Origin of the sequence: Paenibacillus sp. sptzw28 (assembly GCF_019550795.1) — a bacterium.
GTDB lineage: Bacteria > Bacillota > Bacilli > Paenibacillales > Paenibacillaceae > Paenibacillus_Z.
Genome location: NZ_CP080545.1, coordinates 4,372,475 through 4,833,847, shown reverse-complemented (window position 1 = coordinate 4,833,847; position 461,373 = coordinate 4,372,475). Strand labels below are relative to the sequence as shown.

The 461,373-nt window shown below is 50.8% G+C and carries 385 protein-coding genes, 1 other RNA gene, 10 pseudogenes, 2 riboswitches and 2 other annotated features (1 of these 400 running past the window's edge); of the genes and pseudogenes, 300 read left to right on the top strand and 96 right to left on the bottom strand.

What is annotated here, in order from left to right; translation table 11 throughout:
* Nucleotides 1–390 precede the first annotated feature (390 nt).
* Nucleotides 391–495: riboswitch (SAM riboswitch) on the top strand.
* A gap of 114 nt (nucleotides 496–609) precedes the next feature.
* From metA to mqnC, 4 genes are all read left to right on the top strand, one after another.
* Entirely contained in the window at nucleotides 610–1,527 is a 918-nt protein-coding gene (gene metA / locus KZ483_RS22110) for a homoserine O-acetyltransferase MetA (protein ID WP_220349680.1), read from the top strand.
* 43 nt (nucleotides 1,528–1,570) lie between these two features.
* A complete protein-coding gene (locus KZ483_RS22105) occupies nucleotides 1,571–2,731 on the top strand; it encodes a PLP-dependent transferase (protein ID WP_220349679.1) in 1,161 nt (386 codons plus the stop codon).
* A gap of 15 nt (nucleotides 2,732–2,746) precedes the next feature.
* Entirely contained in the window at nucleotides 2,747–3,931 is a 1,185-nt protein-coding gene (locus KZ483_RS22100) for a MalY/PatB family protein (RefSeq protein ID WP_220353608.1), read from the top strand.
* A 224-nt stretch (nucleotides 3,932–4,155) separates the two neighbouring features.
* Nucleotides 4,156–5,292 carry a cyclic dehypoxanthinyl futalosine synthase gene (mqnC, locus tag KZ483_RS22095; RefSeq protein WP_220349678.1) on the top strand — a complete coding sequence of 379 codons (1,137 nt, stop codon included), beginning with the start codon at nucleotides 4,156–4,158 and terminating at the stop codon, nucleotides 5,290–5,292.
* Between the two features lie 62 nt (nucleotides 5,293–5,354).
* On the opposite strand, the gene KZ483_RS22090 is transcribed toward mqnC, so the two are convergent.
* Complete coding sequence (locus KZ483_RS22090; protein WP_220349677.1) at nucleotides 5,355–6,464, bottom strand: GGDEF domain-containing protein; 1,110 nt, start codon at nucleotides 6,462–6,464, stop codon at nucleotides 5,355–5,357.
* Between the two features lie 619 nt (nucleotides 6,465–7,083).
* On the opposite strand from KZ483_RS22090, the gene KZ483_RS22085 reads away from it, so the two are divergent.
* The 5 genes from KZ483_RS22085 (at nucleotide 7,084) to KZ483_RS22065 (ending at nucleotide 12,528) form a co-directional block, all read left to right on the top strand.
* On the top strand, nucleotides 7,084–8,076 hold the full coding sequence (locus KZ483_RS22085) for a putative sporulation protein YtxC (RefSeq protein ID WP_220349676.1): 993 nt from the start codon (nucleotides 7,084–7,086) through the stop codon (nucleotides 8,074–8,076).
* 530 nt (nucleotides 8,077–8,606) lie between these two features.
* Nucleotides 8,607–10,544, top strand: a complete 1,938-nt coding sequence (gene thrS, locus KZ483_RS22080; RefSeq protein WP_220349675.1) for a threonine--tRNA ligase — start codon at nucleotides 8,607–8,609, stop codon at nucleotides 10,542–10,544.
* Nucleotides 10,545–10,634: 90 nt separating this feature from the next.
* Nucleotides 10,635–11,204: a 3D domain-containing protein gene (locus tag KZ483_RS22075; protein WP_397376224.1), complete on the top strand. Its 570-nt coding sequence runs from the start codon at nucleotides 10,635–10,637 to the stop codon at nucleotides 11,202–11,204.
* Between the two features lie 122 nt (nucleotides 11,205–11,326).
* Complete coding sequence (locus KZ483_RS22070) at nucleotides 11,327–11,872, top strand: RNA polymerase sigma factor (RefSeq protein ID WP_220349674.1); 546 nt, start codon at nucleotides 11,327–11,329, stop codon at nucleotides 11,870–11,872.
* A gap of 278 nt (nucleotides 11,873–12,150) precedes the next feature.
* Nucleotides 12,151–12,528: a hypothetical protein gene (locus KZ483_RS22065; RefSeq protein WP_258881374.1), complete on the top strand. Its 378-nt coding sequence runs from the start codon at nucleotides 12,151–12,153 to the stop codon at nucleotides 12,526–12,528.
* A 176-nt stretch (nucleotides 12,529–12,704) separates the two neighbouring features.
* Here the strand turns inward: KZ483_RS22065 and KZ483_RS22060 are convergent.
* A pseudogene (locus KZ483_RS22060) lies at nucleotides 12,705–13,148 on the bottom strand (ammonium transporter); the annotation flags it as partial.
* A 258-nt stretch (nucleotides 13,149–13,406) separates the two neighbouring features.
* On the opposite strand from KZ483_RS22060, the gene liaF reads away from it, so the two are divergent.
* The 12 genes from liaF to serC all read left to right on the top strand — a co-directional run bounded on the left by liaF (nucleotide 13,407) and on the right by serC (nucleotide 26,531).
* On the top strand, nucleotides 13,407–14,507 hold the full coding sequence (liaF, locus tag KZ483_RS22055; RefSeq protein WP_220349673.1) for a cell wall-active antibiotics response protein LiaF: 1,101 nt from the start codon (nucleotides 13,407–13,409) through the stop codon (nucleotides 14,505–14,507).
* Between the two features lie 7 nt (nucleotides 14,508–14,514).
* Nucleotides 14,515–15,555: a HAMP domain-containing sensor histidine kinase gene (locus KZ483_RS22050; protein ID WP_220349672.1), complete on the top strand. Its 1,041-nt coding sequence runs from the start codon at nucleotides 14,515–14,517 to the stop codon at nucleotides 15,553–15,555.
* Nucleotides 15,552–16,217 carry a response regulator transcription factor gene (locus KZ483_RS22045; protein ID WP_220349671.1) on the top strand — a complete coding sequence of 222 codons (666 nt, stop codon included), beginning with the start codon at nucleotides 15,552–15,554 and terminating at the stop codon, nucleotides 16,215–16,217. The genes KZ483_RS22050 and KZ483_RS22045 overlap by 4 nt, the downstream gene beginning before the upstream one ends.
* A gap of 60 nt (nucleotides 16,218–16,277) precedes the next feature.
* The gene (locus KZ483_RS22040; RefSeq protein ID WP_220349670.1) at nucleotides 16,278–16,691 is read left to right on the top strand and encodes a YugN family protein; all 414 of its coding nucleotides are present in this window, start codon (nucleotides 16,278–16,280) and stop codon (nucleotides 16,689–16,691) included.
* A gap of 184 nt (nucleotides 16,692–16,875) precedes the next feature.
* Complete coding sequence (locus KZ483_RS22035) at nucleotides 16,876–18,474, top strand: S1C family serine protease (protein WP_220349669.1); 1,599 nt, start codon at nucleotides 16,876–16,878, stop codon at nucleotides 18,472–18,474.
* 180 nt (nucleotides 18,475–18,654) lie between these two features.
* Nucleotides 18,655–19,347: a response regulator transcription factor gene (locus KZ483_RS22030; protein ID WP_220349668.1), complete on the top strand. Its 693-nt coding sequence runs from the start codon at nucleotides 18,655–18,657 to the stop codon at nucleotides 19,345–19,347.
* A gap of 6 nt (nucleotides 19,348–19,353) precedes the next feature.
* Complete coding sequence (locus KZ483_RS22025) at nucleotides 19,354–20,850, top strand: sensor histidine kinase (RefSeq protein ID WP_220349667.1); 1,497 nt, start codon at nucleotides 19,354–19,356, stop codon at nucleotides 20,848–20,850.
* A 66-nt stretch (nucleotides 20,851–20,916) separates the two neighbouring features.
* Nucleotides 20,917–21,867, top strand: a complete 951-nt coding sequence (locus KZ483_RS22020) for a 4-hydroxy-3-methylbut-2-enyl diphosphate reductase (protein ID WP_220349666.1) — start codon at nucleotides 20,917–20,919, stop codon at nucleotides 21,865–21,867.
* A gap of 20 nt (nucleotides 21,868–21,887) precedes the next feature.
* Nucleotides 21,888–22,397 carry a DUF2062 domain-containing protein gene (locus KZ483_RS22015; RefSeq protein ID WP_220349665.1) on the top strand — a complete coding sequence of 170 codons (510 nt, stop codon included), beginning with the start codon at nucleotides 21,888–21,890 and terminating at the stop codon, nucleotides 22,395–22,397.
* A 116-nt stretch (nucleotides 22,398–22,513) separates the two neighbouring features.
* Nucleotides 22,514–23,575, top strand: coding sequence for a 3-deoxy-7-phosphoheptulonate synthase (aroF, locus tag KZ483_RS22010; RefSeq protein ID WP_220349664.1), 1,062 nt, complete (start codon nucleotides 22,514–22,516; stop codon nucleotides 23,573–23,575).
* Between the two features lie 259 nt (nucleotides 23,576–23,834).
* Nucleotides 23,835–25,259 (top strand): type I glutamate--ammonia ligase, encoded by a 1,425-nt coding sequence (gene glnA / locus KZ483_RS22005; RefSeq protein WP_220349663.1) that lies wholly within the window; start codon nucleotides 23,835–23,837, stop codon nucleotides 25,257–25,259.
* A 183-nt stretch (nucleotides 25,260–25,442) separates the two neighbouring features.
* Complete coding sequence (gene serC / locus KZ483_RS22000) at nucleotides 25,443–26,531, top strand: 3-phosphoserine/phosphohydroxythreonine transaminase (protein ID WP_220349662.1); 1,089 nt, start codon at nucleotides 25,443–25,445, stop codon at nucleotides 26,529–26,531.
* Nucleotides 26,532–26,688: 157 nt separating this feature from the next.
* Here the strand turns inward: serC and KZ483_RS21995 are convergent, their stop codons facing one another.
* On the bottom strand, nucleotides 26,689–27,405 hold the full coding sequence (locus KZ483_RS21995; RefSeq protein WP_220349661.1) for a response regulator transcription factor: 717 nt from the start codon (nucleotides 27,403–27,405) through the stop codon (nucleotides 26,689–26,691).
* A 141-nt stretch (nucleotides 27,406–27,546) separates the two neighbouring features.
* Between KZ483_RS21995 and trmL the strand changes: the two genes are divergently transcribed.
* The 4 genes from trmL (at nucleotide 27,547) to KZ483_RS21975 (ending at nucleotide 30,829) form a co-directional block, all read left to right on the top strand.
* Complete coding sequence (gene trmL / locus KZ483_RS21990; protein WP_220349660.1) at nucleotides 27,547–28,011, top strand: tRNA (uridine(34)/cytosine(34)/5-carboxymethylaminomethyluridine(34)-2'-O)-methyltransferase TrmL; 465 nt, start codon at nucleotides 27,547–27,549, stop codon at nucleotides 28,009–28,011.
* 16 nt (nucleotides 28,012–28,027) lie between these two features.
* Nucleotides 28,028–28,891: an MTAP family purine nucleoside phosphorylase gene (locus tag KZ483_RS21985; protein ID WP_220349659.1), complete on the top strand. Its 864-nt coding sequence runs from the start codon at nucleotides 28,028–28,030 to the stop codon at nucleotides 28,889–28,891.
* A gap of 78 nt (nucleotides 28,892–28,969) precedes the next feature.
* The gene (locus KZ483_RS21980) at nucleotides 28,970–29,221 is read left to right on the top strand and encodes an AbrB/MazE/SpoVT family DNA-binding domain-containing protein (RefSeq protein WP_220353605.1); all 252 of its coding nucleotides are present in this window, start codon (nucleotides 28,970–28,972) and stop codon (nucleotides 29,219–29,221) included.
* A 411-nt stretch (nucleotides 29,222–29,632) separates the two neighbouring features.
* The gene (locus KZ483_RS21975) at nucleotides 29,633–30,829 is read left to right on the top strand and encodes an aminotransferase-like domain-containing protein (protein WP_220349658.1); all 1,197 of its coding nucleotides are present in this window, start codon (nucleotides 29,633–29,635) and stop codon (nucleotides 30,827–30,829) included.
* Nucleotides 30,830–31,274: 445 nt separating this feature from the next.
* Here the strand turns inward: KZ483_RS21975 and KZ483_RS21970 are convergent, their stop codons facing one another.
* Together KZ483_RS21970 and KZ483_RS21965 are read right to left on the bottom strand one after the other, a co-directional pair.
* Complete coding sequence (locus KZ483_RS21970) at nucleotides 31,275–31,613, bottom strand: Rieske (2Fe-2S) protein (protein WP_220349657.1); 339 nt, start codon at nucleotides 31,611–31,613, stop codon at nucleotides 31,275–31,277.
* Complete coding sequence (locus tag KZ483_RS21965) at nucleotides 31,610–32,356, bottom strand: DUF2161 domain-containing phosphodiesterase (protein ID WP_220349656.1); 747 nt, start codon at nucleotides 32,354–32,356, stop codon at nucleotides 31,610–31,612. Before KZ483_RS21965 ends, KZ483_RS21970 begins: the two co-directional genes overlap by 4 nt.
* Nucleotides 32,357–32,820: 464 nt before the next feature.
* On the opposite strand from KZ483_RS21965, the gene KZ483_RS21960 reads away from it, so the two are divergent.
* The 6 genes from KZ483_RS21960 (at nucleotide 32,821) to KZ483_RS21935 (ending at nucleotide 38,820) form a co-directional block, all read left to right on the top strand.
* Nucleotides 32,821–34,716: a PrkA family serine protein kinase gene (locus tag KZ483_RS21960; protein ID WP_220349655.1), complete on the top strand. Its 1,896-nt coding sequence runs from the start codon at nucleotides 32,821–32,823 to the stop codon at nucleotides 34,714–34,716.
* A 156-nt stretch (nucleotides 34,717–34,872) separates the two neighbouring features.
* Nucleotides 34,873–35,082 carry a hypothetical protein gene (locus KZ483_RS21955; protein ID WP_220349654.1) on the top strand — a complete coding sequence of 70 codons (210 nt, stop codon included), beginning with the start codon at nucleotides 34,873–34,875 and terminating at the stop codon, nucleotides 35,080–35,082.
* Nucleotides 35,075–35,299: a hypothetical protein gene (locus KZ483_RS21950; protein WP_220349653.1), complete on the top strand. Its 225-nt coding sequence runs from the start codon at nucleotides 35,075–35,077 to the stop codon at nucleotides 35,297–35,299. The genes KZ483_RS21955 and KZ483_RS21950 overlap by 8 nt, the downstream gene beginning before the upstream one ends.
* A 150-nt stretch (nucleotides 35,300–35,449) precedes the next feature.
* Nucleotides 35,450–36,907 (top strand): circularly permuted type 2 ATP-grasp protein, encoded by a 1,458-nt coding sequence (locus KZ483_RS21945; protein ID WP_220349652.1) that lies wholly within the window; start codon nucleotides 35,450–35,452, stop codon nucleotides 36,905–36,907.
* A gap of 33 nt (nucleotides 36,908–36,940) precedes the next feature.
* The gene (locus KZ483_RS21940) at nucleotides 36,941–37,942 is read left to right on the top strand and encodes an alpha-E domain-containing protein (protein ID WP_220349651.1); all 1,002 of its coding nucleotides are present in this window, start codon (nucleotides 36,941–36,943) and stop codon (nucleotides 37,940–37,942) included.
* Entirely contained in the window at nucleotides 37,939–38,820 is an 882-nt protein-coding gene (locus KZ483_RS21935; RefSeq protein WP_220349650.1) for a transglutaminase family protein, read from the top strand. The genes KZ483_RS21940 and KZ483_RS21935 overlap by 4 nt, the downstream gene beginning before the upstream one ends.
* A gap of 99 nt (nucleotides 38,821–38,919) precedes the next feature.
* On the opposite strand, the gene KZ483_RS21930 is transcribed toward KZ483_RS21935, so the two are convergent.
* Together KZ483_RS21930 and KZ483_RS21925 are read right to left on the bottom strand one after the other, a co-directional pair.
* Entirely contained in the window at nucleotides 38,920–39,261 is a 342-nt protein-coding gene (locus KZ483_RS21930) for a hypothetical protein (RefSeq protein ID WP_220349649.1), read from the bottom strand.
* A gap of 123 nt (nucleotides 39,262–39,384) precedes the next feature.
* Nucleotides 39,385–40,827 (bottom strand): SpoVR family protein, encoded by a 1,443-nt coding sequence (locus tag KZ483_RS21925; RefSeq protein ID WP_220349648.1) that lies wholly within the window; start codon nucleotides 40,825–40,827, stop codon nucleotides 39,385–39,387.
* Nucleotides 40,828–41,029: 202 nt separating this feature from the next.
* Between KZ483_RS21925 and KZ483_RS21920 the strand changes: the two genes are divergently transcribed.
* Nucleotides 41,030–42,304, top strand: a complete 1,275-nt coding sequence (locus tag KZ483_RS21920) for a sensor histidine kinase (RefSeq protein ID WP_258881373.1) — start codon at nucleotides 41,030–41,032, stop codon at nucleotides 42,302–42,304.
* A 167-nt stretch (nucleotides 42,305–42,471) separates the two neighbouring features.
* Here the strand turns inward: KZ483_RS21920 and KZ483_RS21915 are convergent, their stop codons facing one another.
* On the bottom strand, nucleotides 42,472–44,295 hold the full coding sequence (locus tag KZ483_RS21915) for an LTA synthase family protein (RefSeq protein ID WP_220349647.1): 1,824 nt from the start codon (nucleotides 44,293–44,295) through the stop codon (nucleotides 42,472–42,474).
* A 241-nt stretch (nucleotides 44,296–44,536) separates the two neighbouring features.
* Nucleotides 44,537–45,040: pseudogene (locus KZ483_RS21910) on the bottom strand (DUF444 family protein); the annotation flags it as partial.
* An 84-nt stretch (nucleotides 45,041–45,124) separates the two neighbouring features.
* Here KZ483_RS21910 and KZ483_RS21905 point away from each other — a divergent pair.
* Both KZ483_RS21905 and KZ483_RS21900 read left to right on the top strand, forming a co-directional pair.
* Nucleotides 45,125–45,325 carry a hypothetical protein gene (locus KZ483_RS21905; protein ID WP_220349646.1) on the top strand — a complete coding sequence of 67 codons (201 nt, stop codon included), beginning with the start codon at nucleotides 45,125–45,127 and terminating at the stop codon, nucleotides 45,323–45,325.
* A complete protein-coding gene (locus KZ483_RS21900) occupies nucleotides 45,307–46,842 on the top strand; it encodes a recombinase family protein (protein WP_220349645.1) in 1,536 nt (511 codons plus the stop codon). Before KZ483_RS21905 ends, KZ483_RS21900 begins: the two co-directional genes overlap by 19 nt.
* A 56-nt stretch (nucleotides 46,843–46,898) precedes the next feature.
* Here the strand turns inward: KZ483_RS21900 and KZ483_RS21895 are convergent, their stop codons facing one another.
* The 3 genes from KZ483_RS21895 to yhbH all read right to left on the bottom strand — a co-directional run bounded on the left by KZ483_RS21895 (nucleotide 46,899) and on the right by yhbH (nucleotide 49,969).
* On the bottom strand, nucleotides 46,899–47,432 hold the full coding sequence (locus KZ483_RS21895) for a GDYXXLXY domain-containing protein (protein ID WP_220349644.1): 534 nt from the start codon (nucleotides 47,430–47,432) through the stop codon (nucleotides 46,899–46,901).
* Nucleotides 47,419–48,660: a DUF2157 domain-containing protein gene (locus KZ483_RS21890; RefSeq protein WP_220349643.1), complete on the bottom strand. Its 1,242-nt coding sequence runs from the start codon at nucleotides 48,658–48,660 to the stop codon at nucleotides 47,419–47,421. Before KZ483_RS21890 ends, KZ483_RS21895 begins: the two co-directional genes overlap by 14 nt.
* A 157-nt stretch (nucleotides 48,661–48,817) precedes the next feature.
* Nucleotides 48,818–49,969 carry a sporulation protein YhbH gene (gene yhbH / locus KZ483_RS21885; protein ID WP_220349642.1) on the bottom strand — a complete coding sequence of 384 codons (1,152 nt, stop codon included), beginning with the start codon at nucleotides 49,967–49,969 and terminating at the stop codon, nucleotides 48,818–48,820.
* A gap of 238 nt (nucleotides 49,970–50,207) precedes the next feature.
* On the opposite strand from yhbH, the gene KZ483_RS21880 reads away from it, so the two are divergent.
* A complete protein-coding gene (locus tag KZ483_RS21880; protein WP_220349641.1) occupies nucleotides 50,208–51,446 on the top strand; it encodes an MFS transporter in 1,239 nt (412 codons plus the stop codon).
* Between the two features lie 6 nt (nucleotides 51,447–51,452).
* Here KZ483_RS21880 and KZ483_RS21875 read toward each other — a convergent pair.
* Nucleotides 51,453–52,121: pseudogene (locus KZ483_RS21875) on the bottom strand (DUF444 family protein); the annotation flags it as partial.
* A 178-nt stretch (nucleotides 52,122–52,299) separates the two neighbouring features.
* Nucleotides 52,300–52,737: a hypothetical protein gene (locus KZ483_RS21870; protein WP_220349640.1), complete on the bottom strand. Its 438-nt coding sequence runs from the start codon at nucleotides 52,735–52,737 to the stop codon at nucleotides 52,300–52,302.
* A 78-nt stretch (nucleotides 52,738–52,815) separates the two neighbouring features.
* On the opposite strand from KZ483_RS21870, the gene KZ483_RS21865 reads away from it, so the two are divergent.
* Both KZ483_RS21865 and KZ483_RS21860 read left to right on the top strand, forming a co-directional pair.
* Complete coding sequence (locus tag KZ483_RS21865; RefSeq protein ID WP_220349639.1) at nucleotides 52,816–53,196, top strand: DUF423 domain-containing protein; 381 nt, start codon at nucleotides 52,816–52,818, stop codon at nucleotides 53,194–53,196.
* 350 nt (nucleotides 53,197–53,546) lie between these two features.
* A complete protein-coding gene (locus KZ483_RS21860; protein WP_258881372.1) occupies nucleotides 53,547–55,463 on the top strand; it encodes a putative bifunctional diguanylate cyclase/phosphodiesterase in 1,917 nt (638 codons plus the stop codon).
* 42 nt (nucleotides 55,464–55,505) lie between these two features.
* Here KZ483_RS21860 and KZ483_RS21855 read toward each other — a convergent pair whose 3' ends face one another.
* Nucleotides 55,506–55,979 (bottom strand): hypothetical protein, encoded by a 474-nt coding sequence (locus KZ483_RS21855; RefSeq protein ID WP_258881371.1) that lies wholly within the window; start codon nucleotides 55,977–55,979, stop codon nucleotides 55,506–55,508.
* A 249-nt stretch (nucleotides 55,980–56,228) separates the two neighbouring features.
* On the opposite strand from KZ483_RS21855, the gene KZ483_RS21850 reads away from it, so the two are divergent.
* Entirely contained in the window at nucleotides 56,229–56,534 is a 306-nt protein-coding gene (locus tag KZ483_RS21850) for a YunC family protein (protein WP_220349638.1), read from the top strand.
* Nucleotides 56,535–56,617: 83 nt separating this feature from the next.
* On the opposite strand, the gene mtnA is transcribed toward KZ483_RS21850, so the two are convergent.
* Both mtnA and mtnK read right to left on the bottom strand, forming a co-directional pair.
* Entirely contained in the window at nucleotides 56,618–57,676 is a 1,059-nt protein-coding gene (mtnA, locus tag KZ483_RS21845) for an S-methyl-5-thioribose-1-phosphate isomerase (protein WP_220349637.1), read from the bottom strand.
* Nucleotides 57,677–57,694: 18 nt separating this feature from the next.
* Complete coding sequence (gene mtnK, locus KZ483_RS21840) at nucleotides 57,695–58,915, bottom strand: S-methyl-5-thioribose kinase (protein WP_220349636.1); 1,221 nt, start codon at nucleotides 58,913–58,915, stop codon at nucleotides 57,695–57,697.
* Nucleotides 58,916–59,062: 147 nt separating this feature from the next.
* Here mtnK and KZ483_RS21835 point away from each other — a divergent pair, with 147 nt between their 5' ends.
* The 6 genes from KZ483_RS21835 to sufB all read left to right on the top strand — a co-directional run bounded on the left by KZ483_RS21835 (nucleotide 59,063) and on the right by sufB (nucleotide 64,984).
* On the top strand, nucleotides 59,063–59,647 hold the full coding sequence (locus tag KZ483_RS21835) for a DUF1802 family protein (protein WP_220349635.1): 585 nt from the start codon (nucleotides 59,063–59,065) through the stop codon (nucleotides 59,645–59,647).
* A gap of 159 nt (nucleotides 59,648–59,806) precedes the next feature.
* On the top strand, nucleotides 59,807–60,586 hold the full coding sequence (sufC, locus tag KZ483_RS21830) for a Fe-S cluster assembly ATPase SufC (RefSeq protein ID WP_220349634.1): 780 nt from the start codon (nucleotides 59,807–59,809) through the stop codon (nucleotides 60,584–60,586).
* A 19-nt stretch (nucleotides 60,587–60,605) separates the two neighbouring features.
* Nucleotides 60,606–61,913: a Fe-S cluster assembly protein SufD gene (gene sufD / locus KZ483_RS21825; protein ID WP_220349633.1), complete on the top strand. Its 1,308-nt coding sequence runs from the start codon at nucleotides 60,606–60,608 to the stop codon at nucleotides 61,911–61,913.
* The gene (locus KZ483_RS21820; protein ID WP_220349632.1) at nucleotides 61,910–63,136 is read left to right on the top strand and encodes a cysteine desulfurase; all 1,227 of its coding nucleotides are present in this window, start codon (nucleotides 61,910–61,912) and stop codon (nucleotides 63,134–63,136) included. The genes sufD and KZ483_RS21820 overlap by 4 nt, the downstream gene beginning before the upstream one ends.
* Nucleotides 63,123–63,551: a Fe-S cluster assembly sulfur transfer protein SufU gene (sufU, locus tag KZ483_RS21815; protein WP_220349631.1), complete on the top strand. Its 429-nt coding sequence runs from the start codon at nucleotides 63,123–63,125 to the stop codon at nucleotides 63,549–63,551. The genes KZ483_RS21820 and sufU overlap by 14 nt, the downstream gene beginning before the upstream one ends.
* A gap of 35 nt (nucleotides 63,552–63,586) precedes the next feature.
* Nucleotides 63,587–64,984: a Fe-S cluster assembly protein SufB gene (sufB, locus tag KZ483_RS21810; protein WP_220349630.1), complete on the top strand. Its 1,398-nt coding sequence runs from the start codon at nucleotides 63,587–63,589 to the stop codon at nucleotides 64,982–64,984.
* A gap of 57 nt (nucleotides 64,985–65,041) precedes the next feature.
* On the opposite strand, the gene KZ483_RS21805 is transcribed toward sufB, so the two are convergent.
* The 3 genes from KZ483_RS21805 to KZ483_RS21795 all read right to left on the bottom strand — a co-directional run bounded on the left by KZ483_RS21805 (nucleotide 65,042) and on the right by KZ483_RS21795 (nucleotide 68,122).
* On the bottom strand, nucleotides 65,042–66,097 hold the full coding sequence (locus KZ483_RS21805) for an HD-GYP domain-containing protein (protein ID WP_220349629.1): 1,056 nt from the start codon (nucleotides 66,095–66,097) through the stop codon (nucleotides 65,042–65,044).
* Nucleotides 66,098–66,308: 211 nt separating this feature from the next.
* Complete coding sequence (locus tag KZ483_RS21800; protein ID WP_220349628.1) at nucleotides 66,309–67,370, bottom strand: ThiF family adenylyltransferase; 1,062 nt, start codon at nucleotides 67,368–67,370, stop codon at nucleotides 66,309–66,311.
* Nucleotides 67,371–67,384: 14 nt separating this feature from the next.
* On the bottom strand, nucleotides 67,385–68,122 hold the full coding sequence (locus KZ483_RS21795) for a molybdenum cofactor biosynthesis protein (RefSeq protein WP_220349627.1): 738 nt from the start codon (nucleotides 68,120–68,122) through the stop codon (nucleotides 67,385–67,387).
* Nucleotides 68,123–68,225: 103 nt separating this feature from the next.
* Here KZ483_RS21795 and moaA point away from each other — a divergent pair, with 103 nt between their 5' ends.
* From moaA to KZ483_RS21735, 12 genes are all read left to right on the top strand, one after another.
* Nucleotides 68,226–69,227, top strand: a complete 1,002-nt coding sequence (moaA, locus tag KZ483_RS21790) for a GTP 3',8-cyclase MoaA (RefSeq protein ID WP_220349626.1) — start codon at nucleotides 68,226–68,228, stop codon at nucleotides 69,225–69,227.
* 39 nt (nucleotides 69,228–69,266) lie between these two features.
* Nucleotides 69,267–69,746, top strand: a complete 480-nt coding sequence (locus tag KZ483_RS21785; RefSeq protein ID WP_220349625.1) for a hypothetical protein — start codon at nucleotides 69,267–69,269, stop codon at nucleotides 69,744–69,746.
* A 24-nt stretch (nucleotides 69,747–69,770) separates the two neighbouring features.
* Entirely contained in the window at nucleotides 69,771–71,249 is a 1,479-nt protein-coding gene (locus KZ483_RS21780; protein WP_220349624.1) for a bifunctional metallophosphatase/5'-nucleotidase, read from the top strand.
* 20 nt (nucleotides 71,250–71,269) lie between these two features.
* The gene (locus tag KZ483_RS21775; protein WP_220349623.1) at nucleotides 71,270–72,115 is read left to right on the top strand and encodes an undecaprenyl-diphosphate phosphatase; all 846 of its coding nucleotides are present in this window, start codon (nucleotides 71,270–71,272) and stop codon (nucleotides 72,113–72,115) included.
* Nucleotides 72,116–72,253: 138 nt separating this feature from the next.
* Nucleotides 72,254–73,372: an HD-GYP domain-containing protein gene (locus tag KZ483_RS21770; protein ID WP_220349622.1), complete on the top strand. Its 1,119-nt coding sequence runs from the start codon at nucleotides 72,254–72,256 to the stop codon at nucleotides 73,370–73,372.
* A 155-nt stretch (nucleotides 73,373–73,527) separates the two neighbouring features.
* The gene (gene yfkAB, locus KZ483_RS21765; RefSeq protein WP_220349621.1) at nucleotides 73,528–74,676 is read left to right on the top strand and encodes a radical SAM/CxCxxxxC motif protein YfkAB; all 1,149 of its coding nucleotides are present in this window, start codon (nucleotides 73,528–73,530) and stop codon (nucleotides 74,674–74,676) included.
* Between the two features lie 49 nt (nucleotides 74,677–74,725).
* Nucleotides 74,726–76,063, top strand: a complete 1,338-nt coding sequence (locus KZ483_RS21760) for a hemolysin family protein (RefSeq protein WP_220353601.1) — start codon at nucleotides 74,726–74,728, stop codon at nucleotides 76,061–76,063.
* Between the two features lie 170 nt (nucleotides 76,064–76,233).
* The gene (locus KZ483_RS21755; protein WP_220349620.1) at nucleotides 76,234–76,473 is read left to right on the top strand and encodes a spore coat associated protein CotJA; all 240 of its coding nucleotides are present in this window, start codon (nucleotides 76,234–76,236) and stop codon (nucleotides 76,471–76,473) included.
* On the top strand, nucleotides 76,470–76,730 hold the full coding sequence (locus KZ483_RS21750) for a spore coat protein CotJB (RefSeq protein WP_220349619.1): 261 nt from the start codon (nucleotides 76,470–76,472) through the stop codon (nucleotides 76,728–76,730). The genes KZ483_RS21755 and KZ483_RS21750 overlap by 4 nt, the downstream gene beginning before the upstream one ends.
* Nucleotides 76,731–76,797: 67 nt before the next feature.
* Nucleotides 76,798–77,367 carry a manganese catalase family protein gene (locus tag KZ483_RS21745; protein WP_220349618.1) on the top strand — a complete coding sequence of 190 codons (570 nt, stop codon included), beginning with the start codon at nucleotides 76,798–76,800 and terminating at the stop codon, nucleotides 77,365–77,367.
* A gap of 256 nt (nucleotides 77,368–77,623) precedes the next feature.
* Complete coding sequence (locus KZ483_RS21740; protein ID WP_220349617.1) at nucleotides 77,624–78,769, top strand: phosphodiester glycosidase family protein; 1,146 nt, start codon at nucleotides 77,624–77,626, stop codon at nucleotides 78,767–78,769.
* An 81-nt stretch (nucleotides 78,770–78,850) separates the two neighbouring features.
* Nucleotides 78,851–79,561: an HAD hydrolase-like protein gene (locus tag KZ483_RS21735; RefSeq protein WP_258881769.1), complete on the top strand. Its 711-nt coding sequence runs from the start codon at nucleotides 78,851–78,853 to the stop codon at nucleotides 79,559–79,561.
* 46 nt (nucleotides 79,562–79,607) lie between these two features.
* Here the strand turns inward: KZ483_RS21735 and KZ483_RS21730 are convergent, their stop codons facing one another.
* The 6 genes from KZ483_RS21730 to KZ483_RS21705 all read right to left on the bottom strand — a co-directional run bounded on the left by KZ483_RS21730 (nucleotide 79,608) and on the right by KZ483_RS21705 (nucleotide 86,530).
* On the bottom strand, nucleotides 79,608–80,753 hold the full coding sequence (locus tag KZ483_RS21730; RefSeq protein WP_220349615.1) for a YheC/YheD family endospore coat-associated protein: 1,146 nt from the start codon (nucleotides 80,751–80,753) through the stop codon (nucleotides 79,608–79,610).
* 14 nt (nucleotides 80,754–80,767) lie between these two features.
* Nucleotides 80,768–81,307 (bottom strand): GNAT family N-acetyltransferase, encoded by a 540-nt coding sequence (locus tag KZ483_RS21725; RefSeq protein ID WP_220349614.1) that lies wholly within the window; start codon nucleotides 81,305–81,307, stop codon nucleotides 80,768–80,770.
* An 82-nt stretch (nucleotides 81,308–81,389) separates the two neighbouring features.
* Nucleotides 81,390–82,547: a YheC/YheD family endospore coat-associated protein gene (locus KZ483_RS21720; RefSeq protein ID WP_220349613.1), complete on the bottom strand. Its 1,158-nt coding sequence runs from the start codon at nucleotides 82,545–82,547 to the stop codon at nucleotides 81,390–81,392.
* Nucleotides 82,547–83,920 (bottom strand): YheC/YheD family endospore coat-associated protein, encoded by a 1,374-nt coding sequence (locus tag KZ483_RS21715; protein WP_220349612.1) that lies wholly within the window; start codon nucleotides 83,918–83,920, stop codon nucleotides 82,547–82,549. Before KZ483_RS21715 ends, KZ483_RS21720 begins: the two co-directional genes overlap by 1 nt.
* A complete protein-coding gene (locus KZ483_RS21710; protein ID WP_220349611.1) occupies nucleotides 83,917–85,143 on the bottom strand; it encodes a YheC/YheD family endospore coat-associated protein in 1,227 nt (408 codons plus the stop codon). The genes KZ483_RS21715 and KZ483_RS21710 overlap by 4 nt, the downstream gene beginning before the upstream one ends.
* A 19-nt stretch (nucleotides 85,144–85,162) precedes the next feature.
* Entirely contained in the window at nucleotides 85,163–86,530 is a 1,368-nt protein-coding gene (locus KZ483_RS21705; RefSeq protein WP_220349610.1) for a YheC/YheD family endospore coat-associated protein, read from the bottom strand.
* A 459-nt stretch (nucleotides 86,531–86,989) separates the two neighbouring features.
* Here KZ483_RS21705 and KZ483_RS21700 point away from each other — a divergent pair, with 459 nt between their 5' ends.
* Nucleotides 86,990–87,325 (top strand): YlbF family regulator, encoded by a 336-nt coding sequence (locus KZ483_RS21700; protein WP_220349609.1) that lies wholly within the window; start codon nucleotides 86,990–86,992, stop codon nucleotides 87,323–87,325.
* A 94-nt stretch (nucleotides 87,326–87,419) separates the two neighbouring features.
* Here the strand turns inward: KZ483_RS21700 and KZ483_RS21695 are convergent, their stop codons facing one another.
* On the bottom strand, nucleotides 87,420–88,760 hold the full coding sequence (locus tag KZ483_RS21695) for a sensor histidine kinase (RefSeq protein ID WP_220349608.1): 1,341 nt from the start codon (nucleotides 88,758–88,760) through the stop codon (nucleotides 87,420–87,422).
* A gap of 190 nt (nucleotides 88,761–88,950) precedes the next feature.
* On the opposite strand from KZ483_RS21695, the gene KZ483_RS21690 reads away from it, so the two are divergent.
* Nucleotides 88,951–90,246 carry a DRTGG domain-containing protein gene (locus KZ483_RS21690; RefSeq protein WP_258881768.1) on the top strand — a complete coding sequence of 432 codons (1,296 nt, stop codon included), beginning with the start codon at nucleotides 88,951–88,953 and terminating at the stop codon, nucleotides 90,244–90,246.
* 60 nt (nucleotides 90,247–90,306) lie between these two features.
* On the opposite strand, the gene KZ483_RS21685 is transcribed toward KZ483_RS21690, so the two are convergent.
* The 3 genes from KZ483_RS21685 to KZ483_RS21675 form a co-directional block, all read right to left on the bottom strand.
* The gene (locus KZ483_RS21685; RefSeq protein WP_220349606.1) at nucleotides 90,307–90,600 is read right to left on the bottom strand and encodes a YtpI family protein; all 294 of its coding nucleotides are present in this window, start codon (nucleotides 90,598–90,600) and stop codon (nucleotides 90,307–90,309) included.
* Nucleotides 90,601–90,734: 134 nt separating this feature from the next.
* Nucleotides 90,735–91,250, bottom strand: a complete 516-nt coding sequence (locus tag KZ483_RS21680) for a sporulation membrane protein YtrI (protein ID WP_220349605.1) — start codon at nucleotides 91,248–91,250, stop codon at nucleotides 90,735–90,737.
* Between the two features lie 2 nt (nucleotides 91,251–91,252).
* A complete protein-coding gene (locus KZ483_RS21675; RefSeq protein WP_220349604.1) occupies nucleotides 91,253–91,579 on the bottom strand; it encodes a YtrH family sporulation protein in 327 nt (108 codons plus the stop codon).
* Between the two features lie 135 nt (nucleotides 91,580–91,714).
* Here KZ483_RS21675 and KZ483_RS21670 point away from each other — a divergent pair, with 135 nt between their 5' ends.
* The 8 genes from KZ483_RS21670 to KZ483_RS21635 all read left to right on the top strand — a co-directional run bounded on the left by KZ483_RS21670 (nucleotide 91,715) and on the right by KZ483_RS21635 (nucleotide 101,407).
* Nucleotides 91,715–95,413 carry a DNA polymerase III subunit alpha gene (locus KZ483_RS21670; protein WP_220349603.1) on the top strand — a complete coding sequence of 1,233 codons (3,699 nt, stop codon included), beginning with the start codon at nucleotides 91,715–91,717 and terminating at the stop codon, nucleotides 95,411–95,413.
* A gap of 221 nt (nucleotides 95,414–95,634) precedes the next feature.
* Nucleotides 95,635–96,129: a phosphatidylglycerophosphatase A family protein gene (locus tag KZ483_RS21665; RefSeq protein ID WP_220349602.1), complete on the top strand. Its 495-nt coding sequence runs from the start codon at nucleotides 95,635–95,637 to the stop codon at nucleotides 96,127–96,129.
* 255 nt (nucleotides 96,130–96,384) lie between these two features.
* Entirely contained in the window at nucleotides 96,385–96,579 is a 195-nt protein-coding gene (locus KZ483_RS21660; RefSeq protein WP_220349601.1) for a glutamate decarboxylase, read from the top strand.
* 34 nt (nucleotides 96,580–96,613) lie between these two features.
* A complete protein-coding gene (gene accD / locus KZ483_RS21655; protein ID WP_220349600.1) occupies nucleotides 96,614–97,486 on the top strand; it encodes an acetyl-CoA carboxylase, carboxyltransferase subunit beta in 873 nt (290 codons plus the stop codon).
* Nucleotides 97,476–98,480, top strand: coding sequence for an acetyl-CoA carboxylase carboxyltransferase subunit alpha (locus KZ483_RS21650; RefSeq protein WP_220349599.1), 1,005 nt, complete (start codon nucleotides 97,476–97,478; stop codon nucleotides 98,478–98,480). Before accD ends, KZ483_RS21650 begins: the two co-directional genes overlap by 11 nt.
* A 93-nt stretch (nucleotides 98,481–98,573) precedes the next feature.
* Complete coding sequence (gene pyk, locus KZ483_RS21645; protein WP_220349598.1) at nucleotides 98,574–100,328, top strand: pyruvate kinase; 1,755 nt, start codon at nucleotides 98,574–98,576, stop codon at nucleotides 100,326–100,328.
* A gap of 179 nt (nucleotides 100,329–100,507) precedes the next feature.
* Nucleotides 100,508–100,987 (top strand): acyl-CoA thioesterase, encoded by a 480-nt coding sequence (locus KZ483_RS21640; protein ID WP_220349597.1) that lies wholly within the window; start codon nucleotides 100,508–100,510, stop codon nucleotides 100,985–100,987.
* Between the two features lie 27 nt (nucleotides 100,988–101,014).
* Nucleotides 101,015–101,407 (top strand): FxsA family protein, encoded by a 393-nt coding sequence (locus tag KZ483_RS21635; RefSeq protein ID WP_220349596.1) that lies wholly within the window; start codon nucleotides 101,015–101,017, stop codon nucleotides 101,405–101,407.
* A gap of 211 nt (nucleotides 101,408–101,618) precedes the next feature.
* On the opposite strand, the gene ytvI is transcribed toward KZ483_RS21635, so the two are convergent.
* On the bottom strand, nucleotides 101,619–102,752 hold the full coding sequence (gene ytvI, locus KZ483_RS21630; protein WP_220349595.1) for a sporulation integral membrane protein YtvI: 1,134 nt from the start codon (nucleotides 102,750–102,752) through the stop codon (nucleotides 101,619–101,621).
* A gap of 164 nt (nucleotides 102,753–102,916) precedes the next feature.
* Here ytvI and ppk1 point away from each other — a divergent pair, with 164 nt between their 5' ends.
* Nucleotides 102,917–104,992, top strand: a complete 2,076-nt coding sequence (gene ppk1, locus KZ483_RS21625) for a polyphosphate kinase 1 (RefSeq protein ID WP_220349594.1) — start codon at nucleotides 102,917–102,919, stop codon at nucleotides 104,990–104,992.
* Here the strand turns inward: ppk1 and KZ483_RS21620 are convergent.
* Nucleotides 104,971–106,500, bottom strand: coding sequence for a Ppx/GppA phosphatase family protein (locus KZ483_RS21620; RefSeq protein WP_220349593.1), 1,530 nt, complete (start codon nucleotides 106,498–106,500; stop codon nucleotides 104,971–104,973). The two genes, ppk1 and KZ483_RS21620, sit on opposite strands and share 22 nt — an antisense overlap.
* Before the next feature lie 282 nt (nucleotides 106,501–106,782).
* On the opposite strand from KZ483_RS21620, the gene citZ reads away from it, so the two are divergent.
* The 7 genes from citZ to KZ483_RS21585 all read left to right on the top strand — a co-directional run bounded on the left by citZ (nucleotide 106,783) and on the right by KZ483_RS21585 (nucleotide 115,821).
* Complete coding sequence (gene citZ / locus KZ483_RS21615; RefSeq protein WP_220349592.1) at nucleotides 106,783–107,898, top strand: citrate synthase; 1,116 nt, start codon at nucleotides 106,783–106,785, stop codon at nucleotides 107,896–107,898.
* 146 nt (nucleotides 107,899–108,044) lie between these two features.
* Complete coding sequence (icd, locus tag KZ483_RS21610) at nucleotides 108,045–109,337, top strand: NADP-dependent isocitrate dehydrogenase (protein ID WP_220349591.1); 1,293 nt, start codon at nucleotides 108,045–108,047, stop codon at nucleotides 109,335–109,337.
* 430 nt (nucleotides 109,338–109,767) lie between these two features.
* On the top strand, nucleotides 109,768–110,709 hold the full coding sequence (mdh, locus tag KZ483_RS21605) for a malate dehydrogenase (RefSeq protein ID WP_220349590.1): 942 nt from the start codon (nucleotides 109,768–109,770) through the stop codon (nucleotides 110,707–110,709).
* 78 nt (nucleotides 110,710–110,787) lie between these two features.
* The gene (gene recQ, locus KZ483_RS21600; RefSeq protein WP_220349589.1) at nucleotides 110,788–113,010 is read left to right on the top strand and encodes a DNA helicase RecQ; all 2,223 of its coding nucleotides are present in this window, start codon (nucleotides 110,788–110,790) and stop codon (nucleotides 113,008–113,010) included.
* A gap of 580 nt (nucleotides 113,011–113,590) precedes the next feature.
* Nucleotides 113,591–114,010 (top strand): hypothetical protein, encoded by a 420-nt coding sequence (locus KZ483_RS21595; protein ID WP_220349588.1) that lies wholly within the window; start codon nucleotides 113,591–113,593, stop codon nucleotides 114,008–114,010.
* Between the two features lie 44 nt (nucleotides 114,011–114,054).
* Nucleotides 114,055–115,011 carry a sugar kinase gene (locus tag KZ483_RS21590; RefSeq protein WP_220349587.1) on the top strand — a complete coding sequence of 319 codons (957 nt, stop codon included), beginning with the start codon at nucleotides 114,055–114,057 and terminating at the stop codon, nucleotides 115,009–115,011.
* Nucleotides 115,012–115,821 carry a DeoR/GlpR family DNA-binding transcription regulator gene (locus tag KZ483_RS21585; protein WP_220349586.1) on the top strand — a complete coding sequence of 270 codons (810 nt, stop codon included), beginning with the start codon at nucleotides 115,012–115,014 and terminating at the stop codon, nucleotides 115,819–115,821. It abuts the gene before it with no gap.
* Nucleotides 115,822–115,937: 116 nt separating this feature from the next.
* Here KZ483_RS21585 and nagA read toward each other — a convergent pair whose 3' ends face one another.
* A complete protein-coding gene (gene nagA / locus KZ483_RS21580; protein ID WP_220349585.1) occupies nucleotides 115,938–117,134 on the bottom strand; it encodes an N-acetylglucosamine-6-phosphate deacetylase in 1,197 nt (398 codons plus the stop codon).
* Nucleotides 117,135–117,137: 3 nt separating this feature from the next.
* Nucleotides 117,138–117,860, bottom strand: a complete 723-nt coding sequence (gene nagB / locus KZ483_RS21575) for a glucosamine-6-phosphate deaminase (RefSeq protein WP_220349584.1) — start codon at nucleotides 117,858–117,860, stop codon at nucleotides 117,138–117,140.
* 392 nt (nucleotides 117,861–118,252) lie between these two features.
* Here nagB and fni point away from each other — a divergent pair, with 392 nt between their 5' ends.
* From fni to KZ483_RS21550, 5 genes are all read left to right on the top strand, one after another.
* On the top strand, nucleotides 118,253–119,329 hold the full coding sequence (gene fni / locus KZ483_RS21570) for a type 2 isopentenyl-diphosphate Delta-isomerase (protein WP_220349583.1): 1,077 nt from the start codon (nucleotides 118,253–118,255) through the stop codon (nucleotides 119,327–119,329).
* Between the two features lie 275 nt (nucleotides 119,330–119,604).
* Nucleotides 119,605–120,357, top strand: coding sequence for a class I SAM-dependent methyltransferase (locus KZ483_RS21565; protein ID WP_258881369.1), 753 nt, complete (start codon nucleotides 119,605–119,607; stop codon nucleotides 120,355–120,357).
* Nucleotides 120,354–121,337: an MBL fold metallo-hydrolase gene (locus tag KZ483_RS21560; protein WP_220349582.1), complete on the top strand. Its 984-nt coding sequence runs from the start codon at nucleotides 120,354–120,356 to the stop codon at nucleotides 121,335–121,337. The genes KZ483_RS21565 and KZ483_RS21560 overlap by 4 nt, the downstream gene beginning before the upstream one ends.
* A gap of 105 nt (nucleotides 121,338–121,442) precedes the next feature.
* The gene (locus KZ483_RS21555) at nucleotides 121,443–122,801 is read left to right on the top strand and encodes a CapA family protein (RefSeq protein WP_220349581.1); all 1,359 of its coding nucleotides are present in this window, start codon (nucleotides 121,443–121,445) and stop codon (nucleotides 122,799–122,801) included.
* A 5-nt stretch (nucleotides 122,802–122,806) separates the two neighbouring features.
* Nucleotides 122,807–123,547 (top strand): glycerophosphodiester phosphodiesterase, encoded by a 741-nt coding sequence (locus tag KZ483_RS21550; protein ID WP_220349580.1) that lies wholly within the window; start codon nucleotides 122,807–122,809, stop codon nucleotides 123,545–123,547.
* Nucleotides 123,548–123,682: 135 nt separating this feature from the next.
* On the opposite strand, the gene KZ483_RS21545 is transcribed toward KZ483_RS21550, so the two are convergent.
* Nucleotides 123,683–124,861: an HD domain-containing phosphohydrolase gene (locus KZ483_RS21545; RefSeq protein WP_258881368.1), complete on the bottom strand. Its 1,179-nt coding sequence runs from the start codon at nucleotides 124,859–124,861 to the stop codon at nucleotides 123,683–123,685.
* Nucleotides 124,862–125,025: 164 nt separating this feature from the next.
* On the opposite strand from KZ483_RS21545, the gene KZ483_RS21540 reads away from it, so the two are divergent.
* From KZ483_RS21540 to KZ483_RS21520, 5 genes are all read left to right on the top strand, one after another.
* The gene (locus tag KZ483_RS21540; protein ID WP_220349578.1) at nucleotides 125,026–125,874 is read left to right on the top strand and encodes a DUF92 domain-containing protein; all 849 of its coding nucleotides are present in this window, start codon (nucleotides 125,026–125,028) and stop codon (nucleotides 125,872–125,874) included.
* 341 nt (nucleotides 125,875–126,215) lie between these two features.
* Nucleotides 126,216–126,932, top strand: coding sequence for an ABC transporter ATP-binding protein (locus tag KZ483_RS21535; protein ID WP_397376223.1), 717 nt, complete (start codon nucleotides 126,216–126,218; stop codon nucleotides 126,930–126,932).
* Nucleotides 126,916–127,953 carry an efflux RND transporter periplasmic adaptor subunit gene (locus KZ483_RS21530; protein WP_220349576.1) on the top strand — a complete coding sequence of 346 codons (1,038 nt, stop codon included), beginning with the start codon at nucleotides 126,916–126,918 and terminating at the stop codon, nucleotides 127,951–127,953. The genes KZ483_RS21535 and KZ483_RS21530 overlap by 17 nt, the downstream gene beginning before the upstream one ends.
* Before the next feature lie 34 nt (nucleotides 127,954–127,987).
* On the top strand, nucleotides 127,988–130,870 hold the full coding sequence (locus KZ483_RS21525; protein WP_220349575.1) for an ABC transporter permease: 2,883 nt from the start codon (nucleotides 127,988–127,990) through the stop codon (nucleotides 130,868–130,870).
* Nucleotides 130,871–130,873: 3 nt separating this feature from the next.
* Nucleotides 130,874–131,755 (top strand): ABC transporter ATP-binding protein, encoded by an 882-nt coding sequence (locus KZ483_RS21520; protein ID WP_220349574.1) that lies wholly within the window; start codon nucleotides 130,874–130,876, stop codon nucleotides 131,753–131,755.
* Between the two features lie 137 nt (nucleotides 131,756–131,892).
* Here the strand turns inward: KZ483_RS21520 and KZ483_RS21515 are convergent, their stop codons facing one another.
* Nucleotides 131,893–133,575, bottom strand: a complete 1,683-nt coding sequence (locus tag KZ483_RS21515) for a GMC family oxidoreductase (protein WP_220349573.1) — start codon at nucleotides 133,573–133,575, stop codon at nucleotides 131,893–131,895.
* Nucleotides 133,559–134,002, bottom strand: a complete 444-nt coding sequence (locus tag KZ483_RS21510) for a gluconate 2-dehydrogenase subunit 3 family protein (protein WP_220349572.1) — start codon at nucleotides 134,000–134,002, stop codon at nucleotides 133,559–133,561. The genes KZ483_RS21515 and KZ483_RS21510 overlap by 17 nt, the downstream gene beginning before the upstream one ends.
* A 419-nt stretch (nucleotides 134,003–134,421) precedes the next feature.
* On the opposite strand from KZ483_RS21510, the gene KZ483_RS21505 reads away from it, so the two are divergent.
* A complete protein-coding gene (locus KZ483_RS21505) occupies nucleotides 134,422–135,180 on the top strand; it encodes a ThuA domain-containing protein (protein WP_258881367.1) in 759 nt (252 codons plus the stop codon).
* 100 nt (nucleotides 135,181–135,280) lie between these two features.
* Here KZ483_RS21505 and pepF read toward each other — a convergent pair whose 3' ends face one another.
* From pepF to KZ483_RS21490, 3 genes are all read right to left on the bottom strand, one after another.
* Nucleotides 135,281–137,071, bottom strand: coding sequence for an oligoendopeptidase F (gene pepF, locus KZ483_RS21500; protein WP_220349571.1), 1,791 nt, complete (start codon nucleotides 137,069–137,071; stop codon nucleotides 135,281–135,283).
* Nucleotides 137,072–137,247: 176 nt separating this feature from the next.
* Nucleotides 137,248–137,427, bottom strand: coding sequence for a hypothetical protein (locus KZ483_RS21495; RefSeq protein ID WP_220349570.1), 180 nt, complete (start codon nucleotides 137,425–137,427; stop codon nucleotides 137,248–137,250).
* 104 nt (nucleotides 137,428–137,531) lie between these two features.
* Nucleotides 137,532–137,765, bottom strand: a complete 234-nt coding sequence (locus KZ483_RS21490) for a hypothetical protein (protein ID WP_220349569.1) — start codon at nucleotides 137,763–137,765, stop codon at nucleotides 137,532–137,534.
* 186 nt (nucleotides 137,766–137,951) lie between these two features.
* Here KZ483_RS21490 and KZ483_RS21485 point away from each other — a divergent pair, with 186 nt between their 5' ends.
* The 5 genes from KZ483_RS21485 to KZ483_RS21465 all read left to right on the top strand — a co-directional run bounded on the left by KZ483_RS21485 (nucleotide 137,952) and on the right by KZ483_RS21465 (nucleotide 146,631).
* On the top strand, nucleotides 137,952–138,653 hold the full coding sequence (locus KZ483_RS21485) for a class I SAM-dependent methyltransferase (RefSeq protein WP_220349568.1): 702 nt from the start codon (nucleotides 137,952–137,954) through the stop codon (nucleotides 138,651–138,653).
* A 75-nt stretch (nucleotides 138,654–138,728) separates the two neighbouring features.
* Entirely contained in the window at nucleotides 138,729–138,926 is a 198-nt protein-coding gene (locus KZ483_RS21480) for a cold shock domain-containing protein (protein WP_220349567.1), read from the top strand.
* A gap of 296 nt (nucleotides 138,927–139,222) precedes the next feature.
* Entirely contained in the window at nucleotides 139,223–145,213 is a 5,991-nt protein-coding gene (locus KZ483_RS21475) for a LamG domain-containing protein (protein WP_220349566.1), read from the top strand.
* A 235-nt stretch (nucleotides 145,214–145,448) separates the two neighbouring features.
* Nucleotides 145,449–146,177, top strand: coding sequence for a YebC/PmpR family DNA-binding transcriptional regulator (locus KZ483_RS21470; RefSeq protein ID WP_220349565.1), 729 nt, complete (start codon nucleotides 145,449–145,451; stop codon nucleotides 146,175–146,177).
* A gap of 181 nt (nucleotides 146,178–146,358) precedes the next feature.
* On the top strand, nucleotides 146,359–146,631 hold the full coding sequence (locus KZ483_RS21465) for a hypothetical protein (protein WP_220349564.1): 273 nt from the start codon (nucleotides 146,359–146,361) through the stop codon (nucleotides 146,629–146,631).
* 22 nt (nucleotides 146,632–146,653) lie between these two features.
* On the opposite strand, the gene KZ483_RS21460 is transcribed toward KZ483_RS21465, so the two are convergent.
* Complete coding sequence (locus tag KZ483_RS21460; RefSeq protein WP_220349563.1) at nucleotides 146,654–147,301, bottom strand: nitroreductase family protein; 648 nt, start codon at nucleotides 147,299–147,301, stop codon at nucleotides 146,654–146,656.
* A 66-nt stretch (nucleotides 147,302–147,367) separates the two neighbouring features.
* Nucleotides 147,368–148,579, bottom strand: coding sequence for an MFS transporter (locus KZ483_RS21455; protein WP_220349562.1), 1,212 nt, complete (start codon nucleotides 148,577–148,579; stop codon nucleotides 147,368–147,370).
* Between the two features lie 209 nt (nucleotides 148,580–148,788).
* Between KZ483_RS21455 and KZ483_RS21450 the strand changes: the two genes are divergently transcribed.
* From KZ483_RS21450 to KZ483_RS21430, 5 genes are all read left to right on the top strand, one after another.
* A complete protein-coding gene (locus KZ483_RS21450) occupies nucleotides 148,789–149,106 on the top strand; it encodes a hypothetical protein (protein ID WP_220349561.1) in 318 nt (105 codons plus the stop codon).
* A gap of 27 nt (nucleotides 149,107–149,133) precedes the next feature.
* A complete protein-coding gene (locus KZ483_RS21445; RefSeq protein WP_220349560.1) occupies nucleotides 149,134–150,213 on the top strand; it encodes a tetraprenyl-beta-curcumene synthase family protein in 1,080 nt (359 codons plus the stop codon).
* A 39-nt stretch (nucleotides 150,214–150,252) separates the two neighbouring features.
* Complete coding sequence (gene pfkA, locus KZ483_RS21440; RefSeq protein ID WP_220349559.1) at nucleotides 150,253–151,221, top strand: 6-phosphofructokinase; 969 nt, start codon at nucleotides 150,253–150,255, stop codon at nucleotides 151,219–151,221.
* A gap of 89 nt (nucleotides 151,222–151,310) precedes the next feature.
* Entirely contained in the window at nucleotides 151,311–151,517 is a 207-nt protein-coding gene (locus tag KZ483_RS21435; protein WP_220349558.1) for a DUF3906 family protein, read from the top strand.
* An 82-nt stretch (nucleotides 151,518–151,599) separates the two neighbouring features.
* Entirely contained in the window at nucleotides 151,600–152,133 is a 534-nt protein-coding gene (locus KZ483_RS21430; protein ID WP_220349557.1) for an NADPH-dependent FMN reductase, read from the top strand.
* A gap of 104 nt (nucleotides 152,134–152,237) precedes the next feature.
* Here the strand turns inward: KZ483_RS21430 and KZ483_RS21425 are convergent, their stop codons facing one another.
* From KZ483_RS21425 to KZ483_RS21415, 3 genes are all read right to left on the bottom strand, one after another.
* On the bottom strand, nucleotides 152,238–153,452 hold the full coding sequence (locus tag KZ483_RS21425; RefSeq protein WP_220349556.1) for a putative glycoside hydrolase: 1,215 nt from the start codon (nucleotides 153,450–153,452) through the stop codon (nucleotides 152,238–152,240).
* 131 nt (nucleotides 153,453–153,583) lie between these two features.
* Nucleotides 153,584–153,778, bottom strand: coding sequence for a hypothetical protein (locus KZ483_RS21420; RefSeq protein ID WP_220349555.1), 195 nt, complete (start codon nucleotides 153,776–153,778; stop codon nucleotides 153,584–153,586).
* A 163-nt stretch (nucleotides 153,779–153,941) separates the two neighbouring features.
* Complete coding sequence (locus KZ483_RS21415; RefSeq protein WP_220349554.1) at nucleotides 153,942–154,766, bottom strand: YitT family protein; 825 nt, start codon at nucleotides 154,764–154,766, stop codon at nucleotides 153,942–153,944.
* Nucleotides 154,767–154,945: 179 nt separating this feature from the next.
* On the opposite strand from KZ483_RS21415, the gene KZ483_RS21410 reads away from it, so the two are divergent.
* The 5 genes from KZ483_RS21410 (at nucleotide 154,946) to KZ483_RS21390 (ending at nucleotide 158,410) form a co-directional block, all read left to right on the top strand.
* Nucleotides 154,946–156,550, top strand: a complete 1,605-nt coding sequence (locus tag KZ483_RS21410) for a degradosome RNA helicase CshA (RefSeq protein ID WP_220349553.1) — start codon at nucleotides 154,946–154,948, stop codon at nucleotides 156,548–156,550.
* Nucleotides 156,551–156,554: 4 nt separating this feature from the next.
* On the top strand, nucleotides 156,555–156,860 hold the full coding sequence (locus tag KZ483_RS21405) for a hypothetical protein (RefSeq protein WP_220349552.1): 306 nt from the start codon (nucleotides 156,555–156,557) through the stop codon (nucleotides 156,858–156,860).
* Between the two features lie 16 nt (nucleotides 156,861–156,876).
* The gene (locus KZ483_RS21400; RefSeq protein WP_220349551.1) at nucleotides 156,877–157,668 is read left to right on the top strand and encodes a YesL family protein; all 792 of its coding nucleotides are present in this window, start codon (nucleotides 156,877–156,879) and stop codon (nucleotides 157,666–157,668) included.
* Between the two features lie 48 nt (nucleotides 157,669–157,716).
* Nucleotides 157,717–157,900, top strand: a non-coding RNA gene (gene ssrS / locus KZ483_RS21395) — 6S RNA.
* Nucleotides 157,901–158,017: 117 nt separating this feature from the next.
* Nucleotides 158,018–158,410, top strand: a complete 393-nt coding sequence (locus KZ483_RS21390) for a DUF1499 domain-containing protein (RefSeq protein WP_220349550.1) — start codon at nucleotides 158,018–158,020, stop codon at nucleotides 158,408–158,410.
* An 81-nt stretch (nucleotides 158,411–158,491) separates the two neighbouring features.
* Here the strand turns inward: KZ483_RS21390 and tpx are convergent, their stop codons facing one another.
* The gene (gene tpx / locus KZ483_RS21385) at nucleotides 158,492–159,010 is read right to left on the bottom strand and encodes a thiol peroxidase (protein WP_220349549.1); all 519 of its coding nucleotides are present in this window, start codon (nucleotides 159,008–159,010) and stop codon (nucleotides 158,492–158,494) included.
* A 98-nt stretch (nucleotides 159,011–159,108) separates the two neighbouring features.
* On the opposite strand from tpx, the gene KZ483_RS21380 reads away from it, so the two are divergent.
* The 3 genes from KZ483_RS21380 to KZ483_RS21370 all read left to right on the top strand — a co-directional run bounded on the left by KZ483_RS21380 (nucleotide 159,109) and on the right by KZ483_RS21370 (nucleotide 162,727).
* Nucleotides 159,109–159,705: a rhomboid family intramembrane serine protease gene (locus tag KZ483_RS21380; RefSeq protein ID WP_220349548.1), complete on the top strand. Its 597-nt coding sequence runs from the start codon at nucleotides 159,109–159,111 to the stop codon at nucleotides 159,703–159,705.
* Between the two features lie 32 nt (nucleotides 159,706–159,737).
* Complete coding sequence (locus KZ483_RS21375) at nucleotides 159,738–160,637, top strand: glutamate biosynthesis transcriptional regulator GltC (protein WP_220349547.1); 900 nt, start codon at nucleotides 159,738–159,740, stop codon at nucleotides 160,635–160,637.
* Between the two features lie 245 nt (nucleotides 160,638–160,882).
* Entirely contained in the window at nucleotides 160,883–162,727 is a 1,845-nt protein-coding gene (locus tag KZ483_RS21370; protein ID WP_220349546.1) for a peptidoglycan D,D-transpeptidase FtsI family protein, read from the top strand.
* 133 nt (nucleotides 162,728–162,860) lie between these two features.
* On the opposite strand, the gene KZ483_RS21365 is transcribed toward KZ483_RS21370, so the two are convergent.
* Nucleotides 162,861–163,973, bottom strand: a complete 1,113-nt coding sequence (locus KZ483_RS21365) for an AI-2E family transporter (RefSeq protein WP_220349545.1) — start codon at nucleotides 163,971–163,973, stop codon at nucleotides 162,861–162,863.
* Nucleotides 163,974–164,197: 224 nt separating this feature from the next.
* Between KZ483_RS21365 and KZ483_RS21360 the strand changes: the two genes are divergently transcribed.
* The gene (locus tag KZ483_RS21360) at nucleotides 164,198–165,616 is read left to right on the top strand and encodes a polysaccharide deacetylase family protein (protein WP_220349544.1); all 1,419 of its coding nucleotides are present in this window, start codon (nucleotides 164,198–164,200) and stop codon (nucleotides 165,614–165,616) included.
* Nucleotides 165,617–165,723: 107 nt separating this feature from the next.
* On the opposite strand, the gene ilvD is transcribed toward KZ483_RS21360, so the two are convergent.
* A complete protein-coding gene (ilvD, locus tag KZ483_RS21355; protein ID WP_220349543.1) occupies nucleotides 165,724–167,409 on the bottom strand; it encodes a dihydroxy-acid dehydratase in 1,686 nt (561 codons plus the stop codon).
* A gap of 417 nt (nucleotides 167,410–167,826) precedes the next feature.
* Here ilvD and KZ483_RS21350 point away from each other — a divergent pair, with 417 nt between their 5' ends.
* The 8 genes from KZ483_RS21350 (at nucleotide 167,827) to KZ483_RS21315 (ending at nucleotide 174,536) form a co-directional block, all read left to right on the top strand.
* Nucleotides 167,827–168,132: an urease subunit gamma gene (locus tag KZ483_RS21350; protein ID WP_220349542.1), complete on the top strand. Its 306-nt coding sequence runs from the start codon at nucleotides 167,827–167,829 to the stop codon at nucleotides 168,130–168,132.
* 62 nt (nucleotides 168,133–168,194) lie between these two features.
* Entirely contained in the window at nucleotides 168,195–168,563 is a 369-nt protein-coding gene (locus tag KZ483_RS21345) for an urease subunit beta (protein WP_220349541.1), read from the top strand.
* On the top strand, nucleotides 168,560–170,278 hold the full coding sequence (gene ureC, locus KZ483_RS21340) for an urease subunit alpha (RefSeq protein ID WP_309568603.1): 1,719 nt from the start codon (nucleotides 168,560–168,562) through the stop codon (nucleotides 170,276–170,278). The genes KZ483_RS21345 and ureC overlap by 4 nt, the downstream gene beginning before the upstream one ends.
* Before the next feature lie 21 nt (nucleotides 170,279–170,299).
* A complete protein-coding gene (locus tag KZ483_RS21335; protein ID WP_258881366.1) occupies nucleotides 170,300–171,037 on the top strand; it encodes an urease accessory protein UreF in 738 nt (245 codons plus the stop codon).
* Between the two features lie 29 nt (nucleotides 171,038–171,066).
* Nucleotides 171,067–171,798 carry an urease accessory protein UreG gene (gene ureG, locus KZ483_RS21330; RefSeq protein ID WP_220349540.1) on the top strand — a complete coding sequence of 244 codons (732 nt, stop codon included), beginning with the start codon at nucleotides 171,067–171,069 and terminating at the stop codon, nucleotides 171,796–171,798.
* Nucleotides 171,773–172,702: an urease accessory protein UreD gene (locus KZ483_RS21325; protein WP_258881365.1), complete on the top strand. Its 930-nt coding sequence runs from the start codon at nucleotides 171,773–171,775 to the stop codon at nucleotides 172,700–172,702. Before ureG ends, KZ483_RS21325 begins: the two co-directional genes overlap by 26 nt.
* Before the next feature lie 161 nt (nucleotides 172,703–172,863).
* Nucleotides 172,864–173,316, top strand: coding sequence for a MarR family winged helix-turn-helix transcriptional regulator (locus KZ483_RS21320; protein WP_220349539.1), 453 nt, complete (start codon nucleotides 172,864–172,866; stop codon nucleotides 173,314–173,316).
* A 455-nt stretch (nucleotides 173,317–173,771) separates the two neighbouring features.
* The gene (locus tag KZ483_RS21315; RefSeq protein ID WP_220349538.1) at nucleotides 173,772–174,536 is read left to right on the top strand and encodes a TIM barrel protein; all 765 of its coding nucleotides are present in this window, start codon (nucleotides 173,772–173,774) and stop codon (nucleotides 174,534–174,536) included.
* Nucleotides 174,537–174,615: 79 nt separating this feature from the next.
* Here KZ483_RS21315 and KZ483_RS21310 read toward each other — a convergent pair whose 3' ends face one another.
* Complete coding sequence (locus tag KZ483_RS21310) at nucleotides 174,616–174,963, bottom strand: hypothetical protein (RefSeq protein WP_258881364.1); 348 nt, start codon at nucleotides 174,961–174,963, stop codon at nucleotides 174,616–174,618.
* A gap of 297 nt (nucleotides 174,964–175,260) precedes the next feature.
* Here KZ483_RS21310 and KZ483_RS21305 point away from each other — a divergent pair, with 297 nt between their 5' ends.
* Together KZ483_RS21305 and KZ483_RS21300 are read left to right on the top strand one after the other, a co-directional pair.
* Nucleotides 175,261–183,609 (top strand): glycoside hydrolase family 94 protein, encoded by an 8,349-nt coding sequence (locus KZ483_RS21305; protein ID WP_220349537.1) that lies wholly within the window; start codon nucleotides 175,261–175,263, stop codon nucleotides 183,607–183,609.
* A gap of 432 nt (nucleotides 183,610–184,041) precedes the next feature.
* Nucleotides 184,042–186,825 (top strand): RICIN domain-containing protein, encoded by a 2,784-nt coding sequence (locus KZ483_RS21300; RefSeq protein WP_220349536.1) that lies wholly within the window; start codon nucleotides 184,042–184,044, stop codon nucleotides 186,823–186,825.
* A 205-nt stretch (nucleotides 186,826–187,030) separates the two neighbouring features.
* Here KZ483_RS21300 and KZ483_RS21295 read toward each other — a convergent pair whose 3' ends face one another.
* Both KZ483_RS21295 and KZ483_RS21290 read right to left on the bottom strand, forming a co-directional pair.
* The gene (locus KZ483_RS21295; protein WP_220349535.1) at nucleotides 187,031–187,480 is read right to left on the bottom strand and encodes an SRPBCC family protein; all 450 of its coding nucleotides are present in this window, start codon (nucleotides 187,478–187,480) and stop codon (nucleotides 187,031–187,033) included.
* A gap of 16 nt (nucleotides 187,481–187,496) precedes the next feature.
* A complete protein-coding gene (locus KZ483_RS21290) occupies nucleotides 187,497–187,982 on the bottom strand; it encodes a MerR family transcriptional regulator (protein ID WP_220349534.1) in 486 nt (161 codons plus the stop codon).
* A 211-nt stretch (nucleotides 187,983–188,193) separates the two neighbouring features.
* Between KZ483_RS21290 and KZ483_RS21285 the strand changes: the two genes are divergently transcribed.
* From KZ483_RS21285 to KZ483_RS21235, 11 genes are all read left to right on the top strand, one after another.
* Nucleotides 188,194–189,990 carry a sensor histidine kinase gene (locus tag KZ483_RS21285; protein WP_220349533.1) on the top strand — a complete coding sequence of 599 codons (1,797 nt, stop codon included), beginning with the start codon at nucleotides 188,194–188,196 and terminating at the stop codon, nucleotides 189,988–189,990.
* Nucleotides 189,968–191,569: a response regulator transcription factor gene (locus KZ483_RS21280; RefSeq protein ID WP_220349532.1), complete on the top strand. Its 1,602-nt coding sequence runs from the start codon at nucleotides 189,968–189,970 to the stop codon at nucleotides 191,567–191,569. Before KZ483_RS21285 ends, KZ483_RS21280 begins: the two co-directional genes overlap by 23 nt.
* 118 nt (nucleotides 191,570–191,687) lie before the next feature.
* On the top strand, nucleotides 191,688–192,584 hold the full coding sequence (locus KZ483_RS21275) for an ABC transporter permease (RefSeq protein ID WP_258881767.1): 897 nt from the start codon (nucleotides 191,688–191,690) through the stop codon (nucleotides 192,582–192,584).
* A 14-nt stretch (nucleotides 192,585–192,598) separates the two neighbouring features.
* Nucleotides 192,599–193,534, top strand: a complete 936-nt coding sequence (locus KZ483_RS21270) for a carbohydrate ABC transporter permease (RefSeq protein WP_220349531.1) — start codon at nucleotides 192,599–192,601, stop codon at nucleotides 193,532–193,534.
* Between the two features lie 113 nt (nucleotides 193,535–193,647).
* A complete protein-coding gene (locus KZ483_RS21265; protein ID WP_220349530.1) occupies nucleotides 193,648–195,198 on the top strand; it encodes an ABC transporter substrate-binding protein in 1,551 nt (516 codons plus the stop codon).
* Between the two features lie 160 nt (nucleotides 195,199–195,358).
* Nucleotides 195,359–197,629, top strand: a complete 2,271-nt coding sequence (locus KZ483_RS21260) for a helix-turn-helix domain-containing protein (RefSeq protein ID WP_220349529.1) — start codon at nucleotides 195,359–195,361, stop codon at nucleotides 197,627–197,629.
* Between the two features lie 253 nt (nucleotides 197,630–197,882).
* Nucleotides 197,883–198,857, top strand: a complete 975-nt coding sequence (locus KZ483_RS21255) for a sugar phosphate isomerase/epimerase family protein (protein ID WP_220349528.1) — start codon at nucleotides 197,883–197,885, stop codon at nucleotides 198,855–198,857.
* Nucleotides 198,857–200,611, top strand: a complete 1,755-nt coding sequence (locus KZ483_RS21250; RefSeq protein ID WP_220349527.1) for a hypothetical protein — start codon at nucleotides 198,857–198,859, stop codon at nucleotides 200,609–200,611. Before KZ483_RS21255 ends, KZ483_RS21250 begins: the two co-directional genes overlap by 1 nt.
* Before the next feature lie 90 nt (nucleotides 200,612–200,701).
* Nucleotides 200,702–202,963 carry a glycoside hydrolase family 88/105 protein gene (locus KZ483_RS21245; protein ID WP_220349526.1) on the top strand — a complete coding sequence of 754 codons (2,262 nt, stop codon included), beginning with the start codon at nucleotides 200,702–200,704 and terminating at the stop codon, nucleotides 202,961–202,963.
* Between the two features lie 281 nt (nucleotides 202,964–203,244).
* Nucleotides 203,245–203,613 carry an IDEAL domain-containing protein gene (locus KZ483_RS21240; protein WP_258881766.1) on the top strand — a complete coding sequence of 123 codons (369 nt, stop codon included), beginning with the start codon at nucleotides 203,245–203,247 and terminating at the stop codon, nucleotides 203,611–203,613.
* A 231-nt stretch (nucleotides 203,614–203,844) separates the two neighbouring features.
* Nucleotides 203,845–204,225, top strand: coding sequence for a hypothetical protein (locus tag KZ483_RS21235; RefSeq protein WP_220349524.1), 381 nt, complete (start codon nucleotides 203,845–203,847; stop codon nucleotides 204,223–204,225).
* Nucleotides 204,226–204,331: 106 nt separating this feature from the next.
* Here the strand turns inward: KZ483_RS21235 and KZ483_RS21230 are convergent, their stop codons facing one another.
* Nucleotides 204,332–204,715 (bottom strand): YmaF family protein, encoded by a 384-nt coding sequence (locus KZ483_RS21230; RefSeq protein WP_220353593.1) that lies wholly within the window; start codon nucleotides 204,713–204,715, stop codon nucleotides 204,332–204,334.
* Between the two features lie 192 nt (nucleotides 204,716–204,907).
* On the opposite strand from KZ483_RS21230, the gene KZ483_RS21225 reads away from it, so the two are divergent.
* The 14 genes from KZ483_RS21225 to KZ483_RS21160 all read left to right on the top strand — a co-directional run bounded on the left by KZ483_RS21225 (nucleotide 204,908) and on the right by KZ483_RS21160 (nucleotide 218,455).
* A complete protein-coding gene (locus tag KZ483_RS21225) occupies nucleotides 204,908–205,858 on the top strand; it encodes a helix-turn-helix transcriptional regulator (protein WP_220349523.1) in 951 nt (316 codons plus the stop codon).
* Nucleotides 205,859–206,027: 169 nt separating this feature from the next.
* A complete protein-coding gene (locus KZ483_RS21220) occupies nucleotides 206,028–206,336 on the top strand; it encodes a hypothetical protein (RefSeq protein ID WP_220349522.1) in 309 nt (102 codons plus the stop codon).
* A gap of 148 nt (nucleotides 206,337–206,484) precedes the next feature.
* Complete coding sequence (sigK, locus tag KZ483_RS21215; protein ID WP_220349521.1) at nucleotides 206,485–207,186, top strand: RNA polymerase sporulation sigma factor SigK; 702 nt, start codon at nucleotides 206,485–206,487, stop codon at nucleotides 207,184–207,186.
* 176 nt (nucleotides 207,187–207,362) lie between these two features.
* Entirely contained in the window at nucleotides 207,363–207,623 is a 261-nt protein-coding gene (locus KZ483_RS21210) for a hypothetical protein (protein WP_220349520.1), read from the top strand.
* A gap of 22 nt (nucleotides 207,624–207,645) precedes the next feature.
* Complete coding sequence (locus KZ483_RS21205) at nucleotides 207,646–207,804, top strand: hypothetical protein (protein WP_220349519.1); 159 nt, start codon at nucleotides 207,646–207,648, stop codon at nucleotides 207,802–207,804.
* 7 nt (nucleotides 207,805–207,811) lie between these two features.
* On the top strand, nucleotides 207,812–207,967 hold the full coding sequence (locus tag KZ483_RS21200; protein ID WP_220349518.1) for a hypothetical protein: 156 nt from the start codon (nucleotides 207,812–207,814) through the stop codon (nucleotides 207,965–207,967).
* 171 nt (nucleotides 207,968–208,138) lie between these two features.
* A complete protein-coding gene (locus KZ483_RS21195; protein ID WP_258881363.1) occupies nucleotides 208,139–208,849 on the top strand; it encodes an IS3 family transposase in 711 nt (236 codons plus the stop codon).
* 535 nt (nucleotides 208,850–209,384) lie between these two features.
* Complete coding sequence (locus tag KZ483_RS21190) at nucleotides 209,385–210,806, top strand: ABC transporter substrate-binding protein (protein WP_220349516.1); 1,422 nt, start codon at nucleotides 209,385–209,387, stop codon at nucleotides 210,804–210,806.
* Nucleotides 210,807–210,882: 76 nt separating this feature from the next.
* On the top strand, nucleotides 210,883–211,767 hold the full coding sequence (locus tag KZ483_RS21185) for a carbohydrate ABC transporter permease (RefSeq protein WP_220349515.1): 885 nt from the start codon (nucleotides 210,883–210,885) through the stop codon (nucleotides 211,765–211,767).
* 19 nt (nucleotides 211,768–211,786) lie between these two features.
* Entirely contained in the window at nucleotides 211,787–212,656 is an 870-nt protein-coding gene (locus KZ483_RS21180; protein WP_220349514.1) for a carbohydrate ABC transporter permease, read from the top strand.
* A gap of 48 nt (nucleotides 212,657–212,704) precedes the next feature.
* Nucleotides 212,705–214,465, top strand: a complete 1,761-nt coding sequence (locus KZ483_RS21175; protein WP_220349513.1) for a sensor histidine kinase — start codon at nucleotides 212,705–212,707, stop codon at nucleotides 214,463–214,465.
* A 16-nt stretch (nucleotides 214,466–214,481) separates the two neighbouring features.
* Entirely contained in the window at nucleotides 214,482–216,164 is a 1,683-nt protein-coding gene (locus tag KZ483_RS21170) for a response regulator (protein WP_220349512.1), read from the top strand.
* 24 nt (nucleotides 216,165–216,188) lie between these two features.
* Entirely contained in the window at nucleotides 216,189–216,527 is a 339-nt protein-coding gene (locus KZ483_RS21165; RefSeq protein ID WP_220349511.1) for a cupin domain-containing protein, read from the top strand.
* Nucleotides 216,524–218,455: an alginate lyase family protein gene (locus tag KZ483_RS21160; protein ID WP_220349510.1), complete on the top strand. Its 1,932-nt coding sequence runs from the start codon at nucleotides 216,524–216,526 to the stop codon at nucleotides 218,453–218,455. Before KZ483_RS21165 ends, KZ483_RS21160 begins: the two co-directional genes overlap by 4 nt.
* 58 nt (nucleotides 218,456–218,513) lie before the next feature.
* Here KZ483_RS21160 and KZ483_RS21155 read toward each other — a convergent pair whose 3' ends face one another.
* Nucleotides 218,514–218,660, bottom strand: a complete 147-nt coding sequence (locus KZ483_RS21155) for a hypothetical protein (protein ID WP_220349509.1) — start codon at nucleotides 218,658–218,660, stop codon at nucleotides 218,514–218,516.
* A gap of 644 nt (nucleotides 218,661–219,304) precedes the next feature.
* Between KZ483_RS21155 and KZ483_RS21150 the strand changes: the two genes are divergently transcribed.
* From KZ483_RS21150 to KZ483_RS21130, 5 genes are all read left to right on the top strand, one after another.
* On the top strand, nucleotides 219,305–220,285 hold the full coding sequence (locus tag KZ483_RS21150) for an ABC transporter permease (protein WP_220349508.1): 981 nt from the start codon (nucleotides 219,305–219,307) through the stop codon (nucleotides 220,283–220,285).
* 20 nt (nucleotides 220,286–220,305) lie between these two features.
* Nucleotides 220,306–221,181 carry a carbohydrate ABC transporter permease gene (locus tag KZ483_RS21145; RefSeq protein WP_258881765.1) on the top strand — a complete coding sequence of 292 codons (876 nt, stop codon included), beginning with the start codon at nucleotides 220,306–220,308 and terminating at the stop codon, nucleotides 221,179–221,181.
* A 90-nt stretch (nucleotides 221,182–221,271) separates the two neighbouring features.
* Nucleotides 221,272–222,894, top strand: coding sequence for an extracellular solute-binding protein (locus tag KZ483_RS21140; RefSeq protein WP_258881362.1), 1,623 nt, complete (start codon nucleotides 221,272–221,274; stop codon nucleotides 222,892–222,894).
* Between the two features lie 123 nt (nucleotides 222,895–223,017).
* Nucleotides 223,018–224,775 (top strand): sensor histidine kinase, encoded by a 1,758-nt coding sequence (locus tag KZ483_RS21135; RefSeq protein ID WP_220349507.1) that lies wholly within the window; start codon nucleotides 223,018–223,020, stop codon nucleotides 224,773–224,775.
* On the top strand, nucleotides 224,772–225,506 hold the full coding sequence (locus tag KZ483_RS21130; protein ID WP_220349506.1) for a response regulator transcription factor: 735 nt from the start codon (nucleotides 224,772–224,774) through the stop codon (nucleotides 225,504–225,506). The genes KZ483_RS21135 and KZ483_RS21130 overlap by 4 nt, the downstream gene beginning before the upstream one ends.
* Before the next feature lie 738 nt (nucleotides 225,507–226,244).
* Here KZ483_RS21130 and KZ483_RS29200 read toward each other — a convergent pair.
* Both KZ483_RS29200 and KZ483_RS21120 read right to left on the bottom strand, forming a co-directional pair.
* Nucleotides 226,245–226,409 (bottom strand): hypothetical protein, encoded by a 165-nt coding sequence (locus KZ483_RS29200; RefSeq protein WP_220349505.1) that lies wholly within the window; start codon nucleotides 226,407–226,409, stop codon nucleotides 226,245–226,247.
* A gap of 241 nt (nucleotides 226,410–226,650) precedes the next feature.
* Entirely contained in the window at nucleotides 226,651–227,520 is an 870-nt protein-coding gene (locus KZ483_RS21120; RefSeq protein ID WP_220349504.1) for a helix-turn-helix domain-containing protein, read from the bottom strand.
* A gap of 123 nt (nucleotides 227,521–227,643) precedes the next feature.
* On the opposite strand from KZ483_RS21120, the gene KZ483_RS21115 reads away from it, so the two are divergent.
* From KZ483_RS21115 to lepB, 9 genes and pseudogenes are all read left to right on the top strand, one after another.
* Complete coding sequence (locus tag KZ483_RS21115) at nucleotides 227,644–229,518, top strand: glycoside hydrolase family 127 protein (RefSeq protein ID WP_258881360.1); 1,875 nt, start codon at nucleotides 227,644–227,646, stop codon at nucleotides 229,516–229,518.
* Nucleotides 229,519–229,740: 222 nt separating this feature from the next.
* A pseudogene (locus tag KZ483_RS21110) lies at nucleotides 229,741–230,720 on the top strand (alpha-L-arabinofuranosidase C-terminal domain-containing protein); the annotation flags it as partial.
* 114 nt (nucleotides 230,721–230,834) lie between these two features.
* Nucleotides 230,835–233,123 carry a COG1470 family protein gene (locus KZ483_RS21105; RefSeq protein WP_220349503.1) on the top strand — a complete coding sequence of 763 codons (2,289 nt, stop codon included), beginning with the start codon at nucleotides 230,835–230,837 and terminating at the stop codon, nucleotides 233,121–233,123.
* Complete coding sequence (locus KZ483_RS21100) at nucleotides 233,065–234,342, top strand: hypothetical protein (protein ID WP_220349502.1); 1,278 nt, start codon at nucleotides 233,065–233,067, stop codon at nucleotides 234,340–234,342. The genes KZ483_RS21105 and KZ483_RS21100 overlap by 59 nt, the downstream gene beginning before the upstream one ends.
* 133 nt (nucleotides 234,343–234,475) lie before the next feature.
* Nucleotides 234,476–234,667: pseudogene (locus KZ483_RS29195) on the top strand (IS3 family transposase); the annotation flags it as partial.
* Between the two features lie 146 nt (nucleotides 234,668–234,813).
* A pseudogene (locus tag KZ483_RS21090) lies at nucleotides 234,814–235,056 on the top strand (sigma factor); the annotation flags it as partial.
* Between the two features lie 261 nt (nucleotides 235,057–235,317).
* Nucleotides 235,318–235,584, top strand: a complete 267-nt coding sequence (locus KZ483_RS21085) for a CD3324 family protein (RefSeq protein WP_220349500.1) — start codon at nucleotides 235,318–235,320, stop codon at nucleotides 235,582–235,584.
* A gap of 200 nt (nucleotides 235,585–235,784) precedes the next feature.
* Nucleotides 235,785–237,110, top strand: coding sequence for an ABC transporter transmembrane domain-containing protein (locus KZ483_RS21080; RefSeq protein WP_220349499.1), 1,326 nt, complete (start codon nucleotides 235,785–235,787; stop codon nucleotides 237,108–237,110).
* Between the two features lie 239 nt (nucleotides 237,111–237,349).
* Complete coding sequence (lepB, locus tag KZ483_RS21075) at nucleotides 237,350–237,865, top strand: signal peptidase I (RefSeq protein WP_220349498.1); 516 nt, start codon at nucleotides 237,350–237,352, stop codon at nucleotides 237,863–237,865.
* Between the two features lie 137 nt (nucleotides 237,866–238,002).
* On the opposite strand, the gene KZ483_RS21070 is transcribed toward lepB, so the two are convergent.
* Nucleotides 238,003–239,226, bottom strand: a complete 1,224-nt coding sequence (locus KZ483_RS21070; RefSeq protein ID WP_220349497.1) for an IS110 family RNA-guided transposase — start codon at nucleotides 239,224–239,226, stop codon at nucleotides 238,003–238,005.
* Between the two features lie 459 nt (nucleotides 239,227–239,685).
* On the opposite strand from KZ483_RS21070, the gene KZ483_RS21065 reads away from it, so the two are divergent.
* From KZ483_RS21065 to KZ483_RS21020, 10 genes and pseudogenes are all read left to right on the top strand, one after another.
* Complete coding sequence (locus tag KZ483_RS21065) at nucleotides 239,686–240,645, top strand: amidohydrolase family protein (RefSeq protein ID WP_220349496.1); 960 nt, start codon at nucleotides 239,686–239,688, stop codon at nucleotides 240,643–240,645.
* Between the two features lie 226 nt (nucleotides 240,646–240,871).
* Nucleotides 240,872–241,633, top strand: coding sequence for a GNAT family N-acetyltransferase (locus tag KZ483_RS21060; RefSeq protein WP_220349495.1), 762 nt, complete (start codon nucleotides 240,872–240,874; stop codon nucleotides 241,631–241,633).
* Between the two features lie 258 nt (nucleotides 241,634–241,891).
* On the top strand, nucleotides 241,892–243,178 hold the full coding sequence (locus KZ483_RS21055; protein WP_220349494.1) for an IS110 family RNA-guided transposase: 1,287 nt from the start codon (nucleotides 241,892–241,894) through the stop codon (nucleotides 243,176–243,178).
* A gap of 860 nt (nucleotides 243,179–244,038) precedes the next feature.
* Complete coding sequence (locus KZ483_RS21050; protein ID WP_220349493.1) at nucleotides 244,039–244,608, top strand: YdcF family protein; 570 nt, start codon at nucleotides 244,039–244,041, stop codon at nucleotides 244,606–244,608.
* A 196-nt stretch (nucleotides 244,609–244,804) separates the two neighbouring features.
* Nucleotides 244,805–245,653: an AraC family transcriptional regulator gene (locus KZ483_RS21045; protein WP_220349492.1), complete on the top strand. Its 849-nt coding sequence runs from the start codon at nucleotides 244,805–244,807 to the stop codon at nucleotides 245,651–245,653.
* Nucleotides 245,654–245,913: 260 nt separating this feature from the next.
* Entirely contained in the window at nucleotides 245,914–246,795 is an 882-nt protein-coding gene (locus KZ483_RS21040; protein WP_220349491.1) for an AraC family transcriptional regulator, read from the top strand.
* A gap of 318 nt (nucleotides 246,796–247,113) precedes the next feature.
* Nucleotides 247,114–247,503, top strand: coding sequence for a hypothetical protein (locus KZ483_RS28715; RefSeq protein ID WP_258881359.1), 390 nt, complete (start codon nucleotides 247,114–247,116; stop codon nucleotides 247,501–247,503).
* A gap of 525 nt (nucleotides 247,504–248,028) precedes the next feature.
* A pseudogene (locus tag KZ483_RS21030) lies at nucleotides 248,029–249,075 on the top strand (IS1595 family transposase).
* A 106-nt stretch (nucleotides 249,076–249,181) separates the two neighbouring features.
* Nucleotides 249,182–249,880: a CTP synthase C-terminal region-related (seleno)protein gene (locus KZ483_RS21025; protein ID WP_220349490.1), complete on the top strand. Its 699-nt coding sequence runs from the start codon at nucleotides 249,182–249,184 to the stop codon at nucleotides 249,878–249,880.
* Nucleotides 249,881–250,289: 409 nt separating this feature from the next.
* Nucleotides 250,290–250,784 carry a hypothetical protein gene (locus tag KZ483_RS21020; RefSeq protein ID WP_220349489.1) on the top strand — a complete coding sequence of 165 codons (495 nt, stop codon included), beginning with the start codon at nucleotides 250,290–250,292 and terminating at the stop codon, nucleotides 250,782–250,784.
* A gap of 261 nt (nucleotides 250,785–251,045) precedes the next feature.
* On the opposite strand, the pseudogene KZ483_RS29190 reads toward KZ483_RS21020, so the two are convergent.
* A pseudogene (locus KZ483_RS29190) lies at nucleotides 251,046–252,286 on the bottom strand (IS110 family transposase).
* A 374-nt stretch (nucleotides 252,287–252,660) separates the two neighbouring features.
* Here KZ483_RS29190 and KZ483_RS29185 point away from each other — a divergent pair.
* The 3 genes and pseudogenes from KZ483_RS29185 to KZ483_RS21000 form a co-directional block, all read left to right on the top strand.
* Nucleotides 252,661–252,765: pseudogene (locus tag KZ483_RS29185) on the top strand (hypothetical protein); the annotation flags it as partial.
* 142 nt (nucleotides 252,766–252,907) lie between these two features.
* Entirely contained in the window at nucleotides 252,908–254,944 is a 2,037-nt protein-coding gene (locus KZ483_RS21005) for a molybdopterin oxidoreductase family protein (RefSeq protein WP_220349488.1), read from the top strand.
* A 145-nt stretch (nucleotides 254,945–255,089) separates the two neighbouring features.
* Nucleotides 255,090–255,512, top strand: coding sequence for an MFS transporter (locus KZ483_RS21000; RefSeq protein WP_220349487.1), 423 nt, complete (start codon nucleotides 255,090–255,092; stop codon nucleotides 255,510–255,512).
* A gap of 1 nt (nucleotide 255,513) precedes the next feature.
* Here KZ483_RS21000 and KZ483_RS20995 read toward each other — a convergent pair whose 3' ends face one another.
* From KZ483_RS20995 to KZ483_RS20970, 6 genes are read right to left on the bottom strand one after another with little or no spacing between them, the layout of a single operon-like run.
* Nucleotides 255,514–256,980, bottom strand: a complete 1,467-nt coding sequence (locus KZ483_RS20995) for a SagB family peptide dehydrogenase (RefSeq protein ID WP_220349486.1) — start codon at nucleotides 256,978–256,980, stop codon at nucleotides 255,514–255,516.
* 16 nt (nucleotides 256,981–256,996) lie between these two features.
* On the bottom strand, nucleotides 256,997–259,222 hold the full coding sequence (locus KZ483_RS20990) for a TOMM precursor leader peptide-binding protein (RefSeq protein ID WP_220349485.1): 2,226 nt from the start codon (nucleotides 259,220–259,222) through the stop codon (nucleotides 256,997–256,999).
* On the bottom strand, nucleotides 259,219–259,911 hold the full coding sequence (locus tag KZ483_RS20985) for a nitrile hydratase subunit alpha (protein ID WP_220349484.1): 693 nt from the start codon (nucleotides 259,909–259,911) through the stop codon (nucleotides 259,219–259,221). Before KZ483_RS20985 ends, KZ483_RS20990 begins: the two co-directional genes overlap by 4 nt.
* Before the next feature lie 38 nt (nucleotides 259,912–259,949).
* A complete protein-coding gene (locus KZ483_RS20980) occupies nucleotides 259,950–260,615 on the bottom strand; it encodes a response regulator transcription factor (RefSeq protein WP_220349483.1) in 666 nt (221 codons plus the stop codon).
* Nucleotides 260,612–263,728 (bottom strand): ATP-binding protein, encoded by a 3,117-nt coding sequence (locus KZ483_RS20975; RefSeq protein ID WP_220349482.1) that lies wholly within the window; start codon nucleotides 263,726–263,728, stop codon nucleotides 260,612–260,614. The genes KZ483_RS20980 and KZ483_RS20975 overlap by 4 nt, the downstream gene beginning before the upstream one ends.
* 58 nt (nucleotides 263,729–263,786) lie before the next feature.
* Nucleotides 263,787–264,461, bottom strand: a complete 675-nt coding sequence (locus KZ483_RS20970; protein WP_220349481.1) for a C40 family peptidase — start codon at nucleotides 264,459–264,461, stop codon at nucleotides 263,787–263,789.
* Between the two features lie 238 nt (nucleotides 264,462–264,699).
* Between KZ483_RS20970 and KZ483_RS20965 the strand changes: the two genes are divergently transcribed.
* Genes KZ483_RS20965 through KZ483_RS20955 form a run of 3 tightly spaced genes read left to right on the top strand, consistent with a single transcriptional unit; the run spans nucleotide 264,700 to nucleotide 266,787 of the window.
* A complete protein-coding gene (locus KZ483_RS20965) occupies nucleotides 264,700–265,788 on the top strand; it encodes an IPT/TIG domain-containing protein (RefSeq protein ID WP_220349480.1) in 1,089 nt (362 codons plus the stop codon).
* Between the two features lie 12 nt (nucleotides 265,789–265,800).
* Nucleotides 265,801–266,082 carry a hypothetical protein gene (locus KZ483_RS20960; RefSeq protein WP_220349479.1) on the top strand — a complete coding sequence of 94 codons (282 nt, stop codon included), beginning with the start codon at nucleotides 265,801–265,803 and terminating at the stop codon, nucleotides 266,080–266,082.
* A gap of 60 nt (nucleotides 266,083–266,142) precedes the next feature.
* Nucleotides 266,143–266,787 carry a hypothetical protein gene (locus tag KZ483_RS20955; RefSeq protein ID WP_220349478.1) on the top strand — a complete coding sequence of 215 codons (645 nt, stop codon included), beginning with the start codon at nucleotides 266,143–266,145 and terminating at the stop codon, nucleotides 266,785–266,787.
* A gap of 92 nt (nucleotides 266,788–266,879) precedes the next feature.
* On the opposite strand, the gene KZ483_RS20950 is transcribed toward KZ483_RS20955, so the two are convergent.
* The 3 genes and pseudogenes from KZ483_RS20950 to KZ483_RS20940 form a co-directional block, all read right to left on the bottom strand.
* Nucleotides 266,880–267,716 (bottom strand): IS3 family transposase, encoded by an 837-nt coding sequence (locus tag KZ483_RS20950; RefSeq protein ID WP_220349477.1) that lies wholly within the window; start codon nucleotides 267,714–267,716, stop codon nucleotides 266,880–266,882.
* On the bottom strand, nucleotides 267,713–267,994 hold the full coding sequence (locus tag KZ483_RS20945; protein ID WP_258881694.1) for a helix-turn-helix domain-containing protein: 282 nt from the start codon (nucleotides 267,992–267,994) through the stop codon (nucleotides 267,713–267,715). The genes KZ483_RS20950 and KZ483_RS20945 overlap by 4 nt, the downstream gene beginning before the upstream one ends.
* Nucleotides 267,995–268,144: 150 nt before the next feature.
* Nucleotides 268,145–268,671 (bottom strand): annotated as a pseudogene (locus KZ483_RS20940) (M15 family metallopeptidase).
* Between the two features lie 403 nt (nucleotides 268,672–269,074).
* On the opposite strand from KZ483_RS20940, the gene KZ483_RS20935 reads away from it, so the two are divergent.
* Entirely contained in the window at nucleotides 269,075–269,272 is a 198-nt protein-coding gene (locus KZ483_RS20935) for a hypothetical protein (RefSeq protein WP_220349476.1), read from the top strand.
* A 134-nt stretch (nucleotides 269,273–269,406) separates the two neighbouring features.
* Entirely contained in the window at nucleotides 269,407–270,165 is a 759-nt protein-coding gene (locus KZ483_RS20930) for a protein phosphatase 2C domain-containing protein (RefSeq protein WP_258881358.1), read from the top strand.
* A 478-nt stretch (nucleotides 270,166–270,643) separates the two neighbouring features.
* On the opposite strand, the gene KZ483_RS20925 is transcribed toward KZ483_RS20930, so the two are convergent.
* Complete coding sequence (locus KZ483_RS20925; protein ID WP_220349475.1) at nucleotides 270,644–271,090, bottom strand: DUF3888 domain-containing protein; 447 nt, start codon at nucleotides 271,088–271,090, stop codon at nucleotides 270,644–270,646.
* A gap of 973 nt (nucleotides 271,091–272,063) precedes the next feature.
* On the opposite strand from KZ483_RS20925, the gene KZ483_RS20920 reads away from it, so the two are divergent.
* Nucleotides 272,064–272,432 carry a hypothetical protein gene (locus tag KZ483_RS20920; protein ID WP_220349474.1) on the top strand — a complete coding sequence of 123 codons (369 nt, stop codon included), beginning with the start codon at nucleotides 272,064–272,066 and terminating at the stop codon, nucleotides 272,430–272,432.
* Between the two features lie 8 nt (nucleotides 272,433–272,440).
* Here KZ483_RS20920 and KZ483_RS20915 read toward each other — a convergent pair.
* Nucleotides 272,441–273,585 (bottom strand): IS3 family transposase gene (locus KZ483_RS20915; RefSeq protein ID WP_397376125.1). Its coding sequence is split into 2 segments (ribosomal slippage): nucleotides 272,441–273,318 and nucleotides 273,318–273,585, totalling 1,146 coding nucleotides; the frame shifts between segments, so codons are not numbered across the junction.
* A 440-nt stretch (nucleotides 273,586–274,025) separates the two neighbouring features.
* Nucleotides 274,026–274,781, bottom strand: coding sequence for an alpha/beta hydrolase family protein (locus KZ483_RS20910; protein WP_220349473.1), 756 nt, complete (start codon nucleotides 274,779–274,781; stop codon nucleotides 274,026–274,028).
* 72 nt (nucleotides 274,782–274,853) lie between these two features.
* Here KZ483_RS20910 and KZ483_RS20905 point away from each other — a divergent pair, with 72 nt between their 5' ends.
* The 9 genes from KZ483_RS20905 (at nucleotide 274,854) to KZ483_RS20865 (ending at nucleotide 283,442) form a co-directional block, all read left to right on the top strand.
* The gene (locus KZ483_RS20905; RefSeq protein ID WP_220349472.1) at nucleotides 274,854–275,165 is read left to right on the top strand and encodes a hypothetical protein; all 312 of its coding nucleotides are present in this window, start codon (nucleotides 274,854–274,856) and stop codon (nucleotides 275,163–275,165) included.
* Between the two features lie 304 nt (nucleotides 275,166–275,469).
* Entirely contained in the window at nucleotides 275,470–277,182 is a 1,713-nt protein-coding gene (locus KZ483_RS20900; protein WP_397376222.1) for a cellulase family glycosylhydrolase, read from the top strand.
* 669 nt (nucleotides 277,183–277,851) lie between these two features.
* The gene (locus KZ483_RS20895) at nucleotides 277,852–278,853 is read left to right on the top strand and encodes a type I glyceraldehyde-3-phosphate dehydrogenase (RefSeq protein ID WP_220349471.1); all 1,002 of its coding nucleotides are present in this window, start codon (nucleotides 277,852–277,854) and stop codon (nucleotides 278,851–278,853) included.
* An 851-nt stretch (nucleotides 278,854–279,704) separates the two neighbouring features.
* Nucleotides 279,705–280,595, top strand: a complete 891-nt coding sequence (locus tag KZ483_RS20890; protein ID WP_220349470.1) for a class I SAM-dependent methyltransferase — start codon at nucleotides 279,705–279,707, stop codon at nucleotides 280,593–280,595.
* A complete protein-coding gene (locus KZ483_RS20885) occupies nucleotides 280,592–281,068 on the top strand; it encodes a GNAT family N-acetyltransferase (RefSeq protein WP_220349469.1) in 477 nt (158 codons plus the stop codon). Before KZ483_RS20890 ends, KZ483_RS20885 begins: the two co-directional genes overlap by 4 nt.
* 100 nt (nucleotides 281,069–281,168) lie before the next feature.
* Nucleotides 281,169–281,681, top strand: a complete 513-nt coding sequence (locus tag KZ483_RS20880) for an RNA polymerase sigma factor (RefSeq protein WP_220349468.1) — start codon at nucleotides 281,169–281,171, stop codon at nucleotides 281,679–281,681.
* Nucleotides 281,663–281,893, top strand: a complete 231-nt coding sequence (locus tag KZ483_RS20875) for a VOC family protein (RefSeq protein WP_220349467.1) — start codon at nucleotides 281,663–281,665, stop codon at nucleotides 281,891–281,893. Before KZ483_RS20880 ends, KZ483_RS20875 begins: the two co-directional genes overlap by 19 nt.
* A gap of 96 nt (nucleotides 281,894–281,989) precedes the next feature.
* Nucleotides 281,990–282,895 (top strand): VOC family protein, encoded by a 906-nt coding sequence (locus KZ483_RS20870; protein ID WP_220349466.1) that lies wholly within the window; start codon nucleotides 281,990–281,992, stop codon nucleotides 282,893–282,895.
* A 109-nt stretch (nucleotides 282,896–283,004) separates the two neighbouring features.
* Nucleotides 283,005–283,442: a VOC family protein gene (locus KZ483_RS20865; RefSeq protein WP_258881356.1), complete on the top strand. Its 438-nt coding sequence runs from the start codon at nucleotides 283,005–283,007 to the stop codon at nucleotides 283,440–283,442.
* A 200-nt stretch (nucleotides 283,443–283,642) separates the two neighbouring features.
* Here KZ483_RS20865 and KZ483_RS20860 read toward each other — a convergent pair whose 3' ends face one another.
* The gene (locus KZ483_RS20860; RefSeq protein WP_220349465.1) at nucleotides 283,643–284,572 is read right to left on the bottom strand and encodes a helix-turn-helix domain-containing protein; all 930 of its coding nucleotides are present in this window, start codon (nucleotides 284,570–284,572) and stop codon (nucleotides 283,643–283,645) included.
* 234 nt (nucleotides 284,573–284,806) lie between these two features.
* On the opposite strand from KZ483_RS20860, the gene KZ483_RS20855 reads away from it, so the two are divergent.
* The 4 genes from KZ483_RS20855 to KZ483_RS20840 all read left to right on the top strand — a co-directional run bounded on the left by KZ483_RS20855 (nucleotide 284,807) and on the right by KZ483_RS20840 (nucleotide 291,552).
* Nucleotides 284,807–287,803 (top strand): pectinesterase family protein, encoded by a 2,997-nt coding sequence (locus KZ483_RS20855; protein WP_258881355.1) that lies wholly within the window; start codon nucleotides 284,807–284,809, stop codon nucleotides 287,801–287,803.
* Nucleotides 287,804–287,857: 54 nt separating this feature from the next.
* Entirely contained in the window at nucleotides 287,858–289,966 is a 2,109-nt protein-coding gene (locus KZ483_RS20850; protein ID WP_220349464.1) for a GDSL-type esterase/lipase family protein, read from the top strand.
* A 111-nt stretch (nucleotides 289,967–290,077) separates the two neighbouring features.
* A complete protein-coding gene (locus tag KZ483_RS20845; protein ID WP_220349463.1) occupies nucleotides 290,078–290,347 on the top strand; it encodes a hypothetical protein in 270 nt (89 codons plus the stop codon).
* Nucleotides 290,348–290,736: 389 nt separating this feature from the next.
* Nucleotides 290,737–291,552 (top strand): protein kinase family protein, encoded by an 816-nt coding sequence (locus KZ483_RS20840; protein ID WP_220349462.1) that lies wholly within the window; start codon nucleotides 290,737–290,739, stop codon nucleotides 291,550–291,552.
* 284 nt (nucleotides 291,553–291,836) lie between these two features.
* Here the strand turns inward: KZ483_RS20840 and KZ483_RS20835 are convergent, their stop codons facing one another.
* On the bottom strand, nucleotides 291,837–294,803 hold the full coding sequence (locus KZ483_RS20835) for a pectinesterase family protein (protein ID WP_220349461.1): 2,967 nt from the start codon (nucleotides 294,801–294,803) through the stop codon (nucleotides 291,837–291,839).
* A gap of 423 nt (nucleotides 294,804–295,226) precedes the next feature.
* Between KZ483_RS20835 and KZ483_RS20830 the strand changes: the two genes are divergently transcribed.
* The gene (locus tag KZ483_RS20830; RefSeq protein ID WP_220349460.1) at nucleotides 295,227–295,415 is read left to right on the top strand and encodes a hypothetical protein; all 189 of its coding nucleotides are present in this window, start codon (nucleotides 295,227–295,229) and stop codon (nucleotides 295,413–295,415) included.
* A 327-nt stretch (nucleotides 295,416–295,742) separates the two neighbouring features.
* Here the strand turns inward: KZ483_RS20830 and KZ483_RS20825 are convergent, their stop codons facing one another.
* The gene (locus KZ483_RS20825) at nucleotides 295,743–296,198 is read right to left on the bottom strand and encodes a MaoC family dehydratase (RefSeq protein WP_220349459.1); all 456 of its coding nucleotides are present in this window, start codon (nucleotides 296,196–296,198) and stop codon (nucleotides 295,743–295,745) included.
* A gap of 254 nt (nucleotides 296,199–296,452) precedes the next feature.
* Nucleotides 296,453–296,545, top strand: a riboswitch (cyclic di-GMP riboswitch).
* A gap of 143 nt (nucleotides 296,546–296,688) precedes the next feature.
* Between KZ483_RS20825 and KZ483_RS20820 the strand changes: the two genes are divergently transcribed.
* From KZ483_RS20820 to KZ483_RS20750, 15 genes are all read left to right on the top strand, one after another.
* Nucleotides 296,689–297,459: a hypothetical protein gene (locus KZ483_RS20820; RefSeq protein ID WP_220349458.1), complete on the top strand. Its 771-nt coding sequence runs from the start codon at nucleotides 296,689–296,691 to the stop codon at nucleotides 297,457–297,459.
* A gap of 43 nt (nucleotides 297,460–297,502) precedes the next feature.
* Complete coding sequence (locus KZ483_RS20815) at nucleotides 297,503–299,191, top strand: pyridoxal phosphate-dependent decarboxylase family protein (RefSeq protein WP_220349457.1); 1,689 nt, start codon at nucleotides 297,503–297,505, stop codon at nucleotides 299,189–299,191.
* A 25-nt stretch (nucleotides 299,192–299,216) separates the two neighbouring features.
* The gene (locus KZ483_RS20810) at nucleotides 299,217–299,441 is read left to right on the top strand and encodes an acyl carrier protein (protein ID WP_220349456.1); all 225 of its coding nucleotides are present in this window, start codon (nucleotides 299,217–299,219) and stop codon (nucleotides 299,439–299,441) included.
* Between the two features lies 1 nt (nucleotide 299,442).
* A complete protein-coding gene (locus tag KZ483_RS20805) occupies nucleotides 299,443–300,690 on the top strand; it encodes an ANL family adenylate-forming protein (protein WP_220349455.1) in 1,248 nt (415 codons plus the stop codon).
* Entirely contained in the window at nucleotides 300,687–301,412 is a 726-nt protein-coding gene (locus KZ483_RS20800; RefSeq protein WP_220349454.1) for an SDR family NAD(P)-dependent oxidoreductase, read from the top strand. The genes KZ483_RS20805 and KZ483_RS20800 overlap by 4 nt, the downstream gene beginning before the upstream one ends.
* A gap of 131 nt (nucleotides 301,413–301,543) precedes the next feature.
* The gene (locus tag KZ483_RS20795; RefSeq protein WP_220349453.1) at nucleotides 301,544–301,768 is read left to right on the top strand and encodes an aldehyde dehydrogenase family protein; all 225 of its coding nucleotides are present in this window, start codon (nucleotides 301,544–301,546) and stop codon (nucleotides 301,766–301,768) included.
* 518 nt (nucleotides 301,769–302,286) lie between these two features.
* Nucleotides 302,287–303,192, top strand: a complete 906-nt coding sequence (locus KZ483_RS20790; protein ID WP_220349452.1) for a GNAT family N-acetyltransferase — start codon at nucleotides 302,287–302,289, stop codon at nucleotides 303,190–303,192.
* 31 nt (nucleotides 303,193–303,223) lie between these two features.
* Nucleotides 303,224–303,925: a carbon-nitrogen hydrolase family protein gene (locus tag KZ483_RS20785; RefSeq protein ID WP_220353585.1), complete on the top strand. Its 702-nt coding sequence runs from the start codon at nucleotides 303,224–303,226 to the stop codon at nucleotides 303,923–303,925.
* Nucleotides 303,903–304,064, top strand: a complete 162-nt coding sequence (locus tag KZ483_RS20780; RefSeq protein ID WP_220349451.1) for a hypothetical protein — start codon at nucleotides 303,903–303,905, stop codon at nucleotides 304,062–304,064. Before KZ483_RS20785 ends, KZ483_RS20780 begins: the two co-directional genes overlap by 23 nt.
* A gap of 187 nt (nucleotides 304,065–304,251) precedes the next feature.
* Nucleotides 304,252–304,758 (top strand): PepSY domain-containing protein, encoded by a 507-nt coding sequence (locus KZ483_RS20775; RefSeq protein ID WP_220349450.1) that lies wholly within the window; start codon nucleotides 304,252–304,254, stop codon nucleotides 304,756–304,758.
* 742 nt (nucleotides 304,759–305,500) lie between these two features.
* Nucleotides 305,501–305,686: a GyrI-like domain-containing protein gene (locus KZ483_RS20770; protein WP_220353584.1), complete on the top strand. Its 186-nt coding sequence runs from the start codon at nucleotides 305,501–305,503 to the stop codon at nucleotides 305,684–305,686.
* Nucleotides 305,687–305,945: 259 nt separating this feature from the next.
* Nucleotides 305,946–306,608: a carboxylesterase family protein gene (locus KZ483_RS20765; RefSeq protein WP_220349449.1), complete on the top strand. Its 663-nt coding sequence runs from the start codon at nucleotides 305,946–305,948 to the stop codon at nucleotides 306,606–306,608.
* Nucleotides 306,609–307,011: 403 nt separating this feature from the next.
* Nucleotides 307,012–307,224 carry a hypothetical protein gene (locus KZ483_RS20760; protein WP_220349448.1) on the top strand — a complete coding sequence of 71 codons (213 nt, stop codon included), beginning with the start codon at nucleotides 307,012–307,014 and terminating at the stop codon, nucleotides 307,222–307,224.
* A 78-nt stretch (nucleotides 307,225–307,302) separates the two neighbouring features.
* Nucleotides 307,303–307,521 (top strand): DUF6199 family natural product biosynthesis protein, encoded by a 219-nt coding sequence (locus tag KZ483_RS20755; RefSeq protein WP_220349447.1) that lies wholly within the window; start codon nucleotides 307,303–307,305, stop codon nucleotides 307,519–307,521.
* Nucleotides 307,522–307,656: 135 nt separating this feature from the next.
* Complete coding sequence (locus tag KZ483_RS20750) at nucleotides 307,657–308,217, top strand: GNAT family N-acetyltransferase (RefSeq protein ID WP_220349446.1); 561 nt, start codon at nucleotides 307,657–307,659, stop codon at nucleotides 308,215–308,217.
* A gap of 122 nt (nucleotides 308,218–308,339) precedes the next feature.
* Here KZ483_RS20750 and KZ483_RS28705 read toward each other — a convergent pair whose 3' ends face one another.
* Nucleotides 308,340–311,654 (bottom strand): S-layer homology domain-containing protein, encoded by a 3,315-nt coding sequence (locus KZ483_RS28705; protein WP_397376124.1) that lies wholly within the window; start codon nucleotides 311,652–311,654, stop codon nucleotides 308,340–308,342.
* 551 nt (nucleotides 311,655–312,205) lie between these two features.
* Between KZ483_RS28705 and KZ483_RS20735 the strand changes: the two genes are divergently transcribed.
* Nucleotides 312,206–314,521, top strand: coding sequence for an AraC family transcriptional regulator (locus KZ483_RS20735; protein ID WP_220349445.1), 2,316 nt, complete (start codon nucleotides 312,206–312,208; stop codon nucleotides 314,519–314,521).
* 29 nt (nucleotides 314,522–314,550) lie between these two features.
* Nucleotides 314,551–316,170: an extracellular solute-binding protein gene (locus KZ483_RS20730; protein ID WP_220349444.1), complete on the top strand. Its 1,620-nt coding sequence runs from the start codon at nucleotides 314,551–314,553 to the stop codon at nucleotides 316,168–316,170.
* A gap of 143 nt (nucleotides 316,171–316,313) precedes the next feature.
* Here KZ483_RS20730 and KZ483_RS20725 read toward each other — a convergent pair whose 3' ends face one another.
* Nucleotides 316,314–317,705 carry an SEC-C metal-binding domain-containing protein gene (locus KZ483_RS20725; RefSeq protein ID WP_220349443.1) on the bottom strand — a complete coding sequence of 464 codons (1,392 nt, stop codon included), beginning with the start codon at nucleotides 317,703–317,705 and terminating at the stop codon, nucleotides 316,314–316,316.
* Nucleotides 317,706–318,042: 337 nt separating this feature from the next.
* On the opposite strand from KZ483_RS20725, the gene KZ483_RS20720 reads away from it, so the two are divergent.
* From KZ483_RS20720 to KZ483_RS20685, 8 genes are all read left to right on the top strand, one after another.
* Nucleotides 318,043–318,189, top strand: a complete 147-nt coding sequence (locus KZ483_RS20720) for a hypothetical protein (RefSeq protein ID WP_220349442.1) — start codon at nucleotides 318,043–318,045, stop codon at nucleotides 318,187–318,189.
* Between the two features lie 126 nt (nucleotides 318,190–318,315).
* Nucleotides 318,316–320,976 carry an endo-1,4-beta-xylanase gene (locus KZ483_RS20715; protein WP_220349441.1) on the top strand — a complete coding sequence of 887 codons (2,661 nt, stop codon included), beginning with the start codon at nucleotides 318,316–318,318 and terminating at the stop codon, nucleotides 320,974–320,976.
* Between the two features lie 217 nt (nucleotides 320,977–321,193).
* Nucleotides 321,194–321,622 carry an aminoglycoside phosphotransferase/kinase family protein gene (locus tag KZ483_RS20710; protein ID WP_220349440.1) on the top strand — a complete coding sequence of 143 codons (429 nt, stop codon included), beginning with the start codon at nucleotides 321,194–321,196 and terminating at the stop codon, nucleotides 321,620–321,622.
* Nucleotides 321,623–321,628: 6 nt separating this feature from the next.
* Nucleotides 321,629–322,168: a phosphotransferase gene (locus KZ483_RS20705; RefSeq protein WP_220349439.1), complete on the top strand. Its 540-nt coding sequence runs from the start codon at nucleotides 321,629–321,631 to the stop codon at nucleotides 322,166–322,168.
* A gap of 203 nt (nucleotides 322,169–322,371) precedes the next feature.
* A complete protein-coding gene (locus KZ483_RS20700; RefSeq protein ID WP_220349438.1) occupies nucleotides 322,372–323,667 on the top strand; it encodes an aspartate aminotransferase type Ic in 1,296 nt (431 codons plus the stop codon).
* 82 nt (nucleotides 323,668–323,749) lie between these two features.
* On the top strand, nucleotides 323,750–324,172 hold the full coding sequence (locus tag KZ483_RS20695; protein ID WP_220353582.1) for a VOC family protein: 423 nt from the start codon (nucleotides 323,750–323,752) through the stop codon (nucleotides 324,170–324,172).
* Between the two features lie 264 nt (nucleotides 324,173–324,436).
* Nucleotides 324,437–324,910 (top strand): UPF0158 family protein, encoded by a 474-nt coding sequence (locus tag KZ483_RS20690; protein ID WP_220349437.1) that lies wholly within the window; start codon nucleotides 324,437–324,439, stop codon nucleotides 324,908–324,910.
* 80 nt (nucleotides 324,911–324,990) lie between these two features.
* A complete protein-coding gene (locus KZ483_RS20685; protein ID WP_258881761.1) occupies nucleotides 324,991–325,722 on the top strand; it encodes an HAD family hydrolase in 732 nt (243 codons plus the stop codon).
* Between the two features lie 23 nt (nucleotides 325,723–325,745).
* Here KZ483_RS20685 and KZ483_RS20680 read toward each other — a convergent pair whose 3' ends face one another.
* The 3 genes from KZ483_RS20680 to KZ483_RS20670 all read right to left on the bottom strand — a co-directional run bounded on the left by KZ483_RS20680 (nucleotide 325,746) and on the right by KZ483_RS20670 (nucleotide 327,673).
* Complete coding sequence (locus tag KZ483_RS20680) at nucleotides 325,746–326,324, bottom strand: 50S ribosomal protein L25 (RefSeq protein ID WP_258881354.1); 579 nt, start codon at nucleotides 326,322–326,324, stop codon at nucleotides 325,746–325,748.
* A gap of 142 nt (nucleotides 326,325–326,466) precedes the next feature.
* Nucleotides 326,467–327,408, bottom strand: a complete 942-nt coding sequence (locus KZ483_RS20675; RefSeq protein ID WP_220349434.1) for a DUF1861 family protein — start codon at nucleotides 327,406–327,408, stop codon at nucleotides 326,467–326,469.
* Nucleotides 327,398–327,673, bottom strand: coding sequence for a helix-turn-helix domain-containing protein (locus tag KZ483_RS20670; RefSeq protein WP_220349433.1), 276 nt, complete (start codon nucleotides 327,671–327,673; stop codon nucleotides 327,398–327,400). Before KZ483_RS20670 ends, KZ483_RS20675 begins: the two co-directional genes overlap by 11 nt.
* Before the next feature lie 211 nt (nucleotides 327,674–327,884).
* On the opposite strand from KZ483_RS20670, the gene KZ483_RS20665 reads away from it, so the two are divergent.
* Genes KZ483_RS20665 through KZ483_RS20655 form a run of 3 tightly spaced genes read left to right on the top strand, consistent with a single transcriptional unit; the run spans nucleotide 327,885 to nucleotide 331,235 of the window.
* Nucleotides 327,885–329,060 (top strand): glycosyltransferase family 4 protein, encoded by a 1,176-nt coding sequence (locus KZ483_RS20665; protein ID WP_258881353.1) that lies wholly within the window; start codon nucleotides 327,885–327,887, stop codon nucleotides 329,058–329,060.
* The gene (locus tag KZ483_RS20660) at nucleotides 329,060–330,163 is read left to right on the top strand and encodes a glycosyltransferase (protein WP_220349431.1); all 1,104 of its coding nucleotides are present in this window, start codon (nucleotides 329,060–329,062) and stop codon (nucleotides 330,161–330,163) included. Before KZ483_RS20665 ends, KZ483_RS20660 begins: the two co-directional genes overlap by 1 nt.
* On the top strand, nucleotides 330,156–331,235 hold the full coding sequence (locus tag KZ483_RS20655) for a mannose-1-phosphate guanylyltransferase (protein WP_220349430.1): 1,080 nt from the start codon (nucleotides 330,156–330,158) through the stop codon (nucleotides 331,233–331,235). The genes KZ483_RS20660 and KZ483_RS20655 overlap by 8 nt, the downstream gene beginning before the upstream one ends.
* 215 nt (nucleotides 331,236–331,450) lie before the next feature.
* Here KZ483_RS20655 and KZ483_RS20650 read toward each other — a convergent pair whose 3' ends face one another.
* Both KZ483_RS20650 and KZ483_RS20645 read right to left on the bottom strand, forming a co-directional pair.
* The gene (locus KZ483_RS20650) at nucleotides 331,451–331,924 is read right to left on the bottom strand and encodes a YhjD family protein (RefSeq protein ID WP_220349429.1); all 474 of its coding nucleotides are present in this window, start codon (nucleotides 331,922–331,924) and stop codon (nucleotides 331,451–331,453) included.
* The gene (locus KZ483_RS20645) at nucleotides 331,921–333,174 is read right to left on the bottom strand and encodes a DNA polymerase IV (protein WP_220349428.1); all 1,254 of its coding nucleotides are present in this window, start codon (nucleotides 333,172–333,174) and stop codon (nucleotides 331,921–331,923) included. The genes KZ483_RS20650 and KZ483_RS20645 overlap by 4 nt, the downstream gene beginning before the upstream one ends.
* Before the next feature lie 233 nt (nucleotides 333,175–333,407).
* Between KZ483_RS20645 and KZ483_RS20640 the strand changes: the two genes are divergently transcribed.
* Nucleotides 333,408–333,950 carry a DinB family protein gene (locus KZ483_RS20640; protein ID WP_220349427.1) on the top strand — a complete coding sequence of 181 codons (543 nt, stop codon included), beginning with the start codon at nucleotides 333,408–333,410 and terminating at the stop codon, nucleotides 333,948–333,950.
* A gap of 34 nt (nucleotides 333,951–333,984) precedes the next feature.
* Here KZ483_RS20640 and KZ483_RS20635 read toward each other — a convergent pair whose 3' ends face one another.
* On the bottom strand, nucleotides 333,985–334,434 hold the full coding sequence (locus tag KZ483_RS20635) for a MerR family transcriptional regulator (RefSeq protein ID WP_220349426.1): 450 nt from the start codon (nucleotides 334,432–334,434) through the stop codon (nucleotides 333,985–333,987).
* 111 nt (nucleotides 334,435–334,545) lie between these two features.
* Here KZ483_RS20635 and KZ483_RS20630 point away from each other — a divergent pair, with 111 nt between their 5' ends.
* The 13 genes from KZ483_RS20630 to KZ483_RS20570 all read left to right on the top strand — a co-directional run bounded on the left by KZ483_RS20630 (nucleotide 334,546) and on the right by KZ483_RS20570 (nucleotide 351,594).
* A complete protein-coding gene (locus KZ483_RS20630) occupies nucleotides 334,546–335,310 on the top strand; it encodes an SDR family oxidoreductase (protein WP_220349425.1) in 765 nt (254 codons plus the stop codon).
* A 246-nt stretch (nucleotides 335,311–335,556) separates the two neighbouring features.
* A complete protein-coding gene (locus KZ483_RS20625) occupies nucleotides 335,557–337,002 on the top strand; it encodes an RICIN domain-containing protein (RefSeq protein WP_220349424.1) in 1,446 nt (481 codons plus the stop codon).
* A 374-nt stretch (nucleotides 337,003–337,376) separates the two neighbouring features.
* Complete coding sequence (locus KZ483_RS20620; RefSeq protein WP_258881352.1) at nucleotides 337,377–339,689, top strand: helix-turn-helix domain-containing protein; 2,313 nt, start codon at nucleotides 337,377–337,379, stop codon at nucleotides 339,687–339,689.
* Between the two features lie 274 nt (nucleotides 339,690–339,963).
* Nucleotides 339,964–340,932, top strand: coding sequence for an ABC transporter permease (locus tag KZ483_RS20615; RefSeq protein ID WP_220349423.1), 969 nt, complete (start codon nucleotides 339,964–339,966; stop codon nucleotides 340,930–340,932).
* A gap of 16 nt (nucleotides 340,933–340,948) precedes the next feature.
* Nucleotides 340,949–341,830: a carbohydrate ABC transporter permease gene (locus KZ483_RS20610; RefSeq protein WP_258881351.1), complete on the top strand. Its 882-nt coding sequence runs from the start codon at nucleotides 340,949–340,951 to the stop codon at nucleotides 341,828–341,830.
* A 255-nt stretch (nucleotides 341,831–342,085) separates the two neighbouring features.
* On the top strand, nucleotides 342,086–343,642 hold the full coding sequence (locus KZ483_RS20605) for an extracellular solute-binding protein (protein WP_258881350.1): 1,557 nt from the start codon (nucleotides 342,086–342,088) through the stop codon (nucleotides 343,640–343,642).
* A 140-nt stretch (nucleotides 343,643–343,782) separates the two neighbouring features.
* On the top strand, nucleotides 343,783–345,150 hold the full coding sequence (locus KZ483_RS20600; RefSeq protein ID WP_258881349.1) for a sulfatase family protein: 1,368 nt from the start codon (nucleotides 343,783–343,785) through the stop codon (nucleotides 345,148–345,150).
* Nucleotides 345,151–345,209: 59 nt separating this feature from the next.
* Nucleotides 345,210–346,187, top strand: coding sequence for a formylglycine-generating enzyme family protein (locus tag KZ483_RS20595; RefSeq protein ID WP_397376123.1), 978 nt, complete (start codon nucleotides 345,210–345,212; stop codon nucleotides 346,185–346,187).
* Between the two features lie 255 nt (nucleotides 346,188–346,442).
* Nucleotides 346,443–347,372, top strand: coding sequence for a glycoside hydrolase family 43 protein (locus KZ483_RS20590; protein ID WP_220349421.1), 930 nt, complete (start codon nucleotides 346,443–346,445; stop codon nucleotides 347,370–347,372).
* A 190-nt stretch (nucleotides 347,373–347,562) separates the two neighbouring features.
* Nucleotides 347,563–348,570, top strand: a complete 1,008-nt coding sequence (locus KZ483_RS20585; RefSeq protein WP_220349420.1) for a phosphotransferase enzyme family protein — start codon at nucleotides 347,563–347,565, stop codon at nucleotides 348,568–348,570.
* Between the two features lie 160 nt (nucleotides 348,571–348,730).
* Entirely contained in the window at nucleotides 348,731–349,657 is a 927-nt protein-coding gene (locus tag KZ483_RS20580; RefSeq protein WP_220349419.1) for a phosphotransferase family protein, read from the top strand.
* Nucleotides 349,658–349,786: 129 nt separating this feature from the next.
* A complete protein-coding gene (locus tag KZ483_RS20575) occupies nucleotides 349,787–350,242 on the top strand; it encodes a hypothetical protein (RefSeq protein WP_220349418.1) in 456 nt (151 codons plus the stop codon).
* A gap of 83 nt (nucleotides 350,243–350,325) precedes the next feature.
* Nucleotides 350,326–351,594, top strand: coding sequence for an FAD-binding protein (locus KZ483_RS20570; RefSeq protein WP_220349417.1), 1,269 nt, complete (start codon nucleotides 350,326–350,328; stop codon nucleotides 351,592–351,594).
* On the opposite strand, the gene KZ483_RS20565 is transcribed toward KZ483_RS20570, so the two are convergent.
* Both KZ483_RS20565 and KZ483_RS20560 read right to left on the bottom strand, forming a co-directional pair.
* On the bottom strand, nucleotides 351,578–353,587 hold the full coding sequence (locus tag KZ483_RS20565) for a glycoside hydrolase family 31 protein (protein WP_220353577.1): 2,010 nt from the start codon (nucleotides 353,585–353,587) through the stop codon (nucleotides 351,578–351,580). The two genes, KZ483_RS20570 and KZ483_RS20565, sit on opposite strands and share 17 nt — an antisense overlap.
* A gap of 100 nt (nucleotides 353,588–353,687) precedes the next feature.
* Nucleotides 353,688–354,878: an MFS transporter gene (locus KZ483_RS20560; protein WP_220349416.1), complete on the bottom strand. Its 1,191-nt coding sequence runs from the start codon at nucleotides 354,876–354,878 to the stop codon at nucleotides 353,688–353,690.
* A gap of 103 nt (nucleotides 354,879–354,981) precedes the next feature.
* On the opposite strand from KZ483_RS20560, the gene KZ483_RS20555 reads away from it, so the two are divergent.
* From KZ483_RS20555 to KZ483_RS20545, 3 genes are all read left to right on the top strand, one after another.
* The gene (locus tag KZ483_RS20555; protein ID WP_220349415.1) at nucleotides 354,982–355,926 is read left to right on the top strand and encodes a helix-turn-helix transcriptional regulator; all 945 of its coding nucleotides are present in this window, start codon (nucleotides 354,982–354,984) and stop codon (nucleotides 355,924–355,926) included.
* A 134-nt stretch (nucleotides 355,927–356,060) separates the two neighbouring features.
* Nucleotides 356,061–356,327 (top strand) — a binding site (T-box leader).
* Nucleotides 356,328–356,474: 147 nt separating this feature from the next.
* Complete coding sequence (gene asd, locus KZ483_RS20550; RefSeq protein WP_220349414.1) at nucleotides 356,475–357,560, top strand: aspartate-semialdehyde dehydrogenase; 1,086 nt, start codon at nucleotides 356,475–356,477, stop codon at nucleotides 357,558–357,560.
* Between the two features lie 278 nt (nucleotides 357,561–357,838).
* Nucleotides 357,839–359,470, top strand: coding sequence for an FMN-binding glutamate synthase family protein (locus KZ483_RS20545; RefSeq protein ID WP_220349413.1), 1,632 nt, complete (start codon nucleotides 357,839–357,841; stop codon nucleotides 359,468–359,470).
* Between the two features lie 118 nt (nucleotides 359,471–359,588).
* Here the strand turns inward: KZ483_RS20545 and KZ483_RS20540 are convergent, their stop codons facing one another.
* Nucleotides 359,589–360,341 (bottom strand): hypothetical protein, encoded by a 753-nt coding sequence (locus tag KZ483_RS20540; RefSeq protein WP_220349412.1) that lies wholly within the window; start codon nucleotides 360,339–360,341, stop codon nucleotides 359,589–359,591.
* Between the two features lie 173 nt (nucleotides 360,342–360,514).
* Here KZ483_RS20540 and KZ483_RS20535 point away from each other — a divergent pair, with 173 nt between their 5' ends.
* A complete protein-coding gene (locus KZ483_RS20535; protein ID WP_220349411.1) occupies nucleotides 360,515–363,895 on the top strand; it encodes a DEAD/DEAH box helicase in 3,381 nt (1,126 codons plus the stop codon).
* 77 nt (nucleotides 363,896–363,972) lie between these two features.
* Here KZ483_RS20535 and dapA read toward each other — a convergent pair whose 3' ends face one another.
* Nucleotides 363,973–364,857 carry a 4-hydroxy-tetrahydrodipicolinate synthase gene (gene dapA, locus KZ483_RS20530; RefSeq protein WP_220349410.1) on the bottom strand — a complete coding sequence of 295 codons (885 nt, stop codon included), beginning with the start codon at nucleotides 364,855–364,857 and terminating at the stop codon, nucleotides 363,973–363,975.
* Between the two features lie 75 nt (nucleotides 364,858–364,932).
* Between dapA and KZ483_RS20525 the strand changes: the two genes are divergently transcribed.
* From KZ483_RS20525 to KZ483_RS28695, 10 genes are all read left to right on the top strand, one after another.
* On the top strand, nucleotides 364,933–365,844 hold the full coding sequence (locus KZ483_RS20525; protein ID WP_309568600.1) for a LysR family transcriptional regulator: 912 nt from the start codon (nucleotides 364,933–364,935) through the stop codon (nucleotides 365,842–365,844).
* A gap of 118 nt (nucleotides 365,845–365,962) precedes the next feature.
* Nucleotides 365,963–367,786 (top strand): sensor histidine kinase, encoded by a 1,824-nt coding sequence (locus KZ483_RS20520; RefSeq protein WP_220349409.1) that lies wholly within the window; start codon nucleotides 365,963–365,965, stop codon nucleotides 367,784–367,786.
* A gap of 150 nt (nucleotides 367,787–367,936) precedes the next feature.
* Nucleotides 367,937–368,899, top strand: a complete 963-nt coding sequence (locus KZ483_RS20515; protein ID WP_220349408.1) for an ABC transporter permease — start codon at nucleotides 367,937–367,939, stop codon at nucleotides 368,897–368,899.
* 130 nt (nucleotides 368,900–369,029) lie between these two features.
* Nucleotides 369,030–369,935, top strand: a complete 906-nt coding sequence (locus KZ483_RS20510; protein ID WP_397376122.1) for a carbohydrate ABC transporter permease — start codon at nucleotides 369,030–369,032, stop codon at nucleotides 369,933–369,935.
* Between the two features lie 62 nt (nucleotides 369,936–369,997).
* Nucleotides 369,998–371,356 (top strand): AraC family transcriptional regulator, encoded by a 1,359-nt coding sequence (locus tag KZ483_RS20505; protein WP_220349407.1) that lies wholly within the window; start codon nucleotides 369,998–370,000, stop codon nucleotides 371,354–371,356.
* Between the two features lie 174 nt (nucleotides 371,357–371,530).
* Entirely contained in the window at nucleotides 371,531–373,120 is a 1,590-nt protein-coding gene (locus KZ483_RS20500; protein WP_220349406.1) for a response regulator transcription factor, read from the top strand.
* A 23-nt stretch (nucleotides 373,121–373,143) separates the two neighbouring features.
* Nucleotides 373,144–374,691: a response regulator gene (locus KZ483_RS20495; RefSeq protein ID WP_220349405.1), complete on the top strand. Its 1,548-nt coding sequence runs from the start codon at nucleotides 373,144–373,146 to the stop codon at nucleotides 374,689–374,691.
* 185 nt (nucleotides 374,692–374,876) lie between these two features.
* Nucleotides 374,877–376,595 carry an ABC transporter substrate-binding protein gene (locus KZ483_RS20490; RefSeq protein WP_220349404.1) on the top strand — a complete coding sequence of 573 codons (1,719 nt, stop codon included), beginning with the start codon at nucleotides 374,877–374,879 and terminating at the stop codon, nucleotides 376,593–376,595.
* 166 nt (nucleotides 376,596–376,761) lie between these two features.
* Nucleotides 376,762–377,622 carry a glycoside hydrolase family 43 protein gene (locus tag KZ483_RS28700; RefSeq protein ID WP_258881348.1) on the top strand — a complete coding sequence of 287 codons (861 nt, stop codon included), beginning with the start codon at nucleotides 376,762–376,764 and terminating at the stop codon, nucleotides 377,620–377,622.
* The gene (locus tag KZ483_RS28695; protein WP_258881347.1) at nucleotides 377,619–378,344 is read left to right on the top strand and encodes a beta-xylosidase family glycoside hydrolase; all 726 of its coding nucleotides are present in this window, start codon (nucleotides 377,619–377,621) and stop codon (nucleotides 378,342–378,344) included. Before KZ483_RS28700 ends, KZ483_RS28695 begins: the two co-directional genes overlap by 4 nt.
* Before the next feature lie 153 nt (nucleotides 378,345–378,497).
* On the opposite strand, the gene KZ483_RS20480 is transcribed toward KZ483_RS28695, so the two are convergent.
* Entirely contained in the window at nucleotides 378,498–379,472 is a 975-nt protein-coding gene (locus tag KZ483_RS20480; RefSeq protein WP_220349403.1) for an aldo/keto reductase family protein, read from the bottom strand.
* 209 nt (nucleotides 379,473–379,681) lie between these two features.
* On the opposite strand from KZ483_RS20480, the gene KZ483_RS20475 reads away from it, so the two are divergent.
* Nucleotides 379,682–380,560, top strand: a complete 879-nt coding sequence (locus tag KZ483_RS20475) for an ROK family protein (RefSeq protein ID WP_309568599.1) — start codon at nucleotides 379,682–379,684, stop codon at nucleotides 380,558–380,560.
* Nucleotides 380,561–380,625: 65 nt separating this feature from the next.
* Here the strand turns inward: KZ483_RS20475 and KZ483_RS20470 are convergent, their stop codons facing one another.
* Complete coding sequence (locus tag KZ483_RS20470) at nucleotides 380,626–381,627, bottom strand: lipoate--protein ligase (RefSeq protein WP_220349402.1); 1,002 nt, start codon at nucleotides 381,625–381,627, stop codon at nucleotides 380,626–380,628.
* A gap of 99 nt (nucleotides 381,628–381,726) precedes the next feature.
* Here KZ483_RS20470 and KZ483_RS20465 point away from each other — a divergent pair, with 99 nt between their 5' ends.
* From KZ483_RS20465 to KZ483_RS20420, 10 genes are all read left to right on the top strand, one after another.
* Complete coding sequence (locus tag KZ483_RS20465; RefSeq protein WP_220349401.1) at nucleotides 381,727–382,905, top strand: sn-glycerol-1-phosphate dehydrogenase; 1,179 nt, start codon at nucleotides 381,727–381,729, stop codon at nucleotides 382,903–382,905.
* A gap of 480 nt (nucleotides 382,906–383,385) precedes the next feature.
* Nucleotides 383,386–386,247, top strand: coding sequence for a glycoside hydrolase family 3 C-terminal domain-containing protein (locus tag KZ483_RS20460; RefSeq protein WP_258881346.1), 2,862 nt, complete (start codon nucleotides 383,386–383,388; stop codon nucleotides 386,245–386,247).
* Nucleotides 386,248–386,555: 308 nt separating this feature from the next.
* Nucleotides 386,556–387,551: a LacI family DNA-binding transcriptional regulator gene (locus tag KZ483_RS20455; protein WP_220353572.1), complete on the top strand. Its 996-nt coding sequence runs from the start codon at nucleotides 386,556–386,558 to the stop codon at nucleotides 387,549–387,551.
* Nucleotides 387,552–387,559: 8 nt separating this feature from the next.
* Complete coding sequence (rbsK, locus tag KZ483_RS20450) at nucleotides 387,560–388,495, top strand: ribokinase (RefSeq protein WP_220349400.1); 936 nt, start codon at nucleotides 387,560–387,562, stop codon at nucleotides 388,493–388,495.
* A gap of 6 nt (nucleotides 388,496–388,501) precedes the next feature.
* Nucleotides 388,502–388,897: a D-ribose pyranase gene (rbsD, locus tag KZ483_RS20445; protein WP_220349399.1), complete on the top strand. Its 396-nt coding sequence runs from the start codon at nucleotides 388,502–388,504 to the stop codon at nucleotides 388,895–388,897.
* Nucleotides 388,898–389,152: 255 nt separating this feature from the next.
* Nucleotides 389,153–390,661: a sugar ABC transporter ATP-binding protein gene (locus KZ483_RS20440; RefSeq protein WP_309568598.1), complete on the top strand. Its 1,509-nt coding sequence runs from the start codon at nucleotides 389,153–389,155 to the stop codon at nucleotides 390,659–390,661.
* Nucleotides 390,651–391,607, top strand: a complete 957-nt coding sequence (locus KZ483_RS20435; RefSeq protein WP_220349398.1) for an ABC transporter permease — start codon at nucleotides 390,651–390,653, stop codon at nucleotides 391,605–391,607. The genes KZ483_RS20440 and KZ483_RS20435 overlap by 11 nt, the downstream gene beginning before the upstream one ends.
* Before the next feature lie 50 nt (nucleotides 391,608–391,657).
* The gene (gene rbsB, locus KZ483_RS20430; protein ID WP_220353570.1) at nucleotides 391,658–392,593 is read left to right on the top strand and encodes a ribose ABC transporter substrate-binding protein RbsB; all 936 of its coding nucleotides are present in this window, start codon (nucleotides 391,658–391,660) and stop codon (nucleotides 392,591–392,593) included.
* A gap of 141 nt (nucleotides 392,594–392,734) precedes the next feature.
* Nucleotides 392,735–393,304, top strand: a complete 570-nt coding sequence (locus KZ483_RS20425) for a nitroreductase family protein (protein ID WP_220349397.1) — start codon at nucleotides 392,735–392,737, stop codon at nucleotides 393,302–393,304.
* 86 nt (nucleotides 393,305–393,390) lie between these two features.
* Nucleotides 393,391–393,834, top strand: coding sequence for a MarR family winged helix-turn-helix transcriptional regulator (locus tag KZ483_RS20420; RefSeq protein WP_220349396.1), 444 nt, complete (start codon nucleotides 393,391–393,393; stop codon nucleotides 393,832–393,834).
* 76 nt (nucleotides 393,835–393,910) lie between these two features.
* On the opposite strand, the gene KZ483_RS20415 is transcribed toward KZ483_RS20420, so the two are convergent.
* Nucleotides 393,911–397,072 carry an alpha-amylase family protein gene (locus KZ483_RS20415; protein ID WP_220349395.1) on the bottom strand — a complete coding sequence of 1,054 codons (3,162 nt, stop codon included), beginning with the start codon at nucleotides 397,070–397,072 and terminating at the stop codon, nucleotides 393,911–393,913.
* A 163-nt stretch (nucleotides 397,073–397,235) separates the two neighbouring features.
* Here KZ483_RS20415 and KZ483_RS20410 point away from each other — a divergent pair, with 163 nt between their 5' ends.
* The 7 genes from KZ483_RS20410 to KZ483_RS20380 all read left to right on the top strand — a co-directional run bounded on the left by KZ483_RS20410 (nucleotide 397,236) and on the right by KZ483_RS20380 (nucleotide 405,192).
* Nucleotides 397,236–398,330: a LacI family DNA-binding transcriptional regulator gene (locus tag KZ483_RS20410; RefSeq protein ID WP_220349394.1), complete on the top strand. Its 1,095-nt coding sequence runs from the start codon at nucleotides 397,236–397,238 to the stop codon at nucleotides 398,328–398,330.
* A gap of 379 nt (nucleotides 398,331–398,709) precedes the next feature.
* A complete protein-coding gene (gene spoVAC, locus KZ483_RS20405) occupies nucleotides 398,710–399,162 on the top strand; it encodes a stage V sporulation protein AC (RefSeq protein ID WP_220353569.1) in 453 nt (150 codons plus the stop codon).
* Between the two features lie 2 nt (nucleotides 399,163–399,164).
* Nucleotides 399,165–400,175 (top strand): stage V sporulation protein AD, encoded by a 1,011-nt coding sequence (gene spoVAD, locus KZ483_RS20400; protein ID WP_220349393.1) that lies wholly within the window; start codon nucleotides 399,165–399,167, stop codon nucleotides 400,173–400,175.
* Between the two features lie 23 nt (nucleotides 400,176–400,198).
* Nucleotides 400,199–400,549, top strand: coding sequence for a stage V sporulation protein AE (gene spoVAE, locus KZ483_RS20395; protein ID WP_220349392.1), 351 nt, complete (start codon nucleotides 400,199–400,201; stop codon nucleotides 400,547–400,549).
* 184 nt (nucleotides 400,550–400,733) lie between these two features.
* Nucleotides 400,734–401,690 (top strand): AAA family ATPase, encoded by a 957-nt coding sequence (locus KZ483_RS20390; protein WP_220349391.1) that lies wholly within the window; start codon nucleotides 400,734–400,736, stop codon nucleotides 401,688–401,690.
* Between the two features lie 5 nt (nucleotides 401,691–401,695).
* The gene (locus KZ483_RS20385) at nucleotides 401,696–402,964 is read left to right on the top strand and encodes a DUF58 domain-containing protein (RefSeq protein WP_220349390.1); all 1,269 of its coding nucleotides are present in this window, start codon (nucleotides 401,696–401,698) and stop codon (nucleotides 402,962–402,964) included.
* On the top strand, nucleotides 402,961–405,192 hold the full coding sequence (locus KZ483_RS20380) for a transglutaminase-like domain-containing protein (RefSeq protein ID WP_220349389.1): 2,232 nt from the start codon (nucleotides 402,961–402,963) through the stop codon (nucleotides 405,190–405,192). Before KZ483_RS20385 ends, KZ483_RS20380 begins: the two co-directional genes overlap by 4 nt.
* A 371-nt stretch (nucleotides 405,193–405,563) precedes the next feature.
* On the opposite strand, the gene KZ483_RS20375 is transcribed toward KZ483_RS20380, so the two are convergent.
* Nucleotides 405,564–406,478, bottom strand: a complete 915-nt coding sequence (locus tag KZ483_RS20375; RefSeq protein WP_220349388.1) for a transposase — start codon at nucleotides 406,476–406,478, stop codon at nucleotides 405,564–405,566.
* A gap of 609 nt (nucleotides 406,479–407,087) precedes the next feature.
* Here KZ483_RS20375 and KZ483_RS20370 point away from each other — a divergent pair.
* From KZ483_RS20370 to leuS, 10 genes are all read left to right on the top strand, one after another.
* The gene (locus KZ483_RS20370) at nucleotides 407,088–407,669 is read left to right on the top strand and encodes a YqeG family HAD IIIA-type phosphatase (RefSeq protein ID WP_397376221.1); all 582 of its coding nucleotides are present in this window, start codon (nucleotides 407,088–407,090) and stop codon (nucleotides 407,667–407,669) included.
* Complete coding sequence (gene yqeH, locus KZ483_RS20365) at nucleotides 407,666–408,787, top strand: ribosome biogenesis GTPase YqeH (protein ID WP_220349386.1); 1,122 nt, start codon at nucleotides 407,666–407,668, stop codon at nucleotides 408,785–408,787. Before KZ483_RS20370 ends, yqeH begins: the two co-directional genes overlap by 4 nt.
* A 24-nt stretch (nucleotides 408,788–408,811) precedes the next feature.
* Nucleotides 408,812–409,708, top strand: coding sequence for a shikimate dehydrogenase (gene aroE / locus KZ483_RS20360; RefSeq protein ID WP_258881345.1), 897 nt, complete (start codon nucleotides 408,812–408,814; stop codon nucleotides 409,706–409,708).
* Nucleotides 409,709–409,738: 30 nt separating this feature from the next.
* Complete coding sequence (yhbY, locus tag KZ483_RS20355) at nucleotides 409,739–410,029, top strand: ribosome assembly RNA-binding protein YhbY (RefSeq protein ID WP_220353567.1); 291 nt, start codon at nucleotides 409,739–409,741, stop codon at nucleotides 410,027–410,029.
* Between the two features lie 53 nt (nucleotides 410,030–410,082).
* Nucleotides 410,083–410,670 (top strand): nicotinate-nucleotide adenylyltransferase, encoded by a 588-nt coding sequence (gene nadD / locus KZ483_RS20350; protein ID WP_220353566.1) that lies wholly within the window; start codon nucleotides 410,083–410,085, stop codon nucleotides 410,668–410,670.
* Entirely contained in the window at nucleotides 410,660–411,235 is a 576-nt protein-coding gene (yqeK, locus tag KZ483_RS20345; RefSeq protein ID WP_220349385.1) for a bis(5'-nucleosyl)-tetraphosphatase (symmetrical) YqeK, read from the top strand. Before nadD ends, yqeK begins: the two co-directional genes overlap by 11 nt.
* Nucleotides 411,232–411,579 (top strand): ribosome silencing factor, encoded by a 348-nt coding sequence (gene rsfS, locus KZ483_RS20340; protein WP_220349384.1) that lies wholly within the window; start codon nucleotides 411,232–411,234, stop codon nucleotides 411,577–411,579. The genes yqeK and rsfS overlap by 4 nt, the downstream gene beginning before the upstream one ends.
* On the top strand, nucleotides 411,576–412,484 hold the full coding sequence (locus KZ483_RS20335; RefSeq protein WP_220349383.1) for a CvfB family protein: 909 nt from the start codon (nucleotides 411,576–411,578) through the stop codon (nucleotides 412,482–412,484). The genes rsfS and KZ483_RS20335 overlap by 4 nt, the downstream gene beginning before the upstream one ends.
* Nucleotides 412,484–413,254, top strand: coding sequence for a class I SAM-dependent DNA methyltransferase (locus KZ483_RS20330; protein WP_220349382.1), 771 nt, complete (start codon nucleotides 412,484–412,486; stop codon nucleotides 413,252–413,254). The genes KZ483_RS20335 and KZ483_RS20330 overlap by 1 nt, the downstream gene beginning before the upstream one ends.
* 95 nt (nucleotides 413,255–413,349) lie before the next feature.
* Nucleotides 413,350–413,581: a binding site (T-box leader), on the top strand.
* A gap of 50 nt (nucleotides 413,582–413,631) precedes the next feature.
* Nucleotides 413,632–416,073 (top strand): leucine--tRNA ligase, encoded by a 2,442-nt coding sequence (gene leuS / locus KZ483_RS20325; protein ID WP_220349381.1) that lies wholly within the window; start codon nucleotides 413,632–413,634, stop codon nucleotides 416,071–416,073.
* Between the two features lie 56 nt (nucleotides 416,074–416,129).
* Here the strand turns inward: leuS and comER are convergent, their stop codons facing one another.
* Nucleotides 416,130–416,969 carry a late competence protein ComER gene (gene comER / locus KZ483_RS20320; protein WP_220349380.1) on the bottom strand — a complete coding sequence of 280 codons (840 nt, stop codon included), beginning with the start codon at nucleotides 416,967–416,969 and terminating at the stop codon, nucleotides 416,130–416,132.
* Nucleotides 416,970–417,121: 152 nt separating this feature from the next.
* On the opposite strand from comER, the gene KZ483_RS20315 reads away from it, so the two are divergent.
* The 7 genes from KZ483_RS20315 (at nucleotide 417,122) to holA (ending at nucleotide 425,690) form a co-directional block, all read left to right on the top strand.
* Nucleotides 417,122–417,691 carry a ComEA family DNA-binding protein gene (locus tag KZ483_RS20315; RefSeq protein ID WP_220349379.1) on the top strand — a complete coding sequence of 190 codons (570 nt, stop codon included), beginning with the start codon at nucleotides 417,122–417,124 and terminating at the stop codon, nucleotides 417,689–417,691.
* 222 nt (nucleotides 417,692–417,913) lie between these two features.
* Nucleotides 417,914–418,444, top strand: a complete 531-nt coding sequence (locus KZ483_RS20310; protein WP_220349378.1) for a deoxycytidylate deaminase — start codon at nucleotides 417,914–417,916, stop codon at nucleotides 418,442–418,444.
* Between the two features lie 92 nt (nucleotides 418,445–418,536).
* Nucleotides 418,537–421,308 carry a ComEC/Rec2 family competence protein gene (locus KZ483_RS20305; protein ID WP_220349377.1) on the top strand — a complete coding sequence of 924 codons (2,772 nt, stop codon included), beginning with the start codon at nucleotides 418,537–418,539 and terminating at the stop codon, nucleotides 421,306–421,308.
* A 178-nt stretch (nucleotides 421,309–421,486) separates the two neighbouring features.
* Nucleotides 421,487–422,440, top strand: a complete 954-nt coding sequence (locus KZ483_RS20300; RefSeq protein ID WP_220349376.1) for a D-2-hydroxyacid dehydrogenase — start codon at nucleotides 421,487–421,489, stop codon at nucleotides 422,438–422,440.
* Between the two features lie 385 nt (nucleotides 422,441–422,825).
* Complete coding sequence (locus KZ483_RS20295; RefSeq protein WP_220349375.1) at nucleotides 422,826–423,374, top strand: RNA polymerase sigma factor; 549 nt, start codon at nucleotides 422,826–422,828, stop codon at nucleotides 423,372–423,374.
* Entirely contained in the window at nucleotides 423,371–424,447 is a 1,077-nt protein-coding gene (locus KZ483_RS20290; protein ID WP_220349374.1) for an anti-sigma factor family protein, read from the top strand. The genes KZ483_RS20295 and KZ483_RS20290 overlap by 4 nt, the downstream gene beginning before the upstream one ends.
* A gap of 220 nt (nucleotides 424,448–424,667) precedes the next feature.
* On the top strand, nucleotides 424,668–425,690 hold the full coding sequence (holA, locus tag KZ483_RS20285; protein ID WP_220349373.1) for a DNA polymerase III subunit delta: 1,023 nt from the start codon (nucleotides 424,668–424,670) through the stop codon (nucleotides 425,688–425,690).
* Nucleotides 425,691–425,751: 61 nt separating this feature from the next.
* On the opposite strand, the gene rpsT is transcribed toward holA, so the two are convergent.
* The gene (rpsT, locus tag KZ483_RS20280) at nucleotides 425,752–426,024 is read right to left on the bottom strand and encodes a 30S ribosomal protein S20 (RefSeq protein WP_220349372.1); all 273 of its coding nucleotides are present in this window, start codon (nucleotides 426,022–426,024) and stop codon (nucleotides 425,752–425,754) included.
* 188 nt (nucleotides 426,025–426,212) lie between these two features.
* Here rpsT and gpr point away from each other — a divergent pair, with 188 nt between their 5' ends.
* From gpr to hemW, 5 genes are all read left to right on the top strand, one after another.
* A complete protein-coding gene (gpr, locus tag KZ483_RS20275) occupies nucleotides 426,213–427,217 on the top strand; it encodes a GPR endopeptidase (RefSeq protein ID WP_220349371.1) in 1,005 nt (334 codons plus the stop codon).
* Between the two features lie 365 nt (nucleotides 427,218–427,582).
* Nucleotides 427,583–428,866, top strand: a complete 1,284-nt coding sequence (gene spoIIP, locus KZ483_RS20270; RefSeq protein WP_220349370.1) for a stage II sporulation protein P — start codon at nucleotides 427,583–427,585, stop codon at nucleotides 428,864–428,866.
* A gap of 35 nt (nucleotides 428,867–428,901) precedes the next feature.
* On the top strand, nucleotides 428,902–429,381 hold the full coding sequence (locus KZ483_RS20265) for a hypothetical protein (RefSeq protein ID WP_220349369.1): 480 nt from the start codon (nucleotides 428,902–428,904) through the stop codon (nucleotides 429,379–429,381).
* A 67-nt stretch (nucleotides 429,382–429,448) separates the two neighbouring features.
* The gene (lepA, locus tag KZ483_RS20260) at nucleotides 429,449–431,266 is read left to right on the top strand and encodes a translation elongation factor 4 (RefSeq protein WP_220349368.1); all 1,818 of its coding nucleotides are present in this window, start codon (nucleotides 429,449–429,451) and stop codon (nucleotides 431,264–431,266) included.
* Nucleotides 431,267–431,339: 73 nt separating this feature from the next.
* The gene (gene hemW, locus KZ483_RS20255) at nucleotides 431,340–432,503 is read left to right on the top strand and encodes a radical SAM family heme chaperone HemW (RefSeq protein ID WP_220353565.1); all 1,164 of its coding nucleotides are present in this window, start codon (nucleotides 431,340–431,342) and stop codon (nucleotides 432,501–432,503) included.
* 68 nt (nucleotides 432,504–432,571) lie between these two features.
* Here the strand turns inward: hemW and KZ483_RS20250 are convergent, their stop codons facing one another.
* Nucleotides 432,572–433,150: a DUF1572 family protein gene (locus KZ483_RS20250; RefSeq protein ID WP_220349367.1), complete on the bottom strand. Its 579-nt coding sequence runs from the start codon at nucleotides 433,148–433,150 to the stop codon at nucleotides 432,572–432,574.
* Between the two features lie 233 nt (nucleotides 433,151–433,383).
* Between KZ483_RS20250 and KZ483_RS20245 the strand changes: the two genes are divergently transcribed.
* From KZ483_RS20245 to KZ483_RS20190, 12 genes are all read left to right on the top strand, one after another.
* A complete protein-coding gene (locus KZ483_RS20245; protein ID WP_220349366.1) occupies nucleotides 433,384–433,845 on the top strand; it encodes an N-acetyltransferase in 462 nt (153 codons plus the stop codon).
* Nucleotides 433,846–434,023: 178 nt separating this feature from the next.
* Nucleotides 434,024–435,049 (top strand): heat-inducible transcriptional repressor HrcA, encoded by a 1,026-nt coding sequence (gene hrcA / locus KZ483_RS20240; protein WP_220349365.1) that lies wholly within the window; start codon nucleotides 434,024–434,026, stop codon nucleotides 435,047–435,049.
* A gap of 42 nt (nucleotides 435,050–435,091) precedes the next feature.
* Complete coding sequence (gene grpE, locus KZ483_RS20235; protein WP_220349364.1) at nucleotides 435,092–435,676, top strand: nucleotide exchange factor GrpE; 585 nt, start codon at nucleotides 435,092–435,094, stop codon at nucleotides 435,674–435,676.
* Between the two features lie 45 nt (nucleotides 435,677–435,721).
* Nucleotides 435,722–437,557 carry a molecular chaperone DnaK gene (dnaK, locus tag KZ483_RS20230; RefSeq protein WP_220349363.1) on the top strand — a complete coding sequence of 612 codons (1,836 nt, stop codon included), beginning with the start codon at nucleotides 435,722–435,724 and terminating at the stop codon, nucleotides 437,555–437,557.
* Between the two features lie 110 nt (nucleotides 437,558–437,667).
* Entirely contained in the window at nucleotides 437,668–438,795 is a 1,128-nt protein-coding gene (gene dnaJ / locus KZ483_RS20225; RefSeq protein ID WP_220353564.1) for a molecular chaperone DnaJ, read from the top strand.
* Between the two features lie 91 nt (nucleotides 438,796–438,886).
* A complete protein-coding gene (locus tag KZ483_RS20220; RefSeq protein WP_220349362.1) occupies nucleotides 438,887–439,036 on the top strand; it encodes a YfhD family protein in 150 nt (49 codons plus the stop codon).
* Between the two features lie 11 nt (nucleotides 439,037–439,047).
* On the top strand, nucleotides 439,048–439,239 hold the full coding sequence (locus KZ483_RS20215; protein WP_220349361.1) for a hypothetical protein: 192 nt from the start codon (nucleotides 439,048–439,050) through the stop codon (nucleotides 439,237–439,239).
* 143 nt (nucleotides 439,240–439,382) lie between these two features.
* Nucleotides 439,383–440,366, top strand: coding sequence for a 50S ribosomal protein L11 methyltransferase (gene prmA, locus KZ483_RS20210; RefSeq protein ID WP_220349360.1), 984 nt, complete (start codon nucleotides 439,383–439,385; stop codon nucleotides 440,364–440,366).
* A 26-nt stretch (nucleotides 440,367–440,392) separates the two neighbouring features.
* Nucleotides 440,393–441,112 (top strand): site-2 protease family protein, encoded by a 720-nt coding sequence (locus KZ483_RS20205; protein ID WP_258881344.1) that lies wholly within the window; start codon nucleotides 440,393–440,395, stop codon nucleotides 441,110–441,112.
* A gap of 132 nt (nucleotides 441,113–441,244) precedes the next feature.
* A complete protein-coding gene (locus KZ483_RS20200; RefSeq protein ID WP_220349359.1) occupies nucleotides 441,245–442,030 on the top strand; it encodes an RsmE family RNA methyltransferase in 786 nt (261 codons plus the stop codon).
* Nucleotides 442,031–442,034: 4 nt separating this feature from the next.
* Nucleotides 442,035–443,423, top strand: a complete 1,389-nt coding sequence (gene mtaB / locus KZ483_RS20195; protein ID WP_220353562.1) for a tRNA (N(6)-L-threonylcarbamoyladenosine(37)-C(2))-methylthiotransferase MtaB — start codon at nucleotides 442,035–442,037, stop codon at nucleotides 443,421–443,423.
* A gap of 173 nt (nucleotides 443,424–443,596) precedes the next feature.
* Nucleotides 443,597–444,034: an NUDIX hydrolase gene (locus tag KZ483_RS20190; RefSeq protein ID WP_220349358.1), complete on the top strand. Its 438-nt coding sequence runs from the start codon at nucleotides 443,597–443,599 to the stop codon at nucleotides 444,032–444,034.
* A gap of 112 nt (nucleotides 444,035–444,146) precedes the next feature.
* Here the strand turns inward: KZ483_RS20190 and KZ483_RS20185 are convergent, their stop codons facing one another.
* Complete coding sequence (locus tag KZ483_RS20185; RefSeq protein WP_220349357.1) at nucleotides 444,147–445,118, bottom strand: Na/Pi cotransporter family protein; 972 nt, start codon at nucleotides 445,116–445,118, stop codon at nucleotides 444,147–444,149.
* 158 nt (nucleotides 445,119–445,276) lie between these two features.
* Here KZ483_RS20185 and KZ483_RS20180 point away from each other — a divergent pair, with 158 nt between their 5' ends.
* Both KZ483_RS20180 and mraY read left to right on the top strand, forming a co-directional pair.
* Nucleotides 445,277–446,722 carry a class I SAM-dependent rRNA methyltransferase gene (locus tag KZ483_RS20180; RefSeq protein ID WP_258881343.1) on the top strand — a complete coding sequence of 482 codons (1,446 nt, stop codon included), beginning with the start codon at nucleotides 445,277–445,279 and terminating at the stop codon, nucleotides 446,720–446,722.
* A 75-nt stretch (nucleotides 446,723–446,797) separates the two neighbouring features.
* A complete protein-coding gene (gene mraY / locus KZ483_RS20175; RefSeq protein WP_220349356.1) occupies nucleotides 446,798–447,757 on the top strand; it encodes a phospho-N-acetylmuramoyl-pentapeptide-transferase in 960 nt (319 codons plus the stop codon).
* 133 nt (nucleotides 447,758–447,890) lie between these two features.
* On the opposite strand, the gene KZ483_RS20170 is transcribed toward mraY, so the two are convergent.
* Genes KZ483_RS20170 through KZ483_RS20160 form a run of 4 tightly spaced genes read right to left on the bottom strand, consistent with a single transcriptional unit; the run spans nucleotide 447,891 to nucleotide 450,886 of the window.
* Nucleotides 447,891–448,388: a DUF1854 domain-containing protein gene (locus KZ483_RS20170; RefSeq protein ID WP_220349355.1), complete on the bottom strand. Its 498-nt coding sequence runs from the start codon at nucleotides 448,386–448,388 to the stop codon at nucleotides 447,891–447,893.
* Nucleotides 448,385–448,690: a hypothetical protein gene (locus tag KZ483_RS28685; protein ID WP_258881758.1), complete on the bottom strand. Its 306-nt coding sequence runs from the start codon at nucleotides 448,688–448,690 to the stop codon at nucleotides 448,385–448,387. Before KZ483_RS28685 ends, KZ483_RS20170 begins: the two co-directional genes overlap by 4 nt.
* Nucleotides 448,654–450,576 (bottom strand): ABC transporter ATP-binding protein, encoded by a 1,923-nt coding sequence (locus KZ483_RS20165; RefSeq protein ID WP_258881342.1) that lies wholly within the window; start codon nucleotides 450,574–450,576, stop codon nucleotides 448,654–448,656. The genes KZ483_RS28685 and KZ483_RS20165 overlap by 37 nt, the downstream gene beginning before the upstream one ends.
* A complete protein-coding gene (locus KZ483_RS20160) occupies nucleotides 450,563–450,886 on the bottom strand; it encodes a CD3324 family protein (RefSeq protein ID WP_220349354.1) in 324 nt (107 codons plus the stop codon). Before KZ483_RS20160 ends, KZ483_RS20165 begins: the two co-directional genes overlap by 14 nt.
* Nucleotides 450,887–451,560: 674 nt before the next feature.
* Between KZ483_RS20160 and addB the strand changes: the two genes are divergently transcribed.
* The 4 genes in view from addB to KZ483_RS20135 are tightly spaced (at most 28 nt apart) and all read left to right on the top strand, a layout consistent with a single transcriptional unit that may run on beyond the window.
* On the top strand, nucleotides 451,561–455,145 hold the full coding sequence (gene addB / locus KZ483_RS20155; protein ID WP_220349353.1) for a helicase-exonuclease AddAB subunit AddB: 3,585 nt from the start codon (nucleotides 451,561–451,563) through the stop codon (nucleotides 455,143–455,145).
* On the top strand, nucleotides 455,129–459,673 hold the full coding sequence (locus KZ483_RS20150) for a UvrD-helicase domain-containing protein (RefSeq protein WP_258881757.1): 4,545 nt from the start codon (nucleotides 455,129–455,131) through the stop codon (nucleotides 459,671–459,673). The genes addB and KZ483_RS20150 overlap by 17 nt, the downstream gene beginning before the upstream one ends.
* A gap of 28 nt (nucleotides 459,674–459,701) precedes the next feature.
* Nucleotides 459,702–460,925: an exonuclease SbcCD subunit D gene (locus KZ483_RS20140; RefSeq protein ID WP_220349352.1), complete on the top strand. Its 1,224-nt coding sequence runs from the start codon at nucleotides 459,702–459,704 to the stop codon at nucleotides 460,923–460,925.
* Nucleotides 460,922–461,373, top strand: partial view of an AAA family ATPase gene (locus KZ483_RS20135; protein WP_220349351.1) — the 5' end (the start) only. The gene runs 3,046 nt beyond the window's last position; the window shows 452 of its 3,498 coding nt (coding positions 1–452); the start codon lies at nucleotides 460,922–460,924; its stop codon lies beyond the right edge, outside the window. Before KZ483_RS20140 ends, KZ483_RS20135 begins: the two co-directional genes overlap by 4 nt.

The following is a 461,373-nucleotide window of genomic DNA, read 5'->3' as shown; positions in this document are numbered from 1 at the left end:
CGCCGTCAGGCAACCATGCTGCGCAAGCCCGTGTATTATTACAAACGGCGCTGTACGAATATGGACGCTTGAACAGCAAACAGCCTCGCTAATTTCCGGTACCGGTAATCGATGCGGTCGCCCGCAGGCCTCGGGTCGCCTTCCATATTCGTAAACACCCCTTTAAGTCGTCAAGTGAAATGCGGATACGCAAGTCCTCGCCCTAGTATACTCCGACAAAGTCTTTCCATTCAAGAAGAAACTAGGATGTGGGAGTTATAAAGTACTTTATGCCTCCAAGACGCGCATGGTGAACCTTCTTCGCCTTCTTTGTGTCCATAATGTCTTGACGTGAATAACGGAATGATTTAAAGTAAAACTAAGCAACCTTATTTAATCAAATAGCAAGCTTTCTTATCAAGAGCAGGCGGAGGGACTAGCCCGATGAAGCCCGGCAACCGGCGTAAAGCACGGTGCTAATTCTTGCGGAAACGATTCGTTTCTGAGAGATGAGAGGCGCATGAACGATACAATTATGCCCCCTCTCTGACAACGGAGAGGGGGGTTTTTCATTGCGCGCGCGTCCGAGCAGTAACGATGAAGTAACCCGCACCATGAGGAGTGATTGACATGCCAATCAAAGTACCGGACAATTTACCGGCCAAGGACATTTTATCCTCGGAGAACATTTTCGTAATGGATGAAAGCGTCGCGTTTCATCAGGACATCAGGCCGCTTCGGATCGCAATCCTGAACCTGATGCCCACCAAGGAGACGACCGAGACGCAGCTGCTTCGGCTTATCGGCAACACCCCCCTGCAGGTGGAGGCGGTGCTGCTTCATCCGAAGACGCATACGTCGAAGAACACCTCTCCGGAGCACTTGGAGTCGTTCTATAAAACTTTCGAGGACATTAAGCACGAATATTATGACGGCATGATTATTACCGGCGCGCCGGTGGAGCACCTGGCGTTCGAAGAGGTATCCTATTGGGAGGAGCTCAAGGACATCATGGACTGGAGCGTCCGCCGGGTTACATCGACATTTCATATATGCTGGGGCTCGCAGGCGGGGCTTTATCACCACTACGGTGTGCCGAAATATGATTTGCCCTCGAAGGTGTTCGGAGTGTTTCCTCATACGGTAGAGAAACGAAACGTCTCTCTGCTGCGCGGCTTTGACGAGCTTTTCTATGTGCCTCAATCGCGGCACACCGAAGTGCGCCGGGAGGATATCGATAAGGTCCCGGAGCTTGAGGTGCTGTCGATGTCGCCGGAAGCGGGCGTCTATATCGCAGCTTCCAGGGACGGGAAGCAAATTTTCGTCTCCGGCCACTCCGAGTACGACCCGTTATCGCTTAAATGGGAGTATGACCGTGATAAAGCGAAAGGGCTGCGGATCGACGTGCCGAAAAATTACTTTCCGAACAACGATCCTTCGCTCCAGCCGCTCGCAAGCTGGCGGGCTCATGCAAACCTGCTGTTCTCGAACTGGCTAAACTATTATGTATACCAGCAAACCCCTTATGATTTAGGTGCAGGCATATAAAGCTTCACAACCTCTATACGAACTGAAAAGGAGCCTTCACACAATGAAAATTGAAAGCCGTTTGGCGCAGATTGGATCTCAGAAAGAGCCGGTGACCGGCGCAGTCAGCTTCCCGATTTATCAGTCGACCGCCTTCCGCCATCCGAAGCTTGGCGAGAGCACGGGCTTCGATTATGCCCGGACGAAGAGCCCGACGCGTAAAGTGCTTGAGGATGCCGCAGCCGAGCTGGAATCCGGCGATGCCGGATTTGCCTGCAGCACCGGGATGGCGGCCTTGCAAACGATCTTCGCGATGTTGAGCCAAGGCGACCACCTGCTGGTCTCCCTTGATTTGTACGGCGGCACATACCGACTGCTCGAACGTATTATGAGCCGTTTTGGCGTAACGGCGTCTTATGTCGACACGAACGATATCGATGCGATGACTTCACTCTGCACACCGAATACGAAAGCGGTTCTGATCGAGACGCCTACCAATCCGCTTATGATGATTACCGACATCGAACGGGTCTGCGCCTGGGCGAAGTCGAGGGGTATGCTCACCATTGTCGACAATACGCTGCTGACGCCGTTCTTCCAGCGTCCGCTTGAGCTTGGGGCGGATATCATCATTCATAGCGCTACTAAATACCTTGGCGGCCATAATGATGTTCTGGCGGGAATTATCGTCACAAAAGGCAAAGAGCTGTCCGAGCAAATGGGCTTCCTTCATAATTCCATCGGAGCGGTGCTCGGCGCGCAGGATTCCTGGCTTCTCATGAGGGGGATGAAGACGCTCGCTCTGCGCATGGAGCGCCATCAGCAGAATGCGACGCGCCTTGCCGGCTGGCTGCTCGCGCACGAAGCTGTCGAGGAAGTGTATTATCCGGCGCTGCCTCATCATCCGGGCCACGATATTCAGAACCGCCAATCCTCCGGCAATACCGGAATTTTCTCGTTCCGGCTGAAGGATGCCCGCTATGTGGAGCCGATCCTCCGGCACATTCAACTAATCGCCTTTGCGGAAAGCCTCGGCGGTGTCGAATCACTTATGACCTATCCGGCGGTGCAAACGCACGCCGATATTCCGGAAGAAATCCGCCGTCAAATCGGAGTGGACGACCGGCTTCTCCGATTCTCCGTCGGTATCGAGCATGCAGATGACCTTATCGCCGATTTGGCGCAGGCGCTTGAAGCGGCGAAACGCGAAATCGGGGAGGCGTAAAGGGCAATGGCAGGAATCAAGTATGATTTTGATCGGCTGATTGACCGCAGAGGTACAGCCTCTTATAAATGGGATCAGTCCGAGAAGCTGTTCGGCCGTGAGGACATACTGCCGCTATGGGTTGCGGATATGGACTTCGAGCCGCCGCAGGAAGTAGTGGAGGCGATTAAGAAGCGGGCTGAGCTGGGAATTTACGGTTACACATTCCGGCCGGACTCTTACTTTGAAGCGGTGAGCGGCTGGCTTTCCCGCCGCCATGGCTGGAACGTGCGCCACGAATGGATCACATCGAGCCCGGGCGTCGTGCCTGCGCTAAGCATGATTGTGCTCGCAAATACCGAGCCCGGGGATCGTGTCATCCTGCAATCGCCGGTATATTATCCTTTCTACGATGTGATCAAGATGAACGGGCGTGTCGTAGAAGATAACCCGCTTATTCTGGAGGATGGCCGGTATTCGATCGATTTCGACCTGCTTGAGCGCCAGGCGCAGGAGGGGGCGAAGCTGCTGCTCTTATGCTCGCCGCACAATCCGGGCGGACGTGTGTGGACGCGCGCAGAACTGGAGCGGATCGGTGATATTTGCCTGAAGCACGGCGTGCTGGTCGTTGCAGACGAGATCCATCACGACCTTGTTTTCCGGGGGCATCACCATACGCCGTTCGCGTCGATTTCGGACGCCTTCGCGCAAATATCCTTTACTTGCATCGCGCCGAGCAAAACGTTTAATCTCGCGGGTCTGCAGACTGCATCGGTTATTATTCCGAACGACGAGCTGCGGACGAAATACAACTACTTGCTGAAGACACTATCCCTGCACATGGAAAGCTATTTCGGCTTGACCGCCGTCGAGAGCAGCTATAATTATGGCGAGGAATGGCTGGAGCAGCTTATGGACTATCTGGAGGGCAATCTGAATACGCTCATTCGCTTTATCCAATCCGAGCTCCCGCAAATAAAGGTCATAAAGCCCGAAGGAACCTATATGGTTTGGATGGACTGCAGCGCTATTTCAGCGGACCCCCGGCAGTTAAAGAAGCTTATGTTCGAACAAGCGGGAGTTGCGTTCAGCGAAGGCTCGGTATTCGGCAAACAGGGCGCCGGGTTTCTGCGGGTTAATCTCGCGTGTCCGCGCTCAATATTAGAGGCCGCACTCGAACGTTTTGCAGCATCGGTTCGTCAGGCCGCTGCAGCAGACTAGGGGGATTGCGAATTGACAGGCTGGATAACCGTAAGCGGACGTGACAGTTCGCTTACGGTTTCTTTATTCTGTTCCGCAGAGCCGAATTCCTGTGAATAATTGCTGAACAAACGGTATAAAAAGGTCCGCCGGTCTTGCCTGTCTGATGACTGCGGCAGTCTTTTTATGTTACGATGAGGAAGACAATTAGGAGCCAGGAACGGAATAGGAGGGACTTAATCGATATGAGTCAAGTGGATCGGATACTGAAAGACGCGCTGGATGGAAATCGGCTTGGGCTTGAACAGGTCGTTACGCTGTTTGAGTCCGATGAAATTGAGAAAATGGGCCATGCCGCCAACATCCTTATGGAGCGGCGCCACCCTGAACCAATCACGACTTTCGTAGTCGGACGTAATATCAATTACACGAACGTATGCGACGTTTACTGCCGTTTCTGCGCGTTTTACCGGGCGCCCGGGTCTCCGGAAGGTTATGTGCTTCCCGATGAGGTCATCCTGCAAAAGATTCAAGAAACGATAAACGTCGGCGGCACGGAAATATTAATGCAGGGAGGCACCAATCCGAATCTGCCGTTCACGTATTACATCGATTTGCTCCGTAAAATTAAATCTCACTTCCCGGGAATTACAATGCACTCGTTCTCCCCGGCTGAAATTCATAAAATGCGCGATGTTTCGGAAGGTCTGTCGCTCGACGAGGTCGTTCGCCAGCTGCATGAGGCGGGACTCGATTCGCTGCCAGGGGGCGGCGGAGAGATTCTCGATGATCGGACAAGAAGGAAGATCAGCCGGCTCAAAGGTTCCTGGACGGACTGGATGGACGTAATGAAGGCCGCGCATCGCCTGAATATGAATACCACTGCTACGATGGTAATAGGCTTCGGCGAGGAGATGGAGGAGCGCGCCCTTCATTTGCTTCGCGTCCGCGAGGCGCAGGACGAATGTATAGCGAACGGTTATAACACACCCGGATTCCTTGCCTTTATTCCGTGGACGTTCCAGCCGGAGAATACGAATATGAAGCGGGAGAAAGCGACGCCGGAGGAATACTTGAAGACGCTCGCCATCAGCAGAATCGCGCTTGATAATATTGATAACTTTCAGTCCTCCTGGGTTACGATGGGGCCGGAGATCGGCAAGCTCTCGCTCTCTTACGGCTGTAATGATTTCGGCAGCACGATGATCGAGGAGAATGTTGTCTCTGCCGCCGGGACGACGCATAAAGTGAATATCGAACTCATACTGCAATTAATTCGCGAAACGGGGAAGATACCGGCTCAGCGCAATACGAAATATCAAATTTTGAAAGTTTATAATGAAACGGACGGAGTCGAGCACGACTTCGTAATGCAAAATTGATAGATATGGATAAGAGCCCCTTGCGCGATCGGAATGTCGACGGCGCTAAGGGGCTCTTTTGGTTATGCCAGCTGGCTTTCTAACGATTCAATAGCGACTACAGTTTTGTTCTTACCCGAGCTCTTCGCTTTATACAGCGCAGTATCCACCTGAGTGAAAAAACGTTCTTTACCGTCCCCTAATGTGTATTCCCCAAAACCGATGCTAACCGTCACAGGCTTTCCGCCAAGAGCATCATGCGGTTTTTCCGATATCTTCTGCCTGATTTGTTCAACAACTGAAAGCGCGTCAGCCTTTGATTTATCCGTAAAGAGCATCGCGAACTCTTCACCTCCGTAGCGGGCCACAAAGTCGTTCGAATTCGCTTTGCTGCGAATCATTTCCGCCACTTCGCGGAGAACGGAATCCCCTGCACGATGGCCATACGTATCATTGATCTGTTTGAAGTTATCGATATCGATAAGGGCGAGTTGAAGCGGAAGGTTGTGTTGTTCGTGCTGTTCAATAAGCTTTTCAAAATATTCGTGAAAGGTCATATGATTATATAGATCCGTCAAAGCATCGGTCTTTACCATCTTGTCCATCCATATGGTTTTGACAAGCAGCTGCTGATTGGATTCGTAATATGATTTAAGGTTACTCATGAGCTCCCTGCCGCGCATGATAATTCCCCATGCAACGAGTGAAAAAGCGGAAAACATGACGGTTATCGTCGTCAAGCCCACAAGTGAGATTTCCCGGTGCATAAATTCGTTGGCCAGATACATAACATAGACCGACAGAAGCGTGTTTCCTAAGGCAAAAACTAATTTCCGCGGTTGAAAATAAAAGATGGAAACAATGACGGGCATGAACAAGGCCAGAAGCAAAAAATTAACCGAATCGTGGATATAGACGAGTATATAGGCTAACAAAGCAGATGTAAGTATGAGAATATAATCCTGATATTTGCCTTTAAGCACCTTCAGTGCGGTCTCGGCAAACAATAGCGCGGTCAGCTGCAGAATGGTCGGTTTGACGATAAATTTCGGAATAAACGAACCTGCAGGCATTTCCGTTATCGTTAAATACAAACCTTCCAAAAACAGGGAGATAATCAAAATAGCCCAAAAGCCTGTCAGCAGCATCCGATTCCAACGATAACGGTTATAATCAAGTGATTCGTAGTCCATAAAGTTTCACTCCAAAGGCCAACTTCGTACGAAATTCAATATACCACGAATACACTTTCATTCCAATCCCCTGCCAGTGCCACCATAGTATGCATCGTATATATGCCCCATCCGGACCATATACTTAATACAAGAAAAAACAAATAACGTACGACGTCATCCGAGTTTACCTCGCTGGATAGCGGCTCGGTCAGGCAGAGCCACGCAAAAGCAGCTTATGCTTCCGAAGTGAGTTTTTGCTTGATCTCGCCCGATAGCGGCTCGGTCAGGCAGAGCCACGCAAAAACATTTAGCTTATGCTTCCGAAGTGAGTTTTTGCTTGATCTCGCCCAATAGCGGCTCGGTCAGGCAGAGCCACGCAAAAACTTTTAGCTTATGCTTCCGAAGTGAGTTTTTGCTTGACCTCGCCCGATAGCGGCTCGGTCAGGCAGAGCCACGCAAAAACTTTTAGCTTATGCTTCCGAAGTGAGTTTTTGCTTGACCTCGCCCGATAGCGGCTCGGTCAGGCAGAGCCACGCAAAAACTTTTAGCTTATGCTTCCGAAGTGAGTTTTTGCTTGACCTCGCCCGATAGCGGCTCGGTCAGGCAGAGCCACGCAAAAACTTTTAGGGGTGAGCGTATGGAACTGTTCACTGTTTCCTTGATATCGGCTTCAACCGATGCGGTTGATCGGCTGCACAGGAGTTTGAACGATGAATTCGTCGATTTACATAATGTTCAGGACACGATCGGCGATGTTTCCGTTGCTTTTACTCCTAATTACGAAAGCAAGGAGATTCAATGCAACGCGGGGCTTCCCGAATTTAAACTTCCTGTTCACGGCCCCCTTGTATACCGGAAAGCCGCTACCGCCTTCGCAAGATATATTTTGACGGAAATCGAGCCGCTGCTGCTTCGGGCGATTATTCGCAAGCAATTCCACTATGACGACCCCAAAGAAGTGGAAATGGTGGAGCAATACTGCCGGAACCTGTTGTTTAGCGGTATTCCTTCTTCCCTCGACGGGGAAGGCGCTGATTCCGATATGCTCCAAATCGACAGGGAACGCCGGCAGAACAAAGTGGCAGCTGAGATTGAGGCGTTCTTAGCAGTCAATACACGTATTCATCTGGATGGGTTCGTTACGTTTCGTCTTGCTTCATATTGGGAAGAGCTGCGTGAGGTTGCCGCATTCGCTGTCGATGAATACATGATGGATAAGCAGTACCAGGAATTCATTTCGTTGTTGAAATATTTTGTCAGGATACAGGAGGTAAAGCTGCCGATTGTGCATGTTCTGCATAGGGGCGGGAGTGAATTTGCGCTTTATGACGAGCAATTCCAACTGTTGGAAGCGGCCCCTGCAGACCGGATCGTAGCCGAGATGCTTGAGTCGGAAATGAATATGGAGGACATGATCGTCAGTACGCTTATTACCGTTGCTCCTCACCAAATCGTCATTCACACCCGTCACCCGGAACTACAGGTGATGCGGACGCTCGAAACGATTTTCGAGCAACGCGTACAGCTGTGCGTCGAATGCAGCCGCTGCTCGTTTTTCTTCAATGAGGCCAATCAGCCTGCTCCCGCTGTTCTGCCAAAGCAAATTAATGCGAAGCGAATAAGGACTTGACCGTTAAGTGGCATCGGATTATAATTATGTGCATATAAAAGCATTGACAAAGACATGTATCTGCTGATCCACGCGTCTCAGAGAGAGGGAACTTGGCTGAAATTTCCTTACGTTAGCGGCGGATATACCCCTTTGAAGCTGTGCAGTTGAATCCGGGTTGAGATAAATCGGGTAGTAAGCTGCGCCGGGGCGTTCCCGTTACAGAACATTCTCAAGGATTGGCGCTATGTTTTCCGTTTCAAGCAGCTGCGCCGGTTGAATTAGGGTGGAACCACGGGTCTGACAAGCACTCGTCCCTTCGCGGGATGCGTGCTTTTTTTGTTGTCTGCGCACCTCGCTTCGAAGCGAGTTTTGCTCCTTCGTCACAAAAACCAGGCGGATGCTTACGAAGCGAGTTTTTGCTCCTTCGTCACAAAAACAAGGCGGATGCTTACGAAGCGAGTTTTTGCTCCTTCGTCACAAAAACCAGGCGGATGCTTACGAAGTGAGTTTTTGCTCCTTCGTCACAAAAACTTTTAGGAGGATAAATCATGGCAATTCAAGTGAAGCTGCCGGACGGCGCAGTCAGGGAGTATGAACAGGGTACGACTGTTGAAGATGTCGCGGGCTCAATAAGCCCCGGTCTGAAGAAAAATGCGATAGCCGGTAAGGTAGACGGCAAGGTGGTGGACGTTTATACACCGCTCGAAGGTGATTCTGCCGTTGAGCTCGTGACCGTGGACACACCGGACGGCCTTGAAGTATACCGCCACAGCACAGCGCATTTAATGGCTCAGGCTATCAAACGGCTTTACGGAAAAACGGAAGTAAAGCTCGGGATCGGCCCCGTCATCGAGGATGGCTTTTATTACGACATCGATATGGAGCAATCGCTTACCCCGGAGGATCTGACGAAAATCGAGAAAGAGATGGAGCGCATCGTGCAGGAGAATCTGCCGATCCGGAGGCGGGTCGTCAGCCGTGAGGAAGCGATCGCAATCTTTACGGATCTTGGCGATCCGCTGAAGCTGGAGCTTATCCGCGACCTTCCGGCGGAAGCTGAGCTTACCATCTACGATCAGGGGGAGTTTTTTGATCTGTGCCGCGGACCTCATCTGCCGTCCACAGGCCGAATTAAAGCGTTCAAGCTGCTCAGCGTTGCCGGTGCTTACTGGCGGGGCGATTCGAAAAATAAAATGCTGCAGCGTATATATGGTACGGCTTTCCCAAAAAAATCGCAGCTTGACGAGCACCTTCATTTTCTGGAAGAAGCCAAGAAACGCGATCACAGGAAGCTCGGCCGAGAGCTGAAAATGTTCACGTTCTCCCGTGAGGTCGGACAAGGTTTGCCATTGTGGCTGCCGAACGGCGCGAAGCTGCGCCGTACGATGGAGCGGTATATCGTCGATCTCGAGGAGCGGCTTGGTTATCAGCACGTATACACACCGGTGCTGGCGAATGTCGAGCTGTACAAAACGAGCGGACACTGGGAGCATTACAGTGAAGACATGTTCCCGAAAATGATAATGGACAATGAGGAGCTCGTCCTGCGTCCGATGAACTGCCCGCACCATATGATGATATTCAAGAGCGAGATGCGGTCCTACCGTGATCTTCCGGTACGGGTGGCTGAGCTTGGCACTATGCATAGATACGAAATGTCCGGCGCCCTCACCGGGCTTCACCGCGTCCGCGCAATGACTCTTAACGATGCGCATATTTTTTGCCGTCCCGACCAGATTAAGGATGAATTCGCCCGTGTTATCAACTTGATCCGCCAGGTTTACGAGGACTTCGGCATTAAAGAGTACCGGTTCCGCCTTTCCTACCGGGATCCTCACGATACCGAGAAGTATTTCCCGAATGACGAGATGTGGGAGATGTCTCAGCGCATGCTGCGTGAGGTCGTGGAAGAGCTTGGATTGCCGTTCTTTGAAGCAGAGGGCGAAGCCGCATTCTACGGGCCGAAGCTTGACGTTCAGATTAAGACGGCGCTTGGCAAGGAAGAGACGCTGTCCACCGCACAGCTTGATTTTCTGCTGCCGGAACGCTTTGAGCTTGAATATGTGGGAGACGACGGCAAGAAGCACAGACCTGTAGTTATCCACCGCGGCATTATTAGTACGATGGAGCGGATGACGGCCTTCCTGCTTGAGAATTTCGCCGGCGCGCTGCCGTTGTGGCTGTCACCGGTTCAAGCGAAGATCATCCCGGTATCAACCGCTTATGAAGCGTATGCCCACGAGGTCGAAGAGAAGCTGCAGCTGGCCGGAATTCGCGTGGAAGCCGACCTCCGCAACGAGAAGCTCGGCTACAAGATCCGTGAAGCGCAGCTTGAGAAAGCGCCGTATATGCTGGTCGTAGGCGATAATGAGGCGCAATCCGGCACGGTGTCGATCCGCAAGCGTGGAGAAGGGGACATTGGAGCTAAGCCGATTGTCGAAGCTATTGAACTTCTTCGGGAAGAGATCAACTCCAAGCAGGTTTAATCTATTACTCTATCAATCAATTTCATAGAATGCTGAATAAAGCTTGTCGCATTAGGGCAACCTCCATATTGAGGGGGCAACATCCAAATGATGACAAGCTTTATGTCGTTCCGGCGGGTCCTGACGGTCATAATGGTCACGGGAGCAGTCGTTATTACAAGCATATCTGCGGATTTCACCGTAATGGATCTCGGTAAAACCGATCATCGCCACGGGCGGTCCGCTCACCAATCAAACAGACTTCTTAAAGATCGGAAGCATCTTCATGTTATTGCGACCGGCTATACGGCCGGCGTCGAATCGACCGGGAAAAAACCGGGGCATCCGCAGTACGGAATCACCTACTCGGGCGTAAAGGTCAGACGCGATTTCGTTTCCACAATAGCGGCCGACCCTAAAGTGTTTCCGATTGGGACTCTTCTATACATTCCCGGCTACGGATACGGAGTTGTCGCAGACACCGGTTCGGCGATCAAAGGCAATAAAATCGACTTGTATTTCGAAACGAAAAAACAAGTGTTCAAACAATGGGGCAAGCGTAAAGTAGATGTATTCATTCTTAAACAAGGCCGCGGAAAGCTGACCGAAGCTTGGCTGAACGCGCTGAATGATGCGGTGACTGCGGAGAAGACTATCCCCGATTCTCTGCTAAAATCATAATGTGATATTGTTGAGGATTGTACAACAACCTTGTAATTTGTTGTATAATCTTCTTTTTTTTAAAGAAACGGTATGCTAAAATGAGTCTAAACGCTATCCTTATCTAGGTGGGGCGGTAGTCTATGGTTAGTGAATATCCTTTTTTGTCAAACGATGACCGGAATCCTCCGGACTTGGAACAAATTGAGGAGAAGCTGCGGCAATTATACAGCGAAATGATCCGTGTGGCATATTCGAAGGTCATTAATAAGACCGATGCTCAGGATGCGGTCCAGGAGGCATGGGTCAGAATTTTGACGAAGCATGAAACGTTGAAGGAGCGGAGCAAGCTGAATTCGTGGGCAAAGACGATCACCGCTAATGTGGCTCTTAACCTAAACAAGCAAACCATGCGGGAGCAAGGAAGCAGCCGACTTGATTCGAATGGAGAATTTGCGGAACAAGCATGCCATGTTGAGTCCGGCATCCAGTTTGAAATATCCGAGCTGCTTGGATTGCTTGACCCCCGTTCCCGAACGATGCTATTGTACAAATTTTATTACGGCTTCAAAGACCAGGAAATCGCCGATGCCATGAAGGTCCCGCTTGGGACGGTCAAAGCCCGGATCCACCGCAGCAAGCTGCAGCTTAAGAAGTTGGACGGCCACTCCGACGCTCGTCCGATGTAGAAGCACACACGCTTGCCTAAGTCTTGCAATGAGCCGGCAACATACGCCAGGCGTAACGGAGGAACCGATGAGGTTCCTCTTTATTTTTGTCGACTTCAGCAGAGGGGACGGTCCTGCTGTTCGCAATGTCTGAATCGTGTCATCATCTGTTATCGGAGCTTACATACGAGTCAATCAATGGAGAATTCTTTTGAGGAAATGGGTATTTTCAAATCCAGTTCATTCGTGTAATATTAGTTATGTAATATTAGATAACATCTAAGGATAGGAGAATTCTCATGATGGATCCGATTGTTAACGCCGTACCATCGCGTATGAAGCCGCGAAAAGCAGCTGACGTGATCCCATTTCTGGAAACTTACATTTCGAAGAAAGAACAAGAGATCGCCGAAATGGAACAGATGGTTGACCGTTATGAGAAGCGCCGGATGATGGAAGAGCGAGCTTACCAATCGATGTCCACATTGCGGCGGCTGCTGTCCGGCAAGAAACCGGACCTTCATTTGGCGGTGGAATACATCCATTATGTGAAGAAACCAATGGAGAAGGTTCGTGCGCTTCGTTTGGAAGTTGAAAACGCACGCGCGATTTTACGCAATTCCGGTTCGTCGGATACAATTGCCGTTACAAACGAACTGGCTGATGAAATGAACTGATACCGCCCATAGGGCGGTTTTTTGTTGGTACAAGAACAGGCAGCCCCGTAGAAGAGGGACTGCCTGTCTTTAACTACCTGCCTTCAACTGTTCAAGGTCAAGGAAATCATGCTCTTGATTATAGGCCGGTACTCCGCGAATTTCTGACATCAAGGGCCGATCAGCTCATCATCCTTGATACGCCATACCCAATGGCCCGCAAGAGGATAGATAAGCCCCGTCATAGCAATCGTATATAAGATGTAGGCCCGGAAATAAATCCGTTCCGCCACAGCACCCGAGACGATTGAAATGACGGCAATAACGAAAGCGCATTGGAACAGCCAGTAAGTAACCGTGCGAATGTTATGGTTAATGAGGGGACAGATCCCCGGCGAGCATGAAGCCCGTAGTTCCGATCAAGCCTCCGGCATCCTCACCTTACATAAGCGCAAAGCCGAGAAAATAAAACGCAGAAAGTGATATCGACAAAAACCTTCATAATAATGCTTACTGCATTTTTTTTGCCTGACAAAGCCTGCCTCGAGCAAAGCAAAGCCGCCTTCCATAAGCAAAATCATAGCTGCCGTCAACATTACCCAGATAGTGTCAAGTCCTTTGGACAGTGTGGCCAAATCTATTCCTTCAACCCCCGTCATCCGATTCTTGTTACGGTTCTCCCTGTCTCCCAGTCCGTCCATCATTATATAAGCGTCTCGTCAGGGATGTCTACGAAGGAAATAGCCGATGCAGCAAAGGTGCAAACGTTCCAATTTTCGCCCATATCTCTCGGTCTTCGGACGTAGGACGGTTTCAATCGTCAGACCCTTACCGGCTGTAGCGGCGTGAGGTATACTTTGTGTACTAACCTTGGAATTCGATTGGGAGCTGGTGTGTTCATGAATGGACATTTTGTAAGTCGGCTGATGTGGGGGCTGCTCATCATCCTGGCCGGTGTTGCATTAATACTTCGGCAGAGCGGCGTGCTGGATTTTGATATGCATCAACTTATATCGATATTTTGGCCGGTACTACTGTTGTTTTTGGGATTCCAGGGATTTGTGAAGAAGCTGGCCGATGGCAGCGGTTCCTTCTTGGGGTCATCCGTATTGGTCATTCTCGGCTTTATTTTTCTGGGGCGCAACCTGGATTGGTTTAGATGGTCGATTGGAGATATGATTCAGTTTACCCTCCCGTTCCTGCTTGTCGTGTTTGGAATTTCCATGATATTCAAGCCGAAGCGGAAGATAAGAAGCACAACGCCGGCAGACGATTGGCAGGCGTACAACTATACGCCTTCGGACCAACCGGTGCCACCCGCCCCGCCGCTTCATCCCGATCCGACAGCTCCAATTGATCTGGATTCTGTCGATCACGAACTGAGACCCCACCCGGAAGCGGAACCGCGTCCAAGTTCTCAAGGGCGCCATAACCCGAGTCATTCGGCACCCGCTTATGAGAAACCGGTTGACCAATTTGGGAATCCGGATGATCCGAAGATGGACCGGTGGACCAGACGTGCTGAAAGGGTCCGGGAGAGAATGGAGCAGCGGGCCGAGAGGTATCACAGGCGGAGCCATGAACGGCACGACAGAGTCGAATGGTGGAATCACGATCCCGGCGCCCAGACCCGGTCCGGGTTTATCGGCGATATTTATGTCGGGCACGATTATTGGGAGCTGAAGCCGATGAACATTTCCCATTTTATCGGCGATACGGTGCTCGACCTGACGAAAGCGCAAATACCGCTGGGTGAAACCCGGATTCACATTTCGTCCTTCATCGGCGATGTGAAGGTGTTTCTGCCTAATGATTTTGAGGTCGGCGTCAATGTGATATCGAGTGCATTTATCGGAGATGTATCCGTATTGGACCGGAAGGAAGGCGGTATGTTTAAAAACATGAACGTCGAGACGTCCTACTTCCAGGAGACGGACAAAAAAATCAAGCTTGTCGTCAGTACTTTCATCGGCGATGTGCGGGTCACGAAGGTAGGATGATGCGTACATGATGGTGAGATTGTTCCGGAGCGGCAAGTGGGGCATGATTCTTATGTTTGCGGCTTCCTCGGCCGTATCTGTTCTTATCTGGAACAGCGCCGACAGAATCGTCGGTCCGAAGGTTGGGAACAGCGACCTTTGGATCGGCGTTGCAGCCGTTTTCCTTATTATTAGCGCCGGATTCGGTTATTGGGCCGCACAGCGTATCCAGCGGCGGGTAGATGTCCTTCATCTTGGTCTTAAACAGGTGTCACATGGAAATTATTCGGTACGGCTCCCCGAAGAGAGCGCGCAAATATTCACCGCCGTATTCCGGGAATTTAATGATATGCTGGAATCATTGGATGGGCGCATGCAGTGGTTACAGAAATCCGGCGAAGAGCAGGTGATGCGCGAGGCCGCCTCGAACGAAGCGGCTGTGCTTGAAGAAAGGAAGAGGCTTGCACGTGATCTGCACGATACCGTGAGTCAGCAATTGTTTGCCATTCACATGTCCGCCTCTTCGCTTCCGAAGCTGCTGCTCATGGACGGGGAACGGGCAGCCTCTGTGATGGAACAGCTTATCTCGATGTCTTCCATGGCCCAGAAGCAGATGCGCGGCTTCATCGCCCAACTTCGGCCGCTTGAGCTTGAAGGCCGGTCGCTGCAGGAAGCGCTGGACAAATGGTTTCCCGATTATTGCCGGCAGAACGGCCTGCAGGGAGTTCTCGAGTGGCGTGTCAAAGAAAAGCTGTCTGAAGCGAAAGAGCATCAATTGTTTCTGATAATTCAAGAGGCGATGGCGAATATTGTGAAGCATGCCGTCGCGCAAACGGCTTTGCTTACAGTGGCCGAAACGGAGCGGCAAATTGTAATGACGCTGCAGGATGACGGTGCCGGCTTTCGGGCCGATCAGGTTAAGAGCGGCTCATACGGGCTTTCGATAATGCGGGAACGTGCAAACAAGCTTGGAGGAGACGCTTCGATTATAAGCAAGCCGGGGAGCGGCACTCGCGTACGTGTGACGCTGCCGAATTATACGAATAAAGGAGTCGAAACGAGCGGATGAGCGGGATTAATCAATGGAGAATTATGATCGTAGACGATCATGACATGGTACGTGCAGGACTTCGCACGTACTTAATGCTGGAGCCGAAATTCGATGTTGTCGCCGAAGCGTCAGACGGCGAAGAAGCTCTCCGCATGCTGCAAGCCGGTATACCCGGCGGTCAGCCGCACCTCGTATTAATGGACTTGATGATGCCGCGCATGGATGGAGTCGAAGCTACGCGGGTTATCATGAAGGAGTTTCCGGATTTGAAAATCGTGATGCTGACCAGCTTTCTGGAGGATGAGAAGGTTGTTGCCGCGGTTGAAGCGGGCGCCGTCAGCTATGTGCTGAAGACCGTTTCGGCTGAAGAATTGATCTATGCGCTGAGCGGGGCAGTGAAGGGAATGCCGGTCATGACGTCCGATGTTTCCCAGGCGCTGACGCGGGGCTTGCGCCAAAGGACGGCTCAGGGCGCCGATGAAGGGCTGACCGAGCGCGAGAGGGAGGTGCTTCTGCTGATCGCGGAGGGGCGGGCAAACAAGGAAATAGCGGATGAGCTCCACATCAGCATAAAAACGGTAAAAACGCATGTCAGCAATTTGCTGATGAAATGCGAGCTGGAGGACCGGACGCAGCTTGCCGTATACGCACACCGCAAAGGCTGGGTGAAAACGGGATAACAGTCAGAAGAAAAGGGCAATGTAAAGGCATAGATCCGACAATAAGGAGAATGCCCAGTTATGATCCCGCTATCTTCCAAGCTGGAATCCCGCGAGCAGGAGTTTGTCGAAATCAAGAATTTGCTGGAGGAGCATGAATTTGCGCTCGGAGGCGGCTGGGAATATGACCATGGTTCATTCGACCGCTATCTGGATGAAGCGCACAAAGTATGGCTCAGAATCCCTTTTGAAGTGATTAATGGCAACACGGACAGCGAGACAGTGGAGAACGACGCGAAAATCCGCATCGGCCAGCCTTTTGTACTGAGGCATGTCTATAACGAAGGGACTTCCGCCAATACGGTGCCCCGTACCTTCGGCGGATTGGTCGATCAATTCCAGGATCCGCTTGATCCGGATGCTGAGATTGAGCCCGAATGGGTCGAGAAAGCAAACAACGTGCTGAACCAGGTCGAACGGCTATTTCCCGTTTAAAAAGATTAAAAGCAAAAAAAGTCCGTTTCGGCTGCCAAAAGCAGACGATTTCGGATTTTTTTTATGTCTGTTTAAATTGTTTTTAAGTTTGATTTAAGGTAGATTGTGCAAAATAGTATTAACAAGAGCAGCTGATAGAAATGCAATGATAACATGGTGAATAAATTTGAGGAGGAGAATACCGATGGACGATAACAAAAAAAATCCTTTCGACGATTTCTTTCAATCGAACAAGAATGACAAAAGCAGCGAGCGGCATGAAGAGGGGCAGGATGATTTAGATTCAACGCATACTGGGGAACCTGCCGGGTCCTCTCAATCCAAAACATCCTACTATTATTCCTATGGGCCTTTTAAACCGAATGGGATTGAAGAGCAGCCTAACCAGAACAACGATCAAGGTAACGAGTTGATGTCTTCCGGGGGAGACAACCAGGTGGAAATGACGCCTCCGCAGCAGCAGCGCTCTTTCGCTCCCACACAGCCGGCAAGAAACGGTTGGCAGGTGAAGGAACCGCGGCGCACCTCCTTCAAGGCGATGTTTGCTTCGTTTATGGTAGGAGTGCTCGTGGTCGGCGCGCTTATGTTCGCGGCAGATACGCAAAATTGGTTCACAGCGAATCAAGTGTTATCCCCTCAGCCGTCCAGTCAAGCGACAACAACTGCGGGATCGTCGGGAGATAACGGGACCGTATCGACGGCTGCGGACGTCGTTCGTCCAAACAATATAGCGCAAATTTTCCAAAAAGCGAGTCCTGCCGTCGTGAAAATCGAAACGTTCGTTAACCAGCAGGCCAACTCATACCAAGGCGACGGCATTATGAACGATCCGTTCTTCCGGCAGTTCTTCGGCGACCAAAACGGCGGCCAGGACAATGGTCAAGGTCAGGACAATGGCAGCAGCGGAACAGGTCAACTGACGCCTGAAGGAATGGGGACCGGCTTCTTCTTCGACTCCAACGGCTATATATTGACGAACGAGCACGTTGTGGATGGCGCAGATCAAATTCAAGTTACAGTTCAAGGTTACAAGAAACCGTTCATCGCCAAAAAACTCGGCTCGGACTACAACCTGGATCTGGCAGTGTTAAAAGTGGAAGGAACGAACTTCCCGACGCTTCCGATCGGCAGCTCCGACAAAATCGATATCGGCGATTGGGTCGTCGCGATCGGCAACCCGTACGGCTTCGATCACACGGTTACCGTTGGCGTGCTCAGCGCCAAAGAACGCCCGATCAGCATACCGGACACCAACGGCACCCGCAACTATCAGCATCTGCTGCAGACGGATGCTTCGATCAACCCGGGCAACTCCGGCGGCCCGCTGCTTAACCTTGAAGGGCAAGTGGTCGGCATTAACACGGCCGTCAGCTCGCAGGCCCAAGGTATCGGTTTTGCGATACCTTCAAGCACGATTCTTGAGAATCTGGCAAATCTGAAATCGAATAAAGAGATTCCGAAAACGCCGGTTCCTTTCATCGGGGCTGATCTGGCTCCAATTACGGACCAGATTGCGAAGCAGCTTGGACTTAGCAGCACAGACGGGTCTATCGTATCGAACGTGTACTATAAATCCCCGGCTTATATGGCCGATCTCAGACAATATGACGTCATTACCGGACTCGATGGAACCAAATACAAAACAAGCGATGAGCTGGTTACAGCAATCCAGAAGAAAAAGGTTGGCGATTCCGCTACACTGAACATTATCCGGGACGGCAAAGCGATGAATCTGAATGTCGTGATAGGCGACAAAAACAAATTCGATTTCACGAATCAATGACGTTTAGAATCGAAACAGGCGCAGGCAGTGAACAAGCTGCTTGCGCTTTTTTTAATGCCGGTTATTTCTGTCGGATTTCTGTTATTTGACATAACGCGCAGCTATTCGTTTGGACAAGCAATTACGCTATAATAAAGATAATTTATAAAATATGCTTACAACATATACTGGGGGATAACGATGAGACCGAATATAATCGTAGTGGATGATGACGAAAAAATAATATCGCTCCTTAGGCGAAGCCTTGCGTTCGAAGGCTATGAAGTGATGACGGCGAATAATGGACTTGAAGGATTAAAGCTGATGATTACCAACGATCCGGACCTGCTCATTCTCGACGTCATGATGCCGCATGTCGACGGCTGGGAGGTATGCCGGCGCGTGCGCGAAGGCGGGAGCGGCGTGCCGATTCTGATGCTGACGGCCAAAGACGATATCCAGGACCGCGTTAAGGGTCTGGATACTGGCGCCGATGATTACTTGGTCAAGCCTTTTGCGCTCGAGGAGCTTCTTGCCCGCGTCAGGGCTCTGCTTCGCCGTAAATCCGACAAGCTTGAAGAGTCGTCAAGCCGTCTTCAATTTGAAGATCTGACGCTTGACCTTGATTCCCGCGAAGCGATCCGTTCCGGCCGCCGGATAGATTTAACCGCAAAGGAATTTGATTTGCTGCACTTATTTATGCAAAATCCGCGCCGGGTGCTGACCAGGGACGCGATCATGGATAAAATTTGGGGTTACGACTACAGCGGTGAGTCCAATGTTCTTGAGGTCTACATCGCCATGCTGCGGCAAAAAACGGAGGATGGTACGGGTAAGCGGCTTATACAGACCGTCCGGGGCACAGGGTATGTGCTGAGAGGGGAAGGAGGCTAGACCTGGATGTCCATTCGGCTGAGGTTGACATTATGGTATTCCGTCGTACTGGCGGCAACGCTGGTTGCGTTCGGAGTGGCGATTTATTTTATCGTTAATTATAACCAATTCAGCGACATGAAGGCGATGATAAAAGCGCAGGCGGATGATATCACCAAGGGCAACCTGGGCTACGATGGGATGAATTTGAATGTATCGCCTTATACGTTTATCGATAGTGAAATGTATGTTCAATTGGTGAATTACAATAAAAAAGAAGTAAGCGCCCGCTCGCAAAATTTAGTCCGATACGGTATCACACTGCCATACCCGGAAAGTAATAAAATAACGGTTACCGGCGGATACTTCGAGCATGTTAAGGTCGGAAAGTCTCCTTTTCTCGTCTACGAGCAGCCTTTATGGAGCGACAAGCAGCAGCTTGTCGGCCTTCTTCAGGTGGCGGCCTATTCGGGGCGGGAAGAGAAGCTGCTCAGCGATCTTCGCACCATACTTGTATTCTCGTCGATTATCGCCGTACTGATTGCATTCACGATCGGACTATTCCTTGCGCGGCAGGCGCTGCGGCCGATTGAGAATGTGATAAGGGCCAGTAACCAGATTCAGCACGGCTCGGACCTCAGCGTACGGATCCCGAAGTATGGGCCCAATGATGAAATGGGGCAGCTGACCGATACGCTCAACAACATGCTTGGGCGGCTGGAGAACACGTATAACGTACTGGATGATGCCTACAAAGCGCAGCGGCGGTTCGTATCCGACGCTTCGCACGAGCTCCGCACGCCGCTTACGACCATCCGCGGCAATATCGAGCTGCTTGAGCGTATGTGGCTGCCTGCGCTTGAAACTGCGGAAGCGGCAGGAGGATCCGATGAGCGCAGCGAGCTCGAGAAGGCTGAGGGGGATTTACAGCGGGTCGTATTAACCCGGGAAGCGATGCAGGATATAGCGGGCGAGGCAAAGCGCATGTCCAGTCTCGTCAACGATCTGCTCGCGCTGGCGCGGGCAGATGCCGGCTATGCGATGGAGAAAACGGTTCAGCCGCTCCTTCCGATAGTCGAGGACGTTGCCCGCAGGGCGCAGCTCCTTCCGCGGACGGCAGAATGGCGGATCGGCGACTTAAAGGCGCTTGAAGGCGTGGAAGTTGCCGCGCATGCGGATTTCTTACGGCAGCTTTTCTTCATCTTTGTTGAAAACGCGTTTAAATATACTCCAAGCGGCTATGTCGAGCTTCGGGCGATGCAGTCTGCCGATCAAGCCGGCGTTGTCATAAAGGATTCAGGTATCGGAATGAACAGCGCCGAAATTCCGCATATATTCGAACGTTTCTACCGGGCTGACGAATCGCGCGGTCAGACGAGCGGTACCGGTCTCGGTTTGTCCATTGCAAAATGGATAATCGACGAACATGGCGGGTCTGTTGAGGTGTCGACTCGTGAAGGAGAAGGTTCGACTTTTATCGTATGGCTCCCGGTTGCTTTCATCGACAAGTCGAATCGGGTATAATATAAAGAACCGGGATTAAAGCAGCTTTCCGGAAAAGTTTCGGCCTTTTGAAAGCAGGTGCAAGCAATGGAAATTGTAAGGATATCACCGCGCGGATATTGCTATGGAGTTGTTGACGCCATGGTTTTGGCGCTGCAAACGGCAAAAAATTTGGAGCTTCCGCGCCCCATATATATACTGGGCATGATCGTCCACAACAGCCATGTCACAGAAGCGTTCAAGCAGGAAGGCGTAATTACGCTTGACGGCGAGAACCGGTTGGAGATACTGGAGAAGATCGATAGCGGGACCGTTATCTTCACCGCTCACGGCGTATCGCCGGAAGTCCGCAAGCGGGCTCGCGACCGGGGGCTGACTGTGGTTGATGCAACATGTCCCGATGTGACCAAGACTCATGATTTGATCCGGGAGAAGGTTTCGGAAGGGTACGAAATCATATATATCGGCAAGAAGGGGCATCCCGAGCCGGAAGGCGCGATTGGCATCGCACCGGACCATGTTCACCTCATTGAGAAGGAAGAAGAGATCGATCGCCTGACCGTGCAGACGGATCGGATTATCATTACTAATCAGACGACTATGTCGCAGTGGGATATCAAGCATCTGATTAGCAGACTGTTATCGAAATTTCCGACGGCGGAAATTCACAACGAGATATGCCTGGCCACGCAGGTGCGCCAGGAAGCGGTGGCCGAGCAGGCGAAGGAAGCCGATTTGTGCATCGTCGTCGGCGATCCGCGAAGCAATAATTCAAACAGGCTCGCCCAGGTATCCGAGGAAATAGCCGGTGTTAAAGCCTTCCGTGTGGCAGACGTAACGGAAATCGACCGCAGCTGGCTGGCAGGCAAGAAACGGGTAGCCGTAACTTCAGGCGCTTCAACGCCAACGCCGATAACCAAAGAGGTAATCGCTTATCTGGAACAATACGATGACTTGAAGCCGGAAACATGGGAAGCCCGCAGGACAGTGAATATGAATAAGCTTCTGCCTACTGTCCGAACGAAATCGTCTGTATGAGTGAAAGGAGCGCACATCCAATGAGTACTGCTCGTAAACCGCGCTCGATTAAACGTTGGCTGAAGCTCAAATATACCCAGCTGATGAGGGCGCCCGGAGGCCCTTCGTTTGTGGCATTAGGTTTTTCAATCGGCATGGCGGTTGAAATGTTTACATTGCCGACTTACGGCCTTGCTTTTTTCCTGATTTTCCCTCTGATCTATTGGCTTCGTGCCAGTATTGCCGGAGCGTTGGTCGGTTTTGTAGTCGGGAAAATCATTTTTATTCCTGTCGCTTTCATTAACAGCATGGTAGGAGGATGGGTACTTCCGGACCATCTGAGGATTCACTTTCACTTTTTGCCCCACTGGCTTAATCGTATTTTGTTCATGAACCTGAAACTCGTTATCGGCGGCATAATTGACGGCGTGTTGCTTGGCGCGCTTTTCTATTTTCCGGTCAAGCTTAGCATTCAATATGTCGCCGAGAAGCGCCGTGAGAAACGCAAGCTGCGCCGTATCGGTGTGGAAGCGAGTCCGATCCCCGATTAATTATTCATCCGGTCTCTTGACGAGATCGGATTTTTAATATATATTTACTTTAGCGATTAAAAGCATAAAAGCATAAAAGCGAACACGCGTTGAAGCGAGAAAAGGGAGTTGTCCATATGATCGTTATTACAAACAGTAACGTAACGGAAGAACGAATAGGTGAAATCGTGCAGCACATTGAGAAGGCCGGCGTGCAGGCGCACGTATCGCGCGGTACGGACCGGACGGTGATCGGCATTATCGGAAAGGCTGAACCCATGCTGGCAGAGCATTTGCGCCAAATGAAGGGTGTCGAGAACGTGATCAAGATATCGAAGTCATACAAACTGGCGAGCCGCGATTTCCATCCGGACGATACGATAATTGAGATAAAAGGCGTGAAAATCGGCGGAGAGCACCTTGCTGTTATGGGCGGTCCGTGCGCAGTAGAGTCCCCGGAGCAAATCGACGAAATCGCCCGTCTTGTAAAAGCGGCCGGCGGACAGGTGCTTCGCGGCGGTGCGTTTAAGCCGCGCACCGGCCCTTACAGCTTCCAGGGCGTCGGTGTCGAAGGACTTGTGATGATGGCAGAGGCGGGCAAGAAGCACGGCCTGCTGACCATTACGGAAGTCATGACGCCGGAATATGTCGATGTATGCGCCGAATATGCCGATATCCTGCAGGTGGGAACGCGCAATATGCAGAATTTCGACCTTCTCCGCAAGCTGGGCACTATTAAGACTCCAGTACTGCTTAAGCGTGGTTTCAGCGCAACATACGACGAATTTCTCAATGCCGCCGAATACATTTTGGCCGGTGGAAATCCGAACGTTATGCTTTGCGAGAGGGGCATCCGCACATTTGAATCGTACACGCGCAATACGCTGGATCTGGCGGCCATCCCTGTACTGCAGCAGCTTAGCCATCTGCCGGTCATATCGGATCCGAGCCACGGTACAGGCCGGCGTGAGCTTGTTGAACCAATGTCTAAGGCTTCCGTCGCTGCAGGCGCTAACGGTCTCATAATCGAGATGCATACCGATCCTGACAACTCCATGACGGGTGATGGAGTGCAGTCGTTGTTCCCCGATCAATTCGCCAAATTACTTAAAGAACTTGAGCAGCTCGGGAACCTCGTAGGGAAACGTTTCGATACTCCGAAGGAGCCGGCTGAATTTTTCCAGACATGGAAGATTTAGTGCCATTTTAAATGATCCCATAGGATAACACTGGAAGCCGCTGCCGCCTTGTTAACAAGGCCTGCGGCTTCTTTTAGGTTGTAAATGAAAATATTTCGACAAATGTGTGATGATACCTGACACTCACTTAAAAAATACCTTACATAACTATTGACTGCCGCCCAGCCTAAATTTTATAATAGCCTCATAGTTTCGCGCAAAAATTGAACATTTACAGTTCAATACTAAGCAAACGTTCGGAAATGGAGGAAATTTTTAAATGTCAGCACAAAATGTACTAAACACCATCAAAGAAAATAATATCCAGTTTGTCGATTTCCGTTTTGTAGACCTTTCGGGTCGCGCGCACCACATTACCCTTCCTTCGACAGAAGTTGAAGCTGAAACGTTCGTAAACGGCGTAGCTTTCGACGGTTCGTCTATCCCGGGTTTCCGCGGTATCGAAGAATCCGACATGGTTATGATGCCGGATACTGAAACCGCTTATGTGGATCCCTTCACGGAACATCCGACACTCAACATTATGTGTAACATCCATACGCCGGACGGCGAGCGTTATGATCGCGATCCGCGCAGCATCGCTCATAAAGCAGAAGAATTTCTGCAAAAGTCCGGTGTCGGTACAGCTGCATTCTTTGCTCCTGAATCCGAATTCTTTATCTTTGACGACGTTCGCTATGAAAGCACAATGAACTCTTCTTCCTATTCGGTAGATTCCGAAGAAGCGGCTTGGAATACAAACCGCAAAGAAGAAGGCGGAAACCTTGGCTTTAAAGTAGGCGTTAAAGGCGGTTATGTTCCGGTTGCACCTATCGACTCGCAGCAGGACATCCGCAGTGAGATGGTACGTCTGATGCAGGAAACAGGCCTTCGCGTCGAGCGTCATCACCACGAAGTTGCAACGGCTGGACAAGCTGAAATCAACTTCCGCTTCGATACGCTGACGAAAACCGCCGACAACCTTCTCAAATATAAATACATCGTGCAAAATGTAGCCCGCCTTAGCGGTAAAGTAGCTACGTTCATGCCGAAACCGCTTTTTGGCGACAACGGTAGCGGTATGCACGTTCACCAATCCATCTTCAACGGCGATTCCCCGCTGTTTTATGAAAAGGGTGCTTATGCAAACCTTAGCCCGATGGCTATGCACTACATCGGCGGTATTCTGCACCATGCACCGGCATTGATCGCTCTTACGAACCCATCGACGAACTCGTTCAAACGACTCGTTCCTGGTTACGAAGCACCGGTTAACCTGGTATTCTCCAAAGGTAACCGTTCTGCTGCAATCCGTATTCCTGTCGCAGCTGTTACGCCGAAAGGCTGCCGTATCGAGTTCCGTACGCCTGACTCCACGGCAAACCCATACCTCGCTTTCGCGGCTATGCTGCTTGCGGGTCTTGACGGTATCAAACGCAAAATCGATCCGGTTGCTCTTGGCTACGGACCTTTCGACAAAAACATCTATGAGCTGTCCGATGAAGAGAAGAAAGAAATCCGCTCGGTACCGGGTACGCTTGACGAAGCGCTTGACGCTTTGGAAGCAGACTTCGAATTCTTGACGGAAGGCGGCGTATTCTCCAAAGACTTCATCGAGAACTACGTGGCATTCAAACGCCAGGAAGCAAAAGCTGTTTCGATTCGCGTACATCCGCACGAGTACAGCCTTTACTTCGATTGCTAATTTGCAATCATCAATTACTAAAACCAGCGAACTCTCCTTTTTGTGGGAGTTCGCTTTTTAATTTTGTCAAAACCCGAATGTTTGGTTTGTTTAAAGTTGCATACGTTCGACTTTTCTACTTGAAGCAAACCTTTAAACTTGCTATCATAGCCATATGCAAACAGAAGACTGGAGAGGATTACGGTGACGAAACGCGCATATAATTTCAATGCTGGTCCGGCCGCGCTGCCGCTTGAAGTGCTGCAGCAGGGGCAAGAGGAGTTTGTGAATTTTGCGGGCGCAGGCATGTCCATAATGGAAATGTCGCACCGGAGCGCCATTTACGAGCAGGTCCATAACGAGGCACAAGCATTGCTGCGGGAATTGTTCGGAATTCCTGACAATTACAAGGTACTGTTCCTGCAAGGCGGGGCAAGTACGCAGTTCGCAATGATCCCGATGAATTTGCTCACAGCGGGCAAAGCGGCATCATTCATAATGACGGGAAGCTGGGCGGAGAAGGCGATCAAAGAAGCGCAGCTGATTGGAGAAGCAGCAATTGCAGCCTCTTCGGAAGCGGATAAATTCAACCGGATTCCAAACCTAGCCGACATTCAGCTGCCGGCTAATGCGGCTTACCTTCATGTAACCTCGAACGAAACTATCGAAGGTACTCAGTATACGGCATTCCCGGAAACAGGCGATGTACCCCTGGTTGCCGATATGTCGAGTGATATCTTGAGCCGTCCGGTGGACGTCAGCAAATTCGGGCTGATTTATGCAGGAGCTCAGAAAAATCTCGGTCCTTCCGGTGTGACGATTGTTATTGTACGGGAAGATCTGGTGGCGGCCAGCCCTAAAAACATACCAACCATGCTGCGCTACGACACGCATGTGAAGAATAATTCGCTTTATAACACTCCGCCTTCATACTCGATTTATCTGATGGGCCTTATGCTTAAATGGGTGAGAGCGAAGGGCGGCGTTTCGGCAATAGAGCAGTATAACCGCGACAAAACGAAGCTTATTTACGATGTTATCGACCAAAGCGGAGGCTTCTACCGCGGCTTTGCCGACTTGAGCAGCAGATCTGCAATGAACATTACGTTCCGGATTCAAACAGAGGAACTTGAAAAGCAGTTCGCCAAAGAGTCGGAGCAGCAAGGCTTTGTCGGATTGAAAGGCCACCGCAGCGTCGGCGGTCTGCGCGCTTCGACTTATAATGCCGTTCCACTTGAGAGCTGCAGGGCGCTAGCAGAATTTATGACCGATTTTCAGCAGAGAAACGGCTAAATCGTTCGCAGGACGAGTCGATTCAATTCCGCACAAGCGGGCCAGTTCTAAACCTTCGCGGCCCGCGTTACGGCAACAGACCGCCCGACCTTCTGCCACATGAAGGTCGGGCGGTCTCTATTCTGCGTAATCATTATATAGAGATATTAGCCTTGCATTAAGCTAAAGAGGAGTCGGCAGCACTAGGACCTGTAAGCTTATAGCCTACATTACGCACGGTCATAATGTATTCAGGTGTCCGGGCATTATTCTCGATTTTATCCCGGAGATGGCTGATGTGAACGTCTACTATACGCGTATCGCCAAGGAAGTGATAATCCCATACGCCATGCAGCAGCTGCTGGCGGCTCAGCACCTTCCCGCGGTGGCGGCAAAGGAACAGCAGCAGCTCGAATTCCTTAGGCGTCAGCTCGACCGGCTTGCCCTCGATGCGAACCTCACGCTGCTCCGACAAGACCTCGAGCCGTCCGATTTCGTGGATGATGTTCTCGCTCGATCCGGGAAGCGACTGCGTCCTGCGGAATATGGCCTGGATCCGGGAGAGCAGCTCCTGCGGCGAGAATGGCTTAGTCATGTAGTCGTCAGCGCCGTTGTCGAGTCCGGCGATTTTGTCGGTTACATCCTGCAGAGCGGTCAGCATGACGATCGGGACAGCGTTATTTTGCTTGCGAAGCTCACGGCATACTTGAATACCGTCCATTTTGGGAAGCATGAGATCTAGGACAATGAGGTCGGGACGAAACGGCTTTAATATTTCGAAAACTGCTTCTCCGTCTTGTACACAGCGTACGTCGTATCCGGCAAGCTTCAAGTTGAATTCGATCAGCGTGGAGATGGAGGGCTCGTCGTCAACGACTAAAATTTTCTTCTTCATCGATCCTGTTCTCCTTTTCTTACGATATGGATTTATTATGACAAGCGACGTTGTTCATTAGATTAAGTAAACGTTAAACCTATGTTAAATTGTTCGATTAATTCATGTATAATAGACAGGGCCTGAGAGGTGAAAGAGTAAATGGCATTTCATATCGTACTCGTCGAACCGGAAATTCCGGCGAACACAGGAAATATTGCCCGGACTTGCGCCGCTACAGGAACTCATTTGCACTTGGTGCGGCCACTGGGCTTCGATACCGACGACAAAACATTAAAACGTGCCGGACTTGATTATTGGTATGCGGTAAATGTTCATTATCACGACTCGTTTGAGGAGCTTCCACGGTTATTTCCGGGCAGCCGTTTTTTCTGCGCCAGCACGCGTGCGACGAAACGGTATACCGACCACTCATTCCGGGACGGCGATTTTTTCGTCTTTGGAAAAGAGACGAAGGGTCTGCCGCAGTCGATTCTGGATGCGCACCCGGAAACGTGCATGAGAATGCCGATGACCGATAAGGTTAGATCGCTGAATTTGTCGAATTCGGCCGCAATCGTTATATATGAAGCGTTTAGGCAGCTTGATTTTGCCGGATTGGAATAATAAAGGAGTGAGCAGAATGACCCATAATCAGACCATACCGCAAACGGATTTCGCCATTATCGGCGGCTCCAGCATGTTCTCTATTTCTTTTCCCGAGGACTTGGACAGAAAGGACGTAACCGTACTGGAAACGGGCCTGACATTTGAGACGCCATACGGGACAAGCCCGGAGTTTAAACTGTTTGAAGTCGGCGGTAAACGGGTAATTACGGTGAAAATGCATGGCTGGAGACCGAATGTCGTAACTCGGGGCGTGGCGTCGCAGCAGGTATTTTGGGTATTTCAGCAGGCAGGCGTGAAGAAAATTTTTGCTGAAGGAGGAGTTGGAAGCATCAATCATCTGCTCGAGCTTCGCGACCTCGTGATTCCAAACGACTACATTGACCAATCTATGCGGAAGGACATCGGCCTGGGCGGTCCTTATTTACTCGTAATGCGCGAGTCGATTTGCAAATCGCAATCGCACCTGCTGGCGGAAGCGGCCAGTGAACGTGTCGAAAGACGACAGGAGAAGCCTCGACGGGTCTATACCCGCGGTGTCTATGTTAACACGGACGGACGGCATTTCGAAAGCCCGGCTGAGGTGCAGATGTACCGCCAAGCGTATGGCGATGTGGTGGGGCAGAGCATTTGCCCCGAAGTTTATTTGGCGCGGGAAATCGGCGCGTGTTATGCGGGCGTTTATATGGTCGTGAATTACGCGGAGGGCATTATCAAGGATTGGGAGCACAAAGATTTGAGCGATATTTTTTATAACGAATCTCATACGATCGGACACATTCTGCTGGATGCGATGACGCATACCGAGGCGGAGCAGACCGATTGCAGCTGTTTGAGCCTTAGAAAAGCAACATTATTGCAGGATATTAAGAAAATATAAAAAAGGGCAGGAAAAAGGAACGCCCTATCGAAACTTATAGGTGACCTAGAATTTAAGACTACAGGAGAGGTGAACTTGTTGAAACCGGCTGGAGTAGTGCGTAAGGTCGACCAACTGGGCCGTATTGTTCTGCCCAAGTCGCTGCGCAAAAGATATCAGATGAACGAAGGCGACCCCGTGGAAATTCTTGTCCAGGGTGACCATATCATTTTGGAACGTTACCGTCCCCGCTGCGTTTTTTGCAGTTCCATGGAGGAAGTCCGTGAGTTTAAGGAACGATACTTATGCTCCGTCTGCATGACGGAAATGACAGGATTGCGCCGCGCTTAAAGCGGTGAAAACATCGAAAAAAGCTTCCGGCGATTGATCATTCATTCGCCGGAAGCTTTTTTTTTCTTCGAACTTACAAGCCTTTGGTCTTGTCGTCATTGTATGACGCTGTGAGCATGGCGACCAGGAACAATACAAAGACGGTGATTACGATCAGAAATTTTATCGTCATCCTGCACACCTCCAATACGCTATTTTTATTATACCCAACGGGGATGGAAAAGAAAATGCGTTAAGATGTGAACAAGTTGTTACAAGCGCGATTCATGCTTCCCGCGTGTGCTGTGCACAACCGTGTATAAGCGGGGCATGCGCCAGAAATAACAAGATTGCCAGAGGGTCTATTTTGTTGCTCCCCGGCCCGTTTGAGCGTAAAATATGAGGTATTGGTAACGGGGAGGCGAACGTATAGTGGACTATCGGTTTTCGGGCAATGTCGAACGGCTGCAATCATCGGCCGTTCGGGATATTTTAAAGCTTACGCAAGGAAAGGAAATTATTTCATTCGCAGGCGGACTTCCCGCAGAGGAACTGTTTCCGCTTGAAGCGGTTCATGAAGCGGTTGACCGGGTATTTGCGGCAGGCAAAGGCGCGCTGCAGTATGGTTTGACCGAAGGATATTTGCCGCTGCGCGAACAGCTCTGCGCTCGAATGGCTCAAAAAGGGATGACGGTTGAACCTGACCAAATGATTATGACAACGGGCTCCCAGCAGGCTATCGATTTGATCGTACGGGTCTTGCTGGAGCCGGGGGATGTCGTCCTTGTCGAAAACCCGACTTATTTGGCGAGTCTGCAGGTATTTAGTTTAAGCGGCTTGCGGGTAGTTCCGGTTGAAAGCGACCACGACGGAATGATAATATCGGAAGCTGAGCGGCTGGTTCGGGAGCATAAGCCGAGGCTTGTCTATGTGGTGCCCACCTTCGGCAACCCTACAGGACGCACATGGAGTCTTGAGCGCCGAAAAGGACTGCTCGACATCTGCAGCCGATGGGGAGTTCCGATTCTGGAGGATGATCCTTACGGTGATATTAAGTTCGATGCAGGCGCAACGTATCCGACCTTGTTTTCATTAGCGGGAAGTGCGGATGGCGGAGGCGTACTATATACGAGCACGTTCTCAAAAACCGTTGCACCGGCGCTGCGAACCGGCTGGGCGATCGGGGACCGCAAGGTGATCCGTATGATGGCCAAAGCAAAACAGGCAGCCGATTTACACTCCAGCACGCTCGATCAACAAACACTGGATCAGCTGCTCAGGCATTTCTCGCTTGACGTTCACATCCGCAAGATAGGCGACGCTTACGGCGAGCGGATGAGGCAAATGCAAGCTCTGCTCCGGCAGCAGGGCTGGGAGGACGTTAAATGGGTTCAGCCCGAGGGTGGAATGTTCTTGTGGCTGGAGCTTCCGGAGGCGCTGGATGCGGAAGCGCTGCTCCGCTGCGCGGTTAGCAAAGGCGTAGCCTTCGTACCGGGAGCGTCCTTCTTCGCGGCTCAACCGCAGCGCAACACCGCGCGGCTGAACTTCACTTATACGCATGGCGAGCGAATGGCGCTGGGCATTTCGCGGTTCGCCGAAGCGATAGGCGAGTTTACCGCACGCCGCTGACGATACGGAAAAAACAATCTGACCGGCTCCCTACGGAAACCGGCCAGATTCTCGAGAAACCCACGTCTTATCCAAGACGGTGGGTTTCTCGTTGTTATAGGGCATTTCGAAAGTGGAGAAGGGAGGGTTAGTCCACCCCGGGCCTTACCAAGCAGCTCTAAGAGTTTTCCAAAGGAAAACTTTGTTCTTCCTCTCCAAGCAGATCTCTGAGAGTTTTCCGAAGGAAAACTTTGTGGGCATTTATCGTGAAGAGCGCTAATAGTTAGTGTGTCCCCCTAGGGACAAGCGAGTCTGCGTACAGATGCGGGTGGGATGCGTCTCTTCAACTCTTACGTTCTACCTTCCAGGTGTCCAGAGGGCGGAGCCCTTGGGGTCCCCCGAGAGTTTTCCGGAGGAAAACTGCATCGGAAGCATACGCTCAGGGGGATTTAGGGGGTGGGCTACATTAGGGGGTGCTCGTAATCGTAAACTGTCCGTTATGTATTACAACCGGACTGCAGGCCAGCCGTTCTCCCGGGACGTTCGTCGACTCCCCGGTCCCGGCGTCGAACGACCAATAGTGAAGGGGGCAAATGAGTTCATTCTCCAGAGGCCGGACTTCACCGCCTGCATGCGGGCAAACAGCGGACACCAGCTTATATGTCGGCTGCTCATCCCCTTTGCATACCGTCCGCAGGATGAAATAGGGATCGTTGCCGATCGTTATAGATGCCGGGAAGTCGGTAATGTCCAAGACGGTGCCGATCGCGTGATAGCCTTCCGGTAAAATAAAATTTTCACTCATCGTTCGATTCCTCCTTCTTTAGTCTGCCGCTGCGGCGAGTTCAGCCAGGCTTCAATCACATCGGCATATTCCACGACTGCGGCGGCACCGGATTCCTTCAAGCGGTAGACGCCCCGCTCAACGCGTTCAAACCAGCCGTAGTAATCCTTCTGAAGGATCAGGCTCGCCAGCCTGACCTCGGTAAGCTCAGCCGCTTTGCGCGGCGGCAATTGGCCGTGCTCTTTAAGCGCCCATGCGATTCGAAGCGCTTTTTCCCGATAAGCGGTAACGAGCTTGCGCCTTGTGCTGCCTCCCGTATTGTAATCCCCGCTCCTTTCGCGGAACTCATGAATGAGCCGGGTCTGCCGGACCCGCCGAATTCCGCGCCGCGGCGGGTCTCCGGGCTCGCACAGAAGCTCAATGACCGGTGCTTTCGTCTTGAAGAAGGTTACCGTCATCAAGCCGAGCCCGAGCATCCGGCACAGCTCCGAGAGATCGCCGAAACGCTGGTTGTGAGCGCCGCTCTTCTTCCGGTTTCGTTCTACCGCCAGCATCACTTGTCCGCTCAGCCGCAGCCGTTCGATGCCCTGCAAAAGCAAGGCGAGATTGAACGTTTTTTTCATTTCGACGAGAAAGGTGTCGCCGCTGTCCGGGTGGATTGCGACTAAGTCACAGTGCATCACTTCGCTTTTGACCTCGAAGCCCTGTGCTTCGAAATAGGCTTTAACCGGCTTGTAAAGCTCGGTTTCATGTTTGACGGCCATGCTCGGTGCTCCTTTCCCTTTGCAGCTCTTTGGAGATTATAACACAAAATAGCGCGGCCTCCATTATGAAGCTCTGTCCGTCTTGGTAAAACCTTGTTTGCACTATTTTCCGCATGGACAGACAACAACGGCATCCTTTTGCGCCTGTGAATTCATGTTAATCTGCTGGCATTTTCCAGTGCAGCCTGGGCTTCCCGTACAAAGCGTTGTCCCTCAATTTGGTATTCCTTTTGCCTTAGTTTGGGAGTAGTTCAATTGCCTGTAGTTTCCGATTTATTAATGTCTTGGTAAAGAAAGGCGAACGGTGGAGAAATCTAGTTTAAAATATAGGGCAACTTCCCTCGCAAACACGCATAGGATTGTATTACTTCAACAAAATGCCGGGAAGCGTCAGAGACGGATAGATGGTGACCCGCAGGGAATAGGCGGCTTGTAGCAACGGGAGGGACGAAAGGAGGTACGTCATGGACATTTTGAAACGTATATCGGCGTACAAGGCGGAGAGTGAGAAGCTGGCGTGGACGGGGACGTTTAAGGAATACATTGAGCTGCTCAAGCAGGATCCGGCTCCGGCTATGACAGCGCATGCCCGCGTTTATGAAATGATCGAGTCGTTCGGGGTGGTGGAAAATTCCGGGCATAAGAAATACAAATTTTTTGAACAGGAAATATTCGGCCTGGATCGCGCGGTTGAGCAATTGGTGGAGGAATACTTTCATTCCGCTGCACGGCGGCTTGATGTGCGCAAACGGATACTGCTGCTCATGGGTCCGGTCAGCGGCGGTAAATCGACGATTGTGACGATGCTTAAGAAAGGTCTTGAACAATTTTCCCGGACGGAGCGGGGGGCGGTCTATGCCATTAAAGGCTGTCCGATGCATGAGGAGCCTCTGCATCTTATTCCGCATGAGCTGCGCCCGGAAGCGGAGCGTGAGCTGGGTGTCCGGATTGAAGGGAATCTCTGTCCGTCGTGCCAAATGAGGCTGAAAACCGAATATGGCGGCCAAATTGAAAATGTGCTGGTTGAGCGCGTGCTTATCTCGGAGGAGAGCCGGATCGGGATCGGAACCTTCAGTCCGTCCGATCCGAAATCGCAGGACATCGCCGATCTAACAGGCAGCATCGATTTTTCGACCATTACGGAGTACGGCTCGGAATCGGACCCCCGCGCATACCGGTTTGACGGCGAGCTCAACAAAGCGAACCGCGGACTGATGGAGTTTCAGGAGATGCTCAAATGCGACGAGAAATTTCTATGGAATTTACTGTCGCTGACACAGGAGGGGAATTTCAAGGCCGGCAGATTCGCGTTAATTTCAGCTGACGAGCTGATTATAGCGCACACCAACGAATCCGAGTATAAATCTTTTATCAGCAATAAAAAGAACGAGGCTCTTCAATCACGGATGATCGTGATGCCGATTCCATACAACTTGAAGGTGTCGGAGGAAGAGAAGATCTATACGAAGCTGATCGGGCAAAGCGATATGAAGCATATCCACATTGCGCCGCATTCGCTGAGAGCTGCTGCTATTTTCTCGATTCTTACCCGTCTGAAGGAGACGAAGAAGCAGGGAATGGACTTGGTCAAGAAGATGCGCATGTACGATGGCGAAGAGGTGGAAGGGTACAAAGAAGCGGACCTGAAAGAAATGCAGAGCGAGTACATTGAGGAAGGCATGTCGGGTATTGATCCGCGTTATGTCATTAACCGTATCTCCAGCGCTCTTATCAAGCAGGATTTGCAATGCATCAATGCTCTCGACGTGCTGCGCGCGCTGAAAGACGGACTGGATCAGCATCCGTCCATTACGAAGGACGAACGGGAGAGGTACTTGAATTTCATCTCCGTCGCGCGGAAAGAGTATGACAATCTGGCCAAGAAGGAAATTCAGAAGGCCTTTGTCTACTCGTATGAGGAGTCGGCCAGAACCTTGTTCGAAAACTACCTCGACAATATTGAATCGTACTGCAACTGGACGAAGATCAAAGATCCGCTGACCGGGGAGGAAATGGATCCGGATGAGCGTCTCATGCGCTCTATCGAAGAGCAGATCGGCGTATCGGAAAATGCGAAAAAAGCTTTCCGCGAAGAAATATTGATTCGCATCTCCTCCTATTCGCGAAAAGGGAAAAAGTTCGACTATAACAGCCATGAGCGTCTTCGCGAAGCGATCGAGAAGAAGCTGTTCACCGATTTGAAGGATATCGTTAAAATCACCACCTCGACCAAAACGCCTGATGAGCGGCAGCTCAAACGGATCAACGAAGTAACGAAGCGGTTGATGGATGAGCATGGATACTGCCCGGTATGCTCTAACGAGCTTCTGCGGTATGTAGGGAGCCTGTTGAACAGGTAATTACGGATTGAATGATCGGTTCCGATGAGCCGCAGTACGCCCCGTGCGTACTGCGGCTTTTAGGCGTTATTACCGGCTTCGGAAGGATGGTATTTCCCGTTGAATATGATAGAATAGGAACATTAGTTCTTACTCTGGCAAAGGGAAGTGTCGCGGATGAAGCTCATGCTGCTTGATGAACGGGGAGAACCCGCTGTAATCGATATCGCCGATGTTTGTATGATTTTACCTACTAGGAGCGGGCCGGAGTTCGTAACCACGGAAGGAGTGTTTCGTCTTCCGCAGACAACCGTTCAGCTGTGCCGGCTTTATGGGGAGTACGGGTTCGAACAGGTAGACAGGGGCGCGATTGTGAACTTTGAATAAAGCGGCTGCGTTTGATGCCGGCCAGCGGAAGGTTTACTTCAGTGAACGGGGTAAGGACGGTGAGCTGCTGTACTCAACCGTCTCGACGGCGAATGCGGGAAAAGTAAAGCACCTGATCCGGGAATCCGGTTATACGAACGGGAATTATGTATCCGCTGCCGTAACTGGTTGGCTGGATGCGCTTATCAGATTCACGGGGCATGGCAGGCTTATTTAACTTTTGATTTATATGTTATATAAGTTGACATGAAGATTGGAATTCTGTATGATTTAGGTAACATAATCCAAATGCACCTGTTTAATCTCTTTTTTAAAGTAACATGAACATTACACCGAGTTAACGATGATGGCTTTGGAGGCGGTTAACATGTCGATGGCGATCCAGTCGCAGTTCCATCCCTATGATTCGCAATCGTTTTATGATGAAATGTTCGAGAAAGATCTTTCGGTACGTTCTCATTATGAAGGCGTCCATCGAACCTTCACCCGAATGAAGCCGCCAGAGCTTGCTGCCAGACATACTGCACTTCAGCAAAGAATGATAGAGGAAGGCATCACTTTTACGCTTTATTCTCCGAATCAGTCGGAACCGTTGGAACGAACGATTCCCTTCGACTACATCCCCCGCATCATACCGAAGCATGAATGGGAATTCATTGAGCGGGGGATGAAGCAGCGGGTCAAGGCGCTCAATGCCTTTACACGGGATATTTACCACGGGCAGCAGATCGTGCGGGACGGCGTTATTCCGAGGCAGATGGTCATCGGCAATACGTATTTCCGTCCGGAAATGGCCGGCCTAGAAGTGCCGCGGGATATTTACATGACCGCTTCCGGCATCGATTTGATTCGCGACGAGAAAGGCCGTTACTTTGTGCTTGAGGACAATTTGCGCACACCATCGGGGTTCTCTTATCTGTACAAGGGCCGAAGCTTGATGTGCGAGTTGTTCCCAGACCTGTACCTGTCCAGCAAGGTTGCGGATGTCGAGCGCAGCCTGAACATATTTCTAAGCTCGCTTCGCAGTCTTGCTCCCTCCGGTCAACGCAACCCTCTCATTGTGCTTCTTACGCCCGGCGCATACAATTCGGCTTACTTCGAACATGCATTTCTGGCCCAGCAAATGGGCATTCACTTGGTGGAAGGGCGGGACCTCGTTTACAAGGACCACAAAATATATTTACGCGACCTTCGCGGATTGCGGCAGGTCGATGTCATTTACCGCCGGCTCGACGACGAGTTCCTCGATCCGCTTGCTTTTCAGCCGGATTCGCTTTTAGGCGTGCCCGGACTGATGAACGCTTACCGTGCAGGCAACGTCGCTATAGCCAATGCGCCCGGCACCGGCGTTACCGACGACAAAGCCGTCTATGCTTATGTGCCGGATATGATCCGCTACTATTTGGCTGAGGAACCCGTTCTGCATAATGTTCCGACCTATATTTTGTCGCGCAAGGAAGACCGGGAGTATGCGCTAGAGAATTTGGAACAGCTTGTGGTGAAGGAAACATCGCTGTCGGGCGGGTACGGCATGCTGATCGGGCCAACGGCGACTCAGAAGGAGATTTCCGCCTTCTCCGAAGCAATCCGCCTGGACCCGGGGCGGTACATTGCCCAGACCACCATGAACCTGTCACGGGCACCCGTTATGATTGGGGGCGCGATGACGCCCCGCCATATCGATTTGCGCGCATTCGTGCTTATGGGCGCTGAGACGCATGTTATACCGGGCGGATTAACAAGGGTTGCTCTTACGGAAGGCTCTCTGGTCGTCAACTCTTCACAGGGCGGCGGCGTTAAAGATACCTGGGTGTTAAACCGTTAAATACGAAAGCCAACGGAAGCGGAGGGATGAACGATGATGAGCCGCAATGCGGAGGCGTTATTTTGGATCGGTCGTTATATGGAGCGGGCGGAAAATCACGCCAGACTTATTGATGTCCACTACCACCTGCAGACGGAAGACTTGCAGGGTCTTCAGCTCGCGGGGCAGGAAGAGAAGACGGAAACATTGTGCAAGTGGGGCCGCATCGTCGACGCTTTGGGCAGCCGTGCCGCTTATGAACAGCAATACGGCGCATTTACAGAGCAGGACGTCGTGCATTATGTGACGCTTGACCGCGACAATGCGAACTCTCTGGTGACGTGCGTAAACCATGCAAGGGGCAACGTCCGCTCGATGAGGGAGAAGCTGCCAAGCGAGCTTTGGGACGCGATCAACGGTTTTTATCTGTGGCTAAGGGAAAAGCAGTCAAGCGATTGGGGACGGGAATCGCCTCATCAATTTTTTGGCCGGATCAAAGAGTGGACGGCGCTCTTTAACGGCATTTGTCAATCGGTTATGCCGCGCGAGAACGAGTGGCATTTTATCGAGTGCGGCCGTTACCTTGAGCGGACGGAAAACACGCTTCGCATTATGCAGTCTGTACGGACAAACGGCACCAGAAACGCCGAACCTCCGGAAGAAATGGAAGAGATCTACCCGTTTCTGCAGGCGGTGCTCCGCTCGGTGAGCGGTTACCAAGCGTTTCGCAGATATTATGCAGACGGAGTCCTACCGGATGCGATTGTTGAATTTCTTGTTTTGAATACGGTATTCCCTCGCTCGGTGCACTTCGCTCTGCATGAACTGGATGCACACCTTCGCGGAATCGACCTGCAGGAGAAGCAGATGCGGGTGGCACACGACCGGATCATCCGACAAGTAGGCAAGCTGAAGGCGGAGCTGGCCTGTTTGGAACGGGAGGATCTCACGCTCGACCCGGATGGAAAGGTGACCGGCAATTTGCTTCAGGCCGCTCAGCAGCTCGGCGTTACGTTCGCGCATACTTTTTTTCGAATCGGGGAGGCAACGGCATGAAGCTGCGCATCTCCCATACAACCAAATACTCCTACTCAAGCCCGGTTACGGACAGTGTCAATGAGCTAAGACTGACACCGTTTACGAACGAGCAGCAATCATGCTATCAGCACTCGATTTCAGTTGAACCGGGCGCATCGCTCTTCAGCTACGATGATTTTTTCGGCAATCGCGTGCATGCGTTCTCGGTGAGCGAGCCGCACAGAAAGCTGACGATTCGGACACAAATGACAGTTGTAACTAAGGAGGCGGCAAATCAGGCTGCTGTCGGAGACAGGATGCAGCCGAAGCTGACTTGGGAATGGCTCGCAAGTGAGGACATTCAGAACCGGTACGCGGAATATTTGCTGCAGACAGACTATACTGCCGTGACCCCTGAAGTGATTAGTTTCGCGGAAACGCCGCTTCCGGGAGATTACCTTGGTGAGCAGAGCGTATATGATTGGCTTACCGGGATGTCCAAATTGATCCGTTCCGAATTTATTTACGATCCGCAGGCGACAAATGTGCAGACGGTAGCAAGCGATATGATCCGAAGACGCCGCGGGGTTTGCCAAGACTTCGCCCATCTGATGATTGCGGCGTGCAGGGCCAAAGGGATTCCCGCCCGTTATGTGAGCGGGTACCATTTTGTCGGGGATCTGCAGGGCGGGATCGCCGATTTCGAACAAGCCTCGCATGCGTGGGTGGAGGCCTATACACCGGCATATGGCTGGTGCGGATTCGATCCCACCAACGAATCCCCGGTCGACGAACGATATGTGAAATTAGGCCATGGACGGGATTATAAAGATATTGTTCCCGTAAAGGGCGTTTACCGGGGAGCGGGTGAATCCAATCTTGAAGTGACCGTGGATGTGAAGAGGATCGAAATTTGACAACGATGATGTTCATAACGGTATAAGAAAACGAAGCAGGCCGCGAACGGATTCGTTCGCGGCCTGGCGACTATTCATCCCCATGCGGGAAATTTCAAATTACAAAATAGGGGTTTGGCTTCTTACGCGTTCCCGTTCAAACCGGTCGAGCGCTTCTGCCGCATTTTTCACATCTTCTTCATGCACCTGAAGCTTCGTTAGGACGTTTCTATGGTTACCTGGATTGAACCCGGTGTTAGAGAAGCCGGCGACTGGCTGATTTTCCTCTACGCGAAGACGACATCGAAACCCTTCATTATGCAGATAAGCGTGTTTTTCCTGCAATTCATCCGCTTGGTTTCCTGTTGCGGACATAATCGTTTTCCAGCGGCTTGATCGGAATACAATGGCTACCAGGAATAAGAACAGCGAGACCCCAACGACAATTAACAAAGTCTTCATTGTCATTCACCTCTTCGTTCCGGGGAAAATCCCCTGTATACGTATACCATAACCTTCCGCTTGCAAGGTGAAACAGCAGGAGTGGAAATTGGGCCAACCACCTCTCACAAAATCTTTCGGCTGTCAAATGAATTTGCGGCTCGTCTTCTTCCCGTCGCAGCTGAATACAATGCGTTTATCCTCGACTACCGTTTCCAAATGGACTGATTTGCCCCATAATTGAACCACGTGAGGCAGCGTGCGTTCCACATACTTCAGATCGAGTTCCACCCCCTCATATTGGTGAACGAGAAACAGCTCGCCAACCCGGTTGAAATCCCCATCGGAAACGACGATGCTCGGGAATCCGCCGTTTACCCGCGAATATACCAGCTGGTCGCGGATCGACTCCCATGTTTTATCGGTTATTTTCCACTCGGCGCCTTTTTTCTCGAATACGTATAAGTCGAGGTCCTCGACCAGCTTTTTGCTCAAATAATTGCGAAGGAACGAGATATCGGAATCGAATTCCCGCACCTCGAATATTTTCTCGCGCCCGACACCGGGCTTGCGTCCGAAACGTTCCTGCTCCTCTTTCGTCGGATTGTCCCAGCGGCGCTCGATGTCTTCGAATATTTTGAGGCCCAAGTAGTAAGGATTCAAGCTGTGCCGCGAAGGCTGAACCACGGATGAATTAAGATGCGCGAATTCGATTGTCTCCTCACTGGTCAAATCAAGCTCGCGGATAATGCGCTGATGCCAGTAGGAAGCCCAGCCTTCGTTCATGATTTTGGTTTCGATCTGCGGCCAGAAGTAAAGCATTTCATCGCGGAGCATGGACATAATGTCCCGCTGCCAGTCCTCCAGAATAGGGGAGTATTCCTCGATGAACCAGACGATATCTTTCTCAGGCTTTGGAGGGAACTGCTTGGTTTCGTTCAGCCTGGAATCGGAATCCTCTGCAGACCGCGCTTCCTCATCAAGAGACCATAAATCCTCGTAGCCGAATTTGGGCGGAACTTTGCCCGTCTTTTTCTCTTTGTTCAGAAGCTCGATGTAACGCGATTTATCGAGCTGATAAGGCTTGATAAGGGTCGGATCGATATGCTCCTGTATCGCCAGCACCGCATCGATGAAGCGTTCGACGGCTTCGGTACCGTACTCCATTTCGTATTGACTCACACGCTCGGCAGTGGCCGACATGCTTTCGACCATATTTCGGTTCGAACCGCCGAAGCGCGCATTGTTTTTGAAAAAATCGCAATGCGCCAGCACGTGGGCGACAATAAGCTTGTTCTGAATGAGCGAGTTGCCGTCGAGCAGAAACGCATAGCATGGATTGGAGTTGATGACGAGTTCATAGATTTTGCTCAAGCCAAAATCATATTGCATTTTCATCCTATGGAACGTTTTGCCGAAGCTCCAATGGCTGAAGCGGGTCGGCATGCCATAAGCACCGAAGGTGTAAATAATGTCGGCCGGGCAAATTTCATACCTCATCGGGTAGAAATCGAGACCGAAACCTTTGGCGATTTCCGTAATTTCATCAATTGCCCGCTCCAGTGCAGTTATTTCATCCTGGCGCAACCGTCACTCCCCCCACGAAAGACCGATTTTTTATGTTCATATCTATATGTATGGGGAAGCTTCCGGCGTTATGCGGTGACACTGACGCGCAGATCAAATTGATTCTGCCCGGAAGGTTGTTGTGTGATATATTAATAGTGTGACAGCGTTATCAACATCAATAAACGTTCCCGTACCTTTTACAAAGGGAGAATGCCAGCATATGCCATCTATTATCGCACAGGAATTTCATGGGTTGCTGTACATCATGAGCGCCTGTCTCATTTTTCTGATCGTCACTCCCAAAGCGTTATTCGTCAATCGCCGGAGAAAGCTTCTGTTTGTGTGCATCCTGTTTGTGCTTACCGGTTTTTATATAGGGACGGAAGTGATTGACCCGCTTGTGTACGCTCTTCATCTTACGCCGGTATCGCTGGCGCTGGCCGTTATGTTCGAAGGCTTAATACCCGGTTTTTTTACATGGGCGGCATTCCTGGTATGCGGAATCGCCGTCGTAGGGAATGACTGGGTTGCTACAGCAGCCGGTACGACGATGATGCTTCTGCTCGGTATGCTGTTTCATTACCAACGTCTGGCATTCAGCAAATACGGTGAGATCGCGTTATCCTCGGTACTGCTGGTGTCGGTTCATTTAGCCGTATATTTAGTTGTGTATTTATTGCGGGGGTATACGGTAAATATGGAGCAGTTAACGGTTGCGTTGACGGGGACATACTTGTCTACATTGCTTGTCAGTTATACCTATTATCAGGTCAAAAAGCAGGAGAAGCTTCGGGAACAGCTATTTAATGCGGAGAAGTATCAAATGATCGGGCAGCTGGCAGCTTCAATCTCTCATGAAATACGCAACCCGTTAACGACGACACGCGGTTTTCTGCAAATGATGGGCAAACCAAATGTAAGCCCGGAGGCTTTGGAACGATACCGGCTGCACGCCATTGAAGGAATTGAGCATGCAAGCTCGATTATTTCGGACTACCTGAACTATTCCAAGCCGACTGTTGAGGAACCTGGACCGATTGACATCCGGACCGAAATAGACGGTCTCATCCCATGGATTTCTCCATTGTCCGTCATGTCTGGAATCGAAATCCGGATCAAGCATCTCGATGTCGAGCCGCTGTACATTGTCGGAGAACAAAAAAAGTTTCAGCAGTGTTTGCTGAATTTGCTTAAAAATGCCATCGAAGCGATGCCGGATGGCGGTCAGCTGACGCTCAGAACATGGTCAGACGGCGAGCGGGTTTGCCTGCAAATTGCCGATACCGGGAGCGGTATGAACGAACAGCAGCTTAAACGGATCGGGCTGCCGTATTTCACTACAAAAGAAAAAGGAACCGGCCTCGGACTGATGGTGGTCATCAGCCTTGTTCAGGTAATGGGCGGTGAGATTTCCTTCCGCAGCAAGCCGGGCCACGGCACGAAGTGCGATCTCCGTTTCAAGTCATACAGACAAGTGGAATCGGGCTCGGCCTGAGGGTTGAATGCCGGGTCCGGGAAGATCCGGCTCAACCCGACGAACCGCACAGACCCGCAGAGCCGGCAGACCCCGTGACCCAGCAGACCCCGTGACCCAGCAGACCCGCAGCTCCCACACTCGTTACATTACTAAGAGAGAGCCTAAGAGCCCTTTATCGATGCTTATCAGTCGCGGTCGGGAAGCTGACTTACATAGCTGTCTGACAGATGGAGCAGCTTAAGCGCCCGATTGTATTCGTCCAGTGAGGCTTTGGAATCCGAATTTCCGAGTCCCTGCAGCGGGTGATGGGAGCCATCCTCATAGCCGGCTCCCGATACAAACAGGGAATGGTCGGCTATGAACGAGCCAGAAGGCAAATAATAGCGTTCAGGCAGTAAGTTTGACGATTGATTCAGCAGATCCTGTCCAAAATAAATATGATCCTTTAGCGAAACCCCGGTTAAATTCGCAATAGTCGGCATAATGTCCGATTGGCCTCCGATTTGGGTCATAACAGCCGGTTTCGTCACATCGGGTGAGGTAATTACGAGAGGAATGTTCAGCATATCCGCATATCCGTACTCGCGGCCGTATATCTCTTGCATTAACTCCTTATCGTCGCGGTTCAGCGAATAGATGGGGAGCCCGAGATGATCGCCGTAAACGACCAGTATGCTGTTATCCCAAATTCCGCGCTTTTTCAGATCGTCGATGAACAATCCCATCGTATAATCCGCATAGTTTTGCGCACGGATATAGTCGCCGACGAATGTGCCCTCATACCGGTCCGGAAGAGTCATTTTATACTTTCTCTCCGGTATCGTGAACGGGTGATGGGCCGTCATTGAAATGACCTGCGCATAAAACGGTACCCCGTCATGTCCCATTTTCTCCAGCTCTTCAGCCGTTTTCCCATACAGCTCTTCATCGGAAGGCCCGAAGAACACCGTATCGTCCTGGCCAAAGAACTCCTGGTCATAATAACGGTCGAAGCCAAGCGCTTCATAAAGCTCCTTGCGGTTCCAAAACTCCACCGAGTTCGTATGAAAGGTGGCCGTCCGGTAGCCTTGTTTTGACAGAAGCTTTGGAAGGCTCGGAATCGCTTTATTCGCATATACCTGAGAGGCGGCGCCTTTCGGCGGAATCAGAAAGGATGTGTTTACTACGAATTCGGCGTCGGAGGTGTTGCCCTGCCCGACCTGCTGGAAGAAGTTTGGGAAATAGAAGTTCTCTCGTGCCAGCTTATTCAAATTCGGCGTAATTTCCTTGCCGTCAATTGTAAGGCCGACCAGGAAGGTTTGGAATGCCTCGAGCTGCAGGATAATGACATTTTTTCCGGCCGCAGCATTCCAGTAGTGCGGTGAAGCCGGCTCTTCAATATTCTTTTCCTTGTTGATCGCTTCCTGAGTAATCACATTTATATCGGTTAATTCTTGATTGTTACCGGCTAGCAGAGTGTAAAATTCATAGTTGAGTATGCCCATATCTTCCGCTTTAACGATTTCGTTCATGCTCGCACGATTAGGATAAATACTGAAAAAACAAAGTCCGAGAGAGACCGTAAATAGAGCTGTAACCGCTTTTCTGTTTGCTTTCTTTGAGCTGATCGTTTTCCAGGCTTGAGCCGTTTTCTTCCTGAACACGATAAAACCGAGGACGATAATGTCCAGAAATATGAGAAGATAATACGGATCAAGGAGCGAAAATACGCTGCTCTTCACCGCTGTCACCTGGGTGACCTGCCCAAGAGCGTGATAGGTGACGATGACACCGTAGTATTTGTAATACATAATGACTGCGAACATAACGGCGGTCACGATAAAATTGGCTGCCATATAAAAACCGAGCTTCCGTTTGGTGGCAAACATTTCTATGAGACAAAACATTAGCCATATAAATGGAATTTCCGTTATCAATATTGTCCAGGACAGGCCACCGTCGAAAATCACGAAATAAGCCAAGGCACTTTTCAAAAGTAGAATGAGCGTAAAAAAGATGAATGGTTTCATACGCAATAAGCGCGCGGGATGAAGTGGAGGCACGATGCCCAACCTTCCTTTCGCTGCCTCAAAACTAGGCGGAATGATCATAGCGGGGATGAAGTAATCGGAAGCTATGTCTTTATTTGATAATAGAATTATTATGCTCTCGGATGACCGGTTTGTCAAAGCTTCCCGGAAGGGTTGAAACACGCGTTCAAACCAAAAAATCTGCCCCGGCGCGAGCTGAGGGCAGACCTGATGATTTCCGTCAACCTGTCACAGCTTCCCGCTTGCGGAAGAAGGATTTAAGTGCGTGATACACTTCGCCTTTCTCGCGGATGACATAGTACAGGAAGTTGGGAATGGCAATATGTTTATAAGCGGACATCAGGGTGCTTGACCTGTTATACTGATTCACTTCGCCATAACCGAACAGGTTGGCCCGTTTGAGCAGTTCGCCGATCAGCTTGACGCAGCGTTCATTGTCGGAAGTTAAGTTATCCCCGTCGGAGAAGTGGAAGGGGTAGATGTTGTACAGCGCAGGCGGAAACCGGTTGTCAATGATGTCCAAAGCTTTCACATAGGCCGACGAGCAGATCGTGCCGCCGCTTTCGCCGCGGGTGAAAAACTCTTCCTCGGTTACTTCTTTAGCTTCGGTATGGTGGGAAATAAAGACGATATCCACCTTCTCATACTGGTGCCGCAGAAACCGCGTCATCCAGAAGAAGAAGCTGCGAGCTACATACTTTTCGAAACTGCCCATGGAACCGGGACTGCCGCAATGAACAAAGAATGCCACATAGGACTGGTTTCCGCCGGCATACCTTTAAGTAAGGGATGAAGAGGGGGCGAGCGAATGAATTTCACTTTCTGCGAGATTGAGGGAGAGAAGCCCGTCTCAAAATGGATTGAAACTGAACTTGTGAAGTTCGTCAGGAGAAAGTATGGGATGGAGGTTCGTGTTTCCTTTCAATTAAGTGACCGCTCTGAACCTGAATGCGCGGGACCACGGAGCATTGAATTCAAGGAGGGACAGATGTGCAGCAGAATAAAATAAAATGCGCCATCTATACCCGCGTCAGCACCGGGCGGCAGGGAGATTCGATCGAGAACCAGGTAAGCCAGTGCGAGGAATATATCAGCCGGCTCGGAGATCAATATGACCGCTCCGACATTATTGTTTACCGCGATGAGGCTGTATCCGGTTATTATACGAGCGTGTTTGACCGAGCGGAGATGAAACAGGCGATTATCGATGCCAGAAATGACCGGTTCAAGCTGCTTATATTTAAGGAAATAAGCCGCGTTGGCCGTGACAAGCAAGAGAATCCGGCCATTATCGGAATGTTCGAGCAGTATGGCGTGAGAGTCCTCGCAATCAACGATAACTATGATTCGCTTAATAAAGACAATATCACCTTTGACATCTTATCGGTTCTATCCGAACAGGAAAGTAAAAAAATTTCCGCACGGGTCAGCAGCGCGCGCAAGCAGAGAGCCCGGCGCGGGCAGTGGGGCGGGGAGCCCCCGATCGGCTTCAGGGTCAACCGGGAGACCCAAAGGCTGGAGGTCGATCCCGAATTGAAGCATATCCCCGTCCTTGTATTCGATCTTTATGTGCATAAGGGCTGGGGGACGTTTAAGGTGGCGGAGTATTTAAACCGGCAGGGCTTTCGGACCAAGAAAGGCAACCGGTGGAGCCGGGAAAGCGTCAATAAACTGATCCGCAATCAAGCTTATATCGGCAATGTCGTCTATGGAACGCGAAGGAACCGGCTTCACAGGGAATATGACGAGAGCGGGAGAATGACAAAGAAGAAAATCCAGATAAGAGTGGATAAGAAGGACTGGCAGGTCGTTCAGGACGCTCATGAAGCAGTGGTCGATAAGGATACCTTTCTCGCAGCTGAGCGGATGATGCAGTCGAGAAGCCACAACCGGTCGCCGCGGCGGGCCTATCATCCGTTAACGGGCATTTTGTTTTGCGGAATGTGCGGTGCAGGTATGGTATGTCAGAAGCGGTCGTCAAACGGGAAGGAATACCGCTACTACATTTGCAAGACTTATCACAAGTTCGGCCGGCGCGTTTGCCCTCAAGCCAATGTAAATGCGAATGCGCTGGAACAATCGATCTTGAATATAATCCGAGGCCGGCTGAACCGGATTCCCGATGAATTGTTGATGATAACCGCCGATAAGGAAGGGGACATCCAGAGGCTTCGTTCCGATATCAAGGTGAAGCGGCAGCGAAGAGAGAAGGGGAGCAGGGAGCAGATAAGCCTTTTTGGGCAGAGAGAGCTGTTCGACGAAGAGACCTACCGGCGGCAAATGTTTGAACTGAAGCGGCAGGCTCATCTTTTGGAGGAAGAGCTTGCCGGCTTGGAGCAGCAAATAGAAGGCTTATGCCAGGAGGGCGCGGCCCCCGGCTCCTTGAAGCATTATGCAGCGGAGTTCAAACGCCTGGAGCTGGGCGGCCATGAATGCACAAGATTATTATTGCATGATCTGATCAAGCGGGTTACGCTGACCGGTGACCGCTTGGTAATCGAATATGCTGTTGATTTTAACCGATAAGACAAAGAAGAAGTCTGCGGAAGCTGAACCCAGCTCAAGCAGACTTCGTTCGTTTGTTACTGCAGCTCAAGTTCTTCGATAACAGCGCTTCCCCACGGCGCCACTTTGACCTTGACAATCAAATTAGCGGCCTGCTCTTCCAGCTTTTTGCCCGTATTTTCTTCCACATAATATTTTTCCAATCCATATTGAATGAAAATCTCCCGATTATCCAGGTAGCTGATCCGTCCTTTAAGAACGGCTTCCTGCGGCGAGGCAGGCGGATTAAATGGATAAGCGGCTGTTGCTTCGTAAATGCCGCTTGGCTGTTTGCTTTCAAGCACTACGTAGACGGTGTCGCCGGACTCGGGCTTCCGCCCGGGTCCTTTCCACAGATTTTCCCCGATCCGGTTAATTCTATAATTCAAGCGGACGTAATCGCCGTAAAGATAATCTCTGGGATCGACGGGCACGGTCTGGATCCGGATGTCCTTGCCGAACCAGCCGATTGCATAATGGTAACAGGCGATTCCCGTAAGAAACAGCAGTTGTGCTGCGACAAGCAGGATCAGCAGTGTACTTCGGTGACGGAGCGCTTTATTGAAGTTCATGGCTGTTCTCCTCCTCTATATCCGCCAGAAATTTCTGCTTGCGGCGGTTTAAGAACCAGCTGAGTGCGAGCAGCATAATTCCGCCCAGGATGAAAAAGACGGACTTGTCCATAAAACCCCATGTCAGCTTGAAATATGCCGCCATCGTGCTGCACAGGAACAACAAGGTGCCGAGATTGATTTTCAGCCGCCATTCCTCCGCGTAGCCCCGCCACAGAAGGTACAATGAGAATAAGGATAAGATGATCAAATAGACGACATCCATGCCGGATGTAAGATAGAAGAATGGGAGCGCAAGCATCCAATCGGGCGCTGATTCCAAGCGCTTGTACCGCTGTTTGCCGGCCAAGGAGATGCCAAGCAGTATGAGCAGGCTCAAACCGTAGATGAGCGGCTGCGCCGCAATATCCTCATAGAAGCTTGATGATTCGACATGTCCCTCATCCCAGAACAGTACGATGAACAGATTGAACAAATAAGCGGCTACCAGCGGCACAGCCTGAAACGGATAGACTGACCTTCGTTCCTTGTTCCAATCCATTAAGGAATATAACAGCCAAACAGGAAGGAAGAACCATGTAAAGGGCCAATCGTTCACGGTAACCATCATCAGCGACTGCGCCGTAAAGCTGAGTGCCAAACACCATGCAAGCAGTGCATTCTGCCTGTTTCGCCAGTAATAACCGAAGCCGAGAACAGTAACCGCAAAGGTGAAATAGCTGAAATTATTGAATTCTACTACGCTGTACCACTGCGACCAGGTCATTATCAGCAGGCTCAGGAGAAATAAAAAACGGCTGGGATATAAGTAAGTTAGCAGCAGTCCGGCACAGCCCCACACGATAAACGAGGTGGTGTCGTAGGCGACGAGATGAAACATTTGCGCGACCAGTACAATTCCGGCGCCAAACGTAATCAGACCGATGCTCAGCAGGGCAATGCCAAGTCTCTCTTGGCCTTTTCTGTAATAGACGCCGCCTGCTGCGTAGAATAAGACCAGGACAAGCCCGATCATAATAAGACGGACAAGCTCAGGAATGTCCTGCCAGTTCGCAGCCGTGAAGCTGAGTATTCCCAGACCGACCAGAATGCTGCCGAGTATGGGGATGATTCCGACAGCGCGTTTCTGCTCCGGATACAACTGAATAAGACGGCGGTGTTGGTCGCTCGTGATGATGCCCTTCTCGATCCAGGTCCGGCCTTCATGTTCAAGCCACTTTCTGCTCATCGTCTGCACCTCTTTCTTGGCTGCTTGATTACAAGTATAGACACAATTTCCGAAATAAATAGTACTATCTTTAAGTAGTACCTTCTTAACGCAAGCATGATAACCGGACAACGCACAAGAACCCCGCATGTCTATACCGACAGCGGGGTTCAAGCGATTAAGCTCTGACGGATTGATCGGAGAAAAAGGTCTTGAGCGCTTTATACACTTCACCTTTCTCGCGAATGATCGAATACAGAAACTTTTTGTTTCCGATGTGTTTGTACGCGTTCATCAACGTACTGCTCCGGTTGTACTGGTTAACCTCGCCGTAGCCGAACATATTGGCCCGTTTCATCAATTCCTCGATCAGCCGTACGCACTTCTCATTATCAGAGGTGAGATTGTCGCCGTCGGAGAAATGAAAAGGATATATGTTCCAATAGGCGGAAGAATACCGGCTGTCTATTATTTCAAGAGCCTTCTGATAAGCCGATGAGCAGATCGTACCGCCGCTCTCACCCCTCGTGAAGAAGTCTTCTTCCGTCACTTCCTTCGCTTCAGTGTGATGGGCGATGAAGACGATTTCCACATGCTCGTATTTACGCCGCAAAAATCTGGTCATCCAGAAGAAGAAGCTGCGCGCTACATATTTCTCGAAAGAGCCCATACTTCCCGAGGTGTCCATAAGCGCCAGCACTACGGCATTGGAATGGGGTTTTATGACTTCCTGCCAAGTCTTGAACCGCAGATCGTCGGGGGAAATCCCCGCGATTGCAGACCTGCCGGCGCTGGCATTACGACGCAAATTTTCAATCAGGGTACGTTTTTTATCGATGTTGGACATAATCCCTTTTCTTCGGACATCTTGAAAAACAATGTCAGTGGTCTCAAGGTTCTCCTTCTGCTTTTGTTCCAGATTCGGCAGCTCCAGCTCCTCGAACAGCAAATCCTCCAGATGGTCCATGCTGATTTCAGTCTCTACCCAGTCTTCGCCGGGCTGATTGCCCGCTCCCTGTCCTTTTCCTGCTTCTTTCGCCGCCTGCGGATCCACCCCGAGCACATCGCCGACCTGTGATTCGCCGTCGCCTTGTCCGACGTGCTGCTTCTTGCCGTGATTGTAAACAAAACGGTACTCGTCGATGCTCTTGATCGGGACCTTGACCGTCTTCCGGCCATCGGATAATATGATACTTTCGTCTGACACGATATCGGGCAGATTCCGTTTGATTGCCTCGCGAATTTTCTCTTGGTGACGCGTTTGGTCCAGATAACCTTTGCGGTGAAGGGACCAATCCTCCTTCGAGACGGTAAACAGAGGCTCTGTCATGGCAAATCACCTCAGATTCAATTATTCAACGTGCGAAAGCGCAAGTCCTCATACGCCCCTTCGGAACTGTTTTCCACGGATGGAGATCGCGGAAGTGATATCATACAGTATATTCAGTCCGCTGCAGTTCCATGTTTAAGTTCATCTATTGCAAAATCCAGCCTGCCGTGGGATTCTATTACCAGACGTCAGCTGCTGCTAGAATGATGTCAAGAAAATAAGAAGGGTAGAGGCATCGATGCTGGCTGGCATAAAAACATTTTTCTCCAATTTAAAAATTCAATTGGGACCTCGCGCATGGCATAATTTTTGTTATGATGCAGGGGCGTCCGTACTATTCAGCTTTTTTAATGTTGTATTCAATCAGTTTTATATTCCGATGGCCATCAGGGAAGGGGCTACGAATATGCAGGTCGGCCTGTTATCGGCTGCACCGGCCATCGGTCTGCTGTTCTCCCCGTTGTGGGCCGCATGGATTGAGCGGTCGAATCCGAAGCTGTTCATGATCGTTCCGAACCTCATTGGAAGGGCGCTTATCCTGCTTCCCGCATTTTTTGGCGCCCCTGTCGTTTACGTTGCTGTGGCACTGGTCTTTCAACTGCTGATGGGCGTTCAGGCGCCCGCCTACGCATCACTCATTATTCGCATGTATCCTCAGGAGCATCGAGGCAAATTGATGGGCAACGTCCGTGTCATAATGGGCGTATTGATGATTCCTTTCGCCTATGTCGTCGGAAGGTGGACGGATGCTGCCGGACCGGCGGGACCGCTCATATTCGCCTCAGCCGCCGGTGTACTGTCTATCCTTGTTTTTATCAAGGTAAGGGCGAAGAAGACGGCTCCTGCCAAGTTGACTGCCGTAAGACGGGCGTCGTTCAAGGACCAGCTTCAGCTTGTCAAAAACAATCCGGAGCTGGGGATCTTTTTTCTCGCCTGCACCCTTGCCGGATTTGGAAATATATTGGCTGGACCGCTCTATCAAATTATCCAGGTCGACCGGCTGGAGCTGAGCAATGTGCAGATCGGAATAGCCAGGGTTACCTACTACGCTTGCCTGCTGACGGCTTACTTGATCGTCGGCTTTGTCATCGACCGGTTATCTGCGAAGCATACTATTATTTTCGGTTTCGGCGCGTTCGCAATCGTTCCGTTGTTATATGCTATTATGGGTAATTTTCCGGCGGTCCTGATCGGCAGCGGGATTCAGGGGGTGGGAGACGCTATTTGGGATATCGGCATTCTCGCGTATGTGTTCCGCCTTGCCCCGGGACGCGAGGCTGTCGTCTTCGGCCTCCATCTGATGCTGTTCGGCGTTCGCGGTACGATCGCGCCTCTGCTCAGCACATATTTGTCGGGCTCTCTTCCTATGCCGAGCCTGCTGCTTGGAGCATCCTTGTTCGGCTGGGCAGGCCTGCTTATCTTCGTGCTTCATTGGAAAGGAAGACAACAGCCGCAGCAGCCGGCTCCCGGTAGTTAGTTATGCCGCTCCCAGAGAACCGGACGTATCCATCATAGCCAATATAACCGCATTGGATTGCGGAATCACTTTCTCCTCCCATGTCTTATATCGAAGGTCGTCGGGAGATATGCCGTGGATACCCGGATTGCCGCTCGCCCCGTTGCGCCTTAAATTCTCAAGAATTGTCCGCTTCTTGTCGATGTTGGACATAATACCCTTCTTGCGAATATCATTGAACTTGATTTCCTTCGTCTCGAGCTGGTCCTTATCCTTCCGCTTCAAATAGGGCAGCTCGAGCTCCTCGAACAGCATCGTTTCCAGCTCGGCTAGACTGATTTCCGCTTCCACAACATCGTCGCCGGGCTGATCGCCGGCGCCTTCTCCTTTGCCGCCTTTCTGGGAGGGAGCCGGATCTACCCCGATAACGTCGCCGACTTTGCTGTCGCCATCGCCCTGGCCGACATGCTTGTTCTTGTTGAAATTATAAACGAAGCGAAATTCATCGAGGCTCCGAATAGGCACCTTGATGACTTGCTTTCCGTCGGACATGACGATATTTTCCTCTGAGACTAGATCGGGCAAATTTTGCTTAATTGCCTCACGGACTTTCTGTTGATGCCTCGCTTGGTCCTGATAGCCCTTCCGATGAAGAGACCAGTCTTCGCGCGACACGATATAAAGCGGTCCATTCATTGACTCCATGCCTTGGCACCTCCTGGCCGTTGCCCTAGTTGTTATTCATTGTATTCAAGTGCCGGGCGGTTATGTGAAGCAAAATAAGCCCGTTTCTATTAATCTACAATGCAGGACAAATAAAAAAGTCTGAAAGAACCGCGTTCGGTTCCTTCAGACGATAAACATTATAGACATACTAGCCGGCGGCCGTCTGCATGATGATCCCGAATATAAATAAACCGATGAAGCCTACAGTCAGAAGCGAATTGAGCACGATTCCGATAATTGAGAACGCTTTGCGCGTGTTTTTCATACATGCGCCGACAATGCCGAGAATCAGCCCCACGAAGCTGAGTCCGACGCATACGAGCATTAGCAATCCGGCGGCTAAAAGCGGAATATTTGACGATATTTCTTCAATGTTTTGGATAGTCTTGCCGTTGCCGTCGATGTAGTTCATAATAGACGAAGTTGCGATGATGATACATATGATAAAGCCGATAATACTCACGAGTCCAATGATAAAGGAGGCAATCCCGAGCTTCGATTGCGGCCTTGGAGGTTCTTGGCCGGCGAAAGGCTCTGTTGTAAATCCGGGTTCGGGGTTTAGTCTGTCTGTTTCATTCTCAGTCATCGCTGTGTCTCCTTTTTCTCTCGTTTAATATCGTACATTTTAACCGATTTTACAGTCATTGGAAAGGGTGGGTTGAAAATGTTTAGTAAATACGGGGCTCTGGGTGCGATTCACGCGCTGCTGGCGGTTGTGTTAGGAGCTTTTGCGGCGCACGGCCTCAAGGCTCGCCTCAGTGAAGAAATGCTGAATGTGTTCGAGACGGGAGTTCGCTACCATATGTACCATGGGATCGGAATGCTGCTGCTGGCTTTGGCCGCCGACCGGCTGGGCTCCACCCAACCGATACGGTGGGCCGCCCGGCTTATGCATGCCGGAATATTCTTGTTTTCCGGCAGCCTATATGTGTTAAGCTTGACCGATGTGAAATGGCTGGGAGCGATCACCCCGCTCGGCGGAGTCGCTTTTATCGTTGCCTGGGGTCTTGCAGCCTATGCGCTTTGGAAATCAAGAACCGATTAACCGCCATTTGATCAGGTGTATACACGTCATAATGGAGATGTCAGGCATACGGAAGCATTTCCGCTTCCGTAATGCCGTCATCATGGCACTATGCTGCGGGCACAAACTGACCGCGGAAGTCCGACTTTGCAATCTTCTGCCTTTCCCCGATTGAGGTGACCTATAGTCCCCCTGTTATCTCTTCAGATCCGGTAAATGATCATTCAATTTAGCAAATATATGTAATTTTATTATATAAAAATAATCTGTTCTTCCTATTTCTTCTTTAATCGTAGTATCCATAATTGACCAGTATCGTTTATAATAGACCTATATGGCGAACCCGGGTTACAGAGAAAGGAAGATGGTAAGTGTCTATTGATGCGGCGGACACGTCGGAGCACCGAGAGCAAAAACAATATGTAAGCGTTCGCATCCATTGGTTTTACGCTTTAATGATCGGTATTTTCGCATTAATATGGATTCTGCTCAGTCATTGGTGGTTTACCGGCACGGCTTACAAATGGAGCGCATTTTCCGCAGCTGCGGCCTCACTCGCCGTAATTCTGGGGATTGTAGTTCCTTCGATGCAGCGCCATCCGCATTTTGCATCGGCACGTGATCTAAACACTCCTATTGTCGATTCATTAATTCGTTACAGCCCGGTCGCGCTTGCCGTAATTGACAAATCCGGACGTATCGTAGAGATCAATGAATCTTCAAGCCAATTGCTCGGCTACAGCCGGGACGAGCTCACGGGCGAATCCTTTTTGCCGTTGATCGAAGCCCGGAGCCGGCAGCAAATCTATGAGAAAATTGAACAAACATTGCGCGGCGAAGTGCAGGAATCAACCTTTAGCGTGCTGCACAGCACGGGCTATTCATTCGACATTCATGTAGTTTCCGCTCCGGTGGTGAGGAATAACGAGGTAGTCGGAGCTGTCATTATCAGCCAGGATTTACGCGACCGCAAACGTAACCTGGAACGGATCCGGTATATGGCCTATTATGACGACATGACGGGACTGCCTAATCGGAGATCTTTCATGCTGGAACTAACCGAGTGCCTGCTCCGTTCGAAAGCAAGCGGCCGAAAGCTGGCCGTCCTGTATCTGGATGTCGACCGTTTTAAATTAATTAACGCTTCATTCGGACGGGATGCCGGTGATATGCTGCTGCTTCAAGTAGCGGAAAGACTGATCCGGGGTTTAGCGGAGGACGATGTCGCAGCACGGATGGAAGGCGATGAATTTGCTATCTTATACGCCGATGCCGGTTCGGAAGCCGAGCTGCCGGACAAGGTGAAGAACGTGCTTAACTCGCTTGAAGAGCCGTTTGAGCTGCAGGGAGTGCCGCTGCATATAACGGCGAGCATCGGCATTGCCGTCAATACAAAGGAATGCGACGATGCGATACTTCTCATAAAGAAAGCGGAAATGGCCCTTGCTAAAGTGAAGGAAGGGGGCAAGAACGACTGTCTTCTTTATTCGGAGACCTGGGATAACAGCTCTCTTGAGCGGCTGACGCTTCAGCATGAATTGAAGCGGGTAATCCAGCAGGGAGAATTTGTTCTTCATTACCAGCCGCAGTACAATCTTTGCAGCGGTGCGATCGTGGGTCTGGAGGCTCTCGTGCGTTGGCAGCATCCGGAACGCGGCCTCGTGCCGCCGGCTGAATTCATCCCGCTGGCGGAAGAGAGCGGCATGATCGTACAAATCGGAGATTGGGTCCTCGAGGAGGCTTGCCGGCAAAATAAAGCGTGGCAGCAGGCGGGCTATCCGGAAATTCCGGTTTCCGTCAACCTTTCGATCAGACAGTTTCTACAGCAAAATCTGACGAACAAAATTGCCGACATATTAAAGCGCACAGGACTGTCTCCCGCTTGCCTTGATTTGGAAATCACCGAAACGATGACGATTGACGTCGACCATGCATCGCGGTGCTTGCTTGAACTAACCAAGCTCGGCGTCAATATCAGTATCGATGATTTCGGAACAGGCTACAGCTCGTTTCATTATTTGAAAAATCTGCCGATCGACAGACTGAAAATCGATCGCTCGTTTGTGAGGGATATAGAACAGGACCCTGCTGATGCGGCGATAGTCGCCGCCATCATTGCGATGGCCCACAACCTCAATTTGCAGGTCATTGCCGAAGGCGTAGAGAACGAGGTGCAGATGCAATTTCTGCAAAAACATATGTGTGACGAAATGCAGGGTTATTTCTGGAGTCCGCCTGTACCAGGCAGTCGAATTGCGGAAATGCTCCAGTCAAGTGCAGCCGGATAAGAGAAAAGGAGCCTTCGATTGCAAGGCTCCTTTTATTGTGGTTTAAATGAAGAAGTCGTCGATTTCGTTCAGGGAGAACGAGTATACTTGCTTCTCGTCCACATGATATACCGTCAACATCAGGCTGTTTTCATCGTAATTGATGATTCGGCAGGGAATGCTTAATTTGACCCCGTATCCTTTATTCACTGAAAGCCGAATTAACCGGTTCTCTGAGATGATCAATTGAATGCGGTCATTGACGGAAGGCCATGCGGCTGCCGGCTGAGGCTCTGAATTCTTTACAGCAGGCGGCAAGCCGGTACTCTCCGATTCCTCCGATTTCCCTGTTTCCAGTTCTGTTATGAGTTTGCCAAGCTCCACTCCGGATAGAATCCGGTAATCGGCAAAGCCGCACTGATTAAGAAGATGGAGCAAACGCTCCATTGCAAGCGGATTCGTATCGGCCTGAACGAGCAGGTCGACATTGAACAAGAAGGCGGGTTGTTCTCTGACCGTTTTATCCTTTGTTTTCATGCTTCCTCCAATAAAACTAAGTATCATTACTATACCATCTAAAGAGAAATAAAAGTAGCTTCCATGTTGTGCGATTTTTGTCATATCGGTCAGCCGTTTTATAAAAGGTTAACCTACACCGAGCAGCTTCCTAAGGCATATAGTGAAGAAACGATAACTATAAACCGATCGTTTCGAATCGATGTACAGCCTGCGATAACCATCGAAATTAATATGGCGCGGAGGTAAGCTGAGAAGGAGTGGGTTCAGATGATGCGTATGGTTCCCATGACGCTGGACAGCGGAAAAGTTGTGCTTGGTATCGAGGTCAAGCTGCCGAAGACGACGCTGCTTGCGGTGGCAACCGACAGCGGCTACATTATGTGTGGAGCGCTGGACGTTGCTTTATTGAACGAGAGGCTGAAGGAGCGGAACATTATTGCAGGGCGTGCGGTTGGTGTCAGAACCTTGGAGGAACTGATGGACGCTCCGCTTGAATCGGTAACAGCGGGGGCGGAAGCGCTCGGAATTAAGCAAGGGATGAAGGGTTCGGATGCCATCGGGCTGATGACCTGATTTGCATAAAAAAAGGGTACCGTGGAAGCTGTCTGATACAGCCGCCGCGGTCTCCCTTTTTTTTGTTGCTGCATCCTGTGCGGCTAGTTGTTAAACAATGCCCGCAAATTGACATCGAACGGCGGGCGTATTATGCCCTTCTCGGTAATGATGGCCGTAACGTATTCATGCGGCGTAACGTCAAAGGCCGGATTAAATACCTTAATGCCCTGCGGAGCGGTTCTTTTGCCGAAGCCTTCAGTGATCTCCTCGGCGTTTCGTTCTTCAATCGGAATCAGATCGCCGCTTGGGGTATTGAGATCGATCGTTGAAAGCGGACAAGCTACATAGAATGGAATGTTATGGGCCTTAGCGAGAACCGCTACGCTGTATGTGCCGATTTTGTTCGCTACATCGCCATTTGCAGCTACACGGTCGGTGCCGACGATTACGGCGTCGACCCAGCCTTTATTCATAACCAGCCCGGCCATGTTGTCGCAAATAAGCGTAACGTCAACACCGGCTTGCTGGAGCTCGAAGGCCGTCAATCGCGCGCCCTGCAGTACGGGACGCGTTTCGTCGGCAAAAACGCGCAGCTTGATCCCCTGTTCTTCAGCGAGGTAGAAGGGAGCGAGCGCCGTACCGTATTTGGCGGTCGCGAGGCCGCCGGCGTTGCAATGCGTCAGCACTCCCATTCCTTGCTTGAACAACGTGAGTGCATGCTCGCCGATAAGCCGGCAAGTCTCCTCGTCCTCGCTTTGAATCGCAATCGCTTCCCGAAGCAGCGCTTCTTTCAGTTCTTGGAGCTGAAATTCGCCGGCGGATAATTGAACCGCCCGTTCTTTCATCCGGTCAAGCGCCCAGAACAGATTAACCGCCGTCGGCCGTGATGTGGCAAGATACCCGGCCGCCTCATTAACCGACTGCAGCCACTTGTCCTTGCTGTCGCTGTCCCGGCTTCCCAATACGACGCCGTAAGCGGCGGCAATACCGATTGCCGGGGCGCCGCGCACCTTGAGGTGCCGGATCGCTTCCCAAACGTCTTGCACCGAAACAAGCGGGAGATAGATGACCTCTTCCGGCAGAAGCCGCTGATCGAGAAGGTCAAGCCGGTCGCCCGCCCAAATGACGGATTGAAGTGCGTTATGATCAGTTTTATTCATTTGGCATAATTCCTTTCTTTACGCTTCAAGTGATGCAGCAGACCGCTGAGCAATATCGATCAGCTCATCAATTGAGGATGCGCTGCGATTCAATTTGATAAGCGATTTGCCGATTGCAAGCGATAGCCGTTGGGCACTCTCGCGCGCAGCAGCATCCGGAATGCGGTCGATATCGGCGACATGGGCCAAACCAACGATACGGCGGACCATTTTGCAGCCCGTAAATCCAATCGTGTCTCTGAGCAAGCGGAGCATGTAATCGTCTTGATAACCGGGTGCAGCAGCGGCAAGACGGTCAATTCCATTTGCGTTCCATAAGGAACGGAATTTAGCGTCGAACTGCGTCCACACCTCCTGGACGGTTTCAATTAAATACGTACGGTATTCCTGGCGCGATTCATCATCCGAATCCCAATGCTCCCGGCTTGCGAAGTTCAGCAGCAGGTTCGCGATTACGGCTCCGATATCGAAGCCCATCGGTCCATAATAAGCAAACTCCGGGTCTATAACCTTCGTCGAGGCCGGGGTAATAAAGATGCTCCCGGTATGCAGGTCCCCATGGAGCAGCGCCTGCGCTTGCGTCAGGAACTTCTCCCTGAGCAGCGCCACTTCGTAGTGGAGGGCGCCGTCGCTGCGCAGCGCTTCGGCTTCGTCGCGGATTGCTTCGTCGAAGCTGTTGGTGTCGGCATCCGTGTAGGGATGGTCGAAGATCAGATCTTCCGTAATTTTGCACAGCTCCGGATTAATGAAGTCGCGTACGCGGAGTTTCTTCTCCTGCTGGTTAAGCCCCAGATCCGATGTGAAGAACAGCGTTCGGGCGAGAAAGGTTGAAATGTGGTCGGCGAACAGCGGGTACCGGCCGTTCTCCATGAGGCCGCGGCGCATAATGACGTGATCGCTCAAGTCTTCCATTATCGTCAGGGCAAGCTCCGGATCGTACTTATAAACGGCGGGAACCAGACCGGGCGCAAGCCTTCCTTCGAGAATAAGCGCTTCACTCTCGATGCGCGCGCGGTCCAATGTTAGAGGCCACGATTCGCCTACGACCTTAGCGTAAGGAAGGGCCTGCTTCATAATAATGCTTCGGCCGCTTGCCGGATCCGAGATGTGAAAAACCAGGTTTAAATTACCGTCGCCGATTTCGCGGCTGCTCAGCTTTGCGCCCGGCGGGAATATGCCTTCAAGAGTGCGGGCGATTTCAATCGCTTCTTTTTCGTTTAATGGATGATAAGCAGACATAATTTGTCCACCTCCGATTTAATTATAGATTAATTCGATCAATACGGTCCGACCTCAATAAGTATAGCGAATATTTTTTCGCGTTGGAATAGCGACATTTGTTATAATGGTTACACTAGATAAATGAACCGTTTGGAGGGACAACCTATGATTCATCCCGAACAGGAGCCGCGGATCGCCCTCAAGGAGTGGGCGGTAGCGGTTAAAGCGTTGGCCGAAGGCAAGCAGATCCTTGTGCTGCGGAAGGGCGGTATCGCCGAAGAAACGAGGGATTTTCAGCTTATGACAAGGAGCTTCTTCCTGCTCCCCGCCTATGAGCATCAAAAGCCCGAGCTGCTTAAGGAGGCTTACCGGTCCGGCGTGGGCGAGACATTGGCGCATTGGCGCCCGGAAGCGGAAACCATAAGCATTAACGCTTTCGCCGAGGCGGTAGACGATATCGAAATCCGCGACCAGCAGACACTGGACCGTATCCGGGAATTCCATATCTGGACCGATGCGTTCGCCGAAGAGAGACTCAAGTGGAAAAAGACCAAGCCGTTACATCTGCTGCTGCTGCGCGTCAGCGTATTGGAGCAGCCGGTCGAAATCCCGATGCATGAGGCCTATAGCGGCTGTAAATCGTGGGTAACGCTTGAAGACGGAATTGCCGCAGCGGACGCGAAGCCGGTGCTTACGGATGAACAGTTCAATGAACAAGTGTCGGAAATTCGCACAGCGCTTACCCTATAACGACGGTTTATGACTAATGAAGGGCGCAAGCTTTATTGATTTATAAACAGACTTATACTAAAATAAGTATTGAGAATCAATGAGAATCAATTTAGAATGAATATAAAAGAGGAATTGTTTCAGCAGAAACAACCGAACTATTGGAGGGAGCATTTTACAATGGCAACACAATTCAAGATCGACGGTTTGAAAGCCGCGATCGAAGGCAAAGAGATACTTAAAGGCATCAACCTTGAAATAAAAGGCGGCGAAGTACATGCCATCATGGGACCTAACGGCACCGGAAAAAGCACACTCGCTTCCGCTCTGATGGGGCATCCGAAATACGAAGTGACTGAAGGCCAGGTTCTGCTGGGCGGCGAAGATGTGCTCGAGATGGCGGTTGATGAACGCGCCCGGGCCGGCTTATTTCTCGCCATGCAGTATCCGAGTGAAATCACCGGCGTCACGAATTCCGATTTCCTGCGCAGCGCAATCAATGCCCGCCGCGAAGAAGGAAGCGAGATTTCGCTCATTAAATTTATCCGCCAAATGGAAAGCAAGATGAAAGAGCTTGAAATCAACACCGAATTCGCTCACCGCTACTTGAACGAAGGGTTCTCCGGCGGCGAGAAGAAGCGGAACGAAATATTGCAAATGATGATGATCGATCCGAAAATCGTCATTCTTGACGAGATCGATTCCGGTTTGGACATCGACGCTCTTAAGATTGTGGCTAACGGCGTGAACAGCATGCGTTCCGAAGAGCGCGGCTTCCTGATCATAACGCACTATCAGCGGCTGCTTAACTATATTACGCCTGACTTCGTTCACGTCATGATGCAGGGCCGTATCGTTAAATCCGGCGGACCGGAGCTTGCACAGCGTCTGGAAAACGAAGGTTACGATTGGGTTAAAGAAGAACTCGGCATCGTGGATGAAACGGTCGGACAGGTTTAGCGGAGGGGGAGCATCGATAATGAGTACACAAATTTCGACTCCGGTGAACCGCCAATCCGCCGAAGCGTTGTCACAAAGTAAGGGCGAAGCTTCATGGCTTGAAGCGAGCCGGGCCAAAGGCGCGGAACTGGCTGAAACGCTGGAATGGCCGAAACCGGAAAAAATTCGCATCGACCGCTGGAACCTGGCGGCAGTCGGCATTTACAAGGCTCAAACGGCTATTCAGTCGCTTCAAGAACTGCCTGAAGCCGTACGGGGGCTGTCAGGCGAAGCGCCTGCGGGTTTCGTCGTTCAGCGCAATTCAGGCGCGGTATACAGTCAATTATCCCCTGAGCTGCAAGCAAAGGGTGTAATCTTTACAGATTTGGAAACTGCGGCTCGCGAGCATTCCGAGCTGGTTCAGAAATACCTGTTCAAGGCAGTCGGTCAAGACGAGAATAAGCTTACGGCGCTTCATTCGGCGATTTGGAATGGCGGTATATTCTTATATGTGCCGAAGAACGTCGATGTAGAGCTGCCTTTGCAGGGATTGTTGTTCAGCGATGACGCGGAAGCGACATTCTCGCCTCACTTGTTGATCGTTGCAGACAATAACAGCCGCGTTACTTATGTTGATAACGTCGCTACCGCATACGCGGCTAAAGCTCAACCGCTCGCGAAACAAGCGATCGTTGAAGTTTTCGTAAACCCGGGCGCGCATGTTCGCTTCGCTACGGTAAATAATATGGCAGACAACATCGTTGATCTGACGATCCGTAGGGCCATTGTCGAGAATGACGGCCGTATCGAATGGATCATCGGCGACCTGCATGACGGACATACGCTTTCCGATACGCAGTCGGTGCTGAAAGGCAACGGTTCAACGTCTGATGCGAAAGTAATCAGCATCGGTACGAATTCGCAGCAGATGAGTCTGACGACAGGCGCGATACATTTCGGCCGCAGCTCCGAGAGTATGATGGTAACGCGCGCTGTCATGAAAGATCAGGCGACGGCGATCATTAACGGCATAACCAAGATTGAAAAAGGCGCAACGAAAGCGAACGGAGTCCAGGCGGAGAAAGTGCTTATGCTGAGTCCGAAAGCGCGCGGCGACGCCAATCCTATTCTGCTGATCGACGAAGACGACGTTAAAGCCGGACATGCGGCCAGCGTCGGTCAAGTAAACCCGGAGCAAGTTTACTACTTGATGTCCCGGGGTATTACAAAACAGGACGCTGAAAGACTTATCATTCACGGCTTCCTGGCGCCCGTCGTGTCGGAGATTCCGATTGACGCGGTACGGGAACAGCTTCAGCGTCTGCTTGAAAGGAAGCTGGAAGGATGAATGTGCAGGCGATTCGGGAGCAGTTTCCGATCCTGCATCAAGAAATAAACGGGCATCCGCTCGTTTACCTGGACAGCGCGGCATCTTCTCAGAAGCCGCGTTCCGTCATTGATGCGGTGACTCGGTATTATGAGCTTGACAATGCCAATGTGCACCGCGGTGTGCATACGCTTGGCTCGCGTGCGACGGACGCCTATGAGGGAGCCCGGGAGAAAGTCGCCGCCTTTCTGAATGCTGGCAGTCCGCAGCAAATTATATTCACGCGCGGAACAACAACTGCGCTCAATCTGGTTGCATCAGGTTACGCGCGCAGTGTATGCGGCGAAGGCGATGAAATCGTTATAACGCCGATGGAGCATCACTCCAACTTGATCCCGTGGCAGCAAGCGGCCAAAGCGACCGGTGCTACGCTTAAGTATATCCCGCTGCAGCCGGATGGCACGATTAGCCTGGAAGACGCCGAGAAGACGATTACAGATCGAACGAAAATCGTTTCTTTAACTTATGTTTCCAATGTACTGGGTGTCATTAATCCGATCAAAGAAATTGGTGCAATCGCCCATCGTCACGGCGCCAAGATCGTTGTTGACGGTGCGCAGAGCACGCCTCATATGAAGGTCGACGTTCAGGAGCTGGATTGCGATTTCTATGCATTCTCAGGACACAAGATGTGCGCCCCAACCGGTATCGGCGCGCTTTATGGCAAGAAAGCGCTGCTGGAGGAGATGGAGCCGATCGAATTCGGCGGCGAGATGATTGACCATGTCGACCTCTACGAATCGACTTGGAAAGAGCTTCCTTGGAAATTCGAAGGCGGTACGCCTATTATCGCAGGTGCAGTCGGGCTTGGCGCAGCGATCGATTTCCTGCAGGAGATCGGGCTTGACGCCATCGAGCGGCATGAGCATCAGCTGTCGGCTTACGCCTATGAGCGGCTGAGCGCAATAGACGGACTGACCATCTACGGACCGGCCAAAGATCGTGCCGGACTTGTAACCTTCAACCTTGGCGAGGTTCATCCGCATGACGTGGCGACTGTACTTGATACGAAAGGCATTGCTATCCGCGCCGGGCATCATTGCTGTCAGCCGCTTATGCGCTGGTTGAATGCTTCGGCCACGGCTAGAGCAAGCTTCTATTTATACAATACCGAAGAGGACGTCGACCGTCTCGTTGACGCCCTCCACCAGACAAAGGAGTTCTTCGGTTATGCAATTGGATGATTTATACCGCAGGGTCATCATGGACCATTACAAAAACCCGCGCAACCGCGGAACGCTTGACGATCAGGCGGTTACTGTCAACCTGAACAATCCGACATGCGGCGATCGTATCTCCTTGCAGCTGCAGCTCGAGGATGGAGTCGTCAAGCAGGCGAAGTATACCGGTGAAGGCTGTTCCATCAGCATGTCCTCGGCTTCGATGATGACTGAAGCGGTAAAGGGGAAGACGATCGATCAAGCGCTTGCGCTCGCCGAGAAGTTCTCCGGGTTCATCAAGGGCGAAACCGCTGAGTTCGAAGAGCTTGAAGATATTGAGGCATTATCAGGCGTAAGCAAGTTTCCGGCGCGCATTAAATGTGCAACTCTTTCCTGGAACGCGCTGCGTAAAGGCATTGAGAACCAGAAACAACAATAAGCGCGGATAACGCGCATGAATGGGAGGCCTTTCACATGGCTAAGCAAATGCCCGATTTAGAAGATTATAAATATGGGTTTCGCGACGAGCATAAATCGATTTTCCAATCCGGCAAAGGACTGACGCCGGAGATCGTCCGTACGATTTCGGAAATGAAGAACGAGCCCTCTTGGATGCTGGACTTCCGTTTAAAATCGCTTGAACAGTTCCGTAAGATGGAAATGCCGCGTTGGGGCGGCAACATGGACGATTTGGATTTCAACGATATCCAGTACTACGTGAAACCTTCTGAAAAGCAAGGGAAGACTTGGGAGGAAGTTCCGAGCGAAATTAAAGAAACGTTCGATAAGCTCGGTATACCTGAAGCGGAGCAAAAGTTCCTTGCCGGCGTGTCCGCGCAGTACGAATCCGAGGTTGTATACCACAGCATGCAGGAGGATCTCGAAAAGCAGGGCGTTATTTTCACGGATACAGATACCGCGCTGAGAGAATATCCCGAGATTTTCCGTGAATATTTCGGTACGATTATTCCGCCGAATGACAATAAATTTGCAGCCTTGAACAGTGCGGTATGGTCGGGCGGCAGCTTTATCTACGTGCCTAAAGGCGTTAAATGCGAAGTACCGCTTCAAGCCTACTTCCGCATCAACTCCGAGAACATGGGACAATTCGAACGTACGCTCATCATTGCCGACGAAGACAGCTTCGTACATTACGTGGAAGGCTGTACGGCTCCGATTTACAGCACGAACTCGCTTCACAGTGCTGTAGTTGAGATTATCGTGAAGAAGAACGCCCGTGCGCGTTACACAACGATCCAGAACTGGGCGCCGAATATTTATAACCTCGTAACCAAACGTGCCGTTGCGGAAGAAAACGCGACGATGGAATGGGTCGACGGTAATATCGGTTCCAAACTGACGATGAAATATCCTGCTGTCGTGTTGAAAGGCCGCGGAGCCAAGGGAATGGTATTGTCGATCGCCGTTGCCGGCAAAGGGCAGCATCAAGACGCAGGGGCAAAGATGATTCACCTTGCTCCGGATACAACATCGACAATCGTATCGAAATCGATCAGTAAGCACGGAGGTAAGGTGACGTACCGCGGTTTGGCATCCTTCGGCCGGAATTCCGAAGGCTCCAAAGCGAATATCAAATGCGATACGCTCATTCTCGACAACCAATCGACTTCCGACACAATTCCGTATAATGAGATTATGAACGATAACATTACACTGGAGCATGAAGCGACAGTCTCTAAAGTATCCGAGGATCAGCTTTTCTACCTGATGAGCCGGGGACTTACCGAAGCTGAGGCAACGCAAATGATCGTTATGGGCTTTATCGAGCCGTTTACGAAAGAGCTTCCGATGGAATACGCGGTAGAGATGAACCGCCTGATCAAGTTCGAAATGGAAGGCTCTATCGGTTAATTAACCAAACAAAAAACTCCGGGACCGCCTTTGTATGAAGGCTGGTTCCGGAGTTTTTTACATAAATACTTGTTTAACTTCCAGCGATCGGTCCACGCTCAAATCGATAAAGCTCTGATCGATCTGGACAAGCGGGCGGAAGAATTCCGAAGGGTGAGTCATCACAATGGTGCCGGATTCGCCGCTTGTCAGTTCGACCCGCTTGCCGATAAAGTTTGGAATCATATGTTTAATGAAAGTGTGTGTAGTTGCCGGATCCAATTCGGCAAAGCTCATACGATACAGTTCCTTCAAGACGATTAAAAGATCGCGTTTCTCCTGGTATACACGGGAGGAGATCATGGCGCTATATACGTCTGAAACGGCGACGATTTTTGAAACGGGATGCATTTGTTCACCGGTAATACGGTTCGGGTAACCGGTTCCATCTATCCGTTCATGATGTTGAAGGGCAACGATAGCAGGTGTGGTCTCCCCGAATGACTCCATTATGATCTGGTGGCCATATACGGTATGCTGTTTAATAATTTCAAACTCTTCACTAGTCAAACGATCCGGTTTGTTCAATACCTCACTTTTGATCTTGCATTTACCAATGTCATGAAGAAAACCGGCTTGTCCCGCCTTTACGGATTGCTGCTGATCAAAACCGAGCCATCCCGCGAGATAATAAGATAACATACCGACTTGAACGGAATGCTGGTACGTGTAATCGTCTTTCGTATTGAGCAGAAGAAGCATTGAAACGACATCGCGCTCCAGCTTGAAATTATCGACGAGGGGCTGGAATGTTTCAACGAGGTCTTCTTCATAAATTTTTCCACTCTTAAGCGCATCTGTAAATAGCTGCTCGCAACCGCTTACCGCATTTTTATAGGTTGGCTCGAGTGTGGGCAACCATTTCGGATTTATTCCGGATGCTAATGTACTATCGAAAGGCAATTCTTCACTTCTCGTATTAATGTCCACATACTCTATTTGATGCTGGAATAATTTTGAGATCTCAACACCAAAAAGTTCGGTGCCCTTGGAAAGCACGTGCAACCCGTATAAGTTAAAGGTATCATTGCTTAACCGGTCGCCGTTTTGAAGCTCTGTCACATGTACTCTCATGATTCACCTCTTGCAACAGTATGCTGCTACAAAAAATATGACCTAGGTAGCAATAAATCGGAACCGGCAATAGCAGTATTATGGAACAAGCTGACAGTTGCTGCTGGGTATTAAGATATAGGCATATAATACCAGGTTAACATATTTTTAATTGGATGGTAAGGATTATTTTCCTTAGTTAAATTATGTCATCCTGTGGACAGGCTGGAAGTCACATTCCGAATATTTCATTGTAAACCCGTTTCGCGGTTACCGGATCGTTAGTTCCCTGAATAAGTGCGCGCCCATCCTTAAAGAGGACGGCAGTTATATCCTTGTCCCGCTGAAAACGGATGAGAAAGGGGTTGCGCTCAACTTTTCCGATGCGGGAAAGCCGCACGGCCAGCTCCTCAAGCAGGATGGCGGTTGTCCTTCCGGGTGTGATCTGGATCGTATTGCGGCCGCATAAGGAAGCGGCCGCAGGTTCAATGGAGCCTTCCTCCAGATGTTCAAACCGTTGCTCTGCGCATGCCGGACAATCGGCACGCTTGGATTGCGATACATTAAGCGGCATCCACCGATTATGCCACAAATCGATTTGCAGCAGAGTGCCGTGCATTACATCCGCATTGCCGCTCAGCATCTTAATCGCTTCTCCCGCCTGCAGAGAGGCGATTATGTCGACAGCTGGGGAAATGACGCCGGCCGTTTCGCAAGTATCCACCGAGCCGGCTGCCGGTGCTTCCGGGAACAGACAGCGGAAGCACGGCGTTTTGCCCGGGATAAAAGACATGGTCATTCCGGAAGCGCCGATTACGCCGCCATAAATCCACGGAATATTCAATTTGAGACTAACATCGTTAATCAAGTAACGGACGGAAAAATTATCGGAGCCGTCGATGATGAGATCGACCCCTCCAAGAAGCTGCTCTGCATTGTTATTTGAAAGGTCGGCTATAACCGGTTCAATCTTGACCGCGCTGTTTATGCTGCCAAGCCGACTGGCGGCTGCGGCGGCTTTGGGTAGTAAAGCGGCGACATCCTCTTCCGTATACAGCATTTGGCGCTGGAGATTGCTCCATTCCAGTACGTCACGGTCAATGAGCCGTACGCTGCCGACACCTGAGCGAACCAGATGTTGAGCGGCTACCGAACCCAGCGCTCCCATGCCTACCACTGCGACACGGCTTGCACCGATGCCGCGTTGTCCTTCAGGTCCGATCGGCGCAAAGCGGATTTGACGCGAGTAGCGTTCCGCCGCAGCTGCCTCCTGGTTATTGTTTTCAAAGGTCATAGGGGGCCTCCTTATTATGGATGCAGCGGTGCTGCCGGATTCCACGGTCCTTGCTGATGGCCTTTCCATTCCGATCCGTCTTCCCATATTTCCCGCTTCCATATGGGTACAATTTGTTTCAGCCGTTCAATCGCATAGCGGCTTGCCTCGTAGCAAGTGTCCCGATGCGGAGCTGAAACGGCAATGACAACGCTGATTTCGGCAATACCGACAACGCCGATCCGATGAGCGATCGCGCATTGCGCGCCTGACCAGCGCTCAGCTATCTCTTCACCGATCTGATGCAGCGTCTTAAGCGCCATCGGCACGTACGCTTCATATTCAAGGCGAACTGTTCTCAGCCCCTGCGTCCACTCTCTGGTAGTGCCGGTGAATGTCAGCGCGGCTCCGTGGCCGGGAACGATAACTTCGGCGGTCACCGCTTCTACCGATAACGGTTCCGCGGTTATGAGATAGCGAGCGCTGCCTGCGCTTTGATGAATGCCGCCCGGGGAATCTTCCCCGCCCGAAACCGGGGGCAGCAGAGCGAGCTCGTCGCTTGCATTTATGGTATCCCCGTCTGCAGCGTATGACTGGTTACAGGCCACAAACGAGACTTGGATGAGCGTTTCATGTGCGGGATATCGTTCAATGAGAGCCAGCTTAAGGTCAATTACAGTGAGCTGCTCCTGTCTCAAATTTAAAGTAATTGTTGGTTGTCCGAAGCGCTCGGAAAGTCCTGCAAAAAGTTGAATGTTCCACTTAATATCCATGGCAGAAAACCTCTCATATCATAGAAGTGTCGATCTATACAGCATACCATAATCGATTGAAAAATGTTATGCTAGTAGGAGAGTACAGAAAGGAGTGCCGGCTATGCCAGTTTTGACTGACCGATTTGAACGTGTGCATGATTATTTACGGATATCCGTTACCGACCGCTGCAACCTGCGGTGTTTGTACTGCATGCCGGAAGAAGGCGTGGAATTTGCGCCGTCATCCGATCTGCTCAGTTACGATCATATTGTCGAGGTCGTTGAAATAGGCGCCAGCCTCGGCATTTCCAAGCTCCGGATAACCGGAGGAGAGCCGCTTGTCCGTCCCGGCCTTGACGGTCTTGTCAGTCGTCTCGCGGCCATTCCCGGGATACGGGATATATCCCTCACAACGAACGGCGTACTGCTGGCGGACCAAGCCGAGGCGCTGCGAAGAGCTGGCGTCAACAGAGTTAATATCAGTCTGGATACGCTTGACCCGACCCGGTTTCGTTTCATAGCCAGACGAGGCGATTTGAAACGGGTTATGGATGGCATCGAAGCTGCGGCTCGCGTCGGATTCTCGCCGATCAAATTAAACTGCGTCCTTCTTAAAGGCGTCAACGAGGATGAAATCGCCGCCTTTCTAAAAATGGCATACGAGCACCCGCTCCATGTCCGTTTTATTGAATATATGCCGATCGGTCACGCCGACGACAACTGGAAGAACCACTATCTGCCCTTGACGCGCGTGCTCGAGATTGCGCAAGAACAGAGCCTCGACGTCGAGCGGTTGGACGATATCGTCGGCAACGGTCCGTCAGAGGACTACCGGATCACGGGAGGAACGGGATCGTTCGGACTCATTCATCCAATCAGCGATCATTTCTGCAAACGGTGCAACCGTCTGCGTCTAACGGCGGACGGAAACCTGAAACCATGCCTCTATTGGGTAGACGAACTGAACGTGAAGCCTGCACTCGGCGATCCCGAAGCGCTTCGCGCAATCTATATGCGGGCTATGGAAATCAAACCGCTCAATCACGAAATGGCCGCCAAATTGGCGGGCGAAGCACAGAGTCATGAGCCTACAGCAAGGCGGATGTCGCAAATCGGCGGCTAAGCCCGGCAGTAAGCCGAATTTGTATGAAGGGGAATCGTTATGAAGGAAGCACAATCCCGTACAATTATTATCGATCATTTCGGCCGGCAGCCCCATGAAACGTCGCCGGAAGCGATGGCTTCGCTTGCCGGAGGCACATTCGTTCTATCCGAACGTGTTGCCGATGCAGCCGGAGAAGCTTTTGATTTTGCCGCATGGTATGAGGAATGGCGCAATGGCCAAGGTATAACGGACGACGTGCCGCAGCCGACTCATCTGAAAGTGGAAGCGGCTGATGCCTTTGAAGCGCTTATTCCCTGGGAGCAGCTCCCCGATGCTGCAGTTCAGTTTGCGATTAACGGTTCACCGCTGACGAAGGGCGGTCCGATCCGGCTATATGTGCCGAACGGAACAAGCGCTTGCTTAAATGTGAAGAGCGTGGTTGTATGCCGTATTCTTCACGAAGAGGCAAGCCGCGGGGACGTGGCATACGGATTCAAAAATACGTTTTCCCCGCAAGATATGCGCATGAAGCGTTAATCCCCAATCAACCGGGAGGCAAGCATGAGAGATACGTCAATCGATGCGCCGGAAGTCATTTTACTGCACAGTAACGACATTCACAGCCGTTTGGAGCTTGCGGCAAAAATGGCCTCCTATATCGCCGAAACCCGCCGTACTTTTGGAAGCGATCATGTGCTCGCATTGGATATCGGCGATCATATGGACCGGATGCGGATTGAGACGGAGGCTAGCGACGGCCTTGCTAATATAGCGCTTATCAACGCCGCCGGCTATGAAGCGGTCACGCTGGGAAACAATGAGGGACTGACGTTTACAACTGAGCAGCTTGATGAGGCTTTCGGGCGTCAAGCGAAATTCCGGACTGTTTGTGCGAACATGCGCTATAAAGTGAACGGGGAGAAGCCCGATTGGCTTATGCCGCATACAATTATCCGCAAGGGTTCGCTTAATATCGGAATTATCGGAGTGACCGCCGCCTTTGCCGATTTTTATCAGCTTCTTGGCTGGGATGTGGGAGAGCCGCTGCAGGCGGTAGCTGAGCAAGCTGAAGCGATTAGGCAAAAAGTGGATGTTCTAGTAGTCATGTCGCACCTCGGTTTAATCCTTGACCGCCGGATGGCTGAAACTGTGCCCGGTATCGACCTGATCTTGGGCGGTCATACGCATCACCTGCTGGTGGAGCCGGAATTGATTGGCCGGACCTGTATATGCGCCGCCGGTAAGTTCGGCGATTATATCGGACGCGTGGAGATCAGAATCGACCCGCTCTCCTCGCGCCCCATCATTAGCGCTTCATGTGTACCTGTCGCCGCATACGAAGAGCATCCGGCCGCCGCCGCCATCATCAGCGGCTACCAGGAGGCGGGAGTGCGCCGCCTCAGCCGGGTCGTTACCCGGCTGAGTGCACCGCTGCCCGCCCGGACCGAAAGGGAATCGCCGCTCGGCAATCTGCTCGCCGCCGGTCTCCGGCGCTGGACCGATGCCGAGATTGGTATCGTTAACGCGGGACAGCTGCTCGGCGGCCTCGCTGCCGGCGATGTTACGGCGGGCGATCTGCACGCACTGTGTCCGTCGCCGATAAATCCGTGCCGGATGAAGCTTTCCGGCGCGGCGGTACGTTTCGCGCTCGAACAATCCCTCCTTGGCGAATATATTGAAAAGCCGATTCGCGGGTTCGGCTTCCGCGGGTCCGTACTTGGCACGCTTGCTGTTGACGGCCTGAAAATCCGGTGGAACCCGGACAGTCCTCCACATGGCAAAATCCATTCCATAACGGTCAATGGGGAGCCATTCGACAATGACCGTCAATACTCGGTAGGGACAATAGACATGTTTACGTTCGGTGTCGGTTATGAGACAATCAAAAACGGCACGGATATCCGTTTTTTCCTGCCCGAGTTTATTCGTGATGTGCTCGCCGCCGAACTGCAGGATCCAGCCGCCCTCGCCGATTGCCGGCGAAGCCGGTGGAATATGACAGATGCGGCGGCCTATGGCGGCGACGAGCAAGGAATGTAAAGGAGCGAAATGGGACTTTTATGGGAGATATCATTAATGCGGTTATTTTAGGTATTATCGAGGGCTTGACGGAATTTTTGCCGGTATCGTCAACCGGACATATGATTTTAATGAACAAATTGCTTAGCATACCGGCCGATGACCAAATGATCAAGACATTTGAAATTGTCATTCAACTGGGTGCCATCCTCGCCATCGCGCTTATTTACCGCCAGCGAATCGCCAATCTGTTCGGCTTGTCCAATCGCACGGAATCGCTTGGAAAGATATCAGCCTCGCGAGCCGCCCGGAAAAAGCTTAACCTCATTCATGTGGCACTGGGAATCGTGCCGGCGATGGGACTTGCTTTCGTGTTGAGGGATATCATCAAAGGCGAGGGCTTTAATCAGACGCCGGTGCTGGTCTCTTTGGTTGTCGGCGGGATCTATATGATCGCGGCAGAGTGGCTATCGAGGTCGGGACGCATTCGGGTGGTATCGGAAACGATTGACGATATTTCATATAAGCAGGCTTTCATGATCGGTCTGCTGCAATGTCTGTCGCTCTGGCCGGGCTACTCCCGTTCAGGCTCTACCATTGCCGGCGGAATGCTTGTCGGAACGAGCTACAAAGCGGCCGCCGACTTCTCGTTCCTGATGGCCATACCGATTATGATTGCGGCTTCGGGCTATGAGCTCCTGGATAATTACAAATACATAGAAGGCGGCAATCTTGCGTTCTTCATCGTCGGGTTTATCGTGGCTTTTGTCGTAGCATGGTTGGTTATCGTCTTGTTCCTTAAACATATCCAGAAGGTCAGATTGACCCATTTTGCGATTTACCGATTCATTCTTGCTGCGCTGTTCTGGCTGTTCATTATGCGTTAAAGTTGATAGAATGATTAATTTGTCGACATTTGCCGAATTTTTTATTGCTCTTTTTCCTAAAATCCCTTACATTAACATTACTAGGTGTTCCTTTTGGACTCTGACCAGGAAAATTGAAGCAAGGCAGGGGTCGATCCGATGCGATTATTGCCTGTACAGATGTGCCGGCCAGGCATGAAATTGGCGAAAAAAATATACTCCGAAGAAGGCCAAGTGCTGCTGACGGAAAAAGTCGAACTGACAGAGAAGCTTATTTTCAGATTGGCGGATTGCGGCATAGGCTTTGTCTACATCGAAGATTCGAGAACCGCCGATCTTGTTATACCCGATATGATCTCCTTGGAGACCAGGCAGCGAGCAATGAGTGAGATCCGCACGAATTTCCGCAACATGATGGATAAGCCAAAGCGTAAAAACGGTGTAACTTATCCTTATATCGCGAAAGCCTTCCGCGACGTAATGAACTTGGTCATCGATGATTTGACGGCGCAGAAGGATGCCTTGATCATGCTGATGAACATGGGACAGGTGGACGGGTATTTATTTCAGCATTCTCTGAATGTTTGCGTCTACTCCGTTCTGCTTGGCATCTCCAATGGTTATTCCCGCGATCAATTGATGACGCTTGGGCTTGGGGCTATGCTGCACGACATCGGAAAGACGCAAATCAAAACTGATATATTGAAAAAATCCGGGTCCCTCACCCGTGAAGAATATGACGAAATGAAGCGACATACGGAAATCGGCTATACTTTGCTCAAGGATGAGCCGAATATTCCCCTGATTGCGGCGCATTGCGCATACCAGCACCATGAACGGCTCGACGGAAGCGGTTATCCCAGAGGCATTCAGGGGAATGATATTCACGAATTTGCAAAGTGGATCGGTCTTGTTGATTCTTACGATGCAATGACCACGACGCGCATTTACAGCAACCCGATGCTGCCGCATCAGGCGGTTGAATCGCTATACGCCGGTACAGGGACGCTATATGAGCAGCATATGCTTCAGTTATTCCGCGACAAAGTGGCCATCTATCCGCTTGGAATTACGGTCAAGCTGCAAACCGGAGAAACCGGCGTTGTAGTCGACATCAACTCCGCCTGTCCACACCGCCCTGTGGTCCGGTTACTGCAAAACGAATTCGGCGAGGAGCTCCGCGCGCCTTATGAAGTTGATTTATCCACCAAGCTGACGATGATGATCGCCGGTGTTAATGAAGACGAGACACTCATCAGCGCGGCAGGCGCCAAATGAAAACCATTTAACCGCTGCACCCGGGGGCCGAAAAGGCTCCTGTTTTTTTGATAAAATGGTTGTTGTAGTCTTGTATCATTTGCAACAAACGGTCTGTGACATTACAATGAAAAGAATAGGATATGTTAAATCATCCAAAGTCAGGTGCTGAAAGAATGTTGAATGCAACACAATCCGGTCGAAAACGCGGAATACAGCCGTTGTCTCCATCATATGATCCATGGGATCCGATATCCTCGCTTCGTCAATACGGTCGTCATCGTTTGACAAGTGTTGAGATGACCGTGTCGAATTTATGCAACATGCGCTGCGAGCACTGCGCCGTCGGCGATACGCTTGTACTGGCGGAGCCGCCGAAGCTTCCGCTTGATATGATGCTGCGGAAGCTGGAAGAAGTGGAGCATTTGGAGACGATCAGTATTACCGGCGGTGAACCCTCATTCTCCGATCGAACGGTCAAGGAATATATCGTCCCTTTGTTGAAATATGCGCGCAGCCGGGGTCTCCGCTCGCAAATCAATTCCAATGTGACGCTGGATTACAGCCGGTATGAAGCAATCGCCCCTTATCTTGACGTCATGCATATTTCTTTTAATTATACGTCTGCGGACGACTTTCATGAGGTTGGCTTCGCGAAGAGCGGACATCCCGTTTCACGTGAGACGGCCTTTCGACTTTATGACCGAATGGTCGATAATGCCCGGCGGTTAAGCGACGGGGGGCTGTTCGTTTCCGCGGAGTCGATGATAAATTATCGGACGCACGGGAAAATTGCCGACATCCATCGTCTTATAGTGGAGATGGGCTGCAGGCGTCACGAGGTGCATCCGATGTATCCGAGTGCTTTCGCTGCTGATTTACCGGTTATTAATAAAGAAGAGATGCGGGCGGCCATATACCGGCTGGTGGACGGCCGCGACCCATCTGTCTGGATGCTGTTCGGGACGCTGCCTTTCTTTCACTGCAGCGAAGAGACGGAAGAGCGGAAGCTGCTCGCCCGTTTGGCGGCGGAGCCGAATGTTACGGTTCGCAACGATCCGGACGGACGAAACCGGTTGAACGTGAATCTGTTTACGGGAGATGTATTCGTAACGGATTTCTCCGATGTCCCGGCTTTCGGAAATATTGGCTCAGACAGACTGGATGAGCTTTTCGAGAGGTGGCTAAGTCACCCGCTCTCGCGCAGCGTGAATTGCCACTGTCCCGCAGCAGGCTGCTGCGGACCGAATTTGCTGGTGAAGGATATGTATTACCGGAATGCGGATTTTGGAACCCGGAAGGCTATTATAGACCGGAAAGAATAAGATACCGGTATCCCTTTCTGAATGAGAGGAGTGGACAATCCTATTGCATATGCACTTTGAAGCGGACAGGATTTTTTGGAATTTGTTAATCGTTATACTTCTTGTTTTGCTGAACGGTTTTTTTGTCGCAGCGGAGTTCTCGCTGGTGAAAGTTCGGCAGTCGCGGCTGACACAGCTTTCAAATGAAGGAAACAAGCGCGCTAAATATGCTTTGAAGGTTAACCGGAGGCTCGATACGTATTTGTCGGCCACGCAGCTGGGCATTACGATCGCTTCGCTCGGTCTAGGCTGGGTAGGGGAGCCGGCTATTTCCGAATTGATCGTCGAACCGGCGATGCACCAGTTCGGTATGACTGATGTAACCGTGATTTCGACGATATCGGTAATTATCGGGTTTCTCGTTATTACGTTTCTGCATATCGTGCTTGGAGAGCTTGCTCCCAAGACGCTGGCCATTCGGAAACCCGAATCGACATCATTATGGGCTTCAATGCCCTTGCTGCTGTTTTACCGGCTTTTCCTTCCGGCGATCTGGCTTCTTAACGGTTCGGCTAACCGGCTGCTTAGACTGCTCGGGGTTAAACCGGCGCATGAAGACGATTCGGCCCATACCGAGGAAGAAATTCGTATTCTCATGGACCAAAGCGCAAGGAGCGGTATTATCGATAAAGACGAGCTTAAGCTGTTCGATAATATTTTCGAGTTTTCCGACCGTCTTGCCCGCGAAGTGATGCTGCCGCGAACCGACATGGACTGTCTGTATGCAGAACTGTCATTTGCGGAAAATATGAAGACCGTCTACGCTACGAAGCATACGCGTTACCCGGTTTGCGTCGAGGACAAAGATCAATTGATCGGATTCGTACATATTACCGATCTGCTGACTGCGGATCCGGATGAAGAACATATGCTGGATAAATTTCTCCGTCCGATTCTCAACGTACCGGAATCGATGGAAATCAGTCAAGTGCTTAAGCTGATGCAGCACAGGCATTCGCAGCTGGCAATAGTCGTCGACGAGTACGGTGGAACGGCCGGGATGCTTACGACTGAGCTGATTCTCGAAGAAATCGTAGGAGAGATACATGATGAATTCGATAATGATCTGCCAAGTGTGGTTGTCAAAGGGGAAGTAACGTCGGTAGAAGGCAGAATGCTTATTGAAGACATCAACGATATGTTTCATCTCGATATTGAAGATGAGGATGTCGATTCGATCGGCGGCTGGTTGTTTACGCGTCTTGAAGGAAATCCGGCAAAAGGGAAGAAAGTGGAGCATGAGGGCTTCGTCTTCGAGGTAGCGGAAAGTGAACCTCTTCGTGTGCTCCGAGTACATATTTATCGCCGCAAAACCCCCGAGCCTGTTGAAGCGCCTTCCAAAAATTAAAGTCCCGTTTTCTTCTACCGAAACAGTCTGCGTCCATGCGCAGACTGTTTTTTTATTGTGACATTCGCACTATTCCCCGGGAAATGAGGTCCCTGTCCAGTGAGAACCAAAACTGGGCTTCTGTCATATGATGCAAATGGGAAAGCCGATATTACAGGAGGAGAATGCAGATGAATGTGAACATCGTCAAGCAAACCCGCGACTGGTATCCATTCGTAGGTCCGTTTGATCCTTGTCCGCCGAAGTGTGTTAAAACTTACGTCGTGCCGCCTAATCAATTCATTCCATATCAACCGATGAATTTACCGCAATTTTCACTGCATGAAGCGCTAAAGCTTGGGACCTTGTGGCCCGCCCTCTATAGTCCTTATGAGTCGAGATGCGGGATAAGGGAGCAGGAGCAAACATGAAGACGGTGGATGAAAACTATTATCGTAAGCTTTTTGAGCTTCAGCAGTTGGATTTTGGCCTGGTTGAATTGAATTTGTATCTCGATACGCACCCCAATGATATGCAGGCGCTTCAGCAGTTCAACCAGCTTGCCGAGCAGCGAAAGCAATGCGCATACCAATACGAAATGGACTATGGGCCGCTGATGCATTTTGGACACAGTTTCTCCAAATATCCATGGCAATGGCCGGAATCGCCTTGGCCTTGGCAGGTATAAAGAAACGGCAGCAAGAGTATGTGAAGGCCGCCTTTGTCGGAAAGTCGGTCATGGAGGATGAACAGGCATGTGGATTTATGAAAAGAAGCTGCAGTATCCGGTACGCGTCAGCAAATGCGACCCGCAAATGGCAAAGTTTTTAATGGAGCAGTACGGCGGGGCTGACGGTGAGCTTGCCGCAGCGCTTCGTTATTTGAATCAGCGGTATACAATACCGGATAAAGTGATTGGTTTGCTTACAGATATTGGAACGGAAGAATTTGCCCATTTGGAAATGATTGCCACAATGATCTATAAACTTACGAAGGACGCAACACCTGAGCAGCTCAGAGCGGCAGGTCTAGGCGATCATTTTGCCAATCATGACCATGCGCTATTCTATAACAATGCTTCCGGCGTACCTTGGACGGCAGCATACATTCAGGCGAAAGGCGACCCGATCACGGATTTGTATGAGGATATCGCCGCTGAGGAGAAAGCCCGGGCCACCTATCAATGGCTCATTGATATGACCGACGACGTCGATCTCCAGGACGGCTTGAAGTTTCTACGTGAGCGTGAGATTGTGCACTCCATGAGATTCAAGGAAGCGGTCGAGATTCTCAAAGCCGACCGGGAAGTGAAAAAGGTCTATTAATATAACAACCCTGGTCGTGGACTGGGGTTGTTTGTACTGGACATGACCCGAATACATAAATATGGAAGGAACATCGCCTTTTGACACACATTCTTCACCGCTTTATACCTATGGGGGTATAAAATTTAGGTCGTTTTACCCATGACGGCAAGACATTGGTTTTGTAACATCTACAGTTAAACCGAAACTTTAAAGCACAGACAATCGTCTAATTAATTAGCTTGAAAAAGCCAGTGGAAAAGAGGCGGATAAGTATATGGACATGAAAACGACGACTAGACCTGCCTTCAAGCAGCCTGCCGCACCGCGGACAACGACTGGAAAAGGAAAAAAGAATAAACGGCGCAGAGGCGGTATCGGAAGATTCCTGATCTACTTGGGTACATTTGTGGCGTTGATTGTGTCACTGATAGGTGGTTGGCTGTTTCTAACGCCATCGGGCACGAATTTTCGTTATTTAATGGCGGATACGCTAATCACGACGCAGCACCGGGAATGGGCAAAATATATAATCGGGCAGGAAGCGCTGGACAAAAGAGTGCAGGAATATCAGAACGAATTTAATGCCATGGGAGATGAACGGGACACTCATACCATCCATTTATCGACGGCGGGCGCTAATGACGCTGTTACTGAGAATCAGCTCGTCCAGATCGAACCGATCACCGGGACAGGCTACCGCGGATATATTATGACCGTCAAGGATCCGACCAAAATTCGTCTCTGTGTCCCTGCGAAGGCAGGACGCGGAGAAAAAGTATCGAGCATGGTTAAGAGAACCGGGGCGATTGCCGGCGTAAACGGAGGAGGGTTTGCCGATCCTAATTGGATGGGGAATGGCTTTCAACCGATAGGTATTGTTATTTCGCAAGGGAAAATCTACTACAAAGATATGGGCGACAAGGATTCAACGCAGATCGTCGGCATCGATAAGCATGGAAAAATGGTTGCAGGCCGTTATTCCCTGAAGCAAATACAGGATATGGACTTACAAGAAGCGGTAACCTTTCAACCCCGGATTATCGTAAACGGGAAGGGCTTGATCAAGAGTCCCAAAGACGGCTGGGGCATCGCCCCTCGTACTGCGATGGGACAAAGGGCGGACGGCGCGATTCTTTTTGTCGTCATCGACGGGCGACAGCCGGGGTACAGCATAGGGGCTAATTTGTATGATGTACAGCAGATCATGCTTAAGCACGGTGCCGTAATCGCCGCTAATCTGGATGGCGGTTCATCGACTGTACTCGTTAAGGACGGAGATATTTTGAACAAGCCCTCCGCGCAGCATGGCGAACGTTACTTGCCGACTGCATTTCTCGTATATGAACATCCGGAGCAGGTGAATATACCGAATATTTGGGACGGTCTTAAACCGCAAGATATCGATCCGGCCAAGTGGTAAGTGATTGAAATTGATCTTTTGCTTGCGCCCATCCGTTCTTTTCCAGTATCATAAGGGCAGGTTTGGAAGGAGGAGAGCATCATAGACAGCAATCGGAAGCTAATAACGCCGCAGGCGCTTATTTTTGATATGGACGGTACGCTCTTTGAGACGGACACGCTGTTAAGGGGCGTTCATGAACGAATTTTTCGGACTCTTCGCGAAGAGGGCTTGTATATGGAACCGGTCCCTCCGGTGGAGAAGCTGCTTGGCTGCCTCGGGATGCTGCTTGAGGATATTTGGAAAAATGTGATGCCAGGCAGCTCGGAGGCGGCTCGTAAACGGGCGGACGAGCTCCTGCTGCAGTATGAATTGGAAGGCTTGGAGGCGGGAGAGGGCTCGCTCTACCCTCATGTGGAAACGACGCTCCGTCAGCTTAAGGCGCGCGGGTACAAGCTTTTTGTTGCAAGCAACGGTCTGGAAATGTATGTAAAGGGAGTCGCGCGATTTAAAAAAATCGCCGACTTGTTCAGCGGTTTATACAGTGCCGGCGAATTTGCAACGGCCTCCAAGGTGGACCTCGTCGCTCGGCTGATGCGGGATCACGACATTAATGCAGCCTGGATGGTCGGTGACCGCTCATCGGATGTTGAAGCGGGCAAAGGCAACGGACTAGGCGTTATAGGCTGCGCGTATGCCGTGTACGGCCGCAAGGAGGAGCTAAGCGGCGCCGATGAGCTGATCAGCGATTTCCGTCAGCTGCTTGAGCTCTGCAGCGCAGCGGATGAGAAAGTTGCGGAAGCAGGGGCTTGAAGGTTACGCTAAAACAGGCGAATTCGCTCAGCAAATCCCGGTAACGTTACGACGTTCCGGGATTTGCTTCTTCCTGCGGCAGTTTATCCTTGCGGCGCTTTTTTTGCTCGTGCAGCCACAAAGCGTATTCGAGAGGTCTGGTAATCGCCCGAATGTACGTTTCGCGTTCGCCTGCTTGAACGAATACCTCTCGTGCAGGCTTCGGATTCACTTCCAAAAGCCAAATGTGGCCCTTCTGGTCAATGGCGAGATCAAGTGCTAGCTCGCACAGCCTGCCGTACGATTGCTCTAGAAAAGCGGCCATTTGGAGGCTGAGTTCTTCGGCCTTGGCTTTCACGGTCTGCACCGTTTCTTCGCCGGTTATCCACTGGTTGAGGAGCGAATGCATCATAACCGCTTTTCCTCCCCCGTGCAGGTTGGATGTAATGCTGCCGGCCGCCCCGATCCGCCCCGCGCAGCCTGTAGCTTCCCAATCGCCGCTCCCGTTTTTCTGGACCAGCATCCTGTAATCATGGACCCTGCCGCTTGGAAGTTTCAGCTGAATTCCCTGCTGCACCAAGTAACGGTTTCCCTTCAGGTCCCAGGCTGCGAGCTTCTCGTGTAGACGCGATAACGGAACCCGCTGCGGGTTAATAATGCGGCGCGACTGATCGCGGCCCTGAATGAGATAGCTCCCGCCATTCTGCTTCTCTATTCGAAGGATTCCCCGTCCGCCTGTACCGTTGACCGGCTTTAAATAAACGAGCGGATATTTACGGATCATTTCCGTCAGATCGCTTGGATTTTCATACATCCTCGTAATTGGAAGATGAGGCCGAAACCGTTCATCCTTGCGCATCGTCTTGTAAACGATCCATTTGTTGCGCAGCATCCGGTTGAGAAAGGTGAGGTGTCCATACTGCTTCCGGAAGGTGCGAAGCTGCTCGAAACGATAGCTGCGCTGAATGCGGCACCGATCGAAAATCATATGCGGAAAGGGGCGCCATTTGCGCACCCAGCTTTTCGAAGAAGGATCGAATATGAGAGCGTGAATCCGGTTTTGCTTATAATTGACATCCTGAGGCGTGAAGACGAAGACATCCAGTCCCATTTTTCGGCCGGCTGTTGTCATCTTCTGATAGATCGGCTTCTCTTCAAGCAAACCGTTCTCATTGAGATAAAGAGTTAATATGCCAAGCACGGGCTGACCCATGCGGACTCCTCCTCCTAGCATTCGAATCTGAGAGTCGGCTTGCCGGTTGGCCCCGTAGACATGCCGACAGCTTTCATCCCGGCACGAAAGCACATTTGCATGCTGGCGGGATTATCGGCGGCCACGCTGCAGGCCAGTCTTCCGAACCGCCCGTGCAGCGCCTTAAGCAGAGCGCTGCCGGCTCCTTGACCGCGCAGTTCGGGCCTGACTACGACCAGGCAGGCCCGCTCGCCGGCCTGAGCGGCAAAAGCGAAGGCTGCGAGCTTGCCGCCTGCAACCGCAACCGCGACCGCCGTCAACGGGGCATCGGCGTTCCCGCCGGGTTCCTTCGCTTTCGCTGCTTGAGCTGCGTTGAGCATCCTTATGCCGGAAGGGGCGGCGGATGCAGCGGCAGGCGTGCCGCATTCTCCGACGGCCAACGCTTCGGGCCTTAAACGGTGAAGCTCCCTGATTCCCGAGGCGGTAAGGCGGTTGTCGCCGAAGCGCACGGCAAATGCAATGAGCTTTCCCTTCAGCGACGCCCATTCGGAAGGCGACAACAGTTTAACGTCCATGCGGCTCGCCCCCTCCTTCCTGTGCACCGTAAACCCGCCTCCATGAATATATGCGGGGTATGCTCGAGCAAAAATGCATGAATTAATCGGAAACGGCTGCTTTGGCCGTTTTCGTTCGCAATACATACTTACTGTATTGAAATATGCGATCGAGCGACCGCTTGCGAATGTCCGGCTCATCGAATTTCATCGGCTTTGCGTTCGCCTCGAAAAACCAGATGCCTCCTTCCTGATCCACACCCAGGTCCATCGACATCTCCGCCAGACTATGCCCGGAGCCCCGCTCGATTTGTCTGGCAATGGTCAGAGCGGTAATGCGGGTCTTTATAAGCAGTTTACGCGCTTCCTCCTCGCCGAATGCGCTGACAAGAAGCTTCTCCGGGTCGTCGATGCTGCCGCCGCGCGGTACATGTGTCGTGATGCTCATCGAACCTGCGATGCGTGCCCCAATGCCCGAAATCTCCCATTGTCCCCGCTGGTTCTTTTGCACAAGTGCGCGCAGATCGAAGGACCGTTCGTTAAATGAAGCAAGCTGGATGCCCTGCTGGGCGATATACCGCTCCCCGACGCTCTCTTTCCTGATCCGTATCCAAAGCTTGCGTATCGTCCCGCAATTATAGGTGATGCTCCGCTTATCGGCTTGAATTTTGAGCTTGTAGGGAAGTGTTCTTTCCGGCTGCAGCTGAATGGTCATTATACCTTTTCCCGCCTTGCCGCTTACCGGCTTCAAGTAAAGAAACTTGTGCTTGATCATCATTTTGCCAAGCCCCTCCCGGGTAAGCATCCGTCTTGTCGTCGGGATAAAAGGCCGCGTCGTTCTTGATTTACGCAACCATTTAAACAAGTGCCACTTGTCGAAGAAAGCGGGATTGAACAGCGTTACGCGGGGGTTGCTCAGACAGGCCGCGATCTTCCGCTTGACCTCCGGCTGCACCTCATCCTCACGAAGCGGGATACGGTTGTATATCAGGTCGGGAAACGGGAACTTCTGCTGCAGCCAGCTGTCCGTCCCCTCGTCATAGTAGAAGCCGTCGAGCTGCCTTCGCGATAATTTAAGCTGTTTGACCGTCAGTACATATACGATGAAGCCATGTTCGCGGCCGGCTCGGATCAGATCGGCAAAATTGTTCCGGTTGCCCCGGAACAATTGAATTTCATCGTCGATCGTCAGTATTGCCAGCACCGGCCGTTTGCTTTGAATCTCTCCGATGGCGGTGTCTTCGTGGAGAATGCTGTTCATTACTCATTCCCCCCGTGGAATCTGCTCAGGTACATGCAGTGATCCAGAATGTGGGATAAAGACGCGCGGCCTTGAGACCGGAGGGCAGGATGATTGAAAATCGATCTCCCCGGCTTGGCGTTCGCTTCGAACATCCATACTTCTCCATCCTTGTCGATTCCGATATCAAGACCAAGCTCCCCGAGGGTATGGGGGAAGTTTCGTTCGATTGCTTCCGAGAGCTTCACGGATACCTTTTTGGCTTTCTCAAGCATCTCATCGGCGCGTTCTCCGAACGTCCGGGTCAGCGCCTGTTCGGGCGTGAGGAGCGATCCGCCGTTTTTGATGTGAGTCGTGACGCTGCCCCGGCCGGCTTTTTTCGCTCCGATGCCGACGGGCACCCATTCGTTATTGCCATTCTTGTGCATATGAAATCGGAAGTCGATGGGACAACCGTCAATTTCGATCAAGCGAACGCCCTGCTGACTCACATAGCGTTCCAGCGAGCTTCCGTGGCGTGCCTGCAGCATCCGCATCAGGCTGTTGAAATTGGTGAAGCGGAGCAGCACGTTGGAATTTCCGCGGCGGTAACGGGCGAAATATCCCCGCTTCGGATGGTAGGTGAGTCTGTATATGCCTATGCCAAGGCTGCCCGCACTAGGTTTATAGTAAATAAACTGATGCTTCTCCAGCATTTCCTTTATTTTGTCGGCACGAGGGTTGTTTACCGATTCCGGCAGGTGATTTAAAGCTTCAACATCCTGATCAAGTAATTTGTATACGTCGGATTTATTAAAGAAGCTCCAGTTGAAGAAAGGAATTTGCTTACGGATAAAACGGTCGCGAAGCGTCATGATCGTTGCGGTCGTCTCCGCCCGCCGGCTGGGAAGCCGGTTATAAACGACATCCGGCAGCGGCACGATTTTGCGGTACCAGCCGCCTTGGCTGTTGAGGAAATAACCGTTTACCTTTTCCTGCTGCCAATTAATATCGCGAGGGGTGAAAGCGAAGAAATATGCTTTGCGCTCTCCCATCCGCAGCAGCTGTCGTATATATCCGCTTCGGGGGCCGAACGGGGATCCGGATGTTCGCGAATCGGAGTCGGTCAGCACGCCTATCAGCGGGCCGATCTGCACTTCGTTCTCTCCTGCCTGTAGCAGCGAAATGCTGCCGGTCTTGGGCACCCGGATCAAATTGCGGACTCCAGCGGACAAATAAATATGATGACCCTGCCGTTCTATCGGCTTTACTTTTGCGCTAATCGTTTCCTTGCCAAGCTTAACATGAACCGTTTTCTTGCCGGACAGCTTCAGCGATTTTAACAGCGAATTCGACAAGTAGACGATTCTTTCGCTTTGCGGTGAGAAGTGTACGTGGCACGATGTCAAACTCATGGATGAACCTCCTGGACGTATCTCCTTTGGATTCGGTCATCTGCATTAACGGGAACAGCTTCGTGATGTTTGAACAAGCGTGGAATATCGGTTTTCATAATCGGGCTGTGCCCCCCGGCCAGCAGCCGGGCATAACGGAGCGGACGGAGCACGGCATTGCGCGCCGCTTGCTCGTCGCCGGCGAAGGACTGCCGTCCCGGCTTGGCGTTTGCCTCAAGCAGCCAAAGCCGGCCGTCCGGCTCGACGCCGAAATCAAAGCCCAGCTCGGCAAGCCGACCAAAGCGTTCCTCGAGGCTGACCGCCGCGCGCCCCGCGATGCGGCGCATACGGGCAAGCAGCTTTGCGGCGGACGCGCTGCCGAACTGCTCCGAGAGAGCATCGTCAGCCTTCCTCGCCGTGCCTCCGCCATGAAGATTGGCTGTTACGCTTCCGGGGCTTCCCTTGCGAAGCGCTGAACCGGTATAACACCATCGGCCGGTTTCGTCTTTCTGCATGAGCACTCTGACGTCAAAAGCCATCCCGTCACTGCCGTTCAGGCGTAAATACGGCTGCACCGTATAAACGGCGGTTCCAATGAATCGCTCAAGCCATTGCGCTGCCGAAGAGAAGTGGTCAAACTGAAGCGAGATCGGTTCATTGCGGCGGTCTCTGCCGTCGATCCTGCAGCCCTCCCGCCACCGTGAGAGGCGGACGGCTCCTCTCCCGTGCGACCCGGCGGATGGCTTCAAAAACAACCCATCCGGGTAACGTCTCTCGAGGGAGGCGAGCTCCGCCCCCGAATAACACATTGTGAGCGGGAGCCATGGCCGAAGCTGTTCATCGTCCTGGAGTGCAGCATATACGTCCAGTTTGCCGGGCAGCGTCCCATTCAAGAGGACAAAGGGCTTGAGAAGCTTTAATTCCGCAAGAGAAATGCTTCGCCGCCTTCTCTGCTCTGCATTTCGGCATAACGATCGATCGTAAACGACATCGGGCGGAGGATAACTTCCCGGATTCCATAAGCCGTCCTCCAGCGAATATCCGGCCACTCTCCGGGATGCGGATTCAAGGCCGGATGAATCGAAAAGATAGACAAGAAGCCCCAAATTCCGTCCGAAACGGCATAACTGGCGGCAGAATTCATCTTCCGGCATGGCAAGAGGAGCATTCGTCCGCTCTTCTCCGCCGTCTTGCCGTTCACTGATCAAAATTCCGAGTATGCACAGCTTCTGTGGCAAAGCCATCGCCGCTTCCCCCTTTGCATTAAAATCCGGCCAAATGCCGGGCGTATCTTATCATGTTGCGTACTGAGGGACGTATTTTTTGCTCCTGCAGAGGTGTGTTATCGTTCTTGGAGGGTTTCGAATTTACTTCCAGCAGCCATATGCGGCCTGCCGTGTCAAGAGCAAGGTCGATGCCAAGCTCGCCGAAATGAGCAGGGATGTGCGTATCTACACCTTTGGCGATTTCAAGCGCCGCCCGGTGGAAGCGAGCCGTTGCATCCTGAGCGTACGCTCCGACCAGGTTTGACTTGAGAACAGCTTCCCTGACCGTACTGAGCGTCCCGCCCCGCGCCAAATTAGAAACAAAATGGTGGCTGCCTGCCGTACGCGCAACGATCGATGTGACAGTCCATTTGCCCGTTTCATCCTTTTGTACGAGCGCCCGGAAATCAACGGGTCTGCCGCCGATATCGATCAGCTGGAGCCCCTGTTGAATTTGGTAGCGAACGGTTTTCATTTTGCCGGAGATAGAGGAGAACAGCTTCAGAAGACTGGTGAAATGCTGTTTGCGGGTACCGCCAACCGTCGTGTAAAGGGCTTGATAATTATCTTTATCTATTCTGGAAATTCGAATAATGCCTTTACCGAGACTTCCCCTCACAGGCTTAAGAAACACGGTTGAATACCTGACGCACATCGTCTTGAGCATGGTATAGTTTCGAAGCAAGTGCGACTCAGGCAAATACTTGACCAATGTCGAATCTTTCTTCAGGGCGTCGAATACTTCCGGCTTGTCGAGAAACTTTTCGTTGAACACTGCCGTGTTATGGCGGGATTTTACTTCTTTCATAAAATGTTGTACGCTGGGTTTATTCTCGAGCTTGCGGGATGTCAGCCGGTTATTCACTACATCCGGGACGGGTACGGCCGTCTTCCTCCAGCCTCCCGAGTAAACCCATCCCTCAACAGTGCTGAAGTTGTCTGCAATCTGATTAGGGGTAAAGAAGTAAACATGTGCGCCTTGCGCGGCGCAAGCGTCGACCAGTTCCTTGCAAAACATCGTAATGGAACCGAAAGGGCGCTCCCGCATATTCGGATCGTCGCGGCTGACGAGCACGCCGATCAGCGGACCGAGAGCCAGCATCGTCGTTTCGCTGTGGTACCGGATGCGGAGTGTCGTATTATCGAAGATCCCCATACGTCTTGCCAGGCCTTGCCCGATACGCAGGCCGTCGAACCGCCCTACCGGCACGACCTTGATAGGTTGACGAAGCGCGCCGAATTTGAGCGTGACAGGCTGGCCTTGCGGAATTTTCCAATGATTCAAATAAGCTTCGCCGAGCATGATGGCGTCATCCGGCAAGATGCCGGAGCTGATCACCTGCACGGCGACTTTCGATTTCAGCATCGCGGATCTCCTTCCAAGCTGGAGGATGACGACGTGTGGGTTGGGGGCCTTAGGTGTTTTACACGAATTAATTTATCATATGAGGACATCTATACCTTGGTGATTAGCCATCATCGGTACTTTCATCAACCTTTTCAATCATGGGCGCGGGAGGACAATCTGACGCGGCCAAGGCCATTTCCGCCTTTAACATTGTCATTCCTGCATTTGTCGCTCGCTGTGCCGGGTTATTTGGACGACCGGAGGATGAATCGCCAGCGCTTGGAATGGCGAATATTTGGGCGGCCCGGGGGAAGTTCGCGAGATAACGGCAGTCATGGGTAACCGTTACGGTGCCCGGAGCGCTCACAGCTCTGCCGTTTTTCGCCAGCGTGTGCTTGAGAACCTTACGGTGCTCCGTCCGGAATGATATACCGCATTATGTGCAATTATTAACGCATTTGAGAGGAGATTTGAAAGATGAATGTATACGATAAAGCTCATGAGTTGACGAAAGCGCTGAAAGAAAGCGATGAGGCGAAGGAACTGAAGGCGGCGCTGCAGGCGGCACGAAATGACCCGGATGCGAAAAGAATGATGGAAGATTTCCGGGAAAAGCAATCAGGGCTTCAGCAGAAAATGATGGCGGGCGAGCAGCCGTCTCCCGAAGAAATGGAGATGATGAACAAGCTGTACGAAGTGGTCACTTTAAATCCGCTTCTGCAGCGTTCATTCGATGCCGAAAGACGATTCAGCGTCGTGTTTGACGATGTAACACGAATCGTTACCGAATCTCTTCGTGAAATAATGGAGTAAAAGAAATCCCGCCCCGCATAACATGCGAGCGGCGGGATTTTTTTGTCCGCAGAGGATTGCTCCTGCTTATCGTGCTAAGTATTATTTGCTACGCTTAATCCTTCGGAAAGGGCATCTTGATCGTGAAGACGACGCCCCGCTCGAGGTCGGATTCGACGGTGACGGTTCCTTTATAGTGGGAGGCGCGTTCAAGTACGTTGGCAAGGCCCAGTCCGGAATGCTCACCGCTTTTTGTCGTATAGCCCGGCTCGAATATTTGCCGGATTTCTTCTGCTGACAACAGCCCGCGATTCATTACCGCAATATGCAGCATCTCTTTCTCGATATAGAGCTCAAGAAGAACCTCCCGCTCGGTCTCAGGGAGCTTCATGACTTCATCGAAGGCATTGTCGACCAAATTGCCGATCATCCGGACGAGGTCGATATTTTTGACGGCGGTAAATGTTAAGGGTGCATTTGGTATTTGATAGGTAAACCGTATCCGCTCATTTCTGGCAATCGCCGCTTTCGCCTGAACAAGCGCCGCAAGCGCCGGGGAGGGGAGCTCGTCGGTCGCTTCGGTCATCGTTTGAATTTCTTTAACCATATCTTCCATATAGGCACGTAGCTCGTCATATTTTTTCAGGGTCAGCATCGAATACATCACCTGTACATGATTAGTAAAATCGTGACGTTGACCGCGTATCGACGCAAACATCTTCAAGAGATCGCTTATGTAAGCGTCCTGGGTCGCCTGGATCGCTTCGCTGCGGGTACGCGCCGTGAGACGAATAATGATAATAATGATGATGACGAAAATAACGAAAGCTATCACAGAAGGATAAAGCTCCGTTGTATTCCGGTTTGATTGAAAAATAAGCGGAAAAAATATGAGTACGAATAATAATGCTTCTGCAATCACTAGAGTGACTAGTGCATAATGAGCTTTATATCTGATGCGAAGCAGCAGATTGCGAAATTTCTTCGCCGGGTGCAGCTGTTTCTTTTGCATGATCCACGCGACCGCTCCGATAATAACGAAAGACGGACCAACCAGCGCAATCTTGGTTAAGAATGAACCGTTGACAATAGCGTCATAACCTCCGAGTTTAGAGACGGAGAGAGTTACAATGAATTGATGCAGAAACGCCGTGCAAGCAAAGCCCGCATATATTAAAAGGGTCAGCTTGATTTTTATTTCTTTAAAGAACACCTTGAACCAGACTAAAAAGGATAATTGAGAGTTAATGAGATGTATCCAAAGCGGCAATGTCTGGAATGTTAAGTCCGTAGAGAAAGCGCATAATAAACTGAACATCAGCATTCTTCTGTATAAACGTTCCGGTTTTACTCCAAACCAGACAAAACTGAGCCAAAGGTACAAGAAGCATTGCGGAATCGTTATGGCAATTAATCCCGGCACCATCCGGTCCACATCATCCCAAGTAAACGGCATTCCAGAGACCCCTCTTTATAATGACTTTCTCGCTGCTTCCCATGCGCTAATTTCCGTATGTACTCTACTTTACCTGCTTTCTGCTAAAATAGAAATATATATTCGACAAATGTTGACAAAAAAAGAGGAGGGGATCGTTGTGTCTTCAACAGAGAACGAGCAGGGGACTTTAACGAAGCACGAGCGGCTCATGCAGTACATAGAGCAGCTGAAAATCGGCACGAAGCTGTCCGTCCGGACAATGGCCGACGAGCTGGATGTGAGCGAGGGAACGGCGTACAAAGCGATAAAAGAAGCGGAAGCACTGGGTCTGGTAAGCACCAAGGAGCGGATCGGAACAGTCAGGATCGAACGGAAAAAGCGGGGATCGCCGGACAGGCTTACTTTCGGAGAGGTCGCCGGAATTGTCCAGGGAGAGGTGTATGGCGGGGCGGCAGGCCTTAACAAGACGCTGCACAAATTTGTCATCGGCGCGATGGAGCTCGATGCGATGATCCGTTATATCGATACAGGCAGCCTGCTGATTGTGGGCAACCGCGAACGCGCGCACCGCTGTGCCCTGGAGCAAGGGGCGGGCGTGCTCATTACAGGGGGGTTCGGTACCAGCGATGAAATGAAGCGGCTTGCGGACCAACGCGGATTGCCGATCATTTCGTCCAAGCACGATACGTTTACCGTCGCCTCTATGATTAACAGGGCCATGTTTGACAGGCTCATTCGGCAGAAAATAATGCTCGTGGAAGATATCGTCACTTACAGCAGGCCGGTCGAGACGATGCGGCTTGGGGAAACGGCGGCAGCCTTCCGGCTGTTGTGGAAGCGCACCGGCAGATCACGGTTTCCGGTATTGGACGAACGCGGACGCGTCGTCGGTATGATGACTCCCAAGGATGCCGAAGGTTCGTCGGATTCCCAGCTGGTGGACAAGCTCATGTCACGCAGCCCGATTACAGCAGCGCCGAACATTCCGATCGCCTCAGCCGCTCACACGATGGCTGCCGAAGGAATCGATTTGCTGCCTATCGTCGATAAGAACAGGAAGCTGCTTGCGGCCATCACCCGCGGCGAAGTGCTTGAAGCGATGCGTTACGCGGGCAAGCAGCAGGAATCGGGAGAGACGTTTGACGATTTGATCAGTGCGGGTTTTGAGAAGAGGGCGGCCGGAACGGGAGGCGAATGGATCTATAAAGGCAGGATCACGCCGCAAATGTCGGGGACGCTCGGTACGATCTCCGAAGGAGTGCTCGTGACGCTTATGACCCAGGCGGCCAGGGGCCTCATCAGAGAGCTCGGTAAACGCGATCACGTCGTCGAAAGCATGACAACTTATTTCGTCCGGCCCGTGCAGCTGGAGAGCGAGGTAGCCATCGTTCCCAAGCTGCTGGAGATGAGCCGCAAGAGCGCCAAGCTTGAAATCGAGCTGGAGGATCCGAGCGGTTTGGCCGCTAAAGCGATGCTGACGGCGCAGCTGATCGATCCGTTCTGAGCAGCTCCTACCGCCAGCTTCGAGGGTCACCCGCGGAAACAAAGGCACGTGTGCTGGAGGCTACGGCTTCATCGCACGGTAAATGCTGTGGTTGCGCAGACCCGCAAACAGATTGAACAGGCCGAGTACGATAAACAGCGCGCCGATAATCACTTTTACCGTCGAGCCGCTGTAAGCGAGCATCATGAACAAAGCGATGAGCACCAGCATTGTCCCCATGCTCATGTTGAGCCGCGCGGCATTCATGCCTTTCAGCCGGATATCGGGCGCCCGGCGCGATTTGAAGCTGAAGACGACGGAAAGAACAGAGGTAAGGCAGATAAAGATAATTAACAGCCAGTGTAAAGCTATCATAAATTGTGCTGCAGCTCCTTCGGGGCAATAGATTTTGATAGCCCTATTGTAGCATGGGAGAAGGCGCTTGCGAAACGCAGCATTACCATGCGGAATGTACGGCTGCGGGCGTTCTTGCGGGAAACCGCTTCGACTTAGCCGGCAGACTGTGTAATTATTTTGGCTTTGAACCACAGCCTCAGAACGTTATCGGCTACGAGCATCGTCTTGATATCAATTTCGTAATCTTTGTCGTATATAGACGTGTACACCTTGCTTTCGAGCAGCAGACGGGCTATTTTGGCATCGGAGTCGATGTCGTAGATGCTTCGGCCGATCAAGACGGCCAAATCCGTCTTGATTCTTCGTTTAAGCTCTTTTTTCGTTAATTCGTCCAGTGCATCCGCTTTGCCCGCCGATTCCCGGTCTTCCTCAACCACGGGCAGGACGCTTTTTATAACGGTGTGCTGATTCTTGAATTGATTCAGCCTTTTAATATCATCCTCGTATTGCTGCAGCTTCTCCTCCATTTTCATCATCGTGTTCCGAAGCGCGTCGAAGTTCATCATGAATACGGAATGATAGACGGCCGCGCCGATGATCGCACCTACGACAAGAAGGGCCGCGCCCTGCGACAATTTGGCAAACCGTTCGAATTGCGGCACCCGCATGGTCAGACCGCTCCTTTGCACAGCCAACGGATCAGCTCGGTACCCATGTGGGCGCCGAGAAAAGCGCATATCATAAATCCGATTTGCTGCGCGACCGGTGAAAGGTGGCCTTCGATAATATTGCTTTCAATGACGCGCATCGGATCGATCGAGCCTCCGACCGCCGCGACAAGCGCCCATATTTTAAGCTGCGATGCCGTTTTTACCATAATCGCCGCGGGCGGCATGAACAGGAATACCGATCCGATCCCCGCCAGCATCGAACCGCCGAAGACGACTCCGAACGCAATAAAAAAATCGAGTGCCGCTTTAGACAGCATAGAGTTCATAGCTTTCTGTTCACCTGCCTTGCCTACTTGAGGATGGACGCTCGTCCCCTGTAGTTCATTCTATGGGCGTGCATGGCGTCAATATGATAAACTGGTATAAAATGATGCATCGATTGAAAGAAGGAATAAGGTGCGATGAGCGGCGGACAACCATTTGTACATTTGCATGTGCACAGCGAATACAGCCTGCTCGACGGCGCCGTCCGGATCAGGGACCTGACGGCGCGGGCGAAGGAGCTTGGGATGAAGGGGCTGGCATTAACCGACCACGGGGTTATGTACGGCGCTATTCCGTTCTACAAGGCTTGCCGCGAGCAGGGCATTCAGCCGATTATTGGCTGCGAAGTTTATTTGACGACGGGCTCGCGCTTTGAGAAAGGCGCGCGCAAGGATAATCCGACATACCATCTTATTTTGCTGGCCAAGAACGAGACAGGTTACCGGAATCTTATGAAGCTTACTTCGATCGGGCACCTCGAAGGGTTTCATTACAAGCCGCGCATCGATTTGGAGTCGCTTGCCGCACATGCGGAAGGGCTGGTTTGTCTCAGCTCCTGCTTGAAGGGCGAAGTGTCCCAGCATTTGCTGTATGACAGGCCGGAGCAGGCGCGCAAATCTGCACTTCGATACCGCGAGATGTTCGGTGACGATTTCTATCTGGAGCTTCAGGATCACGGGCTTCTCGACCAGAAGAAGGTCGTTCAGGGGATGATCGCGCTCTCGCGCGAGACGGGCATTCCGCTTGCAGCTACAAATGACGTACATTATTTACAGCCTGAGGATGCGGCCGTGCAGGACGTTCTTATCTGCATCGGCACCGGCAAGACGGTGGAAGATACGGACCGGATGAAGATGCTGACGGATCAGATGTACTTGAAGAGCGCCGAAGAGATGGCCCTCCTGTTCCGCCAAGCGCCCGATGCGGTTTCACGGACGGTGGAGATCGCGGGCAAATGCAAGCTGGAGCTGACGTTCGGCCGGGCTCTGCTGCCTTCGTTCGGCCCAATCCCCGAGGGTATGACATCGGCGGCCTACCTGGCCGTGCTGTGCCGTGAAGGGCTTGCATCGCGTTATGCCGGTCAACCGGAGTGGGCTGCAGAACCCGCATTCCGCCGGCGGGCGGAGGAAAGGCTCGCCTATGAGCTCTCCGTCATCGAAAGCATGGGATTCAGCGATTACTTTCTCATTGTGTGGGATTTTATCAGGTTTGCCCATGAACAAGGGATCCGTACCGGCCCCGGGCGAGGTTCGGCGGCAGGAAGTCTGGTCGCGTATACGCTCAGAATTACAGATGTCGATCCGCTTAAATACAAGCTGCTGTTTGAACGCTTTCTCAATCCCGAGCGGATTACGATGCCAGATATCGATATCGACTTCAACGATGAACGCCGGGATGAAGTGATCGGTTATGTATCGGCGAAATACGGCGAGGAGCACGTCGCGCAGATTATTACGTTCGGGACGATGGCCGCGAAGGCCGCCGTCCGAGATGTGGGACGTGCGATGGCGGTGCCGTTCGCCGAAGTGGACCGGGCTGCCAAGCTTATTCCGCGCCAGCTCGGCGTTACCCTGGGAGAGGCTCTGAAGACAAGCGCAGAGCTGCGAGAAGCTTGCGAGCGGCAGCCGAAGACCGATGCGCTCGTTAAGATGGCGATGAAGGTCGAGGGCATGCCGCGCCACGCGTCGACGCATGCCGCCGGAGTCGTCATATCCGGCGAGCCGCTTACGCATTACGTACCGCTGCAGGCCGGAAGTGAACGAACGGCATTGACGCAGTACTCAATGGAGCATCTGGAGGCCATTGGCCTGCTAAAAATGGATTTTCTCGGCCTGCGGACGCTTTCGATTTTGGAGCGGGCGCTTGGTTGGGTAAAGCGGCAGCACGGCATTACGGTCGACTTTCGCTTCATCCCCGATAATGACCCGGCGACCTATGCAATGCTGACGCGAGGGGAGACGACCGGCATTTTTCAGCTCGAGTCCGCCGGGTGCCGCCGAGTGCTGCGCGAGCTGAAGCCGACGCAGTTTGAAGATATCGTATCGGTTGTGGCGTTGTACCGGCCCGGGCCGATGGAATTTATCCCGAAATATATCCAGGGCAAGCATGGATTAGTTTCCGTTGAATATCCGCACGAGTCACTGGAGCCGATACTTGCCGATACCTATGGCATTATCGTGTATCAGGAACAAATCATGCAAATCGCCTCGGCGATGGCCGGCTTCTCGCTTGGCGAAGCGGACTTGCTGCGCCGCGCCGTATCTAAGAAGAAGCGAGAGGTACTCGACGAGCAGCGTGCGCATTTCGTGGAGGGAAGCCTGGGGCAGGGCTATACGGCGGAGGAAGCGAACCGGGTCTATGACATGATCGTGCGTTTCGCCGATTACGGCTTTCCGCGCGCACATGCAGCAGCTTACGGCGTGCTCGCTTTTCAGACGGCATGGCTCAAAGCGAATCATCCCGTCCCGTTTATGGCGTCCATGCTGGCATCGGTGACTGGCAATCAACGGAAGACGGCGGAATACGTCGACGAGAGCCGGCGTATGGGCATTGACGTGCTGCCGCCAGACGTCAATGAGAGCGATGTAACATTTACGCCTATCGGAGGCGCGATTCGCTTTGGCCTGGCCGACATCAAGAACGTAGGCGGGCAGGCGATCGAATCGCTGCTGAGGGAGCGGGCCGTACGTCCGTTCGACAGCTTGCTGGACTTATGCCGCCGCGTCGACCTGAGAGTTGTCAACAAGCGGGTGCTGGAGTCGCTTATTCAAGCGGGCGCCTGTGACAGCCTGGCCGGCCATCGCGCGCAGCTGGTCGCAGCCTTGGACGAAACGGTGGAAGCGGCGCTGAGATGGCGGAAGGAACGCGAGGAGCTTCAGATCGAACTGTTCGGCTTCGAAGAGGTGCAGAACTGGGACATCGAGCTGCCGGACGTTCGCCCTTTCACGATCGGACAACTGCTGGCCCTGGAGCGGGAGCTGCTCGGGCTGTATTTGTCCGGACACCCTCTCGACGATTACGAACAGTCGCTTGAGGCGCTTCCGCTCGACAGGCTCGTTGACCTCGCGGAAGCGCCGGAGGGCGCAAGCGCGCTCATTGCGGGAATGATTCTCTCCGCGAAGCCGTTTACGACCCGCAAAGGTCAGGCCATGGCGTTCCTCGAGCTGGAAGACCGCATTATGCGCGTCGAGACCGTCGTGTTCCCGACCGTCTGGAAGCGCCACGCTCAACTGCTGGCTCCCGGAAGCCTCGTCGTTCTGCTGGCGACGGTGCAGCATCAAGACGATGACTACAAGCTGATTGCCGAGGACGTAATCCCGCTCGGCGGTCCGGACCCTGAGCTAGCCGAGCAGGTCCGGCGGCTTGAACGGCAGGCGCGCACCAGGCAGCAGCGCGCCGCCGCCGCTCCCGCGTCTGCGGCGCCCGCCGCTGCTGCAGCGCGCGGCGCAGGCGGGGCCGCTTCGCGGCCGGCTGCGCCGGCAGGCGCATCGCCGCAGCGGCAAGCCGCAGCTGGGCCGCCCTCCCCGGCGCCGGCGCAGCATAAACGCCCCGCTTCGCCCGCTCAGGCGGCGCCGCGGGAAGCGTCACCCGCAGCCGCAGGGAAGCGGCAGCAGCGGGTATACATCAAAATCCCCTCCGGCCGCGAAGATTCAAGCGCGCTTGAGCAGCTGAAAACGCTGCTTGCCGGCAGCGCCGGCCCGCTTGAAACGGTCCTGTTCTACGAACGCGAACAGAAGACCCTGGCGCTGAGCGCTTCCTACCGGGTAAAGCCGTCGCCGCGGCTTTTATCACAAATCGAAGCGATCTTCGGCAAGGGCTCGGCAGTTGTGAAATAGCGGTTGGCGACAATATTCGTTGAAAGTCCTCTGAACCATGCACATGTTCATTCCTGTCCGCATACATTTAGGAGACATGGAGCTTCACGCACACATTGTTGTTGTTACAACACGAGTGAAGTCCACATATTTTCGCTGCTTGGACGGCTGCGGGGGCGGCGCTTTTTTTATGGCGGCCGCGAGCCGGCTGTCGTACAAGCTGATGCGGGGGGAATTGGGGAATGACATCCGACGTGGAAAGATGGCTGCAAAGACGGGGCGTTTCGGTAGGAGACGTTGCAGAGATCGTATATTCGCTTCAATTGCCTTACAATTCGGCATTGACTTTGCAGGAATGCGAGGAGAGCGTTCTGGCGGTCATGACCAAGCGCGAGGTGCAGTATGTACTTTACACCGGCATAGCGCTGGACGAGTTGGCAGAGCGCAAGCTGCTGCCGGAACCGCTGCAGGCAATCATGGAAGCGGACGAATCATTATACGGTGTCGACGAGACGCTGGCGCTCGGTATTACCAACGTTTATGGAATGATCGGACTTACCAGCTTCGGTTATCTGGATAAAGTAAAGCCGGGTATTATTCGAAAATTAAACGAGAAAGGCAAGCATGTGCACGTGTTTCTTGATGATCTCGTTGCAGGCCTCGCGGCTGCCGCATCCGCCCGGATCGCCCACCAGGACCCGAAAGCAAACCTGTACGAGCTTCCCGGTTTTTCCTGAGCTGAAGGCGGCAGACAGTCCGGCGGTTCCGGCCGCCTGGTATGCGCCGTTGCGGTTAAAAGTCAACATATGATATCATTATGACATCATATGCCCGGATGACGTGGTTTACTTTTGCGAAAGACGCGCATGCGCACGCGTATCAGGCGGATAAAGATAAGAAAGCGAAAGGGTGCGAAAGAGCCATCCTTTCTTATCCTTATGCGCCATGTCTGTCGATAATAATTTTTTATCAAAGGCTCAGGAGGTTCCTTCATGTGGACGGTTATTTATATCGCGCCTACGGCAAAAATTGCGGAGAGCATCAAAAACCGGCTGACGCAGGAAGGGTTTCTCGTAAAGATTCGAGCGATTAACGTTTCCAAACAACAATACGAAATACTGGTTCCTTCCGGTGAACTGGAAGAAGTGCAGGAAGTGCTCAACAACATTTTGAACTCGCAACGATAAAACAAACTACTGCGCCCCCAAAGAGGTGTGATTTGTGTTCAAGGACTTATTTCATAAGAAAAAATATGCGACGATTCCCTCCGGGCAGCCGCGGACGAAACCCGATATTCCCGAAGGCTTGATGTCGAAATGCCCGAAATGCAACAACATTCAATTCAGTAAGGAAATGGAGAAAAACTTGAAGGTTTGCCAAAGCTGCGGCCACCATTTCCGGTTGAACGCTTGGGAACGGATTGCGATTACGCTTGATGAAGGGCGATTGGCCGAGTACGACGCCGAGCTCGAATCTGAAGATCCGCTCGATTTTCCCGGCTATGCGGACAAGCTTGAAGCGCAGAAGAAAAATACCGGCATGAGCGATGCGGTGGTCACCGGAGAAGGAACAATCGGCGGCTTTCCCGTCGTCTTCGCTGCCATGAGCTTTGATTTCTTCGCAGGAAGCATGGGGTCGGTGGTCGGAGAGAAAATTACGCGTGCGATCGAACAAGCCCATGAGAAAAAACTGCCGCTCATCATTTTCTCGACGTCCAGCGGAGCCCGGATGCAGGAAAGCATCCTCAGCCTTATGCAGATGGCGAAGACGAGCGCGGCGCTGGCGAAATTCCAGGGCGACGGTGGTCTGTACATTTCGGTCATGACCGATCCGACTACCGGCGGAGTTTCGGCGAGCTTTGCAATGCTCGGCGATTTTAATCTGGCCGAACCCAAGGCTCTTGTCGGCTTTGCCGGCCGGGTCGTGATCGAGCAAACGATCCGCCAGAAGCTTCCGGATAATTTCCAGACGGCTGAATTTAACCTGCAGCATGGGCAGCTCGACAAAGTCGTACACCGCAAGGATATGAAATCGACGTTGACAAAGCTGCTCGATATGCATTCGGTAAAGGGGGATAACGCCCATGGCGGGTGAGCTGCCATTTGAGAAGCCGCTCAGCGAGCTGCGCAAGAAGATAGACGAACTGAAGAAATTGGGTCAGGATTCGGGGATCGATTTCACCGACGAGATCTCGCGTTTGGAGGAACGGTGCGCCAAGCTTCAGCAGGACCTTTACAGCGAACTGTCGCCTGCGCAGAAGATGCACCTCGCCCGCCATCATCAGCGGCCGACATCGCTCGATTTCATTCAAACGATATTTACCGATTTTATTGAGCTTCACGGTGACAGGCTGTTTGCGGACGATCTTGCCGTAGTCGGCGGCCTTGCGAAGCTGAACGGTATCCCGGTCACCGTCATCGGCCATCAGCGGGGCAAGGATACCAAAGACAATATTGCCCGATTCTTCGGGAGCCCGCACCCGGAAGGATTTCGCAAAGCGCTGCGGCTTATGCAGCAGGCGGACAAATTCCGGCGCCCGATCGTGACGTTTATCGATACGAAAGGCGCATACCCCGGAAACACCGCCGAGGAGCGCGGCCAATCCGAGGCGATCGCCCGCAATCTCCGCGAAATGGCGGTATTCGGAGTCCCGATCATCTGTGTTGTCATCGGCGAAGGCGGCAGCGGGGGAGCGCTTGCTCTCGGTGTCGGCAATCGCGTTCTCATGCTTGAAAATGCGATTTATTCCGTGATTTCACCGAACGGAGCGGCTTCGATCCTTTGGAAGGATGCCGCTCGGGCGGACGAAGCCGCTTCAGTCATGAAAATTACCGCGGACGATTTGGCCGGCTTCGGAATCGTCGAAGAAATCATTCCGGAACCGCAAGGCGGCGCCCACCGGGATTTGGCCGTACAAGCCGAATCGATAAAAGAGGCGGTCTGGCGTCATTTGCAGGAGCTGATGACACTATCGCCGGAACAGCTTATTGCGGACCGTTACGAGAAATTCCGGCGGATCGGCAAATTCCGCGAGCCGGAACAAGAACCGCATCAGCCGGTTGCTATTGTCGAATCTGCGCAGGTGTGAAGATAAGCTAACGGCGGAGTACGCAGTTGCAGATTCGTCTCATTTTTAACACTAATAAAGCTAAAGCATCTCACGGAGGTATGTAAACTACTTATGCGTAAAACAAAAATTGTTTGTACGATAGGCCCTTCCAGCGAATCGCTGGAGAACACCAAGAAGCTGATAAACGCCGGGATGAATGTCGCCCGCCTCAATTTCTCCCACGGAGATTTCGAGGAGCACGGCAACCGGATAAAAAACATCCGCCAGGCATGCAAGGAGCTTGGTAAAACCGTTGCGATCCTGCTCGATACGAAGGGTCCGGAAATTCGCCTCGGCAAATTGAAGGAAGAGCCGATTGAGCTTAATCAAGGCGAAACGATTACACTGACGACCGAAGAAATTCTCGGCGACCGTGACCGTATTCCGGTGACCTACGCCAACTTGCCGGCGGATGTGCACATTGGTTCGACGATTTTGATCGATGACGGCTTGATCGGATTGACGGTGGAAGAGGTGCAGGGCACCGAAATCAAATGCCGCATCGTGAACAGCGGCCCGATCAAGAGCAAGAAGGGCGTCAATGTCCCTGGCGTACATATTTCGCTGCCGGGCATTACCGAGAAGGATGCAAGCGACATCGTTTTTGGAATCGAGCAGGGTGTTGACTTCATTGCGGCTTCGTTCGTGCGTAAAGCGAGCGATGTGCTCGAAATTCGTGAGCTGCTGGAGCGTCACGATGCGGCTCACATCCAGATCATCTCCAAGATCGAGAACCAGCAGGGCGTCGATAATCTCGATGAAATTCTTGAGGTATCGGACGGCTTGATGGTTGCGCGCGGCGACTTGGGCGTCGAAATTCCGGCTGAAGAGGTCCCGCTCGTACAAAAGGGCATGATTCAAAAATGTAACAGGGTCGGCAAGCCAGTCATTACGGCAACGCAAATGCTCGATTCGATGCAGCGCAATCCACGCCCGACACGCGCCGAAGCAAGCGACGTCGCTAACGCGATTTTCGACGGCACGGATGCGATCATGCTCTCCGGCGAGACGGCAGCGGGCAAATATCCGGTGGAATCGGTGCAGACGATGTCCCGGATAGCGATGCGCGCCGAATCCGCTCTCGAACACCGCGAGATATTTACAAAGCAGGCAAATGCGCAGCAGACAACGGTCACGGAAGCGATCAGCCAGGCTGTGGCCAACTCTGCGCTTGATTTGAACGCCAAAGCGATCATTACTTCGACTGAGAGCGGTTATACCGCGCGCATGGTTTCGAAGTACCGGCCGAAATCGCCGATCGTTGCGGTCACGCCGGTTGAGCAAGTAATGCGCCGGTTATCTCTTATTTGGGGCGTTATTCCGGTGAAAGGCGTTTCTGCGGAGACGACCGACGAAATGTTCGACATTGCGGTTCGCGGCGGTATAGACTCCGGACTTGTTAAGCTCGGCGACACCGTCATCATTACGGCTGGCGTGCCGGTAGGGCGTGCCGGATCGACGAACCTGATCAAAATCCATACGGTGGGCGAACTGCTCGCTAAAGGGCAGGGTATCGGCAGTCAAAGCGCTACCGGTAAAATCGTCACTGCACGTACTCCCGAAGAGGCGATCGCGAAGACGACGGAAGGCTCCATCCTTGTTGCAACATCGACAGATAAGGAATATATGCCGGCGGTTCAAAAAGCGGCAGCCGTCATCACCGAACAGGGCGGAGTAACCAGCCATGCGGCGATCGTTGCGATCAACCTTGGTATCCCGGTTATTCTGGGCGTACAGAACGCCTTGGACATACTTCAAGACGGCATGGAAGTCACCGTTTACGCCGAAGTGGGCGTTATTTACTCCGGACAAGCAAAAGTACTGTAGGCAGTAATTTCCATATAGTGCGAACAAATTGAGCGATGGTGCGCGGGCACCGTCGCTTTTGTTCAACCTCGGAAGGAATAAATTTTACCTGTCTTTCTGTTTGCAAACGATCCGAAACATAAGTTGAATCAGCTTGGCTTGTCCATTTTTTGCAGTAACGGATAAAGGTTGTGTTATGGATGAATGAGGCAGTCACGGACAGGCTTTGGCACCTGCACTCCTTGAGAGTAAGGTATCAGGAGACGGATCAGATGGGGGTTGTCTTTCACGGCAATTACTTGACCTGGTTCGAAATCGGAAGGACTGAGCTCGTCAGGCATTATGGCATGTCTTACAGAAGTATAGAGAAGCGGGGGATGCTTCTGCCGGTTATCGATCTCGATTGCAGTTACTTATCTCCCGCGCGCTATGACGACCTCCTCATTATATGTACAACGATTGAGCAGTTTTCCCCGATCCGGATGGCTTTTCGTTCCGAAGTGCGCAGAATTCGCGAAGAAGAAGCAGTCCCTTCGGAGTGGCGCGGCGCGGAGGCGCCTGGGGAGCTGCTTGTAAAGGGCGGAACGCGGCATGTATGGGTTAATGCCGAGTGGAGGCCCTCGAGGCTGGACAAGGCAATACCGGAGCTCTATGAGAGATTAAAAGCGGCAGCGCGCTAATGCGCGATAATAAAGGGGGTACATGGCATGCTAAAATGGCTGATAGCGGCTATAATCATCATTCCGGCTATCGAAATGTGGGGCATCATCCAGGTAGGACATATGATAGGAGGCTGGGCAACCTTCGGCCTAATCCTTCTGACGGGCTTCGCAGGCGCTCAATTGGCCAGAATGGAGGGACGCAAGGCTCTGGTTGACGTCCAGACCCAAATGCAAAAGGGAGAACCGCCCGGACATGCGATGCTCAACGGCTTATGCGTGCTGATAGGCGGGCTGCTGCTGCTCATGCCGGGATTCTTCACCGATATCGTCGGGATAACTCTGCTGTTCCCGCTAACCCGCCCGTTCTACAGGACAATGATGCTGAAATGGCTCGAACGCAAGCTGCGCAACGGCTCCCTGACCATCCGCAGGAAATAATGGAATGAGTCGCCAAGCCGGATCTTCCTCTTTATGGGTCCATAAAGCTTTGGAGCGGAAAAAGTAAAAGTGTGTCCCGAAGGGACGAAAACGTGTAAACAGCACGCAGATACAAAGGAGCCCCGCAATAAGTCCCCCGCCAAATATCCGGGTGTCCAGAGGGAGGGATCCCTCGGGGTCCCCCAGCGGGGGATTTAGGGGGCGAACTCCCTCAGGGGGATTTAGGGGGCGCTTTAGCCCCTCTCACCACATACCAGTACAGATCCCTGAACACATTTGCTCGATGAATCGTGGATAAAATAACTAGCGAAACCGGCCCGATAATTAGCCCTAGTACGCCAAATAGCTTGAGACCCACGAACATCGCAATAAGCGTTGGCAGTGGAGCGAGGCCGACGCTGCTGGCCAGTACTTTGGGCTCAAGCATGGAACGAACGACAAGAATCACACCATACAGCACCGACAAACCAATGCCGAGCGACAGATCTCCGTATATGAAGGTGTAGGCTATCCATGGAATCATCGCCGCTCCGACGCCAAGGTAAGGCAGCAGATCCACTAGTCCGATAAGCATCCCGATCGTAATCGCATAATTGACGCCGAGAATAAGCAGCCCAATCGTAACGACGACCATCGTTATCGATATCATTATAAATTGAGCGCGAAGATATCCGAATAACGCTTTGAGGAGGTCATTCCAGACTACGGTTGTCGTCTTGCGGATTCCGGTAGGAATCCACTCGCCCATTTTATCGACATGGCGGTACCAGTCCTTTCCGATAAAGAAGGCGGCAAGCAGAACCACGAGGGTTATTGTCGCCATATTGGGCAGCGAGGAAATTAAATTGACGATGCCGATCAAGAAATCGTTGATAATATTTGAACTTGTTTTGGCCAGCATATTGGCTGTGTCCGAGATGCGGGTATTGATTGTCAGCTGATAATTCGGGTTGTTCTGGTAAAAGGCGTTGAGTTTCTCTATGAAGCCTTGAATTTCAGGGGATGCGATAATCCGCTCGAACTGATCTCGCCACCAGACGATCGTAGAATCGAGCGACTTGGAAAGATGGATAATTTCCACGACGATGCGGGTAACGAGCGCTGAGACGATCGTAAGCATGGAGACCACGAATAAAAGAAGGGTGATAGCAACGCCGAGCCAGCGGGGGACCTTCAATTTTCGATTCATTCCATTCACAATGGGATTGATTGCGTAAGCGAGCACCCATCCGATAATGAACGGATAGACGAGCGGCGTCAGATAAATAATGGCGAGTATGAGCGAGATAATGCCGAGAAACACGATCAGAGCGCGTCCGATTCGTCTCCAAATCGCACGATCCATGTACATCCCTCCTGTTCGTTATTGTATCATGACAACTTTTGTTTACCAACAATACACAGTAACGAGCCGTATCTTTACGTGCCATTTACAATCCATTAACATTTAACTAATAGAAATGCCGCATAATGGGGACAACCGTGTTCTTTTAACAGGAGGATTGCGCAATGAACAAGCATATGTCCCGGTACGTCAACCGCGATTTAAGCTGGATCGAATTTAACCGCAGAGTGCTCGAAGAGGCGCAGGATCCGGATAATCCGCTCCTGGAGCGGGCCAAGTTTCTCGCTATCGTATCCAGCAACCTGGACGAGTTTATGAGTGTTCGTGTGGCGGGCATACAGGATCAAATCAAAGCAGGCTATACAAAAATGGATTTTACCGGGTACACTCCCGCCGGCTTGTGGAGACGTCTTATGAAGCGTACGGCGCAAATGGTCACGGATCAATATCGGACATACCGGGAGGTGCTTCGCGGTCTTGCCAAAGAAGGCATTGCCTTTCGTTCGCTCGATGAGCTGAGCGCTTCGCAAGAGAAGGCCGTCGATGAGTATTTTCATGAAATCGTATTTCCGGTACTTACTCCGATGGCGGTGGATCAAAGCAGGCCGTTCCCGTTATTGCACACGAAGGAAATCTATCTTGCCGTTCTGCTGGGCCGGGAGAATATGCCGCCGGAAGAAGAACCTTTTTTCGCTATCGTACAGGTGCCTTCGATATTACAGCGATTCGTATCCGTACCCGGCCGGACGAACAGCAAAAAAAACGAATTTGTACTGCTTGAAGAGCTGATTGAGCGTCATATCAATACACTGTTCTACGGTTATACGACGATCGCCGTCCATCCGTTTCGTTTGACGCGCAACGCGGATTTGACCTTGAACGAAGAAGGTGCCGAAGATCTGCTAGAAGAGATCGAGAAAGAGATCCGCCGCCGCAGGTGGGGATTGCCGGTCCGGCTGGAATACGGTAAAGGCATGCATCCCTATGCGCTTCAAATGCTTAAAGAGGAATTGGAGCAGGGCGATAATATGATCGAGATCGACGGCCCGCTCGACTTAAGCTTTTTAATGCGCTTTACAGGTACTCTGCAGGGTTATGAATCGCTGCGGTTCGAGCGGATGGAACCTGTCTATCCTCTGGAATTCGAGGAAGAAGACGACCTGTTCGCACTCCTTCGCGAACGCGATGTCCTGGTTTATCACCCGTATGAGTCATTCGATTCCGTCAATGATTTTGTAACGGAATCGGCGCATGATCCGGACGTGCTGGCGATCAAGATGACGCTTTACCGCGTTAGCGGTCAATCAGAACTCGTGCAGGCGCTCGCGAAGGCGGCAGAGGCCGGTAAACAGGTAACGGTCGTTGTCGAACTGAAGGCCCGTTTTGACGAAGAGCGCAACATCGCTTGGGCACGCCAGCTTGAGAAAGCCGGCTGTCACGTCGTGTATGGCCTGGTCGGACTCAAGACGCATGCGAAAATCACACTTGTCGTCCGCCGCGAGCAGCAGATGCTCCGCCGATACGTTCATGTCGGCACAGGCAATTACAACGGGAACACGGCAAAGCTGTACACGGATATCGGGTTGTTCACGTCCCATCCTGTCATCGGGGCGGACGCCTCGGCGCTTTTCAATGAGGTAACCGGTTATTCCTCGCCGTATGATTGGAAGGCGTTCGGCGTCGCTCCCACCGATTTGAAGCAAAAGCTGTTCAGTTTGATCGAGCGGGAGAAAGAACACGCCTCCGAGGGAAAGCCGGCCAAAATCATCGCAAAAATGAACAGCTTATCAAACCAGGAAATGATCGATAAACTGTACGAGGCATCGCAATCGGGCGTTAAGATCGAGCTGATCGTACGCGGGGTATGCTGCCTGCGTCCCGGAGTGCCGGGTTTAAGCGAGAATATCCGGGTTATCAGCATAGTGGACCGTTTCCTCGAGCATTCACGAATTGTTTATTTCCATAATGGCGGCGATGAAGAAGTATATTTGTCCAGCGCCGATTGGATGACAAGAAATTTGACTCGGCGGATCGAGCTTATGTGTCCGGTATTCGACGTCAGACTCCGAAAGATACTTATGAACATTCTAAGGCTCAATCTTGAGGACAACATCAAGTCCCGCGAGCTTCTGCCCGGCGGTGTCTACGAGCCTGTACGAAACGAGCTGCCGCCGATGCGGAGCCAGTTTGAAGCCAGAAATATTTCCAATTGGAAAACCTACCGGTATTCAGGCGGATAAAGAACCGGAGTGCATCCCCACTGTTTCTTGAAATCGTTAGCCAGCGCGTCTACCTCCTTACGCTCGACCGCTAGCGTGCCGTCGGCCCTTAAAGCCCGCAAATTAAGCTTGTTCTCGGTATACTCGACGGTGAGGCGGCCAATCGCCTGGGTTTCGCTTCGGTCCAGCGCAACGGCGAGCTGAAGCAGCGCTCCCAGCCTGCAGATCAGCGTAATGTCGTCATCACTCAACATCGGTTTATAAGCGGCTGCCTGCTGTCGTACGCGATTTTTATTTTTATAGGAAGCGATCGCCGCGCACAGCAGCGTTTCACGGTGGGATAATCCGTTTATATGTGAATTGACCATCAAGTAAAAAGTATGCTTAGTATAGTCGTAATAGTCGATGCTGGCCCCGATTCTGTATAAAGTGGATGCCGTATCGATCCATAGTCGGGCGCGTTCCGGGAACGGATGCTGCAGCTGCAGCTCGTCAAAGAGCTGCAGAGCGGCCCGGTTGACCTGGGCCATATGCTGCTGCGGAGCTTCGGGATGCAGCGCCGCAAGGTTATTTACGCTGTAACCCAGCACATCGTCCAGCCGGGGACGGTCCGGGAAGCGCGTCGCGAAGAACAGCCCGTCGCGAAGACCTGAGCCGCAGACCGTATAATGCGAGGCACGCATTATTCTGTAAAGCGTACGCAAAATGGCAACGCCGGGAACGATAATATCCGTCCTGTCCTTGGATAAGCCCGGTATATTATTGCGCTTATTGAGCGGCTGCTTGCGGAGCAGATCGAATAGATCGTCCACCGATTGACCTGACATGGAATAATTATGGAAGCTGTCAAACGGATACTTGGCTAAAGCCTGATGCACTTTGCCCAGTGCCCGGATAGTGCCCCCAACGCCGATAAGCGGCATTCCCGGCGACCACTTAAGCCAAGGCTCGCGGCTGGCGGATTCCTCAACGAACTGCTCGAGAGCCCTTAGCTGCTCATCGGTGAGCATTCCCTTGGATCCGAATCTGCGGGTCAAACTGACGCATCCGAACGGGAAGGATACGGCTTGGACGAGTGTGCGGTCTTTAAAAATCGAAACCTCGGTGCTGCCTCCTCCGATATCGATCAAGAAGCCGCTGCCCACATCCATGGAGTTAATCATGCCGAGGTAACCGTATCCGGCTTCTTCTTCGCCTGTAATGACCTCGATCAGCATGCCGGTTTCAGCCTCCAGCCGGTACAAAACATGCTTGAGATTAGTAGCGTTTCTGATAGCTGCCGTAGCCACCGCCCGGATCAATCCGGTATGGTGGTGAGCGCAAATCAGCCGGAAGTGATTGAGCATATCGACCAGATCGTCGATCGTTTTATCCGGCAGGGCTCCGTTATCGTCTACCTGCTCACTCAGGCGGGCAGACCGTTTGCTGCCGTCGATGACCCGGTGAGCCCCTCCAGCCGTCCGTTCATAAACGACAAGGCGGACGGAGTTCGAGCCGATATCGATGATGCCGATGCGTTGTTCAGTCATGGTTAGCCTCCGGAATAAATGGAATATATGCCGTTTGTACTTATACTGCACATTTTACCATTTACGGACTCCTGCAAAAAGTATTGTTTTAGCGGCTATAAATGGAGGTTTTAGGGAAAAATTCTGGACAGAAAAAAACTTTATGGTGCCGATAAAGCATTTTTATGTCCGTTTTTGTTCACTTCCCCGTCAAAATCCGATATGATTAGAACGACGATACGGAAACGAATCTATTTATTGGTATTCACAACTTATTAAACCAAGGTTAAAGGAGAGAGAAAAATGACAGCAACCAAAGGTCTCGAAGGCATCGTCGCTACGACGTCATCCATAAGCTCGATCATAGACGGCGTATTGACTTATCGTGGTATTGACATTGACGATCTTGCAGAAAACGCTTCCTTCGAGGAAGTCGCTTATTTGCTCTGGTACGGTAAATTGCCGACCCAATCCGAGCTGGACGATTTATTGAAGCAGCTGGGCGAATACGCGCCGGTTCCCGCAGGAGTGCTTGATCAGCTCAAGCTTTACCCGAAGGATGCCAACTCAATGGCTGCGCTGCGCACGGCGATTTCAAGCCTGGCGCTTTATGACGAGTCCGCAAATGACATGTCGCATGAAGCCAACATTCGCAAAGCTATCAAGCTGCAAGCCCAGCTCCCGACCGTTGTTGCCGCTTTTGCCCGCATCCGTGAGGGTAAAGAGCCTGTTGCGCCGAAAGCAGGCGTATCGGTTGCCTATAACTTCCTTTATATGCTGAGCGGACAAGAACCGGATCAAGTAGCGGTAAAAGCGCTTGATCAAGCGCTCGTGCTCCATGCCGACCATGAACTGAACGCTTCGACTTTCGCCGCTCGCGTCACGGTCGCTACGTTGTCGGACATTTACTCCGGCGTAACTTCCGCTATCGGCGCTCTCAAAGGCCCGCTGCACGGAGGCGCTAACGAAGCCGTTATGGTAATGCTCGAAGAGATCGGCTCCTTTGCGGGTGTTGAATCCTACATCAATGAGAAGCTGTCGAACAAAGAAAAAATTATGGGCTTCGGCCATCGGGTATATAAGAACGGCGACCCGCGGGCGAAGCATTTGCAGAAAATGTCCCGTGAGCTCGGCAAGCTGACCGGCAATATGGAATTGTACGAAATGTCCGTCAAGATCGAAGAGATGGTAACAGGCCAGAAAGGCTTGAAGCCGAACGTGGATTTCTACTCGGCATCCGTTTATACTACGCTTCAAATTCCGCGCGATCTGTTTACGCCTATCTTCGCAATCAGCCGTGTATCAGGATGGACAGCGCACATTCTTGAGCAGTATGAGAATAACCGTCTGATCCGCCCTCGTGCCGAATACGTTGGACCGGTAAACCAGAAAGTGACACCGATCGATCAGCGCAAATAAGATTTGCCAGCCGCCAGGCGGAACAAAAGCCGCCTTGATGTGACGGGGTGTTGGCGCGCAGCATATTGACGGCTGCCCGGCTGGCTCCCGTCATGCTATGTAAACCGCTCTTAAAACATTAGAAGATTCCAGGAGGTAGTTTATTCATGCAACTTCAAAAATTCGCGCTCCCAACCGAAGGCGAGAAAATTATGATCGACAATGGCGTCCTGCAGGTTCCGAACAATCCGATCATTCCTTTTATTGAAGGCGACGGCACAGGCCGCGACATTTGGAAAGCTTCCAAACGCGTTCTTGACGCGGCAGTGGAGAAAGCATACAAAGGCGAGAAAAAGATTGCTTGGTATGAAGTGTTCGCCGGCCAGAAAGCATTCGATGCACACGGCGAATGGCTGCCTGAAGATACGCTGACCGCTATCCGCGAATATATCGTTGCAATCAAAGGTCCTTTGACTACGCCGATCGGCGGCGGCATCCGTTCCCTGAACGTGGCGCTCCGTCAGGAGCTCGACCTGTACGTCTGCTTGCGTCCTGTGCGTTACTTTGACGGTGTTCCTTCGCCTGTTAAACGTCCTGAGCTTGTGAACATGGTTATTTTCCGTGAGAATACAGAAGACATCTATGCGGGCATAGAGTACCAGGAAGGCTCCGCTGAAGTGAAGAAAGTAATCGAGTTTCTGCAAAAAGAAATGGGCGCTAACAAAATCCGCTTCCCGGAAACGTCCGGTATCGGCATTAAGCCTGTTTCGGCGGAAGGCTCCAAACGTCTTGTACGCGCTGCGATCGAATACGCGCTCAAGCATGGCCGCAAATCGCTTACGCTCGTCCATAAAGGCAACATCATGAAATTCACCGAAGGCGCATTCAAAAACTGGGGTTACGAAGTGGCTGAGCAAGAATTCGGCGGCCAAACGTTCACCTGGGGTCAATACGACCGCATTAAAGATGCACAAGGCGTTGACGCGGCGAACAAAGCACAGAAGGAAGCGGAAGCTGCCGGCAAGCTGATCGTGAAAGACGCGATTGCGGACATCGCGCTGCAGCAAGTTCTTACGCGTCCGACGGACTTTGACGTCATTGCGACGCTGAACCTGAACGGCGACTACTTGTCGGATGCACTGGCTGCTCAAGTCGGCGGAATCGGTATCGCACCTGGCGCTAACATCAACTACTTGACAGGGCACGCTATCTTCGAAGCAACGCATGGTACAGCTCCGAAGTATGCGGATCTCGATGTCGTTAACCCGGGCTCCGTTATTTTGTCCGGCGTCATGATGCTTGAACACCTTGGCTGGCTTGAAGCGGCTGAGCTCATTTACAAAGGTATGGAAACTTCGATCAACAACAAAACGGTTACGTATGATTTTGCCCGCCTTATGGAAGGCGCACAAGAGGTTAAATGCTCGGCGTTTGCGGATGAGATCATCAAGAATATGTAGTGGAGATACCCCCTAAATCGGTGGGGAGCACCCCCTAAATCCCCCTGAGCATATGCTTCCGATGCAAGTTTTCCTGCTGAAAACTCTCAGGGGACCCCGAGGGCTCCGCCCTCTGGACACCCGAAGGGTCTAACGTTGGAGTTGGACAGGCGCTTGGGTGGTAGGACGGGGAAGGCTTTCGCCGTGAACCGCATCGATTTGATGCGGTTCATGGCACGCGTGTCGGGTTTCTTGCGTCGCTAGACGCGACGTGCGCTTGCCGCGCGATTCTACAACAGACAAGTGCAAGATAAGAGCAAGAGTGTGGTAAGAGCAAGTGTGTAGAAAGAGCGTGACAAGAGTGAGAGCGAGACATTAGCGAGATTTTAGTTAGATGGGATAACGGTTGGCCACGCTGGGCGTGGATTCTACTATTGGGAGGCAATTGATCATGGCCATTAAACGGAATAAAATTACGGTTGTCGGGGCTGGCTTTACCGGCGCCACGACCGCTTTGATGCTTGCGCAAAAAGAGCTCGGCGACATTGTGCTCGTCGATATCCCGCAGCTTGAAAATCCGACAAAAGGCAAAGCGCTCGATATGATGGAATCTACGCCGGTGCAAGGCTGCGACGCGAATATCATCGGCACGTCGGACTATGCCGACACGAAAGACTCGGATGTCGTTATCATTACGGCAGGCATCGCCCGTAAGCCGGGGATGAGCCGTGACGACCTCGTTAATACGAACGCCGGCATCGTGAAATCGGTTTGCGAGAACGTTAAAGCTTCCAGCCCGAACGCTTATGTGATCATCCTCTCCAATCCGGTTGACGCGATGACCTATGTTGCGTACAATACGCTTGGTTTCCCCAAAAACCGGGTTATCGGCCAATCCGGCGTTCTTGATACGGCCCGTTACTGCACGTTTATCGCGCAGGAGCTCAATGTTTCCGTTGAAGACGTTCGCGGTTTTGTCCTTGGCGGTCACGGCGACGATATGGTTCCGCTTGTTCGTTACTCGAACGTCGGCGGTATTCCGATCGAGAAGCTGATCCCGGCCGATCGTATCGAAGCGATCGTACAGCGTACCCGCGTAGGCGGCGGCGAAATCGTCAATCTTCTCGGTAACGGCAGCGCCTACTATGCGCCTGCAGCATCGCTTGTGCAAATGACGGAAGCTATTTTGAAAGACAAGAAACGCATCATACCGGTAATCGCGCTGCTTCAAGGCGAATACGGCTACGACAATCTGTTCATGGGCGTTCCGGTTGTGCTGGGCGGCGACGGCATCGAGAAAGTATTCGAGCTGGAGCTGACGGCAGACGAGAAAGCCGCGCTTGAGAAGTCGGCTGTTTCGGTACGCAACGTTATTGCGGTTGTAAACGGCTAATTGCTGCTTGACTCATGAAGCACATGAGACCCTGACTGATGTCAGGGTCTTCCTATTTTCGGGAAAGGAGGTCTTCTTATGTTAGAACAGGCACAGCAGATGCTGAAACAGGTTTATGGTTTTGACAGTTTCCGCAAAGGGCAAGCGGACATAATCGAGGGGCTGCTCGAAGGCCGGGATACGCTTGCGATACTCCCGACCGGCGGGGGCAAATCGGTCTGCTATCAGCTCCCGGCTTTGCTGCTTCCGGGAACGACTATCGTCGTATCTCCGCTTATTTCGCTCATGAAGGATCAAGTCGACACGCTAGAGCGATTAGGCGTATCCGCCGCTTATCTGAACAGCTCGCTTGATGCGGCAGCGTATCGCGAAGTCATGAGAAAGACCGCACAAGGCGGTTATAAATTACTGTATGTTGCACCTGAGCGGCTTGATGGGACGATGTTTGAATCGCTTGCGAGTCAAATGCATATCTCGCTGATCGCGATTGACGAAGCGCACTGCGTATCGCAGTGGGGGCATGACTTTCGGCCAAGCTACCGGCAGCTTGCAGGCTGGATCGGCCGACTGGAGAACCGTCCTCCGGTGGCCGCGTTTACGGCAACGGCTACGCCTGAGGTATCCGACGATATATCCGCTATGCTCGGGCTGCGTAAACCGAATGTATTCGTCACCGGCTTTGCGCGGACAAACTTATCTCTTTCAGTCGTGACGGGTACGGATAGGCGGAAGTTTTTGCGCGATTATGTAGCGCAGCGTCCCGATCAGTCTGGAATCATCTACACAGCTACCCGTAAGGAAGCGGAGGACGTGTGTGCCGATTTGAATCGTTTAGGCATATCTGCGGGCAAATATCACGGCGGCCTTGGAGACGAAGAGCGTGCGGAAGCGCAGGAGAAGTTCCGATTTGACGAGATACGTGTCATGGTGGCGACCAATGCATTCGGGATGGGCATCGACAAGCCGAACGTCCGCTACGTCGTTCATTGGCAAATGCCCGGCGACGTCGAATCTTATTACCAGGAAGCGGGGCGTGCCGGACGCGACGGCGAGGAGAGCGAATGCGTGCTTTTGTTCGAGCCGCAGGACGTGCAGGTGCAGCGGTTTCTTATTGAGCGGAGCACGAGCGATCCCGAGCGCCGGACGATTCAACTTAGCAAGCTGTATACGATGATGCATTACAGCCGGACAGAGAAATGCTTGCTGCAGTTTATCGTGAGTTACTTCGGTGAAGAGGATGTGCCTTCCTGCGGCAAATGCAGCAATTGCCTGGATCAAAGCGAGAAGGTGGATATGACCGAGGATGCGCGGAAGGCTTTGTCCTGCGTCGGCCGGCTCAAAGGCAGATTCGGCATCTCGCTTGCGGCGAAAGTGCTTAAAGGCTCCAGGGAGAAGCGAATATTGGAATTCGGTTTGGACAGGCTGTCCACATACGGGCTGCTGCGCGATTGGGCGGAGAAGGATATCTCCGATTGGCTCTACTGGCTCGTGGCTGAAGGTTATATGCGAATCAGCGAGGGAGAATACCCCACGGTTTCGCTCGCGGCGGAGGCGCTTCCTGTGCTCGAAGGAAAGGTAACGGTACTGCGGAGACGCAGCACTGCCGCCAAACGCAGAACCGGAGCAAGCTCGGGAGGGACGGCGAATATGCCGCTGTTCGAGGCGCTGCGCGATTGGCGTAAGGAAACGGCTGCGCGCGAGCATGTGCCTCCTTTCATGCTGTTCTTTGATGCCGCACTGCGCGAAATTGCCGACAGGCAGCCGGTCACGACAGAGCAGCTCCTTGCTGTCAAGGGCGTCGGAGCGGCGAAAGCGGGCAAATACGGCAGCGACGTTATTGCTATTGTGCGAAGGTTCCGAGCTGATGTATCGGCAGTCACCCAAGAAGAAGTAAAGCTATCCGCCTTCGATGGGCCAGAAATAAGAGGGACAAGAAATATTAAAGCGGGGCGTGGCGCGGATAATAACGGAGCATCGGCGGGGCAAACGGCCGGTCTTTCCAGTCATATGCAGTCATTGGCGCTGATACGGCAAGGTCATTCCATAACGCAAATCGCCTCCCAGCGCGAAATGAGCCGGGTGACGATCGAGAATCATCTGCTTCGCTGCGCCGAAGAAGGGGAACCGGTGGACTGGGAGGATTTTATACCGCAGCAGCATGAAGCGCTGATCCTGGAGACGATTATCCAGATCGGAACGGAGCGTCTGAAACCGATCAAGGAAGCGCTGCCTGATGAAATAGACTATTTTGCGATAAAGGCGGTAATGGTTAAGCACAGTATAGCGCATTCGACGGAATAACCTTTTATTTTTGAAATTACGCAGGTGTTCTAGTATACTGGAAAGATAAGTCGCAGTATAGTATTTATCTATACTTTGCTTATCTTTTTGTGGGGAGAAACATGCGGCGCCGCCAAATGGCTGAATGCACGAAACCAGGCGTTGAGTTGAATACGCTAACAATTCGTGCGGCACAGAACCGACCGTGAAGCTTTATCACGCTAACGGTTCGTGCGGTACAGAACCGACCGTGAAGCTTTATCACGCTAACGGTTCGTGCGGTACAGAACCGATCGTGAAAGTGATCACGCTAACGGTCCGTGCGGCACAGAACCGATCGTGAAAGTGATCACGCTAACGGTTCGTGCGGCACAGAACCGATCGTGAAAGTGATCACGCTAACGGTCCGTGCGGCACAGAACCGATCGTGAAGTGATCACGCTAACGGTTCGTGCGGCACAGAACCAATCGTGAAAAGTAGACACGCTAACGGTTCGTGCGGCACAGAACCGATCGTGAAAAGTAGACACGCTAACGGTTCGTGCGAGCGTAAGCCGTTTCTTCTGCACGGATTACACATGAATTGCAGGAGGATGCCAAAATGTCAGGAATTATGTTGTTTTTGCACTTGATCGGCGCGGTAGGCATGGGTTTCTACATCGTACTGCCGGTCTTGGTCGGGCGGGCTTCAAAGCTTGACGGCGCCGGGCAAGCAGGGCTTGCGGAAGGTCTCGTATCCGCTAACCGGATCACACAATATTTTCTCGTTCTGCAGTTTCTTACCGGCGGTTACTTGATTTCGCAAGGCGAATATCAAGTCCTTTGGATGGTTCTGGTAATTGTGTTGTTCCTGGCCATTGCGGCACTTGGCGGTATTGTCACGAAGCCTCTTAAGCGAATTGCCGTCGATATTCAATCCGGCCAAAGCGCATCGTCTCATATTGCGAAAGCGCGGACTCTGAGTATCGTTATATTGATTATTTATCTGGTCATTATTTACTTCATGGCATTTCCGTTTTAACAAGAATGTACAGTTGAAGCATCTAAATCTTGGGGGCGAAACCGTTGACGAAGGAAACACCGGATTTATTAACCTTCGGTGAAACGATGGCGCTCTTCATGCCGCAGGAGTACCGCGGACTTGAAGGCGCCGCTTCATTGGAGCAAAGCTTCGGCGGGGCAGAGAGCAACGTTGCGATCGGCGCCGCGAGGCTCGGATGCTCGGTGGGCTGGTTCGGCGCGCTGGGCGACGATCCTTTCGGTCGCGCAATTCTAAAACGCATTCGCGGCGAAGGCGTGGACGTGTCGCGGTCAAAGCTTGTACAAGGCGAGCAGACGGGACTGATGTTCCGGGAAGCGGTTGCCGGCAAGCTGGCGGTTCATTACTACCGTAAGCATTCTGCGGCCAGCCGGATGCGTCCGGAGCACCTTGATCTGGAATACATAAGCGGCTGTAAGCTTCTCCACGTGACCGGGATTACGCCCGCACTGAGCGACAGCTGCCGGGAGACGATTACAGCGGCCATCGCTGCAGCGAAAAAGGCTGGTGTCAAGGTCAGCTTCGATCCTAACCTTCGGCTCAAGCTGTGGTCGATCGAGGAAGCTCGCCGCGTTGTACTGCCGCTGGCCGAACAGGCGGATTATTTTTTGCCCGGCTGGGACGAGCTCAAGCTGCTATATGAAACGGATGATTTTAACCAGGTGAAAGCCAAGCTGGACCGATTGCAGGCTGTAAGTATCGTGAAGGGCGTCGAGGATAAGACGATCGTCATTGAGAACGGGAAAACGACCGAGGTACCGTTTTATCCGGCGGAGCAAGTCGTGGATACGGTTGGAGCCGGCGACGGCTTTTGCGCAGGATTCCTGGCCGGTCTATTGAAAGGGATGAGCGCGGTCGAAGCGGTTCGTCTCGGCAGCATCAACGGTTCCCTCGTAGTCCAAATGCGCGGGGACTGGGAGGCGCTTCCCGATTGGACGGCCGTCGAACGGCGTTTGTCGGACAAAGGTTGGGTGGAACGGTAAATGGCGGACACCCAATCGTCGAAAGGTCAGCGGCGCCGAGAGCAGATGTTGAACCTTCTGAAAAGGCAGGGTCGTATCAGCATTCAAGAGCTGGTTGAACGGTTTGGGGTTTCGGAGGCCACTGCCAGGCGCGATTTGGAGATCATGGAGAAATCGGAGCCGGTCATCAGAACAATCGGCGGCGCGATGTACGACGGTATGAATGCCGTTCGCGAGCTTCCGTTTGCCGAGAAGGAAGGGCTGTCGTTTCTCGAGAAGGAACGGATTGCCGCGGCCGCTGTAGGATTAATCGACGAGGGTGACGTGGTCGGCCTATCCGGGGGCACTACCAACTATTATCTCGCCAAGCTTCTTAAAACGCGGCGGGGCATAACGGTCGTCACCAATGCCGTGAATGTCGCGATGGAGCTTGCCGGAAGCGACATTCAAGTGGTGGTCACCGGCGGTATGATGCGCCATAACAGCTTCGAGCTGTGCGGACCGCTCGGCGAGGGCATGGTCGGTCAGCTCAATATCGGAAAAATGTTTCTCGGCGTTGACGGTGTCTCCTCAACCGGCGGCATCACGACCTATTCCGAGCAGGAAGCGCACATAGCCAAGGCGATGATTGGCCGCTCGCAGGCAACTTATGCAATGTTCGATCATACGAAAATCGGCCGCACATCGCTGTTCTCAATCGCTCCGCTTTCGGTGCTGCAGGGCTTTATAACCGATATGCCGCTTCCACAGCAGCTTTCGGCGGCGGCGGAGGCGCACGGCATCAGCGTCTTCCTCGCTGAAGACGGCTCCGCAGTGGAACACATGGAATAAGCACAGCGAGATGGGCCGAATTTAAAAATATCATTCCCGTGCAAAGAAAGCTTCCAAATCCGAAGTAAGGATTTGGAAGCTTTCTGGTTTTTCTGGAAGCTTCATGCGTGACTTAATCAATCCGCAGCGTAGACCTGCCTGCCTCCGACCCAGGTGCGAAGTACTGAAGTGAATGATTCGGATGCCAGGACAAGGTCGGCTTGTTTACCGATTGCAATGCTGCCTGTGCGCTGCTGCAGTCCAAGCTGCCTTGCCGGATTGGCGCTGGCAATTCGGCTCACCTGCGATACAGTTAAATTGGTGTGCTCCAGCATAAAGCGGAAGGCATCAATCATTGTAAGCGTACTTCCTGCAAGACTGCCGCCTTCGCGCAGCCGGGCGATGCTGGCCCGCACGTCGACGGTGAGCCCGCCCAAATCGTATTCGCCGTCTCCCAGGCCTGCTGCCGCAATAGCGTCGGTAATCAGGATCAATTTGTCGGCGGGCTTGGATGCGGCAAGCAGTCTAACGGCGGCAGGATGAACGTGGTGCCCGTCCGCAATAATTTCGGCATAGATGCGGGCGTCCGTCAAGACCGCGCCGACCGTACCCGGCTCGCGGTGATGAAGACCGCGCATGGCATTATAGGTATGCACAGCTTGTGATAGGCCGGCATCGGCCGCTTTCATGATATCGGCATATACGGCGTCAGTATGACCGCATGCAGCGACTATTCCCTGCCGGGCGAGCTGCTTGATTAGCTCCAGAGCGCCTTCCTTCTCAGGAGCAAGGGTCAATTGTTTGATTATTCCGGGATGAAGGGATACCCATTTGTCGACCCAATCCATTCTGGGCGGCGATATATAAGCGGGATTCTGTGCGCCCGGCCACAGCTCACTGATGAATGGGCCTTCAAGGTGAACGCCGGCGAGTGCTGCGTAAGGCATATCGCTACGCATGTATTCCGCAGCGGCTTCAAGAACGGCTTCAATCGCCTCGCGTGAAGCGGTTACCGTCGTAGCGAGCATGGTTGTCGTCCCTTTTGATGCGTGAAAGCGGGTTATCGTATCGAACGCAGGTTTGGATGCATCCATGAAATCGGCGCCGTATCCGCCGTGTACATGGACGTCGATAAAACCGGGCAGCAGTATGCCGCCGGCGCCGTCAATAATTGTTATTCCGCCGTTCCCGCCTGTATCATGGACAAGACCGGCTTTCTTTTGCACAACCGCGGCGATAACGCCGTTCTCAACAACTACGCTGCCTTCCACGAGGCCGCTGTCAAGGACAATTTTTACGTTATCGAGGCGCCATTTGTCAATCAAAGGGTTCATAAATTACAACAACCTCCCAGCCTCTCGATCGAGAAGCACGATGACTCTTGCGTGGGTTTGCAGCAGCGATGCGGGACATTCGGTGGTAATCGGCCCGGTTAAGGACTGCTTCACAATTTCCGCCTTATCCGCGCCTTTAACGACCAGCAGTATATTTTGCGCCTTCAAAATCGAGCCTACGCCCATCGTAATAGCCCTCGTCGGCACTTGATCGAGCGAGTCGAAGAATCGCGCATTCGCTTCCCGCGTCGCGGCTTTCAGCTCTACAATATGAGTGCCGGCTTGAAGCGCATTGTCCGGCTCGTTAAAGCCGATGTGCCCGTTATGACCGAGACCGAGCAGCTGCATGTCAATCGGATTTGCTGCCAGCATCCGGTCGTATCCGAGGCACTCAGCCTGAAGATTATGAGCCATTCCGTCCGGCAAATGGGCACGGCCAGCCGGCAAATCGATATCATTGAACAGATGCTGCTTCATAAATCGGGCATAGCTTTGATCATGGCTTGGCGCAAGGCCGACATATTCGTCAAGGTTAAAGGTGGCTGCATCACGGAAAGTCATCTTTCCCGACCGATGCATCTCTATCATTTTTTCATAAATACCGACCGGTGTCGAGCCTGTCGCCAGACCAAGTACAGCATCCGGTTTATGCTCTAATAGGTCCGAAAACAGCTGCGCAGCGTAAATGTCGAGCTCTGCTGCGGTATCAAAACGTTTTATCTCCATCCGAAACGGCCTCCCAGGTGTTTTTATTGTGTTGAAGGAGCAAAAAACATACTTCAAAACGACAGTCGGATTCTCCGAGCCGAATTATCCTGTTTAAGCATCAAAAGCGAGATACGTGGTATGGAAACATCTCGCTATCCTAATGATTTAATTGTAAGGCATTACGATAATTATGACAATTAAAATGATTCAAAAAATCATAATAATGATTGATACAATCAAATATTTCAGGAGAACATGGAATCATCATAATGGATGATGATCTTGCGTTCGACTAAAGAGACCGTTTAAGCTTCGCAGGCGATAGCGCTGCGCCCGCCTGCTCGACTTGCTCCCGGGGTGAGCATTATGTAAGAATGGATTAAACAAATAATGTCTAGGGGAGTCGAAATATGACGGAAAATAAGGGTTCGGGACCGGAGAGCAGCGGGCAAACGGTTCGCCGCAAGAGCGAGCATATCCGTATTTGCCTCGAGGAGCCTGTTCAAAGCTTGGGAATTGAAACAGGTTTTCAGTATTACCGGTTCCGCCATTGCGCACTCCCTGAAATCGCGTTTAATGACGTGGATATAAGCGGCCCGTTTCTTGGGCTGCCGCTGCGGGCGCCTCTGCTCATCAGCTCCATGACCGGCGGAACGGAGGAAGCGGGCAGTATCAACAGCCGATTGGCTGAAGCCGCGGAGGCGCGGGGGTGGGCGATGGGCCTGGGGTCGATGCGTGCGGTTATCGAGAATGAACAGCTTGCCGGAACATTCCGTGTTCGCAGGGAGGCGCCTACTATTCCGCTGATCGCCAACCTTGGCGCCGTACAGCTGAATTACGGCTATGGAGTGGATCAATGCCGGCGCGCGGTTGAGTTGGCCGAAGCAAACGCGCTTGTGCTGCATCTGAACAGCCTTCAGGAGGTCTTTCAGGCAGAAGGCGATACAAATTTCCGGGGGCTGCTCGAACGGATCGGGGAAGTATGCAGGCAAATCGGAGTTCCAGTCGGGATCAAAGATGTAGGCTGGGGCATTGATGCCGAGACAGCCGCCCGGCTTGCAGATGCAGGCGTCTCGTTCATCGACGTGGCCGGAGCGGGCGGTACGTCCTGGAGCCAGGTCGAGAAGCACCGCTCGCGGGATCCGCTTCGCGCAGCCGCTGCAGCCGCTTTCGCTGACTGGGGCATACCGACCGCCGAATGCGTGCGCGAGGTGCGGGTGCGCCTGCCTCAGACGTGTATTATTGCGAGCGGCGGGCTGAACACCGGCGTCGATGCTGCGAAGGCAATCGCGCTCGGAGCTGACATCGCGGGCTTCGGGCGTTCGCTGCTCGCCGGCGCTGCAGCCAGCGAAGACGGGCAAGCGGGACCGGAAACCCTGTACAATCAGTTGGAACGTATCGAGTTCGAGCTTCGAACGGCAATGTTCGGAATCGGAGCCGCAACGCTGTCGCAGCTGCGCGGTACCGACCGTCTGATGATGCGCTGATCCGGCGGCAGCCGAGCCGCCCGGTACGGCTATTTCCGCCTCTCCGTTTGCCGCCCGGCCTATACAGTCCCCCTTTTATTATGAAGCAGCCTGCAGTCTCTCATTACGTTGTCGCTGCTTTCTCCGAGTGATCGTCCGCACCGGACCGGGAGCAGCATTGCAATTGCGATGCATGCTTTGCCAGCGAGGCGCAAGGTGCAGTACAATATAAGGCAGCAAAATCATTTCAATAACGGAGCTGTGAGGATAACAAGATAGAGCTGGGGGGAATTCAGTTGTCAGCGTGGTTTGAACGGAGCTTCGGATCCGATTATATGATTGTGTACCGCCACAGGGATTGGGAGCAGGCGGATCGCGAGGTTCAGAAGATGGCTGGATGGCTGGAGCTTCCGGATTCGGCCGAGGTGCTCGATATCGGCTGCGGGATGGGGCGCCATGCGCTCGCTTTGGCCAGACTCGGGTTCAAGGTAACGGGAATCGACTTGTCCGAAGCGCTGCTGGAGAAAGCGCGCGAGTGTAATATCGAGGAGCGGATTGAGGCGTTGATACAAGGGGATATGCGAGCCCTCCCTTTCGAGAACGGAAGGTTTCGCGCGACCGTAAATTTATTTACATCATTCGGCTACTTCGAGGACGAATCGGATAACCGCCGTGTGCTTAAGGAAATCCGACGTGTGCTGCGCGCGGATGGGAAATTTTTAATCGATTTTCTTAACCCGGCTTATGTGAAGCGTCATCTTGTTCCCCATTCAGTGCGGGTTGACGCGCAAACGGGTCTTCAAATAGAAGAGAACAGAACTATTATGGACGGATGGGTTGTCAAACAAATCACAATAGGCTCTCCTGGCGATCGTGATGCGGTCCGAAGCTATGAAGAGCGAGTACGGTTATTTCCGCTCGAATGGTTCGCCGGCGCGTTGGCGGAGGCGGGGCTGACGCTTGATAGCGTATATGGAGATTACGAGGGATGTACATATAACGAAATGGAATCGCCGCGTATGATCATGGCGGGGAGGGTATCGTTTTGACGGAATCGACAACAACGAATTGGTCGGACGGTATCGTGCAGGTGAAAGTGCCTTTGCCTTTTTCATTGAAATGGGTGAACAGCTATCTGCTTCCGGATGAGCGCGGGTACAGCTTGATCGATCCGGGACTTCATACGCCGGAGGCGGTTGCAGTGTGGAAGTTCATATTAGAAGAGAGGGGTATCGGCTTTACGGATATCCATACGATAGTATTAACGCACCAGCATCCCGACCATTACGGTCTTTCCGGCTGGTTCCAGCATCTCACCGGCGCTCCGGTTATGATGTCTGAGCCCTCTTACTCGTATGCGGTACGGTTATGGGGGGAGGAGCGGTCCTTCACTTCGGAATTATCGGAGCTTTATGCGCAGAACGGAATGCCCTTGTCCATTACTGAACAGATCGGGCCTCATCTCGAAAGCTTTGTCGAGAGGGTATCCCCTCAGCCGGAAGTCACTTGGATGACCGCCGGTCAGACGATCCGTATGGGGGGATTCGATTGGGAAACCATTGATGCGCCCGGGCATGCGCGCGGACAGCTCTGTTTCTACTCGCCCGAACGCAGATGGATGATTTGCGGTGATCAGGTGCTTCCGGATATTACGCCCAATATCAGCATTGTTCCGGGAGAAGACAGTGATCCGCTGCAGCAGTATAAGAGCAGTCTCGGTCATCTGCGGACGTTCGATGTGGCGATGGCTTTTCCCGGGCACCGGAATCCGTTCACTCGTTTCGAGGCCCGGATTGATGAGCTGCTGGAGCACCACGAACGGAGGCTGAAAGAAATGGTGCGCTTCCTTAAAGAAGCGCCATGCACCGGTTATCAGATGTGCGAGAGGCTGTTCGGCTCCCGGATTGCCGGAAATACACATAATTTGCGCTTCGCAATGTCCGAGACGCTTGCGCATTTGGTTTATTTGGAACGGAAGCGGGAAGCTGTAAGTCAAATAAAAGACGGAATCGTTGTTTATGAAGCGTAATTATTAAAGAAGCCTCATACCGGACATCTGTAAATACTGGTATAATAAGTGAGATTGGTCGGGCTTTATTTCTAATTTACAGCCTGCCTAAAGGAGCTTGACTGCATGTACGTATCGCGCTCGGAATCGCGCCAGCACAATAAGAAACGAAAGTCCCGCCGTATCCGGCGTTTGCTTTTTTTTAACCTCGCTATGCTGATTATCATTTGCGTACTGGCCGCGGTCTATTTCAGCATGAGACAGAGCGGCGACGGGCGAGCGGACCCCGGTTCTGGGGACGCCAATCGGCAGATAGCGGGGAATACTTCCCCTGGAACAGGCGAGTCTGGAGCGTCTGCGGGCAAAGGGCGCAATAATTCCGGTTCAGAGGGCTCCGGTAATGGAGCGTCTGCAGGCTCTGACCCGGCTGCTTCCGGCGCGGGAAGCGGCGGAAGCGGAGTCCCTGAAGGGCAAGCCCCCGGAGGTTCGGCAGTGAAGACGTCCCACGACGGGAGAGAAGAGAGCGGCGGAAACGGCGGTAAAGTGACCCTGTCCTTTGTCGGCGATATTTTGCTTGCATCATCCGTTGAGAATCTGATGGAGAAAAACGGTTACGATTATCCGTACAAGAAGTCGCTTCCTTTTCTGACCAAGCCGGATATAATGGCGGGAAACCTGGAGACGCCGATTACGGAGCGCGGCTTGCCGGCGGCAAACAAAAGCTATGTGTTTAAGGGCTCGCCGAAATCTCTCCCCGCATTGAAAAACGCGGGGTTCGATATCGTGAATCTGGCAAATAACCATACATTGGATCAAGGTGTGGACGGCTTGCTTGATACGATCGGCCATCTTGACGAAGCGGGAATTTCCAATATGGGGGCCGGAAACGACGACGCCGAAGCATTTAAACCTGCGGTGCTCGAATCGAACGGCGTCAGCGTTGCATACATCGGACTGACAAGGGTCGTTCCGGTAGCTTCCTGGAAGGCCGATAAAAACCGCCCCGGACTAGCCGAAACTTATGATTCGACCCGGGCGCTTAAAGCAATCCGGGAGGCGAAGAAGCTGGCGAATATCGTGGTTGTTATGGTGCACTGGGGAATTGAAAAGTCGGATACGCCAAACGCGGACCAGAAGCGGCTAGCGCATGAATATATCGATGCCGGAGCGGATTTGGTTATCGGCAGCCACCCTCACGTGCTGCAAGGCTTCGAAATGTATAAAGGCAAGTGGATTTCATACAGCCTGGGCAATTATATTTTTAATGTTACAAAAACGGATAAAACGAAGGACACCGGCGTGTTGGATGCCGTATGCACGGGAGAAGGCAGCTGCTCGCTTCAATTTCATCCGATGCGGGCTGCTCTGTCCCAGCCTGCCCCTCTTCAAGGCGAACAAGCGGCAGCGCTGCTTCATAGACTATCCGGTCTCTCCATCAACGCGACGATCGATGAGGATGGTTATATTAAACCGAAGGAGCAGTGATCCGCATGTTTAACCCGTGTGTAGCCCACCGTGGGGCGTCCGGCCTGGCTCCGGAAAACACGATGAGCGCTTTTAACGCGGCAATGTCTTTTCCTTTTGTGCAGTGGATTGAGCTTGACGTTCAATTGTCGCGGAACGGCGTACCGGTGGTGATCCATGACGATACGCTAAACCGCACAACAAGCGCTGCGGGTCGAGTGGCCGATTTTACGACATCGCAGTTGTCGCGGCTGGACGCCGGCAGATGGTTTTCAAAATCGTTCGCGGGAGAGAGCCTGCCGTTGCTTGAGCAGGTTCTTGATGCAACTGTCGGTCGATGCAGGCTTAACATTGAGCTCAAAACGTATGGCGGCCGGTATCCCGGTATGGAAAGGCGGGTCGTGGAGCTGCTCTACGCCAAAGGACTGGAGCGGGATGCGGTAATTACGTCGTTCGACACGGAGGCGCTGCGAAAAGTAAGAGAGCTTTCGCCGGAAGTCACTACCGGCCTTATAATTGATGCAGCCCCGCAGTCGCTGGTATCCGATTTGTTTGCGCTTGGAGCTTCTTTTCTGTCTATCGCGCACAAACGGATTACGCATGCTCTTATGGCGGCGATGAAGAGCAGAGAGATAACGGTAATGGCTTGGACCGTTAACGATATCGCCACGATGAAAAAGCTGGCGTCGATCGATCCGTCTCTTATGATTTGCACGAATTATCCCGACCGCTACGGCCAGCTGCTTCTCGAAACGAGCAAAAGATAGTATGATCGGTTCCTGGAACGCGTCAGCCGTCCGTTCAGAAACATAATGCTCCGCTCCGTCCCGTTCCATACACACAGGAACGGTTTGCGTAAGAACCTCATACACGCTCTTTACATAAAAAAACCGGCCCTCGCCTTAGTGACGGCCGGTTTCGCGTTCGTTGCTTTCGAAGTCGCGGTAACGGTCGCGTATCTCCAGCAATTTAGGCAGCTGCTCCATGAAAATGTCCACAAGGCGAGGATCGAAATGGCGTCCCCGCTCTTCGTCAAACAGCTGGAGAATTCGGTCCAGCTCCCATGCTTTCTTGTAAGCGCGGTCGCTCCCAAGCGCGTCAAAAACATCCGCGATCGCTGTGATTCGTCCGTACAGATGGATATCCTCGCCGCTAAGTCCTTGCGGATAGCCGGTGCCGTTCCATTTTTCATGATGCTGATGAGCAACGACGGCGGCCATTTTCAACAGCTCGCGGCCTGAAGATTTGAGCAAATTGTATCCGATTTCCGTATGCCGTTTCATAAGAGCGAATTCTTCAGCCGTAAGTTTTCCCGGTTTTTGAAGTACGGCATCGGGGATAGCGACCTTCCCGATATCGTGCATCGGCGATACCATCTTGAGCAGCTCCGCTTCATCGGCGCTAAGTCCGCAGCCGAGCGCCAGCACGAAGGAGTATTCCGCGACACGTTTGACATGATGGCCGGTTTCTTTGGACCGGCTTTCCCCGATCTCGCCCATCGCAAATATGATTTCGCGCTGTGTGGCCATGATTTCTTCATGCAGCATGACGGATTCGAGCGACTTGCCCGCATAGGAAGCGGCAAGCTGCAGCTGCTCCAGTTCATGTGTGGTGAAGACCCCGTTCGGGGTAAGCTTATTTACGGCTTGGTAGGCTCCTATGTTGCTGCCGTCGTTACCGACGAACGGCACAGTGATAATCGATTTCGTACGATAGCCGGTGCGCCGGTCGTTCTCGGCATTATGCCGGGGATCATTGTATGCATCTTCGATCAACAGCGGCTGACCCGTTGCGATCGAGTGTCCGACGATACCGGAACCTAGCGGGATCCGAATTTCGTCAACGCCATGGGCGACCGTTGTGAACAACTCCCCGCGAGCGCGGTCGATCAGCCACACCGTACACCGGTCAGCCAGAATCATTTCCCGGCCCATATTAGCCATTAATAGAAGAACGCTGCCTAGGCTGCGCTCATTCGCGATTTTCGCGGTATAATCGAAAATAATACGAAGAAGCTGGTCCGGCGTACGCTCATTACAGGAATTTTCCGGGTAAGCTGTATCGCTAGGCTCGTTAATCAAAGAACGACACTCCTTGACTGCGTAGTGGAAGACAAATGGTTGCGGTACTTCGTCAACTTTCACGTTCTTTCGACATAATCACTTTCTACGCAGGCTTGCGGGAATCCTGCTAATGTGAACACTTTGAATGGAAATATGTACAATACCGTGTTGGAGGTCTTGCAATGGTTGGATGGATTGAAGAATGGTGGCTGCGTCTTGCTGTTGGCCTCGTGGGCAGCGGCGCGATCGCTTTATTGGCCTTCAATATGCGCTCGCTGACGGCTTCCGGAGCCTGGTCGGCGGTTGCAATGGGAACCGGCTATGTAATGTTCGGCGGGCCGGCGTGGTTCGGCGCGCTTATTGTCTTTTTTGCTTCATCGACCGCATGGTCCAGGTTTAAGCGGCGGCATCGGTTCAAACGGGACGCCGAAGCTAATTACGCTAAGGGCGGCAGGCGTGACGCCGGTCAAGTATGGGCCAACGGCGGAATCGGTCTTGGGCTATGCGCCGCGCACGCGCTGTGGCCCGGCGATGGATGGCTTTATGCTTTTGCCGGCGTAATGGCAGCTGTAAATGCGGACACCTGGGCGACCGAGATCGGCGCGCTCAGCCGCACGGCACCGCGGTCTTTGCTCAGCGGCCGGTCCGTTCCGCCGGGCACGAGCGGCGGCGTCACCTCGCTTGGCAGCGCCGCTGCGCTGGCAGGCGCGGCGTCTATCGGCGCAGCCGTGGCGCTGCTGGCGTCGCCGCCCCTTGCGAACGCGCCCGCGGAGGCTGCGCCGGGCGCGCTGTTCGCCACGGCTGCAGCGGCCGGTATAGCCGGCGCCTTCGTGGACTCCTGGCTCGGCGCTACCGTACAAACCATGTACCGCTGCCGGGTATGCGGCAGCGAGACGGAGCGCGCCAGCCATTGCGGCGAGGCTGCCCGCCGGATACGCGGCTTTGTCTGGATGACCAATGACGCGGTCAACCTCGCCTCTTCCGCGGCAGCGGGCTTTCTCGCCTGGGGCATCGGTACCGCTCTGAGCTAGCCCGTCCCGCTTCCGACGCGGTGCTTCATTCACCTTTCACCTGCCATTCACGGAACTCCGCCCCCCCGGATGAAAAATTTGCATCTTTAATGCGCGATTTTGTCATTTCTCATTCAGCCGCACGAGCAATGCCGATTTACTAATTTCGTTAAGCCCGGCAGAGGAATGCCGCTTATTTAGATCTTTATTAATTAATTTACATTATTAGGTTGACAGCGCATTCATCCACTAGTATTCTAACTCTGATATAGGCAAAACATCATAATGGCTAAGCTGTAAAAGATTGATAGATCCAGTGCGAAAGTAAGAGCGAACGGAAAGGAGAATGACCGCAATTGAAGATCGAAACGGCAGCCTCGTTCCCCAACCAAAACGAGCCGATATTGCGTGCTGTGAATGTAAAGAAGGTGTTTGGGCGAGGCGAAACAGCGGTGACCGCCGTTAAAAATATTCACCTGGATATTGCCCGCGGTTCAATGGTTGCCCTCAAAGGCCGGTCCGGTTCCGGCAAGACGACGCTGCTAAATTTATTGGCAGCCCTTGACCAGCCTACCGAAGGCCGTGTTTTATTTAACGGGCAAGAGCTTTCGTTCCTGCCGGAGAAACAACGCAGCGCGTGGAGACGGTCGCAGATAGGCCTTGTTTTTCAGGCCTTCGGATTGGTTCCGCTTATGTCGGCTTATGAGAACGTTGAATTCGGCTTGCGCATCGCTGGAGCCGATAAGAAGCTGAATAAGGAGCGGGCGGAGAAGGCGCTGGAGTGGGTGGGCATGAAGCAGCGGATGAAGCACCGGCCGCCCGAGCTGTCCGGCGGCGAGCAGCAGAGAGTCGCCATTGCCCGCGCCATCGCACACGAGCCGGTATTATTGCTGGCGGACGAGCCTACCGCCGAGCTGGACAGCCGAATGGGACTGCAGGTCATCAAGGTATTCCGTGACTTGGTCGAACGCCGGGGAATGACAGTCGTTATGACGACGCACGATCCCGGAATTATGGAAATCGTCGACCACGTCATTGCATTGGAGGATGGAGAAATTGTCGTTGGGTCGAAATCGTAAACGCCGCAGACTGTTATTCAAGCAATCATCGGTCATATTACTTGCTTCAGCATTATTATCGGGTTGTTCGCTGCTGCCGCAGGATCAGAAGGAGCTGCAGCCTCCGCTTGTAAAGCCGGCCCAGGAGAAATTCGATTCGGTTGAAGCGAAGAAGGGGAGGATCGAACGGTTCTTCTCGGGGACTGCGATCGTGGCCTCCAGCCGGAATATTCCGCTCTTCTACAGCGATAACGGAAGATTGAAAGATATCTATGTGAAACAGGACGATACCGTGAGAGAAGGCCAGCTGCTAGCCGAGCTTGATATGGGCGATTTGGATTTACGTATCAAGCTGCAGAAGCTGAGCCTCGAGCGCGCCAATCTCGAATATATGCGAGTCAAGCAATCCGGAACCGACAAGGATGAAATACGGCTTCGTGAAATTGATGCCCAGCGGGAGAGAATCCTCCTCGACGCGCTTGAGAAACAGATGGAATCCGCACGGTTAACGGCGCCAATCGATGGAATTGTCTCGTTTAAGGATACGATTCAACCCGGGGACGGCATTACAGGTTATAAACCGATTGTAAGCGTTTCCGACCCGAAACAGATTTACCTGGTCTATGAAGCGGAGGACCCGAAGACGATTTCCGCAATTCAGCTTCATATGGATGTGGAAATCACGGTGGATAATCAGAAGCTGAAGGGCAGAGTGCTTCAAGCCCCGTCCAGTGCGCCGTTTACCGATAACAAGGAGCTGGCGGAACGTAATGCCAAACTGTTGTATGTAGGCTTGTCCACGCCTAACGATAAGCTTGCCTTGGGTCAAAGCGCCGACATTCGGATCATGCTGGAAGAGAAGGATAACGTAATTGTTCTGCCAAGGAGCGGCTTGCGCACCTATCTCGGCCGAACTTACGTACAGGTGCTGGAAGGGGACCGCCGCAAGGAAGTCGACGTCGAACCGGGACTTATGACGTCTACGGAAGTTGAAATTGTGAAGGGGCTGGAACCCGGTCAGCAGGTTATACTGAACAACTAGTCCGGCTCTGGTCGATTGAAGAAGAGGTGAAACGATGGCCTTATGGACGATGATTTTTCGGAAGATGGCGAAGAATCGTTGGCTTCAGCTTAATTTATGGTTTGGCTTAACGATATGCGTAGCTTTGTTCAGCTCAATGCCGCTATATTCACACGCAATATTGCAGCGGACGCTCTATAAGGAGCTTCAGCAGCTGCAGAAGGATCAGAACATTTACCCCGGTCTGCTGCGCGTTGCAACTTCCGTATCAAGCGGAGACAGGACTCCCCAGCAAATCCGCAGCTTGATTGCCAAAGCGGATACTTATATGGAAAATGCGCCGGCGCGGTTCGGGCTGAGCGCCCAATCGTTTATGATTGCGCGGTCGACCCAGGCAATACGCTTTCTCCCTGCGGACGCCTCGGACCGGGAGAAGAAGGAGCTGAATCTTACAGGGAGTTTCCGGACGGTAACCGATCTGGAGAAGCGGGTGCGCCTCATTGACGGCCGTTTTCCCGATCCGAACCGAAACGACGGTGTGTATGAAGCGGTGGTCACGCAGAAGTTTTTGATCGACTTAAAGCGCGACCTCGGCCAAGAATTTATTTATACCAACAGAGAGTCAGGTAAACAAATCAAAATTATCCCGGTCGGACTTGTCGAGTCGAAGACGGATAATGCTTATGATCAATTTACCGTGGAGCAGTATAATTCTTCTTTCTATATTCCTTTTGAACGGTTCGAAAAAGACTTTGTGGAGCCCAGCGGCATTCTGCGGCTTTCGGGCATTGTATGGCAGTATTCGCTCAATTACGAGCAGCTGAAGATCGACAATATTCCTTCATTTATTGATCAGAGTCAGAGGTTGAATAATTATTTTAACCTGAGACTTGGAATCTCTTCTGTCGATATCCCTGCCAAGGAATCGATCAGCTCGTATATTGAAAAGAAAGATAAGCTCGATGTCATGCTGTGGTCCCTGTATTCGCCGGTCATGTTCATGCTTGCATTCTACTTGTACATGGCGGCTAATCTTATCATCGAACGTCAGAAAACGGAGATTTCGGTTCTCCGCAGCCGCGGCGCCAGCCGTCTGCAGATCATGCTCGTTTTTGCCGTGGAGAGCGTAATTCTCGGTTTGCTCGCGCTTGCCGCAGGACCATTCATAGGCGTTTACTTTACGAAAATACTCGGCGCTTCGAATGGCTTCCTTGAATTCGTTCAGCGGTCTTCGCTTGATGTCGCGCTGAACAGCGCGTCGTATAAAGTAGCGATAGCGGCGGTTCTAGGCTCGATTATTCTCATTCTGGTACCGGCATTTCTGGCGACCCGCATCTCAATTGTCGGCCACAAGCAGCAGCTTGCCCGTGCTAACCGGCTGTCGTTCTGGCATAAAACGTTTCTTGATATCATATTGCTTGCGGTTTCGGTCTATTTGCTGGTCGGGTTCAACAAAAGACTGGATGAGCTTAAGCAGCTCGCGCTTGACCCGAACGCGCTGCAGGTGGATCCGCTGCTGTTCTTTATGCCGGCGCTGTTTGCACTTGGCTGCGGTTTGCTTGCCCTGCGAATTTATCCTTGGCTGATCAAACTCATATATTGGGTTGGCAGAAAGTGGTGGACGCCGGCTCTTTATTCCACTCTTTTGCAAATCAGTCGTTCGTCCTCTCAATATCTGACGATAAAGGTGTTTCTCATTATGACCGTTGCCATGGGGCTGTTCAGTGCCAATGCGGCCCGCACGATCAACGGCAATATGGAGGATAAAATTCATTATTCGACCGGCGCGGATATTCAGTTAAAAATCCATTGGGATAATGACGCGCCGCCGCCGCCGATGCAGAACGGCCCGCCGACCGGAGAAGACGCCGGGGCAGCGGCAATCGCCCCAAAGATCGTTACTTACACGGAACCGTCATTTATAAAGATGAGAGAATTAGCCGGCGTCGACACGGCTGCCCGCGTATTCCGCAAGCCGGACGCCAGCTTCAGCGTAAATGGCGGTGACGACCAAACTGTCTTATACGGCATCGATACATTCGATTTCGGACATGTCGCGTGGATGCGTGGAGGATTGCTGGATCACCATATCAACAGTTATCTTAATTTGATGGCTTCCGATCCGAAAGCTGTGCTTATATCACGCTCTGTGGCCGAAAAGTATAACGTAAAGCCCGGAGACCCGATTTCGTTAAGATGGGACGGTCTGGACAGCGCCGGATTTACCGTATACGGAATTATCGATTATTGGCCCGGCTGGAACCCGCTGCCTGTCGGCGGCACCACTGACTCGGCAGATGAGGGCGTAAGTCGTCCGAATTTAATTGTCGGGCATTTGCCCTACATCCAAAATCATCTCGCTCTGGAGCCGTATGATGTATGGATTAAACTGAAGGAAGGCGCGACCAGCAAAGTTATATACGAAGATTTAAAGAAGAAGGAAATTCCGGTTGAAGAGCTTGTAGACGCGAACCAAATGCTCATCCGTTCCAAAAACGACCCTTTCCGTCTTGCGATAAACGGCGTAATGACGCTTGGCTTCGTCATCTCCATGATGATCAGCTTATTCGGCTTCCTGTTGTTCTGGGTACTCACGCTAGCCGGTCGGACGCTTCAGTTCGGCATACTGCGCGCGATGGGGATATCGTTTATGCAAATAATCGGCATGCTCTTGAGCGAGCAGCTGCTGACCTCGGCCGCCGCAGTCCTTATGGGGGTCTTTATCGGCAACTTGGTAAGCGATTTGTTCGTGCCGCTCTTCCAGCTTTCGTTCAATGCGTCAGAGCAGGTACCGCCGTTTGAAATTATTCATCGACTGAGCGATTACGTTCAGCTGTACAGCGTCGTCGGCGTTATGCTGGCTGTCGGACTCGCCGTACTAGGGGTGCGGGTGTCACGAATGAAGATTACTCAGGCGCTCAAGCTCGGGGAGGAGTAGACGATGATTCATTGCGACGGACTTGTAAAAATCTATAAGACGGACGACCTTGAAGTCGTCGCGCTGCAGGGATTGGACCTTCATGTTGAAGCCGGAGAGCTAATGGCAATAATCGGCAACAGCGGCAGCGGGAAATCGACACTGCTCAATATGCTGGGCGGCCTTGACCGCCCTTCTGCCGGGAAGCTGCTTGTGGACGAGAAAGATCTGCTCAAATTCACGGAACGCGACCTTGTCAAATACAAACGCGAAACCGTGGGCTTCGTCTGGCAAAACAATGCAAGGAACCTGATTCCGTACTTAACCGCTTTGGAGAATGTCGAGCTGCCTATCCTGCTGAAAGGCCGTGGAAAGCGGCTTCGGGCGCTTGAGCTCCTTGATGCGGTGGGCCTCAGCCACCGCATCAAGAACCGGCTGAGTGAGCTCTCAGGCGGAGAGCAGCAGCGCGTGGCGATTGCGATCGCGCTTGCAAACGAGCCGAAGCTGCTGCTGGCCGATGAGCCTACGGGTTCGCTGGATACGAAAATGTCAAATCAAATACTCGACCTCTTTCGTGAGCTGAACCGGAATATAGGCATTACGGTCGTCATCGTTACGCACGACCCGCTGCTCGCGCGGAAGGTGGATCGCGTCGTTGCGATCCGAGACGGCAAAACTTCGTCGGAAATTATTCGCCGCCAGTCTTACGCCGAAGAACTGGCTGAGCTTGAGAGAGGCGGAATCTTCCCGGAAGAAGAGAGCCATGTGGAATATGCCGTCATCGACAAAGCGGGACGGCTGCAAATTCCGGCACCCTATCTGCAGGCCGAAGAATTTAAAGAGAAGAACAAGGTGCGGGTTGAGATGGAGGGAGGCCGAATCGTACTTTATCCACCGGAGAATTAACTCTATTCCCCGCAAGCGTACGATACTCCAGCCGATGGCCGCTCAAATGAGTGATTCATCCATATATCCATTCCTGAAGCCTCCGAAACCACTGACAAAGTGGAAGCCGGAGGCTTCATTTCGTAGATATGAGTAAGCTAGATGAGATTGCCCTTCAGCACCGCTTGCTTAATATAATCGGCTTGCCAGTAGGCGAGAGCCCCTATCGTCTCTGTCGGATTAAATGCGGACATCGTAGGGAATAAAGAATTGCCGGCAACAAACAAATTGTCCACACCGTGGACCTTCCCATAGCGGTCGGTGACCGATTGCATTGGATCCTCGCCCATTCTCGTTCCGCCGCTCGGGTGAGACAGCCGCCACGGGAATTGCACATCGGTCCCGCCCCATATGTTCTCAGCTCTGGCTGCCTGCAGCACCTCGACTATTTTCGGACGAAAAAACTGATGCATCCTGTTTTTTTGCGCACTCCAGTCGAAAGTAAGTCTTGGAAGGGGAAAGCCGAGCTGGTTTTTCGCATGGGGATCCAGATCAATGAAGTTGTATAGCATCGGCGGATCCGTCAGGAGCGTCAGAATCATATAATAATGACTGAAGGTTCGTGCTGCGAACTCTTTAAATCCAGGCCCCCAGCCCGGCACTCCTTCCGGCCGCGGAATTGATTTGACGAATTCAATTGGCTGTCCCGACGCTCCTGCCGGGTGCGCTCCGAAGAAAAAGCCGCCCATAACGAATCCAAGCCCGGTATGATCAAATCGGTTTTCCATATAATCGGTAACCGCCATCACAGTATGAGATGGACCGATATGTACATTCATCCGTTCGTCGAATAAACCGAAGACACCGAACGCCGGATGTTGGTGGAAGTACTTTCCAACCTGGCCGTACTGATTTCCTATGCCGTCCGGAGCATAATGGTCCCGCGATAAAAGCAGCAGCCATACATTGTACAGAGTGTTGGCCGCAACAATGACAATGCTGGCCGTGAGTTCATGGGAGACTCCGTCCGAATCAAGACAAACGACACCGTCAGCCCTTTGCGAAGAACTTATCGTAATTTTGAATACATACCGGTCCGTAAGGAGTGTGAAATTCGGATTTTTCTGCGCTTCTTTGATTTCGGTCACTCTGGTGTTTGATTTCGCATCTACCGTACATTCGTAGCCCATACAGAAGCCGCAGAAGCCCGTACGTTTCCGACCTTGATAATCGCGCGTCAGAATGCCTGCCGGCATTGGAAACGGCCGGTATCCCAGCTGCCTGCAGGCTTGCGCAAAATGATTCGTCGCATATCCTTGCTCAAGCGGCGGCAGAGGATACGGCGCTGTTCGGGGAGGCTCGTTCACCATCTGAGCCGCGTCACCGGAAACACCGAGCCGGTATTCAAACTTGGTATAATGAGGCTCCAGATCCTCGTAAGAAAGCGGCCAATTGGCAATCGCGCCGTCCGGAACCTGTCCCCACACATCCAGAGCGTTAAAGACGGTTGGCTCGAACCGCCAGCTTGCGCCTCCCCAGTGATTCATGCTTCCGCCAGGTCCCCATCCGTCAAGCAGCTCAGGGATACGGGGGAATACTCTTTGCGTCGCAGCACGCGAGTTGGGACGCCATGTCATACCCGCTACCCTTGGCGTAGCCCACAGGAGATTCTCGCGAATCGGAAACCGCAGCTCATCCATCGATACGTCTTTTGTCTCCACCATCGGGCCGCGTTCCAGAATACAAACGGATAACCCCGCATCGCTCAGCTCCCTGCCGAGAATCCCGCCGGCCGCGCCGGCCCCGACGATAATTACATCGTAATCAGGTTTTTTCTTCATAAGCAATCCCTTCAAGCGAATAGTAAACCGTCGGAAGACTGGTTTGCCCTATGGTCTCCGGCGGATGAAAGGTCGGGCCCGCATAGCCTAGCAAGCGCCAGCCAAGCGCTTCATAATTGCCTCCGTATATCGGGTCGCTGAACATTCCTTCCATCGTATGGTCTCTTATGAGTTCGAAAAAAGCGCTGTTTTCAAACCGGGTCAGTAAACCGGTTAGTTGACTGCCGTTAAGCTCAAGCAGCTTCGACCGGTATACGTCATTCGCCGCCTCGTCCAATTCGGTCAATCCTTCACGATAGCGTTCTATAAAAAACGGATTGCTCTTCATATCGCGTAAAATAAACTCGTATACTCTTGCCTGGTTGGCCCCGGGGAAAATGGCTTCAGTCAATAGTTTGATCATTTCAATCTCTTCATTGGAAACCAATCCGTTTCCCCCTTAATCAATAAATTCATACACATTCAAATATATCGCGGCAGCGGGCATATGATGTATCGAGGTGACCATAGTGAACAAAAATACTTTTGAGGAAGCTGCGGATTATGCGAGAATATATCAGCCCTTCGAGATGAATCTGCTTATTGTCCCTATACATCAACTGCCCGAAATATACGGTGAAATAATGGTATTACCGAAATTCCCCGTTCTGTATGTCACAAGAACCGGCTATATTCCGTATGCAACGAAATCGGAGATCATTAGGCGCGAAAGAGCGAATTTATTTTTGCTCGGAGGGGAGGAAAGCATTTCGGAATGGGTGGAGTACGTCTTATCCACTCTAACGAAAGGCAGAGTATACCGATTAATTAATACGCTAATGTCACATCGCTTGGCGGACACATATAATGGCCGTATTAGATACTGATGACATCAGCGGAGAGATGATGAAAATGAACAATATTTCATTGAAAATAAATATCAGGTCCAAGCGATACCAAAATAATTACGGCAGAAATAAGAAGGCGTTAATTCTGCAAGGCGGATATCCGCCGCATCGCCCCAGGGAGGTTGCGGAAATTCTGGCCGGTTTGTTGCGAGAAGAAAATTTCAGCGTCGAAATTTCCGATACCTTAGACGTATTGCTTGACCGGGAAAAAATAATGCGGACTGATTTGATCGTGCCCAATTGGACCGCGGGAACGATTACCGAAGAGCAGCTTCGTTCCTTTCTTGATGCTGTAAGCAATGGAACAGGAGTGGCCGGGATGCACGGCGGTATGGGAGATGCCTTTCGCTGCGAGATAGAGTACCAGCAAATGGTTGGCGGTCAATTTCTCTCCCACCCGGGGGGTGCTGGAATCACCTATCAGGTCCACATCATACAGCGGGATCATCCCATCATGTCGGGAATAGAGGATTTTGTCGTAACCACCGAACAATATTACATGCTTGTTGACCCTGCGAATGAGGTGCTTGCAACGACCTATTTCGGGAAGGTGCATCCTCCGGAGGTTTGGAGAGAAGTAATCATGCCTGTGGTATGGACCAAAAAATACGGTAGAGGACGGGTTTTTTATTGTGCTCTGGGTCACTCCCTGGACATTGTAACCATGCCTCAAGTGCTGACGATGATGAAACGGGGAATGCTTTGGGCCTCCAGGTGAATCAAGTGCAGTTGAATAGCTGAGCATCAAAAAAGCAGCAATCCCGCTTATTCCGGCGGGCTTGCTGCTTTATGTTGATTCTTTTGTAACGGGCGCCTCGCTATTTCGTCAGCTGCTCCATTTGGGTGATAAGCTCTTCAAAGACGCTCATCGCCTGTTCAATCGGTTCCGGAGTCGACATGTCCACGCCGGCCTTCTTCAGAATGTTGATCGAGTAGTCGCTTCCGCCGCTCTTAAGGAAGCCCAGATAGCGATCTACCGCGGGAGCGCCTTCTTCGAGAATTTGCTTCGCGAAGCTCGTTGCGGCCGAGAAGCCCGTTGCGTATTTGTATACATAGAAGCTCGTATAGAAATGGGGGATACGCGCCCACTCCATCTCGATATCTTTGTCGATGACCATATTCGGCCCGTAATATTGTTTGTTCAGGTCGTAGTAAATCTTGCTCAGGTCCTGCGGCGTGAGCGAGTCGCCCTGCTCCGCTTTTTCGTGAATGATTTTCTCAAACTCGGCGAACATCGTTTGGCGGAACACCGTTGTGCGGAACTGGTCCGCATAGTAAGTGAGCAGGTACATTTTTTCCTTTGGATCCGTAGATTTATTCAGCATATAATCCATCAGAAGCGCTTCGTTAAGTGTTGACGCCACCTCAGCGAGGAAGATCGTATACTGCGCGTCCCGATAGTCCTGATTATTGTCCGAGTAGTAGGAGTGAAGGGCGTGGCCCATCTCATGCGTCAAGGTGAACATGCTGTTCAGGTTGTCTTTGTGATTCAGAAGGACATAGGGATGCGTGCCGAAGGCGCCCCAGCTGTACGCTCCGCTCCGCTTGCCTTCGTTCTCGTATACATCGATCCAGCTGTTCTCAAAGCCCTCCTGCAGGACGCTCAAATAATCATCGCCCAGCGGCTTAAGGCTTTCTTTGACGGTTCCTTTGGCCTGCTCGAATGTGATGTCCATTTTGAACTCTTCCACGAGCGGTGCGAACAGGTCGTACATATGCAGCTCATCGAGCTTGAGCAGCTTCTTGCGCAGCTCCATGTAGCGGTGCATTAAAGGCAAATGCTTATGGATCGTATCAATCAAATTCGTGTATACAGTCTTCGGAATGTTGTCACCGTACAGAGACATTTCCAGCGCGGACGGATATTTGCGGGCACGCGAATAAAAAATGTTTTTCGTGACGTTCGCGCTCAGCGTCGAAGCGATCGTATTTTTTAATTTGCCGTATGTTTCATACATCGCCTTAAACGCGCTCTCGCGGACTTCGCGATTTTTACTCTCAAGAAATTGTATGTATCGGCCTTGTGTCAGTTCCACTTCTTCGCCGTTCTCGTCCTTGACCTTCGGAAATTTAAGGTCGGCATTGTTCAGCATGCTGAATATCGTGCCCGGCGCCTGGCTGACGTTTCCGACTCCGGCAAGCAGCGCTTCTTCCGCTTTGGACAAAATGTGGGCTTTCTGACGGCGCATCTCTTCGAGCGTGTGACGGTATTTGGCCAGTTCCGGGTTGTTAATCATCGCGTCGAGCTCGGCATCCGCGAGGCTCAGCACCTCGGGCGTAATAAAGGATAACGTCTCTCCGGTTTCGACGCTAAGCTTTTTTGACTTTTCGGATAAAGCCTGATATGAAGGCTCCGTCGTATCTTCGTGATGCTTCATGTTGGCGTACACATACAGCCTCTCTACGTGGAGCGAGAGCTCGTCCTCAAGCTCGAAGCAAGCTTTGAGCTCTTTCGGGTCTGCGAGCTTGCCCTGGAAGACTTCGACTTTCTTCATCAGCTCCTTGGCCTGCGAATATTCCTTGTCCCAGGCAGCCTGGCTCGCAAACAAGTCTTCCAGCTTCCAGCTGTTCTCCGGTGCGATCTCAGAACGTTTCGGTACGTGGTTCATCGGAATCCTCCTCGGTTGGTGTATAGTAGTCGAGGCCGCGGAACCGGGCGCAGGCAAGTACTGCGTGGCACCGTTTCCCGGCAGCAGAGACAGGGACAAAACGATTGGCAGCCATTTCACGAAGGATCACGCTCCCATGTACGGTTTGACCCTAGTCTTGCCCGCGGAAGGCCTCGTTATGACCCCATTGTCGTCAAGCTGTAAACAATCAGGAAAAAGGCAAACGCAATAAATACGATTGCGACGATTGCGATCCCTCTTCGCAGGCTTGCGGGAATGTTGTTCCGCTGAGTTATAACAAGAAAACCGAGTGCAAAAGCCGCGATGATGAAAATAATCGTTGCTGTCGTATCCACCTATGCTAACGCTCCCCTCAAGGCAACCTATTCAAAGCCCCGTAAAGTTATGTGTTCGATATACAGGATGAATTTTCCTTCAAATATCCGGAAAGTTCTTACGGTTATACCGAGCGAAAACCCTCTATTATCGCTTCCCGTTCTTCTTCGCGCCCAATGTAATCTTCCGGACGAAACCGGTTTACTGCCCAATGCAGCATTTCCGGACGGCTGACGAACGTATGGCACTCCTCGCCCCATTGGTCGGATATTTCACGGACAATCAGGGTTTTTCCCTGTACTTCCACGGTCAGCATATTGTACTTGTCCGTTTTATAGATCTGAACTTTTTTAAACATACCGGTATTCCCTCCATAATCATGTCGTATCCTTCAATCATAGCCATATTCAGGGGTAGAAATCAAATGAAAATCATGATAGAATGTGGAAACTGTTTCGCTGCATATGCGGGCAGGGCAGCTGGAATTGCAAGGATAGTTTAGCGGAGATGGGAAGAGAAGAGCTGAGCAGAGGAGAGGAAAGTATTGAAGAACAGGTATGAGCAGGCGGGAGTAGCCGTCACATGCAGGAATTTCGATGAATATGTCAAAATGTTTGATTTGCCGGAAAACGAATTGCGCGCAGGAGAGGTACTCGACATTGCGGCTGGAGGATCTTCCTTTACCGCGGACGCCAGGGAGAGAGGTCTGCAGGCGGTTGCCGCCGACCCGCGCTATGCTATGGCGCCGGATCTTCTCATTTCTGAAGCGGAGCAAGAAATTGCGGTATCTACGAAAAAGCTGGAGCAATTAACCGATCAACTCGACTTGACATACTATGGAGATATAAGTAAACACCGCGCCGCTCGTGAGGTATCGCTGAAGCGGTTCGCCGCGCATTTCACACAAGAGGAAGCCAGAGCGTCCTGCTATTCGGCAGGCAGCCTGCCTGAGCTGCCTTTTGCGGATAACCGGTTTTCGCTCGTCCTGTGCAGCCACTTTTTGTTTCTGTATGAAGAGCAATTTGATTTCTCATTCCATAAGCGCTCCCTGCTGGAGATGATGCGTGTATGCCGGCCGGGAGGAAGCATCCGAATTTATCCGCTGATGTCGCTGAAGTGGGAACCGTACCCGCAATTGCAGCAGCTGCTTGAGGTCGTCCGGGAAAACGGCGGGTCCGCAGAGTTATTTGCGACGAAGCTGCCGTTCATACCGGGATCGGAGCATGGCTTACTTATTAACGTGTAATTGCTTCAGCCCCAGAAAAGGTGTATACTGGGAATACTCGTCGTTCAAACGACGTTATTTTAGGAGGTTGTTCAATTGAAAGGAACAGTAAAGTGGTTTAACGCAGAGAAAGGTTATGGCTTCATTCAAGTTGAGAATGGAGAAGACGTTTTCGTTCATTACTCGGCAATTCAAGGCGAAGGCTTTAAATCTTTGGATGAAGGTCAAGCGGTTGAATTCGAGATCACACAAGGCAACCGGGGACCGCAAGCTGCCAACGTCACCAAGCTGTAGAATCTGACGTAATCGAATAATCCAGTCTCGAACGTATACAAAACCCGACAAATTGTTGTCGGGTTTTTCTTGTGTGCGCCCAGCATGGGCGCTATCTCTAGGAATCTCTTAAAAAACACGCGGTAGAAGCTTAAAAAAGTACGTTTCTATAAGCTTCTATCCGTGATAACCTGATTATCAGCATCGGATGTAAACGCATTCATGCCATTCGAATATGGAGAGGGGACCGAAAAGAATATGTGACCGAATGTATATATGTCGTTACTGGTTCTTTCAAAACATAGGGAGGTAGATGAATGCAGACCAATGTGTTCAGACTTGCGAGGCGAATCTTGATTGTGGTTCTTATCGCTGCAATTGCAATGCCGGTGACAGGGGCGATCGGATCCGGCGAAGTTATGGCTGAGGAGGAAGAAATAACGAAAGGCATTTTAGACGAGATGATATTCGGGAACCCGGAATCGGAGCAGGCACACCGGTTCAAGGGTGATTACACAAACGCAGTTATCGGTGCGTTAGGGGAATCCACGCGGGTTGCGCTTCCGCGCACTCCGGCCGATATCCAGGGCGGGGAAATGACTTTTACGATGAAGGTCGACCCGACTGCCCAAAACTATTTCACCGTTAAGTTCTGGGGGAGCGATGCATCAAGCTACAAAACGATGGTGTACATTAACGGGGAGCAGATCGGGTACCGCCGCGTCGGCGACTACCAGGCGCTCGAGATGGGGACAAGCGGCGCGCTGCCGAATCGGTTTTATTACTGTACGACGCTGCTTCCGCTCGAGCATACACACGGGCGCAATACTGTCGAAATAACGGTAAGGACGTATAGCGGGAACTTCGGCACGAACGTGGACCAGCCGTCCAGAGGGTATTACAACGCGTATACGCATAACGAAGCCTATCTGGATGTGTCCGGCGAGGTGCAGGGCTCCAAGCTCAAGGAAGGAAACTCCTATCTAAGAGACGATATAACGGATGCAGAGAAGCAAGCCATCGTTGACCAATATATGTTAAACATGGTCAATACGTTCAGTTCGTATTCCGCTATAATAGACGGCAGCCCGAATGCCAAATTATCGATTGAACGGTATAAGGACGATCTGCGGTTTTATGCGAATGCGCTCCAATATGACTGGTCTCCTGCCAAGACGGCGGAAGCGAAGAAGGCGGCGCTTCAACGTATTTTCAAAGTGATCGACAACCATGTCAAAGATTACTATGGCAATATCAGGCTGGTGACAAGGGGCGGTCATCAAGGCGACTGGGGCGGCTATTATGGCGCATTAGGCGAGGCGTTGTATATTGTCGAACAGCTCATCAAGGACGACGCCATCTATGGCGAGGCGGCATTCAACGCATTCCTCGATCAGCCGTTTGTGACGGGAACGCTCGACGGACTGTACTCGCTTGCGGGAGTAGACTGGAATGGCGGCGAATTAACTCGCCGTGAAGCGTGGGAGCGCGTGTTGAAAGCGAATTTTGACTTTGCCCGTTCCAGATTGTCCTATATCTATAATCAAGTGTTGTACACGTATGAAGGCGCATGGGAAGCGCACGAAGGTCTTCGCCTGATCGGCTCTCCGTTCTTTGAAGGAAAAGAGCGCAGCCATCAGATTCTTCTTGAAGCGGTAGGGGGGCAACCGTTCCTAGGAGAAGAAGTGCTGGTCGGCACGAACGGCGAAGAATTGGATTTGTACCATTCCTTGTTCTATCATGACCAGACGGCCAGGTTCACGGAAGATTACTTGCAAATTGTCGCTAAAGGACTCGCGAAGAGCAAGCTGGATGCGAACGGGAACGTCGTCAGGCGGCTGCCGTACGGCGAGCATTACACCGGCCTGACGGAAGCGGGGCAGACAAGGGAGAACGGATATGTCGCCAATTACGGCGAGGCGGCCAATTACCTTTTGAAGTACTTCTACAAAACGTTAAACCACCCCGGCGATGAGGAATTGAACGATCAAATCCTGAAGCTGGCATTGAAAAACATGCATGCCCGCGGGTTTACCCGGTACATGGGTGTGGATGAAGGCGGGAAACGAATTATGAGAGCGGAACAAGTCACGGATGAGCGGAACACGGCTTTTGCAGGTTTCTACGCGTATGGTGCGAGAACTTCAACCGGGATGGCGATGCAGTACGCATCTCTGGAAATGGAGATGGTTCACAACGAGCAAAGGTACAGCGGCCCGGAATGGAACGAGTACTGGCAGTATGCGAAGGAAGCGGTCGGTTTCGCGCAGCAGCAGCTTGCGGATCACCAACTGTTCAATTTCACCTTCGGAACCAGAGGCACGAATAGCGGAGAGGATTACCATCTGGCGGAGACGTATAAGTACATTTCGGAGACCCGCGACGATTACGAACGGTTTGACAGCGTAGCGGCGGGAGCCGTTCTTCCGCAAACGGATTTCGATTACTATACGGAAGGTGAAATTGCGGCGCTTGGCGTAAACCCGGCCGATTACGAGCAGTTTGCCTGGGCGGACGTCGACAATATGTTCATCTCGCTGCGGGATGGCGACTTCAGAATGTTCGGCAACCTGAACGAGCTTAACAAAGGCTACAGTGCAAACGGCAGACTGCACGTTCTTGGCGATAATTACGACCACATCGTCCAAATTGCGACCGACGGCAAATATCAATATCAGGACTATTGGATTCGCATGGACAATATCGACATGATTTTCTTCGAAGACCAGTTGACGAACGGCGCAACGGCACCGCAATCGACGGCGGGAGAAATCATTCCGATCACGTATCAGTCCGGCGTCGGCAAGACGGACCGCGACAATTTCGAGGCGGACACGCCTTACGCCGGTTACCCGGATTTGCTGACCGCAAGGTACGGGAAGTATTTCATGATTTTCAATACGACCCGCGGCGTTTATGGAAACGAACGATCCTTCGAGGTCAAAATACCGACGGATTATAAAGGAACAACCGTCCTTGATCTCGTATCCGGTCAGCAGCTTCCGATTGCGCGCACCGGGAAAGTGACTGTATCGCCAAAGACGGCAATGGTGTTGAAATTAACGTCCGATTATCAAAGGGACAAGGAACCGGATACGGTTGATTTTGCAAGCGCGTTGGCCGGAAACGGTTATGCGGGAATTACCTGGAAAACGACGGCCGGTGCACAATCCTACACCATTACCCGATCGGAAACGGAAAACGGCAAGTACGCGGTTATTGCTACAGGGGTAAAAGGGAACTACTACAAAGATTCCACGGTTCAAAACGGCAAAGTGTACTACTATAAAGTTTCCGCTGTGAACGGGATTGGAGCGGGAGATGAATCCTATCGGGCAAAGGTTACTCTGACTGTCCCGGTGTCCGGACTGCCCGGCATGGCATGGCGTGACGAACGCATCGGCACGACGGCGGGCAAAGCGGCGGTGTCCGGTTCGAGCATCGCGATTACCGGCGCGAACGGCCACGGCCTGGGAGAAGGCAACGACCTGATCATCTACGATCGGGATATCCGGGATTGGCTGCATTTTGTAAACCAAGCGGCTGCCGGAAGCAGCGCCGTCAGTGCGAAGCTGGACAGCTGGAACGGAAGCGCAAGCGGCATCATGATGCGCGATAAGCTGCAGGACAATACCCGGTATATTTATTTCGGCGCCGATCAGGACGGCAATCTTGTATTGCAGAACCGGACAAGGGATTCCCGCCACGCCTTCTCAGAAGAGAAGAAAAGCCCGATGAATGCAATGCTGATCGGACTTCGCGCGGAAGATTATCCGTATCTGAAGCTGGTTCGCGACTACGATTCGCATTTCATTCACGCCTATGTGTCCCGAGAAGGCGTGAAATGGCAAATGGTGAAGCGGATATTTACCCCGTTCCCTTATGCAGTCTATGCGGGTGTCGCTGCGGCCAAAGATGCAAGCTTCAGCGGCGTAACCGTAGAAGAAATGCCGCGCGGACAAATATATCCCTATGTGCAAAGGGACGGCAGCAGCGTCAAGTTTGCCTGGAATAAACCGAAGCAAGCGGTCAAGTTCAGCCTTTTCCGCACGTATGACACGGAAGCTGCGCTAACTGATCCGGTATTTAAGCCAGGCACCTTGGAACTTGAGGACAACTCCCCGTGGACTGGTCTGGTTTCGGAAACTCCGTTGTTGTCGCATGTGGACGTCGGACCGGGTTTCGACGATTTCCCGGCATATAAAATTGCAGCGATCTCTGCGGACGGATTGGTGCTCGGATTTTCCAATGCAGTATATCCGCCTGACGAAACGCCTGCGCCTCACGTATCGTCGATCAAGGTGAACAACTACCTTGAGGGACTGGACGATGAGATCCAAGTGTCGGGTCTGCCTGAGGGCACTGTCGTGAAGGTATATCGCAGGCCAACGGATCTCGAAGTACTCGGCGCAACGGTAACGGAAAGCACGTACGGAACCGTTAAGATTCCGCAAATCGGCTCGGAATCCGGCGTTCTATACGTATCCGCGACGATTCCCGGCAAGATGGAGAGCGCCAGAACGGCTAAGTCGTACCCGGGCGAGAATGGGCTTATTAACCTGAAGGCGGAGAAAGATGCCACGCTGCGGTTTAACACCACCGCACCTGGCGACTTCAATCAGTTTACTATTCTATCCAACGGGACACAGGAAGGGAATAAAAGATTCGGCATCGTTACCTTTAACAACGTTCCGGATTTGGAGGATGAAGCCATCGAGTCCGTTACCTTGAAGATGTATCGGGCCAACACAAGATCGGCTACCCTGCGGGCGCACCATATCGAGTGGGATGACTGGAAAGAACCGGGTGCCGGCGGTACGCTAGGAGCCGAATTGAAAGCCGGGTATTTTGGCGGAAGCACGCAAGCGGCTCTTGATTTCTTCGATGGACCGAATGCATCGGCTGTCATAACTCCTGATAGCGCCAATACGGTGTATGGCATCAACGGAACCTGGAATTTGGACGTGACGGAGATTGCCAAAGCGAATCAAGGCACCAGAGCGACGTTCCTGCTGTCTGTTCCGAGCGGAGAAGTAAATCCACTTACGAAAGAATATACTTCCGGTACGAGCGTCCCGGGACAATTCGCAGCTGAATTGATTGTTAAATACAAGACGGATAACATCACGGCACCGCTTACCGCATCCGATATCAATGTAACCAATAATGCGGAAGGAACGGCGGATACGGTTCAAGTTTCCGGGCTTGCGGCTGGAACCGTTGTGAAGGTATACCGGAACTCCTCGGATACCGAGGCGCTTCTTGGCGCCGCAACCGTTACCGAAAGCACGTACGCAACCGTAAGCGTTCCACAAATCGGCATAGCGCCAGGCACGTTGTATGTGACGGCGACCGCCCCGTTCAAGCTGGAAAGCGAGAGAACGGCCAGGAATTACATCGGCGAACCTGTAAACTACACGAAGGGCAGCTACTATACGTACCTGAATGAATTGAAGCGGATCGGCGAGCAAGCCGAAGGTTTGCTGGTCCCGGTTCCGATGTCGCTCTATTCGTTTGAAGGCAATGCGGAGAATGCGTTCGGGGGAACCCATGCAACCGTAGACGGTACACCGGCTTATACGGAAGGCAAGTTTGGCCAGGCGATCGATCTGAACGGCATCAATAGCTTCGCCACGCTGCCTTCCTGGCACGCTTTGTCCACATCCGATGCCGTAACCGTAGCGACTTGGGTCAACTGGAGAGGCGGAAATGCGTGGCAGCGTATCTTCGACTTCGGGAACAACACCAATCAATATCTGTTCCTGACGCCGAGTTCCAGCGGCAATGTGATGCGTTTCGCGATCAAGGACGGCGGCGGCGAACAAGCCGTCCAAACGTCGAAGCTGCCTGTCAATCATTGGGTGCATGTGGCGGTCACTGTCGGCGGAGGCACGGCGAAGCTGTATGTGAACGGCGAATTGAAGGCAACCAATAGCAATGTCACCATCAAGCCGAGTGATTTCAAACCAAAAGTAAACTACATCGGCAAGAGCCAATGGCCTGATCCGTTGTTCAACGGTTTGATCGACGAATTCCGCGTCTATAATCACGTACTGAGCGCAGAAGAAATTCAGGCGGCAATGAACAATACGGCGAAGCCATGGATTGACAACAGCCTTGTCACGGTGCTGCTGGCGGAAGCTGCCGCTCTCGATGAAACGCAGTATACACAAGAGAGCCGGCAAGCGCTTGATGAAGCGGTCGCGTATGCGAATGCACTGCCCGCCGATGCGGATCAAGCGACAATCGACAATGCGGCTGCACACCTGCTGAATGCGATTGAGTCGCTGAAGCCGTTATCGACTTGATCGGCAGCGAGCAATAACTCGAACTGGCTTACTTGATTCCCGTAAACAGCAATCACCCTCTGATTGGCCCTATTGGCCAGGTGGAGGGTGATCTTTTTGTTCTCGGATTTTCTGGCGGCTTTTTAACCGTTTGCGATCTGGACCGATAATCTGAATAGGAGGACTATGCTTTGACCGAAAGGTGAAAGTGATGTTAAACTGATCATTGGAATTAAACGTCAGGGGAGCGATCTTAATGCCTAAATTTAAATTGTTTAAAGACCGTAAAGGGAAGGCCGATCAGGCTAAAAATAATAAATTCGTCAAGCTGGCACGCGAGATTTATGTACATGCACGTAAAGGCGGGCCGAACCCCGAATCCAATTTTGCGCTCAAAACCGCCATCACAGCGGCTCGCGCCGAACAGATGCCGGTCGATAATATCGAGCGTGCAATCAAGAAGGCGGCAGGAAGCGCCGATAGCGTCGATTACGAAGAAATCATGTACGAAGGATACGGCCCCGGAGGCGTCGCCATCATGGTGCGCTGCCTGACCGATAACCGCAACCGGACAGCTGCCGACGTCCGCTCCATATTCAATAAACGCGGCGGCAATATGGGGGAGAGCGGCTGCGTTTCGTATATGTTCGACCAGAAGGGGCTTCTCGTCGTGGACCGTGAGTATCACGAGACGGACGAGGACACCATGATTATGCTCGCGCTGGAGGCAGGTGCGGAGGATGTTATCGTGAATGAGGACAGCTATGAAATTCTTACTCATCCGCACGAATTCGAACAGGTAAAGACCGCTCTGGAGAAAGAAGGCTACAGCTTCACAAGCGCCGCAGTGCGCTGGCTGCCTCAAAACACGGTCAAAGCGGAAGGCGAGAATGCCGAGAAGCTGCTGAAAATGATGGATGCATTCGAGGACAATGAAGACGTTCAGGACGTTTTCGCGAACTTCGAGATCGAAGACGAAGTATAAGACGAGTTAAAACCGGCTTAATCACCACAAACAGGATTCATGAAAAACGCCTTCCGGCTTCGTATGGTCAACATACGAGAGGCCTGAAGGTTTTTTTATACTTTCTTTAGTTTTTATTTAAGCGGAGTCAACATCTGCGGTCTACAATCAAATACAAAGATCGCAGAGGGGCTTGTATAAGGTGAACAGAATATCAATAGTTGCAAGGAAGTGGCTTCTTACTCTTCATCTTCTGTTTAGCGCAATCATGCTTGGCGTGACGATCGCTTTTCTCATGCTAAGCATTAAGGCCGCCGCCACAGATGATGAGGGGGTGTTGAAGGCTTGTTATACGAGTATGCATCTATTGGCCAGGACATCCATCAAGGCTTCAACGGTCGGCGGGCAGGCGTCCGGGCCGATAGCCGTTCTTCCATGCATAAGGGGAGTGCCTTCAAGTGAATTCATCCACTGAAGGCCTCCCCTTAATGCAAAGGCTATTCCACGATCGTCAATATTTCATCAATCTCTTTGCGCGGCAGCTTGCCGGGCGTTTCCGAAGGATACCCGAGAGCGATGACCATATTCACATCGAGATGCTCTTCGATGCCCAAATATTCCTTGAGCTGCTTCTCGGCAAGCAGCACGGGACCGGTCATCGGACAGGTAGCCAGACCCATTGCATGGGCGGCCAGCATTAAATTCTGTGCAGCCAGGCAGCTGCTCTTGATTCCTTCCTCCCGCCATACTTCGTCACCGACCAGGCCGATCGGATCGAATATCCGGTCGCGGAATTTTGAAGCATACGGCGTTGCCAGGCATACGATTAACGCAGGCGCGTCGGAGAAAGCCGTCGCATAAGGACCGAATGATTTCAGGAGCAGCCTCGCTTCCTTGTTCAACCCTTGCGCTTCCGCACGCTCTGCCCGGGAATGGAGCTGAACCCAGGTCAGATCTTCTATCGCTTTTATTTTCGTCTTATTCGTTATCACGACAAATTTCCAGGTTTGCGAGTTCGTGTCGCTTGGCGCATAGCGAGCGCAATCGATTAATTCGCGTATTTGCTCCGTTGTGACGGGCTCGTCCGTAAATTTGCGAACGCTTCGGCGTTCATGGATCAGCACTTTTACCGATTCAAAATTCATCTCTCTATCACTCCCTCCCTCATTATAGTGAAACCTCCCGCTTTTGCAACAGAAAAGAGGCAGGATTTATCCGCTCGCCCGGGTAATAAAATGTTTCGCCAGGAAGCTCACGGAGGCGACAAGCGCCAATGTCATCGCCAATTGGAAGAAGGCGCTTTTGCCAAAATGCTCGAAAACCGCGCCGCCGGCCGTACCGCTTATAATACCGGCAAAACCCGTCCATACGACGGCATAAACGGCCTGGCCCGAGGAGCGGTACTCGTCCGGTATAATAGATGATAAATAGCGCAGTGCCGTAGCGAAGTATATGCCGAACGAAACGCTGTGCATAGCCTGGATCGGAAGGATCCAGACGGGCGACGTAATTTCGCTGATCAGCCAGAACCGGATCGCATACATAAGACTCGCTATTGCCAGCAGCGGCAGCTCTTTATACTTATGCCCGTATTTGCCGAGCAGAAAGAATACCGGAATTTCGCTGACCGCTGAAGTTAACCAGGCAATGCCGACCAGTGAATCGCTGGCTCCCATTTCCCGGAGCGTTACGGCCAGAAAACCTTCATACATTCGGTGAGAGATCGAAATTATCAATATGAGGACGAAAAAGGCGACGATCTCAGGCTTACGCAGCAGCTTGTAAAAGCCGGAGAATTCAATTTTTCGCAGCGATCCCTGATAGTCTTTAAGCCCAAGCGAGAACATGAAGGAAATCCCTACGCTGCACAGGCAGAAAATCAAAGTGGATGAGGACCCGGTGAACCTCAGAAGCTGCCCCATGAAGAAGGCCATAAAAGCGAAGCCCAGCGAGCCGAAAATGCGGACGAGCGCATAAGGCGTACCCGTAAATTGGCTGGACAGAAGGATGAGGCTGTCGCTTAGTGGATTCATCGGCGTCTGGCAAAAATAAAAGGCAAGCATGAGAAAGCAAATGAGTATAAAGGAGTCGGTTGAAAAAAGCAAAGATACCATGAGGAACTGTCCGATTAATAAAGAGACTAATATTTTCTTGATGGTGCGGTACTTATCGCTGGCGGCACCAAACAGCAGATTGGCAAAAACGGAGATAAACGGTCCGGTGGCATATATAATTCCGATTTGGGAAGCCGAAAACCCCCGGTCGAGGAAGTAGAGAGGAAAATACGAGACGACAATCGCTTGTGTCATATACACGGCAAAGCTGAAGCTTCTCAGCAGGTTTGCTTCCTTAGAAGCGGTAGACGATTTCACGGCCCCCGTAAGTGCTGCGGTTGGCCCCGAACCGGAACTTGATAAACCCATAATCTCTGTCACTCCATATCCATATCCATTACTTTGTACATCAGTATAGCACGGATGAGGGCGCTGCAGAGTGCAGAACTTTACGGTGGCAATAAATGACACCCGAACTCAAACCACCTCTTCCAGATTGTGTAAACGAACCGAACGAACAAGATTTCGCTCTGGATTTGTGCGTTCTGAAATGGTACATTATTGGTTGGGGGTTTTACATGGTGAACCAATTTTTCATATGGAACGAACGGCTTGGTATCGCGCTGCCCGAACTGAATCGTGAGTGGGAGTGTTACAACGATCAAGAGCAAGCGGATATCGTTACCCGTTGGGAAGTTATTCGCGGTACCATCCCGGACCGGGTTTTTGCGCTCGAGCGCTTAATTAATACGAAACAGGCGCAATTAAACGAGGAAGAAGATTTCGAGACTTCCTGTACAATAAATGCCGATATTGCGGAACTGGCAAGCCGCATTAACGATTTGCATATTTGGTACCGCATCAATCAGGAGATTGAAACGCGGCGCCATTCCTAAAGGAATGTGTCAAGGAGGGCGCCAACAATGCCGATGCCAGCTCGTGCTCGCCATGTGCCGAGAACGCCCGTACTGCTTATGTACCGGGTTTATAAATATGTGCTGCCGGAAGTCAGATCGGAGCTTCGGCGTCTGCGGACGATCGCGGAGCTTATTCCAGACACGGAATTGAGGACGCAGGCTCTTGCAAGCATGACCAACAAGCAGTTTCACTGCGAAGGAGGGGGCGTATATGCCGCGGCCAACTTAGGCAAGCGTCATATATTGATTCCGCTCATTGTCGCCTTGCAGACAATAAGCGACTATTTGGATAACTTATGCGACCGCAGCACTTCGCTGGACGAGGGCGACTTCCGGCTGCTTCATCAGTCGATGCTGGATGCCGTAAACCCGAATGCGCCGCTTCGCGACTATTATGCGCTGCGCAGCGAGCGCGAAGACGGCGGTTATTTGCATGAGCTGGTACGCACATGCCAATCGTGCGTGAATAGGCTTCCTTCCTATGCCAGCGTTCAGCCATTTGTATCCGAGCTCGTAGGCTTGTACGGGGATTTGCAGGTGTACAAGCATATCGTGAAGGACCGCCGCGAACCGCTGCTGCTAGCCTGGTGGGAGAAGCACAGCCACAAGGTTCCGGGCTTGCACTGGAATGAATTCGCCGCTGCCACCGGTTCAACGCTCGGTATGTTCATGTTATTTCTGGCCGCGGCCGAAGAAGGATTGACGGTGTCGGACGCTATAATGATTCGGGACGCCTACTTTCCTCATATATGCAGTCTTCATATCATGCTCGATTATTTAATCGATCAGGAAGAAGACCGCGAAGGCGGCGATTTGAATTTCTGCAACTATTATGACGATCAGTCCAGGCTTGTGGAGCGAATCGGCGAGATCGCCAGACGTGCTCGCCGGGATGTTCAGGCGCTTCCCGCGCCGGGGTTTCACCGCATGATTATAGAAGGGCTGCTGGCCTTGTATTTGTCCGACCCGAAGGTAAGGGAACAAGACGACGTAAGGCGCGTATCCAAGCATTTGATGAGAAAAAGCCCCTTAACGCGGTTATTTTTTTGGGGGAACAGTGTTTGGATCAGGATGCAGCAATCTTAATATACAGCTTTGAAGAGACAAAAAGAGGAGTGGATCGACATGTCGGAAGTGAAATCTATTGCCGTTCTTACAAGCGGCGGCGATTCGCAGGGTATGAATGCGGCCGTGCGGGCGGTAGTGCGCAGCGCACTCTACCATGGATTGGAGGTTTACGGGGTCCAACGGGGGTATCAGGGGCTGCTTAACAACGATTTAAGACAAATGGATCTCCGCAGCGTTGGGGATATAATTCAACGCGGAGGAACGATTCTGCAAACCGCCCGCTGCAAAGAGTTTCTGTCCGAGGAAGGCCAGCGTAAGGGTGCCGAGGTGCTTCGCGAGCGGGGTATCGACGGCCTGGTCGTCATTGGAGGAGACGGTTCCTATCAAGGCGCGAATAAACTCAGTAAGCTGGGTATTAAAACGATGGGCTTGCCGGGCACGATCGATAACGATATTCCGTTCACCGATTTTACGATCGGCTTCGACACGGCGGTCAGCATCGTGGTCGACGCAATCAATAAGCTGCGCGATACGATGACCTCGCACGAACGTTCATCGATCGTTGAAGTTATGGGCCGCCGCTGCGGGGATATTGCCTTGTTCGCAGGACTTGCAAGCGGCGCGGAGACAATTATCGTACCTGAAGTGCCTTTTGATATCAAAGAAGTGGCAAACCGGATGAAAGAAAATTTCATGGCGGGCAAACGGCATAGTATTATCGTAGTGGCCGAGGGCGCAAGCACGGGCGATCAGATTGGCCGGGGGTTAACGGATGAATGCGGTTTGGAACCGCGTGTTACCGTGCTCGGTCATATCCAACGCGGCGGCAATCCAACGCACAATGACCGAATTTTGGCCAGTCAGCTTGGTGACTTTGCGGTTCGTAAGCTCATGGAGGGCGATTCCGGCAAAGCTTGCGGCATTATAAGGGGAGAACTAACCGTTACGGATATCGAGAAAGTGGTAAGCACGAAAAAACCGTTCAACATGGAACTGTACAATCTTGCACTTCGTTTATCACAATAATCAACATAAAAGCCTTATACCGGCGCTAGAAGACGAATTTGCATTCACCGGTATAAGGCTTTAATTTTGCAAAAGGAGAGCTGACGCGCATGTTCCTATATAAAATCGAGATTGAAATGGAAGGTAACTCTGCGCATCTTATTCTGCTTGCGCAAACCGACGAACAGGCATTTTCCTTGGTGGAGAGCCATGTCGCCCGCCATTATATAAAAATGCCGGTATTGAAATCAGTTGCCGTTGTGGAAAAGAAGCGGCCGGAGCCGGGAACCGGCTACTTCATCGCGCACAATGAATAATCAAGCGAAGTAAATAGCATTGACTAACATAACAAAACAGACTACCATGTATGTAAAGTTATGGAAGGAGAGAATAGGGAGAATGCATATTGCAATCATTACGGGCAGCAACCGCGCAGGAGCAGCAAGCACCAGAGTCAGTCAATACTTGATGAAGCTTATCGAAGAGAAGGGACACCAGGTATCCTTTATCGATTTATATGAGCGGCGCCTTCCGCTTTATTCGCCCGACGACACTGAATTACACGCTGAAGTGGCTGCAATGAGTGAAGCAGTGCTTGAAGCGGATGCGATCGTCCTCTCCACGCCGGAGTACCATGGAAGTGTTTCCGGCGTACTCAAAAACGCGCTTGATTACCTGGGATTTGACCACTTTGACGGCAAAGCGGTTTTATCGGTCAGCGCTGCGGGAGGCCCTGTGGGCGTCAGCTCGCTGCAGCATTTGCAGACCATTGTCCGTAACGTGCATGGAATCAACTGCCCGGAGTGGATTTCTGTCGGCGGTGCGCAGCGCGAGTTTGCCGAGAATGGCGAGCCGGCCGGACAGGACGTTCGGCTTCGCGTTACACGAACGCTTAATTATTTCTTGGAAATGGCGGCGAAGCTGCAAGGTTAGCACGCGTCAACAAAGAACGCCCTGCATAGCCGTAAGACAGCAAAACTGTCGAACCAGCTGCGCAGGGCGTTTTTACTTGAACTATAAGAATAATAGCTGATGCATTATTTATAATTGACGCCGGCCGAATACTTATTCCCTGCATTCCAAAGCAGAAATTCATCTATACCCGTGTCGTGAAGCGCCTTGATTTGGGCTTGAACCTCGCTCGCGCCATATTTGATATAATGCCCCTTTCCCAGCCAGCTCGCGGTGAAATCTTGAATCCAGGGCCGGATTACCGGCTTGTAAGAGCCGATCGGATCAAGCTTCTTATGCGTATCGATCATGGAGCCTTTAATTGTTTCGTACGGGTTTTTATCCGGATCCTTCAGTTTGAACCAATCGGTGCTGTAATGGCTTGGATACACCATCGGGCAGATAATATCGACATGCTTGGAAATTTTCACGAAATCCTGACCGATTCCCTCGGCCGCAGGCACGGATGCGGCGTAGCCGAATATATCGACCGATACGCGTGCGCCGAGAGGCTCCAGCTGGGATTTCGCATATTTGACGAACTCCGCCACGGTGTCGACGCGGCTTTCTTTGGTTTTGTCGTACACAAGTGAGTCCGCTTTCTTCTCGAAACCCTCCGGGAAACGCACATAATCGAACTGAATTTCTTTAAAACCGAGCTTTACCGCTTCTTTAGCGACGGCAATGTTGTAATCCCACACCTCTTTTCGGTACGGGTTCACAAAGCTGTCCTTCTTGCCGTTCTCCCAGATCGAACCATCCTTGCGGCGGAACGACAGCTCGGGATGTTTGCGGGCCAGCACAGTGTCTTTAAAGACGACTACCCGGCCGATAGGGTAGACATCGTGCTTCTTGAGCCGTTCCATTAAACCCTTAATGTCGCGAATATATTTCTGCGGCGTACCAAGCTTGAGAAGCTCGGCATTGTCCGTCGGAAAAGTGATATAGCCGTTGTCGTCCTTCAAATCGATAACCATTCCATTCAAATCGGTATCATCCAAAAGCTTTAACAGCGATTCCATCCGCGAGCCTCCCGCACTGTGTGCGGTTACGTAGATTCCTTTAATCTTAGGCGCGTCCGGCTGAGGGTCGTACTTGACCGATGAAGTCCCGGCTCCTTCCCGATTCGGGGTTTCCGGCGCGGTCGGCCCGGGAACCGGTATACCTGAGCCGTGCATTATCGGTGCCAGAAATAACGAACTTAGCATCTTGCTTGCTGAAGCGCTTTCTTGTCCTGCGTGCACCCCGCCGCCGTTGAAAACCTGCAATAATAACAACATTACGGATAATATGACGTCCATTTTTTACTCCCCCGCTGCTTCTGTATTCAAATTATAATGCAGATTTTATGCAACGCACAGAGTATTTTTCCCCTTTTTAATAAATAAACAAAAAAAGAGCGGGAACGCTTGTACGTTCCCGCTCGCCTTTCTTAGTGCAAGAGCACTTCTCTTTGATATTCACAAATGCTGTGCTGCACAATCTCCATCGCATCTCCCGGTTCCAGCAATGCCAGTCCATCCCGAAGCACGATATTCAAGTTCAATTCCCGCTCCGTGAGAAAAGGCACTAGCTCTGGGACCAGCTTTTCCACAATCATCAACAGTTTGACTGTTTCCATATCCATGAAGCATCACCCTTTCATCGTAATGGAGGGCAAAAAGCGTATGGCATGAAACCTAAATCTGCGGGATAGTTTTATTATAACAGCAGAAACTGAAAAAACCTAGTGACATGCTGAAAATTCCATATTTGCCGGGCATGCGAAGGCCCGCGGCGAGGGTAAAGGTTTATACTGTAGGACGGCGAAAATCTCCCATGATCCCAACTGTTTCGACAATGTTCACAAAGGCGTTCGGATCCGTTTTTAAAATAATATTGCGCAGCTCGGCAAGCTCGAAACGGGTAGTGACCGTCATGAGCATGTCCCTTTCCGCGTCGGTGTAACCCCCGCGGGTCCGGATGACGGTAATTCCGCGCTTAAGCGGGAGCAGGGCCTGGCGGAGTGCGTCAGTCCGGTTTGTGACAATGAAAGCCGTTACTTTGACATAACGGATGTGAATCAGATCGATCATTTTGCCGGTGGTGAAGATCGAAAGCAGCGAGAAAAGCGCGATATCCCAGTTCGCCGTCATAAATCCGAGCGCGGCTATTATGCTGCCATTGATCACGAAGATCAGCATGCCGATGGAAATCTCCCTTTTTCTGGTGACAATGCTTGCGACAATATCTACTCCCCCGGATGAAGCGCCTTCCCGAAGAGAAATTCCGCTGCCGAATCCTACAATGACTCCGCCGAACACCGCGCCAAGCATCAGATCGTTTACGAACGGATGCACGGGAATGACCTGCATGGCGACGGTTGTGGTCAAAACAGAGAATATGCTCCAGCCGACAAAACGCACGCCAAGCTCGCGCAAGCCCCACAAAAGGATAGGAATATTCAACAGGAAATAAAGCCAGCCTATATTCAGACCGGTTGCATAGCCGGCGATCATGGTGATGCCGGCCAGCCCGCCGCTGATCATTCTGTGGGGAATAAGCAGTTGATTGAAGCCGAAAGCAATCAGGAGCGAGCTGATCAGCATTATTATTACCGTTCGGGTCCTTCTCATGACAATGTTCACCTCGGCTTGTATTAAGCGGTTATATCCGGACAGGACGAGCGTTTGCCCGCTCCATGGATAGGGTAATAGTATGCGTAGTTTACGTTTACTGGTATTCGTCAAGGTTGTTGTGCTATAATGAACTGTATATTTTCTGTAGGATGCAGATAGAAGGAGATTGAAAAAGTTTGAAAACATTTGCTGAATTCGGCTTGGAACCCAAAGTGTTGCAAGCCATCACTGAACTTGGATTCGAGGAATCAACCCCAATCCAATCAAAGTCCATTCCAATTGCGCTGACCGGTACCGATTTGATCGGTCAAGCTCAGACGGGAACGGGCAAAACGGCCGCCTTCGGAATCCCGCTTGTCAATAAGATTCCGGTCACCGAAGAGCGTATCGTCGCACTAATTATGACCCCGACCCGCGAGCTTGCCATTCAAGTTTCGGAAGAGATCGGAAAGCTTACCCGTTACAAAGGTCTTCGTTCATTGCCGATTTACGGCGGACAGGAGATCGGAAGACAAATTCGCGCTTTGAAAAAGAAGCCGCAAATCATTATCGGAACGCCGGGACGGTTGCTCGACCATATAAACCGTAAGACGATCCGACTTGACGATGTTAAAACGGTGGTACTAGACGAAGCGGACGAAATGCTCGACATGGGCTTCATGGAAGACATTACTTCGATACTGTCGCTCGTGCCTGATGACAGGCATACAATGCTGTTCTCGGCTACGATGCCGCCTAACATTCAGAGACTCGCACAGCAGTTTTTGAAAAACCCTGAGCATGTTTCCGTCATTCCGAAGCAAGTAAGTGCGCCGCTGATCGACCAGGCATACATCGAAGTTCATGAGCGTCAGAAGTTTGACGCGCTGAGCCGTCTGCTTGATATGGAATCACCGGACCTTGCGATTATTTTCGGACGTACGAAACGCCGTGTCGACGAGCTGAGCGAAGCTCTGCAGAAGCGCGGTTACTCGGCGGACGGCTTGCACGGCGACCTGTCGCAGAATCAACGTGATAACGTCATGCGGAAATTCCGCGATGGCAGCATCGATGTGCTTGTTGCTACAGACGTCGCGGCCCGCGGTCTTGACGTATCCGGCGTAACGCACGTAATCAATTTCGACCTGCCGCAGGATCCCGAAAGCTATGTTCACCGGATCGGCCGGACAGGCCGTGCAGGTAAAGAAGGAACGGCATGGTCGTTCGTAACCCCGCGAGAAATCGACCATATGCATTTTATCGAGAAGGTAACGCGCCACAAAATCGCGAAGAAGCCTCTGCCAAGCATTGCGGAAGCAATTGAAGGCAAGCAGCGCGTAACGGCTGAACGTCTTCTCGAGTTTGTTCAGAACGATGCCATTAATGAATTTAAAGGTATCGCCATTCAATTGCTGGAGCAGTACGATTCGGTGAATCTGCTTGCTGCAGCGATTAAGCTTATTACCGGTGAGAAGAAGGATATCAGTATTGAACTGACTCCTGAAGATCCGATCCGGGCGAAAAAGCGGAAACCGGATATTCGTACAAGCGGTCGTCGTTTTTCCGGCGGACCTTTTGGCGGCGGCAACCGCTCGGGCAGCGGCCCGCGCGGACGCGGTGACGGCCGGAGCGGAGACAGCCGCGGCGGCGGTTACGGAAGAAGCAGCAGTGGCGGTAGCGGCACAGGCACAGGCGGCGGCGGTTATAACCGCGATCGTGACCGCGACGGTCAAGGCAAGGGACGTGGAGAGGGCCGCGGCGAAGCACGCCGTTCGCGCCAGGATGATTTCCGCAACAGTTAAGTGAATGACCGGGGCTATCCGTATAGCCGAGCAATCGGACGGATTGCCCCGGTTTTTTAATTTGCGAAATTTTGATAATGAACGTTGGCTAATCGGGCCAACCTGTATTATAGTAGAACATAATGAAATCGCTTGCGTTTTCTTTGGAAACGCCAAGGTTATGCTTACGATGCAGCGTTTCTTCGAAACGCCAAGGTTATGCTTACGATGCAGCGTTTCTTCGAAACGCCAAGGTTATGCTTACGATGCAGCGTTTCTTCGAAACGCCAAGGTTATGCTTACGATGCAGCGTTTCTTCGAAACGCCTTAGGAGGATTCGGGAAGTCATGGAAATGAGAGGTTTAATGGGCGGGCTTTATAAAATCTCCGAATGGATTATGCGGCTATCGGTAACGAATGTGCTTTGGATCATTTGTTCGATACCGTTTATCTTTTTAATATTTCCGGTCATCGTCGCTCAATCGACCGACCAGTTATTGAGCAGCCTTATCTTGTCAAGCATCATTGCTCCGTTCACGCTTTTTCCGGCTACGGCGGCTATGTTCGGCGTCGCGCGCAAATGGGTGATGGGGGAAGTGGATGCACCCCTGCTGCGAACATTTTTCCGGAATTATAAGGAAAGCTATGTACAGAGCATGGTCGGCGGAATATTGTATGTTATTCTGTTCACTATTCTTATCGTCGATTTTCAGGTTTATTTGCGGGAGCTCAAGTCGTTTCAGCTTATCTCCTACTTATTTATTGCAATCATGGCGCTTCTTGCAGTGTCGCTGTTTAATTTCTTCTCAATGGTCGTTCATTACCATATGAAGACGTTCCAGCTGCTTAAAAATGCGGTTCTGCTCACAATCGGCCGGCCGTTCCGTTCTTTATCCACTGCTGTTATGTGCGGTCTCGTCGTATACATCAGCTTCAGTTCCGCCAAATTGATGTTTCTCGTTCCGTTCTTTACTGGCAGTGTCGTAGCCGTGATTTCGTTCTGGGGCTTCTATCAGATCTATATGAAGCTCCAGCTTCAGGCGGAAAAAGCTGCAGCTACGCAAGCTGAAGCGGAACTGATGAATTTGAACGAAGAAGTGAAAAAGGATAACGATGAAGGGCAAGCAGCACATAAATAGGTTTGGACGACGCGTTTACTTTTACAACAAATACGTCTATAATAATTGTACATCCTGCTTTTGCTCGTTACGGCTTCACGTTGTTTTGAACCAATGGCTGTTTCACGGGAGACCTATATTGGAACGCAGCTGACACGCCCTCGAAAGGGGATCTCAAAAGCGTTTCTGCGGACACCCACCTGCGAGAGCGGGTTCAGAAACAAGCGGGCCGGACGGCATAGGCGGGTTTTCTTCAAAACACGAAAAGGGGGCAACCCCTTTTTTTTATTGTGTGAACTATGCTATGATATTTCTTAAATGGTCAGAAAGCACAATTGGCGTATATAGAAGTCGGAGGGGGAGATCACCTTTGTTGAAGCGAACCCTAATAGGGTTGCTGCGCAGTCATGAATTGACTGGCGATAAAGCGAAAGATCCATTGCTTAAATCCCATTATTACAAGCTGTCCAAGGAAAAGGCGTGGGAAGAAGTCGTCTCCACACTAAAAAAAATGCAAGGCTACAAGGTGCTGCATGAAGTGCACTCCGTCGGGGAAATCGTTCTGGAGAGACGAACGGTGACCGGTCGTACGATGGATATTACTGTTTCAGTTATTAACGTTAATCCGGTAACGTCGGCCGTCGATATCTACTCCGCATCGCGCGGCTCATTCGGCGACCTCGGATCGAATTACCGGGTTATTCTTGATATTTACCGGACCCTCGACAAGAAGCTTTCGGCTTACAAAACATCCGGAGCATAATGACAAAAAAGCGAGGAAGGGGAGCCCTTCTCTCGCTTTTGTTATTAACGGACGCATCGTTCGCGCCTGCGCATATGTAAGCTATACGAGCTCTTTTACCGCATTAAGAGCGTTCTCATAGTTCGGGTGTTCCGTCATTTCGCCCAGAACCTCCACGTATTGGATGGTATCATTGGCATCGATGACAAAGATGCTGCGCATATCAAGATGAAGATCCTTTATGAGGACGCCGTAAGCTTGGCCAAAGTTATTGTTCTTGTAATCCGACAGCATGACGACTTTATCGACACCGGCGGCACCGCACCAGCGTGCCTGAGCAAAAGGAAGGTCTACGCTCACGGTCAGTATAACCACGTTCTCGCCAAGTTTGCCGGCTTCTTCGTTGAAACGGCGGGTTTGTGCATCGCAAACGCCGGTATCGATCGAAGGTACGACGCTGATTAATTTCACTTTACCTGCGAAGTCTTTCAAAGAAACGACATCCACCAGCGATTTGTTCAGTTGGAAATCAGGTGCTTTATCACCTTTCTTCAATTCGGGTCCGATCAGCGAGATTGGATTGCCTTTAAGCGTTGCAACGCCTGTACGTTCTTGAGCCATTTGTTAACGTCCTCCTTTGAAATTGTATACTCTATATCAAATTTATTATAATCATAATGAATTGCCATTGTCCAATTTACACGTTAGAGGGGAATATTATGATTTTTTTAAGATATGAAAGCTTTCGAAGCTATTTGCGGCTTTATCCGGTGACGGCGGCGATTATAGCGCTCAATATCCTAGTGTTTGGGACCGATCTGCTAACGAACCACTACTTGTTGGACCTCGGTATTTTCTATAGTTCTTACTCGCTGCATGAACCTTGGCGCTATGTGACCGCTGTTTTTCTCCATCTGGGGTTGCAGCATCTGTTATTTAATATGTTCGCGATTCTTATTTTCGCTCCGCCCTTGGAGAGGATGCTCGGGCACTTCCGCTACGCGTTGTTTTATCTGGGGTGCGGTATTGTCGGAAATTTGTTCAGCGCGATTGCTGAGAGTCAAACAGCGGGTGCCGGCGCTTCCGGTGCGATATATGGAGTGTACGGCGCATATCTGTATCTGGCTCTGATGAAAAAGACCCTTGACGAATCATCGCGCAAGACGGTTTATATGATCTTGATTTTCGGTTTCATTTATTCGTTTTTTGCTCAGAATATCGGCATTTGGGCCCATATTGGAGGATTATTCGCAGGCTTTGTGTTCGCTTATGCATTTGATTGGTATTTAACGATGAAGCGAAACCGTTACCGATAAATTACTCACACTAGAGAAGAAGAGGGGAAGTCATGGAGCTTCGGCAGCTGTACTATTTTGTGAAGGTAGCCAAAAAAGAGCATGTGACGCAGGCGGCTGAAGAGATGCATGTGGCGCAGTCGGCGGTAAGCCGGCAGATTCATCAGCTTGAAGAGGAGCTTGGAGCTAAGCTTTTCCTGCAGAAAGGGCGCAATTTGCAGCTTACTGCTGTCGGATCGCTTTTCCTGAAACGCGCGGAGGTGATTTTGGCCGATTTGGAACGGGCGGTTGTGGAGGTCCACGAATTTCTCGATCCCGAAAAGGGGGAAATTCGCCTGGGGTTTCCGCACAGCCTCGGCTTTTCGCTTATTCCGGAGGTTGTATCGGCATTCCGCAAAAAGTATCCGAACGTCAAATTTCGATTCAAGCAGGGGATGTACCCTTCACTCATTCGTGACGTGATTAAAGGCGACGTCGATCTTTCGTTCGTCTCGCCCTGTCCGGAGCAGCATGAGCATGTAAAGGGAGAAACAGTGCTGACCGAGGAACTTTATGCGATTCTGCCGCCGGGCCATCCTTTGGCTGAGGAAGAGGCGATCGATTTGATTCAGCTGAAGGATGAGACGTTCGTGATGTTCAGTCCCGGCTACTCCCTACGGCCGATCGTTTGGGACGCTTGCCTTGAAGCGGGATTTACCCCGAATATAGGCTTTGAGGGCGAGGAGACCGATACGATCAGGGGGCTGGTAGCCGCCGGTATGGGGGTCAGTCTGCTTCCGGAGATGGCACTCTATACATCAGGCCTTTTGCAGCCGGCAAAGGTCAGAGTACGGTCACCGAAGGTTACGCGCACTATCGGCCTTATTTATCGATCGAATGAGAAGCTGCCGCTCGTAGCAAAGGCTTTTCAAAAATTTCTGCTTGAATATTTCGGGTGCAAGGATTGTAAATAAATGTTTAAGAGTCCTCTTACGGCTGATCAGTGAGAGGGCTTTTTTCATGGTTTCGTCAAGCCGTGGTATTGGGGATGAAACGCGAAGGGATGGGGGATAATGGGAATAATTATGTTTACGAAGATGCGCTTTACTCCGTAAAGCGCTAAGTTAAAGCTTACGAAGATGCGCTTTACTCCGTAAAGCGTTAAGTTAAAGCTTACGAAGATGCGCTTTACTCCGTAAAGCGCTTAGGAGAATCCAAAATGAACGGGAAACAACGTCGATTGGGGAGGAACCGGCGTGTATTTGTCGTTATGATCGGCATGAGCGCCGTGCTTGCGCTCATAATGGCGCGGTTGGCGTGGCTGCAGCTTATGCCTGCGGCGCCGGCCGCCAGCAGGAGTGTCAATTGGAAGAGGGAAGCGGTCGCGCAGCGCGAACGTGCTCTCGTGCTTGATACCGGCCGCGGCGATTTTGTCGACCGCAGCGGTCTTGCTCTAACCGGCGATACCTACAAAGCGTTGGCCGTGTTTCCTGTGCAGGCGGAGGCTCGCGGAGCGAGCACGTTGGACTTTGCCAAGCTTGCCGCCGCCCTTGGCGTTAAAGCCGATAAGCTTGAGCGCTGGATGAGAGAGCTGCATGCGCCTGCGTTCTGGCATGCAGACGGCGAGCTTATACCGCATAAGCTCACCGAGCGGCAGCTTGGCATGATCGGAACGCTGCGCGTGAGCGGGGTAAGAGTGCTCCCGTATCGGAACAGGTATCCGTCATCCTTCGATACCAAGCATGTTATTGGCTATGTCAGCCAGCATCCGGAGCTGCTGCGCAAGATGTATGGCAGGGAGCTCGCTGCACGGAAAATGCATCTGCACGATTTGATCGGAGGTGCGGGACTCGAGCGTTCACTCGACCGGCTGCTGAGAGGAAGCGGTCCGACCTCGGTGTCTTATTTTACAGATGGCTCGGATAAGCCGCTCAATGGGCTCGATATGCGCTTAACCGGACCACACAACCCCTACTATCCGCTGCAAATCGTTACCACTCTGGATTTGCCGATTCAAAATGCGATTGAGAATTATGTGGACGATCACGGGCTTCGCGAAGGAGCCGTAGTCGTGCTGGATGCTTATACCGGCGATATCGCCGCGATGGTATCCCGTCCGAGAATGGCTGCTTCATCGCTGGGCGCGGCCGGTACCGACCAGGCCAATCACGCTATAAGAGCGGTGACGCCGGGCTCCGTCTTTAAGCTTGTAACGGCGGCCGCCGCGCTGGAAGCAAGGCTGACCGAAGAGCGGGAACCGTTCGAGTGTAACGGCGACTATGGGCGATACGGCCTGCACTGCTGGAAGGAGGGAGGGCATGGCCGCGTAACGCTGAACGAAGCATTAGCAAAGTCTTGCAATGTGGCATTCGCCACGATTGCAGAGAGACTTTCGGCTGAGCAGCTTGCGGTCACTGCAGATAAACTCGGGATTGCCCGGAAGGTCGGATGGAGCGATAACAAGCCCTTCAAGCCGCTGGGACATCCGCTCCGCCTACTGGAGGAAGAGGAAGCCGGAAGGTTGTTCGACACGTTTCCAGTCCGCAGAGACGGAGGGCAGCTGGCGCAAACAGGAATCGGCCAGCGCGATGTAACGATGTCGCCCCTGCAGGCGGCGAATTTAATTCTGACGCTGCTGCATGACGGCCGTGTAATGGAGCCGCGCCTGGTCAGTGAGATCCGTTACGCGGGCGGCCAACGCATGGCCGCACTGCCTCGTCTCTACACACCTTCGCGCTACGGGAGTATCGCACCAACTACAGCAAGGACACTGCTCCGGGGTATGGAGGCTGTTGTTAAGACTGGTACAGGGCGTTCGATCCATGAAGGCACCTGGGAGGTTGCAGGCAAATCCGGTACCGCAGAGACCGTGAGAGCCGGCGCTGCGCGGAACAATCAATGGTTTGCGGGCTTCGGCCCTATCCGGTCTCCGCGATACACCGTCGCGGTGCTGGCCCTTAACCGTACGCCGGGCACCCCCAACAAAGCGACGGCGCTGTTTCGCGGTGTGATGGATTTACTAGCTTCCCATGTAAAGGAGCGCGGCAAAGACCTGCGTTCGTAGCGCGGACGCCAACCCGGACGAAATAGAGATTGTACCCCACACCCGGCTGCGGAAAACGAAACGTAGGACAAAAGAAGCCTCCAACCTCACTTTGCGCAGTGGGTATGGAGGCTTCCTTATTGAGTGCTTGGGACTATGTGGTGCGCGAAGGTTCGTTGTGCTGATCGAATTCGCCTTTGGGCGGGCGTATCCAGCGGTGCAAGTAGCGTTGGTCGTATAAGGCTTTGAGCAGAATCATCAAGATGGGCGACAAGATAACCCCGGCAACCCCGAAAAGAGAAAGCGATATGATCATAAATGCCAGCATCGTAAAGGCCGATACGCCGAGTGTGTCTCCCGTTATCTTCGGTTCGAGTATCTGCCGGGTCAGGACTACTACGAGGAATAATGCGGTCAGCCAGATGGCGAGCGATGTCTGTCCCACGATGAACAGGTAAATAATCCACGGAATAAATACGGTGCCAACCCCAAGCAGGGGAAGGACATCGAAGACGGCGGACAGAAGCGCGATTGAGAAGGCGTTGCCCACACCAAGCGCCAAAAGCGATAAAAAGATGACTGCGAAGGTGATCGAAATAAGCTTCCCCTGTGCCTTTAAATAAGCCGCAATGCCGGAAAAAACGTTATCGCGGAGAAAGTAGAACGCGTTCTTGAACGTCTTGGGCGTTTTTTCGTGCGCCGTCTTCTTCCATTCCGATATTTCCAGGCTTAGAAAGTAGGCCAAAATGATACCGATGGCAAAGTTGAAAATAAACGCGGAGACCGACTTAAGGTACCCTCCCAACGCCCGCAGAAACGCTGCGGCAACTCCTTGACCCCATTCCGTTATGTAGCTTACTACTTCGTTGACTTTCTCCAATACGCCGGGCGGCAGGGCTTCCATCCGATTGTGCAGCTGCGCCGAATTTTTCTGGAACTGCTCGATAAATAGCTGTTGATAATATGGAAGCTTCTCGGCCAGTCCGGTTATCTGCGTCGTCATGATGTAGCCGGCTCCCACGAATGTGCCGATGAGGACCAGTGTGAAGACGATGACGGAAATTCCGGCCGCGATCGATCTTTTCATACCAAGACGGGTCATCCACCTGGTTGGCGGTTCGATGAGCATGAAGATGAGAAATGATAAAAAGATCGGCGTCGCGATGCGGTACATATAGCTGAAAGCAAACATTATCAAGTAGACGGTGAGAACGATTAATGCGATGTCAAAAGCCGTCCGCCAATATTTTCGGTAAAAGGAAAGCATCTTCTTACTCCTTTTCTCGTATGTATCTTACTATCCATCACGATTGTACTATAAATTTGAAGGGTTTCCTAACTTTACTTTCACCACAATCCGGCGGGCATAATAGCCGACAACAATCATAGCCGTTTTTACCGCCAATATGTTACAATATGGGGAGGTATCATTAATGCTCCGTCTACCAATGCTGGCAGGGGATCGAAACTAGGGTGGTGGGGAATCGAGACATGGAGAACTTCGTGCTATGGGGCTTTTATATTCTAACATTTTACGCATTCCTTCCTGGTCTTATCAGCCGAACATTCGGCTTTCGTGTTTTTAAACGGGGGCGAGCCGATAAAGAAATCGCTTTAACTTTCGACGACGGCCCGGATCCGATATATACCCCGCTGCTCCTTGACTTGTTAAAGCGCTACAACGCAAAAGCGACATTCTTCGTCGTTGGCGTCCATGCGGAGCGACACCCGGAGCTTCTTCAAAGAATGCATGAAGAGGGACATGTGATCGGAATTCATAACTATTTGCACAAGTCCAATTGGTTGATGCGTCCCGCTACAGTGAAGCGGCAAATACACCGCACTTCAGAAATCATCAAGCGGGCAACCGGTATTCGTTCGGCCTATTACCGGCCCCCTTGGGGTATAGTCAATTTGTTCGATTTCTCCAATCTTGGTTACCTGCAAATTATTTTATGGTCGACGCTGTTCGGCGATTGGCGGAAAAGAGTCGGCGTAAAGCGGCTGCAGAAGCGTCTGATGAAGAAGCTTCGTCCCGGAGAAGTGCTGCTTCTGCACGACTGCGGCTCGACCTTCGGCGCGGACAGCGATGCGCCGGCAAATATGCTCGAAGCGCTCGAGCCTTTTCTCCAAGAGGGCGCCCGGCGGGGAATCCAGTTCGTGAATATTACCGAAATGATTGCCATAACCGACCATAATAAATCGCTTCGCCGCTCGCTGGGGCTGGTGAAACGGATTACGGTCGCATGCTGGATGGGTTGGGAGCGGCTCTTTCATGTTCTGTTCAGAGTGAAGTCCGGAGGGGCTGATTCCATCTTCAACATCAGAGTCGTTCCCTATAGGGGGAAGACGCTTGAGCTGTCGGACGGACAGACGATCGAGGACAAGGATCACGTAATCGAGCTGCATTTCGACAACGGCATGCTGTTTAAAATGATGACGGAATCGCGTTCGATGATGCACGTTGCCATTCGGCTTATTCGGGAAGTGGAGAAAGCGATGCCGCAGCTGGCCGACCGCATTGCCGGTGCACAGGAAGAATTTCAGCGGGTACGCGGTTTGTACGGCATCAGCATGATTAACAGGGGTGCGGAACAGTTCGGATTCAGCGTACTGGAGATGCCCCAAGGCTTTTTCGACAAAATGGCACGATTATACTTAAAGCTGCTCCTACGCACTCTTCATCCTTCAGGCAAGAAAAGGGTTAAGGAGCAGGGAGGTAAGCTGTCGCCCCGAATTATCGCGATGTCGATGGATGAATTCTGGCATCGTTACGGCTCCGGAAACTTTCCGAAACGGGATTGGACCACTGCCGCCGATTATGATGAAAACCTTCAGCAGGCCGGTCATACAGCTATAACGCATGCAGCCTATGAGAACAGAAATGCCGCCGGGGAATTTACTTCCTGACCAGCGGCATTTTTTCGTTGGCTGTTTTTTTGCGGAAGGAACGAAAAAACGCCCGAAGGCTGACAGCTTCCGCTTGTCGCACCTCGGGCGTTGTTCAATTCCTGCAGTTAGATCTTCATGACGCCGCCTGTGCTGGCATTTGTAACCAGGTGGGAGTAACGGGCCAGATAGCCGGTTTTAATCTTCGGTTCAAAGCCCTTCCAATTGGCTCTGCGGCGGGCGAATTCCTCGTCGCTGATCAGCAGGTTCATCGTTCGGTTGTTAAGATCGAGTTCGATCAGATCCCCGTCCTCGACGAAAGCGATCGGACCGCCTTCAGCTGCTTCGGGTGAAACGTGCCCGATGCTGATTCCGCGGGAAGCGCCGGAGAAACGGCCGTCGGTCAGAAGTCCAACCTTCGCGCCGAGCCCCATACCGACGATTTGCGATGTAGGTGCGAGCATTTCCGGCATACCGGGACCGCCCTTAGGACCTTCGTAGCGGATTACGACGACATGGCCTTCCTTGATCTTGCCGCCTGCAATGCCCGCAAGAGCATCGTCCTGAGAATCAAAGCAGATCGCCGGTCCTTTCAAGTAGCCGCCGACGGATTTATCTACCGCGCCGACCTTGATAATCGATCCCCCTGGAGCCAGGTTGCCGAACAGTACCGCGAGGCCGCCGCGCTCGCTGTGCGGATTGTCGAGCGGGTGGATGACATCCTTGTCCAGGATTTCGCATCCCGCGACGTTTTCGCGGAGCGTTTTACCGGTTACGGTCATTACATCGCCCTTCAGCGCGCCCTCTTTCTTAAACAGCTCGTTGATGATCGCGCTGACGCCGCCGGCGTTGTGGACGTCTTCAATATGATAATCGGAAGCCGGCGCAATCTTGGCAAGGTGAGGAACGCGTGTTGCCACTTCATTGATTCGTTCGATCGGGTATTCAATGCCGGCTTCGTGCGCGATGGCCAGCGTATGAAGAACGGTATTGGTGGATCCGCCCATGGCCATATCGAGCGCAAACGCATTGTCGATTGCATCGATCGTGACGATATCCCGCGGTTTGATGTCCAGCTCAATGATCTTCATCAGTTGGCGCGCAGCTTGTTTGACGAATTCTTTGCGTTCGGGCGCCACGGCGAGAATAGTGCCGTTGCCGGGAAGCGCCAGGCCGAGGCCTTCAGCGAGACAGTTCATCGAGTTTGCCGTAAACATACCGGAGCAGGAACCGCAGGTCGGACAGCCGTACTGCTCAAGCTCAGTCAAGCTGGCTTCATCGATTTTGCCCGCTTGAAAAGCGCCGACGCCTTCGAACACGCTGGATAGCGAGATCGATCGGCCGTCCGACGTTTTGCCCGCTTTCATAGGGCCGCCGCTTACGAGCATCGTCGGTATGTTGACGCGCAGCGCGCCCATAATCATACCGGGAGTGATCTTGTCGCAGTTTGGAATACAGACCATCCCGTCGAACCAATGCGCATTAACAACCGTCTCGACCGAGTCGGCTATAATTTCGCGGCTTGCAAGGGAGTAGCGCATTCCGATATGGCCCATTGCTATCCCGTCGTCAACGCCGATCGTGTTAAATTCGAACGGAACGCCTCCTGCTTCCCGGATCGCTTCTTTTACAAGCTTTCCGAATTCCTGCAGATGAACGTGTCCCGGAATAATATCAATATAAGAGTTACATACTGCTATAAACGGTTTGCCGAAGTCTTCTTCCTTCACTCCGGCGGCGCGCAGCAAGCTGCGGTGCGGTGCGCGGTCGAAGCCTCTTTTAATCATGTCTGAACGCATTTTTTTAGCCGACATGCAAGTCCCTCCTGAAAGTTTTCTGTGTACTTGTTGCCCGGTTCTCCGGCGGGCTGGAAACCCGCATGGGAAGCCCCATCATCGTAATTTCAATACCTTTTAGTCTACCACAACGGGTGTCCGATGGCTAGCGATACCAACGGGGATGCAATTAGGGAATACTAGAGACGGGGGAAAATTTGTGCAAAGAAAATCTGCCACAAACATTCAAATTTAATGTCATTAAATCTGACACGGCATCATTTACTTGCGAGTAAAGCATCGTTATAATAAGCGTAAGACTTGGTATCCGCTTCCGGGGCCGGTTTTCCTTCGTAAAACTTTAAGCATGCTTCCGAAGCGGTTTCCTTCGAAAAACGTTACATTTATTCTTCGAAGTTCGTTTTCCTGAGAAAAACTATTAGATGAGGTGAACACATGCAGTTGACTGAACGCGAAAAAGAAAAGCTGCTAATCACAATCGCTGCCGATTTGGCGCGAAGGCGGCTGGGCAGAGGGGTTAAGCTTAATTATCCTGAAAGTGTCGCACTCATCACATCGGAGATAATGGAGGGAGCCCGCGACGGGATGACTGTAGCACAGCTGATGGAGCATGGAACCCGCATTCTCTCTCGCGAGCAAGTCATGAGCGGGGTGGCGGATATGATACATGAAGTACAGGTGGAAGCGACATTTCCGGATGGCACTAAGCTCGTAACCATCCATCATCCGATTTCACATTAAGAGCCGGGATGTAATTCGGCGGTTATGCCGAGGACCGGCTGCTCATATAAGGAGAGATCATCATGATACCTGGACAATACCGCATCGCCCCCGGTGAGATCGAGTTGAACGCCGGACGCGGGACGGCGGAGTTAATAGTGGTTAATACCGGCGACCGGCCGGTTCAGGTCGGATCGCATTTTCATTTTTTTGAAGTTAATCGCGGACTGGAGTTCGACCGCGAAGCGGCTTTCGGCATGCGGCTCGATATACCTGCCGGTACGGCCGTCCGATTTGAACCGGGCGAGGAGAAGCCGGTGCAGCTTGTCGAGCTCGGCGGACTGAAGCGCTCCTTCGGGTTGAACGCGATCACGAACGGTCCTGCAGTTCGCGGCGGGATGTCTGCTGAGGTTCGGGAGCGGCTTGCCGCATGGAAGGGGGAGCAGACGTGAGCCGAATGGATCGGAGCAGCTATGCGCAAATGTTCGGACCTACCGCAGGCGATGCCGTCCGGCTCGCGGATACCGAGCTTTGGGCGCAAATCGAGCAGGATTTCACTGTCTATGGCGACGAATGCAAATTCGGAGGCGGTAAAGTAATACGCGACGGCATGGGCCAATCCAGCGGCGCTCTGCGGAGCGAAGGAGTACTCGATACGCTCATCACGAATGCGATCATTATCGATCACTGGGGCATCGTCAAAGCCGATATCGGCATCCGGGACGGAGCAATCGTCGGAATCGGCAAAGCGGGCAATCCGGACATTATGGACGGCGTCATGCCGAACATGATTGTGGGTGCAAGCACAGAGGTTATCGCGGGAGAAGGTAAAATCGTTACCGCAGGCGGCATAGACTCGCATATCCACTTTATTTGCCCGCAGCAAATCGATACGGCGCTGTCTTCCGGCGTCACGACAATGATCGGCGGCGGCACCGGGCCGGCTACCGGGACGAATGCGACGACTTGTACGCCGGGTGCTTGGCACATGCGGCGGATGCTTGAGGCGGCGGAAGCTTTCCCGATGAATCTCGGCTTCACGGGAAAAGGGAACGCTTCGTTCACCGGTCCGCTGATCGAGCAGATTGAAGCGGGCGCGATCGGGCTGAAGCTGCATGAGGACTGGGGTACCACCCCGGCGGCTATCGATATTTGCCTCGAAGCGGCCGACCGGTTCGACGTTCAGGTCGCGATTCATACGGATACGCTTAATGAAGCGGGATTCCTTGAAGATACGCTGGCCGCTTTTAAAGGCCGGACTATTCATACGTATCATACGGAAGGAGCGGGAGGCGGCCATGCGCCGGACATTATCCGCGCTGCGGGCGAGCTGAACGTGCTCCCGTCGTCGACGAATCCGACCCGACCCTTCACGATAAATACGATTGAAGAGCATTTGGACATGCTTATGGTTTGCCATCATCTCGACAGCAGTATCCCCGAGGATGTGGCGTTCGCCGATTCGCGGATCCGTCCGGAGACGATTGCCGCTGAAGACATTTTGCACGATATGGGCGTATTCAGCATGATCAGCTCCGACTCCCAGGCAATGGGCCGGGTCGGAGAGGTTATAATCCGGACATGGCAAACGGCGGACAAGATGAAACGCCAACGCGGGCCGCTCGCCCCGGACAAGGCGGATGAAGCGGATAATTTCCGAATCAAGCGATATATTGCGAAATATACGATCAATCCGGCGATTACGCACGGCATTTCGCATCTGGTCGGCTCCATCGAGCCGGGCAAGTTTGCCGATCTTGTCATATGGAGTCCAATGTTTTTCGGCGTAAAGCCGGATCTTGTGCTCAAGGGCGGTACGATCGCTTATGCGCAGATGGGCGACCCCAACGCATCGATTCCCACGCCGCAGCCGGTCTTCGGTCGCCCGATGTTCGGCGCCTTCGGCAAGGCAAAATCGAACAGCTGCATTACTTTTGTGTCGAAAGCGGCTTATGACAGGGGCATCGCAGAAGAGCTTGGCCTCTCCAAACGGGTTGAGCCTGTGCGCGGCTGCCGGACTGTGACGAAGAAAGATATGATTCATAATGACGCGACACCGAGGATCGAAGTCGATCCGGAAACCTATGAAGTTAAGGTGGACGGCGTACCGGCCACTTGCGAGCCTTCGGACGTGCTGCCGATGGCGCAGCGCTACTTCTTGTTTTAACGGGAACGGGGTGAAGGCGGCTTGAATAAGAATAGCGGCGGCAAAAACGATATTCAAACGGGTTCCGGCGGCAGCCTCGTTCCATGGCTGGCGCTGCAGCAGCTGCTCGATTCGGCGCTGCCGATCGGCGGCTTCTCGCATTCGTTCGGTCTGGAGACGCTCGTACAGGAAGGGCAGCTGCGAACCAGCGCTGAGCTTGAGGAGTATGCGAATGCTATGCTGCACCATAGCTGGTCGACATCCGATGCGATGGTTGTTAAAGCGGTATACCGCGATGCGCCGGCAGCTGATTGGGAGCGACTATGGGCTGTTGAGCGGCTTGTCCATGTGCAGCGTATAGGAGCTGAGACCCGGGTCGGCACACAGAAGATGGGACGACGGCTGCATCAGCTTGCCGGTAATGTCTACCCGCAATTGGACTGGTCTCCGGTATCTGAAGCGCTTCGCGAAGGCAGATGCTTCGCAACGCACCCGCTTGTCTTCGGGTATGCGTGCCTGCAGCTCGGGATACCGCTTCAACAAGCGGCTCAGGGATACTTATACGCCTGCATCGTTACCTGTGTGAACAGTGCGCTGAGGCTGATGTCCTTAGGCCAGACCGAGGGCCAGATGATCATCGCCCGGCTGACGCCTATGACGGCAAAGGCTTGGACAAATGTCGCTCAATTGGATCCGGAAGACGCATACTCGAACATGCCGATGGCGGAGCTCGCCATGATCAGGCACGAAACGTTGTACTCCAGGTTATTTATGTCCTGAATCATAAACTTTTTTGGGAGGTATGTGCGATGTGTCAAGGACAAGGTCATCATCATCATGAATGGAAAAAACCGGCTATGGATCGCTCGCGTCCGATTCGAATCGGGATCGGAGGCCCGGTAGGTTCCGGCAAGACGGCGCTGGTCGAACGTATGGCGGGGTCGCTTAAGGATAAATACAGCGTGGCGGTTATCACGAATGACATCTACACAAAGGAAGACGCCCGAATACTGGCGGCTACCGGAGTTCTCCCCGAGGAGCGCATTATCGGCGTAGAGACGGGCGGCTGTCCTCATACGGCGATCCGCGAGGATGCATCGATGAATTTCGAGGCGGTTGACGAGCTGACGAGCAGGTTCAGCGGACTCGATATTATTTTTATAGAAAGCGGCGGGGATAATCTGGCGGCAGCATTCAGCCCCGAGCTGGTCGACCGGTTTATCTACATCATCGACGTGGCTCAGGGGGAGAAAATTCCTCGTAAAGGCGGTCCCGGAATTATGCGTTCCGACCTGCTTGTCGTTAACAAGATTGATCTGGCACCCTATGTAGGCGCCAGTCTTCAAGTCATGGAGGAAGACACCAAACGTATGCGGGGAGGGCGCCCGTATGTGTTTTCCAATCTGTTTGGCGGCGTAGGCGTCGGGCAGATAGTCGGATGGCTGGAGCATGAGCTCGCCCATGCTCACGGACTCGAGCATGTTCATGAGCATAAGCATGATACCCGGCATAGTCATGGACATGAGCACAACCACTCGTAAGACGGCGATTCCATCGCCCGCAACCATGAACATGGCGCAGCCCTCGGCAATCGCCACGGATAATGGGCAGCCGGCCGGGCGGATTTCTCAGCTGCGGGCCGCATTCGTGAACCGGGGCGGGAAAACGCAGCTCGAGTCCAAGTATCACACCGCTCCGATCAAAATCGCGAAGACTTTCCCGCTTGAGGGAGCGGTCGGCGTGATGGTGATGGACGTATCCCCGGGACTGCTGGCTGGCGACCGGTATGAGCTGGAATGGAAAGCGGGGAAGGACGCTCACATTTATGTAACGAATCAGTCGTTCACAAAAGTACACCCTTGTCCGGATGCCGGCAGCGGCTCGTCAATCAGTCAGGTCTACCGGCTCGAAGCGGGCGCAGTCGTCGAGTCCATGCCGGAACCGGTTATGCTGTACCGCGGCGCCTCGCTTACATGCGAGACAGAGGTTAGCCTCTCGGCGGGCTCGGTATGGATGCAGGCAGAAGTGCTCTGTCCCGGCCGTACGCTGCGGGGAGAGCGATTCGCCTACCGTGAGTATAGAAACAGGCTGAGGGTGACCTATGAAGACGAGCTGATCTTCGCCCAGAACCAGCTGATCGAGCCGGGTCAACAGCGTTTAACGACTCCCGGCTGCTTCGGCGGGATGACGCACACAAGCGTGCTCTATGCTTTTTCAGACAAGCTGGCCATGCCGCATATCGAAGCTGTAAGAGCCGCGCTTGCCGGACTGCCGGCAAGGGACGGTCATCAAGTTATAGCGGGCGTCTCCGCAACGTATAAGTACGGCTTGGCGGTAATGGCGGCCGGTACGGCCGCATGGCCGCTGCAAGAGGCAATGAGCGCAGCATGGCAGGCGGTGCGCGCCTCCCTTCTAGGCAAGGAGCCGCTTAATTTCCGCAAATAACAGGCAGGATGGCGATTACGCTATCCTGTTTTTTTTCGTATTATTCCAGGCCCGGCGGATAAAGGTAATAAGGAAAAATATTTTAGCGATAAAAACTTTACAACTTAAATATATTCATCTAAACTAAATATATAACGAATCAACCGGGAGGATGTTTACGCATGAACGAACCGAGCCAACAAGATTTTCAAGAACTGGAGCACGCTTTTTTTCAAATGAAAAGGCGGATGGATCTGGAGTGGACGAAAGAAAACGATATCGGTATCAACGCCATGCAGGCGCGAATATTAATCAGGCTGTTTGAGGATGGTCCGCAGAAGGCCTCCGCCTTAGCGGAGCAGCTCTGCATTACGGCCGGCGCTATTACGGGAATCGCCGACAAGCTCATTGATATGGAATATCTGGAGCGCGTGCGCGATCTGGATGACCGCCGGGTGGTATATCTGGTGCTGACGGATAAGGGACGGGAGCTCGTGCAGAGGCTGAAAGTGCGACGGGCGCAAATCTCGAAAATGATGTTCGCGGGGATGACGCTGGGCGATGTGCAGGAGCTAACCAGGTTATGTCATCAAATAATCGCCAACATGGACGGCGGAAAAGGGAAGGAAGAGTAAATGGCGCGAAGCGCTGAGTTACTCGATCTCGGGAGTCACACCGCCGGCGAGCATGTGATGCCGTCACGCTCGTAATAACCCGGCTCTCTGCGCTCGTGTATTGATAAATTGATAGCCCCGCTTTTCATTGCCTGATTGGCAGGAAAGCGGGGCTATTGCCGTGGTCATGATGGTGCCGCTAGCTTCCGCCGCCGCTGCCATTGCCATTGCCTTTCTTATCAGAGGTCTTCGTCTGTGTGTTCTTGTTGCCGTGTCCCTGCTGTTTCGCCAAGTAAGCAGCCTCCTTCCCGTCTTGCTGCAGCTTATTGTTTGCAGCTCCGCCTTCCCGAATGAACGGCAGCTCATGGGAAATTGTAGAACGGACATATAAAATTGCGGACCTTTATATAGACATTTGCACCGAATATGGCATACTCGAAGGAATAAGTATTCGACTGAAGCAGGAGGGACAAAGCATGAAGTTTTCACTATGCATTGGCGCTTACCCGGGGAAAGACGTTATTTATCATCTGGAGAAAATTAAAGAACACGGCTTCGACGGACTTGAATATTACGGTTGGTGGGAACTCGGAGATTTGAAAGCGATTGCACGAGAACAGGAGCGAATCGGCGTCGGCATCAGCGCGGTATGCACGAGGTCGTTTAATCTGATCGACGAACGGCAAAGAGATGTGTTTATAGACGGGCTCAAGCAAACGATTGAAGCTTGCCGGACGCTCGGGACCAAATCGGTCATCACACAAACGGGACAGGTCATGGACGGGCTGCCGCGCGCGTTCCAGCGCAAAGCGATGGTCGAAACGCTGAAACGGTGCGCGCCTATATGCGAGCAAGCCGGAATCGTGCTTGAGGTGGAGCCTCTGAACGGCATCGTCGACCACCAGGGGCATTTTGTTCAATATTCATATGAAGCGGCGGATATCATCGATCAAGTGGACAACCCGCATGTGAAGCTGGTTTTCGACGTATACCACCAGCAAATCACCGAGGGGAACGTCATTTCCAATGCGACGCGCTACAGCAGCCGCATCAATCATTATCATATCGCGGACAATCCCGGGCGAAAGCAGCCGGGAACAGGCGAGCTTAATTACCTCAATATATTGCGGGCTATCCGGGATACAGGCTTTGACGGTTTCGTAGGGCTGGAGTGCGGCTATACGATCGACACCGACGAAGCGATAATACAGTTTAAACGGGATATCGCGGCTAACCTTTAAACAGGCTGCGGCAGCAAAAAAGCCTTGATTCGATTACGGGACTGTTCCGTGCGAATCAAGGCTTTCATTGTTTTAGCGGTCACATTGCTACCGGATTGCGCGCAGACAGCAGGTTTTTAATATGGTGCTGTCTCAATCTTGAGACCGGCACGTGTTTGGCGTCGAAGCCTTTCCCTTCAAAATGGATGATGCCATCCGTGAACGATATGATCTTCGCGACGTTCACATAACAGTTCGAATTGACTTTGACGAAAAGCCCTGTTGCGATATACCGGTTTAATTGGTCGGCAGACATATTCTTTTTAATATTATAATTTCTGCCATGGAAGCTGACGAGACCGAATCGGCCAACGTTGAAGTAGAGAATGTCCGTCTCCACCTCAAAGTTCTCATAAACGTTTCGCGCATCCTTCGCTTCATTCATCATGTGACGCTCCCCCTTAAATAAGATGAATTTGTGAGCGCTTTCATTTTAGCATAAATTCGCTGGAATTGGAACGGCTATCATTTCATAGCCCATAAATAAACCGTGCGGGTTCACCCCGCCTGCGTCAATCGCTTCCCGATACCCAAGCGGCTCTCTCATAATTTTCCGATGAGTTGGAGATATTATTCAAATAAGGCTTGATCGCGTCCGGCAGTGAATGCGGGTGCGTTGGCCGGGTTCAGCCAAGGGTTGTCCAGCGCTTGGCTAGAGTTATGACTCACGGTTTAAGGGGGGCCCATGATTCCAACAGTCGAGCAACTTGAGCAGCAAGCGCGTGAACTGGCTCTTATTCATCATCCCGACAAGGCTACCTATCGTTCGACTGCCTCGATATGGCGGAGCTTCCGCCGAAATCTTGAAGTGCTGCGGGCTTTTGCGTCCGAGCTCAAACAGGATGGCGCGCCCTGCTTTCAGCCTGCGGAGCAATGGCTTCTTGACCATGCCGATTTGATCGAATCCGAAGCCTTTAACGTGCAGACGGAATTGACTGAGCGGCTGTCACGCCGGCTGCCGCGGCTGACGCCCGGAGCGGAGCCGCGCGTGCTGTCGCTGTGCTCCGAATATTTGCGGCAAACTGACGGCGCGTTTGACATTGATACGTTTGTACGATTTTCGAATGCATACCAGGAGGTTGCGGTACTGACGATCGCCGAGGTATGGGCGATGCCCCTTATGCTGCGTATATCGGTTATCGCCAAGCTGTCCGAAGTGATGGCCGCCGTCCGGGAGCGGCGGGTTGCCTGCCTCGAGGTAGACAAGCTGCTGGAGCCGTTCACCGAAGGGCGTTCGGTTCCGGATGCCGCGAAGGTTAAAGATGCCTTGGAGAAAGCGGGGCAGCAGATGCCTCTGTCAGCTCCGGTAATCGTACACTTGGTCAGCCATTTGAATGAATGGGCCGAGGAAGCCGGCGAGGTGCGCAGCTGGCTGCTGTGCAAGCTGGATAACGGTGCCGATAGCTTAAACCGGATTATTCTGTATGAGCATCAGCTGCAGGCGGCTTATGAATTAACGGCAGGACAGCTTATACAATCGCTGCGAAAGCTGTCCCGTACGAGATGGGATCCGGTGTTCGACAGGATGTGTGTGGTCGAGCATACTTTGTGCGAGGAGCATGCGGGAACTTATCCGCTGATGGACCGGAAAAGCCGCGACTCGCTGCGAAGCGGGGTCGAGCGCTTATCGCGCTCCTACGGCGTGCCCGAAAATGTCATCGCGCAGCAGGCGGTAGCTTTGGCCCACCGCTATTCAGATGCTGATACGGAAGGAGCCAAAGCCGAGGAGGCTGAAGCCGGTTCAGAATTGCAGCCTCGGCAAGCCTTCGCCGCTTACTATTTGCTTGATCCGAGAGGGAACAGGGACCTGCTGCATGCATTACGCGAATGCCTCCACCCGAAACGTCTCTCCAGGCCGATTCGTCTGCGTCCCGGCGTCGGAATGTATTTGTCGGGAATGGCGCTTGTTTTTGCCGCATTCCTGGCCGTGGCTCTTTGGTGCGCTCGCGCGGCGGCAGGAGACGCCTCTGCGCCGATCGGCATGTGGATTACAGCCGCACTCGTGCTCGCGATCCCGGTCAGCGAATGGGCGGTAACTTCAGTTCATGCGCTTATCGGCCAACTTTTCGTGACGCAGCCGCTGCTGCGATTTGACTATTCCAGCGGCATCGCTGAAGACGCGGCGACGATAACGGTTATACCGGTTATTTGGTCGAAGCCGGAGGAAGCCGAGGAGATGGCAGACAGGCTCGAGCTTCATTATTTGGCGAGCATGGACCCAAATATGGGCTTTGCTCTTCTCGGCGACTTCGCTGACGCTTCAACCGAACATACGGAGGAGGACGAACGAATAACCGCTGCTGCGCGCCGGCGTATCGAGGAACTCAACCGGGTGTACAGAAATGCCGATACCGGAGCAGGGCCGTTCTATCTTTTTCAGCGGTCGCGTCAATGGAATGAGTCGGAGCAGGTTTGGATGGGGTGGGAGCGCAAACGCGGGAAGCTCGTCGAGTTTGTCGAGCTGCTCAGCGGCCGGAACGATACGAGCTGCTCTTGCCTGGTAGGCGACTGCTCTTCGATTTCCCGCTACAAGTATGTCATTACTCTTGATGCGGATACGGAGCTGCCGGTCGGTACCGCCGCCCGGATGGTCGGTACCATACATCTTCCATATAACCGTGCACGCTTGAATGCAGCCGGCACACGCGTCACGGAAGGCTATGGCGTCCTGCAGCCGCGCGTAGGCATCAGCTACGATTCCGCTGCGTCTTCCAGGCTAGCCAAGCTGTGGTCGGGCAAGCCGGGCATCGATCCGTACTCGTTCGCAATGTCCGATCCGTATCAGGATGCCTTCGGCCAAGGGATTTTCACCGGAAAAGGCATCTTCAATGTGGCGGCGTTCAAGCAGGTTCTTAACGACCGGATACCGGAAAATTCCGTGCTCAGCCATGATTTGCTGGAAGGCGGCTTTCTGAGGAGCGGCCTGCTCTCCGACATTGAGGTTGTCGACGGCCATCCTGTCACCTTTCACGCCTACCAGCGGCGTTTGCACAGGTGGGTAAGGGGCGACTGGCAGCTGCTCTGCTGGATAGCCTCCCGAATGTCCGACCGCTGCGGCATACCGCGGCCTGTTGACCTGTCATTGCTTACCCGCTGGCAAATCATTGATAACATGCGCCGCAGTCTGGTTCAGCCTGCCGTGTTCATTCTGCTGGCGGCGAGTCTGTTTATTTCCGGGTTTACCGGAGCGGTACTGATGGCTGCGGGACTGCTGACTCTGGGGCTGCCGCTCATCCGGGCATTATTGTCGTTCAGGCGGCTTTATCGCAGACCGGACTTTCTGCTGACGGCGTTCGCGCAATCGTTGGTACAACTGGTCATACTCCCCTATCAGACTGTGGTGCTGGCCGATGCTGTTGTACGAACGCTCTACAGGCTTACAGTCAGCAAAAGGAACCTGCTCGAATGGATGAGCTCGGCGGAGGTGGAAAGGCGAAGCAGAGCCAATTCGCCCACCGCAGTTGCAGGATTGTGGGGAGGCAGAGTTCTGGCCGTTGTATTTGCCGCTGCCGCATTCATGTTCGCTGAGGGATCGTTGCGGGCCTTCGGCTTGGCGATATCGGCCATTTGGCTGCTCGCTCCCGCTGCCGTATACTGGCTGAACGGCTCGCCAGCCCTGCCTCAAAGCGCACCGACGGAGCACGAACGCAAAGAGCTGCAGGAACTGGCGGCTCAGATGTGGGCTTACTACGAGGACTTTGCCGTTGAAGGAGATAACTGGCTGCCGCCCGATAATGTGCAGTTCGAACCGCCGAACGGCGTCGCACACCGGACGTCTCCGACGAATATAGGGCTTCAGCTTGCCTGCACCTTAACGGCGCGCGATTTCGGATTCATTGATACGCCGGGCATGCTTGACCGGGTTGAGAGAACCATGGGGACGATCGAGAAGATGGAGAAATGGTCCGGCCATCTGTACAACTGGTACGACACGCAATCTCTGCGGCCGCTGCCTCCTCTCTATGTGTCGACAGTGGACTCCGGCAACTTCGTGGCGTATTTGGTCGCGCTGAAGCAGGGGATTCTGGAATGGGCCAAGAAAGGCGAAGAAGGTCCAGCTGGGAGCAGTGTTCTTCCAAGAGCGGAAAAGTTGGCTGGCCGCATCGAAGCAATCATTGCCGGAACCGATTTCCGCCCGCTGTACAACGGGAGTGCCGAGTTGTTTACGCTTGGATATCACGCCGCTCTGGAGCGAAAGGAAGAGATTTTGTACGACCTGTTTGCTTCCGAAGCGCGGCAGGCGAGCTTCCTGGCGATTGCGTTCGGGCAGGCGCCGGTATCGCATTGGTTCAGGCTTGGAAGAACAATGGCCCGTTCGGGACGGTATCCTACGCTGCTGTCATGGTCCGGCACGATGTTCGAATATTTGATGCCTTCTCTTCTGATGCGCACCTACCGTCATTCGGTGTGGGACGCAACTTACAAGGGGGTCGTCAGACGGCAGATCGAATACGCGCGGCAGCGGGGTGTTCCGTTCGGCATTTCCGAATCGGGCTATTACGCTTTCGATTATGCGATGAATTACCAATACCGCGCGTTCGGAGTGCCTGGGCTCGGATTTCAGCGCGGCTTGGAGAACGACCTCGTCCTCGCTCCTTATGCGGCGATTATGGCGCTTCCGGTGCAACTGGGGGAGTCCCTTGACTCGCTGAATCGCATGGCCGCGATGGGCGCCAGAGGGAAATACGGCTTCTATGAGGCCATCGATTGCACGGCTCAGCGAATGCCGGAGGGTAAGAGCTGTATTGTCGTTCGCAGCTTTATGGCTCACCACTTGGGCATGAGCCTTCTGACCTTGGGCAATTTGCTGCTGACCCGCACGATGGTAGACCGTTTTCATGCGGACAAGCGCGTTGAGGCGGCGGAGCTGCTGCTGCAGGAACGAATTCCGGCACGTCCGGCGATTATCAAGAACGCGGCCAGGCCGTTTATAGAACGGATGAACCAGCCTCTTACAGGTACACGCATTCCCTTGCGGGAGTTCACCAAGCCTTGCGAGGTGCCGGAGGTATGCGTGCTCTCCAACGGTTCGTTCACATCCGTCGTATCCGACAGCGGGGGAGGCTTCAGCCAGTCGGGCGAATGGGCGCTTTCGCGCTGGCATGAGGATCCAGTGTCCGAGACGCCCGGAAGCTGCTTCTTTATACGGGATGTGGCGAGCCAATCATTCTGGTCGCCGGCATTCGAGCCATGCCGTGCGGAAGCTGAGGAGCAAAGGGTACAGTTTGCGCTGGACAAAGTGTGCTTCAAGCGGCGGGACGGCGATCTGTCTACAATGCTCGAAATCTGCGTACCTCCCGAGCATAATGCCGAGCTTCGCCGCTTGAGCGTCACGAATACGGGGCCTGAAACGCGTGTCGTAGAGATAACGGCTTACACGGAAGTGTCACTTTCCCCGCCTGCCGCGGATGAAGCGCATCCGGCCTTTAGCAAGCTGTTTGTCCAGACCGAATATGACGCGGAATCAGAATGTCTGCTTGCCGTTCGGCGGCCTCGGGATATCAAGGAGCAGCCGAAGTGGGCGGTCCATAGTTTGTCGATCGGCTGCGAGGAGCTGGGACCTGTCGAATATGAAACGGACCGTTCCTGTTTCATCGGCCGGGGACACACGCTCACAGGGCCGGCGAGTCTGGAATGCAAGCTCTCCGGTACCCTGGGGGCCGTACTCGATCCGGCTTTTGTCATGCGCCGCCGAATATCGATCGGGCCGGGCGAAACGGTCAAGCTGTTCTCGGTTGCCGGCATAGCGGACAGCCGAGGGGAAGCGTTGGCTATGGCGGCGGGTTTATGCGGGGAACAGCAGGTGGAGCGGTCGTTCCAGCTGGCCTGGACGCGCAGCCGGATCGAATTGAGGCACCAACGGATCACCGCGATGGAAGCCGACCAGTATCATATGATGGCGGGAAGGCTTCTTTACCAGACTCCTCTTCGCCAGGAGCGGGCACTCCATATTGCCGCCAATACAGCCGGTCAATCCGCCTTGTGGCCATTGGGCATATCGGGGGATTTGCCCATTGCGCTGGTACGTATGCAGGATAAGACACAAATGCCTTTTGCCGTCAAAGCACTGACAGGCCACTCGTATCTAAGGAAGAAAGGCATCGCGTTCGACCTGGTTTTTTTGATCGAGGAAGCCGGAGGATATTATCAGGAAGTGCAGGATGCGCTGCGCCGGGCCGCGGAGCAAACCGTCGACGTCACTTCAACGCCTGGCGGCGTTTATCCAGTGATGGCCGACAGGCTCACACCGGAGCAGCTGACTTTGTTGAGTTCGGCCGCCCGCCTTACTCTTCATGCTGCCGGACCCAGCTTCAGAGCGCAGCTTGCCGTCCGCCCCGCAAACCGGAAGATACCGGCTGCTGTTCCGGTTAAGTCGAATGCAGCCGCTTCGGAGAAGGAGCGGAAGTCAATCGAATCCACGGAGCATCTGGAAACTATAGAAGGGCTGTCGCCGGAGTTCCGGCTTCGTCCGGAGCCCGCCGAAGAAGCAGTCATGCCCGAACCGCAGGAGAAGGACCCGGATCCGCTAATTCTATTTAACGGCTATGGAGGATTCGCCAAGGCGGGGCGCGAGTACCGGATCATGATGAAGAACGGCAAATATTTGCCTGCTCCGTGGAGCAACGTGATCGCGAATCCGTCTTTCGGCTGCCTCGTGACCGAGCTCGGAACGGGCTATACTTGGTGGCGCAACAGCCGGGAGTTCAAGCTGACGCCATGGTCGAACGATCCGGTGCTCGATCAGCCCGGCGAAGCCTGTTATATCCGGGACGATGATACCGGGGAGCTATGGTCGGGATCGCCTTCTCCGGTGCTTGGGATGGAAGCCTTCGATGCCGCGCACGGCTTCGGGTATTCACGCTTCTCCCGGCAAACCCGAGGAATCAGGCAAAGCATGACGGTCTACGTGGGCAAGGAGGATCCGGTCAAATTCATTGTCTTGAGGCTGGAAAATACAGGGCACGAGCAGCGCAGCATATCCGTCGCTTATTACTGCAACTGGGTGCTGGGGGTGCGCAAGCAGGCGAATGCGCCTTATATCGTTTCAGAATGGGACAAGGAGACAGGCTCGCTGCTCTCGCGCAACGCGTACCAGGAAACATTCCGCGATGCGGTCGCTTTCCTTCATATGCATGCAGAGACTGACGAGACGGAATACGGTAATAATGAGGTGGAACTGAGCTATACGTCAGACCGTGCGGAATTTATCGGCCGTAACGGATCATTGGCATCTCCGGCAGGCATGGGACGGGAGAGCCTCTCGAATGTAGACGGCGTCTTTGCCGACAGCTGCGGCGCGGTCCGCATGAAGCTCACGCTTCCTCCCCGGTCCGTACGCAGGGTACATGTTCTGGTTGGCGCCGGAGCGTCGAAGGAAACGGCGCTCGGGCTGATCCGCCGTTATGGCACGACAGAGAGTTGTGAGGAGGCTTTCGCGGATGTGACGTCCTACTGGGACCACACGCTTGGGCAGATCAAGGTAGCGACGCCAAATCGGGAGCTTGACCTGATGCTCAATGGCTGGCTGTTGTATCAGGCGCTGTCGTGCCGGATATGGGCCCGCACCGCGTTCTACCAAGCAGGCGGAGCGTTCGGCTTCCGGGATCAGCTGCAGGATTCGCTGGCGCTGCTGCATACGCTGCCGGAGCTGACGAGAAAACAGATTTTACTGCATGCTTCGCATCAATATACGGAAGGCGATGTGCAGCATTGGTGGCATGAGGAGACGGAGCGGGGCATTCGCACCCGTTACTCAGACGATCTGCTGTGGCTGCCTTATGCCGCATCGCGTTATGTCGTTCATACCGGCGACTCGGGCATTCTTGACGAGCCTGTCAGGTTCCTGACAAGCGAGCCGCTAAGGGATGATGAGCATGAGCGGTACGAAGCTACCGTCGCCGCTGAAGAAACCGCGGCGCTTTACGAGCATTGTATACGGGCCATCGAGCGGGCCTCGCGACTCGGCGAGCACGGGATCCCGTTAATGGGAATCGGCGACTGGAATGACGGAATGAATTCGGTCGGGGACGACGGCAAAGGCGAAAGCGTCTGGCTCGGATGGTTCTTGTGCGAGGTACTGCGAAGATTCGCCGGTTTGTGCGAGCTGAAGGGGGACATTGAACGCGCCGAGCTGTACCGGACCCGGAGAGATTCGATTGCTGAAGCATTGAATAAGCATGCATGGGACGGCGAATGGTACCGCAGGGCCTTTACCGATGAAGGGACGTGGCTTGGCTCGGGCCGCAACGAGGAATGCCGGATCGATGCCATCGCCCAGTCGTGGTCGGTTATTTCGGGGGCGGCCCCCGAGGAGCGGGCAAGGCAGGCGATGCAGTCGTTCGACCGGGAGCTTGTCGACCGCGACTTGTCTGTAGCGACGCTGCTGACGCCGCCCTTCGACAGGACGGACCCGTCCCCAGGCTACATTCAAGGTTATCCGCCGGGAATCCGCGAGAACGGCGCCCAGTATACGCACGGCGTAATCTGGAGCATCGTCGCCTGGTGTGCGCTTGGAGAGAGCGGCAAGGCAGTCGAATTGTTTCATTTGCTGAATCCTGTTACTCATGCCCAAACACAGTCCGAAGTGCGCAAATATGCAGGCGAACCGTATGTCATGGCGGCCGATGTGTATACGCGGGATCCGGTGAAAGGCAGGGCGGGATGGACATGGTATACCGGGGCATCCGGCTGGATGTATCAGGCGGGCATCGAATGGATACTCGGTCTGCGCCGCGAGGGAGGCAGGCTCCTTATCAGCCCGAATATTCCGGCCGATTGGCCCTCTTATTCAGTGCGGTACACATACCGCACCTCCGTATATCATATAACCGTTCGTGTGGACGCCGGCGACAAGGAGTTTGCCGGTGGCGTTACGATCGACGGCAGGCCGCTGGAGCAGGAGCCGGACGTGCCAAACCAAGCCGGTGAGACGCACGTTATGTATATCCCGCTCATTGACGACGGGCGGGAACACGAGGTGGAGGTGGTTATATCCTCCAACCGCAGCGCTTCAGCTGCAATGAAGCAAGTTTAGAAACCGAAGGGAGAGCCGCTCCAGGCTCTCTTTTTTTGTGTTGACATCTTCACAATCGGCCGATTCAAAGATAAGAGCGATCTCCAAACATGGAACAGACCAGTAAGAAGAATATTATTATAAAAAAAGCATACAAGTTGTATAAATTACAAAATATAACAATTTTGATAATAATGCAGTATAAAAAAATGCAGTTTAATATCACTTTTTTACTTTCTTTTTGTAAGTTCTATTTAAAACATTTGAACAACTATATAATCGGTTATGGTCGATGAAAGAAATTGAAGACCGTTATGAAAACGATTTATTAAGAAAGGCGGTGAATAAGTTTGATGGTCAACTCGAGTTGAACTTCGAGGGATAACGGAAGCGGGAAAGTGCTTGAAATACCATAAGAGTCCTACAAAAATTATGTTGGGAGGATAATGAACAATGGTTGCATCCCGTACAATGATGGTACTTAAAAAAATTTCGATGATTGCTTTAGTAACCGCTTTCATTTTTATAATCGGGGTTCCGACGAAGTCCTTTGCAGCCGGCAGCGTGCCTTATACTTTTAAGAGCGTCGTGACCGGCGGCGGAGGCGGTTTTATTCCAGGTATTATTTTTAATCCGACGCAGAAAGACCTGATTTATGCGAGAACGGACATCGGCGGCGCATACCGCTGGGATCCGTCCTCGAAAGGCTGGATTCCGCTGCTTGATTCGGTCGGATGGGTAGATTGGAACAAGAACGGCGTCGACGCTCTGGCAACCGATCCCGTCGATCCGAATCGCCTGTATGTCGCAGTGGGTACGTATACGAACGTATACGATTCGAACAACGGCTATATTCTGCGTTCGACGGACAAGGGAACTACGTGGCAGGCGACGCAGCTGCCGTTCAAGGTTGGCGGCAATATGCCAGGCCGTTCCATGGGCGAGCGGCTGATGATCGACCCTAACGCGAACAACATTCTTTATTTCGGTGCGCGCAGCGGAAACGGATTGTGGAAGAGCACCGACTACGGCGTTACGTGGACGAAGGTCACCTCGTTCCCCGATGTCGGTACCTACATTCAGAGCCCGGGCCAAGAATACGGCAGCGACCTGATCGGTCTGGATTGGATCACCTTCGATCCCCGGACAGGCTCTTCCGGCAATCCCACGCAGACGATTTATGTCGGTGTAGCGGACAATACCGGCGACAGCATATACCGCAGCACGGACGGCGGTGCGACATGGTCGGCGGTGCCGGGACAACCGCATGCCGGCTTTATGCCCCACCACGGCGTGCTGTCCTCCACCGGCAATCTGTATATTACTTATAACAACGGCGTCGGTCCATACGACGGGTCCAAGGGCGACTTATGGAAATACAATACGAACACCGGGGTATGGACGAATATCAGTCCGGTTCCGAGCACCGACAGCAGCCAGACCTGGGGATACGGAGGGCTTGCCGTCGATGCGCAGCATCCGGACACGATTGTGGTGGCGACCTTGAATCAATGGTGGCCGGACGCCAACATCTACCGCAGCACGGACGGGGGCGCGACATGGACCTCCTTCTGGAGTTGGAACGGGTACCCGAACCGTACGCTCCGCTATACGCAGGATATCTCGGCTGCGCCTTGGCTGACCTTCGGCAATGCTCCAAACCCGCCGATACCTTCCCCGCTGATCGGCTGGATGATCGGGGATCTGGAGATCGATCCGTTCAACTCCGGCCGGATGATGTACGGCACGGGGGCGACGCTTTACGGCACGAACAATCTGACGACGATGGATACCGGCGGCACCGTGAACCTCTCGGTCATGGCTAAAGGAATCGAGGAAATGGCTGTGCTCGGCTTGATCAGCCCTCCGTCGGGTGCTCACCTCCTTAGCGCCGTTGGAGATGATACCGGATTCAAGTATGACGACCTGACGCAGGCGCCGTCCATGATGTTCACAAATCCGAATTATTCCACCTCCACGAGCATCGATTATGCGGAACTGAATCCGAGCTTCATCGTGCGGGTCGGGAATGTGGATAAGTCCACGGATGCGAATGCCAAAGCGCTCGGAATCAGCACCGACGGGGGAACGACCTGGAATCCGGACGCCACCGAGCCGGCTGGCTCCAGCGGAGGCAATGCAGCCGCCGGCGCCGATGGCAATACGATCGTATGGAGTCCGTCAACGACAGGGGTCTATTACACGACCGACAGCGGCAATACATGGACGGCAAGCTCCGGAGTACCGACAGGCGCGAAAGTGATCTCCGACCGCGTGAACCCAAGCAAGTTCTACGCATGGTCGGCAGGCAAGTTCTACGTCAGCACAGACAGAGGGGCGACGTTCACCCAGACGGCCACGACCGCGCTGCCGGCAAATAATGTAACGCAGTATCCGGGATCGTCAATGGATATCAAAGCTATGCCAGGTCATGAAGGCGACATCTGGGTCGCGGGCGGCAGCACGACGGAAGGCAAATACGGCATCTGGCATTCGACCGATTCCGGCAGCAGCTTCACCCAGCTGTCCAATGTCCAGGAAGCGGACGCAATCGGTTTCGGGAAGGCTCAGCCCGGTCGGAGCTATATGGCTTTGTATGCGAACGCCAAGGTTAACGGGGTACGCGGCTTCTTCCGCTCAGACGATGCAGGGACGACGTGGACCCGAATCAACGACGACCAGCATCAATACGCGCGCGTAACCACCATCACCGGGGATCCGAGAATATACGGCCGGGTGTATATCGGCACCAACGGAAGAGGCGTCATCTACGGCGACCCCGTGAGCGGCGTCAACACAAGCTTGATCTATAAAATTATCAATGAGAACAGCGGCAAGGTTCTCGACGTCTCCAATTCGTCGACGGCGGACGGGGCGAATGTGCAGCAGTGGACGTCCTGGAGCCCTGGAACGAATCAGCAATGGGATTTCGTCGATGCAGGCGGCGGATACTATAAGATCATGAATGTGAACAGCGGCAAGGTGCTCGACGTTGCTGGTATGTCGACGGCGGACGGGGCGAACGTGCAGCAGTATACGTCCTGGAGCCCTGGAGCGAATCAGCAGTGGCAGATGGTCGATAACGGCAACGGAACTTATAAAATTGTCAACAAGAACAGCGGCAAGGTCCTCGATGTCGCAAGTGCGTCGACGTCGGACGGAGGAAACGTCGTACAATCGACGGATAACGGCGCAGCGGACCAGCAATGGCAGCTCGTTGCCGTCGATACTCCATAAGTCGATAAGGCGCCAGGTGACAACAATAAGTCGGCTTCTTAGGTCCATCAAGAATTGATCCGTTGGAAGTGAATCGCTAATCAAGCAATTGCATCATGTAAGACGCGCACCGGCCCCTTCCGGCAGTGAAAATCCGGATAGGGGCCGGTGCTTCATCTATTCGGTTTCTCGTATAACTCATCTTTCCCATTACGATTTATCGGTATTAGACCGTTTCGCTCCGCAATGCCTCTCCAAGCTGGTCCAACAGCGCCTTCGTACCATGTTCACGAACTTCCGGCGTATCGTGGCCATCAAGAAAAGTGCCCTGTTCGGTGAAGGTCAGCCTTGTACCTGCGTCCGCTGAATGAAACTCCACTGTTGTCACCGATACTGAAATTCTCGTCTCGCCCATGTCCAATGTATACGAATAGACGATGCGTTGATTCGGCACGATCTCCTCAAAGCAGGCGTTAAACGTAAAGATCGGGCCGTCCGGCGGGCCTCCGCGGCTGATTTCCCGACCGCCAACCCTGAAGTCGAATTCATCGGCCTTCGGGTACCATCCGGCTTTGAGTTCCGGATCCGCCCAGGCGGCGAACACTCGCGCAGGCGCTGCTTGATAAATTCGTTCAACGGAAAAGGTGGCGTGGTTTACGGATCGTTCGTTCTTCATAGGTTCCTCCCTTAGTTTACGGCTCGTCCGGACGTCCAGCGAGGAAGTCGCCCAGTCGATCCAGGTTTTGCTCCACTGTCATCTGCCGCTCAAAGAAATATTTGTCGTGGCTCTTTTTCATCATAACCAGTACTTTTGTAAAGTCGTCCACGGTTAACGGTTCCTTCAAATGCATTAGCGCCGACACATGCTCCAGCTCTGCAAGAAGCCTTTGCTGAGTTTGTATTCGTTCTTTTAAACGTTCAATTTGTAAGGATACGATCTCAACGGGACTGCAATGATTCCGGGCCAGAAGCGATTTGATCTCCTCCAACGCTAAACCCAATTCCTTTAAAGAGAGAATCTGGTGCAGGCGCGAAATGTCGGATTCGGTGTACAACCTGTGCCCGGAATCCGTCTGATCGGAAGGCGAGAACAAGCCTATTTGATCATAATATCGCAGCGTTCTTATTGTCAGCCCTGTCAGTCCGGCAATTTCCCCGACCTTCCAATATTGTTTCATAATCAACCCCTTTTGCAGCGCCTGTCGTTTACCGGTAACTAGATTATAAAACATGACGCCGCGTAACGTTCAAGAACATTTTCACATTCTAAAAAGGCGTCGAACGTTTCTTCCGGTTTTCATTCAGATCCCGCACAATACACTGGAATAATATTAGTATTGATCATTTTAATAGCCGCTGATAAGCTTACAATTATTAGAAGAATATAGAATGAACTGGAGGGGTACCAAGCTGAGGCGTTCCATCAAGATGCAGCTGATCATCAGTTTTTTTGCTGTTATGCTGCCGGTCGTCGCATTCCTCGTTGCCAATAACCTGTATGCCAAGAACGTTGTTCGCGATAAAGTATCTCAGACGTACCGGAATACGCTCGATATTTTTGTAGGCCAGACCGACCGCCAGTTAAAGGAAATCAATGACTATTTGTATAAAATGTCCGTCGCGGACCCCGATGTCGGACTTCTGATGTCCTATCCGTACGGCAGCGATAATTACGTGCTTACCAAGGTTCGGATCCAGAACAAGCTGATGCGCGACATCGGCTTTTACAATTTGATCGATACGGTTTTCCTCTTCCATGAAAGCGATCTCATACTCAGCACATCCGGGCAGTACGACGATACGAGGCAGGTGCTGAGAAACAATATCGCGGCAATTATCGGGCAAGAGAACCGGTTCGCGACGAACAGATGGCTGCTGTGGAAGGACGACCTGATGCCGGGAAACGATTTCCTGATCCGGATAACGGAAGTTACGGAAGGGTTATACGTTGGAGCTATCATTAAAATTTCCGGTATTCTTGATACGCTGTCGGTATTATGGGACGCCGACGAAATTGGTGAAAGCGGTATCTACCGGCTTGACGGAATGCGTCTTGCCGAGTCGTTGTCGGGCAAAAAACAGACTATTCCCCTCACCGATTTGGTTCTTGATAAACAAGCGGCTTATCAGACGGTGACGGATGAGTCAAACAAACAGCGTTATATGGTCATGAACCGGGCAAGCGAGATGGCCGACATGGCGGTCAACATTATTATTCCGGAAAAGGATATGCTGAAAGGCCTCCCTTATTTTCAGAAGGCGACGTATTTCATAGCGGCAGGGCTGATAGCCATATTCGCCCTGTACCTGTTCTTTATCCGGCATACGCTGTTCAAGCCGCTGCAGCAGTTGATCGGCGGGATGAAGAAGATCTCGCACGGGATGCTCGATGTCCGTCTGAAGGCCAACGACACGGCCGAATTCCTGTTCCTGGCCGCTACTTTCAACAGCATGGCGGAACAAATCAAGTCCCTTAAGATCGGGATGTACGAGGAGCAGCTCAGGGCGCAGAAGATCGAGCTGAAGCAGCTGCAGGCGCAGATCAATCCTCATTTTTATATGAACAGTCTGAATATCATCTATAATTTCGCGGCTCTCAAGGATAACGATTCGATTAAGAAGATGGCGCTTCACCTGGCGGATTATTTCCGCTTCATTATGCGTGCCAACCGGGATCTGATCAGTCTTGAGGAAGAGCTTAAGCATATCGGCAACTATATCGAAATTCAACAATTCCGGTTTCCAAACAAGCTGGAGTACGTATTTGACGTTCCCGACTCGATCAGGCAGCTGCCGCTGCCCGCGCTGCTTCTCCAGCCTTTTGTGGAGAATGCCATCATTCACGGGTTTGTAAACCGGCGCAAGCTGTTCCGGATATTGGTCACCGGAAGCATTATTACGGACGGTAATAAACAATATTTATCGCTTGCCGTAGAGGATAACGGGGCCGGATACCCCGGGGACATTCTTGAACGACTGAATGCCAACGAGCCGCTTCCGCAAGCGGATTCAAGCAGGCTGGGCATTCTGAATGTCATGCAGCGGCTTAAGCTGCGTTACGGCGAAGAAGCCGATATTAAGTTCTACAACTCAGCCGATGCAGGAGGGGCCGCGGTTCGCATACTGCTGCCAACTGCAATTAAAAACTTTCAGGAGGACCCGGATGTACAATCTGCTGGTGGTTGACGACGAAGAAATTGCGATTAGGGGAATACTGCACGGAATCGATTGGTCGGGCCTGCCTTTTGCGAATGTTTTCTCAGCCTGCGATGCGGAAGAAGCGAGGCAAATATCTCGTAACCATCCCATTCATATCATGATTTCCGATATCGATATGCCAAGCGAGAACGGGATTGAACTGCTTGCGTGGGTTAACGAGCATTCGCCGCAGACGGAAACCATATTTTTAACCGGCCATGCCGATTTTAAATACGCCCAGCAGGCGATTCACCTGGACAGCTTCGATTATTTGCTCAAGCCGATCGATCACGAGCTGTTGAAGAATTGCGTGGAAAGAGCGCTTGGCAGCGTGCAGGAACGGGAGCGGGAAGAAGCGTTCGGCAAAACGTACGAATTTTATTACGAGCAGTGGAATAAACAGCTTCCGCTGCTGATCGAGCGGTTCTGGCAGGATGTGCTGAACGAGAGAATCGCAGTAGCCGCAGAGCAGATGGAACCGGCATTTACTCTCTACGGCCTGCCGCTTGATATGGCCAAACCGATAGTGCCGGTATTGATCAGCGTCGAGGAATGGAAGCGGGGGTGGAGCGCGCGCGATGAGGAGATCATGACGTATGCGCTCAAGAACGCCGCTTCGGAAATATTGCTCAAAGAAGAGCATGGACACGTCATTGAGGAACAGAACGGTATGCTGTTCGCTTTGATTTACGAGCCGCAGGAAGGATACGAACCGCTGCTTGAAGCCCGCTGCAGCGATTATATATGCAAAACGGAAGAGTATTTGTACTGCACGGTGTCCTGCTATATCGGGGAGCCTGTGACGGTTCGCGGCCTGCTCCCGTCCGTGCGGCTGCTCTCGGAGATGGAGCGGTGCAATATCGGCAGAACCGGAACGGTATTCCGCCTGTCCGAGTTCAGGAAGCCGGGCAAGCAGTCTTCGGCCGCTCCAAATTTGCCTGATTTGTCCGCGCTTATTGAAGCCGGGAGAAAGCAGGAGCTGCAGCTGCGTATCGAGGAGAGCTTGGGCCGAATACAGGCACAGCAGGTTGATCATACCTTCCTCGTGCAATACTACTTCGGGTTGGTCCATACCGTATTTCAGACGCTCCAGAAGAAATCCGTCTCTCCGGCTGAGGTATACCCCGGCGGCGAGTGGAAGGACGGGGAACAGGCGATGAAATCGCTTGCGTCAATGAAGGCTTGGGCGCAGCAGTTCGCCGGCAAGGCTGCGGAAATGCTGGGGAAGCAGGACAGAGACGTATCGAGCGCTATCGCGAAGGTTCAGCGTTATATAGAAGCGAATTTGCATCTCGAAATGAACCGTGAGGCGCTCGCGGAGCATGTTTACCTGAACCCTGCGTATTTATCCCGGCTCTTCCGCAAGGAGACGGGAAAATCGCTGACCGATTTCACGGTGGACCTGCGCCTCACAAGAGCCAAATCGGAGCTGGCCAAGTCCAATATCAAAATCAGCGACATCGCCGGATCGGTAGGCTACTCCAACTTCTCCCATTTCTCCAAGCTGTTCAAAAAAACGACTGGTCTTACGCCGCAGGAATACCGCAAGAAATACCAGGATGTCTGAAAGGATGTCACCGGAACGTTAATACGGTCACGGCGCCGCTAGAGCAGGGCGTCGTTTTTTCATACACTTGACGTAGAGAAGAGATAAGGAGAAGGAGGAACCCTTTTTGCTTCAGACGATGAGGAAATACTGGATCTTTTACATCATGATGCTTCCGGGCATCCTGCTGCTGCTGGTGAACAATTACATTCCGATGTCGGGGATCATCATCGCTTTCAAGACCGTCAACTATCAGACCGGAATATTGCACAGCCCTTGGGTCGGCTTTAAAAATTTCGAATATCTGTTCAAAACGTCGGACGTCTGGATCATTACCCGAAACACACTGCTGTACAACTCGCTTTTTATCGTTTTGAATCTGATTTTCCCGCTTGCATTTGCGCTCATGTTGAACGAAATGAAAAACCGTTTTTTGTCGAAGTTTCATCAGACCGTCATGTTCCTGCCTTACTTTCTGTCCATGATCGTTATCAGCTATCTCGTATTCGGCTTTATGAGCGACGAGCACGGTTATTTCAACAATACGCTGCTTCCGGCGCTAGGCCTCGAACCGATTCAATGGTACTTTACGAAAGAAGTGTGGCCGGTCATTCTTCCTCTGGTCAATACGTGGAAAGGGATGGGGTACTATACCGTTATCTACATGGCAGCCATCATCGGAATAGACGATGAGATGTACGAGGCGGCTACCATCGACGGCGCAAGCAAATGGCAGCAGATGACCCGTATTACGATTCCGCTTATCACGCCAATTCTCACGATTATGACGCTGCTGCAGATCGGACGGATCTTTAACGCCGATTTCGGGCTGTTCTTCCAGGTTCCGAGGGAGTCGGGTGTATTGTTCCCCGTCACCAATGTTATTGATACGTATGTGTACCGGACGTTCCTGACCGTCGGCGACATTGGATTGTCTTCGGCCGCGGGGCTGCTGCAGTCGGTTGTCGGGTTTGCACTCGTCTTCTTGTCCAACTGGGTCGTACGCCGATTTAACAAAGAGAACGCTTTATTCTAGGAGGGATCTTCTTAATGGAAGCCGTTATTACCAAAGCTCCTGCGGGAGCCAATCCCAAAAACCGGCTGTCCTATGCGGCTTCAGTGGGTATCCATCTGTTCTTCATCCTATATTCGCTGCTTTGCATCATTCCGCTTCTGCTGATCGTAATGGTATCGTTCTCTAACGAAGGGTCGATCGTTCGTGAAGGATACCGGTTTATTCCGGAACAATTCGATTTAAGCGCTTACGAATTTATACTGAAGGACATAGGCCAGATCGGCCATTCGTACGGCATTTCGATTGCGGTTACTGCGATCGGGACCGCTCTTAGCATGATCGTGATCGCGCTTTACGCTTATCCGATTTCGCGAAGCGATTTTCCGCACGCCAAATTTTTTACCTTCTTTGTTTTTTTCACGATGCTTTTCACCGGCGGTCTCGTGCCGTGGTATCTGGTTTACGTTCAAATGCTGGATCTCAAAGATACTTTATGGGCTTTGATCATGCCGTATATCGTTTCCGCCTTCTTCGTGTTAATCGTTCGCACGTTCTTCCAAACGACGATTCCGGGAGCAGTTGTCGAGTCGGCCAAAATCGACGGTGCGGGCGAGCTTCGCATATTTTTTCAAATCGTAATGCCGCTTTCGCTTCCGGTATTGGCCACAGTCGCTTTGTTTCAAACATTGACCTATTGGAACGACTGGTTCCTGAGTCTGGTGTTTATTACAGGTGAAGAGAATATCTCGGTTCAATACTTGATGTATAAGATGATGGCGAACATTCAGTACCTGTCGAGCAACCCGACCGCTGCCGCCGAAATCAGCAAGGCCGGCGGAATGCTTAATTTTCCGAGCGAAACCGTCCGGATGGCGATGGTTATCGTCGGCATCGGCCCGATTATCTTCGCTTACCCGTTCTTTCAGAAATATTTCATCAGAGGCTTGACTGTCGGAGCCGTGAAAGGCTGATTCGGACTCGGACGGGACAAAATATGCGCGGCGGCGCAAATCAATCCGGCTTTACCCGGTATCACCGGTTTAGCATATAACTTTGATAACCTTTAAGGGAGGTCCACCCGTATATGAAGCACATGAAAAAAAGAGCATTTATGCTTCTCGCAATGATGTTGACCGCAGCTTTGATCCTGACTGCATGCGGAGGAGGCAGCAATGGGGGCGGCAATCAACAACCGGCGGCGGAGAAACCGGCTGACGGCGGCGGCACAGAACCCGCAGAAGGATCGACTTCATCCGATCTGCAGCCCTATAAGCTGAAATTATTATATGAAGGCCCGCAGCAGCCGGATGAGGCGAAGGTAGAAGAAGCTCTTAATAAGCTTCTGACGGCAAAAATCAATGCAACGATCGATATTATGCAGATTGACTGGGGCGCATGGGATGAGAAGATGAACCTGATGATCGCTTCCCGCGAGCCGGTAGACGTTATGTTCACTGCACAATGGAACGGCTACGCCAAAAACGTGGCAAAGGGCGCCTATACGGAAATCGGCGACCTGCTGAAGAAGCACGGTCAAGGCATTCTGGGTTCTCTTGATCCGGCTTTCCTCGAAGGCGCCAAAATCAACGGTAAAAACTATGGCGTGCCGACGAACAAAGAGCTGGCATCCGTTGGCGGCATCGTCTACAGAAAGGATATCGCAGATGAACTCGGCCTCGACATGAATGCCGTGAAAACGCCGGAAGACCTGGAAGCTATTTATAAAGTAGTGAAAGAGAAAAAGCCGGGCATGATCCCGCTTTACGCAAGAGACGGACTATTCAATTCACATTTCTTCGCGGAGTATGATTTCCTTGGCGATTCCACCATTCCGGGAGCGATATTGAAAAATACCGACGACACGACGGTAAAAATGGTCGAGGAATATGATATTTACAAGCGCTATTTGAAAGTGGCCCGCAACTTCTACGTTAAAGGCTACATCAACAGCGACGCGGCGACGACGCAATTGTCAAGCGGCGATGCTTATAAAGCAGGCAATGTGTTTTCTACCGTAGAGCCGCTCAAACCGGGTAAAGCCGAAGAAATTGCCAACGCAACAGGCCTGCAGGGCAAGCTGGCTCAAATTACGATGACCGGCAAAACGGTGTCCACCTCCGAAACGGCAGGCGCGATGCTGGCGATTTCCTCGACGTCCAAGGATCCGGAGCGGGCGATGATGCTCATTAACCTGCTTCACACCGATAAAGAAATCGTTAATCTGCTGAACTTCGGAATCGAAGGCGTGCATTACACGCGCAGCGGGGAAATCATTACGCCGACCGCTCAGTCCGCCAGCTACGCTCCGGGCGTTGCATGGGAGCTTGGCAACCAGTTCCTCAACTACATCTGGAATTCGGAAGCTCCGGACAAATGGGACCAGTTCCGCGAGTTCAACAAGAACGCCAAATCCTCGCCTGGTCTTGGTTTCGTATTTGACAGCGAATCGGTAAAAGCGGAAGTCGGCGCGCTTGCGAACGTCATCAAGCAGTATCAGAGAGCGCTTGAAACCGGCTCCGTTGATTATGAGAAAGTGCTTCCTCAATATATTAACGCCTTGAAAGACGCCGGCGTCGATAAAGTCGTTGCCGAGAAACAAAAGCAGTTCGACGCTTTTCTGGCTGCGAAGAAATAGGCTGTAAACGAAATGAAATAAACTCAATACGCCGGAACTAAGGGATGGGAGCTGCTGCCTGTCCCTTTTTCCGTGTTTCCGACAGCGGCCGCTCATGCTACAATAGAGGTAGGTAAAACGCTTAACCTATTTTTCCCAATAAGGCAGGAGTGATGCAGGTTTGCGAAAGAACTGGTACCGCCGGCTGCTGCTATCCTATTTTCCAATATTCGTTCTTACGGTGTCGATTATAATATTTCTCTCGTTCATTATTGTCAGTGAAACCTCGCGCAAAGAAACCGAGAAAGCAGACCGGATATCGACGGGATATATTGCCGACAGCCTGGACCGCTCGATGACGGAAATCGAAATGACTGTATTGAAGGAAGTCGAGTTCAATCCGGATTATAACGCTTTTCTCAATTCCTCCTCATCCAAAGATGAGGAAGGTATGCAGCTGTACGATCTGGTCGACAGTATGCGGAATATTACAAGCAATAATGATTTGATTCAATCGATCTATATCTACCGCGATTCGGACAAAAGCATTCTCACCCTTAACGGACGATCCGATTTGGCTTCGTTTAAGGACCGTTCGTTTATCGAAAAGGCGCTGCGCGCTCCGGATTTCCGCGGGTGGTCCGACGTACGAAAGTACCAGGATATCGGAGAGGCTGCGACTACGGATCAACCGACGCAGGTTATCTCTATGTACAAGAGGCTTCCGCTGCCATTTGGCTCGCAAGGGATGATCGTAATCAATGTCAGTATGCACGCACTCGAGCGGAACGTCGACCAGATGACGAACAGTGTGGAATCTTTCCTTCAGATCTTCGACAATAACGGGAAACTGATCTACAGGGCGCACTCGAACGGCGGCGAACCGGAGCAGCAGTCGGGCAAGGTGCTGACGACGCTTCACTCGCCCGAGCTGGGTTGGACGTTCGAGAGCGGCATCAAGGCAGGACAGCTGTTCGCATGGGTTTCCGTCATTTCATACGTATGGATCGTAATTGGTATTCTTACGGTAGTGTGCGCTGTCATTTATATTATTTATATTACAAGAAGAAATTATGAACCGATTAAGGTGATGATGAACCGTATTCAATCGATGCAGCTCCGGATAGAAGACGGGAGGCCGAAGACAGACGAGCTGTCTTTAATCGACAGCGCGCTGGAAAGCCTGATTAATCAGACGATGGATTACGAGAAAGAGCATCATGAGAATTTGCTTGTGCGCAGGCGGCAGCTCTTCCTGGATATGATCGGAGGAGAACGATTGAACACTGTAGAGCAGCGGCTTGAGCAGCTCGGTTCTTTACTGCCTAAAGACGCGTCTGCGGCAAAATTGTACGTCGTTGTAACGGAAATCAACCAATATAGCGAATTTCAAAGCAGCTATTCCGCCTGGGATCAGAATACATTAAAGTTCGCGTTGATTAACGTATTTCAGGAATTAACCCGAAGCGGCGGAGCGCATGGATGGGCGGAATGGATCAGCGGCAGCAGGGCCGGGCTTATATTTGTCGTTCCCGATGAATCCCTGGATGTTAAAGATCAGCTGCGCGCCTGGGCGGATCAGAGCCGTCTTTGGGTGGAGGAGAATCTGCGCATCCGGTTGTCTTTTGGCATCGGCTCAGCTGCGGATGATTATCACGGCGTTCAGAATTCCTACAATACGGCTGCTGCCGCTTTGCAGCACAAGTTATCGCTGGGCAAGGATTCCGTTGTCATGAGCGACGACTTGCTGGGCGCCGCGCCGAAGGAGTCCTATCAATATTTGCAAATGATTGCTGAGCTCGTAAAAGCTTTCAGATTGACAAGCGACGAATGGCGTCAGCGGTTGGAACAAATATTCATCTCATTAGAGGCGGATTTATTGAAGGATGAGGAGATAAGATCGCTGATTCAGGCGCTTCTTCATATGCTTGGCCGCGAGCTAAGCGACATGTCGGACTCTCTTCACGACCAGTTATCGGGCGAGCGGGCGGAAGAATGGCGGCTGAAGCTTAATCGTTCGGTCACACTAGGCCATATGCAGGCCGTATTATCGGAATATTTGACGGATATTTACCGTACGTACGTCGCTGTCAGCGAGACGAAGAGCTACAAGGCTATGATAAACGAGATGAGAAATTATATCGAAGAGCATTTCTCCAACCCCGATCTGTCCCTGAAGCATCTGAGCGACCGGTTTCAGATCTCGGCGAAGTATGCCAGCTACCTGTTCAAAATCGAGTTCGATATGAAATTCGTCGACTTTCTCGTTCAGCTCCGCATGCAGCGGGCGGAACATCTGCTCGCCGAAACGGAGGCGCCGATTCAGGAAATCGCGATGGCGGTAGGTTATGCGAATTCCATTACATTCGGCCGCGTATTCAAACGGCTAACCGGCATAACGCCGGGCGATTACCGCAAGCTGAAGATGAAGCCGGATCCAGCTGCAGGCTAACATTTGTAAGGGTTTTCTCGCATGAAATCAGGGTTTTGAAAATGGTTTAGCGCTGTGAAAATGGTTTATTTTTTGCGGCAGTTGGGCTTTCGCTTCCAATGTATCCTCCCGAAACTAGTTTATTGCGGGTCCGGGCAATCGCATGCCATACTGGGGCCATGCCGAAGAGAGGTTTTATGCCTGAAGCGGTATAGGGTCAACAGATAAAAAAGGCGATCCGCCTGATCCGGGGCGGCAATGACGGGAGGTCCTTATGCATACACCGAAAGGGGAATATTCATTCTCTACATGCTGGAATATAAAGCGTCATACCGAAGGACGTGCGATGGCGGAGGAAATCCGTTCGCTAGGATTCCGGCAAGTGGAGCTCAACTATAACGTAACGAAGGAAATGCTGACGACGATCGAACCGATGATCGAACGGGGGGAGATCGGCGTTTCGAGCGTGCACAATACCTTTCCGCATACTCCGGATCCCGATTACGGTACGGATTCCGTACTGCTTGGCTTTGACGACGAAGAGAAGCGGGTCCGTGCGATCGAGCTTCTGCTGCAGTCGGCGGAATATGCGCACCGTTACGGGGCGAAGGCGGTCGTGGTTCATCCGGGAGAGGTTCCTTTCCCCTGCAACATCGACCAGCAGCTGAAAGGCATCTATAACGAGCAGGGTCCGGATTCCCCAGCGTATACACAGCTTTGGCGGGAAATGCTGGACCGGCGCGAATCGCTCAGCGGACAGTATTTGCGCCGAATCGGAGACAGTCTTGAAGAAGTGTGCGAGCGCTCGGCAGCCAAAGGCTATGACGTAGCGTTCGGTATTGAAACCCGCTCGCGGTGCTACCAGATGCCGACATTGCAGGAGGCGAAAACGGTTATCAACCGTTTGAAGGGCGCGCCGGTTTATTTGTGGTACGATATCGGCCACGGCATGATGATGGACCGGATGGGCTTGTACGATAATGCCAAGGAAGCCGGCGAGATGATCGATGATATCATCGGTGTGCATATCCATGAGACGATAGGCTTGTCCGACCATTGGTGCCCCTATGTGAATAGCAAGGACATGTCGTTCTTCGACCGTTTTCTCGCTATTATCGACAGGGCGAGGGTCAAGGTGTACGAGCTCAAATCGGCCTGCACGCCGGAGGAAATTGAGGAAAGCCATGCGCTCATAACGGGTAAAATCTCCGCACTAAAGAACAAATCGGGCGAAGGGCAGGGACAATAATGTCTGAGTATCGGAGGCTTGTATCATTAAACGACGCTCTGGTGCAGGCCGGTATGGCCGGCCAGGTGCTGGGAAGGGACAGCCGGTACTACGGCGGCGTCGTTGACCCGCAGAACGGTATCGCATGGCCCAACCATAACGGCGGTACGCCGGATACGATGGCGATATGGACCGCTGCGTTGGTCAATCCAGATTCGGCGTACTATCACGATAAGGAACTGCTTGAACGGTTAAGCCTCGCTTCGGATTATATGCTGCGCTTCCAGCACGGCGACGGGACGATATCCCCCGGGTGGACGAATTATCATTCGCCGCCGGATACGGCATTTGTGATTGTCGGTTATTCGCAGCTCTATCAGCTGCTTGCAGCCGACGGATGGGCACCGCTGGGACCTGTAATCGCGAAGATGCGGCTGTTTCTGGAACGGTCGATTCCGGCCATGCTCACGGGAGGCTGCCACACGCCGAATCATCGATGGGTTCTTTGCGCGGCGCTCGGGTATATTCACCAGCTGTTCGGCATTGAGGAAGCGGCGCGGCGGGCGGAGCAGTGGCTTGCCGAGGGTATGGACTGCACACCGGACGGCGAGTGGACCGAACGCAGCAACGGCATCTACAACGCAGTCAGCGACATCATGCTGATTCATGCCGCGAGATTATTGAACAGGCCTCAGCTGCTGGAGCCGGTGCGGGCCAATTTACGGATGATGGTTTATCTCGTCCATCCGTCCGGAGAGGTAGTTACGGATTATTCCGGTCGTCAGGATTTCGGTCATGTACACAGTCTGGCAGGCTACTTTCCGGCTTATACGATTATGGCGCATCTGGACCGCGATCCGCTGTTCGCCGCCATGGCGGCTTGGGCCGGCGGGTTTCTGAAGCATCCCGGAGGCCTACCGAATAATGCGCTTCTCGGATATTTGCTCGATCCGTCACTGCGGGATCCCGGGGTAAGCCCGGCTGAGCTCCCGACGCATTACCGGAAGATGATTAACGGATCATTCCTGCGCGCCGATTACTTGAAGGAAATCGAGGCGGCAGGACATGGGGGCCGGATTAAACACAGCCGGCTGCATACCGATTTCGGCTCGCAGGTTGCGCGGCAGCGCAGCGGCAATACAAGCGTGACGATCATGACGGAGACGTCTTCCTTCTTCGCGCTTCGCCACGGCAGCACTCGCCTGCTGGCCGTACAAATCGCTTCGTATTTCGAACCGGGATTCGTCCCGATGACGCATATGGAGCCGCTGGATAACGGGTATCGGCTGACGGCCGTCCAGGAGAAAGGCTACTACGGTCCTGTGCCGGGGCACTTGCTTCCTGAAGCCGCGAAGCAGCCTGTCAGTCCGTGGTACCTTCTCCCGCATCATCAGCGTCCGCTTACCCACAGTCAGAAGCATACCGTCGAGGCGGATATAACAGAGTCTTCTGACGGCTGGAAGCTTCGGGTCCGTTCTGACGAGCCTGCCGAAGTGATGACCCAGATCTCTCTTGTGTTCGGCGGCGAGGGCGAAATTATTGCAGACGGGTTAAAGCCGGCAGGAGAGAATGCATCCTTCTGGACGGGTGGAGCGGTCCGATATATAACGGAAAGCGATTGGCTGGAGGTTACAGGCGGGGATCACGAGCACTTGGCATCTTCAGTACGGGGCGCTTCGTATCCGGCCGGCTGCCGTACGCTTCTGGTCAACGTTATGACGCCGTTCGAGAAGGAAATCTTCATACGTTTGTCACCTGCTGTCACAGATTTATAGCATTAACCGGATTGAACGCTGCCGGATGTCTGCGGTGCGGGGAGGATTACCTGCAGCGCTTGCTTTCCGGCCGAACATGGAGGTATGAGAATGACGGAATATATCGAGCCGCGCGAAAGCGCCGGCTATTGGATGGGTAAAGACGACAAACAAATTCTTACCGTGCTTGCCAATCGGTACATCGGAGCCAACCCGGAGACGCCTTATGCACTCCGGGCTTTCTCCGAGGCGGGCATATTGCAGACGAAAGAAGGCTATTACGATATCGATCTGTCTGCAAAGCTGCCTGCGGCGAAAGCCGGCGAGTACGCTTATGCCTTCGCACTTGTGTGGAGCGACGGGGAACGGTCGATCGACAGCGGCCTTAAACCGTTCAGCCCGGTAAGGCTGTATCTCAATGAAAAGCTCTGTTACCGCTCAAGCGTCATGGATGAACTGAATCCGGCCGCAAAAGCGGTCATTCCGCTAACTTTGGATAAAGGGTGGAATACCCTGCTTATCGAGACGCGCAAGACGGAAGCTGGCTTCGGGTGCCTGTTCGGCGCGGAGGAAGCGAAGGTTCGCATCCTGAACGTTCTCTCACCCTTCGCGGACCGTGCGGGCGCGGCCGGCTGGATCTTCTCCGAGCCTGCAGCGGAACCGGTTTACGGAGAGAACGGTTCGTTCCCGGATTACAGATCCCCGGAATCGGACAATGGATCAGGAATCAAGTGGCTTCCCCGGCTAAGCTGGGATGAAGAGGAAGCCGCGAAGCCGAACTGTGAACGGATCTTCGGTTTGCCGGGAACCCCTGCAGCGGCATACGCCTGGTCCGCACTGCAGCTTCCGGCAGTTGACGGCACGGCAGTTTGGGAAGGAAGAGTCCACGGCGTCACGACGATATGGCTGGACGGCAAACAGATCATTGAGCTTACTGAAGCGGGAAGCTTCCGCCGGGAGCTTCCGGTCACTCCGGGCAGAAGCAGCGTGCTTGTCCGGACGGTCGGCGGAGCGAGCGGTTGGGGCTTCGAGCTCGCGGTTAGCGCTGCGGGCGGGAAAGTACGGTTCGAGCAGCCCATTCCGGTACATGGAACGGATCAGCCATGGCTGTATGCTGGACCGCTCTTGCCGGCGTATGACCTGCCCGATCCCGTACGGATACAATCTGTTAAGCGTTTATTCGACAAGGTCGACGGCGAAGGGAAGCCTGACGGGCAAACCTACTGGACGCTCGACGGCCCGCTCCTGAATGTACGGCCTTATTATGAGAATGCAATGCTGAGCAACAAATGGACCACCGGTTCTTCGACGAATTTCGCCCGCTGGGATTACCCGCTGGGCGTCACGATTTACGGTCTTCTCCAAGCTGCACGTGCCCTCGGACGCGACGATATTGCTGGGTATGCGCGCAATCATGTCGCGAGCTGTACGGACATGTACAGCTATTCGCTTTGGGACCGGGAGCGGTATGGTTTTCCATCTCTTAACCAGCAGCTTGTGCTGATGAAAATGCTCGATAACTGCGGGTCTTTCGGTTCAGCCATGCTGGAGACTTACCTTGAATTCCAAGACGAAAGCTTCCTGCCCGTTGCGGACGTCATCGCCGATTTCATGGCAAACAGACTGGAACGGAGACCGGACGGCGCTTATTACCGTCTCTGTATAGGCGAATATTCAGCCGATACGATTTGGGCGGACGACCTGTACATGAGTACGCCGTTTCTAGCGAGGTATTACAAAACAACCGGCGAACGCCAATATATCGACGATGCGGCAAAACAGTTCCTCCTGTTCCGCAATTATTTGTTTATTCCCGAGTGGGGCGTTATGTCACATGTGTTCGATTTCAAGTACGGCAAAGCAACGCGAATCCCTTGGGGAAGGGGCAACGGCTGGTGCCTGTTCTCGCTTTCGGAGCTGCTTGAAAGCTTGCCCGGGGATCATCCGGACAGACCTGCACTTCTGTCGTTCTTCCGGGAGATGTGCGCCGGAGTCGCCGCGCTGCAGGGAGAATCGGGTCTGTGGCGGCAGGTCCTTACAGAGCCGGATGCTTATGAAGAGGCATCGTGTACGGCGATGTTCGCATACGCTTTTGCCAGAGGCGTCCGATTCGGATGGCTGGAGGAGCCGGAGAAATACGGCGCCGCAGCCTTGAAAGCATGGCGGGGATTGACTTCCAAAGCGATCGACCGTCAAGGGAATGTGTACGGAGTCTGCAGCGGGTCACGGTATTCGTACTCCCCGGATTATTACAAATACGATCTGACCACCGTGCTTAACGACAATCACGGCATCGGTATTATGATGCTCGCCGGGGTTGAAGCGGAGAAGCTGCAATCGTTTTTGAAGAACACCCTTATACCCTCCCGCTAGATAACCGGAGGCTTGGAGGCCGCCCGAAACTTAATGTTTCGGGCGGCCTTTGCTGTATTCTGGACAACATCGGCGGGAATCATGAGGATCGCAATAACGGAAGTGCGGCATTAATTTGTGCACAAGGGATTGCAATTTAAAACTGTAACCATTATAATTACAGTATTACAAGAACGCATTACGCGGCATACAATGAGTCATTAGTGAAGAATGCGGCAGGTGGCTGTTAGGGTTGCTTCGAATATTGTGTCTATAATTTTGATTAGGCGGTGGTAATTGTGATGAAATTTGAAATCGGCGAATGGGTGCAGGGAAATACTAATCAAGGAGAATTGGTGCACGGTTTTATCGAATCCGTTGATTTATTGCAGGGCACCGTGGCCATATACGTTGTTGCATCGGATAATGAGACTGCGGTTGGAAAAAAAGTCGAAATACGGGAGCAATCGGTGAAGAAGCTGCCCGTGACTTCACTAGTCAACAAGCAGCAGATTGAAAGTCTGATCGATATCGCTCTATCCGTCAGAGACGAAGCCTGGTTTACGGAATTAACTCTGAAATTAAACGCTATTCCTCAAGACTCTACCCGAAGCGGAGAGCCTAATATCATTACTTCACCGAATACAAATCGGTTGGGTTTTCTTGGATAAGATCATGAAATTAGTATAAAGCGGCAGGCGCCACGGCTTGCCGCTTTGTCTTTGTCATAAATAAGTTAGCGTTCGATGCTTGCATTGTTCAAAAAATAATTGAAAGCCTATATTAGCTCGGTGTAGTTTATTACCCATACCACATAAGAGCATCGTACATAACTTGTCAGAGGTAAACCATTTTCAGTTTAATGTCTATTGAACGAGAACTTATGCAAAGGAATGAGATTAATGAAGAAAAACCGGAAGAAAGCCAATGTGAAACAGGCAATGTTTCCATTAGGCGGTAACTCTCAGGAAATGTTCACACCTGCAGAGCAAGCGGCACCTCCGTTTATCAATCAAGGGGTACCCGGTATTTTCGGTTCTCAAACCTCGGTGCCTGCTCCTTCAAATTGGCTTGGAGGTCTCGATGGATTCATATCTTCCATGGGCAAGATTCAAAAATTGTTCGGTATATTCCAGCAAATCACTCCTATGTTCAAGCTCTTCGGCTCTCTCATGGGACCAAAAGCGACCATAACAAGCGTATCCGGCAAAAAAAGAAGAACGAGGGCCGGAAAAACGCATAAATCAAGGACTTCAGCAGCATCGCGCCGGGTGAGCAAGTAAATAGGCCCGGAACAATTATTGACGTTTCGCTTATAAAAAGCCGGCTTCCAGCATCACTTCGGGAGACCGGTATTTTGTTTTTGGTATCATTCTCAGTGGAAGTGAATCAGCTTATTTCATTACCGGTATTACCGCTATATCTGTGCGAGTGGGGAATCATGCCGTCAACGGTAGTAGACCCTTCAAAGTAATGAATGTGTCCGACGTCTTGCAATGGAATGGCGGGTCCGGTAGTTCCTCTAATCGTATGAGTGTGACCATCGTCAAATGACGTTACGGTAGAGTAGCCGTGGACATGGGGGACTCCCGAGGGTGCAGGTTCCGTAGTGCCGGCGTATTGATGCCGATGTCCGACATCAAACGAAGTCACGCCGGCAAATTGATGTACATGAACGGGTCTTCCATTCCAAGTCGTAATATATAAGACGTGGGAATGATCGGAGCCTGATTGTTCATTATGAAAAACAAAACCTGTAACAGGTATTTCCACAGGTAGCTTCACTCCTTAAATTTATCCTCCTTATGTTTATGAATGCAATTTGCAAAAGGGTGCGGATCATACCAAACTCGGCAGCGCGTAATGAAAATTCGCTTAAGCATATAGAAGGAAGAACCTGGCATTTTGTCGAATGATTATCTTCAGCAGATACCAGCCAATTACAGAAACCCGAGGAGAAAGATTATGATCGACAAAGTCATACGCATCTTCAACATCATAAACGCCATCCAGGCGAATCCGGGTATCTCCGCCGCTGACCTTGCTTTCAAATGCGACGTTAACATCCGGACCATATACAGGGATCTGGATACTCTGAACCACATCGCTCCCGTCACGAATGAAGGCAGAGGCACCGGATACCGGTTTATGGGTAAATTTTTTATGTATCCGCTCAATTTCTCCGAACAGGAAGCCCTCGCGTTCTCACTGCTTCCGTCCGTACTCGATAATGACAAGCTGCCGCCCGGATTTCAGACGGCATATGATAAAGTAATGGCAACTCACCTTAAGGAGAAATCCCGCCAGAACAGCATCATCGAGGATATCGCCGGCATTATTCAGATGGGTACACCGGCTTACCGCAAGGAAAGCCCTAACTTTCTGCAGCCGATTATCCAGTCTATTCTCGAGCAAAGGACGATCGATACAGTCTACCATACCCAGTCCCGCAACGAGACGACGGAGCGGAAGATTGATCCATACTACCTCGTGCCGCGCGACCAACGGTTCTATCTCATCGGCTACTGCCATTTGAAGCAGGGAATCCGGACGTTCCGGATCAGCCGTTTTCTAAGGGCTGATCTGACTGCCGAGACTTTCGACAAGGGCGATTTCAACATTAAGAGGCACTTGAAGAACACCTGGTCCATTGAGCAGGGCGATAAGAATATTACCTTTAAAGTCCGGTTTAGCGCCGAGGTTGCCAGATACATAAAAGAAGAGGAGCTCTTTGTTCACCCGCGTATGAAGGACCAGAAGGACGGCAGCATGATTTTCGAGGTGACCGTAAACAACGAGAAAGAGTTCATCAGGTGGATCCTGCAGTATGGACCCGCGGCGGAAATATTGGAGCCCAAATCCATCCGGGAAGCTTTAAAAAAGCAGTTAAGCGAATGGACGCTGATGTACCAATAAGGACGGAAACAGAGAGGCCCTTTGTGTGAAGGGCCTTTTTGGCATTATTCCCGAAATACGAACAAACATTCGCTGACGTACTTGTGTCGTGTCCTAACACCATAATGAGGGACAGAAGCAGCAATCGACGTGCAAAGCAAAGACAAATATAAAATATGAGGTGAATGTTATGAAACTGATCTTGACTAAGTATGCTTTCGACCGCTACTGCGAGGGGAGTAATACGAAAGATATGGATTACTGCGGCTTTCAGGACCATCTCGAGAAAGAAGCCGGAGAAGAATTGCATTTCCTCGATTGGAAGGGGAAATCGGCAGTCTATGTGCACCAAGCTTATTGGTGTTACGAGTTGGATGCGGCGAAGCAGGTAATGACCTTGACAACATGTCTTGGTATCCTGGCATTTATCGGTATTGGGAAGTCGGGGAGTCTGGAAACAGCAAGGAGCAGCCGTCACTCAAGAACCTTTGTCTCTTAAATCGCTGCCGGAATTCAATCGCTGAAGAGCCGTACAGGCACGCATAGGCCACCGCCCACATACAATGTAGAACAGTCTTCATTGTCAGCGCAGGGATAAGGAATGTCTTTCGCACCTGCGTCAAATCAGCATGGAGGTGGCTTTAACGATGCCTGGATTGTTTGCGGCGATTGCACTATTTGTTAAACAGCTGTCCCTTCTCGTTTCGTACGTCAAAAACAACGCGTTCCCGCAGCCGCTTCATGAAGAAGAAGAAATCAAGCACTTGCAACTGATGGCGGACGGCAATCAGCATTCCCGAAACCTGCTTATTGAGCATAACCTGCGCCTTGTGGCGCATATCGTCAAGAAATTCGATAATACCGGTGAAGATCTCGAAGACCTGATCTCGATCGGGACGATCGGACTGATCAAAGCGATCGAGAGCTTTCAGCCGAATAAAGGAACCAAGCTCGCGACGTTCGCCGCCCGCTGTATAGAGAACGAAATACTTATGCACCTTCGGTCATTGAAAAAGACCCGCAAGGACGTATCGCTGCACGACCCGATCGGGACCGATAAGGAAGGCAATGAAATTACCCTTATCGATATCCTGGGTACGGATGCGGACGATGTTGCCGAGAAGGTGCAGCTGAAAATTGAAAAAAGCAAAATTTATAAAAATTTGGATATTCTCGATGACCGCGAGAAGGAAGTTGTGGTTGGAAGGTTCGGGCTGGAGCATGGCGGGGAAGAGCGTACGCAGCGGGAAATCGCGAAGGAGCTCGGTATCTCGCGCTCGTATGTGTCGAGGATCGAGAAAAGGGCGTTAATGAAGCTGTACCATGAGTTTTATAAGGTGAAGAAGTGAATAATAAGAAGCTGATTTCGGTAGACACACCGAAGTCAGCTTTTTTGGTATGTTATAATTTCAGTTATAAATGATACTATAATTCTTTCTCATCGGGAGAATGGGCAGAAAATATAGCTACATTGAAACCGGTGGTTGAAAAACTAGGTGTAGTTGGAGTTAGATGAGATGGTTGGATGAAAAGGAGAAAACGGATCGATATTAAATACAATGAAGATCTAAAACCAGTAGTAAGTGAGATTAAAACTCTGCTTGGCGGTTCAAAGACAAAGGTAACCTTGTTTTCTAGGTTAATGCTAATTGAAAACATTTATGCTGAAACGGAGAAGTATAAGAATGTAATTAACATTCTTACGGATAAGAATGCAGATTTCAAAGAATATCTTTTTAGCCCCCTAATGAATTTGGACAGTACACCTCTTACTCCGATACAATGAGATTGAGGCGGAGGGGAACGAAATGAAGAAGAAGCAATATGACCTGAATTTCAAGAAGATGGTCGTGGCCAAAGGGAAAGAGATTGGCAACATGACAGCTGTAGCTAGGCAACATGAACTGGATCCAAAGATGGTGCTTCGTTGGGCTAGGGAATCGCAAAGACCTCGATCAACTGGATGAGACAAGCGTGAAACAATCGAAGTTCGTTCCGACAGCCGAAGATTATGCACAACTGGAAAGAGAGAATGAAAAACTGAAGAAACTCTTTGCCGAGCAAGCCCTAGAGAGGGATATTCTCAAAGACCTACTAAAAAAAACGAACCCGCACTTGCGGATAAAATAGCGATTGCCCAGAAGTATATAACAAGTGGACACAGCGTGAGCTTCGTCCTTCGTGTGCTGGAAGTGGAGCGATCCACCTACTACGCCTTTGTAAACCGGGAACAGCAAACAGTGATGGCAGCAACTCTTCACAACATCGGTCGTCCCGTACCTGGCCTCTCATACACACACGATGGGGAATCCGGTCAGTGACGAGCAAATTTGCGAATGGCTCATGGAATGTTTAGCTGGCGAAGGCGCGTCGTATGGCTACCGGAAGCTCACTGTGCTGCTCAGAAGACGATATCGGCTACGGATTAATAAGAAGAAGGTTTACCGTCTTTGTAAGCGAATGGATGTTCTTCGTCCGCAGCGACAGCTAAAGATCAAATACCCCAAACGTCTGGCGAACAATCGCGTCATTACAGGCTCCAATCAACTCTGGGAAACGGATACTAAGTATGGTTGGATTCATGGCGAACAGCGATTTTTCTTCTTAATGAGCATCCTGGATGTGTTTGATCGTGCCATTATCGCTTATCATATCGGTTTAACCTGTGAAGCAGCTCATCTCATTCAGATTACGCAGGAAGCGCTAATGAAGCGTCAGCGCTTTGATAAAACGGATAGGCCGGTCATTCGATCCGATAATGGTCCCCAATTTATTAGCCACCGATTTGAAGAGGCTTGTGTTACGTTCGAGATGATTCACGAGCGCATACCGCCCAAAACGCCGAATAAGAATGCTCACATTGAATCGTTTCATTCCATATTGGAAGCGGAGTGCTATCGACGACATGAATTTGAGACGTATCCGCAGGCGTATGACGTCGTCAGCCAGTTTATTCAAGATTACAATTACATTCGAATCCATGGCAGTATCTATGATCTGTCTCCGTACTAGGGTCATTCCGTTATACGGGATTCTTCTCGGTTCAAGTCCTTAATAATCTGCTTATTGGTAATGCATTCTTATTGATTGCAGCCGTTGGGATTACCTTTGTTATTATTTCGGGCGGGATCGACTTATCCATCGGTTCGGTCATTGCTCTTACGACAATGGTGTCAGCAAGTGTGAACGAAAGTGGGTACAGCGAAGCTAGTAAAATAAGATAATCGCCCGACAACTATTTCGTCAAATATCGCTGCTAATCTTTCAAAAAGGAGGGTGAGCGGCGTTTTTTTTGTTTTTAACCTATGCTTATGCTAAGAATGGTTAATCCCAAAAAGTCTCCGTTATAATCATTACGCACACTGTCTGCATGGGGAGCATGGTTACTTCAACAAAGGGGAAACAAAGTGATTTTTCCCTCCCAGCAAAGTGGTATTGTCCCACACGATATTTCAAACGTATCCATTATGATAGAAGCAGCTTCACAGGAGAGCGCAAACAGTTGCTTCAGAAGATGTGTTTTACGACATTTAAGGGGGGCTTTAACATGGTTAAGAAGTGGATTGCAGCGGCGGTTAGTATTGGTTTGGTGTTTTCACTTGCTGCCTGTTCATCGCAGGCGGGACCGACAGGCAACGGTGGAGCGGCGGACCAAACGAACGAAGTGGCGAATACCGATAGCAGCCAGAGCACAGCAGCCAAGACAAAGATTAAGTACTGGACACCGGACCGCCATGACGCGGAGTTTATGAAGGCGAAGATTGATGCTTTCAACAAGACCAATACCGACAACATTGAAGTGGAAATGACTGTAATGGGAGATAACTATCCCCAGGCGGTGGATATTGCGTTTGCGAGCAAGCAGGCGCCAGATGTACTGCAAATCAATGATTTTTCCACCTATATTCAGAAGGGTTATCTGACTCCTATTACCTCTTACATGAGCGAGGAGATGAAGACAACCTTCAAGGACAGCCTGATCCAGAACAAAAACACGATCGGGGACGACATCTATTCCCTTCCCAACACGGGACAAACCTGGAGACTGATTTATAACAAGGATCTGTTCCAGCAGGCGGGAATTGCTTCCCCTCCGAAAACATTGGCTGAGCTGGTGGAGGACGCGAAGAAGCTTACCGAAGCGGGTAAAAGCTCCGGTGCCTACGGCTTCGCCAGCCCATTCAAGAGCGGCGGCGGTTTCTGGCGGGCCGCCAACACGATTGCCGGGGCCAGCATTAAAACGGGCACCGAAGGCTACAACTACCAGACCGGACAATTCGACTTTGGGATGTATAAGGACATTGCCGAAGCTCTTCGCCAAATGGATAAAGACGGCAGCATGCTTCCAGGGGTTGAGAGTCTGGATATTGATCCGCTGCGTGCCCAATTTGCCCAAGGGAAGATCGGCATGTACATCAATCACTCCGGCGAACCGGGTGTGTATAAAGACCAGTTTCCAACCAAGGTCAACTGGGCTGCTGCGACCGTCCCGACTCTCGACGGCACAATCAAGGGGGCACTTCAGGTTGTTGGCGGCTCCTATATTGGAATCAGTGCGGATTCAGAACACAAAGAAGCGGCCTGGAAGTTTATGGAGTATGTCTACAGTGTAGATTTTCAGAAGGAATACTATGAGAACGGATACGGCGTTTCCCTGATTCCGGCTGTGCTTAGCGGCGGAACGAAACCAAATATTCCAGGTATCGAAGGGTTTCTACCTAACAAATACGACGCCATTTACCCGGCCAACCCGAGTGCTGTTACGGAATCATCACTCGAAGGCATGAAATGGAGTGACACCTTCGCCAAATATGTGCTGACCGGCGGGAATCTGGATGCTATCATTCAGGATTTGAACAAACGCTATAACGATTCACTTGCCAAAGCGAGAGCTGCAGGCAAAACGAAAATTGAAGCAGACCCGGGTTTTGATGCGACGGCGCTTCTGGGAAAACTAGCAGGCGAATAGTACTGCTGTATGCGCCGGCGCGGACCGGCGCATCTTTTCTTTTATGCTCTGAGTTACTTTCCGAGGAGGACAATTTATGAGGAAACTGCATGCTTATGTTTTTATTTTTCCAAGCTTGTTTTTAACGCTGATCTTTAGTATTTATCCCTTGATGTGGGCACTGCGGTTCATGTTCTATGACTACCAGGGCTTCGGCACGCCCGTCTTTATCGGGCTGGACAATTTTGCGAGAGTTATGAGAGATGCCGAGTTCTGGAGCTCCGTCAAAAATACCGGCATCTATGCACTTGGCAAGCTGATTGTCACGATTCCGTTGTCCCTGCTGCTAGCGATTATTTTGAATCGCAGCCTGAAGGGCCGCACGTTCCTGCGGGCCGTCTATTATTTGCCCACGATTTTCAGCGCTTCAGTTATGTCAATCGTGTTCTTCATTATCTTCAATTCCTATAACGGCATTCTTAACCAGTTCCTGATCAAATACGATATTATTTCGCAGCCGATCAGCTGGCTTGGAGCCGATCATGCCATGCTGACGACGGTCATCATTGCCATTTGGGGCGCGGTAGGCAACTATATGCTGTTGTTTTTGGCTGGCCTGCAGGGGATTCCGGAAGATCTGTATGAAGCGGCCTCACTCGATGGAGCAGGTGAATACGAGAAGCTGCGTCATGTGACGATTCCTCTGCTTGGTCCTGTCATGCAGATGATTATTATGCTGGCGATCACGATTTCGCTCAAGGGTTATGAAAGCATCATGGTCCTCACCGGAGGCGGGCCATACGGAAAAACCGAGGTTATGTACCTTTATCTCTTCAAACTTTTATTCCCGATCTCCCCGGAATCTCAAACGCTGCAGCAGATCGGATACGGCAGCGCGGTCGGATTCACAACGGCTCTTATGGTAGGCGGGATAACGGTCATTTATTTCTTTGTATCGAGGAAGCTGAACAACATTTATTAAGCGGGCGGGGTGGGGAAGCATGAACCGAGTTGTAAGCGGCGGTGTGGTGTCGAAATCATGGCCTGCAGTGCTGGGCAGAGTTATTTTGTGGGTATTTCTGATTGTGACCGCTCTAGTCACACTATTTCCGATTATAATGGTTTTTCTAGGCTCGTTCAAAACCAATCTGGAGGTAACCGCAGGGGCAACACTGCTGCCCGAAAGCTGGCAGTTCGCTAACTATGCCAAAGCGTGGGAGACCGCCAATTTCTCCCGTTTTACCTTTAACAGTGTCTTTGTAAGCGTTACGGTTACGATTGGCATGCTGGTCGTCTCCTCCATGGCGGCTTATGCTGTGGACCGAGTCCAGTTTGCGGGAAAACGGATTTATATGGGGCTGCTGGCCTCTACACTGTTTATCTCAATTGGTGCGGTCGTGCTGCGTCCGCAGTATGATCTCATGGTCAGTCTGGGTTTGCAAAAATCGCTGCTCGGCGTCATCATCATCCTTATCAGTGCGCATGCAACGTGCTTTTTCATTATCATTGGTTTCTTTCGCGGTATTCCGAAGGACCTGGATGAAGCAGCCTATATAGACGGCTGCAATTTCTATTCGGTGTATTGGCGGATCGTGCTGCCGCTGCTTCGTCCGGCGCTGGCGGTAGCAGGACTTGGAGCCTTTCAGGGCTCGTGGAACGAATATATTTTGCCGCTGGTGTTTACGCTGAGCAATCCAAGTTTGCAAACCCTGCCGGTAGGGCTTGCCAATTTGCGCTACGGGATCGGAGCGGCGGCTGAAACTCAGCTGATGATGGCGGGAGCGTGCCTGTCCATATTACCGCTTCTGGTCGTGTATCTGTTCGCAAATAAATCATTTATGCAGGTTACAGTAGGCGCTGTAAAAGGATAGATAGGGCGATAATAATTGATTATAATGGTGGTCAGGGAGTGATTCTTCGTGAAACTCAATTATTATCAGCTATCTTTGAAGAAACGCATCCAAATATTGTATATTTTACTCACGATTTTATGTATTAGTGTAACGGGGATATGCTCGTACTGGTTCGCCTCTCAGGTTATGGAGAAAAATGCCCTGCTTTTGAAGCAGAACACGCTGGATAAATCGGTGCAGGTGCTCGATGAGCATCTGAGGCATATTATTGTCGCCTCCTATTCCCTGATGCTGAGCGAAACGTACAGCAGCGTCATGATGGATGTGAAAAACAACCGAACGGACCGCTACTACCAGGATCTGTCCCGGATTCAGACTCCTTTTGACCAGTTAAAGCTTGTGGAGCCGTCCATTGATGCTTCGATGCTCATTACCCCTATCGGGGATTTCTATTCCACCAATAACACACTATCCTATCCGAATACATTTATGGATTCGTACGGCTCCTTAATCGCAGACAATTCATGGAACACATACTGGATAGGCGCGCATGAGGACAAGCTGTTTCAGGGAAACAAACGGGTCCTTTCTTTGCTTTTGCGGCCGCTGAGAAATTCGCTCAACAACGACAACCTGCCGAACGTATTTATGAATGTAAATATCAATGAATTGTACATACAGGATATTATCGGGCAAAGTCTGACGAATAATCAGATTAAGATGTTCTTGCTCCAAAAGAACGGTTCGATGGTCGTCAATCCCTCGGCCCCTATGACGTTGTTTTACCAGGAGCCTGCCTTTCTGAATGAGATATCGGGCAGTTCCAAGGGGAATTTTAACTTTACCGACCAGCAGGGTACGGACATACTCGTCAATTATGCTAATCTTACGATGAACGAGGACTGGGTTCTGGTGAGCGTGCAGTCCAAGGCGGATTTGCTGCGGCCGATGCAGCAGATCAAATGGCTTGTTCTGGTTATTATGCTTGCCTGCATGCTGGTGGCGCTCGCATTTTCCCATCTGCTTGCCAAGGCTCTGCTGAAGCCCCTTAACAAGCTGCGGGGTCTGATGGTTCAGGTGGAGCACAGTGACCTGGAAGTCCGTTTCGCAAGCAAGTATGAAGATGAGGTAAGTGCGGTGGGGCATAAATTCAACCGGATGCTGAAGCAGATCAACACACTAATTGAGGAAGTGAAGGATTCGGAGCGGGAGAAGCGCAAATCCGAGGTAAAGGCGCTTCAGGCGCAGGTGGACCCGCATTTTCTGTACAACACGCTTAATACGATTTTCTGGAAAAGCGAGAGCGGCGAGAACAAGGATGTTAGCGAAATGATTGTGTCGCTCTCCCTGCTTTTTCGCCTGGGGCTTAACAACGGCAATGAAACGCTTTCACTGAAGCAGGAGCTGGAGCATGTGGAGCAGTACCTAGTGCTTCAGCAAAAATGCTACGAGGATCTGTTCACCTATTCGATTAGTGTGGAGGATCCTGCTTTGTACCAGGTGACAATGCTCAAAATTCTGCTGCAGCCGCTGGTGGAGAACTCCATTCTTCACGGGTTTCGGGATTTGCGCAGATGGGGACATATCCGAATTGAGGTTTCCCGCAGAGAGGACAAGCTTGTGCTTCAGGTGACGGATAACGGACACGGAATGGATGTGCGGCAGGTTAACCGACAGATTGAACAGCATCCTGTGACGTATGAGAGCTACGCACTCTCTAATATCAGAAGCCGGCTGCAGCTCTATTACGGGGAACAAGCTTCGATAAACTTTGAAAGCATTCCGGACCAAGAAACCACGGTGACCTTGATCATACCGCTTGTTTAAGGAGGAGGATGCCCAAATGGATAATCTGACGATGTGTGTGATGGATGATATCAAGGCGGTCGTGAAAGGAATCACTTCTACCATACTCTGGTCCGACTATAATATCGACATTATCGGAACCGCCAGCGATGGAGAGGAAGGACTGCGTCTAATCAGGGAGCAGAAGCCAAACATCGTGATCACTGATATCCGTATGCCCCAGCTGGACGGACTGGAGATGATCCGGCGCATGACGGCGGAGGAGCTTCCCACCAAGGTGATTTTCATGAGCGGTTATACGGACTTTCATTATGCACAAGAGGCCATTCGGCTGGGAGCTTTTGATTATCTGCTCAAGCCGTTTACCCAGCCGCAGATTCTGGAGGCCGTCATGAAAGTGAAGCAGGCGATTGAGCTTGAGCAGAGCAGGTCGAGCCGTATAATGGACCTGGAGAAAAAGATGAAGAAGAGCACTCCTTACCTGAGGCAGGATTATATCCGCAACCTGCTCCACTACACTGTAGATACGGATTCGCTTGAGGAACAGTGGCAGTTTCTTCAAATCGGCATGAAGCTCTCCCCGCTGATGGTGATGGTGATCGATATTGATTTCGGAGCGCATCAGCAGCCCTCAACCGGAGAACGGGAGATGGTGCGATTTGCTGTTCAAAATATTATGGAGGAGACCCTTTTTGCCCATACCGAGGGGGTTATGGTACGTGAAGAGAACAGCCAGCTGGTCGTTTTGTTCAATCCGCCCCCGTCCATTCCGCTGAGGGAGCTGCTGGAGCAGTGCCTCAAAAACGTGGAGCGGTACACGAGACATACGATATCCATTGGAGTAGGCACTGAAATAGCTCATCCTAGGTTAGTCAACGAATCCTACCAGCAGGCTGAAAAAGCGATCGCTTATAAATTTTATTCCGGGGGCAATTCGGTCATTTATTTCAACGGTTTAAGGAAGCTGAGTTCCACCGCTCCACGCTTTAAGCCGGATAAGGAAAAGGAACTGTTCTATGCGATTCGCTGCGGGAACAAAAGCCGAACGGATGAAATTCTTGACGCTATCTTCTTGGAATGGACGCTGAATCCCTACCCGCCGGAACCGGATATTATGGTGAATATGTTCTATGGGCTCGCTTTTGCTGTCTGCCGCATGCTGTCGGAGTCGATTGCGGAGGAGGAGCGGACCGAGCTTGAAACCAGTCTGGCCAAAGTGAAAGAGAACATGTCCTCTACCTATTACGGCTGGATGTATGATGTCAGCGAATTCTGCCATCGGGGCTGCGAGCTGATGGACAGCGGGCTAATGAAGGACAACGGACAGGTGATCACAAAGGCGAAAGAATATATCCACGAACACCTGCACACTAACTTTACCGTGAATGAATGCGCGAAGGCGGTGCACCTCAGCCCGAGCTATTTTGCTAACCTGTTCAAAAAGGAAACCGGGCTTACCATTGCGCAGTATAAAACGGCCAAGCGGATCGAGCGGGCCAAGGAACTGCTCATTGAAGGTATACAGGTACAGGAAATCGCGCTGATGCTGGGGTATGAAGACCGGCCTTATTTCAGCGAGTTGTTCAGAAAGCACAGCGGGATGACGCCTACAAGCTTCCGGCAGCTGTACATGGAAGAACAGGGGAGGGACTGCACCAAAACTAAAGCCGATCCGAGTTTTAGTTCAGTCCAAGTCCAAGGGGAACTGGCAGCGGATTAAACACTTTAAGGAGGAAACATAAAGATGATTATCCAAAATGAACTCATCGAACCTTATGTAATCGACGGTCATGCAACGCGAAAAATACTGGGCATGGGCGGTACGCTGATGATGGTGGAGGTCGTGTTTAAAAAGGGCGGCATAGGCACCGTCCACTCCCATGATAACCATGAGCAGATCAGTTATATTGCCAAAGGATGCTTCGAGGTTACGGTTGGCGGCGAAACGAAGGTGCTCCGGACGGGCGATAGCTTTTATGCGGGGTATCATGTCCCCCATGGAGTCGTAGCGCTGGAGGATTCTGTGATCGTCGATGTATTCAACCCTGTGCGCGAAGATTTTCTGGAGGCTCATAAGCTATGAAGGATTTTTACTTAAGCTCGGAAGAGCTTGCTGAAACCGCGCGCAAGTATGTATTGGAATACCCGGAGCATGCGGAAGCGGCTCTGCAAATTGCGGATCATGCCTGCCGCAATGAGTTCATTATTCCCTATACGAACGATCTCTCCACCTGGATTCCCATGGGAACCCCGGTCAATTGGCTGTACAATCCGAGCCGGGACCCGGAATTCACCTGGGGTATCAACCGCCACTGGCATATGCTCGATCTAGGCAAGGCTTATCTAATGAATGACAATGAGAAATACGTATCCGTATACATGGAGCATTTCCGTAGCTGGAGAGCACAAAATCCGGTTCCGCAAGGCATCACTTATGAGGAAGCGGTCTATTTCCAGCAGCTTGGACCGTGGCGCCTGCTGGAGAACGGACTGCGTGTTCAGTCTTGGATTACCGCCTATAAATATATGGAGGGCAGTCCGCAGCTTGCTGGAGAATTCCTGGGCGAGCTGAAGGAAGCGCTGGCCGAGCATGCGGAATATTTGACCCGTTATCTGGGCGATACGCATATCAATCATGCAATGATGCATATGCAGGGCCTGTTCATGATCGCGACCTTCTGCCCGGAGCATGAACGCGCACCGTACTGGAGACAGCTGGCTGTGGAACGGCTGGAGCTGTGCCTCGTTCACCAGATCGGCCCAGAGGGCATCCAGAGCGAGCTCACGACGCATTATCATGATGCGAGCATCGAGATGTTTGGCACGCCGTATTTGCTCGGACGGTTATCAGGGTATCCGTTCCCTGCTTCCTACGGGGAGCAGCTTGCTAGAATGGCTGCTTTTACAGAAGCGATGATCCGCCCTGACGGCCGTTCCACTCCGCTTGGCGACTCCAATCTGATCAGCCACGGACAGAACAATCTGGCACTGCTGGGCGCCATTCTGCAGCGGGAAGATCTTATCAGCCGCGGCAGTGTAAGCCCCGAGCTGCTCTGGATGTTCGGCACGGAGCAGTTTGACCGCTTCCGGGAGCTGCAAAACTCCAGCCGTCCCGACTTGTCAAGCATAGCGTTTCCGCAAACCGGCTACTATGTCATGAGAGACGCCAGGCAGTACGTATTCCTGGACGCGGCGGCAATGGGCGGAGCCCATGGGCATGCTGATGCGCTGGCCATGGAATGGGTGTGGAACAAGCAGCTGATCTTTGCCGACCCGGGGAGGTATACGTATGAAGAAGGACAGTGGCGGCATTATTTTAAAAGCACCCGCGCCCACACGACCGTGACCGTCGACTCTCTCGATCAGACGCCTTATTTGTCCACACAGGCCTGGGGCGAGCCAGAGGCGAAGGCGGCAGTGCACCGCTGGGAAAGCGGAGAGAGCTATCATTTCATCGATGCTTCGCATGACGGCTACATGAGGCTGGAATCCCCTGTTCTGCACCGCAGATGGCTGCTGGCCTCTACAGAGCTGCCGCTGCTGATGCTCGTGGATTGGCTGGAAACGGATGGCGGGCACGCAATTGAGCAGCGATTCCAACTGCTTCCGGAAGCAAAGGTTCAGGTTCTTTCCGGGGAAGGGGACTGTCCGCATACGCACCTGGATTATTCCGGAACAAGCATGGGCGTGGATTTGTACTGGAAAGCTGCCGGAAATCTAGAAGGCGGACTGGAGATCGCCCAGGAAACTGGCTGGATTTCGGAGATATACGGCTCCAAGGAGGAAGCGCCGGTCGTAAATGCCCGGCTATCCGTGCACGGAACGGCAGGTATTATGGCGGTATTTGTTCCCGCTGGCTATGCGGACCCTGAAACTCTGATTCTGAACGAAATGACCCTTGACCCGGATAACCGTGTGGCGGCGCTCTTGGGTGAATATGACGGAACCGCGTTCCGCATTACAATCAGCGGAGATGAAGTCGATTGCTCTTACAAGGGTAGAGGTGATTGAACAGCAGCCTTATTCCGGTATTCATACGGGGTAAGGTTGTTTTTTTGGCTACCAGACATTAGATTTCCTGCAGTAGATTCTCACTGCTTTTTTCGAGCAGCATCGGGTAAGCTAAATTATGGGCGGTCTGCAGCCGCTGGATCCATAGCAGAAGGTTGTGAAAACCTTCTTCGTCATTGGAAAAGGATAAGGAATTGCCGATCACGATACCACGAAAGTTTACGGCGCGTGCGACATGCGTTAGCTGGAACTAATCGCACGTGCTGTAACCCATCATCAATGGCTTCGACTGACAATCTCGACTATATTGCATTGCACCTTCGGGCTTATTTTACTGCCTATCAGTCTCTTAGCGGCCCTTCTCTTTTTATTCTCCGACACAGTCATTGCTTTGTTAAAGAAACAACCACTCATGATGACAGTAACCCTCCTAAGTCCAATTCTGCCCCTGTGCTTGTGGCTTGCAAGCGTTATGTATATCAATTTGAACGGCTAAGTATTCTGCCAATATCATAAGGGGGTGAGAAACACTTGATTCTTCAATATTTATCGGAAACTGAATATCTGGTTAAAGATGTATTTTGTTGCAAATGCGCCATTACACGACCTTGGGTAAACTGTATAGCACGAGGTGGACGGTGTACCCTACCGTCGGGATTATGAGTGTATAACTTTTATGCGGATGAATTGCCGTTTGCAAACGGCTATGCGATTTTCATGAATAGTTCGTGCGGCGACCGCGGCGACGCGGTCCTGTCCATTCTTAAGAAATGACAACGCTTTCTTAAGAATGTTGTCTTTCGGCCGTTTTACTCGGGTTTTTATAATAATGAGTAAGGAGGAAGGCACATGAATCTAAAAGTTGCGATTGCAAAAACGAACACAACCAAACAGTGGCCGCAATATTGGAAGCGCTTCAAGAAGCAGTGGCCGCTTCATCTGTTCGTAGGGATGGGAATGCTGTTCCTGCTGATCTTTGCTTACACGCCGATGTTCGGGATTATCATGGCTTTCAAAGAGTACAGGATTGTGACCGGCATCCGGGGAATCTTTACGAGCGAATGGGTGGGATTGCAGTATTTCCGGGAGTTCGTGACCGACTACCGTTTCGGCGAAATTGTCAGAAATACGCTCGTTCTCAGTTTGCTTAAAGTGTTGTTTACATTTCCTGCTCCCATCCTGCTCGCGATTCTGCTCAATGAAGTGAGGAAGATGGCCTTTAAACGGTTTGTGCAGACCGTCAGCTACTTGCCGCATTTTATCTCTTGGGTTGTCGTTGCCGGGCTCTCTTTTTCCTTCTTCTCGGCAGATGTGGGCATCGTAAACAAATTGCTGATGAAAATCGGTCTTATCCTCGAACCGCTCGATTTGACGACAAACCCCGATTATTTCTGGGGACTTGCCGTTGGCACCGCGATGTGGAAGGAAATGGGCTGGTGGTCGATCATCTTCATGGCCGCCATCGCAGGAATCAATCCAGCTCTGTATGAGGCCGCCCAAATCGATGGAGCGGGAAGACTGGCCCGAATCCGCCATATTACGCTTCCCGGCATCAAAGGGACAGTTGTCGTCGTGCTGATTCTGACGGTCGGCAGCATTCTGGGCGGCGGGTTGGTCGGTTCCAATTTCGAGCAGGCTTATTTGCTTGGCAACAGCATTAATAATTCCACCTCGGAAATCGTGCAAACGTACGCTTTCAAGGTCGGACTTGCCGATGGGAGATTTGCCTACGCTGCAGCAATCGATCTTATTCAATCCGTCATTTCCGTTACTCTCATCTTCCTCAGCAACTACGTAGCGAAGAGAACGTCGGGGTCAAGTTTATTCTAGGAACAGGGGGATCGGCCGTGCTGGCAAGGGCGAGACAAAAGGACTTGTTGTTCGACGCATTCATCTATACGATATTGTTCTGCATCATGCTGGTGATGTTGTACCCATTCTTCTATGTACTCATTATTTCCTTCAACAAAGGGACGGATTCGATGCTCGGCGACATTTATTTGTGGTCGCGGAGTTTTACGCTGGAGAACTATGCGATGTTTCTTAGCGATCCGAAGTGGTATAAGGCGCTGGTTGTCACCGTCATGAGAACCGTCATCGGTACGTTTCTCGGCGTTACGTTCACGTGCCTCGTTGCATACGGACTGTCGCACCGCGATCTGCTGTTTGGCAAAGTGTATTTTTCGGTCGTTATTTTCGCGATGTATTTTTCCGGCGGCTTGATTCCCTATTATGTCGTGCTGCGTTCTATCGGTTTGCTGAATACGTTCGGCGTCTACGTCGTTCCTTCTATGCTCAGCACCTTTTTCCTGCTGATCGCGGTTTCTTTCTTCCGCGAAATCCCGGCGGAATTGAAGGAGTCGGCTGTCATCGATGGGGCGAGTGAATTCAAAATCTTCTGGAGCATCGTCCTTCCTGTATCGCTGCCGCTGCTTGCGACCATGTCCTTGTTTCTTGGCGTCGGGCAATGGAACAGTTGGCTGGATTCCGCTTATTTCGTTCAGGAGGATTGGCTGCGAACATTAACCTTTCGAATGATCGAGATTATCAACAAAAGCAACATTCCGCGTGAAGCGCTTGGTGCCGGTGCCACTACGTCCGGCGTAACCAACTACTCTCTGCAGGTGACATCGATGGTGGTGTCAGTCGCTCCAATCGTCTGCGTCTATCCATTTCTGCAAAAATATTTTGTCCAGGGCATTATGCTCGGTTCGGTCAAAGGGTAATCGAGCTTATCCTTACTTCCGGTTAAGACGGCGTTCGTGGTTGCTGGCGTTCGGTTTAATAGAGGTTATACTATTATGGAGGGGATTCGATTGAAAGCGGGAGACAAGAATAAGAAGTTCGCATGGCTGCTCATCGTATTGATGGTACTCGTTCTAATGACCGCATGCAGCGGCCAGAGCGGAGACGACGGGAAGAGCAATGAAGCTGCCGGAACAGGCAGTGCAGGCTCGCAGGAGACAACGGCCGCAGAAGGTGCGGGCGGCGCGGGAGATTCAAGCGAACCGGTAGAGCTCACACTGTTCATCAACCACCCCTGGTATCCGATCAAGGAATGGACGGGGCCGATCGCCGACAAGATTACCGAGAAAACCGGTGTCAAGCTCAAGGTTACGGTCGCCGCCGATGACAAGCAGCTTCCGACCATGATTGCATCCGGAGAGCTTCCAGACTTGATTTTCACGGATAACACAGGCAACAATATTGACAGGCTCTCTGATCCGAACATTTCCTATCCTTTGAACGAATTGATTCAGAAGTATGCCCCGGACTTCAAGATTGATCCGATACGCATCACAGTCAATACGGCGGATGACGGTAATTTCTATACGATCCGCGACGCTTTCTCCACGAAGGAAGAATGGGATGCGAACAAGTACGCGCTCGGAAATGACGGCAATCCAGGCATCGCGATTCGTGAAGATTTGGTACAAGAAATGGGCAATCCGCCGCTGAAAACGTTGGACGATTTAGTAAACCTTCTCGGTATGGTGAAAGAGAAGTATCCGGATATGGTGCCGCTCGTTATGGATAAAAACTGGATCGAGCCTTATTTCATGACGCAATTCGGCGTCGAAGGGGGACTCGGTTCCTGGTATGAGACCGACGGGAAAGTCCATTACGGGCTTAACAATCCGAAATTGCTGGATTATTTTAAATTCATGAATAATCTGTACCGAAAAGGATATATTCTAGCGGAAAATTTCGCGTTTGCCAACGATCAGATCGACGACGAATACACCGTTGGCGGCAAAGCGTTTATGCACAGCCATACGGTCAGCGTCGGGGATCGGAACAATATTGCTGCCGAGCAAAAAGGCTTGCCGTATAAGTTCAAGATGATCCCGGAGGTGCTTAGTAAGGACGCGAAAGTTGTCAGTACGGGGATTGGTTGGTCCGGCACCTTCATAACGAAAAACAACAAAAACCCGGAAAAGTCGATCAAATTCCTCCAGTATCTAGCTTCCCCGGAAGGGTTGAAACTGACGATGTTCGGCATCGAAGGCGAGCATTGGACGTGGAACGAGGAAGGCTATCCGAACCTGAAATATAGGCCGGCAGATTCCGATTTCGTCAATAAAAACGGGATCAAGTGGTGGGGGCTCTTATATACAGATGCTGTTACGGAGGGGCTTTGGAACTACGTGCCGGGCACGCAAACGACGCAGGCGTTGGTGGAGATTAAAAACATTACCGAATTTAAGCCGACGATAGGTTTGATACAGCTCAAAGCCGATTCAAAAGAGCAGATTATGAAAACGAAGATTGATGAGATGGTGAAGAACCAGAAAGTGAAGATCTATTTGGCGAAATCAGATGCCGAATTGATGAAGGCGTACGAGGATATGATCAATACTGCCAAGAAAATCGGGATGGACAAGGTTGATGAATACGCGAATCAGGTTTATGCACAGAAAAAATCGTTGTTACAGTAATCCGATTCCGGTAGGGGCTGCTGAGGCCTCTACCGGATTTTGCCCCTACCGGAAAGTACGGATGCATGATACGTTTACAGTGATTTGCGTATTAGGCTTCGGCCAACGGGAGAGTGGGCTTTCATGAGCATTGTCAAAAAAATTGTCGTTGGCTATTTTTTCATCATTTTCATCCCTGTTATTGTCGTTGGTGCCTTATTTTATAATCAGATCTACGGGAGTCTCGTCTCACAATTTGCCGACAACCGCCAGAACATCCTTGAGCAAGCGTATTCAAACTTGAAAACGGATCTGGCCCGAATCGAATCGGTGTACCGGATTTTGCAATATAATGCGTATGTGACCGATTATTTGGACGGCGTGTTCGATTCGGAATCGGAGAGTGTATACACTCATCTTCGGTACATCGATCCGCTGTTTTCCCAATCCATGGCTATCAATCCGGAGATGAAGTCAATGGTCATATACAAGCTGAAAGACCAAGTTCTTTCGATTCCGGAGCGATTTGTCGACCGCGCCGCGTTAAATCCCAAGGTGTTGTCGGCTGTCGCAACGTTGAAGCCGGGCAAAGGGAAATGGATCCGGCTGTCGGAGGAAGGAGCTACACCTTCCTATAGTTACTATCAGTATTTGTACAATAGTCGGTACACGGAAAAGATCGGCCTGCTTGAAATTCGGGTCGGCGATGAAATGATACGGCAGTTTCTGAAAGCGGCCGGCGTCGGGGAGCATTGGCGAGCACTATTTTTTAACCCAGAGGGGGATAGGCTTCCTCTGGAGCCAGTGTCCGCGGACGCGGTCTTCGAATCCGAAGACCGAATGTTGGCAGGGCTCGCTGCCGACCGGACGATCGAAAGCGATTTTATTTATCACCGCACGATTGTCAACCAGATGTTTCTGAAAGAGCTTGGTGTCCGTGTCCTGATTGCCGGTCAGGTGAGCGATGTGTTTGAGCGGAGCCGCAACCGGGAAATCGTTCTTGTTGCCATCATTATCGCGTTGCTTGTACTGCTGTCTGTCCTATACTATTCCTTTGCGTCTTCGATAGCCAAACGAATTTTGAAGCTGGCACGGCATATGAGGGCTGTGAGCGACAGTAATTTGAAACTGGTGACAAACAGTCAGAGCGATAAGGATGAAATCGGTTTTTTGACCTTGTCTTATAATGCGATGATTCAGCGGTTGGATGAGCTCATCAATCATGTTCACCGCGCCGAACTCAGAAATAAGGAAATCGCTTACAAAGTTCTGCAGGCGCAGATCAAACCGCATTTTCTTTACAACACGCTGGAAACGATCCGCATGATGGCGGAAGCGAACGACGACAAGGAAGTGGCGGATATTTCCTATTCGTTCGCCCGCCTGATGCGGTACAGCCTGTCATCGCAGAAGGACGACACCGTGCTCAGCGCGGAAATCGAAATGGTTGCCTATTACCTGAACATTCATCAGGCCCGGCTTGGAGACAGACTGGAGGTCGAGTTTGACATTCGGCTTGATGAGGAATCCGTTCCATGCCCCCGGTTCATGCTTCAGCCGCTCGTCGAAAATTGCATCGTTCATGGTGCTTCAACCGTTCTCCGTCCGGTTCGTATCTTACTGTTTGCGGAGGAGACTGGCGATGAGTTCCGGATCGTGCTGACCGATAACGGGGCGGGGATCGCCTGGGACAATCTGAAAGACATTCGCGCTTTGTTGGCGTTCGGCAGCGATGCGAAGGGGAACTTGGACGACGAAGGCGACAGCCTTGGACTGTATAACGTCAGCGAACGCATCAAAACTTTTTATGGCGGCACCTCGCGCATAGAACTCGAAAGTGAGGAAGGGAAAGGAACGACTTTAACCTTATACTTGTCGAAAGGGACGGTATCGTTACAATGAAAGTTATGATCGTAGATGACGAGCCAGCCATTCTGAAGGGACTTCTGAAAGTCGTTAAGGATTCCGCGCCTGAGTTTGCCGAGGTGGCGCTGGCGCATAACGCTTTTGATGCGCTTGAGAAAATGATGGAACATCGGCCGGACGTTACGATAACGGATCTCAACATGCCGGAGATGGATGGTTTCGCCTTGATCGCCGAAGCCAAGTCACGGGAACTATGCAATCGTTTTATTATTCTGACTGGATACGATGAATTTCAATATGCGCTGCAAGCGATTCGCGCCGGTGTGATCGACTATTTGCTGAAACCGATCAATAAGAGCGAACTTTCCGTCTTGCTTCATCGGATCGCCGCCGAACTTCCTGTCATCTGCTCGGCTGACGACCGCGATCATGCGGCTAAAATCCTCGGGTTTATCGAATTGAATTACTCGAAGGATCTTTCGCTAGACCTTCTGGCCGAACATTTGAATTTGCACCCGAATTATATCAGCAGTCTGTTCAGCAAGGAAACCGGGACGACTTTCGTGCAGTATATAAATACGGTGCGAATTCGCGAAGCGAAAAAGCAACTTGCCGAATTCCCTCATGTGCCTGTCAACTCGATTGGGGCTCGCGTCGGTTTTGAGAACCGGCATTATTTCAACAAAGTGTTTAAGAAATTTACGGGAATGACGCCGGGGCAGTATCGGGCCGTGTTGGGAATTGCCTCGTCAGAGGATCATGAGTAAATGTATTGTACCACTTTCTTCGATAAACCAGATGGATTACCCCCCGAGAAAGTCATTACTATCACCAATCATATTTCTTCAAATATTGGAAGTATCCTGCCCGTTCGTAATAAAAAAGGAGCGGCTGCCGTCAGCAACTGCTCCATGGTGCGTTCAATTAACGCTTCCCGTTTGTTCAATAACGTAAAACAATCTACTTAGATATGTATGTTTTTTGTTTTATTATCGGGGTGCGTTACATACTCCATGTAATCTACCGCTCCTTAAAATCCAAATAAGCCTGATAACGAGTGCGAAGAGCTGGATGTGTAATGAAAAATCAATCCCCGCCTATAGGCTCAGCGTGCCGTGGCGAATGTACTCGGGATCGGCCGATGGTTTATGTTCGCCAGCCACAGGCGGTATTTTCGATCGCCTGAATACCCGCCTTCTCATCATAAGACAGGTAAACGTCACACAGCGCCTTGAGCTCCTCGTTTTCGAGATATATTCGACCTGCTGATAGATATGGAGGACTTCAACTCGTATCGCATCGAAGTCGGGGTCGCGTCATTGCAAGTAGTAGCGGACTTTATGAGTCTGGAGTTCCTGTGCAGGCAAAAGTCAGGAAACACTGCTGGAAGTCATGCGGGCTATGCAATCATCTCCTTGATCTTTCGCATGCTCCCGGACTTGCAAGCATACGATGCGTCCAAACTCATAGGAATAGCCCAGTTCCTTCGGTTTCTGGCAAGCGAGCTAAATAACCCACGCCTTGGCTTCCGGGGTCATCTCCGGAGGTCTTCCGGTTCGCTGTTCTTCTTCAAGCGCTGCTTCGGCTCCGTGCTCCAATGCCTTTTCAACGCAACGATTGACTTTCGTAACGGTGGTGTGCAGGATTTTCGCGATTTTAGGAATGCTCAAGCCCTCAGCGTAATGGCCGTGCAAGTTCCACGCGTCGATATTCTTTCGTTCGCGCTTGACTGATTCACGTTAGCATCACGCGTTGTTCAACGGTTAGCAACAACTTAGTTTTCTCTTTGACTGAAATGGCATGGTATCTCTCTGATCAAAAGGCTCTCAAGATTATACCACAACCTGTGTACCTGTAGTTTCATAATTTTTGGATCATTATACTAGTTGCACGTTCATCTCTTGCCCATGGTTATCGATAAAAATGATTCATATAGTAGCTAGGTGATTCTCCCAATACCTTCTTGAAAACCCTTGTAAAATAAAACGGGTTTTGAAATCCGAGACGTTCGCTGATTTCCGAGACATTTAAGGAGGTAGTACGCAATAGATGCAGAGCTTTATTCATTCTTAGCCGCGTATGCGCTTCGATAATCGTTTGACCGGTTATTTTGGAGAAGGTTGCGGAAATATGACTGTAATTCAAATTCATGTATTCGCTCAGCCCTTTTGCGTCAAATTCCTCTTCGTCATGTCGGCTCAAATACGTCATGATTCGTCCTACATGGGCTTCGGCCTTTCCTTGCTTTACCGCTTTCTCCCGGTTGGACGCCGAACGATAGAGGCTCAAGAACAGCTGGTAGGCTTGGAGGCTGATTTCCGTCATCCGGTGCGATCTTTGTTTGCGGATGCTTTCGATCATGGATTGTAAACGTTCTTCGGTCGTATAATGCAGCGCAGCCTCACCGAATTTAGGCATCTGAAGCATATACTGGTAATGGCCCTGGAAATAGTATTCGAGCTCGGGTACAACAGGCTGCCGTTTATATTCGATTCTCTCATCGGCAATCGTGGTAAAGTGAATCCAATACCAGGTCGTTCCTGGAAGCGTCTCGGGCCGTCCCCAATGATGCAACCCTTTCTTCAGAAATAAATGTTCATTCGTCCCTACGACGTATTCGATATCCTCCTCAACGACCTGCATAGAGCCTTCAGTGACGAACAGAAAGACGTCATAATCCAGCACCCGATCCGGGTGCGAATACCAGTCATCGGTTCGATTGCTGCCAATATCCCGGACTAGCGGGAACCTGTCCGCCGTTAGATAAATATCCCGTTCCATCGCTTCCGCTCCTTCCATTATAAATCCAAAAAAAGTGCAGGTAATTGAAATAAATTGCATTCAATGTTAGTGACCATCCATTTACTATATTGAGTATACAACAAAAAAGAGTGAGGTATAAGGATGGTTATGCGTTTTCAAGAATACGCCTGCGGTCAAACCCGTCTCGCCGAAGGACCGCTCAAGGCCCGCTTCGAAATCAATAAACAATATGTCATGAGCTTAACGAATCAAAATCTGCTGCGGAACTTTTACCTCGAGGCCGGTTTATGGAGCTACAGCGGCAATGGGGGGACGACCAGCGCGACTTCGACCTGTTCGGATGGTCCAGAGAATTGGCACTGGGGATGGGAATCTCCCACATGCGAGCTGCGCGGTCATATGATGGGACACTGGTTGTCCGCTGCAGCCCGAATTTATGCGCAGACGGGCGATAACCTCGTCAAGTCGAAGGCGGATTATATCGTTTCCGAGCTCGGTCGCTGCCAATTGGAGATCGGAAACGGGTGGCTGGCCGCATTCCCGGAAACGTACATGGATCGGGTTGTGAACGGCAAATGGGTCTGGGCGCCTCATTATACCGTCCATAAGCTGTTGATGGGCCTCTATGAAATGTATGTTCTTGCCGGCAACGAGCGGGCGATCGCGATTATGGTCGGTATGGCGGACTGGTTCCATAGGTGGACAAGCGAATTTAACCGAGAGCAAATGGACGAACTGCTCGACATTGAAACAGGCGGTATGTTGGAAACATGGGCTGACTTATATGGCATTACGAAAGATACGAAGCATCTGGTATTGATGGAACGATACGACCGGCGGCGTTTCTTCGACGCACTGCTGGCTGGCAGGGATGTGCTTACAAACAAACATGCAAACACGCAAATTTCGGAAATTCTGGGTGCGGCTAGAGCGTGGGAGGTGACAGGGGTCTCGCGCTACCGGGAAATCGTCGAAGCCTTCTGGAAATGTGCGGTTACTGAACGGGGCTATGTCGCGACGGGCGCTGGTGACGATGCGGAGCTGTGGATGCCTCGCGGCAAAATGAACCGAATGGGCGTCGGGCAAGAGCACTGTGTGAACTACAATATGATGCGTCTTGCTCATACGCTGCTTCGCTGGACGGGGGACCCTGCCTATGCCGATTATTGGGAACGCAGGTTTGTTAACGGGGTCCTCGCGCATCAACATGAAGAATCCGGTATGATCGCTTATTTTCTCGGAATAGGCGCTTGCAGCACCAAAAACTGGGGGTCGCCTACGCAGCATTTTTGGTGCTGCCACGGAACGCTAGTGCAGGCTAATGCGGCATACACCGAGCAGATCTTTATGCAGGATGAACAAGGCATTGCTGTGATGCAGTGGCTACCCGCGTCTTTGCGAACGAATATCGGAGACAGCTCGATCGGCTTGACGATTCGACAAGACGGCCAGCACGGACTGCATCCGCTTAATGCATGGAATGTGGAGGGGATGAAGGCGATTACGGAGGTGCATGTTCCGCCCACTCCCGAACACCGTCCCGATCGGTTCATCTATGAAATCTCGATTTCGGCTTCGAAGGAAACGGCGTTTCGCCTATCGATCCGTATCCCCTGGTGGGTGAGGGGGGAGGCGACAATCGCCGTTAACGGCGTTACATTGAATGGAGAACGGTGCCCGGCCGCTTTTGCCGAAATCAAACGAACGTGGATGAACGGTGATCTGATACGGGTGGAATTCCCGAAATCGTTAACGGCCGAAGCGCTTCCAGGCGAACCGGGAACGGTTGCTTTTATGGACGGTCCGATTGTACTGGCCGGCTTGGTTGACGAAGAAAGGCGGCTTCATGGGAACCCGAATCAGCCCGAAACGATGCTTGTTCCCGATCGGGAACGCAATCACAGCTGGTGGAATACCGGTTTTTACCGAACGAAAGGTCAAGATCGAGGGTTTCGGTTCATTCCTCTTTATGAGGTTAAAGACCAGAAATATACTGTATATTTCCCGGTCGAGTGAGTTCAAATCTATAGAAATGAGAGGATATAAGCATGGACGCTGGTGCATTCTGTGGATCATGCATGATTTGACCGGGAAGGAAAGCTATAAGCTGGCGGCCTGGAACCGGGACGAAGAGCTCGAGAGATGGCTCGTGCAGCCCACCGACGAGCTGAATCATAATGTGGGTTTCCAATTCCTTCCAACTGCCGTTATCAAGCACAGCTTGACCGGAGATTCGGATGGCAGATCGGCCATAAGACAGCGACGGAATATGGAAGGCTGGCCGCTGAAGCTGCGAAAGCGATGCGTTGGGTGGATCCTAACCTGGAGCTCGTTGTATGCGGAAGCTCGCACAGCAAGATGCCTACTTATCCGGATTGGGAGGCCACCGTGCTGGACCATACCTACGATCAGGTTGATTATATCTCGTGCATCAATATTATGGAAACCGTGCCAATGATACGGCCAACTATGTAGCCCTGTCCCTCAACATGGAGGCTTTCATCAAATCGGTCATCTCCACCTGCGATTATGTGAAGGCAAAGAAACGAAGCAAGAAAACGATAAATATTTCGTTCGATGAATGGAATGTATGGTATCACTCCAATGAAGCAGATAAAAAGATGGCTCCGTGGCAAATTGCTCCGCCACAATTGGAAGATATTTACACATTTGAAGACGCTATTCTTGTCGGTTGTATGCTGATCGCCATGCTAAAGCATGCGGATCGGGTCAAGATCGCCTGCCTGGCGCAGCTCGTAAACGTGATTGCTCCGATTATGACTGCAACGGGAGGCGGCGTTTGGCGTCAAACCATTTTCTATCCTTATCTTCACGCCTCTGTATTCGGCCGTGGTACGGTATTGAATGCTGCCGTTTCCTCTCCCAAATATGACAGTATTGATTTTACGGATATTCCTTATCTGGAATCAACGGTTGTTCATAATGAGGAAACTGGAGAGTTAACGGTTTTTGCCGTCAATCGCGATCTTCAGGACCACATGCGTCTCGAATGTGATGTAAGAGGCTTCGAAGGATACTCTCTATATGAGCACATCGTTTATCAAAATGATGATCCTAAAGCCCGGAATACTGAACAGGAACCCGAAAAGGCCGTTCCTCACAATTATGGAACAAGCAGTCTGGATTGTGGAATGCTGACAGCCGTTCTGCCCAAGTTCTCATGGAATGTGATTCGGTTAAAGCGTTCCGAAAAGTAAGGAGATTTATGATGGCGATCAAGCGTATGTCGATGCCGGTGGCAAATAATCTCGAAGGGTAAAACCGGGGGGCATGCCCTCTTCCTTTTCGAGACTTTCAGGGAAGGTGTACATATGGGAAAGCAATTGGTCTCCATCGACCTTCTGCAGTGGGACATGGAGCGCAATGGTTATTCGGAACCAAAGGCAGCAAATGGGAAGGATGTTCATTTCTCTCCCGGCGGAAGCATGACGTTTCAATTTCCGGGAGTGCGCGAGCCGAATAATTGGTATATGCACGGATTTGAGGAGAAAAACGATTTAAGCGTCGATCTGAGGGATTGGCGTTTTTTGGAGATCGAAGTCGATATGCCGGCGGACGGTTTGCTGGAGCTCACGGCAGAAGCCGGTTTGCTCTTGAACAAGAGTCCGATGCCAGAGGAAGAGACGTTTGCTACGGCGAACTGTCTGGTTGCCGGAAGCGGCAGACAAACGGTCACGTTCCAATTGACACAGTTTGACGATAAAAAATCGTTGTCAGGCAAGTGGAAATATGTCCGCTCCTTTCGATTGTCCGGAGAATGGAAGAGCGGTGGCTCGAAGGAGCCCATTTCCCTTCTACGAATAGAGCTGAGGCGGAGGAAGGCGGTTCATATTAGCGCCCTGGTTCGTTCCAAAGCGGCACCGGGAGGAGAGATAGCCCAATACGAGGTTAGTGTCAGCAATTGTACGAACCGCCGGCAGCCCGTCAACTTCACATGCGTGAACTATGGATGGGAAACAATGGCCGTCCAGTTGGATCCCTCCGTCGTTATCCTCGCGCCATGGGAATCCCGACAAATACGAATCAGCGTGAAGGTTCCAGAGAAGATCGCCCCAGGAGGGCATGAGATCCAGCGAATTATTGCGGTTCCTGGCGGACAGGGCGATGCCGCCGACGAGCTCATGCTGATTACGCTTCGCGCCCTGCCGCACCCTTATGTGAAGATGACGGAACCCGAGTGGGAGGAAGTCCGAAGCAAGATACGCGATCACGAATGGGTACGCGAGCGACTCGCCATGTACGAGCGGCGAGTGGACAACAGGACGGTTCCGGACCTGCATGACGGTCCGTATCTGTTTGAGACGCGCCACTCCGGCGAGGCGATGACGGCGGCCATCGTTTGGAAGCTGACAGGCAGACGGGATGCGGGGGAGAAGGCGGCGCTTTTCCTCCGGCGGCTGTGCGACCCAGAACGAGGGTATCCCGCAATGCGGCGTGCAAGCCATCAGGAGCTCGTTCACGAAGGCGGATTGTTCAGGCAGGCGGCGGTTGTGTATGATTTGCTCTATGATTCGGAGTTTCTGTCGAAGGCCGACCATGAACATGTGGAGATCAGCTTCCGCCTGTTTATCAAGTTGATCGATTGGGCACTGAGCATAGGAAATATATCGAACTGGACGCTTGTGGAACTCGTCGGCGCATTGGCCTGTAGCCAGACGCTGCAGGATTATGAGAGGATGAGTCGCTTTCTTTATGGAACAGGGGGATTTACCGACCTTCTGGCCAAGGGCACCCTGGACGACGGATGGTGGTATGAATGCTCGGTGGGCTACAACCTGCTGGTTGCGGGATTGTTCACCGAGATTGTGCAAAGCTGCAGGCCCTGGGGCATCAATCTGGCCGATCTATGGGTGCCGGCTCATTATTACGAACAGGTTACGCCGGGCGGAAAGCCTGTGATCGACGGGCTTTGTCTCGATATTTGGGGACCGAGCCGAAGCAATTACCGTTCGATTACGCAGCTTTGGGACAGCCTGCTGCCTTTCGCCGATTATCGGGGTGTGCTGTTCGGCTTCAACGATTCTGCCGAGTCCAAGCTCCCCGGTGTTTCGATCGACTTGTATATGGAACCGCGCTACGATCTTGCTTACTACCTGTACCACAAACCGGAATATGCCGACGTTCTCCTGACCTGCAGCCTTGCGGAACGCGATCTGCTGTATGCGGTTCCCGATCTTAAGCCAAGTGAATCCAAGGCGTATCTATCTTCCGCGTTCACAGACAATGCAGGGTTAGCCATACTTCGTTCACAGACCGAGGGAAGGGTTCCGCGGGAGCAAATTCAGGCCGTTGTAAAATATGGCACCCACGGCGGGGCCCACGGCCACTATGACCGGTGCGGCCTGCTGTCCATCATGCGCTATGGGAAGAGTTTCTATAATCCGGAAAGCATCTGGTACAGCTACCATACGTTTATGTATAAGTTTTACGTGCAGAATTCCATTGCCCACAATATGGTGGTCGTGGACCAGAAGCTCCAGGATCCGGCGGAAGGGCGAAGGCTGCTGTTTCACAGCGGTCCGTTGTTCCAGGCATGCGCCGTTGAAAATAAAGCACGGTGGTCACACTCCGTATGGCGGTTGGAGAGTAAACGGAAATAAGACGTTTGCGGAGCGCAGCTGGAATGAGGGCAGGTATGTGCCTATCCCGGACCGGACGCCGGAGTATTCGCAGCGTACGGATTTTACTGAGCCGGTTCTGCAGCGGCGGATGACCGTAGTGACCGACGATTATGTCGTCTTGTTCGACTATGTAAGCGGGGAACGAGAGCACGTTTATGACAGCCTGTTCCACTGCAAGGGATTGGTCAGTTTGGAGGCGGAGGAGAAGCGGTATAAAGGGCACACGGAGCAATTCAACCCGGACCCTCTCGGCAGCGCCCAATTCATAACCGACTGTGAGTGGTACGATATGTCCAGCACGGTCAAGGCCCAATTCAAGATGGGCTTCGGAGCGGATTATGACAACCGGGCGAACCGGACGGCATGGAACGAGGACGGCCCGCTGAACATTGATCATTATACGGTATGGCCGCCCCAAGTAGAGATGGCCGTGGGAACGGACCCGGAATATTTCGTCGTGGAAAAGCAGCTTCATTATGCGGTCACTGGCGACGGCCATCATCTCGCGGACGGGAAGTTCGGAGCCTGGATATTGGGGAGAGACGATCTGGAGCTGCCGGTTGAAGGCGTGCAGACGCTTACGTTGCGGGTGAAGACAGATGCGGTGGATGGCGAACACGGCTTTCCGAAGAAATCGGAGAAGACGATTTTCTGGGGAGATCCCCATATCATCACGGAGGGCGGCGGAATCCGCTATTTGGCCGATTTGCCGCTCCAATATGAAAATACCGACCAGGGCCATGGAATTGGTCTCGATTATTACGGCGGTCCCGTTAAGCTTGCGGCCAAACGCTTTGAACGGGCGATTCCGGCCAATCCTGCGGACCTGGAGCGGGAAGGCGTCATCACCGTTGACTTGACGGGCTTAAAGGCGGTTCGCTTCGTCGCTTCCATAGGCGGCGACTACCCCCTTGGTGACGAAACGTCCCGCCGGAAAATGCTCAGTGCTCGCGCTGCCGGGAAGAGCGCTCGCTTCATATCCGTAATCGAACCTTATGAACAGAGTTCCAAAATAGCAAAGGCTGTGGCGGCCTCCGCCGACGAGCTTCGCGTCGAATTGACGGACGGCAGAGTGCAAACGATCAAGCTCGCCGATTTCGAAGGGGATGGGAACGCCATAGCCGTCATCGTCCAGGAAAACGATGCAGATGGGTGTACGCTTCGGCAAGAAAAAGCAAGCAGCTCCGATCGAATTTGATATACGGTAACGGTGCCGATTCATTCATGAATGACGGCACCGTTATCGCGACAGCTGAAGGCTGGTTGTATCTCGCTGGCGTGCTGGATCTACATGGGCGTAAACTCGTGGGTTGGGCAATGGACAGTCGTATTGTTATGACAATTCCCCGATGGAATCCTTTTGGGGCAAGCTCAAAATGGAATGGCTCAATGATTATTCGTTCAAGACGCGTGATGAGGCTAAGAAGGCTGTATTTGAATATATCGAATTATTCTACAACCGTCGAAGAACGCATTCCTCCAACGATTATATCCCTCCATTCAAGGTCGGGGATGAGCTGTAAGCATTAGTCTAATTGGTGTCACTGAGGCTTTCTCTGTGTCTACTTTTTCGAGGCAAGTCATTCTGTCGCGTAGTCACAGTCGTGAACGCGGAAAGCTCCTTTTTTATTTTAGGCCATTATAAGTGCTTTGAAAAAACTCATCATAAGTGGAAGTGTTACAAATTACATCGGGTTGTGTTCACAATGTCAAGAAATTCGATAATACAGGTGAAGATCTGGAGGACCTAATCTCTATCGGCACAATCGGCCTTATCAAAGCAATCGAGAGTTTTCAGCCGAATAAAGGAACCAAGCTGGCGACATTCGCCGCCCGCTGTATTGAGAACGAAATACTTATGCACCTTCGGTCATTAAAAAAGACGCGGAAGGACGTATCGCTGCACGACCCGAATAAGGCTATGCCTATCGAATTTAATAATGATATTACCAATAATGGACATGGACCGTTTAGCGAAAGGGGGAAGGGCACGATGACAAGATATAAGAGAGATTTAGCGATTAGCTCTATGCAAAGTTTTTACTATGAACAACGGCGGTTGTTTGTATAGAGCAGAGATAGGATTCCGCCTTAACGCTGCATGGTAATCGGTTGTTTATAGTAATGACTTTGCTCCCTTAAAGATTCTATAATTTTAAGGAGCAGGGCTATAATGAAATATGTTAAAAATAACCATATATTACCAGAAGAATTGCTGAAAGAAATACAAAAGTATGTGCACGGTGAAATGGTGTACGTCCCTAAACCGAAAGGTTTACGTAAGAAATGGGGAGAAGATACTGGTATCAGAAGCGATTTACGCCAAAGAAATCAGGAGATCCGCCATAGATTTTCTGTTGGTGAAACGATGGAGCAGCTATCGGAGCGATTTTTTCTTTCTTCCTATAGTATTAAAAAGATCGTTTACTCCAAAAAATAAATGCTCAAGAGTCACGTCGGATTCCATCCGATGTGGCTCTATTTGTATATAACATTTTTTATACTTTTTTATTATATATAATCTTTGCGCTGCTTTTATTAGTATGACATATATGGGGTGCCTCATCGCCACGGGCACCAAACCACTCCATTATGTCAAAGATCCTAAATCAAATTCAATTCACTAAGGAGTATGTTTTTATGAACACTGTCATCTCCAATTCAACCTTTCGGACATTCATTCGCTTGCTTTCTCTGTCCAAACCGTACATGGGCTGGTATTTGCTTATCATTTTTGCTTCATTGCTCTCAACGGTCATCGGACTTGGCATTATGGAGGCTACTCGCAGAATCATAACAGGTGCTTCTGACAAGGTTCCTGCACTTATTTATAGCGGATTGTTCGTTGGCTTGGCTGCAATCGTCTTGCAATTTGCAAACAATATCGCGATTTCCTGGTTGAAGGCCACATTTTATAATCGGTCAACGACTCGGTTGCAAATGCGACTGCTTCATTTAGTCTCGACCAAGAAAATGTCCGAACTAGCGGAATACCATAGCTCCGATCTATATGGCAGAATTACTGATTCGGTAGCTGAAGCACAAAGGGGGCTAAACGATAAATTTCCACTTTTCTTCACGAATATTGTTCAGTTGGGTGTGGCGTTTACTTATTTCAGTTGGTTGAATATGACGCTTACGATTGGAATGCTCTGCTTTGCCTTAGCATTCCCTGTTTTGACCTATCCGCTTACAGGTCGCCTAAGAAATCAGCATGATTTGAGAAATTGCGAGGGTGCACACAGCGGTGAGTTTTTGCAAGATGCGATTCAGGGTGGGCACAGTGTACGCGCTCTATCGTTAAGAGCCTACTTTTCAAGCAAATATAGGGAGAAGTTGGATCATGTACGAAAGCGAGATCTTGTCATTGCCGCTTATGATGGTGTGTTCGACTATGCGAATCGAGCCTTAATGTTTGGAGGGATGCTGTTTATTCTCGGCTTCGGCGGCTATCAGGTTTTGCAGGGAAGCCTGAACATAGGAGGACTTACTGCATTTATGGTTGCAAGCGGTAAATTAACAGGACCTATACGTTCAATCGCAGGGATCTGGAATGAGTTGATTTCCTCAATTTCACATACCGGCCGTTTCCAGAGTCTTTTGGATTCGAGTAAAGAACATAAGGAAGAACGTGCAGATATTGTGTTTCATCATGAGCAAGGTGTATCTCTTCATCTGTCGCATATTTACTACGCCTATAAAAAGGGGCCTTCTGTGTTAAACAATATCAATATGACGGCTAACAGAGGTGAACTGACTGCCATCATTGGCAGAAGCGGTTCCGGGAAAACAACACTATTAAAGCTCCTATCGAAATTACTTGAGCCTACGTCGGGAAATATTTATTGTAACAGTACGTCGCTTCATGACCTATCTGCGAATGAATGGTATTCTCAAATCGCGTTGGTTGGCTCAACGCATCATTGTCATGGATCAAGGCCAGATCACCGAAGAGGGTACACATGAACAGTTGCTTAAACAATACGGCCAATATAGAAAGATGTACTACAATTAATTAACTATTCTGAAACGGGGATTTCGCTAACTGGCAGATTAATGGAATTAGTCCGTAACGTTATTTGCTGCAAATGAAATGAGGGAAAACAGCGTAACTTTCGAACCTTAGGAAGCGTATAAAGGAAAAGTTAATGCAACCAATTTCATTTAATAATCGCGTTAATAAAATGGAGAGGAGAGTTCAATTCATGAAAATAATTAAAAGTTGGGGAATAAGCTTTCTAATTGCAATCGTTGCGTCGTTGACTATTAGAACATTTGTCGCAGAAGCTATGATTGTTCCGACTGGTTCGATGCTTCCAACCATTCAAATTAATGACCGATTAATTGTTGAGAAAATAATATGGATGGATGATTATCAGTTTGGTGATATTGTTGTATTTTATCCACCTATAACCGAGAAGGTTAATGAAAGGTATGTAAAAAGACTCATAGGAACTCCTGGTGATGTGATTGAAATTAAGAACGGGGCACTGATTCGTAATGGTGTAAAAGTATCCGAAACTTACTTAAACGAGCCAATTCGGTATGAATTTAGTCCGATTACTGTCCCCGAAAACAAATACTTTTTTTTAGGCGACAACCGTAATGAGAGTTTCGATTCTCATTCGTGGCCTACCCCTTTCGTGGATAAAGAAAGGTTGATAGGGAAGGTAGTTTTAAAAATTCCAACGCATTTAATTGATAAGAGGGATTTAAGGTAAGCTTTTTACTACTTAGCTTCGCTCCGCTACCCCGAAAATTACCCTTAGCACAGGTCCAAAATGGCAATACGAAACTAAGCCCAGTTTTAATGGTTTTAAAAAAACTGTGCTTCTTAAGATATTTGGAGCCTAAGCGGTTATGAGGCCTCCGGAGTGGAGAGAGCGACCTGAAAGCCAAGATTCTCGAGCCTTCGAACCGCTTGTTTCATGATCGCTTCTTGCTGTCGGTGCTCAAAGTAATGGCTGCCTAAATCTTTGTAATCCTCTTTACGTGTGAGGAGATGGTAAGTAATCGTCATGATGGAGTGTGCGACAGCTACGGCTGCTCGGTGTTTGCCTTTTCGGGCTGCGATGCGTCGGTACTGAGCTCCCAGGTAATTGTCGGATCTGCTTACGGAGTGGGCGACTTCAATCAGTGCCGCGCGGAGATATTTGTTGCCTTTGCGTGTTTTCGAGGATTTTCGTTTGCCGGCACTTTCGTTCTGCCCTGGAACTAGGCCCACCCACGAGCAGAGATGAGGGGCGGAGGGGAAGCGCGAACCGACATCGGTCCCAACTTCGGCTAAGATTTGTTCTGCGGTACGCCGGCCGAACCCTGGAATCGTATCCAGCCGCTCAATGTCTTGCTGAAAAGGGTCGAGCCTTTTGGCTACCTCCATATCCAGTTCGAGAATCTGCTCATTCAGAAAATCGACGTGAGTGAGCATGGTTTTCAACATGATCCGCTGGTGGGCACTCATGTTACCACGCAGGGCCAATTCCAGCTCTTCTTTCTTTTTCTTGAGTGTTCGCCGTGCGAAGGCTGCCAGCTTTTGCGGATCTTCTTCTCCCTCGATCATGGCACTCATCATGTCGCGGCTGCTCACTCCCATAATGTCGGAGACAACCGCAGCGAGCTTAATATTGGCGCCTTCCAGGACCTTCTGGACTCGGTTATGTTCGCGAGACTTTTCCTGAATCAAGCTTCGACGGTAACGGACTAATTCACGAAGCTCTCGTTGGTTACGATCAGGAATATAGCTAGGTTTAAGCAGTCCGTGACGAAGTAAGTTACAAATCCACTCCGCATCCTTCACATCCGTCTTCCTGCCCGGAACGGCTTTAATGTGCTGTGCGTTGACGACGAGGAATTGAATCTCATCGGCTTCAAGCAGGTTGACGATCGGTTTCCAGTAAACACCGGTACTCTCCATGGCCACATGCGTACAGCGATGCTGCTTGATCCAGTCGATCAAATCGAGCAGGAAAACCGTGTGCGTACGAAACGTCTTAATCTCCTTTCCTTCGGGAGTCATGACGCAAGCGGTGATGGACTTCTTGTGAACATCCAAGCCGCAAGCGCGCTCGATTAGGACATCCATAACATTCACCTTTCTACGGCAATTGAAATTGAGGACTGGTGCAACAACCAGAAAAGGATTACTCTACCCCGCGTGCTTCCCAAAAGGAGCGACATACCGTGGTGCACCGTGATCGTCGTAGTCAGACTAACGGATGGGTTCGCGACACCATAGCGTAACGACCTTCCTCACCAGCCGTAAGAATAGTATAAAACGCCGCATCAAAATTTTCATTACTTTGTGGTGCCCCGAGAGGGGCATGGGTGGCTAACTGGCACGATAGCGTCATGACGCAGGCTGCCGATGAACCGGCAGCCTTTTCTCATATACGAACGGGAGGATAGCTCAGAGAAAGCGATGATTTTTTTAACTATAAAACAACGTTTCCCTTGATTGTTTAGAGGTATCTGTTAGAGTGAAAATATGGATTTTTTTAAGTAATGATAAAAGACATTATTGTACGGTAAGGGCGGGGGAATCGTGAGAACATTGCGACCAGACTTGTTTAATAAGTACAAGCATCTAAGGCTTATTGATGTACATAACCATGATGCAGATTATTATGCCGATAAAGGCTCGATTGAGATATGGGAAAAGTATAACATTGATAAAACTGTACTTTTTGGTGCCATTTCTGAACCTGCCGCGATGGAGAGCGACAAGCGCTCATGGGATGCTTACACAAAATATCCCGATAAGTTTTATCCTTTCTTCTCCGGATTCCCTATGTATGATAAAGACGGAGTCGCCATCATCAAAGCCAAACTTGAGAAAGGTTACTATGGCATCGGAGAGACTGTTGCCGCTTCCACATATTCTCCGCTAACATCACAATTACAATGGAAATCCACTCACCCTATGGATGGTAATTTGCCTGCCATATATGAACTTTGCGCAATTTATAAAGTACCGATCCTGCTCCATATTGACCCACCCTTCGGAGAGCCCATAATAAAGTTGGAAGAAGCGCTTCGCGCATTTCCAGAAACCGTATTTATATTTGGTCATGCCAATGTCTTTAATCCTCCTGAGAATATTGAGAACCTGCTTAGCAGTTACACAAACTTGTACATTGACTTTTTCGCAGGCTTCACAGCATATGACCCAAGTAATGAATACCCTCTAGAAAAATACATTCCGCTAATCAAGAAATTTTCTGAACGGTTCTTACTTAGTACAGACTCAGCGACTGCACAAAACCTTAACTATGAAAAAGCCATAAATGCCATGTACGAAGTCATCGAACTATGCGAAGATGATGTTGTAGGTGAGCGAATAGGTAGACTAAACTTTTTAGAGCTAATTGAAGCTCAACCTGCTACCCAATCGCAGATAGCTTTAATAACACGAAACAATTTAGAATATGATTCTAGGACTATTAATAAGCGCAAGGCAAACGAACTAATAATCGCAAGCAATTTAGATGAACAATATGACTAATCGAAACGAATAATATAGCTCAATAAACATCAGGAGAAGGCTGCTGGCGCAAATTGGATCGGCAGCCTTACTCCGAACGGGCAGGATTGCTCAGCAGTTTGCCGAATCGTATGGGTTATAATATTTAATTTTGAAAAATATGACTTTATCGGGCGGTGTTATTAGGAATACCGTAAGAAGCAATATTTCGTGATCGATCTGATAAGCATGCGAAACGGGGTGTGTCATGATTGCGTCTGCCAGAAAAGCAGCCTTACAAACTGTAAGTACTGTGTTAGCAGCCGATCTCGCTTGCAGTGAAACTGATTTCCTTTCTGACAAGGTTTCGGTTAATAAAGCTGAAATAAGGGAGGGGCGTTTTCGTTTTCCGGTACGTGAAAAATCTTTAAGTATCGTGACGATGGGAAAAGGAGTAATCGTCTCTTGTAATCAAGAACGAATAGAATGGGTAGAACATACTCTTGAAAACCTTAGACGTGGGCAAGTTTTTTCCATTCAAACAGTTTCTAAATTAGAAGAATACGTAAAAAAGGATAATCAATTTATTGCCGGACCTGATCAGAAATATATTTGTTCGGTCGATGATCTTGTAGAGTTTTATATTCCACAGGGTATCAAAGTATCAACATATACTCGAAATAATGTGGTAGAGCTTTATGAACACTTGAACTTTAGACATGCGTTATCATATCGAGCTGACACTCCCCGACCTGATATGTTGGCCACGATAGCCGAATGTGACGGTAAGATTGTCGGTATGGCTGGAGCATCTGGAGATTGTGAGCTAATGTGGCAAGTAGGTGTGGATGTCTTACCGGAATATCAAGGTTTAGGGATCGGAAAAGCAATAGTTGGTACCTTAACAGAGGCTATCCTAAATCAAGGAATACTCCCGTATTATTCAACTGAAGTAAGTAACCTTCAGTCGCGTCAATTGGCAGTTAGCCTGGGTTACTGGCCAGCTTGGGTACAAATATATGCCCGATAAAAATAATGATAAGACAGCATAGAGATTACGATGAGCTTTCCGTCTTTACAATTAGGGGGTATTAGTTCTCCAATGGTTCGATTGATAACTCCTAGAAAAGGCCATCAGTATCGGTACAAGCATTATACCTACATCACTCGCTCCGCTAAACATTCCTGTTAGTCCTAAGAAATGGACTTTGTCAAAAAAGGAGCGCCTCGGTATGATGGGTTTGTCCACGGGTTCGAAACCCAACACCATCAAGGAGGCGCTCTTAGTATGAAGTTTAAGCAATCGGACGGGCAAAATCAACGTATTGAACGAATTACCACTTCTCATCTTGTTGTGGGAATTGACATGGCAAAGGAAACCCATGTTGCACAAGCCACAAACTTCCGAGGAATCGTCCTTTCTAATCGGCATCTTTCGTTTAAGAACACACAGGAAGGATTCGAAAAATTACAACGGTGGTTGGATGCCTTACAGCAGAAACATAGATTAAAAAGTCCTATCATCGGCATGGAACCGACAGGGCACTATTGGACAAACTTGGCCAATTGGCTCGCCCAGAAAGGAGTACACGTTGTTTTGGTGAATCCAGCAACGACAAAACGAAACAAGGAAAACCGTGACAACTGTCCCTCCAAGAGCGATCCGAAGGACGCACTTGTGATCGCAGATGTTGTTAGCCGTGGCTATTACTATGATTACACTCGCCAAGCGCCCCACTTTCAAAGGTTACGCACCATTATGAGCGATCGAGAATTTTGGGTTACGAATAGTGTTCGATTGCAGAATCGTATTGTTCGCTGGCTGGATATTCGTTTCCCTGAGTATGCTTCCGTTTTTAAGGATTGGACTTGCCCTCGATCAATGGCGACCCTAAAAGAGTTTCCGTCTCCGTCTGATCTTAATGGCCAATCAACGGAAGGGGTTATTACAGCTTGGAGAAAATATATGAAGCGAGCTGGCGGTTCCACTGGCATACAGAAAGCCGCCGAATTAATTTCCACAGCCAGGCAGAGTGTGGGAGATACGACTGCGCTAAGGGAGGCTAAGCAAGATTTACAACGCTTGTTAGAGGAGTATCAGCGCATTGCCAATATTTTGGAACAGATCGAAAAAGAACTTGTAACTTTGCTAGGTGAGATACCTCTGGTCAGCCAACTTCGCTCGGTAAAAGGTCTAGGAACGATTTACATTGCAGCGATTCTGTCTGGTGCAGGTGACTTGAAACAGTACGCCCACGGGCGTCAGTTACTGAGGAAAGCCGGCTTAAACTTAGCCGAAAGCATGTCAGGAAAACGCAAGGGAGAGATCGTGATCTCGAAACGAGGAGATGCCAAACTACGAAAATATCTGTATCTCGCTACGCTTACAATGGTAGGGACCAATCCCGTCTTTCGGCAGCTGCATGAACATAATGTGCAGGTTAAGCATATGAGCAAGCAACAATCGGTGTTTAAACTGCTTGGAAAACTAGCTCGAATCCTAATCGGTATGGTTCAAAGCGGAGAGACGTTTACTCCTGAAAAAACAGTCCACTCATACGCTCAAGCAGCATAAAAAAACGTTATTGAAATCACGTAAATTGACTCATTCGCAGGATTTCGACTAAAGAAAGCACGGAGAACCGAGTACGTACCCGATAAGGGCATAGACCCATCCGCTAAACGCTATCGGTCTCCACACCTTGGATAGGTGTAACGAAGGAATGTAAGGGCGTAGACCCGTCGAGTCGTGGGATGGTAAACCTTCAGGGATTTGTGGAGTATGCGTGCAGTAGAAAAAGGCCTTGGGGAAATGTTCCAGACGTTTCTTCTATTCCCGCATGCCCTAATCCTAGACGAAAAGGTACATGTGGCTTACATTCCACCCAACCGTTACAATACAAGGTGATGAAATCCTGCGAAGGAGTGAGCATACGTGAGATAAACCTTTAAAACCGAGGGAACATTCCTGTAAGTCCTAGGAAATGTACTAGCATCCCGAGTCACTGAGGACGACCTACCCCAGTCAATTCTTTCTTCTTTTCAAAGTGAATGGGAATTGGTTTGCCAGAAGTTATTATAAGCAGTCTATTAATTGCCAGAAGTGACGTATAGAGCGAAAGTGCTTTAATTTAAACAAGAAAAATGGCTGGAATCACAATGATTCCAGCCATTTTTCTTGTTTGGCAAAGAATTATGTTAAGTTACAGTTGATGTTACTTTACGCATAACTTTGCCACTATGGCAATCAATAAGCCAAGAATTTTTTTGGCAACTAATTACTTCCATTCTTTGCCCAGCTTCTATAAATTGCGATACCCTTGCTTTTAGTCTTACTCCTCTTACGGGCAGATTTCTTAGTTTTACCGAAAGAACATATATGGCCTATTTTGATATATAATGGGCTGGTGGTTTTATGCTAAGGAGGTGCTTGCTGTGTCTTTTCCATTTGACTGTATTAGCGATTTTATGTTTTTCGAAACGGAACTGGGTCAATCAGATGTTATTTTAATACCTGGAGCTAGTCATCCTCAATTAATGGATAGAGCTTCAATGTTATATCATCAAGGTATCGCTCCATTTATCCTACCTTCTGGTGGTGCCACCCCTCATGTAGAAACAACTGAATGGGAATTTCTAAGAAATGTCGGAGTGTCATTAGGAGTACCTTCAGAATCAATACTTAAAGAAGATAAGGCAACTAATACCTTTGAAAATGCTCGTTTCTCTTTGGAAGTATTACAACAGCAAGGATTTCACCCAAAAAAGGTTGTTTTAATCTGTAAAAATTATCACGCTCGAAGAGCACTTTTAACTTATCAATTTGTTTTTCCAACAGAGACAGTTTTTTATGTAAGCCCAGTGGTTGATAAAACAGGGACTTCAAAAGATAACTGGTTTCAAGATGAAGATAAAATAAGATACGTAATGAATGAGCTAGAAAAGGTTGGGAAATATTTCAGGCCTGCCATATACCAAATTGGGTCAAATAGCTTTTTACGTTAACGGGACACGATAGTGGAGGAGCTGCTTCGTGGTAGCTCCTCTTTTGGTTTATTGATGAACGGGCAGATTTGCTCAATAGTACTACCAAGAGAGGGAGAATTATATCATCTTCGACATGCTGACTTTTTCGTGCAGGAAATGCACGGCTTTATTTTTTTATCTGCGATAGAATTTTATATTGAAGGGAGGGAAAACGATGGATTGGTTGGACAGGATGAAGAACGCCATGGAATACATCGAAACAAATCTAGCGGACAATATCTCATTTGATGAAATAGCGCAGAGAGCCTGTTGCTCTACTTATCATTTTCAAAGAATGTTTCCGTTTATTACTGGAGTATCGTTATCTGAGTACATTCGACGTCGACGGTTGACATTGGCAGCATTTGAACTGCAGACAACAGATGCAAAGGTTATTGAAGTAGCTGTGAAATATGGATATGATTCGCCAGAAGCGTTTGCACGGGCGTTTAAGAATCTTCATGGGATCATGCCGATATCTGCGCGCGATAAAGGCGTTTCTCTAAAAGCCTATCCTCGAATGTCCTTTCACATTTCAATAAAAGGAGATGTCGAAATGAATTACCGAATTGAACAAAAAGGGTCTTTTGAGATGTTTGGAGTTTATGGTCTTATTAATTCGGACAGGAAAACAGCATTTTCTGAAGTTCCTCAATTCCGTCAAAAATGTGATGATGATGGCAGCGTTGAACTTATGAACGAATTACTGGGACGTTTTAGTAACACCATATTGCACGCTGCCTTATATGATCACACTGCAGAGTCTTTCAAGTACATGATATGTTATCATTTACCAAAAGGACTTGAAATTCCGGAGAGATTTACAAAACTTTCTGTCCCGGAATTAACATGGGCTATTTTCCCGGATCCGCAGTGTGATTTGCAAAAACTATGGGAACGAATATATTCCGAGTGGTTTCCGACATCTGAATACGAACAGGTTGAAGCCCCTAGTTTTGAAATGTATTTTGGAATGGCAGGGCACATTACTGGGGAAATCTGGATACCAGTAAAGAAAAAATAACTTTTTTACTCCATGCGACAAGCATGTGTTTTTCATCGGGCACCAATCGTACTACATTGCGCTAACTGGGAACGAGTTGAATAAAGTGAGATCAAAGAAAGGCCATCCCACAAAGGATGGCCTTGAAAACTTGCCGTTACAGACAGCACGGTGAACCTTATCATAATTAACGGCAAGTTTTTCAGACAAAACGAAGCACTTTCGAACAGGAAGTCATTCAGCGGTTCTTCTAAACTGAAAAAGAAAGGAGATGAGAAACAGTGGAGGCGCTTCGATTGCTTCGGCAAGCGATTGATTACGTGGAAGAGCATCTGCACACGGACATCGAGATCGACGATATTGCTAGAGCTGCGATGTCATCGAAGTATCATTTTCAGCGGATGTTCCATGCATTGACGGGCTTTACTGTTACCGAATATGTACGAAACCGTCGACTTACGCTTGCGGCGGAAGAGTTAGCCGGAACGGATAGTAAGGTCATCGATATTGCACTGAAGTATAGTTATGAGAGTCCAGAAGCATTCGCCAAAGCATTTCAACGGATGCATGGCGTAACGCCGCTTGCGGCAAAGAAAAAGAATGTGAAGCTCAAAGCGTTTCCCCGAATCTCCTTTCAAATTCAGATTAAAGGGGAAACCGAAATGAACTATCGCATAGTAGAGGAAAAGGCTTCAACAGTAGTCGGCAAGGACTTCATCATCAAGAAAGACCCTTTCACGGAGATACCGGCTTTCGTGGAGGGAATTTGGAAGAATGGCACGCATGATCGGATTAACGAGGCTGTTGGCAGACCTGTGGGTTCTCTGTTAAACGGATATTACTTTGATTATAGCGAGGATGGTACTAGGCGCTATATGATGGGTGTCGAGCTGCCGGAAGGAAAAGAAGCCCCAGGTGGGCTGATCACCCTTCATGTCCCTAATCAAAGCTATGCGGTGTTCGAAAGTCGAGAATCGATTCCGGATGACGTGGAGATCGGGTTAGAAATCCAAAATGTCTGGATACGAATTTATTCGGAATGGTTCCCATCTTCAAATTTTGAACAGGTGGAGGGATTGTGTATGGAGAAGTACTATTGGGCAAATGACAGTCACACCGAATCCATTTGTGAAGTATGGATCCCGGTTAGAAGAAAGGCATAATTCTAATTTTAGGCCCGCCATTTTGGCGGCCTTTTATTATACAGAGAAAACTTGCCGTTACAGACTACGCGGAGAACCATATAAAAAGCTAAAGCTGGTGCAGAATAAGAGATGCATGGATGAGCTCTAACGGGCCCGGATAGTTCAATGCTGAAGGGGCTGACGTGTTGCAGCTTTTCGCTCAACGGGCAGGAGATTTCAAATAATTAAAGAATTATTACAAAGTAGAACTTTTCAATCATCTGATATTTTGCTGCATGAAATATCAGGCGACTTGATCTACCGCATGATATGCTCCTTTTGAAAGGAGGGATCGCCGTGGATTGGCTTCAACGTATGAACCATGCTATTGAATATATTGAAGTCAACTTAGAAAATAATATTGAATATGAACAGATTGCAGAATCATTTTCGCGAGCATTTCAAAATTTGCATGGATTGACTCCTTCATCAGCGCGCAATGCCGGAAGTCAGTTAAAAGCCTATCCTCGCATCTCCTTTCAAATTATATTAAAAGGAGTTGTAGGGATGAATTATCGAATTGAGAAACGGGATGCTTTTCAAGTTTTTGGGTTAGAGGATATATACAATTACGACAATATTGCGAACCAACAAGGAGTTTCTATCCCGGAGGTTTGGCAAAACATATGCAAGAATGGCGAGTTTGACAGATTACGCCAGGTCGGTAATTGGGGATTGGTGGCGTGAAGGCAATTTCAGCAAGGAACTTGGAGCAGTTTTTGCATACGATGCCTACAAATTCACAAGCAATACTACTTTTCCTTATCTTATCGTATGTTACAAATCGGAGAATAGCAAGGTTAATGGATACATAGTTGTTGATGTTCCAGCATCTACTTAGGCGGTATTTTCAACATTAAGTGATGGGAATGGCAGCGGCAACTATGATTTGCGCTTATTAAAAAATCGTATATTTTCTGAATGGCTACAAACATCAAAGTTTAATGTTTTAGGAGAGCTCGCTTTCAGGATGTGTACTAGAATCCCTAGTCACTGAGGACGACCTACTCTGGGCAATACTTTCTCCTTTTTAAAGTGAATGGGGATTGGTTTGCCAGAAGCTATTATAAGCAGTCTATTAATTGCCAGAAGTGATGTATAGAGCTAAAGTGCTTTAATTTAGGCTTTGTTAAACCTTGTTGTTGATATTTGATAATCACGAACAAACGTTCTATAATAAGAGTAATACCATTGTTCGGAGATGATTTATCTATGGATCTAAAAGAACTTAAAAAGTATGCTGATACGTTGGACGATAATGGGAAGCGAGAGCTTATCTACTTTTTGCAGTCACGAACCAAGGGAGTTGCGGTTCCAGTTCGAGCGATTGATGAGATTCAAGAGCAGAAACATAAAGATGGGCTTGTTTGTCCTCATTGCAAAAACCATTCTGTCGTGCGATTTGGTAAGTACGCTGTAAAAACACGCATTGGAGATGTTAAACGTCAACGTTACCGTTGTAAGTCCTGTCGCCAAACGTTCAATGACCTTACAAACACCCCTCTGCAACGAACGAGAAGACCTCATATTTGGGTTCGTTTTATTGAATGCATGATTGAGGGCTTTTCTCTGAGAAAATGTGCAGAGCAGTTAAACGATGAAGTCACGCATGTCACCTTGTTTTACTGGCGGCATAAGATTCTCTCTGCTCTAAAACAGATTCCAACCGAAGCATTTCAAGATATTGTTGAAATGGACGAGACTTATTTCTTGTTCTCTGAAAAAGGTAGACGTAACATCACCGATCGCAAGCCACGTAAACGTGGCGGTAAAGCTAAATATCGTGGTATAAGCCACGATCAAGTGTGCGTACTGGTTGCCCGTGACCGTCAGAAAATGACGTACTCTGGCGTTCTTGGACGTGGGCGAATTCGTACAACGAAATTGGATGATGCGATTGGAGGTCATTTATCCGACTCAAACGTGCTATGCACTGATTCATGGAGGGCATTCAGTTCCTATGCGAATGCTAAAGGCTTAGCTCATTACCGATTCAAGTCCGACGGAAAACAACGTGTGAAAGGCGTGTACCATATCCAAAACGTCAACAGCTACCACAGCCGCTTGAAAAAGTGGATGGATCGCTTTAACGGTGTTGCAACTAAATATTTGCAACATTATTTGGCTTGGTTTCGTTACTTAGACAGCAAGGAATATGAGAATACCGCATCGAATAAAAAAAATATGTAGGTCAAATCATGCCTGTTTACTGTGACCGACACGAATGCCAAACTTCGGCTTTCTGCTTATTCATGTTAAGCTAACGGACATCTTAGTGAAACTAATGCTTGATTTAAAGTGAGTGCCACTTTATAAATACCCTTTGTTGTTTTTTTGTAAAAATGTGGAGAGAGGATGTGTAAGCGTGTACAATATCGGATTAATAGGTGATTATGATGAGGAAGTCGTAGCACATGTGGCTATACCTCGAGCAATCCAATTGGCGGCAAATGATATCAATGTCCAAATCAATTACGAATGGGTATCGACACCTTCATTGGACCAAGATTTCGAACAGAAGCTCTCCAAATATCAAGCACTATGGGTAGTTCCTGCCAGTCCTTACTGTAGTATGGAGGGGGCTCTTAATGGTATCCGATTTGCACGTGAGCGTCGGATCCCCTTTTTAGGTACATGTGGTGGTTTTCAGCACATGATTATCGAGTTTGCAAGGAATGTCATGGGGCTTACTGAAGCGGATCATGCTGAGGAAAACCCTTCCGCATCATTGATATTAGTTGCTCCTCTCACTTGTTCGGTCAGTGAAAAGATACATACTTTTAAGCTGACCCCTGGTTCAAAAGTGATAGATATTTATGGAACCAATGAGATTATCGAACAGTATGGAATTTGTAATTACGGTTTGAACCCTGAATTTAGCCCTATGTTAGAAAATGCTGGATTACGTATTGCTGGAGTGGACCTTGATGGTGAAGTTCGCATTATGGAGCTTAATCAACATCCTTTCTTTGTTGGGACCTTATTTCAACCAGAACGTTCTGCATTGAAAAATATCATTCATCCATTGATCAAAGCCTTCCTTCGTAAAGCTATCCATTCATAATAACCTCATAGATTAAGCGACGGGTACGATTGCATAATAAAGCCGCCTTTTTACCAAGGCGGCTTTATTATGGTCAATTATCAACATTAGAATTTAACATATCCTTAATTTAAACAAGGAAAATGGCTGAAATCATTGAGATTCCAGCCATTTTTCTTGTTTGGCAAAGAATTACGTTAAGTTACACTTGTTGTTACTTTACGCATAACTTTGCCACTATGGCAATCAATAAGCCCAAAATTTTTTTGGCAACTTATTACTTCCATTCTTCGCCGCTTCATCTGCCGCGCCGTGGTATCCCCGCTCCGATAGCCGTTGCTAACGGGAGATTAGTTCAGTGGACTCTTAGTTAGAACAATAAACATCAACATGGTATCAATCCGTATATGTGGTAAAATTTATCAAGGAGGTGATTGATATCAAATTATCCATTAGAGTAATACTTTCTTTTCTAATTGTTATTTTCGTCTTCTTTATCTTTTATTCAGTTTATTTGAAAAATAACCCGCCGTTGGTAGTAGCAGTTAGCGGGTCATCGTTTGAAAAACGTGTTTTATTAGTGGAAGTCGGTAATAAAAGTAGTCTTGCAAGGATTAGTTTTGATGAAGTCCTTGTAAACAATAATAATGAGCCAACAAAAGTAATGATTCAGTTAAGCAATTCATTAAAGGGCTTTATCATATCGGGAAATTTCGAGGGGGAAGAGGAAAGTAAGTACGATTTTAGACCTCTCAAATCTATAGAACTTCAAACCAATACAGATCCGCAAAAACAAATAGAAAAAGTAAATAAGGGAACTGCTACTGAAGACGATAAGATATATGCTATTACAAGCAGGATTTCATCCCTTTTAGATTCGATGATGAATGAAAAGAGCCAGAGCTTGCTATTTTTGACCCGATAAAAGGCGTGCGGGAATAGAGGTGGGGGTAGCCTCACCCATTTCGTTCAATATGCTGCACGTATTCTCCACGGTTCCCTTAGCGATTGTCGCTCCCATGTCGGGGCGGGTCATAGCCCTTTCATTCCTTCGTTACACCTATCTATGGGGTGGAGGTCGGTCTTTCTAACGGAATGGGTCTGCGCCCTTTTGCGTAACGTATCCCGATACTCCGTGCTTTCTTTGAAATCCTGCGAATGCGCCAACTTGCGTGAGTGCTGTTTTTTAAGCTGCCTGTATAAAGACTTTACCTGGGTTGTAGGCTTCCTCACTATGTGCCAAACCGACTAAAAGGCGGGCCAGCTTTCCGCATAATTTCATGATTGATTTCATTTTTTTAAGCTTTTTAACCTTTACGTTATGTTGATGCAAAGCCCTAAATTCTTTGTTAGTCATAACCATGCACATCGTGATTAGGTAGAGGAAGTGTCGAAGGCGTGGGCGGCCTCGTTTACTGAGCGTCATCTGGCCTTTCCATTTCCCTGAGCTGGCCTCGGTCAGATTAAGGCCTGCGTGGCGGAGTAGGGTATTCCCATGAACATAACCACTGAGATCACCTGACTCCCACCCAATACACCAGCCCAATACACCAGCTAAAGAAGTAGCACTCACACCCGAATAGCAAGGATTTTGCTCGCATAGGGAATACGCCCAAGAACGTCTGGCTTCAGCCTCGATTCTCTGAAGCTGTGTATTTGCTAAATCATACTCTTCAAGAAGATGCTCAAGATGGAGTTTGTAAGCGTGTGTTGCCTGCGTAGAACCAACGGTTCGCTTGGCAAGATTGATGAGCAATTTAGCCCTACGAACACCTGAATGCGTTTCATGGACTTTTTCCATCCCGCAATTACATCGGAAGGATCTAAGTTACATAGATCGGCGGGGAGGGGAAACAACCGAAGAGTTGTCAATGCACCTTTGCAAGTTAAGATTTTAAAGACTTGTCTAAGTTCAGGGAACACAATGTCGACCCAGCGATGGATCTGGTTGACGGCACTTACAAGCCGTTTGACAACGGTCTCTCGGTTTGCCATTAGGACTCGCAGCTCTTCGTACACTGTGGAATGGAAACGGACAGGGGAATAGTAGCCGTTTTTCACCATGTCTGCAATGACAAGCGCATCCTTTTTGTCGCTTTTAGATCGAGTATTATCGCGGTTTTCTTTATTCTTTTTGACTAGGTGAGGGTTAACGAGCACGGCCTCAATCTCTTTGTCCTGAAGCCAATGGGCGAGGCTGAGCCAGTAGTGCCCTGTCGGCTCCATACCGACAATTATTTTGGTTAGCTTGTACGAAGCCATCAAGTCGCGGATCCAGCGATTAAGAGATTGGAACCCGATTTGGTCATTACTGAATTCCAATGGATTACCCAGGACAATACCGCGGAAATTTACAGCTCTAGCAACGTGAGTCTCCTGAGCAATATCTACACCGATGACAAGGTGATCTGAGGTAATGTTTTCAATGAGTTGATTTTGCTTATCTTGTGCCTTAAAGCTTCATAGTAGAGTGACCTCCTGATGTGGGATTTTAAGGGCTGTAGACCCGTTGTGTACTCCCATCGTACAGGGGCACTCTTTTTTATTCAAACTCCAAATTATTCGTTCCACAGGAATTCTAACGGAATACGAGAGCTCAATAAAACTTCACCACAAGGCTGCCGCGGACGGGCTTAAGGTTCTCGGGTTCGTGAATACGAGAGAGGTTAGTGAAATTCAGCTTGACATCGGACAATTTGACCGACTGGATTGAGGAAGACGATCCAATGCTCATGCCGGGCTACTATGACGAGCCAGAAGCTTTTGATTAACTATTCTAAGTCCCTAGAACTCAGGCTAAAGTCATCATAGAAAATCTACATATCCCGCACATCTCCACGGGAGGCTTATTTAGAAAAGCTTATCAAAACAACTCAGAATTCGGTTATTGGCGAACGATTACATGAGCAAGGAGAACTGGTTCCTGATGCGACTTTTAGCGCGGATATCCTGCAAAAACAAGCAAAGTCGTGCGATTTGCGCGGCTTTGCTGTTTTTCCGCAACACCAGGGCAGAAGTGAACTTATTACATGGAAGGGAGATATCACTATGCATGCAATAAACAAGCCGTCAGGCGTTTTTCGATCCGTATGCTCGCTCGACTGCCCCGACCAATGCGGGCTGCTCGTCCATAAGGAGGGCGGGAGAATCGTCAAAGTCGAAGGCGATCCGAACCATCCTGTCACGCAAGGCGCGATCTGCAACAAGGTCCGCCATATGACGGAGCGGTTATACGATCCGAAACGGCTCCGCTATCCGCTGCGGCGCGTCGGGAGCAAGGGGGAGGGGCGTTTTGAACGGATTACCTGGGACGAGGCGATCGATACGATTACAGCTAACTGGAAACGGCTCATTGAGGCATACGGTCCCGAAAGCATCCTTCCGTACAGCTTCTACGGCAATATGGGACGCATCGGAACGGAAGGGATGGACAGGCGTTTCTTCAACCGGCTGGGCGCAAGCAAGCTGCTGTACACCATTTGCGATGCCGCCGGTACGGAAGGATATAAGTTTACGATGGGCGGAAACTTCGGGACCGATCCCGAGGACACCGTCCATGCAAAGCTCATCATCATGTGGGGCGTGAATGCGGTCAGCACCAATATGCACCAGGTCATGCTCGCGGAGAAGGCGCGCAAGAATGGCGCCAAGATCGTCGCCATCGACGTGCACCGCAACCGAACCGGCAGGTGGGCGGACTGGTTTATCCCGATCGTCCCAGGAACCGACGCAGCCCTTGCCCTTGGCATCATGCACATCCTGTTTGCGGAGAACATGACGAATGAGGCGTTTCTGCAGGATTATACGGTCGGGCATGAAGAGCTCCGGCAGAATGTCCGGCAGTATGACCCGGATACCGTGTCCGCGATTACCGGAGTGCCTGTCCGGGATATTTACCGGCTTTCCCGCTTGTATGGCGAAACGACGCCGTCGTTTATCCGGATCGGCAACGGTCTGCAACATCACGACAACGGCGGTATGAACGTCCGGACAATTGCCTGTCTGCCGGCACTGACCGGACAGTGGCTGAAGAAAGGCGGCGGGGCGATTAAAGGCAACGGCGGCTATCTGCAGCATAATGCAGCCGCACTGCAGCGGCCGGATTTGCGGGAGAAACTGTCCCGTTCCATCAACATGAATGCGCTCGGAAGCACCCTGCTCGAACTGGATCCGCCGATCCGTTCGCTTTATGTATACAATTCCAACCCGGCGTTGGTGGCCCCGAATGTGAACAAGGTAAGGGAAGGGCTTGCCCGGGAAGACTTATTTACGGTCGTTCATGAGCTGTTTCTGACCGAAACGGCGCGATATGCTGATATCGTGCTGCCTGCAACCTCGTCGTTTGAAAATACGGATTTCTACAGGTCATATTGGCATCACTACATCCAGCTTCAGCAGCCGGTGATCGCACCTTATGAAGAAAGCAAGCCGAACGTCGAGGTGTTCCGTCTGCTGGCTGCGGCGATGGGCTTCAAGGAGCAGGCGTTTCAGGATACGGACGAGGATCTGATCCGCCAGGCGTTGAACCATCCGACCAACCCGAATATCTCCGGTATCACATACGAAGCGCTGCAGGAAAAGCAGTATGTAAAAGCGGCGACCAAGCCGCTTTTTCCAGGAAAATTGCTGACACCGAGCGGTAAAATCGAATTGTATTCGAATTCGATGGAGAAAAGGGGATTTCCGCCTCTGCCTACCTACACCCCGCTTGCAGGAGACTGCGACCGTCAGTTCTTGTTTATTCCGACGGCGAATCATAACTTCCTCAATTCGACTTTCGCGCATAACGAGAAGCATGTTCGCATGGAAAAGCAGCCGAAGCTGTATATGAATGCGACTGATGCGACGGCGCTCGGTATCACGGACGGAGCTTTCGTCCGCGTATCAAACGAACGCGGCGAATGCGAGCTGGCGGCAGTGGTCGGCGAGGACGTTCTGCCTGGCGTTGTGGTCAGCCAAGGGCTGTGGGCCGATTCGCCAAACGGCAAAAACACGGTCAATGCGCTCACGCCGGACCGTTTGGCGGACATGGGCGGCGGCGCCGTCTTTTTTTCCGGCCGCGTCTGGGTGGAGAAAATCGGGTAGCCTTTCACCGTGTCAACGGCGTTCATTTCGAGCGGTATATTGCCGGGCCGGCCTTCTATGTTTGAGATTGCCATATAATCAATCAATAAGCCGTTTCAATTTCGCCTAGAATTCCATGCACAAAAGCCTCCTGTTCCACTTCCAAGTGGTTAGGAGGCTTTTTCGACTTTACAGGAAAGGCGGTGTTCTGACGGACCGGTTCGGCCGTAAGAAAATGATTTTGTTTTTCGTTGGAGGAGCTGCGCCTTTCGCACTTTTGCTTCCGCATTTGCCTCTTTTCTGGGTTTATCCGGTATCGTTTATCCTCGTAATTCTTATTTCCGGCTTCTCGGTTAGCGTTGTTTATGCCCCGGAGCTGCTTCCCGGAAAGGTTGAGATGGCATCTGGACTCATTACCGGCCTTGCGTTTGGCATGGGCGCGCTGGGGGCGGTTGTGCTCGGCAAAGCCGCGGAGATTTGGGGACTTGCGAATGTCATGACTTATTCTAGCGTTCTGCCACTGCTCGGGTTTCTGTCGATTCTACTGCCGCCGGATCGACGCGATTTCGAGCTGCTTACGCGGCCATGAATCAGAAACCGGGTGGTGCTGCCGGACGACCCAGGACAAACTCCCCGACCGGGAATTCCTGCAGGGGGTCTGTGCCGGTCAGCATCGTTAAACGACTCAAGCTGCCTGTGCCTAAGGCGAAGGATGGAATGTTCATGGCCGACGCAGTCAAATAGAAGTAAGCGATAAGAACGCCTGCATTTTTCAGAACGAGCGAATAAGCGATCGACTCGTACTTCCAGGAAATACGTTGGAAACGGGCCGTAATGGCAATTAATACTTGCGGATCCATCTCAGGTCTCGCCGAGAGCGCTTCCTGGAACAGCTCTTCGCTGTCGGCGCCGGCGTAAGGGCGCAAAGCGTGACCGTTCGGATCGTAAGCGTACAGTCCGTCCGGCAGACCCGGGCACGAACGAACGGCCGCATACAGCTCCAGCTCGTAACAGGAGCCTGCATTCGGGTATGGACGCCCCGTATACTGCCCGAATAGTACTGTCTCGTACTGCATTCTGATTCTCGCCGTGCGGAACAGAAATTCACCCAGAGCTTCAGCATCCATGTGCCGATGCAAACGATCCCGCTCCACTCCGGAAACCCTGTTCTCCATCACAAAGGCAAATGACTCTTCTTCACGGCTGATACGTATCATATCCGGTACGTACAGCGGAATCGAAGAAGGCGGTAAATCCGGTTTCGCCGGAGGCGAGGGAGGCACAACGTGAAGAAAACGATACGTCCCACCGCGACGCACCCCGTCTTCCTGCAGCCGGCTTCGGGTGTGCAACAGCAGGTCATGAAACTCCCAGGCGATCAGGGGAAGATGACGGTCTTCATAAAGAGCCCCGTCTTGAGACGTCGGGGAAATGATACCCGCCCAAAGGAGCAGCGTCATGACAGCCCCGATTTCTTCCTTCGGCCATTCCGGTATTCTTCCCGCAGCATCCGCTAACGAAACCGGGGTGCTCAGCAGTTGAAAGAGCTGCACTGCGAGAGTGTCTAGGGCGCTAACGCGCGACTGATACAGAGTAGAGCTTATGTACAGTCCGCCGTCTTCTTCTCTTCGTATATAGGCGAAGCGGGAGAGGCGGTATGGCGTATGTTCCTGCGGCCGGTTCCACAGATGAGGGGAAGCCTGCCCGCAGGAAGAGAGAACGGCCCGGGCTTGTTTACTCGTACAGGAGAGAGTCTCTATGAAAAGGCAGCGATGCTCCAGAAGGGTGGACAGCGCTCGGTACCAAGCTGACAACGATAACCAGCCCTCTCGTTCCAAAATCGCCTCTTCCGTTTCCGTATAGCCCCAAAAGCTGCCGTCAGACGCCCTCATTAAACAGGAGAGCGCATACGGCTCCAGCTTAGGGAGCTTTATTGTCAAACCGCGGCAAATTGCTTCCGGTCCATCAACCGTCCCGCGTATACTCAGGTAAGAAGTGAATCGAACATACAGTTGAATCGTCTGACACATTGGACGATCCTGAAACATCTCTCGCATTGAACGAGCCGCCTCCTCATAGAAACATCGGAATCGGATTCAAGCTTTCCTCGGCAAGCGGGGAGGGCAGCCAGCCCATATTTACCGGTACATCGTATAATCGCCCCGGGGCGAACCGCGCCCAAAAATGCCGTAAGCCGGGTACAATGACCTTCACGACCGGCAAACCGACATCGGTCCTTGTCTGATCCACTATATACAGTTCCAGCCCAAGCGTTCCGCATGCATCCAAACACCACTGGATTAGCTGCCCGGGGCCACTGGAGGCGGGAATGGAATCTCGCAGCGACGTCAAGCAGTATGGTGCCAAATAAGGCTGATTCGCGACCGTTGCTGAACGCCACCAGTCCAATAGGTCCGGGTCCCTGACGGTAAAGGGAGTGTTTGGCCCCGGCTCCAGCGCAGGCATATACTGGTTCATCTCACTTATCGCCCGAAGCACGGCGGTCCTCGCGTCAAAATGCGATCCGAACCCCATCATGATCTGCTCTGCCGGTCCTCCAACTCGCCGGTTGATTGCCGCATACGCCGGGATACCGCTGTCGGCCGTCACGTCCAATACCCAAAATTCCCTTCCGCAGCTTCGGTAATATGCCTGCAGTTCATCTACGAAAGGATGACCCATGCCTGCCAGATCTATGGCTGGACGGGGGAGACGGTTGTACCACCAGATCGCTGCGCTGTCGCGTTCGATCAGCTCCAGAAAGCCTTGTACGATCGCTTCCTCCAGAGTTTGGCCCGCCGCGTTGCCGTTGCTGTCCGGCCAGCAGCGGAACGACTGTTCCGCCAGGGGATAACCGAAATAAAGGTACGAGGAAGGCAAATATCGTACTTTCCCGGTGCTTGGCGAACAGATCGGAGTCCATTCCATCTGTTCGTTGATATCGAAGGGATGGGGAACGATCCGGTTGCCGGTTCTTTTGGCCATCCACGCTTCACGCACAGCATACTGATTATCGCTGAAGAGCATGGCTTCGTTCGGGTGGATAGCCAAATCCCCAAGATCGCGGTAAGATGCGGTCAATCTCGGTTCATCCCCGCGAAAAACGCCGGAATACCGCTCGAGCGCCTCGCACAACGCGGAAGCTTGCGCTTGGAGGTCGGTCGTGCCTTTACCCGCGCTTCGGGCGCGCAAGCCTTGCAGCAAATCAGGAAGCGATTGATCGTTCATCGCGAAATTATGGCTGGAATAATAGACGTGATAGGGTCTTCCGGCTTCGCCTGCAGCCTTCTCCAGGCTATGGACGATTCCGGTGATCGGACTGATATGATGCTTATACCGCTGTAGGACCGCCATCGCATCCATGCTTCGGTACCCGCCGTCACGGGAGAATAGCGGGGCGGGATCCAAATGGGACTTCTCGTTATGCCGTTTACTCAAGTATCCCCCGCATTCCGCACAGTCCGAAAAAGCAGCAACTGCGTGCAAGTCGGCTGTACCCTGCAGCGTCCGCAGGGACATCATTTGCCCGGACAGAACGGCAGCCCCGTTCCCGCACAGCTGCAGCGTCGTTTGAAGTGCGGCTTGCGTTAACGCCAATCTGACGGTCAAAGGATTTCCGGCGAGGGAATAGGGGCGAAGCCCTTCAATCCCCCGGCTGCGCAGGTAGGAATCCACTTTGCTGTTTTCCTGCAGCCGTCTGGACAAGCAGCTGTAACAGGGCGGGTGTCCGGGAGTAAAGATCGGCCCGACCCAGGGGATAAAGCCGCCCGGCTTCACCGGCATCCAGGGACGGCCTTGTTCCGTCAGCTTCCGGTTCTCCCCGTGAACTCTTTCGTCCAGATAGTCATCCGTCACGACAATGACGAATCGTCCTTCATCCGATACGGGGATTTCCATTTCACTCAGCAGATCGTTTAACTGTTCGCGATAATTGTTCCCTGTCAAATCGTGAACGGCGATCGAATGACCGGAAAGCCGTGAACGTACGAGTTGATCGCTTTTACCAAGTATCGACCAGAAGCCGGAGGAGAACTGTTCCTGCTCCGTTTCCGGAGCGACCTCGATATAGCCCTGCTGCTCCAGTCGTGAAAGCGCTTTATATACCTCTTCCGAAGAAGCATGGCCGGATAACGTTTGTACAATCTCTTCGTTCGAGCTTTTACCGTTTATTAGATACGACAGACGAATGTACAAGGGATCGGTAAACACGGCATGCCCGGCTTCCGAGAGCGCAAAGGCTGCTTCCCGCTCCAGCCGTTCCACTTGAAAATAGGGCTTCCAACGATAAAATCCGCTCATCCGCACATCGGCGGAATTCTGCTTCCTTCGCCCTGACCGGCAGGCGGTTGGAGCTGAGGCCTCCCGCACATAGGGGGAACGCTTCCTGGCTCTCCCTGATGCCACGGGTGGAACTGCGGGTTTGCGCACATCGGCGGAACGACGTAAGCCGCCGGCGAGGGAGCTGCATAAGCGGAGCCCGCCTCCGCTGTATGGACATAACCGAAAGGGATCGGGTGAGCGCACATCAAAGGCTGGCCGTACAGTCCGGCAGGATAATACGATACCTGAGCCGGAGCAAAATAAGGCTGTGGGTAAGCACGCGGATACGGCTGCGGATATACGGGATATGACGGGTACCCTTGAGATGCTATGTGCGCCGGATAAAAGGAATAAGCCGGATAAGCGTATCCCCCAAAATTCGTCCAAGGCATAGGAGACGCGGGAGAATGTGAAGACATAGGACCCTGAGCCGGAAGTCGGGGCGATGCGGCAGCGTCGGTCGGAGGTGCATATCGATCCGCTTCCTCCAAAATTGAACGGACCGGTTCCGTTTCCGGCGTGAGTGTCTCACCGGCGGGAGGCGTATAACCTTGTTCCTGGAAGATGCCGACAGGGTCCTGACGGAAACGCTGTTTGAACTGAGGATCCGCCCAGCATAAAGCCAGAATTCGTGCCGAAATTCGCTGTAAATCACGATCCATATCCATTATTCGATCTCCTCTCGAAACATAACTAATGACAGTCGTCAGACATCTGCTTCCCCTTCAAGCAGGTTTTTCAAAAAACGTACCGCTTTCATCCGGTCGCTCACCCCGATTTTGCTGTAAATGACGCTCACATAATTTTTGACGGTCCCTTCCGAAATGAACAGCTCCCCGGCGATTTGCCGGTTATTTTTAAATTGGGCCATTCTCCGGGCGACCTCAAGTTCTCTCATGGATAAGTCGATCTCCGGGCAGGAGAGAGGGTGCTCCGCGTGAGCCTGTAGCTTTTGCAGCTTCCGGGCCAGTGCGGCCGCGACGATGGACGGCAGCATGAGCTCGCCGCGAATCGCTTCACGCACGGAGGTCATTAACCGCTGCACCGGCAAATCTTTTAGCAGAAAACCTGAAGCTCCATGCGCCAGACTGTCAATAATATAAGCCTCATCCATGAAGGTCGTGAGCATAATAACGAGAATGTCGGGGTATTCGCCTTTAATCCTTTTGACCGTTTCGATCCCATTCAGGACAGGCATTTGAATATCCAGCAGCACGAGACGCGGCTGATGCGTACGAACCAGATGAAGGGCCTGTTCACCGTTCTCCGCCGTAGCGACAACTTCAAAGTCCGGCTGCAAATGCAGCATCGTCTTCAGCCCTTCTCTTATGAGGGCCTGATCCTCCGCAATAAGAATGGATATTTTGCTCATGAAAGGACTCCTTGTAAAGGCATCGTAATCTGCAATCTGCAGCCGGCACCGCCCGTATGGCCGATCTCCAACCGACCTCCGGCTTCCCGGACCCGATGTCCCATCGCCTTTAATCCGAACCCGAAAGGTTTGTCTTCATACGGCATTCCGTTGTTATCTAAGATAAACAAAAGCGAATCGTTCCGACATGACAATATCAGCTTGAAATGAGTGCTGTTTCCATGGCGGATTCCGTTCGTAATGCCTTCCTGTAGCGCATGGAAAATTGCCGTTTGCTGGTGGGCGTTCAAAATGGGTATCGTGTCGTCGATCTGATAATCGAACGAAACGACGCTGTTTATCCTGGTCTCCTGAATCAGTCTGAGCAAGGAGGGGATTAGCCCTAAGTTGTCCAGATCGCTTTCAAGCATCCGAACGGACTGCCGAATCTCGTCCAAGCCTTGACGAACGAGCCTTCCGGCGTTCTCGTAAAAAGCCACCGCTTCCGTAGGAGCCCGTTCCAGCAGCATCGTACCGGCCTCGATTTGCACGATAGTCGCGGTCAGAACGTGACCCACGCCGTCGTGTATATCTCTGGCAATGCGGCTGCGTTCTTCCAGCACCGATTTTTCGGCGAGCGCGGCTGCGGTTTCCTCGTAAGATGAATGCAGGAGAAGGGTGCGCTCCTGAATTTCCTTTTCCAGCTGCTGGTGCCATTGGGCCAGCTTCAAATGGATGTTCACCCTGGACACAAGCTCCGGCTTCTCCACCGGCTTAATCATATAGTCGTTTGCCCCGCAAGCGAAGCCCGCTGTAATGTCTTCAATCTGATGTTTGGCTGTCAGGAATACGAGCTGAACTTCGGCGGCCGAGTAGCGTTTTCGAATTTCCTGGCAAAACCGGTACCCTGACAATTGCGGCATCATGATATCAAGGAGAATCAGATTGGGTTTCAGTCCTTGATTTATCCATCGCAAGGCCGTCGGTCCGTTATCCGACTGAAGCACCCGATATTCGGGAAATGAAACAAGAAGGTGGTTGTAAAGTACTTGCAGGTTAACCGGATCGTCATCGACGACTACTATCGTCGGCTTATCGCCGGTATCTGAGACGCGTTCGCTTGTCGGCAAATGAAGCGGCACATGAGACAGCGAATCCGCCATTAAAGGTGTGAAGATTGAGGCGGACTGCGTACGTTTCTCCAGTGATATGACGGCTGCAGGAAGTGTGAAGCGAAAGACGGAACCGATTCCCGGTGCGGACTCCACACCGATCTGCCCGCCATGGAGCTCGACCAGCTTCTTCGTAATCGCGAGTCCCAGCCCGGTTCCGCGGTATGACTTGTGAAGCGCACGCTCCACGCGGCCGAAGGATTCGAATATATGCTCGAGCTGATCCTCGGCTATTCCTATGCCGGTATCCTCGACATCGATGCCGATGAACAGCCCGCTGCGGCTGGCCCGAACCTCCACCGAACCATGGTCCGTAAAGGTGACGGCATTGCCGATCAGATTGATCAATATTTGCTGTGTGCGGCTCTCATCGGCCGTAACGAATAAATCCGAAGGCACACTGTTGAGCAGCTTGACAGGTTTACCGGCAGTGAGCGGCTTCAACAGCATGAAGACCGCTTCCGTCATCTCGCTCACATTCACTGTAACAGGCTGAAGACGAATAGACCCGTGTTTTATTTCAGAGAAGTCCAGTATATCGTTAATGAGATGCGTAAGGCGCTTGCCGCTTATTTTTATAAGATGAAGCTGCTTCTCCGCTTCTTCCGGCAGCAACCCTGCGAAGCCGTCAAGAAGCGAATCGGTCATCCCGATCATGCCGCTCAGGGGAGTCCTCAGCTCATGAGATGTATTGGCCAGGAATTCATCCTTCAATTTATCCAGAATCAGAAGCTTGTCCGTCAGACGCTCCACTTCGCCGAATGACCGGGAGAATTGCGAGGCTAATATGACCGATTGTATAAACGCAAATAGCAGCATGCCGTATTGCGACAAAGATACGAGAAAAAACATGTCGTGTACGATAAAAGACATACACAAGGCAAAGCCGAACAGGAACAGCAGGGCGCCTTCCACCCGCTGACGAAAGGCACGGATTATGCCCGCAATCAAATAGGGGAGCAGCAGGAGGCACAGCGCCTCGTACAGGACAAGCGTCCGGTCAAACCAGCGAAACGGCGCGATAATGACTACGGCCGACAGAAGCATGCAGCCATACTGTGCGATACGAACGCTTTTGTAAGAAATGAAGTGCCGGAACAGGCTTTGTACAAACATGACCCACAATGGAAGAGCGGTATACGCGGTTAAGTAGGTCACCTTCGGAAAAAGCTCCGTATTGAACGCCGGGAATAGCTGTATCGCGTACCGGGAGTGCACGCAAAGGGTTCGTATCGCGATAACCAGACAAATCATGGCAAAATAAAGCGCCGAGACGTTCTTGCGACGCCGCAGAAAATAGAACGCAAAATGGTATAAGGCGATCGACAGCAACGCGCCGAAAATGAACAAATCGAGAGCCAGCTCGTTATCCTGCCCGCGCTCCAGCTGATCCTTCGTTCCCAGCACTACGCGAAGATCGAGTCCCCCCTTGGTATATGTGAAATTCGCGACATGGATCATGATATCAAGGTCTTGAGCGGCATCCAGCGCAATGACATGCGGATATGAATATCGGGCCTTCGTCTCCGCCGCCGACTTGCCCGGATTACCCATTCCATATAGCGGCTCGCCATTTACCCAAAGCCGGTAGGAAGAATAGATCCGGTCGATCTTCATTGCGAACGGTCCAACGCCTGCCGGGAGCTTCACTTTCAGCCTGTATGTGGCATAGCCCGTTCCCGGAAGCGCGCGTCCGCCGATCTCGACCGAGGTCCAATAACCGGGAACATCGATGCTCGTGCTCAGATAATCCGTTTCGCCGTCCGATTCCTGATCCGCAGAAACAAACTGCCGCCAGTAAAAGGTCCAAGGGCCGTCCAGCGCAAATGCCCCGTTCTCGGTAAAATTCCATGAAGTCAAGTCCACTTTGCCGTCTTTGAGCACGGGGCGGTCTGAAGGAGCCGCTTGTTTGGTTTGACACCCGGGAAGCATTCCGACAACGACAATACACGTTAGAAGCAAGAGTCCTATATATAGGAATCCCCTTCTTTTCAAATATCCGCCCATTAGCAAGTATCCGTTAACCGAACACTGGCAATGAGGCAGGTGAAAACGCTATCTCCATGAAGTAACGCTGCCCGCTGTGCAGCAGCATCCATTGTTCGCCCAGCTTGACCTGCCCGAGAAAGTCCGGCTGATTGGCTTCCGCAAAATCGACCGGCCAAAAGCCGTTCGGGACGCGGTCATTGCCGAGCAGTCCCATAGCCATGTAGCTGGCAGCCACCAATTCGCTGCAAAAGAAGTTGCTGTAGGGAGCCTTAACGTTGGCTCGGCCCTCCAGGATTTCGATCAGGAGTGTCTGGTCATTCGGAAAATCCGATTCGTGCACATCCTTGATAAATTGAAGAAGAGCCGCGTTCATCTCAGGAGTTCGCTGGGCATCCAGTATACGGAAAGCAAATTCGGAAACTGAAGTCATAGCGTGCAGACGCTGAGTGAGGAGAGTGAGTTGAGGACCTTTCTTGCGCTTGTGCATGATGACGTCTTCCAGGTCATCCAGGGGCGTAGCCTCCCACAGCAAAGGTTCCGCGAATTCCGGCAACCGTACCACCATAGCAATGTGCGACCAGGGAGATTGTTCAATGATTTCGATGAATTCGCTCTCCGTCCATTTCCCTTTGAGGAAGAAGAGGTCGCCGGTTTGGAGACGGTCTGACGCGAATTGAAACGTTCGTTGCCGTAGGGATTGTTCCATTGCAACACCTGCCTATTCTATTATTTTTTGTTACAAATTCATTATATAGAAAGATATTTTAACTGGCAACAAATGGTTGGTGAGGAGATCGGAACCATATTGATGATTTTAGTCCGGGCGGGTGCCATGACTTTTTTATGACTGGAGCATGACTTTGACGACAGGCGTTGTGACCGTCAAATCCGTATAGTAAGAGTTGTCACCGGTGAAAAAAATTGAAGAGAGGATGGAATAACCGATGAGCGTTAGCATTACGAGTTTTACGCCGACATCAGGTAAGGAGCATACCCTGGTAACCTTGTATGGGTCCGGTTTTGAACGAGGTTCCAAGGTCAAATTCAACGGGCTTGCGGTTACCACGGCCAACGTAACATTTTACAGCAGCACGAAAATGACAGCGAAGGTACCCCCACAGGCCTCTACAGGCAAAATCACCGTCCAAACTCCTGGAGGAAATATCGCCACGAGCAGAACATCCTTTCGCGTGCAGTCCAGTCTGCTGGCAGCGGACATGACGGAGCTTGCGCTGTTGTCGTATCCGCCGTTTAACGAAGCGCATCCTCCGCTGATGACCGATCCCGATACGTTCCCGCCCGAGCGAACGGCGGACTTTGCGGTCGGAGAATTTATGATTCAGTCCGGCAATTTCGACCGCGTTTATGATCCGTTGTATCCTTGGCAGGATTTGCAATCGTATCATAATACGGACGATTATGCGAAGATGCAGGCCTACAAGTCGGAGCGCGACAGTAAGGTGGATCACTACCTGGTGACGCGCAAGCGCTTCTGGAAACTCACCGACCGTCATTTTTACGGAGAGGATACGGAAATTACGGTGACGGTTCACAGAGGCATTATTAATCATCACTCGTCGACGGAAGAAAAGACGTTTACCAGCCGCATTCAAATCGATCTCGGCTTGCATATCGGCGGCGATTTAGGGGTGCCGGATGTGCCGCCCGTCGAGCTTGCTGCCGGGTTGGCCGCCGCATCGGAGCAGCCTACGGACGATTTGGGTTTTACATTCGAGATGTCTCAGACGCTCCACTTCACGCAGGTTGACGAGCAGACTTACACCGAAGAGACGACGACGACGACCGATGTGCATTATAAGGGGCAGACCCATTATCTCAACTGGCAAATTTACGAACAGCTGGTCATCAAGCGAATTCCGAAAGCCGGGCAGGAGTCTTTCTTTAAAGACGAAAGTCCGATCGTCAGTTCGATGACAGCGATTACGCCAATCCAATATACGGACCGATTCACGGTTCAAGCAGAGAAAGATCCGAAAGACGAATCTGAATACCAATTAAAAATAATAAAGTAAAGGAGCATTTCAATGAGCGACAAACACAAACTGAACGGCGGAGGTCACCAGGCTTTTTCTACGAGACCCGTCGGTTTAAGCACTTACCTAACCGTCCAGTCCTATATCGACGAGAACAACCACAGCAATTCCATTGATAGTCTGTGGCATATCGAGTTGTGCTGCCAGCACGATCATCAGGTGTCTTTGGGACCGGGGGAAATAAAGAAAATTGACGTAAGCGATGCCAAGGGTGCGCTGATTACGGTCCGAAATGAGGGAGCATGGCCTATTGTGGTATGGACCGATTATTAAACGTCTACCAAACCATTGGCTATGAGGTTATGAAGTTCACAAAATAAAGGAGGAACGCACATGCTAGGAACACGATTATTCGACAAGGCTGAACAGATTATATTTGCCGCACGCGGCGCAGCCCTTTCGATCGAGGGGCATCTTAAAGCCGTTGAACGGCTGACCGAAATTGGAACCATTCTGAAGGAAAGAGCCTCTTCCCGCAATCAAGCGGAAACGAATGGAAAGGGGGTAACCTCGGGCTCAAGGGAGCTTGCTGTAAATCACGGAGCTGCCGGAAAGCTGTTGGCCGAAACGCTCATCGATTTGCAGGCTCATCATTCAAGCCCGGCCATCAGTCTGCTCGGAAACTCGAGACATCCTTTCGTCGAACGACTGAGGGCGGAATTGCAGGAAACAGGGTTCACTGTCGCGCAGGTATTTTGGTTCATTTCCGAACTCGTGCGGGCGAAAAAAAGACTCGTAGACGTTCTGCAGAGCGTAAAGACGGAATCGGAGTGGCATACCCTGGTGTCATATTTTACGAATCATACCGAAGATCCGGGTCAGTGGGGATTCCCGCATGCCGGAAATAATGAGGTTGATCCGGTGCTTCAGCGTTTTGTAACGGCCTGCCGAGCTGCCGGGTTTACGCCTTCTTATTACTTTCTCTTCGCGGCAGCTTCACTGCTGGCACACGGCCATCGGGAAGCCGCTCAAGCGTAATCGGGCCGTATCTTCCCTATGCACGAGCAGAAAAAAACAAGCCGGTCCTGCTGCTTGGTCAAGACCCCGTATAGTGGACATTGGAAAAAGCCCTATGCAACAAGCTGGCGCCGGTATTCAACCGGTGTCAGCTTGTTTAGTTTTCGTTGAGCGCGATCTTCATTGTAAAATTGGATGAATTCCTCCATTCGCCTTTGTGCCTCATCGATAGATCGTATATCATAGGGATAGAGTGCTTCGACTTTAAAATGAGAGAAGAAGCTTTCTATCGAGGCGTTGTCATAACAATTGCCTCGACGTGACATGCTGATTTGGGCTCCAACCTGTGGCAGCATGTCGTGGTAAGCATGAGACGTGTACTGGCTTCCTTGGTCACTGTGAATGATCAATCCAGTCACGTCTTTATGTTTGTTGAACGCCTTCTTAAAAGTCTCTAAAACAAGTGGGTTGTCGTTGTTCCTACTTATGTGGTAGGCAATGATTTCGTTATTACAGAGATCCTTAATGGCTGACAGATAGATTCTTTCATCCAATACCCGATACTGAGTTACGTCGGTTACCCATTTTAGATTGGGAGCGTCTGCCTTAAAATTTCGTTGCAGTAGATTTTCTGCGATCCAGCCATCCTCTACCGCTGCTTGCTGACTTGTTCGGTGAACATATTTGCGACGGATAACAGCCTGAATGCCCAGCTCCTGCATTAAACGAAGTACCTTCTTGTGATTAACCACGAGGCCATGCTGGCGATACAACTCATCCTGTACGCGCCGGTAGCCCACAGTCTTGTTACGGCGTTCAAATATAGCTGTAATTTGACGTTTCAGATCTTCGCTAGGATCATGGTTGCTTCTTTTCAGATAGCTGTAGTATCCACTACGACTGATACCAAGGTATTGGCATAATCCTTTTATGCTTTGTCTGTTCTTCATTTGGTCGACAACGATGTGCTTACAGTGTGTACCTCCTGATTCAAGATTTGTAACCACTTTTTTAGTACGTCTACCTCCAATTGCAACCGACGGAGTTCGCGTTCTTGTTCGGTCTCCGTTCGTTTCGGATCTCCCCGACCATCCTTAAATGCGGTGTCTCCAACTTCCCGATACTTCCTCACCCATATCTTAATTCGATCTTTATCCTGAACTCCCAAATGAATTGCAATGGACCTCTGACTCCAGCCCTCCACCGTGTGAAGACGAATTGCCTCCATCTTAAGTGACTCAGGATAATGCTTAAATTTTTGTCCCTTTAGCGCCATAAAAAATACACCCCCTAGAAATATCATCGGTCAACCCAGGGGTTTTTCCAATGTCTATTCTAAGGGGTGCACTTCACTTGAGGATTTGCCGGCCTTTATTCTCTATTCGCTATCTTCCTGGGGCCTCCAGCCCCACTTCAAATCACGAATGGAGTATCCGAAGTCCATCTGCAAATGTGGATAATCGGGGAAGCTTTCCCAGTCTCCACCCCATGAGAAACCCAATCCCTTCGCAATGGCTACGACTTCCATCCAATCCGATTTGCCGTTCCTATTCCCGTCATACTCCATATCCCAGGTCACTTGACCCTTCTGCAGCAGCAGAACAAAATCGATGGCAAGCCCATAGTTATGATAGGATTCCCCGCCTTGGAATAGGTCACAATCGCTCCCTCAGCCTCTCTACCTTGACGGTACAAAGCATCCTGCTCGTGTGAACTGCGGAAATCACTCGTTATCCGAATGGGAATCCCTGCCTTTTTACTTAGCGCTACCAACTCATTCTTATACACCTCTACAACAGGATGCAGCTGCGTGACTTCTGGGACATCGCTAAAAATTCCGATCGGTATCCATCTTGCTGTCAAACCAGCATTACCCCCGATATAAGCAGCTAATGCTACCAACATGCTTATTAGCAACCACTTACCTTTTTTCCTTCCTTTCGGCATGGGTCGGGCGGAGGAAACCGCTTGATTGGAAGCTCTCATGTTAATCTCAACCTTTACATCTATTATTTCTATCACTCTCTTACCCTCTTAATAGAATATCCCAATCTAGCATAATATATAAGTGTCGAATTCTTGGAAGCCAAGAACAACGTAATACTTCTGAGACTCATACTTTGCTTCTAAACGAAGCGCATCAGCTGCTACCTTGCGGGGGTGCCGCTCCGCTTCATCAAAGGCCACGAGATGCTGATAGGATTTGGGGCCTTCTTCACGAAGCCACTTAACGTGATGAGCTCTCCAAACAAATTTACGAAGGAGTCCCTTTGGATGTGTCGAATAGCGTCTTTAGGAGGAGATTCTTATGTTTGCAGTAGGCCAGGAACTATACCTGGAAATTGATTTAAAGAAGGCAAAGCTAGCGCAACTGCCGGTCCTGGTTAAATACGACGATTCTGGCGAGATCGCCGATTACGGTGGCACGATCGAGGAACTTACCGCCGATGCCGTCAAAATCAATGGTATGTACTACACAAAAGCTGCATGCCGGTACTATGTTTGATAAGTGGCTATATTCGCTGCTAACTACGACCTTCGCTCATAATACGAACGAGCAGTATAGCTCCAATCTTGGTAATAGGACATATGGTAAAGTAGGTAATGGATATTGGAATAATTTGAGAACGGAGTGACAATTTGATTGTAACTTATGAGGAGACCACCCAGAAAGGTGTTGGGTTACTAAATGAGGATGCCACTATTTCTCATCCCAAAGCAAATTTGTATGGAGTTTTGGATGGAGTATCTTCCTTGGTACCCTATCTAAATTCCAAAAAGGAAACTGGCGGTTTTATTGCGGCGAATCTGACAAAAGACTACTTCGAATCTATTGCTGATCTTAGAAGTTTAAAGGACCACATGATTGAAGTAAATGATCTTCTTAGGGAACAAATGGTGCTCGCAAAGATTGATCTGGAGAAAAAAGAAGAACTTTGGGGAGCATCATTGGCAATCGTACGTGTACAGGATGATGGTGTAGAGTTCATACAGACGGGTGATTGCATGATTCTAGCCGTTTATGATAATGAGGAGGTTCGTCCTTTAAGATGGAGACAAGTATCTCACTTAGAAGCTCCGGCATTCGCTAAATGGCAGGAAGGAATAACAAAAGGCTTAAAAAGCCAGAAAGAACTTCATGAAACCGTTATTGATGCAATAAGAAAGAACCGATATCAGTCTAATACTGATGGAGGCTACGGAGTCCTAAATGGGGAAAAGAATGCAGTTCGTTTTTTCGAATACGGGAAAATTAATCTGACATGTCTAAAACATATCATTTTGTTGACTGATGGGATGTTTTTGCCATTAAATATCGTGCCCGAACAGAGCTCGTATTGGAGCTTTGTTGCGCATAGAATATTGAATAAGGGTATAAACTTTATACTCAAGAGTTAGTAGAACTTGAAGAATGCGATCCCGAGTGTATTAACCATATCCGCTTTAAGAAATCTGATGACAAGACCGCACTTGTGATTAATTTTCAAAGTGCTAAGTAAATTTGTTGCGGAAGACGATAGTATCATGACAACAGGTGTTCATCGGCCTTCAAAAAAGGAAGGAGATATGCTCCTTAAAATTAATTATAAATATTGATAATTTGTAAATAATAATAATGTTGAACTCCCGTTCAACTGCTTCGATATAAGGATTTGGTTGGGCATAAATAAAAGGGCAAGCTTGCTATTTATGTTTGACCGGAACCCGTCCTCTGAAAAGAGGGCGGTTTTCTTTTTTATCGATACCTAAGTTCGTCAACCTGTATTAATTCACCAAATGATACTTCATTGAAGTAACGGAAACGATAGTTGAATGCCAAAAGGGGCTACTGTGCGGCATGCCCTTCGCTCAGCTAACAGGCAAATTAACGAAACCTTTATAGGTCCTTGATATGTTTGAAACTCAGCAATTTTGGGTTTCCACCGCCCACTTCTACAGTTACTTCATCAATTCCGTAAGAAATGTGTGGTCCATAATAGGTATTAATTCTTAAAGTGATTTCGTACGCACCACCGATACCGTACAATTGTTTCACTTTCGCAATTTTGGTTTCCCATGCTGCCCATTGTGGTTTTTTTTGGGGATTTTTATATATTTCTTCAATGGCTTTGTCAACGGTGGGACGAAGGCTGTTTATTAAAGCATATTTAATTGTTTCACAATAGTCAGTTTCCGCTTCAACTATAGGAGCAACACCTTCATTCTGTGGCGCTGAAAAAACAGCCGTTGTAAGGCTAAAGAACAGTATACATGCAGCAAGAGTATTTTTTATCAAAATTAGATCCCTCATTTGTTTTTTAGGGTAGTTGTTAGTTGTTCCCATAAATGCCCCAAATCACACAATTTTTTGTCGTCGAAGGGGGAGTTGTTCGCTCCGCTAACGAATGCTATAGTTCCATGCCGAAATTGATGCCGCATTATAGCCCTATGCTCAACGAAAGGGCAGGATAGCGTGGTTGCACCCTATGGTACATGGACTTCTTAGTACATGGTAAAATAAACAGAGTTGGCTTGTGGGTCATAACGATTGAGGTGTAAAAAAGGAGAACCAGATAATAAGGTTGGCAGTCTACATGCTAATAAAGATTTCATCTGGTGCTTAGTTGGAGTAAGTTAAGCGATCATCATCGCTTTATGATCGAAACCATAATGTCTCACATTGAATCCTTGGAAGAATATATTTCCAAAATGGAGACTAAAATTGAGAGCATCCTCATCGCCTACAACGATGATACAACTACTCAAAAGAATACTTTGGTTTTGGGGGATATTGCACACATAGCACTTATTGTCAGTTCCAATGTACAAAGAACATTCTATAAAAGTTAAGACATTTGAACCGATCACCATTCTTGAATGAGTGTTAGGAAGCTAGCCACATGCGATCAATGCAGACAAAGTTGAAAAGCAATTGAACAGCATGCATTTGTATAATCCCAAAATGATCGAACCGGTCAAATATCTTTGATTATCGTCTTCCTATTGATGATATTCATGATAACACCCGGTTTCTCTCAGAGATGATGACAAAAGAGCAATGAATTACAACAACCCTCTCTTGAAAATTATTTGTAATTACCCTTGAGATTATAGCTTGTAGTCAATCAGTTTTGTCCTTCACCACCATTTTATCGGATTATCAAAACTCTACCATTTTAGTCCAATAAGGATAATTTTTCAGCATGAAATAGATACATGAAATATTAAGTATTGTAAAGCTCAATTTTCCTGCAACTTTACTGCTCTTTTGCACATCTAATATTTATGCTGTTACAAAATTTGTAAGGGATGGTATTGTGAACAGGAAAACAGTGTATATTTATGTATTTGCAGTAATTACAGCCATGTTTCTATCCTCATGCAGTCTCCCATCAAATAAGAACGTTGAGTCTGGGTCAAGCAATATTTTATTGAAAGAAAAAGCGGCAGAATATATTGCTAAGTATGAGAATGTTGGTAACAAAGACATTGAAATTTTAAGTGTCGGCGGGACTGTAAACAAGGCATCGGTTTCATATAGGGAAAAGAAGAACAATCAATGGGAACCCGACGGAGAAGGTTGGTTTATGGCGCAACTAACAAAAGACAAGAATGAAACTTATGAAGTAACCATGACCTTGCCTCGAAAAAGTGGACACAGAGAAAGCCTCAGTGACACCGATTAGACTAATGCCTACTGTCCATCCCTGACCATAAATGGAGGGACATAATCGTTGGAGGGATGCGTTCTCCGACGATTGTAGAATAATTCGATATATTCAAATACAGCTTTTTTAGCCTCATCACGCGTCTTGAACGTATAATCATTGAGCCATTCCATCTTAAGCTTACCCCAAAAGGATTCCATCGGTGAATTGTCATAACAGTTGCCTTTGCGGCTCATGCTGCAGACGAACCCATACTTCTTGAGAAGCTTCTGGTAACCCTTGCTGGCGTATTGTACGCCCTGATCAGAATGTACGATGAGTCCCTTAGATGCTCCGGTCCGGCCGATGGCCTGCTTAAGTGCAGCGCACACTAGTTCCGTCTTCATTCGACTGTCCATTGCCCAACCCACAAGTTTGCGGCCATGCAGATCCAGCACGCCAGCGAGATACAACCAGCCTTCAGCTGTCGCGATATACGTAATGTCACTCAGCCACTTCTCATTGGGCTTGCTTGTTTGAAAGTTCTGATTCACGATATTGTCCGCCACCGGCAGATTGTGCCTTGAGTTTGTAGTTGCTTTATATTTCTTCACGACTTTGGATCGGATCCCATTCGCTCGCATTAACCGAGCCACACGGCCTCGACTGGCCTTTTGTTCAGGTGGTAGGTTTTTGGTAATCTGTGGCGCTCCGTAGATCCTACGATTATTTGTATGAATGTCTTTGATCGTCTCTAACAGCTTACGATTTGCTATGCTGCGTTTGCTTTCTGGACGATTGATATGTGCATAATAGCCGCTTCTTGATACGCGTAGGACCTGGCACATCTTCGCAATCCGAAATTCGAAGCGATGTTCATGGATGAACGTGAACGTAATTATTTCAGATTTTTCGCGAAGTAGGCCGCCGCCTTTTTTAAGATTTCATTCTCTTCTTTCAGGTCTGCTAACTGCTTTCGAAGTTTACGCATCTCATCATCTTCTGTCTTGAGATTCCCGCTACCAGGAAATGCGCTTTCTCCATCACGCTTATAATATCTTACCCAGTCCCGGACTGTGGTGTAATGAACATTCAGTTCCTTGGCTGCATCTGCAACTGTTGATTCATTAGCCAAGATTCGAAGTACAACTTGCTCCTTAAATGCCTTGTCAAATTTCTTCCGCTGCCCCATAGTAAAATCCCTCCACTTTTATTATAGAGGTTTTCTATGTGTCTATCTATTCGGGGCAGGGTCACCATGATCAAATTTAATAACGCTAAATAACAACCCTTCGTCCCTTTATACGGCTAACGGAACTGATACTTAACCCATAAGTTTGCCGATTTGACAGACCCGGAGGACCTGATCTGGATAGGTCTCGCCGATCTATACCCAAGTCAAATAGAGGGGTTGTAGTGCCTCTATGCCATATAGTCTGTTTTGTTATGTCCTCAGATTTTCCTTTTTTAGACATATTATGATGATTCGGTCGAGATACATAATGCGCGCTCTAAGCCGCTTAATGCGGCTTTTCTTTTTTGCGATATATGTTCTTGTCCAAAGAGAACATATATCGTTTACCGAAAGGGGGCGAGGAGATACACGTTTCTGAGTTATCCGGACCCGCGGCGTCAAATATTCACTTTCACAAATTCACATGTCATCTCTGCTACACGCCTATTCCCAGCCTCTGAAAAACCATGTCCCTCTCCTGGGAATACCTCAAGTTTAACATACGGATATAGCTTTGAAGCTCGCATACTCCAATCAAGCGTCGCTATTTCATCTTGATCTCCTTGAAATATCAAAATATTTTTATCAAATTTACCAATATGCCTGAATACATCATAACCGTGAATGCTCTCAAAAAATGTTCTGCCGAGTGTCATTCCCCACATCTCGTGCGTATCAGGAATACTCTCAAGTGTGGGATATCTTTGATTCCAATCATCTGCGATACAGAATGCCGGGAATAATAACAACATTCCTTTGACATCGTCTATACGCTCATCAGCAGCCAATGCTGAGACCAAGCCGCCTTGGCTGCCGCCAAACAGGAAAATATTGTCCGCATCAATATTGTCCCACCTTTTTACTTGGTCAATAACAGCGCACAGATCTTCTTTCTCTGTAAAAAGAGTCATTTCTGTCGTCTTGAGGCCACTCTTGGAATTCACGGAGCCACCGCAGAAATCAAAACAATATGCGCCCACACCATTTGATACCAGATATTCGCTATTCATTGTAAAATCAGCATTCGATCCATTATAACCATGGCTGAAAATAACGACAGGGCATTTTTCCACATGTTTCGGCATATAAGAAACCCCATAAATTTCCCTGCCATGATGTTCAATCGTTACAACATTTTTTATACAATCGTTCATTTGGAAACCTCCAATAAGCACTTTACCCTTATAATATCGGCTCTGTCGAAGAAGCACAACAGCCTGATTTCCATGGCGGCGTTAAGCCTGGCTTTCCACCTGTATGACCGGCAACTGCTCAATATTTCTTCCGAAATATTGAATCTGCATTCCACGAGTATCGAAAACGAACTGCGGAAAATCGATTCGTTGACATTCTCGTTCGTCACGGATTCCAAAACGCAAGCCAATCTCACCATGATCAATACGGATCAATCCTCTTACGAAAAGTATCAGGCGATTGATGCGCTCAAAACGCAATTGTTTCTCTCCTCCCAATCGGAAATCTATATTTCCTCCGTAAGTTATTTTGATAACGCAGAACACGAATATTCTTATTCTTGAGCCTGCCGGCGTTGAGCCTATCGCCTGGGTAATATTTCATCAGAATATCCAATTCTCTAATGATTTTTAGATTGTTTTTTAATGTATTATCGGGGAAATTATACAGTTAAAATAAAAATACAACCGCTTACATGTGCTGCCAGCATGAAAACTGATCGAAGCGCAGTCGCAGTTTGCGCTGTAAACCGGTTGCTTCGAGAGACAGCAGTGCCGCATTTCTTGCAAAGAATCTTCATTTAAAGTATTTCAGTCGAAGATCAAGCAGCTCATGTATTGGTTAGAAAATCAATGAAACCAAAGGAGAATTTCAGTGCGTACTAAGAAAACCTATTTATCCGTACTCATGGCCGTTTCCTTGCTGTTAGCGCTTTTCTCGCCCCTCAGCCCGGCCGCAGCTTCCGGGAAAGAATCTCCGATGCAGTCCTATGTTAGCGCAATGCAGCCGGGATGGAACCTGGGCAATACATTCGATGCGATTGGAGGCGATGAGACAGCTTGGGGCAATCCGCGCGTAACCAAAGAATTCATTAAGGAAATTAAGAAGCAGGGCTTCAACAGCATCCGCATTCCGATCACATGGAGCGGGCATATGGGAGGCGCACCGAACTATACGGTCGATCCCGCCTGGATGGACCGGGTTCAGCAAGTCGTCGACTGGTCGCTGCAAGAAGGACTGTATGTCATGATCAACATACACCATGACTCTTGGATGTGGGTCAATTCGATGCCGACGAATCATGACGCCGTATTGGCCCAATTTACAGCTGTGTGGACGCAGGTCGCCAACCGGTTCAAGGACTATTCCAGCAAGCTGATGTTCGAGAGCATTAACGAACCGTTTTTTGACGGCGTTGACGACGCGACTCAACTCACGCTGCTCGATGAGTTGAATACAGCCTTCTTCAATGTCGTCAGGGAGACCGGCGGGGGGAACGCCACTCGTCCGCTCGTACTGCCTTCAAGAGTCACCAATGCCAGCCAAATCTATCTGGACTCGCTCGCTAATACGATTGCCAAGCTGAACGATCCGAATTTGATCGCTACCATTCATTTTTACGGTTTCTGGCCATTTAGTGTGAACATAGCGGGCTACACGAAGTTTGAGGCCGACACGGTTAAGGACATCGAAACAACGGTTGACAATGCGTATAATACGTTCGTATCGAAAGGAATTCCCGTTATCGTAGGCGAATACGGACTGCTCGGCTGGGATGCTACAAGTCCCGATACGCCGCAAGATAGCGTTGTGCCCGAGCATGGCGAGATGCTGAAGTTTATCGAGTATTTCACCCATTATGCCCAAGAGAAAAACCTTACCCTTATGCTGTGGGACAACGGCGGACGTTTCGACCGCAGAACGCTTCAGTGGAATGATCCGGAGCTTTACAATATGATCATGGATAGCTTGAAGAGTCGTTCCTCGACTGCGGAATCCGATCTGATCTATGTCAGGAAAGGTGCGCCGGCTCAGGACACCGTCGTCCATCTGAACTTGAACGGCAATGTTCTGACCAGCATCAAAGTCGGAGACTACGAATTGATTAAAGGCACGGATTATGAGTTGAACGGCGAAGACCTGACCCTCAAAGCTAGTTATCTCGCCAAGCTGACCGAATCGGCCGAACCCGGCGAGGTAGCCGTATTGAAAGTCCAATTTAACAAGGGCGCCGATTGGACTTTCCATGTGTTGTACAATGACACGCCGGTGCTGCAAAACACGGAAGGTACGACCGCACAATTTGCGATTCCGACTGCCTTCAACGGCGACCGCCTTGCCACGATGGAGGCCGTGTACGCCACAGGGGGCAACGCCGGCCCGAATAACTGGACTTCGTACAAAGAGTACGCCCGGACATTCATGCCTTCTTATGCAACGAATGAAATCAAACTTACAACGACTTTCTTCAATGAAGTGAACGATGGCGTGGTCATTCTGAAGCTCCACTTCTGGAGCGGCGCAACTATCGAGTATACGATTACGAAGAACGGTACGAGCATTACAGGCACAGCTTCATAATAGCCGGAATTGATTAGGATGAACGGGAAGCGAAGGAAACGTATTCGCTTCCCGTTTTAATTTTTCTGTGCAAGCTAGGGCAAATTCCAAGAAAAGGAAAAGGTGCATAGAGAGAGGATAAGTATGAATGTGGAAGATGAAATAGCAATTAATGAATTCAGGAAATGGAAATTAAGTGGTCTTTCTGAATATTAAACTAGATGATTTAACCGGACCTGAGGGCTTCATTAATCGGGGAGCATCTTCAGTTAAATCCATTCATCGCTGTAATGGTTTAGGAGAAAAATGGTACATGAATACATAAGAATGAAAGCTGAAACCGATATAGATGCTGTTAATTTCTATAAAAAGCTTGGGTGTTCGATAACGAACTTGGCGGAAAAGCACCCAGGAGTCGAACGCTTTGAATGTATTTTGCTCACTTATAGTTGATTTCGCTCAGACATTTGATCATCTTCCTTTCCCATCTCAGGGGTTAATTGCAAAGGGTGTTACTGGAAAATACCATTTGATTTTTTCCCCGTCAATCATTTCCGTTCGTACGGTTAGTAATTACCGCAAAGGACGGATTGGGGCCGGACTAGTTGGGGTAACAACTTATGTAGTACCCATAGGAGCGCTTGAATCTTGGAAGGAACGTCTTAATAGCATGGCAAAGGAGAGGATACAATGAGTAAAATTGCAGTTTTTGGTTTCGGGAGAATCGGAAGACAGCTGCTTCGGGTTGCGCTTCTTGAGAAGCTGTTCGTGCCGGCTTCCATATCGGATATTAAAGACGAAGCTACGCTTGCGGCTCTCTTTGAAGTGGATACGAATTATAAACGCTGGCACGAGACCGTCACAGGACGAGAAGGCGTTATCGAAATTGGCGACCGGTCCATCCGATTCATCAATTCCGCCCAGGAGATACCGAATTGGAAAGAGCTCGGTGTCGACCTCGTCATCGATTGCACCGGCCGCGCGGTAACAAGGGCGGTTGCTCAGCTTCACCTGGAGCGAGGGGCGGGGCGCGTGCTTGTCAGCGGACCAAGCAAAAGCTTGGAAGACTGCGACGCCGTGTTGCTCAAAGGAATCAATTTGGGAAGCTTCGACCCAGACCAGCATAAAATCATCAGCATGGCGAGCTGTACGACGAATGCGCTGGCTCCGGTAGTCAAGCTGGTTCGGGAGAATTACGGGATCCAATATGGTTTATTCTCGACTGTACATTCCTATACGAACACGCAATCGTTGACCGATCAGCCGATGAAGGATCGTCGGGATTCATGGGCAGCAGCTGAGAATATTATTCCTTCCTCTTCAGGTGCAGCCAAGGCGCTCAAGTTTATTTGGAGCGATCTTCAAATAACCGGGAAGTCTTACAGGATCCCGACACGTACAGGAAGCATTGCAGAGCTAAACCTTGTTACCGAGAAGCCATGTACGGCTCAGCAAATCAACGATATGTTCCGAAATGCAGCACAAGCTGGAGAGCTAAAGGGAGTGCTCGACGTTCTGGAAGGGGAATGGGCTTCTTCGCGAATTGTAGGCGATTCCCATTCTTCCATTATCGACCTTCCGTTAACGCAGGTACAAGGCGGGCTCTTATCCGTGGCCGCTTGGTATGATAATGAATGGGGCTACGCTTCCCGATTGGCTGAAGTGGCTGCTTATTTAGCTGCACGTTCATAAAGCTGTAGCTAAGCATAATAACATTTGCTATGAATAAGGCTGCCGGCTGGCAGCCTTATTTGCGTAGAACGAGGGTTAGTAATGGATTTCGTGAAGTAATCACGTAGCGTTATGTCGCGGGGTAGCTGTTGTTTGTGACGGTGAATGTCTTAGACGTCGAGGTAAATGCTTTTCCCGCTTTGATGCGCAATGTCGGGGACGGAACATGTAAAGGAGACCCATGATGGGAAGGCCCCCGATGTTGATTATGATTTTTTTATTACTCTATCAGTAAACCAAACAATTAATAAAAATAGCACTAATAATACCCCAAAAAATACATACCATTCCGGTTGCCATCCATAACCATAATGACGCATGAGTAGGAGCAGAATTAATAGATATGCTATGGTGGTGACAAACCAACCAAGCAAGATATTTTTCAAAGACGTTTTGTTTCGACCCCAAACTAAGATCGAAAATAGACCCGAGAATACCGATAATACTGGTGCCACGAGTATATGAACAACACTTCCATTAAATTCATTCTGTAACTGTGATTCTAAATATATCCCATATAAGGCTACAAGGAATAAAATGCAACATATGCTCGCTAATATAATTGTTTTCTTTTTTATCATTACTCCACCGGTCCAATGCTTTTATTAAAAAAGCACAAAACGAATCCGTAAGAAAACCGGCACAAATTACGTGCCGGTTTACCAATAATGTAAATAGAACATACAACCCTAAAAAAGCCATGGATACATAATAGTCTACAAAAAATTTCAACATAAGTCTATTACTTTTTTCGCATAAATTGTATGTTATTTAAGCGACCGCGGCGCTAATACGGTAAGGGAGATAAAAACATGGAGCCATATTATTGGGATAGTCAAATTGAGTATTTAAAAAAGTCTGCTGCCTTGTATTACAACGATGACTATATTGAATTTCTGATTAATCGAGTATGGAAAATTGATCGCCCTGTTCGTATCGTGGATTTTGGATGTGGTTTTGGGCACCTGGGGCTCCGACTGTTGCCTATACTTCCATTAGGTTCGGAATATATAGGTATTGATGCCGGAATAAATCTTATTGAGCACGCGAGAGAGATTTTTCGAAGTTTACCATACCATACAGAGTTTCTTGTTGCGGATTTTAATACTATAAGCTTTGAAGAGGAATTTGATCTTGCCGTATGCCACGGTGTGCTGCTGCATATGGAAGATCCCATGAGTACATTAAAAAGAATGATAGCTTCTGTAAAAAATGAAGGAAAAGTTATTGCATTTGAGCCTCATTGGATTGGAAATAATGCAAGTTTTCACTTTGATGGCGTGGATCAGTCAACGGTTATTCCTTTAGGGCAGCTGCAGGAATTGTTTGAACGAGACCTAAAGCGTACTGGTAAAGATGGCAATATCGGATTGAAGCTTCCTTTGTATTTCAGCCGATTAGGATTACGCGATGTACAATGTCGCGTGAGTGATAAAGTAAATATATACGATCCAACAGCAGCTGGGGACGCCGGTGTTTATGAGGCTATGAAATTCAGTAACCCTGGGGAACGTTCAACATTTATTAAGAACCTTTTAGAACGCGGAATGTCAATGGAGCAGGCTAATAGACAATATGAATGTGAAAAGACACTGTCAGAGATATTTACCCCGTCAACAGCAGCCACTTATGCAGCAGGTATGAAAATCACCTTTGGAACCGTGTATAGGATGATATTGGCTGAAGGGAGCAGCCCTGCATGATTACACTCAGAAAAATCACGCTGGAAAACCGACGCGCCATATTTAACCTGGAAGTTTCAGAAGATCAACGCCGCTTCGTTGCGTCCAATCTGTCAAGCGTGGCTTCGTGTTATGTCCTTGCAATCAATGGGGGACTTCCATTTCCGTTTGCCATTTACGCGGATGAACAGCCGGTCGGTTTTGTTATGATTACTTATAGAATCACCGGGTACGAACTCCCGACAATCGCAGACGACAGCTATTGCATCCTGCGACTGATGATTGACAAGCAATACCAGAACAGGGGCTACGGACGGGAAGCCATGAAAAGAATCTTGGAATTTATCCGTACCTTTCCGGCGGGGCCTGCACATTACTGCTGGATTTCTTATAAGGCTGATAACTTGGCCGCCAAGAAGCTTTATGAAAGCTACGGCTTCCGTGACAACGGCGAAATCTGCGAAACCGAGCTAATAACCGTACTGCCACTCTGATTTGCTGCTTAATATCATCGATTCCGGCTTCCACATATGTATTAATGTTTTGGTTTTCAATCGGAAGGAAACGAGTGAACTTGAAAGAATAAGTAACAATATGCAAACAGAAAACATGGGACACCTCGGCGGGGTGGAATTGATCAGGCAGCCGCTGCTCCGGTATTGCCGGCAAATGACAGGGTCTGACTTTGAAGCAGAGGATCTTGTGCAAGAAACGATACTTCGACTTCTCAAAATAAACGCGGAGAGACCGGAGCAGGAGGTCTCATTCCGGTACGCGTGCCGGGCTGCGAGGAATCTTTGGATAGACCGTACCCGGCGTATGGCAAGGCTTGCGATGGTACCGTTCCTGGAGGAGACGGTGCCATCCGCGGAAAGGCCGTCTCATGCCGAGCTGAATGTGCGCGAGCATCTGGAAGAGCTGGCGTGGCGTTTGCCGCCGAAACCATTCGTCATCCTGCTGTTGATGGATGTATTCGATTTTACGGCGAGGGAGACGGCGGCTTTGCTCGGCGGCACGGAAGTCGCAGTCCAGGTGGCTCTGTCGCGGGCACGCTCCCGGCTTCAGGGGATGAAAAAACCGCACGAGAGATGGGGAAACGCGCAATAATCGCGTCAACTGGGAATGCATCCGAGTGTGCCGACTTTTTCGAAGCCGTGTTGGAAGCGTTTCGCCGCCGGCAACCGTCGGCGATTCAGGAGGCGTACTTGTCCCTGATCTCATCCGGCACAAGATTACAAGGCATTCGCGCGCTGGGTGGCAAAGTATATTTTACCTTCCAGGATCCGGATGGTAACGTGATTATGGTTGTATCAACATGAAGCGGAAGCAAGGTTATTTTTTTATCTTGATGTATGGAATCGGTTAAGTCGTTCGTTTTATAGAGGAGATCTGTATGAAAGGAGGAATGGAAAGCGGTGAAACGGGAAACAGCAATTCGTGTGGCAGGAATACGTATTCCTGTAAGAAGTGTGGAGCGGTCGGAGCCCTTCTATTGCGGGAGACTGGGATTGAGGAAAGGAAGGTCCGACGCCGGGAGGCACGCCTTGACCTTATTTCCGGCGCTGCCTCACGGGCCTCTGCTGGAGTTGGTAGAAGCAGACGAGGTGCCTCCAATGCATTTTCCGGTAAGAGGCGGTTACTTTCAACCGATCATCCGTCTGCATGCTTCGGATTTGGAAGGGATGTTTGGAAGGCTTGACGGTATCAAGACGACGGCCGTGCATCAAGATTTGCCGGATGACGGTTGCGGAAGATTTTTCGAAGTGGCGGATCCGGACGGAACTTGGCTGCAATATCACGTCAACCTCGGAGAACAAGTTATCATGGCCGGTACGACGGAGGCCGTGGTCAACATCGAAATACCGGTTGCGGATGTGCGTCGTTCGGCGGCTTTCTACCGAACTATCGGATTCTCCCTTGACAGGGATCCGAACGACGAAGTCGCATTTCTCAGCGCAGGGGTCATCGTTGACCGATTCGGTTATCGCGGGATACCGGAATTCGGAATCATTCTAACGCGCCGGGACGAGTTTCCTTTGATGCGGTTTATCCGGCAAAAGAAGTGGGAACCGGTGGTGACGCTTCAGACGGAAGATGCGGAAGCATACCGTGCAAGTTTAGTGGATAGCGGTATCGCGGTTAGTGAATGGCATTCGCAAGAGACGTCGTGCTGTTTTCTGTTGAGCGATCCGGATGGACATTTTCTGGGTGTTCGAAGTTACAGCAGTCAAACCGTTGATGGAGAACAACCTCGGGGGCGCTTGGCCCCAAGTTTTCCACTTGAGAAAATAAACATGACCAGAGTAGAGGAGGAAATTTAGATGCCGATACAACAGATTGGCGGTGTATTCGTTCCAGTAACTCAATTTGGAGCGGGTGCCCATTTCGGATCTGCAGACGGCAAAATAAGTTGGGGGAGGCTGGAAAAAAATGATGACGAAAAAAGCATTGTTGAAACGTATCGAGTGCGCCTATTTACCGGTGAAGGACGTTGCCGCTTCGGCGGCGTGGTATGAGCGCGTGCTCGGATTAAAGCTTCGGTCCCCGATCCAGCCGGGCAGTGGGGCGATCATGATCATGGAAAGCGGACAATGGTTGTTCCTGCTGCCTTGCCAGGACGGTCATCCGTTGCACTTCATGACGACTGGCTGGACAGAGAATGGAGCGCCATTCGAGATGTTTCCAATCTGCTTCGAGACAGATGATATCCGCGCCATGTATGATTCATTGCAAGGGTCAGGAGTATGGACGGAGGAGACGGTCCGCGATGAAGGAGGCTGCGGATTGCAGCTGAACTTCAAGGACCCGGACGGCAACAAATTTCAAGTGTGGCAGCAGCCTGTTGAAGCCGGTGTTCCTGCTCAATAACCCAGTGGGATGATTCAGCAAGGCTGCCGCGAGAATGATATGCTCCCCTTTTAAAGTAGACAGGTTTAAAAAACCGCTGCTTTGAAGGGGAGCTTTCTTTTGTCCGAGAGAATTTATAACCAAGGCCGCCTAGAGATTTTTATTATTTGTACTGTCTACCTGACGGGGTGCTGCTCAAAGAGCGGCTATCCCTCTTATTTTTATGTAACACTTGTGCTTGAGTCAGGACTAAGTGCATTCGTATAAGATTTGGGCCGGTATTGTAACGGAGACATGCCGGTCCATCGTTTGAACTGCCGACTGAAATGGCTCTGAGATGTGAAACCGAGCTGCTCTGAGATCATCTGGATCTTTAAATCCGTATGCAGCAATAAATGTTTGGCTTGCTGCAGTTTTTTGTTTGTCATATATTGCCGTGGCGATACCTTGTAAACCTTTGTAAAAAGCTTATGGCATTGTATCCGACTTAAACAAAACTGCTTAGCGATCAAGTTAATAGAAAGAGTAGGTGAGTAGAGGTTGTCCGAGATGTATTGCTCGATTCGATGGGCGGTTTCCACCTCATATAACGAGTTTTCTTGTCGAGGTATCCGCGGTGGCTTTGAATTCAGAAACTGTATATCAATGATTTCACTCAGTATCATGAGAACGATAGCCTGCAAGCGAAGTCTTTCTTTAACGATAATAACATCGTCGATATCCGGGGAAAAACCGGTTGACGCCGTTGTGGCCAGAATGTTGTTCTTGATAAACTCGTCCAAATTTTCGAGTGGTAATCCTGTACTCGGAAATTGGCTGATGTTGCATTTTTGGATGGGCTGGGATTGAATCAATCGGCGAAAATCCAAATCATCAATGTCAAAATGAATCGAAAGGTAAATATAGTTGTCGGGACCGGAATTCATCACATGATGGCGCAGGCCGGGAGGAATGATGAACCAATCCCCCTTACCGTAAGTGACGGAGTACCCATCGACATATTGAACCGCAGTGCCGTCGTAGCAATACAGCAGCTCAAAGATTTTATGATGATGGTCGGGATAGGCCCATCCGGGCTCAGCAATGCGAAAATGAAAGCCGATGAGCTGCAGCGTACTCATGATATCCGGGAAGCTGACTTTGTAAGCCAAAGGTGTTCCTCCCTCTAAGGTGAAAAAATTGGGTTGACTCTAGTATATCAAGAAAGCTCCGAATAGAAAAAGCATTACAAAAGGTCAAAAAATAGAATGAAACCATCATTTGCATCGATAGAAAGAAGCGGCATAATGAAAGGGCTGGTGTAAGGGTTTACTTAAATTTCATAAAAGAAGGGATTGTGACATGAGAAAACAAGGATGTATCTATGCGATCGGGAGGGTTAGATCATGATGAACAAGGTTGGAATGATCGTACTGTGTACTCTTATGGCTGTCGCCTCTTTATTGGAGATGGGCCTTCCTTCCACGGTTTCAGCTTCGGATCTATCAGTCCCGCCAGGTAACACGGCTTTCATTAATGATGATTTTAATGGAATTACGGATGCGGCCGTTACCAGCACCTCCACGGTGAAGTCGATAGCAGGTTATACCGCGAACGTAACCGGTCCGAACGGCTCGGTAAGCATTACTTCGTCAGGTAAGGATGGAGTTCCATTTCCTTCCGCCGCACTGCTTATTCGGGACGAGGACGGAGCGAATGGTTCGGGCACCGTCGGCTCCGGTTCCGGTTCCACAACCATTACGAAAGGGCTCGGAACCCGTATATCGGATGGCATTGTGACTGTCGAGCAGGATATGTACTTCTACGGACCTAACAATGACATCAGCCGAGGCCGCAATGTAATAAAGCTGACCGGCGGCGTGAACAGTCAAACGAATACGTCCGATACGGTAATCCAAGTGGACCTTAAAGGCGGCAAAATTGCATGGGCGGATACGGGCGGCATCTATACGAACATAACACCGGCCAATCTAACCAATGCCGTATGGTACCACCTCAAAGCTGTGATCAATTTGAACACGCTTCGTGTGGATTACTACGTAACGAATGAAAGTGACGGTACGCTTGTCGGTGAACTGAGGGAACAGCCCTTCTACAACCGGACGCTCGGCAGTCGAGCCGAAGACTTTGCTGCAATACAGTCTTTCAGCGCTTCGACCGGAGGTACTACCGCTGAGAATATTGTGCTTGACAATGTCCAGGTGTACAAGCTTAATGCGCCTCCGGATGCACCCGTTGGCTTGTACGGCATTGGCGGGGACCGTCAGGCTGCACTGTCTTGGTCAGCCGCGCCTAATGCAGTCACCTACGATGTGCTGAGGGGTGATTCCCAGGAAGGCCCCTTTACTATGGTTGCGCAGGGTCTTACAAAAGCCGCTTCCAGCTCTGAGCCGTTACGGGATGCAGGCTTGACGAACGGAGTAACTTATTATTATGTCGTTCGGGCTGTGAATCCTTACGGTACCACCGATTCGATCCCGTATGCCATAACGCCAAGCGGCGAGAGGCCGGCACCGGAGCCGCCTCAGGGGATTTCTATGACCGCACGGGAATCGGCCGTCATGATCACTTGGAATGCCGTACCGGATGCGGCCACCTATACTTTAAAACGGAGTACAGCAAAGGAAGGGCCTTACACGGAAGTATCGGCGGTCATTCCGAACACGACAACGAGCTACTACGATACGGGCCTGAATGCTGATCAGACCTACTATTATACGCTTTCCAGCACAAATATAGCGGGTACGGGAGAGATGAGCACTCCGCTGGAGGTTCATCCGAGCGCACCGCTTGCCGAGCCTGAATCGCTTAAAGCCACTGTCAAGAGCGGCCGGGTGGATATCAAATGGAAGGGCTCGGAAGGAGCAGTTGTCTATCAGGTTAAGCGCAGCACCGTTTCCGGAGGTCCTTATACAACGATTGGAACCACGGCGCTCACCAGCTACTCGGATTCTACCGTTGTGGATGGAACGACCTATTATTATGTCGTCAGTGTTGAGAGCGCTTCCGCTCGAAGCATGAACTCTTCCCAGGCAAGGGCAGTTGCGCATACAGCACCCGATGGCGTCCCATCCGCCCCAACCGGCGGTGTAGTCGAAACCACCTATGGTCAGGTTATATTACGCTGGGATGTCGTTTCGGGAGCAACGGGCTATACCGTGAAAAGGGCAGCGGCTTACAACGGACCATTTACGCAGGTTACAGAAACGAAACGGGCAGCTTTCACTGACAGCGATGTTAGTAACGGTACAGCCTATTACTATGTGATTACAGCGAACAATCCGTTTGGAGAAGGACCGGGTTCCGAGCCGTTGATCGCTACACCTTCTAAGGTAATCATTGTGGCTCAGGACGGAAGCGGGAATTATCGTACCGTTCAAGAGGCGATCAACGCGGTTCCTGCGAATCAAACAGAACGAACCGTCATTTATATTCGCAACGGTATTTACCGGGAGAAGGTCATTGCCCCGGCCAACAAGCCCAACCTTAGCTTTATCGGGGAAAGCCGTAAAGGTGTCGTCATTACGTATGACATGAATGTGACGTACCACCCGGGCTTACAAACAGCCACCTTCGAGCTAAGGGGAGCCGGCAGTACGATGGAAAACTTCACGGTGCAAAATTCCGCTTTTCCGAACAAGGATACGGGCGGAGTGAAGGGAGTAGGGCAAGCCCTAGCCTTGTTTGTATCAGGGGATAAGATGGTGTTCCGTGACATAAATCTGTATGGTTTTCAAGATACGCTATACGTGGAGAGAGGGCGACAATACTTCCATAACCTGTATATTGAAGGGACCGTGGATTATATCTATGGTAACGGAATCGCTTATTTCGACCGATCCGAGATGAAGCATGTCGGCACGTTCGGCGGCTATACGACGGCAGCCTCACACGATCAGACGGCGAAAAACGGATATGTTTTTTATCAAGCGAAGAAAACAAGAGGGACCACCTCGCTCAAGCCGTATATCCAGAAATACGGGCAGGCCGGAACGTATACCGGTGTTTGGAATGACGTATGGGATTTGGAGCTGCAGGGGGTCTCCAAGACGAACAGTACGGTATACCTGGGAAGACCTTGGCGGCCGTACGGGAATGTGAAATTCGTAGACACGTGGATGGATGCGCATTTCTACCCGGTTGGCTGGAATAACTGGGGCAAGGTGGAGAATGAATCCACCGCGGTTTACGGAGAATTCGGAAGCACAGGGCCCGGGGCCAATGCCAAAGCCCGTGTGCCTTGGAGCAAGCAGATGACCGTAGAGGAAGCAAACGCCTTAACGGTGCAGCGGGTATTGGTAGGCACGGACGGCTGGGACCCTACGTTGACTGGAGTCTTCGCAAAACCAATCTCTGTACCGGGTGAACATGACGACTTCTAACTAAGGTGAGGCACGGGTCATTTGTACCGATCAAACAGGAAGGAAGTGTAATCAGTGAAAAGGTTCATGAATGCGGCTCTTTCGACTCTTCTTCTTACAGCTATTCTGATACCTGTTCAGAGCACTGCTGCAGAAACCTCCATTAACGGATTGGCAGAGGAGGGGACTCCCATTCAATTGGAAAGCCCTTATAAGTTTAACTTTACTAATCAGGCAAAAACCGGATACACGACTGTCGTGTATGATGTCTATAACGGTGCGCCCTTGTATGACTCCTCGGTGGGCTATGGTTTTGTGAATCAAACCAGTGCTTTACCGCCACGGGAAGTGCATACGGCTTCCATTACTTCCGATGGCACAGGCTTTTACATCAAAGAGCCTGGCTTCTATGCCGAACCGAAAAACGAGAAAGATAATTATAATAACTACGGATTGGCTTTCCGTATTCAAGCTCCTCCCGGTGCCTATAGTGTTTATGTGAAAACAACATCCGATGCTGCGGACACAACCGTATCCGTCTCGGGAATGCAGACCAGCCGCTTGTTGAAATCCGGGTATTGGGATGCGGCTAAGCTGGTACCTATGAAGTATACGATATCGGCAAAAGGCAAAGAGTGGACCTATACGTATGCAAACGGCCGCGACTATCTGGACATTGAAATTGAGCCGAATAAAATCAATACTCCGGTTGGTATTGAAGAAATTGTTTTGCAGCCTATTGCCCCGCGGATGCGAGCAGATGAAACGCTGCCGACTATGTATATACTCGGAGATTCAACCGTTAAATCCTACACCTTCGACGAAGCGCCAATGAGCGGCTGGGGCCAGATCATTGACTCTATGTTTCATCTGAACAAGGTGAATGTGATTAATTACTCCATGGGTGGACGCTCGTTTAAAAACGCGTATACGGAGGGCCGGCTGAACGATATTTTAATGACCGGAAGCATTGGAGATTATGTGTTGATTCAGTTCGGACATAATGACGAAAGAACCGATGAATTCAGTCGTTATGGCAGAGGGTCGACGGAAGCCATGTATGAGACCTATATAAAAGAGGTCTATCTGCCGGCCATCCAGGCCAGGGGCATGATACCGATACTAGTAACGCCGATGTCTAGAGTGAAAGGGGATGCAAGCCCGGGTTATGTCTACACCAACTCTTTCAAAACCCGAAAGTTCCCTGATATTCTGAAACGGATTGCCGAGGAAAAAGCACTTACACTTATCGATCTTAACTCCGAGAGTTTGAACTATTATAACGAAATCGGTGTGGAAGCGACGACAGGCATTTTCATGTCCATTGAAGCGGGGGAAACCCCTGGTAAGACGAACGACGGAAGCTACGCCAACGGACACCCATCGAAGAAGATTGACGGGACTCACTATAAAGAAGCGCTGGCCAAACAATTCGCACGAATCATTGTTACCGAGCTCGTGAAGAAGGAACTTGCCGGCGATCCTGCTGCCGCTTCGATTGTGTCGTATCTGAAAGGGAATGTGAAGCATGCAGCCTTAACAGGGGATTGGTCAAAGATTTTTCCTGAAATGGCTAATGACACCATAACCGGTGACGGGGCTTATTATCGCAATCAGATTGAGAAATTGCTTCAGCTGGGTGTGATGAACAAGGACCATTATGGAAACTTTCATCCCGATGCGGCGATGACCGTTGATGAATTTATTCGAAGCCTTTCTGAGCTCATGGATTTGAAGAAAACCATTTTCGATGGATACCCGGATGGAGAGCTCTCCCGGGAAATGATGGGCGCCATTATGGATGATGCGTATCATGCGAAGTTTACCAGCAAGCCGGAATACATGACGGATTATAACGGCACGTCGGTGGTACCCGGTGATCCGGGGTATGATCCGAATCTGGATTCGGGAGCCAGAGGGGCGATGTACTATCCTCTCGTTTCCTGGCAGCAGCTGACGGATACCGCGGATATCGCACCCCATTTGGTTTCTAAAATAAAGGATGCCTACGAACTCGGGCTCATCCGGTCCGAGAAAGGTATTGCAAGAGGAAAAATGATTAACGGAACAGAGTTCGAACCGAAAATGTTAGTCACCCGAGAGAAAGCAGCCAAAGCATTATATTTTATGTGGGTGCTCGATCATCAGGTCAATGTAGAAAATGATGTGTCATCTCTGAAATAGGTTTACTTTCAGAGCGTGATCGGGGTCTTCGGATCCTGACCACGCTTTTTTTGCATGCGAAGCATGCAAGGGCCTTGATGAAGCTTTATCATGGTTTTTTGGAGATGTCGGATGAACAAAGAGAAATTTCTAAAAGAGCTTGATGAAATTGTAGAAGATAAGATTTTCATTGGGAATAACAAACAAAATTTGGAAGAAGAAATCTCGCGAAATTCATGGTCAATTTCGATTAGTCAACAATTAGCCAATCACTTTACAGTTGAGGAAATAAGGGGATTTTTTCGCGCAGTCATTACTAATAGAACTGATCAAATTAAAAAATCAAACTCTAAAAATGAATGCTTTTTTATTCATGGTTTGATTCGTTATCAGAAAGGTTGAGGTTTAACTTAATTTCAGACATTTATACAAAGTTGCCGTTTAAATGTAATATTACAATACTAGATAACTTTGATTCGGTTATAAATGAGTTTCTAACATATCCGTATCATGATGGTATACCTATTCATGAAGTAATGGATGAAGTTTAGGGGTACTGATGAAGCTGCACAAGCAGATCCGCTTAGGGTCTTTTTATATCGAATTGAAAAGTGAACGTCAGTTTGACTTGATAGGAATCCATGCAGTAGCACTCCTCAATTGACGGTGTAACGCCAGCCAATAAAAGCAACGGCAGTGTACTTCCTTAGCAAAAAACTCCTCTACTAAGTGAATGATGGTAGCTGACCTTGGTATGGTAATTTGTGTTAAGTTTTTTAGGGAGGTAGAAAATGATAACAAAAATAATCAATGGGGTATCATTTGAACTGAAAGAAGATTTTGATTTTGATTTCCTATCCGAATATGGCAGGGTCTTTACTGTCTTCTATAAGCAGGATTCGGGCTATCTATGCTTTGGAGTTCAGGACGAAAACAAAAAGCTATTCTTGAAAATGGCGGGCGCAGCAACTTTAGAAAGTAATGTAAGTATTGATGAAGCAATAAATCGACTTCAATCAACTGTATCAGTTTACGAAGATTTACGTCATCCCAAGCTCATTGATATGATTGAACACAAGGAGATAAAAGGGGGATATCTTACTGTCTTTGAATGGTTTGAAGGCGAATGTATGGGCAAACAGTATGGTTTTTTTGGTAAATTCATATCTTTGCCGCTCGAAGAAAAATTGGGTATTTACCAGGACATATTATTATTTCACAAACATGCAAACGAATGTGATTATATCGCTATTGATTTTTATGATGGTTGTATCATGTACGACTTTATTACAAAACGGACTATGATTTGCGACATTGAATTTTATCGTAAAAAACCCGTAGTAAATACATGGGGACGCATGTGGGGCTCAAGTAGGTATATGTCGCCTGAAGAGTTTCAACTAGGCACAGAGATTGATGAAAGGTCAAATGTTTTTTTAATGGGGGCTACCGCCTTTCAACTGATTGGAGGTGGAATTGATCGTTCATTTGATAAATGGCAAGCTACTGAGAGGCAATATTTGACTGCACTTAAAGCTGTCAATGCTGAAAAAGGGGATCGATATCAAACAATGAATGAATATTATGAAGCATGGAATAAGGCTTGAAAAACGAGTGTTACGCTAACGTTACAATAGTGAGGAGCTTGATTAGCGGCGGCTCCTTTTTGTTTGTTGAAATAATAGGGAGTATCGTCGAAGAAGGGAAAATCCTAAATTATGAAGAAGTATTTAACCTTGCGGCATTATAAAATGGTGGTCAACATGAAATATAAACTTAAACCATTGGCTTCGAAGTAATGATAACGGATTGTACCGGTAACAATAACATCCCGAAGCGTACAGACGCTGTCGGGATGTCCTTAACCCTGGAAGCAAACTTCAATAGCGTTTTACTTACTTGACTTCTCGCGGGGTACGGTTACAGTTGCCGAGGCCGTCGTCTTATTCCCCACTTTATCGGTTGCGGTGTATGTGATCGTGTAAACGCGTCCGGAACCGGTACCCGCTCGTTCTGCGCGCAGCATAAATGAAGTATCCGGAGTACCGTAATCTGCTCCTTGTATATCATTTGGCTGATCACCGTTGCCCAAGCCGTCGTCCGGTTCGTTGCTCGTTATGGAGATCAGCACGACCGAGTCGATCCCCGACATGCCATCCTCCGAATAGAGACTGGCATTTACGGTTTCCAACTGATGGTTCACCGGCACGAGCGTTGTCTTGTCAAGAACGACATGAAGCGTCGGCGCCGTCTTGTCAATGTTGTTTACTGATGCCACAACCGTTCCTGTATTGCCCGCCTTATCTATCAATTCAAACGTAAAGCTGCCATTTTGACTGAACGTATAGCTTGAAGCCCCGTTGTTATTGGTTATCGTCACTTGCTCATTGGGCTCGATCGTGGCAATAACATCCTGGTTCGTCATAGCTGCGGTACTATATTCCACCTTGGCTGTCGGAGCTGCGGTATCTACGGCTAATTTTCGATAAGCCCATTCCGACCAAGTCCCCCGGGTATCCATCGTCCGAACTCGGATGCTCCAGTTATAGTTATCCTGCATGGCGGGAGCTTTGTAGGACGTCTCGGTACCGAGCACTTGCCCGGTATCAATAGCGGTCGTCTGCCAATTGTCTATCGATCCTTGCACCTGATAAGCACGCTGTACGTCTCCGGCATCCGCATCGCTGAAGCTCCATGTGAAGGTCGGAGTGTTTACATTCAAATATTGCCCGTCCGTATAGGATGTCATGGTTGTAACCGGAGGCGTATTCTCGTAAACGACCTGCAAGGCAGCCGTTGCCGCCAGATTGCTCTGGATATCAACCGCTTTAACGGTGATGATATTATTGCCCGGCTCCAGCGCCACCGTTGCTCTGAAAGTAAGGTCGGTTGCCACAGCAATGTCCTGACCGTTTACGGACACTGCAGCTGCTTTATCCACTCGTCCCGATACGGTAACCGAAGAGGTTTTCACGGTTTCCGGCAGTGGGTCGAGTGTTACTACAGGAGCGGATGCGTCTGTTAACGGAATGATGCTGGTGCGCAGCGGGTTCCAGTTGTCAGTTCCTCTTAATACGTTTTGTACCGTGTGCTGACTTGCTTCCTCCGGTGTAAGCTGTTTCGACCAGCCTACACGCGCTTTCGGATTCGCACCCGGTCCCCGGCTGTTATACTCGGAGTATCTGGCCGTTTTCTCTTTAGTCGCATCGCCCCAGTTATTCCAGCCGGAAGATGCGATCGACGAGTCGATCATCGAGTCGATAAAAGCCACTGCAGCGTGCGGACGCCACGGTCTTCCAAAGTAGACGTTATTTACCCCCGGCTCGGAGGTGATCCTCGAATTTTTAAAGACATATCCGTAGGTTGTAGTCTCCGGCGTACTTGCCGCGGTTATATAACCGCCTCTCAGTCGATTGCTGTGCAACTCATTGTTTTCGAAGAACGCGGTCGCCGGACCGTAAATGAAATCAACGTCGCCTTCGATATAACAGTCTTTGAAATAGTGCCGTTTATCAATGTAGATCGTATCCTGGAAGCCGAGGAAACGGACATTTTTGTATACACTGCGGTCCCCGGTTAGAAAACCGGCGAGCGCCTGACCGGTGCCTTGACCGGAGTCGTTCTGGATGGTCATGTTTTCGGCCGAAAAATCTTTTCCTTGCACGAGGGCCGTGACCGTTTCGGTCGTACTATACGGCGTACCGTCAGGTTTCTTAGAATTTACGTTAAGATGGTAGACGAGAATCGTTCCGGTTGCGCTTTCGCCGACAAGGCTTACATACGGCTTGTTTGACGGTACGACAATTTGCTCTCGATAGACGCCGTTGCGAATATAAATAACGGTCCTTTTGGTGTTATTGGTTGGAACCGCATTCAATGCCGCTTGAATCGTTGAAAATTCACCCGTTCCATCTTTCGCAACGACCAAAACATCCGCAGGGGTGACAGCGATCGGTTCGGAATGATAGCTTTCCCCATGTTCGTTTACCGCTGAAATCACATAGTCGTAGGTTACGCCATTGACAAGGCCCGCGTCCTGATAGCTTGTCCCGGGTATACCGGTCTTAATCGTCTCGTATTGACCGCTGCCGAATGGACCACGTTTGACGGTATACGATACCGCTCCGCTGACCTCTCGCCAGGTCAATATGACCTGGGCATCGCCGGCAACAGCTTGAATGCTGTCCGGAATTGCAGGCGCTTCGCTCGGCACAGGGACTACCTGAACGGATGCAGAATTGGCGCTTGCAGTTGCCGGGCTTTCGGCCGATACGACATAGTAATACCTGGTGCCGTTGCTTACCGTTGAATCTGTATATTGGAGATCTGTTACACCCGAAACAACCGTCTCATAGTTTCGGCCATCTTCCGTACTGCGCTTCACATCGTAAGTTAAAGCTCCAGCAACCTGGTTCCAGCGGATCGTAACCTGACCGTCGCCGCTTATAGCCGTCAAACCGGTTGGAGCGTCGAGCGGCGCCATCGGTACAACGTCGGCAGCGGTAGATGGCGCGCTTTCCCCTATATTTACGGATGTGACCTGATAATAGTATCTAGTACCGTTGTCCAGTCCGAAATCACGGTACTTGGTATCTAGTACATCGGCAATTTTGGTGTAGGGGCCTGCAGGATCGGTGCTCCGGTAAAGCCTGTATGCGATTACCGGATACCCTTCAACCGGCGGATTCCAGGTCAAATCTGCTTGGCTGTTTCTGGGCTTGGCCGTAAGATTGGTCGGTACGCCGGACAGACTCGAAATATCTTCGGCAAACGCTACACTCGAAGCCCTGGGGTTTCCGATCTGAATCCATGAAAGCAATAACAGCAAAGATACAATAGCCAAAATACTTTTTCTCATAAAGCTCCTCCTAATTAATAGTCATCATGTCGAATACAAGAAATCCGTACTTTACAACGTATATAGGTCAGCCTCCCGTCCATTTGTAATCGCTTTCATTTTAACAAAATGAATAGAAGCGATGTTGATTCTGCTTGTTCACTTTGTCCTATAAATTTGCTGTTTTTGTTCAGGTTCGTAGACAGATCATGGAACATGACACTCTATTACCTCTATTCTGGTTGTTTCTTTGTATATAAGGTTTTTATTTCTTCGTATCCCGCTAGAGGGGTAGAATCACGAGCATAGCCTTTCGCCCAGTTCGGGAATTGTGCATCGTCCCCGAACTCGGTTCCCGAGCTAGCCGCATCATTCCCCAGCCTCTCATCAGCATCGTGACCATTTCTGCCCGGCTGATCTTCTCGTTTGGGAGTAGAAGTCGCATTGCGTACAGCATCGGAACGCCAGGATGTAAGGGCGGTAGTAGCGGTCAGTCCTTTTGTGGGATGGGACGAGATCGACCGCATTCCGGATATTCAGGCGCCCACTCTGTTTCTGCAAGGAACTGGGAATAAAAAGAACGACATGAAAGCTGCTAAGAAGAACGTCAAGTTAGTGCTGTGGGGTTTGTGAAAAAGCCAGTGTTGAACAGCAAAAGTTTCTCAGCTCAATCATCTCGGAAATTCGAGGCTCTTGAGCAGGAGTCGCAAAACAATCAGGCATAAGGTATGGATAATTCAACCAACCTAAATAAGGCTGCCGTGGGGCTTAATCGGCAGACTTATCCGCAAACGGGCATCATGCCTATTATGAAGAAAAACGAGGTTTGAGAAACAAAAAGGCTTCCTTTAATATCAGTTGATACCGGCTTTCCTTCCTCTTGGGATCATTCGGATCGTTTGTATCTTGAAGTCTCTTTCGTACTTTTTCGTCATGTTCGACACCTCGAATGGATTTGACTCAGTTTGACTTTTGCGACCCATGGATCTCTTTTCGTATGAGCAGGTTGACTTTACCTATAACGACAAGGTGATGCTCTTGATTGTATGCCGTGAACTGGACCGTTACGATACCGTAGTTTGCATCGCCCCGATCCTGCATTTCTGCAATTCTGAACGAAGGTGTCAGGATGCTGCCCGCATAGACCGGAGCAACCCACTGCACTTTGCTCAACTCAGAGCCGCCGAAACAATCTCGCTCCAACTGGAAAAGCTTTATTCCTTCCCGTAGAATCAAGGCAACCATATGAATGCCGGAGGCAATCAAGTCTTGGTAGATCGTTGATCTTGCATACTCGTCGTCATGGTGTACGTGAATGGGATCATAGGATTGTACATAAGATAGGATTTCATCACGGGTAACCTCAAATGGTTGTGCCTGCATCTTAAGTCCCACATTAAAATCGTGAAATTTCATTTTGATTCCCCCATGGATTGTATCTAGTAATTCTTTCTGTGAAAGTTATTGGCACATAAAAGACCTCCGTCTATCGGAAGTATAACAGTCGTAACCTAGCGAATTTATTGTCACTATAAACTATCATTTCAACAGATGCAACAAAAACAAAAAAGAAGGACTTATGAATTGTTTTTGATAAAATAATATAAAAGGCCTATATTAAAACAAAAAAATATCTTGTAAATTTACAATATACGACAAAACATATTTTCGTACGATAATGGCAAACCCGCTGAAAAGTGGCGACGCAAAACTACAGGGGCTAAGGTGGATAAGTACATCCAAGATGCCAGCCAGTTGCCGAATACGACGGGAGCCTCCGTCTATTCATCTCTATGATGCCAGACAGGAGGTTTTTGTGCTGCAACAAATGTACATGAAAAAGAAGAAGAGAGGCAGATCAAACGGGCATCAGCGTATTTATTGAGGCTTCGAGGGAGGTTATTCAATGACGAGTATTTTCAAAGAGAATCAGGCCGACATTACTCGCGGTGCAAATCTTGAAGGGGCTAGTGAAGCACAAAACAACTTTGTATACGAGGTGCTGCCGGAATCTGACAAGGAGTTGGTGTCCGAGACCGCTGAATGTCTTGCAGATACTTTTACTGGGATTCAAGTTGGTGATGCTTTTATTGTTGAACCGTTAACAAAAGCATTACGACTATCAAAGGAAACTTTATTTGAATTCATCTTTGAACATTTAAAAATGACCGCGAAGCAAGGCTTGACAATTATTGCAAGAGATAAGAAAACAGGAAAGGTAGTAGGGGCTACCGCTGCAGAATCATACGATCCCGATGACATGACTCCTCCGTTTGAAGGGAAATTCGAGCCAATCAATAACATAATGAACATATTGGATTTCCTGGATCGCAAATATGTTCATTTTCTTCAGTCGACAACCGGAAAGAAAGTTCAAAAAGACGAACATATCCATCTGTTCATGTGTGGCGTTAGATTAGAGAAGAATAAAAAATATGTCGCTATAGAGATGAAGAAATTATTGGAGAGAATCGGTAAGGAGAAGGGATATAAATCCATTTTTACAGACGCAACAAATTTCCGCTCCCAAAAGTTAAGTGACCTGCTGAACTATACGGTTCCTTTGGATGAAGAAGGCAACCCTATTGTTTATACATATGCCAAGGACCCATTGTTTAAAAACATTCCGGGTCATACAAGTCACTCCTGCAAACTTTACTACAAAATGTTGGATTAATCAGGAGACACGGCGTGTAATGACAACCGGAAGGAGCGGGAACATGAAAGAAATTCAAGCTTTGTTTCCAAGCGAGGATGGAAATAGGGAAAGCCGAAACGTGCTGCTTTCTCTTATAACAAAAATGATCGAAGAGATTGATTCGCACAAAAATCCAAGTACAACCTCACTAGGACAGCTCAGTTATCGAACCAATAATTATTATCAGCAAATCGTCGAGGAAAGCATTGCTCCATTACAAGGTATCGGACTCGACAATGTTCTACAACAACTCCTTCGGCTGGTCCCAGGGCATCCCTATCAATCGAGAAACTACCTTAATAATGCATTGCCGCTGGCAAGTATCCCGGGTATTATCGGGTATCTTCTGACTGTTATTTTAAACGGCAACAATATCTATGATGTGGCAGGTCCCGCGGGTGCGGAAGCAGAGGTAAAGGTAGTCGCCATGATGTCCAAGTTGGCAGGATATGACCACAAACAGAGCTGGGGGTACTCGACGTGGGGCGGACAGGGAGCTGTATTTTCCGGACTGCGATTAGCTATCGCCAAGCAATATCCAAGAGCGAAAGAGGATGGAATTCCGGGAAACCTGTATTGTTTTGCCTCTGAAACTGCGCACTATAGCCTTCTAAAATCGGTGGAAGCGACGGGTATAGGCAGCAGCCGCCTGATCACTGTAAAATGCAAGTCCGATCATTCCATGGATGAAATGGACCTGAAAGAAAAAATGGAGGAAGTCATCAAAAGTGGCGGAGTTCCGGTCTATATCGTTGCGACAGCCGGAACTACAGATTCCTTCGGTGTTGACGATATTAAAGAGATCAAGCGTACTTCTGACGAAATTACGCAAAAATATGGGCAAAAGCCGGTTCATATTCATGCTGATTCCGCGATGGGAGGATTTTATTGTTTATTCAACCATTATGATTTCGAGATAAATCGTTTAGGGTTTGAAGAGAATGTAATAGAGGAATTAATGTCCATCAGAGAAAGGATGCAGCATTTACATATAGCTGACAGCCTTTGCTTTGACTTCCATAAGCTCGGTCAAACGCCTTATGCAACCAGCCTGTTCCTTGTAAAAAATGGCCAGTGCCTTCATTTGTTGGATTTGAAGGAATGGGATACTCCGTATGTGGGCAATCGAGGATATGGATCCTATCATACCGGCTTTACGCTTGAATGCTCGAGAATGGCAAGCTCGATTGCCATGTATGCCGCGCTGCTCGGGTTTGGTGTTTCAGGGTATCAACAGCTTCTGGCCAACTATGTGCATGTTAACCTGGTCTTTAGGAAAAAATTGCTCGATCGTTTTTCAAATGTAGCGGTTACTAACGATAAAAATCCCGGGCCGGTCACCATGTTCCGTTTTTACCCAAATGGGAGATCGGAATGGAAACGGGAGCTGGACGGACTGGCTGCCGGAGAACAAATCCGGGCGACAAACGAGTGGAACAGACTTTTGTTTGAAAGGCTGGGGAAGCACCGGGACAAAGTATTTTTCGGTGATACCACGAGACAGTGCCTTGTGAACATCTTGGATAGTCCAGATAGACAACCTGTGGCGGCAATAAAATTTTTCTCGATCTCCCCATTTACCACTGTCGAGGTGTTGGATGACATTATCATGTTCCTTAGCGGCATCGTGAACGAATCAAGTATGTACGGCCTTAGGGCAGAATCCGGACGGATACAAGGTGATGAACGCCTTGCGGCTACCGTAAATTAATCAAAAATGAAGGAGGCAGAACGACATGGAGCGGTTACTAACGATCATTAACGAGATGTTGACGGAATCGGGTAAGGATACTGTCACTGAGCTGGAAGACTCCTTGCGCCTTCGAGAGGACCTCGGCATGGATTCCTTGAAATTAGCCGAGTTAACGGTGAGAGTAGAGGAAGAATTTGATGTCGACATTTTCGACGACGGGATCGTTTCTACGGTCGGAGAAGTGCTCTCCAAGATTGAAGGTCGCTGATATGGAAAAAATATTTTTGGCGACCAACGTAGCGGAGTATAGCTACAGCAGGCTGATCGAAGATTTGAATGCCAAGGGCGATTATTCCGTTTATGTTTATGTTAAATACAATCACCCGTATAAGATATTTTTATCGATTATACATAGTTTAATTTATAAATACTCTATTGAAATTTTGGATGGCGATTTCTCTGCCCAAGAGCTGCAGGCGCTCGGGATTGACCCGAATCGTTTGGAGATTACCCGACCAGTGGAGAAACGACTGCATATCGACTCTTTGGATACATTATTGGACCGGGTAAAAGACCAGGACACATGGACCCTGACCTTATATACATCCGGCACCACCGGAAGGCCCAAGAAGGTTAGTCATCATTTAAAGACGTTAATACGGAATGTAAGATGCAGCGGGAAATACAGCAATAATGTATGGGCGTTTGCGTATAATCCAACCCATATGGCAGGGCTGCAGGTATTCTTCCAAGCATTATGGAATCACAACACGATCATTTATGCCTTTGGCGGTGAGCAGCGCAATTTACCATCATTGCTGCAGGAGTATGAAATTACGCATATATCGGCTACCTCGACATTTTATAGAAACGCCATCCCTTTTATGAAAGGGAGAGAATTTCCACAAGTGAGAAGAATCACGTTTGGAGGGGAAAAGTACGATTCCGGCTTGGAACAACAAATCAAGTCTATCTTTACCAACGCAGAAATAAGAAATGTATATGCATCGACAGAGACGGGCAGTTTGTTTGTTTCCAAGGGCAATCTCTTTCAAATACCCGATTCCATTAGAGAGCAGATAAGGATCAGTGAGAGGAACGAGCTGTTCATTCATTGTTCCTTGCTGGGTCAATCCGATTCCTTCTCATTGGAGGGGGAATGGTTTAATACAGGTGATCTTGTTGAACAGATAGACGAATGTTTATTTAAGTTCACTTCACGGAAGTCTGAATTAATCAACGTCGGCGGATATAAAGTAAACCCGGTTGAAGTCGAAAATATATTACTGAAAGTACCGGGCGTGATTGATTTGCTTGTAAAGGGCAGAGAGAATCGGGTAACCGGTCAAATTCTGGTCGCCGACGTGGTTAAATCTGCGAACGCTGATGACCAAGATCTGAAAAGGTCCATCAAACATTATGCCGCTTCCTGTTTGCAGGAGTGGAAGGTCCCCAGGCTTATAAATTTTGTGGATTCACTTCCAAGAACCCGCACCGGAAAGAAGGTAAGAAAATGAAGTGGATTATCGTCACAGGCGATTCCAAAGGTCTGGGGAAAGAGATATCGTTTCAGATTCTGACGGAAACGGACTATGGAGTAATAGGGCTGAGCCGCTCCGGCGAGGAGTCCGTTCAAGATTTAATCGCGGCATATCCGGCCCGATTTAAACATATCTCTTATGATTTGGCGAATGCTGATGATGTTAAACAGCTGTATGTCGATCAAATCCGCAAAATAGGCCCCATCCAAGGGTTGGTTAATAATTCAGCATTGGCCTACGACGATATCGTATCCAATCTGAATGTGGATCGCTTACAGCTTATGTATCAAGTTAATGTCTTCTCGGCCATGAACTTAACGAAGTATGCGATAAGAGATATGCTGCTGAACAAGACGCAAGGTTCGATCGTTCACATCTCTTCCGTGAGTGCTCACACGGGTTATAAAGGATTGAGCATGTACGCTTCAACGAAAGGAGCAATGGAGGCCTTCTCGAAGAATGTCGCAAGAGAATGGGGGGGCGTGGGAATTCGCTCGAATTGTGTTGTACCCGGATTTATGGAAACATCGATGAGCGCCTCCCTGTCGATTGAACAAAAGGAGCGCATTTACCAGCGCACTTCATTGAAAAGAGAAACGGATGTTGCGAGCGCAGCAAGCACGGTATTATTCCTGCTGACGGATAAAGCGCGGTCCATTACGGGCTCTGTCATTCATGTGGATAATGGAACGATCTGATGCATAATACAAAGAAGCAGAATTTATAACGGTTGATGTGCACCCCTTGGAGTAGACATTGGAAAACCACTTGGTTAATCCGATGAAACAGGGGGTGCATTTTTATTAGTAGTGGAAGGGAAATCGCTGTTTTGTATACTAAGAAGGATAGAGTATTCATTCGTTTTATTAGCAGGGGAGCCGTATTTTATATACCGGAAAGCAAAATGATGTGCGAAGAAGCGTTCAGACCTGTCGTGAATATAATCAGCTATGATTCCGTAGAAGAATTGGTTCTACTTGTGAATGCGAGCAAATACGGGCTGCAATCTTCCAATTCCAGAGCCGACAGCATGCCGTACTATGAGTGCCATTAAAACCATAGAGCCGTGGCCAATCGAAAATGAATATGAAATGGAAGGTTAAGTAAAAGCGAGTTAGACGATAACATAAATATAGTTAGTTTGGGGAAAGTCTTACCACCACATGCGAGTTGTAACAACTCCATGTGGTTTCTTTTTGTCTTGTTAGTGGCCCCATCCAAGTGTCGAATGGAGCGGGCGCTAAGCTCAATGAAAGTTAATCCTCATTAGCCCTGTATGATATTTTTATAAATGACTTGTACGCACGTGAGATCGTTGTCTCAACCAGCCGCAAACATGTTTCTACAAGAGGGCGGAACAAATTAGCATACGGGATTCATGGTCCCCTCGGCAGTCACGTTCGACCCTGGCTACCCGTTTAGTAAACCTCTTAATTACAAAGAGGCCAGAAAATACTGGCTGACCTCATAATACGATCGGGCAGTATAGTTTAATTGAAACTTTACCAAATATAGAGGGAGTCTACTGTTATAATCTTGTTATATGTTGGTAACGAGTTAAGGGGGTCAGAAATGTCAGTTGGATCATACATTCTGGATGAAGAGTTTGAGATAGTAAAAGCAAACCATAGAGAATTCGCTATACACTACACAACATATCGAGAAAACATTTTTTTCAGACAAAGCTGGGAAAGAAGATTATCTATTTTCGATAAAGATACCCCTTGTTACTGGATTACACTTAAGAAACAGCGGATCGGTGGAGTTTGCATTGAACCCAATTCATTGTCCTCATTTTTCTTAGTACCACCGTTTAGTGATATATACCAGGTGTCATTAAAATTAAAACGGCTTCTGTTACAAAATTCAGATCGAAGCAAACCAATTTATGTATATGGAATATTACCCTATCAAACAGAACATTTTTTGCGTTTAGGCTTCTTACCCTTTGAGATACGGCGTGTAATGGTAAGACCAACCGAATTATTTGAATCACAGGATTGGGAAGAACATTTTTTTGTAACAACCCCGACTTTGGAGCAATTAGATAAAATTGCTCAGTTCTTTTTTGAATCTTATTCGGGTACTGATAGTATTGGATTTCCCGGGGATAATTCGATTAATCAACAGAAGTTAAATCTCGAATATTACTTTGCACACAATAAAGCAGATATATTGAAAGCGGCATCAAGCATCGTGTTTGATAAGTCTAATGGCGAAATGATTGCAGTCTGCTTAGTATCATTATGGGAAGACCTGCCGTTAATATCAGATATTGCAGTACTTCCCCGATATCGTGGAAAACGAATAGCAACTAAGTTATTAAAAAAGGCATTAACTGTGTTGAACGAAGAGTATGAAATTCTTCGTCTGTTTGTGACCATAGGGAACTCGGCAGAATCTTTATACTACAATCTTGGTTTTTATCCTGGACTAGAGCAAACTACTTTTCACTTGCCGTGCAAACCAGGTAGATGATTCAACTAATGGAATTACGAGAACTTAATAAATTGCTATAAAGATTGCTCTAGCACAGTGTTCTTCGATTGACGGGAATATTAAAGAAAACGTTAATAGAGCTTATGAGATGATTGAAGAAGCTGGAAAAAATAATGTTGATATTATCATGTTTCCCGAAAAGTATCTGACCGGATATGTACCAGAAATAGTAAAATCAAATTTAACTGAAAATACGATTTTAATTAATGATGTGAGGATTCAAAAGTTGCGTCAAGCATGCGAAAAGTATGGTATTTGGTCCATAATCGGAACCCCTGTAAAAAGTGGTGAAGATGTTTTCATATCTTCAATTATTATAGATTCAAATGGAAAAGAAGTAGGAGTGTATGATAAGTCTCATTTATTTCAAACGGAAAAAGAAATATTTTCAACCAACAATGAGCAGATCATAATTAAACTTAAAGGGTGGAATATTGGAATGGGGATTTGCTATGATGCAGGTTTCCCTGAACATTCTCGTATTTTAGCACAAAATGGCTGTCATTTATATATGGGCAGCTCTCTTTTTAGCAAAGGAATGGGGTACAAAGAGTCACGAGTGTGGTTTCCTGCCCGAGCTCTAGATAATACAATATTCACCGCGATGTGCAATCATGTTGGAAAAACAGGGGTTTGGGATGCGTGTGGGCATAGCGGTATATGGAACCCTCTAGGTGATAATATTATTGATGGACTCTCCAGAAGAAGTTGAATTGTTGATAGCTGAATTAGATCCTGCTCTTCTTAATCAAGCTAGAGAGGGTGAACAAATGCTTGCTGATTCGCTTGATATAAATAAAGAACATTATTTTATCAAGACTATTACAGGTAACTATAATGCAATTGAATGAAGCAAAAAAATGGATTAGAAAGTTCAGAGATAATTCCGACTCAATAGTGTGCTTGCAAGCGTCCCGATTGGACGTTACGATCTTTGTCACGCGACTCTAACCGGATTTTAATCTTAATCTCCTCGAATTCTCAGTATCATTGTTTACAATGATCTTGCGTTAAAAAAATTCCGAGGAGGAACAACGAATGAATAAGAAAAGTATGACTCTGTCGGCTGTACTGGCCGCTACGCTTGTCGCAGGAGGATTGGCCGGCGCGGCCCTGCTGCCCACGGTGAAAGCATCAGCGGTCTCTTCGGCCGTAACGCAATCGTCCACAGACAACGACAAGGAAGTCGCCGATGACCAGCAGGGTCAGACCGATAATGACAAGGAAGTCGCCGACGACCAGCAAGGTCAGGCTGATAATGACAAGGAAGTCGCCGATGACCAGCAAGGTCAAACCGGCAATGACAAGGAAGTCGCCGACGACCAGCAGGGCCAGGCTGATGGCAGCATGAAAGCGGCCGTCATTACGAAAGAACAAAGTATCGCGATCGCCAAGAAACAATTTTCCGGTCAAGTGCAGGCCGTCAAAAAGGAACTCGAAAACGGCACACCGGTTTACAACATTACGATGAAAGATTTGTCCGGCAGCGAAAAAGAGATCAATATCGACGCTACAACAGGGAAGATCATCCCCGAGAACGACTAAGGATTCACACGGAGTTATGATGGATGGCCTAAGCATAAAAATTGCTTAGGTCTTTTCCTATCGTTGAACCACCTATCCGATTCTCGGGGGCTCAATAAAAGATTGATAACAACCGGCCTGATAAGAAGCCGGAATGAAGCTCAATACTGGCCTCACCAATATGAAGGATTAGAGAAGAATTAGGAAAAGTGCCGCCAGGCAAATCATCTGTTGCAAACTGTATGGGTGAAGTCTTTGGATCTGGAGCAACTGAGGATTAAACGCGCTTCATCATAGGTAGCCTAGTTGTTGAAGGTGGGAAGAGTTTGACGCTTACGTGAGAGTAGTTGTTTTTTTCACACGCAGGTGGCAATGCAAATTTTTGTAGAGATCTGTACAATATTTGAGCTCAGATATTGAGTGTATCATCATTCAGTATCCAGGAAGACAAGAAAGACTTCTGGAGGATATGGTTAATAATATTGATGATTATGCTGATATGGTGACAAAGCTTTTAAGTTTAATTGTTGATGGAGGCAAACGAACCATTTTATAAAGTTCCGGTCCCAATATATGGTATTCAAGCAACTGAAGATTCTGAGGTTAGGACTAGTGACATGCAAATATGGTCTTTATTAACCGAAAAAAGAATTAACCTAGTCCAATTCGCTGGAAATCATTTTTATATGTAAGACTAATGGAGGGAATCAGCTAATTATTTACAAAATTTATGTAATTAGGATGGAATAATAACTTTGAGTTAATATCAGAGCTGTTTACATGGGATCAATTTAACGATTCCATCGAGACGTTATACCGCCGCTTTTATTCGGAATGGCTGCCAACGGCGGGATATGAGCAGGCCGATGGGATGGAATTCGAAGTTTATGGCGGCAGAAATGGCCTTAACTACGTTGAACTGTGGTTCGCTGTAAATAAAGTCTCCTAAAACCTGAGCCGTATGGAACCCTTTATAATCTTAATATGCAACCGCCGAATATTGTTATCAATGCAGAAGGTATGGCAAGAAACAGAATCAGGGTCATAAAAATTAAGAAAGCCGTTTTAGTTCAGAAAGATTGCGTAATGGAGAACGGTAGCTTCAAAACAGCAGGTTACCGGCATCATGTAGCCAGTTGAACAAAAAAGAGTCATGTTAAAATTGCTAAAGCTCATCGGGTTCCGAGATAAAGTAGGGGGATGTAAGAATGTCAGTTACAAACCATATGTTTAAAAAAGATACACCTATACACGTAAGTCTGAACTATCAATTGTTTTTACCACATGATATTGAATCTAAAAATGACAAAAAATATCCATTAATTCTTTTCCTACATGGTATTAAAAAACGTGGCGAGGATATTAGTTTGTTAAATAACTACGGGCTTACTTGGATTGCCGAAAGTAAACCGGACTTCCCATTTATTGTGGTTACTCCACAATGTCCAACCGATTCAAATTGGGTACAAGAATATCAGCAGGTGTTAGCTTTGATTGATGAAATAATTACGAATCATCCTATTGATTCTGAAAGGATATATTTAACTGGATTTAGCATGGGTGGAAACGGAACATGGGATTTTGCTTCAAGGTCACCAGAGCTTTTTTCTGCCATAGTTCCAATTTCAGGGTGGTTTGAACCCGATAAGGCTATGCTGCTTAAGGATGTACCAATATGGGCTTTTCATTGTGTGGACGACGATGTTGTCCACGTTTCGGGAACAGAAGATATGGATAAGGCTTTAACAAGTATCGAAGGAAATGTGAAAGTTACTTATTATTCCGGGTTCAAACACGACCATAAAGTAATGCACGAAACATACAACAATACTGAATTGTATAATTGGCTACTGAATCAAAAGAAAAGATAATCGCGTTTATATAGTTTCAATTTGCCGAATGGAAGCGGAGAAATAGCAAGAACAACAGGAACAATAACACTTATTCGCACACAGGCCATGGAGCAATAAATACGACAAGACAATATGTTACGTAGAACGAGTGAAATAAAAGTAATTGACAGGAGCAGGCGCCGCGGCGACCTGCTCCTGATTCGTTGAAGGAATGGGCACGAGGCGTGGTTGCACCCTATGTATATGGACCTCTTAGTTACATAGAACCAGGATAATAAGTATGGCAGTCTATATGCTAACAAAAATTTCATCTGGTGCCTGTTAAATCAAATATGAGAGTGGTAAGATCAGAGCCATCTGACGGCATTGGACCGATAGTAGGGATAGGAATTACAAAGAATCCTTAAAGGGGTAGATGCGAATGAATACCGAGGTACTTCTACCTACCGCAGTAATAATAATAATAATGACGTTAGTTTATTTTAATGTAAGGGCATCTGGAAGATACAATAACAATCTTCCGATAATCACAGCTAAAGCTTATATTATTAAAAAAAGGATTGAGAGATGGAGTGGAGGTACAAACGCTCCCCTATTATTGAATACTATATTGACGTTGATATCGAAGGAATAAAGCACGAGATCAAAGTTCCTAGATTTGAGGACTATGAAAATTTGGTGCCAGAGGTATTACCATTTGGGAGGGAAATAGATGCACGATAAAGTGATATGGTCTCTAGGTTTTTTGATATTCATAGTGTGGGGAGCGGTAATTATTGTTTTCCCTGAATTTATGTATAAAACAACTGCTACAAATACATTGAAAAAAAAACCTTCAAGAGCAGCTGTTTTGCGGTTTAAAATTGGCGGATATGTAATGTTATCAGTAGGATTTATTCTAGTCGGACTGACATGGTTAGGCTGGCTTTGAAGGCATTCACAAAACCTTTGTCGAATTGTCATCAGTAAACACTTAAATAATGCTTTGTAACTAAGGGTTAGATGGATAGATCCCATATAATCAATGAGCATTAAACTCTCTCGACTCTGAAAGTGGTGAAGATCATTGGACGCTTTTGAGTACCGTGTCACCGACGAATGGGATGAAGCCCGCTGGACAGCAGCGGAGTGCATCTACGAGCAAGCCTTTCCCCTTCACGGCAGGAAAAGCGGTGACATCATTCGCGGCATGTTTGAAAAGCGTATGTGCCAGCTGCATACAATCTCCCAGGGTTCAGAAATTGTTGGGATGGCGTTGACAGGGATCGATCATCGAGCTGAAGCTCTGATAATCGATTATATAGCAGTTCGTAAGGATGTACGAGGCACTGGGCACGGTAGACATTTGCTGGACCTTATCAAGCAATGGGCGCAAACGGTTGCGGAATGCAAAGGGATCATTGTCGAAGTGGAATCCGAACCGACGGTAGAAAATAGACAGCGAATCCACTTCTGGGAAACAAACGGCTTCCATCTCACTGCTTATGTTCATCAATACATTTGGGTTCCGGAACCCTATCAGGCGATGTATTTGAATTTCGACGAGCGTAATCGGCTGCCTGAAGATGGGAAGATACTGTTTCGCAGCATTACTCGATTTCATCAAAAAGCGTATCATCGCTCGTAGGAAGAGTCCCATACTGGTGCCTGATCATTGGTTGCTTAAAATCAAAACCTTCTTTAATTCCCTTGATTTCGGAGAATTAAAGAAGGTTTTTAATGCTTTACGATTTGTGCATTTCTATATACTTAGTCATTCATGCCTTGAAGGAACACCGTCAGCAGCTTCGCGGCTTCCGCTCTCGTTGCACCGCCCTGCGGGTCAAACTGCTGATTGCCTTTGCCGGAAACGATCCCCGCTTTGTACAAGGCGCTGACTGCATCGGCCGCCCATGCGCTGATGAGGTGCTGGTCGGCAAAGCTTGCAGTGCCGGCATCGGCAGGCAATTGGTAGCCTGTCAGATCGGCAAACCTATTCAGCATGACGCACATTTCCTCGCGGCTGATTCGGGCATTCGGCCGGAACTGCATATTCGAATTTCCTTTGACAACATTCTTTTCTGCGGCCCACGCTGCATAAGGCATATACCAGTCGCTTGCTTTGACGTCTCTAAATGCTGAAGACGGATAGACAGATACGTCGGCATTGGCGATACCCGCCAGCATTTTGACGAATTCGGCTCGCGTGATGTCCGCATTGGGGGAGAACATGCTGCTGCCGGTACCGGATGCGATACCATGCGAAGCCAAGTAAGTAATATAGCTGTCAGCCCAATGGTTGGATGTGTCGCTGAAGTTGGCATTGTTGTAGCTTACGGCATAGGTGCTCAGATGGTCGGTGATGAGATACATCTGTCCATCACGCTGGTAGCCCGATACCGGGAGAATATAAGGCATTCCGCTTGGATCGATATAGCTGATGACAAGCGCATTTATGTCTTCTCCTTGCTCCGGTTTGTATGGAATGCGAATCTTGATGCTGCTTCCGTCAAAGCTGGTGATGTCAGCAGTTCCTGATTGGATTGTAAATTCCAGCGCAGGCCTTGTGCCGATCAGCCTTTTTGCTTCGGATGCGAAACCATCCTTACTAGCTGCAGCCATCTCAATACGGATCGCGTCTCCCGAAGTTTTCTCCAACGAATCGAGTACGGCCTTGTTAAGTGTCAGGCTGCCAAACTGAGTCACGATCTCCACTTCCGCCGCTTTGCTGTCGGACAGCTTGACAATCGCATTTTTGGACAGTATCAGTCCCGCAGCTTTCGCATTTTCAACGGTTTTGACTTTAAGCTCCGCGATGATGTTTTCTCCGGTCAGGGAGTTTACTTTATTCAACAAGTCATTTAACTGTGAATCTTGTACTTCCGCAATCGCCCTTCCATTGGAGTCGGCAGTTGCAGCTATCGATACGCTTTGCTTATTCTGGTTGCCGACGGCTGGCAAAGGCTCCGTTTCCGGTTCGGGCTTGGAGTCCGGTTTCTGGCCGGACGAAGGCGGATAATAGGTGACGTTCGATGCCGTGAACAAGGTTGCGTTCAATGGACCGCTTTGGTTCCCCGCAAGGTCGTTCGCTGTGACAGAGAAGGAGTAGGAAGTGCCCGCAGAGAGTCCGGTCACACTATATGTTGATCCGGTTACTGTGCCAAGCATCGTACTGCCTTGGTATACGTTGTAGCTGTCTACCCCTACGTTGTCTGCCGCAGCAGGCCAGTTCAAGGTAAGGCTCGTTTGGCCAATATTCGAACCTGTCAAGCTTGCGCCTGCAGTCCAGCTCGGCGCTGCTTCGTCTACCGCTAACTGGATGCGATCAGACTGATAAATAAGCTTCACTTTGAACTGGCTGGGCAAACCTGCCGTTTCAACGGAAGAGAATTGTCCGGTCCGTTGATCTTTGCCATGGGTCATGATTGTGATGACGCTGTTGGCAAGCACATATTGATCCGCAAAATTAAGACGCAATTTACCGTTCGCATTTACCGCCCCTTTAATTTCAAGCAGATCATTCGTACTGCCAAGGTTCAGCTCAAGTGTACCGCCTGCAGCTTGCGTGTAGTTCCCGCCGATCATCATCTTGCCGGAAACATGTTCAACCAGGGTACCCTCATTAACTGCAACGTCGCCGGTTCCAAATGCCGCACTCGAATCGCCCTCGAGTGTGCCTTCGTTAATCTGTGTGCCTCCGGAATACGTGTTGCTGCCCTGCAGCATTAGTGTACCCGATCCCTCTTTGGTCAGTTTTCCTATACCGGAAATATCGTTCCGCCAGCGATCGAGCGCGTGGAAGCCGCCTTTGTCAGCGTCCATGGTCACTGTGATGTCATTGTCAAATGCGCCGTACCCGTCCGCGGCAGCAAAGAGATTCAGCCGCCCCCAGCCCTCAGGGTCATCCAGCAGCGGATAGCCTGAAGGAAGGCCGGTAGTGGCTAGAACCGCACGGCGTTGTGTGCCGTCCAGATAAGGCAGACGGGTTTCCAGCAGAACCTCGGCTCCCTTAGGAACCACCATCGGTTTCGTCGTTGAGGAAATCGGATCGAAGTCATAGGTCAATCGCTTGGTGAAGTCTTCTTTGTTCTTCGCATAATCGCTGAACCGATCCTCCGCCGTACCGGTTTGCGTTAACAATTTCGTGTGTGCTTCATCATAAGCAGCCTGCTTAATCGCGGCATTGTCCGGATCAGCCAGGATGGCGGCCGAGAGGGCCGTTGCCATGACACGTCCTCCCATGACATCCAGCGGAGAATGATGTCCGGCTACAATACGGCTCTGTCCCATCTCTGAGGCCCGGGTAAGCAGCTCCTGGAACCGTTCGGGTGTAGAGTAAGCCATTGCAATCCCGGCCAGATACGAAGCATTGGTGTGTCCGCTGGGAAAGCCGCCATCAGTGGCCGGATTGGAGCTGATTCTGGGAATCAAGGTAGGCACGACGACGGAATTATCTTTCAGCCAGCGAAAAGGGCGAGGATAGCTGTAAAAACTTTTAGCCGGATTCGTTGAAGAATAGTTGCCGCGCAACGTTCTCACCAGGGTGACGATCTTGCCAAGCTCGGAATTCTTATCACCGGCGCCGGTTCCCGCATCATTATAGGTTTTCGTCGTTGCATCAGCCGGAATATCGATGATCGTCGTTGTCGCTCCCGCCTTCGTGCGATACACATCGGCGAGTGTTCCGAGACCTTCGATGACGCCATAGCTTTGATCTCTGCGGTCATCGTAATAGGCCATCGCTTCCTCGGCGGCAGTTCGACTGTAAGCAGCGTCAACGACCGTCTGAATGTTGGCGTCCAGCACACTGCTGTTTAATTTCGTCCCGGTATCCCATGAAGTTCCGGGAGCATAGAGCTCGAGGAACTGGGACAGAACCCCGATCGTCGGGTTTGAATATACCGCGTTATTAACGGTCGTATTATTCTTGTAAGTATCAATAAAGTGCCCCCAGGCCGGCGCTGACGGCAGATCTACTGTCGATGCTGCCGGTGCTGCAGCGGCTGATGTTGTGTAATTACCAAGACAAGTACTTAGGATCAATAACATCACTAACATAGCTGGTAAGTTTCTTTTGAAATTCATACTCGATTAGCTTCCTCTCTATGTTTACTTCGTTATTAAAATCCGCTAGTATGTATGCTATAGTGTCGCTGCTTCCTTTGTACGTATTTTTGGTACTGGAGCGCGCTTGTGAAATATTCCCCGCTGTTCAGAGTAAGCGTTGCCGCCGGTTACGCCATTTCAACGTTGATCCGTTTGCATAGGACATAGACACACAGCGTCTAAATCGCCTTCCACCTCTTAGTGTGACAGATAATAGAAATCCTCTTGTACATTCACCGGTTCATAAGGAGTTTCAGCATTCTCTTCCATCACCCTTCCGAATTCAATATTTCAACTACGATATTAATCTAGCATCCGGTTATAAGCGCCTCAATATAACAATTTCCACATGATATAAATATCGTACGGTCTATGAAGCCGGACATTGATTCGGGCTGGTTCCTGGGCACATTATGCGTGGAATCGGTATGATTTTGGCTCCGCCAATACGATGTGTTAAGTTTTGATTAACCCGAAAACATGTCCAGCCTATACTGTATAATTTGGAATTGGAGGAGGGGGAGAGAGCGATGAGAAAGTTGAACTCGGTTTTTGCCAACCTGGCTATTTCATATATTACGATCGTAGTTGTAATCGTTCTCTTGCTGTGTTCCATTTTTTATATGTATTTGCCTAGAAACTACAATGAGGAAATCAGAAACAAGAACCGGATGATATTGGAGAATACAGCCAATACAATTGAATCTGCCGTTTTTGAACGGGTAAATAAGATCTATTTGGACCTTACGTCGGAGAAAACGGCGAATTTCGATGCGAGGGATTCCTTTCGGGGACATTACAGTAAAATTATTGATATTCAGGATCTGCTTAAGCAGGAGGTTATCAATAATTCGGATCTCGTTTACGCAATCCATTTGTTTTATCCAAAGTCAAAAGTGATGATCTCATCCCTCTACGGACTGAAATACGATGTTGATGCTCGTAATGAAGCATTCCAAGCGATGGACTGGATAGACGGGATGCAAAAAAACGATAAAGCCTTTCTGTGGACCCTTCCGCGAATGGTGCCCAAAGACATCTATTCGACCGTATCCGGCAATAACACCATGCAGCCGCTGATTACTTATGCCCATAGCTACCCCTTCAATTCGACCGGTGAAGCATGCGACCTGATGATCGGTATTGATATTAAAGAATCCGCCGTCAGTCAAATCATCGGGCAGATGATGCCTGCTGACTATCACAACACCTACCTGATTGATCATAATGGAATCGTTATTTCATCAGCAGATAAAGCTGTCCTTGGGATTAGGTCCGCTCAAACGTCATATATCGAGAAAATTCTTTCGTCCGAAGCAGCGAGAAGCTTTAACGAGAAAATCGGTAATACCTCCTATGTCGTATCCGACCATAAGCTTCAATCCAATGGATGGAGAATCTACAATATTATTCAGGAAAATAACTTCTATAAGAAGTCGATTGTTTTGCAAAAGATAATTCTTATAATCTGCTTGTTCACCATCATTATAGGCATGGTTCTTTCCGGTATTTTCACGGTTGTCAGCTACCATCCTATCAAGCGATTAGTGAACAAAATCAAAGGCTCGTTCGACCATCCTTCGGAGGCCGGACATAATGAGTACAAGTTAATCGATACGGCAATTCATAAGCTGACAAGCAAGGTGAGCAGCTTGGAGGAAACGCTCCAGGCCAATAAACCGGTGATCAAGCACAATGTGGTGCTTAATATGCTCCGAAACAGCTACAATGCTGACGAGCTGGAAGAACAACTGTTATCGGTTAACATATCCATGGACTTCTCAAACTACTGCTGCATGGTGATCGACCCTGTAAGCGAAGGCTTTAAGGAGCTTGGCTCCAAAACGAATCAGTATGCCATTTACAAGTTGATCAATCAATTGGAAGCTGCCGTTTTTGAAGACACACACTTGATTGCGGAAGAACTGCCGGATAGAAAAATTGCCGTCATAGTATGTTCGAATCATCCGGACGACTCGTTGCTGGAGCATATATCCAACCTTATTTTGTCTGAAGTGAAAACTCACTTTGACTTAGATTTTAAAATAGCTCTAGGCATATGGGTGGATGAATGCACCGAGGTGCATAGAAGCTTTGCGGCTGCTCAGATCCTGATAAAATACGGCTTTTTCTTTCCTGAAACTTCGATTATTCAGGATTTCAGCCTGCTGAACCGGGAACACAGTAATCTGGAAATACCGCAATCCGTTCTTCTGAGGTTTAAAGAAAAGCTTCAAGCCAGGAGTTTTGTTGGTGTGACCACTGTGATCGACAATCTCTTGAGAGAAATGAAGGAAGGCATGTGTTCGGCAGATTACTGTCAATTTTTTTTAATGAATATGATCTCGATTTACTCCGATTTTTTAAAAAATGTGAGGTTTAAGCAATCGGGTCAATTTAAGATCGATTTATATAAGCAGTACAATTCCATTTATAATATCAACAGTTTCAAAGAATGGCTGCTTCAGTCCATTGCCGAGTGTTACAGCCATATCGAGAAGCGCAGCGACGAGCGGGCGCTTGAAAGCATAGAAGCCGTCAAAAATCATATTTGCTCGCACCTTTCGGAAGACCTTTCACTTGATGCGGTTGCGGCGAAAGTATTTTTAAGTTCAAAATACCTCAGCAAGTTTTTCAAGGAAGAAACAGGAATCGGCTATACGGATTTCGTCACACAGAAGCGGATGGATAAAGCATTGGAGCTTATGAAGAACAGCAGCCTGACCATTGACCAGATTGCGGGTGCCGTTGGATATGGTACGACAGCATACTTTATCAAAAAGTTTAAGGAAATCAATGGATGCACACCGAAGAATTATGTCCGCAGCATGTTGAAACAGGGTTAGACATTTATTTTCCATGAGAGGTCATTCCTATGAAAATTTATGTTTGTGGCCGATTATTTCTTATCCTTCTTGTGATGATCCTCGTCATAAGCGCTTGCGGAAATCAGAACGAAAAACGTAAGGATGCAGAAGGTTCTAGTAATAATGCAAAAGCTCTCGCTCAAGACAAGCAGTATAAAATCTCTTGGACGATGCACCTGAACGAAGCGGTTCCTGAGAATGCGGAGATTATTCAATATTTGGAAGAAAAGTTTAATGTGGATCTGGATATCTGGAATCTCGAAAACAATAATTACGAAGCGCTTCTAAATCTCAAACTAGCTCAAGGCGAGATCCCTGATCTTTTCCGGATCCGGCAGCCGTATGATCTGTTGAAGTATCGGAACCAAAATGTGCTAGCGGAAATCCCGAAGGACACGCTTGATAAATATGCGCCGAACCTGACCCGGTTAATTCATTCCAATGCCCCAGGGTATATGGAGTATGGCAAGATTGAAAGCAACTATTATGGGATTCCTGTTGTCAATCCAACGAATATTTACCGGGTTCCCGTGGTTTACAGGGAGGATTGGCTGAATCGGCTTGGTCTTAAGACCCCCAAAACCATAGAAGAATTCGAGAAGGTTATGTATGCATTCACGAGTAACGATCCGGATCGGAACGGCAAGAACGATACGTATGGCCTCTCGAGTGAAGGGATGAATGTCATATTTGGAGCGTTCGGACAAATGGTATTCACCGAGCAGCTTTATTTTGCAGAGAAGGATCACCGCCTTGTCATCGGGGCGCTGGAGCCGGAGATGAAGGAAGCGCTTCAATATTTGCAAAAGTGGTATAGGGACGGAGTGATTGATCCCGAATTCGTTACCGGTGAAAACAAAGGAGGCTATAAGCACCTCTCCCATGCATTCATTAATGGCAGAATCGGAATGACCTCTATGGGCAATTACTATCACTGGATTCAAGTCGGCGATTACAAGGTTTTCAATGAAAAGGGAGAAGAGGTTCCGGTAGAAGCGGCGTTCAATGCTTTGGAGCTTGCCAATAAAAACAGCCATGCACGGATCATAGTTGGACAACCCGTTACCGGGCCTGATGGAAAGAGCGGGTCAAAGGCATATGATTTGCTGATGAGTTATACCGCGATTGGTGCAAATGCTGTAAAAGAGCCGGGAAAACTGGCCAAAATTCTAGAAATTCTCGATTATGTCAGCGCTAACCCGAACCTGGAAGAAAGCATGACGATGAAATTCGGGGTGAAAGGAAAGCACTGGAAATGGGCCGGGAATTCCACGGACGATGTCGTAATACTGCCCCCGTTTGATAAGAGCGTTAATTATACCAACCAAATTGGCGCAAATATTGGAATGGCTGTCCCCGCTGTGCCTACAGACCGAAGGGAGAAATGGGCTTCTACTCTTGGGCTTGACAAACATGGCGTGTACAATGCCTTGAAGGTTTCCTTACCTTCCTTAATAAAAAACAGCCCGGAGCTTATTAAACTTCGGAACAAAGCTTATATTTCCATCATTACGGGGGATATGCCCGTCGATTATTTTGATGTTTTCGTCAAGGAGTTTATGGAAGCAGGCGGTGAACAGGTTTTGAAGGATGCGAACGACTGGTACCGAAGCCATTCGAAAGAATAATCAATGACATCCGACATACCGATTGAGACCAATTAGAGAACTTGGGAGAAGTTGATCCTGCTTCCGTGAAAATAAATAAAGCAAAAGCTCTGTCGATAACATGACTGAGCCTTTGCTTCGTTGCCTGCAATATAAATCATTCATTATACATTGGAGCCGAGCCAGCGAAGCAACTCCGGCTTGCTCTGCCAGATATGATTATGGGTCTGAGCATAGACAATGGCTTCCTGTTCGTCGCCGAATCCGATATAGTCCGGCATTTGACGCGGAATCCGTTTCTTGCCGAGCAGAAATTTAGGAACATGCGGATTCTGTTTCGCTGCTTCCTTCAACAGCCGGCTAAGCTTGAGCGTCACGCCATGCAGGCCGTACTCGATCAGTATGCGGTCATAATTGAAGCATGCCGTTCCGTCCTCGCTATAGGCCTCGATGAGCCTGGCTCCGCTCCTCCAATCCTCCGTCTCTAAATGCGCGATGAGCAGCAGCTCGCGCACGCCCTGGTTGTCCATAGGGTTAAGCTCAAGCAATTCTTTGTAATGCCTGATCGCCTCAGGGATATTTTTTAATTCAAAGCATGCTTCCGCATAGCCTTTCTTCGCTCTCATAAAGGGGCGGGAGGGTGTGAACCCCCAGAAATGGCCTTTGTTCTCCCGAAAGAATTCTTCACCCAAATCGCGTTCCCCGGCCAGCATCCCCTGTTTGTAGTAGTAAGCCATTTCCTTCATACTCGATGCCCCGCTTTCGGCAAGAATATTATAGGCGTCGGCACTGTCCGGGTAAAGAAGGAGTGCATCCTTGGCCATTTGAGCCCGTTTGCCGGCATTAGGCTCATCCCATGCATTATAAAGAAGTTCTTGGGCCTGCTCTTTCTTGGAGCGAGCACGTTTTCTGCTGCCCTGATTCGTACCAAGGTCGATCTGTTGAATAAAAGCATTTGCTTCTTCGATCGAGGAAAATTGATGAGTCTGCATAAGCTCTGCAATTTGCTGTATTTTACGTTCCATGTTCATCCGACTTCCAGAAGCTGCAGGAACCGTTATTGGAGTGCCGTTTTCCCTTTCCGCCGGCGGGCCATGCTGCTCGATGAATGTCATGATGTGCTGAACACGCTGGGAAATCGATCCAGCGGATATCCCATATTTTTCAGCCAGCGAGGCTTGGGTCACAGAGTGCCCGTAAAATTGACAGATGCAATATTCCACAGCGGCCGGGAAGACGCCCGCTTTCTTTATTACGGGCATTTCCATTCCGGAAAATTCGTTCCAAAGTCGGACGGCTGCAACGACTTCAATGTCGGGATACTTGCCGCTCATTTGATTAACGAGATGTCCGGCGATAAGTTGATAAAGCGAATTGGCCCATATCAGTTCTTCTTTAATTAGTTGTTCAAAGGATATGCGTGCCTGGGCGGTTCCGGGATTATTTGGCGTAATTCGAGTCACTTTGCCGGCCTCGTCTTTATCCAGACAACAGCGTTTGTATTTGTTGCCGCTGCCGCAATGGCAGGGGTCGTTCCTTCCCAGTTTTTTTAACATTTCGTTGCTATTCCTCCTTCAATAAGCTCTTGAGACATTATACCGCATTTTAAATAGTGCCGCAGTGGGGAGGATCCGGAATTTATTCCGATAGCGCTTACAAGCTAACGGTGCTGAGTGGTCCCGAGCGTCCGTCAGCGAACAAGTCCTAAGTTTTAGGGGATATAAACCTATAGTTTGAGAATGGAAAACGTTTACAATCCGAGTATCATAGAGGGGAGGGACAGCTGCTGTATCACAAGATGTACGATCTCCTGAGCCCGAAGAGTACGCTCGACCGTCAACTTCAAGGCGCCCTCGTTTGACAAGAATGAACATCAGAAAGGAGATCTGTTTAGTGAAGAAAACAGTAAGCCTGGTCCTGATCGTTTCCTTTATCCCTACTGGAGATTCCATTCATGCGGGATTGGATGAAGCGTATAAAATACGCAAACAACTTTTGCGAATTCCCCGGCTTTTATATGGACCAGGGTTGGAAGTCTAATCATTGTCACGATCAGTCCAATCATTCCGTTCACAATAGGTGCCCGGAACTTGAAGCAAAGCAGCCCCAAGCAGGGGCGGTTTAATATGGAACTTGATGAACATTTTTAAGGGAGAGGTGTTATAGATGAAGATAAAGGGATTCAAACGCAAAGGTTCGATCTTGATGGCTATTATCCTTGCCATGCTGTCTTTGACGTTCGGCCAACTGCCGAAACGGGCGAGTGCGGAAGCAGTCCTTCCGGGCGCAATCGCGACTGACTTTGAAGATGGTACGGTTCAAGGCTGGTACGGTCGCGGCGGCTCGGAGATTCTGACGGCGGCAGCCCCGGCGGCGCACACGGGAGCATACGGTCTTCAGGTCGAGGGAAGAACGCAGGGATGGCACGGCCCGCAGCTCGATGTGACGCCGATTATGGAAGCCGGCAAGACGTATTCGATATCAGCCTGGCTGCGCTTGTCCGCAGGGTCGGCCAACACCTCTGTATCGATGACGATCCAGCGGACGGCAGGAGGTTCCACTTATTACGAGGGTGTCGCCTCCGGACAGGCAGCCGCCGGCGGTTGGGTGAAGCTGACGGGCGAATACAAGCTTCTCGAGTCGTCCGAGAAGGTCTCCGTTTATTTCGAATCGTTCGCGAATCCGACGCTCGCTTTTTATGTGGACGATTTTCTCATTCAGCGCAGTCCTGATCCGGTGCCGATCGAAATCCAAAAGGACATTCCGTCGCTTAAGGATGTGTTTGCGGGCGACTTTAAACTAGGATCGGCGTTCCTCGTATCGGAAATCGCCGATCCGGACGGACCGGACGCGCAGCTGCTCAAGAAGCATTTCAACAGCTTGACGGCGGGCAACGAGCTGAAGTGGGACGCCACCGAGCCTCAGGAGGGGCAGTTCAACTTTACGCGCGCGGATAAAGCTTTCCATTTTGCCGTCGACAATGGCATTGACTTTCGCGGCCATACGCTCGTTTGGCACAGCCAGACGCCGGACTGGGTATTTCACGACGCAAACGGCAGCCTCGCAAGCAAGGAACTGCTGCTGCAGCGGCTGAAGCGACATATTGACACGGTGGTTGAACGGTACAAGGGCAGTATTTACGCGTGGGACGTCGTTAATGAAGTTATCGACCCTTCACAGCCGGGCGGCATGCGGGGCAGCCTGTGGTATCAGATCGCCGGAGAAGAATATATCGAGAAGGCGTTCGAATATGCGCATGCAGCGGATCCGGCTGCCAAGCTTTACATCAACGATTACAACACGCACGAGCCGCTTAAGCGGCAATTTTTGCACGATTTGATCAAGCGTCTGAAGGATAAGGGTATTCCAGTGGACGGCGTCGGCCACCAAATGCATATCGATATTCAAAATCCGTCGGTGCAGGAAATTGATGCGACGATCCGCACTTTCACCGATCTCGCCGTCGAGCAGCAGATTACCGAGATGGATATGAGCAGTTATACGAACGGTACGGATTCCTGGAGTTCGTTCCCGGTCGACCTGCAGATTAGGCAGGCTCACCGCTACAAGGAAATTTTCGACGTGTTCAAAAAGTATAAGGACCAAATTACCGCCGTCATTTTCTGGGGCAAGGACGATGGAAACAGTTGGCTCCGCACGTTCCCTGTCACGCGCAATAACTGGCCTCTGCTGTTCGATGAGCGGCTCCAGGCGAAATATGCGTATTGGGGACTCGTCGACCCTGGCAAGGTACCGGTCGAAATCAAGCATGCGGCAGCCGCCGCCGGCAGCGCGAATGTCGACGGCACGCTGGAAGAGGACTGGGGCCGGATAGCGCCCGTGCCCGTACTGAAGGCCGGCGAATCCGCCGCCGAATTTAGAACGCTGTGGGATGCGGATCACCTGTATGTATCGGTCGACGTGTTCGACACGACGGTGAACGGTAACGATGCGGTGGAGGTTTACATCGACGGGAACAACGGCAAAACGACCGCTTACGAGGCGGACGACAAGAAATATACGTTCCGGCGCTCCGGCGCGAACCCGCATGAGCCAGCGGATTATAAGGCGGTCAAGATCGAAGGCGGATACCGCATCGAAGCCGCGATTCCGATTGACGGCGGGGAGCTAGGATTCGATGTGCGGCTTGTCGACCGTTCGGGAGACGTTGAGACGAAGACGTCGTGGAACGATACGACCGGCTCGCAGGATACCGACACCTCCAAGTTCGGCGTGCTGATGCTGGTCGAAGGGCCTCGAATTACAACGGCCGTTGAGGGAACGCCTGTCATCGACGGCAGCATCGATGCGGTGTGGAACGGAGCGAATGCAGTCGCAACCGACCGTTGGGTCATCGGATCGAGCGGCTCGACGGCGAAGGTCCGGACGCTGTGGGACGACGGGCGCTTGTACGTGTTGGCCGAGGTAACTGACGCGCTGCTGTCGAAACGGAGCGCCAATGCTTGGGAGCAGGATTCGGTGGAAATTTTCATTGACTCGAATAATGCCAAGACCGGCTTTTTCGAACCGGACGACGGGCAGTATCGGATCAACTTCGATAACGAACGGACTGTCAATCCGGCGTCTCTGAGCGGGAATCTGATCTCCGCTGTTCAGTTGACGGCTGCTGGCTACGTGGTGGAAGCGTCCATCGCCTGGACCGGAACGCCGCAAGCTGGCGATACGATTGGATTCGACCTCCAGGTCAATAATGACGAGGACGGAGACGGAGACCGTGACAGCGTCGCGATATGGAACGATATATCCGGTCAGTCATATCAGAATACTTCCGGATACGGACTATTGAAGCTGGCGGAAGCGGAGTAGAAAGGCGAGGGTGGCGTTAAAACTCGGCCATGGGGTTGGTTGACATATGGACCGCTTGCTTGCTCATATGCAGGCAAGCGGCTTTTTCTGCTGTACCTAGGCATGATAAATCAGGAAGAAAAACGGATCATTTAAATATAGTTATTTATTCCAACAAAATACAACGAGCAACTGTTACAATATATAAGAAGTTCCGGACCGGAAGGAGAGAAGTGTTGTGATAATTGAAGCTCAGAAAGTATTGTTGCACTATTCGTTCATCGAGCCGATCATTGAATTCATTAGACATAATGAAAATATTACATTTAGAGTGACAAACAAGCCTGATAACAGGAAGTACTTGTTACGTATACATAAACCAATATCTGACGGGCTTTCAGGCTTACAACATACCCGGGATGGATTGCAGTCAGAAATGGTTTTTCTTCGAGAAATAGATCAAAAAAACATACTGAAAATTCAGAGGCCTGTTGTAAATCAAGAAGGTGAATTGGTTACTGAATATATTTCTGATCAATATGGCGCCAGTTTTGCAACTCTTCTAGAATGGATCGAAGGCTCCACTCTTACCCTAAATGAAGACAGCATAGATCAAATTATATATAGATTAGGAGAAAATGTCGCCCGGTTACATGGATTATCATAAACTCTAATGCCATTGGAGTTGCATAGACCAGTCTACAATGCCAATAGGATCGATGAAGCGTTAACAGAACTTCGACAGGCCACAAACAATGCTGTCCTCAATCAGGAGGATTATGATGTTATTAATAGCGTTCTATCCATAGTCAAAGAACAGTTAGCAGAACTGGACTCTAGGAAAAACTCATGGGGATACATTCATGCTGATTTTCAATTGGGTAATGTCATTGTTTCTGAACAAAATCCTTCCTTAATCGATTATTGCTTATTTGGTTACGGATACTATTTGTTTGATTTGGGCAGTGCTTTTTCAATGCTGAAAAGTGAATTGAGAAAAACGTTTTTGGATGGTTATGCTTCTAAAACAAGCTTTTCGTTTGATGAGATTCGGTACATTGAAGGACAAATATTTATGGATATTTTCATTAGTTATGTATTTTTTATTAACGATTCTGAGAGGAACGGCTGGATAAAAGAGCACGCTTCAAAAATATGCAACACGCTTTGTCGGGATTTTCTTGAAGGGAAAGAGGTATATTATTCGTTTTAGAGACGGTGCTGATAGCCCACGTCGCTAACGCGGAATGAATCAGTCATCCGCCATCCATACATTAATTTGATTTATATCTGATATCACAAATGTTAATTTTATTTATATTATTGCCCTCGTTATAATTAGCTGTAGTTAAGCTTTAACGGGCTGGCTAATGCCATCAATGTCAATAATCTTTTCTCTGACGGGAGAGCTGGTGCATGGGGAATAAAACTGATTTTTTGAACATGAATATAGCTGAATTAAACAAACATTATGTGTCTCTTAAAGAAAGGTATGCTGAGTATAAGAATCAGACAATGAAATTGGACATGTCCAGAGGAAAACCTTGTCCTGAACAGCTTGAACTTTCCAAAAGCATGCTTGATATAGTCACATCCAGTGACAGCTTAAAGGCCATTGACGGATCGGATTGTCTTAATTATGGTGGTGTTGATGGGATACCCGAAGCTAAGGAGTTATTTTCACAAATACTTGGAGTTAGTTCAAATGAAATCATAATTGGGGGGAACTCAAGTCTTACTCTGATGCACGATACTGTAAGCAGAGCGATGCTTCACGGTGTTTATGGCAGCGAACTGCCTTGGGGAAAACATTCGACTGTTAAATTCTTATGCCCAAGTCCGGGTTACGACAGACATTTTGCTATATGTGAACTATCAAATATTGAGATGATCGCAGTGGATATGCTTAATGATGGGCCGGATATGGATGCAGTTGAAAAGCTTGTTAGTCAAGATGATACGATTAAAGGAATATGGTGCGTTCCAAAATATAGCAATCCTGATGGAATCACTTATTCGGATCAGACTGTTGACCGACTTGCCAATATGCAGACGAAGGAAAGGGATTTTAGAGTTTTTTGGGATGATGCGTATACTGTACACCATTTGACTGACAAACCCGATCATTTGAAAAATATCCTAAGTGCATGTAAAGAGGCCGGAAATCCTGACCGTGTTTTTATATTTACTTCTACTTCCAAGGTTACTTTTCCTGGAGCCGGTGTTGCTGCTATGGCGGCAAGTGTTGAAAACATAAATTATATTAGGAAACAGATTGCTGTCCAGACAATTGGTCCCGATAAAATTAACCAGCTAAGGCATTTCCGATTTCTGAAGGATATTGATCATTTACGAAGTCATATGGAAAAACATGCAGCTATTATTAGACCCAAATTTGAGATGGTCCTAAATAAATTAGATTCAGAGCTGGGCGGGAAGAATATTGCAACCTGGAACAAACCAAATGGAGGATACTTCATTAGTCTGAATACATTGGACAGTTGTGCCAAGATCGTTGTAAAAATGGCAGCCGATGCCGGTGTAACATTGACTCCGGCCGGAGCGACTTTTCCTTACGGCAAGGACCTGCGCGACCGTAATATACGCATAGCCCCTACCTTTCCATCTTTGAAAGAACTAGAGAAATCAATCGAGATATTATGTGTTTGTATCCAATTGGCAAGTATCAATAAAATTCTAGCAGAAAGATAGCTGTTTCAATACAACATAGCAATCTAAAAGAAATCAAAGCATTATTTATAAGCTATGATTGAAAAAAAAGGAGTTGATCATGATGACAGTAAAACTTACCCCTTATCTAAACATGGAAGGGAACGCAAGGGAAGCTATTCAGTTTTATGAACAAGCAATAGATGCCGAAGTCCTCACAATAAGTACTTACGGAGACATGCCGGAAATGCCTGATACTTTCACTGATGATTTAATGAATCTTGTGGCACACGCAAAGTTACGAGTTGGCGAATCGGAACTCATGTTTTCGGATGCTCCAACTGGTTCGTCTATTCCAAAGGGCAAACAGGTCACAATTTGCATTTCAACTAACAGCCTGGAAAAATCCAAACGTTTTTTTGAAGCCCTACGGCAAGACGGTCAAGTTAATATGCCCTTTGAAGAGACCCCTTTTAGCCCAGGTTTTGGTGATGTAACTGACAAATTCGGTGTGACCTTTCAAATTTATACTGAAATCCAAAGTTAAAAGCATAAAGGATAACTTGCGTCCCTGTTCGACGAATGAAAATTCCCGCAATACGCTGCATTATGATGTTTGGTGTGAAATCGTATAATAGTGCAATAATATCTTGAGGCTACCGAATCGTTCGGTGGCTTTATTGCATTTTGTGGCCCGAAATTGCTCAGTAAGTGAGACGCGGCCGATTCGGCAAATAGAAAGTAGGCAGTAAGGCAGCTTTAATGTATCATTGAGTAAAATGTTACTCTAAAGAAAGGAAGGATGATGAGGATGAATGTCATACCTGTTAAGATTGATGAGCTAATTGATGAACTCGAGGTTCAAATTGATGATACTTTTACATATATAAATACTCGAACAGCAGAAGTTATTACATTAACTCGTGAAGAAATAAGGGCGGCGGAAGATGAAATACCACTCGAGAAATTTCCGGAATGGCAGAGGGGAAATATAAAGCAAGCAATAAGCATTATGGAGGATGAGGATGGGATCTATGTCGATTATACATTAAGAAACGAATACAACGAGTATGAAATCATGGAAGAATTCATAGGGACAATCGATAATCAATTAATTAGGGACGAACTGTATGAATCCATTCAAGGAAGGGGAGCCTTTCGGAGATTTAAAGATGGGATAATTGAACATGATATCGATAGACAATGGTATAAGTACAAAGAAAACAAGATAAGAGAATTAGTAAGAGAATGGTGTAAGGATAATGATATTGAAATACAGGAGTAGTTCATTCTTTCTAATGTAAAATGTTGAAAAGGCAGCCAGCTGAACGGCTTGGTTAACATCTCAAAGGTGGGTGAACGGACATTCGTTATAAATTAGTTGCCTTAGACCTTGATGGCACACTGTTGAATAGTCAGAGTCAGTTATCTGCAAAACACATTGAAGCAGTTAAAAAGGCACAGGACGCCGGGATTCAGGTCGTGATTGCGACTGGACGATATTACATGCAGACAGAACGAATTATCCAAGCTCTTGATTTTCAAGGAATTTTAGTTTCAAACGATGGAGCTGTTACGATTAATAATCGGACGAAAGAAATCGTACACGAGCATTCATTTACCATCGAAGAAATTTCGCCGTTAATTAGCTTCTGCCGACAAAATGATATCCATTTCTCTTTGACAACAGCTTTCAATCATTACGTAGAGTTAATGAGTCCCTATCAGGTGGATAAATGCAAACAGTATGAGATTCGTTACACAATCCATCATGATGTTATGCAATTAAAGGAGAACGTAATGAAACTCACTATTGATGATGAGAACCGAGTTAACGGTTGGCAAAATATGACCTTACCATCGAAAATCAAAATAAGAGCGAACGCCGAATTTTTCAAAGAGTACGTTCACCATCAGACCAGTAAGACCAATGGTCTGAGAAAAATCCTCGAATTGTATGGAATCAATCCGTCCGAGATGATTGCGATTGGTGATTTTTATAATGATTTAGACATGATTGAATATGCCGGACTAGGAATTGCAATGGGAAATGCACCTGAAGAAGTCCGATTCATTTCCAATCCTTTTTATGCATAGTCCTGTCTTGTCTGTTTCTTGGGTCAGGCAGTTTCAGACGATTCCAGCGCTTCCTCATGAACGGTCTTGATCTGGATCATGACCGAATTCGGGTCAGACAGTACTTCGATTCCGTCCCGGAAGACCAGATCGGAAACGAGTAGTTGATCGCCGATTGCAAGTCCGCTCACATCGACTTCCATGGAAGAGGGCAGATGATCTGGCATGCATTGAACCTCGACTTCATACATCTCCACCTGAAGGACTCCGCCTGCTTTCACACCGGTTGGTTCACCGTAAAAATGAATCTTGACCATGCTGTTCATGCTTTCGTTCATGTTCACATGGTGAAAGTCAATATGAACCAGCTTGCCGGTCAACGTTTCCCGTTGCACGTTTTGAATTAGTACCGGAAGAACACCCGAACCCGGTATCGCAGCCTGCAGAATGGCTCGCGGATTTTTTCTAAGCACTTCCAGTACTTCTTTCTCATTCACTTCGACTGAAACCGTTGTTTTTCCTATCCCATATAACACAGCCGGAATTCGTCCCAACTTTCTTCCTTGCTTCATAATGGACTTTGATGTGCCGGCTCGTTCGCTTAATTGAATGGTTTTACTCATAATTTTGATTCCTGCTCTCTTTTGACCATAATTTCTTGTCAATTAAGATCATACCACGACCATAAGATCTTGTCAAATTGAGAGCAAGAACATTAAATTTTTTATTCTATCAGCCAGATAGACTTTTTTCAGGATTTTAACACTATTCATACTCTATAAAAGGATCCGGAATCTCAATTCGATAAGCTTCGGCGTCACTAACCCCTACTGAAAGCATTGCCCGGCCATTATTTAACCGTATAAGCCCGCCGCTGAATATTACATCTTCAAGGTCAGGCCGTTTCTCGGGTCCTTCCGGAAAATCGCTTCTCGCCGCTATGATTTTAATGGGCGTTTTCTCACATGTCTCGGGATTTATTGAAAAAACCATAGAGTAGTAATGCTTATTCTTTTGGTTATCGAAACAAGCGATATGTCCCAGGACACCAACAAGACCATTTTTCAATAAATGCGCCTCGTTCGCGCCTCCCCATTCTTCAGCGACAAATTGGTCTTGAATTATATCCGCATCGATAAAGGTTTGTTCATCAAGCTCCTCCAAAGAACGGATAATTGTAAATCCAATTTGCCCTCTTCCGCCCCTAATTCCTTGCGGTCTGGTAAAAACACCGATTCTGCCGTCGGCTAGTTCAATTAATCGAATATCCTTCATTGTGCCGGGACCGGAGGAGAAGTGACATAGAGAATCGATACTGAGCCCCCGGTAAAATTGAGTAACCCAAGAAACGATTTTATTGGAATTATCGGCTGCAGTGATGACTTCAACACCACCAAAAATCAGCTCTCCCTTAATCATGGTTATGAAAGGATCCTGCAAATTATAGGTGTGTGTATGCACTCTCGGATTCCAAACTTCGTCTGTTTGCGTAAAGAAGAACACTTGCGAAAACTCACTGTCGCGTTCCTCAACCCTTCCCACGATAACTTCTTCCCCATCATAGTTGAAAGGCGCAGTTATATTATAAACATCACGTTTGCCGACACCCGAGAACATTAACTTTTCCACTTTAGCTGCTCGAGGAGCAGCACGAAATTTAACCAGCAGTTGTTCGCAAGTCTCAGCCTCTGTTCCTTCAACTATCATTCTTGTCCCCCTGATGCTCATTCGATTCATATGTGGTACATTCACTTCGTTCAATCTCATCGATTACAATGAGCTGCCCAGGCTGTACCTTAAAATATATACAGAGCTTAAGAAGCAGATCTCGCGGATACTGAACCATCTCATCCTTATACATTCTTCGAATGGAATCAAAGTGATAATTAACATCTTTGGCAAGTTTACGGATTGATAAACCAGGATCATGGTTTTCCATGACCTCTTTCAAGTTGCTTCGTATGGCTGACATTTCCAGCACCTCCTACAACAATATATATCGATCAATGTGGAGAGTCAATAATTTGACAAGAAAAAATGGTCATGGTAAACTGTGATCATGGAAAGATATAGAATATTTTTTAGAAAATTGAACAGCGGTTGATTTATTTCAGAAAATAAAGGTCTCTTTATTTTCTTTTTTTATTCCCAAATAATATGAAACGTTAATGGGAGGTACTAACTTGAAGAATACCAGCAGTAATCGGAATATCGTCTTTTTAGGAACCAGCCTGCCAAGAGAATGTGGCATTGCCACATTCACACAAGACTTATTGGATCAATTCGCTCAGAAACAAGGCTTTAACATACCTCGCATTATTGCGGTAAACAACAAGGAGTCGTACAACTATCAGGAGCAAGTTGTGATGCAAATCGATCAACAGAGGTTGTCGGATTATTTGGATGCTGCCGATCATCTGAATCTCTCAAGCGTTAACCTCCTCGTTATCCAGCATGAATTCGGGATTTATGGTGGTGAAAGCGGCGAATTTCTTATTCCCTTTGTCGAGAGATTGAAAATCCCGTATGTTGTCATCTTTCACACCGTATTAACAAAGCCCAGCCCTAAACAGCGCCATATAATGAACCGGATTGCAGAATTAAGCGTTAAAGTCGTAACAATGAGTCAGTCTACCGTAATAGACCTGAATTCAATTTATGGAATAGATATAAACAAAATCACGTTCATTCATCATGGCGTACCATTTGTTAGAACGAAGTCAAGAACAAAGCTTAAAGAAGAATATGGATTTGCAGACCGGAGGATCCTTTCAACCTTCGGTTTTTTAAGTCCGGGTAAAGGAATTGAATACGGCATAGAGGCAATGCGGGGAGTTGTAGAACAGCACCCGGACTCACTATATATCATATGGGGAAAGACACATCCCGTAGTCAAACGGGAAACAGGTGAAGTGTATAGACAGAAGCTGACGGAACTTATAAGAAAATTCGGTTTGGCTGATAACATTCTATTTGTCGATAAACTGTTATCTCAGGAAGAAGTAATTGAATCCCTTGTTATGTCCGACATTTACATGACCCCTTATTTGGGAAAGGATCAAGCGGTTAGCGGAACCTTGGCTTACGGTATCGGTTATGGAAGAGTCATTGTTTCGACTCCTTACCGTTATGCAGAGGAAATGCTCGCAGGCGGCAGAGGCTTGCTTGCGGATTTCCGTAACTCTTCCTCTTTGGAAGCATGCATACTTAAGCTGCTTGGGAACCCGTCACTGGTCAAGGAAATGGAAGCTCGAACACTCGCCCTTGGGCAAACAATGATGTGGGGCGAAATCGCCAAACGGTATGCAGCTGTCTTTCATGAAAGCATAGATCATTTATCGAAGAGGAGTGTGATTTAATGAAGGTGCAAACCATTGCTCACTTACAGACCGATTATATGCACAGGCTTACAGATGATACAGGAATCTTTCAGCATACTAAATTCGGTGTTCCCGATCGTACGAGAGGATATACGACAGACGATAATGCACGGGCATTAATTGCCGCTGTGCTAATGTACAGCACCGGTAGAAATTCACAAGCGCTGGGCCTTATACAAACTTACACTTCGTTCATCTATCACTCTCAGAATCCGGATGGAAGCTTTAGAAATTTCATGGATTATAACCGTCTTTTTTTAGAAGATAGAGGCTCCGAAGATTGTCAAGGACGCACCCTTTGGGCACTCGGCTTTACGCTCTCTCATTCTATCGTACCGGACAACTTACAAAACACCTGCCGCTACATGATTAATCAGGCAATTCCGCAGGTACAAGCGCTGGGCTCTCCGCGAGCACAAGCCTATGCAATTGTAGGGCTGAGCTTCCTGCTGGAAACCCCACATGCGTTAGCCTACTCGTTTCCGTATCCACATATTGAAAGCAGTAAGGAATCGGCGGAATTTCTGCCGCGGAACACCATCTCGAGCTTAATAGATCATATGGCTTCACGTTTGCAAAACCAATATATTCGGAATAAAAGCGGCGGCTGGAATTGGTTTGAGGACAGCTTGACCTACGGCAATGCAATGCTTCCTTGGGCGTTATTCAAAGCCGCCCGTATTTCAGGCAGAGACGAACTGAAGAAGGCCGCAAAGGAAAGCCTTGATTTTCTGATATCGAAGACCTTTTCCCCGGAAGGTTATTTCAAGCCTATCGGCAGTCATGGCTGGCAGCTTCGCGGTGGCGACGCCGCGCTTTATGATGAGCAGCCCATAGAAGCATGCGAAATGCTGCTGGCCTGTAAGGAGGCTTATACCGTACTCGAAGATCCCACCTATCTGAAACGGGCAGCTCTGTGTTACGAATGGTATTTAGGCCATAATTCGTTGAATCTCTCTTTGATAGATCCGCAAACCGGCGGCTGCTATGATGGCATTCATTCGACAGGCTTGAACCTGAACCAAGGCTCGGAGAGTATAATTTCTTACTCTATTGCCCGACTGGTCATGCATCATGAATAAATTCGCAACTATACTTGCAGGCGGGGGCGGTACTCGGTTCTGGCCGCTATCCAGAGAGGAAACACCGAAGCAGCTTCTTAATATTAGCGGTAACGATATTATGTTAAATGATACCATCGAGAGGTTCAAAGGGATCATCCCTCAAGAAAATACGGTAATCGTTACGAATCGGTCGCAAGCCGCATTGCTTGAGAGTATCATGCACAGAAGTGTCTTGAAAGGTAACATATTGATCGAACCCGTAGCTCGAAACACCGCTGCAAGCATTCTTTTTGCGGCCTTCTTTATTGAAAAATTACACGGCGATTCCTTGATGGTTGTACTGCCATCCGATCATTACATTACCGATGAGAACCAATTCCGGCAAACGCTGAACGAAGCCTGTACGGCGGCAATGGATACAGACAAGATCGTAACCATCGGAATCAAACCGACGTTTCCTTCTACAGGCTATGGATATATTTCCTATGATAATGTGCCATATACGACAAGTCCTTGTCCCATCTATGAAGTAGATGAGTTTGTAGAAAAACCAAATTTTCAAAAAGCGCAAGCTTATTTATCCTCCGGACATTATTTGTGGAACAGCGGTATATTTATTTGGAAAACGTCTGTCATCATCGAAAACTTCAAACGTTATCTGCCCAGACTTTATAAAACGATGCTTCCGCTCAGAGATCACCTGGGAACCGAATCGGAAGAGGATATGATAAATAAGATTTATCCGATGCTGCAATATATTTCTATTGACTACGGGATACTTGAACGCTGCGATGAAGTCGTTGTCCTGCCTGGTAATTTTGGCTGGAATGATATCGGCAGCTGGGATGCTCTTGGAGCGATTTTCCCTCCGGATGAGTCAGGTAATATTGTAAAAGCGAATTACATGGGCATCGATACGCGAAATTCGATCATATATGGAAACGGCAGACTGATTACAACAATAGGCATAGACGGTTTAATCATCGCGGACACAGGGGATGCATTATTGATCTGTCCCAAATATAAAGCACAGTCTGTCAAGGAGATCGTCGATATGCTAAAGGAAAAAGGGATGATCGAATATGTATAGAGAAATGGTTCTGTTTCCGAAACGGTCGGAAGACAAGAGCTTATATAATACGAAGCTGCCGCTGAAATTGTCGGCAGCCTTCGTTCGTTAACGGGTAGGATAACGCATTACAAGCGCGCGCTCATAAAATAACTTGCTCCCAATTTTTGTTCAGTTAAGTACCATGTTTATGGTGAAATTGCGGAGTGGAGGGAATTCGAAATAATTGTCACGGGTCACTTCATCTCCTTTGCCTTCAACCGCGCAAGCAGCTCCGCGATATACTTCGTCAGCTGGACGCTGATTTCCGAGCGCATAACATCCCGGGTCATCCCGAATTTCTCCTCGTAACCGCGGCAGAAGCAGCGATGATAAACAACCATCTCCTCCTGTTCATCGGCCACCACTCGGATATTTCTTTTCCTCAGCTCGCCGCGCAGCTTATAAAAATCCTCCGAAATCATCAACAATACTTTGCTCCCGGCAGCGAAATAAAGACGTTTTAAAATGTTGTTCGAATTTTCAACGTCGGAGATGCTGCGTTGAATCATCTTCTCCATATGCGGCAGAAGGATATAGTCACGTACCATAATACGTTCCTCAGTCGTCATAACTTTCCGAGCAGTATCAGGCTTCGAATTGTACTGTTCCGCATGCTCCGTCAGCAGCATTTTCGTCTTCCAGCGTTCATTCCCGTCCAATTTGCTCATTTAAAGTGGCCTCCAATTTGCTCCGCTCTCTCTCGCGCTACTCCCGCCTCCAGCAAGGATGAAGCTCGCATAACAGCATTGGTTCCGAACCTTCGTTTAATCTCGTCTATCGCGCTTTCTTTGCGATACACGCGGGACCGGTCTTCGAATAGAGTCAACTGAATGACGTTATCCTCCGATAGCTGAGACAAGGTGACGCTAAGATGGCTGATCGGCATTCCGCTCCAATGCTTCGTGAAGAGTTTAAGCGCGGCCGCCGCGACTTCGTGCGTTAAGGATGTCGGTTGATGCAGCGTCATTTGTCGGCTGAATCCCGCCGACCGTTCCCCGTCCGTTTCCCCAGCGCCAACCGATACGACTCGGCCTTGATAACCGTAGCCGCGCGCACGCTGACAAACTTCAACGACGAGTTCTAATAACACGACTTCAATATCCTTAAGCTTTGTATATAACCGCCATCGCAACGTTTTTCCATGACTGATATTTTTTATCTGAGACCGAATACCGGTTACGACAGGCGAAGGATCGATACCGCGTGCAGTCTGCCAGTAGTAGCCCGCTTGTATATCGCTCTGACGCCCCATCCGCCGCCGCATCTTCGCTTTGAAATCACCGAAATCAAGCCGCGCGATGTCTCCGATTGTGCTGAGGCCCATCCGCAAAAAATGATTGGTCATCCGGCTGGCGACCATAAACATTTGGTGTACGGGCAGCGGCCAAAGCACCGCCTCGATATTGTCCTGATTAAGCTCGAAAATGCCGTCGGGCCGCTTTTTGGCGAAGTTGTCCGTCGCCATTTTCGCTAATATCTTCGTCGGTCCAATCCCAACGCGCGACCATACGCCTGTCGAGATTAATACACGCTCTTGTATCTGTCGCGCGATTTCGCGAGGTGAACCGAAGTATTTAACGGAGCCGGTTACATCGAGAAACTGCTCATCGATCGAATATGGCTCGACCTGGTCAGTAAATGACGCGAAGATTTCAGAGATAAACAGCGAAATGCTTATATACGTTTGCATGCGCGGACGCACGACGATAAGATCCGGACACTTATCGAGCGCCTCCCCTACACGTGAGGCCGTAGTAACACCGTTAGCCTTCGCGATTGGACAGGCGGCAAGAATGATACCGCCCTTTCTTTCCGGGTCGCCGACGGCTATCGGCTTATCGCGCAGGTCCGGCCGCCCCGCTTTTTCAACAGAAGCGTAAAACGATTGACCGTCAACGAGAAAAATCGTCCGCTCCATTCTGTTCACCCCTTCAATACGAACGTTAGTTCGTGATTATTATATGACGAGAATGCGCGTTCGTATACAGGTAAATTTTTTCCTGTGCAAATCGGGCTCAAATCGTACTATGATCTGGCAGAGGGACAAGTCAGCGTATGCTATTAATTGGGGGAAGTATTATCATTGGATTAAACATCATGTAAACTAATATTAAATGTGAACAATAATATAGCGAGGGAGGATGAGCTAGGATGCTTTATGATTTGCGGGGTGAGGCAGATATGTCACCTATTGTGGGAATATTATATTCCGCCGTGGAAGAGAACAGCCAACGACTGCAATTAATCACTGATGGCATGTCGCAGGAAGAAGTAGATTACAAGGGTCCAAACAACAGCTTTAATAGCACCGCTCAGTTAATAAAACATATCATGTATGTTGATCTTAATTGGGTATATAGAATCAAAGGACAACCGCTTCCTCATTCTTTAATAGAGCAATATGGACCCATGATAGATGCAAATAATAGGCTTCCGATGGTCAAAGGGAAGTCTTTGAACACACTTATGTCGGAATATGAAGGTGTAGTAAAAATGTTGAAGGACGCATGTACACAATTAACAGATGCCGATCTGGATAAAGTCGTCACCTTTGGACATGAAAATGAAAAGCAAGCAACCATACGCTGGGGACTATGGCACATGGCTGACCATAGCCGCTATCATCAGGCCCAAATTAATCAGCTTAGAAAGTGGTATCACGAGTTTATAAGTAAAGAAGCTGACTTCGGTTGACACTCCGAAGTCAGCTTTTTTGTCCAAAGACATTCTAAGATATGTGATCAGGATATCGGGGTTGCGGCGTCAAAGGATACATATTATCTCCTGCAACTTTCCGGGCAAGCTGGTCCATCAATTGGTCATTCTCGGGATTTTCGTAAAAAGCAATTTTCGTATCAATGAGTTCCAGATTTTTGTTTAAATCCTCGATTTGTTTTAATACGGTTGTTCGATGCTTATTGAACAATTCTTTTCGGATTTCTCCTGTTATACTGCCTTCCTTGGCCCAATCACAATATTGCTTAATATCTTTGATTTGCATGCCGGTATTTTTCAGGCAGCAAATCAACGCGATCCAATCCAGATCCCAGGCAGTGAACACCCTGTTCCCGGATTTGTTTCGTGAAATAAATGGGAAAAGCCCTTCTTTATCATAAAAACGCAAGGTATGCACCGAAAGATTGAAAATTCTGGCAACATCACTAATGGTATAATTCATCGTTTTACCTCTTTCTATTGACTTAGAGTTATCTCGAAGTGCTAATCTCACTTTAAACCTCTGAATTTTCAATTTCAAGCGGTTAATCCGTTTTACAAGGAGAGTTATAGGATGCAAACCACCAAAAAAATCGCATTGGTAACGGGCGGAAGTCGCGGCCTTGGAAGAAATTCAGCTCTGGCTTTATCGGAAAAAGGAATTGACGTGATTCTCACTTATCACACGCAAAAAGACGAAGCGGATTCGGTTGTTAAGGCAATAGAAAGCAATGGCGGCATAGCTCATGCTTTGCAGCTTGACGCCGGCCTTGTTTCCTCATTCGATGCTTTTGTGTCACAGATATCGGAAGTGTTAATGGTAAAATGGGATCGAAATGATTTCGATTTTCTTGTTAACAATGCAGGCTTCGGTTTGCATGCACCGATTGCAAGCACAAACGAAGAACAGTTTGACAGTTTGATGAATGTGCATTTTAAAGGCGTTTTCTTTTTGACCCAGAAATTAATTCCTCTTCTCGCCGATGGTGGAGCGATTGTCAACGTTTCAACGGGATTGACCAGGTTTTCGATTGAAGGCTTCGGTGCATATGCGGCAATGAAAGGGGCGGTGGAAATTCTGACGAAGTATATGGCTAAGGAATTGGGACCTAGAGGGATTCGGGTCAATACGGTAGCCCCAGGAGCGATCGCTACGGATTTCGGCGGGGGGGCTTTGAAACACAATCAAGGAATGAAAGATTATATCAGTTCACTGACAGTGTTAGGCAGAGCAGGAGAACCCGATGATATTGGAGGAATTGTCGCTTCTTTATGTCTGTCTGAAATGGGCTGGATAAATGGGCAACGGATTGAGGCTTCCGGAGGAATGCTTCTCTAAGGCCGCATAACGGGGCCGCCACGAACGAATGAGCGGCCCTATTTAGATGTTTCTATCATCGAAAAAGTCAAAATATTTTTACAATAGAAAAAATAATTGGCTAATTAAAGAATAGTCTTCAGTTACAATTGTATCGAAGGGCTAGTCTTTAATCTGATTTTGCAAGGAGGTGAAAGCGCTTTATTTTTTAGGCAGTGTCTCTACGCTTGCCGCAAGAAAACACCATTATGATGGGAGGTTTAAGAAATGAAGAAGAAAACGAAGCTAGTGTTTACGTTAATGGTTGTTCTCGGTCTTTGTTTAAACATCGTGGCGGTTCCAGCCAGTGCAGCATCGGTAACGATCAGTAACAATGGATTCCAGTTCAAGGATACAAGCAGTAACCCGATTCAGGCTCACGGTGGCGGCATGATCAAGGTCGGAAGCTACTATTATTGGGTTGGTGAAAATCGTGACGGCACAAACCTGGTAGCACTATATCGATCTTCGGATTTAAAAAATTGGGAGCTGCGCGCCAACATCATAACTAAGGCTATGGGCGGCGAACTCGCGACAGCGAATATCGAACGTCCAAAAATCATTTATAATGCGTCGACGAGCAAGTACGTACTTTGGATGCATAAAGAAAATGGAGTTGACTATGGGGAAGCCCGCGTTGCCGTCGCCTCCTCAAGCAATATCGAAGGACCTTATACTTATCACGGCAGTTTCCGTCCTCTCGACTACGATTCGCGTGATATGACAGTCTATAACGACAATGGCACAGCTTACTTGATTTCGTCTACGCGGGTGAATGCCGACCTTAACATTTATCGTCTGACATCTGATTTCCTCGGTGTCGATGCGCTTGTGCATACGCTTTGGGTTGGACAATATCGAGAGGCTCCAGCTATGTTTAAGCGTGGATCTACCTACTTCCTCATTACATCCGGCGCTACGGGCTGGGCTCCGAACCAGGCCAAATATGCGACTGCATCCAGTATAGAAGGAACTTGGACAAATCCGACAAACTTCAGCAATTCCAATACGTATAACTCGCAATCTGCTTACGTAATTCCTGTAGAAGGCTCCTCGACTACTTCTTATCTATATATGGGCGACCGTTGGGCGGGAGCATGGGGGGGAGCGGTCAACACGTCAGAATATGTGTGGCTGCCGCTCACCTTCCCTACAAGTACAACACTTTCGATGAACTGGTACGACGAGTTGACGATCGATACGGCGACGGGAGCGATCTCCGGCTCGAATAACCAACCGGTTAATACGACGAGCTTTTATAAGATCAGTAATCGCAACAGTGCCAAGCTTCTCGGAGTTACAAACGGCTCAACGCTTGATGGTGCTCAAATTGAGCAGTACACGGATGGCGGCTGGACGAGCCAGCATTGGCAGTTCATCGATGTTGGCGGCCGTTACTACAAGATTAAAAACCGGAACAGCGGCAAAATAATGGACATTAGCAGCGGCTCAAGCGCAGATGGGGCGAATAATATCCAATATACGGATAACGGCGGATTAAACCAGCAGTTTCGGATTATCACCACCGGTAACGGCTACTTCAAAATCATGAACGTCAAAAGCCGCAAGGTGCTTGATATTACCGATGGTTCGACAGCTAATGGAGCCGATACGATCCAATGGACAGACAATGGCGGTACGGACCAACAATTTTCTTTCACAAGTACTAGCTAAATAACAGCGCGCTTAAATTAATAAAGAGCAATCCTTGTTAAATCCGCTGTAAATGCCAATTATTATCCTGAAAAAAAGAAGCTATCCAAAATGGATAGCTTCTTTAAATTTAACTTCAGGTTGATTCCATTCTAGATACTCCTCGCTTATTTTGATGCTGCACGCAGATCTACGCAAATCTCCAAGAATGGCGGGTAAGAGCCGCGAAGCGTGAAGGAGCTTGGCATCTCGCGAATCTTGATCACGGATTTAGGATAATATTGACAAATTAAGTAGGAGCAGTATGGCAAGTGAGATATAATAAGTATAGAAACCGCTTACACTGCACTTCTCATCATATAGGTTTCACAATCGACAGAGGGGTGTATTAGTGATTGATAAAGAGAGGGTTTTTCCGCAAGAGTCTGCTTTTGATTCTGGTCATCTCCAGTATTCCGGGTCTTATCGTAGGCGCTGTTATTTATTGGTTCGCCGGCGTTCGTTTGGAGAACGAGCTGCTTCAGCTTCATAAGAACCAGATTCAGCAAAGAGTCGCTCATATCGACGAGCAATTTTTTCATCTCGAATCGTCAATTGCTCACTGGGCTCTCGACCCGAAATTCAACAGCGACTTAAAAACGATGAATTTCGGAAGGGAGTTCGAAACAACCAGAGATATCATCACAACCTTAAAGGTGATGCAGGGCTCGAGTCCGCTGGCAAGCCGGGTGGAGCTGTTTGTGAACGGTTCCGCGCCTTACCTGCTAAGTCCGGAATACGACATTCTAACCGACAAAGCTGCGATTGACAGTTATAATCAACTGCTCTCCTATGCGACACTCCTTTTCTGGACGAAACAGCGGCCGAAGAGCCCGGACGAAGCGGCAAAGCAGGATCTGGTTCTGGTTCATAAAATACCGGCCGCCGAGCCGGAATCAATTGGAGCACTCATGATTCGTCTCGATACGGGCAAACTGTCAAGTCTGTTAAATACGCTGACGCCTTATAATGTCGGAGATACATTCTTCATGCAGACGGACGGAGATGTGTTGTTACCCAGTACCGGCACGAGCGCGGAAAGCTCCTTCCGGCACAGTTTGAAGTATGAAGTGCTCCAGCGGGGAATCGAGTCGGACTCCTTTCTGTACGAATGGGAAGGAAATACGTATGCGGTCTCTTTCGGGATCTTATCCCGCATAGGCACCGAGTGGATATATGTGTCGGCTTCGCCTGTCAGTGCGATTCTGAAGCCGATGGTATTCATTTCCAAGCTGATTCTGTTTGTCAGCGGCGCCTCACTGCTGTTGGTAGGCTTTCTGTCCTGGCTTACATCTTTGAAGATTTACACCCCGATCGACCGGCTCATTCACTTGCTTGGAGCTGATCGCTTGTTCACCAAAAGTGCGGCCGATTATCACGATGAATTCAACTTCATTGAAAGACAGTGGCTGCATTTGACGCGGGAAAGTCTTGCTCTTCAAAACAAGCTCGAGCAGCAGCTGCCGCATGTGAAGGAAGGCTTCCTGCTGCAATTGGTGCAAGGCTTTCTCTATTTGCATTCGGAAGAAGAATTGCTGGAACGAATGAGAAGCTTCGGCTGGGATGTCGAGGGACGGCAATTTCTTGTGCTCTATGTTCAATTAACCGGCTTCGAAAATTTGGAGGGGAGGTTCTCCCCGGGCGACGAAGGCTTGGTCACTTTCGCTGCCGCGAATATTATATCAGAGCTGGCAGAGAACCGCTTCGAGCAGGCCAATATGATCAATTTTCACGATTTGTCGGTTGGATTGTTCATATTACATCCCGCTGACAGGCCGTATCAAGCGGAGCTTAGAGCGCTCAGCAACGAGCTCATACAGGCGATCAGCCATCTTTTGAAATTGCGGGTTTCGGTCACGATCGGCAAACCTTCGACCTCCATCGTCCAGCTGCATCCCCACTATGAAGAAGTAAAGGAAGCGCTCGTATACCGGAAATTTGTAAGTGAGAACCAGATCATCGACTTAGAATCGCTTGAAGAGGGTGAAACGAATGAGCTGCGGTATCCGTTTGCCCTGGAACGGGAAATTATCCAAATGCTCCGCACAGGCCATCAGCAGGAAGCGCAAGGCTTTATTGCCGCTTTCCTGGATGCGCTGCTGGAACGGGGAGCGAAGGAAATCGACGTTCAGCAATGCATGCTCCAATTGCTCGGCAGCATTCTGCATACGATCCGGCAAGCTGGTATGGATCCGAACCGAGTGTTCAAATCCAAAAATTTGTACGAGCAATTGGCGCAAATCCGGGAACCGCAGCAAATGCTGAACTGGTTCGACATCAGAGTCGTGCAGCCGTTTGTACAAGAGCTGGAAGTACGTCCGGGCGTGCAAGTCACGAAGGCTACCCAGTCCGCTGTGGTCTATTTGCAAAATCGTTATATGGAAGACATCTCACTCGACAGCTGCGCGGAACACGTCGGCATGAGTCCGGTCTCGCTCAGCAAATCATTCAAGCAGGTGATCGGCAAAAACTTCATCGATTATTTGACGGAGCTGCGGATGGACAAGGCGAAAGAACTGCTCCGCGAGACGGATCAGAAAATCAATGATATCGCAGTGAACGTTGGATACCAGCACAGTTATTTCAATCGGCTGTTCAAAAAGCTGGAATCGACCACACCGAGCGAATACCGGGAGAGAAGCCGCCGAGCAGGCCGGGGAGCCTTGTAAACAGGAAAACTTAAGGTGCGGGGCTGTGACCGTAAGCGGGAATTTGCTTACCGGGCAGCCTCTTTTTTTTGCGCGCCAATAATGTCTTATAGGAGAAAAAAGTGCGAACGGGACGCCTGAGGCAGGCGGAAAATTGTCTTAGAACGAAAAAAATGAAAAACCGGCAGAATGTGGCGTGAGAAAAAAAGTCTGATTGTTGGAAACTACCCATTCGCATACAGTACCAGTATGAGATATTCAGGAATCGAATAACAGCACTGCGAGGAGTGAGAACATGAATAATGCGTTAGATCCTGGACAAGCTGCAGCGCCGGCTCGGGGCGTAACGGCCGTAAGAAAGCCGACGCTGTTGTCCCGGATGCTTCGGGACAGGCATTTGATGCTCCTGCTTATTCCGGGAGTGGTTTACTTTATCGTGTTTAAATATGTTCCCATGTGGGGGGTGCTGCTGGCTTTCAAGAACTATTCCCCATACACCGGTTTCTTGCAAAGTGAGTGGGTCGGGCTTGAACACTTTAAGCGTTTTTTCGGGGATCCTGCATTTTTGCGGTTAGTACGCAATACGCTGCTGCTCGGTCTTTATGATATGATTTTTTTCTTTCCGGCACCGATTATCTTGGCTCTGCTGCTTAATGAGGTCCGCGTAGGATTTTATAAACGCTTTATCCAAACGCTTGTTTATATCCCGCATTTTATTTCGATGGTAATCGTCGCCAGCATCAGCTACTTGCTGCTGACGACTGAGGGCGGCGTCATCAACGAGCTTATGCTCAGGCTGTTCGGGCAAAAAATAGCATTCTTGACGGACGAAAGCTGGTTCAGGCCTCTTATCATCACGCAAAGCGTATGGAAGGAAATGGGCTGGGGGACGATCATTTTCCTGGCTGCGCTTGCCGGTGTGGATCAGGAGCAATATGAGGCGGCTTTCGTTGACGGAGCGAACCGGTTCCGGCAGCTGTGGCACATTACGCTTCCCGCCATTAGCGGGACGATTATCGTGCTGCTCATTTTGCGGATGGGTAATTTCCTTGACCGCGGCTTCGAGCAGGTGCTGCTGATGACCAATGCGCTGAACCGTCCTGTAGCCGAAGTGTTCGATACGTATGTATATACAGTCGGGATATTGCAGGCTCAATTCAGCTATAGTTCCGCAGTTGGGCTGTTTAAAGCCATCATCGGCATTATTCTGGTATTTTCATCCAACTATTTGGCCAAAAGATCCGGACACTCCGGGATATTCTGATCGAGGAGGGAAAGCCGTGTTCACGCGTCATCAAACTTTCAGCGAGAAAACATTCGATATTTTCAATTATTTGTTTCTGGCGCTGGTCGCCCTTACCATGGTTCTTCCGATTATGTACATCGTGGCCGGCTCGTTTGCCAGCGATGCGGAGATCGGCAGAAGAGCGTTCTTCCTGATTCCGCAGGATGTATCACTGAATGCTTACAAATTCGTCTTCAAAGACAATACGCTGCCTACAAGCTTATTAAACTCAGTGTTCATAACCGTAGGCGGGACCGCAGTGAATCTGTTCTTCACACTTACGATGGCATATGCGTTATCGCGGAAGCAGCTTACCGCCCGCGGCTTCTTTACGAAAATGGTCATCTTTACGATGATGTTCGGCGGCGGCATCATTCCGACTTATCTCGTCGTGAAAAACCTCGGGCTGCTTAACTCCTATTGGGCCGTTATGCTGCCGGTTGCGATAAATGCTTTCAACTTGATTGTCGTTAAGACGTTCTTTGAGGAACTCCCCAGCGAGGTGATCGAATCCGCAAGGATTGACGGCTGCAACGATATCGGTGTGCTGTGGCGAATTGTTTTGCCTCTTTCCAAGCCGGTTATCGCGACTTTCGCCCTGTTCTACGCCGTTTCCCATTGGAACGATTTCTTCAATGCTTTGATTTATTTAACCGATGCCAATAAGTGGCCGATGCAGGTGCTGCTGCGACAGCTCGTACTGCTCGCGACGGGCTCCCTGGAAATGGGGACTTACGACCCGACTTATGTGAAGCCGCCGGATCAGTCGATCAAAATGGCCGTCATCGTCGTAGGCACGCTGCCGATTTTGATGGTCTATCCGTTCCTTCAAAAGCATTTTGCCAAAGGGGTTTTATTAGGGGCTGTCAAAGGATAATGTGGTCAAGATTTGTTTAATGCCTGTGCTGCTGCTGCATCCGTAGGTCCACTGATGACGGGTGTATGCTTCAGATAGATTCATACACGGTTTATTCAAAGCGTATGCTTCCGAAGTGAGTTTTTTGCTTGCAGGGCTATATTCTCAGGAAGTATCGCAAAAAACTCAAAGCGTATGCTTCCGAAGTGAGTTTTTTGCTCGCAGGGCTGTATTCTCAGGAAGTATCGCAAAAAAACTCTTAAGGAGGAAAAAGAAGTGAGATGGAACAGAAAAAGAATAATGAACAGCGTCATTGGTGGAGTTCTGCTCTTAACAGTGCTGGCGGGTTGCAGCTCGGGGAATGAACCCGATGCGACGGCACCGGCTCCGGCCGGCAATGCCGATGAGGCGAAGACGGATGCGACGAAAGAAAAACCTTTTCCGATCAGTTTTATGCTGAAAAGCTACGTCAATGACTCGGCGACGCCGGAAAGTAAAGTGTGGAAGAAAATTGAAGAGTACACGAACACGAAGCTGGATCTGCAGTTTACTCCCGATACCAACTACACAGATAAACTGAATATCGCTCTTGCCTCCGGGAACTTGCCGACGCTCGTATTCACTAACAACGCGAAGGATTCCGCGATTGCGAACGCCATCAATGGGGGGGCTTTCTGGGAAATCGGACCTTATTTCAGTGATTATCCGAACCTAAGCCAAGCGAACCCGAACGTGCTGGAAAACACATCGGTCAACGGCAAATACTACGGCATTTACGTGTCCCGGCCGATCGGCCGCTACGGCATCATGTACCGGAAAGACTGGCTTGATGTGCTTGGCATGAAGGAACCGACAACGATTGACGAGTTTTACGATATGCTGAAAGCGTTTACCGATAACGATCCCGATAAGAACGGCAAGGACGACACTTACGGTATGGTCGTCACCCGTTTCGGCGGCCCGTGGGATATGATGCAAACGTGGTTCGGTGCTCCGAACAAGTGGAGAGATGAAGGCGGCAAGCTTGTTCCGACCCATTTGACGCCGGAATATATGGATGCGCTCAAGTTCTTCAAGAAGCTGTACGACGAGAAATTGGTCAACCAGGATTTTGCGGTATACGATTCGGCCAAATGGAATGATCCGGTTATCAACAACCAGGCCGGTGTCATCCTCGACGTCACCGAGCGTTCCTATCAAATCGACGAACAGATGCAGCAGAGCAATCCGAATGGCGCTATGGAGGTAATGGGCGCTGTAAGCGGGCCTAAAGGCCTTTTCAATTTACCGACAGCCGGTCACAATGGCATGTTCCTCATCTCCAAATCCGCTGTGAAAACGGAGGATGATCTGCGTAAAGTACTTGCCTTCATTGACAAGACGAATGACAAGGAAACGCAGGCTCTAATCAGCCAGGGCATGGAAGGCACTCACTACAAATTGGAAGACGGCAAATTGGTTCCGCTCCTCCTTTCAACCGACCCGATGACGCCGGATATCAACAACAAGAGCATCACCCAAATCCTGACTTCCATCCCGTACCTGACGCCGGACATGTTCAAGCCCGCTACGCCGCTTCGGGCGAAGTCGCTTGAAGTGCAGAGAGCGAACGAGAAGATCGTCGTTACGAACCCGGGCGAACCGCTTACCAGCCCGACGTATACGATGAAAGGCGCGCAGCTCGACCAAATCGTGAATGACGCCCGTACCAAATTTATTGTCGGCAAAATCGACGAAGCGGGCTGGAATGCTGAGATGGAGCTGTGGAAAAAGAGCGGCGGCGATGACTACATGAAAGAAATGAGCGAAGCCTACGCGCAAAACAAAAAGTAAGATAAAGCGATAGACATTTGAAAACGGCCGGCTCCTGAATTGGAGATCTTATGGAGCCGGCTTTTTAATGCGGAAAGGTCGCGGGACATTCCCGTTCCATCTGCAAATATCCGGGTAAACCGTAAGGATGGTGTTAAGTGATGGAACAACGACAAATGCGGAATCGAAAGACGAATGTCATTGTGTTTTTTACGGATCAGCAGCGATGGGATACGACCGGTTTGCATGGCAATCCGGCAGGTCTTACTCCCAATTTCGACCGATGGGCTGCGGAAGGAACTCATTTATTCAATACTTTTACATGCCAGCCGGTCTGCGGGCCGGCGAGAGCTAGCCTGCAGACCGGACTTTACGCAACGACGACCGGTTGTTACCGCAACGGGATTCCACTCCCGGAGCATGCCCGTACATTGGCTAATGAATTTCATGATGCCGGATATAAGACCGGTTATATCGGCAAGTGGCATTTGGCATCCACAAAGACAGAGCCGGTGCCGGAAAAGCTCCGGGGAGGCTACCAATATTGGCTCGCGTCCGATTCCCTCGAGCATACGTCCGACACTTATGACACGGTGGTTTATAACAACGATAATGAACGGGTGAAGCTTCCGGGCTATCGGGTGGATGCGCTGACGGATGCCGCAATCCGCTATGTAAATGGTCATCAGAACGATCCGTTCTTTTTGTTTCTCTCTTTCTTGGAACCGCATCATCAGAATCGAAGAGACGATTATCCTGCACCGTATGGCCATGCGGATTCTTACATATCCGCTTGGACGCCGCCCGATTTGGCAGAGCTGGGAGGGACATCGCAGCGTCATCTGCCCGGTTATTATGGAATGGTCAAACGACTGGACGAAGCCTTAGGGCGCCTAATGGATACATTAATTAGTCTGGATATGGCAGACTCTACCGTCGTTTTGTTCACCTCAGACCACGGATGCCATTTCAAAACACGCAATGAAGAGTACAAACGCTCCTGCCATGACAGCTCCATACGTATTCCGACAGCTATTTGGGGCCCTGGCTTTCAAGGCGGGGGACGCATCCGCGAGCTCGTGAGCTTGATCGATCTGCCGCCGACATTACTGCACGCAGCCGGACTTGAGATACCCGCGGGGATGCAGGGGCGTTCCATAGTACCGCTCATAAAGCGGCAGGAAGTAGACTGGCCCAGCGAAGTATTCGTGCAAATCAGCGAGTCGCAAGTAGGCCGCGCCATTCGCACTAAGCGCTGGAAATACAGCGTAAGCGCACCGCAGCGGGATGCCATAAAGGATAGCTCCAGCGATCTTTATGTCGAGGAATTCCTATATGACTTGCAAGCCGATCCGTGGGAGCTTAATAACCTTATTGAAAGTGAAGCGCACCGGGCAGTGAAACGGGTCATGAGAGAACGGCTCATTCGCCGGATGGTTGAGGCAGGGGAATTGCCTCCGCGTATCGAGGCAGTTCAAGAACATCCGAGAGGACAACTGAAAGTGCTCGATAGCGAATGTCAGGAATGATGGAAAGTCATCCGGAAGCTTACATATAATTTCATCCTATCGATAGTGAGGCGATGAATATGACTGAAACAAATAAGCCTTCCTGCTGCTCCGTTTCCAGAAATCAGGCTTCCTTAACGTACATTTCAGGGGAGCGGGACACAACGAATGAAGCGAATCACACTGCCCCCTCTGCACAACCAGCCAAGCAGGATATGATTTATTTGCCGGGCGGGGAGTTACTGATGGGAACTGATGATCATGAGGGCTTTCCTTCGGATGGAGAGGGTCCGGTGCGGGCCGTCACCATCACTCCGTTCTATATCGATCCATATGCGGTAACCAATATGGAGTTCCGGAAGTTTGCAGATGCCACCGGGTATGTAACGGAAGCGGAAACATTCGGATGGTCATACGTCTTTCATTCGTTTGTAGCCGAAGCCGAAGTCAAGGTCTTGGGTTCCCCTGTGCAAACGCCATGGTGGCTTGCAGTCGAAAGCGCCAGCTGGCGTGCGCCGGAAGGACCCGGCTCGGGGATCGAAGAGAGGCTCGATCATCCGGTTATCCATGTTTCCTGGAATGACGCAGAAGCTTACTGCAGATGGGCGGGCAAACGGCTGCCGACAGAGGCTGAATGGGAGTTTGCGGCCCGCGGAGGACTCGGTCAGAAACGATATCCTTGGGGGGATGAGATCAAACCCGGCGGTAGACATATGTGCAATATTTGGCAAGGGAAATTCCCTACAAAAAACAATGCCAGTGACGGCTATATCGGCACGGCGCCAGTTAAGTCCTATGAGCCGAACGGATTCGGCCTTTATCAAACGGCCGGCAATGTTTGGGAGTGGTGCACGGACTGGTTTAGCCCGACCTTTCATATGAACGGACCGCGGTCGAACCCTGCCGGGCCGCCGAAGGGGACGAGCCGTGTCATGCGCGGCGGTTCGTATTTATGCCACAAATCCTACTGCAATCGCTACCGTGCAGCTGCCCGCAGCCAAAATACGCCGGACAGCTCCACCGGAAATATCGGTTTTCGCTGTGCTGCTGACACTTGAGCACCTTAACAAATCGGTTCATCGGAAAAACCACGGTCACCCCGTGAAGTGCGATCATCTTCTTTAACAAATAAGTGAATGGATTAATGGAACGGAATCAGGCTGAAGTGTTGGAACATCTGATGATTCTTCCGAGGCCGTAAGAAGAGATTGCCGGCACGCATCGTGTATGATATAAGGTTATCAGAGCCTGCATGTCTAACAACGGAATCAGGATATGCCTGCTACGGACGTTGAGAGGAGTATTTTATACGAATGGAAGCCTATTTGTTTGTACATTTTAAAGAAAAGAAAACCCCTGATGGCGAGCAGATCTATTTTGCGCTCAGTACTGACGGATTTAATTGGGAACAGGTAAACGGCGGACAACCCGTCCTCTGGAGTGAAAAAGGTGAAAAGGGAGTTCGAGACCACACAATCGTGCGAACAAAGTACGGCAAATTTTATATCATTGCCACCGACTTGAGCCTTGCCAACTCTTTTAATTCCAAGTATAGGGGAAGCTGGGGGAACATTGTCAGAGAGGGAAGCAGATGCCTTTCCTTGTGGGAATCCGATGATCTTGTGAACTGGTCGGAGCAGAGAATGATCGAATTAGGCGATGAGGATTTGGGCTGTCATTGGGCGCCGGATGTGATTTACGATCATTTGGAACAAGACTACGTCATTCACTGGTCATCGCCTCACGTTTCGGATAATTACGAGCGTAAAGCAATCTATTATTCTCGAACAAAGGATTTTGAAAACTTCTCGAAACCGCAGCTCCTGTTCAGGAAGGAGGACAGCGGAGTAATTGATTCCGCCATATACGAAGACAACGGCTTGTTCTACCGGTTCTTGAAAAGCGAGGCAAACCCCGAAGGGATTATTCTGCAAAGGGGAGAAACCCTCACCGGTGAATACACAATAATCGAGGCTTTTAATGAGGAAATGGCAAAGCTCGGCCACACTGCCTATGAAGCACCTACAGCATATAAGCTCAGTAATGGTAAGTGGTGCCTGATGCTGGACTTTTTCGGAGTCGAGGGAGAGGGACAGGGGTATGTTCCTTTTATAGCCGATGAGATTGACAGCGGACGCTTTATCCGATCTGATGAAAGCTTCAGCTTCCCTTACCGTTTCAAGCATGGAACCGTGCTTTCCATAACAATGGACGAGTACAACAGGATAAAAAACGGGTACTAAATTGTGCGTAAGCAGAAAATAATGCAGGCAGACGTTCCTCTTGATGGAACGTCTGTTTTTTTACCATCTTCCAAGCTTTGCTCATAGGCTGCCGGCAGAGGTAAATACAGTTTAAAAAATAAATTACCGCGATGAAAGCTCTCTTGCCTGTTACAATGTTGGAAAGAACAATTAACAAAAGGGGATTGCCATGAAAAGCGGCTTTCAGATAGATTCCGAGATAAATCGGCGCCATACGCTAAAACAGGCGAAGGAAGCAGCGCTTAACGCCCTGCAGGAATATGAGGCAGACTGGAGTTCCATCCACTTCATTCAATTATCCGAACATGTAACGTTCCGTATAGTGGCCGGCGAGGGAGAACAGTTTTTGCTGCGCATTCACCCGGCGGGCAAACCGCCTGAGGAAACCAACTCCGAACTGGAATGGCTGTCAGCGATGAAGAGAAAGGGTCTTATCTTGCCAGAAGCATTACCGAATCGGGAAGGAGCCTTCGTCACGGAAACTTCGACAAGCTGCGGGAAAATGTTCTATGCGACTTTTTTAAGATGGATTGAAGGAGAACGCTTGGATAGAGGAGGACTCACAGAGGAGGCCATCCGCAAAATGGGAGCGATGATGGCGAGCCTCCACGAAGCAAGCGTTGATTTTAGCCCATCCGCCGGCTTTGTGCGCCCTTCATGGGGAAGCAGTAGCTTTCAAAGGGACTGGGCGCATCTGGGACTGAATCACCGGCATTTCATTTCGGATGAAGCCTTCGGATTGTACACCATGGCCGCAACTAAAGTGGCAGACCGTCTCAGCACATTAATAAGCCACAAACGGAACTATGGGATGATCCATGCGGACTTACACAATGGCAACGTCGTTTTTCGGGATGGCGAGCCGTATCCTATCGATTTTGGCAGGTGTGGCTTCGGCTATCATCTATACGACATAGCTCAGTCGATCATGGGGCTGCATCCGGCGCAGAGAGTTCATTTCATCGAAGGATACGAGAGGGTCAGACCATTGGATGACGAAGCCATGCCGAAGCTGGAGTGCTTCTTCATCATGGCAATCATCGAGGCATACAGCTTCCATGCGGAGAATCCGCTTGAGACTGAAGGCTTAATTGAAGAGCAGCCCTACGCGCAAGCGATTTTGAGAGCTTATGTGAACGGAGCACCGTTCTTGTTCCAGCCGCTTGAGGACTGTTAGAGCTTACAATGCCAATTAGACGACGGATACATGTTTAACGGCAGTGAAGTAAGATTTATTTGCTTCGCTTCCTCAAATTAGAAAGTCAAACTCGGAAAAGTACGTATCGGCAGTATAGAGCAGATCATAAAGGTTTTGTACGAATGAGGGGGTGTAAGCGATGACTGCATATGAAAAACCAAGCTTAGATATAAGCGAGGTTGAGGGTGTACTGAGGGCTCATCTAGGTTCTAAAGTAGCCGAAATAACGCCAATGGCTGGCGGTAACTTGAGCAGTGTTTTCTCCTTCAGCCATGAAGGAAAAGGTTACGTCATTAAATTCAGTGACATGGAGGGAGCGTATCAAACAGAACACTATATTTCGGACCTGCTCTCCAGCCAGGGTATTCCGTTTCCCAAATGCATTGGACAAGGGAAAGCCGGACATATAGCATATTCCATAATGGAACGGATTGATGGCCGTAATCTAGCGGACTTCCCAGCTGAGCAGCAAACCCGCCAACTTCCAGAGCTTATAAGGATATTGACACATCTAAACCATGTGGATCTCGGGCCAACCAGCGGGTATGGGTGGATCGGGCCTAAAGGTGACGGAGCATTTCAAACGTGGAAGGACTATTGTGTTACATCATTTGCAGAGGATCAGACAGGGAGCTTCTGGGAGAATTGGTACGACTTATTTCAAAGTACTTGTTTGGAAAAAGACGTGTTCGATGAATGTTATTGCCGTTTAATGGCTTACTTACCCTATAATGAACCCCACCGCTACTTTATCCATGGGGATTTTCACCAATGGAATATCCTGTCCGACGGCACAAGTATAACCGGTATCATTGATGGCAACTGTGCATATGGCGATTTTCTTATCGATCTCGCAATCCTCGATAGACACATGGAAGGGCGTGAAGTAATTCGAGCTTATCAAGACTATCAAGCCAAAGTTGGAATTATGATCCCGGATTTCAAAGAGAGATTAATTGGAGCCTATTATTTTAAAGGAATGGATGGACTTCGTTTCTATGCAAAAATGGGGTGGGAAGATGCCTACTACAGTACTCGTAACTTTCTTCTCAGCTTAAGCACGTGAGTAGTTCTTAAGCCAATAAAATTCGAATTGCGCTCCCTTGGAACTACCATAGAAGCAGGCATTAATAATTGCCGCAATCACGGAGATGAAAGTGCAAAAAAGTGTTCAAATGAGCGGGGGATACTTTTAGTGAAGAAATTGCGCCTTCTAATATTCATCATGGTTGCTTTCGTTCTTTTAGGACTAATTTGGTACTTTGCTTACCCACTAAAGATTCAAAATGTTATGAGGCATACAAATCAAGTTGAAAAGATCGATTTTATCATTAATTCTCAAGGTGAAATCCATCATTATTCAATGCATTTTAATGAGAAAACAAATATTAGTGAGATGATCAACTTACTAGATTCAGTGTCGTATAGTCGAGAACTTAAAACATATCAAGGGAGCACCGATAGACTAATTTTGATGATTATCTTTTATCGAAATAGGGAAGGCGCTTTAACTAATTATTCCTTCGATATCAGTGAATCTGGAATTATTATTAGTGAAAATAAACAATATCAAATGAATGGGGATACAGGAAAAGTTTTTAACAAACTTTATGAATGGATCAAGAATAGAGGGTTATACTCTGATTTCTGATATGTGCCTGCAGAATATTAAGTGGTAGACTTAATAATAAAGTTTGTATAACGGACTAGTCCTTCTGGAAGGAGTACGAGTACGTGGAAACTAATCGAAACTGGGCAGGTAACTACAGGTATAGTGCCTCGAAACTCCATGTCCCCGAGGACGTGGGTCAAGTGAAAGAATTGGTGGCTCGCAGCAGTCGAATCAAGGTGCTTGGCACGCGCCACTCGTTTAATGGCATCGCGGATTGTACCGGAAGCCTTCTCTCGCTTCAGAAGCTTAACCGGGTGATATCACTGGACCGCACCCTCAACAAGGTAACGGTCGAAGCCGGAATCCGGTATGGGGAGCTGTGCTTGTTTCTTCACAGCAACGGCTACGCGCTGCACAATTTGGCGTCGCTGCCGCACATTACCGTTGCAGGCGCGTGCGCAACTGCGACGCATGGCTCCGGTGATCGGAACGGCAATCTTGCTACAGCGGTCCATTCCATCGAGGTCGTCAAAGCGGATGGAGAGACGACCGTGTTCTCCCACGAACAGCAAGACGGACTCATTGCAGGAGCGGTTGTCGGACTTGGCGGACTGGGTGTAGTGACGCAAATCACTTTGGATGTGGTCCCGGTGTTTCAGATGAGTCAGTATGTATACGAAAACTTGCCCTTGGCGAATCTTAAAGACCGGTTTGACGATATCTTTTCCAGTGCCTACAGTGTCAGTCTGTTTTCGGATTGGAAGAATGCGGCGTTCAATCAGGTTTGGGTGAAGCGGAGAATAACGGATCAAGCCCCCGGTCATGCGGAACCTGAATTTTTCGGCGCCGCACTCTCAACTGCACACCGGCACCCGGTGCCGGGCCTCACATCGGAGAATTGCAACGAACAGATGGGCATTCCGGGGCCGTGGTACGAACGGCTGCCGCACTTTCGCATGGATTTCACCCCAAGCGCGGGAGAAGAACTGCAAAGCGAGTATTTCGTGCCGCGCCAGGATGCATATGACGCTTTGTGTGCGATTGACCGCCTGCGGGAGTATATATCGCCGCTTCTTCATATCTCCGAGGTGCGCACGATTGCAGCAGACACTTTATGGATGAGCCCTTGCTACAATCGGGAGTCAGTTGCTATCCACTTTACTTGGAAAGCGGATTGGGGGGCAGTTAAGCAAGTGCTGCCGATTATCGAAAAGCAGCTTGCACCCTTCCATGCCCGCCCGCACTGGGGCAAGCTGTTCACCATGCCGCCCGCCCGGCTGCAATCGCTCTACGAGAAACTTCCCGACTTTCGGCAACTTCTCCTTGATTGTGATCCCCAAGGAAAGTTCCGCAACGCCTTCTTAAATAAATATATTATGAATTTGAATTAACCGCCCTAATAGGCAAATAAGCGCCATCCCTCAAAAATAATGGTATATCATCAATTGGCGCATCACTCGAGATCCACGTACCGCCATGGTGAATGTTTCCCGTCCTTATCTCTGTCCATGACGAGTCTTTAGGCAAATAAACCCTTCTTGCTCTTGCTCCTTCATAAAGCACGGGGGCAACGAGAAGATCAGGACCAAACATGAATTCATCTTCTATGTTCCAGGCTTCGCGATCGTGCGGGAAATCATAGAACAGCGGCCGCATCGGAGGAGTTCCCTTCTCATGAGCGGCCTTCATCAGCCCGGTGATGTAAGGGCGAAGCCGCTGGCGAATGAAGATATATTTCTTGAAAATCTCAAAAGCTTCTTCGCCATAGCTCCATACTTCATTCGGGGCGCCGCTTTCCATCAAGCCTCCTCCGCTAGTCCCCAAAGGCGGGATATGCGGCTCCCGAGCGCCATGCATACGCAAAATGGGACAAAAGGTCGCATATTCGAACCATCGGATCATCAGCTCGCGAAAGGAGGGATCGTTCGGATTGCCGCCGTGGAACCCGCCGATATCTGTAGTCCACCAAGGTATGCCCGCCAGACCCATGTTAAGCCCGGCCCTGAGCTGGATCCGCATCGATTTGAAGCTCGAATCGATATCGCCGGACCAGACAAGCGCGCCATATCGCTGACTGCCTGCCCAAGCGCAGCGAATAAGGTTGATGATATCCTTCTGTCCGGCTTCGGTCATGCCCTCATAGAACCCTTTAGCGTACATAACAGGGTATATATTGCCGATCTGCACAACCGGCCCCGCAAAGTACCTATAGTTGTCAAAGTCGTATACGGAATATTCCGGTTCGGCTTCATCCAGCCATAGAACCCGAATCCCAATATCATAGTAGTTCTTCTTGACTTTCTCCCAGACATAGTTCCGCGCTCCGGGATTGGTTGTATCATAAAAAACGGTGTCGGTAACAAATTCCATCGTTACCCGAACGCCTCGCTCTGTACGAACCAGAAAACCCTTTTGCAGCATCTCCGGGTAATTCTCGCTTTTCTTGTCAACCGTTGGCCAAATGGATACCATAAGCTCGGTCCCCATTTCCTTAAGCTCTCTGACCATGGCGGCTGGGTCCGGCCAGTAAACAGGATCGAACCTCCACTCTCCCATCTTGGTCCAATGGAAGAAATCAGCCACAATGACGGAAATCGGAATGCCTAAACGCTTGTATTCCCTGGCAACCGTAAGCAGCTCTTGCTGTGTCTGATACCGCATCTTGCTTTGCCATAACCCCATGACGTAAGCGGGCATCATCGGTACCGTTCCGGTCACCCGGGCATAGGCTTCTTCGATCTGAGCAGGCGTATCCCCGGCGGTAATCCAGTAATCCAGCTGCTTCGTGTAACCGACCGCCCATTCTGTTACGTTTTTCCCGAAGGTCACTTGGCCGACAGCCGGATTGTTCCAGAGAAAGCCATACCCCAAGCTGGACAGGGCAAAGGGCACGCTGGCCTGCGAGTTTCGCTGTGCCAGCTCCAGCGTACAGTTTTTTAGATCCAGATACGGCTGCTGATACTGTCCCATACCGAATATTTTTTCTTCCGGATCTGACTCGAAACGGACCGTCAGACTATAGTCGCCGCCGAGAATTGGCTTGAATTCGCGTCCCTCGATGTTAAGTGCGCTTTTATACTCCTGAAATTCCGTCCGATTGCGAACATATTCCTGCAATAGAATTTTACCCGCTCTATTTAAAAAAGTGAGCCTTCCTCCGGCAGAAATTTCAGCACGAATATTCCCATTTTGAATGGAAGCTGTTTGTCCTACAACTGAAATATGAACATTGCTTGCTTCATGTGGCAGCAGTGCCCAGTCTTCCTCCTGCATTTCATCAAGCTCTGTTGCGCGTACACGCAGACTATTAGCTCCCCAAGGCTCGATCCACAGCTGTTCCGCATCATATCGCCGGATCAGTTGATTTCCCTCAACCCGAAACACGCCGGCCAAAGTTGTTCCCCCCGTCTACACTGAGTTTATCTCATATTTATTTATGAAGACATCATGAGCGATATGAGTTATCTCCGTTAAAAGTAAGGCGTTAAGCTGCGGGTTCGGTTTTCGGTACTGCTTTTTCCGCTTGAGTGGACAGAACTCCGCTTGTGATAAATACGAGCAGCGAGCATGCCAGGCAAATCGCCGTAAAAATACCTACAGCAGAATAGCCGCTAAACACCGCATAAAGCATTCCCGCCGTCCAGGCTCCGAACGTTGTCGCCGCATTCATGGTTGATGTGGCCAGACTTGAAATGGTGCCGCGGATGGTCGGATTTAAACTGTTCAGCAGCCCCACCATAAGCGGGAACAAGACACCGAGGATAGCGAATATGAGAAAATAAACGCCTTTGACTATATAAACGGACGACACATGAGGCAGTACGATATATGCCGCAGCAACGATGAGCATCCCTGCTGTCATAGTCTGAAACTGATTTAATGCTTTTAACACATAAGGGCTGCATAGGCTGCCGAGCAAATTGCCAAGCCCCAAGAATATGATCACATATCCAGCCTCGTCTATCGAAAGGTTAAAGCGGTCCGTCATCCATTTTCCGAGAAAAGCAAAGGCGGCGCTGCTTCCGAGGTGTACAAAAAAATAGGCGAGGAAGGTGCCTCTCGCTTTGCCGCTTGTGAGCAGTGGAATGTATCTTCTTGGTATGGATGGCTTAGCCCCTTGCTGCACTTGCGGTTTCATGCCGGGTACGACGAAATAGGCTGCGACGGCCAGCAGCAGTGAGAATATGCCGATCGCCCAGAATGGATGAGACCAATTGTCGGCTGCCAGAAGACTTCCGATCGGCACGCCGAGCGCTTGAGAGACAGCGAGACCTGCATAGGCGATTCCCAAAACTTTGCTGATTTTGGCCGGCGGAAACAGAGTTGGAATCGATGCCCACACTTGCGGAGCTGTAAACGCCGCGCTGACTCCCGCCATGAAACGGAACAGGCACATGGTCCAGAAGTCGGCGGCGAAACCGCATAAGCATGTTGAAACTGCGAAGCAGGTAAGGCCGGTTAGCAGCACTTTTTTTCGATCCCATCCATCCGACAAAGGCCCCGCTATCAGCGCAAATACCGCCGAGCCCAAGGTATAGGCTCCGATCATCCATCCCGCCGTTTCGGTAGGGACATCGAACAGGCTCTGCAGTGTCGGAATAAGTGGAGAGATCAGAAACGTATCCGTACCGATAACAAACATGATAAGAAAAAATACCGCAATAATTTTACTCATCTTCTTCACCATTTTCTTTTGTATTTGATCTTGACCCAATTGTAGCGGATAATAGTGACAATAATTGTCATGAACTTTAAATAAAAATTGGAGCCGACTACTAATGTCTAAATCGAAACGATTGTTGGAACTGATGATGACGGTCAATCGAAAACGTAAATTTACGGTTAAAGAGCTTGCCCTGGAATTTGGCGTGTCCACGAGAACGATGTTAAGAGATCTGCAGGAGTTAAGCGAGCTTGGGGTTCCGCTCTATTCGGAGGTAGGTCCGCACGGCGGCTATCAGGTATTAAGAGAAAGAATATTGCCGCCTATCGCATTTTCGGAGGAAGAGGCTGTCGCCATGTTTTTCGCGGTATATGCGCTCCGTCATTATTCTTCTCTGCCATTTGAATCAGAATCTGCTTCCGCATTGGACAAATTTTATTTGCACATGTCCGGGGACGTTCGCGACCGTATTGATCAAATGAAAAATCGGGTGGACTTCGTGACGCCGACGAGGCAGCAGGAATCCCCTTTTTTATCGATCCTGCTCGAAGCAGCCATTCATCAAAAGGTGCTGCTTATCGAGCACGAGTCGCGGGGAGATACAGCGGGACGAAAAATACAACCGATCGGAATTTATGCAAATAACGGCTTATGGTTTTGTCCGGCTTATTGCTTTCTGCGTAAAGATTTTCGCGTATTCCGCTGCGATCGGATTCATTCGGCGGAATACGATGCTGACACGGAGCCTATAGATCTGCGGCATGTTCATCTTGGAAATAAGGAATCGGTTTTCCAAAAGGAGAAGGAGTCGGTTCAGCTTTATGTGGAACTTAGCCGGAGTGGCGTGCAAATGTACGAGGCTGTATTATGGCTGAGCTCCCATTTGCATATCCGGGAAGATGGTACCGGTTGGTTGGAAGGTCCGATTCCTCAGAGCGATCTCGCCTTTTATGCGAGATTTTTCATCGGACTCGGCAATGAGGCAACAGTCAAGCATCCTCCGGAGCTGGTAGGTTATATGAAGCGGCTGTTCGCGGAAATCATGTCTAAATATGAATAGCCGCGCCAGGCGAGGAACGAGAAGGAGCCTTAACCCGAATTAAGGAAGGTAAATTTTACAAGTATGTAGATGTCATCGAATTTTAAAAAATATGTTTACCTCACATTGGTTATTTGATAATATTATCGCAAGATTCAAATGCGATGAAGAGAAGAGTAAATAAATGGATTCTTTCACAGAGAGCTCCGTCAGCTGAAAAGGAGCAAAGAGTTGTTTATTGAAAAAAGCCTCAGAGCAGCGCGCCGGAACCCCATAAAGGCGGGATGGTGTGCCAGGAGCTCCTGTTACAGAGCTAGAGTATAAGCATTACTTATTGTAAATGCAGTACTTGAAGAGGCTGGTATGGCGACATATTAGCGAATCTGGGGTGGTACCACGAGTATACAAATCTCGTCCCTGAGACCAAGTCTTGGGGGTGGGATTTTTTTTGTTGCTGGGAACATAACAATATGTAACAGACGGGACACCAAATCAGACCGTTTGAATAGTTATTTAAGAAGAATAATTGAACTCGTTAGTTATACTATTTTGAAAGGATTGACTATCTTATGACAGGGAAATTGAAAGTTGGTATTGTCGGAGGAACAGGAATGGTTGGTCAGCGGTTTGTTCAGCTGCTGGATCAGCATCCCTGGTTTGAAGTAACGGGAATTGCCGCTAGCAGCGGTTCGGCGGGCAAAACTTATGAAGAAGCCGTGCAAAGCAGATGGAAGCTGGCCGGGCCCATTCCGGAAGCGGTAAAAAATATCATCGTTCAGGATGCTTCGAAAGTGGAAGAGGTCGCCGCGCAGGTTGATTTCGTTTTCTGCGCAGTGGATATGAAGAAGAACGAAATTCAAGCGTTGGAAGAGGCATACGCCAAAACGGGCACACCCGTCGTTTCCAACAATTCGGCTCACCGCTGGACGCCTGACGTCCCTATGGTCATTCCGGAAATTAATCCGGGGCATCTTGAAGTGATCGCCGCGCAGAGAAAACGGCTCGGTACGTCGAGCGGATTCATTGCCGTTAAGCCCAACTGCTCCATTCAGAGCTATGTGCCGGCACTTCACGCACTGGCGGATTACAAACCGAGGACAGTGGTTGCATCGACGTATCAGGCGATTTCCGGAGCCGGCAAGAACTTTACCGATTGGCCTGATATGTTGGATAATGTAATCCCTTATATTGGCGGCGAGGAAGAGAAAAGCGAGCAGGAGCCGCTGCGCATATGGGGCAGCATTGTGGGCGGTGAAATTATAAAAGCAAGCTCACCTTTAATAACAACGCAGTGTATTCGCGTTCCAGTAACGGATGGGCATTTGGCCACGGTATTTGTATCATTCGAGAATAAACCGTCGAAGGAAGAGATTCTCGGCCGCTGGCTGCAGTTTAAAGGACGACCGCAGGAGCTTGGGCTGCCAAGCGCGCCAAAGCAGTTCATAACGTATTTTGAAGAAGAGAACAGACCACAGACTAAACTTGACCGTGAGATCGAGCGCGGCATGGGAGTTTCGGTCGGCAGATTGCGCGAGGATTCACTATACGATTATAAATTTGTTGGACTATCGCATAATACATTGCGCGGAGCGGCAGGCGGTGCTGTTCTGATTGCCGAGCTGCTTAAAGCGGAAGGCTATATTCAGGCAAAGTAACTGCAAGCGGTGCTCGGTTTCTATATTCAGAAACTGCTGTTCACAGCAAATCATGTCCAAATATGAAGTCGCGACTACAAGCAAGTGCCTCCAAATGACGGAGGCTCTTTTTTTGTGTGCTGTTCACAGAATATTCTTAAAATTGAGCCGAATGGTACATAAATTCGGCTTGCGCACGCGCGCCCCTGCAAGCTTAGTTTGGTACAATGAGTATATAGGTTTCACGTTCACTTGCAACCGTATTATGCAGCTAGGCCAACCCAGGGAGAGTGATGGATATGAACCTTTTTGAGCATGTGCTGATTATAACGGCAATCGTGTTACTGCTTCTTGTTGTGATCGTTCCGACCGTATTCCTTATCTATATTTATCGCTTCGACTCGAAGCAAGAGCAGCATTCCATTTTGCGAAATTACCCGATTCTCGGCAAAGTCCGCTATTTCTTCGAAATGATAGGACCGGAAATGCGACAATACTTGTTTGACGGTGATCGTGACGGGAAGCCCTTTTCGCGTACGGACTTTTTAAACATCGTGCTCCCCGCAAAATATTTAAAGAACATCATATCGTACGGTTCCAAACGCGACTTCGAGGAGCCGGGTTATTTCATTAAAAATGCAATGTTTCCGAAACAACGCGGAGATATGTTGGTGGATAACAGTTTGAATGTAGCCACCAAAAAATATTTGCTCGAGGAAGAAAATCTGTTTTCGCGCAAGGAAAAATTCATGGACGACAGTATCAAGCCCTGGCTGCTCGATGACAGGGATGCGATCGTGATCGGACCGGACTGCAGAATTCCCTTCGCCGTCAAGGGACAGATCGGCATGTCCGCAATGAGCTACGGCGCACTCGGCGAGAATGCGATCACCGCTTTGTCCCAAGGTCTCGGGATGGCCGGGGGGACGTGGATGAACACAGGGGAAGGCGGCTTGTCTCCGTTCCATCTCAAAGGCGGGGTGGATATCATTATGCAGATCGGCCCCGGGCTGTTCGGCGTCCGGACAAAGGATGGCCAATTTTCCTGGGAAGAGCTGAGAAAGAAAAGCGAAATCCCCCAGATCCGCGCGTTTGAATTAAAGCTCGCTCAAGGAGCCAAAGCGCGGGGCGGGCATCTTGACGGCAGTAAGGTCAGTGAGGAAATTGCTCTCATCCGTGGCGTGGAGCCGTTTAAAACAATCGACAGTCCCAATCGTTTCGATCAGTTCTCCGATGCCTACGGGATGATCGATTTTATCGAAAGGATGCGCGAGGTAACCGGGAAGCCGGTTGGAGTGAAAATCGTCGTCGGCGGGGAAGATTCGGTCGATGAACTGGCAGAAGCGATGAAACGGACGGGGAAAGGACCGGACTTTATCACTGTCGACGGAGGCGAAGGCGGAACGGGTGCAACCTATCAGGAGCTTGCCGACAGCGTTGGATTACCGGTAAAGTCGGCTTTGATGATTTTGAATCAGACCTTGATTAAATACGGTGTCAGGCAGCGGGTGAAAATCATTGCTTCCGGGAAGCTGTTTACCCCGGACCGGGTTGCCGTGGCGCTTGCCATGGGGGCGGATCTCGTCAATATCGCCAGAGGTTTCATGATTGCGATAGGCTGCATCGGCGCTCAGCGCTGTCATACCAATCACTGTCCGGTAGGGGTGGCCACTACGGATCCGAAGTTCCAAAAAGCGCTGGTCGTTGAGGAGAAGCATTATCGTGTTCTGAACTACGTAACTATCATGCGCGAAGGCCTGTTTACGCTTGCGGCAGCCGCGGGTATCGATTCGCCTGCCCGCTTCGATACGCAGCATGTCGTGTATAAGGATAGAGAAGGCCGTGTACGCTCGCTTAAGGAAATTTACCGGAATATGTTTTCGGAACGAACGGATGCCATTCCGTTTCCCGACCTGTCGGAAGCCAACTGACATACATCGGACGTCCCAACCGCACCATGCTGCAGGTACTATCAAGAGACTGTGAATATCTGATAAAGAGGAGGGCTGTCCACCATGAATAAGTGGGCAGCCCATTTTCTTTGCTTTTTCATGATTCTTCCTTGCGTATTTTTGCAGGGTTATTGATTTTGTACGGCACCGGATGCTTGGTAAGCTTCTTTGCCGCAATCTTGGCTTCGAATGCAATCTTGTTCCCGATCTCCAGCTCCATTTTTTTAAGCGTCGCGCTATGACTGGACCAGGCTGTTCCGATTTCGGTTTCCGGCTCTGTAATGAATACCGCTTCATAAATAACCACTTCATCATCCGTATCGGAGAAATGATTCGGCACCGTCGTAAACTCTTTTACGATAGCGGTCATTTTCACCTTCTCTTCAGGAAGCTGAAGCTTTCCTTTTTTTGCTTTCTCTTTCGCCGGTTGTTCGACTTTAGGCGCTGCAATCTTCGCTTCCTCCAGCACCGGAGCTTGTTCCTGCGGCGCCTTCGGCTGGGCGGCTTCCTCGGGCTCTACAACTTCCGTCAGCTCCTGGGCTCCCTCCGTTTCCGGCAATTCTTCTACTGCCGCAGGAAGCTTCTGTCCGTAGCTCGCGGCCTGCATCTCTCTCAAATAAGACGGATGGATGCAGTGCTTTTGACTGTTTTCGAACTGAATGACCGCGGTCATATCATCGACGTATCCAATAATGCTGCAGGCGAGATTCTTACCGTTTCCCCTGTAGAAGAACGCTTTCGCTTTGGACGCTTTCTCCGAGAGCAGATTCCATTCCTTGCATTTTTCAATTAGTGCCGTTTCGTGCTCGAAGGCATTATATCCGCTGGGCTCGATAGTGAATGTATGCATCGTATATTCCCCGCCTTTCTGTTTATCCAGAAATATTCTATCATTTTTTTGCTTTGTATGGTGGTTTCAATCGGATTAAAAAATCCCATTCCTGTCGGGTTCGGGATTTTTGCTATGATGATATATAATGATGGTGACGTGGACTTCAGGATGCGGAAAGGTTTTGATTGCAAGTGAATAATTTTCCTTTGACATTGCAGGACATTGAACAGCTGTGCGGTGCTGTATCATACAAGCGGGGACAAGAGTATTACCGGGATCGTAAAGTGACCCGTATCACATACGATGAGGGAAAATACGGATACCGCGCGGTTGTTCAAAGCGGCGGGCGTCCTTGCGAGGTACGGGTTGAAATCGATTCCGCAGGCGGCCTTGAAGCCGAATGCGATTGTCCTGCTTTCGGAACTTTCTATTCCTCTTACTGCAAGCATGTGGCGGCTGTCCTGATGCATGTCCGCCATTTGGAGCTTCAGGGTCAGATTATGCGGAAGCAGCCGATCGGTTCAGGTATTTCCCCGCAAGATCTGCAGTTAGGGGAACGGATGCTGTCATTGTTCGGCGGGTTCGCCGGGGGAATGCTTTCCGGAGTGTCCGGATCAAGAGAAAGCAGTAAGGAAAGGAAAGAATTAAAAGCGGAATATATTTGCGAATTCGTAACGGGTTCGTTTGCAGAACGTCCCGGTATCAGGCTGGAGATGCGGCTTGGAGATAAACGCACATTCGTTGTTTCGCAAATCGCTCAGCTGCTGGAGTCGATCGAACGTGGAGACGCCGTTGCCATATCGAGGCACTTTACCTATGATCCGTTGATTCATTGTTTCAATACGATGGATCGGGCGGTTATCGATTTGCTGATCCATGCCGCCCGCCACGAACGGGAATACCGGGAAATGGCTGGAACCTCCCTCTTTGGCAAGAAGACCTCTGCTGCCCGGGAACGATATATCCAGGTAACGCCAATGACCTGGGAGCTGCTGTATCCGGTATTGCTGAAAGCCGGCGCCGTTATGAGCGTACAAGGGCGGCAGGCTCCGCTTGGACTGGAAGAAGGCGAACTGCCTGTCATGTTTCAGCTTCATGAGCATATGGGAGATACATATCAGCTCGAGGTGCAGGGGCTGAGCGACCTTAAAATCATGGAAACCTACGGCTGCGCCGTTCATGACGGAATCGTATACAAGGTGGAACGCGTGCACCTGGACAAGCTTGCGCGGTTAAAGGAGCTGCTGGCTTCCATGCCGGAGCAGCGGCCGGTCATTGCCGCGGGCCGTCTGGCGCCGTTCATGGAACAGGTCATGCCCGGGCTGACGGGCATGGGAAGAGTTCGCGTCGCGCCGACAATCCGGAACCGTATCGTACAGTCCAAGCTTAAAGCCAAAGTGTACGCCGATTGGGATGAACCAGGCAATAAGCTGCTCCTTAAAGTGGAGTTCGTGTATGATACATTCGTCGTCAATCCGTACATACCATCGCTCGGAGAGGAAGAACGTTCCACTGTCGTATTGGTTCGCGAGCAGGACAAGGAACAGCGGATTTTGAAGCTGCTCGAACAGGGCGGCAGCGTATACGGCGGGGACGGCTTGTTTGTGGAGCACGAGGAAGCGATCTTTGATTTCTTATTCCATACGCTGCCCGAATTGGAGCGGCTGGCTGAGGTTTATGTAACTTCTTCGGTAAAGGCCCTTGCGGGGCCTGCGAATGCCGCGCCGAAGATATCTGCCGACATGGATTCGGATATGAACTGGCTGGAGATCAAATTCGATATAGCGGGCATCGATAAGAAAGAAATTCGCAGCCTGCTTCTGGCAATCATGGAGAAGAAGAGATTCTACAGACTGCCGGGCGGAGCCTTCGTCGACCTTGAGGGAGAGGCGCTGCGCGGCATGCAAGGAATGTTCCAGCAGCTTGATATCCGCCATTCGGAGGTTAAGGACGGTGCGGTAAAGCTGCCGCTATACCGGGGCTTTCAGATGCTTGATGAGAACGCCGGGCCCCTCGGCCGCTTGAAGATGGGACGGTCGCTACGGCAGCTTCTGGATAATATGAGAAACCCGGATAACCTGGAGTTTCCTGTTCCGCAACAACTTGCTTCCGTGCTGCGCGATTATCAGGCATATGGTTATCAATGGATGAAGATGCTCGCGCATTACCGGTTCGGCGGCATTCTGGCTGATGATATGGGACTTGGAAAAACGCTGCAGAGCATTGCTTTCATTCTATCGGAGAAGAGCGGCGAAGGGGCGGAGACCGAGAGGGCGGCGGAGAAGCTCGCGGGCAGGAACAGGGTGGCGCTTGTTGTCTGTCCCGCTTCGCTTCTATACAACTGGGAGAATGAATTCCACAGGTTCGCGCCTGAATTGAAGGTGGTGGTGGCCGCCGGGGAGCGGAAGGACCGGTTCGAGCGGCTGGAGAGTCTCAGCAGGCTTCTTCCCGATGAAGGGACGTGGAATGGACTTGCCGATAGCCCGTCGGAAGCAGGCGAGGCGGATGTTATTATTACCTCTTATCCGCTCCTCAGGCGGGATGCGGAATGGTACCAGTCTCAGGTATTCCATACGTTAATTTTAGATGAGGCGCAGTTTATTAAAAATCACATGACGCAGACTGCGTTGGCGGTGAAGAAGATTAACGCGGAGCGCCGGTTTGCCTTGACGGGGACGCCGGTCGAGAACTCGATGGAGGAGCTGTGGTCGATTTTTGATGCGGTGTTCCCCGGATTATTCGCGGATAAGAAAACGTTCCGCGATATGCCGGGCGATAAGGTCGCGCGGCTGGTGCGCCCGTTTATTCTGCGCAGGCTGAAGGCGGACGTGCTGAAGGAGCTTCCCGATAAAATTGAGACGGTACATCGTTCCGAGCTGCAGACGGAGCAGAAAAAGCTGTATGCCGCGTATCTGGAGAGGCTGCAGAAGGATACGCTCCGGGAATTGGAAAAGGAAGGCTTCCAGAAAAGCCGGATCAAAATACTGGCGGGTATTACGAGATTGCGGCAGCTGTGCTGTCATCCGTCTTTGTTTGTGGAGAATTACGAAGGCTCGTCCGGGAAGCTGGAGCAGCTGATGGAGCTGGCCCAGGAAGCACTTGGCAGCGGCAGAAGAATGCTCATTTTCTCCCAGTTCACGGGTATGCTGGCGGTAATACGCAGGGAGCTGAGCCGGAGCGGCATCAGCGCTTTCTATCTTGATGGAAGCACCCCTTCCGCCGAGCGGATGGATATGAGCCGCCGGTTCAACGAGGGAGAGCATCAGCTTTTCCTGATTTCGCTTAAGGCCGGGGGGACGGGACTCAACTTGACGGGTGCGGATACGGTTATTTTATACGACTTGTGGTGGAATCCCGCCGTAGAGCAGCAGGCTGCGGACCGCGCGCACCGGATCGGGCAGAAGAAAGTGGTGCAGGTGCACCGTCTTGTCGCGAAGGGAACGGTCGAGGAGAAAATGCTTGAGCTGCAGCAGCGCAAGAAGGATTTGATCGACCAGGTTATTCAGCCGGATATGGCGTCCGGTGCGGCATTAACTGAGCAGGACATTCGCGATCTGCTTGGTATGGGATAGGTGATTTTTAGGCGACAGAAATAAAACCAATAGCTTTCCGTGAATCCACGGCTTAAGCTATTGGTTTATTTTTATTGTCAAGCAGTCATTGCCGCGATCGCCTGTTCCAGCTCCGACTGAAGCTCACGGGTAATTGAAGTCATAGGGAGGCGGACGGTATCGGATGTTATGACGGATTGGCGGGAAAGCAGCCATTTGAGCGGCGCCGGGTTAGATTCTTGAAATAGCAGTTGAATCAACGGAAACAGCCGGTCGAACGTTATTTTTGCTTCTTGGACCCTTCCATGAAGGACAAGTTGAAACACATCAATGAAGGCATCTGTATGAATATTGGCGGATGCCAATATGCCGCCGGATGCACCCGCGCACAGCGCAGCATAGAAATTAGCGTCTTCGCCGCACAGCACCGGTTTGGATCCGAGGCGGGTCAATTCCGTCAAGAGCTCAGGTCCGCCGGTGCTGTCCTTCAGTCCGATTACGCCATCCAACTCCAGAATGTTTCTAGCCGTACTAACGGTGAGCCGAATTCCGGTACGAGCGGGAACCTCATAAGCGATAACGGGTAATCCCACCTGTGCCGCCATGCGGAAATGCTCGATTATTCCCGCTTGCGAGGGACGGCTGTAATAAGGCACAACTACAAGTGCGGCATCCGCCCCGATATTCCCCGCCAGTTCGGTCCGTTTTAAAGTTGATGCCGTATCGTTGGTTCCAGTGCCTACTATAATCGGGATGCGCTTGCCTTGCATGCGTTCTTTTGCAGCCTCCACAAGCAGTATTACTTCCTCCCACGAAACCGTTGGCGATTCCCCGGTAGTCCCGTTAATAACCAGACCTTGAATATCAGACTTCAGCAGTCCGTCCACATAGTTCTGAAACGAAATGAGGTCAAGCTCACCACTCGGCAAGAAAGGAGTGACGACCGGGACGAAGATCCCTTTGACATTATGTTCATCCAACATTGGAACAACCCCTCGCATGTTTTGTTGACAATATAACATTATCATGGCTATTCGCATCGGTGTTATCTATACTTAATGATAGGTAACATCAATAATTTCGATAGTGGTGAGTATATGGATTTGACCTATTTTCAGACCTTCCGCAAGGTCGCCGAATGTCGCAGTTTTACACGAGCCGGTGAGGAGCTGGGCTATGCACAGTCCAGTGTTACCGCGCAAATTCAAAAGCTTGAGAAGCTATACGGCGTGAAATTGTTCGAACGGTATGGACGGCAGCTTCGTCTGACGCCTCCCGGCGAATCACTATTAAAGATTTCGGGCCGGATGCTCGAGCTGTATGAGGAGTCGCAAGAAACGATTGCCGGGCAGGCAGGAGGCACGCTTTCAATAGGGACGATCGATTCATTGGGATCTTATTTCCTTCCATCTGTTCTTCAATATATCCGCCGGCAATTTCCCGAACTTACCATCCGGCTTCAGACTGATCGTGAATCGGTAATCGTGAACAAGGTGAAGGAGGGGGAGCTTGATATCGGTCTGCTGCTGGACAGCAAAACGGTCGATCCATTTGTGCAATGCGTTGCAGTCAAAGAAGAGCCTCTGATTGTTATAGCCCATCCGGGCCACCCGTTAACGCTGATGGATAAAGTGGAGATTGGTGAACTTGGCGAGGCGGAGTGGATTATGCCCGAGGACAGCTGCAACTACCGGATCATGCTCGAGAAAGTGCTGAAGGAAAACCAGATTCCATGCCGCATCGGTTTCGAATTGGGAAATCCTGAAGCGGTTAAAAGGTGCGTCATGTCCGGGACCGGTATTGCCCTTCTTCCCCGTATCGTGGCGGACCAAGAGATAAGCCGGGGGGAGCTTGCCGCCCTGCCTTTCACGCATCCCGGAATCCGGCTCAATCTTCAAATGTTCATCCATCCCAGGAAATGGATGTCGAAGCCTCTGCTTGCCTTTATTGAAAAGGTGAAAAGCGGCTGATGCGCAGCGTATATTAATCCAATAAATCATAGATTTGTCTCATTGCCGCCCCAACTTTCCCGTGTAAGACTGGAACTAGGGCGGATGCCTACTTGTCCTCACAGCAAGGGAGAGATCTATGCGGAGAAACCGGTTTCTGTTCCATAAAGTGAACGACATTCCCCTCACATACAAGTTCCTATTAATTTACATCCTTTGTGTATTGATTCCGATTATGTCGATCAATATTTTCTTCTTCATACAAAATTCGGCCAATATCCGTATCCGTGAGGAAGATAACCTGCGCAAATCGATCGAGCGGGCATCTGTGGAGCTGCAAAGCATGGTGGATGAAAGTGTTGCCGTGAGCCACGCGATCGCAGGGGATCAGTCGCTGTATGAGGCGATCGACCGTACCTACGAGAGTCCGGTATCGTTCTACGAGACGTACGACAGCTTTCTGCGCAGCAAGCTGAAACGTTATATGTCGGCCTATCCTAATATACTGGAAGTCGGAGTTTACACCGATAACCCGACGATCGAAAGCGGCGGAAGCTATTTCGTCATTGACCGGAATGTCCGGAATTCTCCATGGCTTAACAGGCATGAGCAGCTCCGCGGCGGCATGACCACTGTGGCTTATTTTGACAATAGCGGAATCGCCCCCGGTAAACGGATAAGCGTAGTCAGCGAACTGGACGGTTTTCCGGGACTTGACACATACCGCAAAGTGCTGCGGATCGACCTCAACGTTAATAAGATATACGGGATTCTGAACCGGGAAATCGGCAGCCTGCAGCTTCTGCTGGTCGACAGCCAGAACCGTCTTGTAGCCTCAGGCGACGGTATGCAGGAACAGAATGCGCCGATATCCGCCTATATTCCGCCCGCTTCAGCGCCGGGAACCGTATTGGAAAAGACGATCGGGAACGAGAATTATATTAAAGGCTGGAAGCTGGTGGGAATGGCGGATACCCGGCGGATCGACAGTATGATCAGCGATGCCAAACGCTCCATACTGCTTCTTGCCGCTATCAGTACCGTCCTTCCTTCACTATTAATCTTCGTTATCCTCCGCTCTTACCATTATCGGGTGAAAAAGCTGTCGAGGCACATGGAGAAAGTACGCAACGAGAAATTCGATCTGATCGAGCTGCAGGAAGGCCGGGACGAAATCGGCGGCTTGATCCGCACATTCAACTTGATGACCGGGAAAATCAACGCATTGTTTAATGACGTATACAAACTGGAAATCCGGCAAAAGAACCTCGAGCTGGAGAGGATTCGCGCGGAGATGAATATGCTCCAGAGCCAAATGAATCCGCATTTCCTCTTTAATACGCTTAATGCGCTGCTTGTCGTGTGCGCCAAAAAAGGTTACACAGATGCGATGGGCATGATCCAGAACCTGTCGCTTCTTCTGCGCCGGCTGATGAGCTGGTCTGATGACCTCGTCCCGGTCCAGGAAGAGCTGCATTTTACGGAAATGTATTTGCAAATCGAGAAATTCCGGTTCGGCGACAGGTTTGATTATACAATCGAGCTTGATCCGGAAGCTTCCGGCTGCCGGATTCCCAAAATGAGCATACAACCGCTTGTTGAGAATGCCTGCAAGCATGGTCTTCAATCGATCCAGGCAAACGGACTTATCCGAATCAAAGCGAACATAGTTGACCGGAAACTGTCGGTTACTGTAGTCGACAACGGGATCGGAATGGAAGTGGAACAGCTTCGCGGCTTGATTGAAGCGGTAAGATCCGACCGGGAGATGCAGGGTCACGTCGGAATCCGGAATGTATACCGGAGGCTGGAGCTGTTCTACCACGAGAGCGCCGGCTTCCGGCTCGAAAGTGAGCCCTCCCTCGGAACGACGGTCGGATTCACGATCCCGCTTCACCGCCTCCATACTCCGGAAGAGGATAATGCTAACCCGAATGCGAACCGGGCCAGTGCCTTAAGGTGAGCGTCCCCCAAGTTCTTAAATTCAGGGGGAGCGATCCTTTAGTCTGGTTATTTTGAAACCGCATTCAATGACTGATAATGAAAATATGCACCGGCTGCCAATAACGGCCGCAGGACAATAGCTGATTACAGACAGATGGAGGGAAGAACCATGGCAAAGGCCGAAACGTTTCCTCGCGGCGAAGCGGCAGTTACCGCCAAAAACAAGCCGTTTTTCAGACGGTTTCGAAATCAGAAGCAGCTGATGATCATGTCGCTTCCCGTTTTGCTTTATGTGGTTTTATTCTCCTATTATCCCATTTGGGGTTGGACGATGGCTTTTCAGAATTATAAGCCCGCCCGCAGCTTCTCCCAGCAGGAGTGGGTCGGTTTCAAGCAATTCCGGTTTCTCTTCAGCGACGACACGTTTCTTAGCGTTCTTCGCAACACGATTGCTATGAGCATGATCAACATGGTGCTCGGATTTGTGACGGCGATCGTATTTGCCATTCTGCTTAATGAAGTGAAGAACAAGCTGTTCAAACGCTCAATCCAGACGATCTCCTATCTGCCGCACTTTCTGTCCTGGATTATCGTTACGGGCATCGTCGCAAGTTCGCTTTCGATCGACGGAGGCATCGTCAATGTTCTGTTGATGAAGCTCGGGATGATTGACGCCCCGATCATGTGGCTGAGCGAACCGAAATATTTCTGGGGCATTGTGGGGGCCTCCCATGTATGGAAAGAAGTGGGCTGGAACGCGATCATCTATCTGGCCGCGATTACATCCATCGATCCTTCGTTGTACGAGGCTGCGGACATCGACGGGGCGAACCGATACCATAAGATGCTTTATATCACTTTGCCGGGTATACGATCGATCGTTATTATTCTGCTCATCATGAATCTGGGCTGGATACTGGAAGCAGGCTTCGAGGTCCAATACTTGCTTGGCAACGGGGTTGTCATCGACTGGTCGCAGACGATTGATATCTTTGTGCTCAAATACGGGCTGCAAATGAGCAACTATTCACTCGCCACGGCGGCGGGAATTTTCAAAACGGTTGTCAGCATCACCCTCATCTTCGCGGCGAACACGATCGCCAAGCGGATGGGAGAAGAGAGATTGATCTGACATTCGAACGCTGCGATGCTGCGATTGTCACTCACGCAAAACGTCTTAGCGTATGCTTCCGATGCGAGTTTTGTGCTCGCTAAAGCAGCGATTCAAGAAGTATCGCACAAAACTTTTAGGAGGCTAAATCATGAGAATGAGGTATTCGCACCGGCTGGAACCGGCCTCTTTTCATACTTTTAATGCAATCGTCATGATCACGCTCGCCGTGGTTACGCTTTATCCGTTTCTGAATACGCTGGCGGTGTCTTTCAATGCAGGCAACGATACGATTCGCGGCGGCATTTACTTGTGGCCCAGAGAGTGGACGGTCAAAAATTATAGCGCAGTCTTCGCGACTGGCGCGGTATACCATGCATTCTGGGTATCTGTCGCGCGTACTGTGATCGGCACCTTGCTTAGCCTGTTTCTTACCTCGATTCTGGCGTATACGGTGAGCCGGAAGGAATACATATTCCGGAAGCCGGTCACGGTCATTATCGTGCTTACAATGTATTTTAACGCCGGTCTCATTCCTTACTATTTTCTGATTAAGGATCTGCATCTGCTCAATCATTTTCTCGTCTACATTATTCCCGGCCTCGTCAGCGCGTTCAATATGATCGTGATCAGGACCTATATTCAAACGCTGCCGGAGAGTTTGATCGAATCGGCGAAAGTCGACGGCGCAGGCGATTTTCGTATCTTTCTGACGATTGTACTGCCGCTCTGCCAGCCTGTGCTGGCAACCGTTGCCTTGTTTGTAGCCGTGGGCCAGTGGAATTCCTGGTTCGACACGTTTCTGTTCGCCTCATCGAAACAGGATCTGAGCACGCTGCAGTACGAGCTGATGAAGCTGCTCTCGTCCTCGATGAATTCAAACAGCAACCCGGCCGTGGCAGCCGGGGCAGATCCGGAGGCCGCCCGCAATATGGTGACGCCGGCATCGATTCGCGCGGCCATTACAATCGTCGCATCCGTGCCCATCCTGATTGTCTATCCGTTTCTGCAAAAATATTTTGTCGTCGGCATGCAGCTAGGCAGCGTCAAGGAATAGGCCTGTATCCGTGATATAATGGGTGAATAATCCAAAGTATCGCGGGGGGTGCTTCATTCATCATGTCGACTGCATCGGGCGGAAAAAACCAACAACGCCGTGAATACGCGCTGCCGGACTACCAGTTCTCAGTGCGGATCCACGGCACGCATTGGCGTACGGTAAACCCGGAATGGTCATACCCGTTCCACGAACATCCGCTGTTCGAATTAAATTTGGTGCTCGAAGGGCGTCAGATTACGACCGTTGAGGAAACTGCCTATGTCCAAAACAAAGGCGACCTGATGATCATCCGGCCGGGCGACATACATAAAAGCGAAGCGGGCGGACCGGAAGGGATGACTTATTTTTGCCTGCATTTTGATATTGACGACCCTCCTTTATTCGAGCGGTTGCTCGGATTACAGCAATTTTTGCACCCTTCGGATTCCGCTGTAGCCGATAGTCTTCGTCCGTTTATTGAGAAATTGCTGCAAATGCCGGAGCAGCCCGCCGGCCGGGAAGCGGATGAATCGGTGAATGTCCGGATTGCGGTGTTGAATATGATGCTGGTCGTTCTGACCGAGCTGTCCGATTTGACCGGCGACAAGCAGGCAGGTTCCGTTCCGGTCCGTCCGGCGCGAGACTATTCCGTCCAGCTTCAGCGGTTCCGGGAGCGTAACGCCCTGGAAAACAAAATACAGGAGCTCTTCCATATACCGGCTGCGGCGGCGGCCGAAATCGACGAATCGCTGTTTCCGTCGTTCCGCTGGCTAGGCATCTTTGTGATTCGTATTAATGACGACAATTTCTGGACGAATCCCGACCGGTTCTTCGCCAAGTACCTGATTGAGTGCGAGGTGGCGAAATTGGGGGTTGCCGTCATAATAACGGAGAAGCAGTGGATGACCGTGGTCCTATTCTCGAATCAATTTACGGTGCCTCCAGTCCGGGAATATGCCGTTAGATGCAAAGACCTGCTGGAGGAGAAATTGGAGGTTGCAGCGGAAGTCGGAGTGGGCGGCATCTCGCCGATCCCTTCTGAAATCGGAAAGCTGTATCAACAGGCGCTTCGGCACCTCGATGAAGAGGATTCCGAGACGGTCCAATCCGACAATATCCACCGGATGATCCGCTTGGCTATCCTTCATATCGATGCGGAATATGCGAATCCGGATTTATCGCTCGGCATGCTGGCAGAGAAGCTCGAAGTGACGCCCAATTACCTTAGTTATCTGTTTACCTCCGAGACAGGTCACACCTTTACACAGCATTTGTCCCGTATCCGGATCGAAAACGCCAAACGAATGCTGCGGGACACGACGCTTAAAGTGTACCAGATTTGCCAGAAGGTAGGTTATTCCGATCAAGCCTATTTCAGCCGGTTGTTTAAGGCAATTACCGGAGTTCGCCCCAACGATTACAGAACATCACTGCCATGAACACTTCTTCCGGCTTCCGCGGTCATATGGCTTCGGAAGCTTTCTTTATTTACTCCCCCATAGAATTATCCATAAAATTATAGTTCTGCCACATTGCCGCTTCACTGCCGCTGTGACAGACTGGAAATAAGCCTGAAAAGTCGCGGGCAAAGGGAAAGTAGGAGGGAATGCGCCATGTGTAAAGCGCTAATAATCGATCATCAACCGGACTTGGCATACTGGTCTGCACTTGCCGACTGGCGGGCCTGCGGTTACGAATTGTGCGGCAGCGCTGGGAACGCAGGGGAAGCGCTATCGCTCATCCGGGGATGCTCTCCCGACCTGATCATCGTCGACATCGGGTCCCCTGTTATAAACGGTTTCGAGCTCATACGCAAAATCCGCCAAACAAGCGGGAAACGCATAAAATGTATCGCCGTGAGCCGTCAATACAGGTTCGCCTTGGCACAGCAGGCTATACGCGAACGATTCGACCGTTATCTGCTGAAACCTGTTCAGAAAGAGGAATTTCAAAAAGTGCTGACAGAGCTTCGAGATTGCTGTGACATCGAGTTTATACCGGAGCGGAACGATGCAGACAAACAGATGGTATATGCCGGTTCCGCCGCACTTGCCAGGACGGTTCGCCAAGGCGGCCTGCAGGCGGCGGAGGATGCGCAGCGGCTGCTGGACATCGGCCGTGATACAAAATACCGGCTCGTCCTGCTGGAGACCGTACCCGATACATTCGGGCGAGTACGGCAAGGAGACGAACCTTCCTTTTTCGAGCATCTGGCAGGTGCGGTTGAGGCCTGCGGTCCGGCTTCGGCGAAAGTCATCGCTTTTGAAGACATGCCTTACCGGTGCGGACTGCTGATATTGAGAGAGCATGAAGGAGACAACCTTCCCTTTGATGCCGCGTTGAAGGTAATTACAGACCGGCTGTCCGGCTTATTTCCGTCCCTCGCCGTTTATGCGGCCAAGTCGGATTCATCGGGTCTGACCGGCCTGCGCCGCATTTACCGGCAGTTGCTCGAACAGCGCAGTGTGCGGCGTACCGTCAATCGTTCCCGCTCCGACTCGCCGGATGGTTTGAAAGCGATTGCGGAGCATACCCGTTCGTTAATGGGATTTGTGGAAGAAAGCAATGCGAAGGGCATCCGAGCGTCCGTGGAGAGTCTCTATCAGGTTTGCCTGAAGACTGACGTTCCTGAGCGAACCGTGCGGGATTGCTCCGCCCGCATTCGTGGAGAGCTGCTCAGAAGATTAATGTCTGCAGGCGCAGATCCCACATTCCCGCCGCCCTGGCTGCAGGCGCAAACAGTCTGCCCGCCGGGAATTTCGCAATCAACCCCGGAAGCTTGGGCAATGGCATGTATCCAGTCAGCCGCTCAGTTAGCCGGGCTAAAAGCGAAACGGCCCGTTTGCGCTGTGGTGGAGGCCATTGATTATATAAAGCGCCATTGCCGGGAAAAGCTCCAGCTGCAGGAGCTTGCCGCCCAGTTCCATCTTAATTCCATTTACTTGGGCCAACAGCTGAAGAAAGAAACAGGATACCAGTTCAACGACTACATTCACCGCCTAAGAATTGCGGAAGCCCAGAAGCTTCTCCGCAGGACAGACATGAAGATGACGGATATCGCCCATACACTCGGCTACCACGACCAGGATTATTTTGCAGACAAATTTAAAGCGCTTACAAAATATTCGCCGTCCACTTATAAAAAATTATGCCAAGAGCAGCAGGAGACACACGCCGAAACCCGGTACATAAACAAAGCATAATACGGCAAAGGAGGCAAGGCCGCATGTATGATGTGTTGCTGGTAGATGATGAACCGCTTGCGATCGAGGGCCTGCAGCTGCTGATCGACTGGGAGAAGCGCGGATTCCGGGTAGGAGCCGTGTGCACTAACGGCGAAGAAGCATTGCGGGTAATCCGTCATTCGCCTCCCGCTCTCGTTGTAACCGATATCCGCATGCCGTATATGGATGGACTCGAATTGATACTTAGAACGAGGGAGGCGGGTAATGACGCCACCAAATTCGTGATTTTGAGCGGCTTCGATGACTATGTTTATGCCAGGGAAGCTCTGCGGCTCGGCGTAACGCACTATATGACCAAACCGATCATCGGCCTGGAGGCGGATCAGGTTCTTGCCGAACTGCAGGAGGAGCTGGGTAAACAGCTGCAGGCCGGAATGATCCGGACGTTCGCCGGACGTTATGCCGTGAAGCGGGCACTGACAGCGCTTTTGTCAGGCCACGCGCCTGAGTCCGAGAGGAACCCTGAGCTGCCGAAGCTGTCGGGCTTCGCCGCCGGATGGACTTATATGCACATTGCGGGGGAAGAGGCGGCGCTGGAGACAGCAAGTGAAACGGCCGAACAATTTGCTGAGCAGCAGCGCCTCTGCTGGACGGTCGATTCCGGTGACGGTTCGCTCGGATTGGTCTGCGGCTCGGCCGGAACGGACGAGTCGGAAATCGGTCAGCTCGTCCAGGGTTTATACGACCGGCTTCAAGGCGAGATTACGGACAGCATGATCGGAATAGCGGTTGGCAGCACGCAAAGCAGTTTGTTTGCGATAGCCCGCTCCCGCTACGAGGCTCGCGAAGCGGCCAGATCGCTTTCTTTCAACCGGTATCCCCGGGTCGTATATTACGATGAGATCAAGGACCTGCCGCTTGGCTTCGATCTTCGAGTGCTGGAAGAAGCCGATTCTATTGCGGAAATGGTCGAAGGCGGTGATCCGGAAGCGCTGGCTTCATCGATAAGGACCATTTTTGAAATATTTGAACATCAGCGTATGATGCCGGAGCTCGTCGAGGTTTTCGCCGTCCGTGTCATCGACCGGTGCAGGGAGATTTACCTTGAGCTTGGCGGCAATGAGGATGAATTTCCGGCCGCTTCGATTTGGGATGCCCACCTCGCCCAATCTACGCCATACAACGAGGCAGGACAACGGCTTACCGCATTGTGCCGGAAATGCCGGCAAGGCATTGCTGCTTTGCGGGAACGGCGCACGGGCGGAACGATTGTCAGAGTGGCCGAATACTTGCGTGAGCACTACCGGGAGAGCTGCACGATCAAGGAACTTGCCGAGCGATTCTACTTGAATCCGGTTTATCTCGGCCAATCGTTCTCAGCCAAATACGGGGTGGGCATCATCGATTATGTCCACGATATCCGCATAGAAGAAGCAATGCGTTTGCTGCGGGAAACGGATCAGACGTCTGCAGCCGTGGCCGAGGCGATGGGGTACGGCAGCTATCAGCATTTTCTGAAGCAATTTGAGAAGAGGACGGCAGTGAAACCGACCGAATATAAACAAGCCCATAATGCAGCACTCCAATAAGAACCGCCTGCCGATATCAGTGCGGCGAAGTATGCTCCCATGGAAATGTCAGACAAAAACAACGAAATCTATACTTACCGATATTTAAAAAAAGGGGGAGTGAACCTTTAATCTGGTTATTATGTAACCGTATTCAAAAAGAGCATAATGAAATTGCAATCATAAGTGAAGGAGGAAAATGCACGATGGGGGTAAAAACAAGACGGTCTCTATGGCTCAGTTTAACGCTGATTCTGGCCCTGAGCATGACGCTGCTGGGCTGCAGCAAGAACAGCGGAACAGGTAACGGGGATACGGGAACCGGCAAGGAAAACACTTCCGCAAACGCCAGTGGAAACAGTGGAAACGGGCAGGCTTCGGATAAACCTGAGCCGATCACGATTTCCATATACAACGGATTGCCCGGGCAGGCGCCGACACCGGACAACAAAATTTTCAAGAGAATCAAAGATGAGCTCGGCGTGACGCTTGAACAGGAGTTTCTGGTGGGTGATTCGCAGCAAAAGCTTGGTGTAATGATCGCCGGCGGCGACTATCCCGACATGATCACGGCTGATCCGAAGCTGGTTGCTTCGGGTGCGGTAATCCCGCTGGAGGATCTCATCGAGAAACACGGGCCGAACCTGAAGAAGCATTACGAGAAATATTGGAATCGGATGAAAGATTCGAACGATGGGCATATTTACTGGCTTCCCAACTACGGCGCCTATACCGGCGAAGTGCATGATACATGGTATGCAGGGCCGGCTTTCTGGATCCAGAAGGCCGTACTGAAGGAATACGGCTATCCGAAGCTGACAACGCTGGATGAGTATCTTGATCTTATCCGCAAATACGCGAAGGCGCAGCCGACGATCGACGGGCAGCCGACGATCGGGTTTACCTCGCTGGCGTTTGACTGGAAGTTATTTCCTTTATTTAACCCGCCGGAGCATCTTACGGGTCATCCGAATGACGGAGGCGTAGTGGTTGATAACGGAGTGGCATCCGTGTTTGCCGATAAAGATATCGCCAAGCGCTATTACAAAGAGCTCAACGGCTTGTACAATGAAGGGCTGATGGATAAGGAAGCGTTCGTCCAGAACTATGACCAGTATCTGGCGAAGCTGTCTACCGGCCGCGTGCTTGGGATGTTCGACCAGCACTGGAACTTCGGGCGAGCGGAAGACTCTCTTACGTCGCAGAATAAGATTGATCGGACGTATGTGGGCTTCCCGCTTGTTTATGACTCCAGCTATAAGGAGTACTACCGTGACCGCCCGGTCATCAACCTGAACAACGGATACGGCATCACCGTCGATGCCAAAGACCCGGTGAGGATTATCAAGTTCCTTGATGCGCTGTTGGACGAGAAATGGCAGAAGCTGCTGTCCTGGGGTGTGGAAGGCGAAGATTACATGGTAGGCGAAGGAGGCAAGTTTTACCGGACGGAGGAACAGCGCAAGGCTCAAGAAGCCCCGACCTGGAAGCTGGCCAATAAAGCGGACGTATTTTACTCAACAGCTCCGAAGCTGGAAGGATCATACAGCGACGGCAATGCGACATCGCCGGGAAGCCAGCCGGACGAGTTCTTCAATTCGCTTAAGCCTCTCGATAAAGAAGTACTGACGGCATACGGCCATAAGACATGGACGGAGTTCTTCGCATCGCCGCCTGAGAATCCGGTGTACTACCCGGCTTGGCAGGTCGATCTTATCTCGGGCTCGCCGGCGGACATGGCAAGCAAGAAAATGAACGATACCAGCCTGAAATTTCTGCCTAGGGCGATCATGTCCAAGACGGCTGAATTCGACAGCGTCTGGGATTCATACGTGAAAGAATTCCGGAAGATTGACGTGAAAGCTTATGAAGACCGGATCAATGAACAGCTTCAGTGGCGGATCAAGAACTGGTCGACGAATTAGCAGTATGCAGTAAGCGAATTCAAGAACTGGTCAACGAGTTAACGGCATGCAGTAAGCGAACGAATAGGAAGCGGAAAGGTGGGCGGACCGCTCGCCTTTCCGCTTCTCTTTTTCCAAACCTATATGGCTTTTTTAAGCTGCGACACGAGAGGAGTTGAATGATATTATGGCTGCAACTGCAATTTCGTATATGAATCCGGTCATCCCGGGCTTTTATCCGGATCCCAGCGTTGCCAGGCGGGGCGAGGATTACTATCTGGTTACCAGCTCATTTGAATATTACCCAGGCATTCCGGTTTTTCACAGCCGCGATCTTGTGAATTGGGAGCAGATCGGCTGCGTCATTACGCGTCCCGAGCAGCTGGACCTATCGGAACGGAGAAGCTCTCGCGGGATCTTCGCTCCGACTATCCGCTGCTGCAATGGACGGTTTTATGTCATTACCACCGATGTCGACGGTATCGGCAACTTCTTCGTATCGGCCGAAGATCCGGGGGGACCATGGTCCGATCCTATCCGGATACCTTATGGAGGGATCGATCCTTCCCTGATGTTCGACGATACGGACGGGACTGTTTATGTAACCGTCCAGCAGGGTGCGGATAAAAACTCGCATATTATTCAATATGAGATTGACATTAGTACCGGGGAGGCGCTAACGGAACCGGTTGTCATCTTTCGCGGCGACGGGGGGCCTTGGGTGGAAGGTCCGCACTTGTACAGGATACACGGCATGTATTATCTCATTGCCGCTTCGGGAGGCACAGGACGTTACCACCGGGAAATCGCCGCAAGGAGCGATAAGCCTTATGGTCCGTTCGTCATGCTTCCGCATCCGATTCTGACGCACAACAGGCTTGACGATCACCCCATTCAAAATACGGGCCATGCGGATTTGTTCGAGGACGGGAACGGCTTCTGGTGGGCGGTGTTTCTGGGCGTTAGGCCGGTGGAGGGACACCACGGTGTCCTTGGGCGGGAAACATTCCTTGCCCCGGTCCACTGGACCGAAGCGGGTGGCCGATGATCGATAACAATGAGGGAACGGTTTCTGCCGTAATGTGCTCCGACAGACTTACAGCACCGCAGAAGCGGAATCTCTCGTTTACAGACGATTTTTCGGGTTCTCCGCTTTCGTGCGAGTGGAGCTTTCTGCGAACGCTGCCGGGAAGGAGAGCGGAGGTAGCCCCGGAGGGGCATGGACTTAAGCTTACCGGCGCGGCAGCTACGTTGAAAGATGCGGCGCCGTCGGTGTTTGTCTGCAGGAGACAGCAGAGCCTGCGGATGAGAGTCCGTACATTACTTTCATTTATCCCTGCAAGGGAAGGGGAAGAAGCGGGGATCGCGATTCGGCTCAGCGATGAAGCTCATCTCACGCTGGGGAGAGTACGTAAAAGAAACAGGCATATAATCGTCTCAACGGCGGTCGACTACGCGATCCCCCGGCGCCTGCTGAAGGAACAGCTTCCGGAAACCGGTGAGATTCATCTGGAGCTCGTCTCCGACGGCCGCGACTATATGATGAATTATTCCCTCGACGGGATGGAATGGCGTACGGCCGGCCGCTATCCCATGTCACGAATGTCTCCGGAGGTAAATTGGTGTTTTACCGGGGCTTGCGTCGGTATGTATGCAACAGGGAATGGTAACGAATGCGTAACCCCCGCTTATTTCAGGTATTTCGAATACCGCGACGACGATCCACTCCCTTCGGGCTGCCCGGACTTGCAGGAAGGATTGACCATTTAAGATGATAATGAGATTCCTATTGAAATTGTTACGGAATCTCTTTGGCAAAACCAGTAAATGGCGGTGTGAGAATATAAAATAAAAAGGATAGAGGTTACCGTATGCGCTACGGCTTCCACTATCCTTTTTAGTATTGCAAAACAATATAGCAGATTAGCGCAGCGGCGCGAAATCCTTTACCTGCTCCAATATCCGTTCTACTGCTTCCAGTGTTTCAGTTGACAGCTGAATATCGACAGCCTTTACGTTCTCCTCAATCTGTTGCGGCTTCGTAGCGCCGATCAATGCGCAGCTTACGCCCGGCTGGCGGAGAATCCAGGCCAGCGAAAGCTGCGAAAGAGTGATGTCCAGCTCTTGTGCGAGCTGCCCCAGGTCCTGGACGCAACCTAGCACTTTATCATTCATATAGCTGTTGATGACGCCGTTGACGGAATTGTCAGCCGCGCGGCTCTCCGCCGGCAGCGGTTGACCAGGCTTATATTTACCTGTCAGCACGCCCTGCGCGAGCGGGGAAAATACAACCTGGCCGATGCCGTTCTTCACCGATACCGGCAGCACTTCGCGTTCGATATAACGCTCAAACATGTTGTAAATCGGCTGATTCGAAATCAGCGGCCGCAAGTTCAATCTTTGGCTGATTCCGGCGGCATCCGCAATTTGCGCCGCGCTCCATTCGCTGACTGCGGCATACAGGATTTTTCCTTGAGCCGTCAAGTCGTCAAGCGCACGCAGCGTCTCCTCCAGAGGAGTCTGCGTATCGTAACGGTGGCAGAAATAGATATCGATATAATCCACGCCCAGACGCTTCAAGCTGGCATCGCACTGCTCCATGATATGCTTGCGCGACAAGCCGCGGTCGTTCGGTCCGCTATCCATTGCGAAAAACACTTTAGTTGAAAGGACATAGCTCGATCTGGAATAAGGCTTAAGGGCCGCGCCCATTGCTTTCTCGCCTTCTCCGCGATTATAGGCATTAGCCGTGTCGAAGAAATTGATACCGCTCTCAAATGCTTCCTTAATACAGGCATCAGCTGCCTGCTGCTCAGCGGCCGTGCCGTATGTGAGCCAACTGCCCAGGCCGATTTCGCTGATTTTCAAGCCGCTTGCCCCTACGTTTCTGTACTTCATTAAAATTTCATTCCCTTCCGCTAATCTGGGCTAATTATAAATGATGACCGGCATTCCCTACAATAATGGAAAAATAGATTACTAATTGCAATGGACGTTACTAGGTAACTTTAAGTTTAGTATGCCCGCGGCGGTGAATCTATTATGGAAATTGGACTATCTGTGGGGTATGCTAGAGTGGGAAAAACAATTTATTGGAGGGACTTAGGATGCTGATTGGAGCGATTGAAGCGGGCGGCACCAAATTCGTCTGCGGAATCGGAAATGAAGAAGGTACGATTATTGACAGATGCAGCTTTCCGACCGGAGAGCCGGAACCTACGCTGCAGAAGGTTATTGAATATTTTCAGGATAAGAATGTCGAAGCGATCGGGATCGGAACCTTCGGTCCGATCGATATTAACCCTGCCAGCCCCCGTTACGGATACGTGACGACAACACCGAAGCCGGGCTGGTCAGGCTACGATTTCCTTGGCACGGTCAAGAAGCAATTCGATGTGCCCTGCGGTTGGGATACCGATGTGAATGCTGCCGCCTACGGTGAAGCGATATGGGGGGCGGCCAAGGGATTGAACAGCTGCGTCTATTATACGATCGGTACGGGCATCGGAGTGGGCGTATATACCGAGCGGAAGCTCGTACATGGTCTCGTCCATCCTGAAGGCGGACATATCATGACAAGAAGGCATCCGGAGGATACATATGAGGGCTTCTGCCCTTACCACGGCGACTGTCTTGAGGGAATTGCGGCCGGCCCGGCGATAGAGAAGCGCTGGAAGGTAAAAGGAAGCGAGCTGGCTCCGGACCATCCCGCCTGGGCGATGGAAGCATTCTATATCGGACAGGCGGTAACCGGAACGATTCTGCTGCTTTCGCCGAATAAAGTGATTTTGGGCGGAGGGGTTATGCATCAGAAGCAGCTGTTCCCGCTTATTCGTGCCGAAGTGCTTAGAAATCTCAACGGATATATCAGCGATGATGCGATTCTGAGGGACATTGACAATTATATCGTACCGCCCGGTCTCGGAGACAACGCCGGCTTGTGCGGTTCACTGGCACTGGGGCTGGCGGCTCTTCAGGAAAAATAGGGAGCGGGCAGCTTCAGTGAGGATCTAAAGCTTGAAGGATCAGAGCCTTCAAGCTTTTTTACAACTCAGTCCCGGAGGAGCAGCAGGTTTATAAATTCCTCTTCCGTCAAGGTGCCGAAATACCGGCTGAGCTGAACCGATTCGAGTGCCAGACGGATTGCTTCTTCTTCATAGTGAATCCCTGTCAAGAGCTGCTCGACCTCGGCCACATCGTAAGCGCCGAAAAAATCGCCGAATATCTTGACGCCTGCCATCCGGCCATCCTCTACATTGAGCCGGACATCAACGATGCCGGACGCGAATTTGCGGATGTTCTCAATGTTGCATTTCGGCGAGAGTCCGTAATTCCAATCCCAGCTTCGGTATCGCTCGTCGGCCAGCCGAGTGACGGCGGCCCAGTCCTGTTCTGACAAGCCATACCGGGGGACGTCCTCGGGCTCGCAATGGAACAGCTCGCGCAGCAGCTCGGTCCGGAATTGCTCCGTTGTCATCGGCCGATCCAGAAATTCGGAAATGTTTGCGACCCTGCTGCGAACCGATTTGGTTCCTTTCGATTCGATCTTGATCGGTTTGACACGCAGAGCAGACGCCACATTATCCATAGCTGAATCAAACAGGAGTGTCCCGTGGCTGAACATGCGGCCCTTCGTGGCGAACCTGGCGTTGCCGGATATTTTCCGTTCACCGACCTGAATGTCGTTACGTCCGGTCAGTTCAGCCTTGACGCCGAGCTTATGAAGCGCATCGATCACAGGCTGGGTGATTTTCGCGAATTGGTGAAAGGAATCCCCCTCGTCATTCGTTATGAAGCTGAAGTTCAAATTGCCGAGATCATGGTAGACGGCGCCTCCGCCGGACAACCGGCGCACGACATGAATCCCGTTGTCGCGCACGAAGTCCGCATTGATTTCTTCAATCGTGTTTTGATTTTTACCGATGATGATGGACGGTTCGTTGATATAAAACAGAAGATAGCTGTCATCTGCCGGCAGATGCCGTAAGGCGTACTCCTCAAGAGCGAGATTGAGAGCCGGATCGGTAATTCCGCGATTATCAAGAAAAAGCATGATCGTTACCTCCGTCGTTCGTGAGTCGTGATATGTCCATTAGAGCAAGTGCAGGATATAAAGTCAATAAATTCAATTTGTAATGAAGGAGCTAACGATATGAATGGAACCTTGGAGAAAATAAAACAAGCGGCCGCGGAAATTGGAATAGCGGATGCGGAGAGCTTGTTTCCCGGCCGGATCGTGGTCGAGCCGGGCGCCATTGACCAGGTGGCAGGTTATGTCGGGCAAAGCGGGTATACCCAAGTGATTATCACAGCAGATGCCAATACATTGCAAATAGCGGGACAACGGCTTGCGGATGAACTGACTTCCCTCGGAATATCTGCTGATATCACCGTGGTCAAGGCAGACCGCCAAGGAGATGTCATCGCAGATGAGGCTTCCATTATTCAGGTCATACTCGATATTCAGCGGACTTCCGCCGATCTCGTTATCGCAGCCGGCAGCGGCACACTGCATGATATCGCCCGATATGCCGCGTATACGACGGGCTTGCCGTTCGTATCGGTACCTACGGCGCCGTCGGTCGACGGTTTTACCTCCAAAGGAGCGCCCATTATTATTAGAGGCGAGAAAATAACGGTCCCTGCGATCGGGCCGATCGCGATTTTTGCCGATCTGGATATTTTGCGGGAGGCGCCGGGCGCGATGGCAGCGGCCGGATTCGGGGACATGCTCGGCAAATACACGTCACTCTTCGATTGGAAGGTCGGCAGGATGACCGCCGATGAGCCGTACATGCCGCTGGTTGCGGAAATTACGGAGCAGGCGCTGCAAGCTTGCGTCCAGCATGCCGAGCAGATCGGAAGGCGGACGGAAGATGGTATTCGTATCCTTATCGGCGCCTTAATCGATTCCGGCCTGGCGATGCTGCTGTTTGGCCAGTCGCACCCGGCATCGGGGGCGGAGCATCATTTGTCCCATTATTGGGAAATGGAATATATCCGCAGCGGCAGGAGGCAGCTGCTTCACGGTGCCAAGGTTGGAGTGGCCTGTGCGGAAATAACCGCGCTGTACCGGGAATTCGCCAAGCTTCCGCAAGCGCAGCGGATTAAGGGATGGTACGATATCCGCCGCGAAATAGACAAGCTTCCAGGCGAGGAAGAGATTCGCGGGCTGCTGCGCACGGCCGGAGGACCTGCTTCAATCGGGGAGCTCGGCGTAGACCCCGGGCTGCTGGAGCGAAGCAAGCGGGAAGCGCACCGGGTCCGGCTGAACCGCCATACGCTGCTTCGCATCATAAACGAGCTGAACGGTGCGGACGAACCAAGATGAACGTACGGAAGAAAACGAGGGCATAGGCTGTTTGCTTATAGAGACAGGAGCACAGGCAGGAACCGACATATCCCCATACAATGCATAGAACTAAATAACGAAAGGGGTTTTGCAGGTGTCAATGGGATATGGTCCGGTAGGCGGCGTTGGTTGCGGTCCAGTTGGCGGATTTACTACAGCAGGCGTAATTCTCGTTCTTTTCATACTACTCGTAATAGTAACCCGCTCCATTCTTTGCTAGTGTGAGTACAACTTCGTTTGTGATATACGAATACAGCAATTGAGAGCAGCCTCCGTTTCACGTAAAGTGAAACGGGGGTTGTTTTTTGTTTTGGCTGCAAAGACAGTATAACCTGCAAATATGAAGGGGAAAAAACACTAATTCTCTCGGTGTTCGGGGCCTTCGATGGAATGGTAAACTATGATGAAAGCGTTTGAGTCGGGAAAAGCCGTTAACACGCTTATTCCGTCAATGGTTATATGGAGAGAGGGCGTGCAAAAGAAATGAGTTATCCTTTTGAAAATGTAAATTTGCCGTTAGAAGAGAGAGTAAACGATTTGGTATCCAGATTCACGCTGGAAGAGAAAATCGAACTGATGATGCAGTATCAACCGGCCGTGGACAGGCTCGGCGTTAAACCTTATAAGCACGGAACGGAGGCAGCCCATGGTATGGCATGGCTGGGCGAAGCCACTTCATTCCCGCAGCCGATCGGACTCGGCTGCACATGGAATACGGAGCTGATGCGGCAGATCGGTTCAGCCATCGGCGATGAGGCGCGGGTGTTTTATCAGCGGAATCCTGCGGTCAACGGGCTGACGCTGTGGGCGCCGACCGTGGACATGGAGCGCGATCCGCGCTGGGGACGGACGGAGGAAGCGTATGGTGAAGATCCTCATTTGACGGGTGAGCTTACGGCATCGCTGGTACGCGGCGTGCAGGGCGACCACCCTTTCTACTTTAAAGCGGTATCCACGCTGAAGCACTTTCTCGGCAACAATAATGAAATTGACCGCGGCAGCTGCTCGGCCAGCATCGATCCCCGCAATATGAAGGAATATTACGAGGCTGCTTTCAAGCCCGCATTCGTTCAGGGCGGTGCGCGCTCGATGATGACCGCTTACAACTCCATTAACGGTACACCGGCCATCCTTCATGAAGATGTGAATAAAGTGGTCAAGCAGGAGTGGGGAATGGACGGCTTTGTCGTCAGCGACGCCGGCGACCTGGTCGGTCTGGTCGATTACCACCACTATTATGAAACCTACAAAGAAGCGGCGGCTCATGCCGTAAAAGCTGGAATAGACAGCATCACCGACGATCATGCGATTTCGACCAAGGCTTTAAGGGAGGCTCTGGCGGAAGGGCTGCTCTCCGAGTCCGATCTCGACCTTGCCCTGCAAAATACTTTCCGGGTACGGTTTCGTCTGGGCGAATTCGATCCCGCCTCGTTAAATCCATATGCCGATATGCCTGAGAGCGTGCTGTGCAGCCCCGAGCATGCCAAGCTTTCTCTGGAAGCCGCGAGGGAATCGATCGTTCTCCTCAAGAACGATAACGGCACGCTTCCGCTTCAGAAGGATAAGCTCGGCAGCGTTGCAGTTATCGGCCCTCTTGGCGATGTGGTATACAGAGACTGGTATTCAGGTTCGCTTCCATACCGGGTTACGCCGTTTGAAGCCATACGCGGCAAGCTCCCTGAGAATGCGGAAATCACTTTCAAAAGCGGCAGCGACCGGCTGCGGCTGAAATCGGCGGCATCGGGCAAATATGTACGTGTAACCGAAGCGGAAGGTCGTTTGGCAGCCGATGCGGCGGAAGCCGCGGAAGGCGAAATATTCGAGCAGACGGATTGGGGATGGGAAAGCAAGACATTCACCTCCGTTACGAACGGCAAATATATGACGAGTACCGGCGACGTTCACATCTCGGCATCAGCCGAGGAAGCGTTCGGCTGGTACGTCAAGGAAGTGTTCCATACCGCTCCTGCGGAGGATGGCCAAATTTCGCTGACGACCTGGAATCATATGCCTGTCAAAATCTCCGAACCCGCGACTGGACTCCTCGGCATTGGCGAGAATAAGTCTGAGAATACGGGCGAGCGTTTTATCGCGGAAGCTGTGTCTGACGGTTTGGAGGAGGCGGTGAACGCGGCGCGTGCGGCCGACACCGCTATTGTGTTCGTAGGGAACAACCCGCTGATTAACGGCAAAGAGGAAATCGACCGTCCCGACCTTACGCTGGCAGAGGCGCAGGAGCGGCTGATCCGGGAAGTGCACAAGGTTAATCCGAATACGATCGTCGTCGTAGTCGGAAGCTATCCGTTCGCCTTGAACGAAGTAAATGAGCGTATACCGGCTGTATTGTATATGTCCCATGTCGGGCAAGAGCTCGGGCGCGCGGTCGCCGATGTGCTGTTCGGCGATTACAGCCCCGCCGGCCGTCTTAATATGACCTGGTACAAGTCGGCCCTGCAGCTTACCGATATTATGGATTATGATATTATCAAATCCAAACGCACGTACCAATATTTCGACGGAGAGCCGCTATACCCGTTCGGACATGGGCTGACGTACCCGGCGTTCCGGTACGACGGGCTGGAAGTGACTCCGTCAGCTGTTGATGAGAATGGTACGGCTATAATCCGGGTACAGGTGACCAATACCGGCTCAGTCGCAAGCGACGAAGTGATACAGCTCTATGTGCACGTTAAGGATTCGCGGGTGAAACGGCCGCTTAAGCAGCTCAAGGGGTTCCGGCGCATACATTTTCAGCCCGGTGAGAAGCAAATTGTTGAATTTGCACTTCCATCAGCCGAGTTGGCGATCTGGGATGTGACTCGCGACCGGTTCTGCGTAGAATCCGGAAGCTATGACATTATGATAGGCAGATCATCCGGCGACATCGCCTTATCGGGCGTATTGACGGTAAGCGGTGAAACGATTCCGCCAAGGGACCTGACTCTGGAGACTCGTGCGGAAAATTACGATGACTATGAGAACGTCTACCTGGATGAAAGCAAAGAAGGCGGAACGTGTATCCGTCCGTCCGTCCCCGCCGGCGCATGGATCGGATTCACCGATGCTGAGTGGAGCCGCGGCTCATATTCGTTCGAAGGCCGCCTATCGGGCGGGCCGGACGGAGGACGCATTGAGGTGCGGTTCGGCAGCCCGGATGCGAACCCGGCGGGTTTTGCCGAGCTGGGGTCAGTCCGCCAGGGACAAGACTGGCAAACGGTGAGCTTTGAAATCGGCGAAGCTCCTGGCACGAAGCAGGATGTTTATCTTGTACTAAGCGGAGACATTATTTTAAGCCGTTTCAGATTTACAGCCAAGCAATAGAATATCGTGTTCCAAATAGATTAATCAAAGCAGGACGGCATGCGAGAGTATGCTGTCCTATTTGCGTTGTTTCGGTGACAAGGCTTGACTTCAGCTAGTGTAAAATCAGCGTTATGAGAATCTATGAATATTGGTAATATCAGTATAAAGTTGACCATTGCGTTACTATAAAAGCTGTGCTATATTGTTTGTGGTACCGTTACCATGTTTTAATATTTAATATTAATTCCATTTTTACAGAGATAATTATTGTACTTATCATATTTGTGGTACCGTTACCATGATTTGCTGCCGAGGAGGGGTTCAACATCGCAACGATTCGTGACGTCGCCAAGCTGGCCGGTATTTCCGTATCGACCGTTTCGCGTTATTTGAACAAAAGCGGCTATGTGAATGCGGAAACGGAGCAATCGATCAAGGCGGCCATCGAGAAGCTGAACTATGCTCCTAACGAGGTAGCCCGCGGTTTGGCCGGCAAAAAAACAAATACAATCGCCCTGATTCTCCCCGATATCTCGAACCTGTTCTTCTCGGACCTGGCACGTGCGGTGGAGGATGTTGCTGCGACATATGGCTACACGGTCATTTTTGGCAATTCGGACGATCAGGGAATCAAGGAAAAAAGATACATTGAAACGCTCAAGAAGAAGTATATAGACGGCATTATTTTCGCCTCCAGCACGTTTGGGCACGACGATGCGGAAATGCTGACGAAGCTGGGCATTCCGTTTGTCTGTTTGGACCGCGGTCCGTCCGAACGGCACTCCAGCATCGTCCGGTCCAAAAATAAAGAAGGAGCCGTTATGGCTGTCCGGCATTTGCTCGAAGCCGGCTGCCGCAAAATCGCTCACATTTATGGACCGCAGCATCTCATTACGGGGAAAGAGCGGCTTATCGGCTTCGAGCAGTCCGTACAGGCACTGGACTGGTATACGCCGACGCTGCTTGAGCCGGGAGATTTCAGAATCGCGGGCGGCATTAAGGCGACCGAGCGGCTGCTTGAGCGCCATCCGGATATTGACGGTATTTTTGCCGGCAACGATTTGATGGCTGTAGGCGCTTTGAAAGCGCTGCACCGGATGGGAATAAAAGTAGGTAAGCAGGTAGCGGTATGCGGGTTTGACGGAATTCAAACGACCGAAATTACCGTACCCGAGCTTACGACGATCGCACAGCCGATTTATGAGATGGGGGCGCTTATTTCCCGCCTGCTGATCAAGAAAATCGAAGGAACGCTGGAAGAGGACCGGCTTTACGAGCTTGACGTCAAGCTTATCGTTAGGGACTCGACCTTAAGGGAGTGAATGGACAAATGAACAAGCCTAGGCTGGTTGTCATCGGCAGCTTGAATATGGATATTGTGGTCGAAACCGAGCGTTATCCGCAGGTAGGGGAAACCCTGCTGGGAGAGAGGGTTCGTTTCATTCCCGGCGGGAAAGGCGCCAATCAGGCGGTAGCCGGAGCCCGCTTGGGTGCGGAGACCGCGCTGATCGGTGCGGTCGGCGAGGATGCATTCGGCGAGCAGCTGCTAGGAAGCCTGCTGGAGGATGGTGTGGATATCACCGGAGTGAAACGTGTCGCGGGGATGGCCACAGGCATTGCATCCATTTATGTAGCCGAAGGAGACAACAGTATCGTCGTTGTGCCGGGGGCCAATTACCGGGTGGAGCCGGCCGACATCGACCGTCACGAGGATAAGCTGAGGCAGGCCGATATTGTCCTGCTGCAGCTGGAAATCCCGGTGGAGACGGTCGTATATGCGGCCAGAAAAGCGAAGTCGCTCGGTAAAACAGTCGTGCTCAATCCCGCGCCCGCACAGACGCTGCCGGAAGAACTGTTTGGGCTTGTAGACTATTTCACGCCAAACCGGACGGAGCTCGGACGGTACACCGGCATGAATGCCGAAGGGGAATCGCTTCAAGAGGCCATGCTGCGAATGAAGGAGATGGGTGCTGCCCATATCGTCACGACGCTCGGTTCAGAAGGATCTGCGTATTTATCGGAAGACGGTGCCCTGCGTCTCAAGCCGGGTTATAAAGTGCCGGTCGTTGATACGACTGGCGCAGGAGATTGCTACAACGCTGGCCTGGCGCGCTCAATAGCGGCTGGTAGCACTCTTGACGAGGCGATTGACTTCGCGTCGCTGGTCTCCGCTCTTGCCGTAACGAAATTCGGCGCGCAAGCTGGAATGCCTACAGAGGAAGAAGCGCTGCGTTTCGCGGCGGAACAGAAGACAACAGGAGTGTAGCGGAAGATGAAAAAAATCGGAATAATCAACAGCGAGCTGTCCAAATTGATCAGCGAGCTGGGGCACACGGACACGATCGTCATCGCGGATAGCGGGCTGCCGATACCGCCGGGCGTGAAACGTATAGATCTTGCATTAAAGCGGGGCGTACCTGGTTACCTGGAAACGCTGGAGACCATTTTGGTGGAAATGCAGGTACAGCAATACACGGTAGCGGAAGAAATGAAGAAGGCAAATCCGGAGCTGCTGAAATTTACGCAGCAGGCGCTGGACGGGGCAGAGGCGCAGAGCGTCTCCCACGAGCGGTTCAAGTCGCTCACCGGCCAAGCGAAAGCGGTCATTCGCACTGGTGAATGCACGGCTTACGCCAACGTCATCTTACATGCAGGGGTCACTTTTTAGCTTATGCTTACGAAGTGGCATTTTCATTCGAAAATGCCAAGTCTATGCTTACGAAGCTGCGTTTTCTCCGAAAACGCCAAGTTTATGCTTACGAAGTAGCATTTTCATTCGAAAATGCCAAGTCTATGCTTACGAAGCTGCGTTTTCTCCGAAAACGCCAAGTTTATGCTTACGAAGTAGCATTTTCATTCGAAAATGCCTTGCTTATGCTTACGAAGCTGCGTTTTCTCCGAAAACGCTTAGGAGGTAATCATATTGACAGCGCAGCTGTTGGAGATGAAGGGAATCGATAAAAGCTTCTCCGGGGTGAAAGTACTGGAACAGGTGCAGTTTTCTTTGGAAAACGGCGAAGTGCATGCCTTGATGGGTGAGAACGGCGCGGGCAAGTCGACTTTGATGAAGATTCTGAACGGAATCTACGCGCGGGACGGCGGAACGGTAGCAGTTAAGGGTGCTGAGCAGCAGCTGGCAACACCCTCTGCTGCACAGCAGCTGGGCATCGTCATGATCCACCAGGAGTTAAACCTTATTCCGCACTTGACGGTAATGGAAAACATCTTTCTCGGAAGGGAATTCACGTACGGACCGACCAGGCTGATCAATTGGCGCAGGATGAAGAAGGAATCCACCCGGTTTTTGTCTCAGCTTGGATTGACAATCGATCCGGAAACGGTCGTCGGCGAGCTGTCGGTCGGCCAGCAGCAGATGGTAGAAATAGCTAAAGCCCTTTCCGTCAATACTGAAATATTAGTATTGGACGAACCAACGGCGGCCCTCACAGACCGGGAGATCGAAGCGCTCTTTGTTGCAATCGCTTCCCTTCGGAAACAGGGCGTCGGGATGATCTACATTTCCCACCGGATGGAAGAGATATTCAAGATATGCGACCGGATAACGGTGATGCGCGACGGCCGCTATATCGGCACCGAACGAGTCCAGGAAACGAATATGGACCAAATTGTCAAGATGATGGTCGGTCGGGAAATCAAAGACAGGTTCCCCAAAGTGGAGATTAAATATGGCGAGGACAAGCTGAAGGTTGAAGGGTTATCGCAACAAGGCATCTTAAACGATATTTCGTTTTCTGTCAGGGCTGGTGAAATTGTAGGGCTGGCGGGTCTGATGGGAGCTGGCCGCACGGAACTAGCCAAAGCGCTGTTCGGCGTGACCCCGATAGATAGGGGAACTATCTATGTCAACGGCAAGCCGGTAGATATCGGCAAACCGGCCGATGCGATTCGGGCGGGTATTGCGTTGGTAACGGAGGACCGGAAGGACGAGGGGCTGCTTCTTCCGATGTCCGTCAGCGACAATTTGTCGATGCCGAATCTTAAGTCGCTGTCAAAGCTGGGATTTATGAGCGGTTCCAAAGAACAGTTTTTGTCCGAAACGATGATCAAGCAGCTGTTCATCAAAGCGTCAAGCGGCGCTCAAACGGTAGGGTCGCTGAGCGGAGGCAATCAGCAGAAGGTGGTAATCGGAAAATGGCTTGCGACAAGTCCGCAGGTATTTATTTTGGACGAGCCGACAAGGGGCGTCGATATCGGAGCCAAAAAAGAAATTTATGACCTGATGAACAGACTTGCGGCCAATGGAGTTGCCATCCTTATGATTTCCTCCGAGCTTCCCGAGGTGCTCGGGATGAGCGACCGAATTCTCGTCATGCATGAAGGGAAACTGACGGGAGAGTTTACGCGAGAAGAAGCTACGCAGGAAAAAATTATGCTTTGTGCAACCGGGGGAGGACAACAGCATGCAAGCTGATGTAATTGGCATTCAAAAACGGAAAGGATTCAAGCTGCAGGGGCTTGGTTCGGTAATCGGATTACTTCTGATTATCGTCGTATTATCGGTTACGGCAGACAACTTTCTGTCCGTCGACAATCTCCTTAACGTTCTCCGGCAGGTTTCCATTAATGCGCTGATCGCATTCGGAATGACGTTCGTCATCTTGACAGGCGGCATCGATCTATCGGTCGGTTCAATACTTGCCCTGTCGAGCGCGGTGGCAGCGGGCTTGATGGCCGGCGGAACGGATACTTGGATTGCTGTTATCGCAGGGCTTGGGGCAGGTATGCTGATGGGCGCCATCAATGGGGCTCTGGTGGCCAAGGGAAGATTGGCGCCGTTTATCGTGACATTGGCGACAATGACCGTTTTCCGGGGATTCACGCTCGTCTACACGGACGGTAGACCGATTACCGGTTTGAACAAGGATTTCGCTGCGTTTGGAAAAGGGTATTTTCTGCAAATTCCAATGCCGATCATTTGGATGGTCATTGCTTTTGCAGTACTATACATTGTTTTGAAGCACACCACTTTCGGCCGGCGCGTATACGCGATCGGGAGTAATGAGGAGGCGACGTGGCTCTCGGGGATCAGCACATCCAAGGTCAAAATCATGGTTTATTCGATCAGCGGCTTACTTGCAGCTGTTAGTGGGATAATACTCACTTCCCGGCTTAATTCAGCCCAGCCTACGGCAGGCGCTTCTTACGAGCTTGACGCCATCGCGGCGGTAGTGCTCGGAGGAACAAGCCTCTCCGGGGGCAGAGGCCGTATCGTCGGAACGCTGATTGGCGCCGTCATTATCGGCGTACTGGACAATGGATTGAATCTGTTGAATGTGTCCTCATTCTATCAACAAGTAGTAAAAGGGGCAGTCATCTTAATTGCAGTGCTTTTCGATCGTTCGAAGAAAAGAAAATAAAAATCCGAACATTAAAGGAGCCTAACAACATGAAAAGAAAAGCTATTAACATGAACAAATGGTCATTTGCAGCATTGCTGCTTGCTGTCGTTCTTCTGCTGGCGGCATGCTCTTCGGAAACAGAGAAGAGCGCAGGTAACGGACAGGGTACAGGTACAGGCGGCAAAGTAACAATCGGCTTGTCGATTTCAACACTGAATAATCCGTTTTTCGTAACGCTCAAAGAGGGTGCCGAGAAAGCGGCTAAAGCGGCAGGAGCGGAATTGATCGTGGTTGACGCACAGGATGATACGGCAAAGCAAATCAGCGGTATCGAAGACTTGATTCAGAAGAAGGTTAATGTCATTCTGATCAATCCGACTGACAGCGATGCAATCGTGACTGCCGTGGAGTCGGCCAACAGCGCCAACATTCCGGTTATCACGGTCGACCGCGCCGCAAACGGAGGAACCGTCGTTACGCATATTGCGTCCGATAATGTTAAGGGCGGTCAGATGGCGGGCGAATATATCATGAAGCTGATCGGCCGCAAAGGCAATATTGTAGAGCTGCAGGGAACTGCCGGCACTTCAGCAGCCCGTGACCGGGGTAAAGGCTTCCATGATGCGGTCGACAATAAAGACGGAGTGAAAGTGGTTGCTTCGCAGCCGGCCGATTTCAATCGTGCCAAAGGCCTCTCCGTTATGGAAAATATTTTGCAAAGCAACAGCAGTATCCAAGCAGTCTTCGCTCATAATGACGAAATGGCGCTGGGAGCCGTACAGGCGATCGAAGCTGCCGGTAAAAAAGGTATTATCGTTGTCGGATTCGATGCCACCGATGATGCGGTAAAAGCCGTTAAAGATGGCTCAATGGCGGCCACGGTTGCGCAGAAACCGGCTGAGATCGGCCAAAAAGCGATTGAAACAGCCATTAAAGTTGCCGCAGGCGAGAAAGTTGAAAGTGCCATTCCAGTCGATCTGGAACTGGTCACTAATTTGCAGTAGTCAGTAAATGTAGACCGCCAGTCCCTGCCTTTATGGCTTGACTGTGCGGTCTTCTTATTTTAGTAAGAATATTTGTCGTTTCCTAAGTTTCAGATCCGGCGTATAAATATGGAGAGACTATTAAGGAGTAAGGAGACGGCCATGGATATATTTGAAGCTATTCGAACGAGAAGAAGTATCGGAAAGGTCACGCAGGAACCGATAGCCAAAGAGACGATTGAATCGATTTTGGATGCCGCCATATGGGCGCCAAACCATAGGCTGACAGAACCATGGCGTTTTTTTGTGCTCACCGGCGGCGGCCGGGATCGGCTGGGAGAAGCGCTTGCTCGTATCGCACTCGCGGGTGAAGCGGATCCGGATAATCCCGATAATGTAATAAAAGCCGACGCCGCAAGAAAGAAGGCGCTGCGGGCGCCTGTCATTATAGCAGCAGCCGTCCAGCCAAGCGACCGTAAAGATGTAATCGGGCTTGAGGAGTATGCGGCCGTCAACGCCGCGATTCAAAATATGCTGCTCGCGATTCATGCTCTCGGTTTAGGTGCGGTCTGGCGTTCCGGTGAGCCTTGCTATCATCCTTTTATGAACGAGACCTTCGGGCTGCGGCCGCAGGACAGGATGCTGGGGTTCATTTATCTGGGCGTTCCGGATATGGAACCGCCCAAAGCGAGACGGGAAAGCGCCGCGGCGAAAACGGTCTGGTTTGAGTGAGGTCAGATCCCGGTAGAATGCAACATTTGACAACCAAAGCCGATATCGTTATAATTAGGTCAACATGTTGACTATTGAGGTTGAGTATGAATAAGAAAAATGATCCGCGGGGTAGTATCGTCGTTAATATCTTTCGCGCCAATATTTTACTTGAACGGGTCGGCCACAGTTTGTCTTCCCAGGCGGGCTTGACCAGTTTGCATCAATGGTTTATTCTCGCCGCACTTTCCCGTTCCGGAGATCTCTCCTTTAAGGAGCTCAGGAACAACATGCTGGTTACCAAACAGAATATGACGGGTATGATTGACCGCTTAAGGCAGAACGGTTTGGTCACGACGTTAGAAGCCCCCGAAGACAGACGGGTCACCTTAGCCCGTATAACGGAAAAAGGAAAGCAGGCGCTTTTGGACGCCAATGAGTATGGGAACGAGAGTAATGAAAGCTCATTCCATAGTTTCACAAAGCAAGAGATAGAAGCTTTTAACAGTTATCTCGAACGGTTGATTACCAACTTGAAGAAGGAAAAATAAAGCGTACACACAAAATGAAAAAGCAGGAACCCGTCACAACGTCACAAGGGTTCCTGCTTTTGTTTGGGATGAACAACTATTGAGTGTGCACCTGCACCTCGTTAGGACGGTATACAGCCATCAGTTCACCGCTCGCGTCCGCGGCGAACAGAACGGATCTTTCCTGTTCAAGCGTGAATGCATACCGTTTGCCGGTCTGAGGATCGCGAACCTCAATATCCGCGTCACAGCCGAATTCGGATACGAATACATACAGCGAGCCGGAGGCGAAATTCAGCTTGCGGCCGTAAACGCCGGGCAGTTCCCCGCCGCGCAGCCATTCGAGCTGCTCGGAGACGCCGGATTTGGACAGCGCTTCGGCATAGACGGCTTGAAGCGGTTCAAGCCGTTCATTCAGCTCGATCGGCAGCGGGCACCACATTATATGCCCGGCACCGAGCGGCATCTCTATAAGCTGTGCCGGACCGTTAACGGTTCGAAGTAACTGTTTGCATGCGGCTGCAATATGCGATCCGCCGAATGAAACCGGCATTAGCAGGCCGTTCAGTTCCAGCAGTTCCTCGCGCAGCAGGTTGGAGGCAACGGAGTCTTCCAATCCGAGCTCGGTTGACAGTCTGTTTACAGGCCGCCAATATTCGTCGAGTCCTGCCGGTCCTGTGAACAGCAGTGTTCCGCCGTGCTGGCGGATATGATCTGTAAGCTTGCCCAGTGCTTCATCGCTGAAGTTATGCGCGCTCGGCACGATGATGAGCTTCGGCTTTGAAGCTTCCAACGATTCCAGATGATATTCGCCCAAGCCGCACACATGCACATTCATCGAATAGGTAAGTGTCCGTACAAGGCGGGTCGTCGCTTCGTAAGCCAGCTTGCGGTTTGAGAAATCATTGGAGTACGGGTACACGACCGCAACCTCCTCAAGCTCGCGCCCTATGAACAGTTCCCGGATCTGCCCTATAAAAGAGCCGAAATCATACGATACATTGGCCTCCGGCTTCTCCGTGCCGTCGGCCCGCACCGCACCGATATGGGATTCGTTCACATTGTTCATGTAGAAATTAATGTTCCAGATCCACTGAACTGCGCCTGCTCCGCCGGTGGAGAACGCATAAGCGTATTTACGCTCCAGAATATTGCGGAGCTCTTCCTCGCTTCGCTTTGCCCGTCCATCCGGAGTTTCCACATACATGATGCCGGTTTCTTGAATTAGGTTCGGTTTATCGGGCGCTTTGGAGAACACGCCGTCCCAGATCAGATCGTCCATAAGCCACCAGCTGTGAACGGTCGTATAATCTACGGCTTCGGCGTAGAAGAACGGCGAAGGGCGCTGTCCCCCGAGGGCCTCGTCCTGCCCGACCGTTACAAGCTGTTTGGGCTGTATGGAGCGTATCGTGTCAATCAGCTGTGACGCCCACCGGTTATGCATCTCCATAGTAAACAAAGTGTAGTCAAGCCAAGGGCCGCCCCGTTTGGTAAACTGCTCAGTCGTTCTGAAATTGATATCGTCCCGTTCCGGCAGCCGGACCGTTTCAAACGAAGAGAGCTCGCTGGGAGTCATATTCCAGCGCTCCTGCAGCACGCGTACCGAACCGTGCCGTTCACGCAGCCATTCCACAAAGCAATCCCGCTCGAACGGGTCGCCACAGGTTTGCGGGCCGCTGAAAACCCGCTTCGGATCGAACATGGACGGCTCGTTTATCAGGTCCCAATGCACATGTTTTGAGTCGGCATGCCTTGAAACAATTGCGGCGATAAATCGTTTTTGAGCTTCAACGCTGCGCGGATCCAGATACGGATTAACACCCTCCCATGCTTCCGGCGTGAAAGAGAAGAAGTTGAACGTAACCTCAAGGTCGTACCTTTTCGCCGTCAAGAGGAAGGAGTCGATCGCGCGCAGCACCTCCTCGTAGGGGTGGCCGTCTACGAACATAATTTGGCGCCACGCGGTCCAAATGCCTGTCCTGATCAGGTTGATGCCGGCTCGTTTCATCTGCGCCATATCCCGGTCCCAAACGGCCGCGTTAGGCAGGAACAGATATTTGCGGGCAACATCGCTCGTCATATAAGTCATTCCGACAACGGGAAGCGGACGGCCTTCCTTCCAAAAATAATCCCTGTCGCACGTCATCCAGTCGCCGGCAGCAAGAAGCTCGCGGTCAAATCCCCAGAATCCCTGGCGAAGCACGCGCTTCTCACCCGATTCGGACACCGCCTCGCATTTCACGACATAGAAGCCGGATTCAATCCCGAAATCCGCTATTATCCGTTCAAGCTTCAATTCCCTGCCTACCTTGATGGAGATTTCCGTTTGCCATGCTTCTTCGAAGCCGGCCGAATCGTAATTGAACGACGGATCCGGCGCCGGTTCCGCGCTGTTGACCGCTTTGAGCACTCGCAGCTTGAACTTCCACACAGCTGCACTCGCTGCAGCGCTTTTTCCCGCCACCGAAAGCTGTTGGCCTTGAAGTGTAAAGACCGCGCGTTCGCCCGGCTCATATGAGCTGTAGTTCGGTTTAAGCCACAATTCCGTCACGCCACAGCCGGCGAAGTCCGCCCATTCCGCAAGCGCCGCACAACCGCCTCCTTCCCAGAAAGGAGTCTGCAGCTGCTGGTTGATAAGGATCCAGCGCCCCCCGCTGAAGGTACCCTTCGTATGCTCGAGCAGTACAGCTGGCGCGGCAATTTCACGCCGCAAGAGATCGCCGGTTATTCCTCGGAGCAGCGGATATATGTGGGCATCCATCGGTCCGCCCGAGCCCATCTCGCCGGGCTTGTCGTCATTGCGCGTTACATGAAGGACAAGTCCGTATGTCGGTTCAATCGTGAACAGCTTCTCATAACCTTCGAAGAGCGGGATATCCGGATTGGGAACGAGCTCCCGAGTGACTGTAACGTCAACCGGAAGCGCTTCGTGGATATGGAGCTGCTGGTGATATGCCGTCTGCTCCGGCTCCTGCTTCCACACGCTGTCTTCCCTGTAAACGGGCGTCTTGAAAGGCGCTCCGCCTGCATGCAGCATACCTTTTCCTTGTTTTAAATGAGCCAGAATGGCGTTCCAGGCATCCTTAGGAAAATATTGTCCATGCATATGGATATAAACATCGGCATCGGTTAGCTGCTCGCGGAGCTGCCCGGCATCCGCGACATTGAATCGCTCTTTTAAAATCGCTAATGATTGATCGTCCGGCCGCTTGCCCTCATATGGAAACGAAGCATCGTAGAAAAGCACGATTTTACTCAATGTTAGACACCTTCCTTTTGGTTAATTATGAATATTGCTGTTTAATTTGTTAGTTTTGTTAGGTCGACATACTCCCTCTTCCGCGCTTACAATAGAGGGAGAACGGGAAAAAGTCAATTGTAGTTTCAGGTAAAAATAAAGAAAGAAGGTAGGTCTGACGATAATGGCGCACAAAGTATCCATGCAGCAAATCGCCGACCGGCTGGGAGTCTCCAAATATACGGTTTCGCAAGCGCTCTCGGGAAAGCGTGGGGTAAGCGAAGCGACGCGTCGTGAAGTAATGGCAATGGCGGCTGCATTGGGCTATCGCGTAAGTCAGCGGGAGGTAAAGGGGCAATCCGGCGTTCTTGCGGAGATGCCGGTTATCCTTGTCGGGTTGGATGAACGTCAGGCTAACGAGCCGATGTTTTGGCAGCGGGTGAGGGAAGGCATTGAAGCGGGATGCAGAGAGCATCGGCTGAACCCCATATTTTTCACGTTCGAGGCCGAGAACAACCGGTCGTCCGTCTTTCCTCAGATCGACGATGAAACGATGCAGTCTGCATCTGGAATTATTATTGCCGGCAAATGCCCGGCCGCCGCGCTCCTTCGGATGAACCGCACGGGCATTCCGGTCGTGCTTGTCGATCATGAGGAGCCGGTGGCCCGCGCGGATGCCGTGCTTAATGCGAATGGTGAGGCCGGTCGGATGGCCTCCCATCATCTTCTCTCGCAGGGGTGCAGAAGCATAGCGTTTATCGGTCGGGACAGCTTCGCCGTCAGCTTTAGGGAACGCTTCTGGGGGTGCCGTCTGGCGCTTGATGATCTGCTGGGCAGGCGCTCTCCCGGAACCCCCTTGACACTCCCGGAGCCCAGGTCGATGAAAGCAATTTCCAAGTCTGACGTCCATCTCCGCAAGTGGACGATTCCATATGGAAGTCAGACATGGATGCAGACATTGGACAAGCGGCTTGCGGCTGCTATAGCGGACAATGATTTCCCTGACGGGTTCATTTGTGCCAATGACGATATTGCGCTTCACCTGATGCAGCTGCTGCTGAGCCGGGGAGTAGATGTGCCCGGGATGTGCAGGGTAATCGGCATCGATAATACGGCGGCTAGCGGTGGAGGCCCTGTACCGCTTACCACAGTCGATTTGGCCAAGGAATGGCTAGGACTGCGCGCAGTCGAATCGCTCGTGCGTAAACGCCATGCTCCTGAGGCGCCGGATGAGAAGGTTATGCTCTCTGCGAGTCTCGTTGTCAGGCAATCCGGATAACGACGCCCCGGCGAATTAATAGGCCGGACAATCTCCGCATCGGATTGCAGCGGCATAGGATAAACAAATGCCTATCCTATTCGAGAGGAGCTGCCTCACTGTATGCGGCAAAACATTACGCTGCTGGCGCTTGTTCTATATGTTCTGCTGGTTGTTTTACTTCTGGTTGCGATGATCTATTAATGAGCCCACGCAATGCCCCGTCAGCTGAATCAACCCTTCGCAAGCCTTCGGAGATAATAAGCCGAAGGTTTGTTTGTGTTTCCGTTTTGCAGGGCATAATGCAGCGCATTTTGACAAATACTTTCCAAGATAAATCTTTTAGGGGGCATAATATCCGGTGGCTGCGAAAAGTGCAGGAAAAAGCAAATACAAAAAAATGACGATGTCGCCCAAAGAGTACCAAACGTTCGCCAAAACACGCGAACCGTCCCGTCCAGCTTTGATGAACTGCGTCCGCGCGTTTGTCGTCGGCGGCGCGATTTGTCTGCTCGGACAAGCGATTCAGGATATATTTGTATACACGTTCAAGATGACCCAAAGAGAAGCGGGGAATCCGACTGTCGCCGTGCTCATTCTCATATCGGTCATTTTAACCTGTCTGGGCGTATACGACAAAATTGCGCAATGGGCCGGTGCAGGCAGTGCAGTTCCGGTTACCGGCTTCGCCAATTCCATGTGTTCCGCGGCACTTGAGCACCGCAGCGAAGGACTCGTCCTCGGCGTCGGCGGGAATATGTTCAAGCTGGCCGGATCCGTCATCGTGTTCGGAGCAGTGGCGGCCTTTTTTGTCGGAATCGTATACTGGGTATTTGGCATAAGGGGGCATTGAAGATGCTTCGTGGCAAACAAACCTGGTGGTTTGAGAATCGCCCGGTCATTATCGGCGCTGCGACCGTCGTAGGCCCGGATGAAGGCGAAGGACCGCTGGCGGCCGATTTCGACCTGGTTCATCCGGAGCTCGATATGCAGCAGAAAAGCTGGGAGAAAGCAGAGCGGCTGCTGCTGGAGCAAGCGTCCGATATCGCTCTTAAGCATGCGAATATAACCCAGCAGCAATTGCAATTCTATGTCGGCGGGGACCTGCTGAATCAGATTATTAGCAACAGCTTCGCCGCCAGAACGATCGGAGCGCCTTATCTCGGCGTATTCGGCGCCTGCTCCACGTCCATGGAATCGCTCGCCGTTGCCTCATTGATCGTCAATTCCGGATCGGGCGAATATGTGCTGGCTGGGACATGCAGCCACAACTGCACGGTGGAAAAGCAGTTCCGTTATCCGACTGAATACGGCTCGCAAAAGCCTCCGACTGCACAGTATACAGTCACGGGCGCGGGAGCCGTCGTTGTGGCTCCGCAGGGGGGCGGACCGGTCGTCGAATGTGCGACAATCGGTAAAATCGTGGATCTTGGCATCAAGGATCCCTTTAATATGGGATCGGCGATGGCACCTGCTGCCGTCGATACGATCAAGGCTCATTTTAGCGATACGGGGCGCGAGCCTAAGGATTATGATTTAATCGTCACCGGCGACCTGGCCTCGGTAGGACATCCGATCGCCAAAGATCTGTTAATCCGCGACGGTGTGCCGATGGACCAAACCGTATTCAATGATTGCGGCTTAATGATTTACGACCTCCAGAAACAAAGTGTCCAGGCGGGAGGAAGCGGCTGCGGCTGCTCAGCGGTCGTGACATATGGCAACATTCTGAAAAGATTGGAACGAGGAGATCTGAACAGAGTTCTTGTGGTAGCTACCGGCGCGTTATTGTCCCCGCTGTCTTATCAACAGGGCGAAAGCATTCCCTGCATAGCGCACGCCGTCTCGATAGAGCGCGAGCATTAGAATTAAGAAAGGAGATCGTTACAATGATTTACTTATGGGCTTTTCTGGTTGGGGGTGCAATATGCGTCATCGGCCAGCTTATGTTTGATGTCGCCAAATTGACTCCTGCTCATACAATGGCCGCGCTAGTTGTGGTCGGAGCTGTTGTAGACGGGATTGGATGGTATGACCCGCTTATCAAATTTGCAGGAGCAGGTGCGACAGTGCCGATCACAAGCTTCGGCAACGCGCTTGTACACGGCTCCCTTACCGAGCTTGAGCGTGACGGCTGGATCGGCGTTATTACGGGAATCTTTGATTTAACGAGCGCTGGCATTTCGGCAGCGATAATTTTTTCGTTCCTCGCTGCGCTTGTTGTCAGGCCGAAAGGCTGAATTACGTTTATTACTGAGAAAAATGTCGATTATAAGCAGCATAGTCATTGGAATTGGAGGATCCCTGTGGGATTCTCCAATTTTTTTTGTTGGATCTACAGCTATACGGTCAGATGTATTTTTTGTAAAATAATAACATGATACAGTCTACTTCATTTATTCAATCATCCGGGAGGTATTTTCAATGGAAAACCGCAGTGCCGACTATTCAATATGCAGTGAGATACGTCGCAACTTGGAAAGCTGTATCCTGGGGAAAAAGGTCGAAATAGAGCGGCTGCTTATCGCACTTTTGGCAGGAGGACATATACTGCTTGAAGATGTGCCGGGAACCGGTAAGACCCAGCTGGTGAAAGCTTTAGCAAGGACAATCGGCGGGCATTTCCGGCGTATTCAATGCAACCCGGATTTACTCCCTACAGATATAACCGGAGTCGCCATTTACCATCCGAAGGATGAAGCCTTTATATTCAGGCCGGGCCCGGTCATGGCGAATTTGCTGCTTGTAGACGAGATCAACCGCGCAACCACGAAGACGCAATCGGCGCTGCTTGAAGCGATGGAAGAACGCCATGTAACCGTTGACGGCGAGTCCTATGCGCTTCCGATGCCGTTTGTGCTCGTCGCTACGCAGAACCCGATTGAATTTGAAGGAACCTACACCCTTCCCGAAGCTCAGTTGGACAGGTTCATGATGAAAATATCGCTCGGGTATCCCGATGCGGCCACTGAGCGTCAAATGGTACTTTCTCCGCATTCCTCCGCTCCTGCCGATATGCTCACTCCGGTCGCGAATATAGAACGGATTGCATTAATGATGGAGTCCGTGAAACGGGTGCATGTCGACGAAGCGGTGGCCGACTATTTAGTCAGAATAGTGCGGGGAACTCGCGAGCATAACGGCGTACAGCTTGGCGCCAGCCCCCGTGCTGCCATCTCGCTTATGGCAGCCGCTAAAGCCAACGCTTTCCTGCAGGATCGCGATTATTTAATCCCTGACGATGCTAAAGCGCTTGCTTCTCCCGTTCTCGCTCACCGGATCATGCTTCATACCGAATCCAGAATGAACGGATTAAAGCCGGAGGATGTAATCGATACGGTCGTCCGCGAGACGAGCGTGCCCGTCCGAATGGAGCGATAGAGCTTATGTTGACAGCAAAAGCAACGATGATGAGATGGAGGATAATCGGTTCGGTTTATATCGGATGTCTTTTATTTCTGTTGTTTCAAGGCGGAAAAACGTCATTTATGCTCTTTTGCATCTTAAATGTACTGCTGCTGTATTTGGTGCTCGGACGGTGGAGCGGCATCGGCAGTGTGACTGGAACACGCCGTCTCTCCAGCGGAACCGGAACCGTTTCCCCGGTTGATCAGACGCTGTCTGCCGGAGCCAGGATGGAAGTGAATATCTCCGTTCAAATTCCCGGTGTTTGGCCGATTCCCTATGTACTCGTGCGCGACAAGCTGGTTCGTCAGAACGGCAGCACAGTACCCTTCGAGGCTTCATTCATTCCAAGCTATCACCGGACCGGTGATATCAGTTTTATTACGCCGCCGCTGGAGAGAGGCGTATACAGGTTCGCGCCAACCGAATGTTCGACGCGCGACATTTTCGGATTGTTTGAGCATGTAGGAATTTTCGAATCTTCCGAGCCGTTCAGTGTTTATCCCCGGACGGTCATGATTAGGAACTGGCAGCAGCTTAAACGCGGCGCCAAAGGATCCTTCTCCACATCCGCATCGCGGTTGTCCTCTAAGGAAACTACGCAAATAAACGGTGTGCGCGAGTATATATACGGGGACAGACTGTCCCGCATTCATTGGAACGCCACGGCCAAGACAGGACAGTGGAAATCAAAGGAGTTTGAACGCGAATCCCTGCCTCGCACGGTATTCATTCTGGACCGGTATGCAGGCGCATATGAAAATCTGGAACAGTTCGAAACAGCCGTCTCTGTCGTCGCTTCGATGCTTGAATTTGGTTTCCGGAGAGCGACGGCTACCGGGCTTGTCTCAGTCGGGGCGACAATGGATGGTTTTGAACCGCATTCCTCGTCCGATAGGCGGCAGCTTATGCTGAACCATCTCGTTCGCGTCCAGCCTGATGGCGATATACCCTTGTATCGGGCGCTGCGTCAGTCGGACTCGCTTATACCGGCCGGTTCATTCGTCGTTATAATAAGCCCGCAGAGCGGCGAAGAAACGGTTCGTTCCATGGAGTGGTTAAACCGCAAAGGAGTCGTCCCTGTGCTTATTCATCTTAAAGGGGCAGACGATGTGTACAGGGTTGTAACGGGAGCGGACCCCCGGAAGGGGATGGACTGGCTTCGTATATTGCAAAGAGGCGGGTATGCTGTCCATTCGCTTAGCGCACTTCAGGAACTGCCGGGCGTACTGGAAGGAGGGAGCGCATGAGTCTTTTGTTTCGAACCGGTTACAAGTGGCTTTCTGCGGATATGTACCGCAAGTTTTCGGCCCTATTTTCCGCCATTATCGTTTATCAGTGGCTTCAATGCCTGGGTGATTACTTATGGACGGAGACATTCTCGATTTTAAACGGCTTACTCTTATTTTCAGTTGTAATTATAGCGCTTATTCCGAACAGACTTGCTTCCGGCATCTTACAGACGCTTACTCTTATTTTCCTGAATGCGGCATATTCCGGCTACCGGTGGATTCCTTTCAACGGGGAAAAGGATAAAGCCGCCGACTGGCTCAATTGGCTTACTGCCCAATTCCAACAGTTAACTCCTTTTATATGGATTAGCTTAATCGTATGGGCCGTGTTTCACATCATTTTATTTACCCGTAAATGGCGCCTTGGCATAATCAGCATCGTTGGAATGGCTTTGATTTCATTGATGATAGCGGACTCGCTGTTTACTCCGATCTACTTATGGGAAGAGATTGCGTGGACCGTTTTCACCGGTCTCGGTTGGCTCGTCGCCAGTCATTTTTCCAGCTTCAAGCAGCAGCATCCCGATAGCTGGGGACAGCTTCTTGAATATCCGGTAAGCTTGTTTTTGCCCGTCATACTCATTATTACTCTTGTCATGGCCGCAGGCTTGTTCGTCCCCCCGATCAAACCGATTTTAACGGATCCTTATACCGCATGGAAAGAAGCGCGCGGAGAAGCGATACCTTCTTTGGTCGGAGACAAAGGAGTCAGCGCTGCTGCGGAGAAAAGCGCTGCTGACAGCAGCTCGGGATACAGCCGTAACGACGAATCGCTCGGCGGAGGTTTCAGATTCGATTATTCTCCAGTTATGACCGTGACGACGACAAGACGCAGCTACTGGCGCGGCGAAACGAAAGCTTTCTATAACGGAAGCGGCTGGGAAGAGGCAATAGATGAGCGGCGGGAAGAAGCTGTCCCGTCCGTGAGGCGAAATCAGCAGCTGCAGATCGAAGGCAGGCCTGATTCATCGAAAGTCGAAAAAATCGAACAAACGTTTACGATGCTTCATTCAGAAAAATATCCCGTCCTTTTCGGGGCGGGGCCAATAACAGAGGTCGTTTCAGTCAATGGAGCGGAAACACCGCTGCCGCGGTTTTCCTGGCTGCCGCAATCATGGGAGCTTAGGCTGCCGAACACAGTGGCCAGCTATCCGAAAACATATTCAATCGTCTCGGAAGTGACCGTTCTTGATGAAGCGGCGCTGCACAAAGAACCTGCGACTGACACTCGCGGTGAAGTGGATCCGATGTACTTGCAGCTTCCATCCAGGCTGCCGCAGCGCGTGCGCGACTTGGCGGCGGAAATTACGAAAGGCGCGACAACGCCTTATGATAAAGCCAAAGCGATCGAAATGTACTTGCAAATGAATTTCAAATATACGAATGAGCCGGATTTATCGAAAAAAGTAAGCAAAGATTTCGTGGATTCCTTTTTATTTGAAATCAAGGAAGGCTATTGCGATTATTTTTCCTCGGCGATGGCCGTTCTAACCCGTGCTTCCGGTATTCCCGCAAGATGGGTAAAAGGGTATTCGCCGGGCTCGTTACCGGTCGATCCCGAGATGATGCGTTTGCAAGGCCTCTCGGATGAGGAGTTGAATCCGGATGGCGAGGGTACTTATACAGTGCGAAATGCGGACGCGCATTCGTGGGTAGAGGTATATTTCGACGGCTACGGATGGCTGCCGTTCGAGCCGACAGCAGGTTTTACCTACCCGTACTCGCTGCCTCAAGAAAAAGCGGCCCCGCTGCCTGAAGTCAACCCGTCAACCTCGGTCCCTGCTAAAACACAGGAATCAACAACAGATGGCTTCAGAATCCCGCTTTGGGGATTTGTCACTGCCGTGGCAGCACTTCTGGGAACTGTCGTTGCGCTTCGGCGCAACTCCATAATTGATGCTTGGCGGCGTTATCGCCGCGGTTCGATCACCGTGAACGAGCGGATCGTAAAGGAAACGAACCGATTGATCAAGTACTGTCGTAAAAAAGGTCTTCATCACAATGAGAATGAGACCGTTCGTGAAACGATGGGGCAGTGGTCAAAACGGCTGACCTCGCTCCAGACCGAATTCCGCATCGTACTTGGCGCATTTGAAAAAGCGATCTACAGCAGTCAGACATTGACCGAGGAGGAAGCCGACAGATTTGACGCGAACATTAAATTAATCCGCGACCGCTTGGGGTAACTCCGATATGAAATAAGGATCGAGTATATGCAAAAGGTAATTCACCATCAAGTAGCCGGGGGAGCGACACAGCTCCTTTCCGGCTATTTTTACTGTCACCACCATAGTCGATTACTGACTTACTGACTTACTGACTTACTGACTTACTGCATCCCTTTAGCCATTATCCCGTTAGCTCAGATTCTATTTAATTTCCAGCTTGCTGCTGTGAGTTGCGTTTTGTGCTCCCGCTGCATAGCCGTAGCCCCTCGCTCCTCAGCAAAAGACAGATAAAATGCAATTAATTCTAACAGCCACAATGCCTAAAACAATATAGAGTATCTGAAATTATCGATTACGGCGCAGAATAAATAAGCACACCTGTATAACAACTAAGCTGCAGAAAGACAAGGGGAACCTACTTGTAAAAGTTTGTTTTTCCGAATTAATTCTTTATAGGTTATGGGAGCAGTTGACGCACATAATAGAAATAGTTGGTTAAATACGGGCTGCTTGCGAAAAGTATTATTAAGACGAAAACAAAATTCATCCAAATAAGCCTGCAGGTGTTTGCCGCCGATCCCGTGGAACACAGCATTCATCCAGTTGCCAACTTCTTTACAAATGCGCAGCACCGGACGAAATCTGTCTGTATGGAACCGTAAACTTTCTATTGTAATGTCGGCCGGAAACGCCTGTACATGATTGCTAATGAAAGCATCGACACCCGTACGCCGGAAATATTTTTCCGTCATATGCTGATTGTCTACTTGCTTGATTTTGATATGTGTAATTTCACCTTGATCGTCAAAAGCAGCTCCGGAGATAAGTGGATGCTCCTGGGGGTGCCGGCTGAAGGAAGGATTGTACGGCTTCCCATAAAAAGCCGTTTTGATTCGTACCATACCAGCGAGCATATGACGTATTTCGCCATGACTCATTGCATGCCGTAATTTGTGGAGGATTAACCAGGCTGTTTTGTAAGTGACATTGATAATGGCACTCAACTTGACAGCATTGATGGAAGAGGATGGACAAGCAATAAGAAAAAGGGCTTGGAACCATTTATGTAAATGGGTGCGGCTACCTTCCATAACAGTACCACTAATCAGGGAAGCCTGATAATGGCAGATCCTGCATTCGTAGAGAGGGAGACGCCGGGTTTTGATCTTAGAGGTCTGGCAATGGTTGCAGCGTGGACAGCGATAGCCATCCGGCCATTTGGCTGCATACAAAACGTCGATGCAAACTTTCTCGCAATTAAAACGTTGGCTAAAGTCTGCAAAACTCATTCCATCTGAAATCAAAACCGATTCCTCCAGTCAAAATCATACGTTAGGACAAGGCAGCCCATCTAGTGAGCAATGCAGCTATAAATCTCAAAAATACGAATATATGTTCTTGTTTTTATTATACCAAACAAGCGTTCCTGTTACAAGGATATTATTAATATATTAAATACTTAATCCTTATCTGAGTTTTGGGGATAGCAGCGTAAGGGGTGCGCGTGATTAGAGTTTAGGAGATAGCAGCGTAAGGGGTACGTGTGGTCTGAGTTTTGGGGATAGCTGCGTAAGGGTACGTGTGGTCTGAGTTTTGGGATAGCAGCGTAAGGGGTGCGCGTGATCAGAGTTTTGGGATAGCAGCGTAAGGGGTTCGTGTGGTCTGAGTTTTGGGATAGCAGAGTAAGGGGTGCGTGTGGTCTGAGTTTTGGGGATAGCTGCGTGAGCGTGTGATCAGAGTTTGGGGATAGCAGAGTAAGGGGTGCGCGTGATTAGAGTTTTAGGGGTAGCAGCTTAAGGGTATATGTAGCAAACAAGTTATCCGGAAAATCGAAGTTTTTAAGACTCGAGCTGCTTTCTTTTTTGAGAATGAATTGCAGCGGTTACTGAGAAACTGGAGGGTCTTTGCAACAAATTCCCTTTGTATGGTATAGTTTCCGTGATAGCACAAGCAGGGGAGTCGAAAACATGTTTGAACGGCTGTTGCCGCATATGCGCGTCAATACCATTTACGATATCGATTTGCACGCCTTGAAGGAACAGGGCATTAGAGGAATAATAACGGACCTCGATAATACGCTTGTCGGAGCGAAAGTGCCGCTTGCTACGCCGGAGCTTGTTAAATGGCTGGATGTCATACGCGATCTCGGTTTCAAGGTCGTTATTGTCTCGAACAACCATCGGACCCGCGTGTCCAAGTTTGCCGAGCCGCTTCGTATTCCTTACATTCACGCGGCGCGTAAACCGGCTAATAAAGCGTTTAACAAGGCGCTTTCGGAGCTTGGTCTGCAGGCGGAAGACACTGCGGTCATAGGCGACCAAATGATGACGGATGTGCTTGGTGGACGGCGTATGGGGCTATTTACAATTCTTGTGAGCCCGATTGCCCCAAGCGATGAAGGCATCTTCACCCGTTTCAACAGATTAATCGAGAAGATCGCCCTGTCCCGCCTGCGGAAAAAAGGGCTTTGGCCAGAGGAGGATCGCAAGACGTGAGCAAACAACAATTGGAGCAAGGCGCTTGCGCCGGCTGCGGCGTAAAGCTGCATACGGAATCGGCGGATAAACCGGGATTCATACCGGCATCCGCACTCGAAAGGGATCCTGCGATTTGCCAGCGGTGTTTCCGTATCAAAAACTATAATGAAGCGATTTCCGTAACGATCGATCAGGATGACTTCTTGAAGCTGCTTGGCGGAATTGCCGCAACGAACAGCCTGGTCGTGCATATTGTCGACCTGTTCGATTTTGAGGGCAGCCTTATTTCCGGTCTTCAACGATTCGTCGGCAACAACCCGGTGCTGCTCGTCGTTAACAAAATTGATTTGCTGCCAAAAGGTGTCAATATGAACCGTCTGCGCAATTGGGTGCAGAAGCAAGCAAAGACGCAGGGGCTGCAAACGGTGGAAGTCGTTCTTTGCAGCGCCAAACGAAATATTGGCTTCGACCGGGTGATTGAAGCGCTCGCCGAGTACCGCGGGAAACGCGATGTATATGTCGTCGGGGCTACGAATGTCGGGAAATCAACGCTTATTAACAGAATTATTCGCGATTACAGCGATCTGGACAGAGAGCTGACGACATCGCGTTATCCCGGTACGACACTAGACGCAGTACATATACCGCTTGACGACGGGCATGACATTATCGATACGCCAGGTATTGTATATAATCACCGTATGACCGAAATCGTTCCACGCTCGGTGCTGCAGGCGCTGCTTCCAGACAAGCCCATCAAACAGATGGTTTATCAATTGAACGATAAGCAGACGCTCTTTATCGGGGGGCTTGTCCGGTTTGATTTTGTCGAAGGGGAACGGCAATCGTTTACGCTTTATTCCTCCAATGCACTTCCGGTGCACCGGACGAAGCTTGAGCGGGCGGACGAGCTCTACGCGGATCACCGGGGAGAAATGCTGGCACCCCCAACGAAGGAACAACTGGATGAGATACCGGCCTGGACGCGTCATCGTTTAACAGTTCGGCGGGGCTCCGACACAGATGTGTTTATTTCCGGGCTCGGCTGGATTCATGTTAACGGCGGAACGGGAGCTCTTATCGATGTTCACGCGCCCAAAGGTGTCCGCGTCATCCTTCGAGATGCTCTTATTTAAAGTTTTTGGGAGAGTGGACGGACAGTGGGTACAGACGCAATAATAAAGGCTTTAACCGCAGGAAACACAGTCGACAGCCATACTGTTCTTTACAGTGTTATCGGAGACCCGATCCGGCACTCCAAATCGCCGGTCATGATGAACCGCGCATTTCGCGAAACCGGCATAAATGGGGTCTATACCGCTTTTCATATTAAGGGAGATCGGCTCGGTGACTTTGTCGCAGGCGTGCGTGCGATGGGGATCCGAGGGGTAAATGTAACGATTCCGCATAAGCTTGATATCATGCCGCTGCTCGATGAAATCGACGAAAGCGCATTAGCTATAGGAGCGGTGAATACGATCGTCAACAACGACGGCCGTCTCGTCGGGTACAACACCGACGGCATCGGTTACGTGAGGTCTCTTAAGGAGGAAGTGGAACCGGAGCTGGCTGGGAAAAGGGTGCTGATTCTAGGCGCCGGCGGCGCGACGCGCGGCATTCTTTACGCACTCGCGCGCGAAGGCGTTGCGGGCATCACCATCTCGAACCGGACAGTAGAACGGGCACAGGAGCTTGCCGACGCTTTTCGCGGGCAAGCTGCGGATATTCGGGCCATTAACGGCGAACAGGTGAAAGAAGCTTGCCCGGAAGCGGATATTATCATTAATACGACGTCATTAGGAATGTATCCAAATGTGGATGGGACTCCGATTGATGCGAACTGGATTAAACCCGGCACAATCGCCAGCGATCTTATCTATAATCCTCTTACGACCCGTTTTCTTGAGGAGTCGAAGCAGAGGGGCTGCAGGATCCACGGTGGGCTGGGTATGTTTATTTATCAAGGCGCCTACGCCTTCGAGTATTGGACGGGCCAGCCTGCCCCGGTGGAAGCGATGCGGGAAGCCGTGTTGGAGGCGCTTGGCAACGGAAACTAAGTTAAAGACATGAAAGAAGGAACAAACAAGATGCTGACAGGCAAACAAAAGCGATTTCTGCGTTCTCAAGCACACCATTTGCAGCCGATTTTCCAAGTGGGAAAGGGCGGTATGAACGACCATCTGATCCGACATGTGGCTGAAGCGATCGAGGTGCGAGAACTGATAAAAGTATCGGTATTGAACAATTCTGTTGAGGATCCGAGAGAAGTCGGCAATTGGCTTGCGGAAGAAACCGAGTCGGAACTGGTGCAGGTTATTGGAAAGACTATTGTCCTTTACAAGGAATCTAAGGATCATAAAACAATCGAACTGCCGTAACTGCCGTAAATTATCATTATCCGAAATAAGGGGAAAGGAGAGCGTTAGCATTGATAAAAGTGGGTATTATGGGTGGGACGTTCGATCCGATTCATTTCGGACATCTTCTTGCCGCCGAGACGGCGCGCGAGACTTGCGGGCTCGACGAGGTGTGGTTTATTCCTTCCTCTCAGCCGCCGCTTAAAGACAGGGATCCTGGTGCGGAAGGACATGCCCGGCTTGAAATGGTTTATCGGGCTATCGATTTTCAGCCGCATTTCCGAGCGATGGATATTGAACTCGAACGGGGCGGTATGAGCTATACGATCGATACTGTGCAAACGCTCAGAGAGTTGTATCCGCAGCGTTCCTTCAGCATCATTATAGGTGCTGACCGGATTAACGACCTGATGAGATGGCACCGAATTGGAGAACTGGCGGCTCTTGCGGACTTCATTGGAGTCGAGCGTCCGGGTGAGCCCGTTGATCTGGAGAAGCTGCCTTCGTTTCTTCGTGAACGATTGACGCTTACCTCGATGCCCCTAATTGACATATCCTCGACGGAAATCCGTCAGCGGCAAGCGGGTGGTCGTTCAATTCGCTTTTTACTGCCGGAGAAGGTGCATTCGTTTATTAAAAGGAATGGTCTCTATGAATCGTGAAGCGATGATCGATGCCGTGCGCGCCGAGATGCCGGAACGGCGCTGGCAGCATACGCTGGGTGTAATGGAGAGTTCCGTCCTGCTAGCGGAGCGTTACGGAGCGGACCCGATACGGGCGGAGCAGGCGGCGATTTTGCATGACGTAGCCAAATACTGGCAGACATCGCGGCTCGAGACAGTCATCCGTGAGCAAAGGCTTCCCGCCGATCTGCTGAGCTTCGATAAAGAACTATGGCATGCTCCGGTTGGCGCGTTTGTCGCCGAGCATAATTTCGGAATCGCAGACTCCGAAATACTTGACGCTATCCGCTACCACACTTCGGGCCGCGAGGGTATGACTTTGATGGACAAAATCGTCTGTTTGGCCGATTATATCGAGCCGGGACGTGATTTTCCCGATGTGCATAAAATACGGGAATTAGCCCAGCATAGTTTGGAGAAGGCTCTTATTGCCGGTTTTGATTCGACGATTGCGTATTTGCTGACCCAAGGCAGGCGGATCTATCCGCTCACCGTGGCGGCCCGCAATGATTTGATATTATTTGTACGGGAGGCTGAGCAATGACGGTAAAAGCGGACGAGCTGATGCAGCTTGTGGTTACGGCGGCGGAGGACAAGAAGGCACACCAAATTGTAGCTCTCAATTTACAGGGCATTTCTCTGGTTGCGGACTACTTCGTCATATGTCACGGTAATTCGGACACACAGGTGCAGGCTATCACGACGGAAATTCGGAAGCAAGCGGAATCGCGCGGCGCACGGGTGCGCGGAATCGAAGGAATGGACTCAGGCAGATGGGTGCTCGTTGACTTGGGAGATATAGTGGTTCATGTCTTTCACCGCGAAGAGCGCGAGTATTACAACATTGAACGGCTTTGGTCCGATGCGAAAGTTGTGGAGTTCGCATGAGCCTGATTGCAGGTACGATTCAGAAATTCAGGGTGGCGCGAGAAGTGTCGCCCTATGGCTTTTTTTTGAGCGACGGAGAATCCGAAGTACTGCTGCACTACACCGAAATCGTCGGCGACCGTCCGAAACCGGACGATGAAGTCGAAGCTTTTGTGTTTTATGATACGGACGATAGAATCGCAGCCACGATGAAACGCCCGCTTATTACGCTCGGAGAGGTGGCGCGTCTTGCCGTCGCCGACATTCATCCGCGCATAGGCGCTTTTCTTGAAATGGGGCTCGGAAGACAGCTGCTGCTCCCAATGTCGGAGCAGCCCGAATTAAAGGAGCTGCGGCCAATACGCGGTGACGAAGTATATGTCATTCTTGCGCACGATAAAATCGGTAGGCTTGTAGCGAAGGTAGCCTTCGAAGAAGAACTGGCCGAGCTTGCTTTCCGGGCTCCGGAATCTTGGCATAATACCTGGGTTGAAGGCTGGGTTACAAAGTCGCTTAAGATCGGCTCCTTCGTAATGATTGACGGAGGCGTGCTCGGCTTTGGCGCGATGGGGCATATTCCGGCTGACCAGCGCACAAGACCTTTACGACTCGGCGAGCGCGTTGAGGCGCGTGTTACGTTTGTCCGCGAGGACGGGCGGGTCAACCTGTCGATGACTCAGCGCAAGGAAGTCGGCCGAGTGGAGGACTCCGAGCGGATTCTGGACTTTCTCAAGGAACGTCCCAATGGCTCGATGCCATATTCCGATGACACTTCAGCAGATATCATTAAGCAGAAGTTTGGAATCAGTAAATCCGCATTCAAACGCGCAATGGGCAAGCTGATGCGTGAAGGGCTGGTGACACAGGACGGCAATTGGACACATCTTGTGAAAGGCGATGAGTCGGCTCGGGAGGGGGAATCGTAATGTGCGCGTACCGGCAATTTGCCGCAGTCTACGATCGGCTTATGGAGGATATGCCATATCCCGATTGGCTGCGCTTTGCGCGGGAGTGTTGGGAGCGTTACGGTATGCCCAAGACGGTCGTAGATCTGGGCTGCGGGACCGGGAGCATCGCTATTCCGTTGGCCCGATCCGGTTTTCATGTCTTCGGAATCGACCTCTCTGCGGATATGCTCACTATTGGACAGAGCAAGTGGGATGAATCGCCCCGGCAGGCGATCCGCTCCAATGCCGGCTCGATTCGCTGGCTTCAGCAAAACATGCGTGATTGGGAGCTGCCCGAACAGGTGGACACGGTCATATCCTTCTGCGACTGCATCAATTATTTGATCGAAGAAGAAGACGTGGAAGCTGCGTTCCGGGCGACATACGGCGGATTGAAACCCGGCGGCGTTTTTTTATTTGACGTTCATGCTCCTGTGACTCTTAAGCGTTATGCCGAAGAGCAGCCCTTTGTACTGGATGAGCGCGATGTCGCTTACATCTGGACTTGCGAACTGGACAGGGAACGCCTTGAAATCGAGCACCGATTGACGATTTTTGCACGTGACGGGAAGCAGGATATGCGGTTTAACCGGATTGAAGAAGTCCATGTTCAGCGGGCCTACGAGCCGGTTTGGATTCGCGGAGCTCTGGCGAGAGCGGGGTTCACCAAGGTGGAAGCATTTGCCGATTTCAAGCTGGAATTACCGGATAACAAATCGGAAAGGCTTTTTTTTGCCGCTGTAAAATGACGCTGCATGTAATCCGCTGCATCGCTATGCTCTTGACATAAGGTATCCGGCTATTTATAATCGAAATAACCATTTTTATGTATGAGAATAGTTATAGTATGGCGTCGACAAGGAGCAGTAGTTTACCTTCACTGGGAGCAGAGAGCCGGCGGTTGGTGCAAGCCGGTGCAGTGTGGAAGCGAACTCGCCTTGGAGCTGCGTGCGATCCGGATTTCCCGGCGAAGCGCGCCGTCTCGCCCGCGTTAAGGGTTTAGAGTGAGCAGCGGCAAAGCATGCAGGCTGTTAACTAGGGTGGTACCACGGGAAATCTAACCTCTCGTCCCTAGCGTTTACGCTGGGGATGGGAGGTTTTTTAGCGAAATTGGGAGGCAATGATTATGGCACAGGAACGCCAGGAGCAGCAAGGCTACAACCCTCTTGTTATCGAGCCGAAATGGCAGACGTACTGGGATGATAACAAGACATTCAAGACCACTGAAGACGCGGGAAAACCGAAGTTTTACGCGCTGGATATGTTTCCGTACCCGTCTGGCGCAGGGCTGCACGTAGGCCACCCGGAGGGCTATACGGCCACTGATATCGTATCCCGGTATAAAAGGATGCGCGGCTTCAATGTGCTTCATCCGATGGGCTGGGACGCGTTCGGTTTACCTGCCGAGCAGCATGCGCTTGATACTGGTGAGCATCCGCGCGATATAACGGTGAAGAACATTAACAACTTCCGCCGCCAGATCAAATCGCTCGGTTTCTCGTATGATTGGGACCGCGAGTTCAGCACGACCGATCCGGACTATTATAAATGGACACAGTGGATTTTTATCCAGCTGTACAACAAAGGCCTGGCTTATGTAGCGGAAGTTCCGGTAAACTGGTGTCCGGCCCTGGGCACGGTGCTGGCCAACGAAGAAGTTATCAACGGTTTAAGCGAACGCGGCAATCATCCGGTTATCCGCAAACCGATGCGCCAATGGGTATTGAAGATTACCGAATACGCGGAACGTTTGCTGGACGATCTTGAAGAGCTTGATTGGTCGGAAAGCATCAAAGATATGCAGCGTAACTGGATCGGCAAATCAACGGGCGCGGAAGTGACATTTGAAATAGAAGGTCATAACGATGCGCTGGCTGTGTTTACGACGCGGCCCGATACGCTGTTCGGTGCCACGTACTGCGTGCTGGCTCCCGAGCATGAGCTTGTTGCCCGCATTGCATCCGCGCAGCAGAAGGCTGCAGTGGAAGCGTATCAGGAAGCGGCAGCCCGTAAAAGCGATTTGGAAAGAACTGACCTTGCAAAAGACAAGACCGGCGTATTCACAGGAGCTTACGCGGTCAATCCCGTCAGCGGCGCAAAAGTGCCGATCTGGATTGCCGACTATGTGCTCGCCGGGTACGGAACAGGCGCAATTATGGCGGTGCCGGGTCACGATCAGCGCGACTGGGAATTCGCCAAGCAGTTTGATTTGCCTATTATCGAGGTGGTACAGGGCGGTAATGTTGCGGAAGAAGCGTTCGCAGGCGACGGTCCGCATATCAACTCCGGTTTTCTGGACGGCCTGAATAATGAAGAGGCAATTTCACGGATGATTGAATCACTGGAGGCATCAGGCAAAGGTAAAGGGAAGGTGACGTACCGCCTGCGCGATTGGCTCTTCAGCCGCCAGCGCTATTGGGGCGAGCCGATTCCGATACTCCATCTGGAGGATGGCACGATGAAGCCGGTACCGGACGATCAGCTCCCGCTGCTGCTGCCTGATGTCGAACAGATCAAACCCTCCGGTACGGGCGAGTCTCCGCTTGCAAATGTGACGGAATGGGTGGAAACCGTAGATCCGGAGACTGGGTTGAAGGCCCGCCGCGAAACGAACACGATGCCGCAGTGGGCAGGAAGCTGCTGGTATTACCTGCGGTTCATAGATCCGCACAATGAGAATGAGATTTGTTCGAAGGAAAAGCAGGCGGAATGGCTGCCTGTCGACTTGTATATCGGCGGTGCGGAGCATGCGGTGCTTCACCTGCTGTATGCCCGTTTCTGGCACAAGGTACTATACGATCTTGGCGTAGTGGCGACCAAGGAACCGTTCCATAAGCTTGTGAATCAAGGGATGATTCTCGGTACGAATAATGAAAAAATGAGCAAATCACGCGGTAACGTCATCAACCCCGACGATATTGTCGGGGAGTATGGAGCGGATACGCTGCGGATGTATGAGATGTTCATGGGCCCGCTTGAGGCGACCAAGCCGTGGAACACGAATGGCGTAGAAGGCATGTACCGCTTCCTCAGCCGCGTATGGAGGCTGGTTGTCGGCGAAGACGGAGCGCTCAGCGCGAAAATCGGAGATGTTGACGCTTCAGAGGCGTTCAAGCGAACGTGGCACCGGACCATCAAGAAAGTGACCGATGACTACGAAAACCTGCGCTTTAATACGGCGATCAGCCAATTAATGATTTTTGTCAATGAAGCCTATAAGGCGGAAACGCTGCCGAAGGAAGCGATGGCTGATTTTGTGCAAATGCTCTCGCCGCTTGCACCGCACATCGCGGAAGAGCTTTGGTCGAAGCTGGGAAGTTCCGAGTCGATCACCTATGCGGCGTGGCCTGCCTTTGAGGAAGCTTGGACGATCGATCAAGAGGTTGAAATCGTGGTCCAGGTGAACGGAAAAATTATGGACCGTCTATCGATCGCGGCAGACACGGACGAGACGGAAATGGAGAAGCTTGCGAAGCAATCGGACAAAGTGGCCGAAGCGATTGCAGGCAAAACGATACGCAAAGTGATTACGGTCAAAGGCAAGCTTGTCAATATCGTAGCCAATTAACGGCGGATTGTCCAAGGACCAAAAGAGGTGAGCGGTTTCTTAACGCAAAGCATGCGTTAGGTGCCGTTCACCTCTTTGCCGTATAAAGAAAGCGTTACCCGTTCCAGGTCTTCATTATATTTGGCATGCGTCGCCCGGATGACGGCATTAAATACACCATCCAGTTCTTGTTCCAGGAGGGCTAGAGCTTTAGCGGTAATGCCTCCCGGCACCGCAACTCTGGCCTGGAGCTGCTGCGGCTCCATGCCGCCTTCCGTGAGCAACTGCCCGGTGCCGTAAAACATTGTGCTCGCAATAACTACCGCTTCCTCCCGGGGAATACCGGTTTCTTCAACCGCAGCATCGATAAACCGCTGCAGGACGAAGGCCATAAAAGCCGGCCCGCAGCTTGACAGGTCGGAGACGATGCGGGTGTGCCGCTCGTCAATCATAAGGGGAGTGCTTATAAACGAAAGCAGCCCGTTCAAGCGGTTTTTATCATCTTCGTTCATCCGTTTGCCGTACATGCATAACGTTGATCCGCAGCATACATAATTGGTGATGCTTGGAATGACCTTTGCAATTTTGCAAGGCAAACAGTCCTCGAGCTGTGAAAGCATGACAGGGCTCGTAATGGATACGACAAGCTGCTCAGGCTTCAGTACATCCCAGAGCTCTTCAATGACACGTTTGTATTCCAGCGGTTTTACGCAGAGGAAAATAATATCCCGCCCAATCGCGGCTTGATAGTTCAGAGGGACCGCAAGCAAGCCGGGATGCCGGTCGGCGAGTTTCTCCGCCTTGGCGAAGGTGCGGTTGCTGGCTGTAATTTGCTTCGGCTTGAGTGCGCCCGAACCAATAAACGAATCGATAAGCAAGCTTCCCATACTCCCGATACCGATAAATCCGACATTCATTGTAACCCCTCCTAAAAGCTGCTTTTACTACATTATGCGCGGCGGCACGGCCAACATGACGTAAATTTGCGGTTAATGGGGAGGATGTTCTAAAAATTGGAATTCATATTCGAATGAGGTAGTGGAAATACGTCAGGAGGTATATCACTATAATGAAACCGATGAAAAGCTACCTAGTGGCACACCGGCTGGTAACAGGCTGCTTGCTCTTGCTGGGCTTTGTACTGTTTGCAGCTGCTATATGGCAGCCCGAAACAAGCGAACCGCCCGGTTGGATTGCTATGAACGAACAGGTAAAGCAAGCGCTCGAACCGTTGGCGCAGCAGGAACAACAAAATGCTTTTAACTCAACGGGTAATAAAGCACCGGAGACTAAGAGCGGTTCGGGGAGCCGCGTTATTGGCGGTGAAGCAGCCAGGAGTGAGCCGAGCGGAGCGGCGGAGGAACGAAGCGGTATAACAGGAGCAAATGGTTCCTCGAAGGAGGCCGGGACAGTTAAAGCCGGTGGAGCTTCTGCGGAGGACGGTAAGATCGACATTAACAGGGCAAATGCGCAGGAGTTCGATGCTCTGCCGGGGATTGGCGCAATTAAAGCGCAGACGATTGTGGCCGACCGTGAGAAAAACGGGCGGTTCCAAACGGCCGATGATCTGCTTCGCGTCAAGGGAATCGGTCCGAAGCTTCTGGATAAAATAAGGGGCTCCATTGTAGCCAGGCCGTGAATGTGCGATAATGGATGAACGGCGGCCGGAAGCTTTCTTGCTGCTGCAAGGCCACGAACGCTACATTTGTTTTCCCAGCCATTCATTTTATGAATCAGGATAATTATATTTGCCGAAAGGCCAGGGAGCGATCCTCGCATTCGGCATAAACGGCGGCGCTTTCCAGGCGATTGCTGCCAGCCAGCAGCAAGGACACACAATTGAAAAGGGAGAAGAACGACGATGGTAACGGTAACTCAAGACGGCGAGCGTAAAGATTGGGACACTTATTTCATGGATATCGCCTATATGGTCTCGACGCGCTCCCGCTGTCCAAGAAGGCATGTCGGCTCAGTGCTCGTACAGGGAAAGAAGCTCCTCGGCACGGCATATAATGGGGCACCGATGGGCGTCGCGGATTGCTCGGAGGCTGGCTGTATGATTGTGGAAGAGTTTGAAATGAAGCTCGTCGAGGCGGAGGAGCAAATGGTCAAGAAACAGCGGTGTATCCGTACGATTCATGCAGAGCAAAATTTGCTGCTCTTTACCGACCGGATCGACCGTGAAGGCTCTACCGTCTATGTGACGGACCAGCCCTGCTGGACCTGTGCCAACATGCTCGCCAACAGCGGGATCAAGGAAATTGTCTACCATCGCAGTTACCCTAAGGACAGTGAGAAGGTCAATTCCCTAATGGAGCAGAAAGGCATTATATTCCGTACTCTTGCGGAATACGAGCCGCCCGCTCAAGCGGGAATGAACGTGATATCGTAAGCATTAGCAACGATTGGGGGAAGAACCTCCGAAGCGCCTGCCTGAGGCGCGTCGGAGGTTCTTTTTGTTCAATTTGAAGGAGGAACGGCTCAGTGACAACAAGACCGATTGTTGCCTTCACGGTCTGCTGGCTGCTTGGCAGCGCGGCAGCGGCGGGGCTGACGAACCGCGGGACGCTGCTTGCAGGCGGCGCGCTTGCAGGCTTCCTGCTGGCGATTCTGCTGTGGCGGAGGGGAACGTGGCCAATGGCCGCCGCATGCCTTGCCGCGTTCGGCATCGCGGCGGGGGAGCGTATGTGGGCGGATGACCGAAACGTTACGGCGCTCCCCGCGCTGCTGGCTGCCGCAGAGGCGGCTGTCCCTGCCGGTTCGGCATCGTATGAAGCTGAAGCGGCAGGGACTATTGTTTCCGCGGTCGAGATCGACGGAGACCGTGTTCAGTTCCGCGTGACGGCGGATAGCGTCCGCATTAAGGGTGAGCCGGGGCCGCGTAAGCTTGACGAGCGGATGCTCGTGCAGGTCCGGCTTGCAGCCGAGCCGGATCTGGCGGTCGCCGCCAAATGGAGGCGCGGCGAGCGCGTACGCGTGGCCGGTGAAATCGCGCCGCCGGCTGAAGCAACGAACTTCGGCGGCTTCGATTACCGCCGCTACCTGCACAGCCAGCGCATCCACTGGCTGCTGAAGGCGGACGGCGCCGCCGCCGTACAATCAAGCGAGGGCCGGCGCTACAGCGCGGCTTCGCTGCTCAGCCGCATCGATGCGGCACGCGCGGCGCTCGGCTCGCGCATGGATGTGTTGTACCCGGCTGCGCAGTCCGGGTACATGAAAGGGCTCGTCCTCGGCATACGCGAGGACCTCGACCCCGAACAATTCCGCCGGTTCTCGCAGCTTGGACTCACGCATATCCTGGCGGTATCGGGCCTGCACGTGGCCGTTTTTCTCTACGTCCTCGGAGGCCTGCTGCAGCTGCTGCGCATGACACGCGAGCGCATGCTGCTCATCATGATCGCCGCGGTTCCGCTTTATGTGCTGCTGGCAGGCGGCTCGCCCTCGGTCATTCGCGCCGGAATCATGGCGATGCTCGGCCTCGCAGCGGCGCGTCTCAATAAGCTGAAGGACGGCCTTCATCTTCTTGCCGCCGCCGCTTTGCTGATGCTGGCATGGGATCCGTATTTGCTCGGCGACGTCGGCTTTCAGCTGTCGTTTCTGGTGACGGCCGGCCTTATTCTCGGCGTGCCGCCTGTACGGAAATTATTCGGGGGCGGCAGGCGGTGGAAGGCGGCGCTTGATTTGGCAGCCGTTACCGTCGTAGCCCAGGCGGTTTCATTTCCTCTGACAATCTATTATTTCAATCAGTTTCACCTGCTCTCGCTGCTCGCCAATTTTGTGCTCGTTCCATTCATCAGCTTTATCGTGATGCCCCTCGGCGGCGCTTCTTTGCTGCTGGACGTGCTGTGGCATCCTGCGGGCTCGCTGGCGGCTTCAGCTGCAGCGTGGGCCAACAACCTTACTTTCGGCTTTGTGCTCAAGCTGAGCGGCATACAAAGCTTCCGGTTTATCTGGGCAAAGCCTTCGCTTTGGTGGCTCGCGTATATGTATGCCGCGATCGGAACTAGTCTGTTACTTCTGCAACGCAGACAAAACAGCTCCTTCACGGAACCAGCCGATCTATCGGTGAATATGGATTTGCACACGAGTCAAGCAGGCAGCAAGGATATACTCTCTGTAGTACCGGGTAGTTTTGAATCCGAACTACCAACACAGCCGCTTGGGCTCGGGATTGGGCAGCCTGACCCTCTCATTACCGGACCCGATTCAGCCGTCCCTTTCAACATGAGACACCGCCGGATGATTGGGGTCGGAATGATTCTTGCTCTGATCGTACCGGTGCTGTGGGCTTACAATCCAAATTGGAACAATCGCGACGCCTATGTCAGCTTTCTCGATGTCGGGCAGGGAGATGCGATCTATATCCGGACGGCGCGCGGCAAACACATCCTGATCGACGGTGGAGGTGCCGTTGTTTTTCGTAAGCAGGGTGAACAGTGGAGAGAGCGGAACGATCCGTTTGAGGTCGGCCGCAAGGTTGTCGTTCCGCTTCTGCTCCAGCGGGGCGTTCAGGCAATTGATCTGCTTGTCGTCTCCCACCTGGACAGCGACCATATTAAAGGGCTAAATGCCGTTATATCAAGCATTCCGGTCAAGAGAATTTTGTGGAACGGAACCGTGAAGCCTTCCGGCGATGCGCTGACCCTTCTGGAGAGCGCTGTGAAGCAGGGCATTCCCCTCTACCGTGCGGACGCCGGGCTAAGCTGGAAAATGGACGATGAGACGCTTATCGAAATCATTGGAAGCCCGCCCGCCGCTAATGCCCCTGCAGCCGTTCCCGTAGTCGAAGAACAGAACGGCCGGAGTGTCGCGATGCTCGTACATCTCTACGCCCGTACATTTCTGCTGACGGGGGATGCTGATGCAGCGGAAGAGCATGCCATACTTTCTCATCTCGCTTCACGGAAGGCCCAGCCTGGTCAGCAGCCGAAGCAGCAGCAGCATTCACCGGTCGATGTGCTTAAAGTTTCTCATCATGGAAGTAAAACGTCATCGACACCGGAGTGGCTTTCCTACTGGCATCCGGCGGCAGCGGTCATTTCGGTCGGCCGGTCCAACCTCTACGGTCATCCCAACACGGCGGTGCTGGAGCGGCTGAAGCAGACGAATGCGGACGTGAAACGAACCGATCTCAATGGTGAAGTTCAATTCCGGATTACATCCGGGAAAAAAATGTATGTCAGACATATGCTCACGGGCGATAAAAGCAAGCGCCAAGGTGCGCAGAACAGGTTTGACAGCCCGATTACCAGATGATACGATTTCAATACTTCTACATAGTACAGCTTAACCGCCATAGTCCCCGGAGGCTTGGAGTCAGACTTCTGAGAAGCTGATTTCGAGCCTTTTTTGGATCTGGAAGGCGATATCCGCCAATGGTTCGTGCCAAGCGACAGCCATCTCTTCTTATCATAAGTTACGGGGGGAAACGGTTTTGAGGAAAATCGTTGCGGTTCATTCTTTGGAAAGCCGCGATATAACGTTAATTGAGGAGGCAGCGCCGGGCTGGACGTTTATTGACGGCAGCGACCGGCTGGCTGCGCAGGAGCACCTTCAGGACGCTGAAATAATATTGGGATGGAACAAACTCGTAGGTGAGCTGGCCGTGAGCGATACGTCGAAGCTAAAATGGCTGCAGAACTGGGGAGCAGGTGTCGACCGCCTTCCGCTGGAGCGGTTCCGGCAGCTTGGGATATCACTGACGTGCGCCAGCGGCGTACACCCTTATCCGATATCCGAGACGATATTCGCGATGCTGCTCGGTTTCACCCGCCATCTTCACACTGCGATCCGCAATCAGTCCGCTGGAAATTGGGCACATTCGGGTATGATGGCCGAGGCTCATGGCCGGACGATCGGAATACTCGGCGTAGGTGCGATCGGTTCGGAAACGGCGAGGCTTGCCAAAGCGTTCAATATGACGGTTTTGGGAGTACGCAGGTCCGGCCGGCCCGAACAATGGGTTGATACGATGTACGATATCGCCGGGTTGAATGAGATGCTGTCAAATTGCGATTATGTCGTAAACTGCCTGCCTTATACGCATGAAACAGAGCATTTGATGGGAGAAGAGCAGTTCGCGGCGATGAAGACCACCGCCTTTTATATCAATATAGGCAGAGGGAAGACGACGGATACCGGCGCGCTTATCGAGGCTCTGCAGAGCGGGGGGATAGCCGGGGCGGGACTGGACGTTTTTGAGCAGGAGCCTCTTCCCCCGGACCATCCGTTATGGAGGATGGACAATGTAATCATGACGCCGCATAACGCCGGTAACACCACATTTTACACCGAACGCGTCATTGAAATCTTTATCCAGAACCTTAAGAAGTTTGTGCAGGGATACGCCCCCGACGTCAGCGCGGTAGATTTGAACAGCGAATATTAACAGCGCCGCTAGGGTCTGTGGGCCTGGTTTTGTCACCATTACTTCGTCAAAAGATGCCTGCAGCGAGCGTCTTTTTTTTTGGGGCTGGTCAATTTTCCACATGTATCCGCCGGTGCCCGCCAGGGTATACGGCTTATCACTTTTCTGATATTCTTAATGTTAGCATACGGGAAGAAAGGCTGTCCCAGACATGACCTGCTTCGGTTTCTCAAAAGCTAGAAGCTTTACGCTATGCTTATTCTTATCGTTCCGAGGCTGGAAACTCACGGCTCCGCCAATGGACTCCTACTTTTACCTTAAATTTTTTTAAAGACTTTTTACCTAAATAGTGCAACATTATTACTTGCCTTTTCGTCTGAAAGGTTGCAAGAGAGGGGGATCCTCCGTGGTAGAGCCCGGCCTAATCAAAGCGGCACAAGCCGGCGATGGCGACGCTCTTATTTCTCTATTGCGTGAGATTGAAAATCATGTTTACCGGACAGCCTACTATATATTGAATAACGAACAGGATGCGATGGATGCCGCTCAAGAAGCGTTAATCCGTATATTTACCAAAATCGGGTCCTACGAGGAAAAGGCGCAGTTCAAAACATGGGTGCAGCGGATTGTCACAAATATATGTATCGATAAATTTCGCCGCAATAAACCGACCGTTTCGATCGAGGAGCACGAAATGGTGTTCCGAGATACGCATTCCGTTGAAGAGGAAGTTCTATCCAGTTATGCGGTTCAGGATATACGCAAGGCGATTGACAGGCTGCCTGAACATCACAGGGCGGTAGTCGTTCTGAGATACCTTCAGGACTTCTCTTATAACGAAATTGCCGATTCTCTGGATCTCCCGTTAAATACGGTCAAATCATATTTATTCCGGGCAAGGCAGCAGCTCCAAACATACCTGCATGACTATCAGAAAGGTGGTGTCCGAGGATGAATTGTCAAGAGGTGATGGAATATATGCAGCGGCAGCTTGACGGCGACCTTGATGAACGGGAAACCGAAATCTTGACGACTCATACACGGCATTGCCAGGATTGCGCGTCTATGTTCGAGCGGTTGAAGCTGCTCTCGGCAGGGCTCGATAATCTACCGAAAGTAACGCCAAGCTACAGCTTGGTTGATGCTATAATGCCGCGGCTTACGGAACTGCAGGCTGCGAAGGCGGCGGACCACTCCCTTATGCCGATAAACTCCGAGGAGCACACAGCATTGCCTGTAAGACGCGCAGACCCCGGCGCAGCGGCAGCACGCCGAAGAGACAGGTTCTCGCTTCGCGTCATTGGGGGTGTCGTCGCCGCAGGCGTCGTCTTCGGAATGTTTCTTCTCGCTGAGCCGTTCAGCTTCTTGAACAAAAGCGGAATTATGAACGATTCGGCTCAGATGACTGCCGATACGGCAGCGGAATCGGCCGGTGCAACCAGGTTCTCGGCTTCCGAGGCCAACGCGCAAAAGTCCGATGAGGTGAGCACCAGTTCGGCTGACAAGAACGGCGCGACAAACGGCGCGGATAAAGATAAAGCATATGTGTTAAAGAATAGCAGCACCCAAGATCAGAATGGCGAAGCGGAAGCGAAGAAGTCTGCCGACGCGAAGACTCCTTCCGCCACAGAGAGCAATGATGGATCCGATAAAGGCATCAGCACGGAAACCTATTCCGACCCTTCAACAGGGTCAAGCGGAGGAAGCAATCAACCGACAATAACCAGCGGTACATCCGCAGGGAAGCGGTCCTATGTCGCCGCGGTTCCTACGCAAGGTGAAGCGGCCGAATCAGTTTCTCCGGACGGACGCTACAAAGCTGCCGTAGTCGACTCGATGCTCCAAATTTATACCGTTGCAGACAATGTGAAGATTTTCGAGGGCGGGAAGAGATCTTCCGGGATTACCGCTCTGCATTGGAGCGAGGACAGCAAGACCTTAAGCTACGAGACTTCCGGTGAAGCGGGTGAAAAACAGACTTTCGTCGTTGATCTGCAGAGTCTCTCCGAAAAAATTCAATCCAAATAGAAGTTTTTTTTCGCACACATGACGTGATGTTTGCGTATAGTGAATGATACGGAAACGTCATAGGACGGTACTTGACGTCGTATGACCATCCGCAGACGGTACCATGGACCGCCTGCTTGCGGATGTTTATATAGATGTTCAGGGACAAAGGGATGAAGTCGCAGCAGACTTCATCCCTTTGTTGCCTGAGTACTGTACCATACATATGGAGGGATTCGGCTTGGATGTAAAAGAAGCGGTAAAAGAATGGAAAGCAGGGCGGTTCCGTCCGGTTTACGTCTTATACGGCAAGGATCGGTACCGAATGCGGCAGTTTATTGCCACACTTACGGAAACGCTGCTGCCAAAGGATGAACGCGAGCTCGGCATTGTCAAATTCGACACATCGGAGTCGGCCATTGAGGAAGCCGTTGCGGAAGCCGATACGCTGCCGTTCTTCGCCTCGCGTAAGCTCGTTATCATACGCGATCAATCGGTGCTGGCTGCCGCCCAAGGGAAAGAAAACAAAATCGAGCATCAGACCGACCGGCTGCTCGCCTACCTGCAGCAGCCCTGCGAGAGCAGTGTCATCGTCTTTCAGGTAATGGCGGACAAGCTGGACGAACGGCGCAAGGTCGTTAAGCTGATAAAGGAGCAGAATGCGCTCATTCCGTTCCAGGAGCTGCAGGAGAACGAGCTGTTGCAGTGGACGGTAAAACGCGCGGAGGAGCAGGGAAGGGTGATGACTCGGGAAGCGGCGGAGCTGCTTCTGGCGCGGACCGGCACAAATATGCAGCAGCTTGCTCATGAAGTAGACAAGCTGTGCCTTCATGCCGGGCCCGGCGGAGCGATCGGAGCGGGCGAGGTGGAAATGCTGATAGCTTCAACGGTCGAGGAGGATGTATTTGCCTTAATAGACGCCATGGCCTCGCTTCAAGTGGAGAAAGCGCTCAAGCTGTATGCGGAGCTGCTGCTCAGACGCGAGGAGCCGATCAAAATCGCCGCATTAATCGCACGCCAGCTGCGGATCATGCTGCAGGTGAAGGAGCTGGAGCAGCAGCGTTATTCGCCGCAGCAAATGGCCGGCCAGCTTGGGCTTCACCCCTATGCGGTGAAGCTGGCGGCGGAGAAGGCCCGCACCTTCACCGTCAAATCGCTTGGCGGACATCTGGACCGGCTGGCGGACCTTGATTTTAAAATGAAAACCGGACAAATCGACAAAACGCTCGGCCTCGAACTATTCCTGCTCTCGATGGCCGCCTAGAAAACGGCACACAAAAAAGTCCTGCTTTCCGCAGCAAGCGGGAAGCAGGACTTTGATTTTATTAGGCTTGTTTGGAAAGAGCGTTAAGCTTTTTCGCGAGACGAGACTTTTTGCGGGAAGCCGCGTTTTTATGGATCAGACCTTTAGTAACCGCTTTGTCCAGCTTTTTTGTAGCGACGATCAGAGCTGCTTTGGCAGCTTCTACATCAGTAGCGACAACAGCTAGGTCAGCAGTTTTAACGGCCGTGCGGAGCGCGGATTTTTGCGAAGCGTTCAGAGCGCGACGTTTCTCGCTTGTTTTCACGCGTTTAACAGCGGATTTAATGTTTGGCATTGCATTTCACCTCCTGTAAAAAGGAAACCCCAATATAACAACACAACTTGAAACATTCTATCATGTGCAAGCCCAAAAAGCAATAGCCATTGCCATTGCCATCCACGGCAGTTCTGCTTCTTCCGCATAATTCGACCACCGCATTCACACACTAACAGAAACGATATGGAAGGAGTGCCCTTATTACAATGGACGATCTCGACTTACAGCGATATAACATAAGCATTGACTTGGCCTTGGAAGCAAAAGAGCATGCCGAGTCCGGAGGAAACGGTCCTATTCCGGGCGTACTGTCGGATGTCTCGAAGGAGGACGGCATTACAATAACGCGGCTTCAAATCACCAATGAACAGGGCTCGCAGGCGATGGGGAAAATGATCGGCCATTATGTGACGTTCGAGGTGCCTGACCTCCGCAAGCAGGATACCGGCCTGCAGGACCGCGTAGCGACAAAGCTGGCGCAGGAGTTCGCTTCATTTCTTGAACGAATCGGCATCGGCAAAGAAGCGAATGTACTGATCGTGGGTCTCGGCAATTGGAACGTGACACCAGATGCTCTTGGTCCTTTGGTTGTGGAAAACGCTCTTGTGACGCGCCATTTCTTCGAGCTCATGCCGGATCAGGTGGCTCCAGGATATCGTGCGGTCAGCGCCGTAGCCCCGGGGGTGCTCGGCGTGACCGGTATCGAGTCGAGCGAAATTGTGCAGGGCATTGTCGACCGCACGAAGCCGGAACTTATTATTGCTATTGATGCGCTCGCCTCCAAAGCGTTAGAGCGGGTTAATACAACGATTCAGATCGCCGATACCGGCATTCACCCAGGCTCCGGGATCGGGAATAAACGGCGAGGGTTAACGGAAAGCATTCTCGGCATTCCTGTCATTGCGATCGGCGTTCCTACTGTGGTATACGCTTCAACAATCGTAAGCAACAGTATTGATCTCGTGCGGGAGCATTTAAAAAAACATACGTCGAAAGCCGACGGCGTCTTCGGTCTGTTGGATTCCATAAGTGAGCAAGAGCGGCTGCAGCTAGTCCGTGAAGCGCTCGGCCCACTCGGTCACGACCTTCTCGTTACGCCAAAGGAAATCGATCAGTTTATCGAAGACATAGCCAATATTGTTGCAAGCGGGCTGAATGCGGCCCTTCATGACGCTGTCGATAAATCGAATGTAGCGGCTTATACCCACTAAATAACCAGCCATACGCTCCCCTGTCCTTCCGGGCAGGGGAGATTTTGCGTGCAATCCTATTTTTTTCGCGCTGTCGGTTTTAGGGCTGACCGCTCTACTAATCTAGTGTTTCTATTTAATTTCTTCCCGTTTCTATTAATCTTCCGGTTCTATGAATATGTCCAGGCTCATATGGTGTTAATAGGCGATTACGCTTACGAAGCCGGTTTTGCTCACGCAAAACCCGAGATTACGCTTACGAAGCCGGTTTTGCTCACGCAAAACCCGAGATTACGCTTACGAAGCCGGTTTTGCTCACGCAAAACCCGAGATTACGCTTACGAAGCCGGTTTTGCTCACGCAAAACCCTTGAGGAGGAGCATTCAATGAAACGAGTCGTTATTACATGGAACCTTGGACGGGGCAGTAAGAGAATACGCCGGCTGCTCGTTACGGGCCGTACATTTGCGGTGCTGTCGATAGGATCGATGATCCTCGTTCTCGTTATCGGAGTAGGAGCGATTCTGCATCAGAAGGCGGCGTCCTCGCCGGTTTCGTCAATGAAAGGGTTTGCGGCTGCCGTATCCAGCGGTATTTTTGCCGATATGCTGGCTATGGAGCTGCCTGGAGCGGACCGAAATAATAGCGAACAGACTTTGTCTGGAAGGCAGGTTAGCTCATTTCTGGTAAGGCTGCTTACAGATATTAATCCATCCGATCCGAAAAGCTTGCTTGCCCGTGAATATCCCGGTATGGGCGGGAACGATGCGGTGCTGCTGCGCCCGGGGTCACACGCCAATTCGACAGTCGGGCCGGAGGACAATGAGCCGGTTGCAGGCGGGCAGAAGCCCGTAGGGACGGCAGCAGATCATGACGACGATTCGGGCGGCGGCGTCTCGGGAACGGATGCGAATGCATCTTCCGAGGCCGGTAAGGGCGGTACGGCGGCCCCTGGCGCAGTTACGGACAGGAAGCAGGATTCCGGCGCCGGCAATAATGCGGCTCCGACGACCGGAGGCAGGAACGTCATCTTTATCTATCATTCGCATAACCGAGAATCGTGGTTCCCGGAGCTGAAAAGCGGCAGCAAATTACCGGAATCCCCTACAAAGAACATCACCCTTCTGGGCGGCCGGCTCGCGCAAAAGCTCGAAGCAAACGGAATCGGAACGCTTCATTCGTCCACGGATTACGTAACCGCGATTAAAAATTTTATTTGGACCCTATCCTATAAATATTCGAAAAAAACAGTCACCGAGGCGATGGCCTCCAATAAAGACTTGAAGTTTTTCTTCGATATACATCGCGACTCGCTGCGCCGGAAGGATACGACAACGACGATCAACGGCAAATCCTATGCCCAGGTATTTTTCATCGTCGGCCACGCCAACCCGAATTGGCGTAAGAACGAGGCCTTCGCGAGCGAGATTCACGAAGCTCTGGATAAGCAATTCCCCGGTATCTCACGAGGAATATGGGGCAAGACGACGGCGAGCGGAAACGGTGAGTACAATCAGTCGGTTTCGCCCGACAGCGTATTAATCGAAATCGGCGGTGTGGACAATACGCTGGAAGAATCGTACCGCACGGTAGACGCGTTGGCCAAAGTCATTTCGCAGCTGTACTGGAACGCGGAGAAAGTGAGCGCACCTAAATCGGGCAACCTGTAAAAATACCGGGCTACCGGAAGGAGGAAAATTGGGATATGCGTCGTCAAACATTGAAAACGGCGGTAGTCGGCGGACTCATCGCAATCGTTGTATTATTCGGAATTGATATGGCGTCGAGCGGTATCGAGCGTATTTACGGACCGATTGAGCAGAACGGGACTCTTCCTGTAGGTTCGCTTGAGTACAATGATGCGGCAGACCAGGCGGCCCCTTCGGGGCAGAATCAAGCTGCAGCGGACGATATGAACGTCAAAAGTGCAGAACGGCAAGGACAAGCTGTGACGGAAGGGATCGTTCAGCGAATAGTCGATGCCCAGCACGGCAGGAAGGCGGAGCCCGGCCAGGTGGCATCTCAGCCGAAGCCGGGAGAAAACGACAGGCTGCCCGGCATCCCCGACATCCGCGAGGATTCGACGGTGAACAAGCTTGCAGACGGTACTGCCGGACTGCTGCAAACGGTATCGAGCAAAGGGATCCGTGCTCTCGTTTCTTTTTTTGAATCGGTAACGGATTGATGGCCTTCCCCTGAACTGATATAATAATAAGAATGGATAGAAATAAGGCACTTTGTGGGGGTTAGGCATGGCGGACGTACGTGACCGGCAGAAGAAAATACGTAATTTTTCAATCATTGCTCATATCGATCATGGTAAATCGACCTTGGCGGACCGGATATTGGAATATACCGGAGCGCTGTCCTCGCGCGAAATGCAGGACCAGGTGCTCGATCAGATGGATCTCGAGCGGGAACGCGGTATAACGATTAAATTACAGGCCGTCCGTCTGGGGTACAAAGCGGACGACGGCGAAGAATACATTTTGAACCTGATAGATACCCCGGGGCACGTCGATTTCACATATGAGGTGTCGCGGAGCCTTGCCGCATGCGAGGGCGCTCTTCTCGTCGTCGACGCGGCACAGGGAATTGAAGCGCAGACGCTCGCAAACGTTTATCTTGCGCTTGACAACAACCTGGAAATTATTCCGGTTATTAATAAAATCGATCTGCCGAGCGCCGAACCTGAACGGGTAAAGCAGGAGATCGAGGACGTGATCGGACTCGATGCAAGCGACGCTGTGCTCGCCTCGGCGAAAGCGGGTATCGGGATTAAAGAGATTCTGGAGCAGGTGGTGGCTAAAGTGCCGTCGCCGACGGGAGATCCGGAGCAGCCGCTTAAAGCTCTGATCTTCGATTCTCATTACGATCCGTACAAAGGCGTCATAGTATATGTACGGGTTGTGGATGGCAGCATTAAAGCGGGTAAGAAGATCCGCTTCATGGCGACAGGTGCGGAATTTGAAGTTATTGAGGTTGGCGCGTTCATGCCCCGAATGGGAATCGTGAGCGAGCTTGCCGTCGGTGACGTCGGATTCGTCGTTGCCGGCATCAAGAACGTGAAGGATACTCGCGTGGGCGATACCGTCACTGATGCCAAGCTTCCCGCGGCCGAGCCTCTTCCGGGTTACCGCAAAATCAACCCGATGGTTTTCTGCGGCTTGTATCCGATTGAAACGCAGGATTATAACGATTTGCGCGAGGCGCTGGAGAAGCTGGAGCTCAATGACGCTTCGCTCCGGTATGAGCCGGAGTCTTCGACAGCGCTCGGATTCGGCTTCCGCTGCGGTTTCCTTGGGCTGCTGCATATGGAAATCATCCAGGAACGCATCGAACGGGAGTTCAATATTCCGCTCATAACGACAGCGCCGAGCGTTGTGTACCGTGTGACGCTGACGAACGGACAAGTGGTCGAGATCGATAATCCGTCCAATTATCCCGAGATCGGCAAGATCGAGTATGTAGAGGAGCCTTATGTGAAGGCTGGAATCATCGTCCCGAACGATTATGTCGGCGCGATTATGGAGCTCTGCCAGAATAAACGCGGCGAATTCATTAACATGGAATATTTGGACACCAACCGTGTGACGATTACTTACGATGTCCCGCTTTCGGAAATCGTCTACGATTTCTTCGATCAGCTGAAATCAAGCACGAAGGGCTATGCGTCGTTTGATTACGAGGTGTCCGGCTACAGGCAATCGAAGCTTGTCAAAATGGACATTATGCTCAACAACGAGCAGGTCGATGCGCTCTCGGTCATCGTTCACCGCGACCGCGCTTATCACCGTGGACGAATTATTTGCGAGAAGCTGAAGGAACTTATTCCGCGCCAAATGTTCGAGGTGCCGATACAGGCTTCGATCGGAACCAAGGTCATTGCCCGCGAAACGGTCAAAGCGATGCGCAAGAACGTTCTCGCCAAATGCTACGGCGGCGATATAAGCCGGAAGCGGAAGCTGCTCGAGAAGCAGAAGGAAGGAAAGAAACGGATGAAGCAGGTCGGCAGCGTGGAAGTGCCTCAAGAGGCGTTCATGGCCGTGCTCAAGATCGACGAGGATTAGGAAGGGGGCCGCGCGCTCCCTTTCTTCATTTTACCGGGAAATGACAATTATTAACGGAGGTGACCAGACGTATATGCTGAATTATGCGCCTCGCGCGCTTTATATCCACATCCCCTTCTGCACCAACAAATGCCACTATTGCGATTTTACTTCTTACGTGCTGAAAGGGCAGCCTGTCGACGAGTATTTGGATGCGCTTGAGTGGGAGATGGCTATGACTGCGGCCGCCATTCCGCCGGATGTCATTCACACCGTATTTGTCGGCGGCGGTACGCCGACGGTGCTGAATCCGGGGCAGATGGAACGCTTTCTCGCTTCGGTCAAGAGGCATTTTCCGATTCATGCTGATGCCGAATTTACCATGGAGGCGAATCCCGGCACTACCGATCCGGACAAGCTCGCGGCTATGCGGGCCGGCGGTGTGAACCGGATCAGCTTTGGGGTTCAGTCGTTCGATAATGAGCTGCTCGAGCGAATCGGCCGAATTCATAATGTCGAGGATGTATACAGAAGTATCGATAATGCCCGCTCGGCGGGATTCAATAATCTATCGATCGACCTGATGTTCGGGCTGCCCGGACAGACGGTCGAGCTGCTCTCCGACAGCGTAAACCGGGCGCTGCAGCTTAAACTGCCGCATTATTCGCTGTACGGCTTGAAGGTGGAGGAGAATACCCTTTTTCATGCGCTGTATGAGCGTAACGAGCTCCCTTTGCCGCCCGAGGACGATGAGCTCGCGATGTATATGCTGCTGATCGGCAAGCTGACGGAAGCCGGCTTTCGTCATTATGAAATAAGCAATTTTGCGAAACAGGGCTTTGAGAGCCGTCACAATACGACTTACTGGCGGAATGAGCCCTATTACGGGCTCGGGGCGGGAGCTCACGGCTATGCCAGAGGCGAAAGACACGTCAATATTAAAGGCATTCAGCCTTATATCGACGCGGCGAGCTCGCGCCTGCCGCGTCTGGAAACAAGCCTTGTAAGCGAAGAGGAAGCGATGGAGGATTTCATGATGGTCGGCTTGCGCATGCTCGAGGGTGTGAAGGCCGGCGATTTTGCCGGGCAGTTTGCCGGCCGGACGATGGATGAGGTGTTCGGTCCTGCGCTGCGGCGTCTTCTGCAGGACGGGCTTCTGGAGCGGACGGAATTGCCGGAAGGTGATTTCCGGTACCGCCTTTCGGCCAAAGGAATCCCGCTTGGCAACGAGGTGTTCGGAGTGTTTATCAGTGAATGACACAAGGGTCGGGCAGAGACCTCCCGCTGCGGTAGCGGAATTCAGAAATCAAATGGTTATTGCGTCGGTCAGCTTTTATCGCCGGTGAACGTTTCCCGCATTCTATCGTTAAATGCGGACGATTTACCCTTGGCGATGCTGAGTGTTTGCCACTGCCCGGAACGGAATACCTTGGCGATATAAACAATCTGGCCAATATGGTAGCCGTAATGGGAAATTTGCCGATGTATAGCCTGCAGGACGGTATGAGCTTCGCCCCGGATCAGCACCGTGGCAAGCACATCCTCCGGCTTTAAGGACTGCAGCGTTTCCAGCAGCACCTTCCAGCCTGCTTCCCAGCGAACAAGCAGCTCGGCGGAACTGGCGCTGTCGTTCTCGAACTCCGCGTCGCGGTTGCGGTCAGCCTTTTCCCCGTCGCTCGTCAGGAAGTCCGTCCAGCGCGAAATCATATTGCCTGAGAGATGATTGATAATAACCGCTATACTGTTTGATTCCGGTTCAGGCGACCAATTAAGACCTTCCTCTGGAAGCTGTGCGATCGCTTTGTCGCCAAGCGCCTTCAAGCTGCGAAAGTCCCGGATGGAGACCGCCAAAACCTGCTCCGCCAACCGGTTGTCGTATAAATAGTACGGCGATTTTTCATTCATCGACGTTCGCTCCTTTTGTGTTTATATTTTCCAATATTATAGCGCAATTTCCGTTTGATCTACCCAAGAACGTTTTTATCGGTACGATAATATATTGTTGTCGGCGGCTGGGCGCGCGTGACTCGCCCGCATGACTCGCCCCTGATAAAAAATGTCTTGTACTGTCATGCAGAGTAGTGTATATTTATTCATATTATTCGGATTTATTACGGGCTCGGAGGAAGGCGATTACGATGCAAGCGGTATGCAGAAAGGCGACTGAGGCAGACGTCGAAACATTAGCTGAATTAATAGCAGGCTATGCGGAGAAGGGAATAATGCTGCCGCGCTCGCGCGAAGCTCTTCAAAGACAGATCGCCACTTTTGTAGTGGCTGAGGTAGGCGGCGAAGTCGTCGGCTGCGGGTCGCTTTGCAAGCTCGGAACGGAGCTTGTGGAGATACGCTCTCTCGGTATTTCCGAAGGGTACAAGGGCCTCGGTATCGGCAGCAAGCTGGTCGATTTCCTTATCGGAGAAGCGAAAGAGCAGCATATTCCGAAGGTCATGGCTCTCACATATGAGGTTCCCTTTTTTAAGAAAAACGGATTTACTGTGGTCGATAAGGAAATTTTCCCGGAAAAAGTATGGACGGATTGCGTGAACTGTGCAAAGCAGCACTGCTGTGACGAAATAGCTGTTCTGAAAATGCTGAACTAACTTGACAATCGCCAAGTTGGTTTGGTATTTTTGTAGTAATGATTAGCACTCAACGATAACGAGTGCTAACGAACCGGATCCAACGATTCCGGCTAGTCTCGGATGGAAGCACATGCTTACGAAGCGGTTTACTGCGCAAGCGTAGGCCGGGCTTTACGCATCCTTAGGAGGAGCTGCGATGTTAACAGAACGGCAACGCATGATACTTAATGCAATCATCGATGACTACATCCGTTCCGCTGAGCCTGTCGGCTCGCGTAGCATTTCCAAACGCGGTGACGTCGGCTACAGCCCGGCGACGATTCGCAACGAAATGGCCGATCTTGAAGAGCTCGGCTTTTTAGAGCAGCCTCATACGTCTGCCGGCCGCATCCCATCCATTAAAGGCTACCGTTATTACGTTGATCATCTGGTCAGACTTGGCGAAGTCAACGAACATGATCTGAGCACCGTCCGTTCTTTTTTCGCGGAAAAAATGAATCAAATGGAGGAAATCATCCAGCATGCTGCGATGATCCTTTCCAATTTGACGAATTACACGTCCATCGTTCTCGGACCGGAGACGTTTACCAATTCGCTCAGGCATTTTCAGCTTGTGCCGATCAGTTCCGATACGGCTGTTGCCATCGTCGTAACGAATACCGGCCATGTGGAGAATAGGACCGTATCGATTCCGGCGGATATGAGCATGTCGGAAATGGAGCAAGCGGTAAATATTCTAAACAGCAAGCTGATCGGAGTACCTCTTGTGCGCCTCAAGTCGAAGCTTTATTCGGAGGTCGGGCAGGAGCTGGGCCGTTATGTCGACGGCTGCGAGCGGCTGCTTGGCGTGCTGGACGAAGCGCTGAAGAATGATGAAGAGAACCGCGTCTTCTTGAGCGGGACGACGAACATGCTGACGCAGCCGGAATTCAAGGATGTCGACAAGGTCAAGATTTTGCTCGATCTGCTTGATGAAACGCCGACGCTGATGCGAATGTTTTCGGCGCTGCCGAGCGGTATACAAGTACGGATCGGTACGGAAAATTCGCATGAAGCCATCAATAACTGCAGCTTGATAACGGCAACCTACTCGGTTGACGGACAGTCGCTCGGCACGATCGGCATACTTGGCCCGACCCGGATGGATTACGGAAAGGTCATCAGCCTGCTCGATGTACTGTCTAAAGATATGGCCGTGCTTCTTGGCCGTTGGTACAAGTAACCTATGAACCGTTTATTTAATGATTAGGAGGTGAAGCGATCCGTGAGTGTCAATGAACAGCAAACAGAAGAACAACAAAAACATGAAACGGCCGACGCTTCGAACGAACAACCGGAAACCGAAGTTCAACCGGAGGATGCGGCCCAAATCGCGGATGATGCTTCCGAATCTGAAGAAGACCCGCGCTACGCCGAGCTTGCAAGACAAGCCGAGGATTATCAACAGCGCTTTTTGCGTGCCCAGGCGGATTTCGATAATTTCCGCCGCCGTACGATGAAGGAAAAGGAAGAGCTTGGCCAATACGCTTCGATGAAGCTGATCGGACAGCTGCTGCCGGTCGTCGATAATTTCGGCAGAGCCATTGAAGCGGCCAAAGGCGGCGGCGACGTCGAATCGTTCTCCAAAGGCGTGGATATGATTTTCCGCCAGCTGGAGCAAGTGCTGGAGCAGGAAGGCTTGAAGCCGATGGAGGCTGTAGGCCAGCCGTTCAACCCGGAGTTCCATCAAGCGATTATGCAGGTGGAATCGGAAGAGCATGAGGAAGGCATCGTTATCGAAGAGGTGCAAAAAGGGTACATGCTGAAGGATAAAGTGCTGCGTCCCGCTATGGTTAAAGTTAGCGGCTGACTGCCGGCTGCCTATAAAACATTCGATTGAGGAGGATCTTTAGTTATGAGCAAAGTAATAGGTATAGACTTAGGAACAACCAACTCTTGCGTGGCAGTTATGGAGGGCGGCGAGGCCGTCGTTATTCCCAATCCCGAGGGCAACCGGACGACCCCGTCCGTTGTAGGCTTCAAGAAAGACGGGGAGCGTATTGTCGGTGAAGCCGCCAAGCGCCAGTCCATCACCAATCCGGACCGCACAGTTATTTCCATTAAACGCCATATGGGTACGAATCATAAAGAGGTAATTGACGGCAAAGAATTTTCGCCGCAAGAAATTTCCGCCATCATCCTGCAGAAGCTGAAATCCGACGCCGAGGCTTACCTCGGACAAACGGTAACGCAAGCGGTTATTACCGTCCCGGCCTATTTTAACGATAGTCAGCGTCAAGCAACGAAGGATGCGGGTAAAATCGCAGGTCTTGAAGTTCTGCGTATCATTAACGAGCCGACGGCGGCAGCGCTGGCATACGGCCTTGAGAAATCGGAAGACCACACCATTCTCGTTTACGACCTTGGCGGCGGTACGTTCGACGTGTCGATTCTCGAGCTCGGCGACGGTTTCTTCGAAGTAAAAGCGACAAGCGGCGACAATCACCTTGGCGGAGACGATTTCGACCAAGTGGTCATCGACCATCTCGTATCCGAATTCAAGAAAGAGCAGGGCGTCGACCTTTCCAAAGACAAAGCGGCTGTACAGCGTTTGAAGGACGCGGCTGAGAAAGCGAAGAAGGAGCTGTCCGGCGTACTGACGACGACAATCTCGCTTCCGTTCATTACGATGGCTGACGGCGTGCCGCAGCATTTGGAGATGAGCCTTACGCGCGCCAAATTCGAAGAGCTTACGGCAGCTCTCGTTGAGCGTACGCTTGGCCCTACCCGCCAAGCATTGAAGGATGCGGGCATGACTTCCGCGGATATTGATAAAGTCGTTCTTGTCGGCGGTTCGACGCGTATACCGGCTGTTCAGGATGCCATCAAGAAGCTGATCGGCAAAGATCCGCACAAAGGCGTAAACCCGGATGAAGTCGTTGCCCTCGGTGCAGCGGTTCAAGCCGGCGTGCTTACAGGTGACGTGAAAGATGTCGTGCTGCTGGACGTTACTCCGTTGTCGCTCGGTATCGAAACGGCCGGCGGCGTATTTACGAAAATGATCGACCGGAATACGACGATTCCGACAAGCAAATCGCAGGTGTTCTCGACGTACGCCGATAATCAGCCGAGCGTTGAAATTCACGTTCTGCAGGGCGAACGTCAAATGGCTGCCGGCAATAAGACGCTGGGACGCTTCACGCTGGGCGATATCCCGCTGGCGCCTCGCGGCGTACCGCAAATCGAGGTTACGTTCGATATCGATGCCAACGGTATCGTCAACGTTTCCGCACTGGATAAAGGCACAGGCAAAAGCCAGAAGATCACCATCACATCTTCAAGCGGACTGTCGGATGAAGAGATCGACCGCATGATGAAGGATGCGGAGCTGAACGCGGAAGAAGACCGCAAGCGCCGCGAACTCGTCGAAGCGAAAAACAGCGCCGACCAGCTGGTGTACTCGGTAGATAAAACGATTAAAGACCTCGGCGATAAAGTAGATGCCGGCGAGATCGATAAAGCGAACGAAGCCAAAGAAAAAGTGAAAAAGGCGCTCGAGAGCGACAACCTTGAAGAAATTAATGCCGCTTCCGAAGAACTGACGCAAATCGTCCAGCAATTGTCCGTTAAGCTGTACGAGCAAGCGCAGGCCGGCCAACAGGCTGAAGGCGCAGGCCCGGAATCGGGAGAAGCAAAAGGTAAAGACAATGTCGTTGATGCCGACTACGAAGTCGTTGACGATAAAAAATAATAGCTTGAAATGTACAAACGGTGCGCCGTCCGAAGCCCGGACGGCGCAGCCGTTTTTCGTGTGTCTATGCTTCAACATGGGTAGGGCAATATGGAGACGGGGTGACGGAATTGGCAGATAAGCGGGATTATTACGAAGTGCTCGGCGTAGGGAAAGACGCTTCCGAGGATGATATTAAGAAGGCGTATCGGAAAATGGCGCGCCAGTATCATCCGGACGTGAATAAAGCACCGGATGCTGAAGAAAAGTTTAAAGAGATGAAGGAAGCCTACGACGTTCTGAGCGATGACGGCAAACGGGCGACGTACGACCGTTACGGCCATGTCGATCCGAATCAGGGGTTCGGCGGCGGGGGCGCCGGCGGTGCGGATTTCGGGGGATTCGGCGATATCTTCGATATGTTCTTCGGCGGGGGCACCGGCGGACGCCGCGACCCGAATGCGCCTCAGCGCGGAAACGACCTGCAGTATACAATGACCATTGAGTTTAAAGAAGCCGTTTTCGGCAAGGAAACCGAAATTACGATTCCGCGGACGGAAACGTGCGATACGTGCACAGGCAACGGAGCGAAACCGGGAACCAAACCGGAGGCATGCTCCGTATGCCGCGGAACGGGTCAGCAGGAAGTGGTTCAAAACACGCCGTTCGGCCGTATGGTTAACCGCCGTGCGTGTTCCAACTGTAACGGAAGCGGCCGGATCATCAAGGAGAAATGCGGCACCTGCCACGGCGCAGGTAAAGTGAAGCGCCAGCGCAAGCTTAATGTGCGTATTCCGGCCGGGGTCGACGACGGCGCGCAAATACGTCTGTCCGGTGAAGGCGAAGGCGGCCTGCGAGGAGGCCCGGCCGGCGACTTGTATATTGTGATCAGGGTCAAGGCTCACGATTTCTTCGAGCGCGAGAATGACGATATTTATTGTGAAGTACCGCTCACATTTGCACAGGCGGCGCTTGGCGACGAGATCGAAATCCCAACGCTGACGGAGAAGGTGAAGCTGAAAATTCCTTCGGGTACGCAAACCGGCACGTATTTCCGCTTGAAAGGAAAAGGGGTTCCGCGTCTACGCGGATACGGTCAAGGCGATCAGCATGTCAAGGTGACGGTCGTGACGCCGACGAGCTTAAGCGAAGAACAGAAAGAATTGCTCCGCCAGTTCGCGGGAATAAGCGGGGAAGAGAACGAGGAGCATCATGAGTCGATTTTTGAACGGATGAAGAAAGCGTTCCGGGGGGACTAATCCGTCAGACGTCGCAAATCGCATATTGCGGTGATCATTGGTTATCCTAACTTCGTGACAGGCAAGCATGTCCAGCGAAGGAGGGATAGGCATGAGCAATGAAGACACACAGAACCGAGATAACTTGCCTATAGGTAAAAACGAGGACGTCGAGTTCTCGGAAGCTCTCGCGGACGAGAATGATAAGCAGGCGCAGCAGCGTGCGGCTGAGGCGGATTCCCGGGCCGCCGGACAAGAATAAAGGGGGCTCGGATGATGGCTGAAATCCACGCGATATTCCCAGGCGGCAGCGGCGCCCGCGAGGCGGAGCTTAAACTGCTTGCGCTTAGAGCGATCCAAGTTCAGGGCGGCACCGACGGCAGCTCTCTTACAGCCACGGTCGACGAAGAAGTGGTTGACCGGGCTCTCCATCTCATTCGTCAAAGCGGCGGCACGCCGGAATAGTAGTAGCTTATCGAGAGGCTGTACGGCATAAGTCAGCAGATAGTTGACTTTGCCGTACAGCCTCTTTTTGTGCCTGAGATGGTTCTCGTGTAAAATAGACGTCATAAGTTTCGAGCAGAAAACATTCGGGAGGCATATTGATTGTGAAATGGCATGAATTGACGATTTCTACGACGGAGCAAGCGATCGAGATGATAACAAATTTCTTGCATGAAACGGGTGCAGGCGGCGTATCCATTGAAGAATCGGGGACCCTGAACAAACAGCGCGACACGTCGCTCGGCCAATGGTATGACATGCCGCTCAACGACATTCCGGAAGGACAAGCGGTCATTAAAGGGTACTTCGCGGAAGGCACGGATATGGCCGCCTTGGAGGCGGGTCTGAAACCGCGAATCGATGAACTCCGGGAATACGGAATCGAGCCGGGCGATTATTCCATAGACACCGTAATCGTTGACGACGAGGATTGGGCGACGGCCTGGAAACAGTATTTCAAGCCGATTCGCGTATCGGATCGGCTAACGATTAAACCGACATGGGAGGAATACACGCCATCGCCGGGCGAGGCCATCATCGAGCTTGATCCCGGCATGGCGTTCGGTACAGGTGCTCATCCCACGACCGCACTGTGCTTGCGTACACTCGAGTCGGTCATTCGCGGAGGCGAAGAAGTGATCGATGTCGGCACCGGTTCGGGCATTTTGGCGATAGGAGCCGTCCGGCTGGGCGCGTCGAATGTGCTGGCTCTTGACCTGGACCCTGTTGCGGTCTCGTCCGCTGCGGAGAATGCACATCTGAATGGACTGGACTCCCAAATCAAGGTTCGGCTGAGCGATCTGCTGGGCGTGCTCAAGAACGGCAGCGATGAGGATTCTTCTTTAATCGGCCTTAATGTCTCAGTCCCTGTGGATGTTGTAATCGCCAATATTTTGGCGGAAATTATTTTGCTTTTCCTTGATGACGTATACGCCGCATTGAAACCGGGCGGAACTTATATTGCATCCGGTATTTACAAAAATAAGGAAGACGATGTTGAATCCGGCCTCCGGGCGGCGGGCTTTAAGGTCATTGACCGCCGGCGCGATGAGGATTGGATCGCGTTTGTGGCGAAGAAGCCGGAATAGACATTCTTTTATTAGGAGGCTGAGCAGTGTCCAATTTTCTCTGGTATCCAATCGAAGATTTACCCTTTATCTTTCTGGTACTCATGATCGCATTTACCGTGCATGAGTTTGCGCATGCTTACAGCGCTTACAAATTTGGAGACCGGACCGCCTATGACGCGGGGCGCGTTACGCTTAACCCGCGCGCTCACCTCGACATCTTCGGCACCATTCTTCTTTTGATCGCCGGCTTCGGTTGGGCTAAACCCGTTCCGGTTAACCGCGGCCGTTTCAAGTATCCGCGGCTTATGGGAATCGTCGTTTCCGCTGTCGGCCCGCTGAGCAATTTGCTTATCGCGGCAATCGGAGTTTTGGCCGTCTATGTATTAAATCAAACGGGTTTGTTGGAAGCGGGATCAATAGGGGTTCACCGGGCTATCGTTCATTTTTTATATTATTTGATCACGATAAATCTGATGCTGTTCATCTTTAACCTGATTCCAATACCCCCGCTTGACGGGTACCGAATCATTCAAGATATTGTTCCGCTCAAGGTCAGGCATAAAATGGACCAGAACATCCACTGGGGCATGTTTATTTTTTTGCTTATCATTTTTATTCCGCAGCTTCGGGCAGTGACGATCACGCCATTGTTTGCAAAATCAAATACGATCATATTGTGGCTCCAATCTTTCTATGAGTTATTCTTCATACCTGTAGACTGGCAAAAGTTCGTAATGGATTTCCTGGGCTACTCGGTAGGCTGATGTGGATACGAGTTTGGAAAATGTTTAAAGCTCTGGCGAACCAGGAATAAAACGTGTATGATGAAGGTTGGAGTTTTTTACAGCTCTTGCTTTGGTGTTTCTATATATTGACGACGAAGGGTCCACTCAGATATGCAGCGATATTTTGTAGAGCCGGAACAATTGAATGAAGAAGGCGTTGTACTCACCGGCGATGATGCCCATCACGCTGTTCGGGTGATGCGAATGGAGTCAGGCGATGAGTTCATCGTCAGCGACGGCCAGACCCGCGCGGCACTTGCGGTTATTCGCGGTGTAACCGCGGGCAGAGTAGAAGCGGGTATTCAGACATGGCTCCCGATGAGCGGAGAACCGCTCTGGTCGGTTACGATTGCTCAGAGCCTGCCCAAGGGCGATAAAATGGAGCTTGTCATCCAGAAAGGGACGGAAATCGGTGCGGTGGCATTTGTACCGTTCGAGTCCGATCGGATGATTGTGCAGTATGACGGCAAGAAGGAAGCAAAGCGCCTCGAGCGCTGGAGAAAAATAGCCAAAGAGGCTGCGGAGCAGGCGCATCGCAGCCGTATTCCGGCGGTGGAGCCGGTGATGACATGGCGTAAGCTTATGTCTTCAATAGCAATGTATGACTTGGTGTTGTTTTGTTATGAGAAGGAAGGCGGAGCTGGCGGCGCCGGCTTACGCGATGCCATTCTCGCTTACCGGGAACGCAGCGGCCTAACTCAAATCGATAACAAGGAGCTTAAAGTGCTGCTTATCGTCGGTCCTGAAGGCGGATTCACCGAACGCGAAGCGGCAGAGGCGGAAGCGGCAGGAGCGGTCATCGTCGGTCTCGGCAAGCGAATCCTGCGGACCGAGACAGCGGCGATGGTCGGGCTCGCCTGCATTATGTATGAATCCGGAGAAATGGGAGGCGTTTGACGACATGCCGTCGGTAGCGTTTTATACATTAGGCTGCAAAGTTAACTTCTACGATACGGAAGCGATTTGGCAGCTGTTTAAGAACGAAGGATACGAGCAGGTCGATTTCGAGACGACGACCGCCGATGTATACCTGATAAATACATGTACCGTTACTAATACCGGCGATAAGAAGAGCCGGCAAATTATCCGGCGTGCCATTCGGCGCAATCCGGATGCTGTTATTGCCGTTACGGGCTGCTATGCACAGACTTCGCCGGCTGAAATTCTTGCCATAGAGGGCGTCGATCTTGTCATCGGAACGCAGGACCGGGATAAGCTGATGGACTACATCCGGTCCATTCAGGCAGACCGCAAGCCGGTGAATGCAGTCCGTAATATCATGAAGACACGTGAATTCGAAGAGCTTGATGTACCTGATTTTGCCGATCGTACCCGTGCATTTCTGAAAATTCAGGAGGGCTGCAACAATTTTTGCACCTTCTGCATCATTCCTTGGTCGCGCGGCCTTTCCCGCAGCCGCGATCCGCAAAGCGTGATCAGTCAGGCCCGTCAGCTCGTTGCGGCCGGATACAAGGAGATCGTCCTCACCGGCATTCATACGGGCGGATACGGCGACGATATGGAGAATTACAGACTGTCCGACCTTCTATGGGATCTCGATAAAGTGGAAGGTCTGGAGCGAATCCGGATCAGCTCGATCGAAGCGAGCCAAATCGACGAAGCGATGATCGACGTGCTGAACCGGTCATCCAAAATGTGCCGCCATCTGCATATCCCGCTGCAGGCCGGCGATAACTCCGTACTGAGCCGCATGCGGCGTAAGTATACGGTGGAGCAATTTGCGGAGAAAATCAAGCTGCTGCACCGCGCCATGCCAGGGGTTGCCATTACCACCGATGTAATCGTGGGCTTCCCCGGCGAGACGGAAGAAATGTTCGAGAACGGCTACCGTTTCATGGAAGAGCTGCGATTTGCCGAAATGCACGTCTTCCCGTATTCGAAACGGACAGGTACACCGGCAGCGCGGATGGAAGAACAGATTGACGACGAATTGAAGAACGAGCGCGTTCACAAGCTGATTGATTTATCGGAACGCATGCAGCTCGAATATGGCAGGAAGTTTGTCGGCCAAGTCGTAGACGTCATTCCGGAACGGGATTACAAAGGCGCACCCGGAAGCGGCCGTGTTATGGGCTACTCAGGCAACTACCTTCAGGTTGTTTTCGAAGGTTCCGAAGCGCTTATCGGCCAGCTTTGCCGGGTACAGATTACTGAAGCGGGCGTTAACGAATGTTTCGGCCAGCTTGTCCGTGTCCTGGATCCCGAAACATCGGCAGAGCGCGGCGTAGAGGCAAGCCCGTCCGTACTGGCTAAAGCGTTGCAGGCTTAAGGGCGGAATATAACGGAAATAATGAAAATTGCAAGGATTCTAATCCGCCCAACGGGTCGTGAAGAGAATCCTTGCTGTACATAGGAATACGAAGTCGGTTTGCTTACGCGCAAACCCAAGTGGATGCTTAAGAAGTCGGTTTGCTCACGTGCAAACCCTGAGGAGGAGCGAATATGAAAGAAATTTCAGCAGGAGGAGTCGTGTTTCGTCGTATCGACGGGGCGCTGCAAATTCAATTGATCCAGGACCGTTACGGAAAAATATCGCTTCCCAAAGGTAAAATGGAGCCGGGTGAAACGGTCGAGCAAACGGCGCTTCGCGAAATTATCGAGGAAACAGGAATGGAAGGCATCATTATCGCTCCTATCGATCAAATCAAGTATAAATACAACCACGAGTTAAAGGGTTTGATCGATAAAGAGGTGCATTATTACCTCGTGGAAGCAGTCGGCGGCAAGCTGCAGGCGCAGATCGAAGAAATTCGCGGCGTCGAATGGTTCGAGCCTTCCGAAGCATGGCGCCGCCAGCGTCAAGCGGGGTATAACAACAATGACCGCATATTGGCCGGAGCGCTCAAACTCCTTGGCCTGGAGGTGCAGGGTAGCAGTTGAGAAATGGAAGCGGGTAAACCGCTTGCCCATTACATCGGCCATTCGCTGCTAAGCCGGCTGCAGCGTATCGTGAACGGCTCCTGATTCTGCTTTCGAGCGGGGAGTCACATCGTCAGTCTGGCGACAGACGCCGTAAAGCCGGAAGATAACAAAACGGAAGGGCAATCAGGGAGCTCAATATATTGAATATCGTTTGGGCATGAGCGATTTGTGAGGAAGGCGACACGCTGAACCAGGCGGATGCATGCTGCAGCTCCGTCACAAAAGGCATGAACAGGACGGCACCGCCGACATTAAGAATTACATGCGACCACGCGACGAACCGGCCTGATCTTGTAGCGCCAAGCGATGCTAGCAGAGCTGTTATACAGGTGCCGACATTGGCTCCGAGCACTACGGCGATGCCGATTTCAACGGGCATTGCCCCTACCGAAGCGAGTCCCATTATGATACCGATGACGGCAGCGCTGCTGTGAACGGCGGCGCTCAGCACAATGCCTGCGGCGAGCCCCCATAGAACGCTGTCTTCGGCGTGGCTTAGAAAAACGGCGAATAAACCGCTTGATTGGACGGCAGGGGCAATGGATTGCATAATTCCTATTCCGATGAGGAGGAGCGCGAATCCGCCTACTATAACGGCACCGCTTCGGAGCGGTTGAAGCCATTCGCTTTCGGATCTTCCCGGAACAAGTCCCATCTCGCCGACAAGCGCTGTAAGCAGCCATAGAGCAAGCGAGGACTCGAGCAAGGGCCATGCCAGCTGATTTAAATTCAGGCCGATCAGTTCGGTTGTAAGGCAAGTCCCGATATTCGTGCCGAGCACGATGCCAAGCGTACGCGGGAAGGTAAGCAGTCTGGCGTTGACGAGGCCGATCGACATGACCGTAACGGCCGTGCTGCTCTGCAGAACGGCCGTTGTTGCTGTCCCGACGAGGAGACCGTGAACGGGTGTCGCTGTCGATTTCCGAAGCAGACTGTGAAGGTGTTTGCCGACCGAGCGGTGAAGCGCAAGCTCCATCGCTTTCATGCCAAGCAGGAAGACGGCAAGTCCAGTTAGCATGGGGACGATGATTGAATGGAACATGAGGCAAAACTCCTTTGCAAGCGGTTCGTAACCATACATATGCCGCAGGCCGGACAAGCATGACAAGCAATTGAATGAGAAGGGGCGAAATTGACAATGGAACGCGCAAAAGCGGTACTGCAGCGTGATCGTAAAAAAAGGTTGGAGCAGGGTCATCCGTGGGTGTTCGCAGGGAGATCAATCGCATTGAGGGAGAAGCCACTCCGGGAGAGTTAGTGGATGTTGTCACTCATCAGGGTCGCTACTTGGCGACAGGCTATTGGAATCCGCAATCGCAAATAACGGTTCGTGTCGTTTCTTATCAACCACTTGAAGCTATGGATGAAGCATTCTTCCGAGAGCGATTCGAGCAGTGCGCACTGCACCGGCGCCGTTTCGTGAACGGGCGCGATTGCCGGCTGGTATATGGAGAGGCGGACTTTCTGCCGGGGCTCATTGTCGACAGGTTCGGAAGCGTACTCGTTGTGCAGCTGCTGACGCTTGGAATGGATGTTCACCGCGAGGCGATTGTCCGATCGCTGGTGGACGTATTTGCTCCGCAGGGAATCTATGAACGCAGCGATGTGTCAGTTCGTTCACTTGAAGGGCTGGAGGAACATACAGGCCTCTTATATGGCGAATGCCCGCGCATCGTGGACATTCGCGAGAATGGTCTGCTGCTTGAGGTTGACATAATAGAAGGCCAGAAAACCGGCTATTTCTTCGATCAACGCGAGAACCGGGCTTCTATTGCTCCGTTGATGAAGGGTTGGGGAGAGCGCAGCGGAATCCGTCTCGAGCAAAGAACTCGGGAGGAATTGCCGGATGACGCGGCTGTTGTAGGCGGTACGGGTTACACATTGTTTTTACCTGAAAACGGATCCTCGGCCAATGCTCCCGAGTCCGAGACGGATAACGCAGCCGTCAGGCTCGAAGCAATGCGGCAAAAGGTACTCGTCCCCGTAAATCCGAACGGCAAAATCGTCACCTATCCATATTGGGACGGCGCGACTGTGCTTGAATGCTTCGCACATACGGGAAGCTTCACGCTTCATGCCTGTAAATACGGCGCGAAGAAAGTAACCTGCCTGGACGTTTCCGAGCATGCGGTCGAGACAGCGCGGCGGAATGTCGCCCGCAACGGTTTCGAGGGTCGCGTGGAATTCGTCGTGGCAGACGCATTTGAATATTTGCGCATGCAGGTGAAAGGATTGGAAGAGCGTTCGGAGCGGGGGAAGAGTGGCAAAGCAGACGGTGGCGGCAAAGCTGTCGATACCTCGAAGCCACTTGGACAAGCAGGACGAACCTGGGATGTCGTCATTCTTGACCCGCCCGCTTTTGCAAAAACCAAAAGCGCTGTACCGGGCGCATGCCGCGGCTACAAGGACATCAACCTTCATGGAATGAGGCTTGTCAACGAAGGCGGCTACCTTGTCACAGCCAGCTGTTCATACCATATGCGGCCTGAGCTGTTTCTTGAGACGATCCAGTCGGCGGCCCTCGATGCCGGCAAAACGCTTAGATTAATCGAATGGCGGGCGGCGGGCAAGGATCATCCGCAAATTGTCGGGGTCAACGAAGGACATTATTTGAAATTCGCGATCTTCGAGGTCCGCAGCCGTTAGCCGTCCGGCAGACAGGAATATTTGTCCATCATGCGGAAATATAGTTAAATAAACTACCTTTTATGGAGAATCGGAATGAACAGTGCGATTTTGAGCATTTCAAGTATTTCCTTTCTGCTTGTGGCGGCGCTGACCCCGTTACTGATTTGGAGTCTTCGCAGTCTGAAGCTGATTCAGCCCATTAGAGCCGAGCTGCCCCCGGACCATCAAGCCAAACGGGGGACGCCGCTTATGGCGGGTATTGTTTTGTTCATTGGTATCGTTACATCCATAGCTTATTATCCGAAACCGCTTGTGCTTTTTCTCGCTGCGGTGTTCGTCTTCTTCGGAGCGATCGGATTCATGGATGACTTTAAAAAAGCGGCCTTCCAGGACCCGTCGGGTATCTCGGGCAAGACCAAGCTGGTCTTACAATTCGGGTTCGCGGCCGGGTTATTGTACGTATTGATGAGTCAATTTTCGTTAATGCCGACTATTGCCGTCTATAAGGACTACGCGATAGGGCTGCCTGTCGTCGTCTATGCGGCTGTTGTCCTGCTGTTTGTGGTAGGTACAGCCAATGCGATCAATTTCACGGACGGACTGGACGGTCTGCTCATTAACGCGGCCATTCCGACTTATTTCTTCTTTTTCATCATATCGGACCATATTGAAGTCAAGCTGTTTGCTCTTGTGATGATCGCGTGTCTGCTCGGGCTGTTTATATATAACATATATCCGGCAAAAGCTTTCATGGGCGATACAGGGTCGCTTGCCATCGGCGGCTCTTTATCCTTTCTGGCCGTTCTGGAAAAGGTGGAGCTGCTCATTCCTATCTTGTTTTTTGTTTATTTGGCCGAGCAGTTATCGGTGATTTTACAGGTCTGGTACTACAGAAAGACGAAGCTGCGTTTGTTCCGAATGGCGCCCGTTCACTTTCATTTCAGTCTGAAATACGGCTGGAGGGAAAATAAAATCGTGCTTTTCTTCGGATTCGTTTCATGGTTCTGCGCCCTGCTTTCCTGGATCATATGGTACTTATTTTTGAAAAACTAATCCGCCCCGCAACGAGGACAGCTCAGCAGCTGTCCTTTTCTGTTGAATAACGGATATTGAAATAGGCTGCGGGTGCAAAAAAAGACCCCCGCCGCTTCCGCAAGGGAACAGCTAGGGGCTAATGTATTGAGGGTTATATAACATCGCGCAGCTGCTTGCGGCTGTGGCCGTCGAGCGTTTTCCAATCGCCGATCTCGCATCGTTTGCCGTTCATGTCGGTCAGAACGATGCGGCCTCCGCCGGGAAACTGCATATGCTCGTGCAAATTCCGCATCACGAGCCGGGTTGGCCCCAAATTCGTCTGCAGCTCCCAGATCCACAGATCGGATCGTTGTTTGACGCTTTCCACGTGCGTTACCCGCGGCAGGAAGTAGCGGAACTGCAGCTCACGCTCAATCTCCTTCCGGCTCTCCTGATCCAGCTGGCCGATATCGCGAATGACGCCGATTTCCTCACCCTTCGCATCTCGGATGGATATATATTGAAGTGTATACAGAAACGGGAAAGCCCGGTGAACAATAATTTCCTCGTATTCCTTTCCATCGATGACACCTTGAAATACTCCGCCGGAGCCGCGGCTGAACAAGACGCGGCCCGGCTCAAGAATATAAATTTCATAAGGGTCCCTCATACGCTCACCACCCCTTTAATTTGGGACAATTCCTTCTGCGCCTCCACGAGCTTGTGGTAAACGCCTTCCTTCTCGAGCAGCTCTTCGTGCGTACCTAGTTCGACGATCTTCCCGCGGTCGAGAACTACAAGCCGGTCTGCGTTCCGAAGGGTGGAAAGCCGGTGGGCGATTGCGAAAGTCGTACGGCCCTTAACAAGCCGGGAAATCGCTTCCTGAATTTGCCGTTCAGTTTCCGTATCGACCGAAGCCGTGGCTTCGTCCAAAATCAGGATACGGGGATCATGAATGATCGCGCGGGCGATTGAAACGCGCTGCTTCTCGCCGCCCGACAGCCTATGGCCCGTTCGCCGACACGAGTATCGTATCCGTCCGGCAGCCGTACGATAAAATCGTGCGCGTTGGCGATTTTGGCCGCGCGCATAATCTCTTCCGGCGTCGCGTCAGGTTTCGAGTAGGCGATGTTCTCGGCAATCGTGCCGTCGAACAGAAACGTCTCCTGCAGCACGACTCCGATCTGCTTGCGCAGGTCGGTCTGGCTTATATTGCGCAGATCGACGCCGTCAATCGTAATCCGGCCTTCGTCGGTATCGTAAAACCGGCAAATCATATTGATGAATGTCGATTTTCCCGCACCGGAATGGCCGACCAATCCGACCATTTCGCCTGCGCTTACCCGCAGGTCGATATTTTTCAGAACGGGGTGGTGCTTCTCGTAGCCGTAGGTTACGTTGCTGAACACCACTTCACCTTTCACGCGTCCGATAGGGGCTGGATCTCTCGTATCGGGCACCTCCGAAGGGGTATCCATGATTTCAAATACCCGATCGGCCGCCGACAGGGCATGGCTCGCCCAGTTGATCATTTGGCTGACCCACTGCAGCGGTCCGAGCAGCATGCCGAGATAGGCGATCAGCGCCATCAGCACGCCGAGCGACAATTCTCCGTTCAGCACCGACCAGCCGCCGTAGTACCAGATGAGCAGCGTTCCGACACCGGCGACGAGAGAGAAGAGCGGAAACATGCCCTGCCATAGCCCTTCGATCCGGATGTTATTCCGTACCACGTCTTGATTAGCTTCCTTATACCGTGATATTTCGGTCGTTTCCTGACCGAACGCCTTGACGACGCGGATACCCTGCAGAGAGTCTCCGACAATCAGGTTCAACCGGAATATGGACCGCCACTGCTGGTACCAACGCCGGCCGATCATCGGCCAGATGGTCAAGGAAACAATGATCATTAGCGGCATGGGCAGAATGGCGAGCAGGGTCATCTGCCAATTGAGATTGAACATGATGATAAAGATGGCGATTACTCTCAGAGATTCTCCGGTTACCCAGATCACGCCTTCGGTCATAAACTGCCGCATTGCTTCCGAATCGCTGTTGACCCGGCCGATGAACTGCGATGTCTGGCGTCTGTCGAAGAACGCGAGCGATAACCGCATGAGTGCGTTGTAAATATCGCGGCGCAAATCGCCCATCAATTTGGAGCCGACCCAGACGCCGATCAGACCGCGGACGGTCTGCATGACCGTCATTACGAGCGAGGTAGCGGCCAGCCCGAGTACGATCCAGAGAAGAGTGGATCCCGTATTTTTCGGCTGAAGTACATCGTCGAGCATGACTTTGGTCAAGTAAGGCGGAATAAGCTCCACCAGTGTCGTTATAACAAGCATGATGGCGGCTGCAATCATCTGCAGCTTGAACGGTTTGGCATATCCGAGCATGCGGAGCATGACTTTGCCGTTATTTTTGCAGACGGGACACGTTTGCGTTCCTTCCTGCAGAGGGTTCCGGCATTTGGGACATTGCTGCGGAAGCTCCTTCTCCGACAGGAGCGGGCGCTCCTCGCCCTTCGCGATCGAGCCGAGCAGCTTGGCGGCAAAGCCGAAAACCGATGTTAAAGCGGCCGTGTAGCGGACCACCACAACCGGTCCGCCGAGTGTGTCGGCCAGCAGTGTTCCGCCGCCTATTCCGCCTACGGCACGGGCATCCTTCAGCTCTATGACCGATATTGTGGATATCGGCTCGCCAGTGCCGTTCCACACTGTAATTTCTGCTTCCGTTATTGTGAGCCACTGCTCCCCGAACCGGCCGTCACTGAGCAAATCCGTCCTGGCGCTGAACAACGGTTCTTCCGGAAGGGCCAAGCGGATCGCCCCGGGGAGCTGATCAAGAATCGGCATGCGCGATCTCCTTTTCCCTGTCTCCACAATGGAATTTTTTCGTTTCGCGCATTTTGACGACAATTTTGCGAATGCTTTCACCCGACAGATGGAACTGCCTTTCCAATTCGGCGACTGAACATCCGTTCGAATATGAAAGGTAAATTTCTTCGTTCCGCCGTTCGATCATGATGCGGGAGCCGCTCTTCTCGCCCCAGCCGGCACGCTGATTGTGAAGCTTCGGAATATAAACCAGTTCGCCTTGGATATAGGATTGAAGCTCCTTCAGCAAACTAGGGGGAAGCACATCTCTTCCATTTTTGTAGTTCACGGTAAACATCCTCCTCAAACCGGTATGAAGTACCATTTTGAATTACAGCCGATGCTTTAATCATCGTTTCCGCCTCCTTTTCAATTTTAAAAAACAAAAAACACGATTGTCCGAAATCGTGTCCAGGGTGCAGTCTCTATGCATGGGGTCATACTGGCACGCACGATGCAGCTTACGAGACTGACAACACAAGTATAATGAAAACGGTTCATAATGGAAAGAAGAAATTCTCATAAATCCCAATATTTCTTTGTAATATCCAGCTCCGCCAATGAAAATGTAGAAGGGAGGCCCTGCGGCCTCCCCCGAAACGGGCTTCCGTCTAAACGGAAACCACCTCATGGTTCTGAATCAAATCGATCAGCCTCCTTCCGCGAATATTCGTCGGCCCGACACCTTTATTTACTCATATTTTGCAGGACGGCGGCAAGCGAAAGAATGACTATAACTGTTTTTTACGGTTTATTGAACCATATGACTTTTTTGGCATTTCTGAATTCATTGATTCTTCTGCTCTGTAATTCAAGTTGCGGCACTACTGTATGTTCCGACCGTTGATCGAGGGTTTTTTCTATCGGTTCCGGAATGAACGAACAAACGTTTGCGTTTAAGGGTGAAATATTCTATTGCGGTATGATAGAATAGTAGCATCGAACAAACGAAGGGGTGAGCGCATGGCGCTCCGTTTTGTAATAGGCAGGTCGGGAACAGGGAAAACGCACTTCTGTCTCGATGAAATACGCAAGAACGTATTGGAGGAGCCTGACGGGCCGCCGCTCGTAATGCTCGTGCCGGAGCAGGCGACGTTCCAAACGGAGTACGCGCTGCTGCGCAGCCCGGAGCTGACAGGGACGATACGGGCGCAGGCGCTGAGCTTCCGGCGGCTTGCCTTCCGGATCATGCAGGAAACAGGCGGAACAGCGCTCGTTCCCATTAGCGAGAACGGCAAAAACATGCTGCTTTATAAAATCGTACACCGGCTCGGAGATCGCCTGCAGTTGTTTCAGGGGAGCGAATCGCAGCCCGGTTTCATCGAGCGGCTCGGCGAGCTGATGACGGAATGGAAGCGTTACGGGATCGGTATGGACGATATCGTCTCGTTTAACGATTTGCACCGGGCGGGAACCGGAAACCCGCTGCTCGGGCGAAAGCTCCATGACCTGCAGATGATCGGGACGCAGATGGCGGCCGAACTGGACGGCTTATACATAGATGCTGAGGATTACTTGACCTGGCTGACCAAAGGATTTGGCGCCGCCGCTTCCATGCGGGGAACCCGGTTATGGGTGGATGGCTTTCACGGTTTTACGCCCAAAGAATTCGAAGCGCTTGAAGCGCTTATGCGCGAGTCGGAGGATGTAACGATAACGCTGTGTCTCGACAGGCTTTACGGGGCGGAGGAGCGGCCTCACGAGCTGGATATGTTCCGCCCGACGGCGGAAACGTTTCTTACGCTGCGCGAGCTGGCGATAAAGAACGGGATCGAAGTTCTCGAGCCGCTCATGCTCGGCGAGGAGCCGCCAATAAGATTCCGAAACAGCCCGATGCTGGCACATGTGGAACGGCACTACAGGGATCGTGCGCCGCTGCGCCTCCCGGAGGAGGAACTGGGGAACGGCGGCGTATCGCTGCATGCGGCAGCACATCGGCGCGCCGAAGTGGAAGCGGTAGCCCGCGATATTGTGCGAAGAGTCCGGGACGAAAGCCTCCGCTACCGGGACCTTGCCGTAATGGTCCGCAACGCGCCGGATTATAACGACTACATAACTGCGGTGTTTGCTGACTACGAGATTCCATTTTTTCTCGATCAAAAAAACGCGGCTCTTCATCATCCCCTCGTAGAGTTCATTCGTTCCGCTCTTGAAATTGCAGTGCACGGCTGGCGGTACGAAGCCGTATTCCGCTGTATAAAGACGGAGCTGCTGCTGCCCGAAGACGGCGGCGTTACCCGGGAATCCTTCGATCTGCTGGAAAATTACGCGCTTGCCGCAGGCATCGACGGCAACCGCTGGCTGACCCGCAGCAGTTGGAAGCCGCTCATGCGCGATTCGCTGGACGGAGAAGCGGCGGTAGCCGGGCAGCCGGAACAGCGGATGCTTCAGGCGGTTCTCGCCGCGCGGGAAGCGGTTGTGCCGCCGCTGCATAAGTTTAATCGCGCTTTGAAAAAGGCTGCAAACGTGCAGGAGATGTGTGAAGCATTGTATAAGCTTCTTATCAACATCGATGCCCCCGACCGGCTGGAGAGATGGAGCCGGCAGGCTGCGGCGTCGGGTCAAACGCAGCGCGCACGGGAGCACAGGCAGCTGTGGGACGGCGTAATGAACGTGCTCGACCAGCTGGCTGAAATGACCGGTGGCGAGACGCTGCCGGTTCAATTGTTCGCCGGAATGATCGAAACCGGTCTTGAAAGTCTCAAGCTTGCGGCCGTGCCTCCGTCGCTCGATCAGGTGCTGATTGGCAGCATCGACCGTACGAGGTCAGGACGGGTACGGGTTTGTTACGTGCTTGGTGCGAATGACGGTGTTATGCCGCAGCGGATACAGGAGGATGGCGTGCTTACCGAGCAGGAGCGGGAGACGCTTGAGAACGGCGGACTCAAGATGGCGCCGGGTGTAAGAAGACGGCTGCTCGACGAGCGTTTTCTTATCTATAATGCGCTCACGACGCCGAGCCGTCATCTCTGGATAAGTTGGCCGATGGCTGATGAAGAAGGAAAGAGTCTTCATCCGTCCGAGGTTATTCGTCAGATGAAGCAGATGTTTCCCGGCATTTCCGAACATATGCTCATGGGCGAGCCTCTGCCGGGAATGACCGAGGACGACCAGCAATCGTTTATCGTCCATCCGGAGCGGACTTTGTCCTATGTGATCAATCAGCTTCGGGCTTGGCGGCAGGGTACAGACATCGCTCCGATGTGGTGGGAGGCCTTCAACTGGTATGCGGTACGGCCAAACTGGCAGGACAAGCTGGGAAGGCTTGTGCGGTCGCTTGATTTTACCAACATTGTACCTTCATTATCCCCCGAGACGGCAGATCAGCTTTACGGCAAGCTGCTGCGGGGCAGCGTCTCCCGGATGGAGCGTTTCGTCTCCTGTCCGTTCCAGCATTTCGCCATTCACGGCTTGCGCCTGCGAGAACGGGAGCTGTTCCGGCTCGGCGCTCCGGACATCGGGCAGCTGTTCCATGCGGCGCTCAGCCGTCTGGCCGCTTCTCTCGGAGAGCGCTGGGGGATGATGAGCCAGGAACAAATCCGCGCTGAATCGGCAGGCGTCGTAGATGAGCTGGCCTTGCGGCTGCAATCGCAAATCCTGTTCAGCAGCAGCCGCAACCGTTATATCGCGCGCAAGCTGAAGGACATCGTCGCCCAAGCTGCCGTCATACTTGGCGAGCATGCGCGCAGAGCGCAATTTCAGCCGGTCGGCCTTGAAATCGATTTTGGACCGGACGGCCAGCTGCCTCCGGTAACCATTCCGCTGGCAAACGGCCGGGTTATGGAAATGGCTGGACGGATCGACCGCGTGGATGCCGCCCAAACCGAGGACGGCTTGCTGCTAAGGGTCATCGATTATAAATCCGGTGCGACTCAGCTCAGGCTGGAGGAAGTCGCTTACGGACTTGCGCTGCAAATGCTGACTTATCTGGACGTGCTGCTCAGCGCCGCGCCTGAATGGCTCGGGCAGCCTGCCAAACCTGCGGGCGTGCTTTATTTTCATGTCCATAATCCGGTCATATCGGCCTCTAATGTGCTGAGTCCGGACAAAGCGAGAGGGGAACGGCTCAAACGGTTTAAGCTGAAAGGGCTGGTGCTTGCGGACGAAACGACAGCCCGGATGATGGACGGGGCGCTGGAAACCGGCTATTCAGAGCTGCTGCCTCTCGCCCTGAAGCGCGACGGAGGATTTTACAGCAGCTCATCGGTCGTGTCCCACGAGCAATGGGACACGCTGAGAAAGTCGGTGCGAACCACTCTGCGCCGAATCGGCGACCGGATCGCCGGAGGGGACGTGGCCATTGCGCCATACCGGCTGGGAGCCAAATCGCCCTGCCGATATTGCGCTTACAAGCCCGTCTGCCAATTTGATCCGCTTATTGAAGGAAACGCTTATACCAAGCTGTATAAGCCCGGTAAAGATGAGGTTTGGCAGCTGCTCGCTGCAGGCGAATCTGATGCAGTGGAGTTTGATCTCATCCAAAGGCTGGGCGGAGCAAGAGAGAGTTTCAAAGCGGAAGGAGGGAAAGACGATGACGGCAGCGATTGAACCGCGAAAGCCGGAAGGCAGCACGTGGACGGACGATCAGTGGAAGGCGATCGTTACAGGAGGACGCAATGTGTTGGTTGCGGCGGCTGCGGGGTCGGGCAAGACGGCGGTTCTGGTCGAACGGATCATCCGCAAAATTTCCGCGGATACCGATGTCGACCGTCTGCTCGTGGCGACCTTCACCAAAGCGGCTGCGGCGGAAATGAAGGAGCGGATTCGCATTGCCCTCGAGAAAGAGCTGGAGAGGAATCCCGGCTCCGATCATTTGCGGCGCCAACTGGCGCTAATGGGGCGCGCGTCGATCACTACCCTCCATTCGTTCTGCCTCGATGCAATTCGCCGGTATTATCCGCTCATCGGTCTTGACCCCGGCTTCCGCATCGCGAATGAAACCGAGGCCGAGCTGCTCCGGATGGATGTGCTGGATGCGATCTTCGAAGAGAAGTACGCTGAATCGGAAGAGGAAAGCGATTTTCTGCGTCTGGCCGAGCGGTTCGGCGGCGAGCGTGGCGACGAGCCGCTCTATGCGCTTGTGCTCCAGCTTTATAACTTTGCGCACAGCCATCCGTGGCCGGAGATCTGGCTGCGGGAGACCGCCGCTTCGTTCGATGTAGCGGATGCCGCCGAGCTTGGCCGGTCGGAGTGGGTTCGCAGCCTGGCAGGAGTTGTGGCACTGGAGCTGGGCGGCGCGCAGAGCCTCCTTGAACAAGCGCTGGATGTTACCAGGCTTCCGGGCGGACCGAATCATTATGCGGCGACGCTCGAGGAGGATTTGGGGCTCGTCCGTCTACTGGTCCGGCATGTTCGCAGTGAGCCATGGGAGCGATGGTATGATGCATTCTCCGCAGCAGCATTCGGCAAGCTCAAGAGCAGAAGGGGCGATGATTTCGATAAATCGCTGCAGGAGCAGGCCAAAGAGCTGCGGGACATGGCCAAATCGGTTGTGAACGAGCTGACGGACCGGATGTTTACGCGTTCCGCTGATGATTTTGCCGCCGAACTGCAGGAGCTGGCGCCGGTTATGCATACGCTGGCCGAACTGGCGACCGAGTTCGGAGAACGGTTCGAAGCGGCAAAACGGGAAAAAGGACTTATTGATTTCGGGGACATGGAGCACTATTGCCTGCGTATTTTGCGCGATCCGGCCTCGACCCCGGATATATCGATTCCATCTGCGGCTGCCCTTGAATATCAGCGGCAGTTCGATGAAATATTGCTTGACGAGTATCAGGACACGAACATGGTGCAGGAAGCGATCGTTTCGCTGCTCGCACGACCCGGTGACGGGAACCGGTTCATGGTCGGAGATGTGAAGCAAAGCATTTACCGGTTTCGCCTGGCGGAACCTAATCTGTTCCTGCGCAAATATAAGGCTTATAAACCGGCTGGTGAAGAGGAGACGGCGCCGCCTGTAATCCCGATAATTGATTCTATGGAAGACGGCTCGTCCAGCCGGGCTCTCGTTCCGGCCCGGAACGGATTTGCCGGGGAAGCCGTTCCGGTGCGGGCAGACGAGCCGGAGCGCGGAATCCGTATCGATCTGGCGCGGAATTTCCGCAGCCGGATGGAGGTGGTGGACGGAGTCAACGGCGTATTCCGCGCGATCATGCGGGAGAAAGTGGCGGAGATGGACTACGACGAACGGGCGGAGCTCGTGTGCGGCGCGTCGTTTCCGCCTGTCGATGAGGGCGGGCCGAAGGAGCGCTACGCCGTCGAGTTCGCATTGATCGACCGCGGGTCCGGCGGCGGTAGTGATACGGAATTTGCAGGCTCCGACAGTGAAGACAGCGATGAAGGCGACATGAACGCCGCTTCGGGTGAGGATGCCGCCGATTTGCAAACCGTGCAGCTGGAAGCCCGCTATATCGCTGCGCAAATTCGCCGGTTGAAAGGGATGGATGCTCTTCCCGGCAGTCCGGCGCCTTTCGAAGTGTACGACGGTAAGCGGGGGCGGAAGCGGCTGCTTGCCTGGCGGGATATCGTTATTTTGCTGCGCGCGGATAAGCAGTGGGCGCCGGTGATCATTGAAGAGCTGCAAAATCATGGTATACCGGCCTATGCGGAGCTAAGCAGCGGGTATTTCGAGGCGACGGAAGTGGAGACGATGCTGTCGCTGCTCCGGGTCATAGACAATCCTTATCAGGATATCCCGCTGGCGGGTGCCCTCCGTTCTCCGATATTCGGGCTGACGGCGGAGGAATTGGCTCTGATTCGCATTACAGGGGGGCGCGCCTCCTATTACGATGCCGTGAAGAAGGCGGCGGATGATTCGTCGTTCGCCGAAGAAACGCGCGTTAAGCTTGCTGATTTTCTGACACGGCTGGAACGGTGGCGGGAAGAAGCCCGGCGGGGAGCGCTGGCTGAGCTGCTTTGGAACATTTTCCGCGAGACCGGCTACTACGACCTCGTCGGCGGCATGCCGGGCGGCGTGCAGCGGCAGGCGAATCTTCGTGCACTGCACGACCGGACGCGGCAGTATGAAGCAACTTCGCTGCGGGGCTTGTTCCGATTCCTGCGGTTTATCGACCGGATGCGCGAAAGCGGAGGGGATCTGGGCACAGCCCGGGCTCTCGGAGAGCAGGAGAACGTCGTCCGCATCATGTCCATACATAAGAGCAAGGGCTTGGAGTTTCCCGTCGTGTTTGCGGCGGGTCTCGGCAAGCTGTTTAACCGTCAGGATTTGAACGGCGCTTTTCTCATGCATAAACAGCTCGGCTTCGGTCCGCGGTTTGTCGATACGGAGCTTAGGGTGAGCTATCCGACGCTTCCGTACCTGGCGGTGCGGGAGAGAATGCGCATGGAGACGCTTGCGGAGGAGATGCGCATTCTGTACGTGGCGCTCACGCGTCCGAAAGAAAAAATGTTTCTCGTCGGAACCGTTGCCGACGCGGCCAAGCAGCTCCAGCGCTGGAGCTCCTCGCTGGATGCAAACCGGCAAATTCCGGATTACCGTCTCGCCCAGGCGAAACGGTTTATCGATTGGCTGGGGCCTCTCGCCATGGGGGAAGGTCTACCGATTGCAGTTGAAGCCGGTATAAGTGTAGAGGCGGAAGACGTATTAGGTTCGGCAGTTGATGGTGGCGCCGTACCAGAAGACGGAGAAAGTGCCGCGATTGGCGGGTCGGCCGGAATTGACGGTCAAACGGGGGCCTTTCCTCATTTGTTGGTTGGGCTCGGGGGCATGCAGAACACTGAGGCGGCAAATTCGTCTGTACCCGGAAGGCCGCTGATCGGGAGAGTGACCTGGAAAACCGGCGTTGTGCCTGCAGAAGTGCTGGGAGTCGAAGCGGCCGCCGCGGCCCAGATTGACGAAGCGGCTGAAGCCGAATTCACGCAGCGGCTCCAGGCCGTTCATGCGCTTGTACCGCTCCCGGAATCACCCGAGGCTGCTGAAGAAATCGGCAGGCGTCTATCGTGGCGTTACCCGCACATCGCTTCGACTACGCTTGCCGCGAAAACGTCTGTAACCGAAATGAAGCGGCTGCAGGCTGAGGCAATCGCTGACGAGGATGCGGCGTTACTGTTGCTGCCCGTGCAGACAGAGGCCGAGGCTAAGGCGGAAACGGATGACGAAGAAACAGCGGAAGACAGGGCGGCAGAGAGAGCTGACGAAAGAGCTGACGAAAAACCTGACGAAAGAGTAGAAGATCGGGTGGAATACAGAGCGGCAGACAGAACGGCAGACAGAGCGGCAGACAGAGCAGAAGGAACAGCTGATGACCAAGCCGAGAATATGTTTGGAGTCTTCAAAGCAGCGGCTGAAGTTGATGGAACGGATCCAAAAGAAGGCTTAGAGGAGCTGTGGATCAGGCATAGCGAAGTAGTGGTTAGTTTTGATGGTGCGGAAGTGCAGGTGGAAGATAGCGTCAATTCAGTGGACCTTCCCAAAACAAGTGGGAAGTTATCCGCCGGTAAGGGGTCGTCTTTTGCGGCATCGGCTAATTCGGCTGGCGGGGAATATACATTCCGGCTGCGCCGCCCCAAATTTATGGAGGAACGGACGCTTACGGCAGCCGAGCGAGGTACGGTAAGCCACCTGGTCATGCAGCATATTCCCCTTGGCGGACCTGTTGATGAACAGCTGGTGCGCGATACCGTCGCCGGACTTCAGCAGAGAAGCATGCTCTCGGCCCGGCAGGCTGCTGCGGTTGATGCAGCCGCCGTCGCCGTCTTCTTCGCGGAACCGGTCGGGAAGCGTCTGCTGCAAGCGGAATGGGTTAGGCGTGAGGTGCCGTTCAGCTGTACGTTTCAGGCAGACCGTGTCTACCCGGACAAATCCGGGATGCTTGGTGCAGAGCCGATTCTGATTCAAGGCGTCATTGATTGCCTGTTTCAGGATGCGGAAGGCCTTGTGCTGCTTGATTACAAGACGGACAAGATTTATATGAAACAGTGGGATAAAGCGGCGGACCGCCACCGCTTTCAGCTGTCGCTTTATGCGGAGGCGGTTGAACGTATTTTGGGCCGAAAAGTCGATGATTGCTATGTCTTCTTCTTCGACGGCGGACAAGCGGTGAAATTGTTCTAGCTACAGTTAAAGGAAGGGGCAAGTTATCATGCGCATACTGCATACGGCCGATTGGCATTTCGGACGCTCGCTGGAGGGGCGCAGCCGTCTGGAGGAGCAAGCGGCGTTCGTAGACGAGCTGGCGGGGATCGTGAGAGAGGAATCAATCGATCTCGTTCTTCTTGCCGGCGACGTGTACGACTCTGTCAACCCGCCTGCCGCAGCGGAGCAGCTGTTCTATGAGGCGCTGTCTCGTCTGGCCGATGGAGGCAAACGAACAGTGGCGGTCATCGCGGGGAATCATGACCACCCCGAACGCGTTGCCGCATCCGCACCTCTTGCGATGCGCAGCGGCATCCGGCTCGTGGGCATGCCGACGGATCAGCCGGTTACGGTCGATGTAGTACGTACCGGCGAAAGGGCGGTCATTGCCGCGCTGCCGTATCCGTCGGAGTCGCGGCTGAGGGAGCTGTTAAGCGAGGAGACGGACGAAGCGATCCTTCGCACCGCATATTCCGAACGGGTTGGCAGGCTCATGACGAGACTGGGCGAATCGTTCGGTCCTGATTCGGTCAATTTGGCGATGAGCCATATTTATGTATTGGGCGGACTGGAGACCGATTCCGAACGGCCGATTCAGATCGGCGGGGCTTATACCGTTGATCCATCTGCGCTTCGCATCGGCGCCGATTATGTAGCGCTGGGCCACTTGCACAGGCCTCAGCGCGTCCACGGTGACGAACGGATGCGTTACAGCGGTTCTCCGCTGGCATACAGCTTCTCGGAAGCGGGCCAGTCGAAATCGGTTATTGTATTTGATGCGGAACCCGGTAAGCCTGTCCAGCCGAAGGAGCTGCTGCTCAGCTGCGGCAGGCCGCTTGTCAAGTGGACAGCCAAGGGAGGCTTGTCCGAGGTTTACGGCTGGTTGGAGGACGGCCGCGATTCCCGCTCATGGATTGATTTGGATGTATGGATGACCGAGACGATGACAATGTTGCACGTCCAGCAGCTTCGTCGTCTGCACAGCGGCATTGTTCATATTCGGCCGGTCTACCCGGAAACGGAAGCTTCTGCGGATGAAGACGGCCGCTCGCGCGACCAGCTGCCGGCGGAGGAGCTGTTCCGCAGGTTTTATACCCGTCAAACCGGCGGCGCAGAGCCGGACGCCGAGACGGTGCGGCTATTTCTGGAGCTCGTCGCGGAGGAAGATGAGACGCCGGCTTCAGAAGAGCCGCAGGCCGTTTCGGTCCTGGAAGGAGGAGAAGAAGCATGAAACCGGTCCTGCTTCGGCTAAGCGGATTACAAAGCTACCGGGAGGCGCAGGAGGTCGATTTCGAGCGGCTGTGCGAGGCCGGCGTATTCGGTATCTTCGGCGCGACCGGAAGCGGTAAATCCAGTATTCTCGATGCGGTGACGCTTGCGCTTTACGGTAAAGTGGAACGTGCCGCGAACGGCACCCAGGGTATTATGAACCAGGCGGAGAAGCAGCTATCGGTCGCCTTTACCTTCGAGCTGTCGGGGGCGGGGGAGAAGCGGCGGTACCGTGTGGAACGTCAGTTCAAACGGGGCGGCGACGTTTCGGTCAGCAGCTCGCTAAGCCGCTTTGTGGAAATATCCGATGAGGGTGACATCGTTATTGCGGATAAGCTGGCGGATGTGACGCGCTGCGTGGAAGAGCGGATCGGCCTTAATATGCAGGACTTTACCCGGGCGGTCGTGCT

Excerpts from the sequence above, each read along its gene's own strand:
- metA (WP_220349680.1), top strand. The coding sequence starts at position 610 with ATGCCAATCAAAGTACCGGACAATTTACCGGCCAAGGACATTTTATCC.
- KZ483_RS22105 (WP_220349679.1), top strand. The coding sequence starts at position 1,571 with ATGAAAATTGAAAGCCGTTTGGCGCAGATTGGATCTCAGAAAGAGCCG.
- mqnC (WP_220349678.1), top strand. The coding sequence starts at position 4,156 with ATGAGTCAAGTGGATCGGATACTGAAAGACGCGCTGGATGGAAATCGG.
- KZ483_RS22090 (WP_220349677.1), bottom strand. The coding sequence starts at position 6,464 with ATGGACTACGAATCACTTGATTATAACCGTTATCGTTGGAATCGGATG.
- KZ483_RS22085 (WP_220349676.1), top strand. The coding sequence starts at position 7,084 with ATGGAACTGTTCACTGTTTCCTTGATATCGGCTTCAACCGATGCGGTT.
- thrS (WP_220349675.1), top strand. The coding sequence starts at position 8,607 with ATGGCAATTCAAGTGAAGCTGCCGGACGGCGCAGTCAGGGAGTATGAA.
- KZ483_RS22075 (WP_397376224.1), top strand. The coding sequence starts at position 10,635 with ATGACAAGCTTTATGTCGTTCCGGCGGGTCCTGACGGTCATAATGGTC.
- KZ483_RS22070 (WP_220349674.1), top strand. The coding sequence starts at position 11,327 with ATGGTTAGTGAATATCCTTTTTTGTCAAACGATGACCGGAATCCTCCG.
- KZ483_RS22065 (WP_258881374.1), top strand. The coding sequence starts at position 12,151 with ATGATGGATCCGATTGTTAACGCCGTACCATCGCGTATGAAGCCGCGA.
- liaF (WP_220349673.1), top strand. The coding sequence starts at position 13,407 with ATGAATGGACATTTTGTAAGTCGGCTGATGTGGGGGCTGCTCATCATC.
- KZ483_RS22050 (WP_220349672.1), top strand. The coding sequence starts at position 14,515 with ATGATGGTGAGATTGTTCCGGAGCGGCAAGTGGGGCATGATTCTTATG.
- KZ483_RS22045 (WP_220349671.1), top strand. The coding sequence starts at position 15,552 with ATGAGCGGGATTAATCAATGGAGAATTATGATCGTAGACGATCATGAC.
- KZ483_RS22040 (WP_220349670.1), top strand. The coding sequence starts at position 16,278 with ATGATCCCGCTATCTTCCAAGCTGGAATCCCGCGAGCAGGAGTTTGTC.
- KZ483_RS22035 (WP_220349669.1), top strand. The coding sequence starts at position 16,876 with ATGGACGATAACAAAAAAAATCCTTTCGACGATTTCTTTCAATCGAAC.
- KZ483_RS22030 (WP_220349668.1), top strand. The coding sequence starts at position 18,655 with ATGAGACCGAATATAATCGTAGTGGATGATGACGAAAAAATAATATCG.
- KZ483_RS22025 (WP_220349667.1), top strand. The coding sequence starts at position 19,354 with ATGTCCATTCGGCTGAGGTTGACATTATGGTATTCCGTCGTACTGGCG.
- KZ483_RS22020 (WP_220349666.1), top strand. The coding sequence starts at position 20,917 with ATGGAAATTGTAAGGATATCACCGCGCGGATATTGCTATGGAGTTGTT.
- KZ483_RS22015 (WP_220349665.1), top strand. The coding sequence starts at position 21,888 with ATGAGTACTGCTCGTAAACCGCGCTCGATTAAACGTTGGCTGAAGCTC.
- aroF (WP_220349664.1), top strand. The coding sequence starts at position 22,514 with ATGATCGTTATTACAAACAGTAACGTAACGGAAGAACGAATAGGTGAA.
- glnA (WP_220349663.1), top strand. The coding sequence starts at position 23,835 with ATGTCAGCACAAAATGTACTAAACACCATCAAAGAAAATAATATCCAG.
- KZ483_RS21995 (WP_220349661.1), bottom strand. The coding sequence starts at position 27,405 with ATGAAGAAGAAAATTTTAGTCGTTGACGACGAGCCCTCCATCTCCACG.
- trmL (WP_220349660.1), top strand. The coding sequence starts at position 27,547 with ATGGCATTTCATATCGTACTCGTCGAACCGGAAATTCCGGCGAACACA.
- KZ483_RS21985 (WP_220349659.1), top strand. The coding sequence starts at position 28,028 with ATGACCCATAATCAGACCATACCGCAAACGGATTTCGCCATTATCGGC.
- KZ483_RS21970 (WP_220349657.1), bottom strand. The coding sequence starts at position 31,613 with ATGAGTGAAAATTTTATTTTACCGGAAGGCTATCACGCGATCGGCACC.
- KZ483_RS21965 (WP_220349656.1), bottom strand. The coding sequence starts at position 32,356 with ATGGCCGTCAAACATGAAACCGAGCTTTACAAGCCGGTTAAAGCCTAT.
- KZ483_RS21960 (WP_220349655.1), top strand. The coding sequence starts at position 32,821 with ATGGACATTTTGAAACGTATATCGGCGTACAAGGCGGAGAGTGAGAAG.
- KZ483_RS21955 (WP_220349654.1), top strand. The coding sequence starts at position 34,873 with ATGAAGCTCATGCTGCTTGATGAACGGGGAGAACCCGCTGTAATCGAT.
- KZ483_RS21945 (WP_220349652.1), top strand. The coding sequence starts at position 35,450 with ATGTCGATGGCGATCCAGTCGCAGTTCCATCCCTATGATTCGCAATCG.
- KZ483_RS21940 (WP_220349651.1), top strand. The coding sequence starts at position 36,941 with ATGATGAGCCGCAATGCGGAGGCGTTATTTTGGATCGGTCGTTATATG.
- KZ483_RS21935 (WP_220349650.1), top strand. The coding sequence starts at position 37,939 with ATGAAGCTGCGCATCTCCCATACAACCAAATACTCCTACTCAAGCCCG.
- KZ483_RS21930 (WP_220349649.1), bottom strand. The coding sequence starts at position 39,261 with ATGAAGACTTTGTTAATTGTCGTTGGGGTCTCGCTGTTCTTATTCCTG.
- KZ483_RS21920 (WP_258881373.1), top strand. The coding sequence starts at position 41,030 with ATGCCATCTATTATCGCACAGGAATTTCATGGGTTGCTGTACATCATG.
- KZ483_RS21915 (WP_220349647.1), bottom strand. The coding sequence starts at position 44,295 with ATGAAACCATTCATCTTTTTTACGCTCATTCTACTTTTGAAAAGTGCC.
- KZ483_RS21905 (WP_220349646.1), top strand. The coding sequence starts at position 45,125 with ATGAATTTCACTTTCTGCGAGATTGAGGGAGAGAAGCCCGTCTCAAAA.
- KZ483_RS21895 (WP_220349644.1), bottom strand. The coding sequence starts at position 47,432 with ATGAACTTCAATAAAGCGCTCCGTCACCGAAGTACACTGCTGATCCTG.
- KZ483_RS21890 (WP_220349643.1), bottom strand. The coding sequence starts at position 48,660 with ATGAGCAGAAAGTGGCTTGAACATGAAGGCCGGACCTGGATCGAGAAG.
- yhbH (WP_220349642.1), bottom strand. The coding sequence starts at position 49,969 with ATGACAGAGCCTCTGTTTACCGTCTCGAAGGAGGATTGGTCCCTTCAC.
- KZ483_RS21880 (WP_220349641.1), top strand. The coding sequence starts at position 50,208 with ATGCTGGCTGGCATAAAAACATTTTTCTCCAATTTAAAAATTCAATTG.
- KZ483_RS21870 (WP_220349640.1), bottom strand. The coding sequence starts at position 52,737 with ATGACTGAGAATGAAACAGACAGACTAAACCCCGAACCCGGATTTACA.
- KZ483_RS21865 (WP_220349639.1), top strand. The coding sequence starts at position 52,816 with ATGTTTAGTAAATACGGGGCTCTGGGTGCGATTCACGCGCTGCTGGCG.
- KZ483_RS21855 (WP_258881371.1), bottom strand. The coding sequence starts at position 55,979 with ATGAAAACAAAGGATAAAACGGTCAGAGAACAACCCGCCTTCTTGTTC.
- KZ483_RS21850 (WP_220349638.1), top strand. The coding sequence starts at position 56,229 with ATGATGCGTATGGTTCCCATGACGCTGGACAGCGGAAAAGTTGTGCTT.
- mtnA (WP_220349637.1), bottom strand. The coding sequence starts at position 57,676 with ATGAATAAAACTGATCATAACGCACTTCAATCCGTCATTTGGGCGGGC.
- mtnK (WP_220349636.1), bottom strand. The coding sequence starts at position 58,915 with ATGTCTGCTTATCATCCATTAAACGAAAAAGAAGCGATTGAAATCGCC.
- KZ483_RS21835 (WP_220349635.1), top strand. The coding sequence starts at position 59,063 with ATGATTCATCCCGAACAGGAGCCGCGGATCGCCCTCAAGGAGTGGGCG.
- sufC (WP_220349634.1), top strand. The coding sequence starts at position 59,807 with ATGGCAACACAATTCAAGATCGACGGTTTGAAAGCCGCGATCGAAGGC.
- sufD (WP_220349633.1), top strand. The coding sequence starts at position 60,606 with ATGAGTACACAAATTTCGACTCCGGTGAACCGCCAATCCGCCGAAGCG.
- KZ483_RS21820 (WP_220349632.1), top strand. The coding sequence starts at position 61,910 with ATGAATGTGCAGGCGATTCGGGAGCAGTTTCCGATCCTGCATCAAGAA.
- sufU (WP_220349631.1), top strand. The coding sequence starts at position 63,123 with ATGCAATTGGATGATTTATACCGCAGGGTCATCATGGACCATTACAAA.
- sufB (WP_220349630.1), top strand. The coding sequence starts at position 63,587 with ATGGCTAAGCAAATGCCCGATTTAGAAGATTATAAATATGGGTTTCGC.
- KZ483_RS21805 (WP_220349629.1), bottom strand. The coding sequence starts at position 66,097 with ATGAGAGTACATGTGACAGAGCTTCAAAACGGCGACCGGTTAAGCAAT.
- KZ483_RS21800 (WP_220349628.1), bottom strand. The coding sequence starts at position 67,370 with ATGACCTTTGAAAACAATAACCAGGAGGCAGCTGCGGCGGAACGCTAC.
- KZ483_RS21795 (WP_220349627.1), bottom strand. The coding sequence starts at position 68,122 with ATGGATATTAAGTGGAACATTCAACTTTTTGCAGGACTTTCCGAGCGC.
- moaA (WP_220349626.1), top strand. The coding sequence starts at position 68,226 with ATGCCAGTTTTGACTGACCGATTTGAACGTGTGCATGATTATTTACGG.
- KZ483_RS21785 (WP_220349625.1), top strand. The coding sequence starts at position 69,267 with ATGAAGGAAGCACAATCCCGTACAATTATTATCGATCATTTCGGCCGG.
- KZ483_RS21780 (WP_220349624.1), top strand. The coding sequence starts at position 69,771 with ATGAGAGATACGTCAATCGATGCGCCGGAAGTCATTTTACTGCACAGT.
- KZ483_RS21775 (WP_220349623.1), top strand. The coding sequence starts at position 71,270 with ATGGGAGATATCATTAATGCGGTTATTTTAGGTATTATCGAGGGCTTG.
- KZ483_RS21770 (WP_220349622.1), top strand. The coding sequence starts at position 72,254 with ATGCGATTATTGCCTGTACAGATGTGCCGGCCAGGCATGAAATTGGCG.
- yfkAB (WP_220349621.1), top strand. The coding sequence starts at position 73,528 with ATGTTGAATGCAACACAATCCGGTCGAAAACGCGGAATACAGCCGTTG.
- KZ483_RS21760 (WP_220353601.1), top strand. The coding sequence starts at position 74,726 with ATGCACTTTGAAGCGGACAGGATTTTTTGGAATTTGTTAATCGTTATA.
- KZ483_RS21755 (WP_220349620.1), top strand. The coding sequence starts at position 76,234 with ATGAATGTGAACATCGTCAAGCAAACCCGCGACTGGTATCCATTCGTA.
- KZ483_RS21750 (WP_220349619.1), top strand. The coding sequence starts at position 76,470 with ATGAAGACGGTGGATGAAAACTATTATCGTAAGCTTTTTGAGCTTCAG.
- KZ483_RS21745 (WP_220349618.1), top strand. The coding sequence starts at position 76,798 with ATGTGGATTTATGAAAAGAAGCTGCAGTATCCGGTACGCGTCAGCAAA.
- KZ483_RS21740 (WP_220349617.1), top strand. The coding sequence starts at position 77,624 with ATGGACATGAAAACGACGACTAGACCTGCCTTCAAGCAGCCTGCCGCA.
- KZ483_RS21730 (WP_220349615.1), bottom strand. The coding sequence starts at position 80,753 with ATGGGTCAGCCCGTGCTTGGCATATTAACTCTTTATCTCAATGAGAAC.
- KZ483_RS21725 (WP_220349614.1), bottom strand. The coding sequence starts at position 81,307 with ATGGACGTTAAACTGTTGTCGCCTTCCGAATGGGCGTCGCTGAAGGGA.
- KZ483_RS21720 (WP_220349613.1), bottom strand. The coding sequence starts at position 82,547 with ATGAACAGCATTCTCCACGAAGACACCGCCATCGGAGAGATTCAAAGC.
- KZ483_RS21715 (WP_220349612.1), bottom strand. The coding sequence starts at position 83,920 with ATGAGTTTGACATCGTGCCACGTACACTTCTCACCGCAAAGCGAAAGA.
- KZ483_RS21710 (WP_220349611.1), bottom strand. The coding sequence starts at position 85,143 with ATGGCTTTGCCACAGAAGCTGTGCATACTCGGAATTTTGATCAGTGAA.
- KZ483_RS21705 (WP_220349610.1), bottom strand. The coding sequence starts at position 86,530 with ATGCTGAAATCGAAAGTCGCCGTGCAGGTGATCAGCTCCGGCATCTTG.
- KZ483_RS21700 (WP_220349609.1), top strand. The coding sequence starts at position 86,990 with ATGAATGTATACGATAAAGCTCATGAGTTGACGAAAGCGCTGAAAGAA.
- KZ483_RS21695 (WP_220349608.1), bottom strand. The coding sequence starts at position 88,760 with ATGCCGTTTACTTGGGATGATGTGGACCGGATGGTGCCGGGATTAATT.
- KZ483_RS21690 (WP_258881768.1), top strand. The coding sequence starts at position 88,951 with ATGCAGTACATAGAGCAGCTGAAAATCGGCACGAAGCTGTCCGTCCGG.
- KZ483_RS21685 (WP_220349606.1), bottom strand. The coding sequence starts at position 90,600 with ATGATAGCTTTACACTGGCTGTTAATTATCTTTATCTGCCTTACCTCT.
- KZ483_RS21680 (WP_220349605.1), bottom strand. The coding sequence starts at position 91,250 with ATGCGGGTGCCGCAATTCGAACGGTTTGCCAAATTGTCGCAGGGCGCG.
- KZ483_RS21675 (WP_220349604.1), bottom strand. The coding sequence starts at position 91,579 with ATGAACTCTATGCTGTCTAAAGCGGCACTCGATTTTTTTATTGCGTTC.
- KZ483_RS21670 (WP_220349603.1), top strand. The coding sequence starts at position 91,715 with ATGAGCGGCGGACAACCATTTGTACATTTGCATGTGCACAGCGAATAC.
- KZ483_RS21665 (WP_220349602.1), top strand. The coding sequence starts at position 95,635 with ATGACATCCGACGTGGAAAGATGGCTGCAAAGACGGGGCGTTTCGGTA.
- KZ483_RS21660 (WP_220349601.1), top strand. The coding sequence starts at position 96,385 with ATGTGGACGGTTATTTATATCGCGCCTACGGCAAAAATTGCGGAGAGC.
- KZ483_RS21650 (WP_220349599.1), top strand. The coding sequence starts at position 97,476 with ATGGCGGGTGAGCTGCCATTTGAGAAGCCGCTCAGCGAGCTGCGCAAG.
- pyk (WP_220349598.1), top strand. The coding sequence starts at position 98,574 with ATGCGTAAAACAAAAATTGTTTGTACGATAGGCCCTTCCAGCGAATCG.
- KZ483_RS21640 (WP_220349597.1), top strand. The coding sequence starts at position 100,508 with ATGAATGAGGCAGTCACGGACAGGCTTTGGCACCTGCACTCCTTGAGA.
- KZ483_RS21635 (WP_220349596.1), top strand. The coding sequence starts at position 101,015 with ATGCTAAAATGGCTGATAGCGGCTATAATCATCATTCCGGCTATCGAA.
- ytvI (WP_220349595.1), bottom strand. The coding sequence starts at position 102,752 with ATGGATCGTGCGATTTGGAGACGAATCGGACGCGCTCTGATCGTGTTT.
- ppk1 (WP_220349594.1), top strand. The coding sequence starts at position 102,917 with ATGAACAAGCATATGTCCCGGTACGTCAACCGCGATTTAAGCTGGATC.
- KZ483_RS21620 (WP_220349593.1), bottom strand. The coding sequence starts at position 106,500 with ATGACTGAACAACGCATCGGCATCATCGATATCGGCTCGAACTCCGTC.
- citZ (WP_220349592.1), top strand. The coding sequence starts at position 106,783 with ATGACAGCAACCAAAGGTCTCGAAGGCATCGTCGCTACGACGTCATCC.
- icd (WP_220349591.1), top strand. The coding sequence starts at position 108,045 with ATGCAACTTCAAAAATTCGCGCTCCCAACCGAAGGCGAGAAAATTATG.
- mdh (WP_220349590.1), top strand. The coding sequence starts at position 109,768 with ATGGCCATTAAACGGAATAAAATTACGGTTGTCGGGGCTGGCTTTACC.
- recQ (WP_220349589.1), top strand. The coding sequence starts at position 110,788 with ATGTTAGAACAGGCACAGCAGATGCTGAAACAGGTTTATGGTTTTGAC.
- KZ483_RS21595 (WP_220349588.1), top strand. The coding sequence starts at position 113,591 with ATGTCAGGAATTATGTTGTTTTTGCACTTGATCGGCGCGGTAGGCATG.
- KZ483_RS21585 (WP_220349586.1), top strand. The coding sequence starts at position 115,012 with ATGGCGGACACCCAATCGTCGAAAGGTCAGCGGCGCCGAGAGCAGATG.
- nagA (WP_220349585.1), bottom strand. The coding sequence starts at position 117,134 with ATGAACCCTTTGATTGACAAATGGCGCCTCGATAACGTAAAAATTGTC.
- nagB (WP_220349584.1), bottom strand. The coding sequence starts at position 117,860 with ATGGAGATAAAACGTTTTGATACCGCAGCAGAGCTCGACATTTACGCT.
- fni (WP_220349583.1), top strand. The coding sequence starts at position 118,253 with ATGACGGAAAATAAGGGTTCGGGACCGGAGAGCAGCGGGCAAACGGTT.
- KZ483_RS21555 (WP_220349581.1), top strand. The coding sequence starts at position 121,443 with ATGTACGTATCGCGCTCGGAATCGCGCCAGCACAATAAGAAACGAAAG.
- KZ483_RS21550 (WP_220349580.1), top strand. The coding sequence starts at position 122,807 with ATGTTTAACCCGTGTGTAGCCCACCGTGGGGCGTCCGGCCTGGCTCCG.
- KZ483_RS21540 (WP_220349578.1), top strand. The coding sequence starts at position 125,026 with ATGGTTGGATGGATTGAAGAATGGTGGCTGCGTCTTGCTGTTGGCCTC.
- KZ483_RS21525 (WP_220349575.1), top strand. The coding sequence starts at position 127,988 with ATGGCCTTATGGACGATGATTTTTCGGAAGATGGCGAAGAATCGTTGG.
- KZ483_RS21520 (WP_220349574.1), top strand. The coding sequence starts at position 130,874 with ATGATTCATTGCGACGGACTTGTAAAAATCTATAAGACGGACGACCTT.
- KZ483_RS21515 (WP_220349573.1), bottom strand. The coding sequence starts at position 133,575 with ATGAAGAAAAAACCTGATTACGATGTAATTATCGTCGGGGCCGGCGCG.
- KZ483_RS21505 (WP_258881367.1), top strand. The coding sequence starts at position 134,422 with ATGGCCGTATTAGATACTGATGACATCAGCGGAGAGATGATGAAAATG.
- pepF (WP_220349571.1), bottom strand. The coding sequence starts at position 137,071 with ATGAACCACGTACCGAAACGTTCTGAGATCGCACCGGAGAACAGCTGG.
- KZ483_RS21490 (WP_220349569.1), bottom strand. The coding sequence starts at position 137,765 with ATGTTTAAAAAAGTTCAGATCTATAAAACGGACAAGTACAATATGCTG.
- KZ483_RS21475 (WP_220349566.1), top strand. The coding sequence starts at position 139,223 with ATGCAGACCAATGTGTTCAGACTTGCGAGGCGAATCTTGATTGTGGTT.
- KZ483_RS21470 (WP_220349565.1), top strand. The coding sequence starts at position 145,449 with ATGCCTAAATTTAAATTGTTTAAAGACCGTAAAGGGAAGGCCGATCAG.
- KZ483_RS21460 (WP_220349563.1), bottom strand. The coding sequence starts at position 147,301 with ATGAATTTTGAATCGGTAAAAGTGCTGATCCATGAACGCCGAAGCGTT.
- KZ483_RS21455 (WP_220349562.1), bottom strand. The coding sequence starts at position 148,579 with ATGGGTTTATCAAGTTCCGGTTCGGGGCCAACCGCAGCACTTACGGGG.
- KZ483_RS21450 (WP_220349561.1), top strand. The coding sequence starts at position 148,789 with ATGGTGAACCAATTTTTCATATGGAACGAACGGCTTGGTATCGCGCTG.
- KZ483_RS21445 (WP_220349560.1), top strand. The coding sequence starts at position 149,134 with ATGCCGATGCCAGCTCGTGCTCGCCATGTGCCGAGAACGCCCGTACTG.
- pfkA (WP_220349559.1), top strand. The coding sequence starts at position 150,253 with ATGTCGGAAGTGAAATCTATTGCCGTTCTTACAAGCGGCGGCGATTCG.
- KZ483_RS21435 (WP_220349558.1), top strand. The coding sequence starts at position 151,311 with ATGTTCCTATATAAAATCGAGATTGAAATGGAAGGTAACTCTGCGCAT.
- KZ483_RS21430 (WP_220349557.1), top strand. The coding sequence starts at position 151,600 with ATGCATATTGCAATCATTACGGGCAGCAACCGCGCAGGAGCAGCAAGC.
- KZ483_RS21425 (WP_220349556.1), bottom strand. The coding sequence starts at position 153,452 with ATGGACGTCATATTATCCGTAATGTTGTTATTATTGCAGGTTTTCAAC.
- KZ483_RS21420 (WP_220349555.1), bottom strand. The coding sequence starts at position 153,778 with ATGGATATGGAAACAGTCAAACTGTTGATGATTGTGGAAAAGCTGGTC.
- KZ483_RS21415 (WP_220349554.1), bottom strand. The coding sequence starts at position 154,766 with ATGAGAAGGACCCGAACGGTAATAATAATGCTGATCAGCTCGCTCCTG.
- KZ483_RS21405 (WP_220349552.1), top strand. The coding sequence starts at position 156,555 with ATGACCGGGGCTATCCGTATAGCCGAGCAATCGGACGGATTGCCCCGG.
- KZ483_RS21400 (WP_220349551.1), top strand. The coding sequence starts at position 156,877 with ATGGAAATGAGAGGTTTAATGGGCGGGCTTTATAAAATCTCCGAATGG.
- tpx (WP_220349549.1), bottom strand. The coding sequence starts at position 159,010 with ATGGCTCAAGAACGTACAGGCGTTGCAACGCTTAAAGGCAATCCAATC.
- KZ483_RS21380 (WP_220349548.1), top strand. The coding sequence starts at position 159,109 with ATGATTTTTTTAAGATATGAAAGCTTTCGAAGCTATTTGCGGCTTTAT.
- KZ483_RS21375 (WP_220349547.1), top strand. The coding sequence starts at position 159,738 with ATGGAGCTTCGGCAGCTGTACTATTTTGTGAAGGTAGCCAAAAAAGAG.
- KZ483_RS21370 (WP_220349546.1), top strand. The coding sequence starts at position 160,883 with ATGAACGGGAAACAACGTCGATTGGGGAGGAACCGGCGTGTATTTGTC.
- KZ483_RS21365 (WP_220349545.1), bottom strand. The coding sequence starts at position 163,973 with ATGCTTTCCTTTTACCGAAAATATTGGCGGACGGCTTTTGACATCGCA.
- KZ483_RS21360 (WP_220349544.1), top strand. The coding sequence starts at position 164,198 with ATGGAGAACTTCGTGCTATGGGGCTTTTATATTCTAACATTTTACGCA.
- ilvD (WP_220349543.1), bottom strand. The coding sequence starts at position 167,409 with ATGTCGGCTAAAAAAATGCGTTCAGACATGATTAAAAGAGGCTTCGAC.
- KZ483_RS21350 (WP_220349542.1), top strand. The coding sequence starts at position 167,827 with ATGCAGTTGACTGAACGCGAAAAAGAAAAGCTGCTAATCACAATCGCT.
- KZ483_RS21345 (WP_220349541.1), top strand. The coding sequence starts at position 168,195 with ATGATACCTGGACAATACCGCATCGCCCCCGGTGAGATCGAGTTGAAC.
- ureG (WP_220349540.1), top strand. The coding sequence starts at position 171,067 with ATGTGTCAAGGACAAGGTCATCATCATCATGAATGGAAAAAACCGGCT.
- KZ483_RS21325 (WP_258881365.1), top strand. The coding sequence starts at position 171,773 with ATGGACATGAGCACAACCACTCGTAAGACGGCGATTCCATCGCCCGCA.
- KZ483_RS21320 (WP_220349539.1), top strand. The coding sequence starts at position 172,864 with ATGAACGAACCGAGCCAACAAGATTTTCAAGAACTGGAGCACGCTTTT.
- KZ483_RS21315 (WP_220349538.1), top strand. The coding sequence starts at position 173,772 with ATGAAGTTTTCACTATGCATTGGCGCTTACCCGGGGAAAGACGTTATT.
- KZ483_RS21310 (WP_258881364.1), bottom strand. The coding sequence starts at position 174,963 with ATGATGAATGAAGCGAAGGATGCGCGAAACGTTTATGAGAACTTTGAG.
- KZ483_RS21305 (WP_220349537.1), top strand. The coding sequence starts at position 175,261 with ATGATTCCAACAGTCGAGCAACTTGAGCAGCAAGCGCGTGAACTGGCT.
- KZ483_RS21300 (WP_220349536.1), top strand. The coding sequence starts at position 184,042 with ATGGTTGCATCCCGTACAATGATGGTACTTAAAAAAATTTCGATGATT.
- KZ483_RS21295 (WP_220349535.1), bottom strand. The coding sequence starts at position 187,480 with ATGAAGAACGAACGATCCGTAAACCACGCCACCTTTTCCGTTGAACGA.
- KZ483_RS21290 (WP_220349534.1), bottom strand. The coding sequence starts at position 187,982 with ATGAAACAATATTGGAAGGTCGGGGAAATTGCCGGACTGACAGGGCTG.
- KZ483_RS21285 (WP_220349533.1), top strand. The coding sequence starts at position 188,194 with ATGAACTGGAGGGGTACCAAGCTGAGGCGTTCCATCAAGATGCAGCTG.
- KZ483_RS21280 (WP_220349532.1), top strand. The coding sequence starts at position 189,968 with ATGTACAATCTGCTGGTGGTTGACGACGAAGAAATTGCGATTAGGGGA.
- KZ483_RS21275 (WP_258881767.1), top strand. The coding sequence starts at position 191,688 with ATGAGGAAATACTGGATCTTTTACATCATGATGCTTCCGGGCATCCTG.
- KZ483_RS21270 (WP_220349531.1), top strand. The coding sequence starts at position 192,599 with ATGGAAGCCGTTATTACCAAAGCTCCTGCGGGAGCCAATCCCAAAAAC.
- KZ483_RS21265 (WP_220349530.1), top strand. The coding sequence starts at position 193,648 with ATGAAGCACATGAAAAAAAGAGCATTTATGCTTCTCGCAATGATGTTG.
- KZ483_RS21255 (WP_220349528.1), top strand. The coding sequence starts at position 197,883 with ATGCATACACCGAAAGGGGAATATTCATTCTCTACATGCTGGAATATA.
- KZ483_RS21250 (WP_220349527.1), top strand. The coding sequence starts at position 198,857 with ATGTCTGAGTATCGGAGGCTTGTATCATTAAACGACGCTCTGGTGCAG.
- KZ483_RS21245 (WP_220349526.1), top strand. The coding sequence starts at position 200,702 with ATGACGGAATATATCGAGCCGCGCGAAAGCGCCGGCTATTGGATGGGT.
- KZ483_RS21240 (WP_258881766.1), top strand. The coding sequence starts at position 203,245 with ATGAAATTTGAAATCGGCGAATGGGTGCAGGGAAATACTAATCAAGGA.
- KZ483_RS21235 (WP_220349524.1), top strand. The coding sequence starts at position 203,845 with ATGAAGAAAAACCGGAAGAAAGCCAATGTGAAACAGGCAATGTTTCCA.
- KZ483_RS21225 (WP_220349523.1), top strand. The coding sequence starts at position 204,908 with ATGATCGACAAAGTCATACGCATCTTCAACATCATAAACGCCATCCAG.
- KZ483_RS21220 (WP_220349522.1), top strand. The coding sequence starts at position 206,028 with ATGAAACTGATCTTGACTAAGTATGCTTTCGACCGCTACTGCGAGGGG.
- sigK (WP_220349521.1), top strand. The coding sequence starts at position 206,485 with ATGCCTGGATTGTTTGCGGCGATTGCACTATTTGTTAAACAGCTGTCC.
- KZ483_RS21210 (WP_220349520.1), top strand. The coding sequence starts at position 207,363 with ATGAAAAGGAGAAAACGGATCGATATTAAATACAATGAAGATCTAAAA.
- KZ483_RS21205 (WP_220349519.1), top strand. The coding sequence starts at position 207,646 with ATGAAGAAGAAGCAATATGACCTGAATTTCAAGAAGATGGTCGTGGCC.
- KZ483_RS21195 (WP_258881363.1), top strand. The coding sequence starts at position 208,139 with ATGGGGAATCCGGTCAGTGACGAGCAAATTTGCGAATGGCTCATGGAA.
- KZ483_RS21190 (WP_220349516.1), top strand. The coding sequence starts at position 209,385 with ATGGTTAAGAAGTGGATTGCAGCGGCGGTTAGTATTGGTTTGGTGTTT.
- KZ483_RS21185 (WP_220349515.1), top strand. The coding sequence starts at position 210,883 with ATGAGGAAACTGCATGCTTATGTTTTTATTTTTCCAAGCTTGTTTTTA.
- KZ483_RS21180 (WP_220349514.1), top strand. The coding sequence starts at position 211,787 with ATGAACCGAGTTGTAAGCGGCGGTGTGGTGTCGAAATCATGGCCTGCA.
- KZ483_RS21170 (WP_220349512.1), top strand. The coding sequence starts at position 214,482 with ATGGATAATCTGACGATGTGTGTGATGGATGATATCAAGGCGGTCGTG.
- KZ483_RS21165 (WP_220349511.1), top strand. The coding sequence starts at position 216,189 with ATGATTATCCAAAATGAACTCATCGAACCTTATGTAATCGACGGTCAT.
- KZ483_RS21160 (WP_220349510.1), top strand. The coding sequence starts at position 216,524 with ATGAAGGATTTTTACTTAAGCTCGGAAGAGCTTGCTGAAACCGCGCGC.
- KZ483_RS21150 (WP_220349508.1), top strand. The coding sequence starts at position 219,305 with ATGAATCTAAAAGTTGCGATTGCAAAAACGAACACAACCAAACAGTGG.
- KZ483_RS21135 (WP_220349507.1), top strand. The coding sequence starts at position 223,018 with ATGAGCATTGTCAAAAAAATTGTCGTTGGCTATTTTTTCATCATTTTC.
- KZ483_RS21130 (WP_220349506.1), top strand. The coding sequence starts at position 224,772 with ATGAAAGTTATGATCGTAGATGACGAGCCAGCCATTCTGAAGGGACTT.
- KZ483_RS21120 (WP_220349504.1), bottom strand. The coding sequence starts at position 227,520 with ATGGAACGGGATATTTATCTAACGGCGGACAGGTTCCCGCTAGTCCGG.
- KZ483_RS21115 (WP_258881360.1), top strand. The coding sequence starts at position 227,644 with ATGGTTATGCGTTTTCAAGAATACGCCTGCGGTCAAACCCGTCTCGCC.
- KZ483_RS21105 (WP_220349503.1), top strand. The coding sequence starts at position 230,835 with ATGGGAAAGCAATTGGTCTCCATCGACCTTCTGCAGTGGGACATGGAG.
- KZ483_RS21085 (WP_220349500.1), top strand. The coding sequence starts at position 235,318 with ATGAAATATGTTAAAAATAACCATATATTACCAGAAGAATTGCTGAAA.
- KZ483_RS21080 (WP_220349499.1), top strand. The coding sequence starts at position 235,785 with ATGAACACTGTCATCTCCAATTCAACCTTTCGGACATTCATTCGCTTG.
- lepB (WP_220349498.1), top strand. The coding sequence starts at position 237,350 with ATGAAAATAATTAAAAGTTGGGGAATAAGCTTTCTAATTGCAATCGTT.
- KZ483_RS21070 (WP_220349497.1), bottom strand. The coding sequence starts at position 239,226 with ATGGATGTCCTAATCGAGCGCGCTTGCGGCTTGGATGTTCACAAGAAG.
- KZ483_RS21060 (WP_220349495.1), top strand. The coding sequence starts at position 240,872 with ATGATTGCGTCTGCCAGAAAAGCAGCCTTACAAACTGTAAGTACTGTG.
- KZ483_RS21055 (WP_220349494.1), top strand. The coding sequence starts at position 241,892 with ATGAAGTTTAAGCAATCGGACGGGCAAAATCAACGTATTGAACGAATT.
- KZ483_RS21045 (WP_220349492.1), top strand. The coding sequence starts at position 244,805 with ATGGATTGGTTGGACAGGATGAAGAACGCCATGGAATACATCGAAACA.
- KZ483_RS21005 (WP_220349488.1), top strand. The coding sequence starts at position 252,908 with ATGCATGCAATAAACAAGCCGTCAGGCGTTTTTCGATCCGTATGCTCG.
- KZ483_RS20995 (WP_220349486.1), bottom strand. The coding sequence starts at position 256,980 with ATGCGAGAGATGTTTCAGGATCGTCCAATGTGTCAGACGATTCAACTG.
- KZ483_RS20990 (WP_220349485.1), bottom strand. The coding sequence starts at position 259,222 with ATGAGCGGATTTTATCGTTGGAAGCCCTATTTTCAAGTGGAACGGCTG.
- KZ483_RS20985 (WP_220349484.1), bottom strand. The coding sequence starts at position 259,911 with ATGGATATGGATCGTGATTTACAGCGAATTTCGGCACGAATTCTGGCT.
- KZ483_RS20980 (WP_220349483.1), bottom strand. The coding sequence starts at position 260,615 with ATGAGCAAAATATCCATTCTTATTGCGGAGGATCAGGCCCTCATAAGA.
- KZ483_RS20970 (WP_220349481.1), bottom strand. The coding sequence starts at position 264,461 with ATGGAACAATCCCTACGGCAACGAACGTTTCAATTCGCGTCAGACCGT.
- KZ483_RS20965 (WP_220349480.1), top strand. The coding sequence starts at position 264,700 with ATGAGCGTTAGCATTACGAGTTTTACGCCGACATCAGGTAAGGAGCAT.
- KZ483_RS20960 (WP_220349479.1), top strand. The coding sequence starts at position 265,801 with ATGAGCGACAAACACAAACTGAACGGCGGAGGTCACCAGGCTTTTTCT.
- KZ483_RS20955 (WP_220349478.1), top strand. The coding sequence starts at position 266,143 with ATGCTAGGAACACGATTATTCGACAAGGCTGAACAGATTATATTTGCC.
- KZ483_RS20950 (WP_220349477.1), bottom strand. The coding sequence starts at position 267,716 with ATGAAGAACAGACAAAGCATAAAAGGATTATGCCAATACCTTGGTATC.
- KZ483_RS20945 (WP_258881694.1), bottom strand. The coding sequence starts at position 267,994 with ATGGAGGCAATTCGTCTTCACACGGTGGAGGGCTGGAGTCAGAGGTCC.
- KZ483_RS20935 (WP_220349476.1), top strand. The coding sequence starts at position 269,075 with ATGTTTGCAGTAGGCCAGGAACTATACCTGGAAATTGATTTAAAGAAG.
- KZ483_RS20925 (WP_220349475.1), bottom strand. The coding sequence starts at position 271,090 with ATGGGAACAACTAACAACTACCCTAAAAAACAAATGAGGGATCTAATT.
- KZ483_RS20910 (WP_220349473.1), bottom strand. The coding sequence starts at position 274,781 with ATGAACGATTGTATAAAAAATGTTGTAACGATTGAACATCATGGCAGG.
- KZ483_RS20905 (WP_220349472.1), top strand. The coding sequence starts at position 274,854 with ATGGCGGCGTTAAGCCTGGCTTTCCACCTGTATGACCGGCAACTGCTC.
- KZ483_RS20895 (WP_220349471.1), top strand. The coding sequence starts at position 277,852 with ATGAGTAAAATTGCAGTTTTTGGTTTCGGGAGAATCGGAAGACAGCTG.
- KZ483_RS20890 (WP_220349470.1), top strand. The coding sequence starts at position 279,705 with ATGGAGCCATATTATTGGGATAGTCAAATTGAGTATTTAAAAAAGTCT.
- KZ483_RS20885 (WP_220349469.1), top strand. The coding sequence starts at position 280,592 with ATGATTACACTCAGAAAAATCACGCTGGAAAACCGACGCGCCATATTT.
- KZ483_RS20880 (WP_220349468.1), top strand. The coding sequence starts at position 281,169 with ATGCAAACAGAAAACATGGGACACCTCGGCGGGGTGGAATTGATCAGG.
- KZ483_RS20875 (WP_220349467.1), top strand. The coding sequence starts at position 281,663 with ATGGGGAAACGCGCAATAATCGCGTCAACTGGGAATGCATCCGAGTGT.
- KZ483_RS20865 (WP_258881356.1), top strand. The coding sequence starts at position 283,005 with ATGATGACGAAAAAAGCATTGTTGAAACGTATCGAGTGCGCCTATTTA.
- KZ483_RS20855 (WP_258881355.1), top strand. The coding sequence starts at position 284,807 with ATGATGAACAAGGTTGGAATGATCGTACTGTGTACTCTTATGGCTGTC.
- KZ483_RS20845 (WP_220349463.1), top strand. The coding sequence starts at position 290,078 with ATGAACAAAGAGAAATTTCTAAAAGAGCTTGATGAAATTGTAGAAGAT.
- KZ483_RS20840 (WP_220349462.1), top strand. The coding sequence starts at position 290,737 with ATGATAACAAAAATAATCAATGGGGTATCATTTGAACTGAAAGAAGAT.
- KZ483_RS20835 (WP_220349461.1), bottom strand. The coding sequence starts at position 294,803 with ATGAGAAAAAGTATTTTGGCTATTGTATCTTTGCTGTTATTGCTTTCA.
- KZ483_RS20825 (WP_220349459.1), bottom strand. The coding sequence starts at position 296,198 with ATGAAATTTCACGATTTTAATGTGGGACTTAAGATGCAGGCACAACCA.
- KZ483_RS20820 (WP_220349458.1), top strand. The coding sequence starts at position 296,689 with ATGACGAGTATTTTCAAAGAGAATCAGGCCGACATTACTCGCGGTGCA.
- KZ483_RS20815 (WP_220349457.1), top strand. The coding sequence starts at position 297,503 with ATGAAAGAAATTCAAGCTTTGTTTCCAAGCGAGGATGGAAATAGGGAA.
- KZ483_RS20810 (WP_220349456.1), top strand. The coding sequence starts at position 299,217 with ATGGAGCGGTTACTAACGATCATTAACGAGATGTTGACGGAATCGGGT.
- KZ483_RS20805 (WP_220349455.1), top strand. The coding sequence starts at position 299,443 with ATGGAAAAAATATTTTTGGCGACCAACGTAGCGGAGTATAGCTACAGC.
- KZ483_RS20800 (WP_220349454.1), top strand. The coding sequence starts at position 300,687 with ATGAAGTGGATTATCGTCACAGGCGATTCCAAAGGTCTGGGGAAAGAG.
- KZ483_RS20790 (WP_220349452.1), top strand. The coding sequence starts at position 302,287 with ATGTCAGTTGGATCATACATTCTGGATGAAGAGTTTGAGATAGTAAAA.
- KZ483_RS20780 (WP_220349451.1), top strand. The coding sequence starts at position 303,903 with ATGGACTCTCCAGAAGAAGTTGAATTGTTGATAGCTGAATTAGATCCT.
- KZ483_RS20775 (WP_220349450.1), top strand. The coding sequence starts at position 304,252 with ATGAATAAGAAAAGTATGACTCTGTCGGCTGTACTGGCCGCTACGCTT.
- KZ483_RS20765 (WP_220349449.1), top strand. The coding sequence starts at position 305,946 with ATGTCAGTTACAAACCATATGTTTAAAAAAGATACACCTATACACGTA.
- KZ483_RS20760 (WP_220349448.1), top strand. The coding sequence starts at position 307,012 with ATGAATACCGAGGTACTTCTACCTACCGCAGTAATAATAATAATAATG.
- KZ483_RS20755 (WP_220349447.1), top strand. The coding sequence starts at position 307,303 with ATGCACGATAAAGTGATATGGTCTCTAGGTTTTTTGATATTCATAGTG.
- KZ483_RS28705 (WP_397376124.1), bottom strand. The coding sequence starts at position 311,654 with ATGAATTTCAAAAGAAACTTACCAGCTATGTTAGTGATGTTATTGATC.
- KZ483_RS20735 (WP_220349445.1), top strand. The coding sequence starts at position 312,206 with ATGAGAAAGTTGAACTCGGTTTTTGCCAACCTGGCTATTTCATATATT.
- KZ483_RS20730 (WP_220349444.1), top strand. The coding sequence starts at position 314,551 with ATGAAAATTTATGTTTGTGGCCGATTATTTCTTATCCTTCTTGTGATG.
- KZ483_RS20725 (WP_220349443.1), bottom strand. The coding sequence starts at position 317,705 with ATGTTAAAAAAACTGGGAAGGAACGACCCCTGCCATTGCGGCAGCGGC.
- KZ483_RS20715 (WP_220349441.1), top strand. The coding sequence starts at position 318,316 with ATGAAGATAAAGGGATTCAAACGCAAAGGTTCGATCTTGATGGCTATT.
- KZ483_RS20705 (WP_220349439.1), top strand. The coding sequence starts at position 321,629 with ATGCCATTGGAGTTGCATAGACCAGTCTACAATGCCAATAGGATCGAT.
- KZ483_RS20700 (WP_220349438.1), top strand. The coding sequence starts at position 322,372 with ATGGGGAATAAAACTGATTTTTTGAACATGAATATAGCTGAATTAAAC.
- KZ483_RS20695 (WP_220353582.1), top strand. The coding sequence starts at position 323,750 with ATGACAGTAAAACTTACCCCTTATCTAAACATGGAAGGGAACGCAAGG.
- KZ483_RS20690 (WP_220349437.1), top strand. The coding sequence starts at position 324,437 with ATGAATGTCATACCTGTTAAGATTGATGAGCTAATTGATGAACTCGAG.
- KZ483_RS20680 (WP_258881354.1), bottom strand. The coding sequence starts at position 326,324 with ATGAGTAAAACCATTCAATTAAGCGAACGAGCCGGCACATCAAAGTCC.
- KZ483_RS20675 (WP_220349434.1), bottom strand. The coding sequence starts at position 327,408 with ATGATAGTTGAAGGAACAGAGGCTGAGACTTGCGAACAACTGCTGGTT.
- KZ483_RS20670 (WP_220349433.1), bottom strand. The coding sequence starts at position 327,673 with ATGTCAGCCATACGAAGCAACTTGAAAGAGGTCATGGAAAACCATGAT.
- KZ483_RS20660 (WP_220349431.1), top strand. The coding sequence starts at position 329,060 with ATGAAGGTGCAAACCATTGCTCACTTACAGACCGATTATATGCACAGG.
- KZ483_RS20655 (WP_220349430.1), top strand. The coding sequence starts at position 330,156 with ATGAATAAATTCGCAACTATACTTGCAGGCGGGGGCGGTACTCGGTTC.
- KZ483_RS20650 (WP_220349429.1), bottom strand. The coding sequence starts at position 331,924 with ATGAGCAAATTGGACGGGAATGAACGCTGGAAGACGAAAATGCTGCTG.
- KZ483_RS20645 (WP_220349428.1), bottom strand. The coding sequence starts at position 333,174 with ATGGAGCGGACGATTTTTCTCGTTGACGGTCAATCGTTTTACGCTTCT.
- KZ483_RS20640 (WP_220349427.1), top strand. The coding sequence starts at position 333,408 with ATGCTTTATGATTTGCGGGGTGAGGCAGATATGTCACCTATTGTGGGA.
- KZ483_RS20635 (WP_220349426.1), bottom strand. The coding sequence starts at position 334,434 with ATGAATTATACCATTAGTGATGTTGCCAGAATTTTCAATCTTTCGGTG.
- KZ483_RS20630 (WP_220349425.1), top strand. The coding sequence starts at position 334,546 with ATGCAAACCACCAAAAAAATCGCATTGGTAACGGGCGGAAGTCGCGGC.
- KZ483_RS20625 (WP_220349424.1), top strand. The coding sequence starts at position 335,557 with ATGAAGAAGAAAACGAAGCTAGTGTTTACGTTAATGGTTGTTCTCGGT.
- KZ483_RS20615 (WP_220349423.1), top strand. The coding sequence starts at position 339,964 with ATGAATAATGCGTTAGATCCTGGACAAGCTGCAGCGCCGGCTCGGGGC.
- KZ483_RS20600 (WP_258881349.1), top strand. The coding sequence starts at position 343,783 with ATGGAACAACGACAAATGCGGAATCGAAAGACGAATGTCATTGTGTTT.
- KZ483_RS20595 (WP_397376123.1), top strand. The coding sequence starts at position 345,210 with ATGACTGAAACAAATAAGCCTTCCTGCTGCTCCGTTTCCAGAAATCAG.
- KZ483_RS20590 (WP_220349421.1), top strand. The coding sequence starts at position 346,443 with ATGGAAGCCTATTTGTTTGTACATTTTAAAGAAAAGAAAACCCCTGAT.
- KZ483_RS20585 (WP_220349420.1), top strand. The coding sequence starts at position 347,563 with ATGAAAAGCGGCTTTCAGATAGATTCCGAGATAAATCGGCGCCATACG.
- KZ483_RS20580 (WP_220349419.1), top strand. The coding sequence starts at position 348,731 with ATGACTGCATATGAAAAACCAAGCTTAGATATAAGCGAGGTTGAGGGT.
- KZ483_RS20560 (WP_220349416.1), bottom strand. The coding sequence starts at position 354,878 with ATGAGTAAAATTATTGCGGTATTTTTTCTTATCATGTTTGTTATCGGT.
- KZ483_RS20555 (WP_220349415.1), top strand. The coding sequence starts at position 354,982 with ATGTCTAAATCGAAACGATTGTTGGAACTGATGATGACGGTCAATCGA.
- asd (WP_220349414.1), top strand. The coding sequence starts at position 356,475 with ATGACAGGGAAATTGAAAGTTGGTATTGTCGGAGGAACAGGAATGGTT.
- KZ483_RS20545 (WP_220349413.1), top strand. The coding sequence starts at position 357,839 with ATGAACCTTTTTGAGCATGTGCTGATTATAACGGCAATCGTGTTACTG.
- KZ483_RS20540 (WP_220349412.1), bottom strand. The coding sequence starts at position 360,341 with ATGCATACATTCACTATCGAGCCCAGCGGATATAATGCCTTCGAGCAC.
- dapA (WP_220349410.1), bottom strand. The coding sequence starts at position 364,857 with ATGTTGGATGAACATAATGTCAAAGGGATCTTCGTCCCGGTCGTCACT.
- KZ483_RS20525 (WP_309568600.1), top strand. The coding sequence starts at position 364,933 with ATGATAGGTAACATCAATAATTTCGATAGTGGTGAGTATATGGATTTG.
- KZ483_RS20520 (WP_220349409.1), top strand. The coding sequence starts at position 365,963 with ATGCGGAGAAACCGGTTTCTGTTCCATAAAGTGAACGACATTCCCCTC.
- KZ483_RS20515 (WP_220349408.1), top strand. The coding sequence starts at position 367,937 with ATGGCAAAGGCCGAAACGTTTCCTCGCGGCGAAGCGGCAGTTACCGCC.
- KZ483_RS20510 (WP_397376122.1), top strand. The coding sequence starts at position 369,030 with ATGAGAATGAGGTATTCGCACCGGCTGGAACCGGCCTCTTTTCATACT.
- KZ483_RS20505 (WP_220349407.1), top strand. The coding sequence starts at position 369,998 with ATGTCGACTGCATCGGGCGGAAAAAACCAACAACGCCGTGAATACGCG.
- KZ483_RS20500 (WP_220349406.1), top strand. The coding sequence starts at position 371,531 with ATGTGTAAAGCGCTAATAATCGATCATCAACCGGACTTGGCATACTGG.
- KZ483_RS20495 (WP_220349405.1), top strand. The coding sequence starts at position 373,144 with ATGTATGATGTGTTGCTGGTAGATGATGAACCGCTTGCGATCGAGGGC.
- KZ483_RS20490 (WP_220349404.1), top strand. The coding sequence starts at position 374,877 with ATGGGGGTAAAAACAAGACGGTCTCTATGGCTCAGTTTAACGCTGATT.
- KZ483_RS28700 (WP_258881348.1), top strand. The coding sequence starts at position 376,762 with ATGGCTGCAACTGCAATTTCGTATATGAATCCGGTCATCCCGGGCTTT.
- KZ483_RS28695 (WP_258881347.1), top strand. The coding sequence starts at position 377,619 with ATGATCGATAACAATGAGGGAACGGTTTCTGCCGTAATGTGCTCCGAC.
- KZ483_RS20480 (WP_220349403.1), bottom strand. The coding sequence starts at position 379,472 with ATGAAGTACAGAAACGTAGGGGCAAGCGGCTTGAAAATCAGCGAAATC.
- KZ483_RS20475 (WP_309568599.1), top strand. The coding sequence starts at position 379,682 with ATGCTGATTGGAGCGATTGAAGCGGGCGGCACCAAATTCGTCTGCGGA.
- KZ483_RS20470 (WP_220349402.1), bottom strand. The coding sequence starts at position 381,627 with ATGCTTTTTCTTGATAATCGCGGAATTACCGATCCGGCTCTCAATCTC.
- KZ483_RS20465 (WP_220349401.1), top strand. The coding sequence starts at position 381,727 with ATGAATGGAACCTTGGAGAAAATAAAACAAGCGGCCGCGGAAATTGGA.
- KZ483_RS20460 (WP_258881346.1), top strand. The coding sequence starts at position 383,386 with ATGGAGAGAGGGCGTGCAAAAGAAATGAGTTATCCTTTTGAAAATGTA.
- rbsK (WP_220349400.1), top strand. The coding sequence starts at position 387,560 with ATGAACAAGCCTAGGCTGGTTGTCATCGGCAGCTTGAATATGGATATT.
- rbsD (WP_220349399.1), top strand. The coding sequence starts at position 388,502 with ATGAAAAAAATCGGAATAATCAACAGCGAGCTGTCCAAATTGATCAGC.
- KZ483_RS20435 (WP_220349398.1), top strand. The coding sequence starts at position 390,651 with ATGCAAGCTGATGTAATTGGCATTCAAAAACGGAAAGGATTCAAGCTG.
- rbsB (WP_220353570.1), top strand. The coding sequence starts at position 391,658 with ATGAACAAATGGTCATTTGCAGCATTGCTGCTTGCTGTCGTTCTTCTG.
- KZ483_RS20425 (WP_220349397.1), top strand. The coding sequence starts at position 392,735 with ATGGATATATTTGAAGCTATTCGAACGAGAAGAAGTATCGGAAAGGTC.
- KZ483_RS20420 (WP_220349396.1), top strand. The coding sequence starts at position 393,391 with ATGAATAAGAAAAATGATCCGCGGGGTAGTATCGTCGTTAATATCTTT.
- KZ483_RS20410 (WP_220349394.1), top strand. The coding sequence starts at position 397,236 with ATGGCGCACAAAGTATCCATGCAGCAAATCGCCGACCGGCTGGGAGTC.
- spoVAC (WP_220353569.1), top strand. The coding sequence starts at position 398,710 with ATGACGATGTCGCCCAAAGAGTACCAAACGTTCGCCAAAACACGCGAA.
- spoVAD (WP_220349393.1), top strand. The coding sequence starts at position 399,165 with ATGCTTCGTGGCAAACAAACCTGGTGGTTTGAGAATCGCCCGGTCATT.
- spoVAE (WP_220349392.1), top strand. The coding sequence starts at position 400,199 with ATGATTTACTTATGGGCTTTTCTGGTTGGGGGTGCAATATGCGTCATC.
- KZ483_RS20390 (WP_220349391.1), top strand. The coding sequence starts at position 400,734 with ATGGAAAACCGCAGTGCCGACTATTCAATATGCAGTGAGATACGTCGC.
- KZ483_RS20385 (WP_220349390.1), top strand. The coding sequence starts at position 401,696 with ATGTTGACAGCAAAAGCAACGATGATGAGATGGAGGATAATCGGTTCG.
- KZ483_RS20380 (WP_220349389.1), top strand. The coding sequence starts at position 402,961 with ATGAGTCTTTTGTTTCGAACCGGTTACAAGTGGCTTTCTGCGGATATG.
- yhbY (WP_220353567.1), top strand. The coding sequence starts at position 409,739 with ATGCTGACAGGCAAACAAAAGCGATTTCTGCGTTCTCAAGCACACCAT.
- yqeK (WP_220349385.1), top strand. The coding sequence starts at position 410,660 with ATGAATCGTGAAGCGATGATCGATGCCGTGCGCGCCGAGATGCCGGAA.
- rsfS (WP_220349384.1), top strand. The coding sequence starts at position 411,232 with ATGACGGTAAAAGCGGACGAGCTGATGCAGCTTGTGGTTACGGCGGCG.
- KZ483_RS20335 (WP_220349383.1), top strand. The coding sequence starts at position 411,576 with ATGAGCCTGATTGCAGGTACGATTCAGAAATTCAGGGTGGCGCGAGAA.
- KZ483_RS20330 (WP_220349382.1), top strand. The coding sequence starts at position 412,484 with ATGTGCGCGTACCGGCAATTTGCCGCAGTCTACGATCGGCTTATGGAG.
- leuS (WP_220349381.1), top strand. The coding sequence starts at position 413,632 with ATGGCACAGGAACGCCAGGAGCAGCAAGGCTACAACCCTCTTGTTATC.
- comER (WP_220349380.1), bottom strand. The coding sequence starts at position 416,969 with ATGAATGTCGGATTTATCGGTATCGGGAGTATGGGAAGCTTGCTTATC.
- KZ483_RS20315 (WP_220349379.1), top strand. The coding sequence starts at position 417,122 with ATGAAACCGATGAAAAGCTACCTAGTGGCACACCGGCTGGTAACAGGC.
- KZ483_RS20310 (WP_220349378.1), top strand. The coding sequence starts at position 417,914 with ATGGTAACGGTAACTCAAGACGGCGAGCGTAAAGATTGGGACACTTAT.
- KZ483_RS20290 (WP_220349374.1), top strand. The coding sequence starts at position 423,371 with ATGAATTGTCAAGAGGTGATGGAATATATGCAGCGGCAGCTTGACGGC.
- rpsT (WP_220349372.1), bottom strand. The coding sequence starts at position 426,024 with ATGCCAAACATTAAATCCGCTGTTAAACGCGTGAAAACAAGCGAGAAA.
- gpr (WP_220349371.1), top strand. The coding sequence starts at position 426,213 with ATGGACGATCTCGACTTACAGCGATATAACATAAGCATTGACTTGGCC.
- spoIIP (WP_220349370.1), top strand. The coding sequence starts at position 427,583 with ATGAAACGAGTCGTTATTACATGGAACCTTGGACGGGGCAGTAAGAGA.
- KZ483_RS20265 (WP_220349369.1), top strand. The coding sequence starts at position 428,902 with ATGCGTCGTCAAACATTGAAAACGGCGGTAGTCGGCGGACTCATCGCA.
- lepA (WP_220349368.1), top strand. The coding sequence starts at position 429,449 with ATGGCGGACGTACGTGACCGGCAGAAGAAAATACGTAATTTTTCAATC.
- hemW (WP_220353565.1), top strand. The coding sequence starts at position 431,340 with ATGCTGAATTATGCGCCTCGCGCGCTTTATATCCACATCCCCTTCTGC.
- KZ483_RS20250 (WP_220349367.1), bottom strand. The coding sequence starts at position 433,150 with ATGAATGAAAAATCGCCGTACTATTTATACGACAACCGGTTGGCGGAG.
- KZ483_RS20245 (WP_220349366.1), top strand. The coding sequence starts at position 433,384 with ATGCAAGCGGTATGCAGAAAGGCGACTGAGGCAGACGTCGAAACATTA.
- hrcA (WP_220349365.1), top strand. The coding sequence starts at position 434,024 with ATGTTAACAGAACGGCAACGCATGATACTTAATGCAATCATCGATGAC.
- dnaK (WP_220349363.1), top strand. The coding sequence starts at position 435,722 with ATGAGCAAAGTAATAGGTATAGACTTAGGAACAACCAACTCTTGCGTG.
- KZ483_RS20220 (WP_220349362.1), top strand. The coding sequence starts at position 438,887 with ATGAGCAATGAAGACACACAGAACCGAGATAACTTGCCTATAGGTAAA.
- KZ483_RS20215 (WP_220349361.1), top strand. The coding sequence starts at position 439,048 with ATGATGGCTGAAATCCACGCGATATTCCCAGGCGGCAGCGGCGCCCGC.
- KZ483_RS20200 (WP_220349359.1), top strand. The coding sequence starts at position 441,245 with ATGCAGCGATATTTTGTAGAGCCGGAACAATTGAATGAAGAAGGCGTT.
- mtaB (WP_220353562.1), top strand. The coding sequence starts at position 442,035 with ATGCCGTCGGTAGCGTTTTATACATTAGGCTGCAAAGTTAACTTCTAC.
- KZ483_RS20190 (WP_220349358.1), top strand. The coding sequence starts at position 443,597 with ATGAAAGAAATTTCAGCAGGAGGAGTCGTGTTTCGTCGTATCGACGGG.
- KZ483_RS20185 (WP_220349357.1), bottom strand. The coding sequence starts at position 445,118 with ATGTTCCATTCAATCATCGTCCCCATGCTAACTGGACTTGCCGTCTTC.
- mraY (WP_220349356.1), top strand. The coding sequence starts at position 446,798 with ATGAACAGTGCGATTTTGAGCATTTCAAGTATTTCCTTTCTGCTTGTG.
- KZ483_RS20170 (WP_220349355.1), bottom strand. The coding sequence starts at position 448,388 with ATGAGGGACCCTTATGAAATTTATATTCTTGAGCCGGGCCGCGTCTTG.
- KZ483_RS20165 (WP_258881342.1), bottom strand. The coding sequence starts at position 450,576 with ATGCCGATTCTTGATCAGCTCCCCGGGGCGATCCGCTTGGCCCTTCCG.
- addB (WP_220349353.1), top strand. The coding sequence starts at position 451,561 with ATGGCGCTCCGTTTTGTAATAGGCAGGTCGGGAACAGGGAAAACGCAC.
- KZ483_RS20150 (WP_258881757.1), top strand. The coding sequence starts at position 455,129 with ATGACGGCAGCGATTGAACCGCGAAAGCCGGAAGGCAGCACGTGGACG.
- KZ483_RS20140 (WP_220349352.1), top strand. The coding sequence starts at position 459,702 with ATGCGCATACTGCATACGGCCGATTGGCATTTCGGACGCTCGCTGGAG.